At 65.9% G+C, this 449294-nt stretch carries 426 protein-coding genes, 4 tRNA genes and 5 pseudogenes (2 of these 435 cut by a window edge); 209 read left to right on the top strand and 226 right to left on the bottom strand.

What is annotated here, in order from left to right:
- The 4 genes and pseudogenes from ACQ5J0_RS06750 to ACQ5J0_RS06735 form a co-directional block, all read right to left on the bottom strand.
- Positions 1–953, bottom strand: partial view of a nucleotide sugar dehydrogenase gene (locus ACQ5J0_RS06750; RefSeq protein WP_462569801.1) — the 5' portion only. It extends 340 nt beyond the left edge of the window; the window shows 953 of its 1293 coding nt (coding positions 1–953); its start codon is at positions 951–953; the stop codon falls past the left edge of the window.
- A 210-nt stretch (positions 954–1163) separates the two neighbouring features.
- Positions 1164–1657: pseudogene (locus tag ACQ5J0_RS06745) on the bottom strand (IS5 family transposase); the annotation flags it as partial.
- Positions 1658–1695: 38 nt separating this feature from the next.
- On the bottom strand, positions 1696–3465 hold the full coding sequence (locus tag ACQ5J0_RS06740; RefSeq protein ID WP_462569799.1) for an O-antigen ligase family protein: 1770 nt from the start codon (positions 3463–3465) through the stop codon (positions 1696–1698).
- A gap of 230 nt (positions 3466–3695) precedes the next feature.
- Positions 3696–3902 (bottom strand): hypothetical protein, encoded by a 207-nt coding sequence (locus tag ACQ5J0_RS06735; protein WP_462569798.1) that lies wholly within the window; start codon positions 3900–3902, stop codon positions 3696–3698.
- A 172-nt stretch (positions 3903–4074) separates the two neighbouring features.
- Between ACQ5J0_RS06735 and ACQ5J0_RS06730 the strand changes: the two genes are divergently transcribed.
- Positions 4075–4227, top strand: coding sequence for a hypothetical protein (locus ACQ5J0_RS06730; RefSeq protein ID WP_462569797.1), 153 nt, complete (start codon positions 4075–4077; stop codon positions 4225–4227).
- A gap of 205 nt (positions 4228–4432) precedes the next feature.
- Positions 4433–5143, top strand: coding sequence for a hypothetical protein (locus ACQ5J0_RS06725; protein ID WP_462569796.1), 711 nt, complete (start codon positions 4433–4435; stop codon positions 5141–5143).
- 176 nt (positions 5144–5319) lie between these two features.
- On the opposite strand, the gene ACQ5J0_RS06720 is transcribed toward ACQ5J0_RS06725, so the two are convergent.
- The 4 genes from ACQ5J0_RS06720 to ACQ5J0_RS06705 form a co-directional block, all read right to left on the bottom strand.
- The gene (locus ACQ5J0_RS06720) at positions 5320–5685 is read right to left on the bottom strand and encodes a hypothetical protein (RefSeq protein ID WP_462569795.1); all 366 of its coding nucleotides are present in this window, start codon (positions 5683–5685) and stop codon (positions 5320–5322) included.
- Between the two features lie 292 nt (positions 5686–5977).
- The gene (locus ACQ5J0_RS06715) at positions 5978–6475 is read right to left on the bottom strand and encodes a hypothetical protein (protein ID WP_462569794.1); all 498 of its coding nucleotides are present in this window, start codon (positions 6473–6475) and stop codon (positions 5978–5980) included.
- Between the two features lies 1 nt (position 6476).
- Positions 6477–7199, bottom strand: a complete 723-nt coding sequence (locus ACQ5J0_RS06710; RefSeq protein WP_462569793.1) for a hypothetical protein — start codon at positions 7197–7199, stop codon at positions 6477–6479.
- Positions 7192–8895, bottom strand: coding sequence for a hypothetical protein (locus ACQ5J0_RS06705; protein ID WP_462569792.1), 1704 nt, complete (start codon positions 8893–8895; stop codon positions 7192–7194). The genes ACQ5J0_RS06710 and ACQ5J0_RS06705 overlap by 8 nt, the downstream gene beginning before the upstream one ends.
- 561 nt (positions 8896–9456) lie before the next feature.
- On the opposite strand from ACQ5J0_RS06705, the gene ACQ5J0_RS06700 reads away from it, so the two are divergent.
- The 5 genes from ACQ5J0_RS06700 to ACQ5J0_RS06680 all read left to right on the top strand — a co-directional run bounded on the left by ACQ5J0_RS06700 (position 9457) and on the right by ACQ5J0_RS06680 (position 13629).
- Complete coding sequence (locus ACQ5J0_RS06700; RefSeq protein ID WP_462569791.1) at positions 9457–10347, top strand: exonuclease domain-containing protein; 891 nt, start codon at positions 9457–9459, stop codon at positions 10345–10347.
- 90 nt (positions 10348–10437) lie between these two features.
- A complete protein-coding gene (locus ACQ5J0_RS06695; protein WP_462569789.1) occupies positions 10438–11304 on the top strand; it encodes a hypothetical protein in 867 nt (288 codons plus the stop codon).
- A gap of 206 nt (positions 11305–11510) precedes the next feature.
- Positions 11511–12194, top strand: coding sequence for a hypothetical protein (locus ACQ5J0_RS06690; protein WP_462569788.1), 684 nt, complete (start codon positions 11511–11513; stop codon positions 12192–12194).
- A gap of 2 nt (positions 12195–12196) precedes the next feature.
- Positions 12197–12991, top strand: coding sequence for a hypothetical protein (locus ACQ5J0_RS06685; RefSeq protein WP_462569787.1), 795 nt, complete (start codon positions 12197–12199; stop codon positions 12989–12991).
- Between the two features lie 89 nt (positions 12992–13080).
- Positions 13081–13629, top strand: a complete 549-nt coding sequence (locus ACQ5J0_RS06680) for a hypothetical protein (protein ID WP_462569786.1) — start codon at positions 13081–13083, stop codon at positions 13627–13629.
- A gap of 93 nt (positions 13630–13722) precedes the next feature.
- On the opposite strand, the gene ACQ5J0_RS06675 is transcribed toward ACQ5J0_RS06680, so the two are convergent.
- The 10 genes from ACQ5J0_RS06675 to pepN form a co-directional block, all read right to left on the bottom strand.
- A complete protein-coding gene (locus ACQ5J0_RS06675) occupies positions 13723–15795 on the bottom strand; it encodes a DUF6538 domain-containing protein (protein WP_462569785.1) in 2073 nt (690 codons plus the stop codon).
- Positions 15796–15935: 140 nt separating this feature from the next.
- Positions 15936–16009, bottom strand: a tRNA-Gly gene (locus ACQ5J0_RS06670).
- Positions 16010–16049: 40 nt separating this feature from the next.
- A complete protein-coding gene (locus ACQ5J0_RS06665; protein WP_462569784.1) occupies positions 16050–16679 on the bottom strand; it encodes an OmpA family protein in 630 nt (209 codons plus the stop codon).
- A gap of 11 nt (positions 16680–16690) precedes the next feature.
- On the bottom strand, positions 16691–18541 hold the full coding sequence (locus ACQ5J0_RS06660; RefSeq protein ID WP_462569783.1) for a cation:proton antiporter: 1851 nt from the start codon (positions 18539–18541) through the stop codon (positions 16691–16693).
- Positions 18542–18659: 118 nt separating this feature from the next.
- Entirely contained in the window at positions 18660–19196 is a 537-nt protein-coding gene (locus tag ACQ5J0_RS06655; protein WP_462569782.1) for an adenine phosphoribosyltransferase, read from the bottom strand.
- Positions 19197–19272: 76 nt separating this feature from the next.
- Entirely contained in the window at positions 19273–20115 is an 843-nt protein-coding gene (locus tag ACQ5J0_RS06650; RefSeq protein WP_462569781.1) for a cytochrome c1, read from the bottom strand.
- A 34-nt stretch (positions 20116–20149) separates the two neighbouring features.
- Positions 20150–21442: a cytochrome b gene (locus ACQ5J0_RS06645; protein WP_462569780.1), complete on the bottom strand. Its 1293-nt coding sequence runs from the start codon at positions 21440–21442 to the stop codon at positions 20150–20152.
- Positions 21443–21460: 18 nt separating this feature from the next.
- Entirely contained in the window at positions 21461–22048 is a 588-nt protein-coding gene (gene petA, locus ACQ5J0_RS06640) for a ubiquinol-cytochrome c reductase iron-sulfur subunit (RefSeq protein ID WP_462569779.1), read from the bottom strand.
- Between the two features lie 202 nt (positions 22049–22250).
- A complete protein-coding gene (gene pgeF, locus ACQ5J0_RS06635) occupies positions 22251–22913 on the bottom strand; it encodes a peptidoglycan editing factor PgeF (protein ID WP_462569778.1) in 663 nt (220 codons plus the stop codon).
- Positions 22906–25557 carry an aminopeptidase N gene (gene pepN / locus ACQ5J0_RS06630; RefSeq protein WP_462569777.1) on the bottom strand — a complete coding sequence of 884 codons (2652 nt, stop codon included), beginning with the start codon at positions 25555–25557 and terminating at the stop codon, positions 22906–22908. Before pepN ends, pgeF begins: the two co-directional genes overlap by 8 nt.
- Positions 25558–25624: 67 nt before the next feature.
- On the opposite strand from pepN, the gene ACQ5J0_RS06625 reads away from it, so the two are divergent.
- Positions 25625–26401, top strand: a complete 777-nt coding sequence (locus tag ACQ5J0_RS06625; RefSeq protein WP_462569776.1) for an SDR family oxidoreductase — start codon at positions 25625–25627, stop codon at positions 26399–26401.
- On the opposite strand, the gene ACQ5J0_RS06620 is transcribed toward ACQ5J0_RS06625, so the two are convergent.
- Together ACQ5J0_RS06620 and ACQ5J0_RS06615 are read right to left on the bottom strand one after the other, a co-directional pair.
- Positions 26384–27349, bottom strand: a complete 966-nt coding sequence (locus ACQ5J0_RS06620; protein ID WP_462569775.1) for a DMT family transporter — start codon at positions 27347–27349, stop codon at positions 26384–26386. The two genes, ACQ5J0_RS06625 and ACQ5J0_RS06620, sit on opposite strands and share 18 nt — an antisense overlap.
- Positions 27346–28341 carry a threonine aldolase family protein gene (locus ACQ5J0_RS06615; protein ID WP_462569774.1) on the bottom strand — a complete coding sequence of 332 codons (996 nt, stop codon included), beginning with the start codon at positions 28339–28341 and terminating at the stop codon, positions 27346–27348. The genes ACQ5J0_RS06620 and ACQ5J0_RS06615 overlap by 4 nt, the downstream gene beginning before the upstream one ends.
- A 58-nt stretch (positions 28342–28399) precedes the next feature.
- On the opposite strand from ACQ5J0_RS06615, the gene ACQ5J0_RS06610 reads away from it, so the two are divergent.
- Positions 28400–28696: a GNAT family N-acetyltransferase gene (locus tag ACQ5J0_RS06610; RefSeq protein ID WP_462569773.1), complete on the top strand. Its 297-nt coding sequence runs from the start codon at positions 28400–28402 to the stop codon at positions 28694–28696.
- Here ACQ5J0_RS06610 and ACQ5J0_RS06605 read toward each other — a convergent pair.
- From ACQ5J0_RS06605 to ACQ5J0_RS06545, 13 genes are all read right to left on the bottom strand, one after another.
- The gene (locus tag ACQ5J0_RS06605; RefSeq protein WP_462569772.1) at positions 28693–30264 is read right to left on the bottom strand and encodes a PH domain-containing protein; all 1572 of its coding nucleotides are present in this window, start codon (positions 30262–30264) and stop codon (positions 28693–28695) included. The genes ACQ5J0_RS06610 and ACQ5J0_RS06605 overlap by 4 nt on opposite strands.
- Positions 30265–30302: 38 nt before the next feature.
- Complete coding sequence (locus ACQ5J0_RS06600) at positions 30303–30782, bottom strand: PH domain-containing protein (RefSeq protein WP_462569771.1); 480 nt, start codon at positions 30780–30782, stop codon at positions 30303–30305.
- 33 nt (positions 30783–30815) lie between these two features.
- Positions 30816–31985 (bottom strand): acyl-CoA dehydrogenase family protein, encoded by a 1170-nt coding sequence (locus ACQ5J0_RS06595; protein WP_462569770.1) that lies wholly within the window; start codon positions 31983–31985, stop codon positions 30816–30818.
- Between the two features lie 91 nt (positions 31986–32076).
- Positions 32077–32451 carry a response regulator gene (locus ACQ5J0_RS06590; RefSeq protein ID WP_462569768.1) on the bottom strand — a complete coding sequence of 125 codons (375 nt, stop codon included), beginning with the start codon at positions 32449–32451 and terminating at the stop codon, positions 32077–32079.
- Complete coding sequence (locus tag ACQ5J0_RS06585; protein WP_462569767.1) at positions 32444–33988, bottom strand: sensor histidine kinase; 1545 nt, start codon at positions 33986–33988, stop codon at positions 32444–32446. Before ACQ5J0_RS06585 ends, ACQ5J0_RS06590 begins: the two co-directional genes overlap by 8 nt.
- 217 nt (positions 33989–34205) lie before the next feature.
- The gene (treY, locus tag ACQ5J0_RS06580) at positions 34206–36695 is read right to left on the bottom strand and encodes a malto-oligosyltrehalose synthase (protein ID WP_462569766.1); all 2490 of its coding nucleotides are present in this window, start codon (positions 36693–36695) and stop codon (positions 34206–34208) included.
- Positions 36692–38695, bottom strand: a complete 2004-nt coding sequence (gene malQ / locus ACQ5J0_RS06575; protein ID WP_462569765.1) for a 4-alpha-glucanotransferase — start codon at positions 38693–38695, stop codon at positions 36692–36694. Before malQ ends, treY begins: the two co-directional genes overlap by 4 nt.
- A complete protein-coding gene (treZ, locus tag ACQ5J0_RS06570) occupies positions 38692–40401 on the bottom strand; it encodes a malto-oligosyltrehalose trehalohydrolase (RefSeq protein WP_462569764.1) in 1710 nt (569 codons plus the stop codon). The genes malQ and treZ overlap by 4 nt, the downstream gene beginning before the upstream one ends.
- Positions 40401–42503: a glycogen debranching protein GlgX gene (gene glgX / locus ACQ5J0_RS06565; protein ID WP_462569763.1), complete on the bottom strand. Its 2103-nt coding sequence runs from the start codon at positions 42501–42503 to the stop codon at positions 40401–40403. The genes treZ and glgX overlap by 1 nt, the downstream gene beginning before the upstream one ends.
- Positions 42500–44695, bottom strand: coding sequence for a 1,4-alpha-glucan branching protein GlgB (gene glgB / locus ACQ5J0_RS06560; RefSeq protein WP_462569761.1), 2196 nt, complete (start codon positions 44693–44695; stop codon positions 42500–42502). The genes glgX and glgB overlap by 4 nt, the downstream gene beginning before the upstream one ends.
- A complete protein-coding gene (gene treS, locus ACQ5J0_RS06555) occupies positions 44692–47931 on the bottom strand; it encodes a maltose alpha-D-glucosyltransferase (RefSeq protein ID WP_462569760.1) in 3240 nt (1079 codons plus the stop codon). The genes glgB and treS overlap by 4 nt, the downstream gene beginning before the upstream one ends.
- On the bottom strand, positions 47928–49874 hold the full coding sequence (locus ACQ5J0_RS06550) for an alpha-1,4-glucan--maltose-1-phosphate maltosyltransferase (protein ID WP_462569759.1): 1947 nt from the start codon (positions 49872–49874) through the stop codon (positions 47928–47930). Before ACQ5J0_RS06550 ends, treS begins: the two co-directional genes overlap by 4 nt.
- 392 nt (positions 49875–50266) lie before the next feature.
- A tRNA-Thr gene (locus tag ACQ5J0_RS06545) sits at positions 50267–50341 on the bottom strand.
- A gap of 111 nt (positions 50342–50452) precedes the next feature.
- On the opposite strand from ACQ5J0_RS06545, the gene ACQ5J0_RS06540 reads away from it, so the two are divergent.
- The 9 genes from ACQ5J0_RS06540 to ACQ5J0_RS06500 all read left to right on the top strand — a co-directional run bounded on the left by ACQ5J0_RS06540 (position 50453) and on the right by ACQ5J0_RS06500 (position 58645).
- The gene (locus tag ACQ5J0_RS06540; RefSeq protein ID WP_462569758.1) at positions 50453–50593 is read left to right on the top strand and encodes a hypothetical protein; all 141 of its coding nucleotides are present in this window, start codon (positions 50453–50455) and stop codon (positions 50591–50593) included.
- Positions 50594–50627: 34 nt separating this feature from the next.
- The gene (gpmA, locus tag ACQ5J0_RS06535) at positions 50628–51317 is read left to right on the top strand and encodes a 2,3-diphosphoglycerate-dependent phosphoglycerate mutase (protein ID WP_462569757.1); all 690 of its coding nucleotides are present in this window, start codon (positions 50628–50630) and stop codon (positions 51315–51317) included.
- A gap of 2 nt (positions 51318–51319) precedes the next feature.
- Positions 51320–51808, top strand: a complete 489-nt coding sequence (gene purE, locus ACQ5J0_RS06530; RefSeq protein ID WP_462569756.1) for a 5-(carboxyamino)imidazole ribonucleotide mutase — start codon at positions 51320–51322, stop codon at positions 51806–51808.
- Entirely contained in the window at positions 51808–52902 is a 1095-nt protein-coding gene (locus ACQ5J0_RS06525) for a 5-(carboxyamino)imidazole ribonucleotide synthase (RefSeq protein WP_462569755.1), read from the top strand. Before purE ends, ACQ5J0_RS06525 begins: the two co-directional genes overlap by 1 nt.
- A complete protein-coding gene (locus ACQ5J0_RS06520; RefSeq protein WP_462569754.1) occupies positions 52899–53426 on the top strand; it encodes a dihydrofolate reductase in 528 nt (175 codons plus the stop codon). Before ACQ5J0_RS06525 ends, ACQ5J0_RS06520 begins: the two co-directional genes overlap by 4 nt.
- The gene (locus ACQ5J0_RS06515) at positions 53423–54349 is read left to right on the top strand and encodes a bifunctional riboflavin kinase/FAD synthetase (protein WP_462569753.1); all 927 of its coding nucleotides are present in this window, start codon (positions 53423–53425) and stop codon (positions 54347–54349) included. Before ACQ5J0_RS06520 ends, ACQ5J0_RS06515 begins: the two co-directional genes overlap by 4 nt.
- Positions 54350–54573: 224 nt before the next feature.
- Positions 54574–57702 (top strand): isoleucine--tRNA ligase, encoded by a 3129-nt coding sequence (ileS, locus tag ACQ5J0_RS06510; RefSeq protein ID WP_462569751.1) that lies wholly within the window; start codon positions 54574–54576, stop codon positions 57700–57702.
- Positions 57699–58238 (top strand): signal peptidase II, encoded by a 540-nt coding sequence (gene lspA, locus ACQ5J0_RS06505; RefSeq protein WP_462569750.1) that lies wholly within the window; start codon positions 57699–57701, stop codon positions 58236–58238. The genes ileS and lspA overlap by 4 nt, the downstream gene beginning before the upstream one ends.
- On the top strand, positions 58235–58645 hold the full coding sequence (locus ACQ5J0_RS06500; protein WP_462569749.1) for a DUF3035 domain-containing protein: 411 nt from the start codon (positions 58235–58237) through the stop codon (positions 58643–58645). Before lspA ends, ACQ5J0_RS06500 begins: the two co-directional genes overlap by 4 nt.
- 16 nt (positions 58646–58661) lie before the next feature.
- On the opposite strand, the gene ACQ5J0_RS06495 is transcribed toward ACQ5J0_RS06500, so the two are convergent.
- Complete coding sequence (locus ACQ5J0_RS06495; RefSeq protein ID WP_462569748.1) at positions 58662–59990, bottom strand: hemolysin family protein; 1329 nt, start codon at positions 59988–59990, stop codon at positions 58662–58664.
- A 212-nt stretch (positions 59991–60202) separates the two neighbouring features.
- Between ACQ5J0_RS06495 and ACQ5J0_RS06490 the strand changes: the two genes are divergently transcribed.
- Positions 60203–60907 (top strand): OmpA family protein, encoded by a 705-nt coding sequence (locus tag ACQ5J0_RS06490; RefSeq protein ID WP_462569747.1) that lies wholly within the window; start codon positions 60203–60205, stop codon positions 60905–60907.
- A gap of 109 nt (positions 60908–61016) precedes the next feature.
- Here the strand turns inward: ACQ5J0_RS06490 and ACQ5J0_RS06485 are convergent, their stop codons facing one another.
- A complete protein-coding gene (locus ACQ5J0_RS06485) occupies positions 61017–61805 on the bottom strand; it encodes a 3'(2'),5'-bisphosphate nucleotidase CysQ (protein WP_462570071.1) in 789 nt (262 codons plus the stop codon).
- 113 nt (positions 61806–61918) lie between these two features.
- Here ACQ5J0_RS06485 and sucC point away from each other — a divergent pair, with 113 nt between their 5' ends.
- The 4 genes from sucC to ACQ5J0_RS06465 all read left to right on the top strand — a co-directional run bounded on the left by sucC (position 61919) and on the right by ACQ5J0_RS06465 (position 66161).
- Positions 61919–63118, top strand: coding sequence for an ADP-forming succinate--CoA ligase subunit beta (gene sucC / locus ACQ5J0_RS06480; protein ID WP_462569746.1), 1200 nt, complete (start codon positions 61919–61921; stop codon positions 63116–63118).
- Positions 63119–63337: 219 nt separating this feature from the next.
- On the top strand, positions 63338–64084 hold the full coding sequence (locus tag ACQ5J0_RS06475; RefSeq protein WP_462569745.1) for an electron transfer flavoprotein subunit beta/FixA family protein: 747 nt from the start codon (positions 63338–63340) through the stop codon (positions 64082–64084).
- A 152-nt stretch (positions 64085–64236) separates the two neighbouring features.
- A complete protein-coding gene (locus tag ACQ5J0_RS06470) occupies positions 64237–65166 on the top strand; it encodes an electron transfer flavoprotein subunit alpha/FixB family protein (protein WP_462569744.1) in 930 nt (309 codons plus the stop codon).
- Between the two features lie 68 nt (positions 65167–65234).
- Positions 65235–66161, top strand: coding sequence for an energy transducer TonB (locus ACQ5J0_RS06465; protein ID WP_462569743.1), 927 nt, complete (start codon positions 65235–65237; stop codon positions 66159–66161).
- A 23-nt stretch (positions 66162–66184) separates the two neighbouring features.
- Here the strand turns inward: ACQ5J0_RS06465 and ACQ5J0_RS06460 are convergent, their stop codons facing one another.
- The 3 genes from ACQ5J0_RS06460 to ACQ5J0_RS06450 form a co-directional block, all read right to left on the bottom strand.
- Positions 66185–67396 (bottom strand): DUF445 domain-containing protein, encoded by a 1212-nt coding sequence (locus tag ACQ5J0_RS06460; protein ID WP_462570070.1) that lies wholly within the window; start codon positions 67394–67396, stop codon positions 66185–66187.
- 82 nt (positions 67397–67478) lie between these two features.
- Positions 67479–70961: an efflux RND transporter permease subunit gene (locus ACQ5J0_RS06455; protein WP_462569742.1), complete on the bottom strand. Its 3483-nt coding sequence runs from the start codon at positions 70959–70961 to the stop codon at positions 67479–67481.
- 6 nt (positions 70962–70967) lie between these two features.
- On the bottom strand, positions 70968–72167 hold the full coding sequence (locus ACQ5J0_RS06450; protein WP_462569739.1) for an efflux RND transporter periplasmic adaptor subunit: 1200 nt from the start codon (positions 72165–72167) through the stop codon (positions 70968–70970).
- A gap of 34 nt (positions 72168–72201) precedes the next feature.
- Here ACQ5J0_RS06450 and ACQ5J0_RS06445 point away from each other — a divergent pair, with 34 nt between their 5' ends.
- Positions 72202–72390 (top strand): hypothetical protein, encoded by a 189-nt coding sequence (locus tag ACQ5J0_RS06445; RefSeq protein ID WP_462569738.1) that lies wholly within the window; start codon positions 72202–72204, stop codon positions 72388–72390.
- Positions 72391–72410: 20 nt separating this feature from the next.
- Here ACQ5J0_RS06445 and ACQ5J0_RS06440 read toward each other — a convergent pair whose 3' ends face one another.
- The 3 genes from ACQ5J0_RS06440 to ACQ5J0_RS06430 form a co-directional block, all read right to left on the bottom strand.
- On the bottom strand, positions 72411–72674 hold the full coding sequence (locus ACQ5J0_RS06440; protein WP_462569737.1) for a GlsB/YeaQ/YmgE family stress response membrane protein: 264 nt from the start codon (positions 72672–72674) through the stop codon (positions 72411–72413).
- A 165-nt stretch (positions 72675–72839) separates the two neighbouring features.
- Complete coding sequence (sciP, locus tag ACQ5J0_RS06435) at positions 72840–73139, bottom strand: CtrA inhibitor SciP (protein ID WP_305930607.1); 300 nt, start codon at positions 73137–73139, stop codon at positions 72840–72842.
- A complete protein-coding gene (locus ACQ5J0_RS06430) occupies positions 73136–73432 on the bottom strand; it encodes a hypothetical protein (RefSeq protein ID WP_462569736.1) in 297 nt (98 codons plus the stop codon). Before ACQ5J0_RS06430 ends, sciP begins: the two co-directional genes overlap by 4 nt.
- Positions 73433–73606: 174 nt before the next feature.
- On the opposite strand from ACQ5J0_RS06430, the gene mnmA reads away from it, so the two are divergent.
- A complete protein-coding gene (gene mnmA / locus ACQ5J0_RS06425; protein WP_462569735.1) occupies positions 73607–74818 on the top strand; it encodes a tRNA 2-thiouridine(34) synthase MnmA in 1212 nt (403 codons plus the stop codon).
- Between the two features lie 31 nt (positions 74819–74849).
- Here mnmA and ACQ5J0_RS06420 read toward each other — a convergent pair whose 3' ends face one another.
- Complete coding sequence (locus ACQ5J0_RS06420; RefSeq protein WP_462569733.1) at positions 74850–75146, bottom strand: hypothetical protein; 297 nt, start codon at positions 75144–75146, stop codon at positions 74850–74852.
- A gap of 89 nt (positions 75147–75235) precedes the next feature.
- On the opposite strand from ACQ5J0_RS06420, the gene ACQ5J0_RS06415 reads away from it, so the two are divergent.
- Positions 75236–76363, top strand: coding sequence for a serine hydrolase domain-containing protein (locus ACQ5J0_RS06415; protein WP_462569732.1), 1128 nt, complete (start codon positions 75236–75238; stop codon positions 76361–76363).
- Positions 76364–76382: 19 nt separating this feature from the next.
- Here the strand turns inward: ACQ5J0_RS06415 and ACQ5J0_RS06410 are convergent, their stop codons facing one another.
- From ACQ5J0_RS06410 to pdxH, 3 genes are read right to left on the bottom strand one after another with little or no spacing between them, the layout of a single operon-like run.
- A complete protein-coding gene (locus ACQ5J0_RS06410) occupies positions 76383–77183 on the bottom strand; it encodes a PhzF family phenazine biosynthesis protein (RefSeq protein ID WP_462569730.1) in 801 nt (266 codons plus the stop codon).
- Positions 77180–78112 carry a cation diffusion facilitator family transporter gene (locus ACQ5J0_RS06405; RefSeq protein WP_462569729.1) on the bottom strand — a complete coding sequence of 311 codons (933 nt, stop codon included), beginning with the start codon at positions 78110–78112 and terminating at the stop codon, positions 77180–77182. Before ACQ5J0_RS06405 ends, ACQ5J0_RS06410 begins: the two co-directional genes overlap by 4 nt.
- On the bottom strand, positions 78109–78708 hold the full coding sequence (pdxH, locus tag ACQ5J0_RS06400; RefSeq protein ID WP_462569728.1) for a pyridoxamine 5'-phosphate oxidase: 600 nt from the start codon (positions 78706–78708) through the stop codon (positions 78109–78111). Before pdxH ends, ACQ5J0_RS06405 begins: the two co-directional genes overlap by 4 nt.
- 83 nt (positions 78709–78791) lie before the next feature.
- Between pdxH and ACQ5J0_RS06395 the strand changes: the two genes are divergently transcribed.
- The 3 genes from ACQ5J0_RS06395 (at position 78792) to fabI (ending at position 81595) form a co-directional block, all read left to right on the top strand.
- Positions 78792–79742, top strand: a complete 951-nt coding sequence (locus ACQ5J0_RS06395; RefSeq protein ID WP_462569726.1) for a DnaJ C-terminal domain-containing protein — start codon at positions 78792–78794, stop codon at positions 79740–79742.
- Positions 79743–79877: 135 nt separating this feature from the next.
- Positions 79878–80795 carry a YihY/virulence factor BrkB family protein gene (locus ACQ5J0_RS06390; RefSeq protein WP_462570069.1) on the top strand — a complete coding sequence of 306 codons (918 nt, stop codon included), beginning with the start codon at positions 79878–79880 and terminating at the stop codon, positions 80793–80795.
- Positions 80792–81595 carry an enoyl-ACP reductase FabI gene (gene fabI, locus ACQ5J0_RS06385; RefSeq protein WP_462569725.1) on the top strand — a complete coding sequence of 268 codons (804 nt, stop codon included), beginning with the start codon at positions 80792–80794 and terminating at the stop codon, positions 81593–81595. The genes ACQ5J0_RS06390 and fabI overlap by 4 nt, the downstream gene beginning before the upstream one ends.
- A 54-nt stretch (positions 81596–81649) precedes the next feature.
- On the opposite strand, the gene ACQ5J0_RS06380 is transcribed toward fabI, so the two are convergent.
- The 4 genes from ACQ5J0_RS06380 to ACQ5J0_RS06365 form a co-directional block, all read right to left on the bottom strand.
- The gene (locus tag ACQ5J0_RS06380; protein ID WP_462569724.1) at positions 81650–82042 is read right to left on the bottom strand and encodes a hypothetical protein; all 393 of its coding nucleotides are present in this window, start codon (positions 82040–82042) and stop codon (positions 81650–81652) included.
- Complete coding sequence (locus tag ACQ5J0_RS06375; RefSeq protein WP_462569723.1) at positions 82039–83232, bottom strand: hypothetical protein; 1194 nt, start codon at positions 83230–83232, stop codon at positions 82039–82041. Before ACQ5J0_RS06375 ends, ACQ5J0_RS06380 begins: the two co-directional genes overlap by 4 nt.
- 65 nt (positions 83233–83297) lie before the next feature.
- Entirely contained in the window at positions 83298–85508 is a 2211-nt protein-coding gene (locus ACQ5J0_RS06370; protein WP_462569722.1) for a GumC family protein, read from the bottom strand.
- Between the two features lie 13 nt (positions 85509–85521).
- Entirely contained in the window at positions 85522–86265 is a 744-nt protein-coding gene (locus ACQ5J0_RS06365; RefSeq protein ID WP_462569721.1) for a polysaccharide biosynthesis/export family protein, read from the bottom strand.
- Between the two features lie 327 nt (positions 86266–86592).
- Between ACQ5J0_RS06365 and ACQ5J0_RS06360 the strand changes: the two genes are divergently transcribed.
- Entirely contained in the window at positions 86593–87015 is a 423-nt protein-coding gene (locus ACQ5J0_RS06360; protein WP_462569720.1) for a hypothetical protein, read from the top strand.
- A gap of 37 nt (positions 87016–87052) precedes the next feature.
- Positions 87053–88051 (top strand): NAD-dependent epimerase/dehydratase family protein, encoded by a 999-nt coding sequence (locus ACQ5J0_RS06355; protein WP_462569719.1) that lies wholly within the window; start codon positions 87053–87055, stop codon positions 88049–88051.
- Between the two features lie 27 nt (positions 88052–88078).
- On the opposite strand, the gene wecC is transcribed toward ACQ5J0_RS06355, so the two are convergent.
- The 10 genes from wecC to ACQ5J0_RS06305 form a co-directional block, all read right to left on the bottom strand.
- On the bottom strand, positions 88079–89344 hold the full coding sequence (wecC, locus tag ACQ5J0_RS06350) for a UDP-N-acetyl-D-mannosamine dehydrogenase (RefSeq protein WP_462569718.1): 1266 nt from the start codon (positions 89342–89344) through the stop codon (positions 88079–88081).
- A gap of 86 nt (positions 89345–89430) precedes the next feature.
- Positions 89431–90552: a non-hydrolyzing UDP-N-acetylglucosamine 2-epimerase gene (gene wecB / locus ACQ5J0_RS06345; RefSeq protein WP_462569717.1), complete on the bottom strand. Its 1122-nt coding sequence runs from the start codon at positions 90550–90552 to the stop codon at positions 89431–89433.
- Between the two features lie 44 nt (positions 90553–90596).
- Complete coding sequence (locus tag ACQ5J0_RS06340; RefSeq protein ID WP_462569716.1) at positions 90597–91271, bottom strand: hypothetical protein; 675 nt, start codon at positions 91269–91271, stop codon at positions 90597–90599.
- Positions 91272–91355: 84 nt separating this feature from the next.
- Positions 91356–91877 (bottom strand): demethoxyubiquinone hydroxylase family protein, encoded by a 522-nt coding sequence (locus ACQ5J0_RS06335; protein WP_462569715.1) that lies wholly within the window; start codon positions 91875–91877, stop codon positions 91356–91358.
- On the bottom strand, positions 91864–92349 hold the full coding sequence (locus ACQ5J0_RS06330; RefSeq protein WP_462569714.1) for a disulfide bond formation protein B: 486 nt from the start codon (positions 92347–92349) through the stop codon (positions 91864–91866). The genes ACQ5J0_RS06335 and ACQ5J0_RS06330 overlap by 14 nt, the downstream gene beginning before the upstream one ends.
- An 18-nt stretch (positions 92350–92367) precedes the next feature.
- Complete coding sequence (locus tag ACQ5J0_RS06325; protein ID WP_462569713.1) at positions 92368–93705, bottom strand: S41 family peptidase; 1338 nt, start codon at positions 93703–93705, stop codon at positions 92368–92370.
- A gap of 134 nt (positions 93706–93839) precedes the next feature.
- Entirely contained in the window at positions 93840–95072 is a 1233-nt protein-coding gene (locus ACQ5J0_RS06320; protein ID WP_462569711.1) for a murein hydrolase activator EnvC family protein, read from the bottom strand.
- 21 nt (positions 95073–95093) lie between these two features.
- Positions 95094–95513 (bottom strand): 23S rRNA (pseudouridine(1915)-N(3))-methyltransferase RlmH, encoded by a 420-nt coding sequence (locus ACQ5J0_RS06315; RefSeq protein WP_462569710.1) that lies wholly within the window; start codon positions 95511–95513, stop codon positions 95094–95096.
- Between the two features lie 27 nt (positions 95514–95540).
- Positions 95541–95960 (bottom strand): ribosome silencing factor, encoded by a 420-nt coding sequence (gene rsfS / locus ACQ5J0_RS06310; RefSeq protein WP_462569709.1) that lies wholly within the window; start codon positions 95958–95960, stop codon positions 95541–95543.
- Positions 95961–96016: 56 nt separating this feature from the next.
- Positions 96017–96736, bottom strand: coding sequence for a nicotinate-nucleotide adenylyltransferase (locus ACQ5J0_RS06305; RefSeq protein ID WP_462569708.1), 720 nt, complete (start codon positions 96734–96736; stop codon positions 96017–96019).
- A 317-nt stretch (positions 96737–97053) separates the two neighbouring features.
- On the opposite strand from ACQ5J0_RS06305, the gene ACQ5J0_RS06300 reads away from it, so the two are divergent.
- The gene (locus ACQ5J0_RS06300; protein WP_462569706.1) at positions 97054–98202 is read left to right on the top strand and encodes a M23 family metallopeptidase; all 1149 of its coding nucleotides are present in this window, start codon (positions 97054–97056) and stop codon (positions 98200–98202) included.
- Between the two features lie 13 nt (positions 98203–98215).
- Complete coding sequence (locus ACQ5J0_RS06295) at positions 98216–98623, top strand: bactofilin family protein (protein ID WP_462569704.1); 408 nt, start codon at positions 98216–98218, stop codon at positions 98621–98623.
- 18 nt (positions 98624–98641) lie between these two features.
- Here ACQ5J0_RS06295 and ACQ5J0_RS06290 read toward each other — a convergent pair whose 3' ends face one another.
- The 5 genes from ACQ5J0_RS06290 to ACQ5J0_RS06270 form a co-directional block, all read right to left on the bottom strand.
- Positions 98642–100336: an AMP-binding protein gene (locus ACQ5J0_RS06290; protein ID WP_462569702.1), complete on the bottom strand. Its 1695-nt coding sequence runs from the start codon at positions 100334–100336 to the stop codon at positions 98642–98644.
- Between the two features lie 115 nt (positions 100337–100451).
- Positions 100452–101171 (bottom strand): DUF1013 domain-containing protein, encoded by a 720-nt coding sequence (locus ACQ5J0_RS06285; RefSeq protein WP_462569700.1) that lies wholly within the window; start codon positions 101169–101171, stop codon positions 100452–100454.
- Between the two features lie 98 nt (positions 101172–101269).
- Positions 101270–102253, bottom strand: coding sequence for a glycosyltransferase family 4 protein (locus ACQ5J0_RS06280; protein WP_462570068.1), 984 nt, complete (start codon positions 102251–102253; stop codon positions 101270–101272).
- Positions 102254–102387: 134 nt separating this feature from the next.
- Complete coding sequence (locus ACQ5J0_RS06275; protein ID WP_462569698.1) at positions 102388–103284, bottom strand: UDP-2,3-diacylglucosamine diphosphatase; 897 nt, start codon at positions 103282–103284, stop codon at positions 102388–102390.
- Between the two features lie 151 nt (positions 103285–103435).
- Entirely contained in the window at positions 103436–104443 is a 1008-nt protein-coding gene (locus ACQ5J0_RS06270) for an NAD(P)H-quinone oxidoreductase (protein WP_462569696.1), read from the bottom strand.
- A 102-nt stretch (positions 104444–104545) separates the two neighbouring features.
- Here ACQ5J0_RS06270 and ACQ5J0_RS06265 point away from each other — a divergent pair, with 102 nt between their 5' ends.
- From ACQ5J0_RS06265 to ACQ5J0_RS06230, 8 genes are all read left to right on the top strand, one after another.
- Complete coding sequence (locus ACQ5J0_RS06265) at positions 104546–104746, top strand: DUF1192 family protein (protein ID WP_462569694.1); 201 nt, start codon at positions 104546–104548, stop codon at positions 104744–104746.
- 155 nt (positions 104747–104901) lie between these two features.
- Positions 104902–107280 (top strand): ATP-dependent Clp protease ATP-binding subunit ClpA, encoded by a 2379-nt coding sequence (clpA, locus tag ACQ5J0_RS06260; protein WP_462569692.1) that lies wholly within the window; start codon positions 104902–104904, stop codon positions 107278–107280.
- Between the two features lie 58 nt (positions 107281–107338).
- Entirely contained in the window at positions 107339–108313 is a 975-nt protein-coding gene (locus ACQ5J0_RS06255) for an ABC transporter ATP-binding protein (RefSeq protein ID WP_462569690.1), read from the top strand.
- Complete coding sequence (locus tag ACQ5J0_RS06250; protein WP_462569688.1) at positions 108310–109800, top strand: ABC transporter permease; 1491 nt, start codon at positions 108310–108312, stop codon at positions 109798–109800. Before ACQ5J0_RS06255 ends, ACQ5J0_RS06250 begins: the two co-directional genes overlap by 4 nt.
- A gap of 56 nt (positions 109801–109856) precedes the next feature.
- Positions 109857–110861: a ligase-associated DNA damage response exonuclease gene (locus tag ACQ5J0_RS06245; protein ID WP_462569686.1), complete on the top strand. Its 1005-nt coding sequence runs from the start codon at positions 109857–109859 to the stop codon at positions 110859–110861.
- Positions 110854–111444, top strand: coding sequence for a YdeI/OmpD-associated family protein (locus ACQ5J0_RS06240; RefSeq protein ID WP_462569684.1), 591 nt, complete (start codon positions 110854–110856; stop codon positions 111442–111444). The genes ACQ5J0_RS06245 and ACQ5J0_RS06240 overlap by 8 nt, the downstream gene beginning before the upstream one ends.
- On the top strand, positions 111444–113063 hold the full coding sequence (locus ACQ5J0_RS06235) for a cisplatin damage response ATP-dependent DNA ligase (protein ID WP_462569682.1): 1620 nt from the start codon (positions 111444–111446) through the stop codon (positions 113061–113063). The genes ACQ5J0_RS06240 and ACQ5J0_RS06235 overlap by 1 nt, the downstream gene beginning before the upstream one ends.
- Before the next feature lie 30 nt (positions 113064–113093).
- Complete coding sequence (locus tag ACQ5J0_RS06230; protein ID WP_462569680.1) at positions 113094–113747, top strand: YoaK family protein; 654 nt, start codon at positions 113094–113096, stop codon at positions 113745–113747.
- 26 nt (positions 113748–113773) lie between these two features.
- Here ACQ5J0_RS06230 and ACQ5J0_RS06225 read toward each other — a convergent pair whose 3' ends face one another.
- The 6 genes from ACQ5J0_RS06225 to ACQ5J0_RS06200 all read right to left on the bottom strand — a co-directional run bounded on the left by ACQ5J0_RS06225 (position 113774) and on the right by ACQ5J0_RS06200 (position 120443).
- A complete protein-coding gene (locus tag ACQ5J0_RS06225; RefSeq protein ID WP_462569679.1) occupies positions 113774–114343 on the bottom strand; it encodes a gamma carbonic anhydrase family protein in 570 nt (189 codons plus the stop codon).
- A 1-nt stretch (position 114344) separates the two neighbouring features.
- The gene (locus ACQ5J0_RS06220) at positions 114345–116576 is read right to left on the bottom strand and encodes a spermidine synthase (RefSeq protein ID WP_462569677.1); all 2232 of its coding nucleotides are present in this window, start codon (positions 116574–116576) and stop codon (positions 114345–114347) included.
- Positions 116573–117130 carry a GNAT family N-acetyltransferase gene (locus ACQ5J0_RS06215; RefSeq protein WP_462569675.1) on the bottom strand — a complete coding sequence of 186 codons (558 nt, stop codon included), beginning with the start codon at positions 117128–117130 and terminating at the stop codon, positions 116573–116575. The genes ACQ5J0_RS06220 and ACQ5J0_RS06215 overlap by 4 nt, the downstream gene beginning before the upstream one ends.
- Positions 117123–117704: a GNAT family N-acetyltransferase gene (locus tag ACQ5J0_RS06210; RefSeq protein WP_462569673.1), complete on the bottom strand. Its 582-nt coding sequence runs from the start codon at positions 117702–117704 to the stop codon at positions 117123–117125. Before ACQ5J0_RS06210 ends, ACQ5J0_RS06215 begins: the two co-directional genes overlap by 8 nt.
- Positions 117697–118692 carry a porphobilinogen synthase gene (gene hemB, locus ACQ5J0_RS06205; protein ID WP_462569671.1) on the bottom strand — a complete coding sequence of 332 codons (996 nt, stop codon included), beginning with the start codon at positions 118690–118692 and terminating at the stop codon, positions 117697–117699. The genes ACQ5J0_RS06210 and hemB overlap by 8 nt, the downstream gene beginning before the upstream one ends.
- A gap of 65 nt (positions 118693–118757) precedes the next feature.
- On the bottom strand, positions 118758–120443 hold the full coding sequence (locus ACQ5J0_RS06200) for a peptidoglycan DD-metalloendopeptidase family protein (protein ID WP_462569669.1): 1686 nt from the start codon (positions 120441–120443) through the stop codon (positions 118758–118760).
- A gap of 173 nt (positions 120444–120616) precedes the next feature.
- Between ACQ5J0_RS06200 and ACQ5J0_RS06195 the strand changes: the two genes are divergently transcribed.
- The 7 genes from ACQ5J0_RS06195 to ACQ5J0_RS06165 all read left to right on the top strand — a co-directional run bounded on the left by ACQ5J0_RS06195 (position 120617) and on the right by ACQ5J0_RS06165 (position 126798).
- On the top strand, positions 120617–123187 hold the full coding sequence (locus tag ACQ5J0_RS06195; RefSeq protein WP_462569667.1) for a helicase-related protein: 2571 nt from the start codon (positions 120617–120619) through the stop codon (positions 123185–123187).
- The gene (locus tag ACQ5J0_RS06190; protein ID WP_462569665.1) at positions 123187–123498 is read left to right on the top strand and encodes an RNA-binding S4 domain-containing protein; all 312 of its coding nucleotides are present in this window, start codon (positions 123187–123189) and stop codon (positions 123496–123498) included. The genes ACQ5J0_RS06195 and ACQ5J0_RS06190 overlap by 1 nt, the downstream gene beginning before the upstream one ends.
- Entirely contained in the window at positions 123495–123833 is a 339-nt protein-coding gene (gene fdxA / locus ACQ5J0_RS06185; RefSeq protein ID WP_305928202.1) for a ferredoxin FdxA, read from the top strand. Before ACQ5J0_RS06190 ends, fdxA begins: the two co-directional genes overlap by 4 nt.
- 14 nt (positions 123834–123847) lie before the next feature.
- Positions 123848–124642, top strand: a complete 795-nt coding sequence (locus ACQ5J0_RS06180; RefSeq protein WP_462569663.1) for a YihY/virulence factor BrkB family protein — start codon at positions 123848–123850, stop codon at positions 124640–124642.
- Positions 124643–124877: 235 nt separating this feature from the next.
- A complete protein-coding gene (locus ACQ5J0_RS06175; protein WP_305928204.1) occupies positions 124878–125414 on the top strand; it encodes a CarD family transcriptional regulator in 537 nt (178 codons plus the stop codon).
- Between the two features lie 185 nt (positions 125415–125599).
- A complete protein-coding gene (locus tag ACQ5J0_RS06170) occupies positions 125600–126403 on the top strand; it encodes a head GIN domain-containing protein (protein ID WP_462569661.1) in 804 nt (267 codons plus the stop codon).
- Positions 126404–126465: 62 nt separating this feature from the next.
- Positions 126466–126798 carry a hypothetical protein gene (locus ACQ5J0_RS06165; RefSeq protein ID WP_462569660.1) on the top strand — a complete coding sequence of 111 codons (333 nt, stop codon included), beginning with the start codon at positions 126466–126468 and terminating at the stop codon, positions 126796–126798.
- Between the two features lie 12 nt (positions 126799–126810).
- Here the strand turns inward: ACQ5J0_RS06165 and ACQ5J0_RS06160 are convergent, their stop codons facing one another.
- The gene (locus ACQ5J0_RS06160; RefSeq protein WP_462569659.1) at positions 126811–127743 is read right to left on the bottom strand and encodes an L-threonylcarbamoyladenylate synthase; all 933 of its coding nucleotides are present in this window, start codon (positions 127741–127743) and stop codon (positions 126811–126813) included.
- Between the two features lie 51 nt (positions 127744–127794).
- Here ACQ5J0_RS06160 and ACQ5J0_RS06155 point away from each other — a divergent pair, with 51 nt between their 5' ends.
- Positions 127795–129534 carry an acyl-CoA dehydrogenase gene (locus ACQ5J0_RS06155; protein ID WP_462569658.1) on the top strand — a complete coding sequence of 580 codons (1740 nt, stop codon included), beginning with the start codon at positions 127795–127797 and terminating at the stop codon, positions 129532–129534.
- Between the two features lie 3 nt (positions 129535–129537).
- On the opposite strand, the gene ACQ5J0_RS06150 is transcribed toward ACQ5J0_RS06155, so the two are convergent.
- Entirely contained in the window at positions 129538–131019 is a 1482-nt protein-coding gene (locus ACQ5J0_RS06150; RefSeq protein ID WP_462569657.1) for a PQQ-dependent sugar dehydrogenase, read from the bottom strand.
- A 65-nt stretch (positions 131020–131084) separates the two neighbouring features.
- Between ACQ5J0_RS06150 and ACQ5J0_RS06145 the strand changes: the two genes are divergently transcribed.
- Together ACQ5J0_RS06145 and ACQ5J0_RS06140 are read left to right on the top strand one after the other, a co-directional pair.
- Entirely contained in the window at positions 131085–131567 is a 483-nt protein-coding gene (locus tag ACQ5J0_RS06145) for a GAF domain-containing protein (RefSeq protein WP_462569656.1), read from the top strand.
- A gap of 113 nt (positions 131568–131680) precedes the next feature.
- Positions 131681–132580: a glycine zipper 2TM domain-containing protein gene (locus ACQ5J0_RS06140; RefSeq protein ID WP_462569655.1), complete on the top strand. Its 900-nt coding sequence runs from the start codon at positions 131681–131683 to the stop codon at positions 132578–132580.
- An 88-nt stretch (positions 132581–132668) separates the two neighbouring features.
- Here the strand turns inward: ACQ5J0_RS06140 and ACQ5J0_RS06135 are convergent, their stop codons facing one another.
- The 6 genes from ACQ5J0_RS06135 to ACQ5J0_RS06110 are packed head-to-tail and all read right to left on the bottom strand — an operon-like array spanning position 132669 to position 138534.
- Complete coding sequence (locus ACQ5J0_RS06135) at positions 132669–133643, bottom strand: ParB/RepB/Spo0J family partition protein (RefSeq protein ID WP_462569654.1); 975 nt, start codon at positions 133641–133643, stop codon at positions 132669–132671.
- Positions 133640–134431 carry a ParA family protein gene (locus ACQ5J0_RS06130; protein ID WP_462569653.1) on the bottom strand — a complete coding sequence of 264 codons (792 nt, stop codon included), beginning with the start codon at positions 134429–134431 and terminating at the stop codon, positions 133640–133642. Before ACQ5J0_RS06130 ends, ACQ5J0_RS06135 begins: the two co-directional genes overlap by 4 nt.
- Positions 134428–135060 (bottom strand): 16S rRNA (guanine(527)-N(7))-methyltransferase RsmG, encoded by a 633-nt coding sequence (gene rsmG, locus ACQ5J0_RS06125; RefSeq protein ID WP_462569652.1) that lies wholly within the window; start codon positions 135058–135060, stop codon positions 134428–134430. Before rsmG ends, ACQ5J0_RS06130 begins: the two co-directional genes overlap by 4 nt.
- Entirely contained in the window at positions 135057–136913 is a 1857-nt protein-coding gene (mnmG, locus tag ACQ5J0_RS06120) for a tRNA uridine-5-carboxymethylaminomethyl(34) synthesis enzyme MnmG (protein ID WP_462569650.1), read from the bottom strand. Before mnmG ends, rsmG begins: the two co-directional genes overlap by 4 nt.
- Positions 136914–136972: 59 nt before the next feature.
- A complete protein-coding gene (mnmE, locus tag ACQ5J0_RS06115; RefSeq protein WP_462569649.1) occupies positions 136973–138253 on the bottom strand; it encodes a tRNA uridine-5-carboxymethylaminomethyl(34) synthesis GTPase MnmE in 1281 nt (426 codons plus the stop codon).
- 14 nt (positions 138254–138267) lie between these two features.
- Entirely contained in the window at positions 138268–138534 is a 267-nt protein-coding gene (locus ACQ5J0_RS06110) for a DUF6489 family protein (RefSeq protein ID WP_462569648.1), read from the bottom strand.
- Between the two features lie 95 nt (positions 138535–138629).
- Between ACQ5J0_RS06110 and ACQ5J0_RS06105 the strand changes: the two genes are divergently transcribed.
- Genes ACQ5J0_RS06105 through ACQ5J0_RS06095 form a run of 3 tightly spaced genes read left to right on the top strand, consistent with a single transcriptional unit; the run spans position 138630 to position 141325 of the window.
- Positions 138630–139328: a dienelactone hydrolase family protein gene (locus ACQ5J0_RS06105; protein ID WP_462569647.1), complete on the top strand. Its 699-nt coding sequence runs from the start codon at positions 138630–138632 to the stop codon at positions 139326–139328.
- 9 nt (positions 139329–139337) lie between these two features.
- Positions 139338–140927: an FMN-binding glutamate synthase family protein gene (locus ACQ5J0_RS06100; RefSeq protein ID WP_462569646.1), complete on the top strand. Its 1590-nt coding sequence runs from the start codon at positions 139338–139340 to the stop codon at positions 140925–140927.
- Positions 140924–141325: a nuclear transport factor 2 family protein gene (locus ACQ5J0_RS06095; RefSeq protein WP_462569645.1), complete on the top strand. Its 402-nt coding sequence runs from the start codon at positions 140924–140926 to the stop codon at positions 141323–141325. The genes ACQ5J0_RS06100 and ACQ5J0_RS06095 overlap by 4 nt, the downstream gene beginning before the upstream one ends.
- Here the strand turns inward: ACQ5J0_RS06095 and ACQ5J0_RS06090 are convergent.
- From ACQ5J0_RS06090 to hemE, 4 genes are all read right to left on the bottom strand, one after another.
- The gene (locus tag ACQ5J0_RS06090; protein WP_462569644.1) at positions 141320–141844 is read right to left on the bottom strand and encodes an AAA family ATPase; all 525 of its coding nucleotides are present in this window, start codon (positions 141842–141844) and stop codon (positions 141320–141322) included. The two genes, ACQ5J0_RS06095 and ACQ5J0_RS06090, sit on opposite strands and share 6 nt — an antisense overlap.
- Positions 141845–141848: 4 nt before the next feature.
- Complete coding sequence (gene rho, locus ACQ5J0_RS06085) at positions 141849–143114, bottom strand: transcription termination factor Rho (RefSeq protein ID WP_462569643.1); 1266 nt, start codon at positions 143112–143114, stop codon at positions 141849–141851.
- A gap of 208 nt (positions 143115–143322) precedes the next feature.
- On the bottom strand, positions 143323–143766 hold the full coding sequence (locus ACQ5J0_RS06080) for a CopD family protein (RefSeq protein ID WP_462569642.1): 444 nt from the start codon (positions 143764–143766) through the stop codon (positions 143323–143325).
- Positions 143767–143799: 33 nt separating this feature from the next.
- The gene (hemE, locus tag ACQ5J0_RS06075) at positions 143800–144816 is read right to left on the bottom strand and encodes a uroporphyrinogen decarboxylase (protein ID WP_462569641.1); all 1017 of its coding nucleotides are present in this window, start codon (positions 144814–144816) and stop codon (positions 143800–143802) included.
- 316 nt (positions 144817–145132) lie between these two features.
- On the opposite strand from hemE, the gene ACQ5J0_RS06070 reads away from it, so the two are divergent.
- The 9 genes from ACQ5J0_RS06070 (at position 145133) to ACQ5J0_RS06030 (ending at position 151104) form a co-directional block, all read left to right on the top strand.
- On the top strand, positions 145133–145978 hold the full coding sequence (locus ACQ5J0_RS06070) for a pyruvate, water dikinase regulatory protein (RefSeq protein ID WP_462569640.1): 846 nt from the start codon (positions 145133–145135) through the stop codon (positions 145976–145978).
- Entirely contained in the window at positions 145975–146595 is a 621-nt protein-coding gene (locus ACQ5J0_RS06065) for a Maf family protein (RefSeq protein WP_462569639.1), read from the top strand. Before ACQ5J0_RS06070 ends, ACQ5J0_RS06065 begins: the two co-directional genes overlap by 4 nt.
- Positions 146592–147464, top strand: a complete 873-nt coding sequence (locus ACQ5J0_RS06060; protein WP_462569638.1) for a shikimate dehydrogenase family protein — start codon at positions 146592–146594, stop codon at positions 147462–147464. The genes ACQ5J0_RS06065 and ACQ5J0_RS06060 overlap by 4 nt, the downstream gene beginning before the upstream one ends.
- The gene (gene coaE, locus ACQ5J0_RS06055) at positions 147461–148069 is read left to right on the top strand and encodes a dephospho-CoA kinase (RefSeq protein ID WP_462569637.1); all 609 of its coding nucleotides are present in this window, start codon (positions 147461–147463) and stop codon (positions 148067–148069) included. The genes ACQ5J0_RS06060 and coaE overlap by 4 nt, the downstream gene beginning before the upstream one ends.
- A gap of 32 nt (positions 148070–148101) precedes the next feature.
- Positions 148102–148797, top strand: a complete 696-nt coding sequence (gene dnaQ, locus ACQ5J0_RS06050; RefSeq protein ID WP_462569636.1) for a DNA polymerase III subunit epsilon — start codon at positions 148102–148104, stop codon at positions 148795–148797.
- Between the two features lie 41 nt (positions 148798–148838).
- Positions 148839–149405 (top strand): ribosome hibernation-promoting factor, HPF/YfiA family, encoded by a 567-nt coding sequence (hpf, locus tag ACQ5J0_RS06045; RefSeq protein WP_462569635.1) that lies wholly within the window; start codon positions 148839–148841, stop codon positions 149403–149405.
- Between the two features lie 40 nt (positions 149406–149445).
- Positions 149446–149898: a PaaI family thioesterase gene (locus tag ACQ5J0_RS06040; RefSeq protein WP_462569634.1), complete on the top strand. Its 453-nt coding sequence runs from the start codon at positions 149446–149448 to the stop codon at positions 149896–149898.
- Between the two features lie 3 nt (positions 149899–149901).
- Positions 149902–150237, top strand: coding sequence for a DUF1491 family protein (locus tag ACQ5J0_RS06035; protein ID WP_462569633.1), 336 nt, complete (start codon positions 149902–149904; stop codon positions 150235–150237).
- 201 nt (positions 150238–150438) lie between these two features.
- Positions 150439–151104: a cell wall hydrolase gene (locus ACQ5J0_RS06030; protein ID WP_462569632.1), complete on the top strand. Its 666-nt coding sequence runs from the start codon at positions 150439–150441 to the stop codon at positions 151102–151104.
- 29 nt (positions 151105–151133) lie between these two features.
- Here the strand turns inward: ACQ5J0_RS06030 and xth (ACQ5J0_RS06025) are convergent, their stop codons facing one another.
- The 3 genes from xth (ACQ5J0_RS06025) to ACQ5J0_RS06015 are packed head-to-tail and all read right to left on the bottom strand — an operon-like array spanning position 151134 to position 152738.
- Positions 151134–151907: an exodeoxyribonuclease III gene (gene xth, locus ACQ5J0_RS06025; protein ID WP_462569631.1), complete on the bottom strand. Its 774-nt coding sequence runs from the start codon at positions 151905–151907 to the stop codon at positions 151134–151136.
- Positions 151908–151945: 38 nt separating this feature from the next.
- Positions 151946–152275, bottom strand: coding sequence for a HesB/IscA family protein (locus ACQ5J0_RS06020; RefSeq protein ID WP_462569630.1), 330 nt, complete (start codon positions 152273–152275; stop codon positions 151946–151948).
- A gap of 31 nt (positions 152276–152306) precedes the next feature.
- Positions 152307–152738, bottom strand: a complete 432-nt coding sequence (locus ACQ5J0_RS06015) for a CBS domain-containing protein (protein ID WP_462569629.1) — start codon at positions 152736–152738, stop codon at positions 152307–152309.
- 143 nt (positions 152739–152881) lie between these two features.
- On the opposite strand from ACQ5J0_RS06015, the gene ACQ5J0_RS06010 reads away from it, so the two are divergent.
- Positions 152882–153154, top strand: a complete 273-nt coding sequence (locus ACQ5J0_RS06010) for a hypothetical protein (RefSeq protein ID WP_462569628.1) — start codon at positions 152882–152884, stop codon at positions 153152–153154.
- Positions 153155–153160: 6 nt separating this feature from the next.
- Here ACQ5J0_RS06010 and ACQ5J0_RS06005 read toward each other — a convergent pair whose 3' ends face one another.
- From ACQ5J0_RS06005 to ACQ5J0_RS05985, 5 genes are all read right to left on the bottom strand, one after another.
- Positions 153161–153550, bottom strand: a complete 390-nt coding sequence (locus ACQ5J0_RS06005; protein ID WP_462569627.1) for a (2Fe-2S) ferredoxin domain-containing protein — start codon at positions 153548–153550, stop codon at positions 153161–153163.
- Complete coding sequence (locus ACQ5J0_RS06000) at positions 153543–155687, bottom strand: dipeptidyl-peptidase 5 (RefSeq protein WP_462569626.1); 2145 nt, start codon at positions 155685–155687, stop codon at positions 153543–153545. The genes ACQ5J0_RS06005 and ACQ5J0_RS06000 overlap by 8 nt, the downstream gene beginning before the upstream one ends.
- A 58-nt stretch (positions 155688–155745) precedes the next feature.
- Positions 155746–156261: a DUF2497 domain-containing protein gene (locus tag ACQ5J0_RS05995; RefSeq protein WP_462570067.1), complete on the bottom strand. Its 516-nt coding sequence runs from the start codon at positions 156259–156261 to the stop codon at positions 155746–155748.
- Between the two features lie 72 nt (positions 156262–156333).
- Positions 156334–157809: a TolC family outer membrane protein gene (locus ACQ5J0_RS05990; RefSeq protein ID WP_462569625.1), complete on the bottom strand. Its 1476-nt coding sequence runs from the start codon at positions 157807–157809 to the stop codon at positions 156334–156336.
- A gap of 14 nt (positions 157810–157823) precedes the next feature.
- The gene (locus tag ACQ5J0_RS05985) at positions 157824–158426 is read right to left on the bottom strand and encodes a protein-L-isoaspartate O-methyltransferase family protein (RefSeq protein WP_462569624.1); all 603 of its coding nucleotides are present in this window, start codon (positions 158424–158426) and stop codon (positions 157824–157826) included.
- Positions 158427–158593: 167 nt separating this feature from the next.
- Between ACQ5J0_RS05985 and ACQ5J0_RS05980 the strand changes: the two genes are divergently transcribed.
- The 3 genes from ACQ5J0_RS05980 (at position 158594) to ACQ5J0_RS05970 (ending at position 162169) form a co-directional block, all read left to right on the top strand.
- Positions 158594–160105 (top strand): fumarate hydratase, encoded by a 1512-nt coding sequence (locus ACQ5J0_RS05980; RefSeq protein ID WP_462570066.1) that lies wholly within the window; start codon positions 158594–158596, stop codon positions 160103–160105.
- A gap of 95 nt (positions 160106–160200) precedes the next feature.
- Positions 160201–161439, top strand: coding sequence for a sensor histidine kinase (locus tag ACQ5J0_RS05975; protein ID WP_462569623.1), 1239 nt, complete (start codon positions 160201–160203; stop codon positions 161437–161439).
- Positions 161432–162169 carry a LytR/AlgR family response regulator transcription factor gene (locus tag ACQ5J0_RS05970; protein WP_462569622.1) on the top strand — a complete coding sequence of 246 codons (738 nt, stop codon included), beginning with the start codon at positions 161432–161434 and terminating at the stop codon, positions 162167–162169. Before ACQ5J0_RS05975 ends, ACQ5J0_RS05970 begins: the two co-directional genes overlap by 8 nt.
- 120 nt (positions 162170–162289) lie before the next feature.
- On the opposite strand, the gene ACQ5J0_RS05965 is transcribed toward ACQ5J0_RS05970, so the two are convergent.
- Positions 162290–162565 carry a UrcA family protein gene (locus ACQ5J0_RS05965; RefSeq protein WP_462569621.1) on the bottom strand — a complete coding sequence of 92 codons (276 nt, stop codon included), beginning with the start codon at positions 162563–162565 and terminating at the stop codon, positions 162290–162292.
- Between the two features lie 207 nt (positions 162566–162772).
- On the opposite strand from ACQ5J0_RS05965, the gene ACQ5J0_RS05960 reads away from it, so the two are divergent.
- The 3 genes from ACQ5J0_RS05960 to ACQ5J0_RS05950 are packed head-to-tail and all read left to right on the top strand — an operon-like array spanning position 162773 to position 164794.
- Positions 162773–163039, top strand: coding sequence for a hypothetical protein (locus ACQ5J0_RS05960; RefSeq protein WP_462569620.1), 267 nt, complete (start codon positions 162773–162775; stop codon positions 163037–163039).
- Between the two features lie 50 nt (positions 163040–163089).
- Entirely contained in the window at positions 163090–163944 is an 855-nt protein-coding gene (locus ACQ5J0_RS05955) for a diacylglycerol kinase family protein (protein ID WP_462569618.1), read from the top strand.
- A complete protein-coding gene (locus ACQ5J0_RS05950) occupies positions 163934–164794 on the top strand; it encodes a metallophosphoesterase family protein (RefSeq protein ID WP_462569617.1) in 861 nt (286 codons plus the stop codon). Before ACQ5J0_RS05955 ends, ACQ5J0_RS05950 begins: the two co-directional genes overlap by 11 nt.
- Positions 164795–165071: 277 nt before the next feature.
- On the opposite strand, the gene rpsI is transcribed toward ACQ5J0_RS05950, so the two are convergent.
- The 3 genes from rpsI to ACQ5J0_RS05935 all read right to left on the bottom strand — a co-directional run bounded on the left by rpsI (position 165072) and on the right by ACQ5J0_RS05935 (position 167415).
- On the bottom strand, positions 165072–165542 hold the full coding sequence (rpsI, locus tag ACQ5J0_RS05945) for a 30S ribosomal protein S9 (RefSeq protein ID WP_462570065.1): 471 nt from the start codon (positions 165540–165542) through the stop codon (positions 165072–165074).
- A 197-nt stretch (positions 165543–165739) separates the two neighbouring features.
- Complete coding sequence (gene rplM, locus ACQ5J0_RS05940; protein WP_462569616.1) at positions 165740–166219, bottom strand: 50S ribosomal protein L13; 480 nt, start codon at positions 166217–166219, stop codon at positions 165740–165742.
- A 161-nt stretch (positions 166220–166380) separates the two neighbouring features.
- Positions 166381–167415 (bottom strand): COX15/CtaA family protein, encoded by a 1035-nt coding sequence (locus ACQ5J0_RS05935; RefSeq protein WP_462569614.1) that lies wholly within the window; start codon positions 167413–167415, stop codon positions 166381–166383.
- 140 nt (positions 167416–167555) lie between these two features.
- Between ACQ5J0_RS05935 and ACQ5J0_RS05930 the strand changes: the two genes are divergently transcribed.
- From ACQ5J0_RS05930 to ACQ5J0_RS05915, 4 genes are all read left to right on the top strand, one after another.
- The gene (locus tag ACQ5J0_RS05930; RefSeq protein WP_462569613.1) at positions 167556–167930 is read left to right on the top strand and encodes a MerC domain-containing protein; all 375 of its coding nucleotides are present in this window, start codon (positions 167556–167558) and stop codon (positions 167928–167930) included.
- Between the two features lie 19 nt (positions 167931–167949).
- On the top strand, positions 167950–168936 hold the full coding sequence (gene thiS / locus ACQ5J0_RS05925; protein ID WP_462569612.1) for a sulfur carrier protein ThiS: 987 nt from the start codon (positions 167950–167952) through the stop codon (positions 168934–168936).
- Between the two features lie 144 nt (positions 168937–169080).
- A complete protein-coding gene (locus tag ACQ5J0_RS05920) occupies positions 169081–169263 on the top strand; it encodes a CsbD family protein (protein ID WP_462569611.1) in 183 nt (60 codons plus the stop codon).
- Between the two features lie 170 nt (positions 169264–169433).
- Entirely contained in the window at positions 169434–169961 is a 528-nt protein-coding gene (locus tag ACQ5J0_RS05915) for a hypothetical protein (RefSeq protein WP_462569610.1), read from the top strand.
- Between the two features lie 24 nt (positions 169962–169985).
- Here the strand turns inward: ACQ5J0_RS05915 and ACQ5J0_RS05910 are convergent, their stop codons facing one another.
- From ACQ5J0_RS05910 to ACQ5J0_RS05900, 3 genes are all read right to left on the bottom strand, one after another.
- The gene (locus ACQ5J0_RS05910) at positions 169986–171788 is read right to left on the bottom strand and encodes an AMP-dependent synthetase/ligase (protein ID WP_462569609.1); all 1803 of its coding nucleotides are present in this window, start codon (positions 171786–171788) and stop codon (positions 169986–169988) included.
- Positions 171789–171891: 103 nt separating this feature from the next.
- A complete protein-coding gene (gene ggt / locus ACQ5J0_RS05905) occupies positions 171892–173622 on the bottom strand; it encodes a gamma-glutamyltransferase (RefSeq protein WP_462569608.1) in 1731 nt (576 codons plus the stop codon).
- 9 nt (positions 173623–173631) lie between these two features.
- Complete coding sequence (locus tag ACQ5J0_RS05900; protein ID WP_462569607.1) at positions 173632–174672, bottom strand: quinone-dependent dihydroorotate dehydrogenase; 1041 nt, start codon at positions 174670–174672, stop codon at positions 173632–173634.
- A 319-nt stretch (positions 174673–174991) separates the two neighbouring features.
- Between ACQ5J0_RS05900 and ACQ5J0_RS05895 the strand changes: the two genes are divergently transcribed.
- The 12 genes from ACQ5J0_RS05895 to ACQ5J0_RS05840 all read left to right on the top strand — a co-directional run bounded on the left by ACQ5J0_RS05895 (position 174992) and on the right by ACQ5J0_RS05840 (position 185284).
- Positions 174992–176788, top strand: a complete 1797-nt coding sequence (locus ACQ5J0_RS05895) for a DUF885 domain-containing protein (RefSeq protein WP_462569606.1) — start codon at positions 174992–174994, stop codon at positions 176786–176788.
- A gap of 9 nt (positions 176789–176797) precedes the next feature.
- Positions 176798–177748, top strand: coding sequence for a helix-turn-helix domain-containing protein (locus ACQ5J0_RS05890; protein ID WP_462569605.1), 951 nt, complete (start codon positions 176798–176800; stop codon positions 177746–177748).
- Between the two features lie 68 nt (positions 177749–177816).
- Complete coding sequence (locus ACQ5J0_RS05885) at positions 177817–178287, top strand: SUF system Fe-S cluster assembly regulator (protein ID WP_462569604.1); 471 nt, start codon at positions 177817–177819, stop codon at positions 178285–178287.
- 38 nt (positions 178288–178325) lie between these two features.
- Entirely contained in the window at positions 178326–179807 is a 1482-nt protein-coding gene (gene sufB / locus ACQ5J0_RS05880; protein WP_462570064.1) for a Fe-S cluster assembly protein SufB, read from the top strand.
- Positions 179804–180301: a hypothetical protein gene (locus tag ACQ5J0_RS05875; protein WP_462569603.1), complete on the top strand. Its 498-nt coding sequence runs from the start codon at positions 179804–179806 to the stop codon at positions 180299–180301. Before sufB ends, ACQ5J0_RS05875 begins: the two co-directional genes overlap by 4 nt.
- On the top strand, positions 180294–180827 hold the full coding sequence (locus ACQ5J0_RS05870) for an endonuclease domain-containing protein (RefSeq protein ID WP_462569601.1): 534 nt from the start codon (positions 180294–180296) through the stop codon (positions 180825–180827). The genes ACQ5J0_RS05875 and ACQ5J0_RS05870 overlap by 8 nt, the downstream gene beginning before the upstream one ends.
- Positions 180828–180836: 9 nt before the next feature.
- Positions 180837–181559 (top strand): hypothetical protein, encoded by a 723-nt coding sequence (locus ACQ5J0_RS05865; protein ID WP_462569600.1) that lies wholly within the window; start codon positions 180837–180839, stop codon positions 181557–181559.
- Positions 181560–181611: 52 nt separating this feature from the next.
- Entirely contained in the window at positions 181612–182358 is a 747-nt protein-coding gene (sufC, locus tag ACQ5J0_RS05860; protein WP_462569599.1) for a Fe-S cluster assembly ATPase SufC, read from the top strand.
- Positions 182355–183113: a SufD family Fe-S cluster assembly protein gene (locus ACQ5J0_RS05855; RefSeq protein WP_462569598.1), complete on the top strand. Its 759-nt coding sequence runs from the start codon at positions 182355–182357 to the stop codon at positions 183111–183113. The genes sufC and ACQ5J0_RS05855 overlap by 4 nt, the downstream gene beginning before the upstream one ends.
- Before the next feature lie 59 nt (positions 183114–183172).
- Positions 183173–184399 carry a cysteine desulfurase gene (locus tag ACQ5J0_RS05850; protein WP_462569597.1) on the top strand — a complete coding sequence of 409 codons (1227 nt, stop codon included), beginning with the start codon at positions 183173–183175 and terminating at the stop codon, positions 184397–184399.
- Positions 184400–184409: 10 nt separating this feature from the next.
- Positions 184410–184928 (top strand): SUF system Fe-S cluster assembly protein, encoded by a 519-nt coding sequence (locus tag ACQ5J0_RS05845; RefSeq protein ID WP_462569596.1) that lies wholly within the window; start codon positions 184410–184412, stop codon positions 184926–184928.
- The gene (locus tag ACQ5J0_RS05840) at positions 184928–185284 is read left to right on the top strand and encodes a HesB/IscA family protein (RefSeq protein WP_462569595.1); all 357 of its coding nucleotides are present in this window, start codon (positions 184928–184930) and stop codon (positions 185282–185284) included. Before ACQ5J0_RS05845 ends, ACQ5J0_RS05840 begins: the two co-directional genes overlap by 1 nt.
- Positions 185285–185459: 175 nt before the next feature.
- Here ACQ5J0_RS05840 and ACQ5J0_RS05835 read toward each other — a convergent pair whose 3' ends face one another.
- Both ACQ5J0_RS05835 and ACQ5J0_RS05830 read right to left on the bottom strand, forming a co-directional pair.
- Positions 185460–185894 carry a hypothetical protein gene (locus ACQ5J0_RS05835; RefSeq protein ID WP_462569594.1) on the bottom strand — a complete coding sequence of 145 codons (435 nt, stop codon included), beginning with the start codon at positions 185892–185894 and terminating at the stop codon, positions 185460–185462.
- Entirely contained in the window at positions 185887–186570 is a 684-nt protein-coding gene (locus tag ACQ5J0_RS05830) for an EI24 domain-containing protein (RefSeq protein ID WP_462569593.1), read from the bottom strand. Before ACQ5J0_RS05830 ends, ACQ5J0_RS05835 begins: the two co-directional genes overlap by 8 nt.
- 109 nt (positions 186571–186679) lie before the next feature.
- Here ACQ5J0_RS05830 and ACQ5J0_RS05825 point away from each other — a divergent pair, with 109 nt between their 5' ends.
- Positions 186680–187690 (top strand): adenosine kinase, encoded by a 1011-nt coding sequence (locus ACQ5J0_RS05825; RefSeq protein ID WP_462569591.1) that lies wholly within the window; start codon positions 186680–186682, stop codon positions 187688–187690.
- A 16-nt stretch (positions 187691–187706) separates the two neighbouring features.
- On the opposite strand, the gene purD is transcribed toward ACQ5J0_RS05825, so the two are convergent.
- Entirely contained in the window at positions 187707–189005 is a 1299-nt protein-coding gene (purD, locus tag ACQ5J0_RS05820) for a phosphoribosylamine--glycine ligase (protein WP_462569590.1), read from the bottom strand.
- Between purD and xseA the strand changes: the two genes are divergently transcribed.
- Genes xseA through ACQ5J0_RS05800 form a run of 4 tightly spaced genes read left to right on the top strand, consistent with a single transcriptional unit; the run spans position 189004 to position 192664 of the window.
- Positions 189004–190491 (top strand): exodeoxyribonuclease VII large subunit, encoded by a 1488-nt coding sequence (gene xseA / locus ACQ5J0_RS05815; protein ID WP_462569589.1) that lies wholly within the window; start codon positions 189004–189006, stop codon positions 190489–190491. The genes purD and xseA overlap by 2 nt on opposite strands.
- A 24-nt stretch (positions 190492–190515) precedes the next feature.
- Positions 190516–190722, top strand: coding sequence for a DUF2093 domain-containing protein (locus ACQ5J0_RS05810; protein WP_462569588.1), 207 nt, complete (start codon positions 190516–190518; stop codon positions 190720–190722).
- Positions 190719–191651, top strand: a complete 933-nt coding sequence (locus tag ACQ5J0_RS05805) for a M23 family metallopeptidase (RefSeq protein WP_462569587.1) — start codon at positions 190719–190721, stop codon at positions 191649–191651. The genes ACQ5J0_RS05810 and ACQ5J0_RS05805 overlap by 4 nt, the downstream gene beginning before the upstream one ends.
- Before the next feature lie 38 nt (positions 191652–191689).
- The gene (locus ACQ5J0_RS05800) at positions 191690–192664 is read left to right on the top strand and encodes an esterase-like activity of phytase family protein (RefSeq protein ID WP_462569585.1); all 975 of its coding nucleotides are present in this window, start codon (positions 191690–191692) and stop codon (positions 192662–192664) included.
- Between the two features lie 69 nt (positions 192665–192733).
- Here ACQ5J0_RS05800 and rpmB read toward each other — a convergent pair whose 3' ends face one another.
- A complete protein-coding gene (rpmB, locus tag ACQ5J0_RS05795; RefSeq protein WP_462569584.1) occupies positions 192734–193036 on the bottom strand; it encodes a 50S ribosomal protein L28 in 303 nt (100 codons plus the stop codon).
- Between the two features lie 177 nt (positions 193037–193213).
- Here rpmB and ACQ5J0_RS05790 point away from each other — a divergent pair, with 177 nt between their 5' ends.
- Positions 193214–193468, top strand: a complete 255-nt coding sequence (locus tag ACQ5J0_RS05790) for a hypothetical protein (protein ID WP_462569583.1) — start codon at positions 193214–193216, stop codon at positions 193466–193468.
- 64 nt (positions 193469–193532) lie between these two features.
- Entirely contained in the window at positions 193533–193961 is a 429-nt protein-coding gene (locus ACQ5J0_RS05785; RefSeq protein ID WP_462570063.1) for a nucleoside deaminase, read from the top strand.
- A gap of 160 nt (positions 193962–194121) precedes the next feature.
- On the opposite strand, the gene ACQ5J0_RS05780 is transcribed toward ACQ5J0_RS05785, so the two are convergent.
- From ACQ5J0_RS05780 to ACQ5J0_RS05750, 7 genes are all read right to left on the bottom strand, one after another.
- A complete protein-coding gene (locus ACQ5J0_RS05780) occupies positions 194122–194817 on the bottom strand; it encodes a ribonuclease T2 family protein (RefSeq protein ID WP_462569582.1) in 696 nt (231 codons plus the stop codon).
- 10 nt (positions 194818–194827) lie between these two features.
- Complete coding sequence (gene nadC / locus ACQ5J0_RS05775; protein WP_462569581.1) at positions 194828–195691, bottom strand: carboxylating nicotinate-nucleotide diphosphorylase; 864 nt, start codon at positions 195689–195691, stop codon at positions 194828–194830.
- Between the two features lie 78 nt (positions 195692–195769).
- Positions 195770–196042, bottom strand: a complete 273-nt coding sequence (locus ACQ5J0_RS05770) for a UvrB/UvrC motif-containing protein (protein ID WP_462569580.1) — start codon at positions 196040–196042, stop codon at positions 195770–195772.
- 200 nt (positions 196043–196242) lie between these two features.
- On the bottom strand, positions 196243–197472 hold the full coding sequence (locus tag ACQ5J0_RS05765) for an HWE histidine kinase domain-containing protein (protein WP_462569579.1): 1230 nt from the start codon (positions 197470–197472) through the stop codon (positions 196243–196245).
- A gap of 327 nt (positions 197473–197799) precedes the next feature.
- Positions 197800–198255 carry a hypothetical protein gene (locus ACQ5J0_RS05760; protein ID WP_462569578.1) on the bottom strand — a complete coding sequence of 152 codons (456 nt, stop codon included), beginning with the start codon at positions 198253–198255 and terminating at the stop codon, positions 197800–197802.
- 273 nt (positions 198256–198528) lie between these two features.
- Complete coding sequence (locus tag ACQ5J0_RS05755) at positions 198529–199326, bottom strand: LytR/AlgR family response regulator transcription factor (protein ID WP_462569577.1); 798 nt, start codon at positions 199324–199326, stop codon at positions 198529–198531.
- A 7-nt stretch (positions 199327–199333) separates the two neighbouring features.
- Positions 199334–200551 carry a sensor histidine kinase gene (locus tag ACQ5J0_RS05750; protein ID WP_462569576.1) on the bottom strand — a complete coding sequence of 406 codons (1218 nt, stop codon included), beginning with the start codon at positions 200549–200551 and terminating at the stop codon, positions 199334–199336.
- A gap of 140 nt (positions 200552–200691) precedes the next feature.
- On the opposite strand from ACQ5J0_RS05750, the gene ACQ5J0_RS05745 reads away from it, so the two are divergent.
- Positions 200692–201252: an HD domain-containing protein gene (locus ACQ5J0_RS05745; protein ID WP_462570062.1), complete on the top strand. Its 561-nt coding sequence runs from the start codon at positions 200692–200694 to the stop codon at positions 201250–201252.
- On the opposite strand, the gene ACQ5J0_RS05740 is transcribed toward ACQ5J0_RS05745, so the two are convergent.
- The 10 genes and pseudogenes from ACQ5J0_RS05740 to ACQ5J0_RS05695 form a co-directional block, all read right to left on the bottom strand.
- Positions 201249–202253, bottom strand: coding sequence for a M48 family metalloprotease (locus ACQ5J0_RS05740; protein WP_462569575.1), 1005 nt, complete (start codon positions 202251–202253; stop codon positions 201249–201251). The two genes, ACQ5J0_RS05745 and ACQ5J0_RS05740, sit on opposite strands and share 4 nt — an antisense overlap.
- Positions 202250–202942 (bottom strand): DsbA family protein, encoded by a 693-nt coding sequence (locus ACQ5J0_RS05735; protein ID WP_462569574.1) that lies wholly within the window; start codon positions 202940–202942, stop codon positions 202250–202252. The genes ACQ5J0_RS05740 and ACQ5J0_RS05735 overlap by 4 nt, the downstream gene beginning before the upstream one ends.
- Before the next feature lie 20 nt (positions 202943–202962).
- Positions 202963–204330 carry a M48 family metalloprotease gene (locus ACQ5J0_RS05730; RefSeq protein WP_462569573.1) on the bottom strand — a complete coding sequence of 456 codons (1368 nt, stop codon included), beginning with the start codon at positions 204328–204330 and terminating at the stop codon, positions 202963–202965.
- Between the two features lie 10 nt (positions 204331–204340).
- Entirely contained in the window at positions 204341–205258 is a 918-nt protein-coding gene (locus ACQ5J0_RS05725) for an alpha/beta hydrolase (protein ID WP_462569572.1), read from the bottom strand.
- A gap of 5 nt (positions 205259–205263) precedes the next feature.
- The gene (locus tag ACQ5J0_RS05720) at positions 205264–206409 is read right to left on the bottom strand and encodes a phosphatase domain-containing protein (protein ID WP_462569571.1); all 1146 of its coding nucleotides are present in this window, start codon (positions 206407–206409) and stop codon (positions 205264–205266) included.
- 1392 nt (positions 206410–207801) lie between these two features.
- Positions 207802–208455 (bottom strand): annotated as a pseudogene (locus ACQ5J0_RS05715) (PAS domain-containing protein); the annotation flags it as partial.
- A 128-nt stretch (positions 208456–208583) separates the two neighbouring features.
- Entirely contained in the window at positions 208584–209033 is a 450-nt protein-coding gene (locus tag ACQ5J0_RS05710; RefSeq protein ID WP_462569570.1) for a DUF2141 domain-containing protein, read from the bottom strand.
- Positions 209030–209746 carry a sterol desaturase family protein gene (locus ACQ5J0_RS05705; protein ID WP_462569569.1) on the bottom strand — a complete coding sequence of 239 codons (717 nt, stop codon included), beginning with the start codon at positions 209744–209746 and terminating at the stop codon, positions 209030–209032. The genes ACQ5J0_RS05710 and ACQ5J0_RS05705 overlap by 4 nt, the downstream gene beginning before the upstream one ends.
- 87 nt (positions 209747–209833) lie before the next feature.
- Complete coding sequence (locus ACQ5J0_RS05700) at positions 209834–210352, bottom strand: MmcB family DNA repair protein (RefSeq protein ID WP_462569568.1); 519 nt, start codon at positions 210350–210352, stop codon at positions 209834–209836.
- Positions 210353–210446: 94 nt separating this feature from the next.
- Entirely contained in the window at positions 210447–210860 is a 414-nt protein-coding gene (locus tag ACQ5J0_RS05695) for a hypothetical protein (RefSeq protein WP_462569567.1), read from the bottom strand.
- A gap of 291 nt (positions 210861–211151) precedes the next feature.
- Here ACQ5J0_RS05695 and ACQ5J0_RS05690 point away from each other — a divergent pair.
- Positions 211152–211228 (top strand) — tRNA-Arg (locus ACQ5J0_RS05690).
- On the opposite strand, the gene ACQ5J0_RS05685 is transcribed toward ACQ5J0_RS05690, so the two are convergent.
- From ACQ5J0_RS05685 to ACQ5J0_RS05660, 6 genes and pseudogenes are all read right to left on the bottom strand, one after another.
- Complete coding sequence (locus ACQ5J0_RS05685) at positions 211199–212836, bottom strand: recombinase family protein (protein ID WP_462569566.1); 1638 nt, start codon at positions 212834–212836, stop codon at positions 211199–211201. The two genes, ACQ5J0_RS05690 and ACQ5J0_RS05685, sit on opposite strands and share 30 nt — an antisense overlap.
- A gap of 546 nt (positions 212837–213382) precedes the next feature.
- Positions 213383–214510, bottom strand: a complete 1128-nt coding sequence (locus ACQ5J0_RS05680) for a hypothetical protein (protein WP_462569565.1) — start codon at positions 214508–214510, stop codon at positions 213383–213385.
- 213 nt (positions 214511–214723) lie between these two features.
- Positions 214724–218152, bottom strand: coding sequence for a DEAD/DEAH box helicase (locus ACQ5J0_RS05675; protein WP_462569564.1), 3429 nt, complete (start codon positions 218150–218152; stop codon positions 214724–214726).
- Positions 218139–218894, bottom strand: a complete 756-nt coding sequence (locus tag ACQ5J0_RS05670) for a Hachiman antiphage defense system protein HamA (protein ID WP_462569563.1) — start codon at positions 218892–218894, stop codon at positions 218139–218141. Before ACQ5J0_RS05670 ends, ACQ5J0_RS05675 begins: the two co-directional genes overlap by 14 nt.
- A gap of 547 nt (positions 218895–219441) precedes the next feature.
- Positions 219442–220199 (bottom strand): annotated as a pseudogene (locus ACQ5J0_RS05665) (IS5 family transposase).
- 1563 nt (positions 220200–221762) lie between these two features.
- Positions 221763–222185: a hypothetical protein gene (locus tag ACQ5J0_RS05660; protein ID WP_462569562.1), complete on the bottom strand. Its 423-nt coding sequence runs from the start codon at positions 222183–222185 to the stop codon at positions 221763–221765.
- Positions 222186–222419: 234 nt separating this feature from the next.
- Between ACQ5J0_RS05660 and ACQ5J0_RS05655 the strand changes: the two genes are divergently transcribed.
- The 7 genes from ACQ5J0_RS05655 to ACQ5J0_RS05625 all read left to right on the top strand — a co-directional run bounded on the left by ACQ5J0_RS05655 (position 222420) and on the right by ACQ5J0_RS05625 (position 226500).
- Positions 222420–223796, top strand: a complete 1377-nt coding sequence (locus ACQ5J0_RS05655) for a hypothetical protein (RefSeq protein ID WP_462569561.1) — start codon at positions 222420–222422, stop codon at positions 223794–223796.
- 170 nt (positions 223797–223966) lie between these two features.
- Positions 223967–224422: a hypothetical protein gene (locus ACQ5J0_RS05650; protein ID WP_462569560.1), complete on the top strand. Its 456-nt coding sequence runs from the start codon at positions 223967–223969 to the stop codon at positions 224420–224422.
- A 14-nt stretch (positions 224423–224436) separates the two neighbouring features.
- Positions 224437–224892, top strand: a complete 456-nt coding sequence (locus tag ACQ5J0_RS05645) for a hypothetical protein (RefSeq protein WP_462569559.1) — start codon at positions 224437–224439, stop codon at positions 224890–224892.
- A 155-nt stretch (positions 224893–225047) separates the two neighbouring features.
- Complete coding sequence (locus ACQ5J0_RS05640) at positions 225048–225239, top strand: SOS response-associated peptidase family protein (protein ID WP_462569558.1); 192 nt, start codon at positions 225048–225050, stop codon at positions 225237–225239.
- A gap of 349 nt (positions 225240–225588) precedes the next feature.
- Positions 225589–225870 carry a hypothetical protein gene (locus tag ACQ5J0_RS05635; RefSeq protein ID WP_462569557.1) on the top strand — a complete coding sequence of 94 codons (282 nt, stop codon included), beginning with the start codon at positions 225589–225591 and terminating at the stop codon, positions 225868–225870.
- Between the two features lie 64 nt (positions 225871–225934).
- A complete protein-coding gene (locus ACQ5J0_RS05630; protein WP_462569556.1) occupies positions 225935–226204 on the top strand; it encodes a DUF6894 family protein in 270 nt (89 codons plus the stop codon).
- A 119-nt stretch (positions 226205–226323) separates the two neighbouring features.
- Complete coding sequence (locus ACQ5J0_RS05625; RefSeq protein ID WP_462569555.1) at positions 226324–226500, top strand: hypothetical protein; 177 nt, start codon at positions 226324–226326, stop codon at positions 226498–226500.
- 518 nt (positions 226501–227018) lie between these two features.
- On the opposite strand, the gene ACQ5J0_RS05620 is transcribed toward ACQ5J0_RS05625, so the two are convergent.
- The gene (locus ACQ5J0_RS05620) at positions 227019–227507 is read right to left on the bottom strand and encodes a hypothetical protein (protein WP_462569554.1); all 489 of its coding nucleotides are present in this window, start codon (positions 227505–227507) and stop codon (positions 227019–227021) included.
- Between the two features lie 110 nt (positions 227508–227617).
- Here ACQ5J0_RS05620 and ACQ5J0_RS05615 point away from each other — a divergent pair, with 110 nt between their 5' ends.
- Entirely contained in the window at positions 227618–228037 is a 420-nt protein-coding gene (locus ACQ5J0_RS05615; protein WP_462569553.1) for a hypothetical protein, read from the top strand.
- A 91-nt stretch (positions 228038–228128) separates the two neighbouring features.
- Here ACQ5J0_RS05615 and ACQ5J0_RS05610 read toward each other — a convergent pair.
- Positions 228129–228762: pseudogene (locus ACQ5J0_RS05610) on the bottom strand (tyrosine-type recombinase/integrase).
- Positions 228763–229148: 386 nt separating this feature from the next.
- Between ACQ5J0_RS05610 and ACQ5J0_RS05605 the strand changes: the two are divergent.
- From ACQ5J0_RS05605 to ACQ5J0_RS05590, 4 genes are all read left to right on the top strand, one after another.
- The gene (locus ACQ5J0_RS05605; RefSeq protein ID WP_462569552.1) at positions 229149–229658 is read left to right on the top strand and encodes a hypothetical protein; all 510 of its coding nucleotides are present in this window, start codon (positions 229149–229151) and stop codon (positions 229656–229658) included.
- Positions 229649–229846 (top strand): hypothetical protein, encoded by a 198-nt coding sequence (locus ACQ5J0_RS05600; protein WP_462569551.1) that lies wholly within the window; start codon positions 229649–229651, stop codon positions 229844–229846. The genes ACQ5J0_RS05605 and ACQ5J0_RS05600 overlap by 10 nt, the downstream gene beginning before the upstream one ends.
- The gene (locus tag ACQ5J0_RS05595) at positions 229846–230493 is read left to right on the top strand and encodes a hypothetical protein (RefSeq protein ID WP_462569550.1); all 648 of its coding nucleotides are present in this window, start codon (positions 229846–229848) and stop codon (positions 230491–230493) included. The genes ACQ5J0_RS05600 and ACQ5J0_RS05595 overlap by 1 nt, the downstream gene beginning before the upstream one ends.
- Positions 230494–230982: 489 nt before the next feature.
- Positions 230983–231366 (top strand): hypothetical protein, encoded by a 384-nt coding sequence (locus ACQ5J0_RS05590; protein WP_462569549.1) that lies wholly within the window; start codon positions 230983–230985, stop codon positions 231364–231366.
- Between the two features lie 204 nt (positions 231367–231570).
- Here the strand turns inward: ACQ5J0_RS05590 and ACQ5J0_RS05585 are convergent, their stop codons facing one another.
- Positions 231571–232083: a hypothetical protein gene (locus ACQ5J0_RS05585; protein ID WP_462569548.1), complete on the bottom strand. Its 513-nt coding sequence runs from the start codon at positions 232081–232083 to the stop codon at positions 231571–231573.
- A 135-nt stretch (positions 232084–232218) separates the two neighbouring features.
- On the opposite strand from ACQ5J0_RS05585, the gene ACQ5J0_RS05580 reads away from it, so the two are divergent.
- Positions 232219–233390, top strand: a protein-coding gene (locus tag ACQ5J0_RS05580; protein ID WP_462567201.1) for an IS3 family transposase whose coding sequence is annotated in 2 segments (ribosomal slippage) — positions 232219–232483 and positions 232483–233390 — 1173 coding nt in all. Because the reading frame shifts where the segments join, the coding sequence is not laid out codon by codon here.
- Between the two features lie 80 nt (positions 233391–233470).
- On the opposite strand, the gene ACQ5J0_RS05575 is transcribed toward ACQ5J0_RS05580, so the two are convergent.
- The 3 genes from ACQ5J0_RS05575 to ACQ5J0_RS05565 all read right to left on the bottom strand — a co-directional run bounded on the left by ACQ5J0_RS05575 (position 233471) and on the right by ACQ5J0_RS05565 (position 235909).
- Entirely contained in the window at positions 233471–233692 is a 222-nt protein-coding gene (locus ACQ5J0_RS05575) for a hypothetical protein (protein WP_462569547.1), read from the bottom strand.
- A 515-nt stretch (positions 233693–234207) separates the two neighbouring features.
- Positions 234208–234471 (bottom strand): hypothetical protein, encoded by a 264-nt coding sequence (locus ACQ5J0_RS05570; RefSeq protein ID WP_462569546.1) that lies wholly within the window; start codon positions 234469–234471, stop codon positions 234208–234210.
- A 266-nt stretch (positions 234472–234737) separates the two neighbouring features.
- Positions 234738–235909, bottom strand: a protein-coding gene (locus tag ACQ5J0_RS05565; RefSeq protein WP_462567201.1) for an IS3 family transposase whose coding sequence is annotated in 2 segments (ribosomal slippage) — positions 234738–235645 and positions 235645–235909 — 1173 coding nt in all. Because the reading frame shifts where the segments join, the coding sequence is not laid out codon by codon here.
- A gap of 154 nt (positions 235910–236063) precedes the next feature.
- Here ACQ5J0_RS05565 and ACQ5J0_RS05560 point away from each other — a divergent pair.
- The 3 genes from ACQ5J0_RS05560 to ACQ5J0_RS05550 all read left to right on the top strand — a co-directional run bounded on the left by ACQ5J0_RS05560 (position 236064) and on the right by ACQ5J0_RS05550 (position 239729).
- The gene (locus tag ACQ5J0_RS05560) at positions 236064–237059 is read left to right on the top strand and encodes a hypothetical protein (protein WP_462569545.1); all 996 of its coding nucleotides are present in this window, start codon (positions 236064–236066) and stop codon (positions 237057–237059) included.
- The gene (locus tag ACQ5J0_RS05555) at positions 237044–237895 is read left to right on the top strand and encodes a hypothetical protein (RefSeq protein WP_462569544.1); all 852 of its coding nucleotides are present in this window, start codon (positions 237044–237046) and stop codon (positions 237893–237895) included. Before ACQ5J0_RS05560 ends, ACQ5J0_RS05555 begins: the two co-directional genes overlap by 16 nt.
- Positions 237896–238034: 139 nt before the next feature.
- Positions 238035–239729: a bifunctional helix-turn-helix transcriptional regulator/alpha/beta hydrolase gene (locus tag ACQ5J0_RS05550; RefSeq protein WP_462569543.1), complete on the top strand. Its 1695-nt coding sequence runs from the start codon at positions 238035–238037 to the stop codon at positions 239727–239729.
- Positions 239730–239789: 60 nt separating this feature from the next.
- Here the strand turns inward: ACQ5J0_RS05550 and ACQ5J0_RS05545 are convergent, their stop codons facing one another.
- The 4 genes from ACQ5J0_RS05545 to ACQ5J0_RS05530 form a co-directional block, all read right to left on the bottom strand.
- Complete coding sequence (locus ACQ5J0_RS05545; protein ID WP_462569542.1) at positions 239790–240092, bottom strand: hypothetical protein; 303 nt, start codon at positions 240090–240092, stop codon at positions 239790–239792.
- Positions 240093–240231: 139 nt separating this feature from the next.
- Complete coding sequence (locus ACQ5J0_RS05540; RefSeq protein ID WP_462569541.1) at positions 240232–241071, bottom strand: hypothetical protein; 840 nt, start codon at positions 241069–241071, stop codon at positions 240232–240234.
- Positions 241072–241220: 149 nt separating this feature from the next.
- Positions 241221–241451 (bottom strand): hypothetical protein, encoded by a 231-nt coding sequence (locus tag ACQ5J0_RS05535; RefSeq protein WP_462569540.1) that lies wholly within the window; start codon positions 241449–241451, stop codon positions 241221–241223.
- A gap of 84 nt (positions 241452–241535) precedes the next feature.
- The gene (locus ACQ5J0_RS05530) at positions 241536–242039 is read right to left on the bottom strand and encodes a hypothetical protein (protein WP_462569539.1); all 504 of its coding nucleotides are present in this window, start codon (positions 242037–242039) and stop codon (positions 241536–241538) included.
- 177 nt (positions 242040–242216) lie between these two features.
- Here ACQ5J0_RS05530 and ACQ5J0_RS05525 point away from each other — a divergent pair, with 177 nt between their 5' ends.
- The 7 genes from ACQ5J0_RS05525 to ACQ5J0_RS05495 all read left to right on the top strand — a co-directional run bounded on the left by ACQ5J0_RS05525 (position 242217) and on the right by ACQ5J0_RS05495 (position 252063).
- Positions 242217–245636, top strand: a complete 3420-nt coding sequence (locus ACQ5J0_RS05525; RefSeq protein ID WP_462569538.1) for an autotransporter domain-containing protein — start codon at positions 242217–242219, stop codon at positions 245634–245636.
- A gap of 111 nt (positions 245637–245747) precedes the next feature.
- Positions 245748–246233 carry a hypothetical protein gene (locus ACQ5J0_RS05520; RefSeq protein ID WP_462569537.1) on the top strand — a complete coding sequence of 162 codons (486 nt, stop codon included), beginning with the start codon at positions 245748–245750 and terminating at the stop codon, positions 246231–246233.
- Between the two features lie 207 nt (positions 246234–246440).
- A complete protein-coding gene (locus ACQ5J0_RS05515) occupies positions 246441–246992 on the top strand; it encodes a sigma-70 family RNA polymerase sigma factor (RefSeq protein WP_462569536.1) in 552 nt (183 codons plus the stop codon).
- Positions 246985–247746: an anti-sigma factor gene (locus tag ACQ5J0_RS05510; RefSeq protein ID WP_462569534.1), complete on the top strand. Its 762-nt coding sequence runs from the start codon at positions 246985–246987 to the stop codon at positions 247744–247746. Before ACQ5J0_RS05515 ends, ACQ5J0_RS05510 begins: the two co-directional genes overlap by 8 nt.
- Positions 247747–247978: 232 nt before the next feature.
- Positions 247979–249895, top strand: a complete 1917-nt coding sequence (locus ACQ5J0_RS05505) for a hypothetical protein (protein ID WP_462569533.1) — start codon at positions 247979–247981, stop codon at positions 249893–249895.
- A gap of 213 nt (positions 249896–250108) precedes the next feature.
- On the top strand, positions 250109–251155 hold the full coding sequence (locus ACQ5J0_RS05500; RefSeq protein ID WP_462569532.1) for a diacylglycerol/lipid kinase family protein: 1047 nt from the start codon (positions 250109–250111) through the stop codon (positions 251153–251155).
- The gene (locus tag ACQ5J0_RS05495) at positions 251152–252063 is read left to right on the top strand and encodes a hypothetical protein (protein WP_462569531.1); all 912 of its coding nucleotides are present in this window, start codon (positions 251152–251154) and stop codon (positions 252061–252063) included. Before ACQ5J0_RS05500 ends, ACQ5J0_RS05495 begins: the two co-directional genes overlap by 4 nt.
- 4 nt (positions 252064–252067) lie before the next feature.
- On the opposite strand, the gene ACQ5J0_RS05490 is transcribed toward ACQ5J0_RS05495, so the two are convergent.
- A complete protein-coding gene (locus ACQ5J0_RS05490) occupies positions 252068–252559 on the bottom strand; it encodes a DUF2141 domain-containing protein (RefSeq protein ID WP_462569530.1) in 492 nt (163 codons plus the stop codon).
- A gap of 252 nt (positions 252560–252811) precedes the next feature.
- Between ACQ5J0_RS05490 and rpe the strand changes: the two genes are divergently transcribed.
- The 7 genes from rpe (at position 252812) to ACQ5J0_RS05455 (ending at position 261223) form a co-directional block, all read left to right on the top strand.
- A complete protein-coding gene (gene rpe / locus ACQ5J0_RS05485) occupies positions 252812–253471 on the top strand; it encodes a ribulose-phosphate 3-epimerase (protein ID WP_462569529.1) in 660 nt (219 codons plus the stop codon).
- Positions 253471–255423, top strand: coding sequence for a heparinase II/III family protein (locus tag ACQ5J0_RS05480; RefSeq protein ID WP_462569528.1), 1953 nt, complete (start codon positions 253471–253473; stop codon positions 255421–255423). Before rpe ends, ACQ5J0_RS05480 begins: the two co-directional genes overlap by 1 nt.
- 5 nt (positions 255424–255428) lie before the next feature.
- Positions 255429–257018, top strand: coding sequence for a bifunctional phosphoribosylaminoimidazolecarboxamide formyltransferase/IMP cyclohydrolase (gene purH / locus ACQ5J0_RS05475; RefSeq protein ID WP_462569527.1), 1590 nt, complete (start codon positions 255429–255431; stop codon positions 257016–257018).
- Positions 257019–257244: 226 nt separating this feature from the next.
- Entirely contained in the window at positions 257245–257925 is a 681-nt protein-coding gene (msrA, locus tag ACQ5J0_RS05470) for a peptide-methionine (S)-S-oxide reductase MsrA (RefSeq protein WP_462569525.1), read from the top strand.
- 49 nt (positions 257926–257974) lie between these two features.
- Entirely contained in the window at positions 257975–258442 is a 468-nt protein-coding gene (locus tag ACQ5J0_RS05465; RefSeq protein ID WP_462569524.1) for a Fur family transcriptional regulator, read from the top strand.
- 56 nt (positions 258443–258498) lie between these two features.
- Positions 258499–260421 (top strand): 1-deoxy-D-xylulose-5-phosphate synthase, encoded by a 1923-nt coding sequence (gene dxs, locus ACQ5J0_RS05460; RefSeq protein WP_462569523.1) that lies wholly within the window; start codon positions 258499–258501, stop codon positions 260419–260421.
- Positions 260422–260425: 4 nt separating this feature from the next.
- Positions 260426–261223, top strand: coding sequence for a crotonase/enoyl-CoA hydratase family protein (locus tag ACQ5J0_RS05455; RefSeq protein WP_462569522.1), 798 nt, complete (start codon positions 260426–260428; stop codon positions 261221–261223).
- A gap of 16 nt (positions 261224–261239) precedes the next feature.
- Here the strand turns inward: ACQ5J0_RS05455 and ACQ5J0_RS05450 are convergent, their stop codons facing one another.
- From ACQ5J0_RS05450 to ACQ5J0_RS05430, 5 genes are all read right to left on the bottom strand, one after another.
- Positions 261240–261953, bottom strand: coding sequence for an NnrU family protein (locus tag ACQ5J0_RS05450; RefSeq protein ID WP_462569521.1), 714 nt, complete (start codon positions 261951–261953; stop codon positions 261240–261242).
- A gap of 37 nt (positions 261954–261990) precedes the next feature.
- Complete coding sequence (locus ACQ5J0_RS05445; RefSeq protein WP_462569520.1) at positions 261991–262482, bottom strand: FKBP-type peptidyl-prolyl cis-trans isomerase; 492 nt, start codon at positions 262480–262482, stop codon at positions 261991–261993.
- 13 nt (positions 262483–262495) lie between these two features.
- A complete protein-coding gene (locus ACQ5J0_RS05440) occupies positions 262496–263866 on the bottom strand; it encodes an amidohydrolase family protein (protein WP_462569518.1) in 1371 nt (456 codons plus the stop codon).
- A complete protein-coding gene (locus tag ACQ5J0_RS05435; protein ID WP_462569517.1) occupies positions 263863–265233 on the bottom strand; it encodes an amidohydrolase in 1371 nt (456 codons plus the stop codon). The genes ACQ5J0_RS05440 and ACQ5J0_RS05435 overlap by 4 nt, the downstream gene beginning before the upstream one ends.
- An 80-nt stretch (positions 265234–265313) precedes the next feature.
- Positions 265314–267005: a peptide MFS transporter gene (locus ACQ5J0_RS05430; RefSeq protein ID WP_462569516.1), complete on the bottom strand. Its 1692-nt coding sequence runs from the start codon at positions 267003–267005 to the stop codon at positions 265314–265316.
- A 199-nt stretch (positions 267006–267204) separates the two neighbouring features.
- On the opposite strand from ACQ5J0_RS05430, the gene ACQ5J0_RS05425 reads away from it, so the two are divergent.
- The 4 genes from ACQ5J0_RS05425 to ACQ5J0_RS05410 all read left to right on the top strand — a co-directional run bounded on the left by ACQ5J0_RS05425 (position 267205) and on the right by ACQ5J0_RS05410 (position 268677).
- Complete coding sequence (locus ACQ5J0_RS05425; RefSeq protein ID WP_462569515.1) at positions 267205–267546, top strand: GntR family transcriptional regulator; 342 nt, start codon at positions 267205–267207, stop codon at positions 267544–267546.
- A 167-nt stretch (positions 267547–267713) separates the two neighbouring features.
- Positions 267714–267995: an integration host factor subunit beta gene (locus tag ACQ5J0_RS05420; RefSeq protein WP_462569514.1), complete on the top strand. Its 282-nt coding sequence runs from the start codon at positions 267714–267716 to the stop codon at positions 267993–267995.
- A gap of 84 nt (positions 267996–268079) precedes the next feature.
- Positions 268080–268164 (top strand) — tRNA-Leu (locus ACQ5J0_RS05415).
- Positions 268165–268254: 90 nt separating this feature from the next.
- Complete coding sequence (locus tag ACQ5J0_RS05410) at positions 268255–268677, top strand: hypothetical protein (RefSeq protein ID WP_462569513.1); 423 nt, start codon at positions 268255–268257, stop codon at positions 268675–268677.
- Here ACQ5J0_RS05410 and ACQ5J0_RS05405 read toward each other — a convergent pair.
- Positions 268655–269980, bottom strand: coding sequence for an alkaline phosphatase PhoX (locus ACQ5J0_RS05405; protein ID WP_462569512.1), 1326 nt, complete (start codon positions 269978–269980; stop codon positions 268655–268657). The two genes, ACQ5J0_RS05410 and ACQ5J0_RS05405, sit on opposite strands and share 23 nt — an antisense overlap.
- 13 nt (positions 269981–269993) lie before the next feature.
- Positions 269994–271544, bottom strand: coding sequence for an alkaline phosphatase D family protein (locus tag ACQ5J0_RS05400; protein WP_462569510.1), 1551 nt, complete (start codon positions 271542–271544; stop codon positions 269994–269996).
- Positions 271545–271735: 191 nt separating this feature from the next.
- Between ACQ5J0_RS05400 and ACQ5J0_RS05395 the strand changes: the two genes are divergently transcribed.
- From ACQ5J0_RS05395 to ACQ5J0_RS05375, 5 genes are all read left to right on the top strand, one after another.
- Positions 271736–272539 (top strand): class I SAM-dependent methyltransferase, encoded by an 804-nt coding sequence (locus ACQ5J0_RS05395; RefSeq protein WP_462569509.1) that lies wholly within the window; start codon positions 271736–271738, stop codon positions 272537–272539.
- 888 nt (positions 272540–273427) lie between these two features.
- Positions 273428–274501: a glutamine synthetase beta-grasp domain-containing protein gene (locus ACQ5J0_RS05390; RefSeq protein WP_462569508.1), complete on the top strand. Its 1074-nt coding sequence runs from the start codon at positions 273428–273430 to the stop codon at positions 274499–274501.
- A 100-nt stretch (positions 274502–274601) separates the two neighbouring features.
- Complete coding sequence (locus ACQ5J0_RS05385) at positions 274602–274787, top strand: alpha/beta fold hydrolase (protein WP_462569507.1); 186 nt, start codon at positions 274602–274604, stop codon at positions 274785–274787.
- A gap of 133 nt (positions 274788–274920) precedes the next feature.
- Positions 274921–275448: a hypothetical protein gene (locus ACQ5J0_RS05380; RefSeq protein ID WP_462569506.1), complete on the top strand. Its 528-nt coding sequence runs from the start codon at positions 274921–274923 to the stop codon at positions 275446–275448.
- A 638-nt stretch (positions 275449–276086) separates the two neighbouring features.
- Entirely contained in the window at positions 276087–276722 is a 636-nt protein-coding gene (locus tag ACQ5J0_RS05375; RefSeq protein ID WP_462569505.1) for a PilZ domain-containing protein, read from the top strand.
- Positions 276723–276777: 55 nt separating this feature from the next.
- Here ACQ5J0_RS05375 and msrB read toward each other — a convergent pair whose 3' ends face one another.
- From msrB to ACQ5J0_RS05355, 4 genes are all read right to left on the bottom strand, one after another.
- Positions 276778–277290 (bottom strand): peptide-methionine (R)-S-oxide reductase MsrB, encoded by a 513-nt coding sequence (gene msrB / locus ACQ5J0_RS05370; protein ID WP_462569504.1) that lies wholly within the window; start codon positions 277288–277290, stop codon positions 276778–276780.
- Positions 277291–277357: 67 nt separating this feature from the next.
- Entirely contained in the window at positions 277358–278680 is a 1323-nt protein-coding gene (locus tag ACQ5J0_RS05365; RefSeq protein WP_462569503.1) for a cytochrome P450, read from the bottom strand.
- 116 nt (positions 278681–278796) lie between these two features.
- Positions 278797–280017: an ABC transporter permease gene (locus tag ACQ5J0_RS05360; protein WP_462569502.1), complete on the bottom strand. Its 1221-nt coding sequence runs from the start codon at positions 280015–280017 to the stop codon at positions 278797–278799.
- Positions 280014–281036, bottom strand: coding sequence for an ABC transporter ATP-binding protein (locus ACQ5J0_RS05355; protein ID WP_462569501.1), 1023 nt, complete (start codon positions 281034–281036; stop codon positions 280014–280016). The genes ACQ5J0_RS05360 and ACQ5J0_RS05355 overlap by 4 nt, the downstream gene beginning before the upstream one ends.
- A gap of 45 nt (positions 281037–281081) precedes the next feature.
- On the opposite strand from ACQ5J0_RS05355, the gene queG reads away from it, so the two are divergent.
- A complete protein-coding gene (gene queG / locus ACQ5J0_RS05350; RefSeq protein ID WP_462569500.1) occupies positions 281082–282143 on the top strand; it encodes a tRNA epoxyqueuosine(34) reductase QueG in 1062 nt (353 codons plus the stop codon).
- Here queG and ACQ5J0_RS05345 read toward each other — a convergent pair.
- The 8 genes from ACQ5J0_RS05345 to ACQ5J0_RS05310 all read right to left on the bottom strand — a co-directional run bounded on the left by ACQ5J0_RS05345 (position 282127) and on the right by ACQ5J0_RS05310 (position 291949).
- Positions 282127–283353, bottom strand: coding sequence for an NAD(P)/FAD-dependent oxidoreductase (locus ACQ5J0_RS05345; RefSeq protein ID WP_462569499.1), 1227 nt, complete (start codon positions 283351–283353; stop codon positions 282127–282129). The two genes, queG and ACQ5J0_RS05345, sit on opposite strands and share 17 nt — an antisense overlap.
- Before the next feature lie 44 nt (positions 283354–283397).
- On the bottom strand, positions 283398–288104 hold the full coding sequence (locus tag ACQ5J0_RS05340) for an NAD-glutamate dehydrogenase (RefSeq protein WP_462569498.1): 4707 nt from the start codon (positions 288102–288104) through the stop codon (positions 283398–283400).
- Between the two features lie 209 nt (positions 288105–288313).
- On the bottom strand, positions 288314–289297 hold the full coding sequence (locus ACQ5J0_RS05335; RefSeq protein WP_462569497.1) for an LLM class flavin-dependent oxidoreductase: 984 nt from the start codon (positions 289295–289297) through the stop codon (positions 288314–288316).
- A complete protein-coding gene (locus ACQ5J0_RS05330; protein ID WP_462569496.1) occupies positions 289294–290145 on the bottom strand; it encodes a tetratricopeptide repeat protein in 852 nt (283 codons plus the stop codon). The genes ACQ5J0_RS05335 and ACQ5J0_RS05330 overlap by 4 nt, the downstream gene beginning before the upstream one ends.
- Entirely contained in the window at positions 290142–290894 is a 753-nt protein-coding gene (locus tag ACQ5J0_RS05325; RefSeq protein WP_462569495.1) for an alpha/beta fold hydrolase, read from the bottom strand. The genes ACQ5J0_RS05330 and ACQ5J0_RS05325 overlap by 4 nt, the downstream gene beginning before the upstream one ends.
- Before the next feature lie 61 nt (positions 290895–290955).
- Entirely contained in the window at positions 290956–291147 is a 192-nt protein-coding gene (locus tag ACQ5J0_RS05320; RefSeq protein WP_462569494.1) for a helix-turn-helix transcriptional regulator, read from the bottom strand.
- On the bottom strand, positions 291144–291764 hold the full coding sequence (locus ACQ5J0_RS05315) for a hypothetical protein (protein WP_462569493.1): 621 nt from the start codon (positions 291762–291764) through the stop codon (positions 291144–291146). Before ACQ5J0_RS05315 ends, ACQ5J0_RS05320 begins: the two co-directional genes overlap by 4 nt.
- Complete coding sequence (locus tag ACQ5J0_RS05310) at positions 291761–291949, bottom strand: hypothetical protein (protein WP_462569492.1); 189 nt, start codon at positions 291947–291949, stop codon at positions 291761–291763. The genes ACQ5J0_RS05315 and ACQ5J0_RS05310 overlap by 4 nt, the downstream gene beginning before the upstream one ends.
- Before the next feature lie 165 nt (positions 291950–292114).
- Here ACQ5J0_RS05310 and ACQ5J0_RS05305 point away from each other — a divergent pair, with 165 nt between their 5' ends.
- From ACQ5J0_RS05305 to ACQ5J0_RS05295, 3 genes are all read left to right on the top strand, one after another.
- Complete coding sequence (locus tag ACQ5J0_RS05305; protein WP_462569491.1) at positions 292115–293776, top strand: alkaline phosphatase D family protein; 1662 nt, start codon at positions 292115–292117, stop codon at positions 293774–293776.
- A 263-nt stretch (positions 293777–294039) separates the two neighbouring features.
- A complete protein-coding gene (gene thrS / locus ACQ5J0_RS05300) occupies positions 294040–296067 on the top strand; it encodes a threonine--tRNA ligase (RefSeq protein ID WP_462569490.1) in 2028 nt (675 codons plus the stop codon).
- Positions 296068–296082: 15 nt separating this feature from the next.
- A complete protein-coding gene (locus tag ACQ5J0_RS05295; RefSeq protein WP_462569489.1) occupies positions 296083–296826 on the top strand; it encodes a TSUP family transporter in 744 nt (247 codons plus the stop codon).
- Positions 296827–296993: 167 nt separating this feature from the next.
- On the opposite strand, the gene ACQ5J0_RS05290 is transcribed toward ACQ5J0_RS05295, so the two are convergent.
- On the bottom strand, positions 296994–297995 hold the full coding sequence (locus ACQ5J0_RS05290; RefSeq protein WP_462569488.1) for an agmatine deiminase family protein: 1002 nt from the start codon (positions 297993–297995) through the stop codon (positions 296994–296996).
- A 22-nt stretch (positions 297996–298017) separates the two neighbouring features.
- Positions 298018–299715 carry a M28 family metallopeptidase gene (locus ACQ5J0_RS05285; protein ID WP_462569487.1) on the bottom strand — a complete coding sequence of 566 codons (1698 nt, stop codon included), beginning with the start codon at positions 299713–299715 and terminating at the stop codon, positions 298018–298020.
- An 87-nt stretch (positions 299716–299802) separates the two neighbouring features.
- Between ACQ5J0_RS05285 and glnE the strand changes: the two genes are divergently transcribed.
- From glnE to ACQ5J0_RS05245, 8 genes are all read left to right on the top strand, one after another.
- Positions 299803–302490: a bifunctional [glutamate--ammonia ligase]-adenylyl-L-tyrosine phosphorylase/[glutamate--ammonia-ligase] adenylyltransferase gene (gene glnE, locus ACQ5J0_RS05280; RefSeq protein WP_462569486.1), complete on the top strand. Its 2688-nt coding sequence runs from the start codon at positions 299803–299805 to the stop codon at positions 302488–302490.
- A complete protein-coding gene (locus ACQ5J0_RS05275) occupies positions 302487–302960 on the top strand; it encodes a peroxiredoxin (RefSeq protein ID WP_462569485.1) in 474 nt (157 codons plus the stop codon). Before glnE ends, ACQ5J0_RS05275 begins: the two co-directional genes overlap by 4 nt.
- Entirely contained in the window at positions 302957–303772 is an 816-nt protein-coding gene (locus ACQ5J0_RS05270) for a ferritin-like domain-containing protein (RefSeq protein WP_462569484.1), read from the top strand. The genes ACQ5J0_RS05275 and ACQ5J0_RS05270 overlap by 4 nt, the downstream gene beginning before the upstream one ends.
- A 148-nt stretch (positions 303773–303920) precedes the next feature.
- On the top strand, positions 303921–304619 hold the full coding sequence (locus ACQ5J0_RS05265; protein ID WP_462569483.1) for a M23 family metallopeptidase: 699 nt from the start codon (positions 303921–303923) through the stop codon (positions 304617–304619).
- Positions 304620–304766: 147 nt separating this feature from the next.
- Positions 304767–306305, top strand: a complete 1539-nt coding sequence (locus tag ACQ5J0_RS05260; RefSeq protein WP_462569482.1) for an acyl-CoA synthetase — start codon at positions 304767–304769, stop codon at positions 306303–306305.
- Positions 306302–307615, top strand: coding sequence for a cytochrome P450 (locus tag ACQ5J0_RS05255; RefSeq protein ID WP_462569481.1), 1314 nt, complete (start codon positions 306302–306304; stop codon positions 307613–307615). Before ACQ5J0_RS05260 ends, ACQ5J0_RS05255 begins: the two co-directional genes overlap by 4 nt.
- A 302-nt stretch (positions 307616–307917) precedes the next feature.
- A complete protein-coding gene (locus ACQ5J0_RS05250) occupies positions 307918–308568 on the top strand; it encodes an OB-fold-containig protein (RefSeq protein WP_462569480.1) in 651 nt (216 codons plus the stop codon).
- A gap of 71 nt (positions 308569–308639) precedes the next feature.
- Positions 308640–310421: a flotillin family protein gene (locus tag ACQ5J0_RS05245; RefSeq protein ID WP_462569479.1), complete on the top strand. Its 1782-nt coding sequence runs from the start codon at positions 308640–308642 to the stop codon at positions 310419–310421.
- Positions 310422–310743: 322 nt separating this feature from the next.
- Here ACQ5J0_RS05245 and ACQ5J0_RS05240 read toward each other — a convergent pair whose 3' ends face one another.
- Both ACQ5J0_RS05240 and ACQ5J0_RS05235 read right to left on the bottom strand, forming a co-directional pair.
- Positions 310744–311043 (bottom strand): GIY-YIG nuclease family protein, encoded by a 300-nt coding sequence (locus ACQ5J0_RS05240; protein ID WP_462569478.1) that lies wholly within the window; start codon positions 311041–311043, stop codon positions 310744–310746.
- Positions 311044–311158: 115 nt separating this feature from the next.
- Positions 311159–312046: a UTP--glucose-1-phosphate uridylyltransferase gene (locus ACQ5J0_RS05235; RefSeq protein ID WP_462569477.1), complete on the bottom strand. Its 888-nt coding sequence runs from the start codon at positions 312044–312046 to the stop codon at positions 311159–311161.
- 102 nt (positions 312047–312148) lie between these two features.
- On the opposite strand from ACQ5J0_RS05235, the gene murA reads away from it, so the two are divergent.
- Together murA and ACQ5J0_RS05225 are read left to right on the top strand one after the other, a co-directional pair.
- Complete coding sequence (gene murA, locus ACQ5J0_RS05230; RefSeq protein WP_462569476.1) at positions 312149–313432, top strand: UDP-N-acetylglucosamine 1-carboxyvinyltransferase; 1284 nt, start codon at positions 312149–312151, stop codon at positions 313430–313432.
- Between the two features lie 69 nt (positions 313433–313501).
- The gene (locus tag ACQ5J0_RS05225; protein ID WP_462569475.1) at positions 313502–313729 is read left to right on the top strand and encodes a hypothetical protein; all 228 of its coding nucleotides are present in this window, start codon (positions 313502–313504) and stop codon (positions 313727–313729) included.
- Positions 313730–313733: 4 nt separating this feature from the next.
- Here ACQ5J0_RS05225 and ACQ5J0_RS05220 read toward each other — a convergent pair whose 3' ends face one another.
- Positions 313734–314018 (bottom strand): ribbon-helix-helix domain-containing protein, encoded by a 285-nt coding sequence (locus ACQ5J0_RS05220; RefSeq protein WP_462569474.1) that lies wholly within the window; start codon positions 314016–314018, stop codon positions 313734–313736.
- An 87-nt stretch (positions 314019–314105) separates the two neighbouring features.
- On the opposite strand from ACQ5J0_RS05220, the gene ACQ5J0_RS05215 reads away from it, so the two are divergent.
- Complete coding sequence (locus tag ACQ5J0_RS05215) at positions 314106–314852, top strand: helix-turn-helix domain-containing protein (protein ID WP_462569473.1); 747 nt, start codon at positions 314106–314108, stop codon at positions 314850–314852.
- A 12-nt stretch (positions 314853–314864) separates the two neighbouring features.
- Here ACQ5J0_RS05215 and fumC read toward each other — a convergent pair whose 3' ends face one another.
- Together fumC and ACQ5J0_RS05205 are read right to left on the bottom strand one after the other, a co-directional pair.
- The gene (fumC, locus tag ACQ5J0_RS05210; RefSeq protein WP_462569472.1) at positions 314865–316262 is read right to left on the bottom strand and encodes a class II fumarate hydratase; all 1398 of its coding nucleotides are present in this window, start codon (positions 316260–316262) and stop codon (positions 314865–314867) included.
- A 361-nt stretch (positions 316263–316623) separates the two neighbouring features.
- Positions 316624–317271, bottom strand: coding sequence for a glutathione S-transferase family protein (locus tag ACQ5J0_RS05205; RefSeq protein ID WP_462569471.1), 648 nt, complete (start codon positions 317269–317271; stop codon positions 316624–316626).
- Between the two features lie 203 nt (positions 317272–317474).
- Between ACQ5J0_RS05205 and ACQ5J0_RS05200 the strand changes: the two genes are divergently transcribed.
- Positions 317475–317783, top strand: a complete 309-nt coding sequence (locus ACQ5J0_RS05200; RefSeq protein ID WP_462569470.1) for a GNAT family N-acetyltransferase — start codon at positions 317475–317477, stop codon at positions 317781–317783.
- 664 nt (positions 317784–318447) lie between these two features.
- On the opposite strand, the gene ACQ5J0_RS05195 is transcribed toward ACQ5J0_RS05200, so the two are convergent.
- From ACQ5J0_RS05195 to ACQ5J0_RS05180, 4 genes are all read right to left on the bottom strand, one after another.
- Positions 318448–318897 (bottom strand): hypothetical protein, encoded by a 450-nt coding sequence (locus ACQ5J0_RS05195; protein WP_462569469.1) that lies wholly within the window; start codon positions 318895–318897, stop codon positions 318448–318450.
- A gap of 83 nt (positions 318898–318980) precedes the next feature.
- Complete coding sequence (locus tag ACQ5J0_RS05190; protein ID WP_462569468.1) at positions 318981–319757, bottom strand: alpha/beta hydrolase; 777 nt, start codon at positions 319755–319757, stop codon at positions 318981–318983.
- A 66-nt stretch (positions 319758–319823) separates the two neighbouring features.
- Positions 319824–320546 (bottom strand): acetoacetyl-CoA reductase, encoded by a 723-nt coding sequence (gene phbB / locus ACQ5J0_RS05185; protein ID WP_462569467.1) that lies wholly within the window; start codon positions 320544–320546, stop codon positions 319824–319826.
- A 114-nt stretch (positions 320547–320660) separates the two neighbouring features.
- Positions 320661–321422, bottom strand: coding sequence for a hypothetical protein (locus tag ACQ5J0_RS05180; RefSeq protein ID WP_462569466.1), 762 nt, complete (start codon positions 321420–321422; stop codon positions 320661–320663).
- Between the two features lie 385 nt (positions 321423–321807).
- On the opposite strand from ACQ5J0_RS05180, the gene ACQ5J0_RS05175 reads away from it, so the two are divergent.
- The 4 genes from ACQ5J0_RS05175 to ACQ5J0_RS05160 all read left to right on the top strand — a co-directional run bounded on the left by ACQ5J0_RS05175 (position 321808) and on the right by ACQ5J0_RS05160 (position 326446).
- A complete protein-coding gene (locus ACQ5J0_RS05175; protein WP_462569465.1) occupies positions 321808–322272 on the top strand; it encodes a DUF3576 domain-containing protein in 465 nt (154 codons plus the stop codon).
- Between the two features lie 85 nt (positions 322273–322357).
- Positions 322358–324886, top strand: coding sequence for a leucine--tRNA ligase (gene leuS / locus ACQ5J0_RS05170; protein WP_462569464.1), 2529 nt, complete (start codon positions 322358–322360; stop codon positions 324884–324886).
- A complete protein-coding gene (gene lptE / locus ACQ5J0_RS05165; RefSeq protein WP_462569463.1) occupies positions 324886–325398 on the top strand; it encodes an LPS assembly lipoprotein LptE in 513 nt (170 codons plus the stop codon). Before leuS ends, lptE begins: the two co-directional genes overlap by 1 nt.
- Positions 325399–325408: 10 nt before the next feature.
- Positions 325409–326446 (top strand): DNA polymerase III subunit delta, encoded by a 1038-nt coding sequence (locus tag ACQ5J0_RS05160; RefSeq protein ID WP_462569462.1) that lies wholly within the window; start codon positions 325409–325411, stop codon positions 326444–326446.
- A gap of 10 nt (positions 326447–326456) precedes the next feature.
- On the opposite strand, the gene ACQ5J0_RS05155 is transcribed toward ACQ5J0_RS05160, so the two are convergent.
- From ACQ5J0_RS05155 to ACQ5J0_RS05145, 3 genes are read right to left on the bottom strand one after another with little or no spacing between them, the layout of a single operon-like run.
- Complete coding sequence (locus ACQ5J0_RS05155; RefSeq protein WP_462569461.1) at positions 326457–327011, bottom strand: LptA/OstA family protein; 555 nt, start codon at positions 327009–327011, stop codon at positions 326457–326459.
- The gene (locus ACQ5J0_RS05150) at positions 327011–327688 is read right to left on the bottom strand and encodes an LPS export ABC transporter periplasmic protein LptC (protein WP_462569460.1); all 678 of its coding nucleotides are present in this window, start codon (positions 327686–327688) and stop codon (positions 327011–327013) included. The genes ACQ5J0_RS05155 and ACQ5J0_RS05150 overlap by 1 nt, the downstream gene beginning before the upstream one ends.
- An 11-nt stretch (positions 327689–327699) precedes the next feature.
- Positions 327700–328317 carry a ribonuclease D gene (locus ACQ5J0_RS05145; RefSeq protein ID WP_462569459.1) on the bottom strand — a complete coding sequence of 206 codons (618 nt, stop codon included), beginning with the start codon at positions 328315–328317 and terminating at the stop codon, positions 327700–327702.
- 82 nt (positions 328318–328399) lie between these two features.
- On the opposite strand from ACQ5J0_RS05145, the gene ACQ5J0_RS05140 reads away from it, so the two are divergent.
- Positions 328400–329095 (top strand): uracil-DNA glycosylase, encoded by a 696-nt coding sequence (locus tag ACQ5J0_RS05140; protein ID WP_462569456.1) that lies wholly within the window; start codon positions 328400–328402, stop codon positions 329093–329095.
- A gap of 3 nt (positions 329096–329098) precedes the next feature.
- Here the strand turns inward: ACQ5J0_RS05140 and ACQ5J0_RS05135 are convergent, their stop codons facing one another.
- The 4 genes from ACQ5J0_RS05135 to ACQ5J0_RS05120 form a co-directional block, all read right to left on the bottom strand.
- Positions 329099–330535: a glutamate synthase subunit beta gene (locus ACQ5J0_RS05135; protein WP_462569455.1), complete on the bottom strand. Its 1437-nt coding sequence runs from the start codon at positions 330533–330535 to the stop codon at positions 329099–329101.
- 157 nt (positions 330536–330692) lie between these two features.
- Positions 330693–335348: a glutamate synthase large subunit gene (gene gltB / locus ACQ5J0_RS05130; protein ID WP_462569454.1), complete on the bottom strand. Its 4656-nt coding sequence runs from the start codon at positions 335346–335348 to the stop codon at positions 330693–330695.
- 202 nt (positions 335349–335550) lie between these two features.
- Complete coding sequence (locus ACQ5J0_RS05125; protein WP_462569453.1) at positions 335551–336912, bottom strand: hypothetical protein; 1362 nt, start codon at positions 336910–336912, stop codon at positions 335551–335553.
- Positions 336913–336950: 38 nt separating this feature from the next.
- On the bottom strand, positions 336951–338201 hold the full coding sequence (locus ACQ5J0_RS05120; protein ID WP_462569452.1) for a TIGR04063 family PEP-CTERM/XrtA system glycosyltransferase: 1251 nt from the start codon (positions 338199–338201) through the stop codon (positions 336951–336953).
- Between the two features lie 100 nt (positions 338202–338301).
- On the opposite strand from ACQ5J0_RS05120, the gene ACQ5J0_RS05115 reads away from it, so the two are divergent.
- The 4 genes from ACQ5J0_RS05115 to ACQ5J0_RS05100 all read left to right on the top strand — a co-directional run bounded on the left by ACQ5J0_RS05115 (position 338302) and on the right by ACQ5J0_RS05100 (position 341724).
- Positions 338302–338496 (top strand): hypothetical protein, encoded by a 195-nt coding sequence (locus ACQ5J0_RS05115; RefSeq protein WP_462569451.1) that lies wholly within the window; start codon positions 338302–338304, stop codon positions 338494–338496.
- Positions 338489–339883, top strand: a complete 1395-nt coding sequence (locus ACQ5J0_RS05110; RefSeq protein WP_462569450.1) for a putative O-glycosylation ligase, exosortase A system-associated — start codon at positions 338489–338491, stop codon at positions 339881–339883. The genes ACQ5J0_RS05115 and ACQ5J0_RS05110 overlap by 8 nt, the downstream gene beginning before the upstream one ends.
- Positions 339884–339988: 105 nt before the next feature.
- A complete protein-coding gene (locus tag ACQ5J0_RS05105) occupies positions 339989–340438 on the top strand; it encodes a MaoC family dehydratase (RefSeq protein ID WP_462569449.1) in 450 nt (149 codons plus the stop codon).
- Between the two features lie 104 nt (positions 340439–340542).
- Positions 340543–341724 carry an acetyl-CoA C-acyltransferase gene (locus ACQ5J0_RS05100; RefSeq protein ID WP_462569448.1) on the top strand — a complete coding sequence of 394 codons (1182 nt, stop codon included), beginning with the start codon at positions 340543–340545 and terminating at the stop codon, positions 341722–341724.
- Between the two features lie 134 nt (positions 341725–341858).
- Here the strand turns inward: ACQ5J0_RS05100 and ACQ5J0_RS05095 are convergent, their stop codons facing one another.
- Both ACQ5J0_RS05095 and ACQ5J0_RS05090 read right to left on the bottom strand, forming a co-directional pair.
- The gene (locus ACQ5J0_RS05095) at positions 341859–342716 is read right to left on the bottom strand and encodes a hypothetical protein (protein ID WP_462569446.1); all 858 of its coding nucleotides are present in this window, start codon (positions 342714–342716) and stop codon (positions 341859–341861) included.
- Positions 342717–342825: 109 nt separating this feature from the next.
- Positions 342826–344064: a polyhydroxyalkanoate depolymerase gene (locus tag ACQ5J0_RS05090; protein WP_462569445.1), complete on the bottom strand. Its 1239-nt coding sequence runs from the start codon at positions 344062–344064 to the stop codon at positions 342826–342828.
- Positions 344065–344366: 302 nt separating this feature from the next.
- Here ACQ5J0_RS05090 and ACQ5J0_RS05085 point away from each other — a divergent pair, with 302 nt between their 5' ends.
- From ACQ5J0_RS05085 to ACQ5J0_RS05070, 4 genes are all read left to right on the top strand, one after another.
- Entirely contained in the window at positions 344367–346094 is a 1728-nt protein-coding gene (locus ACQ5J0_RS05085; protein WP_462570061.1) for an ABC transporter transmembrane domain-containing protein, read from the top strand.
- Between the two features lie 137 nt (positions 346095–346231).
- A complete protein-coding gene (locus ACQ5J0_RS05080) occupies positions 346232–348388 on the top strand; it encodes a M13 family metallopeptidase (protein ID WP_462569444.1) in 2157 nt (718 codons plus the stop codon).
- Positions 348389–348491: 103 nt separating this feature from the next.
- On the top strand, positions 348492–349298 hold the full coding sequence (locus ACQ5J0_RS05075) for an undecaprenyl-diphosphate phosphatase (RefSeq protein WP_462569443.1): 807 nt from the start codon (positions 348492–348494) through the stop codon (positions 349296–349298).
- A gap of 154 nt (positions 349299–349452) precedes the next feature.
- On the top strand, positions 349453–349713 hold the full coding sequence (locus ACQ5J0_RS05070) for a hypothetical protein (RefSeq protein ID WP_462569442.1): 261 nt from the start codon (positions 349453–349455) through the stop codon (positions 349711–349713).
- Positions 349714–349779: 66 nt separating this feature from the next.
- On the opposite strand, the gene phhA is transcribed toward ACQ5J0_RS05070, so the two are convergent.
- The 6 genes from phhA to ACQ5J0_RS05040 all read right to left on the bottom strand — a co-directional run bounded on the left by phhA (position 349780) and on the right by ACQ5J0_RS05040 (position 354989).
- Positions 349780–350670, bottom strand: a complete 891-nt coding sequence (gene phhA / locus ACQ5J0_RS05065; RefSeq protein WP_462570060.1) for a phenylalanine 4-monooxygenase — start codon at positions 350668–350670, stop codon at positions 349780–349782.
- Positions 350671–350767: 97 nt separating this feature from the next.
- Positions 350768–351991 (bottom strand): acetyl-CoA C-acetyltransferase, encoded by a 1224-nt coding sequence (locus ACQ5J0_RS05060; RefSeq protein ID WP_462569441.1) that lies wholly within the window; start codon positions 351989–351991, stop codon positions 350768–350770.
- An 11-nt stretch (positions 351992–352002) separates the two neighbouring features.
- Positions 352003–353238: a CoA transferase gene (locus ACQ5J0_RS05055; RefSeq protein WP_462569440.1), complete on the bottom strand. Its 1236-nt coding sequence runs from the start codon at positions 353236–353238 to the stop codon at positions 352003–352005.
- Positions 353239–353240: 2 nt separating this feature from the next.
- Complete coding sequence (locus tag ACQ5J0_RS05050; protein WP_462569439.1) at positions 353241–354425, bottom strand: acyl-CoA dehydrogenase family protein; 1185 nt, start codon at positions 354423–354425, stop codon at positions 353241–353243.
- Positions 354422–354667 carry a hypothetical protein gene (locus tag ACQ5J0_RS05045; RefSeq protein ID WP_462569438.1) on the bottom strand — a complete coding sequence of 82 codons (246 nt, stop codon included), beginning with the start codon at positions 354665–354667 and terminating at the stop codon, positions 354422–354424. Before ACQ5J0_RS05045 ends, ACQ5J0_RS05050 begins: the two co-directional genes overlap by 4 nt.
- Positions 354668–354671: 4 nt before the next feature.
- Positions 354672–354989, bottom strand: coding sequence for a hypothetical protein (locus ACQ5J0_RS05040; protein ID WP_462569437.1), 318 nt, complete (start codon positions 354987–354989; stop codon positions 354672–354674).
- Between the two features lie 156 nt (positions 354990–355145).
- Here ACQ5J0_RS05040 and recQ point away from each other — a divergent pair, with 156 nt between their 5' ends.
- Both recQ and ACQ5J0_RS05030 read left to right on the top strand, forming a co-directional pair.
- A complete protein-coding gene (gene recQ / locus ACQ5J0_RS05035; RefSeq protein ID WP_462569436.1) occupies positions 355146–356927 on the top strand; it encodes a DNA helicase RecQ in 1782 nt (593 codons plus the stop codon).
- Between the two features lie 53 nt (positions 356928–356980).
- A complete protein-coding gene (locus ACQ5J0_RS05030) occupies positions 356981–357964 on the top strand; it encodes a right-handed parallel beta-helix repeat-containing protein (protein ID WP_462569434.1) in 984 nt (327 codons plus the stop codon).
- Positions 357965–357970: 6 nt separating this feature from the next.
- Here ACQ5J0_RS05030 and ribA read toward each other — a convergent pair whose 3' ends face one another.
- On the bottom strand, positions 357971–358969 hold the full coding sequence (gene ribA / locus ACQ5J0_RS05025) for a GTP cyclohydrolase II (protein ID WP_462569433.1): 999 nt from the start codon (positions 358967–358969) through the stop codon (positions 357971–357973).
- Positions 358970–359034: 65 nt separating this feature from the next.
- Entirely contained in the window at positions 359035–359832 is a 798-nt protein-coding gene (gene xth / locus ACQ5J0_RS05020; RefSeq protein ID WP_462569432.1) for an exodeoxyribonuclease III, read from the bottom strand.
- Positions 359833–359934: 102 nt separating this feature from the next.
- Between xth (ACQ5J0_RS05020) and ACQ5J0_RS05015 the strand changes: the two genes are divergently transcribed.
- A complete protein-coding gene (locus ACQ5J0_RS05015; protein ID WP_462569431.1) occupies positions 359935–361365 on the top strand; it encodes an alkaline phosphatase in 1431 nt (476 codons plus the stop codon).
- Positions 361366–361603: 238 nt separating this feature from the next.
- Here ACQ5J0_RS05015 and ACQ5J0_RS05010 read toward each other — a convergent pair whose 3' ends face one another.
- The 5 genes from ACQ5J0_RS05010 to pabB all read right to left on the bottom strand — a co-directional run bounded on the left by ACQ5J0_RS05010 (position 361604) and on the right by pabB (position 365528).
- On the bottom strand, positions 361604–362266 hold the full coding sequence (locus ACQ5J0_RS05010) for a LolA family protein (RefSeq protein ID WP_462569430.1): 663 nt from the start codon (positions 362264–362266) through the stop codon (positions 361604–361606).
- Between the two features lie 75 nt (positions 362267–362341).
- The gene (gene rpmG / locus ACQ5J0_RS05005; RefSeq protein ID WP_067613842.1) at positions 362342–362509 is read right to left on the bottom strand and encodes a 50S ribosomal protein L33; all 168 of its coding nucleotides are present in this window, start codon (positions 362507–362509) and stop codon (positions 362342–362344) included.
- Between the two features lie 145 nt (positions 362510–362654).
- On the bottom strand, positions 362655–363071 hold the full coding sequence (arfB, locus tag ACQ5J0_RS05000) for an alternative ribosome rescue aminoacyl-tRNA hydrolase ArfB (protein WP_462569429.1): 417 nt from the start codon (positions 363069–363071) through the stop codon (positions 362655–362657).
- A complete protein-coding gene (locus ACQ5J0_RS04995) occupies positions 363064–363720 on the bottom strand; it encodes an RluA family pseudouridine synthase (RefSeq protein ID WP_462569428.1) in 657 nt (218 codons plus the stop codon). The genes arfB and ACQ5J0_RS04995 overlap by 8 nt, the downstream gene beginning before the upstream one ends.
- The gene (gene pabB, locus ACQ5J0_RS04990) at positions 363717–365528 is read right to left on the bottom strand and encodes an aminodeoxychorismate synthase component I (protein ID WP_462569427.1); all 1812 of its coding nucleotides are present in this window, start codon (positions 365526–365528) and stop codon (positions 363717–363719) included. Before pabB ends, ACQ5J0_RS04995 begins: the two co-directional genes overlap by 4 nt.
- Positions 365529–365633: 105 nt before the next feature.
- Between pabB and ACQ5J0_RS04985 the strand changes: the two genes are divergently transcribed.
- On the top strand, positions 365634–367208 hold the full coding sequence (locus ACQ5J0_RS04985; protein WP_462570059.1) for a helicase HerA-like domain-containing protein: 1575 nt from the start codon (positions 365634–365636) through the stop codon (positions 367206–367208).
- Positions 367209–367211: 3 nt separating this feature from the next.
- Here ACQ5J0_RS04985 and ACQ5J0_RS04980 read toward each other — a convergent pair whose 3' ends face one another.
- The 6 genes from ACQ5J0_RS04980 to ACQ5J0_RS04955 form a co-directional block, all read right to left on the bottom strand.
- Positions 367212–368633: an ATP-binding protein gene (locus ACQ5J0_RS04980; RefSeq protein ID WP_462569425.1), complete on the bottom strand. Its 1422-nt coding sequence runs from the start codon at positions 368631–368633 to the stop codon at positions 367212–367214.
- Positions 368634–368643: 10 nt separating this feature from the next.
- Positions 368644–369372, bottom strand: coding sequence for a response regulator (locus ACQ5J0_RS04975; protein WP_462569424.1), 729 nt, complete (start codon positions 369370–369372; stop codon positions 368644–368646).
- Positions 369373–369418: 46 nt separating this feature from the next.
- Entirely contained in the window at positions 369419–370180 is a 762-nt protein-coding gene (locus ACQ5J0_RS04970; RefSeq protein ID WP_462569423.1) for an EF-hand domain-containing protein, read from the bottom strand.
- 192 nt (positions 370181–370372) lie between these two features.
- The gene (locus ACQ5J0_RS04965; protein WP_462569422.1) at positions 370373–370774 is read right to left on the bottom strand and encodes a cupin domain-containing protein; all 402 of its coding nucleotides are present in this window, start codon (positions 370772–370774) and stop codon (positions 370373–370375) included.
- Positions 370775–371188: a VOC family protein gene (locus ACQ5J0_RS04960; protein ID WP_462569421.1), complete on the bottom strand. Its 414-nt coding sequence runs from the start codon at positions 371186–371188 to the stop codon at positions 370775–370777.
- Positions 371189–371257: 69 nt separating this feature from the next.
- The gene (locus tag ACQ5J0_RS04955; protein ID WP_462569420.1) at positions 371258–373078 is read right to left on the bottom strand and encodes an aminopeptidase P family protein; all 1821 of its coding nucleotides are present in this window, start codon (positions 373076–373078) and stop codon (positions 371258–371260) included.
- A gap of 153 nt (positions 373079–373231) precedes the next feature.
- Between ACQ5J0_RS04955 and ACQ5J0_RS04950 the strand changes: the two genes are divergently transcribed.
- Positions 373232–375400 (top strand): S9 family peptidase, encoded by a 2169-nt coding sequence (locus ACQ5J0_RS04950; RefSeq protein WP_462569418.1) that lies wholly within the window; start codon positions 373232–373234, stop codon positions 375398–375400.
- A 5-nt stretch (positions 375401–375405) separates the two neighbouring features.
- Positions 375406–375804: an acyl-CoA thioesterase gene (locus ACQ5J0_RS04945; protein WP_462569417.1), complete on the top strand. Its 399-nt coding sequence runs from the start codon at positions 375406–375408 to the stop codon at positions 375802–375804.
- Positions 375805–375836: 32 nt separating this feature from the next.
- Here the strand turns inward: ACQ5J0_RS04945 and ACQ5J0_RS04940 are convergent, their stop codons facing one another.
- On the bottom strand, positions 375837–377561 hold the full coding sequence (locus ACQ5J0_RS04940; protein WP_462570058.1) for a GGDEF domain-containing protein: 1725 nt from the start codon (positions 377559–377561) through the stop codon (positions 375837–375839).
- 117 nt (positions 377562–377678) lie between these two features.
- A complete protein-coding gene (gene ald, locus ACQ5J0_RS04935) occupies positions 377679–378797 on the bottom strand; it encodes an alanine dehydrogenase (RefSeq protein WP_462569416.1) in 1119 nt (372 codons plus the stop codon).
- 379 nt (positions 378798–379176) lie between these two features.
- Here ald and ACQ5J0_RS04930 point away from each other — a divergent pair, with 379 nt between their 5' ends.
- The 5 genes and pseudogenes from ACQ5J0_RS04930 to ACQ5J0_RS04910 all read left to right on the top strand — a co-directional run bounded on the left by ACQ5J0_RS04930 (position 379177) and on the right by ACQ5J0_RS04910 (position 386897).
- A complete protein-coding gene (locus tag ACQ5J0_RS04930; protein ID WP_462569413.1) occupies positions 379177–380328 on the top strand; it encodes a GGDEF domain-containing protein in 1152 nt (383 codons plus the stop codon).
- Positions 380329–380773: 445 nt separating this feature from the next.
- A complete protein-coding gene (locus ACQ5J0_RS04925; RefSeq protein ID WP_462569412.1) occupies positions 380774–383263 on the top strand; it encodes a putative bifunctional diguanylate cyclase/phosphodiesterase in 2490 nt (829 codons plus the stop codon).
- A gap of 85 nt (positions 383264–383348) precedes the next feature.
- Positions 383349–384113 (top strand): polyphosphate kinase 2 family protein, encoded by a 765-nt coding sequence (locus tag ACQ5J0_RS04920; RefSeq protein ID WP_462569411.1) that lies wholly within the window; start codon positions 383349–383351, stop codon positions 384111–384113.
- An 88-nt stretch (positions 384114–384201) separates the two neighbouring features.
- Positions 384202–385248, top strand: coding sequence for a CNNM domain-containing protein (locus ACQ5J0_RS04915; protein WP_462569409.1), 1047 nt, complete (start codon positions 384202–384204; stop codon positions 385246–385248).
- Positions 385249–385304: 56 nt separating this feature from the next.
- Positions 385305–386897, top strand: a pseudogene (locus ACQ5J0_RS04910) (AbgT family transporter).
- A 39-nt stretch (positions 386898–386936) separates the two neighbouring features.
- Here ACQ5J0_RS04910 and ACQ5J0_RS04905 read toward each other — a convergent pair.
- Positions 386937–387332, bottom strand: coding sequence for a response regulator (locus ACQ5J0_RS04905; RefSeq protein WP_462569408.1), 396 nt, complete (start codon positions 387330–387332; stop codon positions 386937–386939).
- A gap of 316 nt (positions 387333–387648) precedes the next feature.
- On the opposite strand from ACQ5J0_RS04905, the gene ACQ5J0_RS04900 reads away from it, so the two are divergent.
- Positions 387649–388200 (top strand): hypothetical protein, encoded by a 552-nt coding sequence (locus tag ACQ5J0_RS04900; RefSeq protein ID WP_462569407.1) that lies wholly within the window; start codon positions 387649–387651, stop codon positions 388198–388200.
- An 88-nt stretch (positions 388201–388288) separates the two neighbouring features.
- On the opposite strand, the gene ACQ5J0_RS04895 is transcribed toward ACQ5J0_RS04900, so the two are convergent.
- The 4 genes from ACQ5J0_RS04895 to ACQ5J0_RS04880 form a co-directional block, all read right to left on the bottom strand.
- A complete protein-coding gene (locus ACQ5J0_RS04895; RefSeq protein WP_462569406.1) occupies positions 388289–388591 on the bottom strand; it encodes a hypothetical protein in 303 nt (100 codons plus the stop codon).
- Between the two features lie 136 nt (positions 388592–388727).
- A complete protein-coding gene (locus ACQ5J0_RS04890) occupies positions 388728–388904 on the bottom strand; it encodes a DUF1328 domain-containing protein (protein WP_277028284.1) in 177 nt (58 codons plus the stop codon).
- 103 nt (positions 388905–389007) lie between these two features.
- Positions 389008–391350, bottom strand: coding sequence for a DNA translocase FtsK (locus ACQ5J0_RS04885; RefSeq protein ID WP_462569405.1), 2343 nt, complete (start codon positions 391348–391350; stop codon positions 389008–389010).
- Positions 391351–391438: 88 nt separating this feature from the next.
- A complete protein-coding gene (locus ACQ5J0_RS04880) occupies positions 391439–392014 on the bottom strand; it encodes a thiamine phosphate synthase (RefSeq protein WP_462569404.1) in 576 nt (191 codons plus the stop codon).
- Between ACQ5J0_RS04880 and ACQ5J0_RS04875 the strand changes: the two genes are divergently transcribed.
- Positions 392013–392705 carry a YggS family pyridoxal phosphate-dependent enzyme gene (locus ACQ5J0_RS04875; protein WP_462569403.1) on the top strand — a complete coding sequence of 231 codons (693 nt, stop codon included), beginning with the start codon at positions 392013–392015 and terminating at the stop codon, positions 392703–392705. The two genes, ACQ5J0_RS04880 and ACQ5J0_RS04875, sit on opposite strands and share 2 nt — an antisense overlap.
- A gap of 84 nt (positions 392706–392789) precedes the next feature.
- Here the strand turns inward: ACQ5J0_RS04875 and ACQ5J0_RS04870 are convergent, their stop codons facing one another.
- From ACQ5J0_RS04870 to ACQ5J0_RS04860, 3 genes are all read right to left on the bottom strand, one after another.
- Positions 392790–395534 (bottom strand): TonB-dependent receptor, encoded by a 2745-nt coding sequence (locus tag ACQ5J0_RS04870; protein ID WP_462569402.1) that lies wholly within the window; start codon positions 395532–395534, stop codon positions 392790–392792.
- A 106-nt stretch (positions 395535–395640) separates the two neighbouring features.
- Positions 395641–398400, bottom strand: coding sequence for a [protein-PII] uridylyltransferase (locus ACQ5J0_RS04865; RefSeq protein ID WP_462569401.1), 2760 nt, complete (start codon positions 398398–398400; stop codon positions 395641–395643).
- Positions 398397–400088, bottom strand: a complete 1692-nt coding sequence (locus ACQ5J0_RS04860) for a class I adenylate-forming enzyme family protein (RefSeq protein ID WP_462569400.1) — start codon at positions 400086–400088, stop codon at positions 398397–398399. The genes ACQ5J0_RS04865 and ACQ5J0_RS04860 overlap by 4 nt, the downstream gene beginning before the upstream one ends.
- 167 nt (positions 400089–400255) lie before the next feature.
- Between ACQ5J0_RS04860 and lgt the strand changes: the two genes are divergently transcribed.
- The 3 genes from lgt to ACQ5J0_RS04845 are packed head-to-tail and all read left to right on the top strand — an operon-like array spanning position 400256 to position 402672.
- Complete coding sequence (lgt, locus tag ACQ5J0_RS04855; protein WP_462569399.1) at positions 400256–401119, top strand: prolipoprotein diacylglyceryl transferase; 864 nt, start codon at positions 400256–400258, stop codon at positions 401117–401119.
- Between the two features lie 10 nt (positions 401120–401129).
- Complete coding sequence (locus ACQ5J0_RS04850; protein ID WP_462569398.1) at positions 401130–402209, top strand: class I SAM-dependent methyltransferase; 1080 nt, start codon at positions 401130–401132, stop codon at positions 402207–402209.
- A 43-nt stretch (positions 402210–402252) separates the two neighbouring features.
- The gene (locus ACQ5J0_RS04845) at positions 402253–402672 is read left to right on the top strand and encodes a DUF2147 domain-containing protein (RefSeq protein ID WP_462569397.1); all 420 of its coding nucleotides are present in this window, start codon (positions 402253–402255) and stop codon (positions 402670–402672) included.
- Here ACQ5J0_RS04845 and ACQ5J0_RS04840 read toward each other — a convergent pair.
- The 4 genes from ACQ5J0_RS04840 to ACQ5J0_RS04825 form a co-directional block, all read right to left on the bottom strand.
- Positions 402669–404216, bottom strand: a complete 1548-nt coding sequence (locus tag ACQ5J0_RS04840; RefSeq protein ID WP_462569396.1) for an ABC transporter permease/substrate-binding protein — start codon at positions 404214–404216, stop codon at positions 402669–402671. The two genes, ACQ5J0_RS04845 and ACQ5J0_RS04840, sit on opposite strands and share 4 nt — an antisense overlap.
- A complete protein-coding gene (locus ACQ5J0_RS04835) occupies positions 404213–404989 on the bottom strand; it encodes an ATP-binding cassette domain-containing protein (RefSeq protein WP_462569395.1) in 777 nt (258 codons plus the stop codon). The genes ACQ5J0_RS04840 and ACQ5J0_RS04835 overlap by 4 nt, the downstream gene beginning before the upstream one ends.
- On the bottom strand, positions 404986–405501 hold the full coding sequence (locus ACQ5J0_RS04830; RefSeq protein WP_462569394.1) for a hypothetical protein: 516 nt from the start codon (positions 405499–405501) through the stop codon (positions 404986–404988). Before ACQ5J0_RS04830 ends, ACQ5J0_RS04835 begins: the two co-directional genes overlap by 4 nt.
- A 79-nt stretch (positions 405502–405580) precedes the next feature.
- Positions 405581–407101, bottom strand: coding sequence for a sensor histidine kinase (locus ACQ5J0_RS04825; RefSeq protein WP_462569393.1), 1521 nt, complete (start codon positions 407099–407101; stop codon positions 405581–405583).
- A gap of 167 nt (positions 407102–407268) precedes the next feature.
- Here ACQ5J0_RS04825 and ACQ5J0_RS04820 point away from each other — a divergent pair, with 167 nt between their 5' ends.
- The 8 genes from ACQ5J0_RS04820 (at position 407269) to ACQ5J0_RS04785 (ending at position 413663) form a co-directional block, all read left to right on the top strand.
- Positions 407269–408447 (top strand): acyl-CoA dehydrogenase family protein, encoded by a 1179-nt coding sequence (locus tag ACQ5J0_RS04820; protein ID WP_462569391.1) that lies wholly within the window; start codon positions 407269–407271, stop codon positions 408445–408447.
- Positions 408448–408451: 4 nt separating this feature from the next.
- Positions 408452–408757 (top strand): alkylphosphonate utilization protein, encoded by a 306-nt coding sequence (locus ACQ5J0_RS04815; protein WP_462569390.1) that lies wholly within the window; start codon positions 408452–408454, stop codon positions 408755–408757.
- Positions 408758–408910: 153 nt separating this feature from the next.
- On the top strand, positions 408911–409324 hold the full coding sequence (locus ACQ5J0_RS04810; protein WP_462569389.1) for a hypothetical protein: 414 nt from the start codon (positions 408911–408913) through the stop codon (positions 409322–409324).
- Complete coding sequence (locus tag ACQ5J0_RS04805) at positions 409321–410967, top strand: carboxyl transferase domain-containing protein (RefSeq protein ID WP_462569388.1); 1647 nt, start codon at positions 409321–409323, stop codon at positions 410965–410967. Before ACQ5J0_RS04810 ends, ACQ5J0_RS04805 begins: the two co-directional genes overlap by 4 nt.
- A complete protein-coding gene (locus tag ACQ5J0_RS04800; RefSeq protein ID WP_462569387.1) occupies positions 410964–411581 on the top strand; it encodes a lysophospholipid acyltransferase family protein in 618 nt (205 codons plus the stop codon). Before ACQ5J0_RS04805 ends, ACQ5J0_RS04800 begins: the two co-directional genes overlap by 4 nt.
- Entirely contained in the window at positions 411578–412213 is a 636-nt protein-coding gene (locus tag ACQ5J0_RS04795; RefSeq protein ID WP_462569386.1) for a DUF1295 domain-containing protein, read from the top strand. Before ACQ5J0_RS04800 ends, ACQ5J0_RS04795 begins: the two co-directional genes overlap by 4 nt.
- A gap of 86 nt (positions 412214–412299) precedes the next feature.
- Positions 412300–412926, top strand: a complete 627-nt coding sequence (locus ACQ5J0_RS04790) for a hypothetical protein (protein ID WP_462569385.1) — start codon at positions 412300–412302, stop codon at positions 412924–412926.
- Between the two features lie 98 nt (positions 412927–413024).
- A complete protein-coding gene (locus ACQ5J0_RS04785) occupies positions 413025–413663 on the top strand; it encodes a hypothetical protein (RefSeq protein ID WP_462569384.1) in 639 nt (212 codons plus the stop codon).
- Between the two features lie 3 nt (positions 413664–413666).
- Here the strand turns inward: ACQ5J0_RS04785 and ACQ5J0_RS04780 are convergent, their stop codons facing one another.
- Genes ACQ5J0_RS04780 through gyrB form a run of 3 tightly spaced genes read right to left on the bottom strand, consistent with a single transcriptional unit; the run spans position 413667 to position 418207 of the window.
- On the bottom strand, positions 413667–414419 hold the full coding sequence (locus ACQ5J0_RS04780; protein ID WP_462569383.1) for a M50 family metallopeptidase: 753 nt from the start codon (positions 414417–414419) through the stop codon (positions 413667–413669).
- A complete protein-coding gene (locus tag ACQ5J0_RS04775) occupies positions 414416–415585 on the bottom strand; it encodes an AI-2E family transporter (RefSeq protein ID WP_462569382.1) in 1170 nt (389 codons plus the stop codon). The genes ACQ5J0_RS04780 and ACQ5J0_RS04775 overlap by 4 nt, the downstream gene beginning before the upstream one ends.
- A gap of 30 nt (positions 415586–415615) precedes the next feature.
- Positions 415616–418207 (bottom strand): DNA topoisomerase (ATP-hydrolyzing) subunit B, encoded by a 2592-nt coding sequence (gene gyrB / locus ACQ5J0_RS04770; RefSeq protein ID WP_462569381.1) that lies wholly within the window; start codon positions 418205–418207, stop codon positions 415616–415618.
- A gap of 155 nt (positions 418208–418362) precedes the next feature.
- On the opposite strand from gyrB, the gene ACQ5J0_RS04765 reads away from it, so the two are divergent.
- The 4 genes from ACQ5J0_RS04765 to guaA all read left to right on the top strand — a co-directional run bounded on the left by ACQ5J0_RS04765 (position 418363) and on the right by guaA (position 424689).
- The gene (locus ACQ5J0_RS04765) at positions 418363–419748 is read left to right on the top strand and encodes an L-serine ammonia-lyase (RefSeq protein WP_462569380.1); all 1386 of its coding nucleotides are present in this window, start codon (positions 418363–418365) and stop codon (positions 419746–419748) included.
- A gap of 49 nt (positions 419749–419797) precedes the next feature.
- Complete coding sequence (locus ACQ5J0_RS04760) at positions 419798–421357, top strand: class I adenylate-forming enzyme family protein (RefSeq protein ID WP_462569379.1); 1560 nt, start codon at positions 419798–419800, stop codon at positions 421355–421357.
- Positions 421358–421786: 429 nt separating this feature from the next.
- A complete protein-coding gene (locus tag ACQ5J0_RS04755; RefSeq protein WP_462569378.1) occupies positions 421787–423052 on the top strand; it encodes a sensor domain-containing phosphodiesterase in 1266 nt (421 codons plus the stop codon).
- A gap of 65 nt (positions 423053–423117) precedes the next feature.
- Positions 423118–424689: a glutamine-hydrolyzing GMP synthase gene (gene guaA / locus ACQ5J0_RS04750; protein ID WP_462569377.1), complete on the top strand. Its 1572-nt coding sequence runs from the start codon at positions 423118–423120 to the stop codon at positions 424687–424689.
- Positions 424690–424707: 18 nt separating this feature from the next.
- Here guaA and ACQ5J0_RS04745 read toward each other — a convergent pair whose 3' ends face one another.
- A complete protein-coding gene (locus ACQ5J0_RS04745; protein WP_462569376.1) occupies positions 424708–425307 on the bottom strand; it encodes a zeta toxin family protein in 600 nt (199 codons plus the stop codon).
- Positions 425307–425663 (bottom strand): TA system antitoxin ParD family protein, encoded by a 357-nt coding sequence (locus ACQ5J0_RS04740; protein WP_462569375.1) that lies wholly within the window; start codon positions 425661–425663, stop codon positions 425307–425309. The genes ACQ5J0_RS04745 and ACQ5J0_RS04740 overlap by 1 nt, the downstream gene beginning before the upstream one ends.
- Positions 425664–425672: 9 nt before the next feature.
- Between ACQ5J0_RS04740 and ACQ5J0_RS04735 the strand changes: the two genes are divergently transcribed.
- Positions 425673–426455 (top strand): endonuclease III domain-containing protein, encoded by a 783-nt coding sequence (locus ACQ5J0_RS04735; protein ID WP_462569373.1) that lies wholly within the window; start codon positions 425673–425675, stop codon positions 426453–426455.
- Positions 426456–426477: 22 nt separating this feature from the next.
- Here the strand turns inward: ACQ5J0_RS04735 and ACQ5J0_RS04730 are convergent, their stop codons facing one another.
- Entirely contained in the window at positions 426478–426900 is a 423-nt protein-coding gene (locus tag ACQ5J0_RS04730; protein WP_462569372.1) for a hypothetical protein, read from the bottom strand.
- Between the two features lie 88 nt (positions 426901–426988).
- The gene (gloA, locus tag ACQ5J0_RS04725) at positions 426989–427477 is read right to left on the bottom strand and encodes a lactoylglutathione lyase (protein ID WP_462569371.1); all 489 of its coding nucleotides are present in this window, start codon (positions 427475–427477) and stop codon (positions 426989–426991) included.
- A 104-nt stretch (positions 427478–427581) separates the two neighbouring features.
- Between gloA and ACQ5J0_RS04720 the strand changes: the two genes are divergently transcribed.
- Positions 427582–428367, top strand: a complete 786-nt coding sequence (locus tag ACQ5J0_RS04720; protein WP_462569369.1) for a hypothetical protein — start codon at positions 427582–427584, stop codon at positions 428365–428367.
- Between the two features lie 15 nt (positions 428368–428382).
- Here ACQ5J0_RS04720 and ACQ5J0_RS04715 read toward each other — a convergent pair whose 3' ends face one another.
- From ACQ5J0_RS04715 to ACQ5J0_RS04700, 4 genes are all read right to left on the bottom strand, one after another.
- Positions 428383–428934: a DUF924 family protein gene (locus ACQ5J0_RS04715; RefSeq protein WP_462569368.1), complete on the bottom strand. Its 552-nt coding sequence runs from the start codon at positions 428932–428934 to the stop codon at positions 428383–428385.
- A 9-nt stretch (positions 428935–428943) separates the two neighbouring features.
- Entirely contained in the window at positions 428944–429342 is a 399-nt protein-coding gene (locus ACQ5J0_RS04710; protein WP_462569367.1) for a hypothetical protein, read from the bottom strand.
- A gap of 74 nt (positions 429343–429416) precedes the next feature.
- Positions 429417–430841, bottom strand: a complete 1425-nt coding sequence (tldD, locus tag ACQ5J0_RS04705; protein ID WP_462569366.1) for a metalloprotease TldD — start codon at positions 430839–430841, stop codon at positions 429417–429419.
- Between the two features lie 71 nt (positions 430842–430912).
- The gene (locus ACQ5J0_RS04700) at positions 430913–431173 is read right to left on the bottom strand and encodes a zinc-finger domain-containing protein (RefSeq protein ID WP_462569365.1); all 261 of its coding nucleotides are present in this window, start codon (positions 431171–431173) and stop codon (positions 430913–430915) included.
- A gap of 110 nt (positions 431174–431283) precedes the next feature.
- On the opposite strand from ACQ5J0_RS04700, the gene ACQ5J0_RS04695 reads away from it, so the two are divergent.
- The 4 genes from ACQ5J0_RS04695 to ACQ5J0_RS04680 all read left to right on the top strand — a co-directional run bounded on the left by ACQ5J0_RS04695 (position 431284) and on the right by ACQ5J0_RS04680 (position 434931).
- The gene (locus ACQ5J0_RS04695) at positions 431284–432225 is read left to right on the top strand and encodes an ABC transporter ATP-binding protein (protein ID WP_462569364.1); all 942 of its coding nucleotides are present in this window, start codon (positions 431284–431286) and stop codon (positions 432223–432225) included.
- A 77-nt stretch (positions 432226–432302) separates the two neighbouring features.
- Positions 432303–432689 (top strand): endonuclease domain-containing protein, encoded by a 387-nt coding sequence (locus tag ACQ5J0_RS04690; protein ID WP_462569363.1) that lies wholly within the window; start codon positions 432303–432305, stop codon positions 432687–432689.
- Positions 432686–434275 carry an L-aspartate oxidase gene (nadB, locus tag ACQ5J0_RS04685; RefSeq protein ID WP_462569361.1) on the top strand — a complete coding sequence of 530 codons (1590 nt, stop codon included), beginning with the start codon at positions 432686–432688 and terminating at the stop codon, positions 434273–434275. The genes ACQ5J0_RS04690 and nadB overlap by 4 nt, the downstream gene beginning before the upstream one ends.
- Positions 434276–434430: 155 nt before the next feature.
- A complete protein-coding gene (locus ACQ5J0_RS04680; protein ID WP_462569360.1) occupies positions 434431–434931 on the top strand; it encodes a YciE/YciF ferroxidase family protein in 501 nt (166 codons plus the stop codon).
- A gap of 82 nt (positions 434932–435013) precedes the next feature.
- On the opposite strand, the gene ACQ5J0_RS04675 is transcribed toward ACQ5J0_RS04680, so the two are convergent.
- Complete coding sequence (locus tag ACQ5J0_RS04675) at positions 435014–435319, bottom strand: hypothetical protein (protein ID WP_462569359.1); 306 nt, start codon at positions 435317–435319, stop codon at positions 435014–435016.
- 70 nt (positions 435320–435389) lie between these two features.
- The gene (locus ACQ5J0_RS04670; RefSeq protein WP_462569358.1) at positions 435390–435629 is read right to left on the bottom strand and encodes a GlsB/YeaQ/YmgE family stress response membrane protein; all 240 of its coding nucleotides are present in this window, start codon (positions 435627–435629) and stop codon (positions 435390–435392) included.
- A gap of 98 nt (positions 435630–435727) precedes the next feature.
- On the opposite strand from ACQ5J0_RS04670, the gene ACQ5J0_RS04665 reads away from it, so the two are divergent.
- From ACQ5J0_RS04665 to ACQ5J0_RS04650, 4 genes are all read left to right on the top strand, one after another.
- Positions 435728–436621 (top strand): alpha/beta fold hydrolase, encoded by an 894-nt coding sequence (locus tag ACQ5J0_RS04665; RefSeq protein WP_462569357.1) that lies wholly within the window; start codon positions 435728–435730, stop codon positions 436619–436621.
- Between the two features lie 126 nt (positions 436622–436747).
- The gene (locus ACQ5J0_RS04660; protein WP_462569356.1) at positions 436748–436915 is read left to right on the top strand and encodes a hypothetical protein; all 168 of its coding nucleotides are present in this window, start codon (positions 436748–436750) and stop codon (positions 436913–436915) included.
- 536 nt (positions 436916–437451) lie between these two features.
- Positions 437452–439548 carry a ribonucleoside-diphosphate reductase subunit alpha gene (locus tag ACQ5J0_RS04655; protein ID WP_462569355.1) on the top strand — a complete coding sequence of 699 codons (2097 nt, stop codon included), beginning with the start codon at positions 437452–437454 and terminating at the stop codon, positions 439546–439548.
- Positions 439530–439949 carry a hypothetical protein gene (locus ACQ5J0_RS04650; protein ID WP_462569354.1) on the top strand — a complete coding sequence of 140 codons (420 nt, stop codon included), beginning with the start codon at positions 439530–439532 and terminating at the stop codon, positions 439947–439949. The genes ACQ5J0_RS04655 and ACQ5J0_RS04650 overlap by 19 nt, the downstream gene beginning before the upstream one ends.
- A 148-nt stretch (positions 439950–440097) precedes the next feature.
- Here ACQ5J0_RS04650 and ACQ5J0_RS04645 read toward each other — a convergent pair whose 3' ends face one another.
- Positions 440098–440340, bottom strand: coding sequence for a DUF2171 domain-containing protein (locus ACQ5J0_RS04645; RefSeq protein ID WP_462569352.1), 243 nt, complete (start codon positions 440338–440340; stop codon positions 440098–440100).
- A 128-nt stretch (positions 440341–440468) separates the two neighbouring features.
- Positions 440469–440813 carry a hypothetical protein gene (locus ACQ5J0_RS04640; RefSeq protein ID WP_462569351.1) on the bottom strand — a complete coding sequence of 115 codons (345 nt, stop codon included), beginning with the start codon at positions 440811–440813 and terminating at the stop codon, positions 440469–440471.
- 205 nt (positions 440814–441018) lie between these two features.
- Here ACQ5J0_RS04640 and ACQ5J0_RS04635 point away from each other — a divergent pair, with 205 nt between their 5' ends.
- A complete protein-coding gene (locus ACQ5J0_RS04635; RefSeq protein ID WP_462569350.1) occupies positions 441019–441546 on the top strand; it encodes a hypothetical protein in 528 nt (175 codons plus the stop codon).
- A gap of 191 nt (positions 441547–441737) precedes the next feature.
- The gene (locus ACQ5J0_RS04630; protein WP_462569349.1) at positions 441738–442811 is read left to right on the top strand and encodes a ribonucleotide-diphosphate reductase subunit beta; all 1074 of its coding nucleotides are present in this window, start codon (positions 441738–441740) and stop codon (positions 442809–442811) included.
- A gap of 20 nt (positions 442812–442831) precedes the next feature.
- Here ACQ5J0_RS04630 and ACQ5J0_RS04625 read toward each other — a convergent pair whose 3' ends face one another.
- Positions 442832–443776: an Abi family protein gene (locus ACQ5J0_RS04625; RefSeq protein WP_462569348.1), complete on the bottom strand. Its 945-nt coding sequence runs from the start codon at positions 443774–443776 to the stop codon at positions 442832–442834.
- 226 nt (positions 443777–444002) lie between these two features.
- Between ACQ5J0_RS04625 and ACQ5J0_RS04620 the strand changes: the two genes are divergently transcribed.
- On the top strand, positions 444003–444302 hold the full coding sequence (locus ACQ5J0_RS04620) for a DUF1294 domain-containing protein (RefSeq protein ID WP_462569347.1): 300 nt from the start codon (positions 444003–444005) through the stop codon (positions 444300–444302).
- Between the two features lie 22 nt (positions 444303–444324).
- Here the strand turns inward: ACQ5J0_RS04620 and ACQ5J0_RS04615 are convergent, their stop codons facing one another.
- The 3 genes from ACQ5J0_RS04615 to ACQ5J0_RS04605 all read right to left on the bottom strand — a co-directional run bounded on the left by ACQ5J0_RS04615 (position 444325) and on the right by ACQ5J0_RS04605 (position 446064).
- Positions 444325–444879 carry a thermonuclease family protein gene (locus ACQ5J0_RS04615; RefSeq protein ID WP_462569346.1) on the bottom strand — a complete coding sequence of 185 codons (555 nt, stop codon included), beginning with the start codon at positions 444877–444879 and terminating at the stop codon, positions 444325–444327.
- A gap of 136 nt (positions 444880–445015) precedes the next feature.
- Positions 445016–445228, bottom strand: a complete 213-nt coding sequence (locus ACQ5J0_RS04610; RefSeq protein WP_462569345.1) for a hypothetical protein — start codon at positions 445226–445228, stop codon at positions 445016–445018.
- 179 nt (positions 445229–445407) lie between these two features.
- Positions 445408–446064, bottom strand: a complete 657-nt coding sequence (locus ACQ5J0_RS04605) for a hypothetical protein (RefSeq protein WP_462569344.1) — start codon at positions 446062–446064, stop codon at positions 445408–445410.
- Positions 446065–446186: 122 nt separating this feature from the next.
- On the opposite strand from ACQ5J0_RS04605, the gene ACQ5J0_RS04600 reads away from it, so the two are divergent.
- The 5 genes from ACQ5J0_RS04600 to ACQ5J0_RS04580 all read left to right on the top strand — a co-directional run.
- On the top strand, positions 446187–446462 hold the full coding sequence (locus ACQ5J0_RS04600; RefSeq protein WP_462569343.1) for a hypothetical protein: 276 nt from the start codon (positions 446187–446189) through the stop codon (positions 446460–446462).
- A gap of 97 nt (positions 446463–446559) precedes the next feature.
- Entirely contained in the window at positions 446560–447501 is a 942-nt protein-coding gene (gene argB, locus ACQ5J0_RS04595; RefSeq protein ID WP_462569342.1) for an acetylglutamate kinase, read from the top strand.
- A gap of 77 nt (positions 447502–447578) precedes the next feature.
- A complete protein-coding gene (locus tag ACQ5J0_RS04590; RefSeq protein WP_462569341.1) occupies positions 447579–447869 on the top strand; it encodes a YggT family protein in 291 nt (96 codons plus the stop codon).
- A gap of 2 nt (positions 447870–447871) precedes the next feature.
- Positions 447872–448780 carry a bifunctional methylenetetrahydrofolate dehydrogenase/methenyltetrahydrofolate cyclohydrolase FolD gene (folD, locus tag ACQ5J0_RS04585; RefSeq protein WP_462569340.1) on the top strand — a complete coding sequence of 303 codons (909 nt, stop codon included), beginning with the start codon at positions 447872–447874 and terminating at the stop codon, positions 448778–448780.
- Positions 448777–449294: the 5' portion of a hypothetical protein gene (locus ACQ5J0_RS04580; protein WP_462569339.1), read on the top strand. It continues 289 nt past the right edge of the window; the window shows 518 of its 807 coding nt (coding positions 1–518); the start codon lies at positions 448777–448779; the stop codon falls past the right edge of the window. Before folD ends, ACQ5J0_RS04580 begins: the two co-directional genes overlap by 4 nt.

The raw sequence follows: 449294 nt of genomic DNA, 5'->3' as shown, positions 1-449294 counted from the left end.
AGCGCAGACCGGTCATTACCCTCGAGATTGTCTTCACGATGTGCAACCAACTCACCAGCGACCCAATCCCCCATATCGTCGTTTATTGCGCGTCCTGCGAGTATAACGCGCGGCTCATGTCCCAGTTTTTCGGCAAGGTGACTGAGGTAATAGGGGTCCACTCCGATGCAGTGCCCACCAACTAGCCCAGGCTTAAATTTGAGAAAGTTCCACTTGGTTTCTGCCGCCGCGAGCACGCCCCAGATCGACAAATCGATCTTAGCGAAAATGCGGGTGACTTCGTTCATGAAGGCGATGTTGATATCGCGTTGAGCGTTCTCGATGACTTTGGCAGCCTCAGCAGTCTTGATTGAAGCTGCGCGGAACACTCCGGCACTGGTCACCTTCGAATAGAGTGTGTCGAGCGCATCGACGACCTGCTCATTCTCCCCGGCGATCACCTTAACGATCCGGTCGACGGTATGTTCACGATCACCCGGATTAATCCGCTCCGGACTGTAGCCCAGCCAAAAATGCTTGCCGCGTGTCAAATTGCCGGCCATTTCGAGCGTCGGCCCACAAAGGTCTTCTGTGAGCCCTGGATAGACGGTGCTCTCAAATACGACGATCGCTGGCTGGTTCGGGTCGATCATCTCACCGACGCTGCGACTTGCTGCAAGCACCGGCCGCAAATCCGGCGCGTTTTTTTCGTCTACCGGGGTGGGAACGGTGATAATGTAAACAGCGGCCCCGCGAGCTTCGTTGGGATCCGACGTCACCTTCAGCGCCGATGCGCGCAATTGCTCAGTTTCCAGCTCGCAGGTCCGGTCATGGTTTTGCCGGAGTTCGGAAATACGCCGTTCGTCGATGTCGAAGCCCACGGTCGGGTAACTGCGAGCAAGAGCGACCGCCAATGGCAGGCCAACATAACCAAGCCCGACAACCACGATTGTCGTTTCTTCATTGATATCCATAGAAAAGTCTCCGAGGCGAAAAGAACGCCTTGCCTTGGATCGGTGCGCACTGTTCGTCCGACCGCATCATTGAGGCGCCCAGATAACTGCGAATGTTCTCCGTGGGAAGGGCCGTCGCGGGCCGCGTAAAAGAATCGCCGAGCAGCTAGATATACATCGGTTCGCTCGGCAGAAATCGTGTTTTGAAGAGCGAGACGGGTAGCTCAGGACTCATTGATCGAGCCAGAAGATGACGGTTGCGGCGATGCAGATGGCGGACATGAAGGTGTGGGCGCATCGGTCGTAGCGCGTGTGGATGCGGCGCCAGTCCTTAAGTTTGCCGAACATGTTTTCGACCCTGTGGCGCTGGCGATAGAGTATGCGATCGTGCGGGATCTGCAGCTTCCGATTGGCTTTTGAAGGGATGCAGGCGGAGATCCCGCGGTCGGCCAAAGCAGCGCGGAACCCGTCGGCATCATAGCCCTTATCGCCGAGCAGTGCCCTGGCCTTGGGGAGCGCGTCGAGCATCAGCGCCGCGCCCTTGAAGTCGCTCATTTGGCCTTCGCTCAGCAGCATGATCAGAGGCCTCCCCAAGGCATCGCAGACCGCATGAAGCTTGGAGTTCAGACCGCCGTTGGTGCGCCCGATACGTCTGGGAAGAGCCCCTTTTTTAAGAGGCTTGCCGCTGTTCGGTGAGCCTTGAGATGCGTGGCATCGATCATCAGCTGATCCGGCTTGCCACCCCTTTTAACAGGTCCTGAGCCTAGTCACCTGAGGCTGACGTTCGATCCAATTCTTTTCTAGAAAAGACATTCGCAAGCCAAACGGCAACAAGCGCCGACAAAGCCATCATAATTGGTGTCCTTCCGGGATAATCAGTCAGACTCGCAACTGATATGAGGACCAACACGATCGAGGCGGTTTTACCGAGAACTCGAGACCCTGTCTCCGCTCCGGACGATCTCCATGCACGAAAGGATCGCAGAGTGAACCAAACAAACGTGGCAGCAAGGTAAATCATGCCAGCTACCCCTCCTTCGAGGAAGATCTGTATCCAATCGTTGTGCGCTAGATTAATGTATTGAGGGGCTAATAAAGCGTCAGGCTCACCAATACGAAACACCGGATCAAAAGTGCCAAAGCCGACTCCGGCTGGAAAGTAATTCCACACCATATCGACCACCACAGGCCATATTTCTAGGCGCAAATCCGCTCGGCTTTCAAGTGTGGCTGCCCGGGAAATCGAAGCAGCGCGATCAAGATAAACGCTTAGCCAAATTACTCCGGCCAGAAAAGACAACGTCACCAAAGCGAGCGGTGCAGCTATTTTTCGCGAGATTTTTTTAATCCGCTGCGCCGCTCGCTTACGGAACGCAAAAGAGGTGGCCGCAATTCCCAACAAGGCTACCAGCAAACCGCTCCGTGATCCTGTGGCAAGTATCATAAGTACGAAGATCAAGATTAGTCCAATAGCTGTTCCGAACTTCCACAGCGGCGCCTCATCGCGAAATGCCCATGCGGGCGCAAGCACGCAGCCGATTGCCAAGAATAGTGCAAAATGATTACGGTTCGCGAAATTGCCAGCCACCGCGCCGTTCACGTTGTTAATCAGTGGGTTGTCGAAATGTGCGCCAGAGAATTGCAGCACGCCGAGGACGGCTCCCGTCCCTACAAGGCCGAGAACAAAAATGGCGATTCGCCAGTGCTGCTCGCGGGTGAGGTTCGCCGCCAGCAGCAGGACCACCGCCGGCACGATCAGTGAGGCCAGTGCGTTGGCGGTGCCGCTCGGCGAAATCGAAAGTGGGCGCCAAGGTTGCTCCATTCCTATCAGAACCGCCGCCTCGGTGAAGATCGTCCGACCTGGGAGTTCGGTCCAGATCGCAGGCGGCAGCGGAACCAGCTGCAGGGCAACCAGCAATGCCGCAGCGCCCAGAATGATCGCCGGCTCCTTCACCGCTCGCCAGTTCACCCTGGGCAGCGCGAGGATCGCCACCACGATGATCGACCAGGCGGAAAAGCGGACGACCGATTGGCCCAGGACATCGGCGCGCGAGGCGCCGCCCGCTATCCACAGGATCGACAAAAAGGCGATCAGCGACCAGAAGGAGAGGGTCGATGCACGATCGGGGGCGGCGGCGGAATGACGAGACATGCGCGGGCGAATAGCCAATTCCGATCTCCGAGCAAACCGAATAGCTGTCGCAGAACTCTGCAGCTTTGATCCGCGAGGCTGCACCCCGGCGAAATCCTTGCGCAACGCGATCAGATCGCTGCGCTCCAGATGATGGAGCAGGCGGCGGGTGCGATCCGGCAAGGAGCTGCCGTATACCCGCGCCAGCTCGTCCTCGTTGGGCCGGCTGCGCCCGTGCAGCGCGGCGACCGCGATCGTGAGATAGGGCGCGAGCACATCCTCCTCCACGCCTCGGCCAGCCGTTCGATCGTGGAGCGCGCGGTTAGCGAGTTTGCCGATGTCTGAGAGAGCGAAGGCAAACGAGCGCCGAAGCTCGAGCATATCGACATGCGCGCTGATCACCTCGGGCTGATGCAGGAGGTCAGAAGCTCGCGAAAGAGGGCGCTGGGCAATCGAAAGGTCGCGCCGTCCTGCGCTGCCAGATCCTCGAGGATCCGCTCTACACTCGCTTCCGCCGATCCTGCGGCGGTGTCTCGGCCTGCTCCACTGGGCCGGTTCGGCGCCATTCGGAGGGCCTCTTCCGCATGGGCTCTCCGCGCCGCTGGAGGCTGGCTCGCACGGTCTCGGACCGCCTACTTGACATCGGTCGGCGATTTGCGCTTCGGCGCAGCGCTTTGTGCCTCCTGTGCCAGCTCGACCTGGAGCAGCCCCTCGAGCTCGTCGCCTCTTGGCTCAGGCGGCAGGATCAGGCCCTGCCCTGCATTCTTGCCCGGCATCTGCGCCGCGCCCACATGCGCCGCCCCGACGAGACTGATCGCAGGGGCGTACGCTGGCAGCAATGCAGGTCAGTGCCGGCTCGCAGAGCTTCATCACCATGAACGCGCTCTGCATACTCGGGCATTGATGCGGGATGGTGATCATCCCAAACCAGCCCTCATTGGCGAACGCCAATGCGCAATTCGACGAAGCGGAGCGGATGAAGCTTCTCCTTATTACTAACCGATCTTCGATGTGATGGAGGAGGTGGTGCGCTTTACCGTGCTGCTGCGCCCCGAAGCTTCGCAGTTGGTCGACCGCTATTGCGCGCGCAAGGATCCGGATGAGCCGGTGGAAACGCCCGCAGATCTAGCGGGCTGTCGATATGACAACGACCAATTGTTCTAAAGCGATAATCTGCTGCAGATGCAAAGGTGCAGGTCGCGTAAGCTAGCCCATCGGATCGCAGCACAGCTTCAAGGTTGTCGAACCTCGGAACTGTCCTGTTCCTGCACACCTCTCAACCGACTGAAAAAATAGCTAGGCTTCCGCATGAAACCATCCTTCTAGCATTATGCGCAGTCCCAGGAACAAACTCGACGAAGAGATAGCTATGCATACGCAATCGTGCCGGAAAACCAGGGTAAGCACCCACATCAGCCTCGCATCGGCGAAAACCCTTCATCACGCCTGCAGGTTCGCGCGGCCCCAGGGTGGGCACCAATCGCGCCACGGCTGCCCGCCAGCTAACGTCAGTGCGCCGGTCTCCCTCAACCTGTTCGTTACCATCCAATGGAATCTGACTAGCTCGAAGCAGGATAATTTCGCTGCAATGAGAAATCAGCGGTTCTGCCGGTGGCTGCGCACGCGGTGCGATCAGCTAGGCATCTCGGTAGCGCCCTACTATGTCTATGTCCGGGAGAAAAACCACGTGCATTGGTTGGTGCACGTCCCTGAAGAACTGATCGACGAGTTCACCGATCTCGTGCCCCGCTGGGTAACAAGCCTCGAACAAAAAGGAAATGCACAGCGCAAGCGCGCCCAAAACCATGATCCGGCGCCGAAAGGGACGGTGAAGGTTGAGCGTGTTGGAAATAGCGTGGCAGTTCGCAAGTATCTTCTCGAAGGCATAAGACCGGCTGATGCGTTTCGTTTGGGGATCAAGAAGATATCCCCTCAAGGAACAATCGTGGGGCGCCGCACCGGCATTAGCCGCACGCTCGGCCCGGCCGCTCGCAAAGCGGCCGGCTACAAGGCGCAACGGCCGGTCTGGAGCCGAAATAACGGCCGCATTCTGAGTGCGGAGTCGGTGGGCCTTCCATAGGATCGGCCGGTTCGCGGATGCCTGGCTGAGGAATAGATGAGAGTTGCCCTGTTTTGCTCGGCATTCATCGTAAAAAAATCCTCATCATCCTCCTTTGCCTCGAGGCAGTAGCAAGGTCGGTGGTTAGCTGAGCTTGACCGCCTCTCGAGCCCGAGGAGCTGCAAGCGGGCGTCGGATTACGGAACTTGGCTCCTTCGGGTTAGCATCCTCTGATCTTCAAAAGCATCTCGCAGCTCAGCCAACGACGCCAGCAGGGCCTTGCCTTGCATGGCAGCAACGCGGCGCTCGTGAATTAGATGAGTCAGAGGATCGCGCTTTTCTGACCTCAGGGACCAGTAGTCCTCGAGCACATCAAAACAGGCGAATGCCTCGCTGGCCTTACGCCCATTGAACCAGCCATAGCCCATGAATTCATCATCGCTTCCGATGCAATGGCAGTAGAATGCGAGCGCAGGAAAAGCGCGGGCAAGACAATGAAAGAACTCCTCGTGGAACTCCGTCATGTCGAAACCGCAGCCACGAGCCTGGTGATTCCTGCGCATCCTACCTCAGATTCCAGGCTTCCCCGAAGCACGCAATAGCCGTCGAGGTTGGTTCGCTGTCTGCAAGATCGCGGACAACTCTAACGATATCTAGCGCCCCTTTGACGTTGGCCCCATGCAAGGCAGGAGCGAGGCACAGTTTCCTGAACCGCTCGATCTCCGACTGAGGTCCGTAGACGTCGAGGCTTATCCAAACTTCAGTCATTAGTGCATTGTCCACGCCTTGGGCACGTCGGCATGCCGCTTGCCACCGGCGATCTCGAAGACTCCTTCTGCATTAAGCTCACTCCGCCTACCCAAGAAAAATCATGAACGCGGTGGTGCAGCTGATGAAGCTGACGGCGCAGCAACCAGCGATCAGCGCGGCGATCGCAAGAGGCGAGAAGCGGGCTTGCTCACCAGGCGAGGGATCAGGGCGAAAGCCCCACATTGGATCGTATCCAACCTTCGCCTGGGCGAGTTCACGCGCTTCCACGAGTGCCTCTTGCGTCGCCCGGGTTGTCTCCCGCAGCCCGTGAAGATCGGTCTGGATCTTTTCATAGGTCGCGGTGATCAGCACCGTCGCCCGTCGGTTTTCTTCCATCGCCTGCGCGAAATTACGCAGCACGGTGAAAGGGCTGGCCTTGTGCTCGATGAGCACGAGAAAGAGCATGCGAACAAGAATCGCGGCGAGCATGACGATAGGCTCATCGCGATCGAACCTGGCGATCACGCCCTCCATCACGTCGAGCTCGAGAGGGGTGATGTCTTTGCTGAACAGCGAGCGCCAAAGCTCTTCCAGGTAGGTCATTCTATCGCTCCAGTAGCGCGTTGAGGAACCGACCGAGATTCAGCCGGGTTTCCTGTAGCGTCCAGCTGCCCGAGCATCGTCTGAGCGCTTCTTCCAGGCCTACCCCTTCGTCCCAGACGGTGTTTGTGATCGCCTCGGCGAGCCACGGAAGTGGCAGCTGGTCCGGCGTGATCTCACCCACCCTCTGCCTGGCCTCGCGCAAGACGACCGGCTCGCCCAGCCCTCTCGCCTGGGCATTATGAGCAAAGCGCGGTGCCGCTTCTTGCTTACGACAGATGTAGACCAACATCGGCGGGCCGGCACCGGCAAAGCTCGTGTAGGTCTGTGCGATATCCAGCGTCCGCGCATAGAGAGCAGGTTCGAATTCGAGGATCGCAACGCGGCCAGGATGCGCGAGCCGAAGGTCCAGGGCAGGAGCGATCGGGTCGCTGCCATTCGAAGAGAAATGGGCATGACGATCCGGCGTCCGCTGCTTGAAGGCCGGGCAGCGATTGCCGCCGACCTCGATAATGAGCGCCTCCTGCTGGAGCAAGAACTCGAGGATGAGTGCCCCCATGCTGGCACCTGTTCCGCCGTAGCGCTTTGCGATAAATATGGTTGGAGCGACCGAAGCGTCCGGCGGATGATGGATGGTCAGCACGGAAGTTGTGGCCTTCCATTGCTCGTCCATGTGCTGACGCAAGATGCCTACGCCGGGATCGGTTTTTACAAGGTTATCAGTCATCCTCCCAGAGCTCCTTATCGGGGGTGAACAGTGGTGTCGGACGCAGGCGCGGCGAGTCCTTGCCTGCTCGTCCAGGTGCATGGTGAGGGATAATATCGCTCGCGGGCGCCGCGCTTGCCGGGTCGCCATCAGGATTGTTCTCATCGCCCCGCACAGGGGAATTGCCAGCCACGTCTCTGGCATCAGGGGCCGACAAGCCAACAGGCGAATTCTCCTCCGCGGGTTCGATCAGCGGGAGATTGAGGGTTGCTTCGATATAGTCTGGATCCGCTTCAACGACGGCATCGAAGTCCTCGCCCTCAGCCTCTGCGGCAATGTTGTAGAAATCGACTTCCTCGTTCGGGCAATGCTCCCTGTCCTCCCCGGGCAACGAACCGTAGACCTTGATCCAGTCTTCGCCGGTCCACTCGCGGGCCTGAATATCCTGGTAGCCACCTTCGAAATCGTAGCGAACGTCGCGTTCGAAAATCTTGAACCGGCTTGCGGATTTGCAGGCGTCGCGCACCTTGTTCTCGAGCGAAATGAATAAGCCGTCGGCGATGTCTCGCTCGAGCCGCTGAAGGAACTCGAAGTCTGCCTCGGAGGCGGCAAGGCCGTTCTGGAGCAGCGCGTTGAATGCTTGGACGCTATCCATCGTGTCGAGCCTTTCGGCGAGGATCTCCAGCCTCTCCAGAAGCTCCTTCTGCCAATCCCTGCTCCATTTCTCATGCGGCGCGATCTGGTCGATCTCCTGCTTCATGATGACCAGCTGCATCTCCAGCTTCCAGTCTGGAGCGAGAGGCTGCGCTGCCTTCCTCGTGATATCGAGAACGGTCATCAGGCGCAGACGATCGGATTGCGGATCAAGACCCAGCACGTTCGCCAGCAGCTCCACGTCGCGTTCGTCCTGAACGATCATCGCATCGTAATAGGCTTCTCCCTCGCCCGGGCTGAGGCTCGTGGCAGCATCCCGGATACGTGCAGCCCCTTCGAGAAATTGCGCGTCCATTCCTGCAGGAAGGCTGAGTTCCTCAATCGCCTTTTTCGCCCATTCGTTATCCTGTGCGTCGCGCTCGCAGGCAGCTTGGGCGATGGCCCTGAGATGGTCTTCGTCGAGGTTCTTTTGATAAGCTTCGAGCACACCAGCGCGAACGACGCGGTTCCAGATATTGTCGGGGTTCTCGAGCTTGGGATCGGTGGCATAGGCGTTGATGAGAAGCGCAATGAAGTCCGCCATCGAGGCCTTCAATTTGCCCATCGCGGAGGGTGAACAGCCGTGCTCCACGAGCTTGTCGATGAAGGGTTGCGCCAGCGCAAACCGGCTCTCGGGATCGTGCTGCTCGCGGCTTTTCTCTGCCGGGAGAAGGCGTGCTTCATGCGCTTCGATATGGCCGAGCTTGCGATCGTATGTCCGGTTTGCAACCAGGAGAACTAGGCCCCTGCCGATGAATTTAGCGATCTCCCTTTCGGTCTTCTCCTTCTGTTGCCTGACCTTCGTCTTGGACTTTTCACTGGTCTCCTCGACCAGAAGACCGTTACGCAAGCGGGCTCTCGCCCGGTGCGCCTGCTTGGTGGGATTGCCCTTGTCATCGACCTCGCAGGCCATCTGCTCCAGCTGCAGATAGGCAGCGACAGCCGAGGCCTCTGCGGGAAGGTCTTTGGTGAGTTCCTGCAGGGCTGAGACCAGCAGTGTGTCCAGGGGGTCGGGCGTGTTCATGCCCCGATTTTAGGATGGAAATTTTTCTACCCCAAATGGGTCGGCAAAAATTTTTCCGCCGCAGATGGAAAAGGGTCTGCAGTCCTGCCACTGAACTTCCAGACCACGCCTAAAGGGGCAGATGGATACTCGAAATCGGGCTCGTTCAATCCGAACGGTGCAACAGCATACATTCGGATACCCTCGTGAATTCCTTTTCCGAACGAAAACGATCTTGGCGTTCGAACTCGGCTTTTTAGGCGCAATACCGCAATAAGGGATGCAACGAGTTTCAAACCTTATTGCTGCGCTCGTTCGGACCAGGGTCCTTCCGAGTGTAGCGAACGCGGGCGTTCGCACGGGTCCGTTTCGGCCCCTTGGTGGTGCGGCCCCTGCAGGGGTCCTGGGGCGGTGTCGGCGACACCTTGGAGATTGACGGACCCGCTCGCTTACAGCTTGGGGCCGGAGGATTTCTGGACCTTCATCGTGACCTGCCGGGTGAACCGGCAGGGTGGAGGAAAATGAGTGTAAACGCTCAAGCTTCCGCCTCGCCGGTTCGGACACGAACCGGAAGGACCAACAATGGATATCGATTACCTAAATTCAGATCTTGAGGACGCCGCCCGGCGCCTCGAGACCGACAGCAATTACCGCGTCCTGCGCGCGGTGCCTAAACCCTTCAGCATGATGCCGGGAAATGGTACGCCACCAGCCGGGCGATGCTTGTGCATCATCGATCTCGAAACCAGCGGCCTCGATCCCGAGCGAAACGCAATCATCGAGCTCGCGCTGATGATGGTGTTCGTTGACGATGAAGGTGCGGTTGTTGGGCACTTTGGCCCACATTCCTGGAAGGAAGATCCCGGCATTCCCCTGGAGCCGGAAATCACGATGCTGACGGGTCTCGCTAATCAGCATCTCACCGGTCACGCCATCCCCGACGCATTCGTCGCTGGAATGCTCGACCGCGCGGACATTCTCGTGGCTCATAACTGCGCCTTCGAGATCAGCTGGCTGGAGCGACGCTATCCCTCGATCGCTGGTAAGCCCTGGGCGTGCAGTATGCGGGACATTCCCTGGCTTAGCCTTGGCCTCGATGGCCGCGCTCAAACTGCGCTGCTGATGCAGCATGGCTGGTTTTCTCCAGCTCATCGGGCAGCGGCCGATGTCTGGTCTTTGTTCTGGATGCTCCGTGAAAGCCGGACGGCGTGGCTGAAGGGACGGCCGCAAACGCATCTCCAGCGCCTGCTCGAAGCGACCGAAAGCGTCACCGTGATGTTGCAGGCAGAGCGCGCTCCGTTCTCCAAGAAGGACCTGCTCCGCTCCCGCGGCTACAGGTGGAACCCCGATGGTCCGTTCTGGCAGATCGAGCTGTTGCCGCAGAAGGTCGAGCACGAACAAGCGTGGGGCTACCGCAATGGCCTGCCGGCGATGAGCACGCGCACGATCACTGCAGGCGAACGGCATCGCTGACGCGGCGATCGCCGCACGTTCCAAAACCACCGTTCAATTTGCGCCGGGCCTGCCTCTCGGCCGGAGCCGGCGCGCAATGAGGAAAAGCACATGAGCAACATCATAGCGATCGACAGCGACATTGATCGCCTCGCCCGCAAATTGGAGCACGAAGCACGCCTGTTCGCTGCGCGATCTCGGAACGCAGAAGCACCGCGCTCCCGCAGCTGGATCGTTGTCGACCTGGAGTTCCTGTTCGATCGCTCCCGCTACGAGGCCTACAGCATTGCCGAAGGAAAAGATGCGGAGGAGAAGATCCGCTGGCCTTTTCATCAGGTAGCGGCGGTCTGCTGGATGAAGATGGAGTTCGTCCGAGGCGAACCGGTTCCGATGATCGAGGGGCCTTTCGTTCTTGCCGCAGGCGAGATGAACGAGCGGGCCATGGTCTCGGCCCTGTTTGCAACGCTCGAGAACAACCCCGACGCCATCGTGACCACCTGGGGCGGCGAAGCGCGCGATCTTGCCGTCCTGCGCCGAGCGGCGGCAACGCTCGATCTTCAACTGCCTCACCAGCTGATCGATGGTTCGCCCTATGCCAGGGAGCGGCTCGATCTGTGCCGTGCGACGTGTGTGCAGGCCGATAGTGTGCACTTGCCAGAAATGGCGGCAGCGGTGAGCGTTCCGTCCAAGCCCAGCCCATCCAAAAAGATCGGGGTGCTATGCGAAGCGGGCGACTGGTCGGCCGTGCGCGACCAGGTGCTCGCCGATGTCCTGACCACGTCCGTGCTGGCGGTGCGCCATCTCGCAGCGCATCGGGAGATCGAGTGCCACCGCGCCGATACCATGACGGCGATCGCCGATGCGACGCTGTCGGCGATCCCGACCAGCGGGTTTGCAAGGAAAACCTTCGCACCTTGGGCGCGGGGCGAGAAGGCCGCCAGCCAGTTACGGGGTGTGGTTTACCGAGCCGCTGCGTGAGCGGCATCGAGGCTGACTGTGATCGGCGGGAGATCAGGAAAAGGATTGAGGAGGAAAAGATGAGTTAGAAATCAGCGCAAAAGAGGCCGGCACGGGCCTCGAACATCCATCACCGCGTCACCCGGTTCGCTACGCTGCGGACCTTCCACGAGCCGCCTGTCCATGAAGGACAAGCGGCCTTTTTTATGCCTGACAGGAATTTGAAAATGCCCAAGAAGAAATCGACCAGCAGCCGCGCCCTGGCGCCGGTGAAGAACACCAACCTTGCAAGGCTGCCCGACCGCATTGCGATCGCCGATACCGAGATCCGCCCTGAGCAGCTCTACGTCATCAAGGATCGCCGCCCCAGCGGACAAGGTCCGTGGTCCTCGGAACCGATCGACAAGCTGGCCTGGCACGATGCCGAGACCGGCCTCGATTGCATCCTGCTGCGCCAGCCTTCGGGCGTTTGGTCAGGATATGTTGCGGTTGGTCCCGGACATGCCCTGTACGGCCACCGGGAAGACGCCATTCCGCCGAGCGCGAACCTTCATCCGCATGGCGGCATCGACTATTCCCAACTGTGCTCGCAGCGCGGCCCGGCAGAGACGCAGATCTGCCATGTGCATCATGAGAGTCGGACCCGTCCCACTGCGGCTGACAAGACGACCGACGACGACGCGTGGTGGTTTGGATTCACTGCGGACAAAGGCGGTGACCTGGTGCCCAAGGGTTCGAAGCCGGTACTCGCACGCGAGGAAGGCGAGATCTATCGCTCGATCGATTATATGTATTGCGAGACCATCGGGCTCGCGCGCCAGCTGAAGCAGTTGGGTGGCGCCGCCGCGATCGACGCCGCCCCGAAGCTCGCCGGATCGCCACCTCGGCTCGGCAAGCCGGGAGGGCACTGATCATGGAGCGCAGCATTCCTTACGAACAGCGCCGCAACGCAAATTTGCCGTTCGGCTATTGGTGCACCGCAGATCCGGACGGATACCCTCACCTCGTGGACGAGACCGGAACCCGTTGGGCTTCCTTGCGCGACTACATCTGGTGCGGAAGGCTCGGGATGCACCGCGGTTCCGACTGGCAATTCGAGCAGCAGACCGAGTTGCTGCTCGCGGTGCTCGCCGCGATCGACAGGCGGACCATCTATATCGAGGAGAAGGTCACGGACCTGTTCTGCGGGTCGTGGAATGTCGCTCATCACTATGGATCCTGGCTTGCGGGGCACGAGCTCTCTGGCGGCCTGGCCGGTTCGCTGACGCCCGAGGGGCACGCAATTCTGGTTGCGCTTGCCAGCACCCGCTCGGCGGGCAGCGCGCCGATCCCCGTCGGGCTTCCCACCATCGCGCCGTGGCGCGGGCTCGACCGGGGAGAGACGCGTGACGAATGCGAGCGCATCTTCAAGGTGAACGAAGCGTTCGCGGCACGGTTGCCTGGACGGTTCCTGCGGGAACAGATCGGTGATGGGCCAGGCATTAAGCTGGTCGGAGAGCCCGAAGGCGCGAACATCCCGCTCGCGCGCGTGCTGTGGACCATGGAGTTCGCCGACGATCATGCGCGCGATCGGCTGTTCGCCTGGCTCATCCACCGGCTCGACCGCTGGGAAGCCTGGACGACGATCGCCCGCCGCGACGGAGCGCAGGCCCTCACCGAGCATTTCCTCCACCTGCGGTTTGCGGACGAGCCGATCGAGCGCGCTTGAGTTCGGATCAACGCCTCACATTGACGGCAACCATATGGCGGGCGGCATCTTCGTGATGACCGCCCGCCAGCATATTTGGAGTTTATCTCATGCACTACCGATACCACTCCGCCATTCCCGAACGCATGGTCGTGCTTTCGCTTCTCTCACCGCCGAACAGTTACGAGCCACGAGCGCCTTTCGGCTACGGGGCGCTGATCGTGAGCCGGCGCTGGCGGGGTGAAGCCGCGTTCTCATCTCACGCTCAGGGCTACGGCGCAGGATATGACCCGCAACGCATGCGGGACGCCATTCGTAAGCTGTTTACGCCTGAGAGCAAGGCGCTGATCCATGTGCCCGCGCCGCCGCATGCACCAAAGTATGTAACCGAGCGCATGCCGTTTCCGGCCGAGTATCTGGACTATGTTCCACGCTCAGGGCTGGTCGCGAACATCCATGCTCGCATACCCCACGACCAGCTCGTCGATGCAGCCCGCATCGGCGGTCTCGAGGTGTACGGATCCAACCCGTCGCCGCTCCAGCGGATCGCGCGCATCGGCACCGAAGCGCAAGCCGCATGGGTGTGCTGGATGTTCGGATCTTGCTCGCCGCGCATGCGCCGCGAGCTGCTTGCCAGCCATGCCGCTTGGCGCGCCTGAGAGAGAGCAAGTGGGCGCCTGGCACCTGCGTGAAGAAAGGGGCGCCTAGAGACGCCCCTTTTTTGCATCCGCATTCGCCAAAACAGAAAGACTTCAGGCAAGGAACCGCGTAGAAGCGTTGCGTCCTTTCGCCGAGCCCACCCTGGACCGCTTGTTCACATGAAGCAAGTTTACCTCCTTGGGTGTAGGGACGTGCTCTGTGACGTTTGGCACCTCACGTTCCAGTACCTTCAATCGTTCAGCCAGTTCGCTCTCCTCACCCAGGGCCAGTGCTCGACGATTATAGTTCCGGCCGCCGGTAGTGCGTTGACTGTGGCCCACATGACGAGCCAATAACGCCTCGCTGACGCCCTCCGCCGCCATCGCACTGTAGTGGAACGTGCGCTGAGAGTGGAAGTCGGCATGTTTGCCGCCGGAGGTCTTGGGCAGCGGCAGAATGGCATGGGCGGCGTCGATGACGGGTCGCCAGGCAACCGAATAGAACTTGGGCCCTCCCGCCTTGGTCCAGCGAACAAACTCGCCCTCATCATTTACCTCGCCATACAGTTCGGGAAAAATCATATCCCAGCCTTCGGCTGCTACTTTATCGCAGTAGCGGGCAAAGCCGAGCCTGAGCAGTTGCGGGTGCAAAGGCAGGGCCCGGCGGCGCGAAGATCTCTTCAACCCACCAGGTGTCTCGCCATCCTTGCTCTTTGTCATATTTGCCTGAATAAGAACGTATGGCGTCTTGGCGTCCAGCCCAAGATCGATTTGTTCCAACCCGCACGCCTCTTCGCGGGACATGCCCGCGTAGGTGCCAAGCAGAGGCACCCAGTAGGCAGCATCCTGATAAATTTTCGGCCGAGTAGCTTCCTTTAGCCGGGAGAGGGCTCCACCACTGCCCTGCCAAAGCGGCAGGCCATAGAGAACCTTCAGGTTTTCTTCGGTCAGCGGCATGCGCATCGGATCGCTATCGTCCTGAATGATGGTCTTTCGAGCCTTCCCGAAGTCCATCACTTTCCCATAACCGTGCTTCGACAACCAATGCGTGTCTTCGAGAACTCGAGCCGCGGCCTCGAGCTTGCTCAGATGACTGTTGATAGTTCGATCTGACCGTCGCTCACTGGCCTTCGGCTTCGGAAATGCGCTGGGAACGAAAGGCTCAGCCATTGCGCCGGATTTATGCAGATGCCCCCAGATGAAGTTTTTGGGAATAAGCGCCATGCGTCGAACATACAGATTGACATCTGACGGCTCGTAGTCGGACATCTTCTTGTCCCCGGTTAGCCAGGCAAATGCCTCCAGCATGTGCCGGGTCTTTCCCTGATCCGGCTGCCAGCCCCGATCCGTGAAAAGGTTATCGTGGAGTTCGTCGATCTGTTCGCTGAAGCGGGTCTCGGTGACCCGCGCAAAGAAAAGGTTTCCCTCCGGGACAGGTGAAACCGCGTGGCTCTCGCTGACCGTGATTGCCGAAGGCGGGACGAGGTCCGGCAACTGCGATCGCCGCGCCTCTAACACGAGGTTGTTGTCAAGAAGGCTGCTGATCGCATCACCCGTTGCCTGGATCAGCGGATGGTGAAACAGTTCAGCCCGCTTATGCGCTTCGATCATTCCGCGAAGCAGACTGCCTCGGCCTTGGTGGATCGTGCTTTCGCCGACTGGAGCACCAATTTGTTCCAAAGCAGCGGTGATCCGCGTGTCCTTGATGTCATCTGGTCTGACGAACACTTCCAACAGCGTTTCAAGGGCATTGCGGTCCTTCTGCGCCCACCCTCGCGCGACCTTATCAAGAACTTCGCTCGGCACATGATCCGCATCAGCCCGCACCTGGCGGATGGCTTCGTAGGCTGCGACAAAGAGCTCCCCTGAGCTAGGATCGGTTTCGCGGAATTTTCGCGGTGCAGCGAGATCACCTACGGCGATCGCCAGCTCCTCCTCCAAGCCGACGCGAAAGATTGCCTGCATTTCAGCCACCGTGAGGTTGGCCCTCCTCATTTTCTGACCCTCGATCATCGCAATCTCATCCCATCGCACGGCGAGGCGCCGCGCCCGGCGGCGCGCTTCGGCAGGATCGGCGGTATGCAGGGAAAGGGTTAGAGCACCGTTATCGGCACTGCCCGCAGAGGGAAGGCGGCGCCGGAAGTGATAGCGGGCGCCTTTGCGAATCAGAAAAGTTTGCTTGCGCATGGCTTAAAGGCCCTCGCGCTGGAGCGAGGCGCAACACGCTATGTGGCCACCTGCGTGAGAAGCTATGTGTACCAGTGTGGGGTATAGATACGGCAAAACCGCCTCCGATATGGCGGTTTTCTGCGGGTTTGGCTGGATAATGGAGCGGGTAGCGGGAATCGAACCCGCATAGCCAGCTTGGAAGGCTGGAGCTTTACCACTAAGCTATACCCGCCCGCTTGAGCCGCGCAGATGCCATTTCTTGGCGCGCGGCGTCAACCGGATTCGCGCGCGGTGCCGGTGGGATCTGCGACTGGTTGCTCGTCTGTCTCGATAAGATCGACCTCCGCATCCGCTTCGCCGTCGGGCAGAGCGACGTGCAGATCGACGCGGCGGTTCGCGGCGCGGCCCGGTTCGTTGGGGGTTCCGTCGGGGCGGGCATTGGGTTGCAGCGGGTTCTGCTCGCCGAAGGCAATGATCGTTATCCGTTCCGGAGCTACGCCGTTTTCGACCAGATAATCGCGCACTGCTTCGCCGCGGCGGCGGGACGCACGCAGATTGGCGTCGTCGGTGCCCGCCGAATCGCTGTGCGCGCGCAGCTCGATCGCACCGCCCTCGGCAATCTGCGGTGAGCGCAGGATGCTGGCCAATTCGGCCTTCGCCGATTCGGATAGCTCCGCGCCCCCGTCGGAGAAGGATATCCGCGCATCGAGCGGGGCCAGCTGCGGTTCGGGCGGCGGGAGCACCGAATCGTCGAGATCATCGCGCATGATCGAGGTCGGCTGCGGCGCCGGCTCGCTCGCTGCGGGCTCGGCCGGGGCTTGCTGCCGCTCGCATCCCGCAAGCGCAAACAGGAGCGCGGCCCCGGCGAGGCCGATGGTGGCGGCGGTGGCGCTTCTTTTCATCACGATTCTCTTCATGCTGGTTCCGGCTTGGGTCCGCCCTTCCGAGCCCGCCTGGCGGCAACCTCTTCGGCAGTGCGCTGCTGCGGCGGAGTGAAGGTGACGATGATATCGCCCGCGCGCGGCTCGGGCCGGGCCGCGTGGGTGAAGAAGCGCATCCGCCCGCCCTCGCGCAGCAGCAGCAGCATATGCGCGCTCTCGGGCAGCTTTTCCTGCGCGTCCTCGTAGTCGAATTCCTCCGAAAGCCTCGTCTTGCGGAAAACCCAGCCTTCCTTCTGGCGCTCGTTGGTCTCGGTCACACCCCAGCCCGATTCGAACAATGCCCGCCCGCGCAATGCGACGGGCAGCGAGTGGCGGTCGTAATCATTGCCCGCCTCGCCGAGCTGATAGACCGAATCGCGGCCGATCTCATGAGCGAACTCGTTGCACACAAGCGTGTTATAGGCCTCGTTCTCGGTCGCGGCGACGAGCACCTGGTAGGGGCCGAGATCGAGATTGTGCTCGGTTGCCTCGTTGAGGATTTCACCGTGGTAGAAGGGCACCCCTTTTTGCCGCGCGAGCCCGAGGCGCTGCCAGCTGGAATCGACCACCATGACCGGGGTCTTGAGATCGAGCATCTGCTTGGCGAGCGCAATCGTCCAGGGGGTGCTGCCGACGATCAGCAGGCCGGGCCGGGTCGCGCCCTTTACCTTGAGCAGGCGCGCGACGAGGTCGACCGTAAAACCATGCGCGACGATGGTCGTGACCACGACCGCGAAGCTCAATCCGATGAGGATATTGCCATCGTCATAGCCCAGTTCGGTCAACCGCAGCGCGAACAGGCCCGAGATGGCGACCAGCACGATACCGCGCGGGGCGATCCAGGCGAGGAACAGCCGCTCGTTCCAGGGGATCGAACTGCCCGCCAGACTGATCACGATTGTCAGCGGGCGGACCACGAACAGCAGCACCAGCAGGAAGGCGGCGAACCGCCAGTTGAGATATTCCAGATCGCCCCATTCGAGCGAGGCCGAGAGCAGGATGAATATGCCGGACACCAGCAGGACCGCGATGTTCTCCTTGAACGGGTGGATGCTGCGCAGGCTCTGGACGTTCATATTGGCCAGCGCGATGCCCATGACGGTCACGGCAACGAGACCCGCCTCATGCTCGATCAGGTTGGACAGCACGAAGACGCCGATGACCGCGGTCAGGAGGACCGGCACCTTGAGATATTCCGGGACCGCGCCGCGGGGAAAGGCCCAGGCAATGATTACGGCCGCGACATAGCCCAGGAGGCCGGCAAGCGCGGCGGAGATCAGCAGCGGCGGCACCACTTCGAACACCGTAGCGCCGTCCACCGACAGGCGGAAATATTCATAGGCGATCACCGCGCAAAGCGCCCCGGTCGGGTCGTTGACGATCGATTCCCATTTGAGGATCGAGGCCGGGCGGGTCTGGATCGAGCTCTGGCGCAGCAGCGGGATCACCACCGTGGGGCCGGTGACCACGAGGATCCCGCCGAACAGCACCGCGACTGGCAGCACCAGCCCGGCGACTTCATGCGCGGCCAGCGCGCCGAGGAACCATCCGACCAGGACGCCTATCGTCGCCAGCCGCCACACCGCCTGCCCCGAATGGCGCAATTCGCGGAAATTGAGGCTGAGCCCGCCCTCGAACAGAATCAGCGCCACCCCGATCGAGACCATCGTCTCGAGCAGGTCGCCGAACACGGCTTCGGGATCGAACAGGCCCAACACCGGTCCGGCCATGAAGCCGGCGAACAGCATCAGCACGATCGCCGGCCAGCCGCTGCGCCAGGCGATCCACTGAGCGCCGATGCCCAGGACGCCGACCACGGCGATGACGAGCGTTTGATCTTGCATGGTTTGAGCCGGTGCCCCCTGCAGGCCGATGGAACGCGAAACGCGCGGTCACGCTCACGGCGCCTGTTAGGAATGCACGAGGGTGCGGGTGTTTCCAACCGCTAATGCGAAAAGCCGGCTACCCGCCCTCGAACCGCATCAGCGCGTCGACCTGAATGTCGAGCTGGCCAAGGCGCTGCGCGCCCTGAAGGTCGGGCAGGTCGATGACGAAGGCGGCATGCTCAACCACCGCCCCGGCCTGGCGCAGCAGGCTCGCCGCCGCGCAGGCGGTTCCGCCGGTGGCGATCAGGTCGTCGACCAGCACCACGCGCTGACCCTGCGCCACCGCTCCGGGGTCCATCTCGAGCCGGTCGGCGCCGTATTCCAGGGCGTAGTCGATCCCGATGGTCTCGATCGGAAGTTTGCCCGGCTTGCGCACCGGCACGAAACCGATCCCCAGTTCGACCGCAACCGCGGCGCCGAAGATGAAGCCACGCGCCTCCATCCCCGCGATCGCCTCGGCCCCTCCCGCGCGCGCTGCAGCCGCAAGATGGCCGACGCACGCCGCAAAGCCTTCGCCATGTGAGATCAGCGTGGTGATGTCGCGGAACTGGATGCCTTGTGCGGGAAAGTCCGGCACGGTGCGGACCAGCGCCTTGAGCTCGTCCGGGCTCATGACGGCCCCGACACAAAAAGGCCCCCCGCATCGCGCGGATGCGAGGGGCCGGATTTCAGGAACGCGCGGATCGCGATCAGTCCTTATGCTTCTTCGGTTTGACCGCCGACCAGATCTGCTTCTTCGACATATAGGCCAGCACGGTGGCGAACAGCAGGAAGATAAGCACCGGCCAGCCGGTCTGCTTGCGCTTCACCAGCGTGGGTTCGGCGGTCCAGGTCAGGAATGCGGCGACGTCCTGCGACATCTGCGGGATCGTCGCTTCGGTGCCGTCGTCATAGGTGACCTGGCCCGGGTTCATCAGCGGCGGCGCCATCGCCAGGTTGAGGTTATGGAAGTAGACATTGTGGTAAAGACCCGGCCCTGGGGCGATGTCTGGATGCTCAGCCAATACTTCAGGCGAAGGCGCCTGATAGCCCTGGAGCAGCGAAGCGACGTAATTGGTCCCGTCCTCGCGCGCCTTGGTCATCAGGGACAGGTCCGGCGGAATGGCATTGTTGTTCGCTGCAGCAGCCGCCACCGCATTGGGATAGGGCGAGGGGAAATAGTCGGTCGGCTCACCCGCACGCGAGGTCGCTTCGCCGGTGTTGGGATCGATGCCCGGCACCTGCCAGGTGGCGGCCTCGGCCTTCACCTGGGCTTCGGAATAGCCAAGATCGGCCAGATCGCGAAACGCCACGAACTTCATGCTGTGGCAGGCCGAACACACCTCCTTGTAGACCTTGTAGCCGCGCTGCAGCTGGGCGATGTCCCAGGTGCCGAGCGGACCATCGAAAGAATAGTCGATATCCATCGGCTCTTCATAGGGCAGATGGGATATGGGCTCTTCGGTCGCGTAGGTATAGGCGCCCACCGAGAAGGAAATCAGGGCGACGGCTGCGAAGCCGAGGCCGACGAGGATTGCGATGATCCGGATCATGCGAAGGTCTCTTCTCTCGTAGCTTTCAGCGCGGTCAAACCGCGGGCTCGGTGTTTTCGCCGAGCACGGCCTTCTTGTCGGACCCCAACACCGCTTCGGTGATGGAATAGGGCAGCGGCTCGGGCCGTTCGATCTGCGAGACGATCGGGATGATCACCAGGAAGTGCAGGAAATAATAGGCCGTGAAGATCTGGCTCAACATCACGTAGGGCTCTTCTGCCGGTGCCCCGCCGAGATAGAACAGAGCTGCCATGGTCGGGATCAGGCCGAACCAGAAGAACTTGCGGAACAGCGGGCGATAATGGCCGCTGCGCACCGGCGAGCGATCCAGCCAGGGCAGGAAGAACCACATCAGGATCGCCGAGAACATGGCGAGCACGCCCCACAGCTTGGCTGGCAGGATGAAGTCCATCGTGAAGGCGCGCAGGATCGCGTAGAACGGATAGAAATACCATTCGGGGACAATTTGTGCCGGGGTCGAGAGCGGGTTGGCCTCGATGTAATTGTCTGCATGCCCCAAAGCATTGGGCAGGAAGAACACCATGATGAACAGCGCCAGCAGCGCAATGCCCAGCCCGAAGCCGTCCTTGGCCGTGTAATAGGGGTGGAACGGCACCGTGTCGCTTTCCTGCTTGATCTCGACGCCTGTCGGATTGGACGATCCCGGAATGTGCAGCGCCCAGATGTGCAGGATCACCACACCGGCGATCACGAAAGGCAGCAGGAAGTGCAGGCTGAAGAAGCGGTTGAGCGCCGCGTTGTCGGGCGCATAGCCGCCCAGCAGCCAGATCTGGATCGGCTCGCCCACCAGCGGAATCGCGCCGAACAGGCCGGTGATCACCTTGGCACCCCAGAAGCTCATCTGGCCCCAGGGCAGAACGTATCCCATGAAGGCGGTGGCCATCATCAGGAGGAAGATCACCACGCCCAGCAGCCAGATCATCTCGCGCGGGGCCTTGTAGGAACTGTAGAAGAAGCCGCGGAAGATGTGGATATAGACCACGATGAAGAAGAAGCTCGCCCCGTTCGCGTGGGCATAGCGCATCAGCCAGCCCCAGTTGACGTCACGCATGATATGCTCGGTGGTCGCAAAGGCGACTTCGGCATTGGCGGCATAATGCATCGCCAGCACGACGCCGGTGACGATCTGGAACACGAGGAAGAAGCCGGCGAGAACGCCGAAATTCCACATGTAGTTGAGGTTGCGCGGCACCGGATAGCCGGCACCCACCGCGTTGTAGACGAGGCGCGGCAAGGGCAGCTTCTCGTCGAGGAACTTGGTGAGGCCGGTCTTCGGCTCGTACTGGCGTGCCCAGGGAAAGCTCATGATCTAGTCTCTACAACCTCAGCCGACGGTGATGGTGGTGTCGGAGGTGAAAGCATATTCCGGCACTTCAAGGTTGGTCGGCGCCGGACCTTTGCGAATGCGACCCGCGGTATCGTAATGCGACCCATGACAGGGGCAGAAATAGCCGCCGAACTCGCCCTTCACCTCGCCCTCGGCGGCACCCAGCGGGACGCAGCCCAGATGTGTGCAGACGCCCATGGTCACGAGGAGGTCGTGGTTCCCCTCTTTGGTGCGCTCGTCCAACGTTGCCGGATCGCGCAGGCTGTCGGCCGACACGCCATTGGCCGCCGCGATCTCCGCTTCGGTCAAACGGCGGACGAACAGCGGCTGCTTGCGAAATACCGCCTTGATCGCCTGACCCGGCTCGATATCGCCCACGTCGACCTCGGTGACGCTCTCGGCAAGAACGTCCTCGGACGGTGCCATCTGGCTGATCAGCGGCAGCAGCACCGCCGCGCCGCCGACGCCGGCCGTGCTGAGCGCGGCGATGTTGATGAAGTCGCGGCGACGCACGCCATCGGTCGCGCCGTCGTCCACGGGGACTACGGGTATTTCGCTGTTCGCGGTTGCAGCGGTATCTGCCATCAGAGCGGTGCCCTACCTGCCTCTATTCAGTCTGGAGGCCCGAAGATGGGCCAGAAGAAGTGCTCGTCCGGCTGACCTTCCGCGATCTCGGGGATCGGGTCGGGGGAGACGCGCACGAGGCGGTCTCCCATTGCCGGATTGAGGGGCCTCTAAACGCAATGGCACACCTTGCCAACCGCGATTTTGGCAAGGGGAATACGCTTCAGCGCAAGGCGATGAGCGAGATCTGCCGCCCCTCCGCGGTCTCGCAGCGATGGCTGGCCCGGCGGTAGGAATGAAACAGGCCGGCTTCGGCATAGGTGTCGCGATTGAGGCTCTCGATCCAGCCCACCCCCGCCTGTTCGAGCCGGGCGGCAACATAGCCGGGCAGATCGAACTGCCAGTGGCCAGCGCTCCCGACGCGAAAGAACGGCGCGTCCCCTTCCCCGAAATGCTCGCGAAACGGCGCATCGACCTCGTAGCTTTCCTGCGCGATACAGGGGCCTATCACTGCCACCATCTTTTCGGGACGGGCGCCAAGCGCGGCCATCGCCGCGACCGTGTTGGCGATCACCCCCTGGTTTGCACCGCGCCAGCCGGCATGCGCCGCGCCCACCACCCCGGCCTCGCGATCGGCGAACAGCACCGGGGCGCAATCCGCGGTCACGATTACCAGGACCAGCCCGGCGCGGTCGGTGACCATCGCGTCGGCCTCAGGGGGGGCGCCCCTCCATTCGCCGGTAACGGTTACGACATCGGGCGAATGGACCTGCTTCACCCGGACGAGTGCGCCGTCCGGCAGGATATCCTGCGCTGCGGCGCCCGCCTTCTTCGAAAAGCCATGCGGCACCCCTTCGAGCGCCTGGGATCTGAGCAGTCTAGCCAAGCGAGCGGCTCACCTGCTCGAAGGTATCGCGCGAAAGCTGCGAAGCGCCCGCTATCCGCTCGAGCTCGCCGCGCATCAGCGCCGCGCGTCCCGGCTCGATCCGCCGCCAGCGTCCCAGCGCCGGCACGAATCGCGCCGCGGTCTGCGAATTGATCGGATCGAGCTCGAGAATGAGATCGGCGATCAGGCGGTAGCCCTCGCCGCTGGCCGCATGGAAGGCCTGCGGATTGCCCGCGAAGGCCATGTAGAGCGACCGCGCCCGATTTGGGTTGCGCAGCGTGAAGTCGCCGTGATTGCGCAGCGACTTTACATGCTCGATCGCCTGCGGGTGGAGCGAGGACGCCTGCAGCGCGAACCATTTGTCGATCACCAGGTCGTTGCTGCGATAGCGGTTGTAGAAATCGAGCAGCTTGGCCGTACGATCCGCGGTTTCGAGCCCCGCGAGCACCATCAGCGCGCCCTGGCGGTCGGTCATGGTGGTGGCGCCGTCATATTGCGCCGCGGCCATCTGCGAGGCGCGCCGCGGATCGGCGGCGGCGAGATAGGTCAGCGCCAGCGTCTTGACCTTGCGCGCGCCCTGTGCCGCGGGGTCGAGCGTGCCAGGGGCCCGGCTGGCGCGCTCGTGCAGCCCGGCCAGTTCCTCGCCCAGTTCGCGGCCGAGCCAGGTCTTGAGCGTCTCGCGCGCGTTGTGGATCGCGCCCGGATCGGCGACCAGCGCCTGTTCCATCAGATAGGTCTCGCCCGGCAGCATCATCAGCTCGCCGCGCATCTGGTCGTCGATCCGGTCGTCCGCCAGAACCGCGCCCAGCGCGGTGCGGATCGCATCGCGGCCCGCCTCGCGCTCCTCGGCAGCGAGCCCGCCGGCGACGACATCGCCCAGATGCCCGACCACCAGATCCTGCATCGCCTCGTAGCGCGCGAAGGGATCGTCGTCGCTCGCGGCGAGGAAGGTCAGCTCGTCTCGCGCAATCTCGCGCTCGATCCGCACCGGCGCGGAAAAGCCGCGGTTGACCGACAGCACCGGCGGCGCGGCGAAGCCTTCGAAACGCAGCGTCTCGCTGGCCTCGTTGAGGACCACCAACTGTTCGCCCGAATGCGTCCCGCTGTCGCGGTCGAACAGCGCGATCCTGAGCGGGATCGGCATCGGCTGCTTGTCGGGCTGGCCGGGGGTCGGCGGGACTTCCTGCGACAGCGTCAGCGTCGCGGTCTCGCCCTCGTGCGCCAGCGCGACCGTCACCCTGGGCGTCCCCGCCTGCGAGTACCACAGCCGGAATCGCTCGAGATCGAGCCCGGCCCCGTCCTCGATCGCGGTGACGAAATCCTCGCAGGTCGCCGCCTCGCCGTCGTGGCGCTCGAAATAGAGATCGCAGCCTTTGCGGAAGGCTTCCTCGCCCGCCATGCTGCGCATCATCCGGATCACCTCGGCGCCCTTGTTGTAGATCGTCGCAGTGTAGAAGTTCGAGATCTCCTGATAGCTATCGGGCCGGATCGGATGCGCCAGCGGGCCCGAATCCTCGGGGAACTGGACCGAGCGCAGCACGCGGACATCGCCGATCCGCTTGACCGGGGCGCTGCCCATGTCCTGACTGAACAGCTGGTCGCGCAGCACGGTGAAGCCTTCCTTGAGGCTGAGCTGGAACCAGTCGCGGCAGGTCACGCGGTTGCCCGACCAATTGTGGAAATACTCATGCGCGATCACGCCCTCGACCGCATCGAAATCGCCATCGGTGGCGGTATCGATATCGGCGAGGACGTATTTGGTGTTGAAGACGTTGAGGCCCTTGTTCTCCATCGCCCCCATGTTGAAATCGCTGACCGCGACGATGTTGTAGATGTCGAGGTCGTATTCGCGCCCGAAGGTCTGCTCGTCCCAGGCCATTGCCCGTTTGAGGCTCTCCATCGCGTGCTCGGTGCGGTCCAGGTCGCCATCGCGGACGAAGATATTAAGGGCCACCTTGCGCCCGCCCATGGTGGTGAAGCTGTCGCTGCGCGCGACCAGATCGCCCGCCACCAGCGCGAACAGATAGGACGGCTTGGGCCAGGGATCGTGCCATTCGGCCCAGTGGTGGTCCCCGTCGTCACCCTCGGCGGTGCAATTGCCGTTGGCGAGCAGCACCGGGAACTCCGCTTTGGGAGCGCGCATCCGCACGGTGTAGACGCTGAGCACGTCGGGGCGGTCGGGGAAGAAGGTAATCCGGCGGAAGCCCTCGGCCTCGCATTGGGTGCAGAGCATGCCGTTGGAGGCGAACAGCCCCATCAGCTGCGAATTGGCCGCGGGGTCGATCTCTGTGACCAGGGTCAGCTCGTGGGCATCGCCCGGCAGGGTGACGATCAGATCGTCGCCCTCCATCGTGTGGCTGCTGGTGCTCGCGCCGTCGCAGCGGACCTCGAGCGGCCTGATGCCCTCGCCATTGAGGCGGATCGTGGGCGAGCGCTCGGCTTCGGGGTTGCGCTCGAGCGTCAGCCTCGCCTCGACCCGGGTCTTTTCGAGCCCGAGGTCGAAATCGAGATGGGTCGCCGCCACCCGCCAGGGAAAGGGTGCGTAATCCTCGCGCCGGATCAGGGCGGGCGCGTGCGGCTCGACCGCGGCATCGGCCATTTCGGGGTTGCCATCTGGGGTGGCGGGCGTGCGGGCGATATCCATTGAGCGGTGATTCCAATCTTCCAAGCGCTAGGCTTTCATATGGGGAGCTTTGGGCTAATACGAACCGATGTCGCGATTGTTCATTTTCGGCCTGGGCTACACCGCCAAGCGGATCGCGCAAGCGCTCGGTGCGAAAGGCTGGGAGGTGGTGGCCACCGGCAGCGACGGGGAGCTGGATTTCGCCGATCGCGATGCGGTGCGCGAGGCGCTCGCGCAATGCACCCATGTGCTGTCCTCGGTCCCTCCCTCGGAAAACAGCGACCCGGTGCTCGACCTCTATGCCGACGCGCTGGCGGGCAAGTGGCTCGGCTATCTCTCCTCGACCGGGGTCTATGGCGATGCCGAGGGCGCCTGGGTCGACGAGGCCTCCCCCACCGGGACCGGCCGCCGCAGCGCGCGCGCGGAATGCGATTCGCGCTGGCTGGAGCTGGGCGCGCGTGTGTTCCGGCTGCCGGGGATTTATGGCCCCGGGCGCAGCGCCTTCGAGCGGGTGCGGGAGGGCAAGGCGCATCGCATCGACCTGCCCGGCCAGGTGTTCAGCAGGGTTCATGTCGAGGATATCGTCTCGGGCGTGGTCACCGCCATTGCGCGCGGTGCGCCGCCGGGGGCCTACAATCTCGCCGACGATCTCCCGACCAGCCAGAACGCGGTGATCGAGGAGGCCTGCCGCCTGCTGGGGATCGAGCCGCCGCCCTTGCAGAGCATCGAACAGGCCGGGCTTTCGCCGATGGCGCGCGGCTTCTATGCCGAGAACCGCCGGGTCGCCAACGGCAAGGCCAGGCGCGTGTTCGGCTGGAGCCCGGCCTACCCGACCTATCGCGAAGGGCTACGCGGGCTTCTCTAGCGTTGCGCTACCGAGCGGCGGGGTCGGCACGCTGCGGGCGCGCAGCGCGATCACCAGACCGCACAGCGAGAGCCCTGCCCCCAGCGCGGTCCAAGCGGTCCAGCGGTAATCCTCGAACAGCGTCGAGAGCAGCATCGCCACGATCACGGTGACGATGCCGTTATAGGCCGCGCGGCCCGCGCCGATCTGGCGCACCAGCGTGTAGTGCAGCGGGAAGGTGACCACGCTGCCCGCCAGCGCCAGCCAGCCGATCCCGAGCCAGAAGCTTGGCCGGTCGGGCAGCACCGGCGGCCCCGCGGTCCACCAGGCGAGCGCGAAATCGGCGATCGTGCCGTAAAGCATCGCCCAGGCGAGCAGACTCACCATCGGCAGCGAACGCCCGGTCGGGTTGGCCTGGACGACATTGGCGATGCTGGCGCACAGGATGCCCAGAACGGCCCAGAATATCCCCAGTCCGATCGATCCGCCCAGCGGGTTGAGCCCCGCCTCGTGCCACAGCAGCAGCGCGATCCCGCACAGCGCCACCAGGGTGCCGGCGACGAAATTGCGCGTGATCCGCTGCCCCAGCAGCCACCAGCCGAAGACCGCGTTGGAGACGATCAGCATGGTGAAGAGCACCGCGACGATCCCCGAGGTGAGATGCAGTTCGGCGCGGTAGACGAAGTTGAAATTGCCGCAGAACTGCGTGACCCCGATCGCCAGCGCGAGCCAGTGCCCCGCCCTGCCGATCCTCAGCGTCTTGCGCATCGCCAGCAGCAGCAGGAACATCGCCGGGGTGGCGACGGCGAAGCGGATCGCCACCGACCAGCTTGGCGCCACCCCGTCGATCTGGTCGGTGATCACCCACCAGGTCGAACCCCAGATGATCCCGGTCAGGAGGAAGGGAAGGACGATCCGCGGCCGCAGCAGCGCGTGATCGGCGGGATTTGCGGGCGCAGCGGCGGTCACAGGCCCGAGAGCGTCCGGGCGAGCGCTGCGGCGTCTTCTGCTCGCGTGTTCCAGGCGGTGACGAAGCGCGCGGCATCCGCGCCCCAGTCGTAGAAACCGAAGCCCTGCTGGCGCAAAGCCTCGCGCTCCGCGGCGCTGCAGCGCACGAACAATTCGTTGGCCTCGACCGGATGCATCAGCCGGTCGGCGGCGGCACCGCCGATCTCCTGCGCCGCGGCATTGGCGGCGCGGGCGTTGTGCAGCCACAGGTCGCCCTCCACCATCGCGAGCAATTGCGCGGCGAGAAAGCGACCCTTGGACTGCAGATGGCCCGCACGCTTGCGGCGATAGCGCGCGACATCCGCCGCCGCCGGATCGAAGAACAGGATCGCCTCCGCGCTCATCGCGCCGTTCTTGATGCAGCCGAAGCTGAGCGCGTCGACCGGGCCGGCGGCCTCGGCAGCGGTGCAATCGAGAAAGGCGGTCGCATTGGCGAAGCGCGCACCGTCCATATGCAGCCCCAGCCCGCGCTCCTTCGCCAGCGCGGCGATCGCGGCCACTTCGTCGGGGCGATAGGCGCAGCCATATTCGCTCGCCTGGGTCATCGACACCGCATGCGGCTGGACCTGGTGGACATCGTCGCGGATCGGATCGATCGCGGCGCGGAGGGCGTCGGGGGTCAGTTTCGCGCTCTCCCCCGGCACCAGCAGCAGCTTGGCGCCGTGGAGGTAGAAGCCGGGCGCGCCGCCTTCGTCCATCTCGATATGCGCTTCCTCGTGGCACACCACCGCGCCGTGCGGCTGGACCATGGTCGCGAGCGCGAGGCAATTGGCGGCGGTGCCGGTGGCGACCCACAGCGCGGCGCAGTCGCGCCCGAACAGATCGGAGAAGCGCGCGTCGAGCTCGCGCGACAAGTCGTCGCCGTCATAGGGCGCATCGGGCGTGTCGGCGGCGCGCATCGCTTCCCAGACGAGCGGGTGGACGGCGGCGGCGTTGTCGGAGAGGAATTGCATCGGAACGCCCATAGAGCGGCGGGCGTTGCTTGCAAGACAGCGAAAGGATCCCGCACCCATGCCCGAGACCGATGTGACGATCGAACGACACGAGAATGGCGCCAGCGGCGGATATGTCGCGCGGGTCGCGGACAGCGATGCGACCGGCAAGCTGACCTGGGCCGCGCGCGGCGATACGCGGGTCGCCGAGCACACCTTCGTCCCGGGCTCGCTGCGCGGCCGGGGTGTCGCTGGCGAACTGGTGAAAGCGCTGGTCGCCGACGCCCGCGAGCAGGGCTTCCGGATCGTGCCCGCCTGCTCCTATGTCGCTGCCAAATTCGACGAGAACCCCGGCTGGAGCGATTTGCGCGCCTAGACCAGCTCGCTGAAGTCGCGGCCTGCGATCGATTCGAGCACCGCGGCGCGCAACTGCCGCGCCCGCTCGAGCGATATTCCCGAGACGGCGAACTTGCCCCCGGCAAGCCCGAGGCTGAGCGTCGCATAGCCGCGGCGCCGCGCGATCGGCCCCTGGCTGATCTCGACCGACTGCAGCTTGACCCGCGAGGCGATCGCGATCCGCGGCGCGAGGAAATTGCGGCGCGTGAACATTTGGCTGGCATCGAAGCCATTGGCGACGAAGCGCCAGTTGGCGAATTCCAGCGCCGCGATGATCGCGAAGCCGAGCGGCGGGACCGCCACGAGCCAGCCCTGCCCCGCCACTGCCAGCCCGATGGTCATTGCCGAAAGCGCCAGACCCGCCAGTACCACCCGATCGGTCCGGTACTGGCTGGTAGCCCTCTGCCACTGGAGCCCTTCGCCCGGGAGGTGGAACCCCGTCACCGCGACGATCGGCGCGATTTCCTCGGCCTGCGCAAAAGGTGCGACGCTGTGGTTGGCAGAGCCGCTGTCCTGCGCCAGGCTGACGAGTTTGAGCTCCCGCCAGCCGAACCAGCGGCGCACCGCCCCCGTCCCGATCCGCAGCGCCTGCACCCGGTGGATCGGCATCACGACATCGGTGCGCGTCAGCAGTCCGCGGCGGCGGCGCAGCCCCTTGTCGGTCCGCTCGAGGCGGAAGTCCCATTCGCGCAGGGCGGTGCGGACCAGCCCGGTGGCGAAGCCGATCGCAAGGAAGGTCGCCACGGCGATGATCCCGCCAGCAATCTGCGCGGCGACGCCCAGCCCGGCGAGCCAGCGCCCGGGACCCGCCAGCCGGTCCTGCCAGGCGTCGAAATCCCACAAATCGAAGGGCAGCAGGAAATCGAATTGCTGCGCGGCGCCGGCCACCACCGCGACCACCGCGAGCGAGAATTCGAACAGCCCGAAGGTGACGACCCGGCGCGGCCCCATCGCGAACAGCGGGGGCGGCGCTTCGACGGGTTCGGCGAGGGTATCGGTATCGGCATCGGTCGCGACAACCGCGCCGTCCTTCTGGCTGCGGACGACCTCGCGCAGCCGCTCGCCCTCGGCCCCGGTCAGATAGGAAAGCTTGAGCTCGTCCTTGCCCCCGGCCCCGGTCTCGAACCGCACCTCGACCAGCCCGAACAGCCGCGGGAGCAGCTTCTGCTCGAGACTGACGTCCTGGATCCGCTCATAGGGTACCGACCGCGCGGCGCGAGCGATCACGCCGCTCTCGACGCGGATGTCGCTCGCGCCGATGCGATAGGTGAAGCGGTACCACTGAAGATAGGCGAGCGCGGTGCTGATGGCGAGGATGGCGAGCACCGCGGGGATCGCGAACAGCAGCCGGGCCGGTTCGCCGTCGAGCACCGCATAGGCGCCGAAGGCCAGCGGAAGCGCGACCTGCCCGAGCGAGGCGACCGCGCCAACGATGAAGCTCCTGGGATCGGTGCGCCGCGGCTCGCCCGCATCGTCGGGGGCACTCTCCTCCTGCCCGGCTGCTACCGGCAGCGTGGCAGGTGACGGGGCAGGTGCCGTAGCAGGCACGGTAACATACCGCTTATCCGGCGGGGGCCGGTCGCCCGTCACAGCGTGTCGCGCCGGATCGCCGCGCGGATCGCATCGCGCATCGCCAGCGCATCGGCGTGCTTGAGCCCGGGAAGATGGACCGAGGCGTTGTGGCTGCCCGCGGTGTGCACCGTCAGCGTGGCGATGTCGTAGGCGCGCTCGAGCGGGCCCTGGTCGACATCGATATGCTGGACCCGTCCGAAGGGCACCACCGTGTCCGAATGGAACAAAAGCCCCCTGACCACCCGCAGACGCTCGTCGGCCACCCGGTAGCCGCGCGCCTGCCAGCGGCGCTGAGGAAGGCGCAGCAGGATGGCCGCGGCGAGCAGCAGATAGGGGACCACGACGACGCCGTGCCAGCCCGGGATCGCGACCTCGGCGGCGATCGCCGGAGCCAGCAGGATCGCCAGCCAGATCGCGGTCACGATCCGCATCACCGACCTGTAGCCGGGGTCGAGCGGCGTCAGCGGGCCGTCGTCTTCGATCGGATCATCCATAGGCGTCGTATCTAGGCAATACACTGCACCGAATCAACGCCGCTGGTCGAACCGCCGGCCGATCATCGCGGCGGTGATATTGGTCTTCTGGACATCGATCGCCCCGCCCGCGATTCCCCAGGCGAAGCCGTCGCGCAGCCGCTGCTCCATCCCGTATTCCTTGTGATAGCCATAGCCGCCCATCACCTGCATGCCCTGCGCGGTCACCTCGCGGACGATCTCGTTGGCGTAGCATTTGGCGACGCTGCTTTCGTAGACCGAGGGCAGCCCGCCCTCCTGCTCGGCGGAGTTGACCACCGCGCGGTAGATCAGCAGCCGCGCGGCCTCGACCCGCATCGCCATTTCGGCGAGCTTGAGTTGCACCCCCTGGAAGTCGACGATCGGCTTGCCGAAGGCCTTGCGCTCCTGCGTGTAGGCGATCGCCTGATCGAGCGCGGCCTGCGCGAGACCGAGGCTCTGCGTCGCATTGCCGCAGCGTTCCAGCCCGAAGGCCTGCATCAGCTGGCCGAAGCCGCCCGCGCCGATCACCAGATTGGCCTTGGGCACCTTCACATCGTCGAACAGGATGTCGCGGGTCTCGATCCCGCGAAAGCCCATCAGCTCCTCGCGCGCGCCGAACGAGACCCCGTCCATTTCCTTGTCGACCAGCAGCGCGCCGATCCCCTTGGCAGCCGGTTCGTCCGACAGCCGGCAATAGGTGACGTAATAGCGCGCATGGCCCGCGCCGCTGGTCCAGCGTTTGGTGCCGTTGAGCCGATAGTGATCGCCCTCGTCGCTGGCATGCGTGGTCAGCTCGGTCAGCGCGGTCCCGGCATCGGGTTCGGACATCGAGACGGCTACCGTCGCCTCGCCCGCGGCGACCTGCGGGATGATCCGCGCCTTGAGTTCCTCCGAGCCGAATCGCTCGAGCGTGCGCACCGGCCCGACCAGCGCCTCGAACACCGGGAAGGCGACCGCGTTGGAAATCATCGCGAATTGTTCGAGCACGAGGATCGCCTCGAAATGCCCCAGCCCCAGCCCGCCATATTGCTCGGGCAGATTGACCCCGAGAAAGCCCATTGCGCCATAGCGGCGGACCATCTCGGCGGGGACGGAGAAATCCTTCGTCTCCATCTCGCGGGCGAGCTCGGGCAGCTCCTTCTGCGCGAAGTTGCGTGCGCTGTCCTGCAGCTCGCGCTGCTGTTCGGTAAGCTGGAAATGCATGCCGGCCGTGTCCTCCCTCAAGTCCGGGCGGAGAGGTGGAGCAGCGCGCCGCATTGCGCAAGCACCTCCGCGCTCGCGCATGCCCAGGCGATCAGTTCGCGAACAGGGCGGCGACAGCGGCGTCGAAAGCGAAGGGTTTCTGCAGGATCGGCGCCAGCGTGCGCTCTTCGTGGAGGCAGTTGCTGTCGTAGCCGGTTACGAAGACGAACGGGATATCGTCTTGCGCCAGCCGTTGTGCGACGCGGAGGCTCCGTTCGCCCCCCAGATTGACATCGAGCACCGCCGCATCCGGCACATCGCCGTGTTCGATGGCCTGCAACGTGGTCGGCACGTCGGCGAAGGGGCCCAGCACCCGCGCTCCTGCGGCCTCGAATTGATCGGCAATGTCGAAAGCTATCAAAAACTCGTCCTCGACGATCAGCACGCATTTGTCGGCAACTCGCAAAGCCCTTGGTTCCTCAGACATGAAGCCTCTGCTCTCCCTTGAGCCGAAGCACGATTGTACACGTCAGCCAGTCGTCGCCGAACTCGAGCCGGGTCTTGGCATTCAGCTGGTGCGGAATGGCTCGTTTGATCAGCGAGAAGCCGAAGCCCGCGCCGAGCTGCGCACCCGGCGCGATGGAAATTCCCTCTTCCCGCCATGTGAGTTGCAGGCCGGACGACTGGCCATAATCCACACATTCCCACGCCACTCTGAGCGTACCATTCTCCTGCTTGAGAGCGCCGTATTTGCGGGCATTGGTGGCAAGCTCGTGGAGCACGAGCGCCAAGGTCTGCACGCTGGAGGCGTCGATGGATACGTGCGGCCCTGCGACCTCGATCCGATCCGTGTTGCGATCCGCTGCCATCGCCTCCAGTTCGAGACTGATCAGGCGCTCGAGCGTGATCGATTCCTGATGCGACTGCGACAGCAGGCCTTGCACACGAGAAAGCGCCTGCAGCCTGCCCTGGAGCTTTTCGCGAACCTCGCCCGACAGCGACGCGCCTCTGAGCGTCTGTCCGATTATGCCGTCCACCACTCCGATCAGATTGCGCGTCCGGTGCTGCAATTCCGCCACCAGCATGCGCTGTTCGGTCTGCAAGCGGCGCAATTCGTCGATGTCGGTTGCCGTGCCGAGCCATTCGATCACCGTGCCGTCGCTGTCTCGAGCCGGAGCTGCACGAAGCTGGTGCCAGTGATAATCGCCCGCCGCATTCCTGATCCGGAATTCGCCCTGGAGCGGGTTGTCGCCGTCGGCGCTGTTCCACGCCTGTATCGCCCCTTCGCGGTCGTCGGGATGCAAGGCGTCGAGCCATCCCCTGCCAAGGCTCTGGTCTTCGGACCGACCCGTAAATTCCCGCCACTGGGGGCTGGACCACGACCAGTTCCCGCCTGCAGCCGAGCGCCACACCAGCTGCGGGATACCCTCGACCAGAGTGCGCAGGCGCGCCTCGCTGGCTGCCAACCTGCTCTGCTCGGACCGTCGCTCGCTGTCGGTCTGCATCCGGTCGACGGCCGCCGCCAGCAGATTGGCATAGGTACGCAGAAAGGAGATGTCGTCCTCGTTGAAATCGCGAGGCTGGCGGCTATCGACCTGCAGAATGCCGAAGGGCGGCTTGTCATGGCCGCCGATGATGATGACGTTGACCAGTGCCCGGACGCCATTCTCCTTCAGGAACTCGGCGAATTCGAATCGGTCTTCGGTGGCGATATCGGGGGAAATGACCGGCTCGCCGGTTTCGAGCGCCCTTCCTTCCGAGGAGCCGGGGTCGCGTTCGAGGCATATTTCGCCCACCACCCCGGCTTTCCAGCCCACACCCGCGCGGACGAACAGGGAAACGCCCCCGTCGCGCAGTTCGATCACCTTTGCGAGATCGGTGTCGAGAGCTTCGCTCACCAGGCGGCAAGCCTCGGTGAGGATCTCATCGAGATCTTCCGATTTCAAGGAGAGCTCTCCGAAGCTGGCGAGCGCCGATCTCTGCTGGAGCAGCGCGGAACTGCGCTGCGCCGAAGGCCGGGTCATGCCGCAGATCCGGTGTACATGGGGCCGCCGAAAGTCGAGGAGTAACTATAACGAATCATTGGGGAAGTTTCGGTGAACCGGGCTTGATTTTCAAGTGCTATGAATGGGTCGTCGGGCGATGGGCCCAATTGCATCGGCGCCTTGCCTGCCGGACATATCCGGGACCGAGGCTGGTCGTGATCTGCGGCCTCCACCGAACTGGCTGCTCCTGCTGTGCCTAGGACCCGATCACCGATGAAGAGCAAGGCCCATCCGGATCTTCCAGGCTAACAAAGACGGGAGATCCCCCGAAGAGATCGGCCGCGGCGCTATCGCCGATGCCGAAATGCACTTGCGTATCGGCCCACCATTCCCTGGGCGGAATGGTCGTGTCCGAACCCGTAATGGACTCGGCGCAGCGCAGCGCGAAAGCGCAGCGCAGCACTATATCGCCGCGGCGCCGCTCGAATGCGAGGACATGGTCCTTGCGTATCCCGCTCGAAGCCACCGGCTCGTAGGTGCCGCGCAGGAACACCTGCGGAAACTTGCGGCGAAGCAGCAGCAGCCTGGAGACGAGCTCGAGCTTGGGATGGGCTGGCAGCGCCTTCGCGAGCATTTGCTGCCGCTGGACGAAATCGACCGGGCGCCGATTGTCGGGATCGACCATGCTGTAATCTGGAAGTTCGCAGCCCTGATAGCAATCGGGCACGCCCGGAACCGTAAAGTGCAGACCCGCCTGAACGAGCATATTGGCCGATGCCGCACCGGCGGTTTCGACGACGAATCCATGGATCGGAGCCGCCAGTCCGCCGCTTCGTGCGGGATCGAGCCGGCTTTCGAGGAACTGCCTCGCGGCCGTTTCATACTTCGTGTCCGGCATTGCCCAGGACGACCGCAACTTGCCTTCGCGCAGGGATTTTTCCTGCCAGGCGACCAGCCGCTCAGCATAGGCGGTCAGACCTTCGCGATCGCCAGATTGCAGCCGGTCGGGCCAGCATCCGTAGATCATTTGATAGAGCGCGTATCGGTCCGCCGCGGCGACTCCGGAGTCTTTGCCTCCCGCCAGTTCGTCCCAGGCCTCCACCCTTTGCCGCCAGACATGCGGAATGGCGGAAAGCACGGCGAGCCGGGCGCGTACATCCTCGCCGCGCTTGTGATCGTGCGTGGCAGTGGCAAGCATCGCCAGCGGGAAGGCATCGAGGCGATCCGAACAGGCGCGATGGAAATCCTCGACCGAGCTGGCGATACGATCGGCGTCAAAGCCGACGTCGAGCCGCGAGAGCAGCGGCGCAAAACGGTAGAACGCGGTATCCTCCACTGCTTTTGCCGCAATCGGCGCTGACAATTGCTGGAACCGGCGAACGGCTTCGGCGGCAAGATTCGCGTCGCCGGGACCATTGCCGCCCAGCCATTGCAGAACCCGCTCGGCGACTGCCGCTTCTCCCGGCGGGACGAAGCGTACAACATCTTCGCGCACACGTTCCCGAACCGCAGCATCGCCGGGCGGTGCGGCGGTCCCGGTGCCGTAGGTGCGGTAGACGGGAAAGACCCAGATCAGCCGCTCGATGCTCCGGCGCAGCATGCCGCTCGTCCAACCCGCCGAACCCGGATCGGACCGCGCGAGTGCCAGGAAGCTGTCGGTGCAGGCGCGCAGCTGGCTCTCGAAGTCCCAGGACAGCATGTCCTGTCTCGCCTGGAGCTCCTCCTCGCGGAAGGTCAGGGTGCGACCGCTGAATTCGTGCCACAGCGCGAGGATCTCCGCTTCCCCGGCGGGGTCGTGGAGCAGCGCCGAAACCTCTTCCATGAAATCATAACCGCTGGTGCCGTCGACACCCCAGTCGCGCGGCAGGCTTTCTCCCGGACCGAGGATCTTTTCGACCACGATATAGGCCGGGCCCTGTGGAGCGTCGGCGGGGCGCGCCAGCGCGTCGAAGCGTTGGCGCAGCTTGCGGCAGTAGCCGGCGGGATCGGAGAGACCGTCGACATGGTCGATCCGCACGCCGTCGATCAGGCCTTCCTGCCACAGCCGGAAATAGAGCTCGTGGGTGCGCTCGAAGACGTCCGGGTCCTCGATCCGCAGCCCGGCCAGTTCGTTGATCGTGAAGAACCGCCGCCAGTTGAGCTCGTCATTGGCCTGCCGCCACCAGGCGAGGCGATAGTGCTGGCGGCCGAGCAGCGCGGCGAGGCCTTCGAGATCGTCCGGCCCCGGCAGCGCGGCGTGGTCTTCGCGGCGAAGCGGCAGGCGCTGTTCGCCATAGAGCACCAGTTCGGGTTCGGCGGCGCTGCGATCGAGGGTCACGTCGCCGGCCGCCAGAACCTCCGGCAGCGGCGCCCCCAGGATCGGCAGCAGCAGCGGTTCGCACCAGTCGATGTCGAACCAGCGGGCATATTCGCTCGCCTCACCATGGCGCAGCACATCGTTCCAATAGGGGTTGTACCCGCCCGCGATACCCATGTGGTTGGGCACGATGTCGATGATCAGGCCCATGCCGCGCGCGCGCAGTGCCGCGACCAGGCTGCGCAGGGCTTCCTCGCCGCCAAGCTCGGGATTGACCCGCGCCGGGTCGGTCACGTCATAGCCGTGCTGCGAACCCGGAACCGCAGCGGTGATCGGCGAGGCATAGACATGACTGACCCCGAGTTCGCCGAGATAGGGGACGATCTCTTCTGCGGAGGCGAAAGGGAAATCGCGATTGAACTGGACACGGTAGGTTGCGCGTGGGGTCATGATCGGCTGGCCCCGAGATCGGCAATCCGCCGCGCGACCTCCGTACGCGCGAGCAGATCCTCGGTCGCGGCGGGCATGCGGCGGCGCCAGTTGGGATGCTGGTCGGTGGTGCCCGGGAGATTGGGCTGTTCCACACTCCCGATGATATCTTCCAGCGGGATGATCGCCAGTTCGCAGGGCGTGGATCCGACATGGCGCAGGATCGCCTCGATGACGGGGGCCGGCTTGTCGATATCCGGCTGCGGCCCCGCGGCCGCGCCGCTGGCGACCAACGCTTCCCACAGATCGGCGCGTTCCTGTCCGCGAGCAGCACGAGCCTCGGTCTCGTTGGCATGCGGAGAAGAACGCCCCAGCGCCCATGTCCAGTCGATGTCTCGCCCCTGCCACCACCCGGCGATCGATGGCAGATCATGCGTTCCAGTCATGGCGACGGCCTGCTCCTGCCAGCGCTCGGGCGGAATGTACCCACCCTCGTCATCGCGCTCGAACCACAGCACCCGCATACCCAGCACATGATCCGCCTCGAGCCGGTCGCGCAGCCCTTCGGGCACCGTCCCCAGATCCTCCCCGATCACCACCGCATTGGCGCGGTGCGATTCGATCGCGAGGATGCGCAGCATGTCGTCGAGCGGATAGGTGAGATAGGCGCCGTCCGCCGGACTGCCCCCATGCGGCACGACCCAGAGCCGGTTCAGCGCCAGCACATGATCGATCCGGATCCCGCCCGCATGGCGCAGGGCTGCGCGCAGCGTGGCGATGAAGGGCTCGAACCCGGTGCGTTGCAAGGCGGCGGGAGAGAAAGTGGTCAGGCCCCAGTCCTGCCCGTCGGGACCGAGCAGGTCGGGCGGTGCGCCCACCGACAACCCGCCGAGCAGATCGCCCGGGCGGCTCCAGGCATGGCTGCCGCCGCCGTCCATTCCGACCGCAAGGTCGGCGATGAGGCCGACCGGCATTCCGCCCTCGCGCGCCGCCCCTTGTGCGGCATCGAGGCTTTCGGCCGCGAGCCACTGCGCGAACAGGAAGAAATCGACCTCATCGCGGTGCTGCGCGGCGAAGCGGGCGACCGCCTCGCTCCCGGAATCGTGGTACTGGACGGGCCAGTCTTGCCAGCCGCGCGCGCCGCCGGCGAAGAAATGCGCGTGCAGCGCATCGAAGATCGCATGCCGCTCCAGCTCCTCGCCCATGCGCTCGCGATAGGCCTGCACCTTCGCCCGGACATCCGCGCCGCAGGCGGCATGGGCGGCGCGGAGCGCTTCGACCCGCGCGGGGATCGCCTGGTCCCAGTCGATCAGCTCATCGGACGAGGCTGGCGGCAGAGGCTGCGCGATCAGACCTGGATCCGCGAACAGGATGTTGAGGAACAGGCGGCTGGAGGGGGCATAGGGGCTGTAGCGCCCGGGATCGGCGGGAAACAGCGCGTGGGTCGGACTGATCGCCAGCGCCCCCGCCGAGCTTGTTTCGGCGAACTGGCGGACCGTTTCGCGCAAGGTCCCGAAATCGCCGAAGCCGCGCTCCTGTCGATCGCGCAGCGAAGGGATCTGCACCGCCGGGCCCCAGAGACGCCGTCCAGGTGCCAGATCACCGATGCCGAGGCAGCGCTCGGGCGCAATCGCCACCCGGAGCTGCCAGTCCGATCCGCGCAGCGTGTGGTAGCCGATCTCGGCAATGGGAGGCACCTGCAGGCCGCCCGCCGTCTCTGCGATGCGGACCGATCGGACCGTGCCGTCATCAAGATCGAGCTCAGCTGATCCCGGTGTCCCGCAACCTTGCGGCAGGGCAAAGGCCTCGTTCCTCCGGGACGAGACGAAGCTGCGATGCTGCTGATCCCCGCGGCACGCGCGCAGGCTCTCGGTCAGCTCGCCATCGTCCTGCGCCGGATAGCCCAGCGCCGTCAGGATGCGGACGAGGTTCTCGTCAGCGACCCGCTGGGGACGACCCGCGGCGTCCTCCCACTCGATCTGCAGGCCTGCCTGCCGGGCCAAATCGTGCAGCGCGCTCATGGCAGCATCCAGCCGCACAGACTTGCCGGCTCCCCCGCCTCTCCAAGCTCGAACAGCAGCGTTCCTTCCTGCGGGGGGAAATCCACCGGCTTTGCGCCGAGGTTGAAGGCGATCGCGAGCTCGGCGCCGTCGGCCATCCGCCACTTCGCAGTCACGGCTCCTTCGCCCAGCACCTCCGCGCCGAGTCCTCTCGCGCCCCTCAGCCGCGGGACGATCGCCTCGTGCCGCAGTGCGAGCAGGTCGCGGTAGAAGCCGCGCCATTCCTCGGCGTCCGGCCCCGGCTCGGGACGCGAACGTCGGAAGGTGGCGGGATCATTGGGGTCGGGGATGCTTGCGCGCGCCCGTTCGTCGGCAAAAGCGGCAAAGCCGGCGAATTCGCCGCGGCGGCCTTCGCGCACCGCATCGGCCAGCTCGTCGTGGAAATCGGTGAAGAACAGGAAGGGCGAGCGGCTGCCTTCGCGGTCGCCCATGAAGATCATCGGGATCTGCGGACACAGCAGCAGCAGCGCGGTCGCGGCGCGCAGGCGGTCGCGATCGACCAGCTGCACCAGCCGCTCGCCCATGGCGCGATTGCCGATCTGGTCGTGATTCTGCAGGAAGGAGACGAAGCGGGTGGCGAGCAGATCCCCGCTGGGCTTGCCGCGCGCGTGGTCGGAGCCGGGGGGCGTCTCCCCCTGATAGATGAAGCCTTCGCCCAGACAGCGGGCGAGCTTGTGCGTCGCATCCTGCGCAAAGCCGCGGTAATAGCCTTCGGTCTCGCCGGTCAGCAGCACATGCAGCACATTGTGGAAATCGTCGTTCCACTGCGCGTCGTAGAGGCCCGGTGCGAGCCGCTCGGGATCATTGCCTTCGTTCTCGAGCACCAGATGGATGTGCCGGCCGGGCAGCTTCGCCCGGATTTCGCGCGCCATGGCATCGAGGAACTCGTCGTCGGCGATCGCATGCACGGCATCGAAGCGCAGGCCGTCGATGCGGTATTCGTCCAGCCACATCATCGCATTGTCGATGAAGAAGCGGCGCACCGGTTCCCGCGCCACCGCAACCGCGCCGCCCCAAGGGGTGTGCGCATGCTCGTCGAAGAACTCGCTCGCATAGACGCCGAGGTAATTCCCGTCGGGCCCGAAATGGTTGTAGACCACGTCGAGAAAGACCATCAGCCCGAGGTCATGGGCGCGATCGACCAGCGCCTTCAGCTCGTTGGGCGAACCGTAGCTTTCGGCAACCGCATAGGGGAGCACTCCGTCATACCCCCAATTGCGGGTTCCCGAGAACGCCCCCACCGGCATCAGCTCGACCGCAGTCACCCCGAGTTCGGCAAGCGCGGGGAGGCGCTCCGCAACACCCGCGAAGCCGCCCAGTACGCCGGGATGGACTTCCTCGATCACGGTCTCTTCCCACGGCCGGCCGGTCCAGTCGCGGGTTTGCCAGTCGAAACCTTCGGGATCGGTCAGCACGCTCCAGCCATGGACACCGCCGTCTTGCATTCGCGAGGCCGGGTCCGCGACCGCGAGCTCGTCGCTCAGCCGGAAGCGGTAGCGCATCCCCGCCCGGGCCGGAGCTTCGCCGACGAACCAGCCCTCGCTCTCCCGCTTCATCGGCAACGACTCTTCGCCGCGAATTTCCAGCGTCACCGTTTCGCGATCGGGTGCCCAGAGGCGGAAACGCGCCCCATCACCAAGCAGTTCGGGCCCCCACCGCCTCGCCATCAATCGATCTTCCCGGTGCCGACGACGACCTTGATCGCGCGATCCTCGACCTTGATGACATCTCCAACCTCGCTTTCGGGCGCTTGCGGATCGGCGCTGTCGATCACCAGCATCCGCAGCAGTTCGGCGGGTGGCGGCAGACGGAAGTCGAGCGTTTCGCCGCTGCCGTTCATCAGCAGCGTCACCGCTTCGATGCTGCCGTCGGCGAGGCGATGCGCGCGGCGCATGACCAGCGCGCGTCCCTGTTCATTGTGCCAGTCGTCGGCGCTCAGGTGTTCCCCGCGTTCGTCGAACCAGTCGATGTCGAGAATGCCCTCGGCCACTTCGACATCGCCGTGGAGAAAATTGTTCGCCCGGATGAGCGGATAATTGCGGCGCATGTCCGTGAGGCGGCGGACGAAGTCGCTTAAGGCCCGCCCCTGCTCGCTATCCACCTTTTCCCAGTCGAACCAGCTGATCTCGTTGTCCTGACAATAGGCGTTGTCATTGCCCTGCTGCGAACGGCCGAACTCGTCGCCTCCCAGCAGCATCGGGGTTCCGAGCGAGGCGAACAGCGTGGTGAGCATCGAACGCGAGACGCGGTTGCGGATTTCCTCGATGGCCGGATCGTCGGTGGGTCCTTCGGCCCCCCAATTGCAATTGTAGTTTTCCGAATGGCCGTCCCGGTTCTCTTCCTGGTTCGCCCAATTGTTCTTCTCTTCGTAGCTGACCACGTCGCGCAGCGGCTGGCCGTCGTGCGCGGTCACGAAGTTGAGGCTGGCCCAAGGGCGCCGTGCGCGGCGGTCGAACAGGTCGGCCGATCCGGCGATCCGGCGCGCGAATTCGGGGCGCATGCCCGCGTCGCCGCGCCAGAACTGCCGGGTGGCATCGCGGAACTTGTCGTTCCATTCGGCGAAACCGGGCGGGTGATTGCCGAGCTGGTACCCGCCCGGGCCGATGTCCCAAGGTTCGGAGATCAGCTTGAGCCCGTTGAGCACCGGGTCCTGGCGCAGGACGTCGAAGAAGCCGGACCGTGGATCGAAGCCGTTGTTGCCGTCGCGGCCCAGCGTAACACCCAGATCGAAGCGAAAGCCGTCGACCCGGTAGCTGGTGGCCCAGTGGCGCAGGCTGTCGGCGACCATCTGCAGCACCCGGGGATGCGACAGGTCGAGCGTGTTGCCGGTTCCGGTATCGTTGACGCAATAGCGCGGCTCGCCTTCGACGAGGCGGTAGTAAGTCGCGTTGTCCAGACCGCGCAGGTTGAAGGTGGGGCCCAGCTCGCTGCCCTCGGCGGTGTGGTTGAAGACCACGTCGAGGATGACCTCGATCCCCGCGGCATGCAGCCGCCGGATCGCAATCCGCAATTCGTCGCCATCGTCGGCGAGATAGCGCTGCTCCGGGGCGAAGAAGGACAGCGTGTTGTAGCCCCAGTAATTCGTCAGACCGGCTTCCTGAAGACGGCGATCCTGCACGAAAGCATGGATCGGCAGCAGTTCGATGGCCGTGGCACCGATATGCTGGAGGTGCGCAATCACCTTGGGATGGGCGAGCGCCGCATAGGTGCCTCGCTCGGTCACGGGCACATCGTCCAGAAGCTGGGTCAGCCCCTTCACATGCGCTTCGTAGATCACCGTCTCGGTCCAGGGCGTGTTCGGGCGGACATCGCCGGTCCAGTCGAAGGCATCGCTGGTGACCACCGCCTTGGGCATGGCCGCAGCGCTGTCGCGCCGATCGAAGCTGAGATCCTTGCGGCTCGAACGCACCCGGTAGGAATGCAGCGCGTCGGTCCAGCGCACCGAGCCCGAGAGCATCTTCGCATAGGGGTCGAGCAGCAGCTTGTTGGGATTGAACCGGTGGCCGTTCTCGGGCTCGTAGCGGCCATGCGCTCTGAACCCGTAGAGCAGGCCGGGCTTGGCCCCGGGCAGATAGCCATGCCAGACTTCGTCGGTCCATTCCGGCAGAGGGAGACAGGCGATCTGGCGCCGACCGCTGGGGTCGAACAGGCACAGATCGATGCTGTCGGCATTGGCGGAGAACACCGCGAAATTGACGCCGAGCCCGTCGAACGACGCGCCTAGCGGATAGGGTGAGCCGGCCTGCAGCCGGTCGGGAACCTCGATCACTGGTTGGCGACTCCGGGTTTGAGAATTACCGCGCCGAGCGGCGGGAGCGTCAGTTCGGCGGACGCGGCCTGCCCGTGCAGGGGGTCGCCATCGGCTTCGACAAGGCCGGAGTTGCCGATATTGCCGCCGCCATAATCCATCGCATCGGAATTGAGAATCTCGTGCCAGGGTCCGGCCTGCGGCAGCCCCATGCGATAGGCATGGCGCGGTTCGGGCGTCATGTTGAAAACCGCGACGATCGGCTCGTGCCCCTCGGCTATTCTGACGAAGGAAAAGACGCTGTTGCGCGCATCGTCTCCCACGATCCAGGAAAAGCCGGAATGCTCGCAGTCCCGGGCATGGAGCGCGGGTTCCCCGACATAGAGCCTGTTCAGGTCGCCCAGCAGGCGCTGGACGGCCGCATGATCCGGCTGTTCGAGCAGGTGCCAGGGCAGCCCCTCGTCATGGTTCCATTCCTTTTCCATGCCCAGTTCGCAGCCCATGAACAGCAGCTTCTTGCCCGGCTGGGTCCACATGAACGCCAGATAGGTGCGCAGATTGGCGAATTTGCGCCAGCGGTCGCCGGGCATCTTGTCCCACAGGCTGCCCTTGCCATGGACGACCTCGTCATGGCTGATCGGCAGGACGTATTTCTCCGACCAGGCATAGACCATCGGGAAGGTCAGCTCGCCATGATGCCAGCCGCGATGGACCGGGTCGCGCTCGATGTACTGGAGCGTGTCGTGCATCCAGCCCATGTTCCACTTGTAGTCGAAGCCCAGCCCGCCTTCCGCCACCGGCGCGCTGACGCCCGGCCAAGCGGTCGATTCCTCGGCGATGGTCATGGCACCGGGGCAACGGTCGGCGACCGCCTCGTTCATCGCCTTGAGGAATGCGACCGATTCCAGGTTCTCGCGCCCGCCATGGACATTGGGCACCCATTCGCCGTGCTCGCGCGAATAATCGCGGTACAGCATCGAAGCGACCGCATCGACGCGCAGCCCGTCGATATGGAAGGTCTCGAGCCACCACATCGCGCTCGACAGCAAGAAGCCCGAGACTTCGCGCCGCCCGAGATTGTAGATCAGCGTGTTCCAGTCCTGATGGAAACCTTCCTTGGGATCGGCGTGCTCGTAGAGCGGCGTGCCGTCGAATTGCGCCAGGCCGTGGGCATCGGTGGGGAAATGCGCCGGGACCCAGTCGAGGATGACGCCGATGCCCGCGCGGTGGCAGGCGTCCACGAAGCCGGCGAAATCGGCGGGCGAGCCGAACCGGGCGGAGGGCGCGAATTGCGACAGCGGCTGGTAGCCCCACGACCCGCCGAAGGGGTGCTCCATGATCGGCAGCAGCTCGATATGGGTGAACCCCATCTGCGCCACATAGGGCACGAGCTTGTGCGCCATGGCCTGCCAGTTGAGCGGACCGCCTTCGTCATTCGTCATCCACGATCCGGCATGAACCTCGTAGGCCGCGATCGGAGCATCGGGGGCATGCCTCTCCGCGCGCTCCTGCATCCAGTCGTCGTCGCTCCAGGTAAATTCCGGTGCGGGCGCGACGATGGAGGCGGTGCCGGGGGGCACCTCCGTTGCACGCGCCAGGGGATCGGCCTTCTCGATCACATTGCCGTCGGCTCCGGCGATTTCGAACTTGTAGAGCTCGCCCGCGCCGAGCCGGGGAACGAACAGCTCCCAGATGCCGGCGGAATGCCGCAGCCGCATCGGGTGGCGGCGTCCGTCCCACATGTTGAAATCGCCGATCACCGACACCCGGCGCGCATTGGGTGCCCAGACCGAGAAGGCAACTCCGGAGACGCCTTCCATCTCCTTGGGTTGCGCGCCGAACACGCGCGCCAGTTCGAGGTGGCGGCCTTCGCTGAACAGGTGGAGGTCGTAATCGCCGATCACGGTACCGAAGGAATAGGGATCTTCGGTCACCTGCTGCGTCCCGCCCGGCCAGGTGATCCGCAGCGCATATTCGTCGTTCTTTTTCTTGAGCTTCCCCGCGAACAGGCCCGGGGCCACCTCCTCCAGCGTACCGCGTGGCGCGCCTTTCTTGCGCGTCACAAGCTCGACCATCTGTGCGCCGGGCTGAAATGTGCGCACCGTCGTTCCGCCTGCGCTCTCATGCGGGCCGAGCAGCGCGAAGGGATCGTCGAGGCGCCCCTCGAGCAGGGCGGCGGCAGCGGTGCCGAGCATGTCTTCGGATGCGGTCATTCATTGTCTCCGGAAAGCAGTTTCTCGGCAGCGCGCGCCAGCCCGGCTGCGGGAACGCCGATCCAGTCGGGGCGGTTCGCCGCTTCGTAGGACACCTCGTAGGCGGCCTTTTCGAGCACCAGCAGGTCGAGCAACGGATCGTGCTCGCCGGTTTCGCTGCGGTAGCCTTCGAGGAAAGCCTCGACTGCGCGGCTGCGGAAGATCGCCGCGCCTTCGTGCGCACGGGCCTCCCAGGTGTCAGCCCCGGCCACGCGTCCGCGCTCGGCCATGGCGGCGGCATAGTCGAAGGACCGCACCAGGCCCGCCACATCGCGCAAAGGCAGATCCTTGGCCCGGCGCTCGGCCAGCGGACGGGTCGGCTCGCCTTCGAAATCGATGATCATCACGTCGCTGCCGGTCACCAGCACCTGGCCCAGATGCAGATCGCCGTGGATCCGGGTGCGTCGCCGACCCTCGGCGAGCCGGGCGACCTCGCCGATCCGGTCGATCAGGGTATCGCGACTGGCACTCAGGCGCTCGACCTGCCGAGCGGTATTCTCGTCGTGAGAAGTCCCGCGAAGCCGTTCGAGCGCGGTGTCGACCTCGCCCTTGATCCGGCCGCCCAGCTTGTCCGCCTGTTCGAGCGTCATCACTTCGGGAGCGAATGCCGAATCGTCGGTTTCCCGGCCGAGAACATCGTGCATCTCGCGCAGCCGGCGCCCCAGATTGGCGGCGAAATTCTCGTAATTGTCGAAGCTCCAGTCGGTGTCGCTGGCCAGCCGCTCCAGCGCCCCCAGCGTCCACTGCCACCCGTCGCCCTGATTGTAGACGAAGGCCTGCAGCAGCATGACCAGCGTCTCTTCGCTTCCCGAAACCCGCTTCACCGTGCCGAATACGGGTGGGACATTGGCGAAGCCATGCGTCACCAGATAATCGACCATCTCGGCGTCGGGATGTTCGCCGGGTGCCAGCTTGCGCAGCAGCTTGAGCACCGCCTGCTGGCCCAGCACCATCGTGCTGTTGGATTGCTCGGCGGCGAGCCACTCGGGTTCGGCGCCGGGATCGAGATCGAAGGCCGCAGTCCTTTCGAAGCGCAGTTCTCCGCCCTCGCTTGCCAGCTTCGCATTGTCGCGAATGCCGGCGACGACCGAGCGGGCGAATTCCTCGAGCGCAAAGCCGTCGGTGAGCAGCCCGACATGGCGTTCGCGGCGGACCCGCGCGATCGCGAGATTGGAAGCGTAGGGGCCGTGTTGCCGCCCCTCCCAGGCAATCCCCAGCGGCAGCGAGTAACGCGCCGAGCCGGAATCGGTGGTGACTTCGATCTCGCCCAGCAGCAGATCCTCGGCGCCAGGCAGAGGCGTCAGCCGTTGAATCGCAACGCTTTTCACTGTCTCGTCCTTGGCCCCGAACCAGCGGCGGTGGGGGATGTAGTCGGGCAGGATGTCGTGCTCGAGCACCTGGCGGCTCTGGCCTTGCGCGACGTCGGCCAGATCGGGCCGCAGGACGAAGGTGTGACGTTCGACTTCGGCATCGGGTGCGGCGCTGGCCCATTCGGGCGCCTGCGCCTCGTCGGTCAGTTCGAACCACAGGAAGCCGTAGGGCGGCAGGGTCAGCAGATAGGGCAGCTTGCCGAGCTTGGGAAAGGTCGTGCCGCCGGTCAATTCGACCGGCACCCGCCCCTCGAATTCATGGAGGTCGAGTTCGACTGCCTGCGCGGTGCGAGAGAGGTTCGCCACGCACAGGATGGTCTCGCCCTCATGTTGCCGCAGATAGGCGAGGATGCGGCGGTTGGCGGGCCGCAGGAAGGTCTGGCTCCCGCGCCCGAAAGTGTGATGATCCTTGCGCACGGCCAGCATGCGCTTGATCCAGTTGAGCAGCGAATGGCGGTCGCGCTCCTGCGCTTCTACATTGGCGGCCTCGTAGCCGTAAAGCGGATCCTGGATCGGCGGCAGCGTCAGGCTGGCCGGATCGGCCTTGGAGAAGCCCCCGTTGCGATCGGGCGACCATTGCATCGGCGTGCGCACCCCGTCGCGGTCGCCGAGGAAGATGTTGTCGCCCATGCCGATCTCGTCGCCGTAATAGAGCACCGGCGTGCCCGGCATGGTGAGCAGCAGCGCATTCATCAGTTCGATCCGGCGCCGGTCGCGCTCCATCAGCGGGGCGAGCCGGCGGCGAATGCCCAGATTGATCCGCGCGCGGCGGTCGGCGGCATAGATGTCCCACAGATAGTCGCGCTCGGCATCGGTCACCATTTCGAGCGTCAGCTCGTCGTGATTGCGCAGGAAGATCGCCCATTGGGCATCCTCTGGGATGTCCGGCGTCTGGCGCATGATGTCGGTGATCGGAAAGCGGTCTTCCTGCGCCACCGCCATGTACATCCGCGGCATCAGCGGAAAGTGGAACGCCATATGGCATTCGCTGCTGGTTCCGCCCGGCTCGCCGCCGAAATAGGCCTGCGTATCCTCGGGCCACATATTGGCTTCGGCCAGCAGCATCTTGCCCTCGTAATGCGCATCGAGATCGGCGCGGATCTTCTTCAGCACGTCGTGCGTCTCGGGCAGGTTCTCGTTGGAGGTGCCGTCGCGTTCGATCAGGTAGGGGATCGCATCGAGCCGCAGCCCGTCGATCCCGGCATCGAGCCAGAAATGCATCGCGGAGAGCACCTCGGCGAGCACCTGCGGGTTTTCGAAGTTCAGATCGGGCTGGTGCGAATAGAAGCGATGCCAGAAATAGGCGCCCGCCTCCTCGTCCCAGGTCCAGTTCGACTTCTCGGTGTCGAGGAAGATGATCCGCGTACCGGAATAGAGCTTGTCGTCGTCCGACCAGACGTAGAAATCGCGCTCCGGGCTGCCCGGGGGCGCCTTGCGCGCGGCCTGGAACCATGGGTGCTGGTCGCTGGTGTGGTTGATCACCAGTTCGGTGATGACGCGAATACCGCGCCGGTGCGCGGCCTCGATAAAGGCGCGCGCGTCGTCCATGGTCCCGTAGTCGGGCGAGACGTCGCGATATTCGGCGATGTCGTAGCCGTCGTCGCGCCGCGGGGACGGATAGAAGGGCAGCAGCCAGATCGCGGTCACGCCGAGATCGGCGATATAATCCAGCTTCTGCATCAACCCCTTGAAATCTCCGATGCCGTCGTTGTTGGCGTCGAAGAAGCTTTTGACGTGGAGCTGGTAGATCACCGCATCCTTGTACCAGTACGGATCGTCGGACCCGGTGATGGTGGCGGTCGAGGTGACGGGTTGGTGCTTGGTCATGCGGGCACTCCCGGCACGGAAATGCGCCACACGCGGAACGGCTCGTCGGGATCGAGGCGGATGTGCTGCACCTTGCCGTACCAGTCGAAGCGGTAGCCTCCGAACAGATCCTCGACCGCCACCATTGCGTCGTCGGGCAGACCGAATTCCCACAGCGGAACGTCGAAATGGCATTCATGCGCATTCTGCGGATCGAGGCTTACCATCACGACGATCATCTCGGTAAGCTCGCCACCAGCTCCCGCATCGGGCGAAGGTTTGCCGTACCACAGCACGTTCGGGTTATCGGCTGCGTAGAACCGCGTGTTGAGATGCGTCTGCAACGCCTCGTTCTCGCGCCGCAGAGTGTTGAGCCGGGTGATATCGTCGACGATGTCGTTGGCGCTGCGCCATTGCCGGGGGCGGATCTCGTACTTCTCCGAATCGAGATATTCCTCCTTGCCCGGGCCGAGCGGGGTAGCATCGCACAATTCGAAGCCCGAATAGACGCCCCACAGGCCCGACAGCGTCGAGGCGAGCACCGCACGGATGCGGTGGGCCGGCCGCCCCCCGGTCTGGAGGAAACCGGGATTGATGTCGGGCGTGTTGACGAAGAAATGCGGGCGGTAGAACTCCCGGGGCGCCTCGGTGGTGAGCTCGGTGATGTAGTCGATCAGCTCCTGCTTCTCGTTGCGCCAGGTGAAATAGGTGTAGGACTGGCTGAAGCCGATCTTGGCGAGCCGGTACATCATGGTCGGGCGGGTAAAGGCTTCGGACAGGAAGATGACCTCCGGGTGCTTCGCCCGGACCTCGCCGATCATCCACTCCCAGAAGGGCAGCGGCTTGGTGTGGGGATTGTCGACCCGGAAGGTCTTCACCCCGTGATCGACCCATAGCAGCACGACGTCGCGCAGCGCTTCCCACAGGCCCGGCACGGCATCGGGGCCGTAGAAATCGACATTGACGATGTCCTGATATTTCTTCGGCGGGTTCTCGGCGTATTTCATGCTGCCGTCGGGACGCCAGGCGAACCAGCCGGGATGTTCGGTCAGCCAGGGATGGTCGGGCGCGGCCTGGATGGCGAAATCGAGCGCGATCTCGAGCCCATGATCCGCCGCGGCAGCGACGAGACGATCGAAATCCTCGAAGGTCCCGAGCTCGGGATGGATGGCGTCATGGCCTCCTTCCGCACTGCCGATGGCATAGGGACTGCCGGGATCGTCCGGACCGGGCGTCAGCGTGTTGTTCGGACCCTTGCGGTTGGTCCTGCCGATCGGATGGATCGGCGGGAAGTACAGCGTGTCGAAGCCCATGTCGCGGACCCGGGGCAGGTGTTCGATCACATCGGCAAAGGTGCCGTGGCGCTGCGGATCGTCGGTCATCGAGCGCGGGAACAGTTCGTACCAGCTCGAGAAGCGCGCTTCGATCCGTTCGGCATCGACGATTTGCGGCTCCGAGCGCAGCGCATGGGGCCGGCTGTCTGCCTTCCGGACGAGCAGCGCCAGACTCTTGTCGAGCAACAGGCCGGCGCGGCTTTCTTCTTTCGCCTGGTCCAGTTCGGCAAGCTTCGCCTTCAACGCGGCGGCGAGCTTGCCCTTGCTGGCATCCGCAGCCTGTTCGACAAGCGCCCGCCCTTCGGCTTCGTCGACCGGCTGCGCCACGCCGGCCTCGAGTTTCTTCGCGAAATCGCGCCGGAAGCCGCCAAATTGGTCGATCCAGCCTTCGACCACGTACTCGTATCGGCCGGCCCGCTCGATCGCGAACTCTGCGCTCCAGCGATCATTGGGCAATTGCTTCATGGGTTTGCACTGCCACGACCTGTCGGGGATCGCCCGCCAGCGCAGTTCGGCGGCCAATTGCTCGTGCCCATCGGCAAAGATCGTCGCCGCAACCGTCACGTCATCGCCGACCACCCGCTTCACCGCAAAAGGACCGCCCGCGACCGTGGGGCTCAAATCCTCCACAACGAGGCGCGCGCGATCGCGCAATTGGAGGCGCGAACCGCCTTTCCCACGCGTTTTGGGCTCTCGAGATGTTGCGGCTGCTTTGGGTGAATTCATCGATTTCCAACATCTGTCGAAAGGTGGGCTCTCTCTAACAGACAGAAACCGTGCGCTTCTGGTTCCCAGGACATTGTAAAAACTGGTCGTTCGAGCGGCAACGGAAGGGCCGCGCCGCTCATGCAGTCGTGAGCTTCGATGGTGGAGGGGTGGGCCGTGCCGAGCACTCGTCGGCGCTTGCAGCACCGCAGGTCGCGGCCGAAATCGGGCCAGGCGATTGGCAGCCGACAGACCCGGACACTTCCCACGGTATTTGAATGATTCACTGTTCGAGGGCGGCTGAACCCTCGAAATAATGGTGCTGCTGGGGAGGATTGAACTCCCGACCTCGTCATTACCAATGACGCGCTCTACCACTGAGCTACAGCAGCACGGACCCTGCCCCCAGAGAGGGGGTTGAGGAGGCGCGCGCTATTGTCAGAGCCGGGACCAATGTCAAGCGATGCTTGAGCTTGGCGAGCTTCGCCGCCACAAGCGCCGCCATGGACAAACCCGATCCCAAGGCGGCGCGCGAGGAACGGCTGGCGGCGCGCCTGCGCGAAAACCTGCGTCGCCGCAAGGCGCAGGCGCGCCAGCAGAACGAATCGGACGCGGCGCTTCCAAAACCCGATCCGGGCGGCTAACGCAGCGCGCTCCTAGGATCTGTCCGGAGCATTCATGCCCAAACTCATTCTCGCTCGCCACGGCCAGAGCGAATGGAACCTCGCCAACCGCTTCACCGGCTGGTGGGATGTCGACCTGACCGAGAAGGGCGTCGAGGAAGCGATCGCCGCGGGACGCCTGCTCGCAGAGCGCGGTCTGCTGCCCAGCGTGGCCTTCACCTCCTACCAGACCCGCGCGATCAAGACGCTCAATCTCGCGCTCGAGGCCTGCGACCGGCTGTGGATCCCGGTGACCAAGGACTGGCGGCTCAACGAGCGGCACTACGGCGGGCTGACCGGGCTCGACAAGCAGGAGACGCGCGACAAATATGGCGACGAGCAGGTCCATATCTGGCGCCGCAGCTTCGATGTGCCCCCGCCGCCAATGGAAGAGGGCAGCGCGTTCGATCTCTCGGCGGACCCGCGCTACGCCGGGGTGCCGGTGCCGAGCGCCGAGAGCCTTAAGCTGACCATCGAACGCGTGCTGCCCTATTGGGAAAGCGCGATCCTGCCCGTGCTGTCGAGCGGCGAGACGGTGCTGATCTCGGCGCATGGCAATTCGCTGCGTGCGCTGGTCAAGCATCTCTCGGGCATTTCCGACGAGGCAATCACCGGGCTGGAGATTCCCACCGGCCAGCCGATCGTCTACGAATTCGGCGACAATCTGCGCCCCTCGGGCGAGCGCTATTACCTGAAGGACGCGTGAGCATGACGCAGGCTGCGAAAGTCGCGATCGTGATGGGCAGCCAGTCCGACTGGCCGACGATGAAGAACTGCGCCGCGGTTCTGGAGGAGCTCGAAATCGCCACCGACGTGCGAATCGTCTCGGCGCATCGCACCCCCGACCGGATGTATGATTTTGCCCGCGCAGCCGAGGGCGACGGCATCAGCGTGATTATCGCCGGTGCGGGCGGCGCGGCGCATCTGCCGGGAATGATCGCGGCGCTGACGCATCTGCCCGTGCTGGGCGTGCCGGTGCAGTCGCGCGCGCTCAGCGGCCAGGACAGCCTGCTCTCGATCGTCCAGATGCCCGCAGGCGTCCCGGTGGGAACGCTGGCGATCGGCGAGGCTGGCGCGACCAACGCCGGCCTGCTCGCCGCGAGCATACTGGCGGGCGGCGACGCGGCGCTCACCGACCGGCTCAAGGCCTGGCGGCAGGCGCGCAGCGACGCGGTGGCGGAACGGCCTCAGGACTGATGCTGAAACCGGGCAGCACGATCGGCATCCTCGGCGGGGGACAATTGGGACGCATGCTCGCCATCGAGGGGGCGCGGCTGGGTTATCGCTGCGTCGGCTTTGCGCCCGAGGGCGACAATGTCGCCGCCGCGCTCTGCGCAGATTTCTTCGTCGCGCGCTGGGACGACACCGCCGCGCTCGCCGCTTTCGCCGCGCAATGCGACGCGATCACCTATGAGTTCGAGAACGTGCCGCTGAGCGTGTTCGACACGCTGCCGGTCGGCGCGGTGTTCCCGCCGCGCAAGGCGCTCGAAGTGGCGCAGGACCGGCTGACGGAAAAACGCTTCGTCGAGGGGCTCGGCGGGCGCCCCGCGCTCCACGCCGCGGTGGATTCGCGCGACGATCTGGTCGCGGCGGTCGAGCGCATCGGCGCGCCGGGCATCCTCAAGACAAGGCGGCAGGGCTACGACGGCAAGGGCCAGTGGCGGATCCAATCGGCGCATGATGCGGAGTCGGTGCAATTGTCCGGTACCCCGGCGGTCTACGAGGGCTTCGTCGATTTCGCGGCGGAGTTTTCGGTGATTCTGGTGCGGGGGCAGGACGGCGATGTGCGGTTCTGGGAATCGGCGCGCAACGAGCACCACGACGGGATTCTCGCCACCTCCTCGCTCCCGGCGGGCGAGCGAATCGCGGCGCAAGTTGATGAAACACATGCCCTGGCGAAGGCTGTGGCGGATGCGCTGGATTATGTCGGGGTGCTGACGCTGGAGTTTTTTGCGACCGAAAAAGGGCCTGTTTTCAATGAGATGGCTCCTCGGGTCCACAATTCGGGGCATTGGACGATCGAGGGCGCGGTCACCAGCCAGTTCGCCAACCACATGCGCGCGGTGGCGGGGCTGCCGCTGGGCGATACCGCCACGGTCGCCGAGAGCGTGACGATGACCAATCTAATCGGCGCCGATTCGGCCAGCGCGCAGGCGCTGCTGGGCGAGCCCGACACGCATCTGCATCTCTATGGCAAGAAGCAGGCGCGCGAGGGGCGCAAGATGGGCCATGTCACCAGACTGATCCGCCCGACCCGCCAAATCCGCCAGAGCCGCCAGACCCACCCGTGACCCAGACCGTCTTCCTGATCTACGCCCGCGCCGCCAATGGCGCGATCGGGCGCGAGGGCCGCCTGCCCTGGCACCTCCCCGCGGATCTGGCGCATTTCAAGGCGCTGACCATGGGCTGCCCGATGATCATGGGGCGCAAGACCTTCGAGAGCCTGCCCGGCCTGCTCCCGGGGCGGCGCCATATCGTGCTGACGCGGCGCGAGCGCTGGGACAGCACGGGCGCCGAAGTCGTCCGCTCGGTCGATGAAGCGCTCGCGGCGGCGGGCCAGGGCGACTCCGAAAACGGGGGCAAGATCGCGGTGATCGGCGGCGCGGCGATCTTCGACAGCTTCATGGACCATGCGGTTCGCGCCGAGGTGACGCAGATCCACGCCGATTTCGCGGGCGACGTCTTCATGCCCGAGCTGGGCGCGCTCTGGGAAATCGCGGCGCGCGAGGACCATCCCTCGAAAGACGACCAGCCGGCCTATTCCTTCGTCACCTATCGCAAGCTTCCGGAAGAAAAGCCTGGGGGCGGGGCATGAGATGGCTCGACCACCGCGAGCCGGTCCCCGAACCCCTGCGCGGCGCGATCATCGCGCTGGGCAATTTCGACGGGTTCCACCTCGGCCACCAGCAGGTCGCGGGCGAGGCGATCGAATGGGCGCGCGCCGAGGGTCGCCCCGCGGTGATCGCCACTTTCGACCCGCACCCGGTGCGCTTCTTCCGCCCCGAGGTGCCGCCGTTCCGGCTGACCACGCTCGAACAACGGCAGGAACTCTATCTCGCCGCGGGCGCGACCGCGATGCTGGTGTTCCATTTCGACGGCGCGCTGGCGGGAACCCCGGCAGAGGATTTCATCGCGCAGATCCTGATCGAGCGGCTGGGCGCGCATGGCGTGGTGACCGGCGAGGATTTCCGATACGGCCAGGGCGCGAAGGGCGATGTCGCGCTGCTGCGCGGCTTTGGGGCCGAGCGCGGGCTGGAAACCCGCACGGTCGGCGCGGTGATGGATGGCGGGCAGCCGATCTCGTCGAGCCGGGTGCGCGAGGCGCTCAAAGAGGGCGATCCGCAGGAGGCGGCGCGGCTACTCACCCGCCCCTTTGCGATCCGCGGCGTGGTCGAGCATGGCGACAAGCGCGGCCGGACCATCGGCTATCCCACCGCCAATCTCGCGATCGAGCACTATCTGCGTCCGCGCTACGGCATCTACGCGGTCACCGGACGGATCCTCGCGACGGGCGAGGTGCTGAAGGGCGCGGCCAATGTCGGCATCCGCCCGCAATTCGACCCGCCCAAGGAATTGCTCGAGCCCTATTTCTTCGATTTCTCGGGCGATCTTTACGGGCAGGAGATCGAGGTGGCGTTCCATCACTTCCTGAGGCCCGAAGCGAAATTCGATTCGCTCGAGGAGCTGGTGGTTCAGATGGATGCCGATTGCGCGCGGGCGCGGGAATTGCTCGGATAGGTTTCGCGCCAAGACGCTAAGGCGCCAAGATTTTGGCATGATTTGCGGCGAAGCCGCTTTCGTGTGGCTTCTCTCCGCTTCGCGGAAAGAGCGCGCGATAATCCGTCCCTTGCTTTCTTCTCTTCCTTCGCGCCTTAGCGTCTTAGCGCGAACTCCAAACCTCACCCTCGCCCCGCGCGCGAACAAATTGCTCAAACCTTCCGCCCCGGCTAAGGCCCGCCGCCATGACCGAACCGCGCGATTACCGAGATACCGTCTTCCTGCCGAAGACCGATTTTCCCATGAAGGCCGGGCTGCCGCAGAAGGAGCCGGGGATCCTCGCGCGCTGGCAGCAGGAGAAGCTCTACGAGGAGCTGCGCGCCGCACGCGAAGGCCGCGAGAAGTTCATCCTCCACGACGGTCCGCCCTATGCCAATGGCGACATCCACGTCGGCCATGCGCTTAACCATGTGCTCAAGGACATGGTCTGCCGGACGCAGACGCTGCTGGGCAAGGATGCGCCCTATGTCCCGGGCTGGGATTGCCACGGCCTGCCGATCGAGTGGAAGGTCGAGGAGCAGTACCGCAAGAAGAAGCTCAACAAGGACGAGGTCCCCCCGGCCGAATTCCGCGCCGAATGCCGCGCCTATGCGCAGGGCTGGGTCGATACCCAGCGCGAACAGCTCAAGCGGCTGGGCTGTCTGGGCGATTGGGACAATCCCTATCTGACCATGGATTTCCAGGCCGAGGCGACGATCGTCGGCGAGCTGATGAAATTCGCCGAAAGCGGCAATCTCTATCGCGGGTCCAAGCCGGTGATGTGGAGCCCGGTCGAAAAGACCGCGCTGGCCGAGGCCGAGGTCGAATATGAGAACATCGTCTCGACGCAGATCGATGTGGCGTTCGAGATTGTGGAATCGCCGATCGAAGAGTTGCGCGGCGCCTATGCGGTGATCTGGACGACGACGCCGTGGACGATCCCGGTCAACCAGGCGATCGCCTATGGGGCGGATGTTGCCTACGAGCTATTGAACGCGAACGATGGTAATAAGTATCTTGTTGCCCATGAGCTTCGCGACGAGTTCCTGGCTCGTTCTGGACTTCAGGTTGTCGATGCTCCCGGTCAGGCGAATATTGTTTCAGCTGATGATGTGGCTGGCTGGATGGAGGCCCATACACTGATCGGGTCAAAACTCGCCGGAACGCTCGCCCGTCACCCGATCTACGAATTCCTCCAATCCCGTCGCCCCGGCCCCCGAGCCGGGGCCCCGCTGCCTTCGGGCGCGGCGCAGGAAGATAGCGGGGCCCCGGATCAAGTCCGGGGCGACGCGGCGGGAGGTGGCGAGCAGGGTGGCGCGACCGCAGGCGACGCGGCGTGGCAGAAGGCGCTCGAATTCTACGCGCGCCCGCGCCCCTTCCTCGCGGGAGATTTCGTCACCACCGACAGCGGCACCGGCCTCGTCCACATGTCGCCCGATCACGGCGAGGACGATTTCGCTCTGTGCAAGACGGTCGGCATCGAACCCGTGTTCGCGGTGATGGACGACGGACGCTACCGCGACGACTGGCCGTGGCTGGGCGCCGGGGATCTCGACGCCGAGGGCAAGGAACGCCGCCGCGCGGTGATCAACAAGCCCTTCAACGCGCCCGACGGGCCGATCTGCTCGGACCTGCGCGAGGCCGGCGCGCTGCTGGCGGCCTCGGAGGATTACGCGCATTCCTATCCGCATTCGTGGCGCTCGAAAGCCAAGGTGATCTATCGCTGCACGCCGCAATGGTTCGTGCCGATGGACCGCGACCTTTCCTCTCCCCTCCCCTCGGGGGAGGGGCCGGGGGTGGGGGGTCCCACGTCTGCGGACGCCGAACACCCATCCCCAACCCCTTCCCTCAAGGGAAGGGGCTCGACGCTGCGTGAGCGAGCACTGAGCGAGATCGAACGCGTCGATTTCATCCCCGAGAAGGGCCGCAACCGGATTCGCTCGATGGTCGAGGGGCGGCCCGACTGGGTGCTGTCGCGCCAGCGCGCCTGGGGGGTGCCGATCACGCTGTTCGTGAAGAAGGGCGGCAATGATTATCTGCGCGATCCCGCGGTCAACCAGCGCATCGTCGCCGCCATCCGCGACCACGGAGTCGACGGCTGGAACGAGGCGGCGAAAGCCGATCTGCTCGGCCCCGATTACACGCCCGGCCATTACGAGATGGTCACCGATATTCTCGACGTCTGGTTCGATAGCGGCTGCACCCATGTCTTCACGCTGGAAAGCGGGCGCTGGCCGGCGCTGCAATGGCCCGCCGATCTCTATCTCGAGGGCTCGGACCAGCATCGCGGCTGGTTCCAGTCCTCGCTGATGGAAAGCTGCGCCACCCGCGGCCGCGCGCCTTACAACCAGGTGCTGACCCACGGCTTCACGATGGACAGCCAGGGCAAGAAGATGTCCAAGAGCCTGGGCAACACCATCGATCCCTTGAAGGTGATGGAGCAATACGGCGCGGACATCATCCGGCTGTGGGCGCTGAGCGTCGACTACACCGAGGATCACCGCATCGGCGACGAGATCCTCAAGGGGGTCGCCGACCAGTATCGCAAGCTGCGCAACACCTTCCGCTATCTGCTCGGCGCGCTGGATGGCTTCGTCGGCGATATGGGCGATGCGGGCGAGGTTCCCGAGCTGGAGCGCTATGTGCTGGCGCTGCTCGCCGGGCTCGACGGCAAATTGCGCGCGGCGGCGCTGGCCTATGATTTCAACGCCTACACCCGCTTGCTGGTCGATTTCTGCAACGAAGACCTTTCGGCCTTCTATTTCGATATCCGCAAGGACGTGCTCTATTGCGACGGGCCGGACAGCACCCGCCGCAACGCCTATCGCACCGTGCTCGACCTGCTGTTCCACGCGCTGGTGCGCTACGCCGCGCCGGTGCTGGTCTTCACCGCCGAGGAAGTGTGGCAGACGCGCTATCCCGCCGCGCCCGGCGAGGAGGGGGGCAGCGTCCATCTGCTCGAATGGCCGGCGGTCCCCGGCGTCGAGGCGGACCAGAGCCGCTGGGACGCTTTGCGGAGCTTGCGCGAGGAAGTGATGGAGGCGATCGAGCCGCTGCGCCGCGAGAAGGTGATCCGTTCGGGCCTCGAGGCCGATGTGGTGGTCCCCGCCGCGCGCGTGCCGCAAGGCTTCGACGCGGCGGCGCTGGCCGAACTGTTCATCACCGCGTCAGTGACGATTGACGATAGCGACGCGGTGACAGTGACCCGCACCTCCGAAGACAAATGCGGCCGCTGCTGGCGGCTGCTCCCCAGCGTGGCCGAGGACGGCGCGCTGTGCGATCGCTGCGAGGATGTGGTCGCGCATCTGGATGGTCGCAGCGAGGGGGCGGCATGACCCGGACCCTGCGCAACCGCCTGATCGGCTGCGGCATCGCGCTGGGGATCTTCGGCTTCGACCAATGGAGCAAATGGCTCGTCACCGAGCGGCTCGGGATCGACCGGGTGGGCGATGCGATGGAGCTGCTGCCGTTTTTCGACCTGCGCTTCACCCGCAATTTCGGCGTGTCGCTGGGCATGTTCGAGGCGACCAGCCCCGAGGCGCGCTGGGCGCTGGTCGCGGTCACCGCGCTGATCGCGCTGGTGGTGACGGTGTGGATGCTGCGCGAGCGGCTCCTGGGCGAGATCTTCGGGCTGGCGCTGATCCTGGGCGGGGCGCTGGGCAATATCCGCGACCGCTACGATCTGGGCTATGTGGTCGATTTCGCCGATCTGCATTTCGGCGAGTTCCGGCCCTTTCTGATCTTCAACGTCGCCGATGCGGCGATCACGATCGGCGTGGTGATTATCCTTGCCCGCGCCTTTCTCATACGCGACAATGTCGACGACCTGATGGATGAAACGGCGCCTTCCGCCGCGGAGAAGACTTCATGACCAAGCACCACACCCTCGCCCTGCTCGCCCTCTCGGCGACCATGCTGTCCGCATGCGGGGGCGGCGGCTTCCTCAACCGCGAGCGGCCCGACGAATTCGCCGTCCAGCGTCAGGCGCCGCTGGTGGTGCCGCCCGATTTCAACCTCGTGCCCCCCGCTCCGGGCGCCCCGCGCCCCTCGGAAGGCGCCACCTCGCAGCAGGCGCTCGAGGCGCTGTTCGGCGGTCCGGCAGAGCGCAGCGCGGTCGAGACCAGCGCGCTCGATCGGGCCGGTGCCGCGGCCCCGGGGATCCGCTCCTCGGTGGGCGATCCCGAAACCAACACCGTGGCCAAGGGCCGCGTTACCCGCGACATCATTGCCGCGCCCGAAGGCGATGGCGCCGGCGCGCAGGCCGTGATCCCGGGCTAGGACTTCCGGCGGGGGCTCAGTCCCCGCCGAACTCGTCGGCCGCGGGCTCGGGGCCTTCGCGCGACACCAGCAGCTTGTCGATCCGGCGGCCGTCCATGTCGACGACCTCGAAGCGCCAGCCCTGCTCGCTGAAATACTCGCCCTCCTCGGGCAGCTTGCGCAGCACCGCGAGGACGAAGCCCGCCGCGGTGGCGAATTCGCGGTCCTCGTCATAGGCGAGACCGAGCCGGTCGCTCAGCGCATCGGCGGAGAGCGCGCCCGAGATCAGCAGCGAGCCGTCCTCGCGTTCGATCACCCCGGGCGTCTCGCCATGCTCCTGGTCGCTGGCGAAATCGCCGACCAGCGCGGTGAGGACATCGACCGGGGTTACGATCCCGTCGAGATGGCCGTATTCGTCGTGGACCATCGCCATCGCGACATCGGCCTGCTGGAGCACGCGCAGCGCGTCGACCGCGTCGAGCTGGTCGGGAACGACCTCGGCCGGCAGCATCATCCCGCGCAGATCGACCGGCCGCCCCGCGACCATATGCGCGAGCACCTCGCGCACCTTGACCAGCCCCACCACCCGGTCCGGAGACCCTTCCGCGACCGGCAGACAGGAATGCGAACTGGCCTCGATCGTGGCGCGGATCTGGTCGGTGTCGGCATCGGCGTCGATCCAGTCGAGCTGGTTGCGCGGGGTCATCACCTCGCGCACCGGGCGGTCCGCCAGCCGGACCACGCCCTGCAGCATCTGGTGCTGGGCGTGTTCGATCACCCCCGAGCGGGTGGCGTCGGCGAAGATCATCTGCAGCTCTTCCGCGGTCACCGCCGGCTGACCCGAGGCGCGCACCCCCAGCAGCCGCAGCAGCACCGCCGAGGAGGTGTCGAGCAGCCAGACCAGCGGCGCGGCGACCCGCGAGAGTATCGCCATCGGCCGCGCCATCACCAGCGCGATCGGCACCGCCAGCCGCAGCGCGACCTGCTTGGGTACGAGTTCGCCGACGACGAGACTGAAATAGGTCGTCAGCGCGATCACCAGCGCGAAGCCGGCCTGGTCGGCCCATTGCCCGGGCACTCCCAGCGCCGCCAGCCGCTCGCCCACCGGTCCGCCGAGGCTGGCGCCCGAATAGGCGCCCGCGATGATCCCGATCAGCGTGATGCCGATCTGCACGGTGGAGAGGAACTTGCCCGGGTCGGAAGCCAGCCGCAGCGCGGTCCGGGCGCCGGGCGTACCCTTCTGCGCGGCGCCGCGCAGCCGCGCGGTGCGGGCGGAAACGATCGCCAGCTCGGACATCGCGAAGACGCCGTTGAGCAGGATGAGCCCCGCGATGATGAAGAGGTCGGACCAGGGAAAGGGTGTCACCGGCCCAGCGCTAGCACAATTGCGCGGCCACACCAGCATTCACGCCAGCCTTCACACCGGCATTCACGGCGCCTTCATCGCGGAACGCCTGTGGTCCTCGCGAGTTTGAAGGGGCAGGCGCGGAGTGGGCGCGCTCTTCAACTATCCCAATGCTGGGTCGATCCGGATCGAATCTCCGAACCGGGACCCCGCTGAAGAAGGACCGAATTTCCATGAAAAAATCCAGAATTCTCGTCGCCACGCTGGCTTCCGTCTCGCTGCTCGGCGTTTCGGCCTGCGTCACCGATCCCAACACCGGCGAGCAGAAAATCTCGCGCACCGTGCTCGGCACCGGCGGCGGCGCATTGCTGGGCGGCCTGCTCGGCGGCGTGATCGGCGGCAAGACCGGTCGCATCATCGGCGCGGTCGGCGGCGGCGCGGCCGGCGGCTATGTCGGCTACCGCATGGACCAGCAGATCAAGGAGCTCGAGGAAGCGACCGCGGGCACCGGGGTCGATGTGAGCCAGGTCGATGGCGGCGAGGCGATCCTCGTCAACCTGCCCGACGGCGTCACCTTCCAGACCGGCAGCTACACGATCAACCAGACCTTCCGGAACACGCTCGACCGCGTCGCGCAGAGCCTGACGCAATATCCCAACAGCCTGATCGACGTTTACGGCTACACCGATTCGACCGGTTCCGATTCGTTCAACCAGCGGCTTTCGGAGCAGCGTGCCCAGGCGGTGGCGAGCTATCTGACCAGCCGCGGCGTCGCCGCCTCGCGCATTCGTTCGCAAGGCTTCGGCGAGGATCCGCGCTATTTCGTCGGCGACAATGCGACCGAACAGGGCCGCGCTCTTAACCGCCGGGTCGAGATCAAGATCATCCCGTTCGATCAGCAGGACGTCCGCGAGGCGCAGGCCGCGCAAGGGATGTAATTCCCGCTCCGTTCTCGAGGACGGAACGAAAAACGGAAGGGGCCGGTCGCAGGATCGGCCCCTTTCCTTTGTCCGCACGGGCCTGGCCTCTTGTCCCCGGCTCGACCAGCTAGGCGTTTCTCCGACCGATCGTGGCAGCGCGCCCTGCCAGTCGCTCGACCGCAGCTCCGTGGATCCCCGGCGCGGAGGCGATCACTCCGAAGGCGCGCGGATCGCGCTTGTTGTAATCGAGCTTGCGCCCGAAGGCATCGGTGGTCGCGGCTCCCGCTTCGCGCGCGATCAGCGCGGCGGCACCGATGTCCCATTCGAAGCCCCAGCGCAGCGTCGCCACCAGATCGGCCTCGTCCGCCGCCACCATGGCAATCCGCAGCGCGATCGAATTGGGTTTGTCGACCAGCGACAGATCGCGGTCGGCGCGGGCGAGCGAATCGGCGGGAACCCGCGCCCCGGGAAACTCGGCCCGGGTCGAGGCGCGCAGCACCGCGCCGTTGCGCATCGCCCCCGCCCCGGCGACCGCGCTCCAGCTTTCGCCGCGCGCCGGGGCGGCAAGAATGCCGATCAGCGGCCGCCCCGCGCTCACCAGCGCCACCGAGACGCACCAGCCGGGCCGCCCGCGGATGAAATCGCGCGTCCCGTCGACCGGATCGACCAGCCAGATCAGCGAATTGGCGAGCCGCGCCGGATCGTCCACCGTCTCCTCGGACAGCCAGCCCGCCGAGGGCAGCAGCGCGCCCAATTCGCGCTTGAGGAAAGTATCGACCGCGATATCCGCTTCGCAGACCGGGGCGCCGGGTTCCTTCTCCCAGCTCGCCACGGAATGACCCGCACCCGGCCACAGATCGTGGGCGATGCGGCCCGCTTCGCGGACGATGGATTCGAGGCGCTGGCTGTCGATCATGAAGAAGCGGCGCAGTTGCACCCGAAGCCGACACTTTTCAAGCGCGCCCAGACATGCTTATGCGGCACGAAACCTCCACCCCCCCTTCGCGGCGCGACAAGGACATTCCCCAAATGAACATCCATGAATATCAGGCCAAGGAACTTCTCGCCAAGCACGGCATCGCCATCCCCGTCGGACACGCGGCGATGAATGTCGAGGAAGCGGTCGCGGCGGCGAAGAAACTCCCCGGGCCGCTCTATGTCGTCAAGGCGCAGATCCATGCCGGCGGCCGCGGCAAGGGCAAGTTCAGCGAACTGCCCGCCGACGCCAAGGGCGGCGTGCGGCTCGCGCACAGCATCGAGGATGTCGAGAAGGACGCGGGCGAAATGCTCGGCAACACGCTGGTGACGATCCAGACCGGCGACGAAGGCAAGCAGGTCAACCGTCTCTATGTCACCGACGGCGTCGACATCGCTTCGGAATACTACCTCTCGATGGTGGTCGACCGCGCCAGCGGCCAGGTCGCGATGATCGTTTCCACCGAAGGCGGGATGGACATCGAGGATGTCGCGCACAACACGCCCGACAAGATCGCCACCATCACCATCGACCCCGCGCAGGGCTTCATGCCGCACCACGGCCGCGCGGTCGCCTTTGCGCTCGAGCTTTCGGGCGATCTCAACAAGCAGGCGCAGAAGCTCGCCAAGCAGCTCTACACCGCCTTCATCGAGCTCGATTGCGAGATGGTCGAGATCAATCCGCTGGTCGAAACGAAAGACGGCAATCTGCTGGTGCTCGACACCAAGATGAGCTTCGATGGCAACGCGCTCTATCGCCACCCCGACGTGCAGGCGCTGCGCGACGAGAGCGAGGAAGATCCCGCCGAGGTCGAAGCGAGCGAATACGATCTGGCCTATATCAAGCTCGATGGCACCATCGGCTGCATGGTCAACGGCGCCGGGCTCGCCATGGCGACCATGGACATCATCAAGCTGAACGGCGCCTTCCCCGCCAACTTCCTCGATGTCGGCGGCGGCGCCACCACCGAGAAGGTGACCGCGGCGTTCAAGATCATCCTCAAGGATCCCGCGGTCGAGGGCATCCTCGTCAACATCTTCGGCGGGATCATGAAATGCGACGTGATCGCCAACGGTATCGTCCAGGCGGCCAAGGACGTGAACCTCTCGGTTCCGCTGGTGGTCCGGCTGGAAGGCACCAATGTCGCGGCGGGCAAGGAAATCCTCGAGAATTCGGGCCTGCCGATCGTCAGCGCCAATGACCTCGGCGATGCCGCGCGCAAGATCGTCGCGGAAGTGAAAAAGGCCGCCTGACGCGGCGGATCGGCAGCGGTTGCGAGCGTCGCCCGGGTGATTCGGGCCCGGCGCTCGCCAACCGCTCACCGGACGACCTCAGGTTGACGTTACGGTAAAGCGGGCTCCCCTCCGGGGGCTTGACCTGAGCCACGCGGAACGCAATGTCCCGCCCACGCATTCGTTAGGAAAGCGGCCCATTCGCGCCGTTTTGCAGATCTCAGAAAGGGACTTTCGCGCATGAAAATCCTCGTGCCCGTAAAGCGGGTCATCGATTACAACGTCAAGCCGCGGGTCAAGGCCGACGGCTCGGGCGTCGATCTCGCCAACGTCAAGATGAGCATGAACCCCTTCGACGAGATCGCGGTCGAGGAAGCCATCCGGATCAAGGAAGCCGGCAAGGCCGAGGAGATCGTCGTGGTCTCGATCGGCCCCGCCAAGGCGCAGGAAACGCTGCGCACCGCGCTTGCCATGGGCGCCGACCGCGCGATACTGGTCGAAACCGACGACACGGTCGAACCCCTCGCGGTCGCCAAGATCCTCAAGGCCATCGTCGAGGAAGAGCAGCCCGGGCTGGTCATGCTCGGCAAGCAGGCGATCGACGACGACAGCAACCAGACCGGCCAGATGCTGGCGGCGCTGCTGGGCCGGCCGCAGGGCACCTTCGCCAACACCGTCGAGGTCGATGGCGATTCGGTCACAGTGAAGCGCGAGGTCGATGGCGGCCTGCAGACGGTGAAGCTCACCCTGCCCGCGATCGTCACCACCGACTTACGCCTCAACGAGCCGCGCTACGCTTCGCTGCCCAATATCATGAAGGCCAAGAAGAAGCCGCTCGATAGCAAGACCCCCGCCGACTACGGCGTCGAGACCGCGCCGCGGCTGACCACCACCAAGGTCACCGAGCCGCCCGTTCGCCAAGCCGGCGAGAAGGTCGCCGACGTCGATGCGCTGGTCGCCAAGATCAAGGCGCTGGGCATCGCATAGATGGGCAAGCGGCCTCCCAGGTTGGTTTCGCCGCGGGGAGCGCTGCGACGCTGCTGAGCATCTATCTCTATATCCTTTGGGTCACCTCGGGATATTCTTGCGGCGGCCCTCCCGGCAGCTGCTGGCCGTAAGACACGAACAAGGAATTCAAGATGAAAACATTGGTCTGGGTCGAACACGACAATAGCAAGATGATGGACGCCACCCTGGCGACCGTCACCGCCGCCTCGCAGCTGGGCGAAGTCCACCTGCTGGTCGCGGGCAGCGGCTGCGGTGGTGTGGGCGAGCAGGCCGCCAAGATCGCCGGCGTGGGCAAGGTGCATGTCGCCGACCACGCCACCTACGAGCACGCGCTGGCCGAGAACGTCGCTCCTCTGATCGTCGACCTGATGGGCCACCACGATGCGGTGCTGTTCCCGGCCACCACGAATGGCAAGAACATCGCCCCGCGCGTCGCGGCGCAGCTCGACGTGATGCAGATCTCCGACATCCTCTCGGTCGAGGGCGAGAAGAGCTTTACCCGCCCGATCTACGCCGGCAACGCGATCGCGACGGTGGAATCCTCCGATCCCAAGCTGGTCATCACCGTGCGCGGCACCGCCTTCGACAAGGCCGAGACCGAGGGCGGCTCGGCGACGATCGAAGACGTGTCGGGCCCCGGCGATGCGGGTGTCTCCAGCTTCGTCAGCGAGGAAATCGCCGCCAGCGAGCGTCCCGAACTGACCAGCGCCAAGGTGATCGTCTCGGGCGGCCGCGCGCTCAAGGACGGGGCGACCTTCGAACAGATCATCATGCCGCTCGCCGACAAGCTCGGCGCGGGCGTCGGCGCCAGCCGCGCCGCGGTCGATGCGGGCTATGTCCCCAACGACTACCAGGTCGGCCAGACCGGCAAGATCGTCGCTCCCGAAGTCTATATCGCGATCGGTATCTCGGGCGCGATCCAGCACCTTGCGGGGATGAAGGATTCCAAGACCATCATCGCCATCAACAAGGACGAGGACGCCCCGATCTTCCAGGTCGCCGATGTCGGCCTGGTGGCGGATCTGTTCAAGGCGGTGCCGGAACTGACCGAGAAGCTCTGACGCCGGTTCTACTTCGCGTTTGATCATGGCGGCTCTCCTGCGGTAAGCTCAGCGGCAGGAGGGTCGCCATGCTTCGTTTCATACTCTGCGCTACAGTATCGATTGCCGTCACCGCACAAGCTGCACTCGCTGCCGATCAGCCCGTCGTGCTCGAACCGAGTTCCGCCTGGAATCTGAACTTTGCCGACGAGAGCTGTCGGCTGATGCGAATTTTCGGCGAAGGCGATGACAGGACCGCTTTTTACATCGAACGCTACGGCCCGGGAGACGGGTTCGCGATGGTAGTCGCTGGCAAGCCGGTTCGCACTATCGCGTCGCGCGACAGCAACGACGAATACAGCTTGCAGTTCGGCCAGTACGAACGGGTGCGCGAACAGAGGGCGACGCTGGGCGACCTGAGCGAATACAAGCCTGCGCTGATCATGACTCGCGCAGGCTTCGCCGGAGACGATGAAGGGGAAACGACCTCCCCGCCTCAATCCGCTCTCGCGGAATATGCTCGGGAAACCGATCCCTTCGCGCAGAAATTCTCGCCCGATCGCGAGGCGCGCATCGAGTGGCTGACCAATACCCGAGGCGGGCGCACCCCCCTGCAATTGGCTCTGGGGCCGATGGGGCCGCCGATGGCCGCGATGCGCAAATGCACGGACGATCTGGTGCAGCACTGGGGCATCGACGTCGGTGAGCATGCCCAGCTCGCGCGGCGGGCCATTCCCAAGGACAATCCAGGGACATGGCTCAACACTCGCGATTATCCGCTGGGATTGGTAGCGATGGGCGTTCAGGGGCTGGTGCAGCTTCGCCTTTCGGTCGGTCCCGACGGCGTACCGAGCGATTGCCATATCCAGGGCTCGACCCGCGGGGCGGATTTCGACGAGATCTCATGCAAACGGCTGATGCAGCGGGCCCGCTTCGAACCCGCGCTAGGTGCCGAAGGACAGCCGATCGCCTCTTTCTATCGCACCACGATCCGCTTTGTGATGCCCGAGCGGTAGCGAGCCCAGCGCGGCAGCGGGTCTCAGAACACCCCGCTGAGGAAATGCAGCGTCAGCCCCACCAGACCGCCGACCAGCGTGCCGTTGATGCGGATGAACTGCAGGTCGCGGCCGACCGCGTTCTCGACCCGGCCGGTGATCGTGCTGGCGTCCCAGCCGCGCACCGTCTCGGAGACCAGCCGGACGATCTGTCCGCCATAGCGCGAGGTCAGCCCGACCGCGGTGCGGCGGGCGAAGCGGTTGACCTGTTGCTGGAGCCGCGGATCGTCGCGCAGCGCCGCGCCCATTTCCGCGAGGCTGTCGGTGAGCCGCTCCCGCATTTCGCCGCTTCCGCCGCCGCGGACCATCTCGATCAACCGGTGGCGCAGCCGTTCCCACACCCCCTGCCACCAGGTGGCGATGGCGGGATTGTCGAGCATCTCGTGCTTGATCCGCTCGACCTTGGCCTGCAGTTCGGGGTCCTCGCGCAGGCCCTTGGCGAGGTCCGCCAACCCGTCCTCGACCTTGGCGCGCAGGGGATGCTGCGGGTCGACCAGCACTTCGGCGAGCATCCGGTAGAGCCCGTCGAGCACCGAATTGGCCAGCCGCTCGTCGAGCCCGGTGAAGCGCAGCAGCGCGTTGACGCGCTGGTTGATCATCGCGCGGACCATGTCCTCATTGTCCTCGAGCACCAGCCCGGCCCAGCGGATGATGCTGTCGATCAGCGGGCGGTGACGTCCGTCGGCGATCATCGCCTCGAGCATCTGGCCGAGCAGCGGCGCCACCTCGATCCGGTCGAGCCCGGTCTTGAGTGCGCCGCGGACCTGTCCGCCTAGCCGGTCGGGATCGAGCGATTCGAGGACTTCGACGAAAAGATCACCGGCACCCGCGCGGATCCGGCCCCCGCCCTGCTCGCCAGGCTCGGTGAGATAGCGGCCGACCGCCTGCGCGAGGTTCATCGCGCGCATCCGCCGCGCCACCACCGCGGGGGTGAGGAAATTCTCGCGCAGGAACTGCGCCATGGTGTCGGCGATGCGGTCCTTGTTCTGGGGGATGATCGCGGTGTGCGGGATCGGCAGGCCGAGCGGGCGGCGGAACAGCGCGGTGACCGCGAACCAGTCGGCCAGCCCGCCCACCATCGCCGCTTCCGAAAAGGCGTGGACATAGCCCCAGGCGGGATGCAATTCGAGATAGCGGCCCGAAAGCACGAACACCGCGGCCATGACCACGAGCATGCCGGTCGCGGTCCAGCGCATCCGGCGCACCCGGTCCTGGTTGAGCATGTCGCCCGACACGCGCCGCGGCCCGGCCCCGGTCATCAAGCCGCCGCGGGAATCGTCACTCGGCAGGAGCGACCTCCCCCTTGCGCGAATCGCCATCTTCGTCGCCGGGGCGATAGGTCAGGAAGCGCTGCCGCATCCACGGCCCGAGCCGCCGTTCGACGCCGTCCGCGAGGCTGAAGCCCGCCGGCACGATCAGCAGCGTGAGGACGGTGGAAAGGATCAGCCCGCCGATCACCATCGTGCCCATCGGCGCGCGGAAGGCACCGTCGCCCGAGCCGAAGACGCCCGAGAGCGAGACCGGGACCATGCCCGCGGTCATCGCCACCGTGGTCATCACGATCGGCTGGGCGCGCTTGTGCCCGGCATCCATGATCGCGGCGAACTTCTCCTTGCCGTCGGCCATCGCCTCGATCGCGAAATCGATCAGCAGGATCGAATTCTTGGAAACGATCCCCAGCAAGAGCAGCACGCCGATATAGACCGGCATCGATTGCGGCTGACCGATGATCCAGACCAGGAAGATACCGCCCAGCGGCGCCAGCAGCAGCGAGGTCATGTTGACCAGCGGGCTCATCAGCCGCTTGTAGAGCAGCACCAGCACCGCGAACACCAGCAGAAAGCCCGACAGGATCGCGATGACGAGGCTGTTGAGCATCTCGGCCTGCCATTCGTCTTCGCCCACCACATCGCGCGCGACACCCTGCGGCAGGTTCTGCAGCACCGGAAGCTCGTCGATCTCGGCCTGCGCCTCGCCCTTGATGACGCCTTGCGCGAGGTCGGCGCCGACCAGCACACGGCGGTTCTGGTTGTAGCGCTGGATCGTCGTCGGTCCCGATCCGAAGCTGATCTCGGCGACACGCGAAAGCGGTACGGTACCGCCGCTACGGGTCTGGACCGGCAGGTTCTCGATCGTCACCAGGCTTTCACGCGACAGTTCGGGCAGCTTGACCCGGATCGGGATCTGGCGGTCGGACAGCGAGAATTTCGCCGCGTTCTGCTCGATTTCGCCCATCGTGGCGATGCGGATCGTGCGGCTGAGCTCGGCGGTGGTGACGCCCAGTTCGGCTGCGAGATCGGTGCGCGGCTGGATGATCAGTTCGGGGCGATTTATATCGGCGCTGATCCGCGGGGCGACCAGCATGTCGATCCCCTTCATCTGCTCGACAAGTGTCGCCGCGGTCTGTTCGAGCAGTTCGGGGTCGGAGCCGACCAGCATGACGGTCATGTCGCGCCCGCTGCCGAAGCCGCCCGATTGCGAGGCGAAGCGGACCCGCGCATCTGGGATCTGCGAAAGAGCGGGAGCGAGACTGCGCTCGAACTCGATCGAGGTGCGCTCGCGATCTTCCTTGAGCGTGACGTAGAGCGTGGCCTGCCCTTCGCGAACCCGCTCGAGCGCGAGATCGACCTCGGGCTGCTCGTAGAGCAGCGTGGCGACCCGGTCGGTCACCCGCTCAGTCGTCTCGAGCGTGGTTCCGGGCACCATCTCGATCTCGATCCGCGAGTTTTCGCTGTCGGTAAGCGGCTGGAACTGGGCCGGCACGTTCATGAACAGCAATATGGTCAGCAGCAGCGCGAAATAACCGATCCCGACCATCCAGATGCGGTGATCGAGGAACCGCGCCGACAAATAACGCCAGCTGTTGCGCACCCTTGTGCCGGCAAGTGAGGTCAGCAGGCGGCCCAGTTGCAGCACCAGCAGCGCGGCGAGGAAACCCGCACCCAGCGCGATGGCGAACTCGAGAACGGCGAAAAGCTTCTCGACCAGGAAGAAGGCGATCCCCTGATCGTTGGGATCGGCGTCAGCGGGCGTGACCGCATTACCCATGACGGTGGGCACGTCGAAACCCGATATGAGCCCATAGACCGTGAAGACGGTTGCGGCGGAGGCTGCCAGCATCGCGAGCACCGTGACCAGCAGGCTCAGCGCATAGACAAAGCGGTGGCGGGGGGCCTCGACGGATTCGCGCTTCGCGAACATCTTGCCGCGGTTGAGCGTCCATTCGAGGACCCGCATGTAGCGGTCCATCCACTTGCCCTCGCCGTGTTCGGCGTGGCCATGAGCCTTGAGGAAATAGGCTGCCAGCATCGGAGTGATCATCCGCGCCACGGCGAGCGACATCAGCACCGCGATAACCACCGTGATGCCGAAATTCTTGAAGAACTGGCCGGGGATGCCGGGCATCAGCCCGACGGGCAGGAACACCGCGACGATACAGAAGCTGGTTGCGACCACGGGCAGGCCGATCTCGTCGGCGGCGTCGATCGAGGCCTGATAGGCGGATTTGCCCATGCGCATGTGGCGCACGATGTTCTCGATTTCGACGATGGCATCGTCGACCAGCACGCCGGCCACCAGACCCAGCGCGAGCAGCGAGAGCTGGTTGAGGTTGAAGCCGAGCAGATCCATGAACCAGAAGGTCGGGATCGCGGAGAGCGGAATCGCGACCGCGGAGATGGCGGTGGCGCGCCAGTCGCGCAGGAAGAAGAACACCACCACGACCGCGAGGATGGCGCCCTCGATCATCGCCGCCATCGAGCTTTCATATTGCTCGAGCGTGTATTTGACGGTGTTGAACAGCGGAACGAAAGTGACGCCGGGGTTCTCCGCCTCGATCGCGGCGATTTCTTCGACCGCGAGGTCGAAAGTGGTCACGTCCGACGCGCCCTTGGCGCGCGACATCGCGAAGTTCACGACTTCCTTGTCGCGCACCTTGCTGATCGAGGTGCGTTCGGAATAGCCGTCGCGGACGGTGGCGACGTCGGACAGCTTGACCGTGGTGCCATTACCAAGCTGGATCTGGCGCTGGCCCAGCTCATAGGCGCTCTCGCTGCTGCCCAGCACGCGGACCGACTGGCGGGTGCCGCCGACCTCGGTCATGCCGCCCGCGGCATCGACGTTGGTCGAGCGCAGCACCTGGTTGATCTGGCTGGCGGTGACGCCGTAAGCCTGCATCCGGTCGAGATCGAGAATGACCTCGATCTCGCGATCGACCCCGGCGAAGCGGTTGACCTCGGCCATTCCCTCGACGCTGAGCAGCCGCTTGGCGACGACGTCGTCGATGAACCAGCTAAGCTGCTCGATCGTCATGTCGTCGGCTTCGACCGCGTAGATCGCGAGGAAGCCGCCGGCTATCTCTTCCTTGGAGACGCGCGGTTCGAGGATCCCCTCGGGGAGGCTGCCGCGCACGGTGTCGACTGCGTTCTTGACCTCGGCGACCGCATCATTGGGATCGATGCCGATTTCGAATTCGATGAAGGTGTTGGAATTGCCCTCGCTGGCGGTCGAATTGATCGTCTTGACGCCGTTGATCGAGCGGACCGCCGATTCGACCAGCTGGGTGATCTGGTTCTCGATCTCGGTCGGCGCGGCGCCGGGCTGCGAGATCGAGACGTTGACCGCGGGGAATTCGATGTCGGGATTGTTGACGACATCCATCTGCGCGAAGCTGAGCAGGCCGGCGAACAGCAGCCCGATGAACGCGACCAGCGGGATGACCGGGTTGCGGATCGACCAGGCGGAGATGTTCTGGAAGTTCATCGCCCGTCAGGCTCCGTCGTTTTCGACCAGTTGCGGATTGACCGTCTCGCCCTCGGTCAGGAAGCCGCCGGCACGCAGCACGACGCGCTCGCTTCCGGTCAGGCCTTCGGTGACGACGATGCCAGCGGGCGTTACCGAGCCGGTGGTGACCGAGCGGCGCTGCGCCTTGTTGTCGGAGTCGATGATGTAGACGAAGGCGCCCTCGTCGTCGGACAGCACCGCGGATTCGGGCAGCACCGGCGCCACCACCGTCCCGCTGGCGATCTGTGCGGTAGCGAAACCGCCCGGGCGCAGACCCGGTTCGTAGGACAGCGCGATCCGTGCGGTGCCCTGGCGGTTCTGGGCGTCGATGACCGGCGACAATTGCCACACCTGCCCGATATAGCTCTTGTCGCTGCCCACCGGGGTCACTTCGGCGCGGACGCCGGTCGAAAGATTGCTCAGCTGGGTCTCGCCGACCTGCGCGAGCATCTCGATCTCGCCGCCGCGGGCGATCAGGAACAGCGGCGCGGAGCCGGCGCTCACGGTCTGGCCGGGCTCGACATCGCGCGACAGCACCAGCCCGGCGGCGGGGGCGACGATGTTGAGCCGATCGTTGCGCGCCTGCAGCTCGCCGAGCTGCGCCTGCGCGACGCCAAGCCGCGCGACCGCGCCGTCGCGGGTGGCGGTGAGGCGATCGACATCGGCCTTGGAGATGAAGCCGCGTTCGACCAGCTGCAGCGCGCGGTCGAGATTGGCCTGCGCGAGATTGGCTTCGGACCGCGCCACTTCGATCTGCGCCTGGGCGCTGCGGACCTGCTGCGACTGGACCGAGCGATCGATCACCGCGAGCACCTGGCCCTGATTGACCCAGTCGCCGGCATCGACGGGCACCGAGACCACGCGGCCGCCTTCGCCAACCACGCCTACGGGCATTTCGCGCCGCGCGGCGAGCGTCCCGGTGGCGGTGATCTCGCCCTCGACCGTGGTCTGGCCGGGCGCGATGACGGTGACGGTCGGCAGCTGGCCGTCGCGATCGGCGACGGGTACGGCTTCCGAACTCGTCATCTGCCACGCGACCGCAGCCGCGATCAGCGCAGCGATGATGATGCCGAGCACGATGAACAGCCGGCGACGGCTGCGCGTGCGGGATTCGGTTTCGAGCGATTCGAAATCGCTGGTCAGGGGTTGCCCCCCCTCGCCCGTGACGGTCGTTTCGTAATTCATCGCGCCTATGCCTCGGCTTGCAGAACTTGCAGGTGTGTTATCCGACTATATCACTCTGTGCAAGGAGCAGTTCGCAATCGCCCTACTCGCGAGCGCGGGCAAGGGCAATCTGCGGTTCGACCGGCGGCAATGCGCAAACCACGAGCGACAGGCGGTCGGACCTGAAGTCACGGGGGTAGCGGACAAGAAAAAGGGCGGCTGGCATCACGCCAACCGCCCCTGATCCGTTGCTATAGTGCGGGCTTAGCGAGCGCGGCCGCGCTGAACCATGTTGACGATCGCGAGCAGCACGATGGCGCCCAGGAACGACATCAGCAGTCCGGGGAGGCTGAATTCGGTCAGAGTTGCGCCGACGCCGATCAGCGAGCCGATGAAGCCGCCGATGAACGAGCCGACGATGCCGACGACGATGTTCCAGAAAATGCCCATCGAGGCATCCCGGTTCATCACGAGACTGGCGAGCCAGCCGATGATGCCGCCGACGATAATAGCGATAATCCAACCCATAATATTCCTCCTGTTTGTACTTATTCGTTTTTGCTGATGCCGCTGGAACGGTCGTGCAGGAAAAACGGTTCCCGGGGCGCCGGGTTACAGGGGACTATCCAGCGGATAGCAAAAAGGTTCCCGCATCGCTGCAGGAACCCTTGCTCCGGTTTGCCGCCGGGTCGGTCAGTATTTGAGCTGGCGCTCGTAGAGGTCGCGATAGTGCTGGATCCGCGTCACCCGCAGGCCCTGCATTCCCGAGCGGTCGACCGCGCGCTGCCACGAGGCGAACTCCTCGAGCGTGAGGCCATAGCGTTCGAGCACTTCGTCGATCGTCAGCAGCCCGCCATTGACCGCGGCGACCACTTCGGCCTTGCGGCGCACGACCCAGCGCTTGGTCTGCGGCGAGGGCAGGTCGGCGATCGTCAGCGGTTCACCGAGGGGGCCGATGACCTGAGCTGGGCGGATGTCTTGGTTTTCAATCATGTGTCGTCCCGGTCGCCTTGGGCCGCGTCATTCGCGGCGGCTGCAGGCTTAGAACGGGTGAATTTTCCATGCCTTAAAATATCCTGGTTACCGCCGCGTTTACCTTTTTCGCCGAGCTCGGGGAGCGAGGTCGAAAATCCCGCGAATCCGGCCTCGCCGGGATGGCCCAGCTCCTCGCGCAGATCTCGAGTCGCCGCGAGCCGGGCGACGAGATCGGTCCAGCGCAACTGGCGCAAATCCTGCGAGTCGCTCCGGGTCTCCGGCTGCGATGTGTTGATGTGACCCTCGAACATGAGGTCGAGCTATAAGGGGATGTGGTAAACAGTCTGTGAAACATGATGCGGAGCGAAATCGAATCGCCCGCGCGCTCCCCGCGGTCCTGCAAAGAGAGCATGCAACGCCGCTTCCGGCCTGCGCCCCGCCCCTGGCTGGCCAGCGAGCCCACGGCGGTGTATGGGCCGCGGCCCATGACCTTCGCCGCCCACCCCGCCCTTCTCGCGTCCGACGCGCCCCATAATCAGGGCCGCGATCCCGGCCCCGACCCGCTGACCCGCCCCGAAGACGCCGCCGCGCTGTTCGACCTGCCGCGCCCCGCGGCCGAATGCCGCATCGTGGTCGCGATGTCGGGCGGGGTCGACAGCTCGGTGGTCGCCGCACTGGCCGCGAAAAGCGGCGCCGAAGTGATCGGAATCACGCTGCAGCTCTACGATTTCGGCGCGGCGACGGGGCGCAAGGGCGCCTGCTGCGCCGGCGACGACATCCGCGACGCGCAGGCGGTCGCCGACCGGCTGGGTATCGCGCATTACGTCTTCGATCACGAGAGCAGCTTCCGCGAGGAAGTGGTCGAGACCTTCGCCGACGAATATCTCGCTGGCCGCACCCCGGTGCCCTGCATCCGCTGCAACATGGGGCCCAAATTCACCGATCTGTTCGCCATGGCGCGCGAACTGGGCGCCGATTGCCTCGCCACCGGACATTACGTGCGCCGCACCATGGGCCCCGCCGGCCCCGAACTCCAACGCGCGCTCGATCCCGCGCGCGACCAGTCCTATTTCCTGTTTGCCACCACCGAGACGCAGCTCGACTATCTGCGCTTCCCGCTGGGCGGCCTGCCCAAGCCTGAGGTGCGGCGACTGGCCGAACAGGCGGGCCTGCGCAATGCGGCCAAGCCCGACAGCCAGGACATCTGCTTCGTTCCCGATGGCGATTACGCCAAGATCGTCCGCAGCCTGCGTCCCGAAGGCGGGATCGCGGGCGATATCGTCCATGCCGAGAGCGGCGCGGTGCTGGGGCAGCACAAGGGCGTGATCCACTACACCGTCGGCCAGCGACGCGGGCTGGATATCGGCGGGCAGGCCGAACCGCTCTATGTCGTGGGCATAGATGCGGCCTCGCGCGAAGTCCGGGTCGGACCGCGGCGGATGCTGGCGGTGACGGGCGCCCGCGTCATCGAGACCAACCGCATCGGCCCGCTTCCTGACGGGCCACTGACCGCCAAGGTCCGATCGCTATCGAAGCCGGTTCCCGTGCGGGTCGAAGGGCCACTGGGCGAGGATGCATCGGTCACCCTGCGGTTCGAAAATCCCGAATACGGCGTCGCGCCCGGACAGGCGGCGGTGATCTATGCGGGTGAGCGGGTGGTCGGCGGCGGGTGGATTGCCGAGACCGGCGCCGCCTGAAACCAAGCGTGAACCGCCGCCGGTTGCGGAATCATTCCTCCCAAGGCTCCAGCACGCAGCCAAAGCCCTCGCGATAGCGCGCGGTCTCGCTGGCGATCAGCGGCACGCTGGCGGTGACGCTCTGGTCTTCGGGGATTTCGCTCAGCCGGATCATCTCCATCCCGGCGAGCTTGTCCTTGGAGCAATCCTCAAGGCTGCGGCCCGCGACATAGCGGCACGAACACCCGACCCGCGCGGCATAGGCGGTACCGGCGGCGGCATTGCCGGTGACACCGTCGCGCACATACCACCAGCCGATCCCCAGCAGCACCGCGAGCGCGAGCACCACCCAGGGCCAGCGCCGCGACCGTGCGGTCGATCTCGACCGGGTTGATTTTGACGTTGCCAAGCCGAGAACCCCCATGCGAGTTACGCCGCATGACCATGCGGCTCGCACCCCTTATCGCCATCCTCGCCAGCGCCTCAAGCCTTGCGTCCTGCTCCGACACCGCATCGGTGCAGGAACCGCCGCTGACCGAAGCCGCGCTGGCCGCAGTGAAGGACGACCCCGGCGCGGCGCGGCGCCCGCTGGCGCGCGCCATCGACGACCTGTTCACCCGCGACGGGCTGGGCGAGACCCGCGCGGTGGTGCTGCTGCACGGGGGCGAAATCGCCGCCGAGCGCTACGCCCCGGGTTATGACGCCGACACCCGCTTCATTAGCTGGTCGATGGCCAAGACCGTGACCGCAGTCATGATCGGCATGCTTGTCGCCGACGGGCGGCTCGAGCTCGGCGCCCCCGCGCCGGTGCCCGCCTGGCAGCGCCCGGGCGATGCGCGCAGCGAGATCACGCTGCGCCACCTGCTCCAGATGCGCAGCGGGCTCGATCATACCGAGGCCGGCCCGGTGCCGGTCGAATCGAGCGAGGTGCGGATGCTGTTCCTCGACGGACGCGACGATATGGCGGGCTGGGCCGAGGAGCAGCCGCTCGAGGCCGAACCGGGCGAGCGCTTCGAATATTCCTCCAACACCACCGTCATCCTGGCCGACATCGCCGCCCGCACGCTGACGGACAGCGAGGATCCGGAGGACCGGCGACAGGCGGTGGCGGATTATCTCCATGCGCGGCTGTTCGAACCGCTCGGCATGAGTTCGGTGGTGCCCGAATTCGACGCCAGCGGCACGCTGATCGGCGGCAGCCTGATCCATGCGACCGCGCGCGACTGGGCGCGGTTCGCCGATTTCCTGCGCAACAAGGGCTCCTATCGCGGCGCGCAGCTGGTCCCACGCCAGTGGATCGAGCAGATGGTCACCCCCAGCCCCAAATCGCCGCATTACGGCTATCAGACCTGGCTCAACCGCCCGACCGGAGAGGCCGACCACCCGCTGATCCCCGAGCGCGCGCCCGAAAGCCTGTTCGCGATGATCGGCCATATGGGCCAATATGCGCTGGTCTCGCCCAGCCAGCGGGTGACGCTGGTGCGGCTGGGCCATTCGGACGCCCCGCAGCGCCGGGCGATGCTGCAGCAGGCAGCGGATGTGCTGGAGCTCTATCCGCAGAGCTGAACCGGGATGGTACCCGGCGTCAGTCCGGGAGGTAGAAGGTCCCCTCGACCACAGTCACGCAGGGGCCACCGAGCCAGACGCGGTCGCCCTCGAGCCGGCAAGTGAGATCGCCGCCGCGCTGCGAGGCCTGATGCGCGGTGAAGCTCGTCCGCCCCAGCCGCTCCGCCCAGAAGGGCGCGAGCACCGCGTGGGCCGAGCCGGTTACGCTGTCCTCGGGCACGCCCCAGGCGGGGACGAACACCCGGCTTACGACATCGACGGTGTCGCCCGGTGCGGTGCAGATCGCCATGCGGTCGATCTGTTCGAGCGCGCGCATGTCCGGTGCCATTGCGCGCAGTTGCGCCTCGGATTCCAGCAGGACGATCGAGGTCTCCTCTGTGCCTTCGACCGTGTCGTAGATCGGCGCGTCGATCCCGAGCGCCTCGAGCAGCCCCGGCACGGGGAGTTCCTCGACCCGGCTGGTGGGCAGCGACAGCTCGTAGCCCTCGCCCTGCCGCCGGACATGGAGCAGGCCCGCATGGCGCGTGCGGAAGCTCACCGCCTCCCCCCCGTCGCGCGTGAGCAGCACATGCCCGCTCGCCAGCGTCGCATGGCCGCACAGCTTCACCTCGCTGGTGGGGGTGAACCAGCGCAATTCCCAGTCTGCCGCGCCGCTCTCGTCGCGCACCACGAAGGCGGTCTCGGCGAAATTGTTCTCCTCGGCGATCGCGTGGAGCACCGCGTCGGGGAGCCAGCTCTCGAGCGGCATCACTGCAGCCTGATTGCCCGCGAAGGGGCGGTCGGCGAACGCATCGACATGCCAATAGGGCAGCTTGGTCATGGGGTGGCTCCTCCGAGGCGATCGAATTCGTTTTCCTCGACCAGCGGATTGTTCGGCTCGTCGATATGGCCCTGCGGGTCGATATGGATCAGCAGCTCCATTTCCGGAAACCGCCCGCACAGATCCGCCTCGACCCGCTCGATCACGTCATGCGCCTGCTCGACCGTCATGCTGCCGGGCAGATCGACGTGGAACTGGACGAAATCCTGCGTCCCGCTGGTGCGGGTGCGCAGATCGTGCAGGTTCGAGAGCTCGGGATGGCGCGCCGCAGCCGCGACGAAGGCCTCGCGTTTCTCGTCGGGCCATTCGCGGTCGAGCAATTGATCCACCGCGGTCGAGGCCGCCGACCAGGCGCCCCACAGCAGCCAGGCACCGATGGCGAGGCCGAACAGCGGATCGGCGAGCCCGAAGCCGGCATATTGGTCGAGCACCAGCGCCGCGATCACCGCGAGGTTGAGCAGCAAGTCGGACTGGTAATGAACATGATCGGCATGGATCGCGACCGAGCCGGTGCGCGCGATCACCACTCGCTGCCAGGCGAGCAGCGCAAAGGTGGCGACGATGGCGATAGTCGAAACCGCGATGCCTTCGGGCGCGGCCGCGGTCTCGCCGCCTTCGACCAGCCGCATCGCCGCGCGGAAGATGATCGCGGTGGCGGATATGGCGATCAGCACCACCTGCACCATCGCCGCCAGCGCCTCGGCCTTGCCGTGCCCGAAGCGATGTTCGCGGTCGGCGGGCTGCGCGGCGAACCATACCCCCACCAGCGTCGCGAGGCTGGCGACCAGGTCGAGCGCCGAATCGGCGAGGCTGCCGAGCATGGCGGTCGAACCGGTGCGCCAGCTCGCCCAGGTCTTGAGCGTCACCAGCAGCAAGGCGACCGTGATCGAGGCGACGGCGGCGGAGCGGGCGAGCGTGGAGCGCTTCATGGATAAAGCAGCGTGTCCGTCCACCCCTCGCCCGCACGGGCGAACAGGCGGCGGTCGTGCAGGCGGTTGGGGCGGTCGAGCCAGAACTCGATTCGCTGCGGGGCGAGGCGGAATCCGGTCCAATGGGCGGGGCGGGGGATATCGCCCTCGGGATATTGCTCGGCAAGCGCCTCGACCCGCGCGAAATAGGTCGCTCGTTCGGCCAACGGCCGCGACTGATCCGAAGCCGCCGAGCCGATTTGCGACACCCGCGGGCGCGAATGGAAATAGGCATCCGCCTCGGCGGCGCTCACTTCCTCGAGCGGCCCCTCGATCCGGATCTGGCGGCGCAGGCTCTTCCAGTGGAACAGCAGCGCCGCCTGCATGTTGGCGCGGATTTCCTCGCCCTTGCGGCTCTGCGCATTGGTGAAGAAGGTGAAGCCGCCCGGCCCATGCCCCTTGAGCAGCACCATCCTGAGCGAGGGCGCACCCGAGGGAGTCGCGGTGGCGAGCGCCATCGCGTTCGAATCATTGGGCTCGCTCGCGCGGGCTTCGGCGAACCAGGTCTCGAACAGATCGATAGGATCGCTTTGCGGAATGGCGCTTTTGTTGTCCATGGGACGACGCCCTAACGCCCTCGCCCGCATTGGCAAAGCCATCGTGCTTGCCCTCGGACACTGCTCCACCTAGCTAACACGCCATGGCCGATCCCTATTCCACCCTTGGCGTACCCCGCACCGCGTCCGAAAAGGACATCAAGAGCGCCTATCGCACGCTCGCCAAGGAGCTTCACCCCGACCGCAACACCAGCAATCCCAATGCCACCGAACGCTTTTCCGAAGCGACCAGGGCCTATGATCTGCTGTCGGACAAGGCCAAGCGCGCGCAATACGACCGCGGCGAGATCGATATGGAGGGCAATCCGACCCATCCCTTCGCAGGCGGCGGGGGCGGTTTCGGCTCGCGCGGCCAGTCGCGCGGCCAGGGCGGATACCGGCCCGAGGATTTCCAGCGCGGCGGCACCGAGGACGTCGATTTGAGCGATCTGTTCGAAGGCCTGTTCGGTGGCGGACGAACCACCGGCGCGGGTTTCGGCGGGGGCGCGCGGCGCGGTCCGCAGGCGCCTCCGAGCAAGGGTGCGGATATCGGCTATCGCCTGCGCGTGCCCTTCGTCGAGGCCGCCGCGCTCAAGGATCAGCGCATTACCCTCTCCGACGGCAAGACCATCGATCTCAAGCTGCCCAAGGGCGTGGAAAGCGGCACCCAGATGCGGCTCAAGGGCAAGGGCGAGCAGGGCCCCGGCGGCGCGGGCGACGGGCTGGTGACGATCGAGATCGACAGACATCATGTGTTTCGCCGCGAAGGCGACGATGTTCGCCTCGACCTCCCGATCACGCTCGACGAGGCGGTCGGCGGCGGCAAGGTGCGCGTTCCCACCGTCGATGGACCGGTGATGATGACCATCAAGCCGGGGACCGACGGCGGCACCGTGCTGCGGCTCAAGGGCAAGGGCTTCTCGCGCAAGGCCGGGGGCCGCGGCGACCAGCTGGTCACTCTCGAAATCCAATTGCCCGAGGATCTCGGCCCGCTCGCCGAACGGCTCGAAGGGTGGAAGGACGACAGCGATCCCAGAGCGAAGCTGGGAGTCTAGCCCTTGGCTCCGCACCCTTTGCTGAAGGCTGCGCGGGATGCCGCGCCGGAGAGTTCGCCCGAAATCAAGGAGCGCCCGGTCGAGTCGCTCTCGCCCGAGGCGCGGCGACAACAGGCGCACGGGTTGCACGGGCGCATGGTCCGCCAGCTGGGTCCGGGGACCAAGGCCTGGGAGGTGATGAAACGCACTGCCGTCGGCACCTTCAACGACGGCTTCATCCACGCCGGCAATCTCGCCTATCTGGCGATCTTCTCGATCTTTCCGTTCTTCATTCTGGGCGCCGCGCTGTTCTCGCTGGTCGGCGAGGAAAGCGACCGCGCCGCCAGCATCAACGCCGTGCTGATCGCGCTTCCGCCGGTGGTGGGCAATGTCATCGAACCGGTGGCGCGCGACGTGATCTCGGCGCGCAGCGGCTGGCTGCTGTGGGCCGGCGCGCTGGTCGCGCTGTGGACCGTGGGCAGCTTGGTCGAAACCATCCGCGACATCCTGCGCCGCGCCTATGGCACCAAGATGATGTACGCCTTCTGGAAATACCGTCTGCTTTCAGCCGGGGTGATCGTCGGCGCGGTCGTTCTGCTGATGCTCTCGCTCATCGCGCAGTTCCTGATCGGCGCCGCGCAGGAGGTGATCCAGGCCTATTTCCCGCAGCTGGTCGACCGGGTCAACGATCTGCGGCTGACCCGGATCGTCCCCGCGCTCGGGCTGTTCGGATCGCTCTACCTGATCTTCTACACGCTCACGCCTTCGCAATACCGCGACAACCGCTACCCCAAATGGCCCGGCGTGCTGCTGACGACGGTGTGGTGGATCCTGGTCGCGGTCCTGATGCCGATCGTGTTGCGCAGTTTCTTCACCTACGATCTCACCTATGGCAGCCTTGCCGGGATCATGATCGCGCTGTTCTTCTTCTGGCTGGTGGGGCTGGGCGTGGTGCTCGGCGCCGAACTCAACGCCGCTCTGGCCGAAACCCCCGAGGAAGAACGCCACGCGCTCGCCGCGGACGAACCGGGCACGCAACACCACGAAACGAACACCGAAGGGAATGCCGAATGAGCGGATTGATGGCAGGCAAACGGGGGCTGATCATGGGCCTCGCCAACGACAAGTCGCTGGCCTGGGGCATCGCCAAGAAGCTGCGCGAACAGGGCGCCGAACTGGCCTTCTCCTATCAGGGCGAGGCGCTGAAGAAGCGTGTCGGCCCGCTTGCCGCGCAATTGGACAGCGATTTCGTCTTCGAATGCGACGTCTCCGACATGGACGCGCTCGACGAGGCCTTCGCCGCGCTCCGATCACGCTGGGAGACGATCGATTTCGTGGTCCACGCGATCGGCTTCTCGGACAAGAACGAGCTGCGCGGCCTCTACGTCGACACCAGTCTCGACAACTTCCTGATGACGATGAACATCTCCGCCTATTCGCTGGTGGCGGTCGCCAAGCGGGCGCGCGCCATGATGCCCTCGGGCGGCTCGATCCTGACCTTGACCTATTACGGCGCCGAGAAGGTCATCCCGCATTACAACGTCATGGGGGTCGCCAAGGCGGCGCTGGAATCGAGCGTACAATACCTCGCCAACGATCTCGGCCCCGAGAACATCCGCGTCAACGCCATCAGCGCGGGTCCGATCAAGACGCTGGCCGCCAGCGGAATCGGCGACTTCCGTTACATCCTGCGCTGGAACGAGCTCAATTCGCCGATGCGCCGGAACGTCACGATCGACGATGTCGGCGGGTCGGGGCTCTACTTCCTGTCAGACCTGTCATCGGGTGTCACCGGCGAGGTCCACCATGTCGACGGCGGCTATCACGTGGTGGGAATGAAGCAGGAAGACGCGCCGGATATCGCGCTGGATTGAACTGACCGGATCGCCATCGAGCAAGCCCCGATTCCCGTCACCCGGGCTGCGCCTCTATCGAGGCCGGTCTTGCGCCGCGCGCGTCTGGCGATCGGCTATTTCGTAGGGCGATGTCGCATTCGCAGTGGGATCGTAATTGCGGTCGATGCGGTTGCGGATGCGATTCTGAATCCGATTGTTGATCCGCGAATCGATGCGGCCCAGCGGCTCCTGAATCGCCGGGCCGTCGCGCACGGTTTGGCGCTGGCCGACCTCGCCAATGCCGGTCTCTGCGGTGCGGGCGGTCCGTTGCAGTCCCTCGTTCTGGGTTTCCGCCTGGTCGATCTCCTCCGCTTCCTCGGTGGGATCCTGCGGCGGGATTTCCTGCGCTGAGGCCGGCACTGGGACCCCGGCCAGCACCGCCGCCGCGCCCAGCAACACCCATCTGTCTGGTCTTGCACGCATCATCGTACTTCTCCTGACGGAACGAGCGCTGCCCGTTCGATCTGGCCCGACACGCCGGTGATGTCATCCGATGCGCGCGCGATCAAGGACAGGATTTGCACGGCGCAATCGCCCGGAACGCTGACTTGCCCCCCGAATGCGCCATTCTCGATGTCCGAATTGGGGACCTCGACGCGTCCAAGCTCGCGCCCGTCTTGACAGAGCAGCGCCCAATAGGGACGCGACCGTTCGGATTGCTCGATGCCCCGGCTGCGTCCCGAGATCCGGTACGTACCCGGCGGAAGCAGCTGGGTTTGCTGCACCAGCGTGCCTCCGGTTGAAGGGGGCAGCGAGAAATCGAGGATTCCGCCCTCACCCTCTTGCAGAATGGCGGCGGAAACCCCCGACTGGGCGCTTGGCATCCAGTCGAAAACGGCCCGGATATCAGCATTCAGGGCAAAATCCGGGTCGCGCGAGCGGTTGCGCACCGCATCGCGGCGGAATTCGGAATAATAGCTCCAAGCCGGTTGGATTTCTCCCTGGGCAAGCAGTGCATTGACCAAGGCTGCCCGCAGATCATCGTTGACGGGCAGATCCACCGCTTCGCCTTCGCGGAAAAAGGCCAGTCCGGCCACCGGAGCAATCCCGCTGGTGGCGACCCGCTGCAGAAAGCTATTGGCCCAGACAGGATCGCTGGCCATTATCGGCAGGAGGCCAGCCCGCACCTTCGGTTCAGCCAAGGCCGAGACCAGATTGGGCAAGAGCAGGTTCGGCGCTTCCTTGGAGGTGCGCAGTGCAATGTCGTAGCTGCGCAAGGCGGCGGCGATATCTCCGCGATTGACCGCTTCCTCGATCGCCCAGATTTGCGGCCGAAGTTCGCGCCGCGAAAGCCGCAGCGAATATTGGAAAATCTCCCTTGCCCGCTCGGTTTCTCCCCGCAATTGCGCCTGCAGCCCGAGCACATTGAGCGCTTCGACGGCGGTCGGATCTTGGCGCAGCGCAAGGCGCGCCAGGCGGGCCGCGTTCGAATCCGCAGCCTCGCTCGGTGCCATGGTGAACGCCTGCTGGGCGCTCGCGGCAAGAATGACCCCGTTGCCTGGAGCGAGCATCGCAGCGCGCGCGGGGTCTACTTTTTCAACCAGCCGCGCGAAAGAATCGGCAACGCTGACCAGGCCGAGCGTAACGGCGCCCAGCGCGAGCGCGCCGCGCCCCATCCAACTGCGCAGCGAGCGACGCGGTGCCGTGCGACGGGAGACGGAGCGGCGGCTTCGCTTCGGCATCAGGCTGACGCTGTTTTCGCGTCTCGCCCGTAACCGTAGCCATAATCGTAATCATAGCCGAAGTGCGCTTTGCGGGCGTCGAATTTGGTGACGATCCCCCCGAACACCTTGACCCGAGCACTGACCAAACGTCCGAGCGCGGTCTTCACCTGGGTGGTCCGAATTCCGTGGGATTCGACCGCATAGATGACGCCTTCCATCTGCGAGCCGATCAGCGGCGCATCGGCGAGGCCGAGGACCGGAGGGCTGTCGACCACGACGTGATCGTAGGTGACCAGCAGCCGCTCGACCATCTGGGAAAGGCGGTTGCCGGTGAGCAGTTCGGCCGCATTGGGCGGGATGGGGCCGGAAGTCATCGCATCCACGCCAAGGTCCTCTATCCGGAAGATCAGGCTGTCGAGCGCATCTTCGCCGGTGAGGAAATTGCTCAATCCGCGGTCGTGGTCGACGCCGGCCAACTGGTGCACCGACGGCGAGCGCATGTCGCCGTCCACCAAGATGACCTTGCGCCCCTGGCGCGACAGGATCGTGGCAAGTGCCAACGCGGTCGTGGACTTTCCTTCGCCAGGACGCGTGGACGTCACCGAAAATGCGCGTGGAATGCCATGCTCGGTCGTGAAACCGAGATTCGTCTGAACCGCCAGATAGGCGTCGACCAGTTCGGATTTGCGATCGGTCAGCGCTTCCAGGGGGGTCTCTTCCTCGACCTTCGGCACCGAACCGAGCAGCGGCAGACCGAGACGGCGCTGCAATTCGGTCGGGTCGCCGATGGACTCGTCCAGCTGCTCGAGACCCAGGGCGATCGCCACCCCGATCAGCAAGCCGCCCAGAAGCGCGATAAGCATGTTGAGGACCAGGCGCGGGCTCGACGGAATTTGCGGGATATCGGCCAGATCGACGATCGCGATATTGTTGACCCCGACGCCGCCGGCGATGCCGATCTCCTCGAATCGCTGGAGAAGGCCGTCGTAGAGAGCCTGGTTGGTGTCCACTTCCTGCTCGAAAATATTGTACTGGATCGAGCGCCGACGCAGGTCGAGATACTCTTCCTTCAGAGCGTTTACCCGCGTCTCGAGTGCGCTTTCGCGCTGGACCGCCTGGCGATATTCGGCCTGCACCGAGCCAGATACGCGCGATTCCTCGCGCGTGATCGCGCTGTCCAGCGCATCGATCTGCTGTTCGATCGCCTGCGCTTCAGGATAGCCCGGTTCGAACCGAACCATCAATTGCTGATATTCCGCCGCCAATTCGGCCCGCCGCTGGCGCAAATTGTTGATCGCGGTGTTTTGCAGGGCTGCGGCGGTGCCGCCCGCGCTGCCGGCCTGGCGGAAGCGCGATTCGGCAGCGATGCGATCGGCAATCGCCTCGCTCAACGCCGAATTGAGAGCGGCAAGATTGTCCGCCACGATCGGGCGCTCTTGCGCGCCTTCGCTGGTAGCCGGGAGATTGATGATCTCCTGGTTCGAGGCGTAGGTGACCAACTGGCGCTGGGATTCGTCGAGCCGCTGCTTGTAATCGGTGAGCTGGCGCTGAAGTGCGTCGCGGCCGTAGGAGGTCGACTGAAGCTTGCGCTCCAGATTGGATTCGATGAAGTTTTCCGCCCAGGCATTGGCCACGCTGGCGGAGAATGCGGGATCCGGACTGGTGAAGCGAATATCCACCAGCCGAGACAGACGGGTCGGCTCGATGCTGACATGGTCCAGCAGGACTTCGCCCGCGATCCGCAGACGCTGCGCCCGTCCCTGCGCCGGGAAACGACCGTTATTGATCGCAAAGGCTGCCTCGCCTTCTTCCGCGGCGCCGAACATTTCGTAAAAATCGGGATCGTCGACCAGGTTCAGTTCGGTAGCCACCCGTTCGGCAAGCGTTCGAGCGCGCAAGAGGCCGTATTGGGTCTGATAGAACTCCTGATCCGCAACGCTGGTTTCGCGTTCGACACCTTCGAAACTCGTAACCTGGTCGGATTCCCGCAGAATCTCGATCGTCGAGGCGGCGGTATACTGCGGGGTCATCAGCAAGGTGACGACGAGCCCGAGCGCCATCACGGCTATGGTCGCCCCAAGAATGACCCAGCGCCAGCGCAGCGCAATGCGCATGTAGTGCTGGAGGATAGAAGGCTCCTCCAGCGCGATTGCCGAATTGTAGGGGGCACTCGCCTCAGGGTTTCGATCGGAGCGCCGCTCGTCGGGGCTGCTTGCAAAGGTGTTCATAATTTTGACGGATCTAACGCTGTAAAATTGCTATGACCGGTGCGGCAAGAAGCGGGGCAACACCGATGAAGTCGCGGAACAGGCGCCGCTGCGGGCTATCACCGACCACGATCAGATCGTTGGCGTAAATCTCCGGATCTGCATAGAGACCGCGGCGGATGGCGCCGATGTTGTAGAGGCCCGCAAGCCGCTGACCATCGACGGTGCGAAGAATGACGACATCCTCTTCCTTGGCGAACTCGGTCAGACCGCGGGCCGAGGCTACCGCGCGCAGTAAGGTCATCTGGTTGGTTACCGGATAGAGACCTGGCTCCACGACCTGCCCATCGACGGTAACAACCTGGCTGACCGAACTGTTGATGTTGATCGTCACATCGGGATCGCGAACGAAATTCTGAGCCAGCGCGACTTCGATGTCGCGGGCAAGCTCGGCCGCGGTCTTGCCTCCGGCATCGACCGCCCCGATCAGCGGCATGGCGATCCGGCCGCTGGTATCGACCTGCATTTGCCCGCCGAGCTCGGGAATGCCGAAGACGCGCACCGTGATCGTATCGAGCGGGCCGATCAGCGCAACTCGGTCGGCTGCGGCCAGATCGGTGCGACCGGGTGCCGGAAGCGTCATGCTGTCTTCGATGACGGTCAGATCGGCAGTCGATTGAATGGGCGGCTGCCCAGCGCAGCCGACCAGGCCAACACCGGCCGATATGCAAAGGAAAAAATTACGCATTTTGAGATGAAAGGTCCGGTTCGACGGCAAGATGGCGCCTTATAAGAGGGGGGTTTGCGAACGTAAAGAAAAGATGCCGCTGCTCGACAGCAGCGGTTCGGGCTCCTCGCCTAGAGAGAATGCCTGCCAACAGCTCGGTCGGCGGGACCCGCGCAGCATGCATTGGCCGCGATCCGAGGGCGCGGAGAAAACATCGGCGTGTCAAATGGATGGAGCCGACGTCCGCAGCGCTAGGCCTGTGTTCGAAGGGCCGGTGCGAGCGGGCGATTTGATGTTTTGCGCAAATCCAATTGTGGCATTAGTAGGCCCATGCTCCATTTGAGAACCTCGCGCCCTCGCCTTCCTGCAATCTTGGTGATGTCCGTTTCGCTGCTGCTTGCGGCATGCAGCTCCGGGGAACCGGCGCCTGCACCAGGCGAAACGCCGGATCGGGCGCGCGAATTCAGCGAAGAGGACAAGCGGGCGGCATTGGCGCTGTCGATCGGCAACGTTCAGGCGCTGTCGGCTGAAACGAGCGCTTACGACCGCGCCCAGACTTGCAGTATCGCGCTGGAATCGGTGTATGCGCAACTGTCCGAAAGCGGCCAGCTCGACACGGCGATGATCAACGCAATCGATCAGGTCCGCACGGTGTACAACAACCAGGTGCAGCAACTCGGCTCTGCGGAAAACAAATCCACCGCCGATATCGCGGCAGATCGCCTGCAGCGGGCCGAAGAAATCCCCGAACCCAGTGAACGCGGCCAGATTGCGATCGGCTGTCTGCGCGCGATGAGTTGAGCGGACTGACGCAGAGAAGTTTCGGGCGGAGAGTGCGATGCGGGTTCTAGTCACCGGAGCGGCCGGGTTCATCGGTAACGCCGTCTCGATGGCGCTGATGGCGCGCGGCGACGCGGTGCTCGGGATCGACAATTGCAACGATTATTATTCGCTGGCGCTCAAACGCGCACGGCTCGAGCGGGCGCGCATTGCAGCTGATGGGGCGTTCGATTTTCTCGGGGTGGATTTCGCCGATCCGGCTGCGCTTGGCGCGGCCCTGGAGGGCAAAGAGTTCGACCGCATCGTCCACCTGGGTGCGCAGCCGGGCGTGCGCTATTCGCTCGAAAATCCGCGCGCCTATGCCCATTCGAACATCGCCGGTCATCTCGAATTGCTCGAAGTGGCGCGCCACCGCAAGGTCGAGCATATGGTCTACGCCAGCTCCTCCTCGGTCTATGGCGGCAATGCCAAGCTGCCGTTCTCGGTCGAGGATCGCGCGGATCACCCGGTCTCGCTCTATGCCGCGACCAAGCGCGCCGACGAGCTGATGAGCGAGACCTATGCGCATCTTTACCGCATCCCGCTGACCGGGTTGCGCTTCTTCACGGTCTATGGCCCCTGGGGCCGCCCAGACATGGCCCCGTGGCTGTTCACCAGCGCGATCCTCGAGGGACGGCCGATCAAGGTCTTCAACCACGGCGATATGTACCGCGACTTCACCTATATCGACGATATCGTCGCGGGCGTGCTGGCCTGTCTGGATTCACCGCCTCCAGACGACGGCACGCCCAAGGCTGGCGGCAGCACCAAGCCGCATGCGCTCTACAACATCGGCAACAACCGCTCGGAACATCTGCTCGAGGTGATCGCGCTGTTCGAGGAGGCATGCGGGCGCAAGGCGGAGCGTATCCTGCTGCCGATGCAGCCGGGCGATGTCGAGAGAACCTATGCCGATATTGAAGCGATCCGAAACGATCATGGCTATGAGCCAACCACCTCGATTGCCCAAGGCGTGCCGCAATTCGTGCGCTGGTACCGCGACTATCACGGCGTCTAGACGGCGGCGGCGCGGATCGGGCCAGGCTCAGGCGACGTCGGGCCAGATGCCCCTCGTATCGTAGACCAGCGCGCCTTCGCGCTCCTCGGGCGGGACGACCTTGAAGATGTCGTGATCGACCAGCACCACGATGATGCCGCATTCCTCGAGCGCGGTGTCGAGATCGACCAGAAGGGCGCCCGTCCCGTCGAATTCGGGCGGGAGTTCACCGGCATAGGGTTCGACAACATGGACCCGCTCGCCGAATTCGCGCGCCAGCCCGGCGGCGACGAAGCGCGCGGGACTTTCGCGGAAATCGTCGATGTTCGCTTTGAAGGCCAGTCCGAGGCAGGCGACCCGCTGATCGGGATGCGCCGCAATCAGCGCCGTGGCGCGGGCCAGCACATGCGCCATCTTGGCGTCGTTGGTCTCACGCGCCTGACGAATGATCCGGGCATCATCGGGCGCACCATGGACGATGAACCAGGGATCCACCGCGATGCAATGGCCGCCGACCCCGGGCCCGGGGCTGAGGATGTTGACCCGCGGGTGGCGGTTGGCGAGGCGGATCACCTCCCAGACGTCGAGCCCCTGCCGGTCGGCGATCATCGAAAGCTCGTTGGCGAAGGCGATGTTGACGTCGCGAAAGGCGTTTTCGACCAGCTTGGTCATCTCCGCCGAACGGACATCGGTGGTAACGCATTCGCCCTTCACGAAGCGCTTGTAGAAGGCCAGCGCCTTGCGCGCGCAGCGCGGAGTGATGCCGCCGATCGAGCGGTCGTTGTGAGTCAGCTCCTCGAGAATCTTCCCCGGCAGCACGCGCTCGGGGCAATAGGCGATCGAGACGTCGGGCGTGCCTTCGCACAGGCCGGGCAGCGCCAGGTCGCTGCGCTCACGGGCGATCAGATCGCGCAAAGCTCCGGTGGTTCCCACCGGGCAGGTCGATTCGAGGATCACCGTGTCGCCCTTCTTGAGCACACTCGCGATCTGGGCTGCGGCCGCCATCACATAGCTGGTGTCGGGCGTGTGATTGCCGTCCTTCGCGAAAGGCGTGGGCACCGCGATGACGAAGACATCGGCGGGCGCGATCCGGGTCGAGGCCGTGAGCAGCCCGCGCTGGACCGCCGCCTGTACCAGCCCGTCGAGATCGACCTCCTCGATATGGATTTCGCCGCGATTGATCGTGTCGACCACGCTCTGCGAGACGTCGAGCCCGTGGACCGGGCAGCCCGAGCGGGCGATGATCGCCGCTGTGGGCAAGCCGATATAGCCCAGGCCGATGACGCAGACGTCGGGTTTGATATCACCGCGCATGAATAGCGTTTCCCTGAAGTGTTCGCCCCGGCCCTAGTCTCTGTCGGTAAATTTTACAGTAACGCGTGCGCGCAAACCGGTGCGGATCACTCCGCGAGCAGATCGCAGATCCGCAGCGCCGAGCATCCGTCGCCGAAGGGATTGTGCGCGCGGGCCATGGCGGCATAGGCCTCCGCGTCGTCGAGCAGCCGTGCCGTCTCGGCTACGATGACGTCGGGATCCGTCCCGACCAGCCTCGCGGTTCCGGCCGCGACTCCTTCGGGCCGCTCGGTGGTCTCGCGCATCACCAGGACCGGCTTGCCCAGCGCGGGCGCCTCTTCCTGCACCCCGCCGCTGTCGGTCAGCATCAGCGTGGCAATATCGAGCAGGCGGGCGAAATGCGGATAATCGAGCGGTTCGATCAGCGCGACATTGTCGAGCCCGGCGAGCTCGGCCTCCATCACAGCGCGGACATTGGGGTTGAGATGGACCGGGAAGATCACCGCGACATCGTCGCGCTGCGCGATCCGCCGCACCGCCTCCGCGATCCCGCGCATCCCCTCGCCGAAATTCTCGCGGCGATGGCTGGTCACGCCGATGATCCGCTTGCCCGCAAAGCGCTGCTCGAGCGGGACGAGACCGGAAGCCAGATCGGGCTGCGCGGCGATCTTCGCCGTGACCCATTGCAGCGCGTCGATCACCGTGTTGCCGGTGACCTGGATGGTCGCGGGATCGACATTCTCGCGCCGCAATGCGGCGGCGGCGGTCTCGGTGGGTGCGCAATGCAGCGCGGCGAAAGTGCCGACGACCTTGCGGTTGACCTCCTCGGGCCAGGGATGGTGGATGTCGCCGCTGCGCAGGCCTGCCTCGACATGGCAGACCGGGATCTGGCGGTAATAGGCCGCGAGCGCACCGGCCATCACCGTGGTGGTGTCGCCCTGGACCACGACCCGGTCGGGCTTTTCGCGATCGAGCACCTCCCCGATCCCGGTCAGCGCACGTGCGGTCAACGCATCGAGCGTCTGCCCCGGGGTCATCAGGTCGAGATCGTGATGCGGCGCGATGCCGGTAATCTCGAGCACCTGATCGAGCATGCCGCGGTGCTGCGCCGAGACGCAGACCCGCGAGACGAAGCGCTCGTCCGCCTCCAGCGCGTGGATCAGCGGGAACAGCTTGATGGCTTCGGGACGAGTCCCGAACACGGTCAGAATCTTGCGCGGCTGGGTCATCCCTGCCGCTCTAGCGCAGTTCGAGGGCCCGTGTCAGTCCCGCATCACGAGCCGGGTTCGCGCGCCGGGACCTGCGGTCCGAGCGGCTGGACGATTTCGCTGTCGTCGTCGAACGGCGTATCCTTCGACGGCTCGGCCGGCGGGATGCGTTCGGAACGATCGATGAGCGGCGGCGGCGAGGCGTCGCGCGCAGTCGCGGACAGTTCGGCATCGCGCTGGCTTTCGAGCCGCTCGAGATATTCCTGCTCGATCTGCTCGACGCGTTCCTGCTCTTCGGCGGCAAGTTCGTCGATCTGCGCCAGCCGTTCGGCGCGCGCCGCCTCGATCAACTGACCGAACCGGACCGAGGAGGCATTCTCGCGGTCGGCATAGGCAGCGGCAATCATTTCCTGGGTGCAGCCGCTCGAACCGCCAAGGCCGACGGGGCTGCAAGACAGGATACCGAAATCGCCGACGATATCGAGCCGCTCGACCCGCTCGGCCCAGCTCGTGTTGGCCGGATTGTCGCTGTAGCGCAGCGATTCGGGGATGCGGAAGCGGTCGGCCTCGGGCAGCCGGGCGACCACGACGATCTCGTCGCCGACGGGCTCGGGCGCGGCATCGTCGCCGTAGAGGATGACCATATTGACCTTGTCCCCGCCGCTGCCCTGGGCGGCGAGCGGGCTCGCAAGACAGGCTGCGGCGGCGAGCATCAGGGCGGCAAGCGGGCGTCTGGTCATGGTAATCCTCTCAACGGCCCGTCAGTAAGGGCGCGGCGGCGTGAATAAGTCCTGAAGCGCGCCGGAACGCGCGGCGTTCCCCGTTCAGATGCGCTCGGACACCTTGATCGCGGTGCGGCAACCCAGTCGGATCAGCCCCGAGAGCAGCGGATAGGCGGGCGCGTTTTCGGCCCCGGCGGCGAGCGCGGCATCGCGGTGCTCGCGCTCGTCCTCGCGGAATTCGGCGATCATTCCGGCCAGTTCGGGATCGCCGCCATCCTCCTCGAGCTCGTCGAGCTGGTCCGAATAGTGGCGGTCGATCTCCTCCTCGACTGCGGCGGTGCAGGCCATCGCCGCCTCGGGGCCGAGCAGCGCGGTCGCCGCGCCCAGCGCATAGCCCGCGACCGACCAGAAGGGCTGCAACGCGGTAGGACGGACGCTGCGACGCGCCATCAGCGCATCGAATTTGGCGCGATGCTGCGCTTCCTGTTCGGCCATGCCCGCGATCTCCGCCGAATGCGGCCCGCGGTCGCCCATCACCGCCAGCTGGCCGGCATAGATGCGGGTCGCGCCGAACTCGCCCGCCTGGTCGACGCGGATCATGCGGTGGATGTCAGGCTTGGGCATGAGGCTTGCTCCGTGAAAGCAGAATGAGGATCGCGAGGCCCCCGGCGATCGAGATGATGAAGTTCCAACCTGCCAGCGAAACCCCCAACAGGCTCCAGGGTGCCTCGTCGCAGCGGATCATCGGAGCATTCATGATCGAATCCAGCGCGCTGATCCCGTCTTGTGGGACAATGGTGGCGCAGCCCGTCAGCCCTTCCCACCAGCCATATTCGACCCCGGCATGAAACCCGCCGATCGCCCCGGAAACCAGAATCGCCAGCGCGGCGAGCGCGACCCACAAGCCTGCGCGCGGCGCGCGGAACGAAAGCAGCGCCAGCGCGATCGCGGCGAAGTGCGGCCAGCGTTGCCACCAGCACATTTCGCAAGGATGCAGGCCGAAGCCGTATTCCGAGATATAGGCGCCCCCGAGCAGGAGGGCGGGAATCCCAAGGGCCAGTTGCCGCGCGAGGCGGAAGGATGGCGAAACGGTCATCGAGCCTCGATAGCGCCGTTAGCGCCGGGCCGCCACCGCATTGGGCGAGGTGCGGCGCAGCGTTTCGAGCGCGTAATGCAGCTGGAAATCCTCGATGCCTTCGTCCTTGAGTTCCTCGGCGGTCTTGGTGAAGCGGGGGTCCTCGCGCTTGTCGGTCTCGAGCGCCGAATCCTCGAGCTTCAGCTCGTTGATCAGATGTCCGCGCAGATCCGATTCGCGCATGGTGAAGCGCGAGCGCTTGGCCAGATCGGGATCGGACAATTGCGGGACCGCGATATCGGGCTTGATCCCGCCTTCCTGCACCGAATGGCCGGCTGGGGTGTAATAGCGCGCGGTGGTGAGCTTCAGGGCCGAATCGCGGCCCAGCGGCAGCAGCGACTGGACGCTGCCCTTGCCGAAGCTGCGATCGCCCATGATCACCGCGCGGCGATGATCCTGCAGCGCGCCGGCGACGATTTCGGAGGCAGAAGCCGAGCCAGCATCGATCAGGACCACGATTGGCACGCCCTCGGCGATATCGCCACGGAACACGGTCTCCGCCTCGTAGACCACGCTTTCGCCCCGCGCGCGGCCGCGCTGCGAGACGATGCGGCCATCGTCGAGGAACAGGTCGGACAGAGCCACCGCCTCGTCGAGCGAGCCGCCCGGATTGGAGCGCATATCGAGCACGAGACCGCTCAAGCGTCCGCTGGCCTGCTGCTTGAGGGCATCCCACGATGCGAGGACATCGCTGCCGACATCGCGCGAGAATTCGTTGACCATGATGTGGCCGATGTTGCCCGGCATGAGTTCATGGGTGACCGGCTCGAGCTCGATCACGCCGCGGGTCACGCTGACATCGAAAGGTTCGTCGCGGCCCGGGCGGAAGATGGTCAAGCGGATCGCACTGCCGGCGGGTCCGCGCATCCGTGCCACCGCTTCGTCGAGGTCGCCGCCGTAGATCAGTTCGCCGTCGAGATGGGTGATGTAGTCGCCCGCCTTCATCCCGGCATCCTCGGCGGGGCTGCCGCGGAAGGGCGAGATCACCTTGACCGCGCCATCCTCGAGCACGACCGAGAGGCCGAGGCCCGAATAATTGCCGTCGATCATCGTCTCGAGCCGCTGAAGGTCCGAACCGTCGAGATAGGCCGAGTGCGGATCGAGCGCGGCGAGCATGCCGTCGATCGCGCCGCGGATCAGCACATCGTCCTCGACCGGTTCGACATAGCTCGCCTTGATCCGCTGGTAGGCGGCGAAAAGGCTGGCGAATTCCGGCCCTGCGCGCGCATCCACCTGCGCCAGACCGGCGGTGGTGGCGGGGATCAGGGCGACCGCGGTGACCAGCGCGGCGCTGCGGGCGAGTTCGGCGAATTTCATGGCAGGTGTCCAATCATGTCTCGCGCCATTCTATCCACTGTGCGCGGTTAACGCTAGCTGAGGATCGACGACCGGTCCTGCGCGACCTGCAGGCGCATCGGCAGGCGCAGCGGCACGCAGGCCCTGCGATCCTGTCAGACGATGAAATCGAGCGGATTGACCGGTTCGCCCTCGCGGCGAAGCTCCAGCGCGACCAGGGGATCGCGCAGCTCCGCCATGCCGAGCGGCGAGCCGGCGACGACGTTCTGGCCGACCCGCGCCGCCAATTCCGACAGTCCGGTCACCAGGCTGGTCCAGCCATTGGCGTGCTCGATGATGACGATGGTGCCATAGCCGCGGTAGGGGCCTGCGAAGGCGATCCGCCCCGCCCCCGGGGCGACGACCTGCGCGCCGCTGCGCGGAAGGAGCTGCAATCCGTTGCGCCGTCCTCCGCCATCCTCGCGTGACCCGAAGGCTGCCACCAGCCGCCCGTCCACCGGCAGGCGATAGCGGCGGGGTGGGGCGGTGGCGGACGGCGTGGGCGAAGGCGGCGGCGCGGCAGCGGCGGTGCGGGCCAGGGAGGGATCGGAGAGGCGCGGGATCGGACCCGGGAGCGCCGCCAGCCGCTCGCGCAGATCGCCGACTTGTTCGAGTTCCTCGATCAACCCGTCGATGTCGCGTGCGCGCTCGCCCAAGGCGAGAGCACGCAGCGCCTCGCGATCCGCCGCTCCGGCCGCCCGGCGGGCATCGATCCGCTCGCGCTGCGCCATGGCGACCAGTTCGGTGCGGCGCTGCGCCAGCTGCGCTTCGCTGGCGCGGCGCGCGGCGACATTGTCGCGCGCCTCCCCCTGCAGCACGGCGGCGCGGTCGAGCTCGGCGCGCAGATCGGCGGTGGTTTCGCGCACCAGCGGCACGGTGCTGTCGAGCACGGCGCCGAGATAGACCGTGTCGCGCAGCGAGCCGGGAGCCAGCAGGCTGAGCGAGAGCGGGCGCCGGACCAGCGTCTGCAGCGCGCTGGTGAGCTGGACGATCGGTTCGCGGCGCTCGCCCAGCCGGATGTCGAGCAGACGCCGTTCGGTGTTGATCAGGGCAAGCTGCGCCTCGGCGATGCCGATCCCTGCCTCGACCTGCTGGATCCGCGCCGCCAGCGCGGCGGATTCGGCCTGCGCCTTGTCCGAGGCCTGCGCCGAACTGGCGGCCTCGCGCTCGAAGCGCTCCGCGCGGGCGCGGGCGCGGACCGCCTGCTGGCGCGCCAATGCAAGCGCGGCGCGTGCCTGCGGCGCATCCTCGAACCGCGAGGCGGATTGCGCCTGGCCCGGCCCGTCGGCGCCCAGCCAGAAGCAGAGCGCAAGAAGGCCCAGCAGGCTGGCGGCAAGAACGCGCGTCATGACGTCACTATAACGGACAGGTCACGCACGATGATAGGGGTGCCCGGCGATGATGGTGGTCGCGCGGTAGAGCTGTTCGGCCAGCATCGCGCGCGCCAGCAGATGCGGCCAGGTCGCCTTGCCGAAAGCGAGCAGCAGGTCCGCCCCGGCGCGCTCCTCGGGCGAATGGCCGTCGGCGGCGCCCAGTACGAAGCGAGCCTCGCGGATGCCGTCATCGCGCCAGCGCTCGAGAATAGCGGCGAATTCCTCCGAGCCCAGATCGCGTCCGCGCTCGTCGAGCAGCACGGTGCGATGCGGGGTCTGGGGCTCGGGTGCGCGCCCCCCGGTCTCCGGCAGTTCGGTGAAGCGGGTCGGCCAGGTCAGCCGCTTTTCGTAACGGGCGACCAGCTCGGCTTCGGGACTGCGGCCCAGCTTGCCGCGTGCGATCACATGGAGCAGCACGATCGCGTTCCCGGTGAGAGGGTGGGCCTAGGCCGTGCCAGCGGCGCCGGCCGGCGGCGCGTCGCCGAAGGCCCACATCCGCTCCAGATTGTAGAAGCTGCGGACCTCGGGGCGAAACAGATGAACGACGATATCGCCGGCATCGAGCAGCACCCAGTCGCCCGCGGGCAGGCCTTCGAGCTTGACCGGACCGAAGCCGGCCTTCTTGATCTTCTCCGCCAGCTTCTGCGCGATCGAGGCGACCTGACGCGTCGAGCGGCCCGAGGCGATCACCATGTGATCGGCGATCGAGCTTTTGCCTTCGAGGTCGATGGTCACGACCTCCTGGGCCTGATCGTCCTCGAGATGCTGCAGGACGAGGTCGAGCAGCGGATCGGTGCCGTCGCTATGCATCGACGGAGCCTGAGCGGTGTCGGCGGCTGCCGACAATGTGTGCGCCTGAGTCATCGGCGTGGATCATACTCCTGTAGAGAAAAAGAGAGGGCATGAAGACACAACGCACGTCATCGTGCTTGTGTTTCCTCGTCCATGCCGGTCGGGGTTCTGCCTTCGGGATCGATTCGGACGGCGCGATCGGCAATCAACCGGCGTGTCACCTGGTCGCGCAAAGATCGCGAACCGAGGCGTTCAACCCAGTCGGGATCGGCCCGGCGGATGGCCGTGGCCGAGCTTTCGTCCGGATCGAAACGCAGAATCACCAGAGCCGGCGCACTCCAATCGTCCCCTCTTGCAAGACTGGCGGCGGAAACGGAAAAGCGCCGCAGCCAGGCCATCGCGGGGCTCGCGAGGGCAGCGCCATCATAGCCGGGTCGGGCGATCACCGCAATCGGCATGCTGCGGGCAATGCCGCGCCAGTCGCGCCAGCGGTGAAATTGCGCCAGATTGTCGGAGCCCATCAGCCAGCAGAAGTCGAATTTGCGATAGCGGCGGCGCAGAACCTTTAGAGTATCGACGGTGTAGCGGGTGCCGAGTTCTCGCTCGATCGCAGTCACGCGTATCGGCGCGCGGCGCGCCTGCAGCGTGGCGGAGGCGAAGCGGGCCGCGAGCGGGGCCATCCCGGCCTCGGGCTTGAGCGGATTGCCGGGCGAGACCAGCCACCAGACTTCGTCGAAACCGAGCGCCTGCTTCGCGAAGAGTGAAATCCGGCGGTGCCCGCCATGCGCCGGATTGAAACTGCCGCCCAATAGCCCGATCCGTCGGCGCGCCCGCGATCGGGCGCTCACAAACGAACTCGGAACACGGAAGAAACCTCGGGACGACCGGGTGCGAGAGGGGGAATGGCAGGCACGCGACTCGCGTAGCAGGCCGATTCGGCGCTGTCAGCTTGCAGGGCGAGAGGCGAATCCCCGGAGGATCGACACATTCCAAAACGCTGCAGCGCGTTTCGTTCCCGCGAATCACAATAAAATTCGCTGCCGATCAACCGTTCATCCCGCCACGCTTTCGCTCTGGCCATTTCTGCGGGCTGAGATTCGCATGGCTTAACAATCGCTGTTAGTGGCCGGGGCGAGGGTCTGAAGTCAAAAAGACGGGGTCGAATTTGTCCGATAATACCACCGCTGGCGGCTGGGTTCGCCGTGTGCGCAGCTGGTTTCCCGACCGGGAATTCTTCATGCGCTCCGAGGGCCAGGTCCGCTTCGTGACCGTCTCCTCGCGAGTTCAAATGACCGCCGCCGGTCTCGGCGCGGCGGCTCTGTTCGCTTTCATCGGGACGTTGGGAGCGATCAGCTGGTCGCAATACCGCGCGTCCACCGATCGCGTCGTGCTTGCCGAGCGCGAACACCGGGTCGCTGATTCCGAGGAGCGGCTGGCAAACTACCGCGACGATATCGACGAGGTCACCGACGATCTCCAGCGGCGCCAGAAATTCATCGAGGACATGGTCGCCTCGCTCCCCGCCGATGTGATCGTGCCTGCCGCAGGCGATTCCGATACCGCCGCCGCCGCGACGGTCGAAAAGGTCTCGATGGTCGTTCCCGAAGCCGCCGACCTGGCCATGATCGAAGCGCGCCAGCTCGCCTTCGTCGAAGGTATGACCCGTTTCGCCGACGAACGCTCCAGCCGCGCCGCCGCTGCGCTGCGCACTCTCGGCCTCAACCCCGACACCGTGCTGCGCCGCGCCGAGCGCGAGGCGATGGGTGGTCCGCTCGAGAAGCTCACCACCGGCAGCGACGATGCTCTCGACCCGCGCTTCGAACGCCTCGGCCTGAGCCTCGCGCGGATGAGCGCGCTCGAGACCTCGCTCGACGCGCTGCCGCACTTCAAGCCCGCCAACACCCGGCTCTCCTCGAGCTTCGGCTTCCGCCGCGACCCCTTCAACGGCCGCGGCGCGATGCACAGCGGGCTCGATTTCGCCGGTCCGCAGGGGACACCGATCGCCGCGGCATCCAAGGGCCGGGTAAGCTTCGTCGGGCGCAGGTCCGGCTATGGCAACACGGTCGAAATCGATCATGGCGGCGGCTTGATGACGCGCTATGCGCATCTTTCCGCCTTCAAGGTCCAGGCCGGCCAGCAGGTCGAGGCCGGGACCGCCATCGCCGCGATGGGCAGCACCGGTCGTTCGACCGGCTCGCACCTCCATTTCGAAGTCCGCATCGACGGCCGGGCCGTCAATCCCCGCCCATTCCTGGAGACGGCTCCCAATGTTCTCAAAGAAGTCCGACGCGCGTCCGCGCGTCCCAGCCGCTAGAACCGAGAGACCCATGGCAACGCGCAATTCTTCCTCGACCTTCTCGGTCATCGGCACGGATATTTCCATCCGCGGCAATATCGAGGCCTCCGCCGACCTGCATATCGATGGCTCGGTCGAGGGCGATATTGCCTGCGCCGCGCTGGTTCAGGGCGAAGGCAGCACGATCACCGGCGCAGTGACGGCCGAGACTGCCCGTCTCGCGGGCACCGTGGTCGGCTCGATCTCGGCGCGCGAGCTCGTGATCCTCAAGACCGCCCGTATCGACGGCGACGTCCATTACGATGCGCTGACGATCGAGCAGGGAGCCGAGGTCGAAGGACGTTTCGCGCCGCGCGCGACCGGAAAGGCCCTCGAGTCCGGGACCGAGCATCAGGACGCCGCCAACAGCGACGAACCCAGGCTCGCCATCGCGCAGTGATGCGGCGGTAGGCCCGCCTTATTGAGGCAGGACCTCGGCGCGCAGCGCCTTGCGGTCCAGCTTGCCGATCATCGTCTTGGGCAGGTCCGCGCGGACGATCACATCCTCCACGCGTTCGTGCTTGCCGACGCGCGCGTTGAGCCAGTCCTTCAGCTCGTCCCCCGCGGGCGGGGCCACGCCTTCCTCCTGGTTGAGCGTCACATAGGCCATCGGATGTTCGCCGAGATAGGGGTCGGGATGGCCGATCACCAGCGCCTCCTTGACCATCGGATGCTCGAGCAGGACTGTCTCGACCTGGCTCGGGAAGACCTTGAACCCGCCGACCGCGATCATGTCCTTGATCCGGTCGACGATCGCGAGGAAACCCTCCTCGTCGATGGTCGCGACATCGCCGGTGCGCAGCCAGCTTTGGCCGTCGTGCTCGGCAAAGGCGCTCGCCTGCGTATCGGGCCGGTTCCAGTAGCCCTGCATGATCTGCGGCCCGTGGATGACCAGCTCGCCGGGCGCACCATCGGGCGCGAGCCTGGTCGGGTCTTCCTTCTCGAGCAGCATGACCTGCGTGCCCGGAACCGGTTGACCGATCGTGCCGTGCTTGCGCAAGCCTTCATAGGGGTTGGTCGAGACCACCCCCGAACTCTCGGTGAGCCCGTAACCCTCGACCAGCCGGACACCGGTCGCGCTTTCGAATTTCTCGCGCAAGGGCCCCGGCATCGGCGCGCCGCCCGAGATGCAGATCCTGAGCGACGACCAGTCGGTCTTGCCGAAGTCCTTGTGATCGAGCAGCGCCTGGAACATCGTCGGCACGCCGGGGAAGGCGACCGGTTTGGTCCGCGAGATCGTCGCCAGCACCTGTCCCGGCTCGAAGCGCGGGACCAGCACCATCGCCCCGCCCTTCACCACCGTGCGGTTGAGCACGCATGTGTTGGCGAAGACGTGGAACAACGGCAGCCCGCCCATGACGATATCGGCCTGCTCGCGATCGAAAGGGTCGATCATGTCGACCTGGATCGCATTGCTCGACAGATTCGCGTGCGAGAGCATCGCTCCCTTGGGGGTACCGGTGGTGCCGCCGGTGTATTGCAGCAGCGCGAGATCGCCGGTTTCGAGTTGCGGCAGCGCGCTCGGCGTGTCGGACAGCCAGTCGGCAAAGGGCGCGACATCGGCGCGATCGGGGATGGCGGCGATCTGGCTGCGGCGCAGCGTGCGCAGCGCCAGGCTCTTCACCAGCGGCAGCATGTCGGAGAGGCGGGCCACCGCGAGCATTTCGAGCGAGGAGCCGTCGAGCACCTTCACCGCGGTTGGCAGCAGCGCGGGCGCATCGAGCGTGACCAGCAGCCTCGTGCCCGAATCCTCGACCTGCTGAGCGAGTTCCTCGACCGTGTAGAGCGGCGAGAAATTGACCACCACCGCGCCCGCCATCATCGCCCCGTAATAGGCCGAGACATAGGCAGGGACGTTGGGGAGGAAGAGACCGACGCGGTCGCCGCGTGCGATCCCGCGCGCGATCAGCCCATAGGCGAAACGCCGCGCCTCGGTGTGGATCTGGCGGTAGCTGTAGTTGCGCCCGAGGAACTCGACCAGACGCGCATCGGGGCGTGCTTGGGCCTGGCGCTCGAGGATACCGTGCAGCAGCTCGGGAACGATCTCGGCGTCCCAGGGCCGGGCATGGCCATAGCTGGCCGGAACGGGCGGAAAAAGCTTATTGACAGTCATGTCAATAACATGACGCGCTGGCCTCCAAAGGCAAGCAAAAAGGCAGGCGGATCGCGGGTCCGCCTGCCTTTGTCGGCCGCTTGTGCGGCTGGGTGCGAGAGCGGAGCGGTTCGCGTCAGCTCTTGGTTTCGCCCGCGGCTTCCTCGGCGCGCTTGTTCTCGAGCCAGGCGGCGGCTTCGGCTTCCTGCGCAGCCTCGGCGGCGGCCTTCTGATTGGTGTCGCGCTCGGCGCGCAATTCCTCGATCAGCTTCTCGCGGTCGCTGGTGCCGGGGATCTTGATCTCGGGCTCCGCCGCATTCTCGTCGGCGACGATCGACTTGGCAGCCTTGGCGACCACGGCGTCGAGTTCGCGCTGCGAGCACAGGCCGAGAGTGACCGGATCCTTGGGCTGGATGTTCTGGATGTTCCAGTGCGAGCGCTCGCGGATCGCGCCGATGGTGTTGCGCGTGGTGCCGATCAGCTTGGATATCTGCGCATCGGAGATTTCCGGGTGGTTGCGCAGGATCCAGGCGATGCCGTCGGGCTTGTCCTGGCGCTTCGACACGGGGGTGTAGCGCGGGCCCTTGGTGCGGGTGACCTCGACCGGAGCGCGCTGCATCTTGAGCGCGTAGCCGGCATCCGCCTGGCCGCGCTCGATCTCTTCCTGCGTCAGCTCGCCGGCATGGACCGGATCGCGGCCCGTGTATTTGGAGCTCGCCAGATCGTCCGCCATCGCCTGGACCTCGAGGATGTGCAGGCCGCAGAACTGGGCGATCTGTTCGAAGGCCAGGCCGGTGTTGTCGACCAGCCAGGTGGCGGTCGCATGCGGCATGAGCGGTTTGGGTTGGTCGGCCATTGGGCAAACTTTCGCTGGACTGAAAATAGAAGGGCCGCCCCTTTCGGAGCGGCCGCTGGAACCCCTTTCTACGCCACATGCGGGCGTTGAGCAAGCATTCAACCCGCCTGGGGCTGGACCTCCATCGCGGCGAGCCCGGCAAGGAACTGGCCGGTCGCTGCGGCCCAGCTGAAGCCGGCGCCGAATTGCGCGCAGGCCCGGCGGTCGCGGGTGAGCGCAGCGGCGATCGCCCGGTCGAGATTCTCGGCCATCGCGCCGACCTCGTCGGTAAGAATATCGCGCGGCCCGGCAACGGGGTAGGCCGCCACCGGGGTGCCGCAGGCGAGCGCCTCGATCGTCACCAGCCCGAAGGTGTCGGTGCGGCTGGGAAAGACGAAGACATCCGCCCCCGCGTAGCAGCCGGCAAGCGCCGCACCGCTGCGCCGCCCGAGAAAGACCGCCTCGGGATAGAGGGCCGTGAGTCGCTCGAGCGCGGGGCCGTCGCCTACCACCACCTTGCTGCCGGGGTGGTTGCTGGCGAGGAAGGCCTCGATGTTCTTCTCGACCGCGACTCGCCCGACATAGAGCTGGATCGGACGCGGCAGACCGGCGTATTCGGGTGCGGGCGGAGCTTGTGGCGCAAAGCAGGCGAGATCGACGCCGCGGCTCCAGTGATGGAGCTGCGTCAGCCCCTGCGCCCGCAATTCCGCGCGGATGCTTTCGGTCGCGACCAGCACGCGCCGCGCAGGACCGTGGAACCAGCGGATGTAGCGCCAGAACCAGCCCGCCGGCAGATGCGTTCGCTTGGCGAGATAGTCGGGAAACTGGGTGTGGTAGGCGGTAGTGAAGCGCACTCCCGCCTTTGCGCAATAGCGCCGCGCCGCCAGCCCCAGCGGACCCTCGGTGGCGATATGGATCGCGTTCGGCGCAAACTCGCGCAGCCGCGACGCCACCGCGCCGGGGCGGGTCAGCGCCAGCCGGATCTCGGGATAGGTCGGGCAGGGAATCGAAGCGAACTGGTCGGGCGAGATCACCATCACCTCGTGCCCCAGCGCCCGCAGATGGTCGCAGGTGGTGGTCAGCGTGCGCACCACACCGTTCATCTGCGGCAACCAGGCATCGGTGACGATCGCGATTCGTTCGGGACCGGGCCGCTCGGGACCGGGCCGCTCAGGGCCGGACTGCTCGGGAGCCGGGGCGAGCCACGGCATCTCGCCGCCGGCGAGATCGCTGCGTTTCACGCCGCTTCCAGCGTCTCGGCCTGGTCGGGTTCCTGCGCCGGCTCGGTGAGCGGTTCGCGTTTGGCGATCTCGTCGGGCCAGTGGAGGATCTCCATCGTCCCGTCGAAATGCTCGACCAGCGCGTTGCAGCCCTCGACCCAGTCGCCGTCGTTGTAATAGGCGATACCGTCGAAATCGCGCATTTCGGCGGTGTGGATATGGCCGCAGACCACCCCGTCGACCCCGCGTTCGGAGGCGGCGCGGGCGACCACTTCCTCGTATTTCGAGATGAACTCGACCGCGTTCTTGACCTTGTGCTTGGCCGCCTTGGACAGCGACCAATAGGGTAGGCCGAGCCCGTCGCGGATCGCATTCACCCAGCCGTTGAGCCCCATCATGACATGGTAGAGCGCGTCGCCGACGAAGGCGAGCCAGCGGTGCGCCAGCATGATGGTGTCGAATTCGTCGCCATGGAGCACCAGCAGCCGACGGTCGTCGGCGGTGGTGTGGACATCGGCGCGCTTGATCTCGACCCCGCCGAAATTCATCCCGCAGAAGGGGCGCACCATCTCGTCGTGATTGCCGGGGATATAGACGATCCGGGTGCCGCGATGCGCGCGCTTGAGCACGCGCCAGACGATGTCGTTGTGCTCGGGCGGCCAGTAGAACTTCTTCTTGAGCCGCCAGCCGTCGATGATGTCGCCCACCAGATACATCGTCTCGCTGTCGGTGTGGTCGAGGAAATCGATCAGCATGGCCGCGTTGCAGCCCTTGGTGCCCAGATGGACGTCGCTGATCCAGATGGTGCGGAATTTGCGCCTCTCGCCCAGTGTGCGTTCGGGCACGACCGGCTGCGCGATCGGAAAACTGGTCACATTGGCGAGGCTGGCGAGATCGGTAGGCAGCTGCGTCATCGCACACGTCCCTTCCTGCAAGAGCTGCCTACCCTTGCACGGGTATTGTTACAGGCGATTCACAGTTCGGTGACGGGTCCGCGTCAATATTGCGCATTCGAGGCGCTGCGGCAGTTCGGTACGATGCCCGAAATCCCTCTCCCGGATAGGCTCAAGCGCCTGTTTCGAGGACGATCTTTCCGATGTGATCGCCCGCTTCCATCCGCGCATGCGCCTCCGCGGCCTGTTCGAGCGGAAAGATTTTGTCCATCACCGGACGGATGCTGCCATCCTCGAACAGCGGCCAGGCATGGTTGTGGATCTCGTCGGCGAGCAGCGCCTTGAATTCGTCCGGCCGGGCGCGCAGCGTCGATCCGGTCAGCGTGTGACGCTTGCCCATGAGTTTGGCCATGTTGATCTCGGCCCTGAGCCCGCCCAGCACCGCAATGGTGACATGGCGTCCGTCCTCGGCGAGGCAATCGAGATTGCGCTGGACGTATTCGCCCGACACCATGTCGAGCACCACATCGGCGCCCTTGCCATCGGTGAACTGGCGGACATGCTCGACGAAATCCCTGGTCTTGTAATTGATCGCCAGATCGGCGCCGACCTCGCGCGCTGCGACGCATTTCTCCTCGCTGCCGCAGGTGGTCACGACGGTCAGCCCGAAGGCCTTGCCGAGCATGATCGCCATGGTGCCGATCCCGCTGGTGCCGCCGTGGACCAGCAGCGTCTCGCCCTCGCGCGCCCAACCGCGCTCGAAGACGTTGTGCCACACGGTGAACAGCGTTTCGGGAATGGCGCCGGCCTCGGCCATCGACATGCTCTCGGGGATGTGGAGGCAATGCGTCGCCTGGGCGAGGCAATATTGCGCATAGCCGCCCCCGGTCACCAGCGCGCAGACCGGCTGATTGAGCAGTTCGGGCGCGGCATCGGGCCCGACCGCGACCACGGTGCCGGAAATCTCGAGCCCCGGGATCGGCGAGGCGCCGGGCGGCGGCGGGTAGAAGCCCTGGCGCTGGATGACATCGGGGCGGTTGACCCCGGCGTGGCTGACCGCGATCAGCACCTGCCCGCCTTCGGGACGCGGAACCGGCAGCCGCTCGGGGCGCAAGACCTCGGGTTTGCCCGGCTCGTCGTAGCCGATGGCCGTCATCTCGTCCGGAATTGTATCGCCCATATTCCCCCAGCCCTGTCGTCCGGGCGTGGTGTATCGCGCGCAGGCCCGCATCGCAACCGGACCATTGACAGCTATGCGCCGCAAAGGCGATGATGCGACGCGATGGATCCCGAGGACAGACCAAGGCCCCGCGGCGACGCCGCCGACCGCCTCGCAACCGAGGATCTGGACCCCTATTCGCAGGACGAGCTGAGCGCGAGAATCGCGCAGCTCGAGGCCGAGATCGCCCGCGTCACGCGTCACCGCGACGCCGCCGCCGCGCACCGCGCTGCGGCCGATGCGCTGTTCGGCAAAAAGGATTGAACGATAGCGAAACCGTCATGGGGGGACTCAAATTTGCCGCAAAATTCCCCATATTCGCTATCGTGATACAGCCGCGGCCGGATTTGCCGGCCTAGGCCTTTGCCCCTCTCGCGGCGCCGGTCCTGCAGCGCTCCGAGATCAGCGAAAGAAATCGAATGCCCAGCTTTGCGCAAAATCTCGAAAAGACTCTCCACCAGGCGCTCGCCGACGCCTCCGAGAGGCGGCATGAATACGCCACGCTCGAACATCTGCTGCTGGCGCTGGTCGAGGACGAGGACGCCAAACAGGTGATGCTGGCCTGCGGCGTCGAGATCACCGAACTCGGCGCGGCGGTGCGGCAGTACCTCGATCAGGAATACCAGTCGCTCAAATCCGACGACGAGGCCGATCCGCAGCCCACCGCCGGGTTCCAGCGCGTGGTCCAGCGTGCGATCCTGCACGTTCAGTCCTCGGGCAAAGACACCGTCACCGGCGCCAATGTGCTGGTCGCGCTGTTTTCCGAACGTGACAGCTATGCGGTCTATTTCCTCCAGCAGCAGGACATGAGCCGGCTCGATGCGGTGAGCTTCATCAGCCACGGGATCGGCAAGGGCGGCAAGCAGATCGAGGCGGGTTCGCCCAAGGGAACCGACGAGGCGCGCGGCGGCGAGGATACGGCCAAGGAAGGCAACAAGAAGGAAACCGCGCTCGACCAGTTCACGGTCAATCTCAACAAGAAGGCGGAGAACGGCAAGGTCGATCCGCTGATCGGCCGCGGGCCCGAAGTCGACCGGACGATCCAGATCCTGTGCCGCCGCAGCAAGAACAACCCGCTCTATGTCGGCGATCCCGGCGTGGGCAAGACCGCGATCGCCGAAGGCCTGGCGCGCAAGATCGTCGAGGGCGAAGTGCCCGATGTCCTGCTCGAGGCGGTGATCTATTCCCTCGACATGGGCGCGCTGCTGGCGGGCACGCGCTATCGCGGCGATTTCGAGGAGCGGCTCAAGCAGGTCGTGTCCGAGCTCGAGGAAATGCCCGAGGCGATCCTGTTCATTGATGAAATACATACGGTGATCGGTGCCGGTGCGACCAGCGGCGGGGCGATGGATGCGTCCAATCTGCTCAAGCCGGCGCTGTCGGGCGGGACGATCCGTTGCATCGGTTCGACCACCTACAAGGAATTCCGCAACCATTTCGAGAAGGATCGCGCGCTGTTGCGGCGGTTCCAGAAGATCGACGTCAACGAGCCCACGGTCGAGGACACGATCAAGATCCTCAAGGGCTTGCGCAGCGCTTTCGAGGATCACCACAAGGTCAAATACACGCCGGATGCCATCAAGACTGCGGTCGAGCTCTCGGCGCGTTACATCAACGACCGCAAGCTGCCCGACAAGGCGATCGACGTGATCGACGAGGTCGGCGCGATGCAGATGCTGGTGCCGCCCAGCCGCCGCAAGAAGAAGATCACCTCCAAGGAGATCGAGGCGGTGATCGCGACCATGGCGCGGATTCCGCCCAAATCGGTCAGCTCGGACGACAAGCGTGCGCTCGAGAACCTCGAACGCGATCTCAAGCATGTCGTCTTCGGGCAGGATCCGGCGGTCAAGAAGCTCGCGACCGCAATGAAGCTCAGCCGCGCGGGTCTTCGCGATCCCGACAAGCCGATCGGCAGCTTCCTGTTCTCGGGCCCCACCGGGGTCGGCAAGACCGAAGTCGCGCGCCAGCTCGCCAGCATCATGGGGATCGAGCTCAAGCGCTTCGACATGTCCGAATATATGGAGCGCCACAGCGTCTCGCGGCTGATCGGCGCGCCTCCGGGCTATGTCGGCTACGATCAGGGCGGTCTGCTGACCGATGCGATCGACCAGAACCCGCATTGCGTGCTGCTGCTCGACGAGATCGAGAAGGCCCACCCCGACCTGTTCAACATCCTGCTGCAGGTGATGGACAACGGCCGGCTGACCGATCACCACGGCAAGACGGTCGATTTCCGCAACGTCGTGCTGGTCATGACCACCAATGCCGGCGCCGCCGACATGGCGAGCCAGGGCATCGGCTTCGGCAATGTCAGCAAGGAAGACGCGAGCGAGGAAGCGGTGAAGCGGATGTTCACGCCGGAATTCCGCAACCGGCTCGATGCGATCGTGCCGTTCGGCTATCTCGGCAAGGACACCGTCGGCCGGGTGGTCGACAAATTCATCCTCCAGCTCGAGCTGCAGCTCACCGAGCAGAATGTCGATATCCAGTTCGACAAGGCGGCGCGCGAGTGGCTCGGCGACAAGGGCTACGACCGCCTCTATGGTGCCCGCCCGATGAGCCGGCTGATCCAGGACCGGATCAAGCAGCCGCTGGCCGAGGAACTGCTGTTCGGCAAGCTGGCCGATGGCGGCGAGGTGCATGTCAGCGTCAAGGACGACAAGCCGTCGTTCGAGCTGACTCCCGCCCCGCCCAAGGCCAAGCGCAAGCCTGCCGCGGGCAAGAAAGCGGCCAAGAAGCCGGGTGACGACAAGCCCGACGCCGCGACGAGCGAAAGCACGGACGACAGCGAGGTCTGAGCCAGAGGGTGCCGAAGGCGGTTTGTCGGCCTTCGCACCCCTTCGGCAGAGGAAAGCCTTGCCGTCGCACTCCCTTGCCGGGCATATCGTCCGGATCGAAGGGGGAATTGCCGATATGCCGATACTCGAGGTCGAGAGACTGACGAAACGCTTCGGCGATGTGCTTGCGGTCGACGATCTGAGCTTTGCGGTCCAGCCGGGGGAAATCTTCGGATTCCTCGGCGGCAATGGCGCGGGCAAGACCACCACGCTGCGGATGGTGCTCGACATCATCCGCCCCAGCTCGGGGCGGATTTCGGTGTTCGGCAGCCCGCCCGACAAGCGCAACACCGCCGCGATCGGCTTTCTGCCCGAGGAACGCGGGCTTTACGGCCATATGAGCGCGATCGACACGATCGTCTATTTCGCGCGGCTCAAGGGAATGTCTCCGGCCGAGGGGCGCAGCCACGGGCTCGAACTGCTCGCCCGCTTCGATCTCGCCGACCGCGCCACCGCCAAGATTTCCGATATGTCGAAGGGCATGGCACAAAAGGTCCAGCTCGCCACCGCGCTGGTCAACCGCCCGCAGCTGCTGATGCTCGACGAGCCCTTCTCGGGGCTCGACCCGGTCAATCAGGGGCTGCTCGAGGACGAGATCCTGCGCGCCTCCGAGCGCGGCGCGGCGGTGATCTTCTCCACCCATGTCATGCAGCACGCCGAGCGCTTGTGCGACCGGCTGTTGCTGCTGCGCAAAGGGCACAAGCGCTTCGAGGGCACGATCGACGAGGCGCGCGCCACGCTGCCCGCGCGGATCACCGCGGTGGCGCCGCAGAGCATCGCCGCGGTGGCGGGCGTAAGCCATGCCGAACCGGTCGAGGACCTCGGTGCGGGCTGGCACGAATGGGCGATCACGCTGGCACCGGAAACCGAGGTCGGCGAGGTTCTGGAGCGCTGCACCAGCACCGGCGTGCCGCTGCGCCGCTTCGAGGAACACCGCGCCAATCTCCACGATGTCTTCGTCTCGCTTGTCGGCAATGCGGAGGTAAGGCCATGAACCGCTCGAACATCATGCTCGTGGCGGCGCGCGAGTTCCGCCAGATCGCCGCCATGAAGAGCTTCTGGCTCACGCTGATGCTGCTCCCGATCGCGCTGGCGCTGGGGCCGATCGTCGGTCAGGCGCTCGACGACGACGAGGCGACCCGCGTGGTGGTGCTCGACCGTTCGGGCGGAGCCGCGCGCGAGGCGATCGTCGACCGCTTCGAGTTCGAGGAAGACCGCTACCGGCTGAGCGCACTGTCGCGCTACGTCCGCCGTCACGAACTCGAACGGGCCGATCCGCAGGCGCCCTGGACGCAGCACGATCGCTGGTACACCGCCGCCGATGTCGCAACCTTCCGCGCGCAGGGCGGGATCGATGCGGCGATCGCCAAGCTCGACGCGGTCAAGCCGGAGGAAATTGCGAGCTTCGAGGTGCCGACACCGCAATATGAATTCCCCGAAGCGCCCGAGACGCTGGTCTCGGCCGGTGACGAGCAGCTCGACGAGCGGGTCGATGCGCTGCTCGATTCCGAAGGCGAGGAAGAGGTGGCGACGGTGGTGATGATCGGGGAGGGCTATCCCGCCGATCCCACCATCCGGCTGTGGTCCAACGAGCAGCCCTCGACCGGATTCGTCACCGTGCTGCAGGATGTCCTGACCGGCGATCTGCGCCAGCGGCTGCTCACGCAGCGCGGCCTCTCGCCGCAGGAGGCGACGGCGATCCAGTCCGCCGCACCGGCGATCGCGGTGAGCACTCCGCCGCCCGGCGGCGGCGCGCGCGAGGCGCTGCTGATCCGCTCGATCGTGCCGCTGGCGCTGGCCTATATCCTGATGATGAGCCTGATGCTGTCGGGCAGCTGGATGCTGCAGGGGTCGGTCGAGGAGCGCTCGAACAAGTTGCTCGAATCGCTGCTCGCCTGCATCCGCCCCGAGGAGCTGATGTATGGCAAACTGCTGGGTGCACTCGCGGTCGGCTTTTCGATGATCCTCGTCTGGGTCGGCTGCGCCGCGGTGGCGGCTTTTGCGACCCATGGCGCGATCGCCGATATGATCCGCCCCGCGCTCGCGCCGCTGACCTCGCCCGGGATCATCCTGGCGATGATCTATTTCTTCGTCGCCGGATATATCGCGATCTCGATCCTGTTCGTCGCCATCGGCGCGCTGGCGGATTCGATGAGCGAGGCGCAAGGCTATCTGATGCCGATCCTGCTCGCGATCCTGCTGCCGATCACCTTCCTGATCCAGGCGATCGTGCTGGGCCAGACTGGGCTGATGGTGCAGGTTCTGACCTGGATTCCGATATGGACGCCCTTCACGGTGCTGGCGCGGCTGGGTGCAGGCATCGAGATGTGGGAGATCGTCGGCGCGGGCGTGTTGCTTGCCGGTTTCATTGCGCTCGAGATCGTGTTCCTGGGCCGCCTGTTCCGCGCCAGCCTGCTGGCGCAGGGACAGAAACCGGGGCTGAAGCAGCTGCTGCACCGCTTCCGCGCCGCGCCCGAATAGCGGGCTTGTCGGAGGCTGCCCGGGAACGCTCGCCCCTCCCCGGATTTGACTAGGGGATGGCAGCGCCCTTTTCCTGGATCCGGCCCGAACCGCACGGGATCCATGTCGGCCCTGCGGATTGCTGGATCGATCCCTCGCGAGCGGTCGACCGTGCGCTGGTGACGCATGGTCACGCCGATCACGCGCGCGGCGGTCACGGCCAAACCGTCGCCACCCCCGCGACGCTAGCGATCATGGATCTGCGCTACAACACCCGCGAAGGGGCGACCCCGGTCGAATATGGCGAGACGATCCGGCTGCCAGGCGGGGTCGACGCGACCTATATCCCTGCGGGCCATGTGCTGGGCAGCGCGCAGATCCTGCTCGAGCATGCGGGCGAGCGGGTGGTGGTGACCGGCGACTACAAGCGCCGCGCCGATCCGACCTGCCCGCCCTTCGAAGTCACCAAATGCGACATCTTCATCACCGAGGCGACCTTCGGCCTGCCGGTGTTCTGCCATCCGCCGATCGCAGAGGAAATGCGCAAGCTGCTGGGCCGGCTCGCCGCGCACCCCGACGCTTGCGTCCTGGTCGGTGCCTATGCGCTGGGCAAGGCGCAGCGGGTGATCGCCGAGCTGCGCGCCGCGGGGCATCACGAGCCGATCTATCTCCACGGCGCGATGGAGCGGATGTGCCGGCTCTACGAGGAACACGGCGTGGCGCTGGGCGAGCTGCGGTTGGTCGCGGATCACACCAAGGACGAGATGCGCGGCAGCATCGTCATCTCCCCGCCCTCGGCGCTCAACGACCGCTGGAGCCGCCGCCTGCCCGAACCGATTACCGCCATGGCGTCAGGCTGGATGCGGGTGCGCCAGCGCGCCCGGCAGCGCAATGTCGAGCTGCCGCTGGTGATCTCCGACCATGCAGACTGGGGCGAGCTGACCCGCACCATCGAGGAGGTCGATGCGCAGGAGAACTGGATCACCCACGGCCGCGAGGATGCGCTGCTGCGCTGGTGCCAGCTCCACCAGCGCCGAGCCCGCGCGCTGGCGCTGGTCGGGTATGAGGACGAGGATGACTAGAAGGCTGGACGAACTTGACCGGATCGAAGTCTCCGACCGCGCTGCGCTGGCATCATGGCTCGAGGCACATCACCGGCAAAAGCAATCGGTGTGGCTGGTCACCGCCCGCAAGGGAGAGCCCCACTATTTCGCCTATGATGACATTGTCTGCGAATTGCTCCGCTTTGGCTGGATCGATAGCTTGCCGCGCGCGCTCGATGCACGGCGAACCATGCTGCTGATTTCGCCGCGCAAAGCTGGCAGCAACTGGTCGCGGGCCAACCGCGAGCGCGTGGCGTGGCTGGAGCAGGCGGAGTTGATGCATCCCTCCGGCACCGCGGCTGTGACCGAGGCGCGCGCCGATGGATCGTGGGAGCGACTGATGGATACCGAATCCGGAGAGGCTCCGCCGGATCTGGCGTTGGCGGTGAAGCGGGCCGGATTGCAGGAAGCCTGGAGTGGTCTTTCGCTCGCCACAAGGCGCCGGGTGCTCGAAGGTCTGCTGGCGGCAAAGAGACCAGAGACACGCGCAGCGCGCATAGCGCGCATATGCGCCGCCGTGTCCGAGGGCAAAGATCCCACCCGCTGGACGCCGAAGTCCTGATGGAAGCCTTCGCCGCCCTGATCGACGCGCTGGTCTACACCCGCAGCCGCAACGTGAAGCTGCGGCTGATCGCGGACTATCTGCGCGCCACCCCCGATCCCGATCGCGGCTGGGCGCTGGCGGCGCTGGCCGACGGGCTCGATTTCCCCGCGGTCAAATCGGGCACGATCCGCACGCTGCTGAAAGAACGCGTCGATCCGGTGCTGTGGACGCTGAGCCGCGATTTCGTCGGCGACACCGCCGAGACCGCCAGCCTGCTGTGGCCTGCTTCCGAGGCGGCACCCTCGCCTCCCGGCGTCAGCGAGGCGGTCGAACTGCTCACCGCGATGAACCGCAAGAGCGTGCTCACCGAGCTGCCGCGGCTGCTCGACCGGCTCGACGCCGATGGGCGCTACGCGCTGCTCAAGCTCGCCACCGGGGGGATGCGGATCGGGATTTCGAGCCGGCTCGCCAAGACCGCTTTCGCGCAGGCTTTCGAAGTGCCGATCGACGAGGTCGAGGAATATTGGCACGGGCTCCACGCGCCCTATGGCGAGCTGTTCGCCTGGGCCGCGCAGGGCGAGCCCGCCCCCGATATCGCCAATCTGCCCACCTTCCGGCCCTTCATGCTCGCGCATCCGCTCGAGGACGGCACCGTCGATCTCGAAGACTACGCCGCCGAGTGGAAATGGGACGGTATCCGCGTGCAATTGGTGCGCGCGGGCCAGGGCGACGACGCCCAGACGCGCCTGTTCTCGCGCTCGGGCGACGATATCTCCGCCACCTTCCCCGAGCTGCTCGATGCGCTGCCCTTCGCCGCGGTGCTCGATGGCGAACTGCTGGTGCGCGGATCGGCGCAGGGCGGCGAGCAGAACGAGCGGACGCAGGGCGGCGCGGCGAGTTTCAACGCGCTCCAGCAGCGGCTCGGTCGCAAGACGGTGAGCAAGACAATGCTCGCCGAGGCGCCCGCTTTCGTGCGGCTCTACGACGCGCTGCTGGTCGAGGGCGAGGACTGGCGGCCGCTGCCCTGGAGCGAACGCCGCGCGCGGCTCGAGGCGCTGATGCCGCGGCTCCCCGCCAGCCATTTCGATCTGAGCAAGGTCGTCGAGGCTACGGATTTCGACCATCTGGCGCAGATCCGCGAGACCAGCCGCGAGGAGGCGATCGAGGGGCTGATGCTCAAGCGCCGCGACAGCCCCTATATCGCCGGCCGGCGTACCGGGCTGTGGTACAAGTGGAAGCGCGACCCGCTGCTGGTCGATTGCGTGCTGATGTATGCCCAGCGCGGCAGCGGCAAGCGCTCGAGCTTCTATTCGGACTACACCTTCGGCTGCTGGGCGGGCGACCCGGATGGCGGCGCCGAACTGCTCCCGGTCGGCAAGGCCTATTCGGGTTTCACCGACGAGGAATTGAAGAAGCTCGACCGCCACGTCCGCAGCAACACGGTCAACCGCTTCGGGCCGGTGCGCGAGACCGACAAGAGCCTCGTCTTCGAGGTCGCCTTCGACAGCGTCCATGCGAGCAAGCGCCACAAATCGGGGCTCGCGATGCGCTTCCCGCGGATCCACCGCATCCGCTGGGACAAGCCCGCGCACGAGGCCGACCGGATCGCGGCGCTGGAGGCGCTGATCAGGGATTGAGTTTCCCGGCGCGGGGCGCATGATCGGCCGATGCACCGCTACGATCCCGCGCGCCAGCGACTGGCCATCGGCCTTGCCGGTCTGGCCGGGCTGGTCGATGCCACCGGTTTCGTGGTGGCGGGGGGCTATTTCACCTCCTTCATGTCGGGCAACACGACCCGGCTAGGCGTGGACCTTGCCTCCGCGCCGGCGATGGCCGCCGTGCCGCTGGCGTTGATCGGGTGCTTTCTCATTGGAGTAATCGGCGGCGCGCTCGTTCTCCGGCGAGCGCGCGGCTGGCATAAGCGGGCTCTGCTGGGGCTGGTCGCGGCGATGCTCGGGCTTGCCGCCGCAAGCCTCTGGGCGGGCCGCGAATGGCCGTTCCTCACCCTCGCCGCCATCGCGATGGGACTCGCCAACAACGTTTTTTCGCGCGGCGGGGAGGTCACTGTCGGCGTCACCTACATGACGGGTGCGCTGGTCAAATTCGGGCAGGGGATGGCGGCGCGCCTGGCCGGGGAGGGGCGGCCGGCCACGCGCGGTTACGGAATGCTATGGGCAACCCTGGCCGCAGGCGCGGCGCTGGGCGGATGGTTGTCCTCCCACGAACCGCGGATTGCCGCGGCGACGGCGTTTGCCGCAGCCGTGGTGCTATGCGGTGCAGCCTTCCGGATCGAGCGAGGAAGCCCGCTTATCGAGGGTTGAGCGGCGCTCCCAGGGAGCCCGCCTCGTCAGGTCGGCGAATTCGCCAAGGCCTCGGCGTGATGTTTCGCGTTCTCGGCGTAATGCATCACCCCGGCGCGCATTCCCATGATCGCGGCGTCGGTGAGTTCCTTCATCGGCTTGGCCGGGCGCCCCGCCCAGAGCGAGCGCGGTTCCATCACCTTGCCCTCGGTCAGCATCGCGCCCGCTGCCAGCATGGCGTCGCTGCCGATCACCGATTTGTTCATCGCGATGGCGCCAAGGCCCACGAAGCCGCGATCCTCGATCACGCAGCCATGGCACATCGCCATATGGCCGATCAGCACATCGCTGCCGATCTCGAGCGGCGAGCCCTCGGGATCGCCGGGACGCGGCGGGTCGCAATGCAGCACGCTGCCGTCCTGGACATTGGTCCGCTCGCCGATCCGAATGGTGAAGACGTCGGCGCGCAGCACGCAATTGTACCAGATCGAGCTGCCCTCGCCGATCTCGACATCGCCGATGATGGTGCAGCCCGGCGCGATGAAGACGCTCTCGTGGATCTTCGGGGTCTTGCCGTGGATGGGCACGATGCGGACGCCGGGGCGGTGGATGCTCATGTCATTTTCCCAGGATGCTCTGCCATTGGATGAAAGGCAGGATGGACGCGAAATCGTCGGTCCACAAGCTCTGTGCCGGAGCGGGCAGGCGCTCCCATTCAAGATCGCGCCGCACGGCGATCAGCCTCGCGATCCGGCCGGCGTCGGGCGACATCACCACCCAGATCGAGGGGCTGATCCCGGGCCCGAGCTTGTCCAGATCCGAGCGCAGGATTGCCGTCATGCCATGTTCCTCCGCCAGCGCGGCGACCACCGGACGCAGGTCGATGAAGCGGTTGGAGATATGCATAAGCAGCAGACCGTCCTCGGCGAGCTTGCGGCGATAGACGCCGAAGGCTTCGCTGGTGACGAGATGCAGCGGGATCGCGTCGGAGCTGAAGGCATCGATCACCAGCGCATCGAAACGTGCGTCGGGCAAGGTCTCGAGCACCAGCCGCGCATCGCCGATGTGGATCGGCGCGTCGGGGGTGCATTCGCGCAGGAAGGTGAATCCGTCCTCGCCGCGCGAGAAATCGACGACCGCGGGGTCGATCTCGAAGAAGTCCCACGCCTGGCCGGGCTGGCGATAGCAGGCCAGCGTTCCGACCCCGAGCCCGACCACCCCCACGCGCGCCTCGGGGCCGGCCAATTGCGGCAGGACGCCCAGCGCCGCGCCGACGCCCGAATCGCGGCCGTAATAGGTCGTCGGCTCGCGCCGCTCGGCAGGGTCGGTGAACTGCAGCCCGTGGAGCGTGGTGCCGTGGGTCAGCTCGCGCAGGCCGGCATAGTCCTGATCGCGGACGGTGTAGATGCCGAAATAGCTGCGCTCGCGCGTGCCCTCGATCGACGCCCAAAGCGTCTGATAGCCACCGCGCCCGAGCATCAGCATCGCCAGCACCGCCACCACCGCCCATCGATGGCCGAGCAGCAGGATCCCGCACCAGGCGATGCCGAGCATCCCGAGCAGCACCAGCGCGTCGTTCTGTTCGACCAGCCAGCGGTAGAGCAGCCCCGACAGGCCCGTGGCGAGGATCAGCAGCACAAGAATCGAAATCCGGCGCCCGGCGCGGTCGAGCCCGAGCCGGTCCATCCAGGCGACCAGCGGCCGATTGGGGAGCAGCGCCGCAGCGGCGAGCACGAGGATGGGATGTTCCCACACCCAGTCGAAGATCACCGGGGCGAGCAGCGCGGTGAACAACCCGCCGAGCGCGCCGCCCGCGCTCATGATCAGGTAAAAATAGGTCAGCCGCGCGGGCGAAGGCCGGTCGTCGTAGAGCCGGCGGTGCAGCGCGACCGCGACCACGAACAGCATCAGCACCGTGGCGAAGGCGGTGGCGAGACCGCCCGAGCCCTGGCTGACCATCGCCATCCCGCCCGCCAGCAGCAGCACCACCGGGGCCACGCGCGCCAGCGTATGGCCCAGCGCGCTGCGCGCGTTGAAGGCGAAGACGAAGCTGAGCAGGTAGAGCCCGAGCGGGATGACCCACAGCAGCGGCATGGCGACGATATCGGTGGTGAGATGCGTGGTCGCCGAGAGCATCAGCCCCGACGGCACCGCCGCCAGCGCCAGCCACAGCAACGTGCGCCGCCAGCCGATCGGTTCTGCGGCGGCGGGCGCGAGGGGTGCACCCTCGCCCTCCGCCCGCCAGCGCGCCGCTGCGGCGGCGGCGACCAGCAGGATCAGCACGCCATAGCCAAGGCTCCAGACCCAGCTCTGGGCGCCGAGCGACAGATTGGGTTCGAACAGCAGCGGATAGGCGAGCAGGCCGGTGAAGCTGCCCAGATTGGAGGCGGCATAGAGCCAGTAGGGATCGCCCGCGCCGGAATCGGCCGCATACCAGCGCTGCATCAGCGGCGCCTGCGCGGAAACGACGAAGAACACCGGACCGATGGTCAGCAGGAACAATAGCGGGACCCACAGCGGCTCGAACCCGGGGCTCGGCGCGGGCAGATCGGCCAGCGCGATCGGCAGCGTCAGTCCGGCAAGCACCAGCAGGCCCAGGTGCACGGTAGCCTGACGCGCGATCGGCCAGCGCCCGATCGCATGGGCATAGGCGTAGCCGCCCAGCAGCAGCGCCTGATAGACCAGCATCGCGCTGTTCCACACCGCGGGCGCGCCGCCCAGCCGCGGCAGCGCCATCCGCGCCACCAGCGGCTGGACCAGGAACAACAGGAAGCTTCCCGCCAGGATCGTGGCGACGAAGAGCAGCCGCGCAGTGCGCGCGCGAGGCGGTGCACTCGCCGTGTCGCTCATGCGCGGGCGCACCATTCCTCGCGGGTCAGGTCATAGAGGATCGTGGGATTGTCCTCGGGCGCAAAGCGCGGGTCCGCGAAGTCGAGGTCCTCGCGCCGCCGCATGCCGAGCCTTTCCATCAACCGCCAGCTCGGTTCGTTGGCGAGGCTGGTCAGCGCCACGACATGGGAGGCGCCGTGCCGGGTGAAGGCCCAGTCGATCACCGCCTCGACCGCTTCGCGCGCATAGCCGCGGCGCCAGCGATCCTCCCGCACGAGCCAGCCGATCTCCAGATCGCCCGGGTTCTTCGCGTCTTCGGCATCGACCCGTTTCAGCCCGCAATGGCCGACGAGTTCGCCGGTTTCCTTCTCGATCGCCATGAGGAAGGAGAAGCCCTCCTGCGCATGCAGCGCCATGGCCTTGGCATGACGCGCCTCGATCTCGTGCAATTCCTTCGGACCGCCGAGATGACGCATCACGGCGGGGGTGTTGAGCACCCGCGCCTGCTCGGCTGCATCGCTCTCGGCGATCGTGCGCAGCACCAGCCGTGCGGTCTCCAGCACGATGTCAGGCAAGGGTGCCGATCCGCCCCGCCTGCCAGACATCCTTCGCAATCGAATAGACGATGATCCGCCCGGTTTCGGGATCGAATTCGGCGTTGTCGAAATCGAGATCTTCGCGCCGGGCCATCCCGAGCCGCTCCATCAGGCCCCAGCTCGCCCCGTTTCCGGCGACCGTCAGCGCGATGACCTCCTGTGCGCCGAACCGGCCGAAAGCGAGGTCGAGCGCGGCGGTGGCCGCTTCCCGGGCATAGCCCTGCCCCCAGGCATCCTCGCGCAGGCGCCAGCCGACTTCCATCGCGCCGATCGGCCCGCCGGCCTGATTGCTGCGCTTCAGCCCGCAGAAGCCGAGCAGCGCGCCATCGCCCTTGCGCTCGACCACCCAGAAGGTGTGACCATGCTCGCTGCGATAGGACAGCAGCCGCTCCTGCGCGCCCGCGCGCTTCTCGGCATCCGCAACCCCGCCCAGCCAGCGCATGACTGCTGGCGTGTTGGTTCCCGTCCAGAACGGCGCCCAATCGCCATCGCGCCAGTCGCGCAGGATCAGCCGCTCGGTTTCGGCAACGGTCTCGCCCTGCTCGTCAGCCATTGAGCAGGCGTGCCGCAGTGGCTGCATGATAAGTCAGGATGCCGGTACAGCCGGCGCGTTTGAACGCGATCAGCTTCTCCATCATCAGCGCGTCGCGGTCGCCGACGCCGGCCGCCGCACCCGCTTCGATCAGCGCGTATTCGCCGCTTACCTGATAGGCGAACACGGGCACGCCGAACCGCTCCTTCACCCGCCAGATCACGTCGAGATAGGCCAGGCCGGGCTTGACCATCACGCTGTCGGCCCCTTCGGCGATATCGAGCGCAACCTCGCGCAGCGCCTCTTCGGCGTTGGCCGGGTCCATCTGGTAGCTCTTCTTGTCGCCCTTCAGCAGCCCACCCGAGCCGACCGCATCGCGGAACGGACCGTAGAAGGCCGACGCGTATTTGGCGGCATAGGACATGATCTGGACGTTGTGGTGCCCGGCCATCTCCAACGCCATGCGGATCGCGCGGACGCGGCCGTCCATCATGTCGGACGGGGCGACGATGTCCGCTCCCGCAGCAGCCTGGTTCAGCGCCTGGTCGACCAGCACCGCCACCGTGTCGTCATTGGTCACATAGCCGTTCGCGTCGAGCAGCCCGTCCTGGCCGTGGCTGGTGTAGGGGTCGAGCGCGACATCGGTGAGGATCCCGATATCCGATCCGCAGGCGTCGCGGACCGATTTGATCGCGCGGCACATGAGATTGTCGGGGTTGAACGCTTCCTCGCCGCCGTCGCTGCGGCACTCGCCCGGCGTGTTGGGGAACAGCGCGATGCAGGGAATGCCGAGTGCGATCGCTTCCTTCGCGCGTTCCGCGATCCCGTCGATCGACCAGCGCGACACGCCGGGCAGGCTGGCGATGGGTTCTTCCACCCCCTTGCCCCCGGTGACGAACAGCGGCCAAACCAGATCGCTCGGGGCGAGACGGTTCTCGCGGTGCAGCGCGCGGCTCCAGCCGCTCGATCGGGTGCGGCGCAGGCGGGTGTGGGGATAGCTGGCGTCCATGCGGCGATCTGTGCCGCAATCGCCCCCCCGGTGCAATGGAGCGCGGCGGCTGGCGCGCGGCGGGGTCAGGAGGTCGGCTGGGCTCGCTGGGGGTCGAGCCGGTCGATCTCGCGCTGCGGCTCGCGCGCCGCGCTCTCCGCCTCGGTCTGGTCGAGTTCGGCTAGCGCGGCCCCCGCTTCGACCGTCTTGAGCCGGGCAAGCGTGGCGCGGAATTCGCGCAGCTCGCTGCCGCTGAGCTGCGCGCGGGTCACGAAGGACACGCCCGCAGGATTGATCGAGCGCCCGCTGCGGTACATTTCGTAATGCAGATGCGGCCCGGTCGAGAGCCCGGTCGAGCCGACATAGCCGATCACCTGCCCGCGCCGCACGCTCTGCCCGTTCTGCACCGCGATCCGGCTCATGTGGCAATAGCGCGTGTCGAGGCCGCCCCCATGCCGCAGGCGGACCGCATTGCCGCAGCCGCCCATCCGGCCGGCGCCGGTCACGCGGCCATCGGTCACCGCGACGATCGGGGTGCCGTGGCGGGCGCGGAAGTCGACCCCCGAATGCATCCGGCGATAGCCCAGGATCGGGTGGCGGCGCATGCCGTAGCTCGAGCTCATCGGCCCGGGCACCGGCGCGACCAGCCCGCTGCGCTGTTCGCCCACGCCGGAGGCCTCGAAGAAGGCCCCCTTCTCGCCCCAGCGCATCAATTGCGCGCGCGGCTTGTCGCCGCTTTCGAGCCCGGCGAACAGCAATTGCCCGGCCTGACGCTCGCCGGTGGCGGCGCGGCGGTGCGCGACGATCAGGTCGAACGTGTCGTCGGCGGCGATCTCGCGGTCCATGTCGACATGATCGCCGAGCGCCTTGAGATAGGCCTGCACCGCGCTGGCGGGCGCGCCCGCAGCGCGCGCCGAGCGGTAGAGGCTGCTGCCGACGCGTCCGCGGATACGCAGCGGGGTGTCGTCGACGCGGATCACCTTGCGTTCGAGCGACAGGGCGCTGCCCGGTCCCGGCCGGGTAAGCGCCAGTTCGAGGTCGAAGCGGGCGCGGAACTGGAGGTGGTCGAGCGGCCGCGGCGCATCCGCGCTGCTGCGGCGGCCCAGCGTGATGTCGATCTTGGTGCCCGGCTCGATCTCGTCGATCGCCATGGCGTCGCTCACCAGCGCCGCCACTCTGGCGGCATCCTCGCGGCCCACCCCGGCGCGCAGCAGCGTCCGGTCGAAACTGTCGCCGCGCGCCAGCGTCGCCACCAGCTGGAGCTGCGGGCGTTCGGGTGCCGCGGCGAGCGGGCGGACCAGCGCGGTGGCGCCCATCCGGCGGCCGGTGTCGCTGCCCAGCGCCAGCGGCATGATCATGTGGCTGCGGTATTCGTCGATATTGGCGGTCTCGATCCGCGTCGGCGGCGCGGCCTCGAGCGGGGCATAGCCGGGCCAGAAAGCAAGCGCGGCCGCGGTCAGCGCGACGAAGGTTCCCAGCCCCGCGAACCAGCGGCGGCTGCCGATATCGCAGCTCAGATCCCGCGCCAGTTCGAACCCCGCGGTTCGCGCAGGACGAGAACCCTCTGCCGGCAAGACCGGGCTCGGATCCACCGGCTTGCCCCCGAACACCCGAACGATCTGGTCGTGCCCCAGCCGCGCCGCGGGCAGCGCCCTGCCGCCCGAGCTATTCGAGCCATTGTCGACCGAGCCATTGTCGACGCCGGAGCCGACGCCGGAGCCGACGCCGGAGCCGGAGCCGTGCCGGTCCTGGTCCTCGGGGGACGTGTACACGCGAGATACCTCCGCTTCGGCCGCTGCATCATGGGGATGCGCGGCCCGACCCTTTGCGCGTTTCATCGCGCGCGCAGCCTTGGCCGAGTTTCCTGGCGGATTAAAGTTAAGGCCCGTTTAAATTGCGGCGATCCGAGTCCCTTGGGCGACAAGGTGCGGCAGGCGGGCGCTGAATGGTTGTCGCGGGGCCTCTCCGCTGCCATCACGCATATGTGGCTGATCATGCGATCACGGCGGTCCTCGGACCCACCAACACCGGCAAGACCCATCTGGCGATCGAGCGAATGTGCGGTCATTCGAGCGGGGCGATCGGCTTTCCGCTGCGGCTGCTGGCGCGCGAGGTCTACGACCGGGTCTGCGCGCTCAAGGGCGAGGCCAATGTCGCGCTGATCACCGGCGAGCAGCGGATCGAGCCGGCCAATGCGAAATATCTGTGCTGCACCGTCGAGGCGATGCCGCGCGACGGCGGCAACCGCGCCTTCGTGGCGCTCGACGAGGCGCAGCTTTCCGCCGACCGCGAGCGCGGCCATCTGTTCACCGACCGGCTGCTCAACGCCCGCGGCCGCGAGGAGACCATGCTGCTGGGCGCGGCGACGCTCGCGCCGCTGGTCCGCCAACTGGTCCCCGAGGCCGAGATCACCCAGCGGCCGCGCTTCTCCACGCTCAAGCACATCGGGCCGCGCAAGCTCTCGCGGCTCCCCCGGCGCAGCGCCATCGTCGCCTTCAGTTCGGAGCAGGTCTATGCGGTGGCCGAAATGCTGCGCCGGTTTCGCGGCGGCGCGGCGGTGGTGATGGGCGCGCTCAGCCCCGAGACGCGCAACAAGCAGGTCGCGCTGTTCCAGAACGGCGAGGTCGATTACATCGTCGCCACCGATGCGATCGGGATGGGGCTCAACCTCGATGTCACCCATGTCGCCTTCGCCGGGCTGACCAAATTCGACGGAGTCCGGACCCGGCGGCTGCTCCCGGCGGAGATGGCGCAGATCGCCGGGCGCGCCGGGCGGCACCAGCGCGACGGGACTTTCGGCACTCTGGGCGGCGGCGTGGGCGGCGGACCCTCGCCCGAATTCACCGAGGAAGAGGTCTATGCGATCGAGGAGCACCGCTTCGCCCCGCTGACCAAGCTGTTCTGGCGCGAGCCCGAGCCGCGCTTCGATTCGATTCCGACGCTGATAGCCGATCTCGAGACCCCGCCCGCGCACGAGGCGCTGCGGCTCGCCCCCGAAGCGATCGATCTCGCCACGCTCAAACGGCTGGCCGACGAACCGCTGGCCGCTTCGATCCGCGGTGCCGGCCAGGTGCGGCGGTTCTGGGAAGCCTGCTCGCTGCCCGATTTCCGCCAGCGCGGGCCCGATGTCCACGCGCGTTTCGTGGCGCGGTTGTGGGAAGACCTGCGCGGCGGCTATCTGGGCGCCGACTATGTCGCGGCGCGCATCTCCGAACTCGACAATATGGCGGGCGACATCGATACGCTGCAGGGCCGCATCGCCGCGATTCGCAGCTGGGCCTATATCTGCCAGCGGCCCGACTGGGTGCTGGCGCGCGACGAGATGGCCGCCCGCGCCCGCGCGGTCGAAGCCCGCCTTTCCGATGCGCTGCACGCCCGCCTGACCGAACGATTTGTAAACCGAAGGACCGCACTGCTGATGAAATCCCTGGGAGAAGATCCCGCAATGCTCCCGATCGCGATCGATGCCGACGGCACCGTGCGGGTCGAGGAGGAGCCGATCGGCCGGCTCGAGGGCCTGCGCTTCACCGTCGATCACGCCGCCGGACACGCCGATCGCAAGATGCTGCTCGCCGCCGCCGAAAAGGCGCTGCCGCGGCTGCTGGGCGAGCGCGCCGAGGCGCTGGCGAAGGAGCTCGCGCCCGGTGGGTCGGCGGCGGGCGAGCCGAGCCCGGTGACGCTCTCCCGCGGCGCGCTGCGCTGGGGCGAGCAGGTGCTTGCCACGCTGGCGATGCGCGACGGGTCGGTCCGCCCCGTGCTCGAACCCTCGCGCGAGCTCGCCGCTTTGCCGCCGTCCAGCCGCGCGGTGCTGATCGCGTCGCTCGAAGCCTGGCTCGACGCCAGACTGGCGGTGCTGGCACCGCTGGCGAAACTGCAGGAAGCGGCGCGCGATCCCGGGGCGGGCTCAGAGGCACGGGCGTTGCTGCTCAATCTCATCGCCGGGCACGGCTTCGTCAGCCGCGAGCAGGCGGGGATCGAGCATCTTCCCAAGGAGATGCGCCCCTTCCTGCGCCGGATCGGGGTGACCTTCGGGGCGCTCGACGTCTTTGCACTCGCGCTGCTCAAGCCCGCCCCGCGCCAATTGCTCGCGGCGCTCGATCTCGACCGGCGTCCGCTCGAAGCCGCGATGCTGCCGGTGATCGCCGGCACGCGCCGGCTGCCTGCGGGCTATCGCCCCGCCGGGAGCCAGGCGATCCGCGTCGATCTGGCCGAGAAGATCTTCCGCGCCGCGCACGAGACCCGCGCCAAGGCGCAAGGGACCGAGCGCCGCGGCAAATTCGTGCTCGATCTGGCGCTGCCGATTTCGATCGGGCTGGAACAGGCCAATGCCGAGCGGCTGCTAGGACAGGCCGGTTTCCGGGTCGAGCACGCGCGCCCGCTGGCCGAGGGCGCCTTCGGGCCGCCGCGGCCCCATCGCTGGAGCTGGCGCCCGACGCGGCGGCAGCCCGAGCGCGCCCCGCCCGCGCAGCCGGTCGAAGGCAATGCCTTTGCCGAGCTGGCCAAACTCATGCGCTGATGCGCGTCGACCGGCTGCTCTATTTCCTTCGTTTTGCGCGTTCGCGCAGCCTCGCCGCGGGGATCGTCGCCAGCGGACACTTGCGCCGCAATGGCGAGCGGATTTCGCGCGCGAGCCAGCCCATGGCGCCGGGCGACGTGCTCACCATTGCGCTGGGCAGCCAGGTGCGGCTGGTCGAACTGCTCGCCCTGCCGACCCGCCGCGGCCCGCCCGCGGAGGCGCGAGCCTGCTACCGGATGCTTGACCCGCACGGCCAAACCGACCTAGCAGCGGCACAGACACTATCGCCACGAGGACACGCCGACCCATGACCTACGTCGTCACCGACGCCTGCATCAAATGCAAATACACCGATTGCGTCGAGGTCTGCCCGGTGGATTGTTTCTACGAGGGCGAGACGATGCTGGTGATCAATCCCAGCGAATGCATCGATTGCGGCGTGTGCGAACCCGAATGCCCGGCCGAGGCGATCCTGCCCGACACCGAGGGCGGGCTCGAGCAATGGCTCGAACTCAACACCAAGTTTTCCGCCGACTGGCCCAACATCACCAGCCAGAAGGCGCCCCCCGAGGATGCCGACGAGCACAAGGGCGAGGAAGGCAAGTTCGAGAAGTACTTCACCCCCGAACCGGGCGAGGGCGACTGATCCGAACTTTGCCGATGGCCTCCTATTTCGACCATATCAAAGCCGCGTGGGCGGCGGGTAGCGACGACAACATCGGCATCATCGCCGCCGGGATCGCCTATTACGTGCTGCTGGCGCTGGTGCCGCTGCTGGCGGTCACCGTGCTCGGCTATGGCCTCATTGCCGATCCCGGGACCGTTTCGAATCATATCGCCTTGCTGGCGCAAAACCTGCCGGCTTCAGCCGCCGATATCATCGGCGAGCAATTGCGCCGGATGAGCGAGGATGGCGAGACAGGCAAAATTCTCAGCCTGCTGGTCGCGCTCGGGATTGCGCTGTTCGGCGCGCGCAATGGCGCGCGCGCGGTCATGACCGGGCTCAACATCGCCTTCCACGCCGACAGCGCGCGCAGTTTCCTGCGGGGCAATCTGATCGCCGTCGCGATCACCGTGGGAGCGGTGGTCGGCCTGGCGATCATGGGCGGCGTGGTGGCTGCCGTGAGCGCGATCCCCGGGCCCGCGGGCGCCGTGATCGGTCTGGTCGTGCTGTTCGGCTTCGCGACGCTGGGTGCCGGCCTGCTGTATCGCGTCGGACCGAACAAGCCCGGCCCGGAATGGCAGGCGATCTGGCCTGCAGCGGCGCTGTTCGCGCTCCTGTGGATCGCCGCCACTGCCGGGTTCGGGATCTATGCGGCGAATTTCGCCAGCTACAATGCGACTTACGGCTCGCTCGGCGGGGTGATCGTCTTGATCACCTGGTTCTATCTCAGCGCCTTCTTCCTGTTGCTGGGTGCCGAATTCGCCGCGGTCCGCAACAGGATAGCTTCCTAGCAAAGCCGCCCGACCGCAGGATTACACGGACTCGCAATATTGCGAACGATGTGCTATATAATGCAACAACCCTGGCGGCATGCTCCCGCCAGGTGCGTAACACCGAAAGGGCAGGACACCCCCAAAAGCGTCGTTTCACGGTTCAGGTCTGCGGTTCGTCGAAGCCGCAGCGAGAGCCGTTTTCGCGATATCGCTTTCCCCGGATCCACCTGCCCGGGATGAAAGGATCTGTAGCATGGCTAGCAAAGCCGATGATGTCTTCGACGTTGGCGACTACGTTGTCTACCCCAAGCACGGCGTGGGCCGTGTGATCGAGTTGCAGAGCGAGGAAATCGCCGGGATGCAGCTCGAACTCTATGTGCTGCGCTTCGAGAAGGAACGCATGACGCTGCGCGTTCCGGTGAACAAGGTCGAATCGATCGGCATGCGCAAGCTGTCGAGCGACAAGACGCTCAAGGAAGCGATGGAGACGCTCAAGGCCAAGCCCAAGGTCAAGCGGACCATGTGGAGCCGCCGGGCGCAGGAATACGAGGCCAAGATCAATTCGGGCGACCTGGTGTCGATCGCCGAGGTGACGCGCGACCTGTTCCGCCCCGAGGACCAGCCCGAGCAGAGCTATTCCGAACGGCAGATCTTCGAAGCCGCCTCGAGCCGCCTCGCCCGCGAACTCGCGGCGATGGAAAAGACCGACGAACCTGCGGCGCTCGAGAAGATCCTCGAGGTTCTGCGCGAGCACGCGCCGCAATATTACGGCACCGACGAAGAGGCTTAACGCCGGCTTTTCGATGTCTCGAGAAAAAGGGGGGCCACCTTCGCGGGTGGCCCCTTTTTTATGCCCGCTGCTTGCGAGCAGCGGCGGAACCGTCCGGGCTTGAACCCGCTCTCCTGCTGTATTATATCGGCAATACGGGCTGCCGATCCACACCGGTGCGATGAGCACCGCAGCAGGAGGTTTTCATGTTACACAGATTTCTCAAGCGGGTAGCGCCGGTCGTGGCGATGGCAATGGGGACCGTCGTCTCCGGCTGCAACGGCGCGGAAATCAATTTCGGCGATGGCGACGGTGTGCCGCTGGCCGAACTCGACACCAGCGGCGAGGCGCCTACCGGCGTGGTTCTGGCCAGCCCCGACACGCTGATCGTTTCCCAAGGTCCCGTGCTCGATATTGCGGTCACCGGCGATTCCGAAGCGGTCGAGGCGATGCGCTTCACCATCGACGACGGGACGCTCGGCGTGATGCGCCAGAAGGATCTGCGCAATGTCGACGGACGCGCGACCGTGCGCGTCACCATGCCCTCGCTCAGCTCGATCGTGCTGGCCGGCTCGGGAACCGTCGAGGCCGCCTCGCTGAGCGGCGATGCCGATGTCACCATTGCGGGCTCGGGTACGGTGCGCACCGCACAGGTGCAGGCGACCAACTTCTCCATGACCGTGGCCGGATCGGGCGCCTACGAGGCCAGCGGCAGCGCCGACGTACTCGACCTGTCGATCGTCGGCTCGGGCCGCTCGGACATGGGCGATCTGGCAGTTGGCAGCGCGGATGTGAACATTGCCGGATCGGGTGCGGCCGAGTTCGCGTCGGATGGGAAGGTCGAAGCCAATATCCTCGGCTCGGGCGAGGTAACGGTGATCGGACGCGCGACCTGCACCATCAATGCGGTCGGCTCGGGCAAGCTCAATTGCCGCGAGGCTCCGAGCGACCCCGCGACGCGCGCGGAGCCCTTGGCGGGAACCGAGGATTGGTCGCAGGAAGAGAACTGACGCAGACAACGGACGACGGGGCAAGCGGAAGCGGCTAGGGAGCGGGCGAAAGGATGTTCGCCATGATTCCTCGCCGCCTCCTGCTTGTCTGCCTGTTGCCCGCCGCCCTGGGCGGTTGCCTCGCCAAAACCGCATTCGATGTCGCCACCGCTCCGATCCGGGCCGTCAGCAAGGGGGTCGATCTGGCGACCACCAGCCAGTCCGAAAGCGACGAGAACCGCGGGCGCGAAATCCGCCGCCAGGAAGAGCGGCTGGGCAAGCTCGAGCGCGATTACGAGAAGCAGCTCGACGCCTGCGAGGATGGCAACCGCCGCGCCTGCGACGATGCGCGCGACACCTATGCCGAAATGCAGCAGATCATCCCGACCATCCCCTATCGGCCGAAGGACGACTGACCGCGGGCCCGTCTAGGCGGGCGTCGCCGCACGGCGCAGGCGGTCGTTGATTGCAAGACCGAGCCCTTCGCCGGGAACCGCCGCCACCGCGATGCGCGGCTGCGGAGCCTTCGCTCCCAGGTGAAGGCAGGCATAGAGGCGCGACGCCGCTTCGACCAGATCGCCGCGGTCGGACAGGTTGCAATCGCCCGCGGTGCGCCCGAAGCCGATCAGATATTCGCCCTCTTCGCGCGCCACCGCCTCGAGCCTGACCGGCTTTCCGGGCGCGTAATGGCTGAGCGTCTGCCCCGGTGCCTCGACACCGAGCGTCGCTCCGAGCGGCGCTGCACCCGGGACCGCGATCGGGCCGGCGCGCAGCGTCTCGATCCGGCCGTCGGTGCGGACGGCGATGATGGTCGACTCCAGCCCCTGCGCGCAGTCGCCGCCGTCGAGCACGAGATCGATCCGGCCGTCGAGCGTTGCCAGCACGTGATCCGCGCTGGTCGGGCTGACGAAACCGCTGCGGTTGGCCGAGGGGGCCGCGAGCGGAAACTCGACCGCATCGAGCAGCGCGGCCATTGCCGGATGCGCCGGCTGGCGCAGCGCCACGGTGGGCAGGCCGGCGGTCACCGCAGGAGCCAGCCCGGCATCGCCGCGCAGCGGGCAGACCAGCGTCAGCGGCCCGGGCCAGTACCGTTCGGCCAGGGCAGTAGAGGTAGCATCGAACTCGGCCAGCCGCTGCGCCGCCGCAATCCCCCGCACATGGACGATCAGCGGATTGAAACTCGGCCGCCCCTTAGCCGCATAGATCCTCCCCACCGCTGCGGCGCTGTCGGCGCGGGCCGCAAGCCCGTAGACCGTCTCGGTCGGAACCGCGACCAGCCCGCCCTCGTTGAGGATTCGCGCCGCCCGCGCAATTCCGCCCGCATCCGCCGGCACCCGTTCCGTAGCGTTCTTGCCGCGCATGCCAGGGCGCTATATTCGCTGGCGCCTATTGCCAAGAGGACATCGCCCATCGTGACCTATTCGCCTGCCACCGCCGACCAGCTGCTCGCCATCCGCGTCAACGCCGGGATCGAGGAATTGGCGCGCAGCGAGCGCTTCGCCGCCGCCGAGCCCGACATGGTCGAAGCGATCGTCGAGGGCGTCGGTCAGTTCGCCGCGGGCGAATGGGCGCCGCTCAACCGGATCGGCGATCTCGAGGGCGCAAAGCTCGAGAACGGGGTGGTCCGCCTCCCCGAAGGCTTTGCCGCCGCCTACGAACATTATGTCGAGCAGGGCTGGAATTCGATCGCCAGCCCGGCCGATTTCGGCGGCCAGGGCTTGCCCTTCACGCTGGCCTGCAACGTGCTCGAGAACCTCGGCACCGCGAACATGGCGTTCAACCTGCTGCCGATGCTCAGCGTCGGCGCGATCGAGGCGCTCGAGCATCACGGCAGCGAGGCGCTGCAGGCGAAGTATCTGCCGCTGCTGGTGAGCGGCGAATGGTCGGGGACGATGAACCTGACCGAGCCGCAGGCGGGCTCGGACCTCGGCGCGCTGCGCACCAGCGCTACGCCGATCACCGAGGGCGAGCATGCGGGCAAGTTCCGCATCAAGGGACAGAAGATCTACATCACCTGGGGCGATCACGAGCTGGCGAAAAACATCATCCACCTCGTGCTCGCGCGCCTGCCGGATGCGCCCGAGGGCAGCCGCGGCATCTCGCTGTTCGTGGTGCCGAAATATCATGTGAAGGACGATGGCACCCCGGGCGCACGCAACGATCTGCGCTGCGTCAGCCTCGAGCACAAGCTCGGGATCAACGCCTCGCCCACCTGCGTGATGAGCTATGGCGACAATGACGAATGCATCGGCGAGCTGGTCGGCGCGGAGAACCGCGGCTTGATGGCGATGTTTACGATGATGAACAACGCGCGGATCAATGTCGGCACGCAAGGGGTGCAGATCGCCGAGCGCGCCACCCAGCAGGCGCAGGATTACGCTGCCGACCGGATCCAGTCGGCGCGCGCGGGATCGCCCGACCGGACCCCGGTGGCGATCCTCGAGCACCCCGATGTCCGCCGGATGCTGCTGCGGATGAAGGCGCTGACCGAGGCGGTTCGTGCGTTGCTCTATTACACCGCGGGGCAGGTCGATCGCGGCACGCTTGGGAACGCCGATGCCGCCGCGCGCGCCGAGGTGCTGGTCCCGCTGCTCAAGGCCTGGGGCACCGATGTCGGGGTCGAGGCGGCGAGCCTTGGGATCCAGATCCACGGCGGGATGGGCTTTATCGAGGAAACCGGCGCGGCGCAGCACTGGCGCGACGCGCGGATCGCGCCGATCTACGAGGGCACCAACGGCATCCAGGCCGCCGATCTCGTCACCCGCAAGCTCGGGCTCGACGACGGGCAGGCGCTGATCGGGCTGCTCGAGGAGATCGCGCGCGAGAGCGCCGACGAACCGGCGCTGTTCGCGCTCGCGGGCGAATGCGCCGCGGTGGCGCGCTGGATGCGCGAAGAAGCCAGCCTTGACGACCGGCTGGCAGGCAGCGTGCCGTTCTGCACCATGATGGCGGTGGCGGTCGCGGGCTGGCAGCTGACGAAACAGGCCTCGGCGGTTGAGGCGGGCGCGGCGCCGGCACTGGCCGCGACCAAGCCGGGTACGGTGCGCTTCTTTCTCGACCGGATCGTGCCCGAGGCCAGCGGATTGAAAGCCAGTGCGATCGCCGGAGCCGAATCGCTCTATGCGGTCAGCACCGAGGCGCTGCTCGGCTGAGGCCTACTGCGCGGGCTGTTCGCGCGCATAGTCGTCTTCGCCGAAAGTCGCGCGGATTCCGCCAGTCAACTCCCGCTGCGGCGGGAGACGACCGGAGCGTTCGCGGACTATTTCCGGCGAAGCTTCCGCGCCGGGTGCGAAGACGCGCCAGATTATCCCGGCCGTATCGTCGCTGACCAGCAAGGAGCCGTCCTGCGCCCATTCGACCCAGGTCGGGCGGCCGCGCGTGGTCTCGTCGCCCTGAAGGAAGCCTCCGAGCACCGTGACGGGCTTGCCCTGCGGATTGCCGCGCTCGTCGAAAGGCACATAGACCACATTGTAACCCGACGGCGGCTTGCGGTTCCAAGAGCCGTGTTGCGCGATGAAGGCGCCGTGATCGAAGCGTTCGCCCATCCGCGAGCCCTGCTCGGTGAACACGAGTCCCAGAGCCGCGACATGCGGCCCCAGCGCATATTCGGGGCGGCGCGCGTATTCGGTCAGATAGGCGGGCATCGGTGCCTCGACCCGCTGGTCGATATTGTCCCGCCAATAGACCCAGGGCCAGCCATACTGCGCGCCAAGCGGCACATTGGTGAGATAGTCGGGCACCAGATCGGAGCCGAGCATGTCGCGCTCGTTGACCGTGGTCCACAGCTCGCCCGACCAGGGGTTGAAATCGAGGCCATTGGGATTGCGCAGCCCGGCACCAAATACGCGCTGGGTGTTGGTTTCGAGATTGTATTCCCAGATCAGCGCGCGGCCCTCTTCGGCTTCCATACCCTGATCGCCGATGTTCGAAACCGAACCCACCGCCACATATAGCAGTTCCCGGTCGGGATGCAGTTCCAGGTTGCGCATCCAGTGGCCGCCGCCCGGCGAGAGATCCATCAGCTTGCGCGGCTCTCCCGACACCCGGGCCGCCCCGAGTTCATAGGGATAGGCCAGCACCGCATCGTGATTGGCGACATAGAGGGTTCCGTCGCGCCAGGCCATGCCCGAGGGCGAATCGAGCCCGTCCAGCAGCGTCTCCTTCACCTCGGCCCGGCCATCGCCGTCCGTATCGCGAAGGAGCGCGATTTCATTGACGGGATCGCCGCCGGCTCCGGCCTTGCCCATCAGCAGGCCGGCGATGAAGTTTTCAATCCTCGTGCCGATGGAAGGGTCGGCATCCTCGGGCTTGGTGCCCGGCTTGCCGGTGAGCGCGGCGAGAACATCGCCATTGGGCAGCGTGTGGACGGTGCGCGGGTGATCGAGCCCCTCGGCGAAGCGCGTCACCGCCAGACCCTCGACCGCCTCGGGCTTTTCGTCCGCAGCCCAGCCGACCGGTTCGGCGATCTGGACGGTAGGAAAACCCTCTTCGTTCGGTTCCTGAAGCGTCGGGTCGGTGCCGGCGACCGCCTCGACGCTCAGCTCGGCGGTATCGCCGCGCAGCAGGTATGCCGCTGCGACGAACGCCAGCAGGATCAGGACGAGGATCGCGATGAGGATTTTTTTGCCGGTGGTCATGGCGAAGAGTTCTATGGCAGTGTTCGGCTTGCGGCAATGGGATCGCGCCCTAAATAGCCACCCCTATGTATGATTTCAGACCCGCCGCCCAAACGGCCAAGCCCGAGCTCTATCACGACCTGCTTCAGGCCGCCGAGGCGCTGACCGCCGGCGAGCGCGATGGCGTTGCCAATATGGCCAATGTCGCGGCGCTGCTGTGGGAGTTCCTCGACGAGGTGAACTGGACCGGCTTCTACCGGATGGTCGAAGGCGAGCTGGTGCTGGGCCCCTTTGTCGGGCGGCCCGCCTGTATCCGCATTCCCGTCGGCCAGGGTGTCTGCGGTGCCGCGGCAAAGAGCGGCGCCACGCAGCTGGTCGAGGATGTGCATGCCTTCCCCGGCCATATCGCCTGCGACGGCGATACGCGGTCCGAACTGGTGGTCCCGGTGCTGCGCGGCGGTGCGGTGATCGCGGTGATGGATCTCGACAGCCCCGCGCTTGGCCGGTTTGACGCCGAGGACAGGGCGGGAATCGAAGCCCTCGCGACGATGCTCGCCGAGCGTATCTGAAGGACAAACCGCCCCGCGGCGGGACAGCGCCGCTTCGGGGCTTTTGCCGGGGAACCCCGGAGGTGATAAACCTTTCCTCAACCATCCACCCGGATTCGCGAAAGGTTTTCTCCATGGCAGCTCGTTTCCTCGCCGGCACGGCAGCTCTGGGGCTCGCGGCGCTGGCCGCATCGCCCGCGCTCGCGCAGCAGATCTATTACGAGGACGGGGACTATCTCTACGCGGTCCCGGCCCCGGTGACGGCGCAGGATGCAGTGGTCAGCCAGCCGGTCGAAGCGCCCAGGGTGATCTATCAGGATGGAGTGGCCTATGAGCGGATCGACAATCGACCCACCGCGCAGCGGGTAATCCCGGCGCGCGGTGCTCCCGCGCTGGAGGCGCCGGACAGAATCATCCTTCCCCCTCCGCGGGCGAGCTATGCCTACGCCGACGCCAAGCCGGTGGTTTTCGTGACTTCTCCGCAGGTCCAGCCGACCTACAGCGTCGCTGCGCGTTCGATCCCCGCCAATGGCTACGGCTATGCTCCCGCTCCGCAGCAATATTACGGCTATGCCACTGCGCCGCAGCAGCCCGGCTTCCTTCCCGGCGGCGGGCAATTGGTCGCCTTCGATCGCAATGCCTGGCTCGAGGAGTGCAGCAGGAGGCTGAGCACCTACGAAGACAGCGATCGGGGCCAGGTTCTGGGCGGCCTGCTTGGCGCGGCGGCTGGCGGGCTGATCGGCAACCGAGTCGCCGGCTCCGGCGATCGCCTGGGAGGCACGTTGATCGGGGCTGGGACAGGCGCGCTGGCCGGGCTGGCGGTGGGCGATGCGATCGACGATCGCAACGATGCGCGCCGCACTCGCAGCGGCTACGACGAATGCCGCGTCTATCTCGACGATTACATCAACCGCGCGAGCAACAACCCGGCCCCGATGACGACCGTTCCGGGGCAGCAATATATGCTTGTCCCCGTTTCGGTACCGGTGACGCAGCAGCCGATCTATCGCGAGTACGTCGTTTCGCAGCCGTAATTGCTCGGCAGACGGGTGCTAAAGCCATGCACCGCCGGTTGCGCCGCGCGACTTCCCATTAGGTCGATGCTTTAAGCGGCTGCGATTCCTAGATTTCTCCGCCGGTCAGACGCTGGCACAGGAGATCGAGCTGGTCGAGGCTGCGGAAACGGATCGAGACCGCACCCTTGGAACTGTCGCTCTCCGAGGTGATCCGCACGGGCATACCGAGAAACTCCTCAAGGTGGTTTTGCACCGCGACGATATCGGCATCGCTCGACGGCCCATCGCCGGAACGCGGCTTGGCCGCCCGTCCATCGGTTCTGGGCTCGCCGGAATTGCGCGCCAGCTTCTCGACCTCGCGCACCGAGAGCTTGTCCTTTACCGCGCGATGCGCGAGCGCCACGGCATCATCGTGACCGATCAGCGCGCGGGCGTGTCCCATCGACAGCGCGCTTTCGGCCAGCAAGCCCAGAATTTCGTCCGGAAGCGCGAGCAGTCGCTGCATGTTCGCGACATGGCTGCGCGATTTGTCGACCATCTCGGCAATCTCGGCTTGAGTCATCTCCTCCTCCTCGGAGAGACGATGATAGGCGCGCGCCTCCTCGACCGGATTGAGATCCTCGCGCTGGAGGTTCTCGATCAACGCCAGCGCCATCACTTCGCGATCGTCGAGCGGACGAATGATGGCGGGAATATCGTGCAGCCGCGCCTTCTGCGCCGCGCGCCAGCGACGCTCGCCGGCAACGAGCTGATAGGTCCCGTCGCCCTTGGGCCGCACGATGATCGGCTGGATCACACCGCGTGCGGCAATCGAGGCGGCCAGTTCGCTCAGCGCCGCCTCGTCGAAATGCGTTCGTGGCTGGCCGGGAAGCGGAGAGATCGAGGCAATGGGAAGATTCCTCAACCCGCTACCGGTGGGTTCTGCGCTCGATCGTTCCGGCGCTTCGTTCGATCCCCCATCCTCTTCGCGCCGAACCACCGGCGCTTCGCGCTGAACCTCGCCCATCAGGGCGCCGAGGCCCCTACCCAGCTTGCGCTTGCGCGCCGCGCCCTTGGTGGCCGCTTCGGTCCCGTCGCTCATGCGGCTTTCCTCTTCTCGGGCAAGCGCCCGATCAATTCGCGGGCGAGCGCGATATAGGCGCGGCTGCCGACGCATTGGTGATCATAGACCAGCGCCGGCATCCCGTGGCTGGGAGCCTCGGACAGCCGGACATTGCGCGGGATGACCGATTCGAACACCAGCGGCCCCAGGCAGTCACGGACGTCGTCGGCGACTTGGTCGGTCAGCCGGTTGCGGCGGTCGAACATCGTCAGCACGACACCGACGATCCCGAGATCGGGATTGAAGCGCTGTTGCACGCGCTCGACCGTCTGCAACAACTGGCTCAGCCCCTCGAGCGCGAAGAATTCGCACTGCAAGGGGACCATCATCGTATCCGCAGCGCTCATTGCGTTGAGAGTCAGCAGACCAAGCGAGGGCGGGCAGTCGATAAAACAGATGTCGTAGGAGGAGAACCCACCCTGCCCCTTGCTTGCAAGCGCGCGGCGCAACCGCGCGGTTCGGTCCTCAACCTGGACCAGCTCGATCTCCGCGCCGGATAAGTCCTGCGTCGCGGCGACGATATCGAGCCCCGGAATGTCGGTTTCCTGCGCGCATTGGTCGAGCGTCGCTTCCTCGAGCAGCAGGTCATAGCTGGTGTATTCGCGGTGCGCGTTGTCGATTCCAAGCCCGGTCGAGGCGTTGCCCTGCGGATCGAGATCGATCAAAAGCGTTTTCCAGCCGGTCGCGGCCATCGCGGTGGCGATATTGATGGCGGTGGTGGTCTTGCCCACCCCGCCCTTCTGGTTGGCGATCGCAATCGTGATCATCGCTTCAGCTCCACTTGCCCCTTCCCCACCACGATACCGGCATCGGAATCGCTCTGCGACTGTTCCACGTGGAACATCGGCCGCAGCGGCTTGGGAAGGCTTTCGACGTCTTGCGCCGCCGACCGGCCCTTCGGCAACAACCAAATCGTGTCGCTTGTGGAGAAGCGCGCCGAGAGATCGAGCAGTTTGGGCATTGGCGCGAAGGCGCGAGCGCTGATCACCGAGGCGCCGAAACTCTCGACGAGTTCGAGGCGCCTGCCCTCCACCTCGCAGCACCCTAGTTCGAACCTGTCGATGATACCGTGCAGCCATTCGATCCTGCGGTTGCGGGATTCGACGAGGCAGACGGTCCAGTCTGGACGCATGATAGCGATAATCAGGCCGGGGAACCCGGCGCCCGTGCCCAGATCGAGCCACGAACCGGGTGTTTCACGTGGAACATGATCGAGCAATTGCGCCGAATCGGCCAGATGTCTCGTCCAGACCGATTCCTCGCTGGCTTTGGCGATCAGGTTTTGCCGTCCGTTCTCCTGCGCGAGCAAGTCGACGAGCCGCTCGAGCTTGCGGAGGGCATCGCCGTCGCAGCGTTCGGCGACGAAGTCTCTGGCATCGGCCTCGCTTGCGATCACAGGTCGGCGCTCACCAGCTTGCGAGCGTGCACCAGCACCGCGGCAAGCGCGGCCGGAGTGATTCCCGCGATCCTTGACGCAGATCCCAATGTCGCAGGCTTGGCCATTTCCAGGCGTTCGATCATTTCGCTCGAGAGCCCGGGCACTTGTCCATAGGGGAAAGCTGCGGGAAGGCGGAGGGACTCGCTTGCGCGAAGATCGCGCAGTTCACCTTCCTGGCGGATAAGATAGGGGGCATATTGCGCATCCTCGACCATCTCGGTGGCAAGATCCTCGTTCCACGTGAAACCCTCTGGCGCCAGCGCTTCCAATCCGCCGCGAACAACGATCCCTCCCTGGACCCACTCACCCAGCGTCCTAGGGGCGGCATCCGGCTTTACCGCGATCCCCTTTTTGGCAAGATCCTTCGGCCCCAGCGTCTTTTCCAGAAGGGCGTCCCAGTCCTTTCGTTCGGCCTCTCTCCGGGTGAACCACTCGGCCCGTTGGTTGCCGATGCAACCGCTTTCGAGACCGAGCGCCGTCAGCCGCGAGGGAGCGTTCCCGGCGCGCAAGCGCAGGCGGTATTCGGCCCGCGAAGTAAGCATGCGATAGGGCTCGCTTACGCCCTGGAGGACGAGATCGTCGACCATCACCGCCATGTAGGAATTGGCGCGATCGAGTGCGGGCGCGTTGCGGCCCAGAGCTTCGGCCGCGGCATGCATCCCCGCCACGAGCCCCTGCGCCCCAGCCTCCTCATAACCGGTGGTGCCGTTGAGCTGGCCGCCGCAATAGAGCCCCGGGATCAGCTTGAGCTGTAGATCGGAACCCAGCGCGCGCGGATCGATGTGGTCGTATTCTACCGCATACCCGGGCACCACCATCTCGACCCGTTCCAGACCCGCCATGCTCCGCAGCATTGCCAGTTGAACATCCTCGGGAAGCGAGGTGCTGATCCCGTTGGGATAGACCATGGTGCTGCCCAGCCCTTCGGGCTCGAGAAACACCTGATGCCCGTCGCGATCGGCGAAGCGATGGATCTTGTCCTCGATCGAGGGGCAATAGCGCGGGCCCTGCGCTCCGATTGCGCCCGAGAACAGCGGCGAGCGATGGAGGTTCGCAGCGATGATTTCGTGGCTGCGCGCATTGGAGCGCGTGATGGCGCAGAATATCTGCGGATTGATACGCGCCGGCGTGAGCGGCGACATCGTCCATTGCTCGCCATCCGAAGGCTGCTCCTCAAGCTGCGACCAGTCGACCGTGCGACCGTCGAGCCGGGGCGGAGTGCCAGTCTTGAGCCGCGCCATCGGAAGCTCGGCTTCGCGCAATTGTTCCGCCAGCCGCCGCGCCGCGGCTTCTCCGACGCGGCCGCCCTCTTGCCGGACATCGCCGCGATAGAGAATACCGCCAAGGAAGGTCCCCGTGCAAAGGATCACGCGCTGGGCGGTGAGCGCAGAACCATCGGCCAGGTCTATGCCGACCACTCGTCCGCCGCTTAGCCGCAGAGCCGCTACTTCGCCCGCGATCAGTTCGATGTCGCCCTGCGCCGGAAGCATCCGCTGGATCGCCGCGCGAAACAGCACCCGGTCGGCCTGGACGCGCGGACCCCAGACCGCGCTCCCCTTCGAGCGATTGAGCATGCGGTAATGGATCGCCGCAGCGTCCGCCGCGCGCGCCATCAGCCCGTCGAGCGCATCGATCTCGCGGACCAGATGGCCCTTGCCGATACCCCCGATTGCGGGATTGCAGCTCATCGCCCCGATCGTCGCGAGATCGAAAGTTACCAGGGCCACCCGCGCGCCCATCCGCGCAGCGACCGCCGCCGCTTCGACCCCGGCATGTCCGCCGCCCACAACGATGATATCGAATTGCGCCATCGGCTGGCGGATTAGTCGAGCAAAAGCCTCAGGTCAAAGCGCGTGTTTCACGTGAAACATCACTTGCCGATGCAGAACCGCCCGAACAGCGCATCGAGCATGTCCTCGGTCGATGCTCGGCCGAGCAGCCGATCGAAGGAAACCCGCGCCTGGCGCAGGTTCTCGCCGATGATCAGCAGGTCGGTGCCCGGTGCGATCGCTCCAAGCGCCGTGGCCGCCTCCCCTACCCGCTCGCGTTGCTGCGCATTGAGCGCCGCAGCACCCGGCTTGGGCAGCAGCAACCGCGCGCGGGCGATCAGATCTTCTTCGAGTTCGGCGAGTCCCTTTCCGGTTACAGCCGAAACTACATGGTCGGGCGCCTGCTTGCTCGGTTCCCCGACTTCATCGGCGCGGGACTGGATCTCCAGCGCGCCCGCCGGTCCCTCCCCCTCACGGCCCAGCCACAACACGATATCGGCCCGCTCGAGCTGCTCGCGCGCGCGGTCCATGCCGATCGCTTCGATCGTGTCACCGCCGGCCTCGTGAAGCCCCGCGGTATCGACCAGCAGGAAGGGAACGCCGCCGAACGCCACCGGGCGCTCGATGACGTCGCGGGTGGTCCCGGCGACCGGCGAGGTGATAGCCGCTGCATCACGGACCAAAGCGTTGAAAAGCGTCGATTTCCCGGTATTCGGTGGCCCCGCGAGGACCACCCTGACGCCGTCGCGCAGCCGCTCGACTCCCGGGCGCGCCAGCCACTCGCCCATACTGTCCGCCAGCGCAGAGACATCGCCGTAGAAGCTGTAGGGCAAATCCCCGACATCGTCCTCGTCGGCGAAGTCCAGACTGGCCTCGACCTGCGCGCCAAGATGGAGAACCGCAGCGCGCCAGCTTTCGACCTGGCCCGAGATCGCGCCGCCCAGCGCCGCCTGCGCCGAACGGCGCTGCAATTCGGTTTCAGCCGCAAGCAGATCGGCCAGCCCTTCGGCTTCGGCGAGATCGATGCGTCCATTGGCAAAGGCGCGGCGGGTGAACTCGCCAGGCTCGGCCTTGCGCAAGCCCTCGAGCTTTCCCAGCGCGCGCTCCACTGCGGCGAGCACCGCCCTGCCCCCATGACAGTGAAACTCCGCGAGATCCTCGCCGGTGGCGGTGGCAGGGCCGGGAAACCACAGCACCAGCGCGCGGTCGAGCACTTCGCCCTCGGTATCGCGCAAAGCCCGCAGGCTCGCCTGGCGCGGCGCGGGAAGCCGTCCTGCCAGCGCCTCGGCCGCAGCGGCGGCAAAGGCCCCGCTAACCCGGACGATCCCGATCGCAGCCGGCGGCGCGCCGCTCGAGACGGCGAAGATGGTATCGCTGGGCAAGCGGTCCGCCGCGTCTAGGTCTTGGATTCGTCCGGGGCCGGCTTGGCCGAGGGCTTGTTCGCGTTCGCCCCCTCCATGAAGCTCTGGAACAGCTTGAACCCCGCCTGCCCCATCGGGGCGAGCTGGCGCGCATATTCCTGCAGCTTGTCAGTGTCGGAAACGCCCTTCATCGCGCCCGCCATCATGTCGACATAGACCGCATTGGCCTTGCCGACATCGGGCAGCCCCATAAAGGCGCGCGCCTCTTCAGGCGTGCAATCGATTTCTACATGGACCTTCATCGGGCTTCCTCCGTTAGTTCTTGTGCAGCCTATCTGGGTCTGCAAAGCGCGCGAGGCAAGCGCACCGCGAAATTCCCCCGAAGGAGAGAAGACCGATGAGCGAGACCGTTTCGATTGCGACCCTGGCCGGCGACGACAGCTTCAAGGCCTATGTCGCTCGACCCGCCGACGCGCCCAAGGCCGCGATCGTCGTGATCCAGGAGATTTTCGGCATTAACGCCGGCATCCGTCGCAAATGCGATCGGCTCGCCGAGGAAGGATATCTGGCGGTCGCGCCCGATCTGTTCTGGCGGCTCGAGCGCGGGATCGAACTCGATCCCGATGTCGAACCCGAGTTCCAGCGCGCGCTCGAATTGATGGGCGATTTCGACCAGGATCAGGGCATTCGCGACATCGAGGCTGCGATCACTTGGGCGCGCAAGGAAAGCGGCGGCAAGAAGGTCGGCTGCGTTGGTTACTGTCTGGGGGGCCGGCTCGCCTATATGACCGCTGCGCGCACCGATGTTGACGCCAGCGTGGGTTATTACGGTGTCGGCATCGACGGTCTGCTGCGCGAGAAGCAAGCCATCGCCCATCCGCTGCTGCTGCATATCCCGACCGAGGACGGCTTCGTCGACAAGGACACGCAGAAGGCCATGCACGAAGGTCTGGACGATCACCCCAAGGTGACGCTCTACGACTACGAAGGTCTCGATCACGGCTTCGCGACCGAATTCGGCAAGCGCCGTGCCGAGCAGGCGGCGCAGCTGGCCGACAAGCGGACGGCGGACTTCTTCGAGGAGCATCTGCTTTAGGAGCCGGCTTTGGACCGGCTTCCCCTGCGCTATGTGATCCCCGCGCTGCTGATCGCGCTGGTTGCCGCCGCCTGGCTCGTCCCGCCGCTGCACTGGGCGCTGTGGCTGCTCGTCCCGCTCACCGGAGTGGCGGTGTGGGACTTCTTCCAGCGCAAGCATACGCTGTGGCGCAATTATCCGCTGTTTGCGCGCATTCGCTGGCTGGCGGAGGATCTGCGTCCCTTCGCGCAGGCCTATTTCGTCGAAAGCGACCTGGAGGGGCGGCCCTTCAGCCATCAGGCGCGGGCGCTGGTCTATGCCCGGGCCAAGGGCGATCTCGATTCGCACCCAATGGGGACCGAACTCGACGTCTATTCCGAGGAGTACGAATGGCTGGGCCATTCGATCGTCCCGCGCGACGAAATTCCCGAATTCTGGAGCGTCGAGGTCGGTGCCGGCACCTGCTCGAAGCCCTATACCACCTCGCTGCTCAACATCTCCGCGATGAGCTTCGGCTCGCTCTCCGCCCGCGCGATCGAGGCACTCAACGCCGGCGCGGCGATGGGCGGCTTCGCCCACAACACCGGCGAAGGCAGCATCAGCCGCTATCACCGCAAGCCGGGCGGCGATCTGATCTGGGAGCTCGGCAGCGGCTATTTCGGCTGCCGCCATCCCGATGGCTCCTTCGATCCCGCCAAATTCCGCGACAATGCCGACACCGATCAGGTCAAGATGATCGAGGTCAAGCTGAGCCAGGGCGCCAAACCGGGCCACGGCGGCGTGCTGCCGGGCACCAAGGTCACCGAGGAGATCGCTGCGGCCCGCGGCGTGCCCGTGGGCGAGACGGTGGTCTCTCCCGCCGCCCATCCGGCCTTCTCCACCCCGATCGAGATGCTCCAGTTCCTCACCGATCTGCGCGAACTGTCGGGCGGCAAGCCGGTCGGAATCAAGCTGTGCGTCGGCCAGCCCCACGAACTCTTCGCGATTGCCAAGGCGATGCTGGAAACCGGGATGCATCCCGATTTCATCACCGTAGACGGCGCCGAGGGCGGAACCGGCGCCGCGCCGCTCGAGCTGAGCAATTCGGTCGGCATGCCGCTGCGCGAAGGACAGATCTTCGTGCGCAATATGCTAGTAGGGATCGGCATGCGCGACAGGGTCAGGATCGCGGCGGCGGGCAAGATCCATTCGGGCGCGCAGATGGCGAAATCCTTCGCGCTGGGCGCGGACTGGTGCAATGCCGCGCGCCCCTTCATGTTCTCGCTGGGCTGCATCCAGTCGATGAACTGCCACACCGGCCACTGCCCGACCGGAGTCGCGACGCAGGAAGAATGGCGCCAGCGCGGGCTCGTGGTCGAGGAAAAGGCCCCGCGCGTGGCGCGTTTCCATCGCGCCACGCTCAAATCGCTGCGGGAAATCGTGGTCGCGATGGGGCTCGAGACGCCATGGGACATCAAGCCGCACGACATGCGCGAGCGGCTCAACGGGGCGCGGTCCGACGCGGTCGACCGGATCTACAGCTTCATCGAACCCGGCGCGCTGCTGCAGGATGCCGCTGCCACCCCATTGGCGCGTCATTGGCAGGCTGCGCGCGCCGACAGCTTCAGGAGAGTGGAATGACCGCACACAAGGGCCTCGAGCGCTGGCACAGGGTAATGGCCAAGGGTAGCGCGCCCGCGGATCTCGCAGCGATCATTCATCCCGATGCGGTGTTCCACTCCCCCGTGGTGCACACGCCGCAGCGCGGCCGCGATCTGGTCGTCGCCTATCTCGCGGCGGCGGGCCAGACGCTGGGCAACGACAGTTTCCGCTATGTGCGCGAACTGGTGGACGGCGAGAACGCGATGCTCGAATTCACCACCGAGATGGAGGGGATCGTGGTCAACGGCGTCGACATCATCCGCTTCGACGAGAACGGAATGATCCGGGATTTCAAGGTGATGGTCCGCCCGCTCAAGGCGGTGAATAAGGTCTGGGAAATGATGGCCGCGCAACTGGAGCGCACCAAGGGCTCATAAACGCGCGATGATGAAGCGTGCGCGCACTGAGACACTCGTCTGGGGTAAGTCGATCGGCTTATAGCCATATTCGCGCCAAGCCGAGGTCACTGCTTCGTCGCTCGCGACTGCCTCGCTCCATGTTTGGCGGCGTTGCTCGTCGGGACGGTAGATCGATTGCCAAGCCTTCGCCCGGAAGACCGGTCCGTCGAAGCGCAAGCTCCTGCAGGCACGATCGATAGCTGCGGAAACGGGCAGCCCTTCGACCCGAAGGAATCCGACGATGTCGGGAAAACCCCGGTCGAATACGATCGGGCCAAGGGAAGGCGCCACTTCCCAGGCCTTCAACTGTTCCTCCAACATGGCTTGCGCGAAGCCGAGCGGGTCCCTCGCGCGCAGTTCCATTCCCTCGCGCGCCACGAGAATTCGTCGCGCCACTTCTGGAACGGTGGCCAGACCCCGTTCCGCAAGCGCCGCCAGCAAGGTCGATTTGCCCGCCCCAGGAGCGCCCGTGATCGCGGCTCTCCGAGGGGCAGACATCGCCCTACTGGTTCATCGTCTCGAAGAAGTCCTCGTTGGTCTTGGAATCCTTCATCTTGTCGAGCAGGAATTCCATCGAATCGATCGTGCCCATCTGCATGAGGATGCGGCGCAGCACCCACATCTTGGACAGCTTGTCCTTCTCGACCAGCAGCTCTTCCTTGCGGGTGCCCGACTTGCCGACGTCGAGCGCGGGGAAGATGCGCTTGTCAGCGACCTTGCGGTCGAGGACGATCTCGGAATTGCCGGTGCCCTTGAATTCCTCGAAGATCACCTCGTCCATCCGGCTGCCGGTGTCGATCAGCGCGGTGGCGATGATCGAGAGCGAACCGCCCTCCTCGATGTTGCGCGCGGCGCCGAAGAAGCGCTTGGGGCGCTGCAGGGCATTGGCGTCGACGCCGCCGGTCAGCACCTTCCCCGATGACGGGACCACGGTGTTGTAGGCCCGGCCTAGGCGGGTGATCGAATCGAGCAGGATGACGACATCCTTCTTGTGCTCGACCAGCCGCTTGGCCTTCTCGATCACCATCTCGGCGACCTGGACGTGGCGATTGGCGGGTTCGTCGAAGGTCGAGGCGATCACCTCGCCCTTCACCGAACGCTGCATGTCGGTGACTTCCTCGGGGCGCTCGTCGATCAGCAGGACGATCAGGAACACCTCGGGGTGGTTGTCGGTGATGGCCTTGGCCATGTTCTGCAGCAGCACGGTCTTGCCGACCCGCGGCGGCGCGACGATCAGCGCGCGCTGGCCCTTGCCCTGCGGCGAGATGATGTCGATCACCCGCGCCGATTTGTCGAGCACGGTCGGATCGAGCGTGTCGAGCGAGAGCTTCTCGTCGGGGTAGAGCGGGGTCAGATTGTCGAAATTGGTGCGGTGGCGGACCTGGTCGGGATCCTCGTAATTGACCTGCGTCAGCTTGGTCACAGCGAAATAGCGCTCGCCCTCGCGCGGCGCGCGGATCTCGCCCTCGACCGTGTCGCCGGTGCGCAGGCCCCATTTGCGGACCTGGTTGGGCGAGACGTAGATATCATCGGGCCCGGCGAGGTAATTCGCCTCGGGGCTGCGCAGGAAGCCGAAACCGTCCTGCAGCACCTCGATGGTGCCGATCCCCATGATCTTCTCTTCGTATTCCTCGTCCTCGGCGAGCTCGCGCAGGATGCAGAACATCAAATCCTGGCGGCGCATGGTGGACGCGCCCTCGACCCCGAGTTCCTCGGCCATCGCGACCAGGTCGGCGGGCGGTTTTTCTTTCAGATCCTTGAGATGCATGGATGGTCTCGAACAAATGGGAATGGAAACGGAGGCAAGATCGGGGGTTGGTCGCGAGGTCTGTCCCGAGACGATGCGCAGGACGGGCTTGGGGAAAGCGGACCCGGTCCCGTTAGAATGCGGGACCTGTAACCGGTAGGATGGATGCCGAATTAGGACCGCGCCGCGGCTGCGTCAATCGCCAAAGCGCAGGCAGGACGGCTGCGGCCTAGAAGGGCTTGATCACCGCGAGCACGACGATCAGCGCCGCGGCGAGCCCCGGCACCTCGTTGAGCAGCCGCAGCTTGCGCCCGCTGAGCGCATAATCGCCCCGCGCCAGCTTCTTGGCATAGGCGCTCATCCAGCCGTGATAGCCCGACAGCGCCAGCACCAGCACCAGCTTGGCGTGGAACCAGCCTTGCGTAAGCGCGCCGGTGGTGACGACCAGCGTTAGGCCCAGCAGCCACACCACCACCAGCGAGGGCGTCAGGATGATCTTGAGCAGCCTGCTCTCGCGCTCGACCCAGCGCGCCGCTTCGTCGGACCCGGCGGGCGCCTCCTGATGATAGACGAAAAAGCGCGGCATCATGAACAGCCCCGCCATCCAGAAGATCACGAAGATCAGGTGTCCGGCCTTGAGCCAGTAATAGGTCATCGAGAGAATTTCCTGCATCGCCCGCCCATTTAGGCAGCGTGCGCGCCCGCGTCACCCCCTGACGCAGGCGAGCAGCCGCTCCACATGCGCGATCGGGGTCCGGCGGTCGATGCCGTGGCCGAGGTTGAACACATGCGGCCGGCCGGCGAAGGCGTCGAGGATCACCCGGCAGCGCTTCTCCAGCTCGTCGCTTCCCGCCAGCAGCAGCAGCGGGTCGAGATTGCCCTGCACCGGCATGCCCTCGGGCAATTCGCGCGCCGCCCAGACGGGGTCGATGGTCTCGTCCACCCCAACCGCCTGCACCCCGGTCTCGCGCGCATAGGCGGGCAGTTTCTCGCCCGCGCCCTTGGGAAAACCGATCACGGGGAGCTCGGGGAAGCGCGCGCGCAGGGCTGCGGTGATCCGCGCGTTGGGAGCCACGACCCAGCGCTCGAACTCGCTCGGCGCCAGGCTCCCCGACCAGCTGTCGAACAGCTGGATCGCCTCGGCACCGGCCTCGACCTGGCCGCAAAGATAATCGATCGTCTGATCGGCGATGGCATCGATGATCGCCTGCATCGCCCCGGGATCGCGATAGGCCAGCGCGCGGGCATCGTGCTGGTCGCGGCTTCCCTCGCCCGCGACCATATAGGTCGCCACGGTCCAGGGGCTGCCGGCAAACCCCAGCATGGTCACCTGATCGCTCAGCCGCTGCCGGCACAGCCGCACGGTCTCGTAGACCGGCTCGTAGCGGGTGGGATCGGGCTGCAGGCTATCGAGCGCCGCATCGATCAGCCGCGGCGACAGCCTGGGGCCCTCGCCCGCCAGGAACTCCAGATGCTGGCCCATGGCATGCGGGACGATCAGAATGTCGGAGAACAGGATCGCGCCGTCGAAGCCGAAGCGCTCGATCGGCTGCAGCGTGACTTCGGCCGCGGACGGACTGTCGTAGACGAGATCGAGAAACCCGCCCTTCTCGGCGCGCAAAGCCCGGTATTCCGCCAGATAGCGGCCGGCCTGGCGCATCAGCCAGACGGGGGGCTTCGCCGCGCGCTTGCCGGCAAGAGTATCGAGCAGGAGACCGGGCATCGAGCGAGTCCAATCCAAAAAAATTAGATTTATATATAGATTGATGGAGTCTGTTGGCCCTGTGGAGATCGGGCATAGCGGGTTCCTGCCCGATTTCTCCCGCGATGCAAAGGCTCGCCCGGCGAACCGACTCGCGGCTGCAGCGGAGTCGAGTCATACTTATGCCTGCTGTCCCCAGCCTGTTCACATCACTGCCGAACTGTCGACAAGCGACGGGAGCAAATGACTCGCAGTGGGTATGGAATGGGGTCCCAACTTGTCGTCAGGCCTGTCCCGTGGTTTATGCCGGCTCTTCTCCACAGGGCCGGGAGCCGCAGTGAGCCGTATCCATCTCCACCTCGTTTCGGACTCCACCGGGGAGACGCTGGAGATGATCGCCAAGGCGGCGATCGCCCAGTTCGAGGACGCCGAGGTCGAGCGCCATTTCTGGCCGATGGTGCGCTCGCGCCAGCATCTCGACCGCATCGTGCCCGAACTCTCCGCCAATCCGGGTATCGTGCTCTACACGCTGGTCAATCCGGAAACCCGCTCGCGGCTGGAGGAGCATTGCCGGACGCTGTCGCTGACCGCGGTGCCGGTCCTCGACGGAGTGACCGCCGCGCTCGAGAATGCGCTGGGGCGCGAGGCGCAGGGGCGGCCCGGGCGCCAGCACCTGATGGACCAGGCCTATTTCGATCGCGTGGAGGCGATCCAGTTCACCATCGCGCATGACGATGGGATCGGCTGGGAGAACTGGGAGGAGGCCGACATCCTGCTCGCGGGGGTCTCGCGCTCGTCCAAGACCCCGACCAGCATCTATCTCGCCAACCGCGGCTACAAGGTCGCCAATATTCCTCTCGTGGTCGAAAGCCCGCCGCCGCCTTCGCTGTTCAACCTGCGCCATCCGCTGGTGGTCGGGTTGACCACCGCCCCCGAACGGCTGGTGCAGATCCGCCGCAACCGCCTGCTGACGCTCAACGAGCGGACCCAGACCTCCTATGTCGATTCCGAGCGGGTCACTTCGGAAGTGCAATTCGCGCGGCGGATGTTCGCCGACAATGGCTGGCCGGTGATCGACGTCACCCGGCGCTCGATCGAGGAAACCGCCGCGGCGATCATCAAGCTGCTGGGCGACCGGCAGCGCCGCGACGACACGCTGCTGCAAGGGGTCAAGCCGATATGAGCGCCGATAATCGAGACGGTCTGGAAGGAAGCGGATTGATCCTCGCCTCGGGGAGCGCCTCGCGCAAGGCGATGCTGGAGGCTGCGGGGGTGCGTTTCGAAGTCGCGTCGCCCGATGTGGACGAGCGTGCGCTCGAGGCCGAAATGGCGGATGCCGAGGCCGAGGAGATCGCGCAGGCGCTGGCGGCGGCGAAGGCTGCCGACGTGTCTGCACTACGCCCCGGCATTGCCGTCCTGGGCAGCGATTCGCTGGTCGAGGTCGAGGGGCGCCGGTTCGACAAGCCCGAGAGCCGCGAACAGGCCGCCGAGCATCTGCGGTTCTTCTCGGGCCGGACCATGACGCTGCACAGCGCCGCCGCGCTGGCGCAGGATGGGCGGATAGTATGGGTCGGCTCGGATTTCGCGCGGCTGCGGCTGCGCGAGCTGAGCGATGCCTTCATCGAGAGCTATCTGGATGCCGAATGGCCCGCGGTCTCCTATTGCGTCGGGGTGTTCCGGATCGAGGGTCCCGGGGTGCAATTGTTTTCCAGCGTGATGGGCGATCAGTTCACCGTGCTCGGCATGCCGCTGCTGCAGGTGCTCGCCGCGCTGCGGGAGCGAGGGCTCCTGCCCGAATGAGCACGCCCCCGATGAGCACGCCCTACGCCGAAGTGATCGGCGATCCGATCGCGCAATCCAAGTCTCCGGCGATCCACGGCTTCTGGCTGGCGAAGCTCGGGATGGCGGGCGAATATCGCGCAACCCGCGTCGCGCCTGACGATCTCGCCGAATATTTCGCCGAGCGTCGCGCCGATCCCGCCTGGCGCGGCTGCAACATCACCATGCCGCACAAGCAGGCGGCGATGCCGCTGCTCGACCGGATCGAACCGCTTGCCCGGCGGGTCGGTGCGGTCAACACCGTCCACCGCGCGAAGGACGGCGCGCTGGTCGGTCGCAACACCGATGTCGGCGGCTTCCTCGAGCCGCTCGCCGAGCTCCTCGCCAGGCGCCACCTGTTCCGCATGACGCGGGTAATCGGCACCGGCGGCGCGGCGCGGGCGATCGTGGCGGGACTGGCCGGCGAAGGTTTCACGCTGGTGCTGGCCGGGCGCGATCCGGGCAAGGCACGCGCCATCCTCGAGGAGCTGGCACCCGGTGGCGAGCATCACGCGGTTCCTCTGACGGCCTTCACGGGCCCGACCGATTTCGCCTTCGACGATCGCGAAGGCTGCTGCGACCTGGTGGTCAACGCCAGCCCGCTGGGAATGCGCGGCCAGCCGCCGCTGGCCTTCGACTGGAGCCATGCGCCGCCGGGGAGCCTCGCCTACGACATCGTCACTGATCCGCTCGAAACCCCTTTCCTGCGCGATGCCCGCGCGGCCGGCTTCGCCACCATCGACGGGCTCGCCATGCTGATCGGGCAGGCGGCAGGCGCGTTCGAGCGCTTCTTCGGCACCCCGCCCCCGCGCGAACACGATGTCGAATTGCGCGACAGGCTCGCGGCATGACGCGCCCGCTGATACTCGGACTCACCGGCTCGATCGGGATGGGCAAATCGACCGTCGCCGAGATGTTCGCGAGCGCGGGCGTCCCGGTGTTCGATGCCGATGCGGTCGTGCGTTCGATGCAGGGGCCCGGCGGCGCGCTGGTCGAGGCGATCGAGGCGGCGTTCCCCGGCAGCACCGGTCCCGAGGGCGTGAAACGAGATGCGCTGGGGGAACAGGTCTTCGGCGACAAAGCGGCGCTCGCGCGGCTCGAGGCGATCGTCCACCCGGCGGTGGCCGCGCGGCGGGTCGAATTCCTGATCGAACACGGCAGCGCGCCGATGGTGGTGTTCGACATCCCGCTGTTGTTCGAGAAAGGCGGCGCGGACCAGGTCGATCAGGTCATCGTCGTTTCCGCCCCCGCCGATGTTCAGCGCGCCCGCGTGCTGGCGCGCCCGGGCATGACCGCGGACAAGTTCGCGCATATCCTCTCGCTCCAGACCCCCGATGCGGACAAGCGCGCAGGCGCCGATCACGTGATCCCGACCGGGGTGCCGCTGGCGCAGACCCGGGCGCAGGTCCAGGCGCTGATCGAGCGATTGCGCGAAGAGCCTCGTCCCTCCCCTTGAAACTGGCGAGAATCGGGCCGATAGAACCCGGAATGCGCGAGATCGTCTTCGACACCGAAACCACCGGACTGGACCCGAAAACCGGCGACAGGATGGTCGAGATCGGCTGCGTCGAAATGGTCGATCTGGTCCCCACGGGCGAGACCTTCCACGCCTATTACAATCCCGAACGCGACATGCCTGCGGGCGCCGAGGCGGTGCACGGGCTCTCGGCCGCCTTTCTCTCGGACAAGCCGCTGTTTCGCGACGGTGCCTCGGCGCTGCTCGAGTTCATCGGCGACTCGCCGCTGGTGGCGCACAACGCAGGATTCGATTTCGGCTTTCTCAACGCCGAGCTGGGCCTGTGCGGGCTGGAAGCGGTCTGCCTCACGCGGATGATCGACACGGTCTCGCTCGCCAAGAAGCGCCACCCCGGTGCCAAGCTGTCGCTCGACGCGCTGTGTTCGCGCTACGGGATCGATCGCAGCCACCGCGTCAAGCACGGCGCGCTGCTCGATGCCGAATTGCTCGCGCAGGTCTATGTCGAGCTCAAGGGCGGCCGGCAGATCGGTCTGGCTCTCGCCGCCGAGGTCGAGGCGCACGCCACGCCCGGATTGGCCGAGGCGCGGATCCGCCGCGCCCCGACCGGCGAATACCGCGCGCCGCGCCCGCATTCGGCCTCGGTCGAGGAACTCGCGCGCCACGCAGCCTTTCTATCACAGATGCAGCAGCCCCTTTGGCAGCGATAGCCGGATCGGCATCTGCACGGACGATTGAGGAGAACGATTGCATGGATATCCGCGTCTCTGGGCACCAGATCGACACCGGCAGCGCGCTGCAGGATTACGTCACCGACCGGCTCAACGGCATGGTCCAGAAGTATTTCAACCGCGCGCATTCCGCCAATGTCACCTTCGGCAAGGCGCCAGGCGGCGCCTTCAGCAGCGATATCGTGACTCATGTGAACAAGGGTCTGATCCTCAAGGCGCATGGCGAGGCGCATGACGTCCACCAGTCCTTCGACCAGGCGGCGGGCAAAATGGAAAAGCAGCTGCGCCGCTACAAGCGCCGGGTGCAGGACCATCACGCCCAGTCGGTCCCTGCGGAAATGGCAGAGCAGGCCGGTTACACGATCTTTGCCGGCTCGCAGAGCGAGGAAGAGGCCGAGCAGGAGGATTCGCCTGCGGTCGTCGCCGAAACCACCGCGGATATTCCCGAAGCGAGCGTCGCCGATGCGGTGATGATGCTCGACCTGCGCGAAACCGGGGCGCTGTTCTTCAAGAACGCCGCGAGCGGACGCCACAATATGGTCTATCGCCGCCGCGACGGAACGATCGGCTGGGTCGAGCCGCGCTGATCCGCTCGCCAATTTCGAACAGAATGAAGGCAGGTATTCGATGAGTGGCGCCGATACGCATTACCGCGCGCTGGAGCGGTTGTACGGCTCGGCGCCGATCAATTCCAAATTCGCCTCCTCGCTCGAGATTCTCGATGAGGGCCGCGCGCGGATCAGTTTCGATGTAACCGAGGCGAGCTATCATGCTGCCGGCGCGGCGCATGGGACGATCTATTTCAAGATGCTCGACGATGCCGCCTTCTATGCGGCGAACACGTTGGCGACCGATCGCTTCCTGCTGACCACCTCGTTCAACCTTCACTTCACCAAGCCGGTGCGCGCTGGACGAGTGGTGGCCGAGGGGCGCTGGATCAGCGGCAGGCGGCGGGTGCTGGTGGCCGAGGCGCGGCTGGTCGATGGCGATGGCGAGGAGATCGGGCGCGGCACGGGCACCTTCATGCGCTCGCGAATCGCGCTCTCCAGCCTGCCCGGCTATTCGTCCGCCGGAGACTGAGCGATGGGCGCGCGGCTTCCGGCGCATCTCGAAGTCTCGGGAATCATGCGACTCGCCCAAACTGCCGGGGGATTCGCAACCGTCGTCTCGCGCGGCGAGAAAGACGCCGGGACGATCCTGCTGTTAACCCTGCAACGCGGCGGAAATGCGCGGTTGTGGGAACGCATGCCGCAGCTCGACGGGAGCCGAAACTTCGCAGTAACCGCTGCCGAAGACGTTGAAAATCCAAGTAAAATCCAAGGGTATATTGCCCGCAGAAGCGCTCAGGACCCCGATTGCTGGATCGTAGAGCTGGATATCGACGACGCAGACCGCTTCGTCGCATCGCTCGCCGGTTAACTTGACATGATTACAAATGAGACTATTTGCCCGCCCACTTCGTGAGCGCAGGCGGCTGGTGCGGCAATAGGGTCGATCGGCAAGCGCGCAGACGGGGGATGGCCGGCAGGCCCGTGACGAACCGATTTTGAAGGCGCCCGTTATCCGGCGTCCGGTTCCAGCCTGCGACGGGTCCGTTCACCGCACAATATTGCAAAATCGATGGTTCGCAAGACGATGACTGCCACTGCGGCGGCCGTAGCCGCAGGCATAGTATTGACCTTCGCCGGAGCCGAAACCTCCGGCGCTTTTGCGCAAGAATCCGATCCCGCGCCCGAATCGACCGAGCTCCCCGATGAGGTGATGCCGGTGTTCGTGGCCAAGCCGGTGGTCCAGCCGATCCCGGCCGCGGACATCCCCAGCGTCCCCAGCGACGACTTCTCCGATATTTCAGACCAGGCCGCGAACGCGACTTCGCTCCATGCGCTGGTCTCCACGACCCCGACCGACGGCGCGCTCTCCGAAGAGCTGCATTGCCTGGCCGGCGCGGTCTATTTCGAATCGCGCGGCGAACCGCTCGACGGCCAGCTCGCGGTGGCGCAGGTCATCATCAACCGCAGCGAATCGCGCCAGTTCCCGTCGAGCTATTGCGGGGTCGTCCACCAGCGTTCGCAATTCTCCTTCGTGAAGAACGGCCGCATGCCGAGCCCGCGTCGGGAATCTTCGGCATGGCAGCGCGCCAAGGCGATCGCGCGGATCGCGCATCAGGGAATGTGGCAGAGCGAGGCCGAGGATTCGCTCTATTTCCACGCCAATTACGTCCGCCCGAGCTGGAGCCGCAGCAAACAGGCGCGCGCGACGATCAACACCCACATCTTCTATCGGTGACGTAACGCCCGCCCCTTACGGGGTAGCCGCTATTCTCTGAGCTGAACCCAGACCGGGGCATGGTCGCTGGCCTTCTCGCGCCCGCGGTGGGTCTTGTCGACGCCCACGGCCGCCAGCCGGTCGGCCAGTTCGGGCGACAGCAGCAGATGGTCGATGCGGAAGCCGTGATCGCGCTGCCAGGCGCCCGCCTGATAGTCCCAGAAGGTCCAGACCCCGCCGCGCGGGTTGAGCGTGTCGAACGCATCGGTCCAGCCATCGGCGAGCAGCCGCGCATAGGCATCGCGCGATTCGGGCTGCATCAGCGCATCGCCGGCCATCGCGCGGGGCGACCAGACGTCCTTGTCCTCGGGGATCACGTTGAAATCGCCGACCAGTGCGGTAGGAATCTCCTGCGCCCACAGCGAGGCGGCATGGATCCGCAGCCGCTCCATCCAGGCCAGCTTGTAATCGAACTTGGGTCCGGGCTGCGGATTGCCGTTGGGCAGATAGATCGACGCGACCCGCACTCCGCCGACATCGGCCTCGAGATAGCGCGCGTGCTCGTCCTCTGGATCGCCCGGAAGCCCGCGCTGCGTTTCGACCGGCTCGATCCCGTCGGCCAGGATCGCGACGCCGTTGAAGCCCTTCTGTCCGTGCCAGATCGATTTGTAACCGATCGCCTCGAACTCCTCGGCGGGAAAGCCCTCGTCCTGCGTCTTAATTTCCTGCAGACAGGCGACGCTCGGCCGCGTCTCCACGAGCCATTCCTTGAGCCGGGGCAGCCGGGCCTTGATCCCGTTGATGTTGAATGTGGCGATTTTCATGGCGGCGCTTGTGCCGCAAAGCGCCGCAGGGGTCTAATTCAAATCCCGAAGCTGGACCCGCAGCCGCAACCGGCGGCGGCCTGCGGGTTCTCGACCTTGAACGCCGCGCCGCCGAGCGATTCGACGAAATCGACCGTGCTGCCCGCCACCAGATCGAGGCTGACCGGATCGACTACAAGCTTCACGCCCTCGGTCTCGCTCACCAGATCCTCGCCCCCGGCGGCATCGGTGAGGCCGAATTTGTACTGGAAGCCCGAGCAACCGCCCCCCTCGACCGAAAGCCGCAGGATAGCGGGCTTGGCCTGCTTTTGCGCGATCGCGGCAACGCGCTTCGCGGCGGCGGGGGTGAGCGTGAGCATATCGGCCATGCGTCCCATGTAGGAGCCCGCAGGCCCGCGCTCAAGCGGTGGTGATATATTGCCGCATCTGCGCGGCCTCCTTCTCGATCTCGTCGATGTGCGATTTCACCAGATCGCCGATCGAGACGAAGCCGCACATGGTCGCGCCGTCGAGCACCGGCAGGTGACGAATCCGCCGCCTCGTCATCAGCGCCAGCGCATCGTCCACCTTGGTCCCGCGCTCCACCGTGATCGCGGGTGAGGTCATCACCTCGCCCACCGACCTCTCGAGACAGGCGGAGCCCTCGCTGGCCATGCGATGGATCACGTCGCGCTCTGAAAAGATTCCCACCACCTCGCCATCCTTCATCACCGGCATGGCGCCGATCCGGCGGCTGTCGAGCAGCGCGATCACCGCGCGCACCGGCATGTCGACCTCGCAGGTGACGATATCCGAACTTGCGCGGCATTCGATCAGTCTGGCTATATCCATCGCAACTCTCCCATGGCCGGTGTCCGGCTCTGCCGGGATAATGCCATTTTTCCCCGAAAAAGGCGAATCGCCGGGTTTCGCGCAAGGGATTTCCGGGCCGCGCGAACCTTGCAACTGCTCCTCGGCATGCGCATGTGCGGCGCATGGCCCGCAATTCCCCGCTCGACGATCCGCAGACCGCCGCCTTCGCCTGGGCGCGCTATCGGCGGATCATGCGCTTCATGCTGCTGATCACCGTGGGCGTGGTCGCGCTCGCGATCGCGCTGCTCTACGACGGCGAGAGCGCGGCCTCGATCCACTATTACATCGCCATCGCGCTGGGGATCGGCTTCACCATGCTGCTGGCCGGCGCGCTGATGGGGCTGGTGTTCCTGTCCTCGGGCACCGGCCACGACGATTCGATCGACGACAAATAGCTCCGGTCAGCCCAGCGGACTCAGCCGGTAGTCCTCCACCGGTACTCCGCCGATCAGATGCTCCTGGATGATCCGCTCGAGCACCTCGGGCGTGCAGGAATGGTACCAGACGTAATCGGGGTAGACGAGCGCGATGGGCCCGCCCGTGCAGATCTGCAGGCAGTCGGCCTTGGTCCGCTGGAAGCCCCCCGAGCCATCGGCCCGGCGCGGCCCGGCGAGGCGCAACTGCTTGAGGCGGGTCTTGAGATAGCCCCAAGCGCGCTTGCCCTCCTCGCGCGAACAGCACTTCTGCTTCTCGGCCAGCGCGCACAGGAAGATGTGCCGCTCGATCTCGTCGCCGGCCACCTTGGCGAGCGCCTTGCCGGCCTTCTCGACGGGCTTTTCCGGCCTATTCACTATCGGGCTTCAGCCAGCGGTCGAGCCAAGCGAAGACGGTGTCGTGCCACTGGAGCGAGTTCTTCGCCCCCAGCACCCAGTGGTTCTCGCCGGGGAAGACCAGCAGCTGGCTCGGGATGCCGCGTTCCTGCAGCGCGGTGAAGCTCTGGATGCCCTGCGTGTAGGGGACGCGGAAATCCTTCTGGCCGGTCACCACCAGCATCGGCGTCTGCCAGCGGTCGACGAAATTGACCGGGTTCCAGCGTTCGTAGGTTTCGGTCTGTTCCTGATAGCTGCCGCCGAAATCCCAGCGCGGAAACCACAGTTCCTCGGTCGCGTAATAGAAGCTGCGCATATCGAACAGCCCGTCGTGCTGGACCAGGCAGTCGAAGCGCTCGGGCCATTGCCCGGCGATCCAGTTCATCATGTAGCCGCCATAGGAGGCACCCATGGCGCAGGCGCGCTCGCCGTCGATCTGCGGATCGAGCGCCAGCGCCGCCGCGAGGCCCTTCTGCAGGTCCTCGAGCGGCTTGCCCCCCCAGTCGCGGTTGATCGCGTCGGTGAAGGCCTGGCCGTATCCGGTGCTGCCGTGGAAATCGACCGAGATCACCGCATAGCCCTGGCTGGCGAGCACGCGCGGGTTCCAGCGGGTCGACCAGCCGTCGTTGAACGAGCCCTGCGGGCCGCCATGGACGTAGAGGATGGCGGGAAGCCGGCCCTCGGCGTTCTCGGGCTTGGTGATCTGGCCCCAGACCGTGTCGCCCTCGGCGCCGGGAAAGGTGAAGCGCTCGGTGGTGATCGAGGCGAGCCGGCCCACACGCGTCGAGGCGACATCGGTCAGCGGTTCGGCCTGTTCCCAGCCGCGCGACAGATAGAGTTCGGGCGGCGCGCCGATCGAATCGCGGGTGAACAGCAGCCGCTCGCCCGCCAGCGGAGTGGCGTTGCCGATATGCGCTTCGTGGCCCGCCATCAGGTCGAGCCGCTCGACCGAACCGTCGCGCGGATCGATGCGGAAGGCGGGCGTGTCGAGCACGTCCTGCGCGGTCGCGACGATGAAGCGCGAATCGGGCGTCCAGGCGAGCGAGGAGACGCTGCGGTCGAAACTCTGGGTCAGCGCCCGGGTCTGCCCGGTGGCGAGATCGCGCAGCTGGACGACCATCCGGTCCGCTTCGTAGCCCGGCCGCGCCATCGCGAGATAGGCGAGATAGCGACCATCGGGGGAAGGCGTGGGCAGTGCGTCGGTGGCTTCGTTGGCAGCGGTCAGATTGGTCGGGGCAGCGCCCGACAGGTCCGACCACCAGATGTCGAGATTGGTCGAAATCGGCTCGTCGGCCCCGGTTTCGCGCGCGACGAAATAGACTCCCGAGCCGTCGGGCGCCCAGGCCACGTCCTCGCCGCCGCCGAAGGGTTTGGTCGGGGTGTCGCCGGTCGGACCGCCCGCGCCCGCTGCGCCGTCGAGCGCACGGCCCTCGCCCGTTACCTGGCCATCTTCCAGTCCGAAGACGAAGACGCGGCTGTAGGTGCCCGGGGTTTCCCAGCTGTCCCAATGGCGGACGAAGCCGGCATCGCCTTCGTAGAGCAGTCCGTCGCCGGGACCGGGCAGATGCGCATTGCCATCGCCCTCGCAGCCGAAGGTCGGGCAGTCGCGCGCGATCTCCGCCCAGACGGCCACGGCGCCCCCCGCGGGAGCGAGCGCGAATCCGTCGATCCCGGCGGTGAGGTCGGCGGCGAGCACCGGCGCGCCGGCAACTCCCTGCGGCCCGAGCTGGACGCGCCACAAGCGGCTGCGCTCCTCGGCGCCTTCGGAGACAGCGCGGTCCGAGAGGAAATAGAGCCAGCCGTCGCCGCCGAACATGACGCTGCTGGCCGGACCGCCGAGGTCGAGCCGCACCGGCGCCGCATGGGCAGCGGTCAGGTCGTGGAGATAATAGTCGCTGCTGCGTGCGAAGCTCTCGGGATCGGTGGTGGTGACCGAATAGACCGCGCGATTGCCGTCCTTCGATACGCTCGGTGCACCCAGCCGCGGCATGGTGACCAGATCCGCGGCGCTCATCGCGGGGCGCGGGGCCGCAGGCTGGTCCTGAGCAGCGAGCGGGGTGGCGAGCGAGAGCGCGGCGGCGCCGGCGGCGAGGGTTGCGAGCCCGAAGCGTGTGTTCATGGCGCAGGCGTAGCCGCGCCGCGCGGCAAAGTTAAGCGCGATTGCGCAGGGCGCAGGTTCAGTCGCGTTTGCCGGCGATTCGCGAGATCTCGGCTCGGACCAGGTCCTCGACCATTTCGGGCAGATTGTCGTCGAGCCATTGCGCCAGCATCGGGCGCAGCAATTCGCGGGTCAGCGCCTCGAGCGAGGTCTCGCCCGAACGCACGATCTGCGGCTGCTTGCCGGGCCGCGAAATCATGGCGAGCGCCTCGAAATTCTGCTGCATCGAGGCGCGGACGGTTTCGGTGGTGAGGGGCGCGTCGTCCTCCTCGCAGGAGGTTTGCGCGCGGTCCCCGGAACCGGAGTCGGAACCGGACTCGGCCGCCGCCGAGTCTTGCGCGACCATCGCTTCTTCGCCGAGTTCGAGCACTTCCTCGGTCTGCCCGGCATCGGCGGGCTCGGCCCTGCTCGCGCTGGCCGGAGTGCGCACGCGTTCGCGCCGGGTGGCCACGGCACCGGCGCGGTTGTCGCGCGCGATCACCTTCTTGATCGAGTCGAGGATCTCTTCGACCGACGGTTCACCCGGTTGATGCATAGTCATTCGCCCCTGCTTGCCGCCCGTGCCTTCGCAATTTCGCGAATCGGCGCATAGCATCGCTGAACGAGGTTAATAAATGGAATCGCTCTCGGGCTCGTCGACCGGACCGATCAACGCGGTCGCCGCCGGGACATCCACGGTGCTGGTGCTTTCCACCACCGGGTCCGGGCCCCGCTCCCAGCCCCACCATTTTCCAGCCACGCGGTCGTAATTGGCGAGCGGGTCGTAGAGCATGCCCTCGTCGGCCAGACCGAGATCGCGGGCTTCCACCTGACCCATCGCGGCGAGCAGGGTGAAGCCGGCAACATAGGCATTGCGCCTGGCGGTCACGAGATCGACCCGCGCATTGAGCAGTTCCTGCTCGGCATTGAGCACTTCCAGGACGGTGCGATTGCCGATCGAGTTCTCGGCGCGGACGCCCTCGAGGCTGAGCGCGGCGGCGGAGACCGCGGTCTGCGAGCTTTCGATGATGGCAAGCGACGCCTGCCAGCTGGCATAGGCAGCCCGCACCTGGGCGATCACGTCCCGCTCCGCCGCGATGATCCGTTCCAGCGCGGCTCCGGCTCGGGCCTGAGCCTGACGTTCCAGCGCGGCCGGGCGGCCACCCTGGAAGATCGGAATGGAAAACTGCACCCCCGCCTGCGCGGCGGTGGTGGTTTGGGGAACGGCCACACCGCCCGGAGCGGCAACGCCTCCGAGCGTGCCGATATAATTGTCGTAATTGCCCCCGAGAACGAGCGATACGCGCGGCAAACGACCGGCACCGGCCACGTCGATGTCGATCTCGGCCGCATCGGCGCGCTCGCGGGCGGCGATCAAATCGGGGTTTTCCTCGAGCGCAATCGCGACGGCGACCGCAACCGAATCGGGCAGGTTGGGGAGGGGCGGCGGTGGCTGGAGGTCGGTCGGCGCCTCGCCCACGAGCTGGATATAGGTTTCGCGCGCGCCGATCAGATTGGCCTGCGCTCCGCGGAAATCGGCCTGGGCCAGCGCCAGCCGGGCCTGCGATTGCGCGACATCGGTACGGGTAAGATCGCCGATCTCGAACCGGTCGCTGGTCGCCTGGAAATTGACGCCGAGCACGTCCACTTGATTGGCGGTGAGTCCCAGGATGGCTTCGTTGCGCAGCACATCCATATAGGCCGCGACGACCTGCCTGAAGAGCGCGCTTTGCGTCGCCCGCAACTCCGCCTGACCCGCCCCGACCCGCACTTCGGCGGCTCGGATGGCGTTCTTGACGGCACCGCCCGAATAGATCGGCACCGAAAGATCGGCGCCGGCCGAGAAGGCTCGCTCGGGGGCGGTGAAACTGGTCGAACTCTGTTTCAGAAACTCGATATAGCTGCCGCTTGCCGTCACGCCCGGACGCCCGGCGGCGCGTTCGATCGCGACGTTCTCGTCGGTCGCCCTTTGATCCGCGCGGGCGGCGGTCAATGTGGGATTGTTGAAATAGGCCTGGGTCAGCGCTTCCTGCAGCGTGTCGGCATGCGCGGGCGCGGCCAGCACGAGCGCCAGCGCCGCGCCGGACAATCCGAGACGTACCATCCCCCCGCGGTGCATCAGAAGCTCCAGCTCGCCGGTCGGTCGAACTGGCCGAGACGCGGAATTCCCATCTCGGCGAGCGGCAGCAGGCTCAGCGACTGGCCGGTTTTGCGACCGGTGGCGAGGCGCGTAACGCCGCGATCGATCAGGCCGGTGACGACCCTGCCGTCCTCGACGATCCGCTTGGCGAGTTCGGCGGGCAATTCCTCGATCGCCCCGTCGATCAGCAGCAGATCGGCGGTTTCGAGCGCGGCCTTGCCCTGCGCACCCTCGGCGGCGGAAATCGTTTCGACCGAGACGACCAGCGGGCGAACAAGCTCGGCCAGATAGCCGCTCCCGCCATCGACGATCAGCACCTTGTCGGTGAGCCGCGGGCGCGCTTCCGCGAGCATGGCACCGTGGAACACCGGAGCGGGGAGAAAGCCGCCATCGGGCAGCCGGATCGCGCGGTCCATATAGGCGATGCCGCGAGCCTGTTCGGGTACGAAATCCTCGCGCGCGACCGCGCCCATGCGCTCGAGCACGAAGCGCTCGTTGACGCCGCTGGTGCGCAGCTGGCCATCGATCATCGCGCGGCGGGCGGCGGAAAAATCGGCGGGACGGTCGAGTGTGGTGGTCATGATTCTATCCAGAAGCTCGCTTGCTGTATTACATAGATAACACGGTGGTGCAATGCCCTGTTGCTGTAGGCGGAACGCCCCTTGCGGCCAAGCGCTTTGACAATCGCGAAATCCCCGCCATGGACCACGGCAAATCTGCGAAACGGAGCGAAGCGGCGATGAGCGACATGACAATTATCCGCGAGGAAGACCTGATCGAAAGCGTGGCCGACGCGCTGCAGTTCATCTCCTACTACCATCCGATGGATTACATCCGCGCGCTGGGGGATGCCTATGAGGCCGAGCAAGGCCCCGCGGCCAAGGATGCGATCGCGCAGATCCTCACCAATTCGCGGATGTGCGCCGAGGGGCACCGGCCGCTGTGCCAGGACACGGGCATCGTCAACGTCTTCGTCAAATGGGGCCAGGATTGCCGCCTCGATTCCCGCCTGAGCCTGCAGGAGGTGGTCGACGAGGGTGTGCGCCGGGCCTACAACCATCCCGAGAACAAGCTGCGCGCCTCGATCCTCGCCGACCCCGCCTTCACCCGCCGCAACACCCGCGACAACACGCCCTGCGTGCTTTCGGTCGAGATGGTCCCGGGCGACCGGGTCGCAATCGACGTGGCGGCCAAGGGCGGGGGCAGCGAGAACAAGTCCAAGTTCAAGATGATGAACCCCTCGGACAATATCGTCGACTGGGTGGTCGAGCAGATCCCCTCGATGGGCGCGGGCTGGTGCCCGCCCGGGATGCTGGGGATCGGAATCGGCGGCACCGCGGAGCATTGCCTCAGGCTGGCGAAGCAGTCGTTGATGGAGCCGATCGACATGGCGCAGCTCAAGCAGCGCGGGGCGCAGAGCGATCTCGAGCAGCTGCGGATCGACATTTTCGATGCGGTCAACGCGCAAGGAATCGGCGCGCAGGGGCTGGGCGGCCTGGCGACCGTGCTCGACGTCAAGATCCTCGACTGGCCCTGCCATGCCGCGGGCAAGCCGGTGGGCATGATCCCCAATTGCGCCGCCACCCGCCACGCGCATTTCTCGCTCGACGGCTCGGGCCCCGCCTATCTCGAACAGCCCGATCTCGATGCCTGGCCCGATGTGAACTGGCAGCCCGATGCTGCCGCCAAGCGGGTCGATCTCGACGCTCTCACGCCCGAGGAAGTGGCTAGCTGGGAGCATGGCGACCGGCTGCTGCTGTCTGGCAGGATGCTCACCGGGCGCGATGCGGCGCACAAGCGGATCGACGAGATGCTGCGCAACGGCGAGGAGCTGCCGGTCGATTTCCGCGGGCGGGCGATCTATTATGTCGGGCCGGTCGATCCGGTGATGGGCGAGGTGGTCGGACCCGCCGGGCCGACGACCGCGACGCGGATGGACAAGTTCACCGAAACCATGCTCGGCCAGGGGCTGCTGGCGATGATCGGCAAGGCCGAGCGCGGCGCCGATGCGGTGGAAGTGATCAGCCGCTTCAAGGTCGCCTATCTGATGGCCACCGGCGGCGCGGCCTATCTGGTGGCCCGGGCGATCAAGGGGGCCGAAGTGGTCGGTTTCGAGGATCTCGGGATGGAGGCGATCTACGAATTCACCGTCGAGAACATGCCCGTTACCGTGGCGGTCGATGCGCGCGGCAACAACGTCCACACGCTCGCCCCGGCGATGTGGAAACAGCGGATCGCGGAGGAAAAGCTGCTCGGCTGAAGGCCGGCTCCCAAAGCCGCCCATCGACCAACCGCACGATCGCGTCGATCATCGCGCTGGCCTGCACGAGCCCCGAGGCGCTACTGCGGCGGGCAGTGAACGAAGAAACAGACCTGTCCCCGCGCATCACCCGCGTACCCTTCCGGATCGTCCTGGCGTCGATCCTGGGTCTGTGGCTGTGCTATTTTCTCCTGATCACGCTGCGCGGATCGGTCGTCGATCTGCCGATGCAGGGCGAGCTGGTCTGGCGACGCGGCGTGGTCTGTCTCGCGGGAGCCGCCATCACCCTGCTGCTGTGGCTGGCCATTCGGCTGGTCGAAGCCAGACCGCTGGCGGTGAAGATCGCGGTCGCGCTGATCGCCGCGCTGCCCGCATCGCTGGCGATCGCGCAGGTCAACCGCGTGCTGTTCGATCCGATCCAGGACGAGGTGGCCAGGAAGATCGGCGAGGATCAGGGGGTCGCCATCTACCGCGACGATGCCGGCAATCTGCTGGTCGATGTGCCTGCGGTGGCGCCGGTGACGCTGGATCAGAACGCCGGCGATTCGGGTTCGGCATCACCGCCGCGTACGCTCCTGCTGGCACCCGCGCCGACGGGAACGGACCGCTGGCAGCAGCTCACCGACATCGCGCTGGGGCGCTATTTCCTGCTGCTCGCCTGGGCGGCGCTCTATCTCGCGCTGCTGGCGGGCGCGCAGGCGCAGGCGGCCCAGCGCCGCGAGGAGCGCTTCCGCACGGCCGCCAAGGCCGCCGAACTGCGCAGCCTGCGTTATCAGGTGAACCCGCATTTCCTGTTCAACGCGCTCAATTCGCTCTCCGCACTGGTGATGACCGGGCGCGCCGACCGGGCGGAGGAGATGATCCAGACGCTGTCCGCCTTCTACCGCCACAGCCTGGCGGACGATCCCACCGCCGACCTGCCGCTGTCCGACGAATTCGATCTCCAGCGGCATTACCTCGAGATCGAGACCACCCGCTTTCCCGACCGTCTGCGAACCCGTCTCGAATTGCCCGACGAGCTGAGCGGCTACCGGGTGCCCGGCATGATCCTCCAGCCGCTGGTGGAAAATTCGGTCAAATACGGCGTCTCGGCCAGCCGCAGGCCGGTGACCATCACGATCTCGGCGCGCGAGGAATACGGGCGGCTGGTGCTGACGGTGGCCGACGACGGGCCGGGCAAGGCGGGGAACGCCTCGGCCGGGTTCGGGATCGGGCTCGCCAATGTCCGCGACCGCCTGCTCGCGCGGTTCGGCGAACGCGCGAGCGTGGTTTCCGGCGCGACGCTGGACGGCTACGAGACTCAACTCCGGCTACCATTGGTGACGCATGGCTGAAACCGACAACGAGAAACTGCGCACGCTGATCGTCGACGACGAGCCGCTGGCGGTCGAGCGGATGCAGGTGCTCTGCGCCAAGATCGAAGACCTCGCGGTGGTCGGCACCGCGAGCGACGGTGCCGCCGCGCTGCGGCTGGTCGAGGCACTGCATCCCGATTTGGTGCTGCTCGACATGACCATGCCCGAAGTGGACGGGCTGTCGGTGGCGCGCGAACTGGCAACCCACGAACGCCCCCCGGCGGTGGTCTTCGTCACCGCGCACGACAATTACGCGGTCGAGGCCTTCGATCTCGACGCGGTCGATTACGTGCTCAAGCCGGTCAAGAGCGAGCGGCTTGAACGCGCCATCGAGCGCGCGCTGTCGCGGCGCGACGCCGGGACGCGCCCGAAAAGCGACTGGCTCGACGAATTGTGGATTCCGCATCGCTCCGAACTGGTCCGGATCGCCACCGCGCAGGTCTACAGGATCGATGCCGAACGCGACTACGTCCGGCTGCATGTCGAGGATCGCTCCTATCTCCTGCTCCAGACCATCGCCGGGCTCGAGGAGCGGCTCGACCCCGCGCAGTTCATCCGCATCCACCGCTCCACCATCCTGCGCCGCGACCGGATCAAGGGTCTGCGGCACGACGGTCTGGGGGTCTGGTCGGTCGAACTCGACGATGGCGAGGCGCTGCGGATCGGGCGGACCTATCTGCCCAAGGTCAAGGCGATGGCCGGGCGCTAATCGGCCCGCGGCCGGGTTCCCATCCTCAAAAATTAGGCTGAAATTTAGGAGCCCCGGTCGCGGACTGGTTCGACCGGGGCTCCGGGGTTGCCGACTGTGGGGTCAGTCAGCCACCCATTTTCAGCCGCCAAACCGCTGCTGCTCGATCAGCGTGGCAACCTGTTGCTTCACCTGCTGCTGGGCTTGGGTGACGCATTTGCGCGCTTCGGAGCTGCGGATTCGCGTGCCCGTGTTGGGCACGTCGGCGCCGCATGCCTTGCGGGCAGCGACCAGGATTCGCTTGTCCAGCGTGCGCTGACCGGCGGGAGTCGAAAGCGCCAGATCGTCGTATTTCACGGTGATTTCGTCCGCGAGTGCGGGCGCAGCCGGAAGCGCGAGGCCGACGGCGACAGCCATGCAAAGGATCGGTTTCATCTCAATTCCTCCATCTTGCGACCGCCGCCTTCGGGGGGAGAGGGGCGTCTCGCAGCCAGGATAGTGAGCGATTACATTTGTCGACGCACCTCCATGTCGACGAAGGAGACGCGCCATTTGACCAAATGCGCGAAGCTGCTGACGAAGGGGCCTTGGCAATCGGCGAATGGCGAGCGACAACGCCGGTCGATGCTGCTGATCGTCATCTTTCTGCTCGGAATCGGCAATTTCGCGATGCACAAGGCGGTGCTGGAGAGCGGCCACCCGATGATCGAGCGGATCGGCTGGATGCGGCCGCGCTCGTCCGTGCCGGTCTCGCTGGTGCTGGAATTCGCGATCCTGCTGGCGACCTTGCTGTTCGTCGCCAACGGCTGGCCGGGACTGGCGCTGGTCTATGCGATCTACAGCGCTCTCAATGCCTTCTCGGCCTGGGCGATCCTGACCGGCAGGCTGTGATCCCTCTCATCGCGCGGGAACCGGATGGGCTAGACCAGCGCTATGGCTTCATGACTCTGCCCGACAAACTCTGGTTGCTGACCAACGCCAAGAGCGGCAGCAACAGCGAAGCGGCGCTCGAGGAGTTGCAGAGCCATTGCGGCACCGCCAGCCTCTCGATCGAGCGCACCATCCGCTTTCCTGACGAGGAGATCCCCACGGCGGCCGAACTGGATCTGGCGGGGATCGGGTGCCTCGCGATCTTCACCGGCGACGGCACGCTCAACGCCGCGATCACCAGTCTCTACGGCTGGTCTGGCGCGGTGCTGGTGCTGCCCGGCGGCACGATGAACCTCCTCAGCATCCGCATGCACGGCGAAAGCGACGTCGGCACCATCCTGGCGCGGTACAAGCGCGGTGCGATGCGGCGCTGGCGACCCGAAGTGGCGCGCTGCAAGGCGGGCGATGCGCTGGCCGGGCTGCTGATCGGGCCGGGCACCGCCTGGGGCTCGGTGCGCGAGGCGATGCGCGATGGCGATGTGGCGGAAACCACCGCCAAGGCCAGCGAGGCGATGACCGAAACCACCGAGGGCCCGCAGGTCCGCTGCCGCGAGCCGCATCTGGGTCGCCCCGAGGGCTATCCGCTGATCGAGATGACGCCGAGCCACCGCGGGATACAGGTCGACGCCTACCACGCCGATACCCCCGGCGAACTGGCGAAACAGGGCTGGGCGTTGCTGCGGCGCAGCTTTCGCGAAGGACCGCACGATCTGCTCGGTCTGGTGGATCGGGTCGTGCTCGAGGACTGCGCAGGCCAGCCGCTGGGCGTGCTCATCGATGGCGAACCCGCCCAGCTTGGCAGCCGCGCCGAGTTCGATCTGGTCCCTTGCGGCGTCGATCTGCTAGCGTCGCAACATGGCTACTGACGGCAAGCTTCTCTTCCACCTCAGCGACATCCATTTCGGCCTCGTCGACCAGCAGGCGATCGACTGGGTCCGGCGCGAGATCGCCGAGCAGCGCCCCGATGCGGTGGCGATCACCGGCGATCTGACGATGCGCGCGCGCCACAGGGAGTTCGCTGCGGCGACGCGCTGGATCCAGTCGCTCGACGTCCCGGTCACGGTGGAGGTGGGCAATCACGACATGCCCTATTTCAATCTGATCGAGCGCTTCTTCACGCCCTACAAGCGGTTTCGCGGGATGTCCGAGCATGTCGAGCGCGAGATCGACCTGCCCGGTCTGGCGATCGTTCCGCTCAAGACCGCAGTGCGCGCGCAGCCGCGACTCAACTGGTCGAAGGGCTGGGTCACCAAGGCCGCGCTGAAGAAGTGCCTCGCCGCGATCGATGCGCTGCCCCCGGGCGCGCGGGCGCTGGTCGCAGTCCATCATCCGCTGCGCGAGGTCGGCACCGAGGGCACCGCTCTGACCATGCACGGCGGCAAGGCGCTGCGCGCGCTGGCCAGACGTCCGGTCGCGGCGGTGATCAGCGGCCATGTCCACGATGCCTTCGATATCATGGAGCAGACCGCCGATGGCCCGGTGCGGATGATCGGCGCGGGCACGCTGTCCAAACGTACCCGGTCCACTCCTCCCAGCTTCAACGAACTGCGCTGGGACGGCGAGACGCTCAAGGTCCGGGTCCGCAATCTGGAAAATTTCCGGACCTCCGAGATGATGATCGACGACGTGCCCGAGAACGCGATGCCGCCGCGCCGCCCGGGCGAACCCGTCGCGCCCGCGCATCAGGTCCCGCGGACCGATCCCCCGGTTCACTAGATTCAGATTGCATAAGAGGGAATCTCCCCTCCCCTCGGGGAGGGGTCGGGGGTGGGGGAGCGCGCTGCAGGCGCGCGTCTGCCCCATCGGCGTGGTACACCCCCACCCGGCCTCCCCCTCAAGGGGGAGGAGCAAGAAGGTCGATCCAAGGGTTTATGCTTAGGGCAGCTGCGAAGAGATTTCCCCAATCCGCGTAGATCCAACGAAAAAAGGGCGGTCCCTCGCAGGACCGCCCTTCTTCGATAGGTTTCGCCGATCGCAACCGGCTGGCAGGTGCTTAGCGCTTCGAGAACTGGAAGCTCTTGCGCGCCTTGGCCTTGCCGTACTTCTTGCGCTCGACCACGCGGCTGTCGCGGGTGAGGAAGCCGGCGGCCTTGACCGTCGATCGCAGCGCGGGCTCGTACTTCGTCAGCGCCTGGCTGATCCCGTGCTTCACCGCGCCGGCCTGGCCCGAAAGCCCGCCGCCGCGCACGGTGCAGATCACGTCGTACTGGCCTTCGCGATCGGTGATGGCGAACGGCTGATTGAGGATCAGCCGCAGCGTCGGACGTGCGAAATAGATTTCCTGATCGCGGCCGTTGACGGTGATCTTGCCGCTGCCCGGCTTGATCCAGACGCGCGCCTTGGCATCCTTGCGGCGACCGGTGGCATAGGCACGGCCCTGCGCGTCGAGCTCCTGCTCGCGCAGCGGCACGCTGGCAGTCCGCGCGATCTCGGCGGAATCGCCCTCGGGAGCGTCGCCGGCGATGCTCTTGAGGTCGGCCAGATCGGAAACCGAATCGCTCTTGGTTTCGGCCTTGGGCTCGGAAGCCGGCTCGGGCTTGGCTTCGGACGAGCTATCGGTCGAAGTCTCAGGCGCGGTTTCGGTGTTGGCTTCCGGCGCGTCGACCTTGGTCTCGTCGGCGCTCTTGTCGGCGGGGGTTTCGCTGGTGTTGTCGGCGACCATTAGCTGCTTGCCTTGTTCTTGCGGTTCATCGAGGCGACGTCGAGCGTCTTGGGCTGCTGGCCATCGTGCGGATGCTCGGTGCCGGCATAGAGATGCAGCGCGCGCATCTGGTCGCGGCCAAGCGGTCCGCGCGGGATCATGCGCTGGACGGCCTTCTCGAGCACGCGCTCGGGGAAGCGGCCTTCGAGCACCTTGGCAGGAGTCGTTTCCTTGATGCCGCCGGGGTGACCGGTGTGGCGGTAATAGACCTTGTCGGTCAGCTTGCGCCCGGTGAACTTCACCTTTTCGGCGTTGATGACGATCACGTGATCGCCGCAATCGACGTGCGGGGTGAAGCTGGGCTTGTGCTTGCCGCGCAGGATATTGGCGATGATCGTGGCGACACGACCGACGACGAGACCGTCGGCGTCGATAATGTGCCAGTCCTTTTCGACCTCGGCCGGTTTGATCGACCGGGTCATCTTGCTGAGAGCCTTCATGGCTTTGGATTCCGTTACTAGTGTGTGATTGCGCGAATCCGACCGCTGCCGGACCTGCGAAGCGGGCGGCAAATGGCCCTACACCCGGCGCAAGTCAAGCAAATCCGCGCGTTCGGGTTGCGGTATAATAATACCACAGTGTCGCCGGATGGGACTTTCGGCTAGGAACGGCGACCCAATGCATGCGCGCCCCAGGCGAAGGCTGCGACCAGCAGCGCGCCGACCAGCTGGTGCGCCACCGCGATCCACAGAGCGACCCCCGTCAGTACGGCGGCGATGCCGAGCAGGATCTGGGTTCCGAAGGTGATATGGATGGCCAGCGACGCGGCGCGGTCGAGCGGTTTGACCCGTCTTGCCATCACCACCAGCGCGGCCACCACAGCCCATGCCCACCAGCGGTGGAGGAAATGGATCAGGAAGGGGTCGTGGGTGAGAGCCCACAGGAACCCGCGCGAGCTCTCGTATTCGGGAATCAGGCGGCCCTGCATCAGCGGCCAGCTGTCCGACGCGTGGCCGGCGTTGAGCCCCGCGACCCAGGCACCGAGCAGCAGCTGGAGGAACAGCACCGCTCCGACCCAGCTCGCCATGGCGGTCCAGCGCGCGGGCGGCTGGCCGCTGCGCTGCAGCCGCCGCAGATCGAGCGCGGTCCAGACCAGACCGCCCAGCGTCAACAAGGCGGTGAGCAGATGGATCGACAGCCAGAAATGGCTGACATCGGTCATCTCGCCCGAGAGCCCCGAGCGGACCATGAACCAGCCGAACACGCCCTGCATCCCGCCCAGCGCGAGCAGCGCGAGCAGCCGGGGCTTGTAGCCCGCGGGGATGGCGCCGCGGGCCCAGAACCACGCCAGCGGCAGCGCAAAGGCCAGCCCGATCACGCGTCCGAGCAGGCGGTGGAACCATTCCCAGAAATAGATGAACTGGAACCCCGCGAGGTCCATTCCCGCGGGGCCGGTTACCTGGCGATATTCGCCCGTCTGGCGATAGAGTTCGAACTCGGCACGCCAGTCCGCCTCGGTCAGCGGCGGGATCGCCCCGGTGACCGGCTGCCATTGGGTGATCGAGAGCCCGCTTTCGGTCAGCCGGGTGATGCCGCCGACCGCCACCATCACGACGACCAGCAAGGCCACAAACAGCAGCCAGTTGGCGATCGCGGCCGGACGCCGGGCTGCGGGTTGGGAGCGAGATAGGGTCATGGCCGGCTGTTTGAGTGCGCGGCACCGGGCGCGCAAGTGCAAATCGGGCAAGCCTGTGGTCACGGCGCGCAAGCGGCCGACGAAGAAAATATCCGGGTAGCGCTTGTATAATGTTACACTATCACATAGATAGGTCCGCGATGCTTCAGCGCACCATCTCTCCGATTCGCCGCCGCCTCGATCGCAGCGGCATCGTGCTGTCGGGCCTGTGCGCGCTGCATTGCCTGGCCAGCATCGTGATCGTGTCGGGTCTGGGCATCGGCGGACAGTTCTTCTTCCATCCCGACATCCACCGCATCGGCCTGGCCATCGCGGTGCTGATCGCCGCGGTCGCGATCGGCTGGGGCGCGCTGCGCCATCGCCGCGCCGCGCCCTTCGTGGTGGCGATGACCGGGCTCAGCTTCATGGGCGGCGCGCTCGCCGTCCCGCACGGTTTCGAGGAAGCCGTGCTGACCATCATCGGGGTGGCGCTGGTCTCGCTCGGGCACGTGCTGAACTTGCGCAACGCGCATTGACCGCTATCTCGCGGTCATCATGACTGCACCCATCACCCTCACCGTCAACGGCGAGAGCCGCCGCACCACCGCCACCACCATCGCCGAACTGGTCCGCGAACTCGCGCTCGATCCGGCCAAGGTCGCGGTCGAGCGCAACGGCACCATCGCCCCGCGCAGCGAGCTCGCGTCGCACCCGGTCGCCGAGGGCGACAGGCTCGAGATCGTCCATTTCGTCGGCGGCGGGTCCGGCCCGAGCGACGACAGCTGGAGCGTCGCGGGCCGCACGTTCCATTCTCGCCTCATCGTCGGCACCGGCAAATATGTCGATTTCGCGCAGAACGCCGCCGCGCTCGAGGCCAGCGGCGCCGAGATCGTCACCGTCGCGGTGCGGCGGGTCAATGTCAGCGAGCCCAAGGCGCCGATGCTGACCGATTTCATCGATCCAAGGAAGGTGACCTACCTTCCCAACACCGCGGGCTGCTTCACCGCCGACGAGGCGATCCGCACGCTGCGGCTGGCGCGCGAGGCGGGCGGCTGGGATCTGGTCAAGCTCGAGGTGCTCGGCGAGGCGCGCACGCTCTACCCCGACATGCGCGAGACGCTGCGCGCGACCGAGGTGCTGGCCAAGGAAGGTTTCCTGCCGATGGTCTATTGCACCGACGATCCGATCGCCGCCAAGCAGCTCGAAGAGGCCGGTGCGGTGGCGGTGATGCCGCTGGGAGCGCCGATCGGCTCGGGGCTGGGGATCCAGAACCGCGTCACCATCCGGCTGATCGTCGAGGGCGCCAGCGTCCCGGTGCTGGTCGATGCCGGGGTCGGCACCGCCAGCGATGCCGCGGTGGCCATGGAGCTTGGCTGCGACGGCGTGCTGATGAACACGGCCATTGCCGAGGCCAAGGACCCGATCCGGATGGCGCGGGCGATGAAGCTAGCGGTCGAGGCCGGGCGCGATGCCTATCTGGCGGGTCGGATGGGAACCCGCAAATATGCCGATCCCAGCAGTCCCTTGGCCGGATTGATCTAACCGCCTGCAATCCGGGGCGTTTGGGCGCAAACCGCGGAACCCGAACCTGGGTCCGCGCGCTTGAATGTCATAGCCGCCTTTCCTGCGGCTTGCCGCCGACAGGACCCATCCTCTCGTGCGGCTCACTTATGCAGGAGACAAGACATGGGCGAGATGACAGACAAAGCCAAGGGTATCGCAAACGAAGCCGCCGGCAACACCAAGCAGGCCGTGGGCAATGCGACCAACGATCATTCGATGACCGCCGATGGCAAGGCCCAGGAGCGCAAGGGCGAAGCCCAGAACCTCAAGGGCGAAGTCAAGGGCGCGCTCGGCAACAAGGTCTGAATCCGGACCTTCGGACCGAGACGTTTCGAGAAGAAGGCTCGCGGGAAACCGCGGGCCTTTTTCGTGCCTGGCCGCCATCGCAAAGCGCCGACCGATTCAAACTTCGCCAGCGCAAACCGGGTGTTAACCATCTTGGCCGATAGTCCGGACTGCAACAGGGGAGTGCCGACATGGCCATTGCAGCGACGGCATCGGGTACCATTGCGGAAATGCGCGAATTCGCCGGCTTCACCGCCGCCGAGCAGCGCTATATCCGCCGCAGCCTCGACATCGGGCTCGGCCGCTGCGACGCGTTCCAGATCTGGGGTCGCAACGCGGGCGAGAACGCCGGCATCCGCAGCCAGTATGTCGCTTATCAGGAACTCAAGACGCTGCGGCAGTCGATCCCGACCGCAACCGGTTTCGACGCGGTCGAGGGCTTCGTCGGCAAACTGACCCGCGTGGCCGCCTTCGATCTCGCGCAGGAGCGGATCGACTGCTTCTCCGCCTTCCGCTTTCTTTACGAGCGCCTGCTTGGCGCCGATTCGCGGCCGTGGCTGCCCAGCGCCTTCTGCGCCGCCGCCGCCTTGCCGCAGATTCAGCCCCAGCGTCGCAAGCTCTTGCTCCAGTCGCTCAGCGAGGCCGCGGCGACCGCGCCCGGCTGGTCCGACAGGGCCCCCCGGTTCTATCCGGAATATATCGAGGAAATCGCCGCCTAGCGCCCTTCCGGCGGGTCGTGCCGCCTACGCCTTGTAAAGGCTGTCGAGCCGCTGCTGGTAGCGCTCCTTGATCTTGTGCCGCCGTATCTTCAGGCTCGGGGTCATTTCCTCGTTCTCGATGGTGAAGGCCTCGTCGGCGAAGGCGAACTGGCGAACCTTCTCGACCACCGAGAGTTCGCGGTTCACCCGGTCCAGCGCGTCGCGCACTGCGGTGCGAAATTCCGGATCCTGCTGCAGCTTCTTGAAGTCGAATGCCTTGCCCATGGCGGTGGCCCATTCGAGCGCCCACTCGGCATCGGGTACGATCAGCCCGACGATATAGGGTCGCCGGTCGCCGGTCACCATCGCTTGGGCGATTTCGGGCTGGAGCGTGAGCATGCCCTCGACCTTCTGCGGCGCGACATTGTCGCCCTTGTCGTTGACGATCATGTCCTTCTTGCGATCGGTGATGACGATCCTGCCATGTTGGTCGATGTGGCCGATATCGCCGGTGTGCAACCAGCCAGCCTGGATCGTCCGCTCGGTTTCGGCCTTGTTCTGCCAATAGCCGTGCATCACCAGCTCGCCGCGGCAGAGGATTTCGCCATCCTCGGCGATGCGGATCTCCACCCCGCGCATCGGCGGACCGACGCTGTCCATCGCAATGCCGGCCGAGGGACGATTGCAGCTGATGATCGGCCCGGCCTCGGTCTGGCCGTAACCCTGCAGGACGGTCAGCCCCATCGAGCTGAAGAAGGTCCCGACCTCGGGGTTGAGCGGCGCGCCGCCCGAAACCATCGCCTTGAGCCGCCCGCCGAAGCGCTGGCGGATCTTGGGGCGCAGCAGCTTTTCCAGCACCAGATCGCGCGCGCCATCGCCGAATTTGCGCTTTCCCGCCACCCGCCGCTCGCCCAGCGCGAGAGCGCTGTCCATCAGCTTCGCGGCCATTCCGCCCTGCTTGGTGACCTGCTTGATGATGCGGGTGCGCAGCACCTCGAACAGCCGCGGCACGACCACCATGACGGTGGGGCGCGTCTCCTCGATATTGGCGGCGAGCTTGTCGAGACCCTCGGCGTAATAGATCTGCGCGCCCACCGAGATCGGCAGATATTGTCCGCCGGTGTGCTCGTATGCGTGCGACAGCGGGAGGAAGGAGAGGAAGCGTTCCTCCTCGCCAAGGCCGAAATCGTCGATCAGCACTTCGGCTGCGCCTGCGACATTGCACAGGATCGCGCCGTGATGCTGGAGCACGCCGCGCGGTGCGCCGCCGGTGCCGCTGGTGTAGATGATGCAGGCGGTATCGCCGCGCCCGATCGCGGCGATCCGCCGGTCGACCGCTTCGCGCGCCGCCGCGGCGTCGCCCTGTACCAGATCGCTGAAGCTGTGCGCCTGGAGATCGCCCGCCTGATATTGCCGGATGCCGTCGAAGGAGATGATGTGTTCGGCCATCCCGGTGCGCATCATTGCGGGCAGCAGCGGCTGCGACAGTTTCTCGCTCGAGACGATGACCGCCCTCGCGCCGGAATTGTCGAGAATATGCGCGTGATCGCGCTCGGTGTTGGTGGTGTAGGTCGGGACGGTGATGCAACCCGCCGCCATGATGCCGAGATCGGCGATGCACCATTCGGGCCGGTTCTCGCTGACGAGGCAGACCCGGTCGCCCGCCTCGAGCCCCATCTCGCGCAGTTTCTCGGCCAGCAGGCAAACCCGGTCGGCGGCTTCGGCCCAACTGATGGTGCGCCATTCGCCCGCGGATTTCCCGCCCAGGAAGGGCGCATCGCCCTTTTCGTCGGCGCGCTTGAGGAACAGTTCGACGAGACTGTTCGCCGCATCGATATCGGACAGCATCCGGCCTGGCTCCCTATTCTCTTTTGTCTTGGCAGATCGACTGCGTCGCGCGGCTTAGGCGGCTGGCCGGTTTACGGCAAGTGGCGGGCGCCCCGGCGGCGCGTCAAGGTACGGTGACACCGAGGTCGATCCGGGGATCGCGCGCCGCTTCCCAGATAGCACCCTCGCGCTTGATCGCGCCGCCCTTGAGCGCGGCCTCGCGCGCGACCACCTTGGCATGGCCGAGTGCCTCGAGCGCGGGGATCGCGGTCTCGAGCCAGGTTCCTTCCTCGACCATCACCGCGTCGCCGAAAGCCATGATGAAGGGCAGGCCGAGCGCTTGTTTGGCCGAAAGGGCGAAATCCACGACGCCGATGATGCCGCGCGCGGTCTGCACGGGGATCGTCGGTCCGCCCGCGGCGCCGATCACCAGCACCGGGCGCCCCTGCGGGTCCCAGACCACGGTCGGTGCCATCGAGCTGCGAGGGCGCTTGCCCGGCTCGACCCGATTGGCGACCGGAACACCGTCGATGGCAGGATTGCGGCTGAAATCGGTGAGCTCGTTGTTGAGATAGAAGCCCCCCGCCATCAGGCCCGAGCCGAACACCCCCTCGATGGTGGATGTGTAGCTGATCATGGTGCCGGCGGGATCGACCGCGGCGATGTGGGAGGTGCCGTGCTCTTCGGGTTCGTCGCCATCAGCGAGCGCGATATCCGCACCAGCAGGGCGTCCAGGCCTCGCCTCGGCAAGGCTGGTCTCGATCGAGATGAGGTCGCTGCGGTGCGCCAGATAGGCGGGATCGATCAGCCCGGCGACCGGGACCGAAACGAAATCGCTGTCGGCGATGTACAATTCGCGGTCGGCATAGGCGAGCCGCTGCGATTCGACGAAAAGATGCCAGGTCTGCGGATTGAACGCGCCCAGCCCCCCGAGATCGAATCGCTCGAGCTGTCCGAGAATTTGAAGCACCGCGATCCCGCCCGACGATGGCGGACCCATCCCGCACACCCGGTAACCGCGATAGGACCCGCAGACGCCATCGCGCTCGACGGCGCGGTAGCCGGCGATATCGCCGGGCGTCATTGCCACGTCGTGCGGAGTCTTGGCGGCAACCGTCGCGGCGATCTCTTTGGCGATTTCGCCGCTGTAGAAGGCTGCTGCGCCCTCCGCCGCGATCCGCTCGAGCGTCTGCGCCAGCTGCTCGTTGCGGACGAGATGTCCGGCCGGGTAGGGCTGGCCGGTCTCGTCGTAGAACAGCGCGCGGGCGCTCGGCACGGCTCCTGCGCGCTCGGGCGTATCCTGCAGATAGGCCGCGAGCCGCAAATTGATCGCAAATCCGCCGCGTGCGAGTTCGATCGCCGGTTCGAACACCGTTGCCCAGGGCAGCTTGCCGAAGCGGCCGTGGGCCTGCGCGGCGAGCGCAATATTGCCCGGCACGCCCACGCTCAGCCCGCTCAGGACGCTTTCCATGAAGGGCGGCACGCTGCCGTCCTCGGCGAGAAACCACTCGGGGGTCGCGCCCGCGGGCGCGGTCTCGCGGCCATCGATTGTCTCGATCCCGCCATCGGCGGTGCCGCGGACATAGAAACCGCCGCCGCCGATGCCCGAGCTTTGCGGCTCGACGACGGTCAGGGCCAGCATGGTCGCCAGCGCGGCGTCGGTGGCGCTGCCACCTTGCCGGAGCATCGCCATCCCCGCCGCCTGCGCGCGCGGGTCGGCGGCACTGACGCTGCCGATGAAAGGCAGTTCGGTGGGCGGGGATGACTGGGCGGTCGGCGGCGCGGGAAGCTGGGCAGAGGCGGCGCTCGCAAGCGAGAGCGGCAGGGCGAGCGTGGCGAGAAGGCGGGTAATCATCCCCGCCTGCTATTCGCTCCCGACCGCTTCCGCAATCGTGGCGAAACCGTCGCGGCGCATCAGCCGCTCCATGCCGCGCACCATCTTTCGGGCGAGGCCGGGTCCCTGATAGACCAGCGCCGAATAGAGCTGAACGAGGCTGGCACCGGCGCGGATCCGTGTCCAGGCGTCCTCCGCGCTGGCGATGCCCCCCACCCCGACCAGCGGAATCGCGCCGCCGGTGGCGCTGCGAAAATCGCGCAACCGCTGCAGCGCCATGTCGCGCAAAGGAGCGCCCGAAAGTCCTCCCGTCTCGGCAGCATGATGCGAGCGCAAGGCGGGCCGCGCGATGGTCGTGTTGGAGACGATGAGCGCGGCCAGATCTAGATCGAGCGCGATGCGGGCGATGGCGTCCACGTCCGCGGGTTCGAGATCAGGCGCAACCTTGAGAAAGATCGGCGGGCCGGCTTCTCCGCAGGTGTCGCGGCGCGCTGCGATCACCGCATCGAGCAGGCCGGTCAGCGCGCCCTCGTCCTGCAGCGCGCGCAGGCCCGGCGTGTTGGGGCTGGAGATATTGACCGCGAGGTAGTCCGCCAGCGGCGCCATCAGCCGCGTTAGCTGCGCATAATCGGCGATCCGGTCGGTGCTGTCCTTGTTGGCGCCGATATTGACCCCGACCACGCCCGGACGGTCGCGGCGGGCCACGAGCCGCCGCGCGACGACATCGCCGCCCTCATTGTTGAACCCCATCCGGTTGATCACCGCGCGATCCTCGGCCAGCCGGAACAGGCGCGGCCTGGGGTTGCCGACCTGCGGGAGCGGGGTGACCGAGCCGATCTCCGCGAAGCCAAACCCCAGCGACAGCAACGCGTCGGGCACTTCGCCGTTCTTGTCGAAACCTGCGGCGAGGCCCACCGGGTTGGGAAAATGCAGTCCGGCTACCGTGTTGGCCAGCGGTCCGGCAGGGGCGGGACCGCGGCGCGGCATGACCTTGAGCGCCGCGACCGTGAGGCGATGGGCCCGCTCGGGGTCGAGCGCGAAGACGGCCGGGCGGACGAGGTCGAACAGCATGGCGCCGCCTATGGGCAAAGCGGTGCACGGTGTCGAGCGGGTGCGGATCTGGCCCGGTGTGTTGGGGGCGGAATGCGGCTGTCGTTTGCATACAATCGAAAACATCCGAACTGGCGTAACACTCTGCTTGCGACCCGAAGGGCCCGACGCCGTTGCGGCGGGTTCCTCTACTGAAAGGGCGGTCTCCTCGGGGGCCGCCCGCTTTTTTCGCCCGCGTCCTCCTGCACTGCCGAATTTGCTGCGCCGATTTGGGCAAGACTGGCAATCGCTTAGGTTTTGCGCCATGCCCTTGTACAAATACGCCAAGGGGAATTGAGCGATGCGTTTCAGACAGGTGGGAATTTCGATAGCGGCGCTGGCCTTGGCCTCCTGCGCCACCACGCCGGGCGCGAGCGATGATGTCGCGATTGCCGCGCCGCAGCCCGATCAGGACCTGGGGCAGCTGTTCGAATCCTACGATGCGCAGCAACTTGCCCTCTCGCCGCTCTCAAAGGCCTATCGCGGCATCCGCGACGAGGATTACAGCCGCTGGGGCGATTTCTCCGACGCGGCCGAAGCGCGCGAGGAAGAACTGTTGCAATCCACCGCTGCGACGATGCGCGCCAACTATGATCTTGCGCAGTTGTCGCGCGAGGATGCGCTCAGCTACCGGCTGTTCGATGCCATGGCGCAGCGCAGCGCGGCGCTGTTCCCGTTTCGCGACTATGGCTATGTCTTCGACCAGATGCGCGGCGCGCAGAGCCAGCTGCCCGCCTTCCTGATCAACATCCACCGCGTCGACAGCGCCGAGAGCGCGCAGGCCTATGTCAGCCGGATCGCGGGGCTGGGCGAAGTGATCGACACGCTGACCGCCGAATCGCGCGAGCGCGCCGCAGCCGGGGTGATGCCGCCCGACTGGGTCTATCCCTATGTCGTCTCGGATATCGAGAACCTGCTCGCGGCAGGCGACGACAACGCGATTCTCGAGGATTACCGCAAGAAGGTCGCCGCGCTCGACGCTGGCGAGAGCGCAGGGGTCGAGCCGGGAGCCGCGACCCGCGCCTGGAACGCCAATGCCCGCCCCGCCTACCAGCGGCTGCTCGCGGAGATGAAGCGGCAGCAGGCGATCGCGCCGACGCAGGACGGGATTTGGCGCTTCCCGCAGGGCGCGCAATATTACGAGGCGCTGCTCGCCAATTACACCACGACGGATCTCACCCCCGACCAGATCCACCAGATCGGCCTGGACAATGTCGCGCGCATTCATGACGAGATGCGCGCCATCATGGCGCAGGTCGGGTTCGAGGGCACGCTGCAGGAATTTTTCGAATTCACCCGCACCGACGAGCGTTTCTATTACGACAACCGCGAGGCCTATCTCGCCGATGCCGAAGCCAAGCTCGACGCGATGGAAGAGCGTCTGCCCGAGTTCTTCTCGACGCTGCCAAGCGATCCGCTGGTCATCAAGCCGGTCGAGGCCTTCCGCGAGAAGAGCGCGGGCAAGGCCTTCTACCAGCGTCCCGCGCCCGACGGTTCGCGTCCGGGCACCTATTACGTCAATCTCTACAATCTGCGCGACATGAGCAAGAACGAGCTCGAGGCGCTCGCCTATCACGAAGGCCTGCCCGGCCATCACCTCCAGCTCTCGATCCAGACCCAGCTGGGGGATGTTCCCCCGTTCCGCCGCTTCGGCGGGGTGACCGCCTATTCCGAAGGCTGGGGGCTCTATTCGGAGGAGCTGGGCAAGGACATGGGCTTCTACACCGATCCCTATTCCGATTTCGGCCGGCTGGGGATGGAGCTGTGGCGCGCCGCGCGGCTGGTGGTCGACACCGGGCTGCACCACAAGCGCTGGAGCCGCGAGGAGGCGATCCAGTACCTCACCGACAACACCCCCAACCCCGATGGCGACATCCGCAAGGCGATCGAGCGCTATATCGTCTATCCGGGTCAGGCGACCGCCTATATGATCGGCAAGCTCAAGATCATGGAGCTGCGCGAGCGGGCGCAGGCGCGGTTGGGTGACGAATTCGACATTCGCGCCTTCCACGATGTGATCCTGACCAGCGGTCCGGTGCCGCTGTCGATTATGGAGGAGAATGTCGACGCATGGATCGCCGCGGAGGGCGCGGGATAGGGATCGCCGATGCCGGGGGCGGGGGCAGCACAGGGCGGGCAGGGGCAACTGACCCCCGCCAACCGCTTTGCGATCGATTATCTGGGCGTGTCGCCCGAGCTCAGCGACTACGTCACGACCTTCTATCACTTTCGCTGCGATGACGAGAAGGTCAGCGATATCCAGCCCGCGGCGATCGGCCATCTGAGCCTTTTCCCTCTGGGCGAAGGCGAGATGGGTCTGCCCGAGGGCGGGGTCGACCCTTCGCACCGGGTCAATCTGCTCACTCCCTTCTCGCGCGCCGCGCCGTTCCGCGTCGACGGACCGTTCCACGCGATCGGCGCCGCGCTCAGCCCGCTGGGCTGGGCGGCGCTGACCGGGTTGTGCGCCAAGACCCATGGCAACAGGCTTTATCGCGCGGACGACTGGCTCGACTCCATGCTGGTCGAAACCTGCCAGGCGCTGTGCGCCGCCTATCGCGCCGGCGAAAAGGACGCGGCGCAATGCGTGGCGGAGATGGGGCCGGCGATGCTGGCGGCGATGCAGCCGCTCAAGCCCGGCCATCCCGAGCTCATCGCCGCGACCAACGCTTGGCTGGCGGGCGATTTCCTCCCCGAGATCGACGTGCTCTACGCCGCCTCGCCCTATTCGCGCCGCCAGACCCAGCGGCTGGTCGAGCGCTATTTCGGCCTCTCGCCGGTGGCGCTGCGGCGCAAATACCGCGCGCTTCGCGCCGCGACGCTGCTCTCGCTCCCCAGCCTGACGATCGAATACGAAGCGCAGATCGGCCAGGCCTTCTACGACCAGCCGCATATGATCCGCGAAATCCGGCTGTTCGCGGGGCGCACCCCGGCGCGGATCGTCGATCCGAGTTCGCCCTATCTCACCGAGATGCTCAACAAGAAGAACCTGCGCCAGGTCGGCCTGCCGATTGGTTCCGACGAGGATGCTAACGACTCGCAAGAGTCGAAAACGGCTTGAAAGCGCGCCTTTGCGACCATAGGTGCTCAATCGGAACGATTTAGTCCGATTTGAGAACCCGATTGACGATGCGCCTCTCCAACCTTGCCGATTATGCCGTGGTCGCCATGTGCGCGGCGGCCCGCCATTGCGGCGGGGGGCGGACCAGCGCGGCCGCGCTGGCGGCGGAAACGGGCCTCCCGGTGCCGACGGTGCAGAAGCTGGTCAGCAAGCTCTCGGCAGCCGGCCTGCTGCGCTCGACGCGCGGTTCGGGCGGCGGATTGCAGCTCGCGCGCCCCGCGGCCTCGATCAGCGTCGCCGATATCGTTGAGGCGGTCGAAGGTCCCATTTCGCTGACCGCCTGCGCCGATGGCGGCGAGTGCAATGTCGATGCGCTGTGCAGCGTTCGCCCGCACTGGCCGATGATCAACGAGGCACTGCGCGGCACGCTCGCAGGCATCCCGCTGACGCAGCTTGCGGGCCAGCCCGCAAGCGGCAAGCCCCCGTCCCGGAATCCTGCGCACCCCATCACCGCGGCCCCGTCGCGAGCCACCCAATGACCGCCCAGATGACCGACCAGATGACCGAAAGCCCGACCATGACCGATACCCTCGACCTCCAGGACCAGGACGCCCGCGATGCCGCCGCCCGCGCCGCCGACTACGAGCACGGCTGGTCGTCGGATATTGAGCAGGATTTCGCCCCCAAGGGGCTGAACGAGGACACCGTCCGCTTCATCTCGGCCAAGAAGAACGAGCCGCAATGGATGCTCGACTGGCGGCTCAAGGCCTTCCGCCTGTGGCAGGAGATGGAGGAGCCCGACTGGGCCAAGCTCGGCTATCCCAAGATCGACTACCAGGACGCGTTCTATTATGCCGAGCCGCGCGCCAAGCCCAAGCTCGGCTCGCTCGACGAGCTCGATCCCGACATCAAGGCGGTCTACGACAAGCTGGGGATCCCGATCGCCGAGCAGGAAGTGCTCGCCGGGGTCGAAGGCGCGCGCAAGGTCGCGGTCGATGCGGTTTTCGATAGCGTCAGCGTCGCCACCACCTTCCGCAAGGAGCTGGAGAGCGCTGGTGTGATCTTCCGCTCGATCTCCGAGGCGATCCGCGAATATCCCGAGCTGGTGAAGCAGTGGCTCGGCAAGGTGGTGCCGCAGCGCGACAATTACTTCGCCACGCTCAATTGCGCGGTCTTTTCCGACGGCACCTTCGTTTACATCCCCGAGGGCGTGCGCTGCCCGATGGAGCTCAGCACCTATTTCCGGATCAATGCGGAGAACACCGGCCAGTTCGAGCGAACGCTGATCATCGCCGAGAAGGGCAGTTATGTGTCCTATCTCGAAGGCTGCACTGCGCCGATGCGCGACGAGAACCAGCTCCACGCCGCGGTGGTCGAGCTCGTGGCGATGGACGACGCCGAGATCAAATACTCCACCGTCCAGAACTGGTATCCCGGCAATGCCGAGGGCGTCGGCGGGATCTACAATTTCGTCACCAAGCGCGGATTGTGCCAGGGCGCGCGCAGCAAGATTTCCTGGACCCAGGTCGAGACCGGCAGCGCGGTGACCTGGAAATACCCCTCCTGCGTCCTCAACGGCGAGGACAGCGTCGGCGAGTTCTACTCGGTCGCGGTGACCAACAATCACCAGCAGGCCGACACCGGGACCAAGATGATCCACAACGGCTCGGGCAGCCGCTCGACCATCGTCTCCAAGGGCATTTCTGCCGGCAAGAGCAACAACACCTACCGCGGCCTCGTCCGCGTTGGCGCCAATGCCGAGAATGTGCGCAACCGCACCGAATGCGACAGCCTGCTGCTGGGCTCGCAATGCGGCGCGCACACCGTGCCCTATATCGAGGTCAAGAACCCCAGCGCGCAGATCGAGCACGAGGCGACCACCAGCAAGATCTCCGACGACCAGCTGTTCTACGCGCAGCAGCGCGGGCTCGACGAGGAAGAGGCGATCGCGCTGATCGTCAACGGCTTCGCCAAGGACGTGATGAAGCAATTGCCGATGGAATTCGCGGTCGAGGCGCAAAAGCTGTTGGCGATCTCGCTCGAGGGGAGCGTTGGGTGATTACTGCGCTGTTATTGCCATTGATCCTCGCAAGTGACGCCGCGGCTGCATCTTCCGAAACGATCTCCGCGGAGCCGGCATCCTTTTTGCCTTTAGCTGAACGCGGTCTGGGGTTTGAGGGGTATGCAAAATGTCTTGGGTCCCGTGCCGAGCATATCGGCCTGGGAACTAGTCTTGCGGTCGATGAGGTCATCGACAGGGCGATCGCTGAATGCAAACAGGTGCGCAGTGCCGCAGAAGAAACCATGATGACGGAAGGGTCGGCCTTCCGCGCTTTGGTTGGGGAGCATGCTCCCCGAACGTTGGATCACGAGTTCTTCGCAACCAAAATCCCAGCGTTCTTGGATGATTTGGAAGAGAGCTTCACAGTCAACGCTGCCTCAGCTCTTGCCGAGCAACGAGCTTCGGACAGCTATGATCCGACCACTTACATGTCCCGCTACGATCGAGATGCCGAAGCTGGAAAAGCCCCCCAGGTAGAGCCGAATGACTGACCGCAAGACCCTCAACCTCCGCTCGCCATCCGAGCAGGACGACGCCGGCCCCACGCTCAACAAGAAGGGCCGGGGGTGGAAGATTTCCGAAACCCGGCTCGATGTGTTGCATGACCGTGCGCGCGAGATGAAGCGGCATTCATCCGAAGCGCACAAGGCGCTGGCCGAGCGTTTCGCCATGGCCGATTTCGGGCGCCACAAATTCACCCGCCACGCGGTAGTCGGATCGGCGATCGTCGATTTCAACTGCCACACGCTGGGCCTCGCGATCGCGATCGACGAGGACGACACCCCCGAAGCGCTCGCCACCCGCCGCGACAAGAGCCTCCACGCGGTCGGCATCCGCGTGATCCACATCCCCGCCGCCGATATCCTCTCCGATCTCGACGCAGTGACCGCCATGATCGGCGACGCGATGCGCAAGCGAATCGCCGAAAAGCAGCAGGCGCGCCGGGAGAGCCGACCATCCCCCCGCTCGTCTTCCCTTCCCCGCAGTCGCGGCGCTTACGCCCCCAAGGATCGATAGGAGATCGCCGTGCTTACCCCCGCGATACTGACAATCGGTGCCATCTTCGCGATCGCGCAGCAATCGAGCGAGAACGTCACCGCGCTCTACCCCGAGGACCGCGAAACCTGGGTGCTCGAGTATCCGGCGGTGATCGCACCCTATGTCGAGGATTACTATAGCTGCCTGAAGGGCGGCTCCTACGCCATCGGGCGAGGCCGCGAATTCGAAGTGCAGTATCGCGAGGATATCCCGCGCTGCGCCGACGAAGCCGCCCGGTTCGAGCAGGCAGCGCTCCGGCGACTGGCGGATTCCGCCAGCGGTGCCGAGACGACGCCTGGCGATGTCGCGCAAATCTTCGAGACCGTCCGCGGGCTTCATGTGGCGCGCGGTCGGAGTCTCGACCAGACCATCGGCACCAATCTGCGCCAGTCGGAAACCTATCGCGCGAGCCGCGGTCAGGCTGCGGCGACCGCACCCGAATCGAGCGCCTGCGTCGCTGCGATCCGCACGTTGATCGGGCGGCGCGACGCCTTCGTCGCTGCAGGTTCTGCGAAGATCGAGGCGCGTTATGCCAAGGATGAATTCAGCGACGAAGATCGCGCAGCCTTCGCCAATTGGACCAACGAGGTTTCGCGCTTTGCCGCGATGATCGCCTTCGAACGCAGTCGCTGCCCGGCTTCGGATTACGTCGATCTGACCGCCAACGCCGGATCCGCAGCTGCCTCCCCTCTCGCCCCCACCGACGGATGACGCGGTTTCGCGCCCGATCCCACCAATGAACGAAAGTCCTATGTCCCAGCCAATGCTCCAGATCGACAACCTCTCCGCCGAAATCGGCGGCACCAAGATCCTCGATGGCCTCACGCTCAGCGTGGGGGCGGGTGAGGTGCATGCCATCATGGGCCCCAACGGTGCGGGCAAGTCGACGCTGGCCTATGTGTTGGGCGGACGACCCGGCTACGAGGTCACCGGCGGCAGCGTGCGGTTCCAGGGCGACGATCTGCTCGACATGGAGCCGCACGAGCGCGCCGCAGCCGGCATGTTCCTCGGCTTCCAGTACCCGGTCGAGATACCCGGGGTCTCCAACGTCCAGTTCCTGCGCGAGGCGCTCAATGCGCAGCGCAAGCACCGCAGCGAGGAGCCGCTCACCGGCGGCGAATTCCTCAAGCTCGCCAAGGAGAAGGCCGCGCTGCTCAAGCTCGACATGGACATGCTCAAGCGCCACGTGAACGTCGGCTTCTCGGGGGGCGAGAAGAAGCGCGCCGAGATGGTCCAGATGGGCATTCTCGATCCCCAATTCGCGGTGCTCGACGAGACCGACAGCGGGCTCGACATCGATTCGCTGCGCGTGGTCGGCGACGGGATCAACGCGATCATGCGCCAGCCTGGCAAGGGCGTGCTGCTGATCACGCATTACCAGCGGCTGCTCCAGGTGGTGCAGCCCGACTACGTCCATATCCTCAGCCAGGGGCGGATCGTGAAGACCGGCAGCGCGGATCTGGCAAACCAGCTCGAGGCCGAGGGCTACGACCGGGTGATGGCCGCATGAGCGAAGCCGCGACCCGCCCCACTCGTAGAGACGAAGCCTGGCGCTATTCGGCGGTCGAGGCGCTCGAGGGCGTCGATCTCGACGTCTGGCGCGAGATCGACATCGCACCCGGCGAAAGCTGGAGCGAGGTCATCGTAATCGAGGACGGTGCCGACACCGCCCCGACCGAGCTGCGCCGACTGCGGATCAACGTCGGCGAAGGCGCGCGGTGCGAGGTCTTCGCCATCGCTGCCGCGGGTGAATTCGCCCGAATCGAGATCGAGGTCCGGATGGGCCGCGGCGCGCATTTCGAGATGGGCGGGATCACCGTGGGCGGGCGCGACACGGTGCGCGAATTCGTCACCCGCGTGATCCATGCCGAGCCCGAGGCGACCAGCAACCAGACTGTGCGCAGCGTCCACTGGGGCAAGGGCACGGGCAATTTCCTCGGCAGCATCGATGTGGTGCGCGATGCGCAGAAGACCGATGCGGCGCAGGATTTCAAGGGGTTGCTGCTCGACCGCGGCGCCAGCGTCAACGCGGTGCCGCAGCTCGAGATCTTCGCCGACGACGTCAAATGCGCGCATGGCGCCACCGTGGGCCAGCTCGACGAGACCGCCCGCTACTACATGGCCGCACGCGGCCTGCCGCCCGAACTGTCGCGGCGGCTGCTGGTTCAGGCTTTCATCGGCGATGCGCTGGTGGGGCTGGATGGCGACGAGACGCGCGAGCGGTTGATGCGGGTCGCGCTCGACAAGCTGGACAAGCATCTGTGAACGCGAACCCATCTTTGCGTCCCCGCGAAGGCGGGGACCTCGATCGGGGGAGCGCCAGTATGCCCGAGGCCCCCGCCTTCGCGGGGACGCACCTTAAGGCCGATTTCCCCGGCATGGTCACTGCCGACGGCAATCCCTGGCACTATCTCGACACCGCCGCCACCGCGCAGAAACCGCAGGCGGTGATCGACGCGATGAGCAATGCGCTGGGCCGGAATTACGCCACCGTCCATCGCGGCGTTTACGGCCGCAGCGCGGAGATGACGCTGGGCTACGAAGCCGCACGTCGGAAGGTTGCGGAGTTCATGCGCGCCGCGAGCGATAACGAGATCGTCTTCGTGCGCGGCGCGACCGAGGGCATCAATCTGGTCGCGCAATGCTGGGGCATGGCGAACTTGCGCGAAGGCGACCGGATCATGCTCTCGCAATTGGAGCATCATTCCAACATCGTGCCATGGCAGATGGTGGCCGAACGCACCGGTGCCGCAATCGACGTCTGTCCGCTGACCGAGGACGGGCGGATCGATCTGGATGCACTCGAGACAATGCTGACCCCGCGCCACAAAATGGTCGCGCTGGCGCATCTCTCCAACGTGCTGGGCTCTGTGCTCGACGCCCGCCGCGCCGCCGATCTGGCGCATGGCGTGGGCGCGAAACTGCTGCTCGACGGCTGTCAGGCCGCTCCGCGCATGAAGCTCGACATGGCCGCGCTCGGTTGCGACTTTTACGTGTTCTCGGGGCACAAGCTCTACGGCCCCACCGGCGTCGGCGTCCTCTGGGCGCGCGAGAGCCTGCTCGAGGCGATGCCCCCGTGGCAGGGCGGCGGGGCGATGATCGAACAGGTTTCCTTCACGCGCTCGACCTACGCTCCGCCGCCGCAGCGCTTCGAGGCGGGCACACCGATGATCGCCGAGGCGATCGCGCTGGCCGCCGCGATCGACTATCTCGCGCCGTTCGATCTGGACCAGCTGTTCGCGCACGAATCCGCGCTTGCCCGCCAGACCCGTGACATGCTGCGCAGCTTCAATTCGGTGCGCCTGTTCGGCCCCGAGGATTCGGCGGGAATCGTCTCCTTTGCCATCGAGGGGGTTCACCCGCACGATCTGGGCACCATATTGGACGAGGAAGACGTCGCGATCCGCGCCGGGCATCACTGTGCGCAGCCGCTGATGGAACACCTCGGGGTTCCCGCCACCGCACGCGCCAGCTTCGGCCTCTATTCGGACGAAGCCGATATCGCCGCCCTCGCCCGCGGGATCGAACGCACGCTCAAGATATTCGCCTAGGAAAGCCGTTATGAACAAGCCCAGCGACGACCAGGATTTCATCGCCGCCCCCGCTCCGAACGAGCAGGTGCTGCAAAAGCCGCCGCGCGCGCGGGTCGAGGACGCCGTCGATCCAGACGCCGCCCCCGTCGCTGAAGCGCCGCGCGAAAAGCTCGAGCGCAAGCGCGACTATCTCGAAGGCTTCCTCAAGCAAAAGCCCGAAGCCATGCAGGCGGGCGAGCCGGGCGGCGAACTCTACGAGGCGGTGGTCGCCGCGATCCGCGAGATCTTCGATCCGGAAATCCCGGTCAACATCTACGATCTCGGGCTGATCTACGGCGTCGAGGTCTCCGCCGACAATGATGTGGTGGTCAATATGACGCTCACCACGCCGCACTGCCCGGTGGCCGAATCGATGCCGGGCGAAGTCGAATTGCGCGCCGCCAGCGTGCCCGGCGTGCGCGATGCGCAGGTCAATCTGGTCTGGGACCCGCCGTGGGGCCCCGACAAGATGTCCGACGAGGCACGGCTCGAACTGGGGATGCTGTGATGGCCGAATCCACCCTGAGGAAACGCCCCGCCGCGGTCGAATTGACGCAGCGTGCCGAAGCGCGCGTCGCCGAGCTGATGGCCAAGGCGCCCGAGGGCTCGATCGGGGTCAAGCTGTCGACGCCGCGGCGCGGCTGCTCGGGACTCGCCTATTCGGTCGATTACGTCACCGAGGAAGCGCCCTTCGACGAGAAGATCGAGACGCCGGGCGGTGTGCTGTACATCGACGGGGCGAGCGTGCTCTATCTCGTCGGCAGCACGATGGACTGGGTCGAGGACGATTTCACCGCCGGTTTCGTCTTCGCCAACCCCAACGCCAAGGGCGCGTGCGGCTGCGGCGAAAGCTTCATGGTCTAGCGCTAGGCGCTAGATGGGATGACATGAGGCGGAATCCCCCCTCCCCTCGGGGAGGGGCCGGGGGTGGGGGAGCGCGCCGCAGGTGCGCGTCCTAGCCATCGGCGTGGTACACCCCCACCCGGCCTCCCCCTCAAGGGGGAGGAGAAGATCGGGCCAATCAAAAGTCATTTCGGCTCTAGCGTCTGAGCGCCGCCACGCAGGCGGCGCGATCGACATCGATCCCGTCGCTGGCCCGCCTTGCATCGACATAGGTCGCGCTCGGCTCGGCTCCCGGGCGGAGCGGGTAGAGATAGACGTCGAGCACGCAGGCCTCGCCGCTGAACTGCAGCTTGAGCGCATCGCCCTCCTGAACTTCCAGCCGCGGCGGCCCGAACACATTGGCAAGCGCGGTGGCGTTCCGGCCGACGACCGTTTCCAACCCGGGCAATTGCATCACGCGCGGCGCGATAAAGCCGCCGGTGCTGGGCGCGACCTGGGGACGAGACGGCGTCATCGGCGGGGGTGCCTCGCCGCGCACCGGCGGACGCTGCGCCTGCGGCGTGGTGGCGGGCGCGGTGACGCAGCCGGCCAGCAGGGTGAGCGCGAGCAGCGCGGCTCCGGTTCTAAGCATGGGTTTGTCTTCCGCGATGGACGAGATGGGTGGCGCTCGCCGCGCCGAGCACGGGAGCGAGAAAATTGACGAAGGGCACCGCGAGCAGCGCCGCGACGAGCCCGCCCAGCACGAAGCGCGCCGGCCCGCCGATGGGCGCGGTCTCCTCTGCGGTTCGGCGGTGGCGCAGCCAGACCATGTCCTGCAGCTCGCGTCCCAGCAGCAGCGCATTGGCGAGCCAGAACACCAGCGCCGGCCCGACTCCGGTGAACAGCAGCACCAGCGCGAGTGGCGAGACCGCCAGATTGACCAGCAGCGCGCGCCCCGTCGAGCGCAGGCTGCCGCGCAAGGCTGCGGCGAAGGAAAGCTCGGGCACCGCGGCGGCGGCGGGATAGTGCCGCGCCTCGACCGCGCGGACCACATCCTCGGCGAAGAATTGCAGCACCGCCAGCGCCACCAGCCGGAACAGCAGCCAGCCCGCGATCAGCACCGTCAGAACCGCGAGCAGCGTGCCGAGACCCGAATCCTGGCCCAGCCCCAGCCAGGCGAGACCTGCGTCGAAGGCGAAGCTGGCACCCCAGCCGAGCAGAGCGAAGATCCCCAGCGTCACCGCCAGGCTCTTGCCGAGCACCTTGAGGATTGCGGGATCGCTCAATTGGCCGACCGACAGGGCAAGGGCGCGGGGGAGCGAGGTCATCAGAGCGCCAGCGATTGGCCGCGCCGCCCGCGCAAGTCAACGCCGCGCTTGGCGCGCCGGGGACGAGCCGCTAACGGGCCACGACAAAGCGCAATCTACCGGAGCCTGCATGACCGACCCCCGCTACGACGTAATCGCCATCGGCAACGCCATCGTCGATGTGATGGCCCCCTGCGAGGATGCGCTGATCGAGGAACTCGGGCTCAATCGCGGCGGGATGACTCTGGTCGACACCCCGCGCGCCAACGAGCTCTACGACGCGATGGGTCCGGCGCGGGAGATTTCGGGCGGATCGGCCGCCAACACGCTGGCGGGGATGTCGGCGCTGGGCGCGCAATGCGCCTTCATCGGCCAGGTCGCCGACGACCAGTTGGGGCAGATCTTCGGCCACGACATTCGCGCCGGCGGGATCGATTTCGATACCCCGCCGCGCGCCACCAGCAATGATGAGAGCAATCCGCCCACCGCGCGCTGCCTGATCTTCGTCACCCCCGATGGCGAGCGGACGATGAACACCTTCCTCGGCGCCAGCCAGTTCCTGCCCCCCGCCGCGCTCGACGACGAGACCATCGCCAGCGCCGCGATCCTCTATCTCGAGGGCTATCTGTGGGACCCCCAGGAACCGCGCCGCGCGATGCGCCGCGCGATCGAGGTCGCGCGCAACGCCGGGCGAAAAGTCGCCTTCACCGCGAGCGAGAGCTTCGTGATCGAGCGCCATGGCGACGATTTCCGCCAGCTGATCGAGGACGGGATGATCGACATCCTGTTCGTCAACGAGGGCGAGCTGGCGACGCTGACCGGGGAAGCGACCTTCGAGGACGGCATCGCCGCGCTCGAGGACAAGGTCCCGGTGCTGGTCGCGACTCGCGGTCCCAAGGGCGCGATCGCGATCGCGGACGGCAAGCGCGCCGAAACCGAAGCAGAACCGGTTGAGCGCGTGGTCGACACCACCGGCGCAGGCGATCTCTTCGCCGCCGGCTTCCTCACCGGCCATGCGCGCGGCGAACCGCTCGAGAAATGCCTGCGAATGGGCGCGATCTGCGCCGCCGAAGTCATCAGCCATTACGGCGCGCGGCCCGAGGCGGACCTCAAGGCGCTGGTCGAAGCGGGTACCGCCTGAGGCGAGGCGCCCCGCGCTATCCGGCGGACTCGTTCGCCTCGCGCCGGATCTCGCGCCAGCCGATGTCGCGGCGGGAGAAGCCTTCGGGAAAATCGATCGCGTCGACCGCGGCATAGGCTGCGGCCTGCGCTGCGGTGACCGACGCGCCCCTCGCGGTGACGCTGAGGACGCGTCCGCCGGTCGCGATGAGGCCGCCTTCGCGCGCAGCAGTCCCCGCGTGGAAGACCTTCGCGCCGCCGGCCTCGGCCTCGCCCAGCGCGATCGCGCCTCCCTTCCTCGGGGTCGCGGGATAGCCCTCGGCGGCCATCACCACGGTGAGCGCGTAGTCGTCGGCGAATTCGGGGGCGGGCGCCTCGGCCAGCCGTCCTTGCGCGCAGGCCAGCATCAGCTCGCCCAGATCGCTCTCCAGCCGCATCATTAGCACTTGGCATTCGGGATCGCCGAAGCGGGCGTTGTATTCGATTAGCTGCGGGCCGTCGGGCGAGAGCATCAGCCCGGCATAGAGCACGCCCGAATAGGGCATGCCCGCCGCCCGCATCGCGGCTACAGTAGGCTCGATGATATCCGCCATCACCCGCGACTGGAGCCGCTCGTCGAGCACCGGGGCGGGCGAATAGGCGCCCATCCCGCCGGTGTTGGGTCCGGTATCGCCCTCGCCGACGCGCTTGTGGTCCTGCGCGCTGCCGAAGGGGACGATCGTGGTGCCATCGGTGAGCGCGAAGAAGCTCGCCTCCTCGCCGGTCAGGAACTGCTCGATCACCACCTCGGAGCCCGCGCTGCCGAACTGGCCGTCGAACATGTCCGCGAGCGCTTCCTGCGCCTCTTCGCGGGTCTCGGCGATCACCACGCCCTTGCCCGCCGCCAGCCCGTCGGCCTTGAGCACGAAGGGCGCGTCGAAGCTCTTGAGCGCGCCCCAGGCCTGTTCGAGCGAGGTCGCGCGGGCGTAGCGCGCGGTCGGAATCCCGGCGCGGATGCACAGATCCTTGGTGAAGCCCTTGCTGCCCTCGAGCTGCGCCGCCTCGCGCGACGGGCCGAACACCGCGACGCCCAGCGCGCGCAAATGGTCGCCCAGCCCCGCCACCAGCGGCGCCTCGGGGCCGATCACCACCAGCCCGATGTCCTGCTCGCGGCAGAAGCTGCCGACCGCGTCATGGTCGCCGGCGTCGAGATCGACGCATAGGGCGTGGTCGGCAATCCCCGGATTGCCCGGCGCGGCGTAAAAACTGTCCCCGGCAGCGGCCAGCAGGCGGGATTGCGCCAGCTTCCACGCCAGCGCATGTTCGCGCCCGCCCGACCCCAGCAGAAGGATATTCATGGCGAGCGATTCTCCGGATGACGATGGAACTGATGCCGGGCTCGTAGCGCGCAGCGGCGACGGCGACAACGCGCAGCCCTATTCGATCAGCGAGATTTCCTCGCTGCTCAAGCGGACGGTCGAGGACCGCTTCGGCTTCGTGCGGCTGCGCGGCGAACTCTCGGGGGTCAAGCGCGCCGCCTCGGGCCATCTCTACGCCGCGCTCAAGGACGACAAGGCGGTGCTCGACGCGGTGATGTGGCGCGGCAATTGCCAGCGGCTGCCCTTCGCCCCCGAGGACGGGCTCGAGGTCATCGCCACCGGCAAGCTGACGACCTTCCCCGGGCGCTCCAAATACCAGATCGTGATCGAGCGGATGGAGCTGGCGGGCGAGGGCGCGCTGCTGGCGCTGCTCGAGCGGACCAAGGCGCGGCTCGAGGCCGAGGGGCTGTTCGCATCCTCGCGCAAGCGCGCGCTGCCCTATCTGCCGCGCACGATCGGGGTGGTGACCTCGCCCACCGGCGCAGTGATCCGCGACATTCTCCACCGGCTGGCGGACCGTTTCCCCAGCCGCGTCATCGTCTGGCCGGTGCTGGTGCAGGGCAAGGGCTCGGCGGACCAGCTGGCCGCGGCGGTGCGCGGCTTTTCCGACCTGCCGGAGGGCCACCCCGACCGCCCCGATCTCGTCATCGTCGCGCGCGGCGGCGGCTCGATCGAGGATCTGTGGAGCTTCAACGAGGAGGTGGTGGTGCGCGCCATCGCCGAGTGCTCGATCCCGACGATCAGCGCGGTCGGGCACGAGACCGACACCACGCTCGCCGATTACGCCGCCGATCGCCGCGCGCCGACCCCGACCGCCGCCGCCGAGCTGGCGGTGCCGGTGCGCGCCGAACTCGCCGCGACGCTGGCGGATCTCGCGCACCGTCAGCGGCAATGCGCACTGCGCCCGGTGGCGCTGGGGCGCGAGCGGCTCGAGGCGCGCGTCGGACGGCTGCCCAGGCCCGAGGCGCTGCTGCAGGGGCCGGCGCAGCGGCTCGACGATGCGGGCGAGCGGCTACGCCGCGCGCTCAGGGACCGCGCGGGCAAGGGTCGCGAGGCGCTGGGACTGCTGCGGCTCTCGCCCGCGATGCTGCAGCGCGGGTTTCGCGACGCGCGGCTGGCACTCGATCGCCAGCGGCTCGACCCGGCGCTGGTCGTCCGACCGATCGCCGAACGGCGCGCGGCTCTCGACGCGCTGGCGCGGCTGGCGGAGCAATTGCACCCCGACCGACCGCTCGAGCGCGGCTATGTTCGCGTCATGGACGGCGCCGGGCGGACGCTGACCCGGCGCGCCGATGCCGCTGCGCAGGACCGGCTGGTGCTCAAGTTCCACGACGGCGAACTGGGCGCAACTCCCCAGGGAGCCGAAGGTCCCAAGCCCCGGTCATCGCCCCCGTCCCCGGGCAAGCCGGCCCGCGCGAAGCGATCATCGGAACCGCCCAGACGACAAAGCGATTTGTTCGAGTGAGCGCAGCTTGCTAGGGCACCCCTCATGTTGATGTCATCGGAACGCAATTCGGGCAGCGAAGCCAAGCTGCATTACGGCCCCAACGGCTTTCGCGTGCTGCGCACCGGCCAGCACGTGGTCTGCGGGGTGAGCGGACGGGCGATCCCGCTGGAGGAGCTGCGCTACTGGAGCGTGCACCATCAGGAAGCCTATGCGAGCGCGGAGTTCGCTACCCAACGGCTGAAACCGTGATCCGGCGCCTTGCGGGCGCGTCGCTGCTGACCCTTTTCGGGCTCGCCGCCTGCACCACCGCCGACGAGCGGGCTCCGGTGCCCGAACCGAAGCAGACCAGCGTGGTGCAACCCGTCCGCGCCCCCGTGGAAACCCGCGCTCCCACACCCGCTCCCTCTCCGGCCCCGTCGCGGCCTGAGGTCTTCAGTTTCGACGGCGAATTAACGCAAGGGGGCTGGATCCGCGGGAGAGTTCCCCCGGGCACGGTCTCCGCCACGCTGGAGGACACCGAACTCGCGTTCGACGAAGAAGGCTATTTCTTCGCGGCTTTCGATCGCGACGCGGCCACGCAGGCGGTGCTTGCCGCCACGCTTGGCGACGGGCGCGTGATTCGCAGTCCCGTCGCGGTCGCCCCGCGCGACTGGAACCTCGAGCGCGTCGATGCCGCGCGCCGCCCCGGCAGCTCGTCGGAGGCCTTTCGCCGACGCCGCGCACCCGAACTCGAGCGGATCTATCTTGCGCGCCAGCAGGAAACCGGGGCTCAGGGCTGGCGGCAGGATTTCGTCTGGCCGGTGCGCGGGCGCATCTCGGGGCGGTTCGGGTCGCAGCGGATCTACCGCGGCGAGCCGGGCAGCTATCACACGGGTCTCGACATCGCGACCGGCGAGAGCGGCACGCCTTTCGTGGCACCCGCGGACGGGGTGGTGGTGCTGGCGGTCGACAATTTCAGCCTCGAGGGCCAGCTCCTGATCATCGATCACGGGCAGGGGCTCAACAGCGCCTTCCTGCATTGCTCGCGGATTCTTGTGCGCGAGGGCGAGCGGGTCCGGCAGGGCCAGCACATCGGCGATATCGGCGCCTCGGGCAGGACGACGGGTCCGCATCTTCACTGGGGGCTGACCTGGCGCGATTCGCGGCTCGATCCGCTGCTGTTCGTCGGCGAAGGCTGATTTCCGTCCGCGGGGCGCCGCTGCGGCGCAGGATTTTGGTGAGCGCATTTTCGGCAGGGATGCTGGTGCTCACCTGGTGGCGCGCCGACATCCTGCCGATCGATCCCGCGGCGCCCGTGACCGCCGAACTGGTGGCGCAGGGAAGCGCAGAGGCGGGCGCCCCCGATTCGCCGCTGGCGCTGGTCGGGGTCTGGCATCTGGACAGCGAAACCCGCGATTTCGGCGGCTATTCGGCGCTGATCGCGCTGGCCGACGGATCGCTTCTGGCGGGCAGCGACACCGGCACGCTGCTCGGGATCGACAATCCGGGGAGCGCGGCGATGCGCGGACACTACCCCGAACTCGCGGTCACCGAGGGGCGCGACAAGCGCGATGCCGATCTCGAAGCGCTGACTCTGGACCGCGCGAGCGGGACGATCTGGGGTGCCTATGAGAGCAGCAACGCGGTCGAGCGCTATTCGGCCGGGCTTGAGCGGCTGGCACGAGTGAAGCCCGCGAAGATGCAGCGTTGGCCGTCGAACGGCGGTCCGGAGGCGATGGTCCGCCTCGCCGACGGGCGCTTCGTCGTGCTCGCCGAGGTGAGCCGGCGCTCGACCGCCCGCGGCCACCCGGCGGTGCTGTTTTCGGGCGATCCGACTCTGGGCCCGGCTTTGGCCAACGAGGGCGTGTCCTTCGCCTTCGCCGTCCCCGAGGGGACGCGCCCGGTGGATATGACGCAGCTCCCCGATGGCACGGTGCTGGTGCTGCTGCGCAGCGTCGAATGGTATCTCCCGCCCCGCTTCGGCAGCGCGATCGCGGTGCTCGATCCTGCGGGAATCGAGGAGGGCGCGCTGTGGCGTCCGGACCGCGTCGTTGCGCTGCCCGAGCGCGTCCCGCAGGAGAATTACGAGGGGCTGGCGGTCGAGCCCGGCGCGCCGGGCAGCCAAGGCGCCCCGCGCCTGTGGCTGATCTCGGACGACAATCTCAGCGGCTTCCAGCGCACCCTGCTGGTCGCGCTCGACTGGCGCGGGTAGCCGGCCACGCGAAAGGGCGCGCGGAATCCCGCACGCCCTTCAGCACAACCAAGCGGAAACGAAGCGCGCTTAGGCGGCTTCGGCGGTAGCCGCGGCGGCCGACTTCTTGAGCTCACGCTTCACCTTGAGCGCGCGGTCGCTGAGCTTGATGTCGCTGGTCTTGAGCAGCCAGTTGTCGAGCCCGCCATTGTGCTCGACCGAACGCAGGCCCTGCGTCGAGACGCGGAACTTGAAGCTGCGGTCCAGTCTCTCGCTCATCAGCGTGACGTTCTGGAGGTTGGGCAGGAAGACCTTCTTGGTCTTGTTGTTGGCGTGGCTCACATTGTGGCCGACCTGTCGGCCCTTGCCCGTCAGTTCGCAGATGCGCGACATGATAAATCTCTCATTCGAATGTTGCCGCAGAGCCTGAGCCTGCAGTGACTGTACAGAACCGGCCTGTCCCGGAAAGCGGCGCGCTTAGCGCTGGCTGTGCGAATCGTCAAGGCGGGGTTTGATCTTGCCAAGCCTCCCGACCGGCTCTAGCCGAAGACCGTCACCAAGGAGAGTCTGATGAACAAGTTCTTTTCCGTAGCAATTCTCGCCGGTTCGGCGCTGAGCCTCGCAGCCTGCGATGTCGACCAGACCGAAGAAGGCAGCATGCCCGAAGTGAGCGTCGAAGAAGGCAACATGCCCGAATACGACGTCGAGCCCGTCGACGTCCAGGTCGAGACCGGCACCGAAACCCAGACCGTCGAAGTCCCGACGCTCGATGTCGACGTCAACCAGCCCGACGCCGAAGGTACGCCGGCCACCGGCGACGAATAAGCCTGTCTCCGGCCCGACACTAGGCCCCCCGCAAGGAAGGCCCGCAGTGTTCGGCCGGCAGCATATGGATTGCGCGCTCGAAATGGCGCGCGCCGCCGGCCTCGCCGGCGAAGTCCCGATCGGTGCGGTCGTCGTCAAACACGGCCGCATCGTCGGTCGGGGCGGCAACAGCCCGCGCACCGATCACGATCCGACCGCGCATGCGGAGATCGCGGCGATCCGCGCCGCCGCCGCCCAGCTTGGCCAGGAACGGCTGACCGATTGCGAATTGTGGGTCACGCTCGAACCCTGCGCCATGTGCGCGGGAGCCATCGCGCATGCCCGGATCGCGAGGCTCTATTACGCCGCCCCCGACCCCAAGGGCGGCGGGGTCGAACACGGCGCGCGGGTGTTCGATCATCCGCAGTGCCTGCACCGGCCCGAGGTCTATTCCGGCATCGCCGAGCAGGAGGCTGCGGAACTGCTGCGCGCCTTCTTCAGGGAGCGGCGCTAGCGCGGGATCACACAAGATTGAATCTCCCCTCCCCCGGGGAGGGGCTGGGGGTGGGGGAGCGCGCCGCAGGCGCGCGTCTGCCCCATCGGCGCGGTACACCCCCACCCAGCCTCCCCCTCAAGGGGGAGGAGCAGATCAAACCAAGGTCGTTCTTCTCGAGCTAGAGCCCGCGCCAGATGTTCAAGGCAGCATCGTCCGCCGGCCCGAAGCGCGCGGCATCGCAGGCGGCGGGTCGGAACCGCCGGTCGTAGCACAGCCGCACTTCCTCCAGCCAGCCGCGCTCGTTCGCCTTGATCCCTACTGCATCCTTGCGCCAGCCGCGGTTCGCGGCGACGAAGACCTCGCGCAGATCGCCCGCACTCAGCGCTTCCTTGCGCGACAACCGGTCGAGATCGGGCCAGCGCAGCGAATCGAACAGGATATTGCTGACCCGGAAATAGGTCCGCGGGGTGCGCGCCATGCAGGCGCCGTGCTTGGCCCATTGCCGCGCCGCCAGCCGCGCCGAGGGGCTGCGGCACAGCTGCGCGGCGAGCTGCGCCCCGGTCGGCCGCGCGCTGCTCGGGCACCATTGCGGCCAGAAGCGCGCGCTCTGCGGCCACAGGCCATGCAGCACGAAGCCGAACCGCCCCTCGCGGCGCGAGCATTGCCGCGCATGGCTGCGCTGGCCGGCGCGCGGTTTGCAGAACTCGGGCGACCAGCTCAGCGCCATCGTATAGCCGGTGACCGGCGCGGTGCGGATCGGGCCGTCGCGGCTGATCTCGGGCGCTGTGGCGGTGGCCGGGACCCGGCACTGATAGGCCTGCGCGGCGAGCGGGCTCGCGCAGGCGAGCAGCAGCAAAGGCGCCGCGCGGATCACGGCGCGCAGGTCATAGTGGGGTGAAATCCAGCCCGATATCCGCCGCCGGAGCGCTCTGGGTCAGCCGCCCGACCGAGACATAGTCCACCCCGGTCCCGGCCTTGGCATGGATGGTGGCGAGATCGATCCCGCCGCTGGCCTCGGTCGGCACCCGGCCCGCGACCAGCGCCACCGCTTCGCGCAGAGTCGCAGGGTCCATATTGTCGAGCAGCAGCCGCGTCGCGCCGGCCTGCAGTGCGGGTTCGATCTGGTCCAGCCGATCGACCTCGCAGATGATCTCGGCGATTCCGGCTGCGACCGCGCGGCGCACCGCCTCGCCCACCGAGCCCGCGACCGCGACGTGGTTGTCCTTGATCATCGCCGCATCCCACAGCCCCATGCGGTGGTTCGAAGCGCCGCCCATCCGGGTCGCGTATTTCTCGAGGTGGCGCAGGCCGGGCAGTGTCTTGCGGGTGTCGAGCAGCGTGCAGGCGGGATTGTCCATCGCGCGGACATAGTCGCGCACCATGGTGGCGATGCCCGAGAGGTGCTGGACCGTGTTCAGTGCGGCGCGCTCGGCGGTCAGCATGGCGCGCGCATTGCCCGAGAGCCTCATTAGTTCGGTCCCCGCGGGAACCTGCGCCCCCTCCTCAACCAGTGCTTCGATCTCCATCTCCGGATCGAGCCCGCGAAAGAACGCCGCGGCCACCGGCAGCCCCGCGACGACGATCGCATCGCGGCTGTCCATCACGCCGGAAAAACGCGCGTCGGCAGGAATCACGCTCTCGCTGGTCACGTCGCGCCCCCCGCCGGGCAGGCCTTCGCCCAGATCCTCGGCCAGCGTGGAGCGGACGAAAGCTGCGAGATCGAAACCGGGAAGGGTGAAGTTTGTCATGTGCGCGGAGTGGCGCAGAATGACCATAGGCTCAAGTGCGGCGAGCCGGGTCGGCACCCGAGCCCTTCGTTTCGATCCTTACCTACGTTTCCGACCGGATGTATTGAGATCGGGCTTTGGCGGTGGTTTCCAGCCTGGCGGAGGAACCGGCCGTTGCCGGCTCGTGCCAAGCCCCATGGCGCCCGGCTGCTGGCGAACCAAACCCGACGTGTCGGCCTGTGCAGCCTCGGCAGCATCTGCTCCGCCTCGCATCAGATTGATGCGGTCGCGAATTCGCCGTGCCTCCTCGAAATCGAGAGCGCGCGCCGCCGCTTCCATTTCGCTTTGAAGATCCTCGATAGTTTTGCTCATCACCCCTCAACGCACATATGTGCCCTCTGGCCCCAGTGGACCCTAGCGTCGGATGTTCGAAGCCGATCTCGATGCTCCCAAGATCCGAAGGCCCGCTTTCAGGAGGCTAAGCCGAGAAAGCCGTCGCCGGGCCGAACTGCTCGGTTGCACGTCCAGTCCCCTTCTTTGGAGGGATTCCTGGCCAATCCGCTTTCGGGCACTCAATCAGAGATCTCGATTCCGCTGGCGGCTCCCACCAATCGAAATCGTATTCCTTCGCTTTGGAAGTCGATCCGGCCCTTGCCATTAAAATAGGAAGGGACGACCTGCTCGATCAGCCTCGAGCCAAATCCACGGCGGGCAGGAGAAGTTACCGGGGGCGCACCAATTTCGAGCCAGTCGAAAACGAATGTGTCATCGACGAGGTCCCAAGATATGGAGACAGTGCCTGCATCATTCGACAAGGAACCGTATTTTGCCGCGTTGGTCGCCAATTCGTGGAGGGCGAGGGAAAGGCCAAGCGCCTGTTGCGCGGGCAGCTTGATCCGGCTCCCGTCCTTCGAGATGCGTTCCGCAGCATCCTGATAGGGTGCAAGCGCAGCATCAACCAGGGTGCGGACCTCAGTCTCGGCGTATCTGTCCTGTGTCACGATGTCCTGCGCTCGCGCCAGAGAATTTAGCCGGGCTTCGAGGACCTCCCGGGCTTCCTCGGTACTGGAAGCTGTGCGAAGTGTCTGAGTAGCTATGCTCTGAACAACAGAAAGGATGTTCTTGATCCGGTGAGAGAGCTCCTGGCTCAGGACCTGCTGGGTTTCCTCCGCAGTTTTGCGGGCCGTGATGTCGGATGCCGCTCCCATCCAACTCTTGATCCCGCCGTTCTCGTCGAAGAGGGGTACCGCGCGTGATAGCGCCCATCCGACCGAACCATCGACCCGGTTTACCTTGTGCTCAAGGTGATAGGTGTCCTTCGCTTCGATCGCGCGTTCAATTTCCGTCCGCACCAGGCCCCGGTGTTCCTCGGGGATATAATCGTCCAGCCAATCTACGTTGTCCTCGGATGTGTCAGGTATGAATCCACCGCCCGAGAGTTGAGCAAGCTCGCTCCAGTCCGCGTTGATCAGGTAGCGCACTTCGGAAGAGGAGCGAATAAGCGCATCGAGTCGAGCGGTCATTTCCGCGAGATCGCGTCCACCGCGTCTAGCCTCCTGTTCTACCGCTTCTCGAACGGCATCGTCGCGATCCGCATCCATGTCCCTGTTGCCGACAAGTCTGCGCAGCGAGGCGATTTCTTCCTTCAAAGCCGAATTTTCCGCCCGCAGACGCTCGCCTTCGTCGCTTTCCCGAAGATGGCCCTGAACGTCGCCGCTGCCTGCCCGATTGGAAGAATTCAGGTTGGAGCACTCCGATGGGTTCGCTTCAGGTTCTCTAGGAAACAATGGAACGATCTGCAAAGTCCGCAATGCAAGTCAGCCGCGCGGACTGCCGTGTACCCTCGTCGGACAAAGCTTCAACGCGTGCATTTCGGCCGCTGACCCCGACAACGGTTAGAAAATCCGCTAGGCAGCAATCGCCCTAGAAGGCCGCTGAAAGGTGTGGGCTCAGGTAGCGGCAGATTTCGGTGACCAGGAAGGTGCGACCGGTACCCGCCATTGGGTCGGCCAGGGAATTCCAGCTTTAGGCGGCTAATGCGCTAAAGCGGCCGGACGGGCCTTGCTGTCACGTCGGGGAGCCGGGAATGGCTTTAACCAGGTGGAAAAGGGACGCGTCCGAGGCGCTGGTTATTCAACCGGTTGCACAATGTCTGATTGGCAGGTGGTCTTGATACCCTCAACGATGACCGTGGCTCTCTCGTCGGAGAGGACAGGCGTAATCGTAGTGTTGCCTTTCCACACGAATTTGAAATTGATTGGCCCGACAAGGCGGCACACAGCACCCTTGCCCTCCGCAGCGCACATTCCATCCAGCCGCTTGTAGTCTTCGACGGTGGCCGGCTCGAGGGGTTCGACAGCAACCGAAGTCGCCGTTGTTCCGCCAAACAGGAAGCGTTGCCCGAAATTCAAGGCGTTTGCCGTCCAACCATTCTTGCCATCGGTCGCTTTCATTTTTTCGAGACCAATATTCTTGCCAAGACGCGTGCAAAAATCTGTTCCATCGCCGGCATCTGGCGGGGGTGCCTGGCCCGACAGCATGACAAAGGCTGCGAACAGAGCAGATACACGGACGAGACTATTCACGACTTTCTCCGATGGACAGACCGGTGCCATCACTGCCATTCCAGCAGAAGCGGCTCAACCAAAATAGATTTACTCGGCGGCAACGATCGCTCCTGGGGCGCTTGCGACAGGCAGCTTTGGGATTGAATATGCCCCATCGCCGACGCGGCAAATCGTCCATCCGGTCCGCGGCCAGCAGACCGCAAGGTCGACCGGCCGCCCGCAGATGCCCCGAAGCGTAGCGGAGGAATCAGCATCGAGAACGCAGGCCCGGATGGGCCTGAGCGCCGCAAATCAATGCACGAAGCGCGCCACCACATCGCGGTAGCTGCGGCTGACCTTCACCTCGGCACCGCTGTCGAGCACCAGGAAGCATTCGCCATTGGTGTGCGGCTTGACCTGGCGGACCTGGTCGAGGTTGACGATGGTCGAGCGGTGGACGCGCTGGAACTTGCGCGGGTCGAGCCGGCGTTCGAGATCCTTCATCGTCTCGCGCAGGATCAGCGAATTGTCGCCGGTGTAGATGCACATGTAATCGCCCGCGGCTTCGATATGCTCGATCGTGCCGACCTCGACGCGGAAGATCTGGCCGCGGTCCTTGATGTTGATGAGCTTCTCGTAGCGCGAGGCGGCATCGTCCTCCCCTTGCGAGAATTCCTCCGCCGCGCCCGGCGCGACTTCGGACAGCACGTTCATCAGCTTCTCGGCTTCCTCGGTCGATTTCTTCTCGGCGAGGCGGTTGCGCACCCGCTCGATCGTGTCGGCGAGCTTGTCCTCGTCGACCGGCTTCATCAGATAGTTGACCGCATTGGCCTCGAAGGCGCGGATCGCGTGTTCCTGATAGGCGGTGACGAAGACGAACAGCGGCGGGTCGATCTCCATCACCCCCTGGACCACCGAGAAGCCGTCGAAACCGGGCATCTGGATGTCGAGGAAGACCAGATCGGGGCGCAAGGTCTTGATCGCGCGGATCGCTTCGCGGCCGTTCTGGCAGGTGTCGATGATCTCGACGTCCTCGTGCTTTGCGAGCCGCAATTGCAGCCCCTGGATCGCGAGCTTCTCGTCGTCGACGAGGATGGTGCGGATAGTCATATTTTTCCTATGCCCTTTCCGGCAGTGGCAGTCCGACAACGGACGGACCCTCGCCCGGTTGCCGCGTCGGCGGTGGAAACGTGCCCGGCTCGTCCGCTGCGGACTCGGCCGGTTCGTGGGGAATCTCGATCAGCACGGCGAACCCGCCGCTGTCGGGAGACCGAATCTCGAAACGGTGATCATCGCCATAGGCCTGCGCCAGCCGGTTGCGGATATTGGCCAGACCGACGCCGGTGGAGGTGCTGCGCCGCAAGGACCCGATCAGCGTCGGCGGCAGGCCTTCCGATCCGCCCTGGTTGATCCCCTGATTGATCCCCGGTCCGGTGTCCGACACCGTCACCCGCAACCGCGGCCCGATGATCTGCGCGACCAGGCTGATGGTGGCGCCTTCTTCCTGCGGGCTGACTCCGTATTTGATCGCATTCTCGACCAGCGGCTGGAGCAGCATCGAGGGGATACAGGCCTGCGAGGCAACCGGATCGACCTGGAATTCGGTCTGCAGCCGCTCCTCGAACCGCATCCGTTCGATGTCGAGATAGAGCATCAGCGTCTCGACCTCCTGTGCCATCGTCACCTTGCTGCCCGGCTGGTTGACCAGCGTGTGACGCAGGAAGCTGGAAAGCCGGGTGAGCATCGCATTGGCGGGCTCGGTCTGCTTGAGCAGCACCAGCGTGGAGATCGAATTGAGCGTGTTGAACAGGAAATGCGGGTTGAGCTGATAGCGCAGCATCTCGAGCTGGGCGCTGGTGGCCTGCATCTCGAGGCGCTCGAGCCGGTCGGCCTGTTCCTCGACCTGGAGGAAGTAGTTGATCGCGTAATAGAGCGCGGACCACGCGCCCAGCACGGTGAGATCGTAGAAATAGATCCCCACGAACAGCCGCACGAAATCGGTCTCGCCGCTGGGGCGCGCGAGATCGAGCACCCAGCTGTCGATGAAGGCGTGGATCCCTACCGCCAGAACCAGCGCGAGCGCGGTCGAGCTCCAGGTCACCAGCGGGCGGCGGTTGATCAGCTGGCGGTAGATCACCGCAAGCACCAGACTGAGCGAGAAGCCGGTCACCGCCTGGATCAGGATGATGACGAGAAAGTCGAGCGGCTGTTCGTTGGCGAAGGCCGAAATCGCGCGCAGCAGGAACGCGCCGCCCCACCCGCAGATTTGCAGGTACCAGAAAGCCCGGTTCTTGTTGGCGAAGAAGGGCGTCGGTTGGATGGGCAGGACCGCCATTGTGCTCAGCCCTTAGCCCATTTGCGGCTGGCTAGGCCAGTCGCTAGGCTATAGGTTTGACGCGGGATATGGAGAGAGATGCGATGGATGTGAGCGAACAGACGGGACACGCCGTGGCCGAGCGCGCGAAATTCCGCGAGATGAAGCAGGGCACGAAGGAAGACTGGGCGATCATCGGCGGCGAATACCGCGCCTTCGCCAAGGGCGTCGCGGACCGGGTGCTCGAACACCTCAAGCTGCTCGACGGCGATTTCGGCGGCTTTCCAGTGTGCCGGCTCGAGCATTCGCTGCAGACCGCGACCCGAGCGCACCGCGACGGCCGCGACGAGCGCTATGTGGTAATGGCGCTGCTCCACGACATGGGCGACACGCTGGGGAGCTACAACCACCCCGAGGTCGCGGCCGCGATCATCAAGCCTTTCGTCAGCGAGGAACTGCACTGGATCTGTCAGAATCACGGCGCCTTCCAGGGCTATTACTATTTCCACCATCTGGGGATGGACCGCAACGCGCGCGACGCCTTCGAGGGGCACGAGCACTACGAAGCCTGCGGCGAATTCTGCGAGAAATACGATCAGGCCGCGTTCGATCCGGACTACGCCAGCGAACCGCTGGAATTCTTCGAACCGACGGTGCGCCGGGTGATGGCGAAGCCGCTGGCGAGCCAATACGCCAAGGCGCTCGACGAGGAAGCCGCCTAGTCCGGGGATTCCGCGCCGGCTTGAGGGGCGAAATGGCGCGACCAATCGGCGGTGCCTTCCGCCGCCATCAGCCGCTCGACGGTTACGATCTCGGCTGCGATGAACTCGGCCCGCTCGTCCCAGCCGTCATGCGTGCGCTTGCGAAACAGCCCGCCGCCGTGGCGCGGCCCCCAGCGCTTCATGAAGCGCGCGGCGGCGTGCGGATCGTAGCCGGCATTGGCGAGCAGCCACGGCATCAGCCGGTCGGCGTCTCGTTCGGTCAGACGGACGAGCTTGCGCGGGCGGCCCAGCGGCTCGAGCAGCGCGCGATGGCGCAGCAGATTGTGCGCCAGCTCATGCGCGACGCCGGCGGCGAATTCGTCCTCGGGATAGCCGAAACCGGGAAAGTCGCGCCCCAGCAGCACCCGCGCGCCATCGGCCACCGCGCCCGAGCCGCTGGCCAGCACCTCGAAGCGGCTGGCGCAGGCGGGGATTCCGGTGAGCGAGCCCTGCATCCTCGCGGTGCCCGGACGGCTCCATTCGAGCGCCACCGGTCCCTCGCTCAGACCTATATCGAGCGCATCCTTGATATCCACCAGCCGCTGCCAGGCGGGATCGGATGGCGCGAAGGCCTCCTCGAGCACCCGTCCGTTCAGCGTATGCAGCGTGTCGTTGGCGGCGAGACCGGCCAGCGCCGCGGGCGAACCCGGCGCCACCGCCAGCACCGCAATATCGCCGCTCAGCCCGAATTCGCTGCGGACCGCGCCGGGCCGGTCGTAGGCCGCGGCATCGTGGAGCAGCACGCCGCTCGCGGAGATCACGCGCTCGCAAAACGGTGCATTGGCGGTGACCAGCCGCCACCCGACCGCGAACAGCCGCGCGTCGCGGGACTGCAGGTCGGAGAGTTCGGTTGGCGCTTCGCCGGGAGCGGTGCCGGCGGGGAGCTGGATGGTCTGGGCAGCCAGCGGAGCCCCCAGCACCAGCACCAGCCCCAGCGCAGCCAGGCCTGAGCGCCGGATCACGCCGGTGCGTCGGCGGCGACCGCCTCGGCCAGCGCCTCGTAACCCACCGCGCCCTGGAAGATCTGCTCGCCGCTCACCCAGCTGGGCGTGCCGGTGAAGCCGAGCTGCTGCGCCAGCCCCATGTTCTGCGCCAGTTCGCGCGTGACCGCCTCGCTTTCGGCATAGGACCGCGCCGCCGCAAGATCGAGGCCAGCCCGCTGCGCTGCGGCCTCGACCGTCTGGGGCGAGGGCGGGCCCAGCTCGAACATCGCCGAGTAGAATTGCGGATATTTGCCCTGCCTGGCCGCGGCCAGCGCCATGCGCGCTGCTTGTTCGCTGCCGTCGAAGATCGGCCATTCGCGCACCACCACGCGCAGCTCGGGATTCTCGGCGATCAGCTTCTGGACGTCGGCCTCGGCGGCGCGGCAATAGGTGCAGCCGTAATCGGTGAACTTGACCAGCGTGCGGCTGCCTTCGGGATTGCCCAGCACCGCGCCGGGGAAGGGGGTTTCGACCTCGCCCGCGACCTCGGCCAAGCGGCCCTCGCTCTCGCGCTGCTGCAGCGCTCCGGCCATTTCGGGCAGGACTTCGGGATTGGCGACCAGATAGTCGCGGATCTGCGGATTGCCCAAGCCGCTGAGCGACCATGCCGCCGCGCCGGCAAAGCCGAAGACCAGCGCCAGCAGCGCAGTGATAAGATGGGTTTTCATGTGTTCCTGCCCCCGCTGCGTCAGCGTCGTCCGCCGCCGCGATCGGTCTGTTGTTCGATCAGCGCGCGCGCCTGCATGCCGATATCCTGCGCCCGCAGCCAATCTGGCGTCCCCTCGGGCAGCCCCGCCTCGGCGGCCTGCGCGCTGCGCAGCGCCATCGCATATTCGCGGTTCATCACCTGCTGTTCGGCGCTGGCGAGCCGGGCGCGGGGCATGTCGCCGCGCGCGGCATAGACCACGCCGAGCTGGTACCAGGCGAAGGGATTGTACCGGTCCTTGGCCACCGCGGCGCGAAGCACTTCCTCGGCCTCGGCGTAATTGTCGCGGTCCTCGGTGGCGATCAGCGCATGGCCGAACAGGGTGGCGATCAGCGGTTCCGCCCGGGTCAGTTCGGTGGCGCGGCGCAGCGAGACGAGCGCTTCCTCGGCGCGGCCCGATTCGAGCAGCACCTGGCCGCGCAATTCGAGAAAATAGGGGTCGTCGGGATCCTGCGCGATCAGCGCGTCGGTCTCGGCCAATGCCTGATCGACCCGGGCGGCCTTGTGATAGGCATAGGCGCGGGCATAGCGCGCGGGCACGTCGGTGTCGCTGACGGGGAAACTGTTGAGCGTGCGCCGCGGTTCTTCCAGATAGCCCGAAAGCTTGGCCTTGATCCGCCGAAAGCGGCGCTCCAGCCGCGCGTCCTCGGGCTCCTCCCAGGCGGGATCGCGCTGATAGCTGTCGCGCAGCCGGGCGATGCGGTCGCCCGAAAGCGGGTGGGTGCGGGTGAAGGCGGCCTCGTCGCTCTGGCTGTAGCCATAGCGGAACTCCTGGTTCTGCAGCTTCTTGAAGAAGGCGATCGAACCGCGCCCCGAGATCCCGGCATCGGAAAGATATTGCGCGCCGGCCGCATCGGCGGAGGATTCCTCGCCGCGGTTGTAGGCGAGGAACTTGCCCATCGCCGCTTGCTGGCCGGCCATCATCACTCCCATCGCGGCATCGCCCGCGCCGGCGAGCGCGGCGCCCAGCCCGGCGATCAGCGAGAGGATCGAGATCCGGTTCGCCGCCGCCATCCCGTCGCCCTGGCGGATGATGTGGCCCCCGGTGATATGGCCCAGCTCGTGCGCGACCACCCCTTGGACCTCGTTGGCGGTGTCGGCGGCGTCGATCAGTCCGCTGTGCAGATAGACGGCCTGCCCGCCGGCCACGAAGGCGTTGATCGAAGGGTCGTTGATCAGAACGATATCGACATTGCCGGGTTCGAGCCCCGCGGCCTCGATCAGCGGCGCCGCGAGCTCGTCGAGGAAATCCTCGGTTTCGGCGTCGCGCAGGATGGATTGCGCGGCGACCGGCTGAACTCCGAGGGCCAGCAGCGCGCAAAAGGCGAAGACATGAGCGAGGATGCGCATCGCGGTCTTGCTAGCGGGTTTCGCCCTGAACCGGAACTGAAGCCTGCCCGGTGCGGTCGAGGAACCGCAGGATGTCGCCGCGCAGGCCCGGCTGACGCCGCCAGGGGCTCGCGAGCCTGACCAGCACATCGCTGTGGTCGAACCCGTCGTAATAGCGCGCCTCGACCGGCGCTCCGAGGTCCTCCAGCGCCTCTGCGAGCGCGCGCGTGTTGCGCGGCTTGACCGTGGTGTCGTCGGTCCCGGTCAGCAGCAGCATCGGCGGCGCGTCGCCGCGCGCATGGTTGATCGGCTGCGTGGCTTGCGGGTCGGGCGCATCGCCAAAGGCGGCGCGGGTCGAATCCTTGTCGAAGGGGAAGAAGTCGTAGGGACCCGCCATGCCGACCACGCCGCGAATCGCCGACGCCGGCACCCCCTCGGAGGCAAGCCAGCGCGGTTCGAGCGCGACCTGAACGACGTTGTAGGCGCCCGCCGAGTGGCCGGCGAGATAGATCCGCCCGGGGTCGCCGCCATAGCGCGCCGCATTGGCGTGCAGCCAGCCGACCGCCTGCGCGGTATCCTGGAGCATGGCCGGGTAGCGCCCCTCTTCGCCCAGCCGGTAGCCTGCCAGCGCGACCACATAGCCCGCGGGCGCGAGCGAGCGGGCGACGAAGCCGTAATCCTTGGGGTCGCCCCATTCCCAGCTGCCGCCATGGACGAACAGCAGCACCGGTGCGGGCTCTTCGGTCCCGCGCGCGCGGTAAAGCGACAACGTCTGCGTCGCAGCTTCGCCCAGTCGGACCTGCGCAACGCGCGTCACATCGCGGGTCCCGCCGGTCAGTCGGTCGATCGTATCGAGCACGGCGACGCTGTTGACCTGCAGCACGATCCAGAAGCCGAGCCCGGCCAGCGCCAGCAGCGCCGCTATCCCGCCCAGCGTCCACGCCGCCATTGGCTTCATGCTTCCGGCTGCGGCGCGCTTGCGGTGCCCATGTCCGTGCCAATGCCGGTGTTGGCGGGCTTTTCGACCGCCTCGACGATCCGTTCGGCCTCGCCGTCATGGGACAGACCGATCGCGCGCAGGAATTGCTGGCCGCTGGTGTAGCTGTCGCCCAGCCACAGCGGCACGTTCGCCGCCTCGATCATCGATTGCGCGGCGATCTCCTCGGGGCTGAGCGGATCGCCCGCGCGGCGGATGAAGACCGCGCGCACCCGCCCCGGATGGGTCGCGACCACTTCGGAGAAGGCCAGCAGATCGCCTTGCGAATCATCGCCGATCAGCGCGAATTGCAGCGAATCATAGGTCTCGACGATTCGGGCGATCGCCGCGATCTTGTGCGCGCCGTGGCTGCCCTTGCCGAAGGTGCTGCGGTCGGGTCCCCAGTCGCGCAGCATCAGCGGGCCGAGCGGCAGGCCGCGGCTCTTCTGGAACGCGACCAGATAGGAAAACAGGTTCCACGGGCTCGAGGAGACGTAGAAGAAGGGATGATGCGTCGCCGCCAGCCGGTCGCCGGTATGCGCTTTGCCCGTGCGCAGCACCGCGCCGCCGCCGAGTGCGTTGTAGAAGACGTCGGCATCGGGAACCAGCAGCCGCTCGTCGGGCAGTTGCATCACCACGCGGCGCCAGTTGCGCGCGATTTTGCGGAAACTGCCGGTGATCCCGGTCTCGATGATGGTGTCGTCGATATCCGAGATCACGCCCAGCATCGCCTCGCTCCCCGGCGCCAGGACATGCCCCTCGACGCATTGCTCGCCATCGCGATTGTCCCAGCGAAAGGCGACCACCTCCCACTGGCTGTGCGCGTCGAGCTCCCATTCGGGTTCGAGCTCCACGTCGAAATGGACGAAGCCCTCGTCGTCGGTCACGCCCTGGTGCTGCAATCGGCGCCCGTCGGGATGCTGGATTTCCAGATCGACCGGCAGATCGGCCACCTCGTGCGAGGCGAATTGCGACAGCATGGTGCGGATCGCGCGCAGCCGGCCGCTGCCGTCGAAGCCGGGCCGCGGCGCACGCAGAGCGCGAGCCGAGATCGTCAGCCGTTCGCGGTTGCGGTAGCCGAAATAGGGCTGGATGCGCACGGGCTGGGTAGGAAACAGAGCCATCGCCCTGCGCTAGCTTGGCGATTCGCGACTGGATAGCCCCTGGTTCCGGTATCTGCGGCGAAGCGTCATCCCAGCGAAAGCTGGGATCTTTGTCGGCCTGGTCCCAGGTGCAGCGCGTCTCCGAGACCGATCCCAGCTTTCGCTGGGATGACGAAGTGGTTGTTGCCCTCGATCGCTTTGGCTCGCGCGTCAGCCGAGCAGCTTGCGCGCGGCACGTTCGATCAGCGGGACGTCTTCGGGCACCTCGCCCAACACCAGCAATTCGCCGTCCTCGGTGCGGCGGACCATCACCAGCGCGAACTCGCAGCCCTCGGGGTCGAGATCGTCGAGCGCGAGCGGTTCGATCGCGCGCAGCTTCTTTGCCAGCGAATCGCGCACCGAAGCGCCGTCGTCGAGTTTTTCGCCAGCTTCCTCGCGGCGCGCGCGGCGCTCGGCCTGGACCACGCCCTTGAGCCCGCCCTCGGCCTCGCCGAGATAGCGCGCCAGCGAGCCGCGGGTCACCTGCAGCCGGTGGGCATGGCTGAGCACTGCGGCGTATTCGGTCAGCCGCGTCTTGTCGTAATCGGCGCCGAACACGAGCTTGACCACCGGGGTCATCGGCGCGCGTTCCTGGACCTTGAGCCCGCTGTCGGCGATCAGTTCCTGAAAGCCCTCGGGATCGGCGACCGCCTCGAGGCTGAAATCGTAGGCGCGCCCGACCGCGCGGTAGAGAGCGTCGCGGCTGCGGTCCTCGCTCGAACTGGCGACCAGCGCCAGCTCGCGCGCCGCGGCGAGACAGCCGTAGAGACCCTCGGCTTCACCCGGACTGGGCGCCTCATCCCGGTTTTCTCCCGTGGGGAAAGTGTCGATGTCGAATTCATCGTCTTGCGGGGCGTCGCTGTCGGTCGAAAGCGGCGCGGCGACAAAGCCGACTTGCGGACCGTGCTCGGAGGGCTCGTAGGCCTGCGGCACCGGCGCAGCGTCTTCGTCATCATAGGCCGAGGGCAGATCGAGCGTCGGGCGCGGCCTGGTCCCGCGTCCGATCAGCGCCGACAGCCCGGTGCCGACGCTGTCGTCGGCCAGCGGATCGACCACCTCATCAACGTCTTCCGGCTCGGGTTCGTCATATTCCTCGTCCAGCCCGTAATCGCGCGCGGTTTCGCCGATGGCGGTGCGGTTCCAATCGCCCTGCGGCGCTTCGTCCTCGTCTTCGTCTTCGTCTTCGTCCTCTTCATCGTCCCACTGCTGCGCCGGCCAGCCTGGCCCATCCCCGGAGACAGCGCCACCGAAGGCCGGTGCGGGCAGTTCGCCCGCTTCGCGGTGCATCAGGACCGGTTGCTTCAAGACGAGCACGTCATGCGCGATCGATTCGCGCTCGTCCCCCGCCCTGTCCTCGTCCCCATAGGCATCCGCCGCAGCATCCGCCTCGAGCGCCTGACCGATCTCGAGCAGCAGTTCGTCGGCGGTCTGCTGGTCGGCGACTTCCTTCCAGTTGATCACCCCGAAGATGAAGTCGATCGTCTCGTCGTCGCTCGAATAGGGCAGCAGAATGCCGCGATAGAGCGCGGTCGCGCCGCGCTGGTTGACGAATTCGGCCTCGAACCCGATCGGCGCCTGGTTGGCGAGGATCTGCATGTAATGGTCGGTGATGCGGCTGAGCAGCGAGCGCGCGGGTATCTCGGAGACCGCGTCGATCGCGTGAATGGCGTGGGTAGCGTCCTGGGCGCTGCATTCCTCGGCGAGCCGCTCGCCCAGATACTCGATTCCGGGGTTCTCCACCCCTTGCGTGAAATCGAGCAGCACCGAATAGGGCCCGAAATCCTTCAGCGAGGCCGGATCGAGATCCTCGATCGATGGAAAACTGCGGTCGGCCAGCAGGCTCGCCCAGTGATTGTAGGCGCGCACCTGCATCCGGCGCTCGTCCTGCCCGACGGGCGAGGGCGGCTCCTCGACGATCGGGTCGTCGTCTTCGCCGTGGAAGTCGGGGCCGGAGAAGTCGGGGCCGGAAAAGTCGGGCTCGTCGTCATACGCTCCGCGCGAGCCGAAACTGCCGCCTAGCCTGTCCATCGTCGATGCTACCCCTGAAAGCGCGCCCTGTGGGCGTGGTGGTCTGCATCCTGCTTGTGACGGGCCGTGGTAAACATATCCCTAACCATCGGGCACGATTGTCCCGCGGCATGGTTTCGGGCAGCCGGTCAGAACATGTAGCGCATCTTGATGGCCATCGCCTTGGGGCTCTCGGCGACCTCGAACACCGCTTCCTCGAAGCGCGGCGGGCCCATCCGGACCTTGGCATCGCGCGAGAAGCCGAAGCCCTCCTTGGGCATCATGCCGAGCGCCCGGTCGGCCTTGCCGTTGGAGTTCTCGTCATGGAGCAGCGCGATGGCATAGCGGCCCGGGGCGACATCGGGGAAGGTGACGGTGACCTCGCCCTTGTGCGCCGCCACCACCGCGCGGTGCGAGACCGTCCCGCTGCGGCATTGCGGAAAGCGGTCCGGGTCGCCGGTCATGCAGGCGCGCACCTGCCCGTCGGCGCTGCGCAATTGCGTTACCGTGACGGTGACATCGGTCCCCCTATGCGGGTGCCCGGCGGCGCCCGACAGCGCGGCGATCGGCAGCACGAGCAGGGAAAAGGCAAGTTTCATATGGCGCTGCTCAGACCTTTATCGGTGCCGCAGACCCTGTCCCAGAAGCGGAAATAGAGCCCGTAATTGCAGCGGTATTCCTCGTGGTGCCGCTGATGGTGGCTGGCGGTTATCAGCCAACCTCCTAACCGCGAGTGAACCAGCCGGCGCGGAAACATCTCCCAGCCCATGTGATTGGTCACCCCCATCACCGTCATGATTGCCAGCACCAGCCCCAGCATCGCGGCATGGATCGGGATCACGAACACCAGCAGCGGGATCACAAAGGCCCCGGTGAGCGCCTCGTAGGGGTGGAAGCTCATCGCCGCCCAGGCGGTCGGGGGGCGGCTGGCGTGGTGAACCGCGTGCATCGAGCGGAACAGCCGGGGGCGGTGCATCCAGCGGTGCGACCAGTAGAACCAGGTGTCGTGCGCGAACAGATAGAGCAGCACCGAAAGCGGCAGATACCACAGCGGGAAGTCCTGCCAGCCGGTATAGATCTGCGTCCAGCCGCGCTCCTGCCAGCCCCAGCCCACGATTCCCGCGGGAATGCCGTAGATCGCCGCCGAGGCCAGCGACCAGAGGATCTCGCGGCGCATCTGCGGACCGAGCCTGGCGTGGTAGCCGGGTCTGCGCCGCGCGGTCAGCCAGGCGAAGAACCCGCTGGTGGCGAGATAGCGCAGCGCCACGATCAGCGTCATCGCGAGAGTGGAGAGAAGGATGGCGGCGAGCATGGCGGCCCCGCCTATGCCGCAATCCGCGCGGGCAGGACAGAAGTTAGTGCGCTCTCGCCGGGTGCTGGTCGCCCGCCTAGTCGCCCCCTATTCGCTTTGGCCCCAGGGCGCGCAATCGGGATCGCCCGCCACGGTCAGCCGCCGCAGCGCGGCGCGCGCCAGCCGCTCGACCTCGACCTTGCGCCGCGCGGCGGCAAGCGGGTGGAGCGGGGCGGGGCGCAGGATTTCCGCATCATAGCCATCGGCGACGATCACCCCGCAGCAATCGGGGCGGTAGGCCTCGCCGTCGAGCGGGCTGCGATCGAGCCCGGGCGGCACCCCCCAGAAGAAGCGGTCGCAATGATCGAGATAATCGGGCCATTTGCTATCGCCGAGCAGATCGCCGCGCTGGACCTTGATCTCGACGATGATGACGCGGCCCTTGGGGTCGACCCCCATCAGATCGGCGCGGCGGCCGCCACGCAGCGGCATCTCGGGCAGGCACCAGATATCGTTGCGCGCGAACAGCCGCGCAATCCCGCGGCACACGGCGCGGGCACTCGCGGCCTCGGAATCGAGCGCGGGATCGGAGGAGCGGGAGAGGGCGGGGGCAAGCGAGTCGGCCATGCCGCTGCGCTGGAACAAAAAGGCAACCTCGTCAAGCTCGCGGGGGCGCGCCGCTGGGCGAGGCGACCGCTCAGCCGCCCGCTCAGGCGCCCATTCAGGCGGCGGCCAGCTCGGGCTCGACGAAAGCGCAGATCGCCTGGCGGGCGGCGTGGAACTCGCGCCACAGCGTCAGCGCGGCGGCGGTGGTGTCGCGGCCGTTGTCGGCGGCACCGATCAGCGCGCGCAGCCCGGTCTGCATGACCAGCGCGAGATCGTCGATTCCGTTGGCGACCGCCTGACAGCGCCAGCCCCCGGCGCGCGCCGCGCGTGCTGGCAGCGACGCGATCGCGCCGACCGGTCGCTCATGCGCCAATTGCGCGAGCTGCGCCACCGCATCGGCGGCATCGTGGAGCGCCTCCCAGCGCGCCTCCAGCTCGATGGCGAGCGCAAAGGGCACGGAGTCGGCATCGCCGACCGGCGGCAGCATGGCGGTATGGGCGAGGTCGAATTCATGACGGAGCGCGTTCATGCCCTTGAGGCTAGCCCGGCGAGCTTGCCAAATCGCTAACGCTGGCCGGCGCACACACCCCGCGATAAGCGCTGGCGCGAGCCAACACGCTTTGCTAGAGCGCCGCTCCACCGTCTGGCCAGCATGCACCCGTAGCTCAGCTGGATAGAGCGCTGCCCTCCCAAGGCAGAGGTCAAGGCGGTTTTGGTGGTTGGATTTGAAGGAATTGATCGGAATTTTAGACGCTTGGATGAATACACGGGATTGGGTTCACATCGCAAATCTTTCCGCGTAAGCATGCGTAAGCACAGGGCACCCGTAGCTCAGCTGGATAGAGTGTCGCCCTCCGAAGGCGAAGGTCACAGGTTCGAATCCTGTCGGGTGCACCATCCTCGTTCGATGCTGCGAACTTTGGATACGGGGGCGCCATTATTCGCGACGGCGTTCTCTAGAGTGCGAACATTACCGGAGATGCGAATCTCCTGACTTCCGACTTCCACCCGTCCCACCAGCGCTTTGATGTAGAAGCGCCGCATCGCCGGGTCTGCATCACTCAGGCGCTCCTTCATAAGGAGGGTGAAACGCTCGATGACTTTTGGCGTGATTTTGCGAATGCTACCGGCGAGCTGACGCTCGGTCACGGCGATGTCGGCCTTCACCTGAGCCAGCCGCTGCTTTTCTTGATGAAGCTTTCTCGAAAAACGTTCGTCGCTCGGGGACATCTGACCTTGAATGACGAGATCGAGAAGCCGGTCGATTCCCGCTTCCAGGCTCGTCTTGCGTGTGCGTAGCTGGCGCAGCTCTTCGCGCCGGTTCGTCACTGCCTTTTCCGACATGTCGAGCCAACCGGCCAGCAAGTCCTCCAACCGGCTTGACGTAAGCAGACGCTTTTTGAGTGCTTTCATAACGACATCGTCTAATTGGTCGCGCGGAATACGGCGCCCGGCGCAGGCGGTCCGCCCCGAGCGCATCCGGTTGGAGCATGCGTAATACCGATACGCTCCCGACTTGCCGGTAGCGGCAACCATGCCGCCACCGCAGCCGTCGCCACCGCACCCACATACTGCGACGCCGATGAGTAGGTTGTTGGTAGTCGTGACCCGTGCGGGTGTATTAACGACGCGACTCGCGCTCAGCTTAATCTGCGCCGCGGCGAAATCATCCTCGCTCACGATTGCTGGCACGGGGATCGGCACCCACTCGCACTCGGGACGCAGTTCGCGGCTCTTCGAGTCCCGCTTATTATACATCGCCACTCCGACATAAGCGGTGTTCCGCAGCACCGCTTGGACGTTGGAGACGTGAAACTTACGACCGCGATACTTGAAACCGTTTTCATTCAGCCAAGCAGCGACGCGGGTGATCCCGAGCGGCGTTCCTCCTGTCGGACCGACGAGGTAGAGATCGAAGATCTTGCGCACGACCGGCGCTTCCTCATCCTTGATCTCTAGCTTCTTCTTGCTCTTGCCTCCAATTCGATCTGCTTCGTAGGTATTGTAACCGAGAGGCGGAGTCTGTCCGTTCCAGAATCCGAGGGCCGCGTTCTTGAGCATCGTGCGACGCACGTGCTTGGCGGTCTCTTTAGATTGATATTCGTCGAACAGAGCTAGGATGCCGACAGCGAGTTCGGATGCAGGATCGTCCCCAAACGGCTGCGTGATGCTGACGATAGTAACTTTCGCGAGCTTCAGGCGGGCCCGGTAGACCATGAAATGTTCTGCGTTCCGGAAAAGCCGCGAGAGCGAATGCACTACAATAACGTCGTAAGGCCGCTCGTCGCTCGTCGCGCGTTGCATCATCTGCTGGAACTGCGGACGGTCGTCGTCCATCGCGCTCGCACCCGGTTCTACGAATTGGTCCACTGCGACAGCGCCGTTCTGGTCACACCACTGCTGTGCGCGTTCGATCTGATCGGTGAGCGACAGTTCGTTGTCCGCCTGGCGCGAGGTCGACACGCGCGTATAGATGCAAACGCGTATGGGGGAGTGATGAGCCATGGTCAGAATTCCTCGCCGAACAAAGCCGCTAATTCCGATCCTATCAGATTATCGAGAAAGCGGACTTCGTTCTCGATTACCGGAATATGCGGCAACCAACGAACGACGACGCGCTGGGACGTATCCGGTCCCGGCGTATGGTGTTCGTTTTTCTCTGGTCGTGCCGCCATACACCTGAGGTAGGCTGGCGACGAAGGACGAAGTGCATTCTACCCCTAAGACCGTTCTAAAGCCCGCCGCCTTCGGTCGAACTGGAAGTGCTAAGGATCCTGCGTGCAGGAAGAATATGAGATTACCTAGAAGCCAACGTTCGCGGTGGCTTTTCGGCATCCTAGCACTGGTCTTTCATTCAGGTTCTCAGGGTGTGGCGGGAATTGGGCCGGTTGTCGACAGTCCGCTTTTGGTCATGTATGACAGGGGTGCGGACGTCCGTTCAGCAAGCCCTTCGGGCCGTTAAGACCCATGGCTGGTCATTTCAGCTAGCTTCAAAGCATCCAGACTCGGGCACCGGTTGAACGTGATCCGCACCTCCGTTCTTCCGATCCGTCAACGTCGCAGAATGCGGGTTTCGAAGGTTCGCCCAGAATGAAGATCGCGGTTCTTGTTAGCCTGCCAGAATTCAAAGAGATCTTGGCCAGAATTTAACGCCTCAATGTGGGCGACGCCGAATGCACTTGCCTCGCGCATCGGCTCGACCAGTCCGTCCAGCCCGGAGGCATCTCCCTCGACAACATAGCTGAACGATTTAAGCGCTGAGTTCGCAACCTCGATCTGCTCGCCGTTGATCGCGCCCGCTACGCCCGGCTTCATGGCTACGCGGACGATCTCCGGTCCTACCACCTCATAATAGGCCGGTTCTGCCCGCGTCAGCGGATGATACAGAAGATGCGCCGGGGCGATGATGCCAAGCGGCACTAAGAAGCGGATAGCAGAAACACGCGCGTCGATTCTTCCCTTTAAGACCTGCAAGTCAACTACCGCTTCGCGATAACGGTCGGAAGTCGTCTGAAATCCGATCGTTGCAGTAGAGCTCATCGCCACGCGCCGTAGGTCCGCTTCGTCCTCGATTGTCGACAGCGTCGTGAAGTAGAGGTGCGACGCGTTTACGAGCTCCGAAGTGCCGGCCAAGTTCCTAGGGCTCGACCAGAGCTCACCACTGGAATGGATCAGGGCGGCGTTCTCCGTGGTGGTGTGATGATAGACGATCAAGCCGAAATCGCCGTTGGCAAGCTCGATGCAATTGCCCGCAACTTGGTTAGAAAGCTTGAAGGCCAGTGGAGCGCGGTAGGTGCAACGATAAAGCTGGGCGCCGTCTTCGTAGACGCGCACCAGATCATCGGAGCGGAAGCTGACCGCCACACGCGTAGCCACTGCGGCGCGCGGCTCGGCAACATCCAAACACAGCGTTGCTTGATGGTGCCTGGTTCCGAACGACGAACCGCTTGGCAACAATTTGAAAAAGAGCTCAGGCGGGCCGAAGAAACTCGGAAGGAAAAAGCGGGTGCCTCCGAAACCAACTAGAGCGTCTGGTAGCAGGTAGGACCGGCCCCGGGCATGGCAGAGCCGCAATTTGATCAGCCCCTTGTGCAAACCGCCCCAGGATGCGCTCGACACCGGGGCTGGCGACGCCCGGATAGGCGCGCCCGCCAAGGTGGCGCCAGCCATGGTGCTCAAGGTTGCGGCTCTTGGCTGGCAGCCCGAGAAGCCGGATCGGACCGACTCCTAATCACTTGGATTAGGATAAATGCACGGACTCTTCCGCGAGCTGTCAAGCTTATGTAATTCAACGTCATCACTGCGGATCTTCCCCTCGCTCCCGGCTTATTCTCGCATGTGATGGCGAGTGAATGTCAACGGACACGGGTATTGGCTAGCTTTCGTAAGAAGTCAGAGTAGGACCCCGCGGCCGAGGCGCTCTATACGGACTCCACTGACCCCTTCCACGATTTGCGCAGCAATTATACAAGGTCGCGTCATGCGCACACTACCACTTATCTGTGCGACGCGACGATAGTCGGGCGTAACTAGCCAGTTTTGACCCGCGCCTTCATCTCGCTCGACCCGATAGAGTCCCGGCGGGGGCGATACCTGACCGACGAGCGCGCGGTCCGCCGCAACACGGTGCCAGCGCTGGATAGCAGCGCTGAGCGCCTCATCCCTGAATCGCTGCCACAGCGCTGCCGTCTCGGGCGTTGGCCAGTTACCGGCATCGGTAAGGGCGACAATGGCATCACTTACCAGCCACTCTCGCATGCCCGCGCCATCGAGAAATTCCGCTCCGCCGGTTTGAACCGCGGCCATTGCGGCGCGACGCGACGGCAAGCCCGCCCGCACCAGCATCGACATCATGAAATTCGGAACGCCAGCTTCCAGCGCCGCGGCGGCCCCACCGACGATTATGTCTGGCTCCCAACCCATCGTCAGTCGCCGGGTCTTGATCGCCTCGAGCGCCCAGACCAGACGGTAGGTGAAGACGTCCTCGACGAGCTTCATATTGTCCGCGCCGATTGCACCGACATTCGCCCCCGCGACCCAGGCACGCAGCACATCGCGCCAGTTGCCGACAATCTCCGCGTCCGGCGCAAACGGGCGTATCACGAGCAGGTGTTCAGCAAGCCCGACCAGCGCGTCGCCCAATGCTTCGGCATCGCCGCGCAGCGCGGCGAGATCGCCGTCATCGATGAGCGCAGCCAGCTTCTCGGCGATCGCATCGAGCGCGAGGCCCGCTTCGAGGCCGACCCCCATCGAGAAATGGCCCCGCCGCTGCTGTGGCGTTGTCGAATTCCAGATCAGTCTGGCGCGCGCCTGAAGGATAAAACGATGTTGGTCCCGCGCGCGCGGGCCTTCCCGGTCGACTTGCCGGGCCCAAAGCGATCCCTGTAGGGCCTCGTCCAGCAGGCGGGGTAAGTCTTCGCTCTCTGAATCCAGCGCTTCGATCAAACCGAACACGGTCGCGTCAAGTTTCTCGACGAGTTGGGCGAGGGGTTCCTGTTCGACCGCCTCACTGGCTTCCTCATTGAGGTCAGCGCCATCGGCCGCGTCCTCGGGCTCAAGCCAGCCTTCGCGTGAATTTGCGAGATATTCCGCGGCGTCTGCGCGATCGAACGCGCCCTGTCTCGCCATACGCTCCACGATCAGATTGATGACTTGAATAAGGCCGCTGCGCAGTGCGCGGTGCCGCGCAGAGTTGACGAGTCCGCGCCAGACTCCCAGCCGCCAGTCATCCGGTTCGAACATGACGTGGAGGATAAGGCCCTCAACGTCGATGAACGCGCGGCCGGCCCGGCCGGCGACGTTCGCAAATTCCTCGCCCTTGATCAGTTGGCCGGCGCGATACAGCGAGGGCGCGAGCAGCACGGCGGCGTTAAGGTTAAGTCCCTGCGACAACGTCGGTGAGGCCACCGTCACCTTGAGCACGCCGTCGGCCAGCAGCCGCTCGATCTCGCGCAGAAACGGATTGGGCAGCTTGCCATGATGGATCGCGACGCCGAGCCTGAGACAACCGACGGCAGGGTGATCTTCGCCGAGCCACTCTCGCCCGATCTCCAGTGCTCGGGCGATGGCTGCCTCGTCGTCGAGCAGTGGCGAGAGATAGCCGCGCGCGCACAGATCGACGATGGTCGCGCCGTAGCCGATGACCGAATTGGCTTGGGGTTGGAAGATCAGCGTGCGCTTATCCTGATCGGCAAATTCCCAAGCCGCGAACAATGCCAGCTCCTTAGTGCTGGTCGGCCGCGCCTTTTTGTGTGGCTTGATCGCGTCGGCCATCTCGACGAACCGCGCGACCCACGGGCCATCAGCCTCAAGGTCAAAGCAGAGTTTGGCAGACTGGCCCTGCCAAGCGATCGTCCCGAACCGCTGTCTGGTCGGACGCCAGTCAGACTCGACCGCATCGCCAGGCGCATCGGAGCGAATCCAGGCCGTCAGGTCGGTCAAAGGATCGCCGCCGGGCAGGATCGCAGAGAGGCAGACAAGGCGGCGATCGGCATTGTCCGGCCGGCGCAGCAGCCGTTGGACGAGGATCTCGTAGCGGATCTCGCGCTCGGTCGGGCCGATCAGATGCCCCTCGTCGAACACGATCAGGCCGACATCGTCGATGATTGACGGGTCGGACCGTAGCGCGAAGTCGAGCTTCTCCGGAGTAGCGATGATGACCTTGTGGGTCCGCAGCGCATCTTCATCGCCGGGCGACATGCCCGATGCGCCATACAGCGACGACACAGAGAAACCGAGCGGCGCAAAGGTGTTGCGAAACGAGCGCTCAGTCTGCGCCGACAAGGCACGCAGCGGCGTGACGATAAGCACGCGGCGGCCCGTCGCCAGCGTCATCAAGGTGGTGAGTTCCGCCACCCTGGTCTTGCCCGCGCTGGTTGGCAGCGCGACGACGAGATCGTCGGCTAAGTCGCTCGCTCGCCGTGCAGCCTCGCGCTGCGAAGGCCATAGCTCGACCTCAGCGTTCTTCCGCGCATAGAGAGATCCCAGGAATAGCCGCCGAAGGTCTCGATAGGTTTTGTCGCCGCCCGGCGGGGCATCGTGTGGCAGATTGACGTGAAGCGAGTGCGTCCAAAGATCGTCGATCAGGTTCCGGCAGAGCCGCAGCAGCCACCAGGCTGGGACGACACCGGCTTCGGAGGCGAGGTTGAGACCCGTGTCGAGCAGCGCAATCGCCTCTGCGACCAGCGTCGCTTCACCTGTTTGTAGAGCGAAATCATAATAGGCAAGCGCGCGGCAGACCGTCGAGTTGAGGATTTCAGCAATCGCCTGGTCGGTGTCGATATGATGCTGTTCGAGCGCGAACCACAGGCCGTCGTCGCTCAAACTGTCATCGGTCAACCGCCCACGAACATGACGGCGCAAGCCGTCGAGATCGCGCAGCATCAGCAGAATCAGGGCGGCTTCGGCGGGACTTTCATTGAAGCCGCTGCCGCGATCGCCGAACAGCGAGAAGGCGATCGCCGAAAAACCGGCAAGATGATAGGCGGCCGCGGCAACCGTGCGATGGAAGCTGCGCTTTGCTGAATCCGGCGCCCCGTTGCGCACCAGCGCCTCGAAGGCATTGGCCGCAAATTCGAACCCCTTGCGTCCGATCTCGCTCTCGCCAACGCGTTCCTTTAGCGCCAATGCGGCCCGCAACAGCGCGAAGCCATATTCAGCGAGATCGGTCTCGATCGTGCGACCAAGCGCTGGCGCGTCCGCGGGAAGAACACCTTCGCGGCGAATGATCGACCAGGCCGCCCCGCGCTTGAGAAGCCCGCCCCATACGCCATCCTGGGTCACGTCGACGATGAAGGCGATCAGTTCGTCAGAGGTTTCCAAGTTTGGCCGCCTCGAGGAAAACGCTCCCGATGAAATCGCCATGATCCGGGACACGAACGTTGACGCTATACTGGTTTCGGTCGTCGCCGACGCCGTCCAGGTCCGCCTTCAGCGACGGCGGCGGTGCGTTGCCTGAGAGCGTGAACAGCATGTGATCGATGCGGCCCGTCGGCAACGATTTCAGGCCAATCTCGTCGCGCAGGGCCTGGCCGAGCGCCTGATCGGCGGCGTCGTTGCTGTCGAGCAGCCGATCGGCGACGAACAACAAGGATTCAGGCGTGCATCGTCCATCGTCGCGGTCCAGAGCTTCGCGCGCTTCGGTGATCGTCGTTTTAGCCAGCTCTTGGCGGCTCTTAGATTCGCCTTTGAGCAGGCGGAGCTGGCCGTGCTGCGAGATGACCACGCCGATGAAGTCGTCGCCGCGCAGCGCCATGTTACGACCGTCCTTGAACCGCAGACGTTTGACCGGGATTCGGTAGCCCAGTGTATCTCCGGCTAGTTCGGAAGCGAGAATTTCCCCCAGGTCGCCTGACCGCGCCCGTCCATCGGTGGGCATTCGCGTCTGCAGAATCTCCGCCGCCTTCTCATAGCCAAGACGTGCCACATCGCTGGCGAGGCGGTCGAGATGATCGTAGTGGCTTCTGACGGTCTCGAGCAACAGCGCCCAGACCTGCTCGCGTCCGCCGGCCTTTTCAGTCAGCAGCCACAGACGCTTCCGGCCTGTCACCTCTTCGGCGCACATGCACCAATCCCAATATAATGGCATGCGATCCCTCCAGCGGATCTTATGGCAGGTTTCGGGGTCGTAGCCTAACCTGTTGAGCGCCGTGGATTCCGGTGCATTACCGATTACGTCATCGATTTCGGGGAAGGGGAGTTTACTGCCACCAGTTCTACAAAGGTGCCATTTCGGACTATCACCAGCCGTAGCTAATCCGCCTGTTCGATGTAGATGTCTTCTTTCGGGAGAATGGCGGCTGAAGTGCAATGACTTAGATTAAAGCGCGTAGCTGTCAGCAGTCTAGGCCTATACGAATGGCAGCTTTTGAGCGGTTGCGTTGGATCGCCCAACGTCTGAAATTAGGGCGCTTTCCTGACCGGCAGCTCACACTGGTAGCGGTCTGGCGGCTTGTGGGCCGTCTGCTGAATTTCAGCTCTTGGGGATCGACCTGCAGAAACCGGACTCTGTCGGTTGGCTTAGTGAATGTCCGCAATGGCATTCGGACACACAGAAGATGCCAGGCAGGTCACGACCCATTCTCAGCCATGGGGCTAGGGACCAGACTCATTCACAGCCAGAAGGCGACGGCGGTGGCGAGCGCCACACCTGACAGGAAGTTGGCGGCCAGCTTGTCGTAGCGGGTGGCGACACGTCGGAACTCCTTGAGGCGGCAGAACGCATTTTCGACGAGGCGACGGTCGCGATATCGCTGCTTGTCATAGCGGATTGTGCGCTTGCGGTTTCGCCGACCTGGGATGACCGGAGTGGTGCCTGTTTCGCGTAGGGAACGCCGCAGCCGATCCGCATCGTAGCCTTTGTCGCCGAGCAGATAGCGCACCCCGCTGGCGCCTTCGAGAAGGGCGGGAGCGGCGGCCACATCGCTGACGTTGCCCGGCGTCAGCATCAGCGCGAAGGGCCGGCCAACGACATCGGTGAGGGCATGGATTTTGGTGGTCCAGCCACCGCGCGAGCGCCCGATCGCCTGATCCGAGCGCCCCCTTTTCCGCCGAACGCCGAACGCTGCGCCTTGATGTAGGTGCTGTCGATTGCCGTGCTGCGTGTCGCGGCCCCAGCAGCGACAAGGGCATCGAGCAACTTCAGCCAGAACCCGCGCCGTGACCACCGGTTGAAGCGATTGTAGATCGTCGTCGATGGTCCGTATTGGGACGGGCAGTCGCACCAGCGGCAGCCCACCTTCAGCACGTGCAAAACGCCCGATATCACTCGCCGATCATCCACCCGACGTGCACCAGGCTGGTTCTTCGGCAAATGCGGCTCAATCGCCGCCCACGCTTCATCCGACAGCCAGAACAACGAACGCGACATGTTCAAGAACCTCCTATCCAGTGGAGAACCCTCGAATCAATGTGTCCGCCGCTTTTCAAGAGGCTGATTGGGTTTGGACCCTAACGGTTTTTGCCCGGTAAGAGGAGCCAATCTTCGCGTAGGCGCTCACGCTCGGTTCACCGATCGCTTGCTGTATCTGTCGGTTGCACTTTCTTATATTCTCGCCGATTGGTAGCCACATAAGACGAGCTTTGATCCTTGGCTTTTACAGGGGTAAATAGTGATAAGATGACATAAAATATTGTTTAGAAGGTCCTATTCGCGGCTGGCTGTTTAGCGACTGGTGGCTGTAATACAGTCCGTGAAAATCCAAATGATCTGATCTTGGCCTTTAACGCATTTGACACACCCGCGGCCCGCCCTGTCATCTTTCTGACAGGGAGTTTAAGCGGCACATTGGCCACCTCAGGACAATGCATAATCGTGGTCCGGGAGGGCAAGAACGTAATGCCGCTTTGGCCAGTTGGCACCGAAACGAGGTGGCAAAACGGTTCGCTAAGTATTGTGCTCCCAGATGAGCGCGGGCAGGTCACATTGGGTGATACGGTAGCACTTGGCGGGGGCTTAACTGACAAAGTCGCAGCCCTACCCGCCAACGAAATCTTTGCTCATTGTTCCGAAACGTTTTTCGCTGTTTCGTCCGCGCAGTAACCTGAAAGTTATTTGTGCATGGCGACAATCGAAAAGGGGCTCCGAAACCTGCCGTGAAAAGGGGCCAGCTCCGAAGGCTTTAAACGGATCGCATATGAAAGGGTCAGATTGGAGCTGGCCCGCCCCACAAATCTTGAGCGAGTTACTATACATAGGTTAAATACCCATGCAATCGTTCTAGGGCGCCGGGTAGGCTGATTCAATGAAGGTTCGACCGTTTGGCGGGTGCAGGTTATAATTGCTCGGGCAGTCGCCTGTTCCTAATGTTGGATCGGCAATTTGAGATGAAGGGGATTTGATGCGCGTCTTAACACTCTTGTTGGCCATAGCAGTAACCGGGTGTGTCCCCAGTAGCGAGCTGCCGACAGCCGGCCTGGCGACAGCAGAAAGTCTAACTGCAACCATAGTGCTCCCAGGCAAGATTGGCGGCGGAGGACCAATCAGCTTGGTGCTCGGGCAGCCCTTCTCCTTTTCCAACAGTGATTTAGAGCTTTCAGTTGTCCACGATCGAAGGAGTATGGTGAGTAAAATCGACGGCGATTTAGTCTCCTATCAGGATACGCTCATTAATGGTTTGCAGACACGAGTCGCGTCGTATGATTACAGGGAGGAGCTTGGAAGAAGGTATTCGTTCGGACGCCGCATCGTTATATTTTTTGCGCCAATCCAAACGGCACCAGACGTTGATCGGGTTCTAATCAATGTCTTTTGTAGCATAGAGTCGAAGTGCGGTCTGGCTGATACTTTAGCGAGGACCCTTAAGATCTGATTGGCCTCCTAAACCTAGGGATTCAAGAGCCAACGGTGCGTTACCTACCCAGTTCGCGACCTTCCCCCCCCAAGGGTATTGGCGCTTAAAAGCAGACCGTCGGTTCGCGACCCACGCTGAACTCAAAGCGGAGCAGGTATCGGCGGAGCCGGATTTGGCGACGCGAACCCCGTTATGAATGCAGGCGATGCGCGGCTTTCTACGGCTATGCGGTCATTACGAAGCGACCGAACTTCTGGACTGCTTTCATCACAACCTGTGACGGCCCAATCAAGCTGAAACAGGCTGCGCATTGGCTCAAACACATAGACAGCGCCGTTTGGCAAAGTAGGGAGGAAGCGTTGACCATCGCTACGAGTAAAAATGATGCAGCCGTTTTCTCGAGTGAAGTGGCCAATGGCGGGATCATTATCAGGAGCAACCGGTCGATCCCGGTCGTAGGTAACTCGACCTTCCGCGTCCTTCTTCAAGCCCGGATCGCCACAAGCGCTCAACAGAGCGAGGACCCCTGCGAGCCCGCTCATTTGCCGAGGACTTTTTGTCATCGAAGCATATGGCTGCGACTCACTCCAATCCGCAATGAGAATTTCGGGTTTTCGGTGGTCTCAAAATTTTTGCGCGGATCTGCTTGGGCATCACATTAAGACCCCAACCGATCCGTGGTGCCTGAAAGGGTGTGATAGCCCATTTTGAGTGTCGTGCGTTTTTAGCGCGCTAGCATTCCAAAGACGGGTGTTCCAAAAACGAACAATCGCCTTTGCAGTAGTTTGGATATCTCGATGATGACGCGAAAACACATTGGCTTAATCGCTGGGCCGATCTTGTTAGCTTTGCTTGGAGCCTGCGCTGCGGAAAACGCAAACGAAGGTCCAATGGCGGCAAGCCAGCCTTTCCGGGCGGACTTCAATGAGCGGGGATACGCCACGATACTCGACGCTCCACCCGCTGATTATGAACCTGCGCCGCCAGCACAGCCTGAACCGCGGACGGCTGAGCAAGATGCTGCCGATGCACAGTTTATGCGGGTTTCAGATTATCAAAACAGCGTGAGGGATGAGGTGCACACGCTCGCCGAGCGTCTCCGACGTGAAGAAGCGGGAAATTTCGTTGATTTGCATTTCGATAATGAGGGCGAACCAAGCGTTGTATTCGAGTTCTTGCGCCATGGGCCGGAAACCCTTCGGCGTTACAACGATAATCCTACTTTTCGCGGGGTAACGGTGCGCTGGTCTTTGGCGGAGCTTAAATCTGCTGCCGACTATATATGGGAGACGTTCCGCGAGGAGCGGGTCATCCAGGCGACCGGGATCGGCACTCAGGAGGTCACTGCCGAGATTTCTGTCTCGGAAGCTGAATTTCGCGCATTGGCTAAACGAAAGGGAGCGGCAATCCCCGAACAGGTCAAGCTGGTCTTCAACGCTGCGCCCGTAGTGCCGCTTTCCAACCCACCGAGGGCAGCTCTGCGCGATGAAGCCGTGCCCGCTGAAATCGCAAAGCATGTTCGCATCTTCCCGCGCCATGATCGCCCCGCCGGCCCCCTCAACGCGATCAACAGTCAGGTCAAAGTGGTCTTGAAGGACGGCTGTTTTCGCGCGGCGGATCGAGATGACGCCCTCATCCTGTTTCCATTTGGGGCGCGCTTGTTCGTCGACGGCCAGCATTATCTCGCATTCGGCGATGGTGAGCGCCCGGGTTATGCGCGGGTGGGGGAGGTGGTCGTCTTCATGGGATCAGTCCAGGAGATAGACACTCCCGAGCTTGTCGATCCAATCAGGAAGGCGTGTTTCCCGGGAAAGGTCATAAAGGTGGAGGGGCTCGAGAGCGCCTCTGCGCGCAACCAACAAGACACCATGAGCTATGCAGCCAACGCGCTTCGCTTTTTGCAGAACAATTACGGGTTGGATGAAACGACGGCACGCCGCGCATATCGATGGCTTGAAAGCAAACAGGCTGCCCAAGAGCCAGCAGGATCCGATCGCCCGCCGTCCCCATCGACTATGGCTTCCTCGACCATCATGAGCCCCCCGCTTCCAGTAGCAAATGCCTCAGATTGCCCGGCTGGCACGCGATTGGTTTCATTCGTGTGTCGAACTCCTGAAGGTCACCAGCGGCCGCTACCTAACTGGCTTATGGAGTTCATGGAGCAGGATGGATGAAGCGACTTTCGGCTACATTCATCGCGGCGGTTCTGGTGGTCGGCTGCGGATCCATCCCACAGAGCGAGGAGAACGCAACTTCGTCACCGTCATCGGTAGAGTTACCTTCCAATATCGCTCATCCACCGACACCTAGCGGTGTGAGTGGGCCAAACGAGGCACCTCTCCGAATGGGCATGAAACCTTCAGCTCAAGGTGATGCTGATACAAGTGGCCTGTCGCCTGAGCAGATCGAGACGATGTTCGCAGCTGCTTTTGCGCAGCAGCGACCATTCGATAACCATCAGGCGGTGTGTCTGGTCATGGTCAGAGCCGAAGGCGGCGGCTGGCCACGAAACCCGCCCGCTCATGCCTTGGCGGCATTCGCAGAATGGACTGATCTACCCGTCCTACAAGGCTCGAGCTGCGCTTTCGGCCTTTACGATGTTCATCCCGTCGTGATCTATAGCGGTGCAAGGGCAATGCTCTACTCTATCCGAATCGAAAATATCGCTCGCGATGGGACAGTGACCTTCTGGGGCAATGCGACCTTCGGCAATCTTGGCGCAAAGGGCGCCGAATTCGTGCTGAGGCGTCGAGGCAATGGCTGGCGTGCCGATGCTACGGGGGTGTCGGCAATCTCATGATGTGGCGAAACCTCATGGGCTGGCTGATTTTTGTCTGGGCTCTAACGGCATGCACCGAAAATCCTGTCGACCATGACATTCGACCGCCAACGACCTTGGAAGGAGAATGGCTTGTCACGGCGATCAATGATGAGCCTCTCACAACCGCAAATGGGCAAGCAGGGTCCTGGCTAGGATTCTCCGCAGGGGCCGAGGTAGTGCGATGGGAGCCTGGCTGTGCCCAACTGATGTTTCTTTACACCGTCGACAGCGACGATTTCCGCGCCGACGCAATCCGCTACAACGTCCCCTACGACAAACCCATTTTCGTTCCCTCGAAGTTTATGCCACCGCCCTGTGCGATAGGCTGGCCGCCGCGGCTAGAAGAGGCGATGGAAGCGATGAGCCTGGCGCGAAAAATCGAACTCACCCAAAGTGGGAGTGTTCTCCTCTCCGGTGAGGGGCGCAGCATTACAGTCAGGCCTCGATAGGCGCAATGAGGCGTAAGACAACGGCTGCTATCCACCCAGTTCAAGCCAATCCCAGCTACCCGACGCGACCCCGTAACCTGCCTGGCAACTTCAGCGGCATTGCCACCGAAAGCTGAAATTCAGGCACCGACCCAATAGCGGTCGTGCCGTATTCCATGGTGATGACCGAGGCTTGTGTGAACGACGTTCACGACCGCATGCCAGTGGTGTTGCAGCGCGACGATTGGGGTCAATGGGTGGACGGCTCGCCGGAGGAAGCGCGGGCGATGTGTAAACCCAATCCTGCACAAATGACGGACGATAGCACTAGCGAGACATGGAGCGGCGATGGAGGTGGCCGGGCCTAGTGACCGGTCCGTAAGGATTTAGTCCCAACTTCCAGACCAAGACGATGACCAACCATCTGGTCCGTCAAATGCCCTCAACAAGTCATCGAACTGCTCGCCGCTATCCCCTTTTCGGAAAACGTGCTTGAAGCTGTTTCCCAACATATCGAGTTGGGCTTGAGTCACGAGCGCAAGGGCTACAGGTCGTTCACGGTTGTTCATATCCGGTCATTCGGTTTGCCACGGTCTAGAATGAATAAAGCAACCTTAATCGTTAATGTTCCAATCGACCCGGTCTTTCCGCCCCGGATGACACGCTAGTTTCCGGCAAGGCGAAGCGATTGACCGAATGAAGTTTATGTCTTAGCCCTTGTTTGAAAAAACGGGGGCTTTGGCAATGAAGGACGCATTAGATAAGCTCGCTCATTGCGCCCGTCACGTGGCGGATAAGGCGGGTCTGGCGCGGGAGAAGCCCGCAGCGATGGATCAGCTTCTCGAGGCCATGATGGAATACAGGGCAGCAGCGATAGGCTATCTTGCGCATCCAACGATAGGCGATTTCATCAAGGCGCAAGCTCTCAAATATGATGGCGAGACCCGCGACGCCGTGGAACGGATTGCTGAATTGGTCGATAGCCTCAATAGGGGCTAGCGCTGGCATCGTGCCGCTGGGACGCGGCTAAATCCATCTTTGATAATCGAGGAAAGTTTCTGTGGTGCGAGCATTCTCCTTTTTCAAGGAGACCGCCTATGCCTCGTTTTTTTTCAACTTGTATAACGACATAACGGCGATCGATGATGAGGGTGAGGAATTCCCCGATCTGGGGGCAGCCCGCGAGCACGGCATCTGTGAAACTCGCGAGATGGCCGCAGAGAGTGCCCGAAATGGCTCGAATAACCTGACGCATTACATCGATATTGCTGACGGATGCGGAGAGGTTCTTGAACGCATCCGGTTCGGCGACGCGGTAGAGATCCAGAGATAGCCGACATCGAGGCATGAGGGGAGCGACCTCCAGCTGCCTCTCTTAATTCTCAAGTCGCCAGGGACCGGACCCTTCCAGCAGATTGCGCGTTGGGCGGATTCTAAACGAGAGGACGAACCATGATCAAACTCGCCGCCCTGGGGGCGCTCGGATACGCTGGATACAAATATTACCAGAGCAACGCAGAGAAGCTCAGCCGCCACGGCGCGGCCGCCACGCCGAACGCTGTTGCAGGCGGACCGCTGAACGACAACGCTACTGTGGAGTCGTCTACCAGTTCCTCTGTAATTCGATGAACCGAAAGATGGAGCCGAATAATCGGCCAGCACCAGGAGGAGATCAGGGCTGGCCCGCTCCCATGCCCTACCCCATGGACGAGGCTGGTTTGCGTTACATTAAGGCTGCAAGCCTGCGGTTAGGCTCAAACCGTCTGGTCGATCCGGACGGGATGGATGACGCGGTTCGAAAATTCGACTAAGTCCGAGCACGGGGGCAACCCGGCGGTTCCCGCAATTCCGAGCACAGCCAGACGAAACTCATGCCTTCACCCGCATTAGAATAGCGGGCGAGCGTTCGTCGGCTCGCTACTGGAGAGCCCGCGTCTATTATGTTTATCGGGCAGGAGGCCGCAGTCTGGCGGTTCAGTGTGTCTGGGACGAAAACATCGCATTATGGTTGATGTCGTGGAATTATGGTTGATGTCATGGAATTGACTACCCGACGCGACCCCGTAACCTGCCTGGCAGTTTCAGCTGCATTGCCACCGAAAGCCGAAGTTCTCGTGCCGACCAAATTGTGGACGCCGACGGCTTGTCTAATCATCGAAACCGACGGCGTTGAGACCTGGGTTCAACGTCAGGGCCAGCTTGGCTGTCACTGCGGTCGAGCATCGTTGCGGAACTGCACGTTGCAACACCTTGCGCCTTCCCAGCTCGGCGATGGTCTCAGAGCTTCCCCCACCGCCCGCGAACACCTTCGCGCCATGACGAAAATATTGCTCTGAAACGGGGTCGTAGACCCATGCGCCGATAGGGTCGCGGCCAGCGACAACCCTGTAGTCAAATACTGGGAGAACAACAGCGCCGTCGAGCCTCTCGAACAAAACGCAATCGTTGATGATCACTATGCGGCCAGGTAGCGCTGCAGTGAGAAGGATCCGGTTTTCATCAGCTCGCAGCTGTTTTTGAAGAGCGATATATGGTGCGGAACTGACCGAGGTGCCGGTGGGAACAGTTTGCCCCGCTAACGTGCAACCTGCTGAAATTCCCGCGAGCAAAACAACATAGTGTCTGGAGAAACGCATCACAAAGTAACGACCGTTTCGCCGAAAGGTTTCGTCCGCTTCGCGCCCAGTTCACGCCATTCCCAGCTTCCCGACGCGCCCCCGGAACCTGTCTGGCAGCTTCAGCGACTTTGCCGCCGAAAGCTGAAATTCTCGTATCGACCCACTTCCAGACATTCGGAACAAATGAAGAGCAGTTGCGTTCCTGCTTAATTATGAGGTTCGCGATCCTGCTACCCTTTTTGGTCGCTGCCTGTTCGGTCGAACCGGAAGTCGAATGGGTTTCGACTACAATCGACGGTAAACACCGGTCCGACTTTAAGCTCATCACCCGCGACAACGAAATAATCGGAGGGCACGACGGCTGCAACGCGTGGAGCGACACTGATCAAGATGGCATGATCTCGATTGATCTTGAGGGTTGCCCTGATGATCCAATTCGGGCTGCTTATTGGAACTTGGCGACCGGCGATGGAGCCACGCTGACTCAACAAGGGTCTCAACTTGAAATTCGCAACGGTCATGAAGGAATCTTTGTAAGGATTCGTTGATGTCCGATTTCCACCCCATCCCCGCCGATTCTGATCCTTTGGGCTTTCCCCAAAAGCGGCCATCGGGCGGGCCCGACAGCCGCATTCATGCTCAGATTTCAGTGCGCTCGGCGATGATGAGTGCATCCTCCACGTCGACGCCCAGATAGCGAACCGTGTTCTCGATCTTGGTGTGGCCAAGTAGGATCTGGACCGCACGAAGGTTGCCCGTGGCGCGATAGATCATCGCAGCCTTAGTGCGCCGCATCGAATGTGTGCCGTAATCCTGGCGACGCAGACCCGACAGCGGTGACCCATTCATCGACAAGCCGGGCATAATGGCGCGTGCTCATCGGCAGCCCATGGTCGAGACGGCTCGGGAACACATAGTCATCAGCGGTGCCGCCACGGCACTGGTGCCACGCAGCAAGGCTGCCGCGAGCGTCAGCGGAAATCTCGAACTGCACAGACCGACCGGTCTTCTGCTGGATCACCATCGCGCGGGTCCGAATATCCGGCCCGGCCATGAGATTGCCGATCTTCAACTTTAGCAGGTCGCAGCCGCGCAACTTGCTGTCGATCGCGAGATCAAAGAGCACCCGATCCCGCGAACGCTCCTCGCGGTCCAAAAAGAAACGGATAGCCCAGATCTGCTTCTGGGTCAGGGGACGCTTGGTCCCGACCGTCTTTTCGGCAATCGATGCGATGCGGTTCTGCATGGCAGGGTCTAGATGTGAATATGTCATCGTCTTTCTCCTTGGCCGTGATTGGCCAAGGAGAAAGAACGGGCATCGAGCAGAGAGGGTCGACCGAAAGCGGACATCAACGCAACGCGGCCTCAATGACCGCTTTCGGGAGATGCCGGGGATCGGTCTTACGACCGAGATTGGGCGCAAAGCTGACGCTGTCGAAGCCGGAGCAAGTCTGGCCCAGACCCGGAGTCAATCGTCCGAACATCACGAAAGGCATATGCTTCGCAGGGGTAGGATGCACCACCCCGAGTAAGGCGGTCCTAAATCAGGGAAGGAAGAGGGGGGTGGTGCGCAACAAAGGGTTTTTCTGTCGTCAAACCCAAAAGCGCCCACCCCCCTAAAAATGAGCCAGAAAGCCGAGCGCCGCCGTGCAGCTATCGATGCGCCAGATCAGGGATGGATCGCCCGAATTGCGGGCCGCGACTGCGGGCGCGCGCAGCGCGCGCAACCTGAATGCCCGTAAGGCGAACGAGCGCGAAGAGAAGGTCGCCGAAGGCGCTCGCCGTCGGCGCAAACGGATTTCAGATCGTGAAGCAGAAGCCTTTCTTCGCCGCCGGGTGCGAGTGCGTATCCCAGCGGAAGATCGGTCTTCCGGGTCCAACCGCACGCCACATAAACTGACCAACAGGGGCATCAAGGAAATATACGCCGGGACCTGGGGGAACAGCTCTCGTTGTGGTTCGGACGGACTTTCATCGATCCATTTTGAATTCGTCCCGCGCGGTTTCGGCTCTAAGAAAGGTCGTGCGTGGCGCAGCGGCGAGGCCGAGCGTGCCAGCCTCTACATGACAGCGCACGAAAGCCTGGAAGATGGCGAGCGCGGATGGCCGGCGAATACCCGGTTGAGGCGGACATCGTTCTCCGGACAGCCGTCGAACCCATGCTTCTGACCCATATGCGGCCCTGTCGCATCGGCGGGGCTTTGTGGTTCACTCATGAAGGCGGTCGGAGCGTGGAGGTCCAGGAGACCGGCCTCGCCATCCACTGGCGGGCGGCGGCCTCGGCATCTGAACTGGCGGCGGGGCGGGAGCAGGCGGATGAAGAGATCGCTCGCTTCCTGCGAGGGGTGACCTTCTGATGGCAACCGCAAAACGCAAGCCGCGGACCAAGAAGCCGGAAGCGCGGAAAGAGCCGTGCGAAAAGGACCCGTTGTCCTGGCTATATCTCAATCCTCAGCCGGCGGCGGAGGGAACCGCGTTCGGTGTGCTGCGCAAAACCTTCGGGGGCCGCTCGAATTCTGCACATGAATTCGGTTATCGAAAAGCCCACCTGGGACCCGACTTCGCCGGATCTGACCGATCGAACTGGTCGCCGAACGCCGAGCGTGTGGAAGTCATTCTGCCGAGCCGGGCCGACGATTTCCTGTCCGATCCAGACACGCTGCTGCGGCAGGTCGATAGCTACGCGGCACCGAATGAAGCGGCGCTGCTGACGTATTGGACGCTGCCGTTGAAGGACTGCGAGCGGATGCACGTCGCCTGGGAGCGGGCCAGGTCGTTCGCGACCAGGATCGCCAGCGAACGCGAGCTCGCCACCGTCCTCATCCTGCATAGCCCCGGTGTAATCGGAACCGATTTCCCTCTCCATTCACACCTTCTGATTCTACCGAGACGGCTGGGCGGATTAGGGGTGCGGCACGCCCCATACGATCAGCCGCTGGTTCACGATGAAGGGCAGGCAATTCTAACCGAGATCTGGGAGAGCCACCGAAGTGGGGGCGGGTGACCCCCGCCGATAGCAGGCAGCTCGATCTGGTTGGAGGCATCATGCATGCCCACCGGATCGAGCCGCACATGCCTGCATCGCGCTGAATATCTCGGACGAAGAAGCGGCAGCGCTGGTGGATTGCGGAGTGATCCCAAAAGGTTTCGACGATCAAGATCGTGAGCGTCTGGATCGGTTCCTCAACTTCCTGATTCGCGTCGAATGGAAGCTGAAGGTCAGTGCCGAAATTCGGCGAACGCTCGAACTTCCGCATGCTTCGTTGGGAAACAGAAGCCCCGCCCAAATCTTCGACGGATCGGATGAGGAAATGCGTCGGCTGAGAGACGCGGGACACCATGAGCGCGCCCAAAACCAAATGGTGGCGGGTAGGTCATTGATCGACAGATATCCCGCAGGATGGGCATCCTTCGGGATATCGCAACTAAACCAATAAACTTTTGGAGGTGAAGGCGTCCCCTGATCGGGGGATGAAAATCAAGGAAAATCACGATGAATATCGATGCCGAGAACAAGGTCATGGCCAGCTATGTGACCGCCGTGCACCACATGCTGTTAAAAGGAAAAGGGCTGAAATCGGGGTTGTCGATCGTCGCTGGAGACTGTCGCACACAGGACAATCCGTTGGAGGTCGCTCATGCCGCCAAAGCGTCTGGCGACGACATCCTGCACTTGGGTTTTCGCAAAATGGATGGCGAGTATCGGTTCGCTGAAGTGACTCTTTATATGCCCCGGGACGAAGGGACCCACATCGTCAGTGGATGCCAGCTTTACATATCTATGGCCCATTCGCTCATCGTAGCTCTTCTTTCTTTGCAACCCTTGATCACAGCCATTCCTCCCACAGGATCACCGCTTCTTCCGGGCCTGAACTGAGGTGAAAGCACGGCCCACGGCGAACCAGCGTGCCCGCAGTGCTTGCCTCCATCGCGTCGAGCCTCTTCCGCGTCAGGATTACCGGCCAGTCGTAGGGCTCGGCGCCCGGCAATTTACCGTCCGGCACTCCCGGCACGTCCAGCCCATTCGCGCCCTCGCAACCCGCGAGAACGAGTCCTCCGGCAATCAACCAAGCGCAATTTTTCATCGTATCGTGGCCCTCAACGCCACGTCGCCTGACGGCAGATTTAGCATGCCCATCCAGACGCGCCCCAAGCAACTTTCCGGCAAAGGTTCGGAAAGTTCTTCGTTGATACTCTCATCAACCGTTACTGCGCCGCCCTGGAGCTCGATTTCGGTTCCCACAGCCGCAGCGCCGCCAGTTCTCGGATCTCGAATACGGTGCGTCCGAGCGTCCCATCTGGTGCCGGCCGCCCATACCACCGGATAGGCGAAGTTGCCGTTGTCTACCCGCAGGCAGCCATCGGAAAACACGAGCGATCCGGTGATGGAGGATAGCATGGGAGGCATCTGTCGACTCAGTGCGGAAACAGCGAACGGCGCATTATCGCCATTTTCCGATTCCGCCTTCGTTTCATGCGGCTCCTGGCCGCTCGGATTTTTGAGCCCGTCTGAACAGCTCGCCAGGTTAATCGCTACAGCGATCCCAATTAGCATCTGAATTGGTCGGTTCGGCATGATAGTTGAACCGAACATGAGACCCGCTGTTCCCGTTGGCGCATCCGGCCCAACGGTCAGCTTTCCACTCAGTTCTCACGGATACGGTCTGAGGTGGTCCCGGAATTTCGGACAGGGTGCTAAGCTAATCCCGACCTGAGGAATGGACGGGAAATGAAGAAGACGAGGAAGCGCTACAGCGCGGATTTCAAGGCGAAGGTGGCGCTGGAAGCAATCCGGGGTGACCTGACGCTGGCGGAGCTGGCCGCGAAGCATGGCATCCACCACACAATGATCGCGGCTTGGAAGCGCCAGGCCATCGAGGGAATGGGGAGCACGTTCTCCGGGGCAGGCGAAGCAGCCAAGGCGGCCAGCGAGGCCGAGGTGGAGAAACTGCACGCGAAGATCGGCCAGCTGGTCGTGGAGCGGGATTTTTTAGCCAAAGCCTCCGGTCGATGAGCGTGGCACGGAGGCGATCGATGATCGAACCTGCTCACCACCGCCTGTCGATCGCGGCACAATGCCGCCTGCTCTCGATCAGTCGCTCGTCCTATTACTACGCGCCGGTCCCGGAGACCGAGGAGACGCTGGCGCTGATGCGGGTGATCGACGCGGCGTTCCTCGACATGCCGTGGTATGGCAGTCGCCAGATGGTTCGGCACCTGCGCCGGGAGGGCCACGAGGTCGGTCGCCGCCGTGTGCGGCGGCTGATGGCGAAGATGGGCTTGTCGCCGATTTACCAGCGGCCGCGCACGAGCGATCCGCACCCTCAGCACCGTGTCTATCCCTATCTGCTGCGCAAGCTGGCGATCGACCGGCCCAACCATGTCTGGTGCGCAGATGTGACCTACATCCCGATGCGGCGGGGCTTCTTGTATCTGGTTGCGGTGATGGACTGGGCAACCCGCAAGGTGCTGGCCTGGCGGCTGTCGAACACGATGGATGCCGGCTTCTGCGTGGCGGCTCTGGAGGAAGCGCTGGCGCGCTTCGGTCGTCCTGAAATCTTCAACACCGATCAGGGCAGCCAGTTTACCAGCTTCGCGTTCACCAGCGTGTTGCGCGATGCTGAGGTCCGGATCAGCATGGATGGTCGGGGCCGGTGGATGGACAATGTCTTCATCGAGCGCCTCTGGCGTTCCCTGAAATACGAATGCGTCTATCTCCACGCCTTCGAGACCGGCTCGGAGCTACGCGCTGGCCTTCGGCGCTGGATCACCTATTACAACACGCAGCGACCGCACTCGGGTCTGGCCGGGCGAACCCCGGCAGAGGCCTACGGGCGGATCAGCGAACCAGATCATGGGGGGCATGCCCCCCATGATCTGATGACCAGACTGGCGGCATAATCACATCCGGGATTAGCTTAACTTCGCCGCCAACCTGTCCAAGAAGGCGGGACCACCTCACTTCACGGCTGCGGCCGCTTCTATTCGAGGAACGAGCTGAGCTCTATATGGATGCGATCGGAAAAGCTTTGCGCGAGCTCTGCAAGTTCTGCAGCGATCTGGTGGAGCCTTTCGAGCTCAGGCACTCCAGACTGCCCAAGTGCCAGCGCCCCCTCGACCTCTTCCGATGCTTCAAGAAACTCCCGTTCCTTTGAAGCAAGCATGTCTTTTGCCTGATCGATACACCCGGAGTTTTCGATCACGATAGCTCCAAGGGCATTGGAGCAGGACGTGCTAGGAACCGGGGATTGCCGCCGCGGTCTCGAAGCCAATCGAAAGCGGGTCCTTTTTTGAAGATCCCAGGGTCTTCGATATCCTCGAGCTTGCAGATTTCAATTATCAGGTATTGCTGCGCGACCGAGATCGGGTCGCGTCGCCAACCCGCTGTCTGCCCGGCTTTTCCAGACTCGATGAACGAGTCCACCTCGGCTCTATACAGTGCATGCATTCGGGTCGTCTCGCATGCTAACAATATCTGCATGCGAATGGCACGAAAGTGCATTCTACCCCCAAAAAGCGGAATGCGGCCCGAGCTCGAGCGCGCTCAAAAAGGCTAACTATGCTGCGGCGAAGTTGCGAAGATTAATCGACGGCCAACCACAAGGCCTGCCAGCTTCTGGGTCGTTTGTTCCCTGTCCATTTCCGCCGCGAGGCGGCTGGAAAGCGGCCGTTGAGCTTACGACCCAGTTCGCGACGTTCTAGAACTTGCGCCTCCATTTCAGCCATTGCCGAATTTGTGACCCACGGCCCAAAGCATCGCAAAACAACAAACTATTGCTACGAGATAAACTGCGACGACGAAATGGTAATACAACCCCGGATCACCGATATGGGCATCATCGAATAACAATAGGAGCAAAGGCTCACCATTTATGCTTGCAATAAGGCGGCGAATGAAAACTGATGCTTGTGTAATTAAAAGTATCACGGCCAATAGCGTGACCAGAATTTCTTTCTTCTTAGGCCGAAGCAAGGTAGTCATTCCCGTGTAGGAAAATGGAGCCAGATTGCTTTATACCATCGGCGCTCTGAGGAGCAATGGATAGCAGAGTCCGTATCCCACCCACTACGAGCCATTCCCAGCTACTCGCCATGACCTCGAAACCTGCCAGGCGGCTTCAGCACCTTTGCTGCCGAAAGCCGAAATTCTCGTGCCGACCCATTATCGGTCATTCGAATTAGCTGGACTGAGGTGGTCCCGCCTTCTTGGACAGGTTGGCGGCGAAGTTAAGCTAATCCCGGATGTGATTATGCCGCCAGTCTGGTCATCAGATCATGGGGGGCATGCCCCCCATGATCTGGTTCGCTGATCCGCCCGTAGGCCTCTGCCGGGGTTCGCCCGGCCAGACCCGAGTGCGGTCGCTGCGTGTTGTAATAGGTGATCCAGCGCCGAAGGCCAGCGCGTAGCTCCGAGCCGGTCTCGAAGGCGTGGAGATAGACGCATTCGTATTTCAGGGAACGCCAGAGGCGCTCGATGAAGACATTGTCCATCCACCGGCCCCGACCATCCATGCTGATCCGGACCTCAGCATCGCGCAACACGCTGGTGAACGCGAAGCTGGTAAACTGGCTGCCCTGATCGGTGTTGAAGATTTCAGGACGACCGAAGCGCGCCAGCGCTTCCTCCAGAGCCGCCACGCAGAAGCCGGCATCCATCGTGTTCGACAGCCGCCAGGCCAGCACCTTGCGGGTTGCCCAGTCCATCACCGCAACCAGATACAAGAAGCCCCGCCGCATCGGGATGTAGGTCACATCTGCGCACCAGACATGGTTGGGCCGGTCGATCGCCAGCTTGCGCAGCAGATAGGGATAGACACGGTGCTGAGGGTGCGGATCGCTCGTGCGCGGCCGCTGGTAAATCGGCGACAAGCCCATCTTCGCCATCAGCCGCCGCACACGGCGGCGACCGACCTCGTGGCCCTCCCGGCGCAGGTGCCGAACCATCTGGCGACTGCCATACCACGGCATGTCGAGGAACGCCGCGTCGATCACCCGCATCAGCGCCAGCGTCTCCTCGGTCTCCGGGACCGGCGCGTAGTAATAGGACGAGCGACTGATCGAGAGCAGGCGGCATTGTGCCGCGATCGACAGGCGGTGGTGAGCAGGTTCGATCATCGATCGCCTCCGTGCCACGCTCATCGACCGGAGGCTTTGGCTAAAAAATCCCGCTCCACGACCAGCTGGCCGATCTTCGCGTGCAGTTTCTCCACCTCGGCCTCGCTGGCCGCCTTGGCTGCTTCGCCTGCCCCGGAGAACGTGCTCCCCATTCCCTCGATGGCCTGGCGCTTCCAAGCCGCGATCATTGTGTGGTGGATGCCATGCTTCGCGGCCAGCTCCGCCAGCGTCAGGTCACCCCGGATTGCTTCCAGCGCCACCTTCGCCTTGAAATCCGCGCTGTAGCGCTTCCTCGTCTTCTTCATTTCCCGTCCATTCCTCAGGTCGGGATTAGCTTAGCACCCTGTCCGAAATTCCGGGACCACCTCAAAGATCACGCGAGCAAAATCTGAATGTGCCACCAATCCGCTATGACTCGTTTTCTGAGGGAGGATTTGGCTGAAAGCGGATGGAGATCCTATGAGTGAAAAGCGGATAAATAGATCTCCGTCTGAAATCTCGAGAGAAAAAGATTTCTATAAACGGCAGCAGCTAAAGCATAACTACACTTCGGATAGAATGAATGAAAAACGTAAATTAAAAGAAAATGCAAAGGAGAAAGCAAGGAGGCTGAAAAATAAGAAAAATAAAGAATCAAAATCCAGATCCGCTGTTATGCGGGTAGATGTTGGCTTGCTTGGAGGAAGCATTGCGCTCCCGATAGACCTCAAAGGGTATATTGACAATCTAATCAGAACGGAGAACTTTGGTGGCGCTGACTGCGACAAATGCTTTGCGATTTTCTCGCCGGCATTAAAAGCGATTACCGATCTGCCGATCGGTTTGCTGACCGAGAAGGAATGCATGCTACCGCGCGCGTTGCTGCCTTCGGGCTATACAGAAATTCTGCGTCATTGCAGGCGGATGATCTCCGTCGCGCAAAACGAGCGCTACATAGCTTATGCTGTGGCGGGTTGGAGAACAGCCCCGATCAAGCGTTCGGAGTTTCGAAAAGCAGATATGGGCGCGCAGAAGACTGCGTTGGCGCATCTGGCATCGCACGCCCGGAAATTGGTGCAAATCGAAGCTGACCATCGGTCCCTCTTCGAGGCTATCGTATGCGGCCGGCATAAATCTGCATTGAGCTTATTGCGCGCAGGCTATCCCAAATCAAACTTGAAACCGCATGAGGTCCGAGCCGTGATCAAGGAGCACGGACTGATCTATTGCTTGCATGATCTGCAGCTGGTTGCTGCAAGAGCGCGCAAGGTAGAGGCTAATCCCTTCGGAAGCTTCGTCAGTTCCACCATGATCCAAATGAAACCGGAGAACATCGCGAACCAGTCCCGCCGAATGGCCATCTTGCTGAAGTGGATTCTGGCTCAATATACGACATCGAACGAGGAGCTCCGAGGGAAGCGCCCGCCTGAGGACATTCCCGATCCAGACTTGCTACTGCTTTGGCAAATGAGCTGAAAAATTTCGCGAAGAACAGCGGCGTCGATCCGCAGAGTTTCCAATCCCAGATTGACGACTTGATCCGGTTTATGCGGCAATCTCAGGTGTCGGAAAATCAGGCCTGGTGCGATATTGTCGACCAACCAATCAGCAGGAACGAACTCGCTGCGAGCTTCAACGCGCTTTGGTTTTCGGGATTGTCTGTAACCCAAACGGTATCGGTGACCATCCTGCGCTATCTCCAGGCTGAAAGAAAAATTGGCCTCCTCATGGATGAGCGGGATCCTGGAGTAGACTGCTCGCTTCGGGCGCATACCGCGATGCCGCCCTTTGATCTCGGTCCCAACGCGCAGACGTCTCTGAAAGAGGCTCAGGATTTCCTGTTCATGCTGCGACAGGAAATTCTTCAGGATAAGGACTTCACCGGGAAAGGAGAGAGCGTTTGGAACCGTAAAACTCGAGATGGGAAAGCGCCCGTCGAGGAAGCGGCCAAAAAATTGAAAGCTTGGGATCAACGAGAAATGATCGCCGATGAAGGTGCGCATGACGAACAGCACGGCGTCTGCTCCGCCTGCACCATCGGCGTCGTAGAACAGGTTGCCGGTATCGGAATTGTAGATAATCCGCTCGTCGGCATCCTGCGCCTCGGTCACCAGTATGAACGCGTCGGGATCGAGCGTGCCTTCGGACAACAGGGTGAAGATGCTGCCTGCCAATTCGATCGTGTCCTCGCCGCTGGTGAAGTCGAGGATGGTGTCGACATTGGCGTTGGAGTTCGGGTTGTCGAACCCGCTCATCGCGCCCGGCGCGTGGTCGAACACGAACACATCCTTTCACTTGCGCAGGTTGGTTGATGAATATCTCAGATAGGATAATATCCCAGATAGGATATGGCCGTGCGTGAGGGCTGAACCCAACTGCGCACGTCCAACAAGTGTGTTGCTGCTCGCGCTCGATGCAGGCTGAAGACCTTGCGGAGCAGGAGAAGAAACCTTGGCCGGCAATACCGACGAGATGATCCGTCAGGCCTACCAGATCGTTGCCGAGCCATCCCGCCTTGCCGAACTTCAGGTCAGGATCGAGCGTGCGCTGGATACAGGGTTTGGGGACGGCAAGGAACTCGATGCGCATTTCGCGCAGGCGGGAATCCTCTTCGATGCGATATCCGACCTTGAGCCGAGCGATTTCAACAAGTTCGGCGTGGAGCCGCCGCAGGAATCTGGAGGCAACCCGTGGGCCTCCAACCCGGTCGGCGACGCTGTGTTGTGCCTCGACAACACGCTCCACGTCAGTGCGATCGATGGACCGGATCAGGACGGCGACACGATTCAAATAGGCGACGATTTCCGTACCTGGCTGGCGGGCGATCTCAAGGAAACGGAACGGGCCCTGCGCAACCTTTTGCGCTCACCTCCGAACGGCGGGTCCATTATTCTGCGCTTTCATCTCGGCGACAGCGATACCAGAGGAACCCTCGCGGTCGCTACGCGCCAATCGGGCAACGGGGACCGCGAGATCCGCATCCACCGGATAGCACTGGCCTGGTCCGACGCGGTTGGCCCTGAATTTGCGCAAAATCTCGACCTTACGCAGGCCGAGACCGAACTGGTTCGTTTCATCGTCGAGGGGCGAACCGTGAACGAATTCGCGCAGGCGCGCGGCCGGGCAGTCGGGACTGCTCGCAATCAGCTCAAGAGCGTTCTCAGGAAACTGGCGATCGGCTCGCAGAGCGAACTGGTTTCCCTGTACGCGGGCTTTGCCAGCTCTTTCGCGCTGCACAAAGCCGGGATCGCCCGGTCGAAACAGCGCGCATTCGGTCACGGGATTACGCTGCCCGACGGGTCGGACATTCTCTACGAGCGTTACGGCAAAGCGGGTGGCCGCCCCGTGCTGATGCTCCATGGTGCGCTTGAGGGCCCATTTCTGCCACCCCGCACGGAAAACGCGGCGGCAAATTCGGGACTGGAGCTTCTGGTCCCCTGGATGCCCTTCTACACTGGTGCATACGCCGATCTCAATGCAACTGCGCGGGTGGAAGCGTTTGTCGCCAACTTGATTGCTTTTCTTGACGCGATGGGAATCGAGGATTGCCCCGTCGTGGCGTGCGGTCTCTCGACTGCTTATGCGCTTGCCCTCGTCGATCAATTCCCCGGGCGTGCGAAGGGTCTGGTCCTGGCCGGAATGGCGCTGCCGATTACGGAAATCGCCCAGGACACACCGATCAACCCGGCGTGGCGTGCACCGATGCTGCTTGGCCAGCGCAGTCCGCGATTTTTCGAGCTTTTTGTAAGAGCGGTTTTCAGGCTGGCGATGCGGGGGCAGGCGCATCATTATGTCGACCGTCTGTTCCAGGACAGCGAGGTCGATCTGGGCATCCTGAGGCAGCCCGACATCGCAATGACGATGCGACGCTCGGCGGAAAATCGGCCGGACAGATTCGGTGCGGCGATGGCACACGGGTTTACGTTGATGACGCTGGACTGGTCCCGCTGGCTTTCCAGCCGGGAGGTGCCAATCAGGCTGGTCGTCGGGGAAGAGGATGTGGTGACCACGCCCGAGCAGATGCTGGCCTTTGCAAGACGCCGACAGGTCGATTTGATCGGGCCGATCGCCGGACTTGGCGGATTTTCCCTGTTCCAGAGGCCCGAGCTGATCTTTGCCGAAGCGCGCGCCCTCGATGATCGCTAGGCGACTTCAGGGATGCGATGCCGGCACCCCCGGCAGAGCGGGTGTGTCGGCACCTGAATCCTAGTTCTTCACGCAATATTTGCCGGAGACCTTGAGGCCGCTGGAACAGCTGCCGTCGCGCACTTCGGCATAGTCGCCGTTGTCGCCAACGCAATAGTTTCCGCTGGTCTTGAAGCCGGTCGGGCAACTGCCGATTTTCACGATCGCGACCTTGCTGCCCGATTTGCACTTCGAGCCCGAGGCGCTGAAGCCCTTGGGACAAGAGCCATCCTTGACCACTTCGCTGTCGCTGGACTGGGCAAAAGCAGCTGGAGCAGTGCCGAATGCAAGGGCAACCGCACTCGCAATGATGATGAAACGCATAGAATATCCTCCATCGATACTAGACCGTTGAGACAAAAAGGCGTGGCGGACCCCAAAGGGTTGGGTGGAGGGGCCCGCCACGCCGCAAACCGACGATCAAATTGTCGCCTTGCGGGACTGCATCAGGTGGCGCCGGCTTTCAGGGCCGGCCAACAGGGCTGCGGCGATAGGTAAATGCGACCGCGCTCTTGCCGGTATTGTTGTTGTAATACTGGCAGTAGAAGTCCGTGCCGCTCTTGTCGGTGTGCAGCTCGGGCATGTTGAACGTGATCATGGCTCGACCACGCGCAGCGAGGTACTTGTCGTAGGCTTCCGAACGGGCAGAGTTGCTCCCGGTGGCGGTCGGTTCGAAACCAAGGCTGTGGCCGGTGTGCAGCATCACGTCCTTGCCGGCGTAGTTGTTCGTCGGCGGAACCCAGGCCCTATCGAGCTGCTGACTCCCATCAAACGATATGCACTGCATGTCATATTCGTGCGTGTTGAAATTCGCTCTGTCGACTTCGACGTAGAGCACGTCACCCGACCCGACACCGGGCAGGGTGCAGCCGGAGGCTTGAACCGGCTCCCTTTCGATCAGGCCGCCACGGGTTTCGGTGCTGATACCCTTGGAAAAAGTGTAATCGCCAGCCTGCGCGATGAATGCATTGCCCAAGTTCAGGCTGGCACATTGGGTCATGCTGGCGAACTTCGCTGGAGCTGCCGGGGCACGGCCCTTCCAGTTTCCGCGGCTCGCGGTCTTGGGATAGCTCGGTTGGTTCGAGCTGCCGCGAAGCGAGGGCGCGCGGCCATCGGAGACGGCATCGACGGCTTCCACGACTTCCTCGACTGTCTCGACCGCCTCTTCCACTTCGCGCGTCTCCTTCTTGACCTTCTCGACCGAATTGCGAAGGTTCCTGAAGGGGTTGGCATCAGCTGCGGTCGAAATCGAGGTTGCCATGAGCGCGATCCCCACAGCGGTCATCATGGTATTCTTCATCATAGCGATCCCTTGCTATTTGCGGTGGGCGGGGGATGCGCCGTGACGGGACTGCAATGAATATCCCAAATGGGACAGTTCATCGTAAATATGCCGCAGTCAGAGCATTTTTTGCGGTTCGTGCGGCAGTGGGCTGGTTCGCTGATTATCCTTCAAGCCGAAAAGCGCACGCACAGCGAAATTTTCCTTCCCTCCTTGCTCTCGGAAAGGCGCAGGCAACTGCCGTCGAGATCAACATCGCACCACTTGAGACTGCTGATTTCGCCGCGTCTGCACCCCGTCAGTGCGATCTGGCGGATAATGTCCTTTGTCGGCCAGAAGCGACCATTAGCCTCGGCCTCCCGAAGCATCTCCCCAAGGATACCATACTCCGCCTCGGTCAACCTACGTTCTCGAACCTTTGTACTTCGGCTTCTTGATGCCGTGCGCCGGATTGTGATCGATCACTCCAAGGTTGATTGCGTAAGTCAGGATTCCGCCGATGAGGCCCAACGTCCGGGTGGCTGTACCGGACGGTGGCTGTACCGGGTCCGCCCTCGACGATCGATTTGCCGCGCGGCTTTTTTGTTTTGACGATGATCCGCGACCGGCCTGCCATGATATCCCGCATGATCTTCCATGTCGGAACGGATGAGGTCCTTGACCCGGCGCGTTCCGACAATGCTGCGCACGTAGTTTCGCTGGGGCGCAGGTCCTCCCACCCGAAGGCGCTGAGGCATGAGTGCTGCAAATCGCTCAATAAGCTCAGGTGGAATGCGCCTTTCCGAGCCGGCCAGTTGCCGTTCGAGGAGTATGATATCGGCTTCGATGTGCCTTTCACTGCCCGTCGATGAGCGCGCGCTGGCCTTTGAGCGAAAGCGTTCGAAGGAATTTTGGCGGGGGCCGGTCTGTCCAAATTTTTTCTTGATCTTGTCGTTTCGTTCATGTCCGCCTTCAGGTCGACCCAGCGTAGTTGAGGGCGGGTGTGCCATTCTTGTTACAGCCTGATCTTTGCAATCGCTCACCGCACATTTGAGTATCGATCACCCCTAGAGAAGTGTTACCAATCGGCTAAATACCATTGCAAGTAAGAGGGTTGGATTATGATTTCGGGTACAGAGAAACTGAGCGGACGGCTCATCTTGCTCACGACAACGGCTGGTATCTGCATGGCCACGGCCAGTGCGGCGCAGGCCGCGGGTCAGGTTGGGCCTGAATTCGCCGAAGATACTGCATTCAGCAGCAATGACGAGACGGGTGTTGCTCCCGACCTTTCGCGAAGCGCTGTTTCCGAAGCTTCCGCCCAGGTGCCCGAATTCGCGATCGAAGCGCCCCAGATCGTCGTTCCAGGCCCAGGTGAAGGGTATTCACCCGTTCCCGGTGAGCCGGGTTCGCTCTTCGACGATGCAGTGGATGTGACCGGCGTAGGTCAGTTCTATCGCGCCGACGGCTTCGTCTGCACCGGCACGCTGATCAATCCCCGCACCGTTCTGTTCGCCGCGCATTGCGTCAACGACATCCCCGCCGATGCCTATGGTAGCAATAGCGGTGGCTTGCCCGCCGCCTTCGCCTTCCAGGCCGATGCCTTGGATGGTCTCCGCGCTTGGATACAGGCCGATTTCGGCACGGTAACCGATGCCTTCGTTTATAATGTCGAGCAGATGCTGATCAATCAGGATTCTCTGCGGAACCCGCAGGCGCAAGGGTTCCTGGAAGCCGACGTCGCGCTCGCCGTCCTCGATACCCCGGCAGCCAATGTCCCGACCTGGGCCATGCTCTTCTCTCCTTTGCCGGCGCCGGGAACCATCGATACGGCTGATGGCACGGGCTACGACGTCCGCGTCACCGGCTATGGCCGCAGCGGCGTCGGGGCGACCGGCGCCACCGCCGGGATCGATTTCCGCCGCCGGGCGGCAGAAAACGTTATCGGTATTCTGGGGTCGCTGAACGATCGCAACCAGTGGCTGTTCGGACCGGGCGATTATGGCTTGCCGCAGAATCTCTATCAGACCGATTTCGACGATCCGAGCCGCGAGGCGATCTACGATTTCAACCTCTTCAAGGATGACGCGCGCGATCCCGAGGGCAGCACGGCGGGCGGCGACTCGGGTGGCCCGCTTATTCTGACCGATACCTTCGCCCGTGAACTGGTGATCGGCGTACTCTCCGGCGGTTCGCGGTTCTTCTTGGGGCAGCCAGATTCCTCCTACGGAACTTCGAGCATTTATCAGCCGCTCTATCCGTTCTGGGACTGGATCGTTGCCAACAGCCCCTATCGCTACACGCAGTCGCTGGCAGGTGACGGCAACTGGAGCGATCCGAATCACTGGCAGAGCGCGCTCGACCCCAATTTCTTCGTGCTCGACGAGAACGGCGTGCTGGTGAACGGCGTGCCCGATACGCCCGGTGAAGGCATCGATGCTACCGATGGGAAATTCGGCCAGGTCTGCGACGGCGTCTATTGCTTCGACCTCGCGACTGGCGATGTGGTCGATTACGAAGGCAATATTATCGTTCCAGCTACTCCGATCACCGAGCCCGAAGGCTTGGAGATTGACGGCAACAACATCGGAGCGGTCGATCCGATGACCGTCTTGGCCGATGCGCGCAGCAATGCAGGCATCGAGCCCGCAGCCGCTGCGGATATCGCTCTGGCGGAGGCAAGCCTGGCCAATGGCCTGCCGGGAGCGAGCGGATATGTGCCGAGCAACCGGGATTTCTCGCCCGGCAGCGCGGATAGCGACCGGGTCGATGCGCGCTATTTCGACGTCACTTTGGCGGCAGCCGGCACCACCACGCTCGATACCGACGTCGTCATCGACAAATTCACCATCGCCGGTGAGAATGCCGCGCTCGACATCACTTCGGGCGGATCGCTTACCAGCCTGATCGACGTCACCCAGATGGCAGGCATGATGAATGTCGACGGCACGCTGTCGACCAATAGCGACTATCTGCTGTTCACCGGTGCGCTGACGGGCAATGGCACGGTGGAGACTCCGTTCTTCACCAACATGATGGGCATCGTCGCACCCGGCACGATGGGTTCGATCGGAACTCTGGACTTCAACGGCAATATCATCCTCGCCTCGGGCAGCTTCTACAGCGTCGATTTCGGCCCCAACGGCGCCTCCGATCTCATCAGGGTCAATGCCACGCAGTTCGACGAGGACGACAATCCCCTGAACGGTGTCGCCAGCATCGGCGGCACGGTGCTGCTCAACCCCGTCGGCGGAGCTATGGTCCGGTACAACGACAGCTACACCATCCTACAGGCCGAGGGCGGTTATGAAGGGGCCTTCCAATCCCCCGATATCAGCGCGATCCTGAAGCCAGAGTTCACGTATAACGCGAACTCGATCACGCTTTCGATTACGGCGGCGTCCTATGCTTCGGTCATCGACGGCACCTCGCCGATCCAGAGCGCATTCGCCCAATTGCTCGATCAGAATCGTGTCCAATACGGTCGCTATGCCGACCTGTACGGCCCGCTGGACTTGCAGAACGCCGCAACCATCCAGAGCGCGCTGGAGAGCTTCGCGCCGAGTGAGCAGGCGGCCATAGGGGGCATGGGCGTCGCCGCGCTGAATGTGACCAACACGCTGCTCCGCGGTCGCCTTAGCCAGCTGGGCGCCAGCAATTCGATGGGCGGCAGTCTGTCGGTGGTGGGTCGCCCCAGTGGCATCGTCACCAATGCGATGTCGCTTGGCGGGCAGACCGGTATGGGTGTCGGTGCTGGCGAATACGACCGTCAGGGCGTCCTGCCCGACGACGTGAGCGGGTTCCTGGCCGGCGGCTATATCGACGGCGACAGCGCGGCTATGCCCGGCACTGTCTTCACGCAGGAGAATCAGTTCGACGGTTTCTACATCGGCGGCGGTCTCGAGAAAGCCATCGATAATGGGGCGATCGGCATCGCCCTGACCTACAGCGACATCGACACGAACCAGCAAGTATCGGGTCGCGGGGCTTCCGGTGAGCTCATCCAGGGTACGCTCTATGGCGTAACCACCTTCTCGGATCTCCGCCTCGATACGCAGATCAGTGCAGGCGTGTACAACACCCGGACTTTCCGCAATGTCTCGGTGGCCGACAGCAGCTTCAACATCACGGGTGAAGATGCGGCATTTGTCTTCTCTGCCGAAACCGGTCTGGGCAAGGTCTTGAACCTTGGGATGTTCGACCTCACTCCTCGGGTCGCCTTCCGCGCCGCGCGGATCGACTTCTCGAAGGTTGCCGAACGCGGCGGCGGACCTGCGCTTGCCTACGAAATCGGCGACTACGACAGCTATCAGGCGCGCGCCGGGGTAAGCCTTGCTGGCAAGCAGGGTTTCCGGCCCTTCCTGAACGCCGAATACGTCCATGATTTCGCCGACCGTCCGAGCGCCTTCACGGCGAATTTCGTCGGCGGTACCGGACCTGCTGTCGCGTTCGCCCTGCCGGGCAATGATCAGGACTGGGCGGAAGTAAGCGGCGGGATCGGCTATCAGGCCGGCAATCTCGGCCTGTCGGTATCGGCGGAAACGACCCTTTGGCGCGATGATCTGTCCTACCAGAGCTATCAGGGTGCGGTGACATTCCGCTTCTGACGCTGGCACTAAGCAAATAGAGAGGGGCGGTGTTTCGAAAGAAGGGCCGCCCTTTTTCTAATCCGGCCGACCGTCTGTCTTGTTCAGACGTTCGGCCGTATTGATCGAGGGATGCGCACCATGGGAATTATGCCGTCTCGCGTTTCCGGGCTGCGCGCTCCCGGTGCCGCCGCTTTTCTGCTGGCCGTTTCGCTGGCGGCACTGCCGATCCTGGGTGCGGCGGGCTGCGCTGCAGCGCAGGAAAAGCTGGACGGCACCTTGCATGCCTATGAGGAAGATTTGCAATCCTGGCAGGAAGAAGGCGAGCGCTGGATGCGCGACTTTCAGGACATGGCCCTGACGTTTCCCCGGCCACTCCCGCAACTGCGTCCCGATAGTGCATACAACCGCCACCTCGCGCAACTTGCGCTTTTCAGAGACAACCTAGAAGCGCGGGCGGGTGAGCCTGATGCTTTGCGAAAACGTCATGCCGAATTGGGCCGTGCCCATGAGGAATTGCGTCAAGCCTATGGCAATATGGTGAAATTGGCCGAAAAATACCGCCAATCGCCCAATGCGAGACCCCGCCCAGAGATTGCAGAAGACGTGCCGCAATAACGGGCAACCTCGAGAAAGTATGGAGAGGACGGGCGTCAGCTATCAATTTCGATGGCAATTTCCCAATGATCGGAGTGCCGACCATCTTCCTGTCGGGTGCACCAGCTTTTTCCACTGTCGCACGGTTCCACTCTGAGGACCGGCTTTCGACCAGCCGGTGATTGACACCGCGCCAGCTTCGCTCCAGCGCGGTCCCAGGGGAGCACGATGTCAGATCGCCGGTTGCAACTTGTCGAAGCCATGGCCGGGGTCGCTGCGGGCGACCGCGCTGCGCTTCACACCGTCTACGAAATGACATCGGCCAAGCTGTTCGCCACCATCGTGCGGATCGTGCGCGGCCGCGAGCGCGCAGAGGACCTGCTGCAGGAGGTCTATGTCAAGGCGTGGCGCCGCGCTGGGCGGTTCGATCCCGCCAAGGGCAGCCCGATTGCCTGGTTGTGCACGATCGCCCGCAACACCGCGCTCAACGACCTGCGCCGCGAGAGCCGCAGCGCCGAACTCGCGGGCGACGAATTGCCCGAGGTCGCCGACGAGACCGTGCTGCCCGCCGACGACTGGCTGTGCGCCAGCGAGGACAGCGCCGAACTCGCGCGCTGCCTCGAGGAATTGCAGGCCGACCACCGCCGTTCGATCAAGCTCGCCTTCTTCGACGGCTTCAGCCACTCCGAACTGGCGCACAAACTCGAAGTCCCGCTGGGCACGATGAAGAGCTGGATCAGGCGCGGGCTCGCCGGACTGAAGGGCTGTCTGGGTGGCTGACACGCTCGATCCCACCGCCGGCGACCCCGCAGCCGACGATCCCTTCATCCGCGCCGGCGAATATGCGCTCGGCGTGCTTGAAGGCGGCGAACTCGCCATTGCGCAGCGCGAGCTGCTGGCCGATCGCGGCTTTGCCGAGGCGGTCGAATGGTGGGAGCAGCGCTTCGCCGCCATGGCCGAACAGGCCGGAGAATATCTTCCTTCGGCCTCGGTCTGGCGCGGGATCGAGGCGCGGCTCGATGCGGAGAGCGGGACTGCTGCCGCAGAACCCGTGGCCCTGCCGGACGGTCGGGCATCCAATTGGAGCCTCGCGGCGCTGGTTACCGGGGGGGCACTGGCCGCGGGAGCGCTGGCGCTGTTCCTCGCGACGCCGCGCCCGGCCGATGTCGTGCCGCCCGATATCGCCGCCGCGCCTTCCGAGCGGCTGATCGCGCAATTGCAGGATGCCGAGACCGAGCGCAGGCTCGCCAGCGTGGTCGATATCGAGAACCGCAGGCTGGCACTGACGATCGCCGGGCTCGAGGCCGAGCCGGGGCAGACCCCCGAATTGTGGGTGATCCCCGCCGGGGGCGCGCCCGTCTCGCTGGGGGCGATCCCCGAAAGCGGGCGGTTCGAGCGCGAGCTGTCGGCAGCGGAAAGCGCGCTGCTGGTCGGCGGCGCCTCGCTTGCGGTCACCTTCGAGGAGGACAGCGGCGTGCGTCACGAGACGCCGACCATGCCGATCCTGCTGGTCGGGGAACTCGACCGGGTCTGATCCTCCAGGCGAGAAATCACCGTTGGATTTCAGTAGCCTGCGAACTCTCTTGAGATAAATTCACCGGGCGCTGCATCCGATGCACCACCCGCGGGGTAACTGCGCCGCCTTCATCGCATGAAGGCAGCCGAGACCCGCGGGGTTTCGCGCAGCCTGGCCTCTAGCGGGGTCCTGCTGGGGAGGGGATGTCCCGCGTCGATCGGCTTTCTGGTCCACAAGGAAGGAAAGCACTATGAAGATCGCAACCCACACCCGCCTCGCGGCGACCCTGCTGGCGGGCACCGCCATGTTCGCCATCGCCTCGCCCGCGCAGGCCGACCCCACCCCCGAATGCAATGATTCCGAAACCAACGCCACCGAATGCGGCAGCGATTCCGACGCGACCGCAGCGGGCGCGACCGCGGTCGGCAATGGCGCGGTCGCGGACGGCGTCGATGCCGTCGCCGTGGGCAGCGACGATGCGGGCGCCGCTCCGGCCACCGCCACCGGACCCTCGACCACCGCGATCGGCGGCGAAAGCCTCGCCAGCGGTCCGGGTGCCACCGCTCTGGGCTGGCGTTCTGCCGCCGATGCCGAACGCGCGACCGCTCTGGGTCACCTTGCCACCGCGCAGGGAGTCCGCTCGACCGCTGTCGGCGAGAATGCCGATGCGCAGACCGATTTCAGCACCGCGATCGGCAATGAGTCGATTGCCAACGGCGTCGACGCGTTGGCGGTCGGCGACACCGCCGTCGCCATGGGCAATTCCACAACCGCCGTCGGCGGCGAGAGCGTGGCGATGAACCCGGGTTCGAGCGCCTTCGGCTGGCAGGCCGAGGCGACCGGCGAACGCTCCACCGCGATCGGCCATCTGGCGCAATCGGGAGGCTTCGCCTCTACCTCGATGGGCGAAGCGGCCGCGGCGCTTGGCCGGGGCGGCATTGCCATTGGCGGCAACACCGATGGCGGCGCATTCGGCGCGCTGGCCACCGACGATGCCGGCATCGCGCTGGGCAGTGATTCCGAAGCGCGGCAGGTCGGCGCAATCGCGATCGGCAGCGATGCCGATGGCGACGGCGACGGCGCGGTTGTCGACGGCGTCGATGCCCTGGCGCTTGGTGCAGACGCGATGGCGGTAGGCAATTCGACCACGGCGCTTGGCGGCGAAAGCCTTGCCAACACGCCGGGTTCGACAGCGCTTGGCTGGCAGGCGGTAGCCACGGGCGCGATGGGCACCGCGGTCGGCCACCAATCCACCGCTTCGGGCGATCAGAGCTTTGCCGGCGGTGAAGACTCGGTCGCATCGGGAAGCAATTCGGTCGCGATCGGCAACACCGCGCAGGCGACCGGGGGCGATTCGATCGCCATCGGCGGCAATCGCGATGGTGCCACCGGCTTCTCGACAATAGCCAGCGGGCCCTCGACCACGGTGGTCGGCGGCCAGTCCTCGGCGATCGGTGCGGGCGCCACCGCCTATGGCTGGCGCGCCAACGCCACCGCCGAGCGTGCCACCGCGCTGGGCCATCTCGCCACCGCATCGGGCGTCCGCTCGGTTTCGGTCGGCGAAGCCGCCACCGCCAGCGGCGACGGTGCGATCGCAATGGGCAATCAGGCCGTCGCATCCGGCGTGAACTCGGTCGCGATCGGCAATGGCGCCACCGCCACCAATGACGGTCAGGTCGTGGTCGCCTCGCTGGGCGCCAGCAGCACCTCGCAGATGGGACCGATCGCGGTGGTGACCGCCGACGCCAACGGCACGCTGGGGGTCAGCTCCTCCGCCGGGCTGAGCAATCTGGCGAGCTTCTCCGCCGTTCAGGCCAACAGCACCGCAATCGCGGGCAATTCCGCCCTGATCGCGGGGAACAGCAGCGCGATCATGGGTCTGCAGGATCGCCAGAGCGTGCTGTTCGATCTGGCGCAGGAGAACAGCACCCAGGCGCGGCGAGCCAATGAAGGCGTCGCGCTGGCGCTGGCGATGGAATCGCCGGTCATCATGCCGGGCAAGACCTTCGGCGTGGCCGGCGGCTTCGGCTATTACAACGACCGCGTCGCGGGCTCGGCGTCCTTCGGGCTGCGGGTGAGCGAAAGCACCGCGGTGACCGGCGGCGTCGGGGTCGGCTTCGACTCGGGCGAGGTCGGCGCGCGCGCCGGTTTCCAGGCCTCCTGGTAAGCCGAACGCCGGTTCGAGGGCATTCCTGCGGACCAGGAAGGAAGGGGGCGGGGCGTCATGCCTCGCCCCCTTTTTCATGTCCGGCACGGTCGCAATGCCGGGGTCCGCTGCGCCTTGCGTGACGATTTGGTTACAAACCGCCTCGCAATGGCCCAGAGTGCGCCTATATCGCGGGTCCACGAGCCACCGGGAAGGGCCAGTGTCGAGGCGCGTATGAACAGTTCGATCTACGAATTTGCGGATGTGTCCGCGTCCAAGGCCGGACCGCGACCGGCTGGCGGGCGTCCGCGCCGTTCGGACTCGCGCCGGCTGAGCTCGCGCCGCGCGCGGATCGGGGTGATCTACAACCCGCGTAGCCACCGCAACAAGGGCCAGGACCTCGCGCTGGGCGAGCGCCACCACGTGATGGTCGCGACGCCCCAGAAGCGCAGCCAGATCGCCGCGGCGCTGGAAGATTTCGCCTCGGGCGGGATCGACTATCTGATCATCAACGGCGGCGACGGGACGGTCCGCGACGTGCTGACCTGCGGCTACGGCGTGTTCGGCGACGACTGGCCGCTGCTGGCGGTGCTCCCCAAGGGCAAGACCAACGCGCTCAACGTCGATCTGGGCGCACCCGCCGACTGGTCGCTGCGCGATGCGATCGACGCCTTCACCAGCGGGACCACGGTCACAAGGCGGCCGATCGACATCGCCGCGCTCGACGGGCGCAGTCCGCCGCTGCGCGGCTTCATCCTCGGCGCGGGCGCCTACACGCTCGGGGTGCGCGCGGGGCAGGACGCGCACCGCTACGGCTTCTTCGACAGTCTCGCGGTGGGGATGACCGCCGCCTGGGGCGTGATGCAGGTGGTGTTCGGAAGCGACCGCAACCCCTGGCGGCGCGGCGTCGGCATGGATCTGCGGCTGCTGCCCGACGGGCAGGCGCTGCCGCATTCGGGACGCGGCGATCCCGCGCGCCGCGAACTGCTGCTGGCCTCGACGCTGCGCCGCATGCCGCTGGGCATCAAGCTGTTCGGCGATTTGACCGAGGGGCTCAAGCTGGCGGTCATGGACCGCGCGGCGCGCCGGCTGATGGCCTGCATGCCCGCGATCCTGGCCGGCTGGCAGCCGCGCTGGCTCGAGCGCGCGGGGCTGCACCAGCGCGAGGCCGAGGCCTTCGAGATGATCATCGACGACCAGTTCATCCTCGACGGCGAGGCGTTTCCTGCGGGCAGCTATCTTGTCTCGCAGGGGCCGGAACTCACCTTCGTCACCGTGTGAGCGCGCCGCTCTCCGCCCGCATCGCCGCCATGGCAGAGGCTCCGCCGCGCGCCGAAGTGGCGGGTTTCGCGCGGATGCTCGCAGAAGAGGCGGGGGCCAGCGCGGTGCTGTTCTACGGCTCGAACCTGCGCAGCGGCTCGCTCGAGGGCGTGCTCGACTTCTACCTGCTGCTGCCCGGCCCGCAGCGCGAGCGGATCTGGCCGCGCGTGAGCTACCGCGAATGGACCTGTGGCGGCATAGTGCTGCGCGCCAAGATCGCGGCGCTCTCGCTCGAACAATTCGCCCGCGCCGCTTCGGGGCGCTCGCGCGACACCACGATCTGGGCGCGCTTCGTCCAGCCCAGCGCGCTGGTGTGGGCGGCCGACGAACCCGCGCGCCGCGCGGCGCTTGCCGCGCTGGCCGAGGCGGCGCAGACCGCCGCGCGGCTGGCCGCCGCGCTGGGCCCGGCGCAGGGCAGCGCGCAGGACTATTGGCGCGCGCTGTTCCGCGCCACCTATCAGGCCGAATTCCGGATCGAGCAGCCGGGGCGCGAGGATTCGATCCTTGTCGCCAACGAATCGCATTTCGACGGGTTGTTGCCGCTGGCATGGGAGGCGCAGGGGCTAGAGTTCAAGCGCGAGGGCGAGCTGTTGCGCCCGCACCTTCCGAAGCCCGAACGAGAGCGCCTGCTGCGCTGGTGGCATTGGCGCCGCCGCGCGGGCAAGCCGCTCAACATCCTGCGCCTCGCCAAGGCGACCGCCACCTTCGAGGGCGCGGCGGCCTATGGCGCGTGGAAGCTCGAACGCCACACCGGCCTCGCGCTCGAAGTCACGCCGTTTCGCGCAAAGCATCCGCTGCTGGCGATGCCCGGCGCGGCGTGGGAATTGTGGCGCGCCAAGAGAAAGCACCGCCGCGGGCAGCGGCGCTAGAAGATCACATGTAGCGCATGGCGATCGATATCCGCTCGACGCCATTGCCGACATCGAAACCGACCTTCTTGTAGCTCGGCTTGCCGAGATTGAAGATGTTGATGCTGGGATTGTTCGACATCGCGCCGCCATCGCTCGACAGGTCGGTCTTGCCGTTGTTGTTGAGGTCGTGGCGCACCGCGATGCCGTAATGGCCCGCGGCGGGCAGCGGCACGCAGACCCGCATCGTGCCGGCGCGCGCGGGCAGCTCGATGCGGTTGATCCAGCGACCCTTGTTCAGCCAGTCCTGGCTGGTCGCGCGATAGCTCTGTACCCGCAGCGTTCCCTTGCTCTGCGAGACGCCGTTGATCGTCACCATGACCGAAGGACCGGCCCCCGCGGCGCATTGCGCCGGGTTGTGCGCGATCGTCTTTCCGTTCTGCGCCTGCGCGGCCGTACCCCCCGCGCCGAGCGCGAGAGCAAGCGTGGCGCCAAGGGCGATGAAGGTCCTGGTCATGTCGATTGTCCGATTTCTGCCGGAGGCGGGGCCTCCCGATTTGCACCTTGTTTAGGGGTTTGGCCCTGAATTGCGGCTGAATTGGCGCGCGCGCGGGCTCACCTGCGTCCCGAAGTGGCACAGCACCGCCGCGAACCGGGGAAAACGCATGGCCACCGCCTTGTTAACCGCGGCATCCCCCCGGTAACGCGGCCAAGTCGACCTCCGCCGGGGTTGCAACGCCCCGGTCTTACGCCACGGCCCTACTCGCCCATGACCACACCGCTGATTGCCCCCTCGATCCTTTCCGCCGATTTCGCCAGGCTGGGCGAAGAAGTGCGCGCGATCGACGCCGCGGGCGCGGACTGGATCCATGTCGATGTGATGGACGGCCATTTCGTCCCCAATATCACCATCGGCCCGCAGGTGATCAAGGCGCTGCGCCCGCACAGCGCCAAGCCCTTCGACGTCCATCTGATGATCGCGCCGATCGATCCCTATCTCGAAGCCTTCGCCGAAGCCGGCGCCGATCACATCACCGTCCACCCCGAGGCGGGACCGCATATCCACCGCACGCTTCAGGCGATCCGCGCGCTGGGCAAGAAGGCGGGCGTGGTGCTCAACCCGGGCACCCCGGTCGAGGCGCTCGACAATCTGATGGATCTGGTCGATCTGGTGCTGGTGATGAGCGTCAATCCCGGCTTCGGCGGGCAGAGCTTCATTTCGTCGCAGCTCGCCAAGGTCGAGGCGATCCGCAGCCGCATCGACGCCACCGGGCGCCCGATCCATCTCCAGGTCGACGGCGGGGTCAACCCCGAGACCGCGCGCCAATGCGTTGAGGCCGGCGCCGACGTGCTGGTGGCGGGGTCGGCGACCTTCACCGGCGGGCCCGGTCGCTACGCGGCCAACATCGCCGCGCTGAAGGGCGCCTGATGGCAGGCGGCCTGCGCACGCTCAAGCGCGAGGAGCGCGGGCAGGGCGCCGGGCCAGCGACGGGGCCAAATGCGGGAGCAGGCAGCATCTTCCCGCTCGGCACCGACGAGGAGCCCACCGCGCTTGCGGCCGAGGATGCGACGCTCACCGAGACCGCGCCGCTCGACAATTCGCGCGCGCTGGCGCTCGCCGATTTCGCCCCCACCGCATCGGGTCCGGTCGATGCGGCGCTGCGCTGGGCCTATCGTATCGGCGTCCCCGGCGCGCTGCTCGCCGCGCCGTTCCGCAAGCCCGCCAAGCTGCGGCTGCTCGCCACGGTCGAATCGCCGCTCGCGGGCGACCGCGCCGCGGGGATGGCGCTGCGCGCGGGGCATTTTCTGGTCCACGGCGTGCGCGCGCCGATCGCGCAGATGGAATTCGGCTCCTCCGCCCGGCTGACCCCGCCCTTCGCGCGCGTCGTCCACGGCTTTTCCTGGCTGCGCGACCTCTCGAGCGCCTGTTCGCGCGAACAGGGCGTCCCCGCGGCGGAACGCGTGATCCTTGCCTGGCTCGATGCCAACACCGTGCGGCCCGGAATCGGCGCGGCGAAGAGCTCCGGTCTCCAGTTCGCCAATCCCGGCCGCGGCCCCGCCTGGAGCGTCGAGAGCACAGGCCAGCGGCTGCTCGCCTGGCTGGTCCACGCGCCGCTGGTGCTCTCAGGCGAGAACGAGGCGCTGCGCCCGCGCGTGCTCGAGGCGATCGCCGCGACCGCGCGCTGGCTCGACCGCCATGTCGAGCGCGCCGAGGACGGGCTGGGCGCGCTGACCGGCTGGTGCGCGATCACCGCCGCCGGGCTGCTGCTTCCCGATGGCCGTCCACGCCGGCTGTTCGGCGAGGCGGGCCTGCTGCGCGCGCTGGGCGAGGCGGTTTCCGACGATGGCGGGATGCTCTCGCGCAGCCCGATGGCGCAGATGGACGCGATCGCGCTGCTGATCGATCTGCGCGCCTGCTACGAAGCGGCCGGGCGCACCCCGCCGCGCGCGCTCGACACCATGCTGGCGATGCTGATGCCGCCGCTGCTGGCGCTGCGCCACGGCGATGGCGGGCTGGGCTCGTGGCAGGGCGCGGGCGCCACCTCAGCCGCCACGCTCGCCGCGCTGGTAAGCGCCAGCGGGGTCCGCGCGCGTCCGGGCAAGGACATGCGCCAATGGGGCTATCAGCATGTCGCGCATGGCCAATCGGTGCTCCAGTTCGACGCCGCGCCGCCGCCGCGCCGCCGCCACGCCCGCTTCGGCTGCGCCTCGACGCTGGCGTTCGAATTCTCCCAGGGGCAGCACCGGATCATCGTCAATTGCGGCGGCGCCGCGCTCGCCGGCGGGCAGGTGCCCGCGCGGATCGAACAGGGGCTGCGCGCCACCGCGGCGCATTCGACGCTGGTGCTCGACGATGCCAATTCCACCGCCGTCCTCATCAAGGGCGAGATCGGCAAGGGGGTCGAGGAAGTCGACATCACCCGCGCCGCGATCGAACAGCCCGCGCGCCGCAGCGGGCAGGCGGCGCGTAAGGGCACCAGGCTCGAGGCCTGCCACGATGGCTATGCCTCGCGTTTCGCGCTGATCCACCGACGCATCCTGGTGCTGTCCGAGGACGGCCGCGAATTGCGCGGCGAGGATGTGCTCGACCCGGCGGGCAAGCGCGGTCAGCGCGGCAAGATCGGGTTCGCGATTCGCTTCCACATCGGCCCCGGGATCGAGCTCGGCCTGTCCGAGGACCGCCGCGGCGCGGGTCTCGCGCTTCCCGATGGCAGCTATTGGCAGCTGCGGCTGGGCGGCGAGGAAGGCGAACTCGCGATCGAGGAAAGCCTCTGGGTCGATGGGCAGGGCCGCCCGCAGCCGATCCAGCAATTGGTCGTCGAGGGACTGGCATCGCGCAGCGGGGGACATTTCCCCTGGCTGCTCAAACAAATGGGATAAATGCGGTGAGCGAAGTGAAAATCGAACGGGCGCTGCTTTCGGTGTCCGACAAGAGCGGATTGGTCGAACTCGGGACGGCGCTGGCGGCACGCGGGGTCGAGCTGGTCTCGACCGGCGGCACGGCAAAGACGCTGCGCGATGCCGGGCTGAGCGTGCGCGACATTTCCGACCTCACCGAATTTCCCGAGATGATGGACGGGCGGGTCAAGACGCTGCACCCCAGGGTCCATGGCGGGCTGCTCGCGGTGCGCGACAATCCCGAACACGCCGCGGCGATGGAGGCGCACGGGATCGGTGCGATCGATCTGGTGGTGGTCAATCTCTACCCCTTCGCCGCCACCGTTGCCAAGGGCGCCGAGCGCCCCGAGATCATCGAGAACATCGATATCGGCGGCCCTTCGATGGTGCGCTCGGCGGCCAAGAACCACGCTTTCGTCACCGTGGTCACCGACCCTGCCGATTACGACGCGCTGACCGCGGAGATCGAGACAAGTCAGGGCGCGACCAGCTTCGCCTTCCGCCGCCGCATGGCCGCCAAGGCCTATGCCGCCACCGCCGAATATGATGCGATGATCGCCAGCTGGTTCGCGCTCGCCGATCAGGGCGAGATGTTCCCCGAGCGGATCACCGTGCCGTTCCGCAAGGGCCAGGCGCTGCGCTATGGCGAGAACCCGCACCAGAAGGCGGCGCTCTATCTCCCTGCCTTCGCGCCCAATGGGTCGCTCGCCGATCACGAGCAGGTGCAGGGCAAGGAGCTGTCGTTCAACAATCTCAACGATGCGGACGCCGCGCTCGAGCTGGTCGCCGAGTTTCGCGACGGGCCGCCCACGGTGGTGATCGTCAAGCACGCCAACCCCTGCGGCGTGGCGACCGGCGACACCCTGATCGAAGCCTATAAGGCGGCGCTGCAATGCGACAGCGTCTCGGCCTTCGGCGGCATCATCGCGGTCAACCGCCCGCTCGACGGGCCGACCGCCGAGGCCATCAGCGAGGTGTTCACCGAAGTCGTCTGCGCGCCATCTGCCGACGATGCCGCGAAAGCGGTGTTCGCTAAGAAGAAGAACCTGCGGCTGATCCTGACCGGCGATCTGCCCGACCCGGCGCGCGGCGGGATGAGCTTGCGCACCATCGCCGGCGGCGCGCTGTTGCAGTCGCGCGACGACGGGCTGATCACCGCGGCGCAGCTCAAGACCGTGACCAAGCGCGCGCCGACCGAGCAGGAACTCGCCGACTGCCTGTTCGCCTGGACCGTGGCCAAGCACGTCAAGTCCAACGCGATCGTCTATGCGAAGGACGGCGCGACCGCGGGGATCGGCGCGGGGCAGATGAACCGCCGCGATTCGGCGCGGATCGCGGCGCTCAAGGCGCGCGAAGCGGCGGAGACCTACGGCTGGGCCGAGCCGCGCACGCAGGGCTCGGCGGTCGCCTCGGACGCCTTCTTCCCCTTCGCCGACGGTCTGCTCGCCGCGGTCGAGGCGGGCGCCAGCGCGGTAATCCAGCCCGGCGGCTCGATCCGCGACGACGAAGTGATCGCGACTGCCGACGAGGCCGGGCTCGCGATGGTCTTCACCGGGATGCGCCACTTCCGCCACTGAGCCGCTTGCCTGAACGGCAGGCAACACCAACATTAACCGAGCCGCAAACTCGCCTGGTGTAGCCCGTGCTGGAACAAGCAGAGAAAGATCCCGCCATGACCCTCTCCTCCAGCAATCTCTACGTGAACTTCGCGCTCGGCTTCCTGATCGGCGGCCTCGCCGTCGCGCTCGGCAACCCCGAGCTCAGCGCGACTCTCACAAGCGCACTCGCGTAATCTTGCACAAAATGAGCCCCCGAAAACTCCTCCCCCTCGCCGCGCTCCTTCTCGCCACTTCGGCGTGCCAGCAGCCGGCGAATGCGGCACAGCGCGTGGTCGCTGCGCCGATGGCATCGGTGGTCGCGGATGAGGGTTCGGGGCTCGAGACTGCGATCTTTGCCGGCGGATGCTTCTGGACCGTCGAGGCGGTCTTCAGCCACGTGGAAGGCGTCCGCAGCGCGGTCTCCGGCTATCACGGCGGCACCAAGCGCCAGGCCTCGTACAATCTCGTGTCGAGCGGGATCACCGATCACGTCGAGGCGGTGAAGGTGGTCTACGATCCCGAGGTGATCCGCTACGACCAGCTGCTGCGGGTGTTCTTCTCGGTGATCGCCGATCCCACGCTCAAGGACCGCCAGGGCCCCGATCGCGGCCCACATTACAACGCCGAGCTGGTGCCGCTGACCGCCGAACAGCGCCGGGTCGCCAGCGCCTATCTCGCGCAGATGAAGCGCAGCGGCAAATGGGACGCGCCGATCGTGACCCCGGTCGCCCAGGCACGGACCTTCTACCCCGCCGAAGCCACGCATCAGGACTTCGCGCTCCGCAACCCGCGCCATCCATATGTCTTGCGCTGGGATGTGCCCAAGCTGGCGGCGCTGAAGCGGCTCTATCCGGGCGTCTATCGCGCCGAGTTCAAGCCCGGCTGATCCCGCGCCCCTGCTTGCAAGCTGGCACCACCCGGCTTACCTTCCAGGCATGGCCACACCGATACACAAGCATGCCGAACATTCGGGCGAGGATCTCACCGCCGCCGCGCAGCGCACGCTGACCGATGCCGGCGAGCAATGGACCGGGATGCGCGCCTCGGTATTCGAGGAGCTCGCCAGCCACGAACGCCCCGCTTCCGCCTACGACATCGCCGACAATCTCTCGGCCTCGCGCGGCAAGCGGGTGGCGCCCAACAGCGTCTACCGCATCCTCGACCTGTTCGTGCGCAACAACCTCGCCAACCGGATCGAGAGCGCCAACGCCTATCTGGTCAACACCCACCCCGGCTGCCGCCACGATTGCATTTTCCTGATCTGCGACGATTGCGGCAAGGCCAGCCATCTCGACGATCGCCGCGTGACCGATGCGCTGCGCGCCGCAGGGCAGGATGCCGGTTTCGCAGCGGTCCGCCCGGTGGTCGAACTGCGCGGACTGTGCCAGGCCTGCGCGGCCTGAGAGCCGTTCAAGCGTTCATCGACAGGCTCGAAAAGCCTGTGTAAGGCTCTAACCCTATGAGTCAGAAACCCCAGACGCCGCTGCTTGATACCGTCGACCTGCCTGTCGACCTCCGCAAGCTGGGCAAGGAACAATTGCGCCAGCTCTCCGACGAATTGCGCGACGAGGTTATCGATGCGGTCGGCTCGACCGGCGGGCATCTGGGCTCCGGGCTCGGCGTGGTCGAGCTCACCGTGGCGATCCACTACGTCTTCGACACGCCCACCGACCGGCTCGTCTGGGACGTCGGGCACCAGTGCTATCCGCACAAGATCCTGACCGGTCGCCGCGACCGCATCCGCACTTTGCGCCAGGGCGGCGGTCTGTCGGGTTTCACCAAGCGGTCGGAAAGCGAATACGATCCCTTCGGCGCGGCGCACAGCTCGACTTCGATCAGCGCGGCGCTGGGCTTCGCCATGGCCAACAAGATGCAGGGCCAGAATGGTCGCGGCATCGCGGTGATCGGCGATGGCGCGATGAGCGCAGGGATGGCCTATGAGGCGATGAACAACGCCGAGCAGGCGGGCAATCGCCTGGTGGTGATCCTCAACGACAACGACATGTCGATCGCCCCCCCGGTCGGCGGACTGTCCGCCTATCTGGCGCGAATGGTCTCGAGCAGCGAATATCTCGGCCTGCGCAGCCTGGCCTCCAAGGTCGCGCGCAAGATGAGCAAGCGGGTTCATTCCAGCCTCGAGAAGGCGGAGGAATACACCCGCGGCATGGTCACCGGCGGGACGCTGTTCGAGGAGCTGGGCTTCTATTACGTCGGCCCGATCGACGGTCACAATCTCGATCATCTGATCCCCATTCTCGAGAACGTTCGCGACAGCGAGCAGGGCCCGGTGCTGGTCCATGTCGTGACGCAGAAGGGCAAGGGCTACGCCCCGGCGGAGAACAGCGCCGACAAGTATCACGGGGTCCCCAAATTCGACGTCGTCACCGGCGAGAAGGCGAAATCCGCAAAAGGTCCGCCCGCCTATCAGAACGTCTTCGGCGACACGCTGGCCAAGCTGGCGGAGAGCGATCCGCGGATCTGCGCGATCACCGCCGCGATGCCGGGCGGGACCGGGGTCGATCGTTTCGCCGCGGCCCACCCCGATCGCACCTTCGATGTCGGGATTGCCGAGCAGCACGGGGTGACCTTTGCCGCCGGGCTCGCCGCGCAGGGGATGCGTCCCTTCGCCGCGATCTACTCGACCTTTCTCCAGCGCGCCTACGACCAGGTGGTCCACGACGTCGCGATCCAGAACCTTCCGGTGCGCTTCGCGATCGACCGCGCGGGGCTGGTGGGTGCCGACGGCGCGACGCATGCTGGCAGCTTCGATGTCACCTATCTGTCCACCCTGCCCAATTTCGTCGTTATGGCCGCCGCCGACGAGGCCGAGCTAGCGCACATGACCTACACCGCCGCCGAGTACGACGACGGCCCGATCGCCTTCCGTTATCCGCGCGGCAACGGCGTGGGTGTCGCAATCCCCGAGACGCTCGAGAAGCTCGAAATTGGCAAGGGCCGGATCGTGCGCGAGGGCAGCAAGGTCGCGATCCTTTCGCTCGGCGCGCGGCTGGGCGAGGCGCGCAAGGCGGCCGACCAGCTCGATGCCCGCGGCCTCTCCACCACCGTGGCCGACATGCGCTTCGCCAAGCCGCTCGACACCGCTCTGATCGACCGGTTGATGCGCAGCCACGATGTCGTCGTCACGATCGAGGAAGGCGCGGTGGGCGGTCTGGGCGCGCATGTCCTCACCCACGCCAGCGACACCGGGCTGACCGACAATGGCTTGCGGATCCGCACCATGCGGCTCCCCGATACCTTCCAGGACCAGAACGATCCGGCCAAGCAGTATGACGAAGCGGGGCTCAACGCGCCGCATATCGTCGAGAAGGTTCTGAACGCGCTGCAGCACAACAGCGCCGGCGTGGAAGAAGCGCGGGCCTGACGCGGTGGGGCTGCTGAAAGTCGAGCGCGCCGGCCACGTCGTGACGCTGACGATCGACCGGGCCGAGACGATGAACCCGCTTGGCGCCGCGGGCGACGGGGATGCCTTCGTCGCCGCCTGTGACGCAATCAATCTCGATCTCGAAGTGCGCTGCGTGATTCTGACCGGCGCCGGACGGGCGTTCTCGGCGGGGGGCGACATCAAGGCGATGAAGGAGCGCAGCGGCTCCTTCGGCGGCACGGCTCCGGGCCTGTCGGACAATTACCGAAACAATATCCACCGGATCCTGCGTGCGCTCTACGGCCTGCGCGTGCCCTTGATCGCGGCGGTCAACGGCCCGGCGATCGGGCTGGGCTGCGATCTCGCCTGCCTGGGCGATATCCGGATCGCGTCCAGCAAGGCGAAATTCGGAGTGACCTTCCTCAAGCTCGGCATCATCCCCGGCGATGGCGGCACCTGGCTGCTGCCGCGCATCATCGGCGAGGCACGTGCTTCCGAACTGTTCTACACCGGCGAGGTGATCGACGCCGAGACCGCCTGCGCCTGGGGGCTGGTCAGCCGCGTGACCGGACCCGAAGCGCTGATGGACGAAGCGAACACGCTGGCGGGCAAGATCGCCGCCATGCCCCCGCATGCGCTGCGCCACGCCAAGAACCTGATGCGTCAGGGGCGCGAGACCAGCTACGACACCGCGCTCGAGATGGCCGCGAACACGCAGGCGCTGATGCATCTGACCGAGGATCACATGGAAGGCGTCGACGCGCTGATCGAGAAGCGCGCGCCGCAGTTCAGGGGCCGCTGATTCGGGGTCCGCCGGGCTAGCCGACCCAGCGCCAGAGGCCGGCTGGTATACCCGCCAGCGGCAGGTGGACCCAGCTCAACAAGGCCCAGAGCACCAGCGCGGCGATCCAGATCCTCGCACCCGCAGCACCCAGCCTGCTCCAGCGCGGCCAGTAGGAGGTGTGCGCTTCCCAGGCCTGCCAGTCCTCGCCCATCAGCGCGCGCTTCTTGCGGTCCTGCAGATGCGCGCCGAGCAGCGCGAGGGTCAGAATCGCCAGCCCGACGACATTGGTGCGCCAGCTCCACCACAGGAGGATGTGCGACACCGCCCAGAGTGCGAAGCTCCACATCATCGGGTGGCGGGTGATGCGGAAGACGCCCTTGGGCGCGGCACGCGCCGCGGCGGCGGCGCCGGGGGTTGGCATCGCGGGATTGCCGGGGGTGAGCGAGCCGATCAGCAGCACCAGCGCAGGCAGGGTTATCAGCGTCGAGAGCAGCCAGCCGAGCTCGCCGCTGCCGCCCAGATCGCCGGGAGGCGCGGCCTTGAACGCCAGCACCATCCAGACGAAGGCCGCGAGGCTGACCAGCGTGTAGGCAAGCATGAAACCGTTCTGCCCGAGCTTCATCAGCCAAGGCCGCAGAGGGTGCGACATCGCGAAATGCGTGCCGACGAAGGCGAGGCTGCCGGCAATCAGCTGGATCAGCGCCGGGTCGAGTGTCCCGCCGCCCGCGCCTGTCAGCTCTCCGCCCATCGCCTTCCCCCCTATCCAGCGTCTATCCAGCGTCTGTCTAGCGTCCCCCGATACCGATCAGCTCGACCTTGAAGACCAGCGTCGCGCCGCCCGGGATCGGACCCTTGCCGACCGGACCATAGCCCAGATCGGCGGGGACCGCGATCTCGATCGTATCGCCCACGCCCATTTCGGGGATCGCCACCTGCCAGGCGGGGATCAACCGAGCGAGCGGGAAGGTCGCGGGCTCGCCGCGTTCGTAGGAGCTGTCGAACACCGCCCCGTCGATGAAGCGGCCCTCGTAATGGACGGTCACCTCGTCGGCGACACTCGGGCGCGCGCCGCTGCGGTCGCCCTCGAGCAGCCGCCAGCGCAGGCCGCCCTCCATCCAGTGCCAGCCGTCCGCAGCTTCGAGCCCGCCCAGATAGGCCTGCTGCGCGCTGTGCCAGGCGAGATCGTTCGAACGGTCGGGCGCTTCGTCCTGCGCGGTCGCGGCATAGAAGCCGACCGCCGCGAAGGCCGCGCCGAGCGCGATGAGGGTGGTCCGCATGTCTTTCAGGTCCTCACCAGTCGTAGGCCTTGGGCAGGGTGCTCTCGTCGAGATCGCGATAGCGCTCCTTGAGGCGGCTCTGGTGGTTGTCGAGCGGCTGTTCGACCCCGTCGATGAACACCCGCACCGGCATGGCGCCAAGCTCGAGCGGATCGCCGTCCCAGATCACCACATCGCCAACCGCATTGGGTGCGAGCACCCCCGCGCGCCCGCCCATGCCGCTGATCTCCGCCGGGATTGAGCTGATCGCGGCGAAGGCCTGGCCCCAGCTCAGCCCCGAGGCACCCGGCACCCGCGACAGCGCGACGAGATTGCCCGCATACTGGTTGAGATTGCGGGGATTTTCCATCGAGGAGGCGTTGATCGCCACCTTGACCCCGGCGGCCACCATGCGGCCGATGTTCGACTGCGTGCTGGCCAGTTCCTCGAAGTTCTCGGGCAGGTCGTCGAGACCGTCGGCGATCACCGGCACGCCCGAGGCCGCGATCTCGCGCGCCACCAGCCAGCCCTCGCTGGCGCCGACGAGCACGAGGTCGAGCGACGGGAATTCGCTGCGCAGCGCGAGGACGCTGCGGATGTCCGAAGCGCGTTCGACCGCGACATAGAGCGGCTGTTCGCCGCGAACCACCGGGACCAGCGCGGCGGCGTCGAAGCGGGTGAGCAGGACATCGTCGCCGCGCACCGCGTCATCGCCCGCCATGCGCGGATCGATCGGCAGATCGTCGCCGGTGCGGATATCGCCCGGGCGAGAGGCGCGGCCGGGAATGCTGGCGTCCTCGCCGAACTGAGTCGCCTCGCGCAGCGCGTTGCGCAGCAGCGCATGCGTCGCGGTGCGGCTGCCGCCCGCGAGCCGGGCGCCGCTCTCTCCCAGCGCCACGACCTGGAAGGCGCGGGGACGGACAACCGCCTGCGGGTCGGCGCCAAGATCGATGATCGCCCCCTGCCCGCCGAAGATCGAGCTTGCGGGCATGGTCACGCTGGTGGCGCGGGTCACGCCGGCGGCGCGGTGGACGAGAATGTGCTGCGAGCTGGGATTGATCGCGGGCGCAGCATCGAGCGCGGCGCTGAAGGGCGAATCGCCCGCCCGCGTGTCGTTCGATTCGCTGACCGCGCCGACGTCGGAAAGGCCGAGCGTGGTGACCGTGGCGAAGAGCCCGGGGGTGACCCAGCGGCCTTCGGCATCGATGGCGGTCCCGCCGGCAGCGGGTGCGCCGGCGCCGACCGAAACCACCCGGCCGCCGCGCACGACGACATGGCCATTCTCGATCGGCTCGCTTCCGTCGCCGGTGACGACGGTGGCGTTGGCGATGGTGAAATCCTGCGCGGCGGCCGGGACGGCGATGGCACAGGCCGCCGCGGCGGCGAGAAGCGTGCGCTTGATCATTTCACGTCTCCTTCACCGGGCTGGCCGAGCTCGAAATCGCTTACCGGGCGGCGCTTGCGGTCGAGCGCATCGAACATCAGCGCGCCGTCGATCCAGACCTTCTCGGGGCGCGAATAGACCGAGAGCGGATCGCCGTTCCACAGCACCACATCGGCCATCTTGCCCGCCTCGAGGCTGCCGGTCTGATCGGCGATACCCATCGCCTTGGCGGCGTTGAGCGTGATCCAGCCGATCACGTCGCCATCGGAAATCTCCATCCCCATCCGGCGTCCGGCGGCCTGCGCCTTGGCCGCCTCCTGGTTCAGGCGCTGGATGCCGTTGGCATCGTCGGAATGGATGACCACGCAGGCGCCGGCCTGGTTGAGCAGCGCAGCGTTCTCGAGGATGCCGTCATAGGCTTCCATCTTGAAGCCGTACCAGTCCGCCCAGATCGCGCTGCAGACGTCGTTCTCGCGCAGCAGATCGCCGATCTTGTAGGCCTCGACCGCGTGGTGGAAGGCGGTGACCTTGTAGCCCATCTCCTTGGCCATATCCATCACCAGCGCCATCTCGTCGGCCCGGTAGCAATGGTTGTGGATGAGGATCTCGCCGTCGAGCACGCCCTTGAGCGTTTCCTTGCCCAGATCGCGCTTTTCGCCGTCATAGGCCTTGGCATCGAGCCACATCTGCCGGTTGACCGCGAAATTGCCCATGCGGGTGGAGGGCATCCGCCCCCTGCCGCCGTAGACGCGCTTGGGGTTCTCGCCGCAGGCCATCTTCATGCCGTAGGGCGCGCCGGGGAACTTCATCCCCTGTACCGTCCGCGCGGCGACGTTCTTGAGCGTCACGGTGCGTCCACCGGTCAGATTGGCCGAGCCGGGCAGGATCTGCAGGCTGGTCACGCCGCCATTGGCAAGCGCGCGCGAAAAGCCCGGATCCTGCGGCCAGACCGAATGCTCCGCCCAGACTTCGGGGGTTGTCGGGCTGGTCGCCTCATTGCCGTCCGAATGGGCTTCGACGCTGGGGGTCGGATAATCGCCGAGGTGCGAATGGATGTCGATCACCCCGGGGGTCACGAACTTGCCGGTGGCATCGACGCGGTCGTAGCCCTCGGTCGAAAGCGAGGAATCGCCCACAGCGACCACCTTGCCGTCGCGGAACAGCACCGTGCCATTGTCGATCTGCCCGCCCGTGCCGTCGAACACGGTCGCGCCCACCAGCGCGATCGGGCGCCCGGGATAGGGGCGGTAGGTCGAGGCATAGGGCGAGCCGGTCTCGGCTGCAGTGCTGGACGATGTCGCGCTGCGGTCGGCGCCGTCGGTGGTGGCGCAGGCGGCGAGCGCGCTGCTCGCCAGCAGGCATGCCGCTAATCTGGCTGGAAGTCTCATCGTGCCCCTCGTTTCGTCTCGTGAAGTCGTAGCGGAATTGAAAGAGGCCGGAGCGTTGCGCCCCGGCCTCCTTGATAGCCTTATCGGCGATTGTTGCCGGGCGCACCGGGGATCTGTGGCGCGGTGGCGGGGTGTACCCCGGCCTCCTGCGCCTCGATCCCGGCCTGCTTCTGGCCCTCGAGATCGTCGCCGACATTGTCGTCCACCAGCGTGTCGAGATGCATCAGCTTCTTGATCAGCGGGCTGACCACCATGACCGCGACACCGATCCCGACCGCGTACCAGCCGACGGTGCTGTAGACGTCGAGCACGACCTGCTTGCCCGCTTCCTCGCCAACGCCTTCGCCCCCGGTCGCCGAAGCGATCAGGCCGGCGGCGAAATTGCCCGTCGCCGAGGCGAAGAACCAGGTGCCCATGATCAGGCTGGCCATATGCGTCGGGCTGAGCCGGTTCATTGCCGAAAGGCCCACAGGCGACAGGCAGAGTTCGCCGGTGGTGTGGAGCAGATAGACCAGGAAGATGAAGAGGACCGGGGTCGGGACGTTGAGACCTGCGGTTTCCGAACCCCACACCAGGACGAGGAAGCCGAGACCGACCTGGATGACGGCGAGCCCGAACTTGAGCGGGGTCGACGGTTCCAGGCCCTTCCGGGCCAGCGTCTGCCAGGTGAAGGCGAAGACGGGTGCGAGCAGAACGATATAGATCGCGTTGATCGACTGGAACATCGAGGCATTCACGCCCTGAGTGTCGACGTGACGGTCGGTGAACAGGTTGAGCGAAGAGCCGGCCTGTTCGAAAAGCGCCCAGAAGACGATCGAGGTCAGGATGAGGAACATCGCCGCGAAGATGCGGTCACGCTCGTCCGGAGCAAGTTTGGTGACTGCTGTGAACAGTACGTAGAGCACCAATCCGCCGCCGAACCCGCCGACCACGTAGCCGACCATCTCCTGATACTGGATCGCCGCCCAGCACAGCAGGACCATGGCCAGACCGGCACCGTAGATCGCCCATTCCTTGAAACCCTTGATCTTCTCCGGGTCCTTGGGTTCGCCCTTGCCGAGCAGCAGCGGCTTGCCGAGAACGAAGAAAACCAGACCGATCAGCATGCCGAAGCCGGCGAGGCCGAAGCCGTATTGCCAGCCATAGGTCTGGCCCAGATAGCCGCAGATGATCGACGCGGTCGCCGCGCCGACGTTAATGCCCATGTAGAAGATGGTGTAGGCCGGGTCGCGGCGGACGTCGGTGCGCGAATAGAGCTGGCCGACGATGACCGAGATGTTCGCCTTGAGGAAGCCCGAGCCCACGATGATCAGCGCCAGCGCAAGCCAGAACACGTTGATGATCGGATCGTCCTGACCGCCGCCGCCCTCGAACGCCATGAAGAAGTGGCCGATCGTCAGCAGGACGGCGCCGAAGAGCACAGCCTTGCGCTGCCCGATGTAGCGATCTGCCAGATACCCGCCGAGGACCGGGGTGATGTAAACGAGCGCTGTATAGGCGCCGTAGATGATCGAGGCCTCGCTGTCCGAAAACAGCCAGTGTTGCACGAGGTAGAAGATCAGCAGGGCGCGCATGCCGTAGTAGGAGAAACGCTCCCACATCTCGGCCATGAAGAGCAGGAACAGCCCCTTGGGGTGGCCGATGACCTCTTCCTGCGGGCGGGTGACGAGCACCATGCCGCCAATCAGGAAGCTGGCGAGAGCGATCACCGCCACCCTGAACGCCCACATCTCGAATGCGGAACCGAATGTGAAGAAAAGACCCTCGACCATGGAAATTCCAACCCTTTGCGTACCGACCTGATCTTGCGTGCCAGGCCTCCCAACCGCGCGCACCCTAGCGACTCGCGTCATCATGTGAAGCATTAGTTACATCGGCCACCGCTTGGGATGCGGATATCCGGCCCAGGTGGGAACCTTGCGCGCCGCGCTGTATTATGGCACTGCAGCAGCGTACCGTTTAGGAAATGCGATGAGCAACCCATCCAAGCCCGTCTATCTCAAGCTGCGCGACTTGATCGCCGCGGCGATCATTGATGGGCGCTATGCCGAGGGCAAGATGCTCCCCTCGGTGCGGGCGCTCGCGGCGGAGCAGGGAGCTAACCCGCTGACGGTTGCCAAGGCCTATCAGCAGTTCCAGTCCGACGGTCTGGTCGCGGTACAGCGCGGCGTGGGCATGTATGTCGTCGCCGGTGCCGCCGACCGGTTGCGCCGCAGCGAGCGGCAATCGTTCGTCGAGGAAGAATGGCCGCTCATTCGCGAGCGGATCGACCGGCTGGGGCTCGATGCCGAGGACCTGCTCGCTCCTGCCTGACCTCTTGCTGCCCCGGGGCGCCGCGTGAAATACATTCCTTTGTTAACTTGCCGCGACGGGACCTTTCTGGCAGGTCTGGGCCAAGGTCGGGACCGCGCGCCGGCCAACCGCCGGGTCGCACCACTGGAATTCAGCTGACATGCCGGACAGGCGGTCGGGAGAGCAACATGATACGATCCGAACTCCTGGCGGCGCTGGCAAAGGACAACCCGGACCTGCGCGCCGAAGAGGTCGAACAGGTGGTCGATATCTTCTTCGACGAGATCAGTCAGCGGCTGGCCGAAGGCGGCCGGGTCGAACTGCGCGGTTTCGGCGCCTTTTCCACCCGTGAACGCGAAGCCCGCAAGGGCCGCAATCCGCGCACCGGCGATCAGGTCGAGGTGCCGGCCAAGCGCGTGCCCTATTTTCGCCCAGGCAAGGAAATGCGGCGGGTCCTCAACGACGAATAGGTAGGAAGTGGCACCGGCCGAGACCGGTCTGCCTCACTCTCTCGCTTGTCGCCCCGCATCGGACTGGCTAACCCGCTCGCAAGTGCGGGTGTGGCGGAATGGTAGACGCCGGGGACTTAAAATCCCCTGATCCTTGATCGTGCGGGTTCGAGTCCCGCCACCCGCACCATTTCCGGTTAAAGATGGGCACCGCCTTCTTTGACCGAGCGACAGCGGCAGCACCGTGTGCGAGCGCGTCCTTGTCACCGGAAATCTCGATATGTTCTCCAACCCGAACTTCGCGGATGTATGCGCGTGCGATCTGCTGACGCGCCGTGTGGGCACTTTCCAACAGCTTCTGACAGACCAGCGCCCCAAACTTGCGAACGGCTGCTGGTGCTATCTGCGTAGGACCGCGCTCGACCTATTGACGCAGGACCTTGTGTGTTTCGTTGAAGCTATCGATTTCCACACGTCGCTTCTTGATGCGGCCAGCAATGTCCGGGTCACGTGCGGGCAAACTGACCGGATGCGAAAATCTCGCCTCCTTCGCGGCGTTGTCGAGGATCGAAGACCGCCGCCCAGCTTTTCCACGCCAATGCGGGCGCGGACGCTGGCGAGGGCGCGTTCCGGGGCTGAAGATCCGCAGCTGCTGACGGGTAAGAAGCTGCCCGCAACGATTACGCCGCCCAAGGTCCCGTGATCGCCATGGTTTTCGTGGGCGCATAGGCGTTGACGAAGAGCCATTTGCCATCGGGCGAGAAGCATCCGCCGGCCAACTCGGTCTGAAGTCGCAATCTGCCCAGATCATAGGCGTGGCCATTGGGCGTGATGCCCCGCAGATGGTTGTCCACCACCTCGGTATACTGGTCCTCGCAGACGATCAGGTGGCCATTGGGTGCAACGGTGAGGTTGTCGCCGTAATTGAACTGGTCCTCGCGTTCGCTCTCGAAGAACAGCTCGACGGCATCGGGCGAACCGCCGCGCCCGGGTATGAATTTGAAGATCTGGCCGAGCTTCTTCGCGCCGCCGTTGGTCGAGCAAACGAAGAGTTCGTCCGTGCCCATGTGGATGCCCTCGCCCCGCGCGACCGGGGTCGCGCCCTGTGCGAGCGCGCGGTGGCGCAGATCGTCCTTAGGCGCTTCGACCTCGTCCAGCGCAACCCAATCAACCGAATAGCGCCGACCGAGCGCCATCGCGGGGCCGTTCCAGTTGCGCGTGTCCGCGAGCCCCACGACCCGCATCGCTTCCAGCCGCCCACCCGCTGCAAGCTTGCCGGGGCTTGCGGGGATGAAGCGGTAGAGCACGCCGTCGTTGCGGTCCTCGGTCTGATAGACGATCCCGGTCGCCGGATCGACGCAGGCCGCCTCGTGGTTGAAGCGGCCCATCGCCTTGAGCGGCACGGGATCGACCAGGCCCGTCGCGGTGGCGGGCACCTCGAACACCCAGCCGTGGTTCTGCGCCAGCCCCTCGCCATAACGCTGCCCCGGGCCGGTGGGGGCTTCCTCGCAGGTCAGCCAGCTGCCCCACGGGGTGATCCCGCCCGAACAATTGCGGATCGTGCCCGCGAGACTGCGAAACTCGCGCTTGCGCTCGAGCGTCCGGGCATCGACCACGATATTGGTCGTACCGCCGGGCACGACCTGGCCATCGCGCGTCCCGTAGCCGGAGGCGAGCGGCCCGCCGGCGTCGTCGGTCGGAACCAGTTCGTGGTTGCGGATCAGCACGATCTCGTCATCGCCGAGCGGCAGACAGCCCATTCCGTCGGCCTTGTCGGGCACATTGCCACCATCGGCCATCGGGTCGCCGAGGCTGGAGATCAGCCGATACGAAAAACCTGCGGGCAGATCGAGCAGTCCCGCGGGATCGGGCAACAGCGGACCGTAGTCCGAAAAGGACGTGAGCGAGGACAGGGACGGAGCTGCCCGGCCCGCACAGCCGCTGAGCAGAAGTCCGGCGAATGCCGCGCCGGTGGTTCCGATGAAGCGGCGGCGATCGATGTTCATGGCGTCGTGATCCTTATGCAATGCTCAGCGCGGGTTCGCCCGCGGCGATGGTGGCCGTGGCCAGCGTGGCGATGGGCGCGTCGGGCGTGCTCACCGAACAGACGACCCTGAAGGCGCTCTCCCAGCTCTGCGGGGTGACCTCGCACAGCGTGTAGCCGCGCCGGTCGCCGGTGAACTTGAGGAACGGGTTGCGCTCGCGGATGCGATCCGCCCCGCTCCGGACATCGGCCCCGTCTCCGCCGGACGAAATCGAGGTGGTGACCAGCTCGACCGCAACCGCCTCGCCGTCGCCGCCGTCGGTGCGCAATTCGCCCGCGAAGGTCTGATGTTCGTCGCCGGTGAGGACGACCGCGTTCTTGCCGCGCAGCTGGCGCAGCAGCCGTTCGCGGGGGACATCGTAGGCGCCCCAGCTGTCCATGTTGCGGATTTCCTCCGGCTCGTCGCCGGTGCGGCGGTCGAGCGGCATGATCATCACCTGCTGCGCCAGCGCGTTCCAGCGCGGCCGGCGCTCGGCGAGGCCGGCGAACAGCCAGCGTTCCTGCGCCTCGCCAAGCACTGTCGCCGCGCGGTTCGTCACCACCTCGCAGACGGGCTTGAAGCCGTCGTCGCAGGGCTGGTCGCTCCGGAAGCTGCGCGTGTCGAGGACATGCAGATCGAGCAGACCCCCGAAACTGGCGCGGCGATAGGCGGCGATGCCGGTCTGTCCGGGGAGCGAACTGCGGCGCACCGGCATATGCTCGTACCATGCCTGCAGCGCCATCGCGCGGCGCAGCGCGAAGACTTCGGGCGGCGTGCCCTGCTGGTCCTGCAGCCTAACCCAATTGTTCTCGATCTCGTGATCGTCGAAGCTGGCGAACCACGCGGCCGCGGCATGCGCGGCCTGCAGGTCGGGGTCCATCTTGTACTGCGCGTAACGCTGACGGTAGTCGCCGATATCGTAGAGCATCTGCCCTTCATGCGCGCGGACGAAGCGGCGCGGCTGGCCGTCCCAGCCGATCGGCAAGGGCGAGCTGCGGTATTCGTAGATATAGTCGCCGTAATGGAAGACGAAGTCCGGATCCTCCGCGGCCAGATGGCGATAGGCGGTGTAGAGCCCATCCTCGTAATGCTGGCACCCGGCGACCGCGAAGCGCAGGCGATCGACCGAGGCAGCGGCGCCCGGAAGGGTGCGCGTCCTGCCGCGCATCGAGCGCTCGCGCCCGATCGCGAAGCGGTACCAATATTGCCGCCCCGGTTCGAGGCCGCCGACCTCGACATGCACGCTGTGGGAGAGTTCTGGGCGCGCGAGGGCGGTCCCGCTCGCGGCGATATCGCGCATCCGCTCGTCGCGTGCGACCTCCCATTCGACCTCGACCGGCGCCATCGGCATGCCGCCGTGCCGCTCGAGCGGGTCGGGCGCGAGCCTGGTCCAGATCACGAAGCCGTCCTCCGCAGGATCGCCTGACGCGATGCCGAGGCGGAACGGATAGGCGGTGAACAGCTGTTGTGCGCGCAGGATTGCCGGGCTCGCGGCAAGGATGGCCCCGGCGCCGAGGACGCCTCGACGGCTGATGCGGATGGTCATTCGGGTCTCCTGACGGGAGTGTATGTGTTTGGTCGCAAGCGCCGCTTCGCGAACCGGTATGACAGGACGGCGACACAATGTGAAACACAGTTGCCCGACACGCCTTGACGAGTCACACGTTATACCATCTCATTCTCAGTGTATAGCTGCGCAGGCGCGTTGCCCGCCATCCAGCCGATTGGAGATTCAAAATGCCCCTTCCCATACAGACGGCCGAGTTCTGGAATGACACCGCCGATCAATACGTCGCCTCCGCCGAACCCTTCACTGCGATGTTCTGCGAGGATGCGGCCGAATTGGCACAAATTGAACCAGGCTTGACCTTGCTGGACGTCGCCACCGGCCCCGGAGCACTCGCGCTGGCCGCCGCCCGGCGCGGGGCACGGGTGACGGCGATCGACTTCTCGCAAGCCATGGTCGATCGTCTCGCCGGGCGGATCGGCGAGCTGCCGATCGTTGCCCGGCAGATGGACGGACAGGCGCTCGCTCTGGATGACGCCAGCTTCGATCGCGTGTGTTCGGTCTTCGGTGTGCCTCTGTTCCCGGACTGGCGCGCGGGGCTGGCCGAAATTGCGCGCGTGCTGCGCCCCGGCGGGTTGGCGGTGGTGGCGACGGCCGACAATGGGCATGGTTTCGGCCCCAACCAGTTCCTCGCGATGGCGCGCGAGGAGGTAACGGGCGTTCCGGCGCCGGTGGAGATGGACGCCTGGGCCATTCTCGCCGACCGTGACCACTTCGCCAAAGAAATGCGGACGGCAGGGCTCGATCATATCGAGATCCACGAGAGAACTCACGTCTTCGAGGTCGACATGGCAGTCTTTACTCGGGACCATCCCATGATCTTGCGCAACCCCATGCTTGCTGGTCTCGCAGAGGCCGATCGCGACCGAACCATAGCCTTGGCCATCGAGCGAGCAGCGGGGCTATCGCACGATGGGAAGGCTCGCCTTCCCGGCACCGGACGCATCGCAACAGGAGCCATGCCGCGACTATGATACACCATAACATATCATTGACGCTCGGGCTGCGGCGGTTTAGTCCGCCCTGAACGAGCAGCAGTGTCGAAAATTTGGACTCTATCCTATGCATCCAGCCGTTCTCCAACATCGCGAAGGCGGCCCTGCGCCGAAGCCAATCGGGCTCGGTTGCAATCGGACCGTCCAATGCACGACCCAGCCAGACTCCCTCGGCGCAAACGAGCGGCGATGGCGCCGTGCGCACGACGAACCCGGCACCGCGCTCACTCTCGAAGATCGCGATATTTCTCATTTGGAATGGTCCATCGGCTGTCTGTCGGATCGATCCCTAGGGGTATCTCAACTTGGAGCAACAAACGGGCGGCGGCCTGAGAGACCGGCTCTCTCCGGCGTCGCCCTTGGTCGGCGTGACCAGCCGGGCGGCACGGCGCCCTTGGCTCGCCAGACCCGCGCACGCGCGGGAAATCCCCGATTATGCCCACTGAAGCCGGTTTCAACGCAATTACAACGCTGGTCACCATCCTCGCTCCCACGATGCACCCGTAGCACCAGCGCATCGCAATTCGAAGGATACACCAGTGACATACTCAGTACCCCGTCCGCGGGCCGCGCTTCATCTCGGCATCTCCATCTGTGCCACGCTGCTTCTGCTCGTTCCCATTGTGGATGCAGTAGAAGCCCGACCGCGCATTGCCGACGCTCCTGCGATCAAAGTGGCGCAGACGAGCGAAGAGAGTGGCCGGATCTGCGAATGGCGCAATGTCGGCCCCGCACATCACAACACGAAATCGCGCGGGACCAGATTCTGTCGCCCTGAGCCGAAGACCGCTCTCGCTGAGCGCGCTCCGGTCAAACCAGGCGAAGCAAAGCGCAATTGACGTCTTTCGAACGACAAAGGACAGCATCATGGCTCTCGCTGAATACATCTGGCTCGATGGAGCGGTTCCCACGCAGGCGTTGCGCGCGAAGACGCGCTTTCTCCCGCTCTCTGCAGAGCTCCCCGCGCCGGGTGACCTGCCGTACTGGAGCTTCGACGGCTCGTCGACCGGCCAAGCGGAAGGGTTCGATTCCGATTGCGGCCTCGTCCCCGTCGCGGTGATGCCCGATCCGCTTCGCTCGCCCGGCGACATTCTGGTCTTGTGCGAAGTGAGCGACGGCGATGGCCGATCGCATCGCGGCAACACCCGGGCTGGCCTGCGCACGGTGCTCGCCGCGGGCGCCGCGCTACGCGATGCCTGGATCGGTTTCGAGCAGGAATATGCGCTGATCCAGGACGGGCGGCCGCTGGGCTTTCCCGACCAGGGGCTGCCGCCGCCCCAGGGACCGTACTACTGTTCGGTCGGGAGCGATCGCGCCTTCGGACGCCAAATCGCCGAAGAGCATGCGCGTCTTTGTATCGATGCCGGGCTCATGTATTACGGCTTAAACGCCGAGGTGATGCCGGGGCAGTGGGAGTTCCAGATCGGCTACCGCGGCCTAGCGGAAGAAGATGCTGGCCTGCTCAACACCGCCGACCATCTTTGGATCGCGCGTTACCTGCTGCACCGGGTCGCCGAGCGGCACGGCGTGATCGCATCGTTGGCCAACAAACCGGTTGCCGGCGATTGGAACGGCTCGGGCATGCATACCAATTTTTCCTGTGCCGGCACCCGCGCTCCTGACGGAATGGCAGCGATCCACAAGGCCGAGCGTTTGCTGGCGCATGCTCACGAGGCTCACATCGCTGTCTACGGCGACGGCCTTGAGCAGCGGCTTACCGGTCTTCACGAAACCTGCTCAATCAGCGAGTTCAAGGCTGGCGGCGCGGATCGCGGGGCGTCGATACGGATCCCGCAGGATGTCGAGGGTAAGGGTCGGGGCTATTTCGAGGATCGCCGCCCCGGGGCCAATGCCGATCCCTATCTCGTCGCTGCGCGTCTCGCTGCAACCGTGTTCGAAATCGATATCGAAGCGGCGACCGGAATGGCCCTGGTCGCCTGACCGCGATCGCCCGACCGTCTTGGTCGCAGCCGGGCGCTTCATAAAAACAACTCCGGCGCCCGGCAGCCACATTGCCGAACAAGGAATTCGATCCCCATGAATGCCGTCATTGATCGTGCACAGCCGCGGAGACCTGCGCATTCCTATCGAAACCGGCAAGCATCTCGCTGCCGAGATCCCGAACGCGCGCTTCGCAGGGCTGGACAGCAGCAACCATCTGCTGCTGGGCCGCGAAACGGCCTCTGCCGAATTCGTCGCCCTGGTGCGCGATTTCGTCGCCAACTGAGCCGGTCGTCGGTCGCCGCATCAGGATTTCCACGCGGTACGCTGCGATTTCAACGCTGGCTCCAACGGCGCTTCCAACGGGCTCCCCCTACAAAGGCGCTCGGTGAAATGACGAGGAAGCGAGCGCCTGATCGATGGAACTTGAAACACGAATTGCTGCGATCGGTGCGCTGTGGTGCGATCTTTGCATTTTCGGCCCGGCCGCGCCGGCAATGCGTGTGCTCGACGGGTTGGGCAAGGTCCTGCCCGCGGGTGCTCGCATCGTCGTCATCACGGAAGACCCGGCCCAGCCGTTTTGCAGTGTGGGCGGAGCCAACGACCACGCGAGGGGAGAGAATTCCTTTGACCTAGAGCGCCTGGCGATTGTTTTTCGCCGTTGGCGCACGGGCCACGAGGTCCTGGTGCGGCGCGGCTGCCGAGTACAATCCTGTGAGGATTACACCGCGTTTGACGGTCGGAAGGGGCTCCTGATCTGCTACCGCAGCCTGACACTGCCCGACGCGCCCCGTCTGGTTCGCGCCGCGCGGATTATCGAGACCGCGGTTTCGAGCGAGCGGCATGAGGCAGGACCTTTCCCCAGGCCGCGGCTACGCCGTTCAATGCGGCTGAGCCCTCCTCGGCTCACAAGAGGCCAAGCCGCCCACGCTCTTCCCGCCCGGTGAAGGTCCAACACGGGTTTTCGGCCTTCGAAATCAGGCTTGCGCGATAGTAGGGCAAGCCCGTCCACGTTCATTTGGCCATAGGGCTATTTCTGACAGGGCGGCCTGCACTGTCGAACAATCCGATCTCGTTATCGACAACCGTCGAGGCGCAGGGGCAGGTAGGCTCTATGCGGCCAAGATTTGGCTGGGATGGCTCCGGCGTCGACGAGCCATGTTAGGCTAGGCTCAGAACCCATTAAGGGGATTCCCGGTGGCTCGATAATCTGATTCACTGGCAGCGCTGAGGAGGCGTTGTCTGGACCATGAGAAAGATGCGTGAACCAGAAGCCGGACTGAACGCAGACGCAGTTCTGCCAATCCACATTGTCCGCTTAGAGGCAAGGCAATGAGGCTGCCTAATGATCGGAATGAGGGCGCAAAGCGGACACGGCTAGGGGAGGGAGACGAGAATTTGCCGATGATTTGAGTGCCCACCTTTGTCCTTTATGGGGCGACACCGGGCCCGTCCAATCGAATTTCCGCTCTTCGCAGAATCGATAATTAGGGCGGCCTTAACCCTTTTCGGCCTAGCTGCATCTTGCGTCGCGCGACGAGACCATAGGGATGGCCTTGCCTGCGCTTCAGAGGTGGGCTCGCAAATGGATTCACTGTCGATCGACAGCACGGCTGGACGCGATGAAATCGCCGAAGCCGATCAGCGCGCTGCAAAGCGCTACACGTCGCTCATCCGCGCGGCGAAACTGGTGTCGGCGCATGGCGAATTCGTCTGCGTTATACGCGATGTTTCGAGCACCGGCATCTCGCTGCGCATGTTCCACGATGTTCCCGGCGACGAGATTATGGATCTCGAACTCCAGAACGGCGACCGCTACGAGTTGCGCAAGGTTCGCTCCAATGCGCGCGAGGCGAGCTTTACCTTTGCCGATGAGGTGGAGGTCGAGGGTCTGATCAGTGAGACCTGGAAATATCCCAAACGGCAGCTAAGGCTCAATCTGGTCATCCCGCTCAGCGTCACGACGCTCGCGGGTAAATGCGAGGCGGTCACCTCCAACCTTTCGCAGCAGGGCGCCTCGATCGAATGCGATGCGCGCCTGGCGCTCGATCAGACGGTCCGCCTTCAGGGCAAGCACATGCCGGAAGTCCGGGCTAAAGTGCGCTGGCGCAAGGACAATTGCTACGGCGTGGTGTTCGACAACACGTTCACGCTGCGCGAATTCGGTGTGCTGGCAGCCCAATTTCAATGCCCCTCTCTGGTAAGGAGCGACGAGGCCTGACGAAGCGCCCGGGGGACGCAGCGGCGCAGGCGGACGGCATGCCGCTGGCGAAGCGTCAGGCGGGCAAGAAGTCCATCGCCACGCCATTGATGCAGTGACGCTTGCCGGTCGGCTTGGGGCCGTCGTCGAAGATATGCCCGAGGTGGCCGCCGCAATCTCCGCAATGCACTTCGGTGCGCGCATAGCCCAGCTTGCGGTCGCGCGCGGTCCCGACCGCGCCGGGAACCGCGGCCCAGAAACTGGGCCAGCCGGTGCCGCTGTCGAATTTGGTCCGCGACGCGTAGAGCTTGTTGCCGCAGCCGGCGCAGGCGAACAGACCCTTGCGGTTCTCCTTGTCGAGCGGGCTGGAATAGGCGCGTTCGGTGCCCTCCTGGCGCAGGACGTAGAATTCGGCGCGGGTCAGCTTCTGGCGCCATTGCGCCTCGCTCAGCTCGACCGGAAAGCTGCGCGCCTCGGCGACGCCCGCGCCGCAGGCCGAAAGAGCGGAGAAGGCGATCCCCGTACGGAACAGCGTCAGCGCGCGGCGGCGATCCAGTGCGAAAGCGGGCGAGGGGTGATCATGGTCCATGCGCCCATGGATGGCAGATCACCCCTGAATAGCAGCGGAACGGCGACCGGCTCCCCGATCGGATGGCTCAGAATTCGGTGACTTCGACCTCGAGCTTGCGGAAGCCATGGACGAAATTCGCGCGGACCCGCTCGACATCGCCAGCGACATGGACCCGCATGCGGCGCTTGTGCATCTCCTCGAGCAGTATGCGCAGCTGCAGTTCGGCGAGCCTGGCGCCGACGCAGCGGTGGATGCCGTAGCCAAAGGCGAGGTGGCGGCGCGCGTTCTCGCGGGTGATGTCGAGCTTGTCGGGATTGTCGAACACCTGCTCATCGCGATTGGCCGACAGGTACCACAGCACCACCTTGTCGCCTTTCTTGATCAACTGGCCGAACTGCTCGGTGTCCTCGGTGCAGGTCCGGCGCATATGCGCCAGCGGGGTCTGGAAACGGATGCATTCCTGGACCGCATTGGGGATGAGCTCGGGGTTCTGCTCGAACAGCTTGCGCTGATCGGGGAAGGTGTCGAAGCCGTGGATGATCCCGCTCATCGTGTTGCGGGTGGTGTCGTTGCCGCCGACGATCAGCAGGATCAGATTGCCCATGAATTCCTCCGGGCTCTGCTGGTTCATCGCCTCGGAATGGATCATCATCGAGATCAGATCGGGCTGCGGATCCTGCTGCGCGCGCTCGGCCCACAGCATCTGGAAATAGGCTGCCATCTCGTGGAGGAAACTGCGCCGGAGCTGGTCGAGTTCGCGCACGCTGGCGAGTTCGGTGTCACCCGACCAGTCCGACCATAGTGTCAGCAGGCGGCGATCCTGCCAGGGAAAGCCGAACAGCAGCGCGAGCATCCCGGTGGTGAGTTCGATCGAGACCTTGTCGACCCAGTCGAACACCTCGCCGCGCGGCAGCGAATCGAGCAGCTCGCCGGTTCGCTGGCGGATATCCGCCTCCATCCGCTTCATTTCGCCCGGGGTGAAGGCGGGGGCCACGGTGCGGCGCTGGCCGGTGTGCTTGGGGCGGTCCATCGCGATGAACATCGGCAGTTCGAGCCGCTCCTCGACGGGGATGTCCTCGGCGCGCTCGAGAATGGTGATCCCGCCGTGCTCCCAGCTCGAGGAGAACAGGTCGGGGAGCGCCTCGATATGCTGGATCGCCTTGTGCTGGACCACCGCCCAATAAGGACCGAATGGGCTTTCGGGGATGTAATGCAGCGGTCCGGCCTCGCGCATCTCGCGAAAGATCGGCTGCCAGCGATCTTCGGCATAGATGTCCGAGCGGCTGACATCCCATTTGTGCGAATGGTGCATCCGCTGGTCGGGATGCTGGTCGAAATGCTCCTTGAGCGCTTCATATGCGCTCGGTTCCGTGCGGAACCGGGGCTTCTCGGGGGCGATGGTGGCCATGATACTCTCCCGCTCGGGACGACTCGTTGCGGTCGCCTCCGTGATGCCGGCGCACTATCCCGCCTAACTGACAAGTGTGTCAATAGTGCGTTGCAAATCGGGACTGAAGCGGCGCGCTACCGCCGGGCGCGAACCCAGTTCAATCCCTTGCGTGGTTTGCCCCTGGCTGTCGCCGGACCCGATTTCATCACCCGCCGCCGGAACAGCGTGGCACCGCCGCGCACGAAGATCGTCACCCAAGCAACCTGCCAGGCGATTGCGACCAGATGCGGCAACAGATCGGGCGACTGGGCGGCGCGGCCGACCATGGCGTAGGGCGAGGACAGCGGGAAGACCGCCGCGAACAGCTCCACCGGCGAACCGATATCGGTCATCGCGAAGGTGGCGAGGAAGAACACCGCGAGCTGCAGGATCGTGGCCGGCATCGACAGCGTCTGCACGTCGCGCACGGTGGCCGCCATCGATCCCACGGTGAGGAACACCGATCCGATCAGCAGATAGGCGAGCGCGAAATAGAGCACGAACAGCGCGACGAAGAGCGGCCAGCCGACCGCAGGGGTCGGCAGCGCGGCACCGGTCGCGGGTCCGAGCGCCAGCCCGGCCAGTCCAAGGCTGCCCCATACGGCGATCCCGACGAAGCTGATCGCCAGCATGGCGAACAGCTTGCCGACGAACACCGCATCCATCGGGATCGCCGCCGCGAGGATCTCGATGATCTTGTTGGCCTTTTCCTCGACCAGATTGGAGAGCACCATGCCCGCCAGCAGCATGGTCAGCAGGAACAGCAGGGTGATCGCCGCGGTTGCGGTTCCGGTCTGCGCGCTGCGGGTGCTCGCCATGCTCGACCGGGTCCGCTCGAGCGCGACCACGGGGTAGGCCGCATCCGGGCCCAGCGCCCGCGCCGCCAGCAGCGACACGCGGCCCTGCCAGCTCTCGATCTGGTCCTGCGTCCCGGTCAGGCGCGGCCGGGCCAGCGAGCCGGTCAGCACCGCGCCGAGATTGCGCGCGCGGTCCGAAAGAAGCGCGTCGGGCTCGGTTTCTCCGGGTGCGACGCGCTCGATCGGGGGGATGCTGATCAGCCCATCGAGTTCGCGATGCGCGCGGAGGATCGCCTCGGTCTCGGCGGCGGGCAGCATCACCGCCAGCCGCGGCGGCTCGGCGCTGTCGGCCGCCTTGGCGCCCAGCATGCCCGCACCGACGCTGATCGCCCCGAAGAAAATGGGGCCGAGCAGGAACAGCAGGAAGGCCTTGCTGAACAGGATCGCCTGGAAGTCGCGCCGCGCCACCACCCAGGCGGCCTGCCACAGCGACAACCGGCTCTTGTCGGTAGTGTTCATGCGTCGACTCCGGCGGCATTGTCTTGCTCGAGCGCGCGCGCGGCAGCGGCTCCGGCGATCTCGACGAAGGCGTCGTGCAGCCCGGCGCGTTCGACCGACAGCGACAGCACGCCCGCCTCGCCCTCGATGAGTTGCCTCAGCAGCATCTCGATCCCGCACTCGGGCACCGGGAAACACCAGAAATGGGCGCCGTTGGCCTTGATATCGTGACGCGCATCATCGGGCAGGGCGCTGCGCCAGCGCCCGTCGCGATTGCGCGTCTCGAGCCGAACCTGCGCGGGGATGCTGTCGCGCGCGGCGTCGACCGACCCGGCATAGGGCACCCGCCCTCCGGCGATGATCGCGACGTCGTCGCACAGGCGTTCGGCGTGATGGATGACATGGGTCGAGAAGATCACCGTGGTGCCCTCTGCGGCCAGCACGCGGATCATTGCTTCCAGCTTGCCCTGATTGATCGCGTCGAGCCCCGAAAAGGGCTCGTCGAGCACCACCAGCCGCGGCCGGTGGACCAGCGTGCCGAGCAGCTGGACGGTCTGCGCCATGCCCTTCGACAATTGCCGGATCTGGCGCTCGATCGCATGGCCAAGACCATGCGCCTCGAGCAGCGCGCGCCCGCGCCGGCGGCCCTCCTCGAGCGTCAGCCCGCGCAGCGCGCCCATGAAGGCGATCGCCTCGTCGCATTTCATCGTCGGGTAGAGCCCGCGCTCCTCGGGGAGATAGCCGATCAGCCGGGCGATATCGTGCGGACGATCATGCCCGAAGACGCGCCGCACGCCCTCGTCGGGATCGATGATCCCAAGCAGCATGCGCAGCGTCGTCGTCTTGCCCGCGCCATTGGGCCCGAGAATGCCGTAGATCGCGCCCTCGGGAACCGATATGTCGACCCCGTCCACCGCCAGCGTGCCGTCGAACCGTTTGACCAGCCCTTTCGCCTCGATCGCGAGCGGGCGTTCGCGGAGCGGGCGCTGCGCACCAGCGGAAGTTTCGCCTCGCGGGGGCGCCTCGGTCTGGGTAAGCATGACCACGGGTTACCCGCGACCCGTCGACAGGAGCAACAGCTAGTTTTGTCCTCGCCCGAGCATATCGCCGCCCTGCAGCAGGATCTGCGGGTCGAGGCGCGGCGGCTGGGCTTCGCCGCCTGCGGCTTCACCACGGCGGCGGGCGAGCCGTTTCGCACCGAGCGGCTCGAGCAATGGCTGGACGAGGGCCGCCACGGCTCGATGGAATGGATGGAAGCCCGCAAGGCGCAGCGCGTCTCGCCGCAGGGCCTGTGGCCCGAGGCGCGCAGCGTGATCGCACTGGGCATGAGCTACGCCCCGCCGAACGATCCGCTGGCGCTGGCGGACGCGCCCGACAAGGCGCGGATCTCGGTCTATGCGCAGGGGCGCGACTATCACGACGTCGTCAAGAAGGCGCTCAAGGCGCTTGCCCGCTGGCTGGTCGCGCGCGAACCCGACAGCGAGCTCAAGGTCTTCGTCGACACCGCCCCGGTGATGGAAAAGCCGCTCGGGCAGGCGGCGGGGATCGGCTGGCAGGGCAAGCACACCAATCTTGTCAGCCGCGAGCATGGCAGCTGGCTGTTCCTCGGCGCGATCTATTCGACGCTGTCCTTCGCGCCCGATGCGCCGCTGCGCGACAGCTGCGGCTCGTGCACCGCCTGCCAGACCGCCTGCCCCACCGACGCCTTCCCGGCGCCCTATCGGCTCGATGCGCGGCGCTGCATTTCCTACCTCACGATCGAGCACAAGGGGCCGGTCCCCGAGGAATTCCGCGCCGCTCTGGGCAATCGGATCTACGGCTGCGACGATTGCCTGGCGGTGTGCCCGTGGAACAAGTTCGCGCAGACCGCGCAGGCGCATGCCAGGCTGCTGCCGCGCGAGGAGCTGGTCGCGCCCGATCTGGCGCGGCTGCTCGCGCTCGACGATCCCTCGTTTCGCCAGCTGTTCTCGGGCAGCCCGATCAAGCGGGTCGGACGCAACCGCTTCGTGCGCAATTGCCTCTATGCGGCGGGCAACAGCGGGCGGCGCGAATTGCTGGCGCAGGTCGAGGGTTTGCGCGCCGATCCCGATCCGGTGGTTGCGGAAGCGGCCGACTGGGCGGCCGCGCGGCTCAGAGCAGGTCCTTGAGCGGGGTCTCGGGGTCGGCGAGCAGCGCGGGGTCGACCACCGCGCGCGCCTCGATCAGCTTGCGCCCCTGGACATAGTCGCGGGTGGTGTTGACGCAGTCCAGCGCGACGACGCGCCCTTCGCGCAGATAGATCACCGAGAACTTGCGCCAGTCGGGATCGCCGCGCACGACGACCGCATCGTGGTCCATCGACAGGCCCACGGTCTGCAGCCGCAGATCATACTGGTTCGACCAGAACCACGGCACCGCGTCGTAGGGCTGCTTGTCGCCCATGATCGCCTTGGCGGCGGTGGTGGCCATGTCGTTGGCGTTCTGGACCGATTCCAGACGGATGACCGTGTTTTCGGCATAGGGGTTGGCATGCGCGGCGCAGTCGCCGATCGCGTAGACGTCGTCGATCGAGGTGCGACAGAATTCGTCGACATCGACGCCATTGGTTCCCGCAGCCCCCGCAGCGATCAGCGGGCCGACCGCCGCGACGATACCGATGCCCACCACCACGATCTCGCAGGGGAAGCTCTCGCCATTGTCGGCGAGCACGGAGGTGACGCGCCCGTCCTCGCCCTCGATCCGCTCGACCCCGGTCGAGAGCCGCAGCTCGACGCCCTGGCGGCGATGCTCGTCCTGATAGAAAGCGCTCAACGCCTCGCCCGCGACGCGTCCGAGGACGCGGTCCTGGTTTTCGAGCAGCGTGACCGAACAGCCCAGCTTGCGCAGCACGGCGGCCACTTCGAGGCCGATATAGCCGCCGCCGACCACGACCGCTCGCCGCGCGCCCTTCTCGATCTGCGCACGCAGCGTGTCGACATCGGTGCGGCTGCGAATGGCGTGGATGCCGGCAAGGTCGGCGCCCGGGCAGGACAAGCGGCGCGGGTCGCCGCCGGCAGCCCAGATAAGCTTGCGGTAGCCGATCCGGCGTCCGTCGCCGAGGACGACTTCGTGCGCCAGCGAATCCACCTCGGAGACATTGGCGCCCAGCTCAATCTCGATGCCGCGCTCGGCCCAGAATTCGGGCTTGCGAATCATGATGCGCTCGAGCGGCTTTTCGCCGGCGAGATATTCCTTCGACAGCGGCGGGCGCTCGTAGGGCGGCGTCCGGTCGCGGGTGATCATCAGGATCGACTGATCGTGACCCTGCTGGCGCAAGGCGATCGCCGCCTGCGCGGCTCCATGGCCCGAGCCCACGATGACGATATCGGCGCTATCCATCGCCGAGCGATGTCGCGGTTATGGCCAGGCGGGTCAAGCCGCGCCTAACGACACAGCAGATTGCGCGCCATGCTGGCGACCTGCGCGAGCACTGCGGGCGCGACCGGCGTCTGCGTCTGCGCGCGCCCGATCATGGTGCGGAACTGGCGCACCGCGACCACATGCTCCGCAGCCCATTTATCGACCATCGCCGGCATGTCCTCCTTGGCGCCCTTGCGGCGCGACAGGCGGCGCAGGAAGTCGAGCCGCATCTGCTGGAAATCGCGCGCCAGACCGGCGACGAGCAGGCGTTCCCAGACATCGGCGGGATTCATCATCGCCGAGGTCGCCTGCGCCCAGTCGAGCCCCAGAGAGGCTCCCAGGCCGGTGAAGGCCTTGGTCAGGTCCAGAGGATCGATCTCGTGCTCGCGCGCCAGCTTGGCGAGCCCGACCGCGCCGTCGAGCTCGAACAGATGCGCTACCCGCTCCGCGAGGTCCGCCGGCGCACCGGCATCGGAGAGCTCGTCGGACAGCCGGACCGATTGCTGGCGGCTTTCCTCCGCAAGCAGGCTGGCGGAAGCGTCGGAAAGCGTCCGCACCCCCGGGCCGAAGGCTTCGAGACTTTCGCCGGGGTCGGCGGCTCCGACGCCGGCGCTGAGCAGATCGGCCATCTGCATCCGCATGCCCTTGGCGGTGCGGTCGAACAGCAGCAGCCGCGCGCGCTCGGGCATGGCCGCATCGTCGATCGCAGCCCAGAGCGAATCCAGCCCGAACAGCTTCTCGGCGACCACGAAAGCCCCCGCGACCTGGTCCAGCGTCACGCCTTCCTCTTCGGCGAGTTCGAAGGGGTGCACCAGACCGATGCGGTTGACGATCAGATTGGCAAGCTTGGTCGCGATCAGTTCTCGGCGCAGCCGGTGCGTGAGGATCTGGGGCTTGTAGCGATCGCGCATCTGCGTCGGGAAGGCCTTGAGCAGCATGGGTTCGAGCGCTGCGTTCTCGGACAGCGGGCTCGTCTCGATGGCATCCTGCAGCGCCAGCTTGGTGGAAGAAAGCAGGACCGCCAGCTCGGGGCGGGTGAGCCCCAGGCCCTCGCTAGCCCGGCGACCGAGCACGTCGTGATCGGCCAGCCCTTCGGTCTTGCGGTCGAGCTTGCCGTTTTCCTCGAGCGTCTCGATCAGCCGCAATTGCGCTTCGGCAGAGCGCGCGCCGCCGATTTCCGCCACCGACAATGCGAGCGCCTGCAGGCGATTGTCTTCGAGCACGAGTTCGGCGACTTCCTCGGTCATCTCCTCGAGCAGAGCATTGCGCTTGGGTTCGGAAATGCGCCCCGCGCGCCGGGCGGCAGCGAGCGCGATCTTGATGTTGACCTCATTGTCCGAACAATCGACCCCGGCCGAATTGTCGATGAAATCGGTGTTGATCCGCCCGCCCTTGAGCGAGAACTCGATTCGCGCCGCCTGCGTCCCGCCCAGATTGGCGCCTTCGCCGATCACCCGGGCGCGGACATCGTTCGCGTCGATGCGCACGCTGTCGTTGCTCGGGTCCCCGACCTGAACATTGTTCTCATGTGCGGCCTTGAGATAGGTGCCGATGCCGCCGAACCAGATCAGGTCGACCGGCGCCTTGAGGATCGCCGAGATCAGAGTTTCGGGATCGATCTCCTTCTGGTCGATACCGAGCGCCTTCTGCGCCGCCTTGGACAGCTTGAGGCTCTTGGCGTCGCGCGGGAACACGCCGCCGCCGCGCGAGATCAGATCCTTGTCGTAATCGTCCCAGCTCGACCGGGTCAGCTCGAACAAACGGCTGCGCTCTTGCCAGCTGGCGGCCGGATCGGGATCGGGATCGATGAAGATATGCCGGTGGTCGAAGGCGGCGACCAGCTTGATGGTTTTCGACAGCAGCATGCCATTGCCGAACACGTCGCCAGACATGTCGCCGCAGCCAACGACCTCGATCGGATCGGTCTGGACGTCGATACCCATCTCGCGGAAATGCCGCTGGACCGAGACCCAGGCGCCGCGCGCGGTGATGCCCATGGCTTTGTGGTCGTAGCCGTTGGAGCCGCCGCTCGCGAAGGCATCGTCAAGCCAGAAGCCGCGGTCCTCGGCGATCGCGTTGGCCACATCGGAGAAGCGCGCGGTGCCCTTGTCGGCGGCGACCACAAAATAGGGGTCCTCGCCGTCGAGGATGACGACATCCTCGGGATGGACCACCTCGTCGTCGACAATGTTGTCGGTGATCGACAGCAGCGTCCGGATGAAGACTTCGTAGCTGGCCTGACCCTCGGCGGCCCAGCCATCGCGGTCGGCGATGGGATCGGGCAACAGCTTGGGATAGAAACCGCCCTTGGCTCCGGTCGGCACGATGACCGCGTTCTTGACCCGCTGCGCTTTCATCAGGCCCAGGACCTCGGTGCGGAAATCGTCGCGCCGGTCGGACCAGCGCAGGCCCCCGCGCGCGATCGCTCCGGCGCGCAGGTGGATACCCTCGATCCGCCGCGAATAGACAAAGATCTCGCGCCAGGGGATCGGCCGCGGAAGGTTGGGAACGAGCGCCGATTCGATCTTGAACGCCAGCGCTTCGTTGCCCGCAGGCGCGAAGGCATTGGTGCGCAGAATCGCGTCGATCAGCGCGTTGTAGAGCCGCAGCAGACGGTCGTCGTTGATCGCCTTGACCTTGGCGAGGCCGCGTTTGACCGCCTCGCGCGCATCCTCGATCGCCTGCTCGCGGCCCGGGCCGAAGGCGGGATCGTGGCGCGCGGTGAACAGCGCGATCAGCGCGCGGGTGACATCGGGCGCACCGCGCAGCGCGTCGACCACGGTGTAGATGGTGAAGCCCATCCCCGCCTGGCGCAGATAGCGATAGAAGGCGCGCAGCAGATCCGCCTCGCGCGCGCTCAGCGAGGCTTCGGGAACGAGGCGGTTGAAGGGATCGCTTTCCGCCTCGCCGTTGAGCACGGCGGCGACGGCCTGCTCGATTTCCTCGGCCCGCTCGACCAGTTCCTCGGCCTCGACGCCCGAGGAGAGCGTCAGGGCGAAATCGTGGATCGTGCCGAGCTTGCCGTCGTCGAGCACGGTGGGCATTTCGGTGTCGACGTGGAAACCGAAGTTCTCGAGTGCGGGCACGGCATCGGAAAGCGGCATGCTGCCTTCGGCCTGATACAGCTTGAGCCGCAGGCACTGCGCGCCGCTGTTCTGCTGGCAGAGATAAATCCGCGCATCGCGCTGCCACTGATCGCCGCGCTCGGCATGAACCCCGAGCGCTCGCAGGCGGGTGATATCGGTCGCCGCCTCTGCGGGGCCGAACTGGGCGCGAAATGCGGTCGGGAAGGCCTCGGCCCAGCGCGATGCGATCGCGGCGGCGCGGTTCGCCTCGCCCAGCGTCGCCAGCTCGCTCTCGACCGCTTCGCCCCAGCCGCGCAGCATCGTCTGCAGCCGCTCGTCGAGCGCCTTTTCGTCGGGCGAATCGCTCCCATCGCGGATGTCGAGCACGAAGCGCAGCATCGCCAGATTGCCGCCCTCGACTTCGAGGCTCCAGTCGAGCAGTTTCGCGCCTGCGCCTTCCTCGAGCAGCGCCTGGATCTGCAGGCGGACCTGCGTCGCCAGCATGTCGCGCGGCAGCCAGACGAAGGCGAACAGGTGCCGCGCCAGCGGCGCCTCGACCAGTGCCAGCCGGGTGCGCGGGCGATCGACCAACGCCATCATGGTGGTGGCGACGCGTTCGACATCGTGATCCGAAAACCCGATCAGCAGATCGTGCGGCAGCGTCGTCAGCGCATGGACCAGCGCCTTGCCGGCATGGCCGCCGACATCGAAATCGAGCCGCTCCATGATCGCATCGACCTGGGCTCGCAGCCGCGGAACGGTGCGCGGCGGCGCAGCGAGGGCCGCGCTGGTCCAGACCCCGGCATGGATCGACAGCGCGACGGTCTTGCCGCTCTCGCGGCGCGGCACGATGAACAGGTCGAGCGGGACCCGGCGATGGACGCGGGCGAGGCGGTTGGCCTTGATGATCAGCAGCGCGCGGGCCTTCTCGGGGTCGTCGAACCAGGCGAAGGCGCGGTCGTAGGAAGTGTCCGCGAGCAGGTCCTGCGCGCTCTTGCGGCAGATGCCGTGCGCGGCGACGACGGTCCCGTCGCGGTGACGCTCGAGATGACCGAGCTGGGTCAGCATGCCGTTGTTGAGCCATTCGAGCAGCGCTGTGGCTTCCTCGTCCTCGAGCCGCTTGGCGTCGGCGAGCATGACCTCCTGCAATTGCGGCCAGTCGTTCACCGCAGCCCGGACATCGGCCAGCGTTTCGCGCAGGGTCGCCAGCAATTCGCGGCGCTGGCGGGCATCGACCCGCGAGGTCTCGATGTAGATCATCGATTCGTAGGCCGCGTCGTCGGGATCGCTGTCGAGAACCCGGGTCAGCTCTTCGTCGCCATTGCGTTCGACCGGGACCACCGGGTGCACCAGGCGATCGATCGCCAGCCCGGTGGCGGCGATGGCGTTGGCGGTCGAATCGACCAGGAACGGCATATCGTCGTTGACCAGCGCGATACGCATGAAGCGGCGCTCTTCGGCGGCGGATTCGAGCACGATGGCAGCGCGCCCCGGCTGGCGCTGAAACCCGGCTTCGGCGACGAAGCGGGCAGCTTCCACGAGCCGGTCGCGGGCCATGTCGCCATCGCCGGGAAGGAGCGATTCCTCCATGCGCGCGGCAAGCGATTCGACCACTCCGGCGGGAATGGCGGGTTTCTGCCCTTTGGCAGCTTTAGTCGAACCCATGTATCCTCTCAGCGGGCCCTCTCTCATCGGCCCGGAATGGCTGCAGCGCGGTGTTTGCCGCGCCTGACGTGTCCGCCCCTAGTCCGGTCCTCGCGCTGCCGCAAGCAAGGCTCGCAGGGTCGCGCCGCAACCTTTGGCGGAAAGGGTTGCGGCGTTGCTTGAGCGAGACGGAGCGACCCGAGGACGGCCGGGCGAGCGGGCGGGCAGGGTCAGTCTTGCAGCGCGTCCATCGCCAGTTCGAGCGAGCGGGTCCGCGCTTGGGGATCGAAGGTCGCGCCCGCCAGCATGATCTCGTCGGCGCCGGTGCGAGCGACGAAGCCCTGGATCGCCTCGCGCACCTGCGCCGGCGTGCCCACCGCGCTCGCCTGTCCGATATGATCGAGCATGGCGCGGGCGTTGGCGGGCAGCGTGCCGCGATAGCCCTCGATCGGCGGCGGCAGCTTGCCCGGCGAGCCGGTGCGCAGCCGGACGAAGGATTGTAGCTGCGAACTGGCGATGCGTTCGGCCTCGGCTTCGTCCTCGGCGCAGAAGAGATTCATCGCAGCCATGACATGCGGGCGGTCGAGCGCCGCCGAAGGCTCGAAATTGCGCCGGTAGAGCTCGAGCGCGGCATCGAGATGGTCGGGCGCGAAATGGCTGGCGAAGGCATAGGGAAGACCCAGCCGGGCGGCGAGCTGCGCCCCGAACAAGCTCGAGCCCAGCATCCACAGCTCGACATCGGCGCCCTGTCCGGGTGTCGCCTGGATCGGCAGGTTCGGATCGCCTTCGAGATAGGCGCGCAATTCGACCACGTCCTGCGGGAACATTTCGGCGGCGCGGTGGAGGTCCTTGCGCAGCGCGCGCTGGAGCTCGGGCCCGGCGCCGGGTGCGCGGCCCAGCCCGAGATCGACGCGGCCCGGGAACAGCGCCGCCAGCGTGCCGAACTGCTCGGCGATCTGGAACGGGGTGTGGTTGGGCAGCATGATGCCGCCCGAGCCGATCCGGATGCTCGAGGTGGCATTACCGATATGCGCGAGCACGACCGAGGTCGCGCCGCCCGCGATTCCCGCCATGGCGTGGTGTTCGGCAACCCAGAAGCGCGTGCAACCTGCCTTCTCGGCGACGCGCGCGAGATCGACCGCGGCGGCGAAAGCCTCTTCCAGCGATCCGCCTTCACGCACGGGCACCAGGTCGAGAATCGAAAAATCGGTCATTGCGGGGAATTTCCTTCGGCGGACAATTGCGCGAGATAGGCGCGCGCGCGGTCTGCTTCCGCGCCATCGGGAGCGACGAGCAAGACCGATTCGAAACTGCGCCGCGCATCCTCGGTGCGGTTGGCGAGCGCGGCGATGACCCCGGCTTCGAGCCCGACGGCAGGATCGCGCGGCGCGAGCACCGCAGCCTGCTCGACCTGTCGCTGGGCTTCCATCAGCCGTCCCAATTGGCGCGACAGCTTGGCCGAGAGCAGCCATGCACGCGGATCGCCGGGGCCGGCTTCTCGCGCGCGGTCGAGCGCGGCCATGGCGTCCTCGGGGCGTTCGGCGGCGACCAGCGCCCGCGCTAGATCGATCTCGAGACCGGCGGCGATGTCGTTCTGCCCGGCGATGTTGGCATCCACGATCGCGCGTTCGAAATGCGGAATTGCTGCACTCGCCTCCCGCCCCGCCATCGCGGCGTTGCCCGCCATCGCGCCGAGCCGCGCGCGATAGGTCGGGTTGTCGTCGCCCACCTCGCCACGCGCGACCGCGAAAATGTCGCGCGCCTCGGGGTAGCGCTCCATCCGGACCAGCGCGAGACCCTGGCAATGCGCCGCCTGCGCGCGTTCCGCATCGCGCGCATTGGCGCGCCAGCTGGTCGCACTGTCATAGGCCGATTCGGCATCATCGGCGGCGAGTCGCAGGCATTCGACGAGGCGCGAGGGAGTCTGCGCGGTCCGCGGCGCGCTGGCTGCAGCGCTGCGCGCGCGCTGCTCCTCGAGTTCGGGGGGCGCCCCGAGCGGCGGTGTCGAGGCGGGATTGGGCCCGACCTGCATGGCAAGCAGAAGTGCGGCGGCGATGGTCACGTGTGGCTCCCTTTGGCACTGAGGGTTTCGACCTGTCTCAGCAGGAGCGCGATATCGGAATCGCGCGACAGGCGGTGATCGCCGTCCTTGACGAGGGTGACCTGTATATCGTCCGAACGCAGCGCCTTCGCGAGGCGCAGACTGATCTCCCAGGGCACGTCGCTGTCGCGCTGGCCGTGGATCAGGCGGACCGGACAATCGAGCGCGATCGTCTCTTCCAGCAGCAGATTGGCCTGGCCATCGGCGAAGAAGCCGGGGTGAAGCGGGGTGGGTTCGGGGCCGTAGGGGTTGGGATCGAGCAGGGTCTCGCCCGCCTCGAGCCGCGCCTTGTCCTGCGCCGAGCGGCCCCACTGCGTGAAGTCGGGCGCCGCGGCGATGCCGACCAGCCCCGCCAGCCGCGCGCCCAGCGCCTCGCCGACCAGCAGCATCAGCCAGCCGCCCATCGACGAGCCGATCACGATCACGGAGCCATCGATCAGCGCTTCGATCAGACCGAGAACCTCGTCACGCCAGCGCGTCAGAGTCCCGTCGGCGAATTGGCCCGAGCTTTCGCCGCAGCCCGAATAGTCGAACAGCAGACAGGTCCGGTTTCGCGAGCTGGCCCAGTCGAACAGTGCAGTCGCCTTGCTCCCTGCCATGTCGGACATGTAGCCCGGCAGGAATACCAGCGCCGGCCCGCTTCCGCGATTGATCCGGTAGGCGATCCGGCGGCCATCGGGGAGGGCATGGAATTGCGGGGTGTCGGTCATGGACGCGCGCTTCTCGGCCCCGCGCGCCGCGAATGCAACCGTCAGAGCACGCTCGCACAACTCAGTCGCGCAGGAAGATCGCCTCGATCGGCATGTCGAACACATCGGCGATGCGGAAGGCGAGCGGCAGCGAGGGGTCGTAGCGCCCGGTTTCGATCGCGTTGACGCTCTGGCGGCTGACCTCAAGCCGGTCGGCAAGCGCCTGCTGACTCCAGTCGCGCTCGGCGCGCAGGACCTTGAGGCGGTTCTTCATACCGCGCCCCACGAACCATATTCGATCCGGTTGGACAGCGCGCCGACGAACAGGCCGAGAAACCATGCCACCGCGACCCAATAGGCGTCGAGATGCGGCACCACGTCCGCGGCTTCGAGGAACCCCCAGACCGTCGCCGCGCTGAGCGCGATCCCGGTGGCGATAAGCGACTGGCGCACGACCAGCATGCGGATGAATTCGTCCTGCTCCTCAAGGATCAGCCGGCCGACCGCCCAGAAGATGCCGATCACCGCCAGCCCGGGCAGCACCGCCAGCACCGAACGCAGCGCGAAGGCGGGTTCGCTGTCGGCGGTCGCGAAGGTGAGGACGCCGAAGGAGAGCAGGTACAGCGCGGTGAACAGCGCCACACGCTTGGTGTAGCGCTTCTGGGCTTCGCCCTTGCCGCATAGGCTGCCCGCCGATCCGTCGCGGCGACGTCCGGCGGCGCGCATCAGCGGGATCGTCTGGATTACGGGGACCAGCATCAGCACCAGCGCGGTGTCCGCATCGATCGCGCCGCTCAAGGCGAGACCGGCAATGGCGCCCAGGGTGCCCAGCAGCAGGCCTGCCCAGAACCGCGCCGATCGTCCGGTGCTCTTTTCTTTCGTTCCGCTCATGCCCGGTTGCTCCGAAGGCGGGCGACGGCGCAGCTGCGCGATTTGAACAGCGACACTACCGCGAGCACGGGCAGGACGATGGTCAAGGTCCGGGCCGATTCCGCCGGAATGAGGTGGACGCGGCCCGCAATGGCTACCGCGATGATGGCGGCGGCCCAGCAGAATGCCTTGGTGATGGTCGACATTGGTCAAGCCCCCTTGTAAGTTGGTAAAGCTTACTTGTCATATGTGGACGCTCTGTGTCAAGCGTGCTTTCCATGGCGCCTCGGCGAGGGATCCCTCCTGGCATTCCTGTCACGATGCAGTCACAGCGCGGGGTCACTGCGCCGTGACTCTGGAGGAGAATTGCCGTGTTCAAGACCGAACCCCCCGCTGCCGCCGCGCTTGCTCCGCTCGATCGCCGCAGCCTGCTCAAATCCGGAGTGCTCGGCGCCGGGCTGATCGCCGCGCCGCTCTCGGCGCAATTTGGCGGGCCGGGGTTCACGCACGGCGTCGCCAGCGGCGAGCCGGCGCGCGACCGGGTGCTGCTGTGGACCCGCTTTGTCGCCCCGGCGGAGACGAGACTGGAGTGGGAGGTCAGCCCCAGCGCCGATTTCGCGCGGTTGGCCGCTTCGGGCTCGGTGCTGGCGAGTCCCGCCAACGACAGCTGCTGCAAGACCTTCGCGGAAGGTCTCGAGCCCGGCCGCTGGTACTATTATCGCTTCGTCGCGCCCAATGGCGCCACCTCCGATGTAGGGCGCACCAAGACGCTGCCCGAGGGCCCCACCGAGCGCTTCCGCATGGCGGTGTTCAGCTGTTCCAACATGGGTTTCGGCTGGTTCAACGCCTATGCGCATGCCGCCGCTGCGAACGAATTCGACTGCGCGCTGCATCTCGGGGACTACTTCTACGAATACGGACCCGACAACTACCCCTCGGTCGAACAAGCCGTTGCCGGACGCCCGGTCGCGCCGCTGAGCGAAACCGTGGCGCTGGCCGATTACCGGCTGCGCTTCGCCAGCTATCGCAGCGATCGCGATCTGCGCCGTCTGCATCAGGTCTATCCGATGATCGCCGGCTGGGACGATCACGAGAGCGCCAACGACAGTTGGCACGGCGGCGCGCAGAACCACCAACCCGAGACCGAAGGCGAGTGGAGCGTCCGCAAGAGTGCCGCGATGCGCGCCTATCGCGAGTGGATGCCGGTTTCGGACGAGCCCTGGGCGACCTATGACATCGGCGATCTGGCCACGCTGTTCCGGCTCGAGACACGGCTCACCGCACGCGCCGAGCAATTCAATTTCGCCGGCCTGCTGACCGGGCAGGAAGGCCCCGAAGCAATGCTGCGCGCGCTGACCGCGTTTCGCCAGGGCGACTACGTCGACCCGTCGCGCGAAATGCTGGGGGCGCAGCAGCAGGCCTGGCTTGCGGAAGGCTTCAAGCGCTCCACCGGCAGCGGCAAGCGCTGGCAGGTGCTGGTCCAGCAGGTGCTGATGGGCAAGCTCGCCACCTCGCCGCGCTTGGTCGATTCGCTTCCCGCCGACGTTCCCGAATACGTCCGCAGCCGCATCGTCGCGGGCGCACTGGCGAGCCGCGCCGAATTGCCGCTCAACATGGATGCCTGGGACGGCTACCCGGCGGCGCGTGCGCGGCTGTTCGAAGCGGCGCTGGCGGCCGATGCCAATCTGATCTCGCTGGCCGGCGACACCCACAACGCCTGGTCTTTCGATCTTGGTCATGCCGGACAGCGGGTCGGGGTCGAATTCGGAGTGCAATCGGTCACCTCGCCCGGTTTCGAATCCTATCTGCCCCAGCTTGCGCCCGCCGATCTCGAACGCGCCAGTATCGAGTTCAACCCCGAGCTGGTGTGGATGGACGCCTCTCGCCGCGGCTATATGGCGGTGGAGCTCACTCCCACCCGCGCAACGAGCGAATACCGCTTCCTCTCGAGCATCCGCGAGCGCGGCGCGGGCGTAGTCGCGACCCAGCGGGTTTCGACCGGTCTGGGCGACCGCAGGCTGGAATTGGCCTGAGGGCGCCACCCAGCCAAACGGCAAGCCGCTTGAACAGCGCATCGCGAGAGACTAGCTTGGCGGCCATGTCGCAGCAGCGCCTTTCGACGACTACCACCACCACCTCGGATTTCCGGGGGCGGGTGCTGGCGGTCTGACGCGCAGCCCCGCCGCCCGGTAGCGGGCGGTGCGGCGTTCCTCCCGATTATCCTTCCCCAGCAACGCCGCACTTCAAGCGCAGGCACGGTTGTGCCATGAGCGGCGCAAAGGATACGGATCAGACAATGACGGAACTAGTTCAGATCAGCCTGCCCGATGGCTCGGTGCGCGCGATGGAGCGTGGCAGCACGCCGCTCGATGTCGCCGCGGCGATCGGCCCGGGGCTCGCCAAGGCGGCGCTCGCCGCGCGGGTCAACGGTGAATTGCGCGATATCGGCCGCCCTTTCGAATGCGATTCCGAGCTGGCGCTGGTTACCGTGAAGGACGAGGAAGACGCGCTCGAACTGGTGCGCCACGACTACGCGCATATCCTCGCCGAAGCGGTGCAGGCGCTGTGGCCCGGCACGCAGATCACCTTCGGCCCGGCGACCGACGACGGCTTCTATTACGACGTGAAGGCCCCCGACACGCGCGATCCCTTCTCGATGGACGATCTGCCCGCCATCGAAGAAAAGATGCGCGCGATCATCGCCGCCGACAAGCCGCTCATCCGCGAGGTCTGGACCCGCGAGCGATTGATCGAAAAATGGGGATCCGAAGGCGAGAGCTTCAAGGCCGAATGGGCCAGGGAACTGCCCGAGGATGAGGAACTCACCGTCTATTGGTCGGGCGATCCCGATGCCAAGGATTCCTGGCTCGACATGTGCCGCGGCCCGCATCTCGCTTCGACCGGCAAGCTCGATCCGCAGGCCTTCAAGCTGATGCGGGTGGCGGGCGCATACTGGCGCGGCGACCAGAAGAATGCGCAATTGACGCGCATCTACGGCACCGGCTGGCTCAACAAGAAGCAGCTCGCCGCGCATCTCACGCGGCTCGAGGAAGCGGCCAAGCGCGACCACCGCAAGCTGGGCCGCGAGATGGACCTGTTCCACCTCCAGGAAGAGGCGCATGGCTCGGTGTTCTGGCACCCGCAGGGCTATCGCATCTGGCGCGAGCTCGAGAGCTACATGCGTCGCCGGATGGATGGCGCCGGCTATCAGGAGATCAAGACTCCGCAGCTGATGGATGTCCGCCAGTGGGAGCGTTCGGGGCACTGGGGCAAATATGCCGAGAACATGTTCGCGGTGCCCGACAGCGTCCCCGATCCCGAGGCGGCGGAGCAGTCGGGCGCACCGCTGATCGCCGGCGACAGCGACATGATGGCGCTGAAACCGATGAACTGCCCCGCGCATGTGCTGGTCTTCAAGCAGGGCATCACCAGCTATCGCGACCTGCCGATCCGGCTGGGCGAAATGGGTTGCTGCCATCGCAACGAGCCGCATGGCGCGCTCCACGGCATTCTGCGCGTGCGCCAGTTCACGCAGGACGACGGCCATATCTTCTGCACCGAGGAGCAGGTGGTCGACGAGGTCCGTGCCTTCTGCCGGTTGGTCGACAGCGTCTACGGTCATTTCGGCTTCAGCTACCAGATCAAGCTCGCGCTGCGCCCCGAGAAGCGCTTCGGCAGCGATGAGATGTGGGACAAGGCCGAGAGCGAGTTGCGCGCGGCGGTGCATGAAGCCGGAATGGCGACCGAGGAATACGGCTGGGAGGAACTGCCCGGCGAGGGCGCCTTCTACGCGCCCAAGCTGGAATGGCATCTCACCGACGCGATCGGCCGGACCTGGCAGGTGGGCACGATCCAGTCCGACCGCGTGCTGCCCGAACGGCTCGATGCGACCTATATCGGCGTGGATGGCGAGAAGCACCGTCCGGTCATGCTCCACCGCGCGATCTTCGGGACCTTCGAGCGCTTTATCGGCGTGCTGATCGAGCATTTCGCCGGCCGCCTGCCGGTCTGGCTGGCGCCGACGCAGGCGGTGGTCGCAACGATCGTCTCGGATGCCGACGATTATGCCCAGGAAGTGACCGCGAAGCTGGAAGCGGCGGGGATTCGGGTAACCTGCGATCTGCGCAACGAGAAGATCAACTACAAGGTGCGTGAGCACAGCCTCGCGAAGGTCCCACATCTGCTGGTGGTGGGCAAGCGCGAGGCCGAGGAAGGCACCGTCGCGATTCGCACGTTGGGCGAGAAAGATCAGACCGTGATGACGCTCGACGAGGCGATCGCGATGCTCAAGGACGCCGCGACGCCCCCCGATCTGCGGCCCTGATCGCCAGGCCGGGACATGTCGCCGCTCGAGGCCTATGATGCGCTGGAGATAGCGACGGCGCTTCTCGCCGCTTTCGGGTCGGCTTTCGTGCGCGGATTGACCGGGTTCGGAATGGCCATCCTGCTGGTCCCGATCCTCGCGCTGGCGCTGTCGCCGCTGGACGCGGTGATCCTCGCCAATTGCCTGTCGCTCGCCATCGGTCTGCTCGAGATCCGCAGGCTGGTGCGGGGCAGCGAGCGATCGGCGTGGTGGATTGCGGGGCTGGTCGTGGTGACGACGCCGCTGGGGCTGATCGCTCTGGCTGCAACCAGCCCGGGGATCGCGCGGGTCGTGATCGCGGGAATCGCGTGCTCGGCCTTCGTCGCCATCATCCTGCCGCGCGGCGGTGCCGCCTCCCCCGGGCGGCTTACTACCGGCGGTGTGGGGGTATTGAGCGGACTGATGACGGGCTATGCCGGCATGCCCGGCCCGCCGGTGGTCCCCTATTACGTCGGCCGCGCCATCGACCGGGAAACCGCCAAGGCCTCGATGATGCTGATATTCACCATCGCGGCCGCTTCGGGTCTGATGTCGGGTGCAGCGATCGGTGCGCTCGAGCTGAGGCTACCGCTGCTGGCGGCGCTCCTGTTTCCGGCCGTGCTGATCGGCAATGCGCTGGGCAATCGGTTCTCCGGCCGGATCGCCGATACGGTCTGGCGCGCCATCGTCGGGATTGTTCTGGGGGGCGCTGCGCTGGCTGCCCTGCTGCGCCTGATTTAAAGGTTCAGAACGGTACGAACGGCCCGGCCGCGATCAGCGCAAGGGCGCAACCGGTTACGATTGCTGCGCGCAGAACTTCCGCCAGCCCCGACGGGACCCACTGCGAGCGAGAGATAGCGATGGTTTGAGCCATGGCATCCTTGTCCGCCTGTTTCGCTAACGAAAGGTTAAACGGCGCTTGAGGCGGAGCTGGTGGCCGAAGGCATCTGCTGACTGGCGCAATGGAAACCGCCGCCACCCGCCAGTACGGCATCGGCGGGCAGGCCAATCGTGGCGCGGTCGGGGAACAGGTCACCGATCGCCGCCACACCCGCTTCGTCGTGGATCGAGCCGAAGGTCGGGACCACCACCAGATGGCCGGTCACCGCGAAATTGGCGTAGCTCGCGGGTTCGATCCGGTCACCGGATGTGATCAGACCCGGCGAGGGGATGCGGACGAGTTCCAGACCCGCTGCTTCGATGCGGCGCGCCGCGTCGGCGTAGATCTCGGCATTGGGATCGCCGGGCCCGGTGGCTTGGGGCAGCGCCACCCGCCCCGGAGCGACGAAGCGCGCCAGATTGTCGACATGGCCATCGGTGTGGTCGTTGATCAGCCCGTCGCCCAGCCACACCACGCGGGAGAAGCCCAGATCGCGGTCGAGCCGCGCGGCGATCTCCTCGCGCGACAATCGCGGGTTGCGGTTCGGATTGAGCAGGCATTGCTCGGTGGTGATGGCGAGCCCGGTGCCATCGCCGTCCACCGCACCGCCTTCGAGCACCCAGTCGCTGGCCTCGATCGGCAACCCTGCATCGCGCGCGAGTTCGGCACCGATCGTCTGGTCGCCGGGCATGAGGTATTTGCCGCCCCAGCCGTTGAACCCGAAGCGGCGAGCGGTGCGGCCCTTCTCGCCGACAACCACCAGCGGTCCGGTATCGCGGAGCCAGACATCGCCATATTCGCGCCGCTCGAGCACCACCGATCCGCTCACCAGGCTCCGCGCCCGCGCCTCGTTGGCACCGTCGCGGACCAGCAGCCGGACTTCCTGCCCGCTTTCCGCCACCGCATTGGCGAAAGCGGCGATCTGTTCCTGAGCGCGCGCCAGCACATCGGGCCACTCATCGGCGTCGTGCGGGAAGCCGATCCACAACCAGTCCTGCGGTGCCCATTCGGGCGGCATGATCACTGCCATGAAACGAACTCGGCCAAGGTGTTCAGCAGCCCGTCGCGCTTGCCGCGCAATCCGCGTCGCGGATCGCGCGGAACTCGTCGCCCGGGTTCCAGTTGGGCCAGCTCTCGCTGGCCGCGAGCGCGCGGCCGATGCGGTAATAGAGCTGCAGATCGCCCATCACGCCCGACCAGTCCCAGCTCTCGTCGAACTCGTCCTTGGGGCCGTGATAGCGGTTCTCGGTGTAGTCCGCAGCGACCGCCGCACCGGCGGCGCGGCCGCCGTCGATCAGATCTTCGCCGCCATCGATATAGAGCATCGGCACCCCGCGCTTGGCGAAGGCGAAATGGTCCGAGCGGTAGTAATAGCCCGCTTCGGGCTTGGGATTGGGTGTCGCGATCCGTCCATCGGAAACCAGCGCCGCCTCGAGATAGGCGTCGAGCTGCGACTTGCCGGGGCCGACCACCGTCACGTCGCGCGCCGGGCCGGCGACCTGGAACGCATCCATGTTGATCCCGCCCACGGTCTGCGCCAGCGGGAATACCGGGTTCTCGGCATAGTAATGCGCGCCCAGCAGGCCCGATTCCTCGGCGGTCACCGCCAGGAAGACGAGGCTACGGTCCGGTGCGCCGGCCTTGGCATGCGCTTCGGCCAGCGCGACCAGCGCCGCGGTGCCGGTGGCGTTGTCGATCGCGCCGTTGCAGATGTCGTCGCCATCGGGCGCGGGCTTGCAGCGGCCGAGGTGATCCCAATGCGCAGTGTGGATGACGTATTCGTCGGGCCGCTCGCTACCCGGCAGCACACCGATCACATTTTGCGACTGAAAGGTGCGGATGTCGTTGGCGAAGCTGGTCGAGGCCTTCAGCCCGAGCGGCACCGCTTTGAAGTCCCGGCTGCGCGCCTTGGCGGAAAGATCGGCAAGGTCCTGACCAGCAGCATCGAGGATCTGCGCTGCGACATCCTTCTGCACCCAGCCGTTGACCTTGGTCAGCGGCGGCGCGTTCTCGCCGCGCTGCGCATAGGCCTGCGGACCCGACCAGCTGCTCTCGACTACGTTCCAGCCATAGGATGCCGGCGCAGTGTCGTGGATGATGATTGCACCCGCCGCGCCCTGCCGGGCGGCTTCCTCGAATTTGTAGGTCCAGCGCCCGTAGAAGGTCATCGCCTTGCCGTTGAAGGGGCCTTCCAGATCGGGGCTGTTGTAATCGGGGTCGTTGACGAGGATTACCGCGGTCTTGCCGCGCATGTCGATCCCCTCGTAATCGTTCCAGTCGCGCTCGGGTGCGTTCACGCCATAACCCACGAACACCAGCTCGCTTTCGGTCAACGCGGTTTGCGCATCCTCGCGGTAGGTCACGCCGACCCATTCGTCGCCGAACTCGAAGGACATGGTTTCGCCGCTGCCGGTTACCGTCAGCGGGGCGAAATCCTTGCCGGTGATCTCGACCAGCGGCACCTTCTGCACCCACGAGCCATTGTTGCCCGGCTGCAGCCCGGCGGCGGCGAAGCGCTCGCTCAGCAGCGCTACGGTCTTCTCCTCGCCCACCGTTCCCGGCATCCGGCCCTCGAACTCGTCGGAGGACAGGGTGCGGGTGACGTCCACCATCGTCGCCTGCGAGATATCGCCTTGGGCGACTTCGGGAATATCGAGCGCGGTGTCGCTCGTCGTGGCGGCGCAGGCGCTGAGCGCGAGGCTCGCGGCGAGCGCAGCTGCGGTGTGGCGGAAGCGGGGTGCGAGGGTCATGGTCTTGTCCCGGAATGAGATTTGCATGCCTGAGTCTCTTGCACCTCGCACCTTGCAGGGCAAGCCGTAGCGCGGCAGGAGCGGCGCATGGATGGCGATTGGAAGTCAGCTCTGCAGCGAGCCAAGGCGCATTCGCCCTTTCTCGCGCATTCGCTGCAACGCCTCCCCGATTTCGAGGCGCTGCTGGCCGACGGCTATGGCGAGGCGGCGCTGCTCAAGGCGAAGCAGGCCGGGCGCGGAATCGAGGACGCTGGGCTGGCGCTGCGCCGCGAGCGGCTGGCGCTCGCTCTGGTGCTGGCGATCGGCGATCTTGCCGGCGCGTTCGATCTCGACAAGGTGATGCGCGAATTGTCCGGGTTCGCCGATCGCGCGCTGCACCGCGCGATCGAGGCGGCGATCCTGCGCCGGGTGCCGGATGCAGACCCGACCGGCTTCATCGGGCTGGCGCTGGGCAAGCATGGTTCGGGCGAACTCAACTACAGCTCCGACATCGATCCCATCCTGCTCTACGATGCCGAGGTGCTGCCGCGCCGCGAACGCGACGAACCGCCCGAGGCGGCGCAGCGTTATGCGCGCGAGGTCGTCAGGCTGCTGTCGGACGTGACCGCCGAAGGCTATGTCTTCCGCGTCGACCTGCGGCTGCGCCCGGCTTCCGAAGTCAGCCCGCTGGCGATCTCGCTCGAGGGCGCGACCAGCCACTACGAAAGCTCGGCGCTCACCTGGGAACGCGCCGCCTTCATCCGCGCGCGCGCCGCCTCGGGCGACATCGCGCGCGGCGAGGCCTTTCTCGATTCGATCCGCTCCTTCGTGTGGCGCCGCAGCCTCGATTTCGGCGCGATCGACGAGATCCGGGGGCTGAGCGCGCGGATCCGGACGCGCTATTCCGGTCCGCGCGAGCCGGGGCCGGGCTTCGATCTCAAGCAGGGGCGCGGGGGGATTCGCGAGATCGAGTTCTTCGCCCAGACCCACCAGCTGATCCATGGCGGGCGCGACCCTTCGCTGCGCGCGCGCGGGACGCGGGCGGCGCTGGATGCGCTCGCCGCGGCGGGCCATATCGCGCCGGAGGCCGCGCGAACGCTGGGCGAAGCCTACGACACGCTGCGGACCATCGAGCACCGGCTGCAGATGATCGACGATCGCCAGACGCATACGCTGCCCACGGGCGATGCGCTCGACGGGGTCGCGCGATTGCATGGATTGGAGGATGCTGCGGCGATGCTGGCGCTGCTGGACGAGACCTGCGGCCCGGTGGCCGGGTATTTCGGCGAATTGATCGCGGAGGACGCGCCCCGGCGTCCGATTCCGCAAGCCGAGCCCGATCAGCGCGGCGACTTCGGCTTCGCCGACCCCGAGGCGGCCGCACTGCGGATCGCCGGCTGGAGCGAGGGAGGGTTCCGCGCCTTGCGGAGCGAGGCGGCCAAGGCGGCGTTCGACGCGATCCGGCCGCAATTGTTCGCGGCCCTCGGCCAGGGACCCGACCCCGATCATGCGCTGGCGCGCTTCGAGACCCTGCTCGAGAAGCTGCCCAGCGCGATCAACCTGTTCCGCCTGCTCGAGGCGCGCCCGGGCCTGCTCCAGCAGCTCGTCGACTGCCTGACACTGGCCGCGCCGCTGGCCGACGAGCTGGCGCGGCGGCCCGAGCTGCTCGACACGCTGATCGATCGCACCGCTTTCGATCTGCCCGGCTCGACCGAGGATCTGGCGCGGATGATGCGCCGCACCGAGCGCGGCGACGAATACGAGCAGGCGCTCGACCGCATCCGGATCGTCACCAGCGAACAGCGCTTCACGCTGGGCGTGCAATTGATCGAGGCGGCGCAGGATCCGCTCGATGTCGCCGAGGCGCTGTCGCGGGTGGCGGAAGCGGCGGTGCAGGTAGCCTGCGAGGCGGCGCAGGAAGAGTTCGCCGAGCGCCACGGGCGCTTCGGCGATGGCGAGCTGCTGGTGCTGGGACTGGGCCGGTTGGGCGGCGGGGCGCTGACCCACGCCTCGGATCTCGACATGATCTACCTCTTCACCGATGGCGAGATGGGCGAATCCGACGGACCGCGGCCGCTGGGTCGGACGCTCTATTTCAACCGTCTGGCCCAGCGGGTCGGGGTGGCGCTGAGCGTGCCCACCGCGCAGGGTGCGCTCTACGATGTCGACACGCGGCTGCGGCCGCAGGGCAACCAGGGGCCGCTCGCGGTGAGCCTCTCGTCCTTCGAACGGTACCAGCGCGAGAACGCCTGGACCTGGGAGCATATGGCGCTCAACCGCGCGCGAGTTCTGGTCGGTTCGAACGACGCGCGGCGCGAGGTCGCTGCGATCGTCGATGCGATCCTCAATCGCCGTCGCGACGCGCTCGTACTGCAGGCCGATGTGGTGAAGATGCGAAGCGACATGGCGGCACACAAGCCCGCTCGCGGCGAGCTCGACGTCAAGCTTCTGCGCGGCGGGCTGGTCGATCTGGAATTCCTGATCCACTTTCTCCAATTGCGCGAACGCACCGCGCTCAACCCCGATCTCTCCGCCGCGATTGCCGAACTGATCGAGCGAGGGTTGATCTCACCCGAGCTGCGCGCGCATCATCGCCTGCTCACGAGGGTGCTGGTCGGCTCGAGGCTGCTGGCACCCGATCTGGGCGCACCCGGTCCTGCCGCGCGCGCGGTGCTGGCGCAGCTGGCGCGGGAGGAGGACTACGCTTCGCTCTTGCGGGCGCTCGACCTGGCGCGCCATGGGGTGGCGGCACAATGGGCCGAGACCTTCGGCGAGAAACTGGAGATGGATCGATGAGCGAATTTCCCGCGCAAGGCGATGCGATGCCCGACATCGCGCTTGAAACCCCGGAGGGCGAATCGGTGCGCGCCTCCGAGTTTGCAGGTCGCAAGACGGTGTTCTTCTTCTATCCCAAGGACAACACGCCGGGCTGCACGACCGAAGCGAAGGACTTCTCGGCGCTGAAGCCCGAGTTCGAGAAAGCCGGCGTGGCCCTGCTCGGCATCAGCAAGGATTCGGCCCGGAAGCATCGCAATTTCATCGCCAAGCACGAGCTGACCGTCGCTCTCGCGACCGATGCAGAGGAGGGGGCATTGTCCGACGCTCTGGGCATCTGGGCGGAGAAGTCGATGTACGGCAAGACCTATATGGGGATGATCCGGACGACCTATCTGGTCGGCGAAGACGGTAGGATCGAGCGGGTCTGGAACAAGGTCAAGGTCAAGGGCCACGCGGAAGATGTGCTGGCGGCTGCGCGCGAGGCGTGAACGAAGCGCTGCCATCGCTCGCTGCTGCGATCCGTGCCGCGCTGCTGACCGGCGATCCCGCGGGCAAGGTCTTCGCGGCGCGCAAGGTCGCGCGCGACTGGCGGCTGGGTCGGCTGGCGTTCGATCTCGCCCGAGACGAAGCGCCGCTCATGCCCGAGCGACCCGAATGGCCTGCGAACCTCGAGCTGCTGCCTCCGACGCAGATGCCGCGCCGCGGCAAAGGCGGGTCGGAGCGCGGGCGAATCGCCCTTTGGCATGCGCTGGCGCATATCGAATTCGTCGCGATCGACCTGGCGCTCGACATGGCGGGGCGCTTCGGGGGCGCGCGGGGCGAGGAATTCGTCTCCGATTTTCTGAGCGTTGCGGCGGACGAGGCGATGCATTTCGCCTTGCTCGATCGCAAGCTCGCTGCGCTGGGCTCGCATTACGGGGCATTCCCGGCGCATGACGGCTTGTGGCAGGCGGCGCAGGACACCGCGCATGACCCCGCAGCGCGCCTGGCGATCGTACCAATGGTACTCGAGGCGCGGGGGCTCGACGTTACCCCCGCCATGCTCGAGCGCGTGAAGGCACAAGGCGATTCGCATGGTGCGCGGATTCTGGAGCGAATCCTTGACGACGAAATCCGCCACGTCGCCCTGGGGACGAAGCACTTTCTGAAAATTTGCGGAGAGGGGAACAAACTGCCGCAAGAAACGTGGCAAAACCTCGTCCGCACGCACTTTTCCGGTCGGTTGAAGCCTCCATTCAACGACTCGGCGCGTCATGCAGCCGGTCTGTCGCTAGAGTTCTACGCCGCGCTTGCTTCGTAAACCCTTCCGCCCTTAACCCATGAATGCACGACACGGCGGGGGGTTCCAGCCGTAGCGTCGAAAGATCGACAGGCTCAGGGGAATGGGTCGTCGGTCGGGATCGCAGGGCGCCGAAATGGGCGCCGCAAGCATTGGACGGGTCTGATTTATGAACGATTTCTTCATCTCCGCGGGTCGCGCTCTGCTGGGAACCTTGGGCGCCGCCGCCATCATCGCCGCCGCGCCGGCCCAGGCCGAAACTTCCGATACCGTCGAGATGGTCGCCAAGACCGACCTGCCCACCAAGGGTTCGATGGGTTCCGCATTGGGTTCGGGAGAAGCGCATGACGAGCAGTTCCGCCAACTCTTCGCCAGCTGGGACAAGATCGACCGGGTGCAGTCCGGCGGTCTGACCACCACGATTTCGGTCCCCTCGCGCATGCCGCTCGAGAACGCCCGCCTGTCGAGCGACTACGGCACCCGCATCCATCCGGTGCTGGGCCGCCGCGCCGGACACAAGGGTGTCGATCTGGCCGCGCCGACCGGCACGCCGATCTTTGCCACCGCCGATGGCCGCGTGAGCCGCGCCAACTGGTTCTCCAGCTACGGCAAGTATATTTCGATCGAGCATGGCGCCGATCTCCAGACCCGCTTCGCCCATCTTTCCGAGATCGTCGTGTCCGAAGGCGCGTCGGTCAAGAAGGGCGATCTGATCGGTTATGTCGGTTCGACCGGCCGTTCGACCGGTCCGCATCTCCACTACGAAGTGCGCGTCAACGGCGTCGCCGTCGATCCCTCGCCCTATATGCTCGAGACCGCAGCCGCGCGCACCTTCGCGCTGGCGGGCGGGGAGCAGGCGGCCCAGTAAGCGGCCAAACCGCAGAGTTACTTCCTGGACGGGAGTTGAGAAGGCGGCGGGGAAACCTGCCGCCTTTTTGCTTGTGCGCGCAAGCGCAGGCGTTAGGTTTCGAAGCGCAACCGGCTGGCCCGCCAAGAGGCCCCGTGGGAGAGAGACATGCATCCGATCGTTCACGCACAGACCCGTCCCGACCATCCTGCCATCATCATGGCGGGCAGCGGCGAGACGGTAACTTATGGCGAGATGGACGCCACCGCCAACCGCTTCGCCCGGCTGCTCAAGGAGCGCGGGCTGGGCCGCGGAGGTCATTTCGGAATGCTGATGGAGAACAACGCGCTGTTCCTCCAGCTGGTCTGGGGCTCGCAACGTTCCGGGGCGATGATGGTCCCGGTCTCGACCCGGCTGACCGCACCCGAGATCGCCTATATCATGCAGGATTCCGATGCGCGGCTGATGGTCACCTCGACCAAATTCGCCGATGTGATCGGGGAGCTGCGCGCGCAGTGCCCGCAATGCGAATTCCTCATCCTGAGCGAGGGCGGCGAGGAGGATCTCGAGGCGGCGATCGCGGCGCAATCGGCCGAGCCGCTCGCGGACCCGGCGCCGGGCCAGTACATGCTCTATTCGAGCGGGACCACCGGCCGGCCGAAGGGGGTTCGCCCCCGCCCGCCCGAGACCGGGGACATTCAGGAAATGTCGCCGCTGGTCGGACTGGCGGTGATGGGCGCAGGCATGCCCGCGGACGGATCGATGGTCTATCTCTCGCCCGCGCCGCTCTACCACGCCGCGCCGCTGGGCTGGTGCAGCACCGCGCATCGCCTCGGGGCGACCATCGTGGTGATGGAACGCTTCGACCCCGAAGAGGCGCTGGCGGCGATCGAGAAATACCGCATCACCGACAGCCAGTGGGTACCGACCCATTTCGTCCGCATGCTCAAGCTCGATCCGGAACAGCGCGAGAAATACGATCTCTCCAGCCACCGGCGCGCGCTCCACGCCGCGGCGCCCTGCCCGGTTCCGGTCAAGCAGGCGATGATCGAATGGTGGGGGCCGATCGTGAACGAATATTACGCCGGTTCGGAGGGGATCGGGATGACGCTGGTCAAGTCCGAGGACTGGCTCACCCATCCCGGCACCGTCGGCAAGGCGATCCACGGCACGCTGCATGTCTGCGGTCCCGATGGCGAGGAACTGCCTCCCGGCGAGGACGGGCTGATCTATTTCGAGAACGCGATCCTGCCGACCTATCACAACGATCCCGAGAAGACCGCCGAGGCGATGCATCCCAGGGGCTGGATGACTTTGGGCGATATCGGTCATGTCGACGAGGAGGGCTTCCTCTATCTGACCGACCGGATGAGCCACATGATCATCTCGGGCGGGGTCAATATCTACCCGCAGGAGGTCGAGAACCTGCTGATCAGTCACGACAAGGTGATGGATGCCGCGGTGATCGGCGCGCCCGATCCCGATTTCGGCGAACAGGTTGTGGCGGTGGTCCAGCCGGTCGACATGGCCGAGGCGGGCGAGGCGCTCGAGGAGGAGCTGCGCGCCTATCTCGCGCCCAGGCTGGCGCGGATCAAGCTGCCCAAGCTGTTCGACTTCCGCCCCGAGCTGCCGCGCGAGGCCAATGGCAAATTGTACAAGCGCGAGCTGCGCGACGAATACGCCGCGAAGGCCGAGGTCGCGGCGTGACCGCGTCGGTGCTGTCGCCCGAACAGGGCCGCGCGGTGATCGACCCGGCGAGCTACGCGCAATGGGACGATCTACTCGACCTGTTCGACACCCTGCGCGAACAAGCTCCCGTCGCGCGCGTCGAATCGCCCGACGGCATCCACCCGCCGTTCTGGCTGGTCTCGCGCTACGACGACGTGATGCGGATCTCGAAGGACAATTCCACCTTCCTCAACAATCCGCAATCGGTGGTGTTCTCGCTGACCCAGGGGATCGAATTCGCCAAATCGCTGACCGGCGGCAGCCCGCATCTGGTCGCCAGCCTCGTCACCTTCGACGCGCCGATCCACATGAAATACCGCAAGCTCACGCAGGAATGGTTCATGCCCAAGAACCTGCGCGGGGTGGAGGATGAGATCCGCGAGCTGGCGCAGGCGACGGTGCAGCGGCTGGTCGATGCGGGTGGGGATGAAGGGGCCGGGGAAACAAAGGTCGTCGATTTCGTCAAGCTCGTCTCGGCGCCCTATCCGCTGCATGTGGTGATGCAGATCATGGGCGTGCCCGAGGAGGACGAGGCGCGGATGCTGATGCTCACCCAGCAGATGTTCGGCGGGCAGGACGAGGAGCTCAGCGGCTCGGGCATGGCGGCGATGACGCCCGAGCAGATCACCCAGCTGATCGCCGGCGCGGTCAAGGATTTCGAGGCCTATTTCGCCCGCCTCACCGCCGAGAAGCGCGCCCATCCCACCGGCGATGTCGCGAGCACCATCGCCAACGCCACCATCGACGGCGAACCGCTCAACTCCCGCGACATGATGGGCTATTACATCATCCTCGCCGCCGCCGGGCACGACACCACCAGTGCGAGCACCGCCGGCGCGATGCTGGCGCTGGCGCGCGATCCGGAACAATTCGCGCGGGTCAGGGCCGACCGCTCGCTGCTGCCGGGCATCGTCGAGGAGGCGATTCGCTGGACCAGCCCGGTGCAGCATTTCATGCGCACCGCGGCCGAGGATACCGAGGTCGGCGGGCAGAAAATCGCCAAGGGGGACTGGCTGATGATCAATTACGTCGCCGCCAATCACGACCCGGCGCAGTTCGAGAACCCGCGCCGCTTCGACGCCTCGCGCCACCCCAACCGCCACCTCGCTTTCGGCGCGGGCGCGCATCAGTGCCTCGGCCTGCATCTGGCGCGGCTCGAGATGCGGATCCTGTTCGAGGCGCTGCTCGACCGGATCGAGAGCGTCGAACTCGCGGGCGAACCGGTGCGCGCCAAATCGACCTTCGTCGGCGGGCTGAAAACGCTCCCGCTGCGCTTCGCCGCACACTGATTCGCGACCCGATTCGTTCAGCCCTTGCGGCGCCAGAGTGAATGCAGCGGGGTTTGGTTGATGAAACACATTCCCCTGCGCCGTTTCAGCGGGGCGGGCGGCGCTGCCTTGTCATTTTCGCGATGTGAAAGAGCCGGTGCGAAGCTAGCAAACCGCAGGCGTGTAGGAAAATGCGCAATTCGCCTCGCCCGCGGCGCTCGTCCCGTCCGATTTTCCTGTCCCTTCGTCCGGGCGCTTGATAGACTTTCGCTCATGGGGATGGGGCGCAAATTCACCTGTTACGATACCGGCGCGAGCCGGGTGTGACGCTGCTGGAAGCGCACAACATGCCCTTTGCGGCGGCGCTGCTGGTGATGCTGCTGCTCGCGATCATCCAGGCGGTGGGGCTGGGCGACATGCTGGGCGGCGGCGATGCCGAGATCGAAGCCGGGCCCGACATCGCCCCGGACGGCGATTCCGCAGTTCCGGGCGGCATGATCGACGGGCTGTTCACGCTGCTGGGCATCGGCCGGGTGCCCCTCACGATCTGGCTGGCGCTGTTCCTGCTGCTGTTCGCCGGGATCGGGGTCGGACTGCAGTCGCTCGCAGCGGCTCTGACGGGTGCGCCGCTCGACCGCCTGCTCGCGGCCGCGCTGGCCGGGATCGCGGCGCTCCCCGCCACCGGCGCACTGGTGCGCCCGCTGGGCCGGATCCTCCCGCAGGACGAAACGAGCGCGGTCCCGCTCGAAGTGCTGCTCGGCCGCCGCGCAACCATCACCGACGGCATCGCGCGCAGCGGTTCGCCCGCGCGCGCGCGCGCGCTCGATCACCACGGTCAACCGCATCACGTCATGGTCGAACCGCACGAGGCCGCGAGCGAGCTGCATGCGGGCGACGAGGTGCTGCTCGTGCGCCGCGAAGGCGAGAGCTTCTACGCGACCGCGCTCGCCGAGCGCCGATTGTCGCCTGACTGACGCGGGCGTCCGACTGAATACCGGCGCCCGACTTGAACGGGCGCCTGACTGAGAATTCTGGAGGAGGGTAAATGAACAATCTGATCGAGCTGGCCATCCCGGCGGTCGTCGTCATCGTGTTTTTCCTGGTGGTCGCGCTGACGCTGGCGCGGCTCTATCGGCGCGCCTCCAAGGAAGTCGCCTTCGTCCGCACCGGGGTCGGCGGCGAGCGGGTCGTGATGAACGGCGGCGCGCTGGTGCTGCCGGTGTTCCACGAGACCATGCCGGTCAATATGAACACCGTGGTCTTGCCGGTGGTCCGCCGCGACGCCGAGGCGCTGATCACGCTCGACCGGCTGCGGATCGACGTAAAGGCCGAGTTCTACGTCCGCGTGCGCCCCGATGCCGGTGCGATCGCGATGGCGGCGCAGACGCTGGGCCAGCGCACCATGGTGCCCGAAGCGCTCAAGGATCTGGTCGAAGGCAAGTTCGTCGACGCGCTGCGCTCGGTCGCCGCGGGCATGACGATGAACGAATTGCACGAACAGCGCGCCGATTTCGTCCAGAAGGTGCAGCAGGCCTCCTCCAACGATCTCGCGATGAACGGGCTGGAGCTGGAATCGGTCTCGCTTACCGGGCTCGACCAGACCTCGATCGAGCATTTCAACGCCAACAACGCCTTCGACGCCGAGGGTCTCACCAAGCTCACCGAGCAGATCGAGGCGCGCAAGAAGCTCAGGAACGACATCGAGCAGGACACGCGGGTCCAGATCGAGACGAAGAATCTCGAGGCGAGCCAGCGTTCGTTCGAGATCAGCCGCGATCAGGAATACGCGCGGCTCGAGCAGGAGCGCGAGGTCGAGGTGCGCCGCGCGGGCCAGACCGCCGAGATCGCGCGCGAGCAGGCCGAGCGCAACCGCGAGGCGGATCACGCGCGGATCGAGGCCAAGAAGCAGGTCGATGCGCAGCAGATCGAGGCCGACCGGCTGGTCGAGGAGGCGCGGATCGATCAGAAGCGCGCGCTCGAGATCGCGCGCCAGGAGCAGCAGATCGCGGTCCAGAACAAGAGCCGCGAGGAAAGCCAGGCCAAGGCCCAGGCCGACGAAGCGCGCTCGAAGGCGGTCGCGGCGGAAGAACAGGTGGCGACCGCGCGCGAGACCGAAATCGCCGAACGCCAGAAGCGGATCGAACTGATCGAGGCGACCAAGCAGGCCGAGCGCGACGCGATCCGCGTCCGCGTCGATGCCGAGGCCGAGCGCGATGCGGCCGCGAACCGCGCCGAGGCGGTCCGCCAGGAGGCCGAGGGCGAGGCCGAGGCCGAAAAGCTCCGCGCCGAAGCCGCGCGGATCCGCTTCGAGGTCGAGGCGGCCGGCCAGCGGGCGATCAACGAGGCGGCGAACATCCTCTCGATGGACCAGATCAGCCTGCAGACCAAGATGGCGCTGCTCAAGGTCCTGCCCGAGGTGATCCGCGAGAGCGCCAAGCCGATGGAAGCGATCGATTCGATCAAGATCGTCCAGGTCGACGGGCTGACCGGCGGCGGCCAGAGCGGGGGCGGCCATAGCGGTGCGGCAACCAATGGCGGCGGCACCGGCAATCTCGCGAGCGACGCGGTAACCGCCGCGCTCGCCTATCGCGCGCAGGCGCCGGTGCTCGACGGGCTGATGAAGGAACTCGGGCTGGACGGCAGCACGCTCTCGGGGCTGGTCAAGGGACCGGCCGAGCAGACCGCCGGACCGAATGACGGCGCGAATTTCGACGGCGAGGTTGCGCCCGAGAGCGCCGAGGCGCTGGTGTCGAGCCAGCGCAAGGGCGGCGGTTCGGCCAAGAATGGCGCGAAGCGAACCTCGCGGCCCGTCGAGCCGCAGAGCTGAGTTCGGCGGCGGGCATGAGGGGGTGAGGAAGCACTGGCCCGGATCAAGTCCGGGCCGACGAATTTATGGCATCGGGCCGACGGTTTTAGGAGTATAGCTCTGCAACTCGTCGCCCCGGACCCGATCCGGGGCGGTGCTGCCTTGGCGCGCGAGGTCGGATCGGGTGCGCTAACGGATCGGGTGAGATGAACGAAGCACCGGGCCCGGATCAAGTCCGGGCCGACGATTTTGAGGAAGCCCGGGCCGACGAATTAGGGATGTTGCTCTGCCTTCCCGTCGCCCCGGACTTGATCCGGGGCGGTGCTGTTCTTCGGGCGCGGCGTCAGATCAGGTGCGCGGACAGGTCCTCCCAGTCGGGGTTGGCCTTCTCGATAAGCGCGAACTTCCAGTCGCGGCGCCAGCGTTTGATACGTTTCTCGTGCGCGATGCAGGTCTCGATAGCGTCGCCGCGTTCGGCCCAGACCAGGCGAGTCAGGCCGCGCCGGGTGCAATAGTCGGAGCCGGTGCCGCCGCGATGCTGCGCCACCCGCCGGGCCAGATCGCTCGTCACGCCGACATAGAGCGCGCCGCGGTAGCGGTCGGCCATGATGTAGACCCAGCCGCCTCGTCGTTCCCGGTCCATCGGGCCAGATGAGCAAAGCACCGGGCCCGGATCAAGTCTGGGCCGACGAATTTCTGGACAATTGCCCCCATCCCGTCGCCCCGGACTTGATCCGGGGCGGTGCTTCCTTCGCCGCCTAGCCCGCCAGCACCCGCTCCGCGATCGCCCGCACATCGGCGCTCATGTCGTGCCGTTCCAGCGCCAGCGTCAGCGTCGCCTCGATGAAGCCCAGCTTGCTGCCGCAGTCGAAGCGGCGGCCTGCGAAGGTCACCGCGTGGAAGGCCTGGGTGCCGATCATCCGCGCCATCGCGTCGGTGAGCTGGATCTCGCCGCCCGCACCCTTGCCCTGCGTCTCGAGCACCCGCATCACTTCGGGCTGGAGGATGTAGCGGCCCGAGACGATCTTGTTCGAGGGAGCGTCGGCGACCGCGGGCTTTTCGACCAGACCGCGCACCTCGGTGAGGTTGCCGCGTTCTTCGCCCGGATCGATCACGCCGTAGCTCGAGACTTCGCCGCGCGGCACCTCGAGCACCGAGATCAGATTGCCGCCGACCTCGCCATAGGCCTCGACCATCTGCTTCATGCAGCCGGTTCCGCCGCCCGCCTGCGCCACCATCAGCTCGTCGGGGAGGAAGACCGCGAAGGGTTCGTCGCCGACCACCGCGCGCGCGCACCAGATCGCGTGGCCGAGCCCCAGCGGGACCTGCTGGCGCACGGTGATGACGTCGCCGGGCGTCGCATGGGTCGCCTCGAGCACGCCCATGTCCTTGCCGCGTTCGCGCATGGTCGCCTCGAGCTCGAAGGCGACGTCGAAATGCTCGACGATCGCGGTCTTGCCGCGTCCGGTGACGAAGATCATCTGCTCGATCCCCGCCTCGCGCGCCTCGTCGACCGCATATTGGATCAGCGGCCGGTCGACGATTGGGAGGAGTTCCTTGGGGACCGCCTTGGTCGCGGGGAGGAAACGCGTGCCCAGCCCGGCGACGGGGAAGACGGCTTTCTTGATCGGTTTGGGGGTGGTCATGGGGTCGGGGTTACGGGCCAGCGGCCGCGGGCGTCAAGCAACATGGATCAAGTCGCGCCGACGATATTTGCGTGGACCTGCAAAGCCGCTATTGGCACCGGCATGGACAAACTCATCATCACCGGCGGCAACCGCCTCGAAGGCACGCTGCCGATCTCCGGCGCCAAGAATTCCGCGCTCACGCTGCTCCCCTGCGCGCTGCTGACCGACGAACCGGTGACGCTGCGCAATCTGCCGCGGCTGGCCGATATCGACGGCTTCCAGCATCTCATGACGCAGTTCGGCGTGTCGCATTCGATCGCCGGCAAGCGGCCCGAGGATTTCGGCCGTGTGGTCACGCTGGAGGCGACGCGGATCACCTCGACCGTCGCACCCTACGATCTGGTGCGCAAGATGCGCGCCTCGGTGCTGGTGCTGGGCCCGCTGCTGGCGCGCGCGGGCGAGGCGACGGTGTCGCTGCCCGGCGGCTGCGCGATCGGCAACCGTCCGATCAACCTCCACCTCGACGCGCTCGAGGCGCTGGGGGCGCAGATCGAGGTGGCGCAGGGCTATGTGAAGGCCAACGCCTCCGATGGCGGGCTGCCCGGCGGCGATTTCGACTTCCCGCTGGTTTCGGTCGGGGCGACCGAGAACGCGCTGATGACCGCGGTGCTGTGCAACGGCACCAGCCGGATCGGCAACGCCGCGCGCGAGCCCGAGATCGTCGACCTGTGCAATCTGCTGGTGGCGATGGGCGCCGAGATCGAGGGGATCGGCTCGTCCGACCTCACCGTGCACGGGGTCAAGCGGCTCAACGGCGCTACCTACAAGGTCATGCCCGACCGGATCGAGGCGGGCTCCTACGCCTGCGCGGCGGCGATCACCGGGGGCAACGTTTTGCTCGAGGGCGCGAAGGCGGACGATATGCTCGCCACCAATCACGCGCTGCGCAATATCGGCGTCGCGGTGACCGAGGAGAAGGGCGGGTTGCGGATCTGCGCCGATGGCCCGCTCAAGCCGGTCAACCTCTCGACCGCGCCCTTCCCCGGGCTCGCCACCGACATGCAGGCGCAATTGATGAGCCTGCTGTGCCGCGCGGTGGGCACCAGCGTGCTGACCGAGACGATCTTCGAGAACCGCTACATGCATGTGCCCGAACTCAGGCGGATGGGCGCGGATATCGAGGTGTCGGGGCGGACCGCGATCGTCCGCGGGGTCGAGCAGCTGACCGGCGCGGAGGTGATGGCGACCGATCTGCGCGCCTCGATGAGCCTGGTGATCGCCGCGCTCGCCGCCGAGGGGGAGACGCAGGTGCGGCGCATCTATCATCTCGACCGCGGCTACGAGCGGCTGGAGGAAAAGCTCTCGCTGGTCGGCGCGCAAATCGAACGGGTCGGCGACGAATAGCGCGGCGGCTGCGGACCTTTTGGCCTCTTGCCGCGTTGATCGGGGCAAGAACAGCAAAGGACGAACCCCATGTTACTCAAGCTCGCAGCACTCGGAGCCGTCGGTTACGCCGGCTACAAATATTACGAGAAGAACCGCGTCGACGAGAACGGCGTGGCCTTCGCCAAGGGTCAGCCCTCCGGCGCAGTCCGCGATTCGGGCCCGCGCGCCACGCCCACCGGCGAGAAGAACTGGTCGAAGACCGACGAGGAAATCGACGAATCCTTCCCCGCGAGCGACCCGCCCGCGAACTACTGATCCTTTATGGTGACGACGAGAGGGCGTCGGGAGCGATCCCGGCGCCTTTTTCGTGCGTCGCCTGCAGGCGCGCGACCAGCCAGATCCGGATCGCGCTCGCGAGACCTGGCGGGGTCGCGCTGGCGATCCGCTCGGCGTCGATCCGCGCGACGAGCGTGCTCAGCGGCAGCCCTTCTTCCGCGGCGGCGGCATGGAGCAGCTCCCAGAACAGCGGCTCGAGGCTGATCGAGGTGCGATGGCCCTGGATGCTGAGCGAATGCTTGACCGGCGGGTGATAGGGCATGTCCATGACGGGTTCCTACGCCAGCAACGCCCGCGGACACATACCAATTATTTGGGGTGGCGGTCGGCGGATGGTCCGGCCTATCCCGGCACGATGAACGAGGATGCGACCGCCACGCTGACGTCCAAGGAGAAGGAGACGCTGCGGCTGATCCTGCGCGGGCACGATGCGAAGTCGTCGGCACGCGCGCTCGACCTCTCGGTCCACACGATCAACGGACGGTTGCGCGATGCGCGGCGCAAGCTGGGCGTCACCAGCAGCAAGGAAGCGGCGCGGCGGCTGCTGGCACAGGAGGGCCGCGATTTTCTTGCCGACGAGGATTTGGGGGCTGCGTCGGGTGAGGGGGACGCGCAATCCTCCGGGTCCTCGAACGGTGCCCATTCCGGACACCGACGCATAACCGGAGGTATCCTCGCCATGTCCGCCATTCTGGCTCTCGCCCTCGCCGCCGCCGTAGCGCACGATCCGGCCCCTTCAATCTCGCCCGACACCGCGCCCGAACAGATTGCGGTGGATCACGCCACCGAGGCGGCGGCGCGCGAATGGCTTGCCGATGTCGATGCGGGCGACTGGGAAGCAAGCTACGACGCCACCGGCTCGCAGTTCCGCGCTCGCAACACGCTCGAGGTCTGGAGCGACACGTCCGATCAGGTCCGCACCCCGCTGGGTGCCGCCGCCTCGCGCGTGGCGGTCGGATACCGGCAAGTCTATGCCCCGCCGAACGGCTATCGTTCGGTCGAATTCCGCACCGATTTCAGCGGCAAGCCCGATGCGCTGGAAACCGTCACGCTGGAACGCGAGGACGGCGAATGGCGGGTCGTCGCCTATATCATCGAATGAACGGTTGAGGCGTCAATCCCGATCCGGCCCGAGCATGGCTTCGGGCCGGACGATCCGGTCGTAATCCTCGCCCGAGACATGCCCGCTCGCGACCGCCGCCTCGCGCAGCGTTGTCCCCTGCTTGTGCGCGGTCTTGGCGATGGCCGAGGCGTTGTCGTAGCCGATCGTGGGTGCCAGCGCGGTCACCAGCATCAGCGAATTGGCGACCCCGCGCGCGATATTGTCCTCGCGCGGCTCGAGCCCCTCGAGCAGATTGGCGGTGAAGCTGCGCGCACCGTCGCCCAGCAGCCGCACCGATTGCAGGAAGGCATAGCCCATCACCGGGCGGTAGGTGTTGAGCTCGAACTGGCCCTGGCTGCCCGCGAAGGTCAGCGTGGCGTGATTGCCGAACACCTGCGCGCACAATTGCGTCAGCGCCTCGCACTGGGTCGGGTTGACTTTGCCCGGCATGATCGAGGAGCCCGGCTCGTTCTCGGGCAGCGCCAGCTCGCCCAGCCCCGAGCGCGGCCCCGAGCCCAGCAGGCGGATGTCGCTGGCGATCTTGTAGAGCCCCGCCGCGAGCGTGTTGAGCGCGCCATGCGCGAACAGCAGCGCATCCTGCGCGGCCAGCGCCTCGAACTTGTTGGGCGCGGTCACGAAGGGCAGCCCGGTCGCCTGCGCGATCTCGGCGGCGATCGATTTCCCGAACCCGCTCGGCGCGTTGAGCCCGGTGCCGACCGCGGTGCCGCCTTGCGCAAGCTCATGGAGCCCGGGCAGTGCCGCCTCGATCCGCTCGATCCCGAGCGCGACCTGCCGCGCGTAGCCCGAGAATTCGTCGCCCAGCGTCAGCGGGGTCGCGTCCTGCGTGTGCGTTCGGCCGATCTTGACGATGCCCGACCAGGCGCCAGCCTTCTCCTCCAGCATGTCGCGCAAATCCACCAGCGCGGGCAGCAGCGCGCCGGTTACCTCGCAGGCCGCGGCGATCTGAATCGCGCTGGGTATGGTGTCGTTCGACGACTGGCTCATATTGACGTGATCGTTGGGATGGACCGGGCTCTTGGTGCCGAGCGCGCCTCCCAGCGCCAGATTGGCGCGGTTGGCGATCACCTCGTTGGCGTTCATATTGCTCTGCGTGCCCGAGCCGGTCTGCCACACCACCAGCGGGAAATGCTCGTCCAATTCGCCGCGCGCGACCTCCTCGGCGGCGGCGACGATGGCATCGGCCAGCCGGTCCTCGAGCAGACCCTGCGCCGCGTTGACCCGCGCCGCCGCGGCCTTGATCGTCCCCAGCGCATGGACCATCGGCAGCGGGATCCGCTCGCCGCCGATGCGGAAGTTCTCGAGGCTGCGCTGCGTCTGTGCGCCCCACAGGCGGTCGGCCGGGACGGCGATTTCGCCAAAGGCGTCGGTCTCGATACGGGTGCTGGTCATGGACCGATCATAGCCGCGCGGATGCGCGCTCCGCAATCGCTTGCGGTGTCATAGCGCGCGCCCATGCAGGCCCGGTCCTGCCGCCCGCGAGGCCGATGAGCCGGTCGGAGGGGTTCACCCGGCTCCGGCCACCGGCGGCGACCATGGCCGGTTTGGCCGGCGGCGGACGGGTGCCGATGGCATAGGCGAGCCCGGCATGAGGGCTATGCCAATCGTTTGCTTTCGGGAAGAGGCCGATGGGGAAGGTATGTCCATTTTTAGGTGGAATGCGGAACGTTGGCTTTGCGTGACGCTCAAGAGAATAGCCGACGCGCTGCGAAAGCCACCTTAGGTTGAGAGGTTTGCAGGAGTTGCACGATGATCAACAATGCAATTGCCGCGAAACTATTGAATTGGCAGGCGGGATAGGTTCGAAAAATGGTTGTTGCTCCATGCGAAACAGCCAACCCCGTACATCTACGTAGGGGTTTAAAGGAATGCCAGCTTCGGCAGCTGTCGATACATAACCACAGCAAGCCATATCAGCGATGGTTGGACCAATCCTTCCGGTCTCGGAACCTGGCTCATCGGCAAGCCACAGACGGTTTGAGAGATGTATTTCCATCGCTTCGAGAATTCTCACGCTCCGCGCCTGCGCTTCTTCTAGGTTGTTCTCAGCTCCGAATTGCTGAATGGCGCGTGCAAGGGCAAGGCCGTGGGCAATTTCGCCCGCAGCGATGGACAACCAACGTTGAACGGATGCCAACGCTTCCGGCGTGCGAGGCAACCAAACATTCTCGCGATCATACCTCATCGCGAGGTACACCAAAATGGCATTGCTATCCGCGATCGTGACGTTTCCATCCTGTAGGATAGGGATCTGCCCCAGTGGGTTAAGCGCCAAGAATGCTGACCCGCTTCGCTCCTCGCGAGTCACATGCTGATATGCAAATTCCAGGTCCAGGGCCTTGAGGAGCATTTCGACGCGTTGCCCATGCGCCGACAATTTCGTCGCAAAAAGGGTTATCATCGCGCGCTCCGATTACGGTAGATTGAGTTCATACCGTGTAGGAGACATAAACAATGGTGAGAATAGCTGAAGTATCCGCTTCGGACCCCACTCTTCTCAAGCTCATCATAACCCACCAGGCTTACTGTGCGGATCACACGCCTGAGGGCAGCGGCCATGCTGTGGCCCCTACTGGATCAGACCTGTCCGGCATACGGTATTGGATGGCCTTCGAGAAGAACGATGCAGTCGGCTGCATAGGGCTGAAAGCTGTTGATGCCAGTCACTCCGAAATCAAGACGATGCATGTGCTATCCTCCGCTCGCGGCAAGGGTATTGGTGGTGCCCTGGTGGACACACTCGTCAACCATGCGAAAGCAGGCGGAGCGGAGCGCTTGAGTCTGGAAACAGGAAATGGTGACGGGTTCGCTTCGTCAAGAAGGCTATACGAAGCAGCAGGCTTCAATCCTTGCGAGCCTTTCGGCCATTATGCACACGATCCCTTCAGCTATTGTATGACGATGGCGCTTTGAAAAAGCTCATCAGAGATGGTTTCGCAATGACCATCGCTATGCGCAAAGGACGATCCGCCCCCACAGCGGGGGTATGCAATTAGATCGTACGTCGTCGCCATTTTCCGACAAATGTTGGGTCGTTAGCCGACGGGTAGCTTCTGGCACAGACTAGCAGCAAGCGGCGCTACCCCGTCTACCGATAACCTCGCGATATCGGCAAAATGAGTCCAGAAGTCCCCCCCGCGTCACCCCGGGCCTGACCCGGGGTGACGCTTTCGTCGTTGCGAGGAGCGTAAGCGACGAAGCAATCCAGGGCGTGACCTCGCGGCTGAGCGACTGCGTCGGTGCCGGGCGGCAGGCGCAGTCCATGGATTGCCGCGCCGCCTGCGGCGGCTCGCAATGACGAGGGATGGGTTTGGTCGCGGAGGGGTGCCTGCCGGTGTCGAGCCTTTGGGCACGAAGGCAGCGGGACCCCGGGTCGAGCCCGGGGCGACGAAACCTGGGCAGCGCTGCAACTGGGTCGGGAGCTGCCAAGCAGCTTCCGTCGCAGGAGCGCTGCCAAGCAGCCGATCCGCTTTCGGAGACTGGCGCCCGCGGTAACTTTGCGAGATCGGGGGGGCTGGGGGACCATCGTTTCGCACAGCCGGCGCGAATTCGGCGGACACGAGCCTCCCCGGATCGATCAGTCACTCCGGGGTGCGAGGCCTTGCGCTATCCTGTCTGCATCTGATCCGGCTGGAGCCTCGGGCAGTTTGCTGAAATCGGTTTCGATCGAGTTTGGCACGGGCATCCCAAGCTTGGGGCAGAAGGAGATCAGGCTCGGCACGCAGGGCGGCGGCGAGAGATCGGGTGCCTGGGGATTGCCGGCATCCATGGTGCTGGCGGCATAATCTGTGCGCGCCTCCTCGCGGCTCCGCAGCACATAATCGCGAGGATCTTGAACCTGCGCGCAGACGATGATCTCGTTGGAAACAACCGAATTTCGATCGTCATCGGCACAAGCCTCCTCGACTGCCGAAAGATCGAGGACAAAGCCGGTCTCGCTTCTCGTTCGGTCCGTATCCGTGGCATCAGGCGATTGCGCGGAAACAGCTGCAGGTGCGCACAGCACGGCGAGAAAGCTTATCGGCAAGGCCCTGCGCACAAACGACATATCGAACCAATGGGGTAATCGCCGACCCGGACCGCTCGCGCCGTACCCCCACCACCGGCCCCTCACCGTTCGCTCCTCTCGCCCTCCAGCCTCGCCCACAGACTCCACAGCTTGGCAGCGATGGCTTCCAGCGGCACGAAATGCGCGCCCCCGATGAGGTTCACCCGGGTCACATTGGCGCCGCCCGCCGCTTCCAGCCGGATCGCCGCCTGCGGATCGACGACCTCGTCCTTCGCGCCGTGCAGCAGCACCACCGGTTCGGCGACCCGGGCGATGGCGGCGAGATTGTCGTAGCGGTCGGGGAGCAGCGGGCGCAGCAGCGCGGGGACCTGATCGGCGAGCCGGGTGAAGGCGCCGAGCGTCGCGACGCCGGTGACCTCGTGGCGCGCAGCGAGTTCGAGCGCGACCGCGCCGCCCAGCGAGAAGCCGAACAGATAGATGCGTCCTTCGGGGTTGAGTTCGCGGGCCTTGGCGAGCCAGGCCTCGCCATCGGCGAACAGCCCCTGCTGGGACGGCCTACCGGGATTGTCGCCATAGCCGCGGTAGGAGGCGATCAGCACCCCGTGACCGCCTTCGCGCAGCGCTTCGGCGCGGCGCGCCATGACCAGCTGGTTGTAGTCGCGCCCGTGGAAGACCACCACCAGCCGGTCATTGCCCGTCTCGGGCGCCCAGTAATAGCCTGCGAGCGCGAGCCCGTCGGCGGGGGCGGCCTGAAGCGGCAGCGGCGGCTCGCCCGCGAATTCGACCTCGGTATCGGCGAGCGAAACCGGCTGGTAAATCCGGTCGCGGACGACATCGGCCTGCGCCGGAGCGGCCAGCAGGAGCAAGAGGGCGGCCATCGCTCTCAGCACATCGATTCTCCCCTCCGGCACAAACGCCCCCGTCCGTCCCTCAATTCCTGGGCCTCAATACATATGCTGCCCGCCGTTGATGCTCATCGTCGAACCGGTAACGAAGCCGGCATCCTCGCTGCACAGGAAGCTTACCCCGCGGGCGATCTCGCTGGCGCGGCCCAGCCTTCCAACCGGGATCCTGGCGACGATCTTCTCCAGCACCGGTTCGGGCACCGCGGCGACCATGTCGGTGTCGATATAGCCGGGCGCGATCGCGTTGACGGTGATGTTGTAGCGCGCGCCTTCCTGCGCCAGCGCCTTGGTGAAGCCGTGGATCCCGCTCTTGGCGGCGGCGTAATTGACCTGGCCATATTGCCCCGCCTGGCCGTTGATCGAACCGATGTTGACGATCCGGCCCCAGCCGCGCTCCTTCATCCCGGGGAAGCAGGCCTTGGCCATGGTGAAGCAGCCGCCCAGATTGACGCGCATCACATCGTTCCAGTCTTCGTAGCTCAGCTTGAGCAGCGTGCCGTCGCGGGTGATCCCGGCGTTGTTGACCACCACGTCGATGGGGCCGACTTCTTCGGCGATTTGTGCGCAGGCCGCGGTGGCGGCGGGGTGATCGCCGACATCGAAGCAATAGGCGGCGATCCCGGTCTCGTCGCTGAAGGCGCGCGCCGCCGCGCCATTGCCCGCATAGGTGGCGACCACGCGGAACCCGTCGCTGTGCAGCTGTTCGCACACCGCGCGCCCGATCCCCCGGGTCCCGCCCGTCACCACTGCCACTCTGGTCATGATCATTCTCCCTCTCTCCATTCCCTAGCGTCAATCTCTAGGCGAATGCGGAAAGGGGACAAGAAAAACCCCGCCGGAGCGGGGCCTTGGGAGCGGATTGCGTGGTTACGCCGATCAGAAGCGGAACTGGGTTCCGACATAGACCGCCTGATTGTCCTCGAGCCCGTCGGTGAGCGGGGCGAGGCGGTCGCGTTCCTGCGAGAGGCGGACGCCCGCGGTGACATCGAGATTGCGGGTCACGCGGTAGGAGCCGCCGACATCGACGCTCTGTTCGCCCAGCGATTCGATCGGGCGAAGCGCGCGACCGGGCGACTCGTCCTGCTCGAAGGCGATCCGCGGCTGGAGCCGGCTGGGCTTGCCCTGCGGCTGCGAGGGACGGAATTCGGCGAGATCGGGCATGGCGATATCGCGCACGCCCGAAAGCCCGGGGGTCGGTTTGGGCGCGGGCTGGGTGAAACCCTGATAACCGCGCGCAATGCCCAGATCGTAGCGCATCGGCGCCAGCGCCAGCAGCGGCGAGCCGAGCCCGGCCTCGGCGGTGCCCGGAACGGTGTTGCGGACCGAGATCGCCCGCGCGGTGGCAGGGTCGACCCGGACCGCGACGGTCAGCGTGCGATCGCGCCGCCCCGGCTTGGCCGCAGGCGTGAAGCGCAGGGCATCGATCCCCACCGAAGACGCCAGCTCGCGCATCAGCGAGGCGTCCATCCCGGCGGGGGTGAAAGGCATGAATTCCAGATCGGTGCCCGATTCGCGCGCGGGGGCGGGATCGCCCACGACCGCAGCGCCGGTGGCGGGCAGCGTCAGCGCGAGACCGGCACCGGCGAGCAAGGCGGCCGTGAGCCGCACCTTTCCGCCATTGCCTGTGCTGCGCTTCATGATCCTGTCGCCCCTGTATACCCGATTCGCGGCTCCGGCCGCGCTCGTATCCTGACCCTGATATGACCATTCAGGCCGTGAACGGTTCCTGAAGGCGGCCCATCTGCGAGTCTTTCTCCGTTCCGGTTGATAGGAAGATGACAAATGGAGGGCTAGCTTTTCCACAGCCCGGCCTGCACAAAACCGGCGACTGTTGCCCCGGCTCCACACAGGCCGGCGCCGCATGCGGGCCGGAGGGCCTTGCCGGGAAAGCGGAAATTCAGCGGCTATTCACCGCCCGGGCTCCTATTCATCCCCTGTTCGCCGCCATGCAGCGCGGTGCGGCATCCCTTGCCCGCCGCGCCCGGGCGGCTATAGGACGCCATAAGACAGACCAAGGACCAGCATGACCCTTCATCCCGCAAGCCGCCGCTCCGCATCTCGCATCGCCACGGCCTTCGCCGGCGCCATCGTCGGGGCGGCCACGCTGGCGGCCTGCGCCGGGAACGAGCGTCCGACCGCCGATCTCGCTGCGGCGCAGGTCAGCACCATCGGCGTCAATTCCTACCTCTGGCGCGCCGCGCTCGACGCGGTCAGCTTCGCGCCGCTGCTCCAGGCCGACAGCGCCGGCGGGGTGATCGTCACCGACTGGTACACCAATCCGGCCAATCCCGGCGAGCGGGTCAAGCTCACCGTCTCGGTGCTCGACACCGATCTGCGCGCCGATGCGCTCCGGGTCGCCGCCAGCCGCCAGGTCGCGCAGGGCGGCGGCTGGGTCGAGGCGCCGGTGCAGGCCGCCACGGTCCAGAAGCTGGAAGACATCATCCTCACCAAGGCGCGCGAATTGCGCCGCGAGGCCATCGCCGGCTGATCGCGAATTCGCGACGCGACAACCGAGATACCCAGACCGGCGCCGAGAGCCGGGTACGACACAAGACAGACCGACAGGGGCGCCCATGGCCGAGAGCACATTCGATCCGTCGCAGGCCGACGGACGCTGGCAGCGCGCATGGGACGAGGCCCAGACCTTCCGCGCCGACAGCGGCTCGGACAAGCCCAAGAGCTATGTGCTCGAGATGTTTCCCTACCCATCGGGGCGGATCCATATCGGCCATGTCCGCAATTACACCATGGGCGACGTGCTGGCGCGCTACAAACGGATGCGCGGGCACGAGGTGCTGCATCCGATGGGCTGGGACGCCTTCGGCATGCCCGCCGAGAACGCGGCGATGGAAAAGGGCGTCCATCCCGGCCAGTGGACCCGCGCCAATATCGAGCACATGAAGGCGCAGCTCAAGCGGCTGGGCTTCGCGCTCGACTGGAGCCGCGAGCTGGCGACCTGCGAGGCCGAATATTACGGCCACGAACAGGCGCTGTTTCTCGACCTGTATGAGGCGGGCCTCGTCTACCGCAAGGAGAGCGAGGTCAATTGGGACCCGGTCGACCAGACCGTGCTCGCCAACGAGCAGGTGATCGACGGCAAGGGCTGGCGCTCGGGCGCCGAGGTCGAGAAGCGCAAGCTGTCGCAGTGGTTTCTCAAGATCACCGATTTCGCCGAGGAGCTGCTCGAAGGGCTGGGCGAGCTCGAGCGCTGGCCTGACAAGGTCCGGCTGATGCAGGAGAACTGGATCGGCCGCTCGCAGGGGCTGGAGTTCTCCTTCGAATTGTCGACCGGCGGGAAGCTGGCGGTCTACACCACGCGGCCCGACACGATCTTCGGCGCGAGCTTCGTGGCGGTGGCGGCGGATCACCCGGTCGCGCAGGCCGCGGCGCAGGACAATCCGGCCGCGCAGGAATTCATCGCGCTGTGCAAGCGCGGCGGGACCACCGCCGCCGAGCTCGAGACCGCAGAGAAGCTCGGCTTCGACACCGGGGCGAGTGCGCGCCATCCCTTCACCGGCGAGGCGCTGCCGGTCTATATCGCCAATTTCGTGCTGATGGATTACGGCACCGGCGCGATCATGGCGGTCCCCGGCCACGACCAGCGCGACTTCGAATTCGCGACCAAATACGGTCTGCCGATCCCGCGCGTGGTGGCCGAGAGCATCGCTGCCGCGAGCCGGCCATTCGGAGTAGGCGCCGAATCGGGCGAGGGCATGCTGGTCAATTCGCGCTTCCTCGACGGGTTGAGCGTGGACGAAGCCAAGGCCGAGGTCATCCGCCGCGCGCAGAGCGAGGGCTGGGGCGAGGGAAAGACCGTCTGGCGGCTGCGCGACTGGGGCGTGAGCCGCCAGCGCTATTGGGGCACGCCGATCCCCTTTATCCATTGCGCGGCCTGCGGCGTGGTGCCCGCGCCCAAGGACAGCCTGCCGATCACGCTGCCCGAGGATGTCGACTTCCAGACCCCGGGCAACCCGCTCCAGCGCCACGAGGCGTGGAAGCAAGTCGATTGCCCCAAGTGCGGCGCCGCGGCCGCGCGCGAAACCGACACGCTCGACACCTTCGTCGACAGTTCGTGGTATTTCCTGCGCTTCGCCAGCCAGCCCGCCGACCGGCCCTTCGATCCCGAAGAGGTCGCCAAATGGCTTCCGGTCGAGCAATATATCGGCGGGGTCGAGCATGCGATCCTGCACCTGCTCTACGCGCGTTTCTGGACCCGTGCGCTCAAGCGCATGGGGCGGCTCGAGGTCGCAGAACCCTTCGCCAGCCTGTTCACCCAAGGGATGGTGACGCACGAGACCTATGCCCGCCGCGATGCGGATGACGGGCGGCAGAGCTTCTTCAGCCCCGAGGAGGTGGAACGCAGCGCGGATCGCGCGGTGCTCAAAGCGGATGGCTTCCCGGTCGAGATCGGCCGCGTGGTCAAGATGTCGAAGTCGAAGAAGAACGTGGTCGACCCCGACACGATCGTCGAGCGCCACGGCGCCGATGCGGTGCGCTGGTTCATGCTGTCCGACAGCCCGCCCGAGCGCGACCTGCCCTGGTCCGACGCCGGAATGGAGGGCTGCGCGCGCTTCGTCCACCGGCTGTGGCGGCTGTTCGGGCAATATGATGCTGGAGCCGCAGGCGCGGAGGACAAGGCTCTCGAGCGCAGGACCCACCAGGCCGTCGCCGCGGTGGCGGGCGATATCGAGGCGCTCGGCTTCAACAAGGCGGTGGCGCGGATCTACGAACTGACCGCGACGGTCGAGAAGGCCGCGCCCTCGCGCAGCCGCTCATCCGCGATTCTCACGCTGGTCCGGCTGGCCGCGCCGATGATGCCGCATCTGGCGGAAGAGGCCTGGCACAGTCTCGGTCAGGACGGGCTGGTCGCCGATGCCGCCTGGCCCGAGGTCGACCCCGCGCTGCTGGTCGAGGACGAGGTCACCATCGCGGTACAGCACATGGGCAAATTGCGCGACACGCTGAGCGCGCCCAAGGGCACCTCGAAGGAAGATCTCGAAGCGCTGGCGCTGGCCAGCGAGAAGGTCCAGCGCTCGATCGACGGCGCGGCGATCCGCAAAGTGATTGTCGTGCCCGACCGTTTGGTCAATATCGTCACCTGATGCGCCGGATCGCCACCCTTCTCCCCGCGCTTGCCATCGCGCTTGCGCTGCCGGGCTGCGGGCTGCAGCCGATGTATGCCGGCGGCGGCGATGGCGCCGTGGCGCAGGGGCTGGCGGCGGTCGAGGTTCCCGCGATTCCCGGCCGTGCCGGCTGGCTGGTGCGCAATGCGCTGGTCGACCGGCTGGGAGCCGCAGGCGAGGCCGCGCCGCGCTACCGGCTCGACGTCCGGCTCGACGACCGGCTCGAGGGGCTCGGCGTGCTGGGCGACGACACGATCGGCCGCGAACGGCGGACCCTGCGCGCGCGCTACCAGCTGATCGATACTGCCACCGGTTCGATCCTGCTCGATGCGACCGCCGGCTCCGATGCGGGCATCGACGTGGTCTCGAGCGAATACGCCACCATCGCCGCCGAGCAGACGGCGCTGGAGAATCTCGCGCGCGAAGTGGCGGACCGGATGGTGACCCGAATCGCGCTCGCCCTGCGCGACGAGAATCAGGCCGCCCGGTGAGAGCGGCGCTATGAAGGCGACGCAGCGCGATTTCGCGGCCAAGGCGCGCGGCGCGCTCGGCACGGTGTCGATCTTCTTCTTTTGCGGCCCCGACGAGGCCGGCGCCTCGGCGGCGGCGCGCGATCTGGTGGCCATGCTCCCCGATCCGGGCGAGCGGGTCGAGCTGTCGGGCGGCGAATTGCGCTCGGACCCCGCGAAGCTGGGCGACGAGGCGCGCTCCTCCTCGCTGTTCGGCGATCGTCGCCACATCCTGGTGCGGGCCAATGGCGACGAGGCGCATGACGCGCTGCGCACGCTGACCGAGACCAGCGACATGGGGGCGGGCGAGGCCTGTCCGGTGCTGGTGGTCGCCACCGCGGCGACCGACAAATCGCGCACCGCCAAGCTGCTCGAGAAGCGCAAGGATGCGCTGGTGACGATGTTCTACCCGCCCGATCTCGCCTCGGTCACCCATGCGGTGCGGGCGATGGGGGACGGGGCCGGAGTGCAGTTCAGCGGCGGGCTGGCCGAGCGGATAGCGCGCGCCGCCAATCTCGACGTCCGGCTGGCGCAGTCGGAGATCGACAAGCTCGCGCTCTATCTCGACGCCAGTCCTCAGGCGCCCAAACAGGTCGATGCCGCCGCGCTCGATGCGATCGGTGCGGTCAGCGACGAGGACGGCTTCATGTCGCTGGTCAATGCGGTGCTCTCGGGCGATCAGCCCAAGCTCGCCGCCGAGATGGTGCGGATGCGCGAGATGGGGCTGAACCCGGTCGGGCTGTTGCTCGCCTTCGAGCGGCGCGCGGCTCAGCTGGCGCGGATCGCGGCGCGGATCGGGCCGCGCGGCTCGTTCGAGGATCTGGGCAAGGGCGAGAAGGCGCAGCTCGGCATCTTCTTTCGCGAGGAGCGCGAGATCCGCAACCAGCATGCCTATTGGCGCGGGGCCCGGCTCGACCGGCTGACCACGCGGCTGGTCGCGCTGCACCGCGAACTGCTCGCCAACAGCCAGGCGGCGCATCTGCTATTGGCGCAGGCGCTCACCGGGATGGCGCGGCGGCCCCGCCGGTGAACGCTCGGACCTAGTTCTCGGGCACCGAGAATGTCCCGCTGACCCGTCCGCCATCGCCGGTGGTGGTTTCCCCCGCCACGCTCGAGGAACCGCTGGCGCTGCCATCGACGCTCGCCACGCCGCTGACCAGATCGATCACCAGCCGCCCGCCGTTGAGCGTATCGCCCCCGCGCCGCAGCCGGACATCGCCCGCCAGCGTGATGATCCGGCGGTTGAAATCATAGACCGCATTGTTGCCCGAGGCGATCTCGTTGCCGCGGCGGACATTGACCCCGCCGGTCGCCAGGATCCGCTGGATCTGCAGACTGCCCGCATCGCTGTAATTCACCAGCGTGCGCTCGGCGGTCAGCCGCAATCCGGCCTGCTCGATCACCACATTGCCCGACAGCACCACGCGGTTCTGCCGGTCCTGCAGCTCGATCCGGTTGGCGGCGTAGTTTACCGGCGCGTTGGAATTGTGCCCGGCGATCGCCTGCGCGTTGAGCTGGATCCCGGCCATCAGCGCCAGCGTGGCGGCGAAGCCGCCGATCAGCCAGCGGCGGGAGGTGGCAATAAGGTCGGTCATCACGGCATCCTCATCAGGCCCGGCACCATGCGCAGGCGGGCATTGCCGACCAGCGCGACGGTGCGCGCCGCGAGATCGACTTCCAGACGGTTGGCGGAAAATGTCCCCGCGGGAATCGCGCCCGAGACGCCGCCGTTGCCGGCCACGCGCTGGGTGTCGAGATCGATCCGGACATCGCGCAGCAGCATGCGATAGCCGTCCGCCGCGGTCATCCGCATCGCGCCGGGCACGATCATGGTTTCGGCATCGATATCATAGGCGCCGCCGGTCGCGTCGATAATCGCCGGCCCCTCGGGCAGCAGCAGCCGGGCTTCCATATCGTCCATCCGGACGATGCCCTCGACGCTGGATCTCTGCACCGCCTCGCCCGCGGTCAGCGAGAAGGGGCGGCTGCGATCGTCCTGACCGCGGTACATCGCGTTGTCGACGCGCAACCGCTCGTCGATCACCGCGACCTTGTTGCGGTCGAGCAGGAAGCTGACCTCACCGCGCGGGCTCAGCGGGGTCACCACCATCAGCGCGGCGACCACGCCGACGCCCAGCGGCAGCGCGCGCGCGAGGAAGCCGACCAGCCGGTCGTGCGATCCGCCCGGTGCGGCGAAATGCTGGCGCTTGCTGCGCAGCGCCGCGGCTCGTCTGGTTTCTCTGCGCTCTTCGGGCCGGGGAGTGGAGACCATGCGCTGCGACCTCAGGCGTGGCTGAAGATGTCGTGTTCGGGCCAGCCGGCGATGTCGAGCCGCGCGCGGGTGGGCAGGAAGTCGAAACAGGCCTGCGCCATCTCGCTGCGCCCTTCTCGCTCGAGCCGCTTTTCCAGCTCCTCGCGCAGCCGGTGCAGATAGCGCACGTCGGAGGCGGCGTAGTCGCGCTGCGCCTCGCTCAGCACCGGACCGCCCCAGTCGGAGCTCTGCTGGTGCTTGGAGAGATTCTCGCCGAGAAGCTCCTCGACCAGGTTCTTCAGCCCGTGGCGATCGGTGTAGGTGCGCACCAGCTTGCTGGCGATCTTGGTGCAGAACACCGGCGCGGCCATCACGCCGAGATAATACTCGATCGCGGCGAGATCGAAGCGCGCGAAATGATAGAGCTTCACCCGGTTCGGGTCGGCGAGAATCGCCTTGAGATTGGGCGCGTCATAGGTGCTGTCGGGCCCGAACCGGACCAGATGCTCGTCCTTGCCGCCATTGCTGATCTGGACCAGGCACAGCCGGTCGCGCGGGGTGATAAGGCCCATGGTCTCGGTGTCGATCGCGATCGCGCCATCGCCGAGCACGCCTTCGGGGAGGTCTTCTTCGTGGAAATGTACAGTCATATGGCGATGGCCCTTAGGCGCATTGGGGATTGGTGGAAAGGCCTGCTGGCGAGCGCGGGCGAGCCGGTCTAGCGCAGGCTGCATGAACGAGGACAATCTTCCCGCAAGTTGGCATGATGTGCTCGCACCGGTTCTGGTCGGCGAAGAAGCGCGGCGGCTCGGCGGCTGGCTGCGCGCCGAGGAGGCGGCGGGCAGAGCGGTCTATCCCCCGCGAGGCAGCCGGTTGCGCGCGCTCGAACTGACCGAGCGCGAGTCGGTGAAGGTCGTCATCCTGGGGCAGGATCCCTATCACGGGCCGGGGCAGGCGATGGGGCTGAGCTTTTCGGTGCCCCACGGCGTGCGCGTGCCGCCGAGCCTGGCGAACATCTACAAGGAATTGCACGCCGATCTGGGTCCGGAAATCCCCGCGCATGGCGATCTGACGCCATGGGCGCAGCGCGGCGTGCTGCTGCTCAACACCACGCTGACAGTCGAGGCAGGGCAGGCGGGGAGCCACGCCGGGCGCGGGTGGGAGGCGGTCACCGATGCGGTGGTGGCCGCGGTCGCGGAAAGCGAGCGCCCGACCGTCTTCGTGCTGTGGGGCGCGCATGCGCAGAAGAAGGCCGCGCGGCTGCCCCAATTGTCCGATGTACGCCATCTGGTGCTGCGCAGTCCGCATCCCAGCCCGCTCTCGGCGCATCGCGGCTTCTTCGGCTCGCGGCCCTTCAGCAAGGCGAACGCCTTTCTCGAGCAGGCGGGGCGCGGAGCGGTGGACTGGAGCCTGCCGCCCGAGGTCTGAGGGTCAGCGCGGCAGTTCGCTCGCCCCCATCAGCGCTTCGTCTACCGCGCGCGCGCATTGGCGGCCTTCGCGGATCGCCCAGACCACCAGGCTCTGCCCGCGGCGCATGTCGCCGCAGGAATAGACCCCCGGTTCGCTGGTCGCGTAGCTGTCGGTATCCGCAGCGACCGCGCCGCGCTCGCTCAGCGCCACGCCCGCCCGGTCGAGCAGTCCGCGCCGCTTGGGGCCGGTGAAGCCCATCGCCAGCAGGATCAGGTCGGCGGGCAGGGTGAAGCTGCTGTCCGGGACTTCCTCGAACTTGCCGCCGTCCCACTCGATCCGGACGCATTCGAGCCCGGAGACCTGGCCGTTCTCCGCGACTACGCGCTTGGTCAGCACGCCCCAGTCGCGCTCCGCGCCTTCCTCGTGGCTGGAAGAGGTCCGCAGCTTGAGCGGCCAGTCGGGCCAGGTCAGCGCCTTGTCCTCGCGCTCGGGCGGCTGCGGCATGATCTCGAGCTGGGTGACGCTGGCCGCGCCCTGGCGGTTGGAGGTTCCGACGCAATCCGAACCGGTGTCGCCCCCGCCGATGACGACGACATGCTTGCCCTTGGCGGACAGCGTCCCGCGCGGCGCGGCGCGCAATTCGTCGTCGCCCGCATTGCGCTTGTTCTGCTGGGTGAGGAATTCCATCGCCAGCCGCACCCCGGGCAGTTCGGCGCCGGGTATCTGCAATTGCCGCGGCTCTTCCGCGCCGCCCGCCAGCACCACCGCGTCGAAATTGTCCTGCAGCGCCTTGAAGCTGACCTCGACCCCGACCTCGGCCCCGATGCGGAAATGGACGCCCTCGGCCTCCATCTGCACCGCGCGGCGGTTGATGTGCTGCTTGCCCAGTTTGAAATCGGGGATGCCGTAGCGCAGCAATCCGCCGATCCGGTCGCTCTTCTCGAACACGGTCACCGCATGGCCTGCGCGGGCGAGCTGCTGCGCGCAGGCCAGCCCGGCGGGGCCGCTGCCGATCACCGCCACTGACTTGCCCGTCTGCCGCTCGGGCAGTTGCGGCGTGATCCAGCCCTCCTGCCAGCCGCGATCGACGATGGCGCATTCGATCGATTTGATCGTCACCGGGGCATCGACGATGTTGAGCGTGCAGGCCGCCTCGCAGGGCGCGGGGCAGACCCTTCCGGTGAATTCCGGAAAATTGTTGGTCGAATGGAGGTTGTCGAGCGCGGTGCGCCAGTCGTCCTCGTAAACCAGGTGGTTCCACTCGGGGATGATGTTGTTGACCGGGCAGCCGGTGTGGCAGAACGGAATCCCGCAATCCATGCAGCGCGCGGCCTGCTCGCGCAGCGCGGCCTCGCCCATCGGCACGGCGAATTCGTCGTAATTCCTCAGCCGCTCGGCGGGGTCGAGATAGTCGCGGTCGCGCCGCGCGTATTCGAGGAAGCCGGTTTCCTTGCCCATCAGCGGGGTCCTGTCGTGTAGTGATGCGTCATCCCAGCGAAAGCTGGGATCTGTTTCCGCCGGAGCGCAAGCCCGTGAGAGATCCCAGCTTTCGCTGGGATGACGAGGGGGGCCGCCGGGATGACGGATGGAAGGGTGTGGGGGGCGCGGAAGACACTCACTCCGCCGCCTCCATCGCCGCTTCCGCGCGTTCGGCCTCGAGTGCCTTGAGCGCGGTCTCGTAGTCGCGCGGCATCACCTTCTTGAACCGGCGCAGCGAGACGTCCCAATCCGCCAGCAGCGCCTCGGCGCGCGCCGAGCCGGTGTGGAGCTGGTGCCGCTCGACCAGCACGCGCAGCCGCGCGGCGTCGTGATAGAGCGGATCGCCCATGCCTGAGTCCTCGACCGAGCGCGCGCGCTGCTGGGGTTCGCCCCAGCTGTTCTCCGCGCCTCGGCCTTCGCCCGGCTCGATGGCGCGGATGTCGACCTGCGCGCGGTTGCACAGCGATGCGAAGTTGTCGTCGGGGTCGTAGACATAGGCCACGCCCCCGCTCATCCCGGCGGCGAAATTGCGCCCCGTGGCGCCGAGAACGCAGACCACCCCGCCGGTCATATATTCGCAGGCGTGGTCGCCCGTGCCCTCGACCACCGCCACCGCGCCCGAATTGCGCACCGCGAAACGTTCGCCCGCGGCCCCGGCGAAGAAGGCTTCGCCCGCGATCGCGCCATAAAGCACGGTGTTGCCGACGATGATGTTGTCGCTCGCGTTGCGGGTGACCTGGCTCGGCGGCTTGACGACGATCCGTCCGCCCGAGAGCCCCTTGCCGACATAGTCGTTGGCATCGCCGGTCAGCTCGAGCGTGACGCCGTGCGCGAGCCAGGCGCCGAAGCTCTGCCCGGCGACCCCGGTGAGCGCGATGCGGATGGCGTCGGGCGCCAGCCCGCGATGGCCGTGCGCCTCGGCGATCCGGCCCGAGAGCATCGCGCCGACGCTGCGGTTGACGTTGCGGACCTCGCGTTCGAGCACCACCGGCTTGCCGTCCGTGATCGCCGGCTGGCAGGCCGCGATCAGCTCGCGGTCCATCGCCGCGCCCAGACCGTGGTCCTGCGTGCCCGTCTGGCGCAGCGGCGCATCGGGGACGCGTTCGACCGAGGCGAGCAGCCGCGACAGATCGACGCCTTTCGCCTTCCAGTGGCGCGCGACGCGGTGCGTGTCGATCAGGTCGACCCGGCCCACCATGTCCTCGACCCGGCGGAAGCCCATCTCCGCCATTATCTGGCGCAGTTCCTCGGCGACGAAGAAGAAGTAGTTGATGACATGCTCGGGGGTGCCGGTGAAGCGCTTGCGCAGCACCGGATCCTGCGTCGCGACGCCCACCGGGCAGGTGTTGAGGTGGCATTTGCGCATCATGATGCAGCCCGCCGCGATCAGCGGGGCGGTGGCGAAGCCGAATTCGTCCGCCCCAAGCAGTGCGCCGATCGCGACATCGCGCCCGGTCCGCAGACCGCCGTCGACCTGCACCGCGATGCGGCTGCGCAGATCGTTGAGCAGCAGCGTCTGCTGGGTTTCGGCGAGGCCGATCTCCCACGGGCTGCCCGCATGCGTCAGGCTGGTCAAAGGCGATGCGCCGGTGCCGCCCTCGTAGCCCGAGATGGTGACATGGTCGGCCTTGCACTTGGAAACGCCCGCGGCGACCGTGCCGACCCCGACCTCGCTCACCAGCTTGACCGAGATCCGCGCCGCGGGCTGGACGTTCTTGAGATCGTGGATCAGCTGCGCCAGATCCTCGATCGAATAGATGTCGTGATGCGGCGGCGGCGAGATCAGCCCGACGCCGGGGGTCGAATGGCGCACCTTGCCGATGGTCTTGTCGACCTTGTGGCCGGGCAATTGTCCGCCCTCGCCGGGCTTGGCACCCTGCGCCATCTTGATCTGGATATCGTCCGAATTGACCAGATATTCGGTGGTCACGCCAAAGCGCCCGCTGGCGACCTGCTTGATCCGGCTGCGCATCGAATCGCCATTGGCCATGGGGACGAAGCGGTCCGGCTCCTCGCCGCCCTCGCCGGTGTTCGAGCGCGCGCCGATGCGGTTCATCGCGATCGCCAGCGTGGTGTGCGCCTCGCGGCTGATCGAGCCATAGCTCATCGCCCCGGTGCTGAAGCGCTTGACGATCTCGGCGGCGGGTTCGACCTCCTCGAGCGGGATCGGCTGATCCAGCTTGCGCAGTTCCATCAGCCCGCGGATCGTCAGCAGCCGCTCGGACTGCTCGTTGATCGCCTTGGCGAAGGCGGCGTAATTGTCGGGCCGGTCGCCGCGCACCGCATGCTGGAGATTGGCGATCGTCTCGGGAGTCCAGGCATGATCCTCGCCGCGCAGGCGGAACTGGTAGATGCCGCCCGGATCGAGCATGCTGCGGTAGATCGGCGCATCGCCGTAAGCCATCGCGTGGCGCCGGACCGCTTCCTCGGCGACCTGTTCGAGCCCGACGCCCTCGATCGTGGTCGAGGTGCCGGTGAAAAAGGCATCGACGAAGGCGCTCGACAGCCCGACCGCATCGAAGATCTGCGCGCCGCAATAGGACTGGTAGGTCGAGATGCCCATCTTGGACATGACCTTGAGGATGCCCTTGCCCACCGCCTTGACGTAATTGTCGCGCACCTTCTCGGGCGCGAGCTCGGGGTGCCGCTCGGCGCGCAGATGCTCGAGAGTCTCGAAGGCGAGATAGGGATTGATCGCCTCGGCGCCGTAACCCGCCAGCACGCAGAAATGATGCACCTCGCGCGCTTCGCCGGTCTCGACCACCAGCCCGGTCTGCATCCGCAGCCCCTGGCGGGTAAGTTGGTGATGCACCGCGGCGGTGGCGAGCAGTGCGGGCATCGGGATGCGGCCGGGGCCCTGCAGCCGGTCCGACAGGATCAGGATGTTGTGATCCTGCAGCACCGCCTCGGTCGCGGCCCAGCACATCTCCTTGATCGCCATCGCCAGCCCTTCGGCACCGGTGGCGGCATCCCAGCTGCAGTCGATCGTCGCGGTGCGGAACGCCCCGTCGAGCGCCGATTCGACCGAGCGGATCTTGGCGAGATCGTCATTGGTGAGGATCGGCTGGCTGACTTCGAGCCGTTTGTGCAGCCCGGCGTCGCGGCCGAGCAGATTGGGACGCGGGCCGATCATCGACAGCAGGCTCATCACCAGCTCCTCGCGGATCGAATCGATCGGCGGATTGGTGACCTGCGCGAAGTTCTGCTTGAAATAGTCGTAGAGCAGCCGCGGACGGTCGCTCAGCACCGCGATCGGCGTGTCGGTGCCCATCGAGCCGATCGGGTCCTGGCCGTCGAGCGCCATCGGCTCGAGAAAGCGCGTCAGATCTTCCTGCGTGTAGCCGAAGGCCTGCTGGCGATCGAGCAGGGTGGTGGTCGCGACCGGGATCTCGGACAGCTCGGGCGCGATATGCTCGATATCCTCGAGCTTGAACTGCGCCTGTTCGAGCCATTTCTCGTAAGGATGCTCCGCGGCGAGCTGGGCCTTGAGCTCGGCATCCTCGATGATGCGGCCTTCCTCGAGGTCGATCAGCAGCATCTTGCCCGGCTGCAACCGCCATTTGCGCACGATATCCGCCTCGTCGATCGGCAGCACCCCGCTCTCGCTGGCGAGTACGACGTGATCGTCCTTAGTGACGCAATAGCGCGCTGGGCGCAGCCCGTTGCGGTCGAGCGTCGCGCCGATCTGGCGCCCGTCGGTGAAGCACACCGCGGCGGGCCCGTCCCAGGGCTCCATCAGCGCGGCGTGGTACTCGTAGAAGGCGCGCCGCGCAGGATCCATCAGCGCATTGCCCGCCCAGGCCTCGGGCATCAGCATCATCATCGCATGGGCGAGGCTGTAGCCGCCCACCAGCAACAGCTCGAGCGCGTTGTCGAGACAGGCGGTGTCCGACTGGCCATGGGGGATCAGCGGCCACATCTTGTCGAGATCGACGCCCAGCAGTTCGCTTTCCATGGTGCGGCGGCGCGCGTTCATCCAGTTGACGTTGCCGCGCACCGTGTTGATCTCGCCATTGTGCGCGGTGAAGCGGTAGGGATGCGCCAGCCGCCAGCTGGGGAAGGTGTTGGTGCTGAAGCGCTGATGGACGAGACCCAGCGCCGAGACGCAGTCGGGATCGCGCAAATCGTCGTAGCAACTGCCCACCTGATGCGCGAGCAGCAGACCCTTGTAGACGATCGTGCGGCTGGAAAAGCTCGGGATATAGGCCTGCGTCAGCCCGAGGATGCCGTGTTTCTCGGCCAGCTTTGCGAGCGGGTTGAGCGTCTGCTTGCGGATCACCACCAGCTTGCGCTCGAACGCGTCCTGATCGGCGCAATCGGGACCGCGCCCGACGATGCACTGCCGCATGATCGGCATCGAATCCACCACCGCGCGGCCCAGCCCGTCGAGCGTGGTGGGCACATCGCGCCAGCCGAGCACGCGCTGGCCCTCCTTGACGACGAATTTCTCCAGCTGATCGACCACGAAAGTGGCCGCCTCGCCCTCACGCGGAAGGAAGCATTGCGCGACGCCGTATTCGCCGGGCGGGGGAAGATCGACGTCTTCGCTGGCGGCCCATTTGCGGAATAGCGGATCGGGGACCTGAAGCAGGATGCCCGCCCCGTCGCCAAGCAGCGGATCGGCGCCGACCGCGCCGCGATGGTCGAGATTGCCGAGGATCTCGAGCGCCCGGGTGACGATCGAATGGCTCTTGTCCCCGCGGATATGCGCGACCATGCCGACGCCGCAGGCGTCGTGCTCGTTGCGCGGATCGTAGAGCCCGCCGGCGGGCGGGGGGGCCGATAGAGTCATTCGCTTCCTTCACACCGTCCGGCCCGGCGGAAGCGCATGGGCTTCCGGGGGTCCTGACTGCTGGCGCGCCGGTTACAGCGCTGCCGGATTGTCGTGAAGCACCGTCATGACAATGCGAATGACGTTTTGCAACCGCAGGGGGCGAAGGAAAGTTTCGCGCGGGGCAAGTTTTGCGTAACAGCCTTACCCAATCGGGCCCTTCTCAGGAGTTGCGGCTGACCCGGTCGAGCTTGTCGAGCGCGCTACGCAAGCCGGCGCGCGGATCGTCGCTGCGCTGGTCGCGGGGCTCGCCCGCCCCGCCGCGGTCGCGATCCGCTTCGCGCCGCAGGAAGGCGATCACCGGATCGTCGGGCTGCTCTTGCGCCGGGGCTGCAGGGTCCGAGGAGGACCGCGAACGCTGCGCGGCGAGCGCGGCATCGAAACGCGCCACCAGCTCGGAAAGCGAGGAGGCGGACAAGTCGGGCGGCGCGGTACCGGCTTGGGGCTCGCTACCAACACCAACATTGCCAGCTCCAGCGTCATCGCCAGCGCCATCGCCCTCCGCCGTCCACGAGGGCTCGTCGGACAGGTCGCTGGCGGAGGGCGACCAGTCGCCAGTCTCGGCGGGCGGCGCGGGCGCCAGCTCCTCTTCGAAACGGGCTGCAGGCTCGGGGGGAAGCTCTTCGTATTCCGCTTCCTCGACTCGCTCGGGCGCATCGAAATCGGGACCTTCGCTCTCGACCTCCTCCGCTTCGCTAGCGGCGGGTTCGGGCATGGCCGCGAAACCGGCGTCGGGATCGGGCTCCTGCTCCTCCGGTTCGGAGCGGGACCAGTCCTCGAGCGGGTCGTCGTCGAAATTGCCGCGGATCACGCGCGGCAGGCCGGCGACCAGCCGATCCGCAGCGAAGCGCTGCAGATCGTCATCCTCTTCGTCGCCGGGAGGGGTTTCGATCTCCTCCGCGGCGCCCTCTTCTGCGGCGACCTCTTCTTCGCCCACCGCATCCGCTTCGGCGGCCTCGCCAAGATCGACTTCGCTCGCCTGAAAGATGCGCCCGGCTTCCTGCTCGGTTTCGGTGGCTTCGGGGCCGGCTTCGGGGGGGGCGAGCGGCTCGTCGCGGCCGCTCATGCTGCGGCGCCCGGCGAGCCGCGTCGGAACCATGCCGGGAGCATCGCCCTCCGGCGCGTCGGCGAGGCCGATCTCGTCCGCGGGCGCCTCTGGGGCGAAATCCTGCTCCAGCGAATCGTCGCCATCCGCGAGCCAGGGCGAATCGGTAGCGGGTGCAGCGGGTTCGCCGCTCGCTTGCGGTTCGTCGTGGATTTTGCGGATGCGGGCGGCGATCGCCAGTCCCAGCAGCGCGCCCAGCAGTGCAGCGACGGCGCTGATCGCGATCCGCGCGGTATCGCCCAGCGGCGGCGCGGCGGCGGGGATGAGGTCGGCGAGACCCGTTCCAACCACCAGACCCTCGAAATTGGCGGGCGGTACGACGAAAGTGCCCAGCCCCAGCAGGGCGGCGAACCACAGCGCGACGATCGCCGGGAAGGCCGGATGCGCGGTCAGCGGTTTGGTGGTGCGGCTGGCGCCCATGGTTGCGTCGTTCTTTCTCTGCCTGCCGGAGACCGCAATCACGCGGCGCGTGCGGGGTTCCTGTCGGCTTTGCGCGGTAGCAGGCTTTGGTAAACGGCCTGATAACGATCGATATTATGCGCCCAGTCGTGGTGCGCCGCAACATGCGCCGCAGCGCGCTCGCGGATCGCATCCCATTCGCCGCGGCGGTCGAGCAGATCGGCGAGCGCGTGCGCGCAGCCCCGCCGATCGTCGGGCGGGAACAGCACCCCCGTGCGGCCGTCCTCGATCAGCTCCCGGTGGCCGCCGACGTCCGACGCCGCGACCACGCGCCGCTGCGCCATCGCCTCGAGCGGTTTCAGCGGGGTGACCAGATCGGTCAACCGGCTGCGCTTGCGCGGATAGGCCAGCACGTCGATCAGCGAATAATAGCGCTCGACCTCGGAATGCGGGACCCTGCCGGTGAAGGTGATGCCATCGGCGGCGGGGCTGGCGGCGGCGCGCGCGCGCAAGGCCTCCTCCATCGGGCCGCCGCCGACCAGCAGCAGCCGCGCCCGCGGGTGGCGCGCGCGCAGCAGCGGCAGCGCGTCGATCAGATCGCCAAGCCCCTCGTAATCGTAGAAACTGCCGACGAAACCGATCACCGGTCCGCCATCGAGGCCCAGCTCGGTTGCCAGCGCCTCGTCGCGCGGGGGCGGATCGCCGAACAGCGCCATATCCACGCCATTGGGCGAGAGACCGATCTTGCCCGCATCGTGGCCGCGCGCGATCAGATCGCCGCGCAGGCCTTCGCAGATCGTGAACACCGCATCCGCGCCCGCGACCACGCGGTTCTCGAGCGCGCGGGTCAGCCGGTATTTGAGCGATCCGGCGCGCCCGGTGCCATTGCCGACCGCGGCATCTTCCCAGAAGGCGCGGATTTCGTAGACCAAGGGCAGGCCCAGCCGGCGCGCGGCGCGCAAACCGGACATCCCGATCAGCGCGGGCGAATGCGCGTGGAGGATATCGGGCCGCCAGACCTGCGCCGCCCGTTCGATCGCGCGGCGCACACCCTCGATCTCGTTCCATTCGCGCAGGCCCGGCGGGCCCGAGGGCAGCGCCGGCGCGCGGTAGAAGGTCAGCCCCTCGGCCTCGTCTTCCTCCAGGCGGTCGGAAGTCGTTGCGGCAGGAGCGCCTCCCTGGCGCGGCCCGGTGAGCCCGCGCGCCTCCATGCCGGCGGCGAGCTGGCTTTTCATGATGGCGCGCGTGCGGAAGGTGTAGCCGGAATGCAGCGGCAAGGAGTGGTCGAGGATATGCAGGACTCGGGTCATCGGGCTATGCTGTTGCACAACAGGCTTAACGCCCCGTCAACCGCGATGGCCTAGGCCAGCGTCAACCGCGCCCGCGCTGCGATTTCGAAAGACGCCGCATTTGATCGACTATTTCGCCCTTGCCCTGACCCATGGCCTGCTGCTGGTCGCGCTGCTGCGGCTGATCGGGCGCGAGGATGTCGATGTCGAACCTATCGAGTCCGAGGAAGAGGCGCAGGTCGAATTGGCGACGAAACCGCCCGAAGGCGCCGCCGCAGCGCGCCGCGCGGCCCGGAAGCGGCGCCGCAATGCTTGACCTTGCACTCTTCGCCTTCGTGCTGGCGTTTCTGGCGCTGGGGATCGCGCGACCCTTCCTGTGGGTGCTCGCCTATATCTACATCGACATTCTCGCACCGCAGAAGATCGGCTGGACGCTCACGCCCGCGCTGCCGATCTCGCTGATCGCCTTCTGCGCCGCCTTCGCCGGCTGGCTGCTGACCGATTCCAAGAAGGAGACGCGGGTCCATTACCGGCAGGGGCTGATGCTGGCGCTGCTGCTCTATTGCGGTTTCACCACCACGCTGTCGGCTTTCCCGGTCGAGGCCGCGCACAAATGGAGCTGGGTGTGGAAGGCGCTGGTGTTCGCGATTTTCCTGCCTTTCACGCTCACCACAAGAACGCGGATGGAGGCGCTGCTGGTCACCGTCGTGCTGACGCTGGGGGCGATCGTCATCGCCACCGGCATGAAGACCGTGCTCGGCGGGGGCGGCTACGAAAGCCTCTATTTCTTCGTCAACGACAATTCGGGGATCTACGAAAGCTCGACTCTCGCCACCGTCGCGATCGGCTCGATCCCGCTGGTGCTGTGGTTGATGAAGCACGGCACCGTCTTTCCTCCCGACTGGCGGGTGAAGCTGTTCGGCTACGGGGTGATCTTTTCCTGCCTGCTGATCCCGGTGGGGACCGAGGCGCGCACCGGACTGGTGTGCATTGCGGTGCTGGGCGTGCTGATGCTGCGCGACGTGAAAAACCGCATCCTCTACCTCCTCGCCGCCGGCGTGCTGGCGGTGGGCGCGCTGCCGTTCCTGCCGCAAAGCTATTACGAGCGCATGGCTACCATCGGCAGCCACGAGGGCGATGCCTCGGCCTCGACCCGGGTCGCGGTGTGGAACTGGACGCTGGACTACGCCGCCGAACACCCGCTGGGCGGCGGGTTCGATTCCTACCGCGCCAACAGCTTCACCTACATGATGCCGGTCCGCACCCAGGAGGGCAATTCGATCGCGGTCGATTATGTCGAGGTCACCGACAAGGGCCGCGCCTTCCATTCGGCCTATTTCGAGCTGCTGGGCGAACAGGGCTATCCCGGGTTCCTGATCTGGATGGCGCTGCAGATTACCGGGCTGCTCGAGATGGAGAAGCTGCGCCGCCGCTATCGCAAGCGCGACGGACCCCGCGCCGCCTGGACCGCCGATCTCGCCAGCGCGCTGCAGGCGGCGCAGATCGTCTATCTGGTGGGGGCGACCTTCCAGGGGATCGCCTACCAGCCGGTGATCTTCCTCTTTCTGGGACTGCAGATCGCCCTGTGGACCTATTGCGCGCGGCGCGACTCGACCCGCGGCGCCGACGCCGGCGATGAGCGCGCGGCGAAGCGCGCCCGCCGGCGGCGTGAACCGCCGCAACGCGACCCCGCCTTGCCGTAAGGGCAGCATTCGCGCGGTTGCGCGCGCCTTTGCCATCCGCCATGACGCTTGCCAGAGTGCGGCCATTGGCTGCGCGCAAGGCATGCAATTTCACAGGAGAGGCATATGACCCCGCAGGACATGGCGACCAAGGCCGGCGAACATCTGGGCACCAGCGAATGGGCGGAGATGAGTCAGGAGCGCATCAACCAGTTCGCCGAGGCGACCGGCGACCACCAGTTCATCCATATCGACGAGGAAAAGGCCAAGATGACGCCGTTCGGCGGCACCATCGCCCACGGCTTCCTGACGCTCTCGATGATCCCCTATCTGTCCGCCAATTCCGACCTGCCCAAGGTCGACGGCGTGAAAATGGGCGTCAATTACGGGGGCAACAAGACGCGCTTCATCAGCCCGGTCAAATCGGGCAAGCGCATTCGGGGTCACTGGAAGCTGGTCGATCTGACCGAAAAGCGCCCCGGCCAGTGGCAGCAGACCAGCGAGATCACGATCGAGATCGAGGGCGAGGACAAGCCCGCGCTGATCACCGAATGGATCATGCAGTTCTTCGTGTAAAATAGCGCGAGTCCCCGCGAAGGCGGGGACCTCAGGCGATCCAGAGCCAGGCCAACCGAGACCCCCGCGCCTCCGCGGGGGATCACACTTTGAGGAAGATAATCATGTCCCGCGACGCAGTCATCGTATCCACCGCCCGCACCGCCATCGGCCGCGCCTACAAGGGCGGCTTCAACGACACCTCCGGCCCGACGCTCGGCTCCTATTCGCTCAAGCCCGCGATCGAGCGCGCCGGCGTCGAGCCGGACATGATCGACGATGTCGTCTGGGGCGCCGCGCTCCAGCAGGGGACGCAGGCGGGCAATCTCGCGCGTCAGGTCGCGCTGCGCGCCGGCTGCCCGATCGGCACCAGCGGCATGACCGTCGATCGCCAGTGTTCCTCGGGCCTGATGGCCATCGCCACCGCCTCCAAGCAGGTCACGCTCGACCGCATGGATGTGGTCGCCGCCGGCGGGCAGGAATCGGTCAGCCTGGTGCAGACCAAGGACATGCGGGTCATGCCCGATCCCGAACTGATCGCGATGCACGGTGCGATCTACATGCCGATGCTGCAGACCGCCGAGACCGTCGCGCAGCGCTACGGCATCTCCCGCGAAGCGCAGGACGAATACGCGCTCCAGTCGCAGCAGCGCACCGCCGCGGCGCAGGAAGCGGGCCGCTTCGACGCCGAGATCGTCTCCGTCAGCACGACCCACAAGGTCAAGGACAAGGAGAGCGGCGAGGTTTCCGATCAGGACATCACCATCGCCAAGGACGAGGGCAACCGCCCGCAGACCACGCTCGAGGGTCTGGCCTCGCTCCAGCCGGTCATGGGGCCGGGCACCAGCATCACCGCGGGCAACGCCTCGCAGCTGTCGGACGGCTCCTCGGCCAGCGTCATCATGGAAGCCAAGCTTGCCGAGCAGCGGGGCCTCCAGCCGCTCGGCCGCTATATCGGCATGGCGGTCGCGGGCACCGAACCCGACGAGATGGGCATCGGTCCGATCTTCGCCATCCCCAAGCTGCTCAAGCGCTTCGACCTCAAGGTCGACGATATCGGCATCTGGGAGCTCAACGAAGCCTTCGCCGTGCAGGTGATCTACTGCCGCGACAAGCTGGGCATCGACAACGACAAGCTCAACGTCAGCGGCGGCTCGATCTCGATCGGCCACCCCTACGGCATGACCGGCGCTCGCTGCGTCGGCCACACGCTGATCGAGGGCAAACGCCGCGGCGCGAAATACGGCGTCGTCACCATGTGCGTCGGCGGCGGCATGGGCGCGGCGGGCCTGTTCGAGATCTTCTGATCCTCGATCGAACGTGATGCGAAAGGGGCGGCCGGGGAGACCCGCGCCGCCCTTTTTTCATGCTCCACCGCCGACGGGTTTTTTGTGAGAACTGAACGTGGGGCGACGCTGCTAAATTGCTTCGACCCGGTGCACTATGGCGTGGCGCGCAAGAGCGCTTCTCGCATGACCACTTCCTTCGAACTTTGGCGTTCGACCCGCCCATCGGCGCCCACTCTCGCCATCTCGGTCGATGTAGTACGTCTCCAAACCTGTCCGTATGGATCGGCCTCTAAGAAGACTTCGATTACGCCCGCGATCTCTTCACTCTTCCGTTCAACGTAAGCTTCCTCGAACGAAATTGGCTCCTGCAAAATCTCGCCCAAAACCACGTCGCTCCTTGCGTCTTCTCGGTGAACGGAGTCGGGAGAGACGGTCAGCTTCACCCTGTAAGTCGCGCCGTCACCGACTGAGTTTTGCAATGCAAGTCGCGCAGGTTCGAGCGCCGCAGGATGATGAAAAAGCTCGCCATCCGCTAAAGAGCCAGGTTGAATATCAAACGCTTCAATGGTGGCGAGCACCGACTCAGGGTCGCACTCAACTTGAAAGGCGGCCCAAGTAAAATACCAGCTGCCACACGCCTCTGGCGAGATATCCGCGGCTTTGAGCCAGGCCTCTCGGCGACCCTCCATTTCCTCACGGTTCAATAGCTGCATGCTGCCATCGTATGCTTGGAAAATCCGGACTGGGAAGTGCCAATTGATCAGTCGCTGATCGTCGGAAGGTCCTAACGGCAGATCGTACACTCGCTCCGTTCCATCTGGCCGAACATTGACGATCTGTTCGACATATTCGTGCCCGCCGCGACTGTTAGAAGATGAGCCGTCCCCCTTGGTCTCCAATTCGTGGGTTACAGTGATGCGGTGCCGATCACCCGCCATCTCTCGGGGATTTTGGGCGTGAGCCTCAGCCGAGAGCGAGATCACGAGGAAAATGGCCAGGATTAGTTTCACTGTCGGCAGGCTATTGCTTCTCGTCTGAATGTCCAGATCGGTTGATTGTCGAGCATTTACCAGAATCCGCAAGTGGGTCGGAAGCTCTCCCCAGTCCCATCCGGTTCCGTCACCCGTGCGCGGCGATGAATTCCTCGACCACCGGGGCGATCTTGTCGCGCCAGCGGCTGCCGTTGAAGATGCCGTAATGGCCCGCGCCCTCGGCCATGAAATAGCGCTTCTTCGCGACGTCGAGATTGGGAGTCAGCTCCAGCGCGGCGCGGGTCTGGCCCAGCCCCGAGATATCGTCGCGCTCGCCCTCGATCGCCAAGAGCGCGGTCTTGGTGATCTCGCCCAGATCGACCAGCCGGTCGCGGTGGGTGAAGGTGCCGTTGGGGATCGAGTGGGTCTGGAACACCTCGTCCACCGTCTGGAGGTAGAATTCCGCGGTCATGTCGCAGACCGAGCGGTATTCCTCGTAGAAATCCTTGGTCGCCTGCGCGCCCTCGTCGTTGCCGGCGTTGATGTGCTTGAACATCTCGTAATGGCTGGTGAGATGGCTGCCGAGATTCATGCTCATGAAGCTCGCGAGCTGGAGGAAGCCGGGATAGACCCGCCGCCCCGCGCCGCGATGCTGCATCGGCACGGTGGCGATCACCGTCTGGCGGAACCATTCGATCGGGCGATCCATCGCCATGTCGTTGACCGAGGTGGGCGAGCAGCGGGTGTCGATTGGGCCGCCCATCATCGTCAGCGTCGCAGGCGTGCAGGGGTGGTCGTCGCGGTTCATGATCGCGGTCGCGGCGAACACCGGGACCGAGGGCTGGCAGACCGCCATCACATGCGCGTTCGCGCCGATATGCTCGAGGAATTCGATCACATAGTCGATATAGTCGTCGAGATCGAAATGCCCGTCGCTCAGGGGCACGGTCTTGGCGTCGGCCCAGTCGGTGACATAGACGTCGTAATTCTCGATCATCCGCTCGACCGTGCCGCGCAGCAGCGTGGCGTAGTGCCCGCTCATCGGCGCGACGATCAGCAGCCGCGGCGCATCCTCGGGCAGGCTCGCGCGGCGGAAGCGCTTGAGATCGCCGAACGGCTTGTTGAGCACCGTCGCTTCGACCACCGGATGGTCCTCGCCGCTGACCGCAACAGTTTCGATCCCCCAGGCGGGCTTGCCGCGCGGCGCCGAGGCGTGGGAGAACACTTCGAGCGCCGAGGCCGCCATCGACCCCATCCCGAGATAGCCGAACGGGCCGGTGTAATTCGCCGGATTGGCCGGATTGGTCATCATCTCCGAGCCGATCGCGGCCCAGGCGCTGGCGCTCGAGAGCCAGCTGCGCTGCAATTCATAAGCGTGGTAAAGCATTGGTTTCCCCTGCAAACGCCTCGTCCGGGCGTCCAGACATGGTGGCAAGGTGGCGCTTTGGCATTCATTGTGCAATGCACAATCGCCCGCATCCGCCCGAGCGCGCCGTTGTGGACGCTCCCCGGGCGCCCCATCTGAGACCGGCGAAGAAACGCCGGGAGTGTATGGATTTCGGCGGCGCGGGAGCCTAGGTGACCCTCATGGACGGTGCTCAGATGAACGAAAGCGTTCCGCGCGAAGATTTCCAGCGCGCCGGCCGCGAAGGCGAACCAGCCAAGGCGCGCTCGATCAGGCCGCTGTTCATGGTCTGGCGCGCGGCGCTGGCCTACCCCGGCTATCTCGCACTGGCGGCGCTGGCGCTGCTTATCACCGCTGCGGCGACGCTGGCGATACCCGCCGGGTTCAAGCTGATCATCGACCAGGGTTTTGCCGCGGGTGCCGACCCGGACGCGATCGGGCGCTGGTTCCGCTATCTGTTGCTGATCGTCCTCGTGCTCGCGCTGGGCACGGCGATGCGGTTCTATTTCGTCAGCTGGCTGGGCGAACGCGTGGTCGCGGATATCCGTCTGAGCACCCACCGCAATCTGATGCGGCTGGCGCCCGATTTCTACGAGGAGAATTCGCCCAAGGAAATCTCCAGCCGGCTGACCAGCGACACCACGCTGATCGAGCAGGTGGTGGGCACCACCGTCTCTGTGGCCTTGCGCAATTTGCTCATGGCGATCGGCGGGACGATCTACATGTTCTATCTGGTCCCCGGGCTGACGCTGGGCCTGATCCTGATCATCCCGGTCATCATGCTGCCGCTCACCTATTTCGGGCGGCGGCTGCGCACGGTCAGCCGCACCAGCCAGGACCGGGTGGCGGATATCGGCGCGATGGTCACCGAAGTGCTTTCGGCGATGAAGATCGTCCAGGGCTTCAACCAGCAGGAGCGCGAGAGCGGGCGGTTCGGCGATGCAGTGGAGCAGACCTTCACCGTGGCCCGCCGCCGCATCCTGATCCGCGCGGCAATGACCTCGATCATCATCCTGTTCGTCTTCGGCGGGATCACCATCCTGATCTGGCGCGGTGCCGCCGCGGTGGCCGAGGGGACGATCACCGGCGGGACCATCGCCGCCTTCGTGCTGACCGCCGGGCTGGTCGCGGGCGCCTTCGGCTCGCTCATCGAGGTCTATGGCGATCTGCTGCGCGGCGCGGGGGCCGCCAGCCGGATCGCGGAACTGAAGGACGAGCGCCCGACCGTGGCCGCGCCCGAGCGCGCGCAGGCCCTGCCGGTGCCGCCGCGCGGCAGCCTCTCGTTCCGCAACGTCACCTTCCGCTATCCGACCCGGCCCGAAATCGCCGCGCTCGCCGATTTCACGCTCGAGGTCGAGCCGGGCGAGACGGTTGCTATCGTGGGCCCTTCGGGAGCGGGCAAATCGACCATTTTCCAGCTCGCAGAGCGGTTCTACGACCCCCAGGCGGGGACGATCCGCCTCGATGGCGTGCCGCTGACCAGCGCCGACCCGCATGCGGTGCGCGAGCGGATCGCCATGGTCCCGCAGGACGGCGTGTTGTTCAGCGCCAATGCGCGCGACAACATCCGCTACGGCGCCTGGGGTGCTACCGACGAGCAGGTGTGGGAAGCGGCGCGGGCGGCGAATGCGGCGCAATTCCTCGAGGATCTGCCCGACGGGCTCGACACCTATCTGGGCGAAAACGGCACCCGGCTCTCCGGCGGGCAGCAGCAGCGGCTCGCCATCGCCCGCGCGGTGCTGCGCGACGCGCCGATCCTGCTGCTCGACGAGGCCACCAGCGCGCTCGACGCCGAGAGCGAGCGGCTGGTGCAGGATGCGCTCGACCAGCTCATGCGCGACCGGACCACGCTGGTGATCGCGCACCGGCTCGCCACCATCCGCGCCGCCGACCGGATCGTGGTGATGGAAGCCGGCCGCATCGTCGAACAGGGCACCCATGCCCAGCTTTCGGCGGGCGGCGGGCTCTATGCGCGGTTGGCGACGCTCCAGTTCGGGCTCGAAAGCGTCTGATCTTACTCGACGTTCGACGGAAGGCCGAGCCCGTCCGACCAACGGATTTGGCGTTCGGGAGGCGCTGGGTTAGGCTCTCCGCCACAGTCCGGCGCGCTGCATGCGCGCGGACGGTCGCATTTTCGGGAGACTAACACATGATCCGTACCCTTCTCGCCGGTGGCGCCAGCGCCATCGCGCTCGCCATCGCTGCACCGGCGTTCGCGCAGACCCAAACCCAGGACGAGGCCGCCACCGCCGCGGCCGCCGCCGAACCCGCCACCCCGACCATGAGCTTCGGCACCTGGGGCTTCGATCCCGAATACCTCTCCGATGACATCGATCCGGGCGACGACTTTTTCGGTTTTGCCAATCAGACATGGCTCGAAGCCAATCCGCTGCCGCCCGAGTTCAGCCGCTTCGGCGCGTTCAACCTGCTGCGCGAGAAATCGACTTCCGACGTCAAAACGCTGATCGACGAGCTGGTCGCCAGGGACCCCGCCAGCCTGACCCCGGACGAAAAGCGCATTGTCTCGGCTTACAATGGCTATCTCGACACTGCGGCGATCGAAGCCGCGGGCCTGGCGCCGGCGCAGCCCTATCTCGACGAAATCCGGGGTGCGGACACGCTCGCAGACCTCGTCACCTTGTGGTCGAAGCCCGGCTACTCCAGCCCGCTGGGCGGCTACGTCAGCGTCGATGCAAAGGAACCCACGCGCTACTCGGTCTATCTCGGCTCGGGCGGGCTCGGACTGCCGGACCGCGACTATTACCTCGACGAGACCGAAAAAGGCCGCGACATCCAGGCCAAATACCGTGACTATCTGACGTTCCTGCTGGGCGAAGCCGGGTATTCGGACGCCGCCGGGATGGCTCAGCAAGTCTACGCTTTCGAAGATGCAGCGGCCCGCACCGTCGCCTGGGACCGCGCCACGCGCCGCAACCGCGACCTGACCTATAACGCGCTGACCGGTGCCGAACTGAAAGGGATGGCGGGAGACTTCCCGCTCGACGCGATGCTGACGACTTCCGGCTTCGCCGACACAGACCGTTTCATCGTGTCCGACCTGCCGCCCAGCGCCGAGCGCGTGGCGGAACTGGGCCTGACGCCCGAGGTCGTCGCCAAGATTGGCGGCGGCACACCCGCCATGATGAAGCTGGTGCAGGAAACGCCGATGGCGGTGCTGCAGGCCTGGACCGCCAAGGGCTTCCTCAATGCCAACGCCGCGGTGCTGCCCGGCACGATCGACGAGGCGAACTTCGCCTTCTACGGCACCACGCTCAACGGCACACCCGAACAGCGCCCGCGCTGGAAGCGTTCGATCGACGAGACCGAAGGCCTGCTGGGCGAACTGGTCGGCGCGTCCTATGTCGAGCGCTACTTCCCGGCGGAGAACAAGGCCGCGATGGTCGATCTGGTCGCCAATCTGCGCAAGGCTGTGGCTCAGAGCATCGACGACATCGAATGGATGAGCCCGGAAACCAAGCGCGAGGCGATCGCAAAGCTCGACGCTTTCGATCCCAAGATCGGCTATCGCGACGAGCTGGAGACCTACGACGCGCTGGCGATCGACGCCGCCGACCCGATCGCCAACCGGATGGCGGCTGCGCAATGGCAGTGGAACGATATGCTGTCCAAGCTCGGCGGGCCGATCGACCGTACCGAATGGGGCATGCTGCCGCAGACGGTGAACGCCTATTACAACCCGACCAAGAACGAGATCGTGTTCCCGGCGGGCATCCTGCAGCAGCCGTTCTTCGGCATCACCGCCGATCCGGCGGTCAATTACGGCGGGATCGGCGGGGTGATCGGGCACGAGATCGGTCACGGGTTCGACGATCAGGGCTCGAAGTCGGATGGCACCGGCATGCTGCGCAATTGGTGGACCGATGCCGATCGTGCCGCCTTCGACGAACGCGGCACCGCGCTGGTCGAGCAGTACAACGCCTTCTGTCCGCTCGACGACGGTGAAACCTGCGTCAACGGACGGCTGACGCTGGGCGAGAACATCGGCGATCTGGGCGGGCTCAGCCTCGCCTACCGCGCTTACAAGCTGCATCTGAACGGACAGGAGGACAAGGTGATCGACGGGCTGACCGGCGATCAGCGCTTCTTCCTCGCCTGGGCGCAGGTGTGGCGTTCGCAGCAGCGCGAGGATGCCGCCCGCCAGCGTCTGCGCACCGACTCGCACAGCCCGGAGGAATTCCGCGTCAACGGCGTGGTGCGCAACATGGACGCCTGGTACGCAGCTTTCGGCGTGACTCCCGAGGACGAGCTTTATCTCCCGCCCGAGGAACGCATCTCCATCTGGTAGGACAGCAGGCGACGACCTGATCGCGCGGTAAGCGAACCGCAAAGCAAAAAAGGGGGTGCCGGTCGCTTGACTTGGCACCCCCTTTCTTCATGGCGCCACAGCCATGGACAACACGCTTACCGCCATCCTGCTCGGCATCCTCGAAGGGCTGACCGAATTCCTCCCGGTCAGCTCGACCGGTCACCTGATCCTCGCGCAGGCGTGGTTCGGCTACGATCCCGACCAGTGGCAGCAGTTCAACATCGTGATCCAGCTCGGCGCGATCCTCGCGGTGGTGGTGAGCTACCGCAAGCTGTTCTGGTCGATGGGGACCGGCGTGCTGCGCAGGGACACCGAATCCCTACTCTTCACCCGCAACATATTGCTGGGCTTTCTGCCCGCGGCCTGCATCGGTCTGCTCGCCAAGGACGCGATCGAGGTGATGCTGGGCGCGCCGCTGGTGGTCGCGGTGGCGCTGGTGGTCGGCGGGGTGCTGATCCTGGTGCTGGAACGGATCATCCCCGAGCGCGAGGACAAGGGCGTGGCGGCGCTTTCGGCCAGGACCGCGCTGACCATCGGGCTGGTGCAGTGCCTGGCGATGATCCCCGGCACCAGCCGGTCGGCCTCGTCGATCCTCGGCGCCCTGGCGATGGGCGTCGGACGAAAGACCGCGGCCGAATTCTCCTTCTTCCTCGCGGTCCCCACCATGCTCGGTGCGGCGACCGTCAAGATTCTCGACGACCCCGCCCTGATGGCGGGCGAGGCGACGATCGGCTGGACCGAGATCGCGCTGGGCTTCACCGCCGCCTTCCTGGTGGCGCTGGTGATCATCCGCGCCTTCGTCGCCTTCGTCAGCAAGCACGGGTTTTCGCCGTTTGCCTGGTACCGGATCGTGATCGGCAGCGCCTTCATCTTCTGGCTGATGGCCTGAAGAAAACTGGCGCAAGCGCCGCATTCCTCGCAACGCTTCGTCGCAATCGTGGCGGAATCATGGCGATGGTGCTTGCAACGCGGCGTCACTTGTCGCAGGGAGGCGCACGAGCCCAATCCGTGTTGCGGACCGCTCAAATTCAAGGGGAATTATCATGAAGAGCATTTTCAAGACCTCGATGGTCGTTTCGGTCGCCGCCCTCAGCCTCGGCCTCGCCGCTTGCGACAGCGCCGCCGAAGACCAGATGGAAGCTGAAGCCGACGTTGTCGACGCTCAGGCCGACGTGATCGAAGAAGAAGCCGACCTTGCCGCTGAGCAGGGCATGGAAATGGAAGAAGAAGCTCTCGACCAGGAAGCAGACGCGGTCGAAGAGCAGGCTGACGTGATCGACGATCAGGCCGGCGAAGTCGAATAATCCTGGTTTAATCCAGGTTAGGAAAACCGGCTCCGGATCGCTTCGGAGCCGGTTTTTTCTTGCCCGTCAGACCGGTGCGGCGCCGCTCCCGCGCCCGCCGCGCAGCAGATATTCCTGCGTGCCGCGGTTGAGCACATTGTCGACGTCGATCACCGCCGAATTGGCATAGGTGAAGGCAGGCGGCAGATTGCGATAGAGCCGGTCGAAATCGCGCTCCACCGTTTGGCGGTAGAGATCCTCGAAGCTCTCGATCACGAAATAGGTCGGCTGCAGGTCGCTGATCACGTAATCGGTGCGCATCACCCGGTCGACGTTGAGCATAATGCGGTTGGGGCTCTTGGCCTCCGCCGCATAGACCACCTCGGTGGGACCAGAGAGGATCCCTGCGCCATAAGCCTTGATCCCGTCCGCCTCCTGGATCAGCCCGAACTCCACCGTGTACCAATAGAGCGCGCCGAGCGCCTTCAGCCGGTTGTAGCGCATCGCCTTCCACCCGGCCTTGCCGTATTCCTGCATGTAGTCGGCGAAGGTGGGATCGGTGAGCATCGGCACATGGCCGAAGACGTCGTGGAAGACGTCGGGCTCCTGGATGTAGTCGAAGGTCTCGCGGGTGCGGATGAAATTGCCAGCCGGGAAACGCCGGTTGGCGAGATGCCAGAAGAAGACGTGATCGGGGATCAGCATCGGCACCGGCACCACGCTCCAGCCGGTGAGCTTGCCCAGATCCGCGCTCATCGCGGCGAAATCGGGGACCCCGCCCTTGCCCAGATCGAGCTTCTCGAGCCCCGCGAGGAAGGCGCTCGCGGCGCGGCCGGGGAGAACCTCCATCTGCCGCGCGAAGAGATCGTCCCAGATCGCGTCGTCCTGGGAATCATATTCGGTCTGTTTGGGCTCGAGCCAGTCTTCGCCCAGATGGTCGGGCCGCCGCAAAGGCGCGGTGAAGACCTCCTCCGGCATTTCCGGGAGGCGGCTGAAATCCTGTTCGGTGATCGCTTGTGTGGCCATGCGGCCTATCTAGCGCTTGCCGGGGCGGGTTACAAATCAGGCGGCCAAATCAGACGGCGCGTTCGAACAGCGCGGCCATCCCCTGCCCGCCGCCGATGCACATGGTCTCGAGGCCGTAGCGGACCTCGCGGCGCTGCATCTCATGCGCCATGTCGGCGAGGATGCGCAGTCCGGTCGCGCCGATCGGATGGCCGAGCGAGATGCCCGACCCGTTGACGTTGAGGATGTCGCGGCGCGAATCCTCCTCGCTCCAGCCCCAGCCCTTGAGCACCGCGAGCACCTGCGGCGCGAAGGCTTCGTTGAGCTCGACCAGCCCGATATCGTCCCAGCCCATCCCGGTGCGCGCGAACAGCCGCTCGACCGCGGGGACCGGGCCGATCCCCATCCGGCTCGGATCGCAGCCCGCCGCGCTCCAACTGTGGAACCACAGGATCGGTTCGAGCCCGAGTTCCTCGATCTTGTCCTCGGCCACCACCAGACAGGCGGCGGCGGCATCATTCTGCTGGCTGGCGTTGCCCGCGGTGACGATCGCCGCGGGGTCGCGCTTGCCGTCGATGGCGCGCAGCGCGCCGAGCGTTTCCATATCCGCATCGGCGCGGAATCCCTCGTCCTGCGCGAAGACCAGCGGATCGCCGCGGCGCTGCGGGATTTCGACCGGGACCAGGTTCTCGTCGAACCGGCCTGCCTCCCAGGCAGCGGCAGCGTTGCGATGCGAGCGGACCGCGAATTCGTCCGCCGCTTCGCGCGTAATGTCGTAATCCTTCGCGAGGTTCTCCGCAGTTTCGATCATTCCGGTGATCACCCCGAAGCGCTCGATCGGCTGGCTCATCAGCCGCCCGCGGGTCAGCCGGTCCCACAGCTCCATATCGCCCATTCGAGCACCATGCCGCGCCTTTGTGGTGTAGTGTTCGACATTCGACATGCTCTCGACCCCGCCCGCGAGCACGCAGTCGGCGACCCCGGTCTGGACCATCATCGCCGCGGTCGCGACCGCCTGCAGGCCCGAGCCGCAGCGCCGGTCGAGCTGGAAGCCGGGCACCTCGATCGGCATCCCCGCGGCGAGCCAGCTCCAGCGCCCGATCGCGGGCGCCTCGCCGCTGCCATAGCCCTGGCTGAAGACGACATCGTCGACGCGCGCGGGATCAATCCCGCTGCGCTCGACCAGCGCCTTGATGATCACCGCACCCAAGGCGCCCGCCTCGAGCGGGGCGAGCGTGCCGAGGAACTTGCCCACCGGGGTGCGCAGAGGCTTGCAGATGGCGACTCTTCTCATGGGAATACCTTCTATTTGTCGGACAGGCGGGCGATGTCGCGGTCGACCAGATCGCCGATTGCGCCCGAGGAGAGGCCGAGCCGCTCTGCCAGCACCTGTTCGGTGTGTTCGCCAAGGAACGGCGCGGGTGCGGGTTCGCCCGCATCCTGGCCGGGCAGGTTGGCGAAGCTGCGCGGGGCGGGATAGGCGAAGCCGCTGGGGTTGGCGCTGGTCTCGGCAAACAGCGGATTGTCCGCCACCAGCACCGGGTCGTTCGCCGCCTCGTAGGCGGTGCGGTAGCGTTCGAAGGTGGTGCCTTCCTTCGCCATCCGGGCTTCCAGATCGGTGTAGTCGAGGGTGTCGGCGACCGACTGGAACAGGTCGAACAGCGTCTGGCGGTGCTCGAAGCGCGGGCGGTCGCCATCGGCGAAGCGGACCCCGAGCCGCTGTTCGAGTTCGGCAATAGCGGACTCGATAGCAAAGGCGCGGACCAGCCCGTCCCATTGCTTGGCGGTCAGCGCCGCGACCATGAAGCGCACCCCGTCGCGGCTGCGGAAATCGCGCCCGAAAGCGCCCCAGATGGCGTTGCCGAGCCGTTCGCGGTCGCCGCCGCGATAGAGCATTTCCGCCATCGCCCCCGAATTGGCCAATGTCCCGATCGCGACATCGCCCAGGGGCACGCGCAGCTCGCTGCCCTGTCCGGTCGCATCGCGGTGACGCAGCGCGGCGAGCAGCGCGAAGGCGCAATAGGCCCCGGTGATGAAATCCCAGGCGGGCAGCACCTGGTTGACCGGCGGGGCACTGGCCTGGTCCCAGTCGTCGGGTCCGCACATCAGCGGGTAGCCGCTCGCCGCGTTGACGGTGAAATCCATCGCCTGGCGCCCGTCGTGCCAGCCCATGATCCGCACGCTGACCAGCTCGGGCGCGCCTGCGGGCCTTCCCTCGCTCATCGCCGCGTGGCTGAGGAAGCTCTTCTCGGGCAGGTTGGTGATGAGGTTGCCGGTCGAGGCCGCCAGCGCCACCAGCAATTCGCGGCCTTCCTCGCTGCGCAGGTCCAGCGCGACCGATTTCTTCGCCCGGTTGAGGTTCTCCCAGCTGAGCGAGCGGCCTTCCTTCGTCAGCATGTAGCGGTCGTAATCGAGCCCGCCCGCCTTGTGGTCGACGCGGATCACCTCCGCGCCCATCTGGGCGCAATAGAGCCCGGCGGTGGGCGAGGCGACGAAGCTCGAGGCTTCGACGATGGAGAGTCCCTCGAGGAGCCTGTACACGCCTAGCGCTCGATCCCGGCGGCGAAGTCACGCAGCATGTGCTTGGCGATCTGCAGCTGGAGGATCTGCGTGGTGCCCTCGTAGATCCGGTAGATCCGCGCATCGCGGAAGAAGCGCTCGGCATCGTATTCGGCGAGATAGCCGGCGCCGCCGTAGATCTGCACCACCCGGTCGACCACGCGGCCGCACATCTCGCTGGCGAAGACCTTGAAGGCGGCGGCCTTGCGGATGACGTTCTCGCCGCGGTCGGCGCGCGCTGTGACATCGCTCATCATGCATTCGGCAGCGTAGATCTCCGTCTCGCTCTCGGCGAGCATCTGCTGGATCAGCTGGAAATTGGCGATCGGTTCGCCGAAGGCCTTGCGCTCGGTGGCGTATTTGAGCGCCGAATCGAGCGCGCGCCGGGCGTAGCCGGTCGAGGCCGCGCCGACCGAGATGCGCCCGTTGTCGAGGCTCATCATGGCGAAGCGGAAGCCCTGGCCGGTTTCGCCGCCGAGCAGCGCGTCGCCCGGGACATGGACGTCGTCCATCATGATATCGGCGATGTGGCTGCCCGCCTGGCCCATCTTCTTGTCGGGGCTGCCGACCGACATTCCGGGTGTGTCCATCGGCACGATGAAGGCGCTGACATGCGCGTTCTTGGGCAGCGCGTCCCTCTCGGTGCGCGCCATGATCAGCGCGACATCGGCATGCGGGGCGTTGGTGATGTAGCGCTTGGAGCCGTTGAGAATCCAGCCATTGCCATCGGGGTCGGGCCGGGCGGTGGTCTGCATCGCGGCGCTGTCGCTGCCCGAGCCCGGCTCGGTCAGCCCGAAGCAGGCGATCTTGCCCTCGGCGAGCTGCGGCCACCATTCTTCCTGCTGCGCCTTGGTCCCGCCGTTCTTGAGCGCGGAATTGAACATCCCGATATTGATCGAGAAGATCGAGCGATAGGCGGGAGCGGCGTAGCTCATCGTCTTGACCGTGCGCGCATATTGCGCGGTGTTGAGGCCTGCACCGCCATGATCCTCGGGGATCGAGAGCCCGAACAGCCCCATGTCCTTCATCTCGGCGAGAATGTCGTCGGGGATGCGGTCGTTCTCGATCATCTCGCGCTCGGCGGGGATGAGCCGTTCGCGGACATAGCGCTCGAGCTGGTCGTGGAACTGTTCGAAAATCTCCGGATCCATTCCGGGGTTCATGGTCATTCGGTTTCCCTCTCAGATTCAGGCGCTTGTGCCGGCTCTGCGGCGGGTTCGGTCCCGCTCTCGCGCTCCTGGGCGAGCACCTCGGCCGGGGTCCGGCGCTCGTCGATCATTGCGGCGGCGTCGTCGAGTGCGCGCGCCTCGCCCACGGTCACCCCGCCCGGTCCCGGATCATTGTCCGCGGGGCCGCAGGCTGTCAGCGCGGGCAACAGCGCCAGCGCGGGGAGTAGGAGAGACGCGCGCATGTGCTTATTCTTCGATCATCGCATCGGCGGCAGCGGCGGCGTTGGCCGCAGCGTTCTCGCTCGCTTCTTCGATTTCCTGCTCTTCGGCGACGGCGGCGGGCGCGGTTGTGGTCACCGGCGCGCTTTCGACCGAATTGGCCTGCGGATCCATGACCGGCGTTTCGTCGAGGCCTTCGAGCGCTTCGTTGGCCGGCATTTCAACCGTGTCGGCTTCGGCTTCCATCGAGGCGTCCTCGGTGTCGCCGCAGGCGGCGAGAGTCAGCGTGGCAAGCGCGGCGGCGCCGATGAGGGCGAGACGAGTGTTCAGGGGGCGGGTCTTCATGGCATGTCTCCAGTCGATCGGCGCGGCGGAATGCCGCGCCATGGCTGCGGGGCGGTGTTAAGCGGTCCGGGGGGGCGGGGCCAAGGGGAAAATCTTTCGCGCTGTTGCGTCCAGAGGCCTTTCCCAATGACCCCCGCCTCTGGCACAGGCCTGCCGATGCAGACCACAGCCCACCCCCTCGTCGCCGCGCGCGGCCAATTGCGCGAGACTTTCGGTTTCGACCAGTTCCGCGGCCGCCAGGGCGAGGTGGTCGAGCGGGTGCTGGCGGGGCAGAGCACGCTGGCCGTGATGCCGACGGGTGCGGGCAAATCGCTGACTTACCAATTGCCCGCGGTGATGCTGGAAGGCACCTGCCTCGTCATCAGCCCGCTGATCGCGCTGATGCACGACCAATTGCGCTCGGCGCGCGCCAATGGGATCCGCGCCGCCACGCTGACCAGCGCCGATGCCGACTGGCGCGAAACCATCGACGCTTTCCGCGCCGGAGAGCTAGATCTGCTCTATGTCGCGCCCGAGCGCGCAAGCCAGCCGCAGTTCCGCGATATGCTCCAGGCCGCGCCGCTCGCGCTGTTCGCCATCGACGAGGCGCATTGCGTCAGCGAGTGGGGGCACGACTTCCGCCCCGACTACCGCCAGCTGCGCCCGCTGATGGATGCCTTCCCGCAAGTTCCGCGGCTTGCGCTCACCGCCACCGCCGACCGCCAGACCCGCGGCGATGTCCTGGCCCAGCTCGGCATTCCCGCCGACGGGCTGGTGCTGGCGGGCTTCGATCGGCCCAATATCCGCTACACGATCGGCCACCGCGACAATCCGGTGCGGCAGTTGACGCAGGTCATGGCCGATCACCCGGGGCCGGGGATCGTCTACGTCCCCACGCGGCGCAAGACCGAGGAACTCGCGGACAAGCTGGCGGCGGCGACCGGGCGGCCGGTGCGGCCCTACCACGCCGGGCTCGAACCCGAGCGCCGCGCCGCCAACCAGGCCGCCTTCGTCGCCAGCGAGGATATGGTGATCGTCGCCACGGTCGCGTTCGGGATGGGGATCGACAAGCCCGATGTCCGCTTCGTCGCGCATGTCGGCATCCCCAAATCGATCGAGGGCTATTACCAGGAAACCGGCCGCGCCGGGCGCGACGGCGATCCCGCGCTCGCGACGATGCTGTGGGGTGCGGGCGATTTCGCCACCGCGAGGGCGCGGCTGGAGGAAGTGCCGCAGGATCGCCGCAGTGCCGAGCGCGCCCGGCTCGATTCGCTCGCGGCGCTGGTCGAGACGCCGGGATGCCGGCGCGCGCTGTTGCTGCGCCATTTCGGCGAGGACCCGCCCGCGCAATGCGGCAATTGCGACAATTGCCTCTCGCCGCCGGGCGTCACCGATGTCACCGAACTGGCGCGCAAGCTGCTCAGCGCCGCCTATCGCACCGGGCAGAGCTTCGGTTTCGGCCATTTGCAAAAGGTGCTGACCGGCGCGGCGGACGAGCGGGTGCGCCAGCGCGGGCATGATTCGCTCTCGGTGTTCGGGATCGTCGGATCGGACGAGGCTCCGCTGCTGCAGCCGCTGTCGCGGGCGCTGCAGGCGCGCGGCGCGCTGGTGTCGACCGAGCACGGCGGGCTGGCGCTGGGGGGCGATGCCACCGCGATCCTCAAGGGTGAACAGCCGGTGGCGATCGTGGTCCCCCCCAAGCGCACCCGGGGACGGCGCGGCGATGCCACACCCAATCCGGTCGGCGATCCGCTGTTCGAGGCGCTACGGGCGCTGCGCAAGGAGCTGGCCGAGGAGGCGCAGGTGCCGCCCTATGTGGTGTTCCACGACGCAACCCTGCGCGCGATGGCAGAGGCGCGCCCGGGCAGCCTCTCGGCGCTCTCGCGCATTCCCGGGGTCGGGGCCAAGAAGCTGGAAGCCTATGGCGAGCGGTTTTTAAGGGTGCTGGGCGAGAACTAACTTACCGCAAGTGCGTTATCGACCAGGTAACCATTAGTGGATAGGTTCACGTCATGACCTTGCGCAGCGCCTCTTCCTGCTCGCGTCCCTCGCTTTGGGCGGTGGGTGTGCTGGCCGCGCTCGCAATTGCGGCGATTCCCGTGGCGGCCCTGCTGGCTCAGCCCGGCGCCGCGCCGTTCACCATTGCCGAGAGCGGCGAAGGCTATGCCCAGTTGCAGGACGCGGTCGACGCGATCGGCGGGGGCAGCGGGACGATCCTGTTCGCGCCGGGCACTTACAACCAGTGTGCAGTGCAGGAAGCGGGCCGGATCACCTACCGTGCGCGCGAGTTCGGGACCGCCACGCTTGCGGGGCAGGCCTGTGAAGGTAAGGCGGCGCTGGTGCTCGATGGGGAGGAAGCCACGGTGATCGGTCTGGTCTTCGCCGATATTTCGGTGCCCGACCGCAATGGCGCGGGTATCCGGCTGCAGCGCGGCGAACTGGCAGTGACGCAAAGCTGGTTCCGCGACAGCGAGCAGGGCATCCTGACCCATGCCGGCGACGACATCCGTCTGCGGATCGACAAATCCACCTTCACCCGGCTGGGCACCTGCGAAGGCGACGGCGGCTGTGCGCATTCGATCTACACCGGCGCGATCGCCGAGACCGCGGTCACCCGCAGCCGGTTCGAGCAGGGCACCGGCGGGCACTACCTCAAATCGCGCGCGGCGCGCACCGTGGTCGAGGATACCAGCTTCGACGATGCCGGGGGGCGCGGGACCAATTACATGATCGACCTGCCCAATGGCGGCACCGGAAACATCGCGGGCAATTGGTTCGTGCAGGGCCGCGACAAGGAGAACTACTCCGCCTTCATCGCCGTCGGTGCGGAGGGCGCGGAGTTTTCGTCAGACGGTCTGACGATCGCCGGAAATGATGCGCGGCTGGTTCCGGACCTGCGCCGCAACACCGCTTTCGTGGCCGACTGGACCGGCGACCGGCTGCAGATACAGAACAACACCTTGGGCACGGGCCTGCGGGAATTCGAGCGCCGCTAGCTGCGGCTAGGGGAGTAGGTGTCCGGCGCGGTCGCGCTTGGTCGCAAGATAATGCGCGTTGTGCGGATTGTCGGGCAGCGCGTGGGGCACGCGTTCGGTCACCGTGATGCGATGCGCTTCGAGCGCGGCGACCTTGGCCGGGTTGTTGGTCAGCAGCCGCACGCTGTCGATCCCGAGCAGTTCGAGCATCCGCACCGCGGTCGGGAAGTCGCGCGCTTCGTCCGGGAGCCCCAGCCTGGTATTGGCATCGACGGTGTCGAAACCCTGGTCCTGCAGCCGGTAGGCGCGCAGCTTGTTGATCAGCCCGATCCCGCGGCCTTCCTGCCGCATGTAGAGCAGCACTCCCCAGCCGCCCTGCGCCGCTTCGTCGGCCATCGCCGCCAGCGCGCCGCCGAGCTGCGGCCCGCAATCGCATTTGCGGCTGGCGAGGACATCGCCGGTGAGGCATTCGGAATGCAGCCGGACCAGCGGCACGCGGTCGCCGTCGCGGCGGCCGATCACCAGCGCGACATGCTCGCGCATGTCGGCGGCGTTGCGGAAGGCGATGATCTGCGCATCCTCGCTCGCCGCCACCGGCAGGTTCGCCCGCGTGACGATCCGCAGCCGCGAGGGATCGCTGAACGCCGCCAAGTCTGCGATTGCGATACTGACCGGCTCGCCTGCACCCTCGGGTTCGACAAGGAACGCCGGCAGGATACCCGCAATCCGCGCCAGCTCGAGCGCGGCACGGGCGTTGTCTTCCCAGTCGAGCGCCAGCGCCTTGAACGGACCTTTCATCGGGTTGGCGAGATCGAGCGCGGGGTCGCCCACCGCCAGCGCAGCCGAGAGGTCGAACGGCTCGGCGCCGCGCAGCAGCACCGGATCGCCTGGCACCGCGGCTTCGAGCTGGTTGGCGAGCTTGAGCGTGGCGGCGCGGCTGGCCGAGATCAGCATCGTCGTGCCGCGCAAATCCTCGCCGTAACCGGTTTCGACCGGCTGGAGCAGCGGTGCCTGCCCGATTCGCACCGGCCAGCCATGGCGCAGCGCATCGACCGCCTGCGCGGCGCGGCGCGCCGGGGAAGGAGCCGTGCTCAGAGAGCGAACTCCGTCATCAGCGGGACATGGTCCGACGGTTTTTCCCAGCCGCGCGCGTCCTCGTGGACCGAATGCGCCACCGCCTGTTTCGCTAGCTCGGGGCTGGCCCACATATGGTCGAGCCGGCGCCCGCGATCATTGGCCTGCCAGTCCTTCGCGCGGTAGCTCCACCAGCTGTAGTAGCGTTCGGGTGCGGCGATGTGCTGGCGGCCGATGTCGGCCCAGCCATGCGCATCCCTGAAGCGCTGCAGCGTGTCGACCTCGAGCGGAGTGTGGCTGACGACCTTGAGCAATTGCTTGTGGTTCCAGACATCGCTTTCGAGCGGCGCGATGTTGAAATCGCCGACGATCAGCGTGGGCCGGTCGACCGCATCGGCCCAGCGCGTCATGCGCTCGAGAAAATCGAGCTTCTGGCCGAATTTCAGGTTCTGCTCCCGGTCGGGGATATCGCCGCCCGCGGGGACATAGACGTTCTCGACCACCATCCCCTGATGCGCCGGATCGGTCAGCTCGACGCCGACATGGCGCGCCTCGCCATTGTCCTGCCAGTCGTGCCGCGAGAAGTCGCGGAAAGGAATTTTCCCCACGGTCGCAACCCCGTGATAGCCCTTCTGCCCGTGGACCGCGAAATGCTCGTAACCCAGCGCGCGGAAGGCGTCGTAGGGGAACTGGTGTTCCTGGCATTTGATTTCCTGCAGACACAATATGTCGGGCGCGTGCTCCTTCAGAAAGCGTTCGACGATCGGCATCCGCAGGCGGACCGAATTGATGTTCCATGTGACGATCGAGACCATGGCGGTCGCTTAGGCTCAGCCAGCGGGCGCGGCAAGTTTCACCGTTTCGTCGCATCGCTGCTTCACGTAGGGGGCATGGCGAACACCCACAGGAGAATTGCGATGCGCTTCACCCGGACCCTCGGCATGACCACCGGCGCGCTTGCGCTGGCGCTCGGTGCCTGCAGCACCACCGCGAGCGAGGGCGGCAATGGCATGGCAAGCGCCGTCCCCGTCGCGGCGGCCGCCGAGCCCGAGCAGGCCAAGAACGTGATCCTGTTCGTCGGCGACGGCATGGGTATCTCGACCATCACCGCGGCACGGATCTACGCCGGGCAGAAGCTGGGCAAGCAGGGCGAGGAGCATGTGCTGCCGTTCGAGAACTTCGACAATGTCGCGCTGGTGAAGACCTACAACACCAACGCCCAGGTCCCCGACAGCGCCGGAACCGCGACCGCGATGCATTCGGGCCAAAAGACGCGGATCGGAATGCTCGGCATCGGTCCGGAGGCGAACAATGGCGATTGCCGCGCCGGCGAGCAGCACCACCTCCCGCTCTTGGGTGAGGAAGTGAAGGAGCGCGGCCTCGCGCTCGGGATCGTGACCACCACCCGGCTGACCCACGCAACCCCCGCCTCGGTCTATGCCCGCAGCACGGACCGCGACTGGGAGGACGACATGGGTATCCCCGAGGACCAGCGCGGCTTCGGCTGCCGCGACATCGCGCTCCAGCTGGTCGAGGCCGATTTCGACGTCGCGCTGGGTGGTGGCCGCTCGAGCTTCTTCGGCGATGCCAAGGGCGGTCGCCGCGGAGTGTCCAGTGCGAACCTCCCGGCGGACTGGGCCGCGCGCACCGGCGGAACCTATGTCGAGGATGCCGCGTCGCTCGCCGCGGCACCCGCCGACCGCCCGGTCCTCGGGCTGTTTTCGGGCAGCCACATGACCTATATGGTCGATCGTCCGGCCGAGACGGCGGAGCCGACTTTGACCGATCTCACCGCGGCGGCGATCGCGCGGCTCGGTAGCGATCCCCAAGGCTATTACCTGATGGTCGAGGGCGGGCGGATCGATCATGCCCATCACGCCGGCCAGGCGGGTTACGCGCTGGAAGAGACGGTCGAGTTCGCACGCGCGATCCAATATGCGATCGACAACACCGATCCGGAGGAGACGATGATCCTCGTCACCGCCGACCACAGCCACGTCTTCACCATCGCCGGCTATCCGCAGCGCGGCAATCCGATCCTGGGCCATGTGGTGCCGCCGAGCCCCACCGACGAGCCCGGCGGCGAGCCGACGCTGGCGGCGGACGGCAAGCCCTATACCACGCTCGGCTATGCCAATGGGCCCGGCGCGGTGGCGGGCGATCGCTCGGTGCCGGAAACCCATCTCGGGGCGAGGCAGCAAGCCACGATCCCGCTGGGCTCCGAAACCCACGCCGGCGAGGATGTCGCGCTCTATGCGCAGGGTCCCGGGGCGCAGCGGGTGCGCGGGGTGATCGAGCAGAATCTGATCTATCGCATCATCCGCGCCGCCTATGGCTGGGCGGACTGAGAGCGAGGCGGACCTGCGGCAGGCAAAGGAAAACCCCCGCGCCGGGGGGCATTGGCGCGAGGGTTCCTTTGTGCGTTCGTCACGCTAGTCGAGAGCGGCCTATCGAAGGTTGGGCAACAGGGGGGAAACCCGTCTTCAACCGCTCTCTGTGATTAGAAATAGCGCCGACCGCATTGACCGAAAATGAACGGTTGGTCGCAGTTGGTCGCACCCAGCGCGCAACCCGGCTCCGAACCGTTCAGCCCGGGCGACGGGACGATTTGCGCGGGTCGGAAAAGCGGAATGCGCTGTCTGCGACCGACACGCCGTAGCGGTGGTTGCGCAGCCGGACGACGGTGCGGTGGTTCTGCGAATCGAGCGCCACCCAATGCGTCAGCCGCAACCCGCCGGGCGATGCCGCATCGCGGTTGAAGATCAGCGTGATGACGCCGAATTCGGGCCGCTTGGGATCGCGCACCTCGACGCTCACCACATCGGGATGATCGGTGGGCACCAGCTTGCCGAACCGCTTCACATCGCGGTTGGGATCAAGCAGCGCGCCGAGCGGCGAATTGGCGATCGGCCAGCGCTGGACTTGATCGACTTCGTAATCGACCAGATAGAGCGAGCTGCCGTTGGAAACGACCAGCATCTGCGCGCTCTTGTCGTATTCGAACCGGATCTTGCCCGGACGCTTGAGCGTCAGCTCGCCGCCGATGGTGCGGCCCTGCCGGTCGGTCTGGGTGAAATCGGCCTTGAGCGTGGAGATGCCGCGCAAAGCGGCGACCGCCTTGTCGAGATCGCCCGCGGCGGCCTCGGCCGGGACGGGGGCGACGACCGCCGCCAGCGGCAAGGCCGCGGCAAGCGCCAGCGCCGAAACGGCGCGAATCGGAAAGGCGAAAAGCGAGGACATGGTTTTCATGCTCCGGTTATTGAAGGCGGAGCATTGAACCGTCACTGAACCCGGTGCGTTCCCGCCGTTCAGCAAGTCGCAGGCTTACTTGATCTTGGCTTCCTTGAACTCGACATGCTTGCGCACGACGGGATCGTATTTGCGGAAGGACATCTTTTCGGTCGTGTTCCGCGGATTCTTGCGGGTCACATAGAAGAAACCCGTATCGGCGGTCGAGACGAGCTTGATCTTGACGGTTGCGGGCTTCGCCATGACGCGGTCCTAATCTGTGTCGAGAGGGGCGGGAGCCCCGAAAACATGGGTTTGAAAAAAGGTCGGTTTGAAAAACAGGGGGCGACGCATCGCGCCGCCCGTCAAGCCGGGGCCATTGCGCGAATCGCCTCCGAAAGTCAAGCGATCACCAGTCGGTGCCCTTGCGCACCGCACCGCGCTTGGCCTTGACCGCGCCGCGTTCCTTCTTGGTCTTGAGGCGCTGGGTCTTGCCGATCCGGTTGAGCCGCGACTTGCGGCGTTTCTTGGGCGGGGTGAGCGCTTCGTCCAGCAGCGCGGCCAGCCTTACGCGCGCCGCCTCGCGATTGCGCTCCTGCGTGCGGTGCTCATTGGCGGTAAGCAGGATTTCGCCATCCTGCGTCAGCCGGCTCCCGGCGAGCACCTTCAGCCGCTCGAAGGCTTCGGGCGGCAGGCCGATCTGGAACACGTCGACGCGCAATTGCACCGCGGTCGCCACCTTGTTGACGTTCTGCCCGCCGGGCCCCGAGGAGGCGATGAACTTCTCCTCGGCGATCTCCAGCGCGCGATCGACAACCCTACCCATCTGTAAAGCCGAGCGCGGCGAAATCGGCGGGCAGCGGCGCGGTGGCGGCAACGGCGGGTTTTTCGCCGGGGCGCGGAACGGTGAGTGCGGCGGCGTGGAGCATGGTCCGTGCCCGGCCATCCTTCGCGCCATAGACCGGGTCGCCGAGCAGCGGGATGCCGAGCCCCGAGGCCGCGTGGACGCGGATCTGATGGGTGCGCCCGGTCTCCGGACGGAACTCGACCAGCGCGTGCCCGTCCTGCGCGTCCAGCAGCCGCCAGTGAGTGATCGCCTGCTTGCCCTGTTTCGCCGGGATCATCCGCCAGCCTTTTTCCTCGCTGCTGATCTTGGAAAGCGCGAGTTCGATCACGCCCTCGGTTTCCTCGGGCACGCCCGCAAGAATGCCGAGATAGCGCTTCTCGACCAGCCGCTCCTCGAAGGCGCGCGAGAAGACCTTGAGCGACTTGGGATTGCGCGCCAGCAGCAGGCAGCCGCTGGTGTCGGAATCGAGCCGGTGGACCGGGGTCGGAGGCCGCTGGAAGCCCAGCTTGAGCGCCTCGAAATGGTCCTCGAGCGCCAGCCCGCCCCGGCGCGGGCGCTCGACCGGCAGCCCGCCGGGCTTGTCGATCACCAGCGCTTCGCCGTCTTCGAACAGGATAGTGGGAGTCATGTCAGGAGCCTTGCCGGTTGCAGTCCGCGCAGCGCATTGCCGAGCAGGAAGCCGTGTTCGAGATCGTCGAGTGTGAGGTCGGCTTCGCGCGCCTTGCCCGCCTCGAGCAGCGATTGCCGCAGCACGCCGGGCAGCAGCCCGAGCGCGGCGGGCGGGGTAAGCAGCATGCCGCCGCGCTCGACGAAGACCGTGCCGATGGATCCTTCGGTCACCAGGCCGTTGCCGCGCAGGAACAGCGCCTCGCCCGCGCCCTCCAGCGCGGCTGCCTCGCGCGCGGCGTCGTAGAAGCCGCGGTCGCTGGTCTTGTGGCGCAGCCGCCAGTCGCCCGGATCGACCGGGAGCGGCAGCAGGATGCAGTCGATCGGTGCCTCCTGCGGCGCGGGCGGATGCCGCGCCTCGAGCGCGATTGCCCCGCCGCGCGCGATCCGCAAGCGTATGGCGTGCGGCGCGGCGAGATCGAAGCACAGCGCCTGGATGTGGTTGCGCGCCTCGTGGCGATCGAAGGCGAAACCCAATTGCTGCGCGCTGTCCTTGGCGCGCGCGAGATGCAGCTCGAGCAGCGCGATCCCGCTGTCGGGCTCGAACCGCATGGTCTCGATCAGGTCGAAGCCGGGTGCGACCAGATCGGGCGCGCTCGCCCGCGCGAACCCGGCCTTGAGCTGCGCCTCGCGCCATTCGACGCTTGCGTCGCTGTCGGCGACGATCGCGCCGCCCACGCCGAGTACGGCCTTGCCGCGCGCGTTCTCGATCTCGGTCAGCCGCAGCGTGCGGATCGCGACGTTGAAGGCGGCATCGCCCTGGGCGTCGATCCGCCCGATCGCGCCGCAATAGGGGCCGCGCGCATCGCGTTCGACCGCGTCGATCAGCTCCATCGCGCGGATCTTGGGCGCGCCGGTGATCGACCCGCAGGGGAACAGCGCGCGCAGCAGGTCCTGAACGCCGTGCCCTTCGGCGAGTTTTGCCCGCACGGTGCTGACCATTTGGTGCACCGTCGGATAGCTCTCGATCGCGAAGGGCGCGTCCACCGACACGCTGCCGGGTAGCGCGACGCGGCTGAGATCGTTGCGCAGCAGATCGACGATCATCAGGTTCTCGGCCTTGTCCTTGACCGAGTCGGCCAGCTCGCCGGCCAGCGCCCGGTCCTCCGCCTCGCTCGCCCCGCGCGGGCGGGTGCCCTTCATCGGCTTGGCGCGGGCCTCGCCGTCCTTGAGCGACACGAACAGTTCGGGCGAGAGGCTGAGCAGCCAGTGATGGCCGTCGAACACCAGCCCGCCATAGCCCGCCTGCGCCGCGGGGCGCAGCGCGGCGTAGAGCGCCAGCGGATCGCCGGTGAAGCCCCCCGCCAGCGGCAGGGTGAGATTGGCCTGATAGATATCGCCCGCGCGGATCGCTTCCTGCAAGCGCGTGAAGGCTGCGTCATAGGCGCCCTGCGAAACCTGCGGATCGAGCGGGCCGAGGCTGGCGGTCCCGGGCGCGCGCTCGGCCAGCCAGGCGGGCATGTCGGCGGCGGCAATCCGCTCGGGTTCGTCGAACAGGCCGAGCCAGACCAGCGGCCCCATCGCGCCCGAGCGCGCATCGGCGAGCCGCGCAAGCCGCGGTTCGAGCGCGAGGCCGGCTTCGTAGGCGATATAGCCCGCCAGCGGCTTGCCGTGTTCGCGCCGCGCCGCATCGGCGGCGGCGAGAACTTGGGCGACCTCGTCCGGACGGCGGGCGACGAAGGTCGCGAGCGGATCGGCGAACGCCAGCGCGGCCGCCGCGCCCTCGCCGCGCGCGTCGTCGAGCAGGACCATGGGCGTGCGCTCACTCATCGTCCGCCTCCTTTAGTCGCTGCTGCTGCCGTGTCGAGGTGCTTGACCCGCGCGCCCCGCCTGCGCACATCCTCGCCACTGACAGCGGCAATCGGGGTGGATGCGATGGACGGGATATTCCTCGGGCTTGGGGCCAATGGCGAGCGGCAATATCTCCGGCTCGATCAGGCCAATCGCCACGGGCTGATCGCGGGCGCCACCGGAACCGGCAAGACCGTCACGCTGCAGGGGCTCGCCGAGGGTTTTTCCGCGCAGGGCGTCCCGGTCTTCGTCGCCGATGTGAAGGGCGATCTGGCGGGAGTGGCGATGGCGGGCAGCCCGCAGTTCAAACATGCCGGCAAGCTCGAGGCGCGCGCGGCGCAGCTGGGCATGACAGACTATGCCTATGCCGACAACGCGGCGGTGTTCTGGGACCTCTATGGCGAACAGGGCTTCCCGATCCGCACCACGGTGAGCGAGATGGGGCCGCTGCTGCTCGCGCGCCTGCTCGATCTCAACGCGACGCAGGAAGGCGTGCTGCAGATCGTCTTTCGCCATGCCGACGACAACGGTCTGCTGCTGCTCGATCTGGGCGACCTGCAGTCGCTGCTGGCCTGGGCCTATGAGAATTCGGGTGCGCTGTCGGGCACATACGGCAATGTCTCCAAGCCCAGCGTCGGCGCGATCCAGCGGCAATTGCTCAGCTTCGAGAGCCAGGGCGCGGATATGTTCTTCGGCGAGCCCGCGCTCGAGATCGACGATCTCATCGCCACCGACGAGCGCGGCCGCGGGGTGATCAACGTGCTCGCCGCCGACCGGCTGATGCGCAGCCCCAAGCTCTATGCGACCTTCCTGTTCTGGCTGCTCGCCGAGCTATTCGAGAGCCTCCCCGAGGTCGGTGACCCCGAGAAGCCGCGGCTGGTGTTCTTCTTCGACGAGGCGCACCTGCTGTTCGACGATGCCCCCGCGGTGCTCGAGGATACGATCGAGCAGGTCGTCCGGCTGATCCGCTCCAAGGGCGTCGGGGTCTATTTCGTCACCCAGAACCCGGTCGACATCCCCGAGAAGATCGCCGGCCAGCTGGGCAATCGCATCCAGCATGCGCTGCGCGCCTTCACCCCGCGCGACCAGCGCGCGGTCAGGGCGGCAGCCGAAACGTTTCGGGCCAACGACGCGCTCGATGTCGAACGTGCGATCACCGAACTCGAGGTCGGCGAGGCGCTGGTCTCGACGCTCGACGAGGATGGGGCGCCCTCGGTGGTCCAGCGTACGCTGATCGCGCCGCCGCACTCGCGGCTCGGGCCGGTGACTGCGGACGAGCGCCGGATCGTCAATTCGGTCAGCGGCGTCGAGGGGAAATACGACCTCGCGGTCGATCGTGAAAGCGCGACCGAGGTCCTTGCAGCCAAGGCAGTGGATGCCGCGGCGACGGCGGAGGAGGTCGAGCAGAAGGGCAGAGCCGAGGTCGGCCGCCGCGGCCGCAAGACCGCCACGCTGTGGGAGCGCGCCGGCAAGGCGGCGGCGGGCGCTGCGGCGAGCTCGACCGCGAGCGTGCTGGCGGCGCGGATCCTGGGCAAGACCAGCCGGGCCGATCCGGTGCGGACCGCAACGACGGCAGCCGCTGGCACCATCGCCAGCAGTTTCGGCGGCGCGATCGCCGGGCGGTTCGTGCGCAATCTCGTCGGCGGGCTGATGCGCTAGGGCTCAGCCGGTCGGCAGGCGGAACTCGGCGCGCAGGCCGCCCCCGGGCCGGTTGGCGAGCACCAGCGTGCCGCCGTGCTGCTCGGCCACCGCGCGCGCCAGCGCCAGGCCCAGCCCGGCGCCCCCGGTGTCGCGGTTGCGGCTGGCTTCGCCGCGGGTGAAGGGCTCGAGCATTTCGGCGAGGCGATCCTCGGGGATGCCAGGGCCTTCGTCCTCGACGCGCAGCACCGCATGATCGCCCTCGCGAAGCACCGTGATTTGCGCCGACCCGCCATAGCGCAGCGCATTGGTGACGAGATTGCGCAGGCCCCGCTTGACCCAGGTGATGCGGATCGGGGCGGGGATGCGGAGCTGGTGCTCCATGGTCACCGGCTCGCCCATGTCCTCGAATTCCTCGACCACCGAGGCCGCCAGCGCGCCCAGGTCGGTGCGTTCGGAGGCGACCTCGCTGCGCCCGATGCGCGCCAGCTGGAGAATCTCGTCGAGCGTGCGGGTGATGTCCTCGATGGTCGCGGCCATCCTGGCGCGCGCGCCGGGGTTCTCGACGCCCTCGATCCGGACGCGCAGCGCGGCGAGCGGGGTCTTGAGGTCGTGGCCGATGGCGCCGAGCATGACGTCCTTCTCGTCGAGCATCGAGCCGATCCGCGCCTGCATCGCGTTGTGCGCGGCGATCAGGCGGCGGATATCGTCTGGCCCGCTGAGCGCGAGCGGCGGTTCGGGCGCGCCGGTCCCGGAAAAGCGCCGCGTGCTCTCGGCCAGCGCGCCGAGCGGGCGGGTGATCCGGCGCAGGACGAACCACAGCAGCACCATCAGCACCCCCACCAGGATCGCGGTCTGCAACAGCAGGGTGCCGAGGATGCGGCCCTCGCGCGGGGGATCGACGACACGCGCGATTTCCCAATCGCTCGCGCCCTCGCGTCGCAGTCCGACCACCAAGAGCTCCTGGCCCCCGGCGAGCGCATTGCGAAGCCGCGGCCGGCGCTCCAGCGCGGCGGCGACGACGGGATCGGACAGGACCGGGCGTCGAGTCACCACCAGTTCGGCGATCTCGACGCCCTGCGAGGACAGGATCGTCTCGATCGTCGCCTCGCCGTCGCGGTGGCGGGTTTCGTCGGGCAGGAGCGGTATGGCCTCCTGCGTCGTGTAGCGGATCTGGCGCGGCAGCCGGGGCAGTCCCCGGTCTCGCCGCTGGCTGCGCGCACCTTGCATCCGGCGCATTTCGCGGCGTGCCTCTCGGCCCTCGACCCCCCGCGCACCGGCTGAACCGACCACGAGGTGGAAGGCGGCGGCGTTGAGCAGGGCGGTGTCGCGGCGCTGTTCGGCAGCGCGGTAAAGCAGCACCGCGGAGATCGCCTGCGCCGCGATCAGCGCCAGGGCGACCGCGAGCATGGTCTGCCCGATCAGGCTGCGCGGGATCAGTCGCATCGCTTCGTGCTCAATCGACCGCGCCGCGGGTCACATCGGCGGCGAAGCGGTAGCCGCCGCCGCGCACGGTCTGGATATAGTCGGGGTTGCGGCTGTCGCTCTCGATCTTGCGCCGCAGCCGGCTGACCTGATTGTCCACCGCGCGGTCGAACAGGTTCGCCTCGCGCCCCTGAACCAGATCGAGCAGGATATCGCGGTCGAGCACCTGCCGGGGATGGTCGCAAAAGGCGCGCAACATCCGGAATTCGGCGGTCGAGAGCGGCACGGTCACGCCCTCGGGGTCGGCGAGCCGCTGCTTGAGCGGATCGAGCGTCCAGCCGTCGAAACTGTAGCCCAGCTCGGGAGCTTCTGGTGCGTCCTGGCGCCCCGAGCGGCGCAGCACCGAGCGGATTCGCGCCACCAGCTCGCGCGGTTCGAAGGGCTTGGTGACGTAATCGTCGGCGCCGATCTCGAGCCCGACGATGCGGTCGGTCGCCTCGCCGCGCGCGGTCAGCAGGATGACGGGCAGCTGGCGGTTCTCGACCAGATGCCGGCACAGCGACAGCCCGTCCTCGCCGGGCATCATGATGTCGAGCAGGACGATGTCGGGAATGTCGCTGGCCAGCCGGCTGCGCGCCGCGGCGGCGCTCGCGACTTCGCTCACGGCGAACCCCTGACCGGTGAGATACTCGGCCAGGGGTTCGCGCAGAGTGGCCTCGTCGTCGACGAGGAGGATGGTGGTGGGCGCGGGATCGGTCATCGGGTCGGTCCTGCGCCTAGCGCCGGCTCAGGCGGTTGGACAAGCCTTACTGCTGCGCCTGACCTGCGCGCCGCTGCTGCATCCGCTCGCGCATCTGGGCGGGCATCTGGGTTCGGGCGGCCTTGCGTTCTTCGGTGGTGATCGCGCCGTTGCCGTCGGCATCGACCCGGGCGAAGCGCGCCGCAACCGCATTGTCGAACTCCGCGCGGGTGATCGCGCCATCCTTGTCGGTGTCGGCCATGCGCAGCATCATGCCGCCCATCGCCTGGCCGCCGCGCCCGCCGCGGCCCATGCGTTCGCCGCGCTGACCGCGCCGTTCGGCACGCTCGCCACGCTCTGCGCGATTGCTGCGCGCTTCCCGGGCCGCAGCCATCTCGGCCTGCGACAAGCCGCCGGAGCTGTCAGTGTCGAGCCGGGCAAAGCGTGCTGCGCCGCGTTCCGCCATTTTTGCCTGACGTTCGGCCATGCGCTCTTGCTGGCGCGCCTGGCGCTGGGCGCGGCGCGCTTCGCCGGCGGCCTGCATTTCGGCCTGAGTGACCTCGCCGTCGTTGTTCGCATCCATAGAGGCGAAGCGTTCGGTCTGGCGCGCGGTGCGGTCGGCAGCGTCGATCACGCCGTCCGAATTGGCGTCCATCCGCGCGAACATGGCGGCGTGCTGGGTCTGCATCTCGGCAAGCGTTACCTGGCCGTCGCCATTGGCATCGGCCTTGGTGCGACCGTGATTGTCTGCGAGCGCGGCACTGCCGCCCGCCAGCGCGAGCGCGGCGGCGGAAAGCGTGAGGGCGATGGTTTTCGTGGGGGTCTTCATGGGGGCGTACTCCGGTTCGGTTCGATCGGGAGAGCTGCGGCAGCGCCGGGAAGGGGACACCGGACCGCCGCAACTCATGCTCCCGCTTCTACAGCCCCCGTGTCGCAGGATTATGCCCGCCCCAGGCGAAAGTGTCGCAATTTGTATCGCAAGGAGCGTGCCGTTCACCCGCGCGCAAGTCCCCATGCGAAGTCAACGGGGACGGTGCTGCGTGCCTTCGCCCGCGGTGATGAAGATCGCGGTCGCCGGTTCGGGCACATCGGCAATGTGCCACACGCCCGGCGGATTGATGGCGTAATCGCCGGGGTTCAGCGTGACCGTCTCGCGCCGGCTGTCGGGCCATTCCTGCGTCAGCACCATCGAGCCTGCAGTGCAGATCACCACTTCGCTGCCATGCGGGTGCATCTCCCAGCTCGGCCAATCCTCGGTAAAGCTATATTGCGAGACCAGCCTGCCTTCGCGTCCATCGCCGCCATGGCGTGCGGCGTAGCCCTCGTACCATTCCATCTCGCCGGTAAAGGCAGGCTGCGGGACCGCGGAGGCACCCGGCCCGAGATGGACGAAGCTCGCCTCGAGCCGGTTGGGCGCTGCCACCTATCCCGCCATTTCCGTCACGCCCGTCTTTTCCATCACGAAGGCGTTCAACTTGTTGCCATCGGGATCGCGGAAATAGGCGGCGTAGAAGACATTGCCCTGCTCATCCGCCTCGCCGCGCGGGCCGGGCTCGCCCTCGTCGGTCCCGCCATTGGCGAGTGCGACTTCGTAGAGCCGCTGGACCTGCGCGCTGTCGGCAGCCTGCAGAGCGACCATGGTGCCATTGCCCACGCTTGCGGGCTTGCCGTCGTAGGGCTTCGTCGCGGCGATCCCGGCAGGTCCGTCCACCTCGCCCCAGGCGATGAAGCTGTCGAACTCCATCATCCGCCCGATCCCCATTTCAGCGGCGATGGCATCGTAGAACTTCGCGGCGCGTTCGAGGTCGTTGGTTCCGACCGTTACATATCCAAGCATTCGCATCACTCCTAGGCGGCTCGCGACCACAGGAACATTAAGCGAACATTCTCGCGCCGACAAGCTCTCCTAAAGCGGCGCGCATTCTGCTTCGAGCCAGGCGAGGTCCTCGCCTTCGAGCTGCGGCGCGAGAACGGCGCGCACCTGCGCGTGATAGGCGTTCCACCACGCGATTTCGCTCTCGGTCAGCAGGCCCTTGTCGACCAGCCGGCGGTCGAGCGGCACAAGAGTGAGCGTCTCGAAGCCGAGCCATTCGCCTTCCGCTTGGTCGATATCGACCGCGACGGTCAGCACCAGATTCTCGATCCGGATCCCGAATTCGCCCGGCTTGTAATAGCCCGGCTCGTTGGACAGCAGCATCCCCGCCGCGAGCGGGGTATCCGTACCCGCAAAGGCACCGCCCGATTTGGAGATGCGCTGCGGACCCTCGTGGACAGAGAGATAGCTGCCCACGCCGTGGCCGGTGCCGTGGCCGTAATCGACCCCCGCCTGCCACAGATGCATCCGCGCCAGCGTATCGAGCTGGCCGCCATTGGTGCCCACGGGGAAGCGCGCCTGCGCGAGCTGGATATGGCCCTTGAGTACGCGGGTGTTGCGATCGATCATCTCGGCGCTGGGCTCGCCCGGGCCGACCCAGACGGTGCGGGTGATGTCGGTGGTGCCGTCGAGATACTGCCCGCCCGAATCGCACAGGAAGATGCTCGATGGCGGGATCGCGATGTTGGATTCCTCGTCCACCTTGTAATGCGGCAGCGCGGCATGGCCGGCGGCGGCGCTGATGGTGTCGAAGCTGGTATCCTTGAGATCGGGGCTGAGCCCGCGGAACGCGCGCAGCTTTGCGGCGGCGCCCAGCTCGTCCACCTCGCCCGAGGGAGCGTTCTCGGCGATCCAGCGCAGGAAGCGCGTGACCGCCGCGCCGTCGCGCGCCTGCGCGTCGCGATGACCCTGCTGCTCGGCCGGGGTCTTGATTGCCTTGGGGAGCACCGCGGGATCTTCGGCCCGGCTCACTCTCGCGCCGCCCTTCTCCAGCGCGTGGAAAATGCCCGCCACCGCGCGCTCGGGATCGACCGCCACGCTCTTGCCCGAGAGGCTTTCGAGCGCCGGGACGAACTCGCCCCGGTCGCGCAGCGTCACCGCATTGCCCAGATGCTGCGCGAGTTCGGGCGACACCTTGTCTGGCGCGATGAACAGATCCGCGGTGCCGTCGGCGCGGACCAGCGCATAGGACAGCGCCACCGGGGTGTTGGCGATATCGGCGCCGCGCATGTTCATCAGCCAGGCGACCGAATCGAGCGCGGTGACGACGGTCGCGTCATAGCCTTCCTCCTTCAGCCAGTCGGCGATTTCATTGCGCTTGTCCGCGCTCGAGCGACCGGCAAGGCGATCGTCATGCGGCACCGCTTGCGCGGGCGACGGGGCGGGCCGGTCTTCCCAGACCGCGTCGATCGGATTGCTGCCCAGCGGGACCAGCTCGATCCCCTTGCGGGTCAGTTCCTTCGCTGCCGCTTCGGCCCATTCCACGCCGTGAAGCCAGGCGTCGTAACCGATTCGCGCGCCCTTGGCGGCGTGTTTCGCGATCCACTTGGCCGGACTGGTGGCGGGCACGTCCTTGTAATCGAACAGCGCGGCATCGACCTGCTCGCGGACCTGGACGGTGTAGCGCCCGTCGGTGAACATCGCCGCGCCCGTGCCGGAATAGGACCCCGCCAGCACCGCCGCGCTGCCCGCGCTGCCGGCAAAGCCGGTCAGCCAGTGCAGCCGCTGCGCATAGGAGCCGACATATTCGCTCATGTGCTCGTCAGAGATCGGGACGACAAAGCCGTCGAGCTCGCGGCGCTGCAATTCTTTGCGCAGGGCGTCGAGGCGGGCTTCATGGGTGTTCATCAGCATCGGCTTGGACCTTTCATCGGGGCCGGTCGGCGCTTGCTCGACTCGGCGCTTGCGGCGCGCGGCGCTGCCGCATAATCATGGCACCCGACATAGCGATGCGCAGGCCTGCTTTCCACCGCTTGCGTCGCAGGGGAGGGATCAGCGATGGTTTTCGTGCGTATTGGCAGCCTGTTGTGTGCCGCCGGCCTGGCGCTCGCCGCCCCTCTCACCGCCCAGACCCCCGAAGGGAACTCCGTGCCCGAATCCGTCTCTCCGCCGACCTCTCCCCCGCCAACCGCTCCTCCGATCGCCGAGCAGCGCGATCATTCCTACAGCCGACACGGCATCACGATCGCAGATCCCTACAACTGGCTGCACGACAAATCCTATCCCACGGTCGATGACGCGGATGTGCTCGGCTACCTCAACGCCGAGAACGCCTGGTTCGAAGCGCAGATGAAGCCGCAGCAGAAGCTGGTCGATACGCTGTTCGAAGAGATGAAGGCGCGGATCAAGGAGGACGATTCCACCGTTCCGCAGCGGCAGGGCGACTACCTTTATTGGTCCGAATTCGAGGAAGGCGCGGAGTACCGCAAATATTATCGCGAGCCGGTGGCGGGCGGCGATCCGCAGCTGATCCTCGACGAGAACGCGCTGGCCGAGGGCAAGGAATATTTCCGCCTCGGCGCCTTTTCGGTGAGCAACAACGGGCGCTATCTCGCCTATTCGGCCGATGACAACGGCTCCGAGCGGTTCGACGTCCGGATCAAGGACCTCGAAACCGGCGAACTGCTGCCCGATACCATTCCTGGCACGCTATCCGGGCTGGTCTGGGTGATGCAGGACCGCGGGTTGGTCTATGGCGTCGCCAACGACAATTGGCGGGTGCACGATGCGACGCTGCATGTGCTCGGCACGCCGGTGAGCGAGGATGTCGAACTCTATCGCGAGACGCAGGACGACGGCTTCCGCGTCGGCGCAGGCCTCTCCGCGCAGGAAGACTGGCTGATCATCGGCACCGGCGACAATGAGACCAGCGAGGTGCGGCTGGTCCGCGCGCACGATCCGACCGGCGAACAGATCCTGGTCGCGCCGCGCCGCAAGGGCGTCGAATACGATGTCGATATTCGCGACGGCAAGGTCTTCGTCCTCACCAACGACAACCATGTGAACTTCCGCCTCGCCACTGCCGATCTCGCGACACCCGGCGAATGGACTACGCTGATTGAGGGTTCGGACGAATTCTATCTCACCGATTTCGCGCTGTTCAAGGAATACTACGTCACCGAAGGCCGGCTGAGCGGTCTCGACCAGATCCAGATCCGCGACTACGCCAATCCCGCGCTGGTCAAGCCGGTCGCCTTCGCCGAAGCGAGCTTCAACACCGGCCTCTCGGACAATCCCGAATACGATCAGGACAGACTGCGCCTGTCCTACGAGAGCATGGTCACGCCCAATTCGGTTTACGACTATCACGTCGCCAGCGGCGAGCTGGAACTGCTCAAGCAGCAGGAGATTCCCAGCGGCTACGATCCCTCGCTCTACACGACGCAGCGGCTCGAGATCACCGCGCGCGACGGCACCCGCGTGCCCGTCAGCGTGGTGATGCGCAAGGATCGCCCCAAAAGCGGGCCGCTCCATCTCTATGCCTATGGCGCCTATGGCTATGCGGTGCCGCCGGGGTTCTCGACCACGCGGCTGAGCCTGGTCGATCGCGGCTATGCCTATGCCATCGCCCATATCCGCGGCGGCGACGATCTGGGCCGCAAATGGTATCTCGCGGGCAAGCTCAACGAGCGGGTTAACACCTTCAACGATTTCGTCGATGTCGCGAAGGGGCTGGTCGAGGCGGGCTACACCGAAAAGGGCAAGATCAGCATCTCGGGCGGTTCCGCCGGGGGCGAGCTGATGGGCGCGGTGGTCAACACCGATCCCGACCTGTGGGGTGCGGTGGTGGCGCATGTGCCCTTCGTCGATGTGCTCAACACCATGCTCGACGCCGATCTGCCGCTGACCCCGGGCGAATGGCCCGAATGGGGCAACCCGATCGAGAGCAAGCAGGCCTTCGCCTATATCCTTTCCTACAGCCCCTATGATCAGGTGGTGGCACAGGATTATCCGCCGCTGCTGGTCACCGCCGGCCTCAACGATCCGCGGGTGACCTATTGGGAACCGGCCAAATGGGTCGCCAAGCTGCGCGCCACCAAGACCGGCGACAACACGCTGCTGCTCAAGACCAATATGGGCGCCGGGCACGGCGGCAAATCGGGCCGCTTCCAGTCGATCCACGAGACTGCCGAGGAGGTGGCCTTTATCCTGTGGCAGATGGGCGAGGCGAAGTAGTCCTTTTGGCGGAGCGCTTCGAAAAGACCTTCACAGCCGGGCCCGAGCACATCGACGTGATGGGGCACGTCAACAATGCGGTGTGGGTGCAGTGGATTCAGGACATGGCGACCGCGCATTGGGATGCGGTCGCCCGGCACGAAGACCGGGCGGCGGTGGTCTGGCTCGTGGTGCGCCACGAGATCGATTATCGCGGCAACATCGCCGAGGGCGAATGCGCCACCGCCACCACCTGGATCGAGGGCGAGGCCAAGGGTGCCAAATCGCTGCGCCGGGTCGATTTTCATGACGCGGCGGGCCGGCTGGTGGTTTCCGCGGCGACCACCTGGGCGATGCTCGATCGTGAGAGCTTGCGACCGCTGCGGATCAGGCCCGAAACGCTGGCGCCGTTCCGCGCCGGCTGAGGGTATCGGTCAGGAGGTTCCGCCGACGATCTTTATCGGCTCGAAGCCCGCATCGGACGGTTCGCTCGCGCGGCCCCGTCGATCGTCTCGCTGCACAGCATGTTGCGACCCTTGGCCTTGGCTTCGTAGAGCAGCGCGTCGGCGCGGCGGTAGAGCAGGATGAAGGTCATGTCCTGCACGCTTTCGTGCTGCGCGGTCACCAGCCCGACGCTGGCGGTGACCATGGTATCGAGCGCCTCGATCTCGCGCGCCACCTTGACCGGGATCTTCTGCCGCAGCCGTTCGACCCGCGTCTCGATGTCGTCGCCGCGCAGCGTCAGGACGAATTCCTCCCCGCCGATCCGCACCGCGAAGGCGTCGGGATCGGAGCGCAGCACCTGCGCCACCGTCACCAGCACGCGGTCGCCGACTTCATGCCCGTGCGCATCGTTGACCGCCTTGAAATGATCGAGGTCGAACACCGCCAGCGCTTCGTAACCGCTCGCGCGCAATTCGCCGAAGCGCAGGTCGATCGCGCGGCGGTTCATCAGCCCGGTCAACGGATCGCGTTCGGACAGGTCGCTGAGCCGAAGCGCTGCCGCCACCGCGCGGTCGCGCTCGCGGCGGATCGCGACGAAGCGATCGGCCACTCCCAGCGCAACGATCATCACTTCGAGCGCGAGCGCCAGATAGATCAGTTCGTCGAGCGTGGAGGGCCCTGCATAGACACCGATCCCGCGCAGCAGTCGCTCGGTCGAGGCGGCGAGGATCGGGACCCAGGCGATGGCCAGGAACCGTGCGCTCCGGCTACCACGCAGCACCGCCTGCGTCAGGCAGGCAAGATAGACCAGGATCACCGGGACGAAGCCGAGGAAATAGCCGAGATTGTCGAAACCCTGCGTCCAGCGGAACTGGAGCCCAAAGAAGCTCAGGCCGAACAGGCTCCACCAGCCCATGGCCTGCATCGCGCGGCGAAACAGCGGCGACAGCGCTTCTTGCTCGAGAAAGGCGACCATAAAGAAGGAAGCTGCCGCGACGCCGATGGTCCATGCCAGCGGCGCGCCGATCGCCATCGTCACCAGCGAGATGTCGAACAGCAGCGGGGCGAGACCGCCGGCCAGGATCACATAGGCGATCATCGCGACGACCATGGCGGCGTGCAGCAGGACGAAGCGATCGCGCAGGATGACGAAGAAATGGAGATCGAAGATCAGCGGGGTCACCAGTATGCCGGCGACGATCGCGAGCAGGAGAACTTCCTCCATTCCCCAGTCGGTGCTCTCCGGGTCGGAGGTCAGGCGCGCTTCGGTGACCATGGTGGAGCTGTGCGGCCCGGCGATCCTTACCACCACCGCTTCGGTCGCCTCGGTGATGGCGGGCACGGGCAGGGTGAACACCGGACCGGCGGCGATCGGGCGGGCGGATCGCTCGTCATGCGCCGCGCGGCGCACCGCGCCGCCGCGATCCACCGCGGCGATGTCGATCCGCTCGAAGCGGGAGATGCGGGTGAAGAAGGCCTGCGGGGCGCTGCCGGCCCAGGAGGCAGCGTCGAAATAGAGCCAGGACACGGGTGCGCTGTCGTCCCACCCGCCGCCGTTGCAGTCCCAGACCCGGCCGGGAGCCAGCATCGCGGCGAGCGGTACATCGGCATCGGAATGGGCGTGGCAGGCGGGTGCGACCGGCGAGGGCGTGGTCGCCGGCTCGGTCTCGGCGAGTACGGGAGGAGCGGCCAGCAGCAGCATCGCGAGCCACAGGCCGCAAGCGACCCGGCGCGCCACCTTCAAGATTGCTGCTCCCCCCATGGTTGCGCCTCTAGCAGCGACCGGTTTCCGGGGCGTTAACCACGGGCCGCAATTGGCAGGGGCAATCGCCCGCCCGCCGGCGGCGCAACAGCGCTACTGCGCGAGCACCTCGGCGACCGGGCGGTAGTCGTAGCCCAGTTCCGTCGCCACCGCCTCGTAGGTCACCGCTCCGGCGTGGACGTTGAGACCCTCGGCGAGATGCGGATCGCGGCGCATCGCTTCCTTCCAGCCGAGCCGCGCGATCCGCAGCGCATGCGGCAGGGTGACGTTGTTGAGCGCATAGGTGCTGGTGCGCGCGACCGCGCCGGGCATGTTGGCGACGCAGTAATGCACCACATCGTCGACCACATAGGTCGGATCGGCGTGAGTGGTGGGACGGCTGGTCTCGAAACAGCCGCCCTGGTCGATCGCAACATCGACCAGCACCGAACCGGGCTTCATGCATTTGAGCATGTCGCGGCTGACCAGCTTTGGCGCCGAGGCGCCGGGGATCAGCACCGCACCGATGATCAGGTCGGCCTCGCAGACCGCCTCGTCGAGATTGGCTTTGTTGGAAAAGCGGGTCGAGGCGCGGGCCTCGAAATGGGTGCCGACGCGTTCCAGCACATCGGGGTCGCGGTCGAAAATGGTGACGTCGGCGCCCAGCCCGACCGCCATCTGCGCGGCGTTGAAGCCGACCACGCCGCCGCCGATCACAATCACCTTGCCCGGCATCACGCCGGGAACGCCGCCGAGCAGCACGCCGCGCCCGCCATGCGCCTTCTCGAGCGCGGAAGCGCCGGCCTGGACGCTCATCCGGCCCGCCACCTGGCTCATCGGCTTGAGCAGCGGGAGCGAATCATTGCGTCCGGTCACGGTCTCGTAGGCGATCGCGGTGACGCCCGACTTGACCAGATCGGCGGTCTGCGGCGCATCGGGGGCGAGGTGGAGATAGGTGTAGAGGATCTGTCCCTCGCGCAGCTTGGCGCGTTCCTCGGCCTGCGGCTCCTTGACCTTCACCACCATCTCGCATTCGGCGAAAATCGGGTCGGGTCCCTCGACGATCCGCGCGCCGGCCGCCTCGTATTCGAGATCGGTCGCGCCGATGCCCAGCCCGGCGCCGCTCTGGATCCACACCTCATTGTCCTGCAGCACCAGCTCGCGGGCGCTTTCGGGCGTCAGGCCGACGCGGTATTCGTGGTTCTTGATTTCGGTGGGGCAGCCGACGCGCATGGGGAGGTCTCCTTGGGAATAGCGGGCCCGTTACAACTGCAACCAGTGGCGCACAAGCGGCGGGGACGATTCGGGGCGGTTCGGGGCCGGTGCGAAGGGCGAGCAAGTTGACGAAACACATTCGGGTTCGTCCCCTCGGGTTCACCAAGGGGGCGGATGCAACAGGCCCCGCTGGAGGGCGGGACCAAGGCTGGTTTCGCGAGGCTTGCGCAAGCGGACATGGAAGCGGTGTGGCATGGCGGCGGGGTTGTAGGAAAGACGTTTCGCACGAGGTTCGCTCGGGGCTCGTTCTGGCTCGCGGCGGGCCCCGGAGAATGGCTGACGGCGGCTGACGGGCGGCCCGAGAGACTCTTTCGCGCATTCTTCCTACAATGACACCATGGATGGCCGGGCCAGTTTCGAACAGCGCGCCGTCGACGGGCTCGGCGAGCGCGTGCCGTTTCGCGACTGGGCACCCGAGCTCAAGGCGCAATGGGCGGAGTTTTCCTCGGCGCGGATCGACCGCGAACTGCGCTTCATGCACGCGGTGGGGCTGGCGACCTGCATCGCCTGCCTGTTTTTCGACGAGCGGGCGGGTCTGCTGGAGCGGGGTCTGTGGCTGCGACTGGGTCTGGTCACGCCTGCCTATCTGATCGCGATGGCGCTGCTGCGGCGCGGGGATGGGGTGACACGCACGCTGGCGACGGTCGTCCCGATTGCGCTGTTCGCGGGGGTGACGAGCTATTTGGGCACATCGGCGCAAGGGGCCTTCGTCGACCGCTATCTGATGGCGAGCGCCATGCTGATCGCCTTTAGCGTCGTGCTGGTGCCGCTCCGGGGAGGAGCCACGCTGCTCCTCGCCGCTACCGGCTACGGAGCGATCGCCATCCCGGTGCTGGCCAGCGAGGGGATCGGCCCGCACAATATCGACCTCTTCGTGTTCACGCTGCTGTGCTGCACGGCACCGATCCTGATCAAGCTGCGCAGCGACAGGGTGCAGGACAGCAATTTCCTCCTCACGCTCGAGAGCCGCCGGTCGCAGGACGATCTGCTGGCCAGCAATCGCCGTCTCGAAACGCTGAGCAGCGTGGACGCGCTGACCGCAGTGCTCAACCGGCGCGGTTTCGAGAACAGGTTCGCGGCGGCTTTCGCGGCGGCGCGCGAGAGCGAAGCGATGCTCGCCGTGCTGCTGCTGGATATCGACCATTTCAAGCGCTTCAACGACACCCACGGCCACCAGGCCGGCGACCGCTGCCTGAGGGAGGTCGGACGCTTGCTGAACAGCGAGTGCGAACGCCACGGCGGATTCGCCGGGCGCTATGGCGGCGATGAATTCATCGCCGCGCTGGTCGGCGAGGCAAGCCGCGAAGCCGGGGTCATCGCCACCCGCATAGGGGCGCAGATAGGCGAACTCACCAGAATGGATGACACCGGTATCGGCGAGAATGGTGTCGACGAGACGGGTATCGACGAGAGAGGGGCATCGAGGACGCGGACAGCGATCACCGGACCCCCGAGGACTCGATCCGCGTCAGCATCGGGGTGCGCATAGGCAGCCCGAAGCTGACGAGCCGCCAGACATTCGTCAGCGACGCCGACCGCGCGCTCTATGCGGCAAAGGATGCGGGGCGAAATCGCGTCGTGGTGCTCGGGGACAAAGTCAAGAACGCCGCTTCCTGAGCGGTATTCCCGTGGCTTGCAAAGGGCCGAGGATGCAACCGTGGAGCGCGCGCCCGCCGCAACTCCGGCATGGACCATGAAAGGACGTAGTCTTGGAACGCTATTCATTGCTGCAACGTGCTGCAGAGGCGGCATAATAAATCAATTTTTTTAGCGACTACGGCGTGCTAGATGCGAAATGCGTCCTTAAAACGCACCGATTGTTATTCACCTCAGGGTCGCATTATATTTTTATCTTTCGCCGGTAAGCGGCGAGGGGGGATAAATTTATGGCCAGTGGGTGGGGTTTTGCAGGCCCCGATTTTTTCGCGAACTATTTGCCGATTGCGGCCCTGGCGCTCGGCATCGGCGCGCTTGGGAGCTTTACGGCCAGCGCCATCGCTCGCGGTGCGCGCCGGATGGGAACGGCGCCTCGTAGGCGGCGCTGGTTTCTTCTGGCCGGTTTGGGGGCGGGTGTCGCCATCTGGGCGATCTACTTTATCGCCATGCTGGGATACCGGACCGATCTCGACCTCGATATCGCTTTTGTCATCGCGGCCTTCCTGAGCTTTCTCGCCGTGGGAATCGTCCTGTCATCGCAATCGGCGCTGGCCGCGCGGGCATCCGCGAGGGGCAAGCGCGATCTGCGCGAAGCGCTAAGGGTGCTCGGCGAGACGCAGGCGCATTACCGCGCCTATGTCGAGGTCAGTCCCCAGATCGGCTGGGTTGCGGATCCCGACGGCAGGGTGGTCGAGATCGCCCCGCTGTGGACCGAGCTGGTCGGCATCCCCGGCGAGGAGGCGCTCGACGAAGGCTGGACCCGCGCCATTCACCCGACCGATCTTCCGCTGGTTCTCGAAAACTGGGGGAAGGCGGTCAAATCCGGCGATCATCGGCTTGCCAACAGCCGCTATCGGATGCGCCTGTCCGATGGCTCCTACCAGTGGTTCCAGATCCGGGCGCGGCCCCGGCGCGATGCGGCGGGCGCCATCGTGGCCTGGTATGGCTGCATGGAGGATATCGAGGATCAGGTGATCGCGGAAACGGCGCTGCGCACGAGCGAGGAGCGCTTTCGCTTCGCCTCCTGCGCCACCAATGATGTCATCTGGGACTGGAGTGTCGCAGACCAGCGCACGACCTGGGCCGGCGACTACCTCAACGTGCTCGGTTATCCCGAACTCAGCGAGGCGACGCCGCGGGAATGGTCGAGGGAGCGCGTCCATCCCGAGGATGCCGCTCGCCTGTTCGCGAGCCAGGACGCCGCCATCGCAGCCGGGGAGGAATACTGGAACGACGAATACCGGTTCAAGGTGGCATCGGGAGGATGGATCGACATCAAATCCTGCTGCCTCATCGTGCGCGACGAGGCCGGAAAAACCATCAGGCTGGTAGGTTCGATGCTCGACATCACCAGGGAAAAGCGGGCCGAGAACGAACTCGTGTGGGCGGCCTATCACGATTCGCTGACCGGCCTTCCCAATCGGGCCCGATATCTGATCGACATCGTTTCGGCCATTGGCGCCGCGCGGCGGGCGAACCGCTTCGTCGCGCTGATCCTGCTCGACCTCAACCGGTTCAAGATCCTGAACGACACGCTGGGTCATGCCGTCGGCGACCGAGTGCTTCAGGAACTTGCGGAGCGCCTTTCGAACATCGTGCCCGAAGGGGCTGCGGTGGCCCGGATGGGCGGAGACGAGTTCGCCATCATCCTGCCCGATCTGCCGGCGATCGCCGCCGCGGAGGCGATCGTCGATCGGCTGGAAAAAACCCTGGCCGCGCCGGTGGCCTTCGCGGATATGAGCATACCCATCGCTCTGAGCGCCGGGATCGCCTTCTTCCCCCGCGATGGCGGCGATCCCGCCGAATTGCTGCATGCCGCCGATCTGGCGCTGTATGCGGCCAAGGAGAAATCGCCGGGCACTTTCAGCGAGTTTTCGCCGGCGCTCGGAGCCCATGCCGCGGATCGCTCGGCGATGCTTTCGACCGCGCGTCTCGCGCTGGAAAGCGACGGGATCGTTGCGTTCTACCAACCCAAGATCGACCTCAGGACCGGGCGGATCGACGGGTGGGAAGCGCTGCTTCGCATCAGGGATGAGAATGGACGGATTCTGCCGCCTTCCGTGATCGCGGCCGCCTTCGAAGACGGCGATCTTTCGGGACAGATCACCGATCGCATGGTCTCGCTGGTGTTCGCCGATCTGGCGCGCTGGCAGGCGGCGGGGATCGATCCGGGGCAGATCGCGATCAATGTCTCGGCCGGCGATCTGCTGCAGGTCGGACTGGCCGAGCGGTTGAAGGCTCATGCCGTGAGCAACGGACAAGCGATCTCCAAAATCGGTATCGAGGTCACGGAAAGTGTCCTGATCGGCCGGGCCGGGACGGAGATTTTCGCCATGTTCGAGGAGCTTCAGGCCCAGGGAGTGGCGATCGCGCTCGACGATTTCGGCACCGGATACGCATCGCTGACGCATCTTCAGAAATTTTCGGTCGATGTGATCAAGCTCGATCGCTCCTTCGTGGCCCGGATCGACCACCGCGACCCCAAGGCAACCGCGATCATCGATGCCATGCTCCAGATGGCGAGACTGCTGGAGATCAGAACCGTGGCCGAAGGCGTGGAGACCACGCAGCAGGCGCGCTATCTGCAGGCGCGGGGATGCAGCAGCGCTCAGGGCTATCTGTTCAGCCATCCGGTCGCCTATGCCGAAGTCGAAGATCTCGTGGCGCGGCATCCGCTCGAGCATTGGCAGTTCGCCGCAATCGCGCGCCCGGGCGAAGCGCAGGCGGGTCTCGCGCGGTCCCAGTCCGCGGCGGAATTCCGTGGATGATCGCCCCGGCCGGGCGCGGCCCCTGTCTTGACCGTTTCGCTCGCCGGTGAGTTGTCGGAGCAGCGCGCTTCGAAAAAGGAATAACATGGGACAGTATCACGGCGACGACAGGAACCGGCTCGAGCGGCTGCAACTGGCGCTCGTGCGGACCCGGCAGGCGGCGGCGGATTCGGGCCAGCGAGTGGTGCTGGTTCTCGAGGGCCGCGACAGCGCGGGCAAGGACGGTGCGATCAAGCGGATCACGGAGTATCTCTCGGTGCGCTCCACCCGCGTGGTGGCGCTTCCAAAGCCGTCGGACCGCGAGCGGAGCGAGTGGTATTTTCAGCGCTATGTCGCGCATCTGCCCGCGGCCGGCGAGTTCGTGATCTTCAACCGCTCGTGGTACAACCGCGCCGGGGTCGAGGTGGTGATGGGATTTTCCCCGCCCGAGGCGCAGGCCGCCTTCCTGCGCGATGCGCCCGATTTCGAACGCATGCTGGCCGAGAGCGGGATCACGCTGGTCAAGCTGTGGCTCGACATCTCGAAGGAAGAGCAGGCAAAGCGGCTCGATGCGCGGCGCAGCAATCCCTTGAAGTCGCTCAAGGTGTCCGAGATGGATGCCGCCGCGCAGGTCAAATGGAGCGAATATTCGGCGGCGCGCGATGCCATGCTGTTGCGCACGCATACTCCGATCGCTCCGTGGTACTGCGTGCGTGCGGATCGCAGGGTGCCCGCGCGCCGGGCGATCATCCAGCACATATTGAGCGAGGCGGCGCCGGCCGGGGTTCTCGAGGACGTGCCGGTCCCCGACCCCAAAATCCTGTTCCGCTTCGAACCGGCGGCGCTGGAAGACGGCCGGCTCGCGCCGTGAACTGCCCCCGTGCAGGCGCCGCGTTTTTGTGCAAGGATGCGCATGGACCCGGTAGCAACCGCATGAATACGAAGGCATCCGCACCGCAATGACGCTGCTTATCTTCTACGTCGCCCTCGCCCTGGTGGTGTCGTTCCTGTGCTCGATCCTCGAAGCCTCGCTGCTGACGATCACGCCCTCGACCGTGCGTTCGGCGCAGGATCGCGGCGCCGGCTGGGCGGGCAAGCTCAAGAAGCTCAAGGACGATATCGAGCGGCCATTGGCGGCGATCCTGACGCTGAACACCATAGCGCACACGATGGGCGCGGCGGGGGCGGGCGCGCAATATGCCAAGGTTTACGGCGCGGGCAGCGAGGCGATCTTCGCCGCGGTGCTGACCCTGCTGGTGCTGATCTTCACCGAGATCATCCCCAAGACCATCGGCGCGCGCTACGCCGAGAAGATCGCCCCTTTCACCGCCTGGATCCTGCCGCTGCTGATCACCGCGCTGGCGCCGCTGGTCTGGGCCTCGCGCCAGCTGACGAAGCTGATCACCTGGGGCAAGCCTGCCGCCGTCCCGCGCCACCGCGACGATCTGCTGGCGATCGCCAATCTGGGCCAGGCCTCGGGCCAGATCGACAGCAGCGAGGTGCGCTTCCTGCGCAATTTGCTGCAATTGCACGCGGTCAAGACCGCCGATGTCATGACCCCGCGCACCGTGGTGTTCAGCCTCTCGCAGCGCACCTCGCTGGCCGAGTTCGCCGCCAGGATGAGCGATGTTCCGCACACCCGCATCCCGGTGTTCGACGAGAATTCGGACAAGATCACCGGCTTCGTGATCAAGCACGAGGCGCTGACCAGCCTGCACGACAATCCGGCGGGCGACGTCAGCCTGCAGCCGCTGGTCCGCCCGTTGCCCAATGTCCTCGACGAGGTGCCGGTCGACAAATTGTTCCACCGGATGATCTCGCAGCACGACCACATCCTGATGGTGATCGACGAATACGGCACCTTCCGCGGGCTGGTGACGCTCGAGGACGTGCTCGAGACCATCTTCGGCTTCGAGATCGTCGACGAGATGGACGAGATCCCCGATCTGCAGGAATATGCCCGCGAATTGTCGCGCCGCCGCTCGACCGGCGCCGCGCGCGCCTGACAGCGGCGCACATTGCGGACTTGCCCGCCGCTCGCCGTTACGGCTAGGCCGCGAATGTGACCGAATTTCCCCCACCCGCCGACCGGCCCGCTCGCCGCAATGCCTTCACCCGCTTCCTCGACGGGGTCGAGTGGCTGGGCAACCTCCTGCCGCATCCGGTAACGCTGTTCGCGATCCTGGCCTTGGGCATGGTGCTGCTCTCGGGCCTGTTCGCCTGGATGGATCTCGCAGTGGTCGATCCGCGACCGGCGGGCGCTTCGGGCAGGGCCGAGGACGGGATGATCCGCGCGGTCAGCCTGATGGACGCCGACGGGATTCGCCGCATCTTCACCGGGCTGGTGACCAATTTCACCGGCTTCGCGCCGCTGGGCGTGGTGCTGGTCGCGATGCTCGGGATCGGGGTGGCGGAGAAATCCGGCGTGCTTTAGGCCGCGGTGCGCGGGGTGGTGCTGGGCGCTTCGCCCAAGATGGTGACGCTGGCGATCGTCTTCGCCGGCGTGATCTCCAACACCGCCTCCGAACTGGGCTATGTCGTGCTGATCCCGCTCGCGGGTGCGGTCTATCACTCGCTCGGGCGGCATCCGCTGGCGGGCATGGCGGCGGCCTTCGCGGGCGTCTCCGGCGGCTATTCGGCGAACCTGCTGATCGGGACCATCGATCCGCTGCTGGCGGGCATCACCGAGGAAGCGGCGCAGCTGATCGATGCCGATTACGGCGTCACCGCCACCGCGAGCTATTATTTCATGGTCGCCTCGACCTTTCTGGTCACCGGCATCGGCGCGCTGGTGAGCATCACCATCGTCGAGCCCAAGCTGGGGACATTCGACAGCTCGCGCGCCGAGCCCGAGCTGCTCGACACGAAGATATCGGCGCTCGACCAGCAGGAAAAGAAGGCGCTGCGCCGCGCGGGCCTCGCGGTCATCGCGGTATTGGCGCTGATGGCGCTGACGCTGCTGCCGGAATGGGGCGTGCTGCGCGACGGCGAGACCGGCGACCGGATGCGCTCGCCCTTCTTCACCGGCTTCGCGGTGTGGATTCTCGTCTTCTTCCTCGCGGTCGGCTACGCCTATGGCAAGGTGGTCGGCACGATACGCAACGACCGCGACGTGATCGACGGCATGGCCAAGGCGATGTCCTCGCTCGGGCTCTATATCGTGATCATCTTCTTCGCCGCGCAATTCGTCGCCTTTTTCGCCTGGTCGAACCTGGGCGCGATCACCGCGGTCAACGGCGCGACCTTCCTGCAGGAGATGGGGCTGACCGGGCCGGTGCTGTTCATCGGCTTCATCCTGGTCTGCGCGCTGATCAACCTCATGCTCGGCTCGGCCTCGGCGCAATGGGCGATGACCGCACCGATCTTCGTGCCGATGCTGATGCTGATCGGCTAATCGCCCGAGGTGATCCAGACCGCTTACCGGATCGGCGATTCGACCACGAATATCATCACCCCGATGATGAGTTATTTCGGGCTGATCCTTGCCTGGGCGGCGCGTTACGACCGCAATGTCGGGATCGGCACCATGATCGCGATGATGCTGCCCTATTCGATCTTCTTCACCATCGCCTGGATGCTGCTGTTCTTCCTGTGGGTGTTCGGGCTGGGGCTGCCGGTGGGGCCGGGCTCGCCGACCTATTACGCTGCGGGCTGACTGGCCGGCTCCGCCGGGTTAACCGTCCCAGGCTAACCGTCATCGCAGGGGCGACCGCGCCTCGCCATCGCCGCCGGTGAGCGTGAAGGGGCGTTCGCGCGCGGCTTTCACCGCCGCCTCGAATTCGGGCAGGGCCATCGGCTTGGGAACCACGAAAGCGTCGGGCAGGCGCTCGCGTACCTCGGGTTCGCTGCCCGTCACGAAGACCACCGGGATCACCTGCTCGGAGCAGATCGTCATCACCGCCTCGGTCCCGGTGCCGTCCATGATGCGATGATCGGCGACGATCAGGTCCGGGCACCGCTTCTCGGCCGCCGCGACCGCCTCGGCCATGGTGGTCGCGATCTCGAAAGAGGCGTAGCCGAGCTGGCCCAGCGCCTCCTCGACGGTGAAGGCCAGCAGGAATTCGTCTTCGATGATGAGTGCGTGGGACACATGCGATCCTCCACATGGGCGGGAGCACGGTGTGTCTCTCAGCCGCCGGCAGCCGAAACATGGGCCAGCGATGGCAGGGCCCTAACACGGCCTCCCGGGCATGTCTGCCTTTGCAAAACTGCGTGTTTGGCGGATGAATGACCGGCATCGGGTGCCGGGGGCGCAGGTAAACCGGTCTCCTGTACCGCGCCCGCACCGCCCCGATGGCCGTCCATGGCAGCGAGCGCACGGTCCGTCGCGGTTGCGCTTGTCCGCACCGGAACTCACGTTAGGTCCTTCGGGTTCACACCCATCCGACCGCAACAAGAGAATGACCATGAAATATCAGATCGCTACTGCCGCAGCCCTGGCCTTCGGCATCGCGGCTCCCGCCCTGGCGCAGGATGCCGCCGCTCCTGCTGCCGCCGCACCCGCCGCCAGCGCCGAAGTCGCCGCCGGCACCCAGATCTACGGCTCCGACGGCGCCGCGATCGGCACCGTGGCCCGGGTCGAGGGCGATGTCGCGCTGGTCACCGTCGGTGAACGGACCATTCCGATCCCCGCGACTGCGATTGCCGCAGGCGAAGCCGGTCCGACCGTGAACATCACCCGCACCGCGCTGGTGACCCAGTTCGATCAGCAGATGGCGCAGATGGATGCGCAGCTCGAAGCCGCGCTGGTCGAGGGCGCTGCGGTGCAGACCGCCGACGGTCAGCCGCTGGGCACGATCCAGTCGCGCGAGGCGGATGCGATCATCGTCGCCGGCACTGCGGGCGAAATGACGCTCTCCAAGCCGATGCTGGCGCTCGGACCGCAGGGGACGCTGGTCGTCCGCGCCACGATGGAGCAGATCCAGCAGGCGATGGCGCAGGCGCCCGCCGAGGGCTGATCCTCTACTTCGAGTCAATCGAGAAGGGCCGCCGGTGCGAACCGGTGGCCCTTTTTCGTCGGTGCTGGCTGATCGGCGAAGTGCGGGTTTACTCGGCCGCCGCTGCAGCGGGACCGGCGATGCAGTCGGCCTCGTCGGCGACTTCCCAGACGCGGTCCGAGCGGCCGTCGCGCGCGCGGACTTCGCGCACCAGTGGAACCAGCTCCTCCGGAGTGGCGCGGCTATCCGGGTCGCACACCGCTTCGAGCACGCGGTCCTTGACCCGCGGCTCCTGTCCGGCGCGCTGCCCAGCGCCCTGCAAAGCCTCTTCACCGCTCGCCTCGTTCTCGATCGAACAGGCGGTGCATAGCCAGGCGGCCATGACGCCGAGGAAGATCGCGCGGATATTCATCGGTTTACTGTGAACCGCCTGCGTGCCGATGCAACCGCGCCGGACGTCGCCCGCCTCGTGGCTGGCTCCGCCCGGCGCACGGGGATGTGATGAGCTCCTGACGGGACGAAGCGTCGTCCGAAACCCGGCTGCTGTCCTATTTCAGAACCTTCTTCGCGCCCATCCAGCCGAGCACCAGGAAGACCAGGCTGAGCACCAGCGCGACGACGAAGATGATGATGGCGATATCGACCAGCGCGCCGGCGATGCCGCCGAAGCCGAGAATGGCCGCGACCAGCGCGATGATACCCAGGGTGATGGCCCATCCGAACATATAGTGTCTCCGATAGGCCGCGGATCCTCGCGCCCCTTCGGTTAGAGCAACCGGGCGCGCAGGCGTTCGTTCCGGCGCCGCAGCCAGCCCTGCGCCCGCCCGCTCACATCGGATTGCCGTCGCGGTCGCGGAAGATCTCGCGGCGACCGACGTGGTTGGAGGGGCCGACGAAACCGTCCTCCTCCATCCGCTCGATCCATTTGGCGGCGGTGTTGTAGCCTACCCCCATCTGGCGCTGGAGCCAGGAGCCGCTGGCCTTCTGGTTCTCGAACACGATCTGGCAGGCCTGGCGGTATTTGCGTTCCTCGGGGTTGTCGCTGGCGGTGAGCTCGTCCTCGAAGGAGAAGCCGCCGTCCTCGCTCTCCTCGGTGACCGCATCGACATAGTCGGGCTTGCCCTGCCCGCGCCAGTGATCGGCGACCCGCTCGACTTCCTCGTCGGAAACGAAGGGCCCGTGGACGCGGACCATCGCGCCGGTGTTGGGCTTGTAGAGCATGTCGCCCTTGCCCAGCAGCTGTTCGGAACCCTGTTCGCCCAGGATGGTGCGGCTGTCGATCCGGCTGGTGACCTTGAAGCTGATCCGCGTGGGCAGGTTGGCCTTGATGACCCCGGTGATGACATCGACCGAGGGGCGCTGCGTCGCCATGATCAGATGGATCCCCGCGGCGCGGCTCTTCTGACTCAGCCGCTGGATCAGCACCTCGATCTCCTTGCCGACGGTGACCATGAGATCGGCGAGTTCGTCGACGATCAGCACGATCTGCGGCAGCACCTGATAGTCGAGCTGCTCTTCCTCGTAGAGCTCCTCGCCGGTCTCGGCGTCGAAGCCGGTCTGGACCCGGCGGCCCAGCGGCGTGCCCTTGGCGGCGGCGCTGCGGACCTTCTCGTTGAAGGCGTTGATGCTGCGCGAATTGACGCTCGACATCATCCGGTAGCGGTTCTCCATCTCGCCCACCGCCCATTTGAGCGCGCGCACCGATTTGTGCGGCTCGGTCACCACCGGGCTGAGCAGATGCGGGATGTCGTCGTAGCTCTTGAGCTCGAGCACCTTGGGATCGATCAGGATCAGCCGGCATTCGCTCGGGGTGAAGCGGTAGAGCAGGCTGAGCAGGATGCAGTTGAGCCCGACCGACTTGCCCGAGCCGGTGGTGCCCGCGACCAACAGATGCGGCATCGCCGCGAGGTCGGCGACGATCGGTTCGCCGGCGATGTTCTTGCCCAGGATCATCGGCAGATTGCCCGGCGCATCGGCGAAATCGGCCGAGGAGGCGAGTTCCTTGAAGGAGATCGTCTGGCGCTCGGCATTGGGCAGCTCGATGCCGATCACGGTCTTGCCCGGGATCGGCGAAACGCGCGCCGAGATCGCGCTCATATTGCGCGCGATGTCCTCGGCCAGCCCGACCACGCGGCTGGCCTTGATCCCCGGCGCGGGTTCGAGCTCGTACATGGTCACCACCGGCCCGGCGCGGACCGCGGTGATCTCGCCCTTGACGTTGAAATCGTCGAGCACGTTCTCGAGCAGGCGGGCGTTGCGCTCCAGCGCCATCTTGTCGAGCTTGACCACGCTCTGCTCGGGGATGTCCTCGAGCAGTTCGAGCCCGGGCAGGTTGTACTGCGCGAACATGTCGCGCTGCACCGGGGTGGCGGAGGAGGCGGCCGGGCGCGGCGAGGCGGCGGGATCGGGGATCTCGGGCGCGCGGCGCGGCGCCGCGGGCTCGGCGATGTTCTCGCCGATGCTCTCCGCAGCGTCCTCGGCGCGCTCGCGGCGCTGCTTGCGCTTGGGCAGCGGAAAGCTCTCGCTGTCGACAAGGCGCGGCGCGCGGCGGACGAAATCGGGCAGGGTGAGGAATTGCGCCCAGTCGATCGCAAAGACGCGGGTCACCAGCGCGATCCCGCCGGCCAGCGCTAGCAGCGCCAGCGCCGCCGTCACCCAGCCTTGACCGCCCTCCGGGAAGCGGCCCGCCACCGCCTCGATCCCGCCCGCGCCGAGCAGGCCGAGCAACCCGCCATAGCCCGCCGGCAGCGCGCCGCCGCTCTGGTCGAAGCTCAGCGCCAGCACGCTCGCCAGCAGCACCATGGCCAGCAGCAGCAGCGCGAAGGGCGTCCACCAGCCGGTCTCGCCGCCCTGGCTGTCGGTCTCGACATCGCGCCACAGCCGCCGCGCGGAAATATAGAGCAGCGGCAGCAGCAACACGGTCGGCAGGCCGAAGAAATAGAGCGCGCGTTCGGCGGCCCAGGCACCGCTCGCGCCCATCCAGTTGGCGATATCGGTCCCCGCCGCGGCGGTGGAGGGGCTGGGGTCGGTCTGCGCATAGCTGGCCAGCGCGAGCGCAAGGAACAGCGTCGCCAGCGCGAGCAGCGCGGCGCCCGACATCTGCACGGCACGGCGCAGCGAGCGGCGAAACACCGCACGCCAGTCCGATTTCGCGAGCGCTCGCGTAGCCATGGGATGCCCTTTTCGCTGTGCCTGAGCCGCTTTATGTCTCGCGGGCGAGTCCCGCGTCAAGCGTTCCGGGAGGGATCGGGTGCGGCGGTCACTCGGCCGTCAGCCCGTCGATGGCGGCCCAGCGCGGCCAGCCGAGTGTGCGCGCGCGTTCGGCGTCCATCCCGCCCAGCGCGATCACCGGAAGCAGTGAGAGCCGGGCGAGCGCGTGGAACCGCTGCGCGCCCATCGCCTTGCCAGAGGGATGCGAGCGGGTGGCGAAGACGGGGGAGACCATGACGGCCTGCGCTCCAGCGCTTGCCGCCGCAGCGATCTCGGCCTCGTCATGCGCGGTAGCGATGGCGAGGATTGAGGCTCCGGCGATGCGTTCGGCGGAGCCATAGACCCCGTCGGCGCCCCATTCGCGCGCTCGCTCGGGGTGGTCTGACAGCACCACCAAGTGACCCCGCGCGCGGGCCAGCGCCGCCAGCGCGTCGAACCGCGCGCGGCGCTCGGCTTTGGCGAGGTGGTAATGGCGGAACACGAAGCCCGAGCCCGGCGGCAGTGCAGCGAGGCTGCGCTCGAGCGCGGCATCGTTGCGCGCGTCGGAGAGCAGCCACAGATCGGGCAGGCGGAGCAGTTCGGGGGTCTGGTCAGCGGACACAGCCTCGCTATAGCGCGCCGTCATGGAGACGCCACGCACCCCGCTCGCCGAAATTCATGACCGCATCGCCAGGGCCTGCGCCATCGCCCGGCGCAAACCCGAGGAGGTGACGCTGGTCGCGGTGAGCAAGACGCATCCCGCCGAGAGCATCCTCCCGCTGCTCGAACAGGGCCAGCGCGTCTTCGGCGAGAACCGGGTGCAGGAGGCGCAGGACAAATGGCCCGGGCTTCGCGAACGCTATCCCGATGCCGAACTGCATCTGATCGGCCAGCTGCAGTCGAACAAGGCGGAGGAAGCGGCCGCGCTGTTCCACGTCATCCATTCGCTCGACCGGCCCAGCCTGCTCAAGGCGCTGGCCAAGGCCTTCGACAAGACCGGCCGCCGGGTGCCGTGCTTCGTCCAGGTCGATGTCGGCGAAGAGGCGCAGAAGGGCGGCTGTCCGATCGGCAAGCTGCCCGATCTGCTGGCGCAGGCGCGGGGGGCGGATATCCCGCTCGCCGGGCTGATGTGCCTGCCGCCGCAGGATATCGAGCCCGCGCCCTTCTTCGCGCTGCTCGACAAGCTGGCGCGCGACCACGGGCTCGCGGAGGAGCAGCCTTCAGGTCGCAGCATGGGCCTGAGCATGGGAATGAGCGCCGATTTCGAGACCGCGATCCAGCTCGGCGCGACGCATATCCGCGTCGGCAGCGCGCTGTTCGGCGCCCGCGGCGGCTGAGCGAGCCTCGCGACAAGCAGAGCCCGCAAACGAAAAGGGGCGCCCGAGAGCGCCCCTTTCCTGTTGTGCCTGTGAGGCCCTGCGTCAGAACTCGCCGCGCAGCGTGATCCCGTAGGTGCGCGGTTCGGCGAGGAAGGCCGAATAGGTCTGCTGCTCGGCGATGAACGGCGTGTTGAACGCGACCTGGGTGTAGTCCTTGTCGAAGATGTTCTGGACCCAGCCCTCGATCGCGAAGCGGCCGGCGATATTGGTCAGGCCGATCCGGCCGTTGGCGATCATGTAGCTGTCCTGTTCCTTGCCGTAGAGCAGATCCGAACCGGTGTTGTAGTCGCTGACCAGGCGGGTGTTGAAAAACACCAGTCCCCGCATCCCGCTGCTGCCGATCGGCGGGGTCCACGACACCGAGCTGGTCACCGTGATTTCCGGCGCGTTCGACATATTGTCGCCCGGCAGCAGACGCAGCGCAGGATCGAGCGGTGCGCCGCTGTCATTGCCGATCAGATCGTTCTCGAAGCTGGTGTCGGCATAGGTCAGACCCAGGGTGACGTTGAAATCGGGCGAGGGGTTGAGCGTGCCCTCGATCTCGATCCCCTGAGCCACAACGCCGGGGATGACATTGTCCGCAGCGCAGGCGCCGGTGGCGACGCTGCCATCCTGGTCGGTGCCGCCCAGATCGTCGCTGCAGGCGTTGACGTTCTGCACCAAGTAGACCGTCCCGCTGAAGGTGTTTAACTGGAAGTTGGTGAATTCCTGGCGGAAGGCGGCGACGCTGAGGCCGAACTCGCGGGTCGAGTATTTCGCGCCCAGTTCGAAGGCGTCGACCGTTTCCTGGTCGAACTGCAGCCGGCTGATGTCGATATTGTCGACGTCGAGGAAGACCGGTTCGGCCAGCGCGGAACGGTCGAGGTTGAAACCGCCCGCCTTGTAGCCGCGCGAATAGGAGGCATAGACCAGCAGGTCGTCGGTCGGCTTGTAGCTGAGCACCGCGGTGCCGGTGAACTCGTTCTCGTCGCGGCTGTCGGCGAGCGAGATCCCGTCGAGTTCGGAGGTCGAGTTGCCCTGGCAGGACAGGCCGATGATGCCCGCCGCCAGCGGACCCGCACCCGTACCCAGCAGCGGCGAAAGCAGCGCCCGGTTGGTCGGGCAGACGGTGTTGTCATTGCCGAAGGTGGCGTCGAAATCCTTGGTCTCGTTGGTGTAGCGAAGCCCAAGCGTCAGATCGAGATTGTCGGTGATGTGGAAGATGTTGTGCGTGAAGACCGCGAAGCTCTCGCTCTTCTGGTTGTAGACATCGCCGGTGCCGCCGAGATCGTTGAGCGTCGCCAGATTGTCCAGCCCGGCGAAGATCAGCGGGGTCGCGGGTCCGAAGGCCCCCGCGCCGCCATTGGCGGCCAGCAGCGCCCCCCGGCCGCCGGCCGTGATGCACCCGGTGGCCCCGGGTGCGGTCAATGCCGTGTTGATCGCATTGATGATCCGGCACGGAGCATAGGCGCCATATTGCGTCCCGAACCGCAGATTGTCGCGCGACTGCAGCTTCTCGTTGGCGTAGAAACCGCCCACCAGCCACTCGACGCGGTCGTCGAAGGCCGAACCGGACAGGCGCAGTTCCTGGGTGAAGGTCTTGAACTCGCGCGCACCGGCATCCTCGGTCGGGGCGCGGTAGAGGATGTCGATCTGGGTGTAGTCGGTGTCCGAGGCCTGGAAGTTGGAATATTCGCGGTAGCCGGTGATCGAGGTCAGCGTCGTGTCGCCGAAGCTCCAGTTCAATTCACCCGAGACGCCGAAATCCTCGGTCTCGCCCTGATAGGTGCGGCCCGGGCTGACGTAGATGTCGCGGTTGAAGGTGCCGCCGTTGAGCGCGATCGGGTTCTGCCCGAGAGCGAGGAGGACCGGGATGATCGGGTTGGCGGTGCTGGTCAGCGCCGGGGTGGCGGAGCCGGGATAGTCGAACTTGGCTTCGGCAGAGAGCGGCGGGATATCGTCGCTCAGCCGCGCCAGCGGGGCGAAATCGGTCTGGACGAAGGTCGCCGCGCAGCAGGCCTCGTCCTTCTTGGAATAGTCGCCGACCAGGCGGAAGCTGATGTCCTCGGTCGGTTCGAACAGCAATTGCGCGCGGACCAGATAGCGATCGCGATTGTTGACGTCGGTGTCGTTGACGACATCGTTGTAGAAGCCGTCGCGGCGCGAATAGACCCCGTCGATGCGCGCGGCGATCGTCTCGCTGAGCGGGCCAGTGATACCGCCCTCGACCCGGATCGCGTCGTAATTGCCGTAGGAGATCGAGCCGTGGCCGCCGAAGGTGAATTCGGGCTGCGCGGTGTAGATCGAGATCAGGCCGGCGGAGGAATTGCGGCCGCCCAGCGTGCCCTGCGGCCCGCGCAGGATTTCGATCCGGTCGAGCGGGCCGAGCTCGCTCAGCGCATTGCCCGAACGCGAGCGGTAGACCCCGTCGACGAACACCGCGACCGAGCTTTCGAGCCCGGCGTTGTCGCCCACGGTGCCGATGCCGCGGATACGCGCGGAACCGTTGGCTTCGTTGCCGGTCGAGGAGACGAGCAGCGAGGGCGCGACCTGGGTCAGTTCGCGGATGTCGTTGGTGCCCGAACGCTCGAGCTGTTCGGCGGAAACCGCGTTGATCGCGACCGGGACATCGGCAAGCACCTGCGCACGGCCCTGCGCGGTCACGACGATTACGTTGGAATCCACCACATCGGCGTTCTCGATCAGATCGGTATCGGTCTGGTCTTGCGCCATCGCCGCGGCCGGGGCGAGCGCGGCGCCCGCACCGAGAAGGGCGAGCACGCGCAGTGATGCATAACGGGTTTTCATGGGCTTCTCTCTCCTGATTCAACTTTACGTTGTTATGTTTTTCTTTTGTAACGTGCACTCGTAGCCACACGCATGGAAGTTGCAAGACTCGCCCGACAAACGGTTGTTACGCTTCTTCCAACCGTGCCTGTAATGCATCACTCCCCGCTTCGAGCAGCGCCTCCTCGATCCGCGCCAGCCGTGCTTCGGAGGTGATCTTCGAGCCGGTGACGTCGGTGACGTAGAAGGTATCGACCGCGCGCTCGCCATAGGCGGTGATATGCGCCGAATGGACCACCAGCCCCTCCTCGAACAGCGTGCGCGCAAGCCGGTTGAGCAGCGCCGAGCGGTCGCGAGCGTTGACCTCGATCACGGTGAAGCGGTTCGAGGCCTTGTTGTCGAACACCACCCTCGGGTCGACATCGAAGGCCTTCGAGCGGTGGTGCGGCAGCGGACGCTGCGCCAGCCGCGGCTCGAGCGCGATCCGGTTGGCGAGCGCATCTTCGATCGAGCGTTCGATCCGCTCGAGCTGCGCCGCCTCGCGGAACGGGCGCCCATGCGGGTCCTGGATCAGGAAATTGTCGACCGCCCAGCCCGAGCGGGTGGTGTGGATCCGCGCATCGATGATGTTGGCGCCGGCGAGATGGATCCCGCCGGCAATGCGGTAGAACAGGCCGGGATGATCGGCGGCGATCACGGTGACAAGCGTTGCGCCGCGCTGCTCGTAATATTCGCAGTGGATCGAGAGCTTGTGACCGGCTTCGCGGGCGGCGTCGAAATGCACGAGGTTGAGTGCGACGATGTCTGGCGCCTCGGCGATCCAATAGGCATCGTCGAAGCGCATGCCGACGCTGTGCGCCAGATCGGCGCGCTCGCCGAGCAGTTCGGCGACTTCTTCGCGCTTGGCGGCGACGCGCAGCTCGCGTCCGTGGCGCGCGTGGCCCAGCCGCAGCCGCTCCTGCGCGGTGTCGAACAATTCGCCCAGCAGCTGACCCTTCCAGCTGTTCCACACCCCCGGTCCGACCGCGCGGATATCGACCGCGGTGAGGATCGCGAGATGACGCAGGCGTTCGACTCCTTGCACCTTCGCCACGAAATCCTCGATCGTCTTGGGATCGGTGAGGTCGCGCTTGAAGGCGGTGGCGCTCATCAGCAGATGCTCGCGCACCAGCCAGGCGACCAGATCGGTCTCGGCGCTGCTCAGCCCGAAGCGCGGGCACAGCTCCTGCGCGACCTCCGCACCGAGCACCGAATGGTCGCCGCCGCGGCCCTTGGCGATATCGTGGAGCAGCGCCGCGACATAGGCGACGCGGCGACTGGAGACTTTGTGGATCAGCCGCGAGGCGCGCGGATGGTCCTGCTTGAGCTCGCCCTTCTCGATCCGGCTGAGCAGGCCGATCGCGCGGATGGTGTGCTCGTCCACCGTGTAATGGTGGTACATGTTGAACTGCATCTGCGCGTTGACGCGGCCGAAATCGGGCACGAAGCGTCCCATCACTCCGGCCTCGTTCATCCAGCGCAGCACCGCCTCGGGGTCCTTACGCCCGGCGAGCAGCTCGAGGAACAGCGCATTGGCGCGCGGGCTTTCGCGCACATCATTGTCGATCAGACCGGAATCGCGGCTCGCCTGGCGCATGGTCTGGGGATGGATCTCGAGCTGCTCGGCTTCGGCCAGCTGGAACAGCTCGATCAGCCGCACCGGGTCCTTGCGGAACCAGTCGTCCGAGGGCGCGGCGATGCGGCCGCCGTGGACGCGGTAGCCCTTGACCTCACGCGGGCGGGCGCGAAAGCCCGCGAAGAAGCCGCTGCGCTGGCTCTTCTGCGCGAACTGGTCGTCGATATGCGAGAGGAACACGCCGGTCAGGCTGCCGACGCGGTTGGCCTGGAGGAAGTAGAACTGCATGAAGCGCTCGACCGCGCTCTTGCCCGGCCGGTCGGCGAAATTCATCCGCTCGGCGATCTGGCGCTGGAAATCGAAGGTCAGCCGGTCCTCGGCGCGCCCGGTGATCTGGTGCAGGTGACAGCGCACCGCCAGCAGGAAGCGCTCGGCGCGGCGGAAGCTGCGGTATTCGTCGCTGGTGAACAGGCCGACATCGACCAGTTCGGAGGCGCTGCGGACCTGGTGGATGTATTTGCCGATCCAGTAGAGCGTCTGGAGATCGCGCAGGCCGCCCTTACCTTCCTTGATATTGGGCTCGACGACATAGCGGCTGTCGCCCATCCGCCGGTGGCGCGCGTCGCGTTCGGCCAGCTTCTCGCGGACGAACTGCCGCCCGGTGCCATGCGCGACTTCGGCCCAGAAGCGCCGCGCGGCCTCGTCGTAAAGCGCCTCGTCGCCCCAGATGTAGCGCGCCTCGAGCAGCGCGGTGCGGATGGTGAGATCCTCGCGCGCCAGCCGCGTCGCCTCATCGACCGAGCGGCTCGAATGGCCGACCTTGAGCCCCAGATCCCACAGCAGATAGAGCATCGCCTCGATCACCTGCTCGCACCACGGCGCGCTGCGCTGCGGGGTGAGGAAGGCGATATCGACATCGGAATGCGGCGCCATCTCGGCGCGGCCGTAGCCGCCCACCGCCATGATCGCGATCCGTTCGGCGGAGCTGCGGTTGGCGGCGGGGTAGAGATGGGCGGTGACATGATCGAACAGCACGCGGACGAGCTGGTCGATCAGGAAGGCATGGCCATTGGCGCAGGCATGCCCCGCCGAGGGGGCCGCCTCGAGCCGGCGCGCGAGTTCGGCGCGGCCCGCATCGAGCGCCTCGCGCAGCGTCTCGACGATCTGCGGCCGGGCCTCGCGTCCCCCTGCTTCCGCCAGCGCCGCGATCCGGGCGGCGAGCTTGCGCCGGTCGATGATCGCGCGCTGGTCGGGAAGCCTGGTTGCCGTCACGCGTCGATGAAATCCTTGGCATAGGTGGCGCGGACCATGCGCTTGTCGACCTTTTGCGTGCCGAGCCGGGGCAGCGTCTCCTCGGCGATCCAGATCTGCTGCGGCTGTTTGAACGGGGCGATACGGTCCTTGAGGAAATCGCGCAGCTCGTCGGCGCTCAGGCTCTTGCCCGGCTTGGGCAGGATCACCGCCGCGGGGATCTCGCCGTAGCGCTCGTCGGGCAGGCCGAAGACCGAGCATTCCGCGACATCGGGATGCGCGTAGATCGCGTCCTCGACCTCGATGCAGGTGATGTTCTCGCCGCCGCGGATGATGATGTCCTTCTTGCGGTCGACGATATAGAGATAATCGTCCTCGTCGAGCTTGCCGAGATCGCCGGTGCGGAAATACATGTCCTTGGTGAAGGCGGCCTCGGTTGCCTCGTCATTGTTCCAATAGCCGATGAAATTGCACACCGAACGGATGCAGACCTCGCCGACATCGCCCTGCGCCACGGCGTTGCCGTCGTCGTCGAGGATCGCCAGATCGACCAGCGGGCGGCTGGCCTTGCCGGTGCTGCTGGGCTTGGCGATGTAGTTCTCGTTGAAATTGCCGCAGCCCACGCCGTTGGTCTCGGTCAGCCCGTAACCCAGCAGCGGGAAGCCGGTCGGAAAGGCTTCCTTGATCTTGGTGACATGCTCGACCGGACGCGGCGCGCCGCCCGCGGCGAGGCTGGTGCAGCTCGACATGTCGAACTGGTCGCGCTCGGGATGGCTGGCCATCTCGTAGGTCATCAGCGGGACCCCGGCGAAATAGCTGACCTTTTCCTTCTCGATCAGCCGCATCGCCTCGCGCGCATCCCATTTGGGCATCAGCACGATCTTGCGCCCGAGCGCGAAGCTCTGGAGGAACAGCGGCACTTCGCCGGTGACGTGGAACAGCGGCACCGCGAGCAGCGCGCTGGCCTGGCTGGTCGGCGCGCTTCCGGTCGAGCCGAGATAGGTGAACGCCATCAGCGATTGCAGCGCATAGCTCATCGCGCCGTGAACGACGCCGCGATGGTCCGAATAGGCGCCCTTGGAGCGGCCGGTCGAACCCGAGGTGAAGAGCACGGTCGCCAGATCGTCGGGGCCCAGTTCGGGCAGGGTGACGTCTGCGGGATCGCCCCAGATATTGGCGAGCCCCTTCGACGCGGGCTGGTCGTGGCGGATGCGCACCAGTTCGGATTCGAGCGCGATGCCCTCGAGCCGTTTGAAACGGGCGCCGTCGGCAAGCAGCAGCCTGGCTTCGACCAGCGCGACCTGCTCGGCCAGTTCCTCGCCGGTCGAGAAGCCGTTGAGCAGCGTGGCGCAGCCGCCCGCCATCAGCACGCCCATATAGGTGATGATCCAATTGGCCGAATTGCGCGCCCCGATCGCGATGCGGTCGCCCTTCTGGACGCCGTGGTCCTTGACCAGCCCGGCAGCGACATGGCGCGCCGCGGCGTAGGCTTCGCCGAAGGTCAGGCGGTGATCGCCATCGACCAGGAAGTCCGCATCCTTATGCTCGTTGCAGTAATGCGCGATGTAATGGACCATGCTCGGCGGCGCGTTCTTGAGCGCCGGCATTTCGACGCCGTTGCGGGTGAAAGGCACCGTCTCGGCCGGAGCACCGGGCGCGGTCAGCGTGTTCATGATCGTGTCGAGTGTCGTGTCGAGCGCGGTCGGCATGGGTATTGAGATCCTCTCCGGTGAAGGGCGAATGCATCATTGCATTTCGCCCCGGGGCACAACGCCCCAGCATGCGCAGGCTTTCCCGAAACCGCCCGCTATGCCACAAGCCGCACCGCACGGGATTCCATGGGCGGACTCGGGCGCGTCTCTAAGGGGATATCCATTTGTTGTCACTACTCGCCGCGACCGGCGCCGAGCCGATCCAGTGGGCCGAGCTGGGGCTGAGGCCCTATCTGTTCTCAATCGGTTCGTTCCAGCTGCGCTATTATTCGCTCGCTTATCTGGGCGGCATCCTGCTGGGCTACTGGCACCTGTCGCGCATGGTGCGCGCGCCGGGTGGGCCGATGGCGCAGCGTCATGTCGACGATCTGTTCTTCTATTGCACGCTGGGAATCATCCTCGGCGGCAGGCTGGGCTACGCCGCCTTCTACCGGCCCGAACTGTTCGGCAGCCTCGAGCTGTTCGCCCTGTGGACCGGGGGGATGAGCTTCCACGGCGGGGTGCTCGGGGTGCTCGCGGCGATCGCATTCGTGTCGTGGCGGGGCCAGCTCCACTGGCTGCGGGTGTGCGACTATATCGCGGTCAACGTGCCCTTCGGCATGTTCTTCGGGCGGCTCGCCAATTTCGTGAATGGCGAGCTTTACGGCCGCCCCACGGACGTCCCCTGGGCGATGGTGTTCCCCAGCGATCCGCTCGGTGTCGGTCGCCATCCCAGCCAGCTCTACCAGGCTGGGCTCGAGGGGTTGCTGCTGATCGTCATTCTGGTGCCGCTGTTCTGGTACACCCGCGCGCGCTACCGGCCCGGCCTGCTGGTGGGCATTTTCACCGTCGGGGTGTCGCTGGCGCGGTTCGTCAACGAGTTCTTCCGCGCGCCCGATGCGCATCTCGCCTATGTGGTGGCCGAATCGGGTCTGTCGCGCGGGCAATGGCTGTCGCTGCCAATGATCGCGGTGGGGCTGGCGGTGATCGCCTACAGCCTCACGCGCAAGACAGACGACCGGCCCTCTGCCCGGCGCACCGTCGTCTGAGCGGAGGCCTGTGACCGGCGGCGTCCCGACAAGGCTTGCGGAGAGCTTCGCGCGGCTGATCCGCAGCGATGGACCGATGCCGGTTGCGCGCTTCATGGGCGAGAGCAACGCCCGCTACTACGCCGCGCGCGACCCGCTCGGCGCGGCGGGCGATTTCGTCACCGCGCCCGATATCAGCCAGATGTTCGGCGAGATGATCGGGCTTTGGCTGGCGGATCTGTGGGTCCGCGCCGGACGGCCGGGCGATGCGGTCTATGCCGAGCTCGGGCCGGGGCGCGGCACGCTGGCGCGCGATGCGCTGCGGGTGATGCGCGGGCAGGGGCTCGAGCCGCAGGTGCATCTGGTCGAGGGCTCGCCCGCGCTGCGGCGAGTCCAGACCGCAGCGCTGCCGGGCGCGCAATTCCACGACGATCTCGCCGGCCTGCCCGTGGATCGCCCGCTGTTGCTGGTCGCCAATGAATTTCTCGACGCGCTGCCGGTGCGACAGCTGGTGCGGACCGAAGCGGGCTGGCGCGAACGGATGGTGGCACTGGTAGGCGAGGATGCCGCGGAGGGCTTCGTCTTCACCGCGGGGACGCAGCCGATGGATGCGACGGTGCCCGAGGCCTGGCGCGATGCGGCACCGGGCACGTTGGTCGAGACCTGCCCCGGCGCCGCCGCGGCGCTGGCGGAACTCGCGCGGCGGCTGACCGCGCAGGGCGGCGCGACGCTGTTCATCGATTACGGCCATTTGGCACCGCGCGCCGGTTCGACGCTGCAGGCGGTGCGTGCGCATGAAAAACTCGATCCGCTGGCGCTGCCGGGCGAGGCGGATATTACCGCGCATGTCGATTTCGCCATTCTCGCCGAGATCGCCAAAGAGGCCGGCGTGCCATGGATCGCGGGGACCACGCAGGGCGCCTGGCTGACCGCGCTGGGGATCGAAGCGCGCGCGCAGGCGCTGAGCGCCAAGGCACCCGAGCGCGCGGCAGAGATCGTGGCCGCGCATCGGCGGCTCGTTCATGGCGATGAAATGGGCGAGCTGTTCAAGGTCTTTGCGCTGTCGGGCGGCGGATGGCCGCCGGGTGCCGGATTTGCGCGCCCGGCATGAGACGAAGCGACAAGCACCCGCCGCAACCCAGAAGGAATTGCCGATGAAACTTGCCGCTCTTGCCCTCGCCGTCACCGCTACGCTCACTGCCGCACCGGCACTCGCCGCCGCGCCGATTACCGGGAACTGGGTCACCGAGGAGAAGGACGCGGTGATTGCCGTCGGCCAGTGCGGGCGCAGCATCTGCGGCAAGATCAGCCGCTTCCTCAAGCCGCCGCCCGAGGGCGCGGGCCAGCGCGACGTCAACAATCCCGACCCCGCAAAGCGCAGCCGCCGCATCCTGGGGATGCCGGTGCTGACCTCCTTCACCCAAGACGGCGATCTCTGGCGCGGGCGGATCTACGATCCCAAGAGCGGCAAGGACTACCGCTCGGTGGTTCGCCGGCTGGCCAACGGCCGGCTCGAGGTGAAGGGCTGCCTCGGCCCGTTCTGCCAGACGCAGGTCTGGACCAAGGCCAGTTAGAGCCCGATCGCGCGCGCCAGCTCGCGCGCCGCGGCTGCAGGTGAAAGCTTGTTCTCCTCGCGATCGACCGCGAAATTGGCTTCGCGCATCGCCTCGACGTCGATTGCGCCGAGCAGCGGCTGGAGCGCCGCGACCAGGCGGGGATCGGCCTGCGCCTCCGGTCCCAGCAGGATCAGCGCGTCGTAGCTGGGCAGCGCCTCGCGCGGGTCCTCGATCACCACCAGCCGGTCCGCCGCGATCCGCCCGTCGGAGGTGTAGGCGCTGATCACGTCCGCGCCGCCCGAGCGCAGCGCGTTGTACATGAAGGTGGGCGAGAAATTGCGCTGCCGGGCGAAATCCAGTCCGTATGCCTCGCGCGCCGCGACCCATTCGGGCCGCTCGAAGAATTCGGGATCGCCGCCCACGGTCAGCCGCGGGGCGACGCGCGCGAGATCGGCGAGGGTGCGCACGCCGAGTTCCCGCGCGCGGTCCTCGCGCATCGCGAAGGCATAGGCGTTCTCGAACCCCAGCCGCCCGAGCACGCGCGCCTCGCTGGTGTCGCGCTTCCAGGCGACGATCGCTTCGTACATCGCCTCGCGACCGGGATTGTCCTCGCGCCCCATCTGATTGGTCCACAGCGTGCCGGTGTAGTCGATCGCCACGTCGATCGCGCCGGTGGTGACCGCACTGTGGACCACCGCCGAGCCTAGACCGTCTCGATATTCCACCGCATAGCCCGCCTGCTCCAGCCGCTGGCCGATCAGCCGGGCGAGGACATATTGCTCGGAGAAGGATTTTGCGCCGATCACCACCGTGTCGCGGGCATCGCCGCGCAGCGCCGGGGCGAACTGCGCCGCAAGCGCTGCGGTGATCCCCAGCAGCACCGCCACCATCCCGCCCAGCCACAACGCGCGGCGGCGCTGCGCGAAACCGCGCTCGATCAGCCCGAGCAGCAGGTCGGCGGTGAGCGCCAGACCGGCGGAGGCAAGACAGCCCGCGAGCACCAGCGCCCAGTTCTGGGTCTGCAGCCCGGCGAAGATCGGATCCCCCAGGCTCTGCTGGCCGATCGTGGTCGAGAGCGTCGCGGCGCCGATGGTCCAGACCGCGGCGGTGCGGATCCCCGCCATCACGAAGGGCGCGGCGAGCGGCGCCTCGACCAGCCGCAGCTTCTGCCATTGGCTCATCCCGACGCCATCCGCCGCCTCGATCACCCCGGGGTCGAGATTGGCCTGCGCGGTCACCGCATTGCGCAGGATCGGCAGCAGCGCATAGAGCGCCAGCGCCAGCAGCGCGGGGAGAAATCCCAGCGTCGGCAGGCCTTCGCCGAAGACCGCGCGCAGGCTCAGCAGGATCGGGAAGAACAGCGCCAGCAGCGCCAGCGCGGGGATGGTCTGGACGAGGCTGGCGAAACCCAGCGCGACCCGCGCGACGGTCTCCGAGCGTCCCGCCCAGACCGCCAGCGGCAGCGCCATGGCGATCCCCAGCCCGATCGCGGCTGCGGAGAGCAGAACATGCGCGGCGAGTTCGTCGCCCAGGCCCAGCAGCAAGGTCCAGAAATCGCTCATGCCGCGCCCTCGCCGGTCATCCGCGCCAGCCGCCCAGCCTGATCGCGCGGCACCGCGACCAGCTCCTGCGCCACCGGCCCGCCGCGCCCCGCGAGCAGCGCATGCGGCGCCTGGTCGGCGACGATCCTTCCGCCATCCATCACCAGCACCCGGCTGGCGAGCAGCAGCGCCTCGGCCATGTCGTGCGTCACCATCACCGTGGTCAGCGCGAGCCGATCATGCAGTTCGCGCACTGTGTTCCCCAGCGCGGCGCGGGTCACCGGATCGAGCGCACCAAAGGGTTCGTCCATCAGCAGCAGATGCGGCTCGCCCGCCAGCGCGCGCGCCACGCCGACGCGCTGGCGCTGCCCGCCGGAAAGCGCTTCGGGCAGCCGCGCGGCCATGGCGGGTTCGAGCTCGACCAATTCGAGCAATTGCGCGATCCGTTCAGGGGCCAGCCGCTCGCCCGCCAGCCGCGGACCGATGGCGATGTTCTCGCCCACGGTCATATGCGGGAACAGGCCGATGCCCTGGAAGACGTAGCCCAGCTTGCGGCGCAGCGCGGCGAGCGGGAGCGATGCGGTGTCCTCGCCCTCGAACAGCACCCGCCCGCTGTCGGGGACCACCAGCCGGTTGACCGTCTTGAGCAGCGTCGACTTGCCCGAGCCCGAGGCGCCCACCAGCGCGACGAATTCGCCTGGGGCGATGGTCAGCGACACTTCGTCGACCGCACGGATAGCGCCGTAGCGCCGGCTGACACGGTCGAATTCGAGCGCCGCCGGGGCTCGGTTCACGAGACCTCGGCCGCTGCGTCCGTTGCCTCCGAACCGTCCTCGCCATCTGTGTCGGCTTCGACCGGCGGTTCGGGTCGGCGGTATTCGACGCTTTCGAGCTGGACCCTGCGCCCGCTGTCGCTGGTGGCGATCATACGGCCCGACTCGTCCATCCGCTCGGGGCGCCAGCATTGGTCCAGCGAATCCTCGGGATCGGGGGTGAAGCAGATCCGGTCTTCCTCGTCGTATTCCCAGGCGCCCTGCTGCCACAGGTCGCCATTGCGCAGGTCGCGATAGCGGCCGCCTGGATCGAGGAAGGTGGTGTAGAGCGCGCCGCTCTCGTCGCGCGCGCGCCAGGCGGTGCGCGAGAATTCATTGGGCAGCGGCGGCGGTTCGGAAGTGGGCGCAGCCTCCGGGGCGCCGCTGCTGAGCACCGCCTGCTGCGGCGTTTCGGGCGCCGCGCTTTGCTCGGTGCCGTCGCTGCACGCGGCCAGCAATGCGGAACCGGCGAGGATGGCGATGGCGGATTTCATGGGGTTCTCCTTGGGCGCGACCTGCATAGGAAACCCGCCCGCGAAACGCGACCCCTTCGCTTGGGATCGCGGCCTTGCTTCAGTCGCCCGCTTCGACCGCTGCGCGCGAAAGCGTCAGCGTGACATGCAGTGCATCGTCCTCGAAGCGGCGTTCGAACTTGCCTCCGAGCTGGCCCTCGACCGCCATGCGCAGCAGCCGCGAACCGAAGCCTTCGGCGGCGCTCTCGCCTTCGCCCGGACTCAGCCCGTTTTCGAGCCAGTCGGCGGTGATGACATCGCCATTGCTCGCGATGTTGATCGAGACCGAGCCCGCGCCGTCGCCAAGCGCGCCGTATTTGGCCGAATTGGTCGCCAGTTCGTGGAAGATCAGCGCCAGCGGAGTCGCCGCCTTCTCGCCGATCGTGCAATCGTCGCCGTTCACCGCGACCTTGCCGCCCTGCGCATCGCGATAGGGTTCGAGCAGATCCTCGAGCAGCCCGTGCAGACTCGAGCCCTTGCGACCCTCGAAGGGGCGGACATAGTCGTGCGCGCGGCCCAGCGCGCGGATCGTCGATTGCAGTTCGTCGGCGAATTCCTTGGCTTCGGGCCAGGCGCGCGAACGCACCGCAACGAGACCGGAAACGACGGCGAAGATGTTCTTGATTCGGTGCGACAGCTCGCGCGCGAGCAGGTCGCGCGAATCGGACAGGCGGTGGAGATCGTCGATATCGACCGCGGCACCGAACCACGCCTCGGGCGGCTCGTCGCCCATCGTCACCGGCCAGGCGCGCAGGATCATCCAGCGATAGATGCCGTCGTGGCGCATGACCTGCGCGCGCGCTTCCCAGCGCGATGCGGTCTCGCGCGAGACCCGGCGGGCTTCGGTGACTTCTGCCAGATTGTCCGGATGGACCAGCGCGGCAAAATCGATCGCGGCGAGATCGCTGGTGCCGCAGAATTCGAGGAAGGGCTGGTTGGCGTAGTCGATCTTGCCCGCGGCATCCGCTGCCCAGGCATAGACCGGCAGATGCTCGGCGAGCTGGCGAACGCGCTGTTCGCTGCGGCTGAGATGGGCGTCGGCTGCCCGCGCCTGCCGCTCGAAGGTCAGCCGCCGCATCACCGCTTCGGCGAGCACGCTCAGCCCTTCGGTCTGAAACGCGGTCAGACCCTCCGGGCGGGGCTCGAAATCGATCACGCACAGCGCGCCCAGCGGAGTGCCCTCGCTCGAGATCAGCGGGGCGCCGGCGTAGAAGCGGATTCCCATTTCGCCGGTGACCAGCGGGTTGTCGGCGAAGCGCGGGTCCTGCGTGGCGTCGGGCACCACCATCGGCGCGTGCTCCACCATCGCATGGCCGCAGAAGCTGGTCGGGCGCGGGGTCTCGCGCACGTCGATCCCGGTTCGGGCGAGGAAGCGCTGGCGCTGTTCCTCGACCACCGTGACCACCGAGACGGGAACTTCGCACAATTGCGCGGCGAATTCGACGATCCGCGTCAGCTCGGGATCGTCCTCGACCGCATCCACGCCATGCGCGGCGATCACTCGGGCACGGTCGTGCTCGTCCGATCGCGCGGGATCGGCGGGTGTGCGACTGGGCCAGAGGGGAAAGCGTGCCAGCTTCATGGGCCGCAGCGCCATAGCGCAAGGTCCCGATAAGGCAAGGATTTCCAATCGAGCATGAGGCTGGCCGGGCTTGAGGTTTGCCCGCCGGGCGCAACCCGGCTATCGCGCGCCCGACAGGCGACCGGGCGGCGCGAGGGCCCCCGAAAAGACCCGCAACAGGAGCAGATATGCGCGCGACCCCCGATTTCGATTTCCAGCTCGGCGAGAGCGGCGAGATGATCCGCGAGACCGTCGCGCGCTTCGCCGACGAACAGATCGCGCCGCTGGCGCAGAAGGTCGACCGCGAGGACTGGTTCCCGCGCGATTTGTGGCCTGCGATGGGCGAATTGGGGCTCCACGGCATCACCGTGGCCGAAGAAGACGGTGGGCTCGGGCTGGGCTATCTCGAACACGTCATCGCTGTCGAGGAAGTCAGCCGCGCCAGCGCCTCGGTCGGGCTCAGCTACGGCGCGCACTCCAACCTGTGCATCAACCAGATCGCGCGCTGGGGCAATGACGAGCAGAAGGCGAAATACCTGCCCAAGCTGGTCAGCGGCGAGCATGTCGGCAGCCTGGCGATGAGCGAGGCGGGCGCGGGCTCCGATGTCGTCTCGATGAAGCTCAAGGCCGAACAGGTTCCCGACAGCAGGGGGGGCGGCTACGTCCTCAACGGCACCAAGTTCTGGATCACCAACGCGCCCTATGCCGACACGCTGGTGGTCTATGCCAAGACCGATACCGAGGCCGGGTCGCGCGGGATCACCGCCTTCCTGATCGAAAAGGACATGCCCGGCTTCTCGATCGGCCAGAAGATCGAGAAGGTCGGCATGCGCGGCTCGCCCACCGCCGAGCTGGTGTTCGACGATTGCGAGGTCCCCGAGGAAAACGTGATGGGCGCGGTCGGCGGCGGGGTCGGCGTGCTGATGAGCGGGCTCGACTACGAGCGCGTGGTCCTCGCTGGGCTGCAGCTCGGGATCATGCAGGCCTGCCTCGACACGGTCATTCCCTATCTGCGCGAGCGCCGGCAATTCGGCAAACCGATCGGCAGCTTCCAGCTGATGCAGGCCAAGGTCGCCGACATGTATGTCGCGCTGCAATCGGCGCGCGCCTACACCTATGCGGTCGCGAAGAGCTGCGACAGCGGCCACACCACCCGCTTCGACGCGGCTGGCTGCATCCTGCTCGCCAGCGAGAACGCCTTCCGCGTCGCGGGCGAAAGCGTCCAGGCACTGGGCGGCGCGGGCTATACGCTCGACTGGCCGGTGGAACGCTACATGCGCGACGCCAAGCTGCTCGACATCGGCGCGGGGACCAACGAGATCCGCCGGATGCTGATCGGCCGCGAGCTGATCGGGGCGGCAGGGTGAGGTCATGAGCAGCGACGACGACTATGTCTACGACGAGGCGAGCGGCGAATGGCTGCCCGCTTCGGAACTGGCGGCAAGGCAAGCCACTGCCGATACGGTCGAGGTGCGCGATGCGGTGGGCAATCTGCTGTCCGATGGCGATCAGGTGACGCTGATCAAGGACCTCCAGGTGAAGGGCGCAGGCCAGACGCTCAAGCAGGGAACCGTGATCAAATCGATCCGCCTGACGGGCGACGCGCAGGAGATCGACTGCAAATATCCGGGCATCAAGGGGCTCGTCCTGCGGGCCGAGTTCGTCAAGAAACGCTAGCAGGACCCATCCAACTTTGCAGCGCGATGGATTGCCGTCAGGCCGCTCGGCGAAGCCCGTTTTCAACCGTCACCCTGAACTTGTTTCAGGATCCATCCTTCGGCTGCAAGTGGGTGGCGCAGGCGGAGAAACGGATGCTGAAACGAGGTCAGCATGACGAATAGGGGGAGAGGCCTGTCGGCTCGCGGCAACGATGTGCCGGTCATCGCCAAGCTCATCTGGACGGCAGGGTTCCTGATCGGGGCAACCACCCACACGCTCGATATCTGGAACTATGGCTGGCTCCCCTACGAGTTCCGGCCGCTGCCGTTCAACCTTTACTGGACCGTCCTGGTGTTCCTCGATCCGCTTGCGGCGCTGCTCATCTGGGTGCGCCAGCGCTGGGGAATTGTGCTGGGCTGCGTGATCATGGGTTCAAATGTGCTGGTGAATGGGTACACGGCGTTCATCGCGGGCTATGAGGAATTCTACTTCAGCCTGGGCCTGCAGGCCGCCTTTGCGGGCTTCGTCTTTTTTCTGGCATGGCGTCATTGGCGCTCAGCCAAGCAGCTTTCGGATAATTCATGACCGCACCCACGCTCACCTCCACGCTCGACCGCGACGCACCCGATGCCAGGGCGCGGTTCGATCATAACCAGACGCTCGCCCGGCAATTGCGCGACAAGGTCGCGCAGGCGGCGCTGGGCGGACCGGAGCGCAGCCGCGAGCGGCATGTTTCGCGCGGCAAATTGCTTCCGCGCGAGCGGGTGGAGCGGCTGCTCGATCCGGGCTCGCCCTTTCTCGAGATCGGCCAGCTCGCCGCCGACGGCCTCTACGATGGCGACGACATCCCCGGCGCGGGGATGATTGCGGGGATCGGGCGGGTCTCGGGTCGCCAGTGCATGATCGTGTGCAACGATGCCACGGTGAAGGGCGGCACCTATTACCCGATGACGGTCAAGAAGCACCTTCGCGCGCAGGAGATCGCGCAGGAGAACCGGCTGCCCTGCATCTATCTGGTCGACAGCGGCGGCGCCAATCTGCCGCATCAGGCCGAGGTCTTCCCCGACCGCGACCATTTCGGGCGCATCTTCTTCAACCAGGCCAACATGAGCGCGCTGGGCATCCCGCAGATCGCCTGCGTGATGGGCAGCTGCACCGCGGGGGGCGCCTATGTCCCCGCCATGTCCGACGAGAGCGTGATCGTCCGCAACCAGGGGACGATATTCCTCGCCGGACCACCGCTGGTCAAGGCCGCGACGGGCGAGGAAATCTCGGCCGAGGATCTGGGCGGCGGCGATCTGCATGCGAGGAAATCGGGGGTGGTCGACCACCTGGCGGAGAACGACGAGCACGCGCTGACGATCGTGCGCGATATCGTCAGTCACTGCGCCCCCGCGCAGGCGGGGGCCTCACGCGGGCTGCACGAGATCCCCGCCTCCGCGGGGATTCACCCGGGAATTCTCGAGCCCGTCGAACCGCTGTTCGATGCCGAGGATCTCTACGCCCTCGTCCCCGACGATGTCCGTGCGCCCTACGACGTCCACGAGGTGATTGCGCGGCTGGTCGACGGCAGCGAGTTCCACGAGTTCAAGGCGCATTACGGCAGCACGCTGGTCTGCGGCTTCGCGCATATCTGGGGGATGCCGGTCGCGATCCTGGCCAACAATGGCGTGCTGTTCTCCGAAAGCGCGGTCAAGGGCGCGCATTTCATCGAGCTCGCCTGCCAGCGGCGGATCCCGCTGCTGTTCCTGCAGAACATCAGCGGCTTCATGGTCGGCGGCAAATACGAGGCCGAGGGCATCGCCAAGCACGGCGCGAAGCTGGTCACCGCGGTCGCCACCGCCAGCGTGCCCAAGCTCACCGTGGTGATCGGGGGCAGCTTCGGCGCGGGCAATTACGGCATGTGCGGCCGCGCCTATGGCCCGCGCTTCCTGTTCACCTGGCCCAATGCGCGAATCTCGGTGATGGGCGGCGAACAGGCGGCCAGCGTGCTCGCGACCGTCCACCGCGACGCCGACTCTTGGAGCGAGGAGGAGGCCGAGGCCTTCAAGGCGCCGATCCGGCAGAAGTACGAGGACGAGGGCAATCCCTATTACGCCACCGCGCGATTGTGGGACGACGGGGTGATCGACCCCGCGCAGACCCGCGACGTGCTCGGCCTCGCGCTCGCCGCGACGCTCGAGGCACCGATCCCGGAGCGGCCGGCGTTCGGCGTGTTCCGGATGTGACGCCCCGCCCCACGCTCCTTTCGCGGCTCGTTCACCGCCTCCTCGTCGCGCTTTACCGGCGCCGCGGCTATCGCTTCGAAGGGGGCCATCCCGGGGTCTCGAGATGCGTCGTCACCGGCGCGCCGCACACCTCCAACTGGGATTTCGTGTTCGTGCTCGGGGCGGTCGAGCAACTGGGCCTGAAGCCGGCCTTCATCGGCAAGCACACGCTGTTCAAATGGCCCATGACGCGGTTCATGCGCGACATGGGCGGGATCGCAGTCGACCGCGGCAAGCGGGCCAAATTCGTCGATCAGGTCGCCGCGGCCTTCGCGGCGAGCGACGAACTGGCGCTGGTGATTGCGCCCGAGGGGTCGCGCGGATCGCAAGGGCAGTGGAAATCGGGGTTCTACCACATCGCCCTGAGCGCAGGCGTGCCGATCGTCCCGGCGTGGGTCGATCAGGAGCGCCGCTTGGGCGGCATCGGCGAGCCGATCTGGCCCAGCAGCGACTATTGCGCCGATCTGCTCAGGATCGCGGAGTTCTACCGTTCCAAACGCCCCGATTGCGCGCGCTTCGAACGGCTGGCGCAATCTCTGCGCGAGGACGATAAGCAGGGGGAAGGATCCGCATGATGATCATCGAGGCACTGCTGGCCAATGCGGCGATCCTGCTCGGGCTCGCGCTGATCCTGTGGGTGCTGGCGCTGCAGGCGGACGACGTTTCCTTCGTCGATGCCTTCTGGGGCGGCGGGATCGCCTTGCTGGCGGTCCTGAGCTGGCTGCGGCTTGCCGAACCCGGGCCGCTGGCCACCATGCTGATGGCGATGGTCGTGGTGTGGGGGGTGTGGCTCGCGCTGCAGCGGCTGCTGCGCTGGCGGCGCGAAGGCGCGGACCCGCGCTACGCGAGGCTTCTCGCCCCCGCCCGTGCCCGGGGCCGCTTCGCGCTGGCCGCGCTGTTCAAGGTTTTCCTGCTCCAGGCGCTGCTGATGTTCGTGATCGCCAGCCCGGCGCAATACGGCATCCTCGAGGCGAGCTGGGACCAGGCGATCAGCGGAATGGCGCTGACCGGGCTGGCACTCTTCGTCGCCGGGATCGGGTGCGAATGGTTCGGCGAGCGGCGCAGCGACCGCCTCGGCCTGACCGGCACCGCCTGCGTCTGGTGGGGCATCTGGATCGCCGCGGCATCGGCGGGGTGGTGGGTGGCGGCCTGGACGGCGATCGGGCCGATCCTCGTCACCGTCCTGCGCTTCCGCAATCGCGGCTGAGCCGGCGACACGATTGCAACCGCGCTGCCTTTAAACCTTCGCCTGCTTGGGCTAAACGGCGGGAGCGGCCAAGGAGGCGCGGAGCAGTGACGAGGGAAGACAGGACCCGCGAACGCGCGCGGCTGGCGCGGCTGGCGATCGAGCTGACCGCCAGGCGCGGCGCCGAAATCACGCCCGAGGTCCTCGCCGTCGAAGCCGGACTTTCGCGCGCGCGGATCGATGCGCTGTTCCCGCAGGAAAGCGATCTCTTCGACGCCACCGCCGAATGCTGGTTCGCACCGCATGTCGCCATGATGGAAGAAGTGGTCGCCAGCGACCTGCCTACGATCCGCAAATTCTACGAATTCTTCGCCCGCCGCTTTCTTCACAACCGCGATGAATACCGCCGCGATCCCGAAGCCTTCGCCGTTCTGTGCGAGCTGGGCGCCCGCCGGTTCGAGCGGGTGCGTTCCTATATCGATCTGGCCGACCATTACCTGTGCGAGCTGATCGCGCAGGCGCAGGCCGATGGCTATTTCGAAGCGCTCGAGATCGACCAGGCGCTGTCGCTGATCAACCAGATGGTGGTCGCCTACACCCAGCCCGAAGTGCTGATGATGCTCGACGAGCGGCTGAGCGAGGCCAAGCTCGCCGTCATCGTCGAGACGATGTTCGCCGGTCTGTCGGGCAAGGACCGGGGCGCGCGCGGCCTTGCGGGATTGCGCGCCGCCTGAGCGGCGCGTCGCCTCCAGGAACGCACCGGCTGGACGCGGGTTTGTGATTGCAGGTCCGAGAAGTCGCAGTCACGGCTTGGGGGCAGGGGGAGAGTTCGATGCAGGCCGGCCAGTCCACCACATTTCTGATGATCTTCGCGGCGATCGTGATCGTCCTGGCGCTGATCTGGTTCGTCCTGCGCCGCCGCACCACGACCAGGCTGCGCGATCGCTACGGCGAAGAATACGATCGCACGGTCGAGCGGGTCGGCGGGCGCGGCAAGGCGGAACGCAATCTGGCGCAGCGCGAGCAGCGCGTCTCGCAGCTCCATCTCCGACCGCTCAGCGCCGCAGAACGCGAGCGCTTCACCGGCGAATGGCAGGAAGCAAAGACGCTGTTCGTGGACAGTCCGCAGGAAGCGGTGCTGCGCGCCGATCGACTGCTGGGCACGATGATGGCGCAGCGCGGCTTTCCGGTGGAGGATTTCGACCGCCGCCACGAGGATTTGACCGTTCACCATGCCGAGGTCGCGAACGCCTATCGTCAAGGCCATGAGATCGCCGACAAGGGCGCCGATGCCACCACCGAGGAAATGCGCCGCGCGCTCAACCATTACGAGAAGCTGTTCGAGGAACTGGTAAGCGATGGCGGCGATGGCGTACGGTTGGAGGAAGTGCCCGGTTTGGAAACCGATGACGGCGCGAGAGAAAGCACCGTGCTCTACGACAGCGCGGACCGGAAGCCCCCTCCCGGCTGACGCTTAGCGGTGGGGGCCGCCGTCCTCCGCCAGCGCGTATTTGAGCGCGGCCCCCACCATCGCCCCCGAGGCCGCGATGATCACGATTGCCCAGAGCCAGTAGGGGAGCCACAGCGCCTCCTCGATCGCGCCGGTGTCCGACAGCATCGGGCGTCCGCCGATCACCGCGCTGTGCGAAAACAGATAGTGCCAGTCGCGCAGCATGCTCAGCGCGCCGAGCATCCCGAGGAACTGCACCGCGAAGCGCACCAGCCCGTCGCGCGCCCTGAGCGCGATTCCGATCAGCGCGGCGGCGATCAACGGCAGCACCAGAAACCCGACCAGACTGCGCACCCAGATCAGTGTCGAGACGAGGATGATCGCCGCCAGCGCATAAAGCGCAGGACGCCACAATTCGTGCCGCCTGGTCGCCGCGATCAGCGCGGCGCCGATCACGCTCGGCCCCAGCGGGCCGCCGAGGCTGACGAGGGCCGTGGCGAACGCGCCGGGGTTGGGGGGCGAGTAGCTTTCGGCATAGCCCGAGCCGTCGGACAGCAGCACGAGCCGCTCGAAATCCCACCCCAGCGCCAGCGCAGCGAGGCCATGGCCCATCTCGTGGAACCAGGTGGTCAGGATCGTGAAGGGATAGAGCAGGTAATTGCCCAGCGGCAATTGCGGCAGGAAGATCACCAGCGCGCCCGCGATGATGAGCTGCCCGACCTGCTGCTGCTGCGAAGTCCGGCGCTGCGAAGGAAAGGAGGGCGGCTGCCAGTTCACTGCGCGATTCCGGGCATGGCCTCGGGTGAGGTTTCGGGCGGGATTTCAGGCGCGGGACCGGAGGACTCCTCGCGCTGCTCGCTCAGGATCGACCAGCCGGCGAGAAACATTCCCGCCGCGAGCGGTCCGAGCACGATGCCCGAGAGCCCGATCAGCGCGAGGCCGCCCAGCGTGGTCACCAGGATCATCCAGTCGGGAATGCCCGTGTCGCGGCCCACCAGGATCGGGCGCAGGAGATTGTCCGCCAGCCCGATCACCGCGACGCCCGAGGCGATCACCACCACCCCTTGCCAGAACGCTCCGATGGCGAGCAGATAGATCGCCACGGGCACCCAGATCAGCGCCGGCCCGACCGCGGGGAGCAGCGAGGCGAATGCCATCAGCAGGCCCAGCAGCAGCACCGAGGGCACGCCGACGATCCAGAAGGTAATCGCCCCCAATGCGCCCTGCACCAGCCCGACCACCCCCGAGCCCTTGATGGTGGCGCGCACGATGGTCTCGAAGCGATCGGCGAGCTGCTGGGCGATGGCGCGTTCCATCGGCAGCGCGCGGACCACCGCATGGCCGATCGCGCGCCCGTCGCGCAGGAAGAAATAGCCGGCATAGAGCGCCACGCCGAGCGCCAGCACGAAGCCGGCCACGCCGCCGCCGATGGCGAGTGCCTGCGAGGCGATCAGCCCGGCCGACTGTTCGGCGAAATCCTGGATCCGGTTCTGCGCCGCGACCAGATCGCCCCAGCCCGATTGCGCGAGCCAGGTCTGCATCCGGGCGGGGAGCGCATCCATGATCTGCGCGAACCAGCCTGCGACGTCGATCCGGCCTTCCTGAAACGCGACCACAACCTCGATCGCCTGGGTGACGATCGCGCTGCCGATCAGCACCGCGGGCAGGACGACGGCGAAGGTGACCACCACCAGCGTCGCCACCGCGGCCTGGTTTTCGCGCCCGGGACGCCAGTCGAGGAAGCGGCGATAGAGCGGCTGGAAGATGATCGCCGCCAGCGCCGCCCACAGGATCGGCGCGGCGAAAGGCAGGACGATCACCAGCAGTGCGAGCGTCGCCAGCGCGAGGAACAGCAGGAAGCCGCCGCGCTCGATGCGGTTTTCGGCATTGGAAGCCTCGAGCGCGTCGCCGGCGAGCGAATCAGCCCGCTCGCGTCTGCGCATCGGCGGGTCTCCAACCACGCTCATCCGCGCTCAGACATCGAGATTGGCGACGTTGAGTGCGTTGTCCTGGATGAACTCGCGGCGCGGTTCGACGATATCGCCCATCAGCCGGGTGAAGATCTCGTCGGTAACGTCGGCATCCTCGACCTTGACCTGCAGCAACGCGCGGTTGTCGGGATCGAGCGTGGTTTCCCACAATTGCTCGGCGTTCATCTCGCCCAGACCCTTGTAGCGCTGGACCTTCTGGCCCTTGCGCCCGGCGGCCATGACCGCGTCGAGCAATTGCGAGGGCAGGGTGATCGCGCTGTCGTCGGCGATCGCGGGGGCATCCGAATCGGTCTCGTCGGCGCTGTCGGGATCGATCGGTTCGGGCTCGTCCTCGCTGCCTTTCACCAAGTGCACCGGGCTCTGGTAGACCTCGGCGTGCTCGCCCGCGACGCGGTGGAGCTTGCGCGCCTCGGCGCTGGTCAGGAAGGCCGCCTCGATCTCGTGGACATCGGTCACCCCGCGCCACAGCCGGCGGAAACGAACCAGGCCGTCCTCGCCGATCTCGGCGCTCCAGCGCGCCTCGGTGTCGCCCATCTGGAGATGCGCCGCGGCCTTGTTCAGCGCCTCGCTGCGGTCGGTCAGCTCGGGGTCGAGTGCGCCGGCCAGCGCCATCGCCTCGATCAGCGCGTAATTGTATTTGCGCGGCACGAAGCCGAACAGATTGCGCAGCCGCAGCGCGTGCTCGACCAGCCCCGCCAGCTCCGCCCCGCCGCGCGTTCCACCCGCGGTCTCGAGCAGCCGGCCATCCAGCCCGGTCTGGACCAGGAAGCGGTCGTAGGCGGGCTGGTCCTTGAGATAGACCTCCGACTTGCCCTTCTGGATCTTGTAGAGCGGCGGCTGGGCGATGAAGAGATGCCCGGCGCGGATGATTTCGGGCATCTGGCGGTGGAAGAAGGTCAGCAGCAGCGTGCGGATATGCGCGCCGTCGACATCGGCGTCGGTCATGATGACGATCTTGTGGTAGCGCAGCTTGTCGAGCGTGAACTCGTCGCGCAGGCCGGTGCCCATCGCCTGGATCAGCGTGCCGACCTCCTTCGACGAGATGATCCGGTCGAAGCGCGCGCGCTCGACGTTGAGGATCTTGCCCTTGAGCGGCAGGATCGCCTGGGTGCGGCGATCGCGGCCCTGCTTTGCCGAACCGCCGGCGGAGTCGCCCTCGACCAGGAACAGCTCGCAGTTTTCCGGATTGCGGTCCTGGCAATCGGCCAGCTTGCCGGGCAGGCTGGCGACGCTCATCGCGCCCTTGCGGCTCATCTCGCGCGCGCGGCGCGCGGCCTCGCGCGCGGCGGCGGCGTCGATCACCTTCTGGATGATCGATTTGGCGTCGGCGGGATTTTCCTCCAGCCACTCGCTCATCTTCTCGCCCATCAGCGCCTCGAGCGGCTGGCGGACCTCGGAGCTGACCAGCTTGTCCTTGGTCTGCGAGCCGAACTTGGGATCGGGCAGCTTGACCGAGACGATCGCGGTCAGCCCTTCGCGCATGTCCTCGCCCGAAAGCGTGACCTTTTCCTTCTTCATCAGCCCCGAGCTCTGCGCGTAATTGTTGAGCGTCCGGGTGAGCGCGGCGCGGAAGGCGGCGAGATGCGTGCCGCCGTCGCGCTGGGGGATGTTGTTGGTGAAGGCGAGGACGTTCTCGTAATAGGAGTCGTTCCACTCGAGCGCGACATCGATGCCGATCCCGTCCTTCTCGGCGGAGACCGAGATCGGATCGACGAACAGCGGCTGCTTGTTGCGGTCGAGATATTTGACGAAGGCGGCGATCCCGCCCTCGTAATAGAGATCGTGCTCGGCCACGTCCTCGTGGCGGCGATCGCGCAGCAGGATGTGCACGCCCGAATTGAGGAAGGCGAGCTCGCGATAGCGGTGTTCTAGCTTGTCGAAGTCGAATTCGAGCACGTTCTTGAAGGTCTCGGTCGAGGGCAGGAAGGTCACCCGGGTGCCCTTCTTGAGCCCGTTCTCGTCGCCCGAGCTGGCGACCGGCGGCGCATCCCCGGTGATCTCGAGCGGCGAGACCGCATTGCCATGCTCGAAGCGGATCAAGTGTTCCTTGCCGTCGCGCCAGACCTTGAGTTCGAGCCATTCGCTCAGCGCGTTGACCACCGAGACGCCCACGCCGTGAAGCCCGCCCGAGACCTTGTAGGCGTTGTCGTCATTGGTGTTCTCGAACTTGCCGCCCGCATGGAGCTGGGTCATAATGACCTCGGCCGCCGAGACGCCCTCGCCCTTGTGCATGTCGACCGGGATGCCGCGGCCGTTGTCCTCGACCGAGACCGAGCCGTCGGGGTTGAGCTCGATCAGCACCAAGTCGCAATGACCCGCCAGCGCCTCGTCGATCGAATTGTCCGAGACCTCGAACACCATGTGGTGCAGGCCCGAACCGTCGTCGGTGTCGCCGATATACATGCCCGGGCGCTTGCGCACCGCGTCCAGTCCCTTGAGAACCTTGATCGAATCCGCGCCATAGGCGCCTTCCTGGCGGACCCGCGCCGGCGGTCCGTCGACTACGCTTTCAGGGGCGGTTTCGGCCAGGATTTCGGGGGTCTGTTCGGGGCTGTTTTCGGGTGTTTCGTTCATGCTGATTATATAGGCGCAAAGCCGCGGATTTCCAAAGTTTTACCACTGATCTTTCCCACAGATCGCAGGGCTGGATCGGCGGGTTGCATCGCGGGCGGGATGGTTTCGCCTGCAACCGCTTGCTTTGCGCGGGTCAGGGGGCCATCTCGCAGCCCATGCTTTCGGTGCTCGACATCTTCCGGATCGGGATCGGTCCCTCCTCCTCGCACACGGTTGGACCGATGCGGATCGGCGGCATGTTCGTCCGCGCGCTGACCAAGGCGGGCGGGATCGAACGGACCGCGCGGGTGACGGTCGAGCTGCAGGGCTCGCTGGCGCTGACCGGGATCGGTCACGGCACACCGGATGCGTCGGTGCTCGGGCTGATGGGTTTCAGCCCCGAGACCACCTGTCCCGACGGGGCGGCAGCGGCACTGGCGGCAATGCGCGAGGGCGGGCGGCTCGCGCTGGCGGGCGGGCATGAGATCGCGTTCAATCCGCGCGGCGATATCGATCTCGCGGGCCATATCATTCCCGCGTTTCATCCCAACGGCATGCGGCTGGCAGCCCTCGACGATGCCGGCGCGGTGCTGCTCGAGCGGACCTATTATTCGACCGGGGGCGGCTTCGTGGCCAGCGAGGCGCAATTGAAGAAGCGCCCCGCCAACGACCGCGTCGCGGCTGGCACCACAGTAGCGCATCCCTTCGGTTCGGCCGAGGAACTGCTGGCGCAATGCGCGCGCACCGGCCTGTCGATCGCCGAACTCACGCTCGCTAACGAGGACAGCTTCCGTCCGCGCGCCGAGACCCTGGCCGGGCTGGACCGCGTCGCGGAAGCGATGGACCAGTGCATCGAACGCGGGTTGAGCCAGCGCGGCGTCCTGCCGGGCGGGCTCAAGGTCACCCGCCGCGCACCCGATCTGTGGGACAAGCTCTCCGCCGCCCCGCTGTCCAACGAGCGCGAGGCGCTGTTCGACTGGCTCAACTGTTTCGCCATGGCGGTGAACGAGGAAAACGCCGCCGGGGGCCGCGTGGTCACCGCGCCGACCAATGGCGCCGCAGGGATCATTCCCGCGGTAATCCGCTTCTACTGCAAGAATGCCGAGGAAGAGCGCTGCGAGGAGAGCCGCCGCACCTTCCTGCTCACCGCCGGCGCGATCGGACTGCTCTACAAGCAGCGCGCCTCGATCTCGGGCGCCGAGATGGGCTGCCAGGGCGAGGTCGGGGTCGCCTGTTCGATGGCCGCGGGCGGGCTCGCGGCGCTGTGGGGCGCGAGTCCCGACCAGGTCGCCAGCGCGGCGGAAATCGGGATGGAGCACAATCTCGGGCTGACCTGCGATCCGGTCGGCGGGCTGGTGCAGGTGCCCTGCATCGAACGCAATGCGATCGGCGCGGTCAAGGCGGTCAACGCCGCGCGGCTGGCGCTGCACCGGACAGCGGCGGAAAGCTGCGTCAGCCTCGACCAGGTGATCGAGACCATGCGCCAGACCGGGCTCGACATGTCGACGAAGTACAAGGAAACCAGCCAGGGCGGTCTCGCGGTCAACGTCATCGAATGCTGACCGGCTAATGCTGGCTGGACATGGAGCGCGAGCCGGATAGTCTCGCGCCATGACCGAAACTTCCCCGACACCCGCCGATCTCACCGCCGAATTCGGCACTTACGACACGATCCTGCGCCGCTGGGCCGCGGTCCAGCCCGAGGCGCTGGCGCTACGCGACGACCACGGCGAACTGAGCTGGCGCGAGATGGACGATTGGCTCGACCGGATCGCGGCGCGGCTGGTCGAGACCGGGCTCGAGCGCGGGCAATCGGTCGCGATCCTGGGCTCTTCCTCGGTAGCCTATGCGCTGGTCTTCCTCGCCGCGGTGCGCGCGGGGGGCGTCGCCGCGCCGCTGACCACCAGCGCCAGCCCCGAACAGCTTGCCGGAATGGCCGCAGACAGCGGCGCGCGGCATATCTTCACCGACCGCGCCAAGCTCACCGAGCTGGGCGAGGACTGCTTTCCCGGCATGGAGCGGATCGTGCTCGACGAGGGGCTGGAAGACTGGATGGCCCCCGCCGGCGCCCGCCCGCCTGCCTTCGCGCCCGAACCCGGCGATCCCTTCAACATCATCTATTCCTCGGGCACCACCGGCACTCCCAAGGGGATCGTCCATTCGCATCTGATGCGCTGGCGGCAGTTCGCCACCACCGCCGCGAGCTACCGCGCCAGCGAGCAGCCGGTGCGCGCGCTCGCCTCGACCCCGCTCTATTCCAACACCACCATGGTCGCCTTCCTCGCGCCGCTGCTGGCGGGCGGAACGGTGACGGTGATGGGCAAGTTCGACGCGCTGCGCTGGCTCGAAATCGCGCAGGCGCAGGCGATCACCCACACCATGCTGGTGCCGGTGCAATACCGCCGGCTGATGCAGGAGCCGCGCTTCGACACATTCGACCTCTCGGCGCTGCGCTACAAATACTGCACCTCGGCGCCCTTCTCCGCCGAACTCAAGGCCGAGGTGCTGGAGCGGATGCCCGGCGCGCTGATCGAGATCTATTCGATGACCGAGGGCGGGGTGGTGTGCCTGCTCGCCGCGCATGAGCATCGCGAGAAGCTCCACACCGTGGGGCGCCCGGCGCCGGGGAGCGAACTGCTGGTGCTCGACGACGCGGATCGGCCGGTGCCGCCGGGCACACCGGGGAATCTCGTCGGCATCGGCCCGGCGATGATGGCGGGCTACAAGAACCAGCCGGGCAAGACGCGCGAGGGCTACTGGACCCATCCCGAGACCGGGCAGGTCTGGCAGCGGATGGGGGATATCGGCCGGCTCGACGCCGAGGGCTTTCTCGAACTGGTCGGGCGCGCCAAGGACATGATCATCTCGGGCGGGTTCAACATCTACCCGGTCGATCTCGAAGACGCGCTGATGGCCGAGGACGACGTGGTCGAGGCCGCGGTGATCGGAGTGGCTTCCGAGCAGTGGGGCGAGACTCCGGTCGGCTTCGTAGTGCTGGCCGAGGGTGCGCGCGATCCCGAAGCGATTCGCAACGCGGTCAATGCGCGGCTGGGCAAGACCCAGCGGCTGGCGCAATTGCACGCGGTCGAGGACATGCCGCGCAGCCATATCGGCAAGCTGCTCAAGACCGAACTGCGCGAGGAGGCGGCGCGCCGGGGACTGCCTGGCTGACCGGCGAAGGCCATCCCGAAGCCCCCTTGCGAGTGCTTTCGAGACGCGGCCACCATCGGGAGGGTGGGAGAGGGAGAAGGGGGCCGCGTCTCTACTCGCTGCCATATCGCCTTGCGAACCGATCACCGATCGAGGGGGAGAGGATCGCTGGTTGCGACCGGTCACCGCAAGGAAGGCCGGAAACCACAGGCCGATGTCGCGCATCGGGGAGGGTTCCGAAGCGTCGACCGGGAGGGGGAACTCCTTTGGTCGACTTCTGGCGCTGTAATAATGTTGCAACCTTGCGCACGAAAGTGAGAAAAGATCCAGCACAGTTGCATTTCACGCAAGCGACGATTGGTTAACCCTATTCTCCCATGAGGGGGCTGGTCAGCAGCTTGTGCAAAAGGAATGCGGGTCATGGTTCGACCAGCCGAAAGTCAAACAGACATGCTCGCGTTCGTCGGCGACGGCGCGCCGGGCGAGAGCATGGCGAAGCGCGCGCTGCGCGCGATGCGCCGCCATCTGGGTCTGCAGGTGGCCTATGTGTCCGAATTCGTCGGCGATGTCGCGGTCTACCGCGAGGTCGATGCGCCCGGACTGGAGCATCTTATCAAGCCGGGTGACGAACGCCCGCTCGACGACGTCTATTGCCGCCATATCCTGGCCGGCCGGCTGCCGCAGCTGATGCCCGACACCGCCCGATATCCGCTGGCAGCCGCGATGCCGATCACGGCCGCGATCCCGATCGGGGCGCATGTCAGCGTCCCGCTCGTCATGCCCGATGGCGAGGCCTACGGCATGTTCTGCTGTCTCGGGCCCGCGGCGGACGACAGCCTCAACCCGCGCGATCTGGCGATGATGAAGAGCTTCGCCGAACTCACCGCCTTCGAAATCGCCCGCGAACGCCAGTCGTCCCGCAAGCTGGAGGCAACGCATGCCCGGATTCGCGCGGTGATCGCGGACGAGCAATTCGCAATGGCGTTCCAGCCGATCTGGAGCCTCGCGGCGGACCGCCCGATCGGATTCGAGGCGCTGTCGCGATTCGCCCCCGAACCCGTTCGCTCGCCCGACGTCTGGTTCGCCGAAGCCGAAGCCGCCGGCCTTGGCAACGACCTCGAACTTGCGGCAATCCATCGCGCCCTCGACGAGAGCCATGTGCTGCCGGCGCACGCCTATATCGCGCTCAACGCTTCGCCGGCGACCGTGGCCGCGGGCAATCTGGGCGATATCGTCGCGCGGGCGCGGGGTCGCCAGATCGTGCTCGAGATCACCGAACACGCGCATATCGACGATTACGCCAGCTTTGCCGAAGCGCTCGCGCCCTTGCGGGCTCAGGGCGTACGGCTGGCGATCGACGATGCCGGCGCCGGCTATTCGAGCCTGCGCCACATTCTCCAGCTGACCCCCGATCTGATCAAGCTTGACCGCGCGCTGGTTGCCGGAATCGGGCTCGATCGCAGCCGCCGCGCCATGGTCGCGGCGCTGCTCGCCTTTGCCCGCGAGACCGCGGCTGACATTATTGCCGAAGGGGTGGAAACGGCCTCGGAGTTGGCGATGCTGCGCTCGCTCGGGATCGATCTGGTGCAGGGCTATCACTTGGGTCGCCCCGTTTCGGGCGCCGAGACCTTCCTCAAGTTCGGGGACCGGGACCGCGCCGGCGGTTCCCGTGCCAGCGATCGCGCCGCGCGCTCGAAGCAGCGCGACGCCGCCTAGCCCGGCGTCTCGCTCTAGCGACTTGTCCTATCGACTTGGCGGCGTGGCCCATTTAACGCGCCGCCATGACCATTCAGCCCTCCGACTCCATCCTCATCGTCGATTTCGGCAGCCAGGTGACCCAGCTGATCGCGCGCCGCGTGCGCGAGGCCGGCGTCTATTCCGAAATCGCTCCCTACACGATGGCCGAGGAGGCCTTCGCGCGGATGAAGCCCAAGGGCATCATCCTCTCGGGCTCCCCCGCTAGCGTCCCCGACGCAGGCAGCCCGCGCGCGCCCGCAGCGCTGTTCGAGGCGGGGATCCCGATTCTCGGCATCTGCTACGGCCAGCAGGTGATGACCCAGCAGCTGGGCGGCGAGGTCCGCCCCGGGCACGAGACCGGTGAAGGCGGCGAGTTCGGCCGCGCCTATCTGACAGTCACCAAGCCATGCGCGCTGTTCGACGGGTTGTGGGAAGTCGGCGAGCGCCACCAGGTGTGGATGAGCCATGGCGACAAGGTCACAAGCTTCGCGCCCGGTTTCGAGATCGTCGCCACCAGCGACGGCGCGCCCTTCGCGGTGATCGCCGACGAGGCGCGGCGCTTCTACGGTATCCAGTTCCACCCCGAAGTGGTCCACACCCCCGATGGCGCGAAGCTGATCGCCAATTTCACCCGCCACGTCTGCGGGCTGGCGGGCGACTGGACCATGGCCGAATTCCGCGCCACCAAGATCGCCGAGATCCGCGAGCAGGTCGGAGACGGCAAGGTCATCTGCGGGCTTTCGGGCGGGGTCGATTCAGCGGTCGCCGCGGTGCTGATCCACGAGGCGATCGGCGAGCAACTGACCTGCGTCTTCGTCGACCACGGCCTCATGCGCCAGGGCGAGGCCGAGCAGGTCGTCTCGCTGTTCAAGGGCGCCTACAACATCCCGCTGGTCCACCGCGACGTCGAGGAACTGTTCCTCTCCGGCCTTGCCGGGGTCACCGACCCCGAAGCCAAGCGCAAGTTCATCGGCAAGACCTTCATCGATGTCTTCGAGGAGGAGGCCAAGGCGATCGGCGGCGCGGATTTCCTCGCGCAGGGCACGCTCTATCCCGATGTCATCGAAAGCGTCAGCTTCACCGGGGGGCCTTCGGTGACGATCAAGAGCCACCACAATGTCGGCGGCCTGCCCGAGCGGATGAACATGCAGCTGGTCGAGCCCTTGCGCGAATTGTTCAAGGACGAGGTGCGCGAGCTGGGCCGCGAACTGGGCCTGCCCGAAGCCTTCGTCGGCCGCCATCCCTTCCCCGGCCCCGGCCTCGCGATCCGCATCCCCGGCGAGGTCACCAAGGAACGCTGCGACATATTGCGCAAGGCCGATGCGATCTACCTGGAAGAAATCCGCAACGCCGGGCTCTACGACGCGATCTGGCAGGCCTTCGCGGTGCTGCTCCCGGTCAAGACCGTCGGCGTGATGGGCGATGCGCGCACCTACGACAATGTCTGCGGGCTTCGCGCGGTGACCAGCACCGACGGCATGACCGCCGACGTCTATCCCTTCGACGCCACCTTCCTCACCAATGTCGCGACCCGCATCGTCAACGAGGTGCGCGGCATCAACCGGGTGGTCTACGACTACACCAGTAAGCCGCCGGGCACGATCGAGTGGGAGTGAGCGGATCGAGCGGCGGGTCTAGTCGATCAGATCGCCGTAGAGCTTCTTGAACCATGCGGGGCACTGCTTCGCGAAGCTGATCGCCCGGCCATTGCTCAGTTCGAGCAGCACGCGCGGCTTCTGGTTGCGCGCAGAGGAATCGAGAACCTGCGCATTGTCGGCGAGCAGAGCGGCCGCGCGGATGATCGCCTGGTTGCGATCGTAGCGGGTCCTGATCTTTTCCTCGGGTACGTCGTGGCCACCCTCCTGCCTCCGGGCGTGAACGCGGGCAACGGCGATTTCGGGCGAGGCGACGTTGAGATGGAAAACGACGACGCGGAAACCCAGCGCCCGCGCATCGCGGATCAATTGCAGCTTGGAAGGGTGCGAAAACACCGTTTCCATCACGAAGGACCGCCTTCCCGAGAGCAGTTCGCGGCGCCGCATCTCGGCCATGCGCGCGGCTTCGTAGGATGCTTGCGGCGAGGGATCGCGCAAGTCGTCGCGCTGGATGATGTCCGCGTTGACGAAGGGTGCGGCGACCATCGGCGCCACCACGGTGTCGTAGAAGGTCGATTTGCCCGCGCCGTTCGGGCCCGCGATCAGGAACAGCGTCGGTCGCGGGGGCGTATCCGCCATCAGTTCGGAATCGGCTTTTCCGCAGGTTCGACCAGCACGCCGTCATCCAGTCCCGCGCCAAGATCGCGCGCGCGCCGTTCGGCGAAGAAGCGCTCCTGCTCCGGGGTTCCGTCCCGGGCAGCGCCGAAAAGGCCTCCGACAAAACTTTCCTGCTCGGCTGCAGTAAGGTCGTCGGGGCCGATTCTCCCATCAAGCGCCATGGCGACGCGCGATTGATCGAAAGCGCGCGAGCGCTCTATACTCATTCCGATACGCATCCAGTGCCGGATTTGCCCGGCCAGCGAACGGCTCATGAGCTTTGCTTCGCGGGCCGCGAGTTCGACCAGTTCTTCATCGAGTTTTACCGTCTTGGCCATGGTGTCAAAATGGCACCTCACTGCCCCAAGGTCAAGATCGGAGGCTGCCCCATCGAACTCCCCCTCGGCCCCGATCCGCGCACCGAGACCTTGCGCCGTCTCCAGCCGCTGCTGGTCCAGCGCTTCGGGCGCATCGAGCGCGCTGCGGCAAAGTGGCGGCGGCCCGAATGGGTGCTGGTCCAGGGGCTGATCGGCGCGCGGACCAAGTCGCCGATCTCCAACGCCGCGACCGACCGGCTGCTCACGCGCTACCGCAGCTGGGAAGCGGTCGCCGAGGCGCCGCTCGACGAACTGCGGGAACTGCTGGCGACGCAGACCTATCCCAATGTCGCCGCCGAACGGCTGAAGCGCGCCTTGCAGGCGGTGGTGGCGGAGCGCGGCGCGGTCGATCTGGCGCATCTCGAGCCGCTCGAAACGCAGGCGGCGATGGCCTGGCTCGAGACGCTGCCCGGCGTCGGGCGCAAGATCGCCGCCGGGGTGGTCAACGCCAGCACGCTCGACCGCAAGGCGCTGGTGCTCGACGGGCACCACACCCGCATCCTCCAGCGGATGGGATTGGTACGGACCAAGGCCGACACCGCGCGCGCCTATGAAGCGATCATGCCCGCGATGCCCCCCGAATGGAGCGCCGCCGATTACGATGAGCATCATCTGCTGATGAAAAAGGTCGGGCAGACCACCTGCCGCCCGAGCCATATGGATTGCCCGGTCTGTCCCGCAGAGGCGCTGTGCAGGACCGGGCAGGCCGAGTTCGAAACTGCGGGCAATTCTCGCGACTATTCTACCGTCTAATTACATCGGTTTTGCGGATGAATTACTTCGTCCAAGCGAATGATCCTGCTCCGATCTGGTAGGCAGCCCAGCCTGACAGAGGGCCTACGCCGATAAACGCGAGAGCCATCCAATTGCTACCGTCCGGACCGAATACATATTGGAGATCGGCGCCGCTCCAAAGATAGAGAAGCGACAAGCTGCAAACCAGACCGACTAGGCTTGCATGAAAGAACGACCAACCCAAAACCCGCGCCGTTGGGTACCCGATCAGAACACCGAGTGGGAAAGCGGTAAACACGGCCGCGATTATTCCGAAACAAATTGCCAGAAATAAAACTAGCAGTATCGCTATATCGCCTGCGGCGGACGCGAGGACGATGAGCACAGCCACAGTCGTGCCCCCAATGAACGCTGCAATTCCCGCCCAAGCAAAGATTTCAGCGAATGTCGGGCGTTCGTCCATCCTTGTGGTTATGTAATGCGAATGATCGCAGGGCAAGAGATTGGATTTTCAACCGGCTTGTCCGCCAAATAGTGCCCCGGGTGACTCCCTAACGCCCCGCCATGCTGCGCGCGCTGAGGATTTCGACCCAATAGCCGTCGGGGTCCTTGATGAAGGCGATGTGCTTCATCATCCCGTCCTCGGGACGCTTCTGGAACTCGACCCCGTGCTTGTCGAAATGCGCCACCGCGGCGGCGAGATCGGGCACGTCGAGCGCGATATGGCCGAAGCCCTGCGGCGCTGCATTGCCGTCGTGATAGACCGGGCCGTCCTCCTCCTCGGTGCCCCAATTGTGCGTGAGTTCGAGCACGCCCTGGCGCGAGAAGACATATTCCGTCGCATCGGCGTCGCCCTTGGGGACCTCGTCGTCGCTACTGGTGAAACCGAGGAAATAGAGCGAGAATTCGCCCGCCTCGATATCGGTCTTGCGCAGCAGCGTCATGCCCAGCACGCCGCAGTAGAATTCGAGGCTCTTCTCCGGGTCCTTGACCCGCAGCATGGTGTGGTTGAGCGTGAAGCCGTGCGGATTGGCGGTCATCGGGGTGTCTCCTTGTGGGTTCCTGTTCGGGACGCGAAGCTTGCGCGCGCGCCGTTTCTGAACGATCTGGGCACGCAATACGCGAATTGAAGGACGTGCGACACATGAGCTGGGACGATTATTTCGCCGACGACGCCGGGGCGGCGGAAGCCGAGGGACGCGGCAAAAAGCGCAATGTCACGGTCGGCTGGACCGTCCGCTTCGCGCAGGGCAATGCGATCTGGGCCCCGCCCAAGAGCTTCTCGCGCAGCGACCCCAAGGCGACCAGCGCCAAGTCGATCCAGGTCTGCCCGGCGGCGATCGACTTCGACCGGCGGCACTATGTCATCCCCTGCCCGGTCGATCTGACGCTGGCGTTTACCCGCAACGCACAAGGCGGCCTGCAACTGACCGATGCCGATGGCGAGGCGTCGAAGATGCGACCCCAGGGCCGCGCCAACCTGTTCCAGCTGCAGCCGCAAAACGAATGGCGCCACCCCGAGCGCCCGATCCTGCAATTCACCGCGCCCTATGTCTTCGTGGCGGACGAGCCCTGCTATGTGGTGCAGTCGCCGCCCTATCTGCACTGGTTTCCCGAACAGCGGCCCGGCATGGCGATGGGGGGGCGGTTCCCGATTCACATCTGGCCGCGCCCACTGGCCTGGGCCTTCGAATGGTACGACCTTTCGAAACCGCTGGTGCTCAAGCGTGGCGATCCATGGTTCTACGTCCATTTCGAAACCGAGAACCCGTCCGCCCACGTCCGGTTGGTCGAGCAGGAGATGACCGGCGAACTCGAGAAATATCTCGATTCAATCATCGATGTCTCGAACTACGTCAACCAGACCTATGGGCTGTTCGGCGAGGCGCAGCGCATCCGCCCGGACAGGCTGCTCAAGCCCAAGGGCTGACTTCCGGCTTGCGTCCTACCAGCTGAACCCCGCATCGATGGCGCGCTGTTCGGCGGGCGTAGTGACGCGTCCCAGAGCTTCGTTGCGATGCGGGTAACGACCGAAGCGCGCGATCATCCGGTAATGCGACCGCGCGAAGGGCAGCGACGCGGGCGCATGGCGCACGAACAGCGCGAGGCTCAGCCGCTGGTCGGCGATCGCTTCGCTGTGCATCAGCGGCATCAGCAGGAACTGTTTCGCCTGCTGGGGCAAGCCAAGATGCCAGCCGCGCGCAAGCATCCCCTGCGTGATCGCCAGCGCCAGCGGGTCCCAGGCGAAGGCTTGCGCGCTGCCGCGATAGAGATTGCGCGGGATCTGGTCGAACAGCAGGATCGCGGCGCGCGCGGTGGCGGGATCGCGGAGGAATTCTCCCGCGGGTCGGTGGCCGAGCGCATGGAGCCAGCGCTCGAACCGCTCGCGCAGCAGCAGGTCGATTGCTTCCGAGCCCCCGAACCAATCATCGGCTCCCAGCTGGTGAAACCAGACATGGAGCAGGTCTGCGGCCCAGGGCCGGTGAGCCAGCGGCATGCTGCGCGATCAGCCTTCGCGGCGGTAGGGCACGAAGTCCTGGAGCATGATGTTGCCGGTGTAGAAATTGCCGGTGCGGCTGTGGGTGGTGACCTGGTCGAGCCGGCAGAGCTGCGAGGCGCTGAACTTGCGAATCGTCATCCGGTCGTCGTCGTCGAGCGTATCCGGATTGGCGGTGCGATTGACCCAGATGGTGTCGCCGCGCTTGGCAACCACTGCGGTGCCATCGATAATGGTCAGCGGGTCGTTGCCCATCAAGCGGATGCAGCGCTCGGGTTCGCCCGCGACTCGGCCTTCGAGCATTTCCGCCAACTTGGCTTCGCCCTTGGGGCGTTCCATGGCGGCTGCCGGAGCGGCCAGCAAGGTTACCGCAGCCGATGCCGCGAGTAGTGCTGAAAACTTGGTCATTGAAGTCTCCTTTCGAGCGCCCTTCTATACTCCAACCGCTGAACCGGCGATGAGCGCCGCTGTCGGCGCTCCGCTCAGCCGGTTCCGCCCACCGTCAGCGCGTCGATCAGCAGCGTCGGCTGGCCCACGCCTGCAGGGACGCTCTGCCCCGCCTTGCCGCAGACCCCGACGCCCTCATCGAGCGCCATGTCGTTGCCGATGCCGCTGACGCGGGTGAGCACCGAGGGGCCATCGCCGATCAGCGTCGCGCCCTTGATCGGGGCGACGATCCTGCCGTTCTCGACCTTGTAGGCCTCGGTGCAGGCGAAGACGAACTTGCCCGAGACGATATCGACCTGACCGCCGCCGAAAGCGGTGGCGTAGATCCCGTCCTTGACCCGGCTCAGCAGCTCGGCGGGATCGTCGTTGCCGCCGCGCATGAAGGTGTTGGTCATCCGCGGCATGGGGACGTGCTGGTAATTTTCGCGACGGCCGTTGCCGGTGGCCTCGACCCCCATCAGCCGGGCGTTGAGCCGGTCCTGCATATAGCCCTTGAGTACGCCGTCCTCGATCAGCACGCTCTCGCGCGTCGGGGTGCCCTCGTCGTCGATGCTGAGCGAGCCGCGGCGTTCGGCGATCGAGCCGTCGTCGACCACGGTGACTCCGGGCGCGGCGACTCGCTCGCCGATCCGGCCCGAGAAGGCGCTGGTGCCCTTGCGGTTGAAATCCCCCTCGAGCCCGTGGCCGATCGCCTCGTGGAGCAGCACGCCGGGCCAGCCGGGACCGAGCAGCACGGTGGTCTCGCCCGCGGGCGCGGCCACGCTGTCGAGATTGACCAGAGCCTGGCGCACCGCTTCGTCGATCCCGCGCATCCACTGGGCCTCATCGAACAGGCGGTCGTAGAGATAGCGCCCGCCCATCCCGAAGCTGCCGGTCTCGCGCCGACCGTTGGCCTCGGCGACGATGGAGATGTTGAGCCGCACCAGCGGGCGGATGTCGCGCGCGACGAAGCCGTCGGGGCGGACGATCTCGATCGCGCTCCAGCTCGCCGAGAGGCTGGCGCTGACCTGCGCGACGCGCGGGTCTTTCGCGCGCGCCACCGCGTCGATCTTCTCGAGCAGCGCGACCTTCTCGGCGAAGGGCACCGTGTCCAGCGGACTGTCGGCGGTGTAGAGGTGGCGGTTGCTGCGCTGCGGCGGCGCGGCGAGCGGGGTTTTGGCGGGATCGAGCAGGCGCAGCGTCTCGCCCGCGCGCATGATCGATGCGGCGCTGATCTCATTGGCATGCGCGAAACCGGTCATCTCGCCCGAGACCCCGCGCAGGCCGAAGCCCGAATCGCGGCTGTAGTCGGCGGTTTTGAGCCTACCGTCGTCGAAGGCGAAGGATTCCGAAGCGAGGAATTGCAGGTAGAGCTCGCCATCGTCGCAGGAGGACAGCAGCTTCGCGGTCAGCGCCTTGGCTTCGTCGGGCGAGAGTGTGCTGCCATAGAGGAGCGCATGCGGATCGGTGGTCTGGTTCATCCAGCCTATGTAGGCGCTGGGCGGGCGCGGCGAAAGGTCGCGGCGTCCGTCACCCGCTCAGCGGGACCGGCTCAGCGGTGGTCGGGGTCGGTGCCCGAAGCGATATCGCGCAGCTTCGCCTGATCGACCCCATCCGCCGGACCGCCGCGCAGCACGAAACGGCGATCGCAATAGCCGCAATCGACATAGCCGTGCTCGTCGATCTCGAGATAGATCTTGGGATGGCCCAGCGCGGCCGGGCGGAAATCGGGCCCGCCGCGGATGTCGGTGGCGCCGTCGCACCACACGCGGCGCAGGTCGACGAGGATGGTTTCGGGCGGGGCGATGCTCATGGAGCCAGCCGATAGAGGCTGCGCGGCCCCTGCGCAACGCCGCAATATCGGCTCTGGCGAGACGTTCCTGCCGCTTGCCTTGTGCCGCGCGGCTACCTAACCGGCGCAGCATGGCACCACCCCCCGCGATCCGCATCGACAATCTCGCCAAACGCTACGCCCCCGGCAAGGGCGAGGGCGGCGAGGGCAAGCAGGCGCTCAAGGGGGTCAGCTTCGATGTCCCGCAGGGCGGCATCTTCGGCCTGCTCGGCCCCAATGGCGCGGGCAAGTCGACGCTGATCAACATTCTCGCAGGCCTGGTCGACAAGACCGGGGGCAGCGCCGAGATCTGGGGGTTCGACATCGATCGCAACCGCCGCAACGCCAAGCGCGCGATCGGGATCGTCCCGCAGGAGATCGTCTTCGATCCCTTCTTCACCCCCTTCGAGGTGCTCGAGAACCAGGCCGGCTTCTACGGCGTCCCCAGATCCGAGCGCCGGAGCGAGGAACTGCTGCGCGCGGTCCATCTGTGGGACAAGCGCGACGCCTATGCGCGCACGCTCTCGGGAGGCATGAAGCGGCGGCTGCTGATCGCCAAGGCGATGGTCCATTCGCCGCCGATCCTGGTGCTCGACGAGCCGACCGCGGGCGTCGATGTCGAGCTGCGGCGGCAATTGTGGGAGCTGGTCGCCGGGCTCAACGCGCAAGGGGTGACGGTGGTGCTGACCACGCATTATCTCGAGGAAGCCGAGCAATTGTGCGACCGGATCGCGATCATCAACCACGGCGAGCTGATCGCCAACAAGCCGACGCAGGAGCTGATCGGCATGGCGCGCGAGAAGATCGTCTCGGTCACGGTCGACAAGGATCTCGCCGGCCCGCCGATGGACGAGAGCTTCCTCAAGGCCGAGGTGGTCGAGAGCCGCCGGCTCGACATCACCTACGACCGCGACGCCACCACCGCGGGCCAGGTGCTCGCGCTGGTGCAGAGCCACGGCTACGCGATCGAGGACGTTACCACCCGCGAGGCCGATCTCGAGGACGTCTTCGTCAGCCTCACCGGCGGGGGTTGAGGGCGGTTTCGCTGCTGGCCGAGCCATCTTCCCCCATCCCGCTTGCGGGAGGGGTCGGGGGTGGGCAAGAAACAGGAATGCCCGAGTGGAAAACCCGCAACACCCAGCGCGCCCGCGAACTGCGCAATGCCGCAACGCCCGCCGAACGGATGCTGTGGACCCACCTCTCCCGCTCGCAGCTCGGAGCGAAATTCAGCCGCCAGATGCCGGTCGGACCCTATTACGCCGATTTCCTCTGCCGCTCGCATCGGCTGGCCGTCGAACTGGACGGACACTCGCATGAGATGCAGACCGAGCACGATGGTTTGCGCGACGCTTTTCTGCACCGTGAGGGCTATCGCGTGATGCGGTTCACCAACGACGAGGCTTTGAACGATATGGAAGGTGTGGCGATCGCTATTCAGGCAGCGCTGGAAGACAGGCCCACCCCCGCCCCCTCCCGCAAGCGGGAGGGGGGATCGTGACTCACGACGTCCTGATCATCGGCTCGGGCGCGGCCGGGCTGACCGCGGCGCTGGCGCTCGCCGAAGAGCGCAGCGTGCTGGTCCTCGCCAAGGGCTCGCTCGACGGCGGCTCGACCGCCTGGGCGCAAGGCGGCATCGCCGCGGTGCTCGATGCCGGCGACACTTTCGAGGATCATATCCGCGACACCATGGTCGCGGGCGCGGGGCTCAACGATATCGAGACGGTGGAATTCGTCATCGAGCGCGCGCCGCGCAGCATCGAGCGATTGAGCGAACTCGGCGTCCCCTTCAACCGCGGACCCGACGATCTCGGCGGCGATCTCCACCTCACCCGCGAGGGCGGGCACAGCCACCGCCGCATCGTCCATGTCGATGATGCCACCGGCTGGGCGGTGCAGGAAGCGCTGCTCAGGGCGGCCAGGGCCCATCCCAACATCACCATGCTGCCCGGGCGCGCCTGCATCGATCTGATCACCGGGCGCAACGCCGAGCGTTACTCGGGTGACGGCCATGTCTGGGGCGCCTATGCGCTCGACGAGGCGACCGGCAAGGTCGAGGCGCATGTCGCGCGCGCCACGATCCTGGCCGCGGGCGGCGCGGGGCGCGTCTACCAGTTCTCCACCGCCCCGCGCGGCGCCACCGGAGACGGGATCGCGATGGCATGGCGCGCGGGCGCGCGGGTCTCCAACATGGAGATGATGCAGTTCCACCCCACCTGCCTCTACAGCCTCGAAATCAAGAACTTCCTGATCACCGAAGCGGTGCGCGGCGAGGGCGGGCGGCTGCTCCACCCCGAGACCGGCCACCGTTTCATGGCCGAATACGACCCCGAGCGGATGGAGCTGGCCCCGCGCGACGTGGTGGCGCGCGCGATCGACGACCAGATCAAGCGCCACGGGCTCGATTTCGTGCACCTCGACATCAGCCACATGCCGCGCGACTTCATCGTGGAGCATTTCCCGACGATCCACGACAAGCTCGAGACGATCGGGATCGACATGACGCGCGAGCCGATCCCGGTGGTCCCGGCGCAGCATTACACCTGCGGCGGAATCGTGATCGACCTCGCCGGGCGCACCGATCTGCCGGGCCTGTATGCGGCGGGCGAATGCACCGAGAGCGGGCTGCACGGCGCCAACCGGCTGGCGTCCAACTCGCTGCTCGAATGCTTCGTGTTCGGCGAGGCCGCGGCGCAGGACATCCTGACCCGGTGGGACGAATTCGCCGCCCCGCCGCCGATCCGCGCATGGGACGAAAGCCGCGTCACCGATTCGGACGAAGAGGTGGTGATCAAGCAGAACTGGACCGAAATCCGCCGCTTCATGTGGAACTATGTCGGCATCGTGCGCACCACCAAGCGGCTCGAGCGCGCCGCCAACAGGATCGAATTGCTGCGCAAGGAGGTGGAGGATTATTACGGCAGTTTCCGCGTCACCACCGATCTGATCGAATTGCGCAATCTGCTCGAATCGGCCAATCTCATCGTGCGCAGCGCGCTGAGGCGCGAGGAAAGCCGCGGGTTGCACTACACGCTCGACCATCCCGAGACCGATCCAGTGGCACGCGATACGGTGCTGGTGCCCTAGCCGCGCCGCAGCACCCCAAAGCACGGCGCTCGCGACCCGTCGCGAGCCGGCTTCGTCTGGGCGCAGCTCCCGTAGCGAAGCGGATAGATCGGCCGCTCCGCCCGTTAATCGGGAACAGGCCGCAAGGCCGAGTTCCCACCAACAGGAGACCGCCGATGTCCGCCCCCAAGAACCTCACCGATTGCTACACCCACGAACTCGCCGACAGCTGGTCGGCGAACGACCAGATGCAAAAGATCGTGCGCGAACTGGCCGACGCCGCCGGCGACGACAAGCTCAAGCAGCGTCTGTCCAAATCCGCCGATGGCATCGCGAAGCACACCGAGACCATTAAGAAGCTGCTCGACGATTGCGGTGTATCCGAGAAGGAGCATTGCAAGGGCATGGAGGGCCTGGTGAAAGAGGCCAGGAAGCACGCGCTCGATGCCGATATCGAGGACAAGGATGTCCTCGACGTGGTCATCATCGCCCAGTTCCAGCGCATGTGCCACTACGGTATCGCTGGCTTCGGCACCGCCAAGGCTTTCGCCGAGGCGCTGGGCAAGAGCGAGCATGTCTCCAAGCTCGATAGCATTACCGCGGAAATCTACGACACCGACGAGAACATGACCGATCTGGCCGAGCGCAGCGTCAATCTCGAGGCCAAGCAGGCCTGAGCGGCAAGCGCCGAACGAATGAGAGGCGGGGCGCGCAGGCGCTCCGCCTTTCTTTTGACCAGCGTCCGCCCGACGTCCTAGCTCACGGCTGGGTGCTTCTGCGGCCAACGCTCTGAAGATACTCTTCGACCGGTATCGCGTCTTCGTACCCTTCGTCGCCGGGCGCGAGACAATCTCCTGTCATGCTGACAGTCCCGAACATGCCTCCACGAGACACATATTCGCCGGGCACCACTCTGTTGTTTGCACCTTTTTCGGCGCATACTCTGGCGAATTCCTTGCCAACCTGATCTTTCGCCACCGATACGCATCCGCCTAGTCCGGCAGCTGCGACCAAGCTGATCGCGAAGACTGCGCGCTTCATCAATTCTCGTCCGACCAATTGCATCACTCATCCTTGATAGTAGCGTAAAATTGCTAGAGAAAGCGGCTCTCGTCCTCGGCTGATTTGCTGCCCCCTACAGGCCCAGCAGGCGTCCGATCAGGATCAGTGCCATCGCGCCCAGAATGCTGCTCAGGCACCCCGCGCGGTTGAAGCCGCCGCGCCCGCGGTGGAATACCAGTCCCGCCAGTAGCGACCCGCCGACGCCGAGCGCAATGGTGGTCAGCCAGCCCATCTCGACCTCGCCGGGATAGAAGAAGCGCGCCAGCGCCCCGATTATCAGCCCGGCGACGATGGCGCCGATGATGTTTAGCATTGGACATTCTCCCCCGGTTGCGGCGTATTGCCCTGCAATCGGTCGCGCGGCTTAATGCATGCAAACCGCCGAACAGACAACGCATCAGGGAGGCTGCCTTGCCCAAGACTACTGCGAACGGCGTCGAGATTCATTACGAAGAGCAGGGCGATCCGGCAAACCCGGCGATGCTGCTGATCATGGGGTTCGGCGCGCAGCTGACGCTGTGGCCCGACGAACTGGTCGAGGGGCTGGCGGCCCGCGGCTTCCGTGTAATCCGCTACGACAACCGCGATGTCGGGCTGAGCCAGAAATTCACCGGCCACAAGCCGCCCAGCCCTGCGCGGCAGGTGCTGATGGGCAAGCTCGGGCTGAAACCCAAGGTCCCCTACACGCTCGCCGATCTGGCCGACGACGGTGTCGGCCTGCTCGATGCGCTGGGTATCGAAAAGGCGCATATCGTCGGGGCGAGCATGGGCGGGATGATCGCGCAGCACGTCGTCGCGCGCCATCCCGGTCGCTGCCTGTCGCTGACCACGATCTTCTCGACCACCGGCAACCCCACGCTGCCCGCGGCGAAGAAGGAGGCGCTCGCGGCGCTGACCAAGCGGCCCGAGAGCGCCGACGAGGCGGTGCTGGTCGAGCACGGGATCTATCTCGCGCGGACGATCGGCTCGCCCGGTTTCCCCTCCCCCGAGGAGCGCCTGCGCGAGCGCAGCCAGGCCTCGATCCGCCGCAGCCTCTATCCCGAAGGCCCAACCCGGCACCTAGCGGCGATCCTCCATGATGGCGACCGGCGCAAGATGCTGCGCGGGATCGATCTGCCGACGCTGGTGCTGCATGGCGAGGCGGATCCGCTGGTCCCGGTCGAGGGCGGCCGCGACACCGCCGCGGCGATCCCCGGGGCGCGGCTTCGCACCATCCCGGGCTGGGGCCACGACCTCCCGCTTGAACTGGTCGATGATCTGGCGGACGAGATTGCCGGGCACGCGAAGCAGGCGGTGCAGGTCTGACATTCGCAAATCGGCGTTCCAAACCGACACGGCCCAAACCGGGACGGCACGGCGAATCACGCTACCGCCGATAGTTAATTTCTGGTAAATAGCGATTCGCAACTCAGTATGCGGATGGACTTAGAGATGGACCGGGTAATAATCGCCTATTTGCTGATCCCGATTATCGCGGTGGCGCTGGTTGCGGTCTTGGTGTTCGCCTATCAGAACACGCCCAAGCGCCGATACAAGCGGCTCATGAAGCGAGAACACGCCGCCCGTCGCCAGCACCACGCGAAGCTTCACGGCGAATAAGCGCCAGCAACGGGCATAGCCGGATCGCGCATAGCGGACCGCGTCCTCTCCGGCTTTGGCTGGACCCTGGCGGCCGGCGACCGGCAGCCCACGAGCCCACCGAGCCGCGAAGATTCCGGCGCGACCCGAGCCTGCCTCGGGCAAAAAATTTTTCCCGGATTCATTTTGAGTCTTGCGCCGGAGCAAACCCCAGCTTGGTCCACGCGTCGCGGCGTTGCACCCGGATAACACAGCCCGCATCCGCAGCCATCGACCGTGCCGATTCCGCATTCACCCCCTTGCGCCAAAGCCGCGACCGATTCATTATCTAGTGGTTAGTATCCGGGGGGTACCCACAAGACCTAGAGATGGCGCGGCGAAGCACCCATATCGGGTCAAGCCAGCCGGAGCGCGGTTCGGGTGACAAGACGGGGATAAGTTTTCATATCCCGGCGGTCCCGAACTGCTAGGCCCAAACGGCCAGGCAGGACCTCCCGCCGAGTCGAACACAAGCGGAACGGGCATGGGCCCTCCGCAGCAAGAAATGGTGGGCTGCAATGGATTTCAGAAACGGGAACGATGGCGCGATGAACCTCGACGGCGACACCCAGGAGCTCGGGCTGAACGGCGAGGACGCGCAGGCTCCCACCAACACAGGCACCAACAAAGGCGATGCCGATGCATCGAAGAAAGCGGTCGAAATGGAACGAAGCGATAGTGGCAGCGAAGCCTTGATCGAGGATGGCGCCGCTCGCGCCGTGGCGGGCGCTCTGGCGCAGGCCGCCAAGGCCAATGCCGCCAATGCGGCCGAGGCCGCCGCCGAGCACGACAGCAAGAAGATCCTCGACCGGCGCTTCACGATCGTCACCGATTCCGCGCGCGATTCGGAACTGACCGAATTCGGCAAGGAAACGCTCAACGACCGCTATCTGCTGCCCGGCGAGAGCTATCAGGATCTCTTCGCCCGCGTCGCCGATGCCTATGCCGACGATCAGGATCACGCGCAGCGGCTCTACGACTATGTCTCGCGGCTGTGGTTCATGCCCGCCACCCCGGTGCTGTCCAACGGCGGCACGCACCGCGGCCTGCCGATCTCCTGCTATCTCAACTCGGTCGACGACAGCCTCGAGGGCATCGTCAACACCTGGAACGAGAACGTCTGGCTGGCGAGCAAGGGCGGCGGTATCGGCACCTATTGGGGCCATGTCCGCGGCATCGGCGAGCCGGTCGGCCTCAACGGCAAGACCAGCGGGATCATCCCCTTCGTCCGGGTGATGGACAGTCTGACGCTCGCGATCAGCCAGGGCTCCCTGCGGCGCGGCTCGGCGGCCTGCTATCTCGACGTCAACCACCCCGAGATCGAGGAATTCCTCGAAATCCGCAAAGCCTCGGGCGATTTCAACCGCAAGGCGCTCAACCTGCACCACGGCGTGCTGCTGACCGACGCCTTCATGGAAGCGGTCCGCGACGGCGCCGAATTCGATCTGGTCAGCCCGCGCGACGGCTCGGTGCGCAAGACCATCGACGCGCGTTCGCTGTTCCAGAAGCTGGTCGAGACCCGGCTGGCCACCGGCGAGCCCTATATCGTCTTCTCCGACACGGTGAACCGGATGATGCCCAAGCATCACCGCGAATTGGGGCTCAAGGTCTCGACCTCGAACCTGTGCTCGGAAATCACCCTGCCGACGGGCCGCGACCATCTCGGCAACGACCGCACCGCGGTGTGCTGCCTGTCCTCGCTCAACCTGGAAAAGTGGGACGAGTGGCAGGGCGACAAGCAGTTCATCGAGGACGTCATGCGCTTCCTCGACAACGTCCTGCAGGATTACATCGACCGCGCTCCCGAGGAGATGGCGCGGGCCAAATATTCGGCGATGCGCGAGCGCAGCGTCGGCATGGGGGTGATGGGGTTCCACTCCTTCCTCCAGCAGAAGAGCATCGGCTTCGAGAGCCCGATGGCCAAGGTGTGGAACCTGAAGATGTTCAAGCACATCAGCGCCAAGGCCGAGGAGGCCAGCATGGTGCTCGCCAAGGAGCGCGGGCCGTGCCCCGATGCCGAGGAAACCGGCGCGATGGAGCGCTTCTCCTGCAAGATGGCGATCGCCCCGACCGCCTCGATCAGCATCATCTGCGGCGGCACCAGCGCCTGCATCGAGCCGATCCCGGCGAACATCTACACCCACAAGACTCTCTCGGGCAGCTTCATCGTCAAGAATCCCTATCTGGAGAAAATTCTCGACAAGAAGAGCAAGAATTCCAACAATGTCTGGAATTCGATCCTCGAGAAGGGCGGCTCGGTCCAGCATCTCGATTTCCTCAGCGTCGAGGAGAAGGCGACCTTCAAGACCAGCTTCGAGATCGACCAGCGCTGGCTGCTCGAATTCGCCGCCGATCGCGCGCCCTTCATTGATCAGGCGCAGAGCCTGAACCTGTTCATCCCCGCCGATGTCGACAAATGGGACCTGATGATGCTGCACTTCCAGGCGTGGGAGAAGGGCATCAAATCGCTCTATTACCTGCGCTCCAAGAGCGTCCAGCGCGCGGGCTTCGCCGGCGGGGTCGAGGCCGACAACACGATCGACGCGAACAAGATCGAGCTGATGGCCGGGCTGGACGAGCAGACCGATTACGAGGAATGCCTGTCCTGCCAGTAGGCGGACTGTCGCTCGAGGAAGCACGATTGGGGTTGGCGATGCGGCATCCGGGTGTGTGGGCGATCCTGCTGTTGATTGTGCTGCTGCTGCTTCCGCTGGCGATGTGGGGCTTGCCGCAATACCGGCTCTATTCGCAGCGGCTCTCGGGCGAGGCTGCGCTGGCCGAGGCGCAATCCTCGCGCCGGATCGCCATCCTGGAAGCGGAAGCCCGGCGCGAGAGCGCAGTCGCGCTGGCGGAGGCGGAAGTTACGCGCGTCTGGCGCGGCGCGCGCGAACCGCATTCTGCAGGACTCCCTCGGCGGACCGGAAGGGTATCTGCGCTATCTTCAGGTCCAGGCGCTCGCCGAAACGAACGCCTCGCTGATCTATGTGCCCACCGAGGCCGGACTGCCAGTCACTGAATCGCGTCGCATCGGTCAGTAGATCCGGGTTCACGAACAGCGCCGCGCTTTTCGCGGCCAATGCAAAAACCCCGGCGGCACCGCGTGGTGCGCCGGGGTTTTTCGTGACCTGCCGGTCGCGCTGACCGGTGGTTTCAAGATAGCTCGATCAGACGGTCTGCGCCGCCTTGTTGCCGAGGCCCGCGGGGATCGTCGCGCTTTCCTTGAGGTAGACGCGGTTGTCGTCGATCCGGTCGACATCTTCCATCGAGAGGAAGTGATGCATGCTGTCGGCGGCATCGGTCTTGGTCAGCTTGATCTTGTCGCCCTCGACATCGTCGACGGTTCCGACATGATCACCCTTGGCATTGGCGACTTCCATGTGTTCCTTGATGCGAATCTTCTCGAACATAAAATTCTCCAGTCTTTTAAATTGCTTGTACCCTATCAACGGATGGGATGGGGTAAGCGTTCCTCGCTTCGTCGGCGCTCAGCCACGGCTCGCGCTGCGGCCGTAGCGAGGAAGGGGCGGGCAGCGGGTCAGGCGCCGCCCAGCGGGCGTTTGGCATCGGCCTCGGCCTGCCGCGCGGGATCGGCGGAGGTCTCGCCGACGGCAGCCTCGTCCCGCTTGGGGTTCGGCCTGGCGTCCTGCTCCATCGTGCCCTCGGCATCGCGGCTGTTGCCATAGCCGGCCTGCGCCCGGCCTTCGCTTTGCCCCTCGCTCTGGAGCGGGTCGTCACTGGCGGAGCCGGCGTTCTTGTGCGCCGCGTTCTGCTCGCCGCGGCGGCTCTCGCCTTCGCGCGGGCCGGTGCGATCGGGCTCGCCCGGCGCGGTGTCGTTCGAGAGGGTCACGTTGCGGCTGTCGGTGGGTTCGTACTGTCCCATGGGTCTGTCTCCTTCACCCCATCAACGGCTCGCGGCCCCCGCCCGTTCCGCCGTTCGTCGCAGGAAACACCCGCTTCCGGCCTGCTTCCGGCGCGCCCGCCCGTGCCGGTCTGCGCCCTTCCGACGCCCGGCGCTTTTTCGGCTCCTATGTGCTATCTGCGCGCAGCCCGTTCGCTGCGAACGGCCAAGGTGAGGGGTTATCCCGATGCGTCCCGTTCCGCTTCGTGCCACGCTGGCCGTGCCCGTGCTGGCGCTGGCGCTGGGCGCTGCGCCCGCCTGGGCTCAGCCCCACACCGCCGCGATTTCGAATGTCGAGGCCGCCGGGGACGGATCGGATCATCCGGACGATGCCGATCTGCCCGCAGATCCCGCGGCGCAGATACTGGCCGACCGCATCCACCACGCATTTTCCACCCCGGACGCAGCCTTGTTGCTCAGCCTCGCCAAGTGGGACGGAGTGGACGAGGAGGTGCGCGAACGGTTCAGCGATTTCGTCACGAGGCTGGTCGAACAGGACATCCAAGGCGTGACGCTCGAACCGCTCGGCGACGAGCAGGCGACGTTCGAACACCGGGGCAGGACTTACGGCAAGAACGGCGAACCGCTCGGTCGGGTGACGATCGCCTTCGTGGTCGAACCGCCGACTGTTTCGGAACGGCTGCACTGGTCGTACGGCGTGGAGGACGGGGCGACGCTGATCCTGCTCGACGTGCCGCTGTCGGGCTCGCAATAGCCGTCAGGCTCCGCTCGCGATCAGCCGGTTCCCGGCCCTTCCGAGCCGCAGCTTTGCGGGCGCGATGCGAGCCCGGTCACGATTTGTTCGCTTGACCGGGTCTTATCCCCGCCGAATCGAGCAGCTTTGCCTTCGAAAACCCGGCGCTTTTCCCTATATGAGTCGTTCACGCTGATCCGGAGAGACACAAGATGTCGTTGCTCGAAGCCCGCAAGACCTACAAGCCCTTTGAATACCCCTGGGCCTACGACTTCTGGAAACGGCAGCAGCAGATCCACTGGATGCCCGAGGAAGTGCCGCTGGGCGAGGATTGCCGCGACTGGGCGCAGAAGCTCTCCGATCACGAGCGCAACCTGCTCACGCAGATCTTCCGCTTCTTCACCCAGGCCGATATCGAGGTGCAGGATTGCTACCACGAGAAATACGGCCGGGTGTTCAAGCCGACCGAGGTCAAGATGATGCTCGCCGCCTTCTCCAACATGGAGACGGTGCATATCGCCGCCTACAGCCATCTGCTCGACACCATCGGCATGCCCGAGAGCGAATACGGCATGTTCCTCGAATATGAGGAGATGAAGGCCAAGGTCGATTATCTCGACCAGTTCGGGGTCGATTCCGACGAGGACATCGCGCGCACGCTCGCCATGTTCGGCGGCTTCACCGAGGGGCTGCAGCTCTTCGCCAGCTTCGCCATGCTGATGAACTTCCCGCGCTTCAACAAGATGAAGGGCATGGGCCAGATCGTCAGCTGGTCGGTGCGCGACGAGAGCCTGCATTGCGAGGGCATCATCAAGCTGTTCCACGCCTTCTGCGAGGAGCGCGGCTGCCTGACCAAGGCGGTCAAGGAAGACATCATGGACATGTGCCAGAAGACGGTGCGGCTGGAAGACGCCTTCATCGATCTCGCCTTCGAGCAGGGCCCGGTCCACGGCATGACCGCCAACGAGATCAAGAAATACATCCGCTACATCGCCGACTGGCGGCTGGGCCAGCTCGGCCTTAAGCCGATCTACATGGTCGAGGACCACCCGCTCCCCTGGCTCGCCCCGCTCTTGAACGGCGTCGAGCACGCAAACTTCTTCGAAACCCGCGCCACCGAATATTCCAAGGGCGCGACCACCGGCAATTGGCAGGATGTGTGGAGCAGCTTCGACAAACGCTCCAGCTCGCGCGCCAAGGCCGCGAACGAGGAAGAGGTGAGCACCGACGACGGGCCGGGGCTGTTCGGCGATCAGGGTGGCAGCGCGAGCGTCGCGGCGGAGTGAACGGGTAGCTGGCTCGCCTGTCAAGCAGGTGGGTTGGCGATAGCGTCACGCGAAACACTGGGAGGCCGCCAAATAGGCCGGTCTCTCCAGTCATTCGGGAAGCCCATCGCTTGGAGCTGGCCGACAGGCCGCGATTCGACGAGTCTGCAAACCCGTTGCGGAAAGCTTGTGTCCGGGCTTTGGTGCCGCAAGGTTCGCGAGAGGATCACGAGGACATTGTAGATCGAATTGCGGAGCTGCCGCTGTCCGCCTTTGACAACGATGTCCAAGTCAGCGTGGAAAGCTTTGATGTTGGGCGATTTCTTGACGGTCTTGCGGTTCCAAAGCCGACCGTGATGCGCGCAGATGTTCCTCACGTACGCGAGCAATTGGAGCGTGCCTTCGAGGGTTTCTCGGTTCGGCAAGCCCAAGTCCCTGGCGACGGCATCCTTTAGCCGGTTATCCCTCGTTGCCTTGATCCACATCGAGATCTCCCCGAGCGTCATTAGCTCAGTGACCTGCCAGAGAGGTGGGAGGTGTGGACTCCTATACTTCGCTCGATAGTGCTTGATAAAAACCTCGCTGCTATCCTCGGTGGAGCGGTTGATCTTGGCGTACATGCGCGCATGCTCGAACCCGTTCTGAAAGTTCTCGCAGTCCATATGCGCGTGGCTTCCGTGCGCGAGTGAGAAAAGATTGGTCCACCGCGCTCGGACGGCGATCTCAAATCGGTCGATCGCTTCCATAACGAGGAGGCGAAGCTTCCGATCGAAGACGTAGATATCGACAATCTCGGAGAATTCGGTTCCTGCCGGGAACGACTTGGATCGCGTCTGTTCCGGAGTTGGCGGGAGTTCCCATGGGAGCCAATAGGCGCTCAACCGGTAATAGCCCACCGTGGTGAGCCATTGACGTATTAAAGCCTCATCGCCGACCATGCCTCTCTGAAGAAGCAACGAAATCTGCTCGTCGATTGTGGTCGGCACATGTTGATATCGCAAAAAAGCCCCCCCAGTTTCCTGAGAGGGCTTTCTATAAGTAACCCCCCGGTTTTGGGCAAGCTTGCGCTCTAGGCCTGGGGGGTGTTGTTGATCGCGATCTAGGATTGGGAACCCAACAAGTCAACCTTTGGCTGAATGGAGGTCATTTCCTTCCGCTCAGCCTACGATGCCAAAGGCAAATCAGTAACCGCTCCGACGCTATAAGTCGCCAATGGCCCCGCTCGCCCTCCTGACCCCGGCGAACATCGCGACCTATCTGATCGCGAGCAATTTCGTCGCCTTCGCGGCGTTCGGGGTCGACAAGATGCTGGCGGAAGCTGGTGCCCGGCGCATCTCCGAGGCTACGCTGCTCCAGCTTGCCTTCATCGGCGGAACGCCCGGTGTCTATGCGGGCAGGCGGCTGTTCCGCCACAAGACCCGCAAGCAGCCGTTCTCCAGCAACCTCCACAACGTCGCCATGATCCAGATTGTCGCCCTCGCGGGGCTGGGCACATGGGTCCTGACCGGGTGAGGGCTTTTCGGTTACGGGCGCTCTAACACCACTCCAGCCGCGCCCCGCCCCATTCCTCCGCCAGCCCCTCGTCCACCAGCACCGCGCCCAGGCTCGCGCCGTCGCGGGTGACGGTGCGCAGCAGGCGGCCATAGCGGTCGCGGTCGCGGTCCACTGGCTCCAGCGAAAACGCGCCCGCGTTGAGCAGCGCGCGCATCCGCAGCGTCGCCTTGTCGCCCAGCGCGGCCTCGCGCGCGCAGTCGGGGCGGCTGACCTCGGGGGTGTCGATATCGGCGATGCGGATCTTCTCGCCGCGGTACCAGATGGTGTCGCCATCGACCACGCAGGTCACCCGCCCGCGTCCACTGCAGATGTCGAACCGCGCGCTCTCGCTATCGCCCGGACCGGCCGCGGCGGCCATGCCCGGCACATCATCGCCCGGCAGTTCGACCGCGGCGGCGAGCCCGGCGGGCGGGCCGTCCCATAGGAACACCAGCGCAAACGCCGCGAGCGGCGCCGCAACCAGCAGCGCATTGCCCCAGCGCGGCGCCTTGCGGCGGCGGCGGAAGCGCAGGACGGGGGCGGGACGGCGCGACATCGCGTCACCATGCGCGCGCGCTCCTCACCGAAGCGTTAAGTGCCTGCCCGCTCGCACTCGCCGCTCGCAAACGCCAGCACATAAAAAAAGGCCCCGCCGAAGCGAGGCCTTTCGGGTATTCTCGTGATCGTCGAGCTTACGGGCTGACGGCTTCGTCTTCCGAATCGGCGACGAAATAGACGGCAGCGACGATCGCAGCGAAGATCGCGACGCCGGCGAGCGCGGAAACGCCACCACCGATTTCGCTCTCGCCCTCGACGGGCATGCTGGTGCGCGCCTGAACGGCGGCGAGCGGGGTTGCGGCGACGGCAGCGGCGGCCACTGCGGTCAAAGCGGTACGAATACGCATAGAAAACTCCTTCTGAGGCGGGGGGCTTGGTGCCCACCGCCCGCTTCTCATGAAGATCGGCACCATGCAACGCCTATCGCCGCGATTGCAACAGTCGATTTAAAACAGTGTGAATTTCGCAACTTATAGGGGCGGGCTTGGGAAGCCTTCGGCGGCGGTCCGAAACCGTTTTCGGCGGTTTACTCGTGGCCCCAGGGCGCGGGCGGGGCGGGGATCGGCTGCGAGAGGTCGAAACTGACGCGGAAATCGCGCGCATGGGCGCCCTCGCGCATCAGCCGGTAGGCGAAAACCGGGCTCTCGGCGCCCGCCGGATCGACCGCTACGCGCCAGACATTGGTGACCGAGACACCCAGCCCCTCGCGCTCGAACATCGCCACGCTCTCGGCATCGACGGGGAAGTCCTGCACCCGCGCGCTGCCCGGGGTGGCGGTGTCGCCGCCATACATGGTGACCGCATCTTCGCCGCCGTCCTCGTGGCGGTGGTCGTGCTTGAGGCGCAGGCCTTCCGCAGTGCGGGTGATGAGCCAGGTGCGGCTGCGGTTCCAGCTGCCGTCGGCTTGGCGGATGTGGAAGGGGATCGCGATCCGCTCGTCCGAACATTCGCGGACATGCATCGCCATCTCCATCCCGCGCATGTCGGCGTCGGCTTCCTCGTTGCTGGTCAGCCCGCCGGCATAGGCCTTGCCGCAATGGCTCGATAGCGCGGCCCAGAATTCGTCCTGCGGGCTGGCCGCGGCCGAGGCGGCGGTGTCGGACGCGCCGGTCGCGCAGGCGGCGAGCGCCACGACGGGGGCGAGAGCGAGGCCGAGGGCGATACGGCTGATGGGGCTGGTCATGCGACTGCTCATGCGGCTGGGGTGCCACAGCGCGCGCCGCCTGACCAGCGCCGCGCATCGTTTCGGAACGGGCGGCGGTGCCGTCCATTGATTCGGGGACACCCCCAAAGGAGGCCAAGACCATGACCGACCCCGTCCCAGATACCAAACCCTCGACCCGCTGGTTCTGGGTGCTCGCGCTCGTCCTGCTGGCGGTCGCGGTGGTGATCTTCGTCTTCAACGCCGATGGCGACGAGGAACTCGAGACCGTCCCCGACTATGCGACCACCACGACCGAGGAGCGGCTCAACACCGATCTGGGAACCGCACCGCTGGAAGAAGGCATCGACGAAGTCCGCGGCGCCGAGGACCTGACTGTCGAAGACGGCGAAGTGGTGCGCGAGCCGACAGCCGAATAACGCGAAAACGTTTCGCGAATTGCGCCCCGGCCCTTTGCGGCTGCGCCCACATTGGCTAAGCGCCTGCCTTCCAGCGACCAGAGGGCAGGCGTTTTCCATGAGCGAAGGCGAGACGAACAGGACAGGCCTGCACGCCAAGGCGGAAGTGCTGATCGAGGCGCTGCCCTATTTCCAGCGCTATGCCGGGCGCACCTTCGTGGTCAAATACGGCGGCCACGCCATGGGCGACGAGAAGGCAGCGCGCGAATTCGCGAGCGACATCGTGCTGCTCAAGGCGGTCGGGATCAACCCGGTGGTGGTCCATGGCGGCGGGCCGCAGATCGGCGCGATGCTGGCCAAGCTCGGGGTCGAGAGCCGCTTCGTCGACGGCTTGCGCGTGACCGACAAGGCCACCGCCGAGATCGCCGAGATGGTGCTCTCGGGCGCGATCAACAAGCAGCTGGTCGGCTGGATCGCACGCGCCGGCGGGCGCGCGATCGGGCTCTCGGGCAAGGACGGCAATCTGGTGACCGCGACCAAGCTCGAGCGGACCACGCGCGATCCCGGCAGCCTGATCGAGCAGGCGCTCGATCTCGGCTTCGTCGGCAGCCCGACCCATGTCGACACCGCGGTGATCGACACCGTCAGCGCCAGCGGCATGATCCCGATCATCGCCCCGATCGGCGCGGGCGAGGACGGGCACACCTACAACATCAACGCCGACACCTTCGCGGGCGCGCTGGCCTCGGCGCTCGGCGCGGCGCGGTTGCTGCTGCTCACCGATGTCCCCGGGGTGCTCGACAAGCAGGGGCAATTGCTCTCCGACCTCACGCCCGAGGATATCGCCGGCCTGCGCGCCGACGGCACCATCAGCGGCGGGATGATCCCCAAGCTGGAGACCTGCGTCCACGCGGTCGAGGCGGGCTGCGAGGCCGCGGTGGTGCTCGACGGGCGGGTCCCGCACGCGATGCTGCTCGAATTCTTCACCGCCAGCGGCGCGGGCACGCTGATCAGGACCGCAGCCAATGGCGGCGGTGCGGCAAGAGGCAGCATGACTTGAGCGAGCCGGACTTGAGTCTGGCGCGGGCCGTCTCGGCCCTCTAGGACAGGCCGCAACTCACAAACGGACGGAACACCATGCAGGCGCTCTACACGATCTACGAAATCATCGCGATGCTGACCAATGTGCTGGTGATGCTGATCATCATCCAGTTCGTGATCGGCCTGCTGTTCGCCTTCAACGTGGTGAACAGCTCGAACGAATTCCTCGCCAGCTTCTACAATGCGATCAACCGGCTGCTCGAGCCGGTGCTGCGGCCGATCCGCAACGTGCTGCCCAGCACCGGGACGATCGACTTCTCGCCGCTGGTGCTGATCATCCTGCTCAACATCGTGTTGATCGTCCTCGGCTCGTTGCTCAGAGGCTGACGGTGGCGGCCGAGCGGATCGACGGAAAGGCCTTCGCCGCCGGTTTGCGCGAGCGGGTCGGCGCGCAGGCGGCGGAATTCGCGAGGGCTGCCGGGCGCAAGCCGGGGCTCGCGGTGGTGCTGGTCGGCGAGGACCCGGCGAGCCAGGTCTATGTCCGCAGCAAAGGCAAGGCGACGCTCGAGGCCGGGATGAACGGCTTCGAGCATCGGCTCGAGGACAGCGTCGGACAGGACGAACTGCTGGCGCTGGTCGGGCAGCTCAACGCCGACCCGGCGGTCGACGGCATCCTGGTCCAGCTCCCGCTGCCCGCGCATATCGACGAGCAGGCGGTTATCGCCGCGATTGCTCCCGACAAGGATGTCGACGGCTTCCATGTCATCAGTGCCGGGCGGCTCGCGGTCGGTCAGCCGGGCTTCGTCCCCTGCACGCCGCTTGGCTGCATGATGCTGCTCACCGACCGGCTCGGCGATTTGTCGGGGCTGGAAGCGGTGGTGATCGGGCGCTCCAACATCGTCGGCAAGCCAATGGCGCAGCTGCTGCTGGGTGCCAATGCCACCGTCACCATCGCGCACAGCCGGACCAAGGACCTGCCCGATGTGGTGCGCCGCGCGGATATCGTGGTGGCCGCGGTCGGACGGCCCGAGATGGTCAAGGCGGACTGGCTCAAGCCCGGCGCGACGGTGATCGACGTCGGGATCAACCGCCTGCCGCCGGGCGTGAGCGAGGGTGGGGGCGAGACCAAGGGGCGGCTGGTCGGCGATGTCGACTACGAAGCTGCGAGCGAGGTCGCGGGCGCGATCACTCCGGTGCCGGGCGGGGTCGGACCGATGACGATCGCGGTGCTGCTGAGGAACACGCTGGTCGCGGCCTATCGCAACGCGGGGCTCGAACTGCCCGAGGGCGCGCTGTGATTCGCGCCGCAGCTATCCTTGCCTGCCTGGCGCTGGCCGGCTGCTCGGGCGGGCCGCCTCCGGTGCGCTATTCCGACGGCTTCATGCGGAACGTCCGCAACACCGCCAATCCCAGCACCGTGGCCGCGACCGAGATCGCCTTTGCGCGCGCGGCGCGCGACGACGGGCAATGGACCGCATTTCGCCGCTTCCTCGCCGATGGCGGGGTGATCCACGGACGCAACGGCGTGATCGACGCCGCGGGTTTCCTCGCCACACAAAGCGATCCGCCGGCCGCGGTCCAGTGGACCCCGCTCGCGGTCTGGTCGAGCTGCGACGGACAGCTGGCCGTCACCCAGGGCAAGTTCGCGGAGCCCGATGGCAGCTGGGGCTATTACGTCACGGTGTGGGAGCGCCAGCGCAACGGGACCTATCGCTGGTCCTACGACATGGGCGCCCCCGATACCGCGCTGACCGAGCGCGAGAACCGCGACCGCGAGCCGCAGTCCGAGGATGACTCGACGGTCATCGTCGT

This window comes from Qipengyuania sp. SM2512 (genome assembly GCF_054954005.1).
The sequence above is the reverse complement of the archived record's forward strand: the minus strand, read 5'-3'. Positions and strand labels throughout refer to the sequence as shown.

Bases quoted from the DNA above. Each gene is read 5' to 3' on its own strand.
- wecC (WP_462569718.1), bottom strand. From the start codon at position 89,344: ATGCGCGGTGATATCAAACCCGACGTCTGCGTCATCGGCCTGGGCTAT.
- ACQ5J0_RS05600 (WP_462569551.1), top strand. From the start codon at position 229,649: ATGCTTCTGACCCATATGCGGCCCTGTCGCATCGGCGGGGCTTTGTGG.
- ACQ5J0_RS06465 (WP_462569743.1), top strand. From the start codon at position 65,235: ATGCTTCGTTTCATACTCTGCGCTACAGTATCGATTGCCGTCACCGCA.
- ACQ5J0_RS05915 (WP_462569610.1), top strand. From the start codon at position 169,434: ATGGCCATTGCAGCGACGGCATCGGGTACCATTGCGGAAATGCGCGAA.
- ACQ5J0_RS06290 (WP_462569702.1), bottom strand. From the start codon at position 100,336: ATGACTGTCAATAAGCTTTTTCCGCCCGTTCCGGCCAGCTATGGCCAT.
- ACQ5J0_RS04815 (WP_462569390.1), top strand. From the start codon at position 408,452: ATGAGCAGCGACGACGACTATGTCTACGACGAGGCGAGCGGCGAATGG.
- ACQ5J0_RS06230 (WP_462569680.1), top strand. From the start codon at position 113,094: ATGCACCGCTACGATCCCGCGCGCCAGCGACTGGCCATCGGCCTTGCC.
- ACQ5J0_RS05375 (WP_462569505.1), top strand. From the start codon at position 276,087: ATGGATTCACTGTCGATCGACAGCACGGCTGGACGCGATGAAATCGCC.
- msrA (WP_462569525.1), top strand. From the start codon at position 257,245: ATGAGCCCCCGAAAACTCCTCCCCCTCGCCGCGCTCCTTCTCGCCACT.
- ACQ5J0_RS05980 (WP_462570066.1), top strand. From the start codon at position 158,594: ATGACAATTATCCGCGAGGAAGACCTGATCGAAAGCGTGGCCGACGCG.
- ACQ5J0_RS05530 (WP_462569539.1), bottom strand. From the start codon at position 242,039: ATGGCACACCCGCCCTCAACTACGCTGGGTCGACCTGAAGGCGGACAT.
- ACQ5J0_RS06460 (WP_462570070.1), bottom strand. From the start codon at position 67,396: ATGCGCTGGACCGCGACCGGCATGCTCGTGGTCATGGCCGCGGTGTTC.
- ACQ5J0_RS05870 (WP_462569601.1), top strand. From the start codon at position 180,294: ATGACTGACCGCAAGACCCTCAACCTCCGCTCGCCATCCGAGCAGGAC.
- ACQ5J0_RS04820 (WP_462569391.1), top strand. From the start codon at position 407,269: ATGCGCGCGACCCCCGATTTCGATTTCCAGCTCGGCGAGAGCGGCGAG.
- ACQ5J0_RS05450 (WP_462569521.1), bottom strand. From the start codon at position 261,953: ATGGGCGGAGAGCTGACAGGCGCGGGCGGCGGGACACTCGACCCGGCG.
- ACQ5J0_RS04845 (WP_462569397.1), top strand. From the start codon at position 402,253: ATGAAACTTGCCGCTCTTGCCCTCGCCGTCACCGCTACGCTCACTGCC.
- ACQ5J0_RS06330 (WP_462569714.1), bottom strand. From the start codon at position 92,349: ATGACCGTTTCGCCATCCTTCCGCCTCGCGCGGCAACTGGCCCTTGGG.
- ACQ5J0_RS04825 (WP_462569393.1), bottom strand. From the start codon at position 407,101: ATGAAGCTGGCACGCTTTCCCCTCTGGCCCAGTCGCACACCCGCCGAT.
- ACQ5J0_RS06485 (WP_462570071.1), bottom strand. From the start codon at position 61,805: ATGATCGACAGCCAGCGCCTCGAATCCATCGTCCGCGAAGCGGGCCGC.
- sufB (WP_462570064.1), top strand. From the start codon at position 178,326: ATGACCGATACCCTCGACCTCCAGGACCAGGACGCCCGCGATGCCGCC.
- ACQ5J0_RS06725 (WP_462569796.1), top strand. From the start codon at position 4,433: ATGCATACGCAATCGTGCCGGAAAACCAGGGTAAGCACCCACATCAGC.
- rplM (WP_462569616.1), bottom strand. From the start codon at position 166,219: ATGAAGGCTCTCAGCAAGATGACCCGGTCGATCAAACCGGCCGAGGTC.
- ACQ5J0_RS05525 (WP_462569538.1), top strand. From the start codon at position 242,217: ATGGCCACGGCCAGTGCGGCGCAGGCCGCGGGTCAGGTTGGGCCTGAA.
- mnmA (WP_462569735.1), top strand. From the start codon at position 73,607: ATGACCTTCGCCGCCCACCCCGCCCTTCTCGCGTCCGACGCGCCCCAT.
- ACQ5J0_RS04890 (WP_277028284.1), bottom strand. From the start codon at position 388,904: ATGTTCGGATGGGCCATCACCCTGGGTATCATCGCGCTGGTCGCGGCC.
- ACQ5J0_RS05220 (WP_462569474.1), bottom strand. From the start codon at position 314,018: ATGGACATGCCCTATCACCCGCCGGTCAAGCATTCGCTCAGCATCCAG.
- ACQ5J0_RS05640 (WP_462569558.1), top strand. From the start codon at position 225,048: ATGGTGATGACCGAGGCTTGTGTGAACGACGTTCACGACCGCATGCCA.
- ACQ5J0_RS06245 (WP_462569686.1), top strand. From the start codon at position 109,857: ATGGCAGCGCCCTTTTCCTGGATCCGGCCCGAACCGCACGGGATCCAT.
- ACQ5J0_RS04875 (WP_462569403.1), top strand. From the start codon at position 392,013: ATGGAGACGCCACGCACCCCGCTCGCCGAAATTCATGACCGCATCGCC.
- ACQ5J0_RS05110 (WP_462569450.1), top strand. From the start codon at position 338,489: ATGCTTGACCTTGCACTCTTCGCCTTCGTGCTGGCGTTTCTGGCGCTG.
- xth (WP_462569432.1), bottom strand. From the start codon at position 359,832: ATGGTCTCGATCGTCACATGGAACATCAATTCGGTCCGCCTGCGGATG.
- ACQ5J0_RS05190 (WP_462569468.1), bottom strand. From the start codon at position 319,757: ATGGCCGCCCTCTTGCTCCTGCTGGCCGCTCCGGCGCAGGCCGATGTC.
- coaE (WP_462569637.1), top strand. From the start codon at position 147,461: ATGACGCGCCCGCTGATACTCGGACTCACCGGCTCGATCGGGATGGGC.
- ACQ5J0_RS05995 (WP_462570067.1), bottom strand. From the start codon at position 156,261: ATGCATCAACCGGGTGAACCGTCGGTCGAAGAGATCCTCGACTCGATC.
- ACQ5J0_RS06150 (WP_462569657.1), bottom strand. From the start codon at position 131,019: ATGACCACCGGCAAAAAAATCCTCATCGCGATCCTCGTCCTGATCCTG.
- ACQ5J0_RS06685 (WP_462569787.1), top strand. From the start codon at position 12,197: ATGGAGCGCAGCATTCCTTACGAACAGCGCCGCAACGCAAATTTGCCG.
- ACQ5J0_RS06140 (WP_462569655.1), top strand. From the start codon at position 131,681: ATGGCAGCTCGTTTCCTCGCCGGCACGGCAGCTCTGGGGCTCGCGGCG.
- ACQ5J0_RS06060 (WP_462569638.1), top strand. From the start codon at position 146,592: ATGAGCACGCCCCCGATGAGCACGCCCTACGCCGAAGTGATCGGCGAT.
- ACQ5J0_RS05710 (WP_462569570.1), bottom strand. From the start codon at position 209,033: ATGAAACTTGCCTTTTCCCTGCTCGTGCTGCCGATCGCCGCGCTGTCG.
- ACQ5J0_RS06170 (WP_462569661.1), top strand. From the start codon at position 125,600: ATGTTACACAGATTTCTCAAGCGGGTAGCGCCGGTCGTGGCGATGGCA.
- ACQ5J0_RS05570 (WP_462569546.1), bottom strand. From the start codon at position 234,471: ATGACTACCTTGCTTCGGCCTAAGAAGAAAGAAATTCTGGTCACGCTA.
- ACQ5J0_RS04615 (WP_462569346.1), bottom strand. From the start codon at position 444,879: ATGTCGCGCCGTCCCGCCCCCGTCCTGCGCTTCCGCCGCCGCCGCAAG.
- ACQ5J0_RS04740 (WP_462569375.1), bottom strand. From the start codon at position 425,663: ATGGCCAAGACGGTAAAACTCGATGAAGAACTGGTCGAACTCGCGGCC.
- ACQ5J0_RS06110 (WP_462569648.1), bottom strand. From the start codon at position 138,534: ATGAAGGTCCATGTAGAAATCGATTGCACGCCTGAAGAGGCGCGCGCC.
- ACQ5J0_RS05395 (WP_462569509.1), top strand. From the start codon at position 271,736: ATGCCCCTTCCCATACAGACGGCCGAGTTCTGGAATGACACCGCCGAT.
- ACQ5J0_RS05965 (WP_462569621.1), bottom strand. From the start codon at position 162,565: ATGGCTGTCGCCGTCGGCCTCGCGCTTCCGGCTGCGCCCGCACTCGCG.
- ACQ5J0_RS05315 (WP_462569493.1), bottom strand. From the start codon at position 291,764: ATGAGCGGAACGAAAGAAAAGAGCACCGGACGATCGGCGCGGTTCTGG.
- ACQ5J0_RS04980 (WP_462569425.1), bottom strand. From the start codon at position 368,633: ATGCGACTGATCCCGCGCAGCCTGATCGGGCAGACCATGCTCGCGGTC.
- ACQ5J0_RS06490 (WP_462569747.1), top strand. From the start codon at position 60,203: ATGAAAAAATCCAGAATTCTCGTCGCCACGCTGGCTTCCGTCTCGCTG.
- ACQ5J0_RS05430 (WP_462569516.1), bottom strand. From the start codon at position 267,005: ATGGTCGAGGGTCTTTTCTTCACATTCGGTTCCGCATTCGAGATGTGG.
- guaA (WP_462569377.1), top strand. From the start codon at position 423,118: ATGACCATTCAGCCCTCCGACTCCATCCTCATCGTCGATTTCGGCAGC.
- ACQ5J0_RS06390 (WP_462570069.1), top strand. From the start codon at position 79,878: ATGGTCCGCCAGCTGGGTCCGGGGACCAAGGCCTGGGAGGTGATGAAA.
- ACQ5J0_RS06175 (WP_305928204.1), top strand. From the start codon at position 124,878: ATGGCTAGCAAAGCCGATGATGTCTTCGACGTTGGCGACTACGTTGTC.
- ACQ5J0_RS04700 (WP_462569365.1), bottom strand. From the start codon at position 431,173: ATGAGCATCGCCCCGCCCGAAACCATCCTCGTCGACCTGCGCCGCGTG.
- ACQ5J0_RS05410 (WP_462569513.1), top strand. From the start codon at position 268,255: ATGTTCTCCAACCCGAACTTCGCGGATGTATGCGCGTGCGATCTGCTG.
- msrB (WP_462569504.1), bottom strand. From the start codon at position 277,290: ATGGACCATGATCACCCCTCGCCCGCTTTCGCACTGGATCGCCGCCGC.
- ACQ5J0_RS06275 (WP_462569698.1), bottom strand. From the start codon at position 103,284: ATGACGCAGCTGCCTACCGATCTCGCCAGCCTCGCCAATGTGACCAGT.
- ACQ5J0_RS04920 (WP_462569411.1), top strand. From the start codon at position 383,349: ATGGGACAGTATCACGGCGACGACAGGAACCGGCTCGAGCGGCTGCAA.
- ACQ5J0_RS05900 (WP_462569607.1), bottom strand. From the start codon at position 174,672: ATGCTGTTCGACCTCGTCCGCCCGGCCGTCTTCGCGCTCGACCCCGAG.
- ACQ5J0_RS05590 (WP_462569549.1), top strand. From the start codon at position 230,983: ATGAATATCGATGCCGAGAACAAGGTCATGGCCAGCTATGTGACCGCC.
- ACQ5J0_RS05830 (WP_462569593.1), bottom strand. From the start codon at position 186,570: ATGACCTCGCTCCCCCGCGCCCTTGCCCTGTCGGTCGGCCAATTGAGC.
- ACQ5J0_RS06145 (WP_462569656.1), top strand. From the start codon at position 131,085: ATGTATGATTTCAGACCCGCCGCCCAAACGGCCAAGCCCGAGCTCTAT.
- arfB (WP_462569429.1), bottom strand. From the start codon at position 363,071: ATGGGTAGGGTTGTCGATCGCGCGCTGGAGATCGCCGAGGAGAAGTTC.
- ACQ5J0_RS04670 (WP_462569358.1), bottom strand. From the start codon at position 435,629: ATGCTAAACATCATCGGCGCCATCGTCGCCGGGCTGATAATCGGGGCG.
- ACQ5J0_RS05160 (WP_462569462.1), top strand. From the start codon at position 325,409: ATGAAGGCGACGCAGCGCGATTTCGCGGCCAAGGCGCGCGGCGCGCTC.
- ACQ5J0_RS05480 (WP_462569528.1), top strand. From the start codon at position 253,471: ATGGCAGGCGGCCTGCGCACGCTCAAGCGCGAGGAGCGCGGGCAGGGC.
- ACQ5J0_RS06335 (WP_462569715.1), bottom strand. From the start codon at position 91,877: ATGCCCAAGCCTGACATCCACCGCATGATCCGCGTCGACCAGGCGGGC.
- ACQ5J0_RS05290 (WP_462569488.1), bottom strand. From the start codon at position 297,995: ATGGCAGTGATCATGCCGCCCGAATGGGCACCGCAGGACTGGTTGTGG.
- ACQ5J0_RS04930 (WP_462569413.1), top strand. From the start codon at position 379,177: ATGGATGGCCGGGCCAGTTTCGAACAGCGCGCCGTCGACGGGCTCGGC.
- ACQ5J0_RS05540 (WP_462569541.1), bottom strand. From the start codon at position 241,071: ATGATGAAGAATACCATGATGACCGCTGTGGGGATCGCGCTCATGGCA.
- ACQ5J0_RS05360 (WP_462569502.1), bottom strand. From the start codon at position 280,017: ATGAACACTACCGACAAGAGCCGGTTGTCGCTGTGGCAGGCCGCCTGG.
- ACQ5J0_RS06440 (WP_462569737.1), bottom strand. From the start codon at position 72,674: ATGGGTTGGATTATCGCTATTATCGTCGGCGGCATCATCGGCTGGCTC.
- ACQ5J0_RS06130 (WP_462569653.1), bottom strand. From the start codon at position 134,431: ATGATCACGATTGCGATCGCCAACCAGAAGGGCGGGGTGGGCAAGACC.
- ACQ5J0_RS04640 (WP_462569351.1), bottom strand. From the start codon at position 440,813: ATGGGACAGTACGAACCCACCGACAGCCGCAACGTGACCCTCTCGAAC.
- ACQ5J0_RS05930 (WP_462569613.1), top strand. From the start codon at position 167,556: ATGCTTCAGCGCACCATCTCTCCGATTCGCCGCCGCCTCGATCGCAGC.
- phhA (WP_462570060.1), bottom strand. From the start codon at position 350,670: ATGCCGGAGGAGGTCTTCACCGCGCCTTTGCGGCGGCCCGACCATCTG.
- ACQ5J0_RS06455 (WP_462569742.1), bottom strand. From the start codon at position 70,961: ATGAACTTCCAGAACATCTCCGCCTGGTCGATCCGCAACCCGGTCATC.
- ACQ5J0_RS05840 (WP_462569595.1), top strand. From the start codon at position 184,928: ATGGCCGAATCCACCCTGAGGAAACGCCCCGCCGCGGTCGAATTGACG.
- ACQ5J0_RS05340 (WP_462569498.1), bottom strand. From the start codon at position 288,104: ATGGGTTCGACTAAAGCTGCCAAAGGGCAGAAACCCGCCATTCCCGCC.
- treZ (WP_462569764.1), bottom strand. From the start codon at position 40,401: ATGGCGAGGCGGTGGGGGCCCGAACTGCTTGGTGATGGGGCGCGTTTC.
- ACQ5J0_RS06220 (WP_462569677.1), bottom strand. From the start codon at position 116,576: ATGAGCGACACGGCGAGTGCACCGCCTCGCGCGCGCACTGCGCGGCTG.
- ACQ5J0_RS04955 (WP_462569420.1), bottom strand. From the start codon at position 373,078: ATGCTGATGAACACCCATGAAGCCCGCCTCGACGCCCTGCGCAAAGAA.
- ACQ5J0_RS05810 (WP_462569588.1), top strand. From the start codon at position 190,516: ATGTTGATGTCATCGGAACGCAATTCGGGCAGCGAAGCCAAGCTGCAT.
- ACQ5J0_RS05445 (WP_462569520.1), bottom strand. From the start codon at position 262,482: ATGCGGACCACCCTCATCGCGCTCGGCGCGGCCTTCGCGGCGGTCGGC.
- ACQ5J0_RS04860 (WP_462569400.1), bottom strand. From the start codon at position 400,088: ATGCCGACCGCGCTCGACACGACACTCGACACGATCATGAACACGCTG.
- ACQ5J0_RS05075 (WP_462569443.1), top strand. From the start codon at position 348,492: ATGGACAACACGCTTACCGCCATCCTGCTCGGCATCCTCGAAGGGCTG.
- ACQ5J0_RS05425 (WP_462569515.1), top strand. From the start codon at position 267,205: ATGAGCAACCCATCCAAGCCCGTCTATCTCAAGCTGCGCGACTTGATC.
- ACQ5J0_RS06010 (WP_462569628.1), top strand. From the start codon at position 152,882: ATGGCCCGCAATTCCCCGCTCGACGATCCGCAGACCGCCGCCTTCGCC.
- ACQ5J0_RS05145 (WP_462569459.1), bottom strand. From the start codon at position 328,317: ATGACTGTACATTTCCACGAAGAAGACCTCCCCGAAGGCGTGCTCGGC.
- ACQ5J0_RS04775 (WP_462569382.1), bottom strand. From the start codon at position 415,585: ATGCGCAGACGCGAGCGGGCTGATTCGCTCGCCGGCGACGCGCTCGAG.
- ACQ5J0_RS04620 (WP_462569347.1), top strand. From the start codon at position 444,003: ATGGCCCCGCTCGCCCTCCTGACCCCGGCGAACATCGCGACCTATCTG.
- nadC (WP_462569581.1), bottom strand. From the start codon at position 195,691: ATGACAAACTTCACCCTTCCCGGTTTCGATCTCGCAGCTTTCGTCCGC.
- ACQ5J0_RS06225 (WP_462569679.1), bottom strand. From the start codon at position 114,343: ATGAGCATCCACCGCCCCGGCGTCCGCATCGTGCCCATCCACGGCAAG.
- ACQ5J0_RS06320 (WP_462569711.1), bottom strand. From the start codon at position 95,072: ATGACGCGCGTTCTTGCCGCCAGCCTGCTGGGCCTTCTTGCGCTCTGC.
- ACQ5J0_RS04880 (WP_462569404.1), bottom strand. From the start codon at position 392,014: ATGACGGCGCGCTATAGCGAGGCTGTGTCCGCTGACCAGACCCCCGAA.
- ACQ5J0_RS06190 (WP_462569665.1), top strand. From the start codon at position 123,187: ATGCGCGTCGACCGGCTGCTCTATTTCCTTCGTTTTGCGCGTTCGCGC.
- ACQ5J0_RS04720 (WP_462569369.1), top strand. From the start codon at position 427,582: ATGAGCTGGGACGATTATTTCGCCGACGACGCCGGGGCGGCGGAAGCC.
- ACQ5J0_RS04900 (WP_462569407.1), top strand. From the start codon at position 387,649: ATGAAATATCAGATCGCTACTGCCGCAGCCCTGGCCTTCGGCATCGCG.
- ACQ5J0_RS05910 (WP_462569609.1), bottom strand. From the start codon at position 171,788: ATGCTGTCCGATATCGATGCGGCGAACAGTCTCGTCGAACTGTTCCTC.
- ACQ5J0_RS04605 (WP_462569344.1), bottom strand. From the start codon at position 446,064: ATGACCAGCCCCATCAGCCGTATCGCCCTCGGCCTCGCTCTCGCCCCC.
- ACQ5J0_RS06450 (WP_462569739.1), bottom strand. From the start codon at position 72,167: ATGAATTACGAAACGACCGTCACGGGCGAGGGGGGGCAACCCCTGACC.
- ACQ5J0_RS04680 (WP_462569360.1), top strand. From the start codon at position 434,431: ATGTCCGCCCCCAAGAACCTCACCGATTGCTACACCCACGAACTCGCC.
- ACQ5J0_RS05275 (WP_462569485.1), top strand. From the start codon at position 302,487: ATGAGCGAATTTCCCGCGCAAGGCGATGCGATGCCCGACATCGCGCTT.
- lspA (WP_462569750.1), top strand. From the start codon at position 57,699: ATGACCCGGACCCTGCGCAACCGCCTGATCGGCTGCGGCATCGCGCTG.
- ACQ5J0_RS05700 (WP_462569568.1), bottom strand. From the start codon at position 210,352: ATGGCCGACTCGCTTGCCCCCGCCCTCTCCCGCTCCTCCGATCCCGCG.
- ACQ5J0_RS06715 (WP_462569794.1), bottom strand. From the start codon at position 6,475: ATGACCTACCTGGAAGAGCTTTGGCGCTCGCTGTTCAGCAAAGACATC.
- gloA (WP_462569371.1), bottom strand. From the start codon at position 427,477: ATGACCGCCAATCCGCACGGCTTCACGCTCAACCACACCATGCTGCGG.
- ACQ5J0_RS04660 (WP_462569356.1), top strand. From the start codon at position 436,748: ATGGACCGGGTAATAATCGCCTATTTGCTGATCCCGATTATCGCGGTG.
- ACQ5J0_RS06235 (WP_462569682.1), top strand. From the start codon at position 111,444: ATGGAAGCCTTCGCCGCCCTGATCGACGCGCTGGTCTACACCCGCAGC.
- ACQ5J0_RS05345 (WP_462569499.1), bottom strand. From the start codon at position 283,353: ATGGATAGCGCCGATATCGTCATCGTGGGCTCGGGCCATGGAGCCGCG.
- ACQ5J0_RS05505 (WP_462569533.1), top strand. From the start codon at position 247,979: ATGAAGATCGCAACCCACACCCGCCTCGCGGCGACCCTGCTGGCGGGC.
- ACQ5J0_RS04655 (WP_462569355.1), top strand. From the start codon at position 437,452: ATGGATTTCAGAAACGGGAACGATGGCGCGATGAACCTCGACGGCGAC.
- ACQ5J0_RS06035 (WP_462569633.1), top strand. From the start codon at position 149,902: ATGGGCGCGCGGCTTCCGGCGCATCTCGAAGTCTCGGGAATCATGCGA.
- ACQ5J0_RS06415 (WP_462569732.1), top strand. From the start codon at position 75,236: ATGACCATGCGGCTCGCACCCCTTATCGCCATCCTCGCCAGCGCCTCA.
- ACQ5J0_RS06690 (WP_462569788.1), top strand. From the start codon at position 11,511: ATGCCCAAGAAGAAATCGACCAGCAGCCGCGCCCTGGCGCCGGTGAAG.
- ACQ5J0_RS06705 (WP_462569792.1), bottom strand. From the start codon at position 8,895: ATGAACACGCCCGACCCCCTGGACACACTGCTGGTCTCAGCCCTGCAG.
- ACQ5J0_RS06080 (WP_462569642.1), bottom strand. From the start codon at position 143,766: ATGCAGGAAATTCTCTCGATGACCTATTACTGGCTCAAGGCCGGACAC.
- ACQ5J0_RS05625 (WP_462569555.1), top strand. From the start codon at position 226,324: ATGATCAAACTCGCCGCCCTGGGGGCGCTCGGATACGCTGGATACAAA.
- dnaQ (WP_462569636.1), top strand. From the start codon at position 148,102: ATGCGCGAGATCGTCTTCGACACCGAAACCACCGGACTGGACCCGAAA.
- ACQ5J0_RS05935 (WP_462569614.1), bottom strand. From the start codon at position 167,415: ATGACCCTATCTCGCTCCCAACCCGCAGCCCGGCGTCCGGCCGCGATC.
- ACQ5J0_RS06655 (WP_462569782.1), bottom strand. From the start codon at position 19,196: ATGAGCCCGGACGAGCTCAAGGCGCTGGTCCGCACCGTGCCGGACTTT.
- ACQ5J0_RS04830 (WP_462569394.1), bottom strand. From the start codon at position 405,501: ATGAAATCCGCCATCGCCATCCTCGCCGGTTCCGCATTGCTGGCCGCG.
- clpA (WP_462569692.1), top strand. From the start codon at position 104,902: ATGCCCAGCTTTGCGCAAAATCTCGAAAAGACTCTCCACCAGGCGCTC.
- ACQ5J0_RS05335 (WP_462569497.1), bottom strand. From the start codon at position 289,297: ATGACCGATTTTTCGATTCTCGACCTGGTGCCCGTGCGTGAAGGCGGA.
- ACQ5J0_RS06410 (WP_462569730.1), bottom strand. From the start codon at position 77,183: ATGACCAAGCTGCCCTATTGGCATGTCGATGCGTTCGCCGACCGCCCC.
- ACQ5J0_RS05620 (WP_462569554.1), bottom strand. From the start codon at position 227,507: ATGCGTTTCTCCAGACACTATGTTGTTTTGCTCGCGGGAATTTCAGCA.
- ACQ5J0_RS04715 (WP_462569368.1), bottom strand. From the start codon at position 428,934: ATGCCGCTGGCTCACCGGCCCTGGGCCGCAGACCTGCTCCATGTCTGG.
- ACQ5J0_RS06020 (WP_462569630.1), bottom strand. From the start codon at position 152,275: ATGGCCGATATGCTCACGCTCACCCCCGCCGCCGCGAAGCGCGTTGCC.
- ACQ5J0_RS06525 (WP_462569755.1), top strand. From the start codon at position 51,808: ATGCTGAAACCGGGCAGCACGATCGGCATCCTCGGCGGGGGACAATTG.
- ACQ5J0_RS06000 (WP_462569626.1), bottom strand. From the start codon at position 155,687: ATGAACACACGCTTCGGGCTCGCAACCCTCGCCGCCGGCGCCGCCGCG.
- ACQ5J0_RS05100 (WP_462569448.1), top strand. From the start codon at position 340,543: ATGTCCCGCGACGCAGTCATCGTATCCACCGCCCGCACCGCCATCGGC.
- ileS (WP_462569751.1), top strand. From the start codon at position 54,574: ATGACCGAACCGCGCGATTACCGAGATACCGTCTTCCTGCCGAAGACC.
- ACQ5J0_RS05050 (WP_462569439.1), bottom strand. From the start codon at position 354,425: ATGACCATGAACCCCGGAATGGATCCGGAGATTTTCGAACAGTTCCAC.
- ACQ5J0_RS05295 (WP_462569489.1), top strand. From the start codon at position 296,083: ATGTCGCCGCTCGAGGCCTATGATGCGCTGGAGATAGCGACGGCGCTT.
- ACQ5J0_RS04690 (WP_462569363.1), top strand. From the start codon at position 432,303: ATGCCCGAGTGGAAAACCCGCAACACCCAGCGCGCCCGCGAACTGCGC.
- ACQ5J0_RS05435 (WP_462569517.1), bottom strand. From the start codon at position 265,233: ATGAGACTTCCAGCCAGATTAGCGGCATGCCTGCTGGCGAGCAGCGCG.
- ACQ5J0_RS06475 (WP_462569745.1), top strand. From the start codon at position 63,338: ATGAAAATCCTCGTGCCCGTAAAGCGGGTCATCGATTACAACGTCAAG.
- hemB (WP_462569671.1), bottom strand. From the start codon at position 118,692: ATGGACGCCAGCTATCCCCACACCCGCCTGCGCCGCACCCGATCGAGC.
- ACQ5J0_RS05180 (WP_462569466.1), bottom strand. From the start codon at position 321,422: ATGAAGCGCAGCACAGGCAATGGCGGAAAGGTGCGGCTCACGGCCGCC.
- ACQ5J0_RS06595 (WP_462569770.1), bottom strand. From the start codon at position 31,985: ATGCATTTCCAGCTTACCGAACAGCAGCGCGAGCTGCAGGACAGCGCA.
- ACQ5J0_RS04915 (WP_462569409.1), top strand. From the start codon at position 384,202: ATGACGCTGCTTATCTTCTACGTCGCCCTCGCCCTGGTGGTGTCGTTC.
- ACQ5J0_RS06280 (WP_462570068.1), bottom strand. From the start codon at position 102,253: ATGAACGGTGTGGTGCGCACGCTGACCACCACCTGCGACCATCTGCGG.
- ACQ5J0_RS06675 (WP_462569785.1), bottom strand. From the start codon at position 15,795: ATGCGCAAGCAAACTTTTCTGATTCGCAAAGGCGCCCGCTATCACTTC.
- ACQ5J0_RS05960 (WP_462569620.1), top strand. From the start codon at position 162,773: ATGCTGCTGATCGTCATCTTTCTGCTCGGAATCGGCAATTTCGCGATG.
- ACQ5J0_RS04600 (WP_462569343.1), top strand. From the start codon at position 446,187: ATGACCGACCCCGTCCCAGATACCAAACCCTCGACCCGCTGGTTCTGG.
- ACQ5J0_RS05125 (WP_462569453.1), bottom strand. From the start codon at position 336,912: ATGGGCGCCAGCCGCACCACCAAACCGCTGACCGCGCATCCGGCCTTC.
- ACQ5J0_RS05240 (WP_462569478.1), bottom strand. From the start codon at position 311,043: ATGGACCGGGAACGACGAGGCGGCTGGGTCTACATCATGGCCGACCGC.
- argB (WP_462569342.1), top strand. From the start codon at position 446,560: ATGAGCGAAGGCGAGACGAACAGGACAGGCCTGCACGCCAAGGCGGAA.
- ACQ5J0_RS04795 (WP_462569386.1), top strand. From the start codon at position 411,578: ATGATGATCATCGAGGCACTGCTGGCCAATGCGGCGATCCTGCTCGGG.
- ACQ5J0_RS06240 (WP_462569684.1), top strand. From the start codon at position 110,854: ATGACTAGAAGGCTGGACGAACTTGACCGGATCGAAGTCTCCGACCGC.
- ACQ5J0_RS05135 (WP_462569455.1), bottom strand. From the start codon at position 330,535: ATGGGCAAGGAAACCGGCTTCCTCGAATACGCGCGGCGCGACCGCGAC.
- ACQ5J0_RS06360 (WP_462569720.1), top strand. From the start codon at position 86,593: ATGTCCGTTTCGCTGCTGCTTGCGGCATGCAGCTCCGGGGAACCGGCG.
- ACQ5J0_RS06270 (WP_462569696.1), bottom strand. From the start codon at position 104,443: ATGGGCGATACAATTCCGGACGAGATGACGGCCATCGGCTACGACGAG.
- ACQ5J0_RS05755 (WP_462569577.1), bottom strand. From the start codon at position 199,326: ATGACTATCCGCACCATCCTCGTCGACGACGAGAAGCTCGCGATCCAG.
- ACQ5J0_RS06265 (WP_462569694.1), top strand. From the start codon at position 104,546: ATGGATCCCGAGGACAGACCAAGGCCCCGCGGCGACGCCGCCGACCGC.
- hemE (WP_462569641.1), bottom strand. From the start codon at position 144,816: ATGCCCGGTCTCCTGCTCGATACTCTTGCCGGCAAGCGCGCGGCGAAG.
- ACQ5J0_RS06665 (WP_462569784.1), bottom strand. From the start codon at position 16,679: ATGAAAAGAAGCGCCACCGCCGCCACCATCGGCCTCGCCGGGGCCGCG.
- ACQ5J0_RS05175 (WP_462569465.1), top strand. From the start codon at position 321,808: ATGACCCTTCATCCCGCAAGCCGCCGCTCCGCATCTCGCATCGCCACG.
- purE (WP_462569756.1), top strand. From the start codon at position 51,320: ATGACGCAGGCTGCGAAAGTCGCGATCGTGATGGGCAGCCAGTCCGAC.
- ACQ5J0_RS05490 (WP_462569530.1), bottom strand. From the start codon at position 252,559: ATGACCAGGACCTTCATCGCCCTTGGCGCCACGCTTGCTCTCGCGCTC.
- fumC (WP_462569472.1), bottom strand. From the start codon at position 316,262: ATGACCAGCACCCGTATCGAGACCGACGCCTTTGGCGAAATCGCCGTC.
- ACQ5J0_RS04650 (WP_462569354.1), top strand. From the start codon at position 439,530: ATGCCTGTCCTGCCAGTAGGCGGACTGTCGCTCGAGGAAGCACGATTG.
- ACQ5J0_RS04895 (WP_462569406.1), bottom strand. From the start codon at position 388,591: ATGAATATCCGCGCGATCTTCCTCGGCGTCATGGCCGCCTGGCTATGC.
- ACQ5J0_RS04810 (WP_462569389.1), top strand. From the start codon at position 408,911: ATGACGAATAGGGGGAGAGGCCTGTCGGCTCGCGGCAACGATGTGCCG.
- ggt (WP_462569608.1), bottom strand. From the start codon at position 173,622: ATGATTACCCGCCTTCTCGCCACGCTCGCCCTGCCGCTCTCGCTTGCG.
- ACQ5J0_RS04710 (WP_462569367.1), bottom strand. From the start codon at position 429,342: ATGACCAAGTTTTCAGCACTACTCGCGGCATCGGCTGCGGTAACCTTG.
- ACQ5J0_RS05585 (WP_462569548.1), bottom strand. From the start codon at position 232,083: ATGTTCGGTTCAACTATCATGCCGAACCGACCAATTCAGATGCTAATT.
- gltB (WP_462569454.1), bottom strand. From the start codon at position 335,348: ATGACTCTATCGGCCCCCCCGCCCGCCGGCGGGCTCTACGATCCGCGC.
- ACQ5J0_RS06650 (WP_462569781.1), bottom strand. From the start codon at position 20,115: ATGATCCGGATCATCGCAATCCTCGTCGGCCTCGGCTTCGCAGCCGTC.
- ACQ5J0_RS04785 (WP_462569384.1), top strand. From the start codon at position 413,025: ATGCAGGCCGGCCAGTCCACCACATTTCTGATGATCTTCGCGGCGATC.
- ACQ5J0_RS05105 (WP_462569449.1), top strand. From the start codon at position 339,989: ATGACCCCGCAGGACATGGCGACCAAGGCCGGCGAACATCTGGGCACC.
- ACQ5J0_RS06380 (WP_462569724.1), bottom strand. From the start codon at position 82,042: ATGATGCGTGCAAGACCAGACAGATGGGTGTTGCTGGGCGCGGCGGCG.
- ACQ5J0_RS06600 (WP_462569771.1), bottom strand. From the start codon at position 30,782: ATGGATGATCCGATCGAAGACGACGGCCCGCTGACGCCGCTCGACCCC.
- rsfS (WP_462569709.1), bottom strand. From the start codon at position 95,960: ATGACTCAGGCGCACACATTGTCGGCAGCCGCCGACACCGCTCAGGCT.
- sucC (WP_462569746.1), top strand. From the start codon at position 61,919: ATGAACATCCATGAATATCAGGCCAAGGAACTTCTCGCCAAGCACGGC.
- ACQ5J0_RS05140 (WP_462569456.1), top strand. From the start codon at position 328,400: ATGAACGAGGACAATCTTCCCGCAAGTTGGCATGATGTGCTCGCACCG.
- ACQ5J0_RS05835 (WP_462569594.1), bottom strand. From the start codon at position 185,894: ATGCTTAGAACCGGAGCCGCGCTGCTCGCGCTCACCCTGCTGGCCGGC.
- ACQ5J0_RS04645 (WP_462569352.1), bottom strand. From the start codon at position 440,340: ATGTTCGAGAAGATTCGCATCAAGGAACACATGGAAGTCGCCAATGCC.
- ACQ5J0_RS06210 (WP_462569673.1), bottom strand. From the start codon at position 117,704: ATGGCTGACGAGCAGGGCGAGACCGTTGCCGAAACCGAGCGGCTGATC.
- ACQ5J0_RS04960 (WP_462569421.1), bottom strand. From the start codon at position 371,188: ATGCTTGGATATGTAACGGTCGGAACCAACGACCTCGAACGCGCCGCG.
- ACQ5J0_RS05720 (WP_462569571.1), bottom strand. From the start codon at position 206,409: ATGGCTCTGTTTCCTACCCAGCCCGTGCGCATCCAGCCCTATTTCGGC.
- ACQ5J0_RS05545 (WP_462569542.1), bottom strand. From the start codon at position 240,092: ATGCGTTTCATCATCATTGCGAGTGCGGTTGCCCTTGCATTCGGCACT.
- ACQ5J0_RS04745 (WP_462569376.1), bottom strand. From the start codon at position 425,307: ATGGCGGATACGCCCCCGCGACCGACGCTGTTCCTGATCGCGGGCCCG.
- ACQ5J0_RS04885 (WP_462569405.1), bottom strand. From the start codon at position 391,350: ATGGCTACGCGAGCGCTCGCGAAATCGGACTGGCGTGCGGTGTTTCGC.
- ACQ5J0_RS05310 (WP_462569492.1), bottom strand. From the start codon at position 291,949: ATGTCGACCATCACCAAGGCATTCTGCTGGGCCGCCGCCATCATCGCG.
- ACQ5J0_RS05150 (WP_462569460.1), bottom strand. From the start codon at position 327,688: ATGGTCTCCACTCCCCGGCCCGAAGAGCGCAGAGAAACCAGACGAGCC.
- ACQ5J0_RS06720 (WP_462569795.1), bottom strand. From the start codon at position 5,685: ATGCGCAGGAATCACCAGGCTCGTGGCTGCGGTTTCGACATGACGGAG.
- sciP (WP_305930607.1), bottom strand. From the start codon at position 73,139: ATGATTGAAAACCAAGACATCCGCCCAGCTCAGGTCATCGGCCCCCTC.
- ACQ5J0_RS05205 (WP_462569471.1), bottom strand. From the start codon at position 317,271: ATGATAACCCTTTTTGCGACGAAATTGTCGGCGCATGGGCAACGCGTC.
- ACQ5J0_RS05950 (WP_462569617.1), top strand. From the start codon at position 163,934: ATGGCTACTGACGGCAAGCTTCTCTTCCACCTCAGCGACATCCATTTC.
- ACQ5J0_RS05355 (WP_462569501.1), bottom strand. From the start codon at position 281,036: ATGCTTACCCAGACCGAGGCGCCCCCGCGAGGCGAAACTTCCGCTGGT.
- ACQ5J0_RS05120 (WP_462569452.1), bottom strand. From the start codon at position 338,201: ATGACCCGAGTCCTGCATATCCTCGACCACTCCTTGCCGCTGCATTCC.
- ACQ5J0_RS05670 (WP_462569563.1), bottom strand. From the start codon at position 218,894: ATGTGCGCCGAAGAGGTGACAGGCCGGAAGCGTCTGTGGCTGCTGACT.
- ald (WP_462569416.1), bottom strand. From the start codon at position 378,797: ATGCGCGTCGGCTGCCCCACCGAAATCAAGAACCACGAATACCGCGTC.
- ACQ5J0_RS06515 (WP_462569753.1), top strand. From the start codon at position 53,423: ATGAGATGGCTCGACCACCGCGAGCCGGTCCCCGAACCCCTGCGCGGC.
- ACQ5J0_RS05080 (WP_462569444.1), top strand. From the start codon at position 346,232: ATGATCCGTACCCTTCTCGCCGGTGGCGCCAGCGCCATCGCGCTCGCC.
- ACQ5J0_RS06370 (WP_462569722.1), bottom strand. From the start codon at position 85,508: ATGAACACCTTTGCAAGCAGCCCCGACGAGCGGCGCTCCGATCGAAAC.
- ACQ5J0_RS04805 (WP_462569388.1), top strand. From the start codon at position 409,321: ATGACCGCACCCACGCTCACCTCCACGCTCGACCGCGACGCACCCGAT.
- ACQ5J0_RS05920 (WP_462569611.1), top strand. From the start codon at position 169,081: ATGGGCGAGATGACAGACAAAGCCAAGGGTATCGCAAACGAAGCCGCC.
- ACQ5J0_RS06430 (WP_462569736.1), bottom strand. From the start codon at position 73,432: ATGTTCGAGGGTCACATCAACACATCGCAGCCGGAGACCCGGAGCGAC.
- ACQ5J0_RS04635 (WP_462569350.1), top strand. From the start codon at position 441,019: ATGCGTCCCGTTCCGCTTCGTGCCACGCTGGCCGTGCCCGTGCTGGCG.
- ACQ5J0_RS05200 (WP_462569470.1), top strand. From the start codon at position 317,475: ATGGCCTTCGAGAAGAACGATGCAGTCGGCTGCATAGGGCTGAAAGCT.
- ACQ5J0_RS05790 (WP_462569583.1), top strand. From the start codon at position 193,214: ATGAACAAGTTCTTTTCCGTAGCAATTCTCGCCGGTTCGGCGCTGAGC.
- ACQ5J0_RS06295 (WP_462569704.1), top strand. From the start codon at position 98,216: ATGGCAACGCGCAATTCTTCCTCGACCTTCTCGGTCATCGGCACGGAT.
- ACQ5J0_RS05515 (WP_462569536.1), top strand. From the start codon at position 246,441: ATGTCAGATCGCCGGTTGCAACTTGTCGAAGCCATGGCCGGGGTCGCT.
- ACQ5J0_RS04840 (WP_462569396.1), bottom strand. From the start codon at position 404,216: ATGAGCGATTTCTGGACCTTGCTGCTGGGCCTGGGCGACGAACTCGCC.
- tldD (WP_462569366.1), bottom strand. From the start codon at position 430,841: ATGAACCAGACCACCGATCCGCATGCGCTCCTCTATGGCAGCACACTC.
- ACQ5J0_RS05265 (WP_462569483.1), top strand. From the start codon at position 303,921: ATGAACGATTTCTTCATCTCCGCGGGTCGCGCTCTGCTGGGAACCTTG.
- ACQ5J0_RS04760 (WP_462569379.1), top strand. From the start codon at position 419,798: ATGACCGAAACTTCCCCGACACCCGCCGATCTCACCGCCGAATTCGGC.
- fabI (WP_462569725.1), top strand. From the start codon at position 80,792: ATGAGCGGATTGATGGCAGGCAAACGGGGGCTGATCATGGGCCTCGCC.
- ACQ5J0_RS05655 (WP_462569561.1), top strand. From the start codon at position 222,420: ATGATGACGCGAAAACACATTGGCTTAATCGCTGGGCCGATCTTGTTA.
- ACQ5J0_RS06090 (WP_462569644.1), bottom strand. From the start codon at position 141,844: ATGTCTGCCCCTCGGAGAGCCGCGATCACGGGCGCTCCTGGGGCGGGC.
- ACQ5J0_RS06250 (WP_462569688.1), top strand. From the start codon at position 108,310: ATGAACCGCTCGAACATCATGCTCGTGGCGGCGCGCGAGTTCCGCCAG.
- ACQ5J0_RS06680 (WP_462569786.1), top strand. From the start codon at position 13,081: ATGCACTACCGATACCACTCCGCCATTCCCGAACGCATGGTCGTGCTT.
- xseA (WP_462569589.1), top strand. From the start codon at position 189,004: ATGGCGAGCGATTCTCCGGATGACGATGGAACTGATGCCGGGCTCGTA.
- xth (WP_462569631.1), bottom strand. From the start codon at position 151,907: ATGAAAATCGCCACATTCAACATCAACGGGATCAAGGCCCGGCTGCCC.
- fdxA (WP_305928202.1), top strand. From the start codon at position 123,495: ATGACCTACGTCGTCACCGACGCCTGCATCAAATGCAAATACACCGAT.
- ACQ5J0_RS06610 (WP_462569773.1), top strand. From the start codon at position 28,400: ATGCCCGAGACCGATGTGACGATCGAACGACACGAGAATGGCGCCAGC.
- ACQ5J0_RS05730 (WP_462569573.1), bottom strand. From the start codon at position 204,330: ATGCGCATCCTCGCTCATGTCTTCGCCTTTTGCGCGCTGCTGGCCCTC.
- ACQ5J0_RS04695 (WP_462569364.1), top strand. From the start codon at position 431,284: ATGGCACCACCCCCCGCGATCCGCATCGACAATCTCGCCAAACGCTAC.
- ACQ5J0_RS06015 (WP_462569629.1), bottom strand. From the start codon at position 152,738: ATGGATATAGCCAGACTGATCGAATGCCGCGCAAGTTCGGATATCGTC.
- glgB (WP_462569761.1), bottom strand. From the start codon at position 44,695: ATGACCGCATCCGAAGACATGCTCGGCACCGCTGCCGCCGCCCTGCTC.
- mnmG (WP_462569650.1), bottom strand. From the start codon at position 136,913: ATGGCGCAATTCGATATCATCGTTGTGGGCGGCGGACATGCCGGGGTC.
- ACQ5J0_RS04735 (WP_462569373.1), top strand. From the start codon at position 425,673: ATGGCACCTCACTGCCCCAAGGTCAAGATCGGAGGCTGCCCCATCGAA.
- ACQ5J0_RS05040 (WP_462569437.1), bottom strand. From the start codon at position 354,989: ATGAAGACCCGCCCCCTGAACACTCGTCTCGCCCTCATCGGCGCCGCC.
- ACQ5J0_RS05045 (WP_462569438.1), bottom strand. From the start codon at position 354,667: ATGCGCGCGTCTCTCCTACTCCCCGCGCTGGCGCTGTTGCCCGCGCTG.
- ACQ5J0_RS06105 (WP_462569647.1), top strand. From the start codon at position 138,630: ATGAGCGAGACCGTTTCGATTGCGACCCTGGCCGGCGACGACAGCTTC.
- ACQ5J0_RS06540 (WP_462569758.1), top strand. From the start codon at position 50,453: ATGGACAAACCCGATCCCAAGGCGGCGCGCGAGGAACGGCTGGCGGCG.
- ACQ5J0_RS06625 (WP_462569776.1), top strand. From the start codon at position 25,625: ATGTCGCGATTGTTCATTTTCGGCCTGGGCTACACCGCCAAGCGGATC.
- ACQ5J0_RS06695 (WP_462569789.1), top strand. From the start codon at position 10,438: ATGAGCAACATCATAGCGATCGACAGCGACATTGATCGCCTCGCCCGC.
- ACQ5J0_RS05285 (WP_462569487.1), bottom strand. From the start codon at position 299,715: ATGACCCTCGCACCCCGCTTCCGCCACACCGCAGCTGCGCTCGCCGCG.
- ACQ5J0_RS05235 (WP_462569477.1), bottom strand. From the start codon at position 312,046: ATGACCACCCCCAAACCGATCAAGAAAGCCGTCTTCCCCGTCGCCGGG.
- ACQ5J0_RS06590 (WP_462569768.1), bottom strand. From the start codon at position 32,451: ATGTCTGAGGAACCAAGGGCTTTGCGAGTTGCCGACAAATGCGTGCTG.
- ACQ5J0_RS05440 (WP_462569518.1), bottom strand. From the start codon at position 263,866: ATGATCAAGCGCACGCTTCTCGCCGCCGCGGCGGCCTGTGCCATCGCC.
- thrS (WP_462569490.1), top strand. From the start codon at position 294,040: ATGACGGAACTAGTTCAGATCAGCCTGCCCGATGGCTCGGTGCGCGCG.
- ACQ5J0_RS05770 (WP_462569580.1), bottom strand. From the start codon at position 196,042: ATGAGCAAAACTATCGAGGATCTTCAAAGCGAAATGGAAGCGGCGGCG.
- pepN (WP_462569777.1), bottom strand. From the start codon at position 25,557: ATGGATATCGCCCGCACGCCCGCCACCCCAGATGGCAACCCCGAAATG.
- murA (WP_462569476.1), top strand. From the start codon at position 312,149: ATGGACAAACTCATCATCACCGGCGGCAACCGCCTCGAAGGCACGCTG.
- ACQ5J0_RS06325 (WP_462569713.1), bottom strand. From the start codon at position 93,705: ATGAAATTCGCCGAACTCGCCCGCAGCGCCGCGCTGGTCACCGCGGTC.
- glnE (WP_462569486.1), top strand. From the start codon at position 299,803: ATGGATGGCGATTGGAAGTCAGCTCTGCAGCGAGCCAAGGCGCATTCG.
- ACQ5J0_RS05955 (WP_462569618.1), top strand. From the start codon at position 163,090: ATGACTCTGCCCGACAAACTCTGGTTGCTGACCAACGCCAAGAGCGGC.
- ACQ5J0_RS05155 (WP_462569461.1), bottom strand. From the start codon at position 327,011: ATGACCGACCTTATTGCCACCTCCCGCCGCTGGCTGATCGGCGGCTTC.
- ACQ5J0_RS05785 (WP_462570063.1), top strand. From the start codon at position 193,533: ATGGATTGCGCGCTCGAAATGGCGCGCGCCGCCGGCCTCGCCGGCGAA.
- ACQ5J0_RS05325 (WP_462569495.1), bottom strand. From the start codon at position 290,894: ATGACCGACACCCCGCAATTCCATGCCCTCCCCGATGGCCGCCGGATC.
- ACQ5J0_RS05015 (WP_462569431.1), top strand. From the start codon at position 359,935: ATGCGCTTCACCCGGACCCTCGGCATGACCACCGGCGCGCTTGCGCTG.
- ACQ5J0_RS06500 (WP_462569749.1), top strand. From the start codon at position 58,235: ATGACCAAGCACCACACCCTCGCCCTGCTCGCCCTCTCGGCGACCATG.
- ACQ5J0_RS05320 (WP_462569494.1), bottom strand. From the start codon at position 291,147: ATGAAGAACCGCCTCAAGGTCCTGCGCGCCGAGCGCGACTGGAGTCAG.
- phbB (WP_462569467.1), bottom strand. From the start codon at position 320,546: ATGACCAGAGTGGCAGTGGTGACGGGCGGGACCCGGGGGATCGGGCGC.
- ACQ5J0_RS06095 (WP_462569645.1), top strand. From the start codon at position 140,924: ATGACCGCACACAAGGGCCTCGAGCGCTGGCACAGGGTAATGGCCAAG.
- ACQ5J0_RS04630 (WP_462569349.1), top strand. From the start codon at position 441,738: ATGTCGTTGCTCGAAGCCCGCAAGACCTACAAGCCCTTTGAATACCCC.
- pabB (WP_462569427.1), bottom strand. From the start codon at position 365,528: ATGAGTGAGCGCACGCCCATGGTCCTGCTCGACGACGCGCGCGGCGAG.
- gyrB (WP_462569381.1), bottom strand. From the start codon at position 418,207: ATGAACGAAACACCCGAAAACAGCCCCGAACAGACCCCCGAAATCCTG.
- ACQ5J0_RS06405 (WP_462569729.1), bottom strand. From the start codon at position 78,112: ATGAAGCGCTCCACGCTCGCCCGCTCCGCCGCCGTCGCCTCGATCACG.
- ACQ5J0_RS05595 (WP_462569550.1), top strand. From the start codon at position 229,846: ATGGCAACCGCAAAACGCAAGCCGCGGACCAAGAAGCCGGAAGCGCGG.
- ACQ5J0_RS05735 (WP_462569574.1), bottom strand. From the start codon at position 202,942: ATGAAAACCCATCTTATCACTGCGCTGCTGGCGCTGGTCTTCGGCTTT.
- ACQ5J0_RS06395 (WP_462569726.1), top strand. From the start codon at position 78,792: ATGGCCGATCCCTATTCCACCCTTGGCGTACCCCGCACCGCGTCCGAA.
- ACQ5J0_RS06040 (WP_462569634.1), top strand. From the start codon at position 149,446: ATGAGTGGCGCCGATACGCATTACCGCGCGCTGGAGCGGTTGTACGGC.
- lptE (WP_462569463.1), top strand. From the start codon at position 324,886: ATGCGCCGGATCGCCACCCTTCTCCCCGCGCTTGCCATCGCGCTTGCG.
- ACQ5J0_RS05645 (WP_462569559.1), top strand. From the start codon at position 224,437: ATGGGCTGGCTGATTTTTGTCTGGGCTCTAACGGCATGCACCGAAAAT.
- ACQ5J0_RS05650 (WP_462569560.1), top strand. From the start codon at position 223,967: ATGGGCATGAAACCTTCAGCTCAAGGTGATGCTGATACAAGTGGCCTG.
- ACQ5J0_RS05660 (WP_462569562.1), bottom strand. From the start codon at position 222,185: ATGACAAAAAGTCCTCGGCAAATGAGCGGGCTCGCAGGGGTCCTCGCT.
- rpmB (WP_462569584.1), bottom strand. From the start codon at position 193,036: ATGTCGCGCATCTGCGAACTGACGGGCAAGGGCCGACAGGTCGGCCAC.
- ACQ5J0_RS05085 (WP_462570061.1), top strand. From the start codon at position 344,367: ATGGTCTGGCGCGCGGCGCTGGCCTACCCCGGCTATCTCGCACTGGCG.
- ACQ5J0_RS05685 (WP_462569566.1), bottom strand. From the start codon at position 212,836: ATGGCTCATCACTCCCCCATACGCGTTTGCATCTATACGCGCGTGTCG.
- wecB (WP_462569717.1), bottom strand. From the start codon at position 90,552: ATGACCCAGCCGCGCAAGATTCTGACCGTGTTCGGGACTCGTCCCGAA.
- thiS (WP_462569612.1), top strand. From the start codon at position 167,950: ATGACTGCACCCATCACCCTCACCGTCAACGGCGAGAGCCGCCGCACC.
- ACQ5J0_RS05010 (WP_462569430.1), bottom strand. From the start codon at position 362,266: ATGAAAACCATGTCCTCGCTTTTCGCCTTTCCGATTCGCGCCGTTTCG.
- ACQ5J0_RS05500 (WP_462569532.1), top strand. From the start codon at position 250,109: ATGAACAGTTCGATCTACGAATTTGCGGATGTGTCCGCGTCCAAGGCC.
- dxs (WP_462569523.1), top strand. From the start codon at position 258,499: ATGAGTCAGAAACCCCAGACGCCGCTGCTTGATACCGTCGACCTGCCT.
- recQ (WP_462569436.1), top strand. From the start codon at position 355,146: ATGCAGACCACAGCCCACCCCCTCGTCGCCGCGCGCGGCCAATTGCGC.
- ACQ5J0_RS05520 (WP_462569537.1), top strand. From the start codon at position 245,748: ATGCGCACCATGGGAATTATGCCGTCTCGCGTTTCCGGGCTGCGCGCT.
- ACQ5J0_RS05070 (WP_462569442.1), top strand. From the start codon at position 349,453: ATGAAGAGCATTTTCAAGACCTCGATGGTCGTTTCGGTCGCCGCCCTC.
- ACQ5J0_RS06135 (WP_462569654.1), bottom strand. From the start codon at position 133,643: ATGAGCGACGGGACCGAAGCGGCCACCAAGGGCGCGGCGCGCAAGCGC.
- rpe (WP_462569529.1), top strand. From the start codon at position 252,812: ATGACCACACCGCTGATTGCCCCCTCGATCCTTTCCGCCGATTTCGCC.
- gpmA (WP_462569757.1), top strand. From the start codon at position 50,628: ATGCCCAAACTCATTCTCGCTCGCCACGGCCAGAGCGAATGGAACCTC.
- ACQ5J0_RS05885 (WP_462569604.1), top strand. From the start codon at position 177,817: ATGCGCCTCTCCAACCTTGCCGATTATGCCGTGGTCGCCATGTGCGCG.
- ACQ5J0_RS06340 (WP_462569716.1), bottom strand. From the start codon at position 91,271: ATGACCAGACGCCCGCTTGCCGCCCTGATGCTCGCCGCCGCAGCCTGT.
- ACQ5J0_RS06195 (WP_462569667.1), top strand. From the start codon at position 120,617: ATGGTTGTCGCGGGGCCTCTCCGCTGCCATCACGCATATGTGGCTGAT.
- ACQ5J0_RS05990 (WP_462569625.1), bottom strand. From the start codon at position 157,809: ATGGTACGTCTCGGATTGTCCGGCGCGGCGCTGGCGCTCGTGCTGGCC.
- ACQ5J0_RS04610 (WP_462569345.1), bottom strand. From the start codon at position 445,228: ATGCGTATTCGTACCGCTTTGACCGCAGTGGCCGCCGCTGCCGTCGCC.
- ACQ5J0_RS05400 (WP_462569510.1), bottom strand. From the start codon at position 271,544: ATGACCATCCGCATCAGCCGTCGAGGCGTCCTCGGCGCCGGGGCCATC.
- ACQ5J0_RS05030 (WP_462569434.1), top strand. From the start codon at position 356,981: ATGACCTTGCGCAGCGCCTCTTCCTGCTCGCGTCCCTCGCTTTGGGCG.
- ACQ5J0_RS04730 (WP_462569372.1), bottom strand. From the start codon at position 426,900: ATGGACGAACGCCCGACATTCGCTGAAATCTTTGCTTGGGCGGGAATT.
- ACQ5J0_RS05465 (WP_462569524.1), top strand. From the start codon at position 257,975: ATGGCCACACCGATACACAAGCATGCCGAACATTCGGGCGAGGATCTC.
- ACQ5J0_RS04985 (WP_462570059.1), top strand. From the start codon at position 365,634: ATGGACGGGATATTCCTCGGGCTTGGGGCCAATGGCGAGCGGCAATAT.
- ACQ5J0_RS05225 (WP_462569475.1), top strand. From the start codon at position 313,502: ATGTTACTCAAGCTCGCAGCACTCGGAGCCGTCGGTTACGCCGGCTAC.
- ACQ5J0_RS05695 (WP_462569567.1), bottom strand. From the start codon at position 210,860: ATGAACGCGCTCCGTCATGAATTCGACCTCGCCCATACCGCCATGCTG.
- purD (WP_462569590.1), bottom strand. From the start codon at position 189,005: ATGAATATCCTTCTGCTGGGGTCGGGCGGGCGCGAACATGCGCTGGCG.
- ACQ5J0_RS05895 (WP_462569606.1), top strand. From the start codon at position 174,992: ATGCGTTTCAGACAGGTGGGAATTTCGATAGCGGCGCTGGCCTTGGCC.
- ACQ5J0_RS05260 (WP_462569482.1), top strand. From the start codon at position 304,767: ATGCATCCGATCGTTCACGCACAGACCCGTCCCGACCATCCTGCCATC.
- ACQ5J0_RS05745 (WP_462570062.1), top strand. From the start codon at position 200,692: ATGAAGCAGGGCACGAAGGAAGACTGGGCGATCATCGGCGGCGAATAC.
- ACQ5J0_RS06700 (WP_462569791.1), top strand. From the start codon at position 9,457: ATGGATATCGATTACCTAAATTCAGATCTTGAGGACGCCGCCCGGCGC.
- sufC (WP_462569599.1), top strand. From the start codon at position 181,612: ATGCTCCAGATCGACAACCTCTCCGCCGAAATCGGCGGCACCAAGATC.
- ACQ5J0_RS05850 (WP_462569597.1), top strand. From the start codon at position 183,173: ATGCCCGAGGCCCCCGCCTTCGCGGGGACGCACCTTAAGGCCGATTTC.
- ACQ5J0_RS05845 (WP_462569596.1), top strand. From the start codon at position 184,410: ATGAACAAGCCCAGCGACGACCAGGATTTCATCGCCGCCCCCGCTCCG.
- rpmG (WP_067613842.1), bottom strand. From the start codon at position 362,509: ATGGCGAAGCCCGCAACCGTCAAGATCAAGCTCGTCTCGACCGCCGAT.
- ACQ5J0_RS04765 (WP_462569380.1), top strand. From the start codon at position 418,363: ATGCTTTCGGTGCTCGACATCTTCCGGATCGGGATCGGTCCCTCCTCC.
- ACQ5J0_RS06660 (WP_462569783.1), bottom strand. From the start codon at position 18,541: ATGCAAGATCAAACGCTCGTCATCGCCGTGGTCGGCGTCCTGGGCATC.
- pdxH (WP_462569728.1), bottom strand. From the start codon at position 78,708: ATGGACAACAAAAGCGCCATTCCGCAAAGCGATCCTATCGATCTGTTC.
- ACQ5J0_RS05560 (WP_462569545.1), top strand. From the start codon at position 236,064: ATGAGTGAAAAGCGGATAAATAGATCTCCGTCTGAAATCTCGAGAGAA.
- ACQ5J0_RS06645 (WP_462569780.1), bottom strand. From the start codon at position 21,442: ATGAGCTTTCCCTGGGCACGCCAGTACGAGCCGAAGACCGGCCTCACC.
- rho (WP_462569643.1), bottom strand. From the start codon at position 143,114: ATGCATCTCAAGGATCTGAAAGAAAAACCGCCCGCCGACCTGGTCGCG.
- ACQ5J0_RS06165 (WP_462569660.1), top strand. From the start codon at position 126,466: ATGATTCCTCGCCGCCTCCTGCTTGTCTGCCTGTTGCCCGCCGCCCTG.
- ACQ5J0_RS04975 (WP_462569424.1), bottom strand. From the start codon at position 369,372: ATGACCGATCCCGCGCCCACCACCATCCTCCTCGTCGACGACGAGGCC.
- ACQ5J0_RS05825 (WP_462569591.1), top strand. From the start codon at position 186,680: ATGACCGACCCCCGCTACGACGTAATCGCCATCGGCAACGCCATCGTC.
- ACQ5J0_RS06030 (WP_462569632.1), top strand. From the start codon at position 150,439: ATGGTTCGCAAGACGATGACTGCCACTGCGGCGGCCGTAGCCGCAGGC.
- ACQ5J0_RS06375 (WP_462569723.1), bottom strand. From the start codon at position 83,232: ATGGGGCGCGGCGCGCTCGCGCTGGGCGCCGTTACGCTCGGCCTGGTC.
- ACQ5J0_RS05890 (WP_462569605.1), top strand. From the start codon at position 176,798: ATGCCGGGGGCGGGGGCAGCACAGGGCGGGCAGGGGCAACTGACCCCC.
- treY (WP_462569766.1), bottom strand. From the start codon at position 36,695: ATGACCCCACGCGCAACCTACCGTGTCCAGTTCAATCGCGATTTCCCT.
- ACQ5J0_RS05365 (WP_462569503.1), bottom strand. From the start codon at position 278,680: ATGGCCACCATCGCCCCCGAGAAGCCCCGGTTCCGCACGGAACCGAGC.
- ACQ5J0_RS04995 (WP_462569428.1), bottom strand. From the start codon at position 363,720: ATGACTCCCACTATCCTGTTCGAAGACGGCGAAGCGCTGGTGATCGAC.
- ACQ5J0_RS06710 (WP_462569793.1), bottom strand. From the start codon at position 7,199: ATGACTGATAACCTTGTAAAAACCGATCCCGGCGTAGGCATCTTGCGT.
- ACQ5J0_RS06065 (WP_462569639.1), top strand. From the start codon at position 145,975: ATGAGCGCCGATAATCGAGACGGTCTGGAAGGAAGCGGATTGATCCTC.
- treS (WP_462569760.1), bottom strand. From the start codon at position 47,931: ATGACCAAGCACCAACCCGTCACCTCGACCGCCACCATCACCGGGTCC.
- ACQ5J0_RS05385 (WP_462569507.1), top strand. From the start codon at position 274,602: ATGCCGTCATTGATCGTGCACAGCCGCGGAGACCTGCGCATTCCTATC.
- ACQ5J0_RS06180 (WP_462569663.1), top strand. From the start codon at position 123,848: ATGGCCTCCTATTTCGACCATATCAAAGCCGCGTGGGCGGCGGGTAGC.
- ACQ5J0_RS05090 (WP_462569445.1), bottom strand. From the start codon at position 344,064: ATGCTTTACCACGCTTATGAATTGCAGCGCAGCTGGCTCTCGAGCGCC.
- ACQ5J0_RS05420 (WP_462569514.1), top strand. From the start codon at position 267,714: ATGATACGATCCGAACTCCTGGCGGCGCTGGCAAAGGACAACCCGGAC.
- ACQ5J0_RS05215 (WP_462569473.1), top strand. From the start codon at position 314,106: ATGAACGAGGATGCGACCGCCACGCTGACGTCCAAGGAGAAGGAGACG.
- ACQ5J0_RS04675 (WP_462569359.1), bottom strand. From the start codon at position 435,319: ATGCAATTGGTCGGACGAGAATTGATGAAGCGCGCAGTCTTCGCGATC.
- ACQ5J0_RS06470 (WP_462569744.1), top strand. From the start codon at position 64,237: ATGAAAACATTGGTCTGGGTCGAACACGACAATAGCAAGATGATGGAC.
- ACQ5J0_RS06615 (WP_462569774.1), bottom strand. From the start codon at position 28,341: ATGCAATTCCTCTCCGACAACGCCGCCGCCGTCCACCCGCTCGTCTGG.
- ACQ5J0_RS05750 (WP_462569576.1), bottom strand. From the start codon at position 200,551: ATGGCGGTCCTGCCCATCCAACCGACGCCCTTCTTCGCCAACAAGAAC.
- petA (WP_462569779.1), bottom strand. From the start codon at position 22,048: ATGGCAGATACCGCTGCAACCGCGAACAGCGAAATACCCGTAGTCCCC.
- ACQ5J0_RS04870 (WP_462569402.1), bottom strand. From the start codon at position 395,534: ATGAAAACCCGTTATGCATCACTGCGCGTGCTCGCCCTTCTCGGTGCG.
- ACQ5J0_RS05060 (WP_462569441.1), bottom strand. From the start codon at position 351,991: ATGAGAAGAGTCGCCATCTGCAAGCCTCTGCGCACCCCGGTGGGCAAG.
- ACQ5J0_RS04590 (WP_462569341.1), top strand. From the start codon at position 447,579: ATGCAGGCGCTCTACACGATCTACGAAATCATCGCGATGCTGACCAAT.
- ACQ5J0_RS06355 (WP_462569719.1), top strand. From the start codon at position 87,053: ATGCGGGTTCTAGTCACCGGAGCGGCCGGGTTCATCGGTAACGCCGTC.
- ACQ5J0_RS06585 (WP_462569767.1), bottom strand. From the start codon at position 33,988: ATGACCCGGCCTTCGGCGCAGCGCAGTTCCGCGCTGCTCCAGCAGAGA.
- leuS (WP_462569464.1), top strand. From the start codon at position 322,358: ATGGCCGAGAGCACATTCGATCCGTCGCAGGCCGACGGACGCTGGCAG.
- ACQ5J0_RS06160 (WP_462569659.1), bottom strand. From the start codon at position 127,743: ATGCGCGGCAAGAACGCTACGGAACGGGTGCCGGCGGATGCGGGCGGA.
- ACQ5J0_RS05705 (WP_462569569.1), bottom strand. From the start codon at position 209,746: ATGCTCGCCGCCATCCTTCTCTCCACTCTCGCGATGACGCTGATCGTG.
- ACQ5J0_RS05245 (WP_462569479.1), top strand. From the start codon at position 308,640: ATGAACAATCTGATCGAGCTGGCCATCCCGGCGGTCGTCGTCATCGTG.
- ACQ5J0_RS05380 (WP_462569506.1), top strand. From the start codon at position 274,921: ATGGAACTTGAAACACGAATTGCTGCGATCGGTGCGCTGTGGTGCGAT.
- ACQ5J0_RS05855 (WP_462569598.1), top strand. From the start codon at position 182,355: ATGAGCGAAGCCGCGACCCGCCCCACTCGTAGAGACGAAGCCTGGCGC.
- ACQ5J0_RS05605 (WP_462569552.1), top strand. From the start codon at position 229,149: ATGCGCCAGATCAGGGATGGATCGCCCGAATTGCGGGCCGCGACTGCG.
- ACQ5J0_RS05970 (WP_462569622.1), top strand. From the start codon at position 161,432: ATGGCTGAAACCGACAACGAGAAACTGCGCACGCTGATCGTCGACGAC.
- ACQ5J0_RS05985 (WP_462569624.1), bottom strand. From the start codon at position 158,426: ATGACCACCACACTCGACCGTCCCGCCGATTTTTCCGCCGCCCGCCGC.
- malQ (WP_462569765.1), bottom strand. From the start codon at position 38,695: ATGAGCGCGCTGCACGATTTGGCCCGGCAGGCAGGCCTGCAGATCGAG.
- ACQ5J0_RS04755 (WP_462569378.1), top strand. From the start codon at position 421,787: ATGCTCGCGTTCGTCGGCGACGGCGCGCCGGGCGAGAGCATGGCGAAG.
- ACQ5J0_RS06285 (WP_462569700.1), bottom strand. From the start codon at position 101,171: ATGGCCGACCAACCCAAACCGCTCATGCCGCATGCGACCGCCACCTGG.
- ACQ5J0_RS05390 (WP_462569508.1), top strand. From the start codon at position 273,428: ATGGCTCTCGCTGAATACATCTGGCTCGATGGAGCGGTTCCCACGCAG.
- hpf (WP_462569635.1), top strand. From the start codon at position 148,839: ATGGATATCCGCGTCTCTGGGCACCAGATCGACACCGGCAGCGCGCTG.
- ACQ5J0_RS05405 (WP_462569512.1), bottom strand. From the start codon at position 269,980: ATGAACATCGATCGCCGCCGCTTCATCGGAACCACCGGCGCGGCATTC.
- ACQ5J0_RS05725 (WP_462569572.1), bottom strand. From the start codon at position 205,258: ATGGCGGCGTGGACGCTGGGCGGGATAGCGGCGCTGCTGGCGCTGGCC.
- ACQ5J0_RS04970 (WP_462569423.1), bottom strand. From the start codon at position 370,180: ATGAAGACCCCCACGAAAACCATCGCCCTCACGCTTTCCGCCGCCGCG.